The organism is Ruegeria sp. CDSC079 (assembly GCF_059610505.1).
This window is the reverse complement of sequence record NZ_JBXWNT010000006.1, coordinates 1-358,942: the sequence shown is the minus strand read 5'-3', so window position 1 is coordinate 358,942 and position 358,942 is coordinate 1. Positions and strand designations below refer to the sequence as shown.

General features: G+C 55.8%; 352 protein-coding genes, 11 tRNA genes, 1 other RNA gene and 2 pseudogenes. 193 read left to right on the top strand and 173 right to left on the bottom strand.

All coding sequences use genetic code 11. The features are described 5' to 3' along the window. Positions 1-31 precede the first annotated feature (31 nt). The 4 genes from AC2FIC_RS14155 to miaA form a co-directional block, all read right to left on the bottom strand. The gene (locus AC2FIC_RS14155) at positions 32-1,495 is read right to left on the bottom strand and encodes an ABC transporter permease (RefSeq protein ID WP_142634239.1); all 1,464 of its coding nucleotides are present in this window, start codon (positions 1,493-1,495) and stop codon (positions 32-34) included. Between the two features lie 13 nt (positions 1,496-1,508). Next, positions 1,509-2,555 (bottom strand): ABC transporter permease, encoded by a 1,047-nt coding sequence (locus tag AC2FIC_RS14150; RefSeq protein ID WP_142634237.1) that lies wholly within the window; start codon positions 2,553-2,555, stop codon positions 1,509-1,511. Between the two features lie 117 nt (positions 2,556-2,672). Beyond that, complete coding sequence (locus tag AC2FIC_RS14145) at positions 2,673-4,343, bottom strand: ABC transporter substrate-binding protein (protein ID WP_496690672.1); 1,671 nt, start codon at positions 4,341-4,343, stop codon at positions 2,673-2,675. 320 nt (positions 4,344-4,663) lie between these two features. Beyond that, a complete protein-coding gene (gene miaA / locus AC2FIC_RS14140) occupies positions 4,664-5,557 on the bottom strand; it encodes a tRNA (adenosine(37)-N6)-dimethylallyltransferase MiaA (protein ID WP_496690671.1) in 894 nt (297 codons plus the stop codon). Between the two features lie 95 nt (positions 5,558-5,652). Here miaA and pyrH point away from each other — a divergent pair, with 95 nt between their 5' ends. The 14 genes from pyrH (at position 5,653) to AC2FIC_RS14070 (ending at position 20,531) form a co-directional block, all read left to right on the top strand. After that, positions 5,653-6,405 (top strand): UMP kinase, encoded by a 753-nt coding sequence (gene pyrH / locus AC2FIC_RS14135; RefSeq protein WP_142634233.1) that lies wholly within the window; start codon positions 5,653-5,655, stop codon positions 6,403-6,405. A 250-nt stretch (positions 6,406-6,655) separates the two neighbouring features. Next, complete coding sequence (locus tag AC2FIC_RS14130) at positions 6,656-7,882, top strand: aminotransferase class V-fold PLP-dependent enzyme (RefSeq protein ID WP_496690670.1); 1,227 nt, start codon at positions 6,656-6,658, stop codon at positions 7,880-7,882. Between the two features lie 48 nt (positions 7,883-7,930). Then, positions 7,931-9,355 (top strand): cryptochrome/photolyase family protein, encoded by a 1,425-nt coding sequence (locus tag AC2FIC_RS14125; protein WP_496690669.1) that lies wholly within the window; start codon positions 7,931-7,933, stop codon positions 9,353-9,355. 69 nt (positions 9,356-9,424) lie between these two features. Continuing rightward, positions 9,425-10,633 carry an SAM-dependent methyltransferase gene (locus AC2FIC_RS14120; RefSeq protein WP_142634227.1) on the top strand — a complete coding sequence of 403 codons (1,209 nt, stop codon included), beginning with the start codon at positions 9,425-9,427 and terminating at the stop codon, positions 10,631-10,633. Positions 10,634-10,649: 16 nt separating this feature from the next. Beyond that, a complete protein-coding gene (locus tag AC2FIC_RS14115) occupies positions 10,650-11,090 on the top strand; it encodes a TrgA family protein (RefSeq protein ID WP_142634225.1) in 441 nt (146 codons plus the stop codon). A 28-nt stretch (positions 11,091-11,118) separates the two neighbouring features. Next, positions 11,119-12,237 carry an NUDIX domain-containing protein gene (locus tag AC2FIC_RS14110; RefSeq protein ID WP_496690668.1) on the top strand — a complete coding sequence of 373 codons (1,119 nt, stop codon included), beginning with the start codon at positions 11,119-11,121 and terminating at the stop codon, positions 12,235-12,237. Between the two features lie 66 nt (positions 12,238-12,303). After that, entirely contained in the window at positions 12,304-13,338 is a 1,035-nt protein-coding gene (locus AC2FIC_RS14105; protein ID WP_142634220.1) for a cysteine synthase A, read from the top strand. Next, complete coding sequence (locus tag AC2FIC_RS14100) at positions 13,338-15,764, top strand: DUF3772 domain-containing protein (protein ID WP_496690667.1); 2,427 nt, start codon at positions 13,338-13,340, stop codon at positions 15,762-15,764. Before AC2FIC_RS14105 ends, AC2FIC_RS14100 begins: the two co-directional genes overlap by 1 nt. Positions 15,765-15,852: 88 nt before the next feature. Then, a tRNA-Ser gene (locus tag AC2FIC_RS14095) sits at positions 15,853-15,942 on the top strand. Positions 15,943-16,305: 363 nt separating this feature from the next. Continuing rightward, the gene (locus AC2FIC_RS14090) at positions 16,306-17,265 is read left to right on the top strand and encodes a glycosyltransferase family 2 protein (RefSeq protein WP_496690666.1); all 960 of its coding nucleotides are present in this window, start codon (positions 16,306-16,308) and stop codon (positions 17,263-17,265) included. Next, positions 17,262-17,648, top strand: coding sequence for a GtrA family protein (locus tag AC2FIC_RS14085; RefSeq protein WP_496690665.1), 387 nt, complete (start codon positions 17,262-17,264; stop codon positions 17,646-17,648). The genes AC2FIC_RS14090 and AC2FIC_RS14085 overlap by 4 nt, the downstream gene beginning before the upstream one ends. Positions 17,649-17,657: 9 nt before the next feature. Continuing rightward, complete coding sequence (locus AC2FIC_RS14080; protein ID WP_496690664.1) at positions 17,658-18,407, top strand: methyltransferase domain-containing protein; 750 nt, start codon at positions 17,658-17,660, stop codon at positions 18,405-18,407. Next, the gene (locus AC2FIC_RS14075) at positions 18,404-19,813 is read left to right on the top strand and encodes a hypothetical protein (protein WP_496690663.1); all 1,410 of its coding nucleotides are present in this window, start codon (positions 18,404-18,406) and stop codon (positions 19,811-19,813) included. The genes AC2FIC_RS14080 and AC2FIC_RS14075 overlap by 4 nt, the downstream gene beginning before the upstream one ends. Before the next feature lie 40 nt (positions 19,814-19,853). Then, a complete protein-coding gene (locus tag AC2FIC_RS14070) occupies positions 19,854-20,531 on the top strand; it encodes a YrbL family protein (protein WP_496690662.1) in 678 nt (225 codons plus the stop codon). 3 nt (positions 20,532-20,534) lie between these two features. On the opposite strand, the gene AC2FIC_RS14065 is transcribed toward AC2FIC_RS14070, so the two are convergent. Continuing rightward, positions 20,535-21,413: a LysR family transcriptional regulator gene (locus AC2FIC_RS14065; RefSeq protein ID WP_496690661.1), complete on the bottom strand. Its 879-nt coding sequence runs from the start codon at positions 21,411-21,413 to the stop codon at positions 20,535-20,537. Positions 21,414-21,624: 211 nt separating this feature from the next. Between AC2FIC_RS14065 and AC2FIC_RS14060 the strand changes: the two genes are divergently transcribed. Beyond that, positions 21,625-21,873: a hypothetical protein gene (locus tag AC2FIC_RS14060; RefSeq protein WP_142634203.1), complete on the top strand. Its 249-nt coding sequence runs from the start codon at positions 21,625-21,627 to the stop codon at positions 21,871-21,873. Between the two features lie 43 nt (positions 21,874-21,916). Continuing rightward, complete coding sequence (locus tag AC2FIC_RS14055; protein WP_496690660.1) at positions 21,917-22,921, top strand: GlxA family transcriptional regulator; 1,005 nt, start codon at positions 21,917-21,919, stop codon at positions 22,919-22,921. Between the two features lie 7 nt (positions 22,922-22,928). Here the strand turns inward: AC2FIC_RS14055 and AC2FIC_RS14050 are convergent, their stop codons facing one another. The 5 genes from AC2FIC_RS14050 to AC2FIC_RS14030 form a co-directional block, all read right to left on the bottom strand. Beyond that, entirely contained in the window at positions 22,929-23,489 is a 561-nt protein-coding gene (locus tag AC2FIC_RS14050) for a sarcosine oxidase subunit gamma (RefSeq protein ID WP_496690659.1), read from the bottom strand. After that, on the bottom strand, positions 23,482-26,427 hold the full coding sequence (locus AC2FIC_RS14045) for a sarcosine oxidase subunit alpha family protein (RefSeq protein ID WP_496690658.1): 2,946 nt from the start codon (positions 26,425-26,427) through the stop codon (positions 23,482-23,484). Before AC2FIC_RS14045 ends, AC2FIC_RS14050 begins: the two co-directional genes overlap by 8 nt. Next, the gene (locus AC2FIC_RS14040; protein ID WP_496690657.1) at positions 26,424-26,711 is read right to left on the bottom strand and encodes a sarcosine oxidase subunit delta; all 288 of its coding nucleotides are present in this window, start codon (positions 26,709-26,711) and stop codon (positions 26,424-26,426) included. The genes AC2FIC_RS14045 and AC2FIC_RS14040 overlap by 4 nt, the downstream gene beginning before the upstream one ends. A 14-nt stretch (positions 26,712-26,725) precedes the next feature. Next, positions 26,726-27,976: a sarcosine oxidase subunit beta family protein gene (locus AC2FIC_RS14035; RefSeq protein WP_496690656.1), complete on the bottom strand. Its 1,251-nt coding sequence runs from the start codon at positions 27,974-27,976 to the stop codon at positions 26,726-26,728. An 85-nt stretch (positions 27,977-28,061) separates the two neighbouring features. Then, positions 28,062-28,910, bottom strand: coding sequence for a LysR family transcriptional regulator (locus AC2FIC_RS14030; RefSeq protein WP_496690655.1), 849 nt, complete (start codon positions 28,908-28,910; stop codon positions 28,062-28,064). 108 nt (positions 28,911-29,018) lie between these two features. Here AC2FIC_RS14030 and AC2FIC_RS14025 point away from each other — a divergent pair, with 108 nt between their 5' ends. Genes AC2FIC_RS14025 through AC2FIC_RS14000 form a run of 6 tightly spaced genes read left to right on the top strand, consistent with a single transcriptional unit; the run spans position 29,019 to position 34,707 of the window. Then, positions 29,019-29,618: an amino acid synthesis family protein gene (locus tag AC2FIC_RS14025; RefSeq protein WP_496690654.1), complete on the top strand. Its 600-nt coding sequence runs from the start codon at positions 29,019-29,021 to the stop codon at positions 29,616-29,618. Continuing rightward, positions 29,590-30,369, top strand: coding sequence for an alpha/beta fold hydrolase (locus tag AC2FIC_RS14020; protein WP_496690653.1), 780 nt, complete (start codon positions 29,590-29,592; stop codon positions 30,367-30,369). Before AC2FIC_RS14025 ends, AC2FIC_RS14020 begins: the two co-directional genes overlap by 29 nt. Continuing rightward, the gene (locus AC2FIC_RS14015; protein WP_496690652.1) at positions 30,366-31,274 is read left to right on the top strand and encodes a flavin reductase family protein; all 909 of its coding nucleotides are present in this window, start codon (positions 30,366-30,368) and stop codon (positions 31,272-31,274) included. Before AC2FIC_RS14020 ends, AC2FIC_RS14015 begins: the two co-directional genes overlap by 4 nt. A 12-nt stretch (positions 31,275-31,286) precedes the next feature. After that, positions 31,287-32,321: an LLM class flavin-dependent oxidoreductase gene (locus tag AC2FIC_RS14010; protein ID WP_496677761.1), complete on the top strand. Its 1,035-nt coding sequence runs from the start codon at positions 31,287-31,289 to the stop codon at positions 32,319-32,321. Between the two features lie 8 nt (positions 32,322-32,329). Further along, complete coding sequence (locus AC2FIC_RS14005; RefSeq protein ID WP_496690651.1) at positions 32,330-33,808, top strand: aldehyde dehydrogenase; 1,479 nt, start codon at positions 32,330-32,332, stop codon at positions 33,806-33,808. 32 nt (positions 33,809-33,840) lie between these two features. After that, positions 33,841-34,707 carry an urea carboxylase-associated family protein gene (locus AC2FIC_RS14000; protein WP_142634180.1) on the top strand — a complete coding sequence of 289 codons (867 nt, stop codon included), beginning with the start codon at positions 33,841-33,843 and terminating at the stop codon, positions 34,705-34,707. On the opposite strand, the gene argE is transcribed toward AC2FIC_RS14000, so the two are convergent. The 3 genes and pseudogenes from argE to AC2FIC_RS13985 form a co-directional block, all read right to left on the bottom strand. Continuing rightward, positions 34,704-35,861 (bottom strand): acetylornithine deacetylase, encoded by a 1,158-nt coding sequence (argE, locus tag AC2FIC_RS13995; protein WP_496690650.1) that lies wholly within the window; start codon positions 35,859-35,861, stop codon positions 34,704-34,706. The genes AC2FIC_RS14000 and argE overlap by 4 nt on opposite strands. Beyond that, positions 35,858-36,103: pseudogene (locus AC2FIC_RS13990) on the bottom strand (ectoine hydrolase DoeA); the annotation flags it as partial. The pseudogene AC2FIC_RS13990 and the gene argE, both read right to left, overlap by 4 nt. Before the next feature lie 70 nt (positions 36,104-36,173). Then, positions 36,174-36,374 carry an aminopeptidase P family N-terminal domain-containing protein gene (locus AC2FIC_RS13985; RefSeq protein WP_465160558.1) on the bottom strand — a complete coding sequence of 67 codons (201 nt, stop codon included), beginning with the start codon at positions 36,372-36,374 and terminating at the stop codon, positions 36,174-36,176. An 86-nt stretch (positions 36,375-36,460) separates the two neighbouring features. On the opposite strand from AC2FIC_RS13985, the gene AC2FIC_RS13980 reads away from it, so the two are divergent. The 6 genes from AC2FIC_RS13980 to AC2FIC_RS13955 all read left to right on the top strand — a co-directional run bounded on the left by AC2FIC_RS13980 (position 36,461) and on the right by AC2FIC_RS13955 (position 44,305). Continuing rightward, positions 36,461-37,504, top strand: coding sequence for a pyridoxal-phosphate dependent enzyme (locus tag AC2FIC_RS13980; RefSeq protein ID WP_496690648.1), 1,044 nt, complete (start codon positions 36,461-36,463; stop codon positions 37,502-37,504). A gap of 576 nt (positions 37,505-38,080) precedes the next feature. Next, positions 38,081-39,172: an ABC transporter ATP-binding protein gene (locus AC2FIC_RS13975; protein WP_496690647.1), complete on the top strand. Its 1,092-nt coding sequence runs from the start codon at positions 38,081-38,083 to the stop codon at positions 39,170-39,172. Positions 39,173-39,272: 100 nt separating this feature from the next. Continuing rightward, complete coding sequence (locus AC2FIC_RS13970) at positions 39,273-40,361, top strand: extracellular solute-binding protein (RefSeq protein WP_142634172.1); 1,089 nt, start codon at positions 39,273-39,275, stop codon at positions 40,359-40,361. Between the two features lie 70 nt (positions 40,362-40,431). Then, entirely contained in the window at positions 40,432-41,706 is a 1,275-nt protein-coding gene (locus AC2FIC_RS13965; RefSeq protein WP_142634170.1) for an ABC transporter permease, read from the top strand. A gap of 5 nt (positions 41,707-41,711) precedes the next feature. Next, on the top strand, positions 41,712-42,923 hold the full coding sequence (locus AC2FIC_RS13960) for an ABC transporter permease (protein WP_496690646.1): 1,212 nt from the start codon (positions 41,712-41,714) through the stop codon (positions 42,921-42,923). Between the two features lie 161 nt (positions 42,924-43,084). Next, on the top strand, positions 43,085-44,305 hold the full coding sequence (locus AC2FIC_RS13955; RefSeq protein ID WP_496690645.1) for an aminopeptidase P family protein: 1,221 nt from the start codon (positions 43,085-43,087) through the stop codon (positions 44,303-44,305). 21 nt (positions 44,306-44,326) lie between these two features. Here AC2FIC_RS13955 and speB read toward each other — a convergent pair whose 3' ends face one another. Continuing rightward, positions 44,327-45,301 carry an agmatinase gene (gene speB / locus AC2FIC_RS13950; protein ID WP_496690644.1) on the bottom strand — a complete coding sequence of 325 codons (975 nt, stop codon included), beginning with the start codon at positions 45,299-45,301 and terminating at the stop codon, positions 44,327-44,329. A gap of 132 nt (positions 45,302-45,433) precedes the next feature. Here speB and AC2FIC_RS13945 point away from each other — a divergent pair, with 132 nt between their 5' ends. The 3 genes from AC2FIC_RS13945 (at position 45,434) to AC2FIC_RS13935 (ending at position 47,827) form a co-directional block, all read left to right on the top strand. Beyond that, positions 45,434-46,276 carry a glycosyltransferase family 25 protein gene (locus AC2FIC_RS13945; protein ID WP_496690643.1) on the top strand — a complete coding sequence of 281 codons (843 nt, stop codon included), beginning with the start codon at positions 45,434-45,436 and terminating at the stop codon, positions 46,274-46,276. Between the two features lie 103 nt (positions 46,277-46,379). Beyond that, positions 46,380-46,772: a group I truncated hemoglobin gene (locus AC2FIC_RS13940; RefSeq protein ID WP_496677803.1), complete on the top strand. Its 393-nt coding sequence runs from the start codon at positions 46,380-46,382 to the stop codon at positions 46,770-46,772. Continuing rightward, positions 46,769-47,827, top strand: coding sequence for an adenylate/guanylate cyclase domain-containing protein (locus AC2FIC_RS13935; RefSeq protein ID WP_496690642.1), 1,059 nt, complete (start codon positions 46,769-46,771; stop codon positions 47,825-47,827). The genes AC2FIC_RS13940 and AC2FIC_RS13935 overlap by 4 nt, the downstream gene beginning before the upstream one ends. 5 nt (positions 47,828-47,832) lie before the next feature. Here AC2FIC_RS13935 and AC2FIC_RS13930 read toward each other — a convergent pair whose 3' ends face one another. The 8 genes from AC2FIC_RS13930 to guaA all read right to left on the bottom strand — a co-directional run bounded on the left by AC2FIC_RS13930 (position 47,833) and on the right by guaA (position 56,283). Beyond that, entirely contained in the window at positions 47,833-48,447 is a 615-nt protein-coding gene (locus AC2FIC_RS13930; RefSeq protein ID WP_142634158.1) for a TetR/AcrR family transcriptional regulator, read from the bottom strand. Between the two features lie 104 nt (positions 48,448-48,551). Then, positions 48,552-49,421: a polyphosphate kinase 2 gene (gene ppk2 / locus AC2FIC_RS13925; RefSeq protein ID WP_281994702.1), complete on the bottom strand. Its 870-nt coding sequence runs from the start codon at positions 49,419-49,421 to the stop codon at positions 48,552-48,554. A gap of 49 nt (positions 49,422-49,470) precedes the next feature. After that, positions 49,471-50,355: an alpha/beta fold hydrolase gene (locus tag AC2FIC_RS13920; RefSeq protein WP_496788651.1), complete on the bottom strand. Its 885-nt coding sequence runs from the start codon at positions 50,353-50,355 to the stop codon at positions 49,471-49,473. 58 nt (positions 50,356-50,413) lie between these two features. Then, on the bottom strand, positions 50,414-51,331 hold the full coding sequence (gene metA / locus AC2FIC_RS13915) for a homoserine O-acetyltransferase MetA (protein WP_496690640.1): 918 nt from the start codon (positions 51,329-51,331) through the stop codon (positions 50,414-50,416). Between the two features lie 39 nt (positions 51,332-51,370). Then, a complete protein-coding gene (locus AC2FIC_RS13910; protein WP_496690639.1) occupies positions 51,371-52,243 on the bottom strand; it encodes an ATPase in 873 nt (290 codons plus the stop codon). Positions 52,244-52,477: 234 nt separating this feature from the next. Then, positions 52,478-53,602: an OmpP1/FadL family transporter gene (locus AC2FIC_RS13905; protein ID WP_496870185.1), complete on the bottom strand. Its 1,125-nt coding sequence runs from the start codon at positions 53,600-53,602 to the stop codon at positions 52,478-52,480. Between the two features lie 125 nt (positions 53,603-53,727). Beyond that, complete coding sequence (locus tag AC2FIC_RS13900) at positions 53,728-54,627, bottom strand: DMT family transporter (RefSeq protein ID WP_496709995.1); 900 nt, start codon at positions 54,625-54,627, stop codon at positions 53,728-53,730. A 96-nt stretch (positions 54,628-54,723) separates the two neighbouring features. Continuing rightward, positions 54,724-56,283 carry a glutamine-hydrolyzing GMP synthase gene (guaA, locus tag AC2FIC_RS13895; RefSeq protein ID WP_496695267.1) on the bottom strand — a complete coding sequence of 520 codons (1,560 nt, stop codon included), beginning with the start codon at positions 56,281-56,283 and terminating at the stop codon, positions 54,724-54,726. A gap of 277 nt (positions 56,284-56,560) precedes the next feature. Between guaA and AC2FIC_RS13890 the strand changes: the two genes are divergently transcribed. Continuing rightward, positions 56,561-58,105 (top strand): trimethylamine methyltransferase family protein, encoded by a 1,545-nt coding sequence (locus AC2FIC_RS13890; protein ID WP_142634141.1) that lies wholly within the window; start codon positions 56,561-56,563, stop codon positions 58,103-58,105. Here AC2FIC_RS13890 and AC2FIC_RS13885 read toward each other — a convergent pair. After that, positions 58,098-58,406, bottom strand: coding sequence for a DUF6477 family protein (locus tag AC2FIC_RS13885; protein ID WP_142634139.1), 309 nt, complete (start codon positions 58,404-58,406; stop codon positions 58,098-58,100). The genes AC2FIC_RS13890 and AC2FIC_RS13885 overlap by 8 nt on opposite strands. 241 nt (positions 58,407-58,647) lie before the next feature. Between AC2FIC_RS13885 and AC2FIC_RS13880 the strand changes: the two genes are divergently transcribed. Together AC2FIC_RS13880 and AC2FIC_RS13875 are read left to right on the top strand one after the other, a co-directional pair. Next, a complete protein-coding gene (locus AC2FIC_RS13880; RefSeq protein WP_496691337.1) occupies positions 58,648-59,754 on the top strand; it encodes a DUF6456 domain-containing protein in 1,107 nt (368 codons plus the stop codon). 52 nt (positions 59,755-59,806) lie between these two features. After that, positions 59,807-60,727, top strand: coding sequence for a hydrogen peroxide-inducible genes activator (locus AC2FIC_RS13875; protein WP_496691336.1), 921 nt, complete (start codon positions 59,807-59,809; stop codon positions 60,725-60,727). A gap of 46 nt (positions 60,728-60,773) precedes the next feature. On the opposite strand, the gene AC2FIC_RS13870 is transcribed toward AC2FIC_RS13875, so the two are convergent. Further along, positions 60,774-61,322 carry a peroxiredoxin gene (locus tag AC2FIC_RS13870; protein WP_496691335.1) on the bottom strand — a complete coding sequence of 183 codons (549 nt, stop codon included), beginning with the start codon at positions 61,320-61,322 and terminating at the stop codon, positions 60,774-60,776. A 265-nt stretch (positions 61,323-61,587) separates the two neighbouring features. Here AC2FIC_RS13870 and lipA point away from each other — a divergent pair, with 265 nt between their 5' ends. Both lipA and AC2FIC_RS13860 read left to right on the top strand, forming a co-directional pair. Beyond that, positions 61,588-62,538, top strand: a complete 951-nt coding sequence (gene lipA, locus AC2FIC_RS13865) for a lipoyl synthase (RefSeq protein WP_496691334.1) — start codon at positions 61,588-61,590, stop codon at positions 62,536-62,538. After that, complete coding sequence (locus tag AC2FIC_RS13860; protein ID WP_496691333.1) at positions 62,535-63,677, top strand: amidohydrolase; 1,143 nt, start codon at positions 62,535-62,537, stop codon at positions 63,675-63,677. The genes lipA and AC2FIC_RS13860 overlap by 4 nt, the downstream gene beginning before the upstream one ends. Positions 63,678-63,681: 4 nt before the next feature. Here the strand turns inward: AC2FIC_RS13860 and AC2FIC_RS13855 are convergent, their stop codons facing one another. Continuing rightward, positions 63,682-64,098: a hypothetical protein gene (locus tag AC2FIC_RS13855; protein WP_496691332.1), complete on the bottom strand. Its 417-nt coding sequence runs from the start codon at positions 64,096-64,098 to the stop codon at positions 63,682-63,684. Positions 64,099-64,172: 74 nt separating this feature from the next. Next, a complete protein-coding gene (gene hpt, locus AC2FIC_RS13850; protein WP_142634125.1) occupies positions 64,173-64,715 on the bottom strand; it encodes a hypoxanthine phosphoribosyltransferase in 543 nt (180 codons plus the stop codon). A 72-nt stretch (positions 64,716-64,787) separates the two neighbouring features. Here hpt and AC2FIC_RS13845 point away from each other — a divergent pair, with 72 nt between their 5' ends. Both AC2FIC_RS13845 and AC2FIC_RS13840 read left to right on the top strand, forming a co-directional pair. Then, complete coding sequence (locus AC2FIC_RS13845; protein ID WP_496691331.1) at positions 64,788-65,234, top strand: type II toxin-antitoxin system RatA family toxin; 447 nt, start codon at positions 64,788-64,790, stop codon at positions 65,232-65,234. Between the two features lie 38 nt (positions 65,235-65,272). Next, a complete protein-coding gene (locus tag AC2FIC_RS13840) occupies positions 65,273-66,568 on the top strand; it encodes an MmgE/PrpD family protein (RefSeq protein ID WP_496691330.1) in 1,296 nt (431 codons plus the stop codon). On the opposite strand, the gene pyrC is transcribed toward AC2FIC_RS13840, so the two are convergent. Next, entirely contained in the window at positions 66,565-67,602 is a 1,038-nt protein-coding gene (gene pyrC / locus AC2FIC_RS13835) for a dihydroorotase (RefSeq protein ID WP_496691329.1), read from the bottom strand. The two genes, AC2FIC_RS13840 and pyrC, sit on opposite strands and share 4 nt — an antisense overlap. A 161-nt stretch (positions 67,603-67,763) precedes the next feature. On the opposite strand from pyrC, the gene AC2FIC_RS13830 reads away from it, so the two are divergent. Both AC2FIC_RS13830 and AC2FIC_RS13825 read left to right on the top strand, forming a co-directional pair. Then, positions 67,764-68,672 (top strand): AAA family ATPase, encoded by a 909-nt coding sequence (locus tag AC2FIC_RS13830; RefSeq protein ID WP_271946832.1) that lies wholly within the window; start codon positions 67,764-67,766, stop codon positions 68,670-68,672. Further along, positions 68,672-69,928, top strand: coding sequence for a vWA domain-containing protein (locus AC2FIC_RS13825; RefSeq protein ID WP_496691328.1), 1,257 nt, complete (start codon positions 68,672-68,674; stop codon positions 69,926-69,928). Before AC2FIC_RS13830 ends, AC2FIC_RS13825 begins: the two co-directional genes overlap by 1 nt. A gap of 3 nt (positions 69,929-69,931) precedes the next feature. Here AC2FIC_RS13825 and AC2FIC_RS13820 read toward each other — a convergent pair whose 3' ends face one another. Next, positions 69,932-70,396 (bottom strand): hypothetical protein, encoded by a 465-nt coding sequence (locus AC2FIC_RS13820; RefSeq protein ID WP_142635140.1) that lies wholly within the window; start codon positions 70,394-70,396, stop codon positions 69,932-69,934. A 261-nt stretch (positions 70,397-70,657) separates the two neighbouring features. On the opposite strand from AC2FIC_RS13820, the gene AC2FIC_RS13815 reads away from it, so the two are divergent. The 5 genes from AC2FIC_RS13815 to AC2FIC_RS13795 all read left to right on the top strand — a co-directional run bounded on the left by AC2FIC_RS13815 (position 70,658) and on the right by AC2FIC_RS13795 (position 76,558). Further along, positions 70,658-71,626: an XdhC family protein gene (locus tag AC2FIC_RS13815; protein ID WP_496691327.1), complete on the top strand. Its 969-nt coding sequence runs from the start codon at positions 70,658-70,660 to the stop codon at positions 71,624-71,626. Further along, complete coding sequence (locus AC2FIC_RS13810; protein ID WP_496691326.1) at positions 71,623-72,624, top strand: molybdopterin-binding protein; 1,002 nt, start codon at positions 71,623-71,625, stop codon at positions 72,622-72,624. Before AC2FIC_RS13815 ends, AC2FIC_RS13810 begins: the two co-directional genes overlap by 4 nt. A gap of 147 nt (positions 72,625-72,771) precedes the next feature. Then, complete coding sequence (locus AC2FIC_RS13805) at positions 72,772-73,257, top strand: (2Fe-2S)-binding protein (protein WP_496691325.1); 486 nt, start codon at positions 72,772-72,774, stop codon at positions 73,255-73,257. 54 nt (positions 73,258-73,311) lie between these two features. Next, the gene (locus AC2FIC_RS13800) at positions 73,312-75,672 is read left to right on the top strand and encodes a xanthine dehydrogenase family protein molybdopterin-binding subunit (RefSeq protein ID WP_496691324.1); all 2,361 of its coding nucleotides are present in this window, start codon (positions 73,312-73,314) and stop codon (positions 75,670-75,672) included. 94 nt (positions 75,673-75,766) lie between these two features. Then, positions 75,767-76,558 carry an FAD binding domain-containing protein gene (locus AC2FIC_RS13795; RefSeq protein WP_496691323.1) on the top strand — a complete coding sequence of 264 codons (792 nt, stop codon included), beginning with the start codon at positions 75,767-75,769 and terminating at the stop codon, positions 76,556-76,558. 52 nt (positions 76,559-76,610) lie between these two features. On the opposite strand, the gene AC2FIC_RS13790 is transcribed toward AC2FIC_RS13795, so the two are convergent. Next, positions 76,611-77,510 carry a MurR/RpiR family transcriptional regulator gene (locus AC2FIC_RS13790; RefSeq protein ID WP_496691322.1) on the bottom strand — a complete coding sequence of 300 codons (900 nt, stop codon included), beginning with the start codon at positions 77,508-77,510 and terminating at the stop codon, positions 76,611-76,613. Positions 77,511-77,593: 83 nt separating this feature from the next. On the opposite strand from AC2FIC_RS13790, the gene AC2FIC_RS13785 reads away from it, so the two are divergent. The 3 genes from AC2FIC_RS13785 to AC2FIC_RS13775 all read left to right on the top strand — a co-directional run bounded on the left by AC2FIC_RS13785 (position 77,594) and on the right by AC2FIC_RS13775 (position 80,134). Beyond that, complete coding sequence (locus tag AC2FIC_RS13785; RefSeq protein WP_496870184.1) at positions 77,594-78,361, top strand: beta-keto acid cleavage family enzyme; 768 nt, start codon at positions 77,594-77,596, stop codon at positions 78,359-78,361. Continuing rightward, a complete protein-coding gene (locus AC2FIC_RS13780) occupies positions 78,358-79,674 on the top strand; it encodes an aspartate aminotransferase family protein (protein WP_496691320.1) in 1,317 nt (438 codons plus the stop codon). Before AC2FIC_RS13785 ends, AC2FIC_RS13780 begins: the two co-directional genes overlap by 4 nt. Before the next feature lie 73 nt (positions 79,675-79,747). Next, positions 79,748-80,134: a hypothetical protein gene (locus tag AC2FIC_RS13775; protein ID WP_496691319.1), complete on the top strand. Its 387-nt coding sequence runs from the start codon at positions 79,748-79,750 to the stop codon at positions 80,132-80,134. Positions 80,135-80,182: 48 nt separating this feature from the next. Here the strand turns inward: AC2FIC_RS13775 and infC are convergent, their stop codons facing one another. The 7 genes and pseudogenes from infC to cobA all read right to left on the bottom strand — a co-directional run. Continuing rightward, a complete protein-coding gene (infC, locus tag AC2FIC_RS13770) occupies positions 80,183-80,764 on the bottom strand; it encodes a translation initiation factor IF-3 (RefSeq protein ID WP_246097134.1) in 582 nt (193 codons plus the stop codon). A gap of 123 nt (positions 80,765-80,887) precedes the next feature. Then, positions 80,888-81,721: a ferredoxin--NADP reductase gene (locus AC2FIC_RS13765; RefSeq protein ID WP_496691348.1), complete on the bottom strand. Its 834-nt coding sequence runs from the start codon at positions 81,719-81,721 to the stop codon at positions 80,888-80,890. Positions 81,722-81,830: 109 nt separating this feature from the next. Next, positions 81,831-82,238 (bottom strand): DUF934 domain-containing protein, encoded by a 408-nt coding sequence (locus AC2FIC_RS13760; RefSeq protein ID WP_496691318.1) that lies wholly within the window; start codon positions 82,236-82,238, stop codon positions 81,831-81,833. After that, entirely contained in the window at positions 82,235-82,996 is a 762-nt protein-coding gene (locus tag AC2FIC_RS13755; RefSeq protein WP_496691317.1) for a phosphoadenylyl-sulfate reductase, read from the bottom strand. The genes AC2FIC_RS13760 and AC2FIC_RS13755 overlap by 4 nt, the downstream gene beginning before the upstream one ends. Then, complete coding sequence (locus tag AC2FIC_RS13750) at positions 82,986-84,650, bottom strand: nitrite/sulfite reductase (protein WP_496691316.1); 1,665 nt, start codon at positions 84,648-84,650, stop codon at positions 82,986-82,988. The genes AC2FIC_RS13755 and AC2FIC_RS13750 overlap by 11 nt, the downstream gene beginning before the upstream one ends. Before the next feature lie 65 nt (positions 84,651-84,715). Continuing rightward, positions 84,716-85,030 (bottom strand): DUF2849 domain-containing protein, encoded by a 315-nt coding sequence (locus AC2FIC_RS13745; RefSeq protein WP_142634089.1) that lies wholly within the window; start codon positions 85,028-85,030, stop codon positions 84,716-84,718. Beyond that, a pseudogene (cobA, locus tag AC2FIC_RS13740) lies at positions 85,030-85,776 on the bottom strand (uroporphyrinogen-III C-methyltransferase); the annotation flags it as partial. The pseudogene cobA and the gene AC2FIC_RS13745, both read right to left, overlap by 1 nt. A 172-nt stretch (positions 85,777-85,948) precedes the next feature. On the opposite strand from cobA, the gene AC2FIC_RS13735 reads away from it, so the two are divergent. Further along, positions 85,949-86,428, top strand: a complete 480-nt coding sequence (locus AC2FIC_RS13735; protein WP_496691315.1) for an Lrp/AsnC family transcriptional regulator — start codon at positions 85,949-85,951, stop codon at positions 86,426-86,428. Between the two features lie 3 nt (positions 86,429-86,431). On the opposite strand, the gene AC2FIC_RS13730 is transcribed toward AC2FIC_RS13735, so the two are convergent. Next, positions 86,432-87,613, bottom strand: a complete 1,182-nt coding sequence (locus AC2FIC_RS13730) for a cytochrome P450 (RefSeq protein ID WP_496691314.1) — start codon at positions 87,611-87,613, stop codon at positions 86,432-86,434. A 47-nt stretch (positions 87,614-87,660) separates the two neighbouring features. Between AC2FIC_RS13730 and AC2FIC_RS13725 the strand changes: the two genes are divergently transcribed. The 6 genes from AC2FIC_RS13725 to AC2FIC_RS13700 all read left to right on the top strand — a co-directional run bounded on the left by AC2FIC_RS13725 (position 87,661) and on the right by AC2FIC_RS13700 (position 94,619). Next, positions 87,661-89,394, top strand: coding sequence for a sensor histidine kinase (locus AC2FIC_RS13725; RefSeq protein WP_496691313.1), 1,734 nt, complete (start codon positions 87,661-87,663; stop codon positions 89,392-89,394). Further along, a complete protein-coding gene (locus AC2FIC_RS13720) occupies positions 89,391-90,620 on the top strand; it encodes a sigma-54-dependent transcriptional regulator (protein ID WP_271946867.1) in 1,230 nt (409 codons plus the stop codon). The genes AC2FIC_RS13725 and AC2FIC_RS13720 overlap by 4 nt, the downstream gene beginning before the upstream one ends. 363 nt (positions 90,621-90,983) lie before the next feature. Continuing rightward, positions 90,984-91,985: a DctP family TRAP transporter solute-binding subunit gene (locus AC2FIC_RS13715; RefSeq protein WP_142634078.1), complete on the top strand. Its 1,002-nt coding sequence runs from the start codon at positions 90,984-90,986 to the stop codon at positions 91,983-91,985. A 112-nt stretch (positions 91,986-92,097) separates the two neighbouring features. Further along, positions 92,098-92,775 (top strand): TRAP transporter small permease, encoded by a 678-nt coding sequence (locus AC2FIC_RS13710; RefSeq protein ID WP_496691312.1) that lies wholly within the window; start codon positions 92,098-92,100, stop codon positions 92,773-92,775. Continuing rightward, the gene (locus AC2FIC_RS13705; protein WP_142634073.1) at positions 92,775-94,151 is read left to right on the top strand and encodes a TRAP transporter large permease; all 1,377 of its coding nucleotides are present in this window, start codon (positions 92,775-92,777) and stop codon (positions 94,149-94,151) included. Before AC2FIC_RS13710 ends, AC2FIC_RS13705 begins: the two co-directional genes overlap by 1 nt. 156 nt (positions 94,152-94,307) lie before the next feature. After that, the gene (locus AC2FIC_RS13700; protein WP_142634071.1) at positions 94,308-94,619 is read left to right on the top strand and encodes a DMT family transporter; all 312 of its coding nucleotides are present in this window, start codon (positions 94,308-94,310) and stop codon (positions 94,617-94,619) included. On the opposite strand, the gene tpiA is transcribed toward AC2FIC_RS13700, so the two are convergent. Beyond that, positions 94,620-95,369, bottom strand: a complete 750-nt coding sequence (gene tpiA, locus AC2FIC_RS13695; protein ID WP_496691311.1) for a triose-phosphate isomerase — start codon at positions 95,367-95,369, stop codon at positions 94,620-94,622. Between the two features lie 116 nt (positions 95,370-95,485). Here tpiA and AC2FIC_RS13690 point away from each other — a divergent pair, with 116 nt between their 5' ends. Continuing rightward, positions 95,486-96,409 carry an isopenicillin N synthase family dioxygenase gene (locus AC2FIC_RS13690; protein WP_496691310.1) on the top strand — a complete coding sequence of 308 codons (924 nt, stop codon included), beginning with the start codon at positions 95,486-95,488 and terminating at the stop codon, positions 96,407-96,409. Here the strand turns inward: AC2FIC_RS13690 and AC2FIC_RS13685 are convergent. Next, a complete protein-coding gene (locus AC2FIC_RS13685) occupies positions 96,406-96,771 on the bottom strand; it encodes a HesB/IscA family protein (protein WP_142634067.1) in 366 nt (121 codons plus the stop codon). The two genes, AC2FIC_RS13690 and AC2FIC_RS13685, sit on opposite strands and share 4 nt — an antisense overlap. Before the next feature lie 200 nt (positions 96,772-96,971). Here AC2FIC_RS13685 and AC2FIC_RS13680 point away from each other — a divergent pair, with 200 nt between their 5' ends. Further along, a complete protein-coding gene (locus AC2FIC_RS13680) occupies positions 96,972-97,301 on the top strand; it encodes a hypothetical protein (protein ID WP_496691309.1) in 330 nt (109 codons plus the stop codon). Between the two features lie 22 nt (positions 97,302-97,323). Here the strand turns inward: AC2FIC_RS13680 and AC2FIC_RS13675 are convergent, their stop codons facing one another. From AC2FIC_RS13675 to AC2FIC_RS13665, 3 genes are all read right to left on the bottom strand, one after another. Continuing rightward, positions 97,324-97,686, bottom strand: coding sequence for an SUF system Fe-S cluster assembly protein (locus AC2FIC_RS13675; RefSeq protein ID WP_142634063.1), 363 nt, complete (start codon positions 97,684-97,686; stop codon positions 97,324-97,326). Positions 97,687-97,783: 97 nt separating this feature from the next. Beyond that, complete coding sequence (locus AC2FIC_RS13670; protein ID WP_142634061.1) at positions 97,784-98,062, bottom strand: NfeD family protein; 279 nt, start codon at positions 98,060-98,062, stop codon at positions 97,784-97,786. Next, the gene (locus AC2FIC_RS13665) at positions 98,062-98,952 is read right to left on the bottom strand and encodes an SPFH domain-containing protein (protein ID WP_142634059.1); all 891 of its coding nucleotides are present in this window, start codon (positions 98,950-98,952) and stop codon (positions 98,062-98,064) included. The genes AC2FIC_RS13670 and AC2FIC_RS13665 overlap by 1 nt, the downstream gene beginning before the upstream one ends. A 173-nt stretch (positions 98,953-99,125) precedes the next feature. Here AC2FIC_RS13665 and AC2FIC_RS13660 point away from each other — a divergent pair, with 173 nt between their 5' ends. Together AC2FIC_RS13660 and tgt are read left to right on the top strand one after the other, a co-directional pair. Next, on the top strand, positions 99,126-100,037 hold the full coding sequence (locus AC2FIC_RS13660) for a nucleoside hydrolase (RefSeq protein WP_496691308.1): 912 nt from the start codon (positions 99,126-99,128) through the stop codon (positions 100,035-100,037). A 63-nt stretch (positions 100,038-100,100) separates the two neighbouring features. Further along, the gene (gene tgt / locus AC2FIC_RS13655; RefSeq protein WP_281994679.1) at positions 100,101-101,231 is read left to right on the top strand and encodes a tRNA guanosine(34) transglycosylase Tgt; all 1,131 of its coding nucleotides are present in this window, start codon (positions 100,101-100,103) and stop codon (positions 101,229-101,231) included. Between the two features lie 49 nt (positions 101,232-101,280). On the opposite strand, the gene AC2FIC_RS13650 is transcribed toward tgt, so the two are convergent. Further along, positions 101,281-102,450 carry a sugar-transfer associated ATP-grasp domain-containing protein gene (locus AC2FIC_RS13650; protein WP_142634053.1) on the bottom strand — a complete coding sequence of 390 codons (1,170 nt, stop codon included), beginning with the start codon at positions 102,448-102,450 and terminating at the stop codon, positions 101,281-101,283. Between the two features lie 351 nt (positions 102,451-102,801). Between AC2FIC_RS13650 and lon the strand changes: the two genes are divergently transcribed. Further along, the gene (gene lon / locus AC2FIC_RS13645) at positions 102,802-105,210 is read left to right on the top strand and encodes an endopeptidase La (protein WP_496691307.1); all 2,409 of its coding nucleotides are present in this window, start codon (positions 102,802-102,804) and stop codon (positions 105,208-105,210) included. Positions 105,211-105,321: 111 nt separating this feature from the next. Here the strand turns inward: lon and AC2FIC_RS13640 are convergent. Both AC2FIC_RS13640 and AC2FIC_RS13635 read right to left on the bottom strand, forming a co-directional pair. Continuing rightward, positions 105,322-105,396: transfer RNA gene (locus AC2FIC_RS13640), tRNA-Val, on the bottom strand. A gap of 142 nt (positions 105,397-105,538) precedes the next feature. Beyond that, entirely contained in the window at positions 105,539-107,365 is a 1,827-nt protein-coding gene (locus tag AC2FIC_RS13635) for a M10 family metallopeptidase C-terminal domain-containing protein (RefSeq protein ID WP_496691306.1), read from the bottom strand. A gap of 562 nt (positions 107,366-107,927) precedes the next feature. Between AC2FIC_RS13635 and AC2FIC_RS13630 the strand changes: the two genes are divergently transcribed. The 3 genes from AC2FIC_RS13630 to uvrA all read left to right on the top strand — a co-directional run bounded on the left by AC2FIC_RS13630 (position 107,928) and on the right by uvrA (position 111,152). Then, a tRNA-Asp gene (locus AC2FIC_RS13630) sits at positions 107,928-108,004 on the top strand. 44 nt (positions 108,005-108,048) lie between these two features. Then, positions 108,049-108,125: transfer RNA gene (locus AC2FIC_RS13625), tRNA-Asp, on the top strand. 168 nt (positions 108,126-108,293) lie between these two features. Next, on the top strand, positions 108,294-111,152 hold the full coding sequence (gene uvrA / locus AC2FIC_RS13620) for an excinuclease ABC subunit UvrA (protein ID WP_496691305.1): 2,859 nt from the start codon (positions 108,294-108,296) through the stop codon (positions 111,150-111,152). Between the two features lie 17 nt (positions 111,153-111,169). On the opposite strand, the gene AC2FIC_RS13615 is transcribed toward uvrA, so the two are convergent. From AC2FIC_RS13615 to AC2FIC_RS13590, 6 genes are all read right to left on the bottom strand, one after another. Beyond that, entirely contained in the window at positions 111,170-111,826 is a 657-nt protein-coding gene (locus AC2FIC_RS13615; protein WP_496870183.1) for a site-2 protease family protein, read from the bottom strand. 143 nt (positions 111,827-111,969) lie between these two features. After that, complete coding sequence (locus AC2FIC_RS13610) at positions 111,970-112,368, bottom strand: hypothetical protein (protein ID WP_496870182.1); 399 nt, start codon at positions 112,366-112,368, stop codon at positions 111,970-111,972. Positions 112,369-112,463: 95 nt separating this feature from the next. After that, complete coding sequence (gene mmsB, locus AC2FIC_RS13605; RefSeq protein WP_496870181.1) at positions 112,464-113,336, bottom strand: 3-hydroxyisobutyrate dehydrogenase; 873 nt, start codon at positions 113,334-113,336, stop codon at positions 112,464-112,466. Positions 113,337-113,339: 3 nt separating this feature from the next. Further along, entirely contained in the window at positions 113,340-114,380 is a 1,041-nt protein-coding gene (locus tag AC2FIC_RS13600) for an enoyl-CoA hydratase/isomerase family protein (RefSeq protein WP_496691302.1), read from the bottom strand. Between the two features lie 7 nt (positions 114,381-114,387). Continuing rightward, positions 114,388-115,530, bottom strand: a complete 1,143-nt coding sequence (locus AC2FIC_RS13595; RefSeq protein ID WP_142634037.1) for an acyl-CoA dehydrogenase family protein — start codon at positions 115,528-115,530, stop codon at positions 114,388-114,390. 128 nt (positions 115,531-115,658) lie between these two features. Further along, entirely contained in the window at positions 115,659-116,774 is a 1,116-nt protein-coding gene (locus tag AC2FIC_RS13590) for a carboxylate-amine ligase (RefSeq protein ID WP_142634035.1), read from the bottom strand. Between the two features lie 144 nt (positions 116,775-116,918). Between AC2FIC_RS13590 and AC2FIC_RS13585 the strand changes: the two genes are divergently transcribed. Next, a complete protein-coding gene (locus AC2FIC_RS13585) occupies positions 116,919-117,764 on the top strand; it encodes a class I SAM-dependent methyltransferase (RefSeq protein WP_496691301.1) in 846 nt (281 codons plus the stop codon). Between the two features lie 77 nt (positions 117,765-117,841). After that, on the top strand, positions 117,842-118,318 hold the full coding sequence (locus AC2FIC_RS13580; protein ID WP_496691300.1) for a fasciclin domain-containing protein: 477 nt from the start codon (positions 117,842-117,844) through the stop codon (positions 118,316-118,318). Positions 118,319-118,373: 55 nt separating this feature from the next. Here AC2FIC_RS13580 and AC2FIC_RS13575 read toward each other — a convergent pair whose 3' ends face one another. Together AC2FIC_RS13575 and AC2FIC_RS13570 are read right to left on the bottom strand one after the other, a co-directional pair. Next, the gene (locus AC2FIC_RS13575; RefSeq protein ID WP_185956612.1) at positions 118,374-118,961 is read right to left on the bottom strand and encodes a L,D-transpeptidase; all 588 of its coding nucleotides are present in this window, start codon (positions 118,959-118,961) and stop codon (positions 118,374-118,376) included. Between the two features lie 202 nt (positions 118,962-119,163). Then, positions 119,164-120,663, bottom strand: coding sequence for a CoA-acylating methylmalonate-semialdehyde dehydrogenase (locus tag AC2FIC_RS13570; RefSeq protein ID WP_496691299.1), 1,500 nt, complete (start codon positions 120,661-120,663; stop codon positions 119,164-119,166). Between the two features lie 101 nt (positions 120,664-120,764). On the opposite strand from AC2FIC_RS13570, the gene AC2FIC_RS13565 reads away from it, so the two are divergent. The 3 genes from AC2FIC_RS13565 (at position 120,765) to coaD (ending at position 122,742) form a co-directional block, all read left to right on the top strand. Further along, complete coding sequence (locus AC2FIC_RS13565) at positions 120,765-121,667, top strand: LysR family transcriptional regulator (RefSeq protein ID WP_281972156.1); 903 nt, start codon at positions 120,765-120,767, stop codon at positions 121,665-121,667. A 60-nt stretch (positions 121,668-121,727) separates the two neighbouring features. Then, entirely contained in the window at positions 121,728-122,165 is a 438-nt protein-coding gene (locus tag AC2FIC_RS13560) for a CBS domain-containing protein (RefSeq protein ID WP_142634023.1), read from the top strand. A gap of 85 nt (positions 122,166-122,250) precedes the next feature. Further along, a complete protein-coding gene (coaD, locus tag AC2FIC_RS13555; protein WP_142634021.1) occupies positions 122,251-122,742 on the top strand; it encodes a pantetheine-phosphate adenylyltransferase in 492 nt (163 codons plus the stop codon). Here the strand turns inward: coaD and gap (AC2FIC_RS13550) are convergent. From gap (AC2FIC_RS13550) to gap (AC2FIC_RS13540), 3 genes are all read right to left on the bottom strand, one after another. After that, complete coding sequence (gap, locus tag AC2FIC_RS13550; RefSeq protein ID WP_496691298.1) at positions 122,734-123,738, bottom strand: type I glyceraldehyde-3-phosphate dehydrogenase; 1,005 nt, start codon at positions 123,736-123,738, stop codon at positions 122,734-122,736. The genes coaD and gap (AC2FIC_RS13550) overlap by 9 nt on opposite strands. A gap of 82 nt (positions 123,739-123,820) precedes the next feature. Further along, positions 123,821-123,964, bottom strand: a complete 144-nt coding sequence (locus AC2FIC_RS13545) for a hypothetical protein (RefSeq protein WP_496679620.1) — start codon at positions 123,962-123,964, stop codon at positions 123,821-123,823. A gap of 71 nt (positions 123,965-124,035) precedes the next feature. Next, the gene (gene gap, locus AC2FIC_RS13540) at positions 124,036-125,037 is read right to left on the bottom strand and encodes a type I glyceraldehyde-3-phosphate dehydrogenase (protein WP_142634017.1); all 1,002 of its coding nucleotides are present in this window, start codon (positions 125,035-125,037) and stop codon (positions 124,036-124,038) included. A 184-nt stretch (positions 125,038-125,221) separates the two neighbouring features. On the opposite strand from gap (AC2FIC_RS13540), the gene AC2FIC_RS13535 reads away from it, so the two are divergent. Then, entirely contained in the window at positions 125,222-126,184 is a 963-nt protein-coding gene (locus AC2FIC_RS13535) for a DUF808 domain-containing protein (protein ID WP_496691297.1), read from the top strand. Between the two features lie 58 nt (positions 126,185-126,242). Here the strand turns inward: AC2FIC_RS13535 and tkt are convergent, their stop codons facing one another. Then, positions 126,243-128,267 carry a transketolase gene (gene tkt, locus AC2FIC_RS13530; protein ID WP_496691296.1) on the bottom strand — a complete coding sequence of 675 codons (2,025 nt, stop codon included), beginning with the start codon at positions 128,265-128,267 and terminating at the stop codon, positions 126,243-126,245. 234 nt (positions 128,268-128,501) lie between these two features. Here tkt and AC2FIC_RS13525 point away from each other — a divergent pair, with 234 nt between their 5' ends. The 3 genes from AC2FIC_RS13525 to AC2FIC_RS13515 are packed head-to-tail and all read left to right on the top strand — an operon-like array spanning position 128,502 to position 129,993. Then, on the top strand, positions 128,502-129,248 hold the full coding sequence (locus tag AC2FIC_RS13525) for a hypothetical protein (RefSeq protein ID WP_496691295.1): 747 nt from the start codon (positions 128,502-128,504) through the stop codon (positions 129,246-129,248). Next, entirely contained in the window at positions 129,248-129,643 is a 396-nt protein-coding gene (locus AC2FIC_RS13520) for a cell division protein ZapA (RefSeq protein WP_281994664.1), read from the top strand. The genes AC2FIC_RS13525 and AC2FIC_RS13520 overlap by 1 nt, the downstream gene beginning before the upstream one ends. A 32-nt stretch (positions 129,644-129,675) precedes the next feature. After that, positions 129,676-129,993 carry an MliC family protein gene (locus tag AC2FIC_RS13515; protein ID WP_496700237.1) on the top strand — a complete coding sequence of 106 codons (318 nt, stop codon included), beginning with the start codon at positions 129,676-129,678 and terminating at the stop codon, positions 129,991-129,993. Here the strand turns inward: AC2FIC_RS13515 and grxD are convergent, their stop codons facing one another. The 7 genes from grxD to AC2FIC_RS13480 form a co-directional block, all read right to left on the bottom strand. After that, positions 129,994-130,356 carry a Grx4 family monothiol glutaredoxin gene (grxD, locus tag AC2FIC_RS13510; RefSeq protein WP_142634005.1) on the bottom strand — a complete coding sequence of 121 codons (363 nt, stop codon included), beginning with the start codon at positions 130,354-130,356 and terminating at the stop codon, positions 129,994-129,996. A 1-nt stretch (position 130,357) separates the two neighbouring features. Continuing rightward, a complete protein-coding gene (locus tag AC2FIC_RS13505; RefSeq protein ID WP_282021284.1) occupies positions 130,358-130,633 on the bottom strand; it encodes a hypothetical protein in 276 nt (91 codons plus the stop codon). Then, positions 130,630-130,872: a hypothetical protein gene (locus AC2FIC_RS13500; protein ID WP_496691293.1), complete on the bottom strand. Its 243-nt coding sequence runs from the start codon at positions 130,870-130,872 to the stop codon at positions 130,630-130,632. Before AC2FIC_RS13500 ends, AC2FIC_RS13505 begins: the two co-directional genes overlap by 4 nt. Then, a complete protein-coding gene (locus AC2FIC_RS13495; protein WP_142634001.1) occupies positions 130,869-131,105 on the bottom strand; it encodes a BolA/IbaG family iron-sulfur metabolism protein in 237 nt (78 codons plus the stop codon). The genes AC2FIC_RS13500 and AC2FIC_RS13495 overlap by 4 nt, the downstream gene beginning before the upstream one ends. Positions 131,106-131,239: 134 nt before the next feature. Continuing rightward, positions 131,240-133,399 (bottom strand): phosphoribosylformylglycinamidine synthase subunit PurL, encoded by a 2,160-nt coding sequence (gene purL, locus AC2FIC_RS13490; protein WP_496691347.1) that lies wholly within the window; start codon positions 133,397-133,399, stop codon positions 131,240-131,242. A gap of 234 nt (positions 133,400-133,633) precedes the next feature. Then, positions 133,634-135,883: a mechanosensitive ion channel family protein gene (locus tag AC2FIC_RS13485; RefSeq protein ID WP_271946936.1), complete on the bottom strand. Its 2,250-nt coding sequence runs from the start codon at positions 135,881-135,883 to the stop codon at positions 133,634-133,636. Positions 135,884-136,160: 277 nt separating this feature from the next. Then, positions 136,161-137,066, bottom strand: a complete 906-nt coding sequence (locus tag AC2FIC_RS13480; protein ID WP_142633997.1) for a LysR family transcriptional regulator — start codon at positions 137,064-137,066, stop codon at positions 136,161-136,163. Positions 137,067-137,235: 169 nt separating this feature from the next. On the opposite strand from AC2FIC_RS13480, the gene AC2FIC_RS13475 reads away from it, so the two are divergent. The 10 genes from AC2FIC_RS13475 to AC2FIC_RS13430 all read left to right on the top strand — a co-directional run bounded on the left by AC2FIC_RS13475 (position 137,236) and on the right by AC2FIC_RS13430 (position 148,652). Then, positions 137,236-140,655 carry an indolepyruvate ferredoxin oxidoreductase family protein gene (locus AC2FIC_RS13475; protein ID WP_496691292.1) on the top strand — a complete coding sequence of 1,140 codons (3,420 nt, stop codon included), beginning with the start codon at positions 137,236-137,238 and terminating at the stop codon, positions 140,653-140,655. A gap of 78 nt (positions 140,656-140,733) precedes the next feature. Continuing rightward, positions 140,734-141,612, top strand: coding sequence for a lysophospholipid acyltransferase family protein (locus tag AC2FIC_RS13470; protein WP_271946941.1), 879 nt, complete (start codon positions 140,734-140,736; stop codon positions 141,610-141,612). Between the two features lie 8 nt (positions 141,613-141,620). Beyond that, positions 141,621-142,430 (top strand): glutamate racemase, encoded by an 810-nt coding sequence (gene murI, locus AC2FIC_RS13465; RefSeq protein WP_271946944.1) that lies wholly within the window; start codon positions 141,621-141,623, stop codon positions 142,428-142,430. 94 nt (positions 142,431-142,524) lie between these two features. Then, positions 142,525-143,553, top strand: coding sequence for an N-acetyl-gamma-glutamyl-phosphate reductase (gene argC, locus AC2FIC_RS13460; protein ID WP_496691291.1), 1,029 nt, complete (start codon positions 142,525-142,527; stop codon positions 143,551-143,553). Positions 143,554-143,560: 7 nt separating this feature from the next. Beyond that, positions 143,561-144,007 (top strand): cytochrome c maturation protein CcmE, encoded by a 447-nt coding sequence (ccmE, locus tag AC2FIC_RS13455; RefSeq protein ID WP_281972148.1) that lies wholly within the window; start codon positions 143,561-143,563, stop codon positions 144,005-144,007. A 121-nt stretch (positions 144,008-144,128) separates the two neighbouring features. Continuing rightward, positions 144,129-144,740 (top strand): holin-associated N-acetylmuramidase, encoded by a 612-nt coding sequence (locus AC2FIC_RS13450; RefSeq protein WP_496691290.1) that lies wholly within the window; start codon positions 144,129-144,131, stop codon positions 144,738-144,740. Next, the gene (locus tag AC2FIC_RS13445; protein WP_496691289.1) at positions 144,731-145,309 is read left to right on the top strand and encodes a holin family protein; all 579 of its coding nucleotides are present in this window, start codon (positions 144,731-144,733) and stop codon (positions 145,307-145,309) included. Before AC2FIC_RS13450 ends, AC2FIC_RS13445 begins: the two co-directional genes overlap by 10 nt. Before the next feature lie 75 nt (positions 145,310-145,384). After that, entirely contained in the window at positions 145,385-147,349 is a 1,965-nt protein-coding gene (locus tag AC2FIC_RS13440) for a heme lyase CcmF/NrfE family subunit (RefSeq protein ID WP_142633981.1), read from the top strand. After that, positions 147,346-147,804, top strand: coding sequence for a cytochrome c-type biogenesis protein (locus AC2FIC_RS13435; RefSeq protein WP_496691288.1), 459 nt, complete (start codon positions 147,346-147,348; stop codon positions 147,802-147,804). Before AC2FIC_RS13440 ends, AC2FIC_RS13435 begins: the two co-directional genes overlap by 4 nt. A 71-nt stretch (positions 147,805-147,875) precedes the next feature. Then, complete coding sequence (locus tag AC2FIC_RS13430) at positions 147,876-148,652, top strand: enoyl-CoA hydratase-related protein (protein WP_142633977.1); 777 nt, start codon at positions 147,876-147,878, stop codon at positions 148,650-148,652. A gap of 5 nt (positions 148,653-148,657) precedes the next feature. Here AC2FIC_RS13430 and bmt read toward each other — a convergent pair whose 3' ends face one another. Together bmt and AC2FIC_RS13420 are read right to left on the bottom strand one after the other, a co-directional pair. Further along, positions 148,658-149,671 carry a betaine--homocysteine S-methyltransferase gene (bmt, locus tag AC2FIC_RS13425; protein WP_271946964.1) on the bottom strand — a complete coding sequence of 338 codons (1,014 nt, stop codon included), beginning with the start codon at positions 149,669-149,671 and terminating at the stop codon, positions 148,658-148,660. A 118-nt stretch (positions 149,672-149,789) separates the two neighbouring features. Further along, complete coding sequence (locus tag AC2FIC_RS13420; RefSeq protein ID WP_142633973.1) at positions 149,790-150,107, bottom strand: DUF1476 domain-containing protein; 318 nt, start codon at positions 150,105-150,107, stop codon at positions 149,790-149,792. Between the two features lie 186 nt (positions 150,108-150,293). Here AC2FIC_RS13420 and purC point away from each other — a divergent pair, with 186 nt between their 5' ends. The 7 genes from purC to AC2FIC_RS13385 all read left to right on the top strand — a co-directional run bounded on the left by purC (position 150,294) and on the right by AC2FIC_RS13385 (position 159,260). After that, positions 150,294-151,049: a phosphoribosylaminoimidazolesuccinocarboxamide synthase gene (purC, locus tag AC2FIC_RS13415; protein ID WP_496691287.1), complete on the top strand. Its 756-nt coding sequence runs from the start codon at positions 150,294-150,296 to the stop codon at positions 151,047-151,049. A gap of 130 nt (positions 151,050-151,179) precedes the next feature. Then, the gene (locus tag AC2FIC_RS13410) at positions 151,180-151,839 is read left to right on the top strand and encodes a MarC family protein (RefSeq protein ID WP_496691286.1); all 660 of its coding nucleotides are present in this window, start codon (positions 151,180-151,182) and stop codon (positions 151,837-151,839) included. A gap of 95 nt (positions 151,840-151,934) precedes the next feature. Next, positions 151,935-152,165 carry a phosphoribosylformylglycinamidine synthase subunit PurS gene (purS, locus tag AC2FIC_RS13405; protein WP_496691285.1) on the top strand — a complete coding sequence of 77 codons (231 nt, stop codon included), beginning with the start codon at positions 151,935-151,937 and terminating at the stop codon, positions 152,163-152,165. 22 nt (positions 152,166-152,187) lie between these two features. After that, entirely contained in the window at positions 152,188-152,856 is a 669-nt protein-coding gene (purQ, locus tag AC2FIC_RS13400; RefSeq protein WP_496691284.1) for a phosphoribosylformylglycinamidine synthase subunit PurQ, read from the top strand. Positions 152,857-152,892: 36 nt separating this feature from the next. Beyond that, entirely contained in the window at positions 152,893-154,671 is a 1,779-nt protein-coding gene (locus tag AC2FIC_RS13395) for a sensor histidine kinase (RefSeq protein ID WP_496691283.1), read from the top strand. Positions 154,672-154,683: 12 nt separating this feature from the next. Then, positions 154,684-156,018, top strand: coding sequence for a sigma-54-dependent transcriptional regulator (locus AC2FIC_RS13390; RefSeq protein WP_142633961.1), 1,335 nt, complete (start codon positions 154,684-154,686; stop codon positions 156,016-156,018). Between the two features lie 506 nt (positions 156,019-156,524). Beyond that, positions 156,525-159,260 carry an Rne/Rng family ribonuclease gene (locus AC2FIC_RS13385; RefSeq protein WP_496691282.1) on the top strand — a complete coding sequence of 912 codons (2,736 nt, stop codon included), beginning with the start codon at positions 156,525-156,527 and terminating at the stop codon, positions 159,258-159,260. Positions 159,261-159,305: 45 nt separating this feature from the next. Here the strand turns inward: AC2FIC_RS13385 and AC2FIC_RS13380 are convergent, their stop codons facing one another. Next, a complete protein-coding gene (locus tag AC2FIC_RS13380; protein ID WP_496691281.1) occupies positions 159,306-159,539 on the bottom strand; it encodes a sulfurtransferase TusA family protein in 234 nt (77 codons plus the stop codon). Between the two features lie 105 nt (positions 159,540-159,644). Here AC2FIC_RS13380 and AC2FIC_RS13375 point away from each other — a divergent pair, with 105 nt between their 5' ends. The 4 genes from AC2FIC_RS13375 (at position 159,645) to AC2FIC_RS13360 (ending at position 163,975) form a co-directional block, all read left to right on the top strand. Then, a complete protein-coding gene (locus tag AC2FIC_RS13375; protein ID WP_496691280.1) occupies positions 159,645-160,397 on the top strand; it encodes a cytochrome c biogenesis CcdA family protein in 753 nt (250 codons plus the stop codon). A 63-nt stretch (positions 160,398-160,460) separates the two neighbouring features. Then, a complete protein-coding gene (locus tag AC2FIC_RS13370; RefSeq protein ID WP_496691279.1) occupies positions 160,461-161,675 on the top strand; it encodes a hypothetical protein in 1,215 nt (404 codons plus the stop codon). Continuing rightward, positions 161,672-163,021, top strand: coding sequence for a cytochrome P450 (locus AC2FIC_RS13365; RefSeq protein ID WP_496691278.1), 1,350 nt, complete (start codon positions 161,672-161,674; stop codon positions 163,019-163,021). The genes AC2FIC_RS13370 and AC2FIC_RS13365 overlap by 4 nt, the downstream gene beginning before the upstream one ends. Before the next feature lie 72 nt (positions 163,022-163,093). Then, complete coding sequence (locus AC2FIC_RS13360; protein ID WP_496691277.1) at positions 163,094-163,975, top strand: fructose bisphosphate aldolase; 882 nt, start codon at positions 163,094-163,096, stop codon at positions 163,973-163,975. A 6-nt stretch (positions 163,976-163,981) separates the two neighbouring features. On the opposite strand, the gene AC2FIC_RS13355 is transcribed toward AC2FIC_RS13360, so the two are convergent. The 4 genes from AC2FIC_RS13355 to fumC form a co-directional block, all read right to left on the bottom strand. Further along, positions 163,982-164,584 carry a DNA-3-methyladenine glycosylase I gene (locus AC2FIC_RS13355; RefSeq protein WP_496691276.1) on the bottom strand — a complete coding sequence of 201 codons (603 nt, stop codon included), beginning with the start codon at positions 164,582-164,584 and terminating at the stop codon, positions 163,982-163,984. 68 nt (positions 164,585-164,652) lie between these two features. Then, a complete protein-coding gene (locus AC2FIC_RS13350) occupies positions 164,653-164,868 on the bottom strand; it encodes a ribbon-helix-helix domain-containing protein (protein ID WP_271947000.1) in 216 nt (71 codons plus the stop codon). Further along, entirely contained in the window at positions 164,865-165,041 is a 177-nt protein-coding gene (locus AC2FIC_RS13345) for a DUF4169 family protein (RefSeq protein ID WP_281972139.1), read from the bottom strand. The genes AC2FIC_RS13350 and AC2FIC_RS13345 overlap by 4 nt, the downstream gene beginning before the upstream one ends. Beyond that, a complete protein-coding gene (gene fumC, locus AC2FIC_RS13340; RefSeq protein WP_496691275.1) occupies positions 165,041-166,435 on the bottom strand; it encodes a class II fumarate hydratase in 1,395 nt (464 codons plus the stop codon). Before fumC ends, AC2FIC_RS13345 begins: the two co-directional genes overlap by 1 nt. A gap of 206 nt (positions 166,436-166,641) precedes the next feature. Between fumC and AC2FIC_RS13335 the strand changes: the two genes are divergently transcribed. Continuing rightward, a complete protein-coding gene (locus AC2FIC_RS13335; protein ID WP_281972138.1) occupies positions 166,642-167,205 on the top strand; it encodes a hypothetical protein in 564 nt (187 codons plus the stop codon). A gap of 34 nt (positions 167,206-167,239) precedes the next feature. On the opposite strand, the gene AC2FIC_RS13330 is transcribed toward AC2FIC_RS13335, so the two are convergent. From AC2FIC_RS13330 to AC2FIC_RS13300, 7 genes are all read right to left on the bottom strand, one after another. After that, complete coding sequence (locus AC2FIC_RS13330; RefSeq protein ID WP_281972137.1) at positions 167,240-167,698, bottom strand: SspB family protein; 459 nt, start codon at positions 167,696-167,698, stop codon at positions 167,240-167,242. Between the two features lie 76 nt (positions 167,699-167,774). Then, positions 167,775-169,031, bottom strand: coding sequence for a chromate efflux transporter (gene chrA / locus AC2FIC_RS13325; RefSeq protein ID WP_496691274.1), 1,257 nt, complete (start codon positions 169,029-169,031; stop codon positions 167,775-167,777). After that, a complete protein-coding gene (locus AC2FIC_RS13320; RefSeq protein WP_496691273.1) occupies positions 169,028-169,831 on the bottom strand; it encodes a chromate resistance protein ChrB domain-containing protein in 804 nt (267 codons plus the stop codon). Before AC2FIC_RS13320 ends, chrA begins: the two co-directional genes overlap by 4 nt. 129 nt (positions 169,832-169,960) lie before the next feature. Next, on the bottom strand, positions 169,961-170,392 hold the full coding sequence (locus tag AC2FIC_RS13315) for an ester cyclase (RefSeq protein ID WP_142633933.1): 432 nt from the start codon (positions 170,390-170,392) through the stop codon (positions 169,961-169,963). Positions 170,393-170,492: 100 nt separating this feature from the next. Next, positions 170,493-170,838: a transfer-messenger RNA gene (ssrA, locus tag AC2FIC_RS13310) on the bottom strand. A 37-nt stretch (positions 170,839-170,875) separates the two neighbouring features. Then, positions 170,876-171,238 (bottom strand): DUF4345 family protein, encoded by a 363-nt coding sequence (locus AC2FIC_RS13305; RefSeq protein ID WP_496691272.1) that lies wholly within the window; start codon positions 171,236-171,238, stop codon positions 170,876-170,878. 7 nt (positions 171,239-171,245) lie between these two features. Continuing rightward, a complete protein-coding gene (locus AC2FIC_RS13300; RefSeq protein WP_142633929.1) occupies positions 171,246-171,980 on the bottom strand; it encodes a FadR/GntR family transcriptional regulator in 735 nt (244 codons plus the stop codon). An 87-nt stretch (positions 171,981-172,067) separates the two neighbouring features. Between AC2FIC_RS13300 and AC2FIC_RS13295 the strand changes: the two genes are divergently transcribed. The 17 genes from AC2FIC_RS13295 (at position 172,068) to AC2FIC_RS13215 (ending at position 187,858) form a co-directional block, all read left to right on the top strand. Beyond that, positions 172,068-172,859, top strand: coding sequence for a DUF2182 domain-containing protein (locus tag AC2FIC_RS13295; RefSeq protein WP_496688004.1), 792 nt, complete (start codon positions 172,068-172,070; stop codon positions 172,857-172,859). A 4-nt stretch (positions 172,860-172,863) separates the two neighbouring features. Beyond that, positions 172,864-173,568, top strand: coding sequence for a DUF1326 domain-containing protein (locus tag AC2FIC_RS13290; RefSeq protein ID WP_142633927.1), 705 nt, complete (start codon positions 172,864-172,866; stop codon positions 173,566-173,568). Between the two features lie 140 nt (positions 173,569-173,708). Then, a complete protein-coding gene (locus AC2FIC_RS13285; protein WP_496691271.1) occupies positions 173,709-174,812 on the top strand; it encodes a dimethylsulfoniopropionate demethylase in 1,104 nt (367 codons plus the stop codon). A gap of 85 nt (positions 174,813-174,897) precedes the next feature. After that, positions 174,898-175,893 (top strand): acryloyl-CoA reductase, encoded by a 996-nt coding sequence (gene acuI / locus AC2FIC_RS13280; protein ID WP_496691270.1) that lies wholly within the window; start codon positions 174,898-174,900, stop codon positions 175,891-175,893. A gap of 186 nt (positions 175,894-176,079) precedes the next feature. Beyond that, a complete protein-coding gene (gene frr, locus AC2FIC_RS13275) occupies positions 176,080-176,643 on the top strand; it encodes a ribosome recycling factor (protein WP_142633921.1) in 564 nt (187 codons plus the stop codon). A 9-nt stretch (positions 176,644-176,652) separates the two neighbouring features. Beyond that, on the top strand, positions 176,653-177,384 hold the full coding sequence (uppS, locus tag AC2FIC_RS13270) for an undecaprenyl pyrophosphate synthase (RefSeq protein ID WP_281994644.1): 732 nt from the start codon (positions 176,653-176,655) through the stop codon (positions 177,382-177,384). Continuing rightward, positions 177,381-178,163, top strand: a complete 783-nt coding sequence (locus AC2FIC_RS13265; RefSeq protein ID WP_281972132.1) for a phosphatidate cytidylyltransferase — start codon at positions 177,381-177,383, stop codon at positions 178,161-178,163. The genes uppS and AC2FIC_RS13265 overlap by 4 nt, the downstream gene beginning before the upstream one ends. After that, positions 178,163-179,338 (top strand): 1-deoxy-D-xylulose-5-phosphate reductoisomerase, encoded by a 1,176-nt coding sequence (gene dxr / locus AC2FIC_RS13260; protein ID WP_496700256.1) that lies wholly within the window; start codon positions 178,163-178,165, stop codon positions 179,336-179,338. The genes AC2FIC_RS13265 and dxr overlap by 1 nt, the downstream gene beginning before the upstream one ends. A gap of 1 nt (position 179,339) precedes the next feature. Then, entirely contained in the window at positions 179,340-180,692 is a 1,353-nt protein-coding gene (gene rseP / locus AC2FIC_RS13255) for an RIP metalloprotease RseP (protein WP_496691268.1), read from the top strand. 92 nt (positions 180,693-180,784) lie between these two features. Beyond that, on the top strand, positions 180,785-180,913 hold the full coding sequence (locus tag AC2FIC_RS13250) for a hypothetical protein (RefSeq protein WP_271947040.1): 129 nt from the start codon (positions 180,785-180,787) through the stop codon (positions 180,911-180,913). 128 nt (positions 180,914-181,041) lie between these two features. Continuing rightward, a complete protein-coding gene (bamA, locus tag AC2FIC_RS13245; protein ID WP_281972129.1) occupies positions 181,042-183,402 on the top strand; it encodes an outer membrane protein assembly factor BamA in 2,361 nt (786 codons plus the stop codon). A 6-nt stretch (positions 183,403-183,408) separates the two neighbouring features. Continuing rightward, positions 183,409-183,993, top strand: coding sequence for an OmpH family outer membrane protein (locus AC2FIC_RS13240; protein WP_496691267.1), 585 nt, complete (start codon positions 183,409-183,411; stop codon positions 183,991-183,993). Between the two features lie 72 nt (positions 183,994-184,065). Further along, positions 184,066-184,539 carry a 3-hydroxyacyl-ACP dehydratase FabZ gene (gene fabZ, locus AC2FIC_RS13235; RefSeq protein ID WP_496691266.1) on the top strand — a complete coding sequence of 158 codons (474 nt, stop codon included), beginning with the start codon at positions 184,066-184,068 and terminating at the stop codon, positions 184,537-184,539. Beyond that, complete coding sequence (gene lpxA / locus AC2FIC_RS13230; protein WP_271947043.1) at positions 184,536-185,321, top strand: acyl-ACP--UDP-N-acetylglucosamine O-acyltransferase; 786 nt, start codon at positions 184,536-184,538, stop codon at positions 185,319-185,321. Before fabZ ends, lpxA begins: the two co-directional genes overlap by 4 nt. A gap of 4 nt (positions 185,322-185,325) precedes the next feature. Beyond that, complete coding sequence (locus AC2FIC_RS13225; RefSeq protein ID WP_496691265.1) at positions 185,326-186,120, top strand: LpxI family protein; 795 nt, start codon at positions 185,326-185,328, stop codon at positions 186,118-186,120. Further along, a complete protein-coding gene (lpxB, locus tag AC2FIC_RS13220; protein ID WP_496691264.1) occupies positions 186,120-187,277 on the top strand; it encodes a lipid-A-disaccharide synthase in 1,158 nt (385 codons plus the stop codon). Before AC2FIC_RS13225 ends, lpxB begins: the two co-directional genes overlap by 1 nt. Then, positions 187,277-187,858, top strand: coding sequence for a hypothetical protein (locus AC2FIC_RS13215; protein ID WP_496691263.1), 582 nt, complete (start codon positions 187,277-187,279; stop codon positions 187,856-187,858). Before lpxB ends, AC2FIC_RS13215 begins: the two co-directional genes overlap by 1 nt. Here AC2FIC_RS13215 and mnmA read toward each other — a convergent pair. Continuing rightward, entirely contained in the window at positions 187,855-189,000 is a 1,146-nt protein-coding gene (mnmA, locus tag AC2FIC_RS13210; RefSeq protein ID WP_281994637.1) for a tRNA 2-thiouridine(34) synthase MnmA, read from the bottom strand. The genes AC2FIC_RS13215 and mnmA overlap by 4 nt on opposite strands. 129 nt (positions 189,001-189,129) lie before the next feature. Between mnmA and sciP the strand changes: the two genes are divergently transcribed. The 5 genes from sciP to AC2FIC_RS13185 all read left to right on the top strand — a co-directional run bounded on the left by sciP (position 189,130) and on the right by AC2FIC_RS13185 (position 194,795). Then, positions 189,130-189,423 (top strand): CtrA inhibitor SciP, encoded by a 294-nt coding sequence (sciP, locus tag AC2FIC_RS13205; RefSeq protein WP_281994636.1) that lies wholly within the window; start codon positions 189,130-189,132, stop codon positions 189,421-189,423. A gap of 82 nt (positions 189,424-189,505) precedes the next feature. Next, a complete protein-coding gene (gene ctrA / locus AC2FIC_RS13200) occupies positions 189,506-190,222 on the top strand; it encodes a response regulator transcription factor CtrA (protein ID WP_496691262.1) in 717 nt (238 codons plus the stop codon). Between the two features lie 123 nt (positions 190,223-190,345). Then, positions 190,346-192,472, top strand: coding sequence for an NAD-dependent DNA ligase LigA (gene ligA / locus AC2FIC_RS13195; RefSeq protein ID WP_496691261.1), 2,127 nt, complete (start codon positions 190,346-190,348; stop codon positions 192,470-192,472). Continuing rightward, complete coding sequence (recG, locus tag AC2FIC_RS13190; RefSeq protein ID WP_496691260.1) at positions 192,469-194,559, top strand: ATP-dependent DNA helicase RecG; 2,091 nt, start codon at positions 192,469-192,471, stop codon at positions 194,557-194,559. Before ligA ends, recG begins: the two co-directional genes overlap by 4 nt. 62 nt (positions 194,560-194,621) lie before the next feature. Continuing rightward, on the top strand, positions 194,622-194,795 hold the full coding sequence (locus AC2FIC_RS13185) for a hypothetical protein (RefSeq protein ID WP_496676229.1): 174 nt from the start codon (positions 194,622-194,624) through the stop codon (positions 194,793-194,795). A 185-nt stretch (positions 194,796-194,980) separates the two neighbouring features. Here the strand turns inward: AC2FIC_RS13185 and AC2FIC_RS13180 are convergent, their stop codons facing one another. Both AC2FIC_RS13180 and AC2FIC_RS13175 read right to left on the bottom strand, forming a co-directional pair. Further along, positions 194,981-195,619 (bottom strand): MarC family protein, encoded by a 639-nt coding sequence (locus AC2FIC_RS13180; RefSeq protein ID WP_142633886.1) that lies wholly within the window; start codon positions 195,617-195,619, stop codon positions 194,981-194,983. Between the two features lie 60 nt (positions 195,620-195,679). Beyond that, positions 195,680-196,132, bottom strand: coding sequence for an iron-sulfur cluster assembly scaffold protein (locus tag AC2FIC_RS13175; protein ID WP_281972123.1), 453 nt, complete (start codon positions 196,130-196,132; stop codon positions 195,680-195,682). A gap of 48 nt (positions 196,133-196,180) precedes the next feature. Between AC2FIC_RS13175 and hisI the strand changes: the two genes are divergently transcribed. After that, entirely contained in the window at positions 196,181-196,570 is a 390-nt protein-coding gene (gene hisI / locus AC2FIC_RS13170) for a phosphoribosyl-AMP cyclohydrolase (protein WP_496691259.1), read from the top strand. 4 nt (positions 196,571-196,574) lie between these two features. Here the strand turns inward: hisI and gluQRS are convergent, their stop codons facing one another. From gluQRS to AC2FIC_RS13150, 4 genes are all read right to left on the bottom strand, one after another. Further along, positions 196,575-197,471, bottom strand: a complete 897-nt coding sequence (gluQRS, locus tag AC2FIC_RS13165) for a tRNA glutamyl-Q(34) synthetase GluQRS (protein WP_496691258.1) — start codon at positions 197,469-197,471, stop codon at positions 196,575-196,577. Next, the gene (locus AC2FIC_RS13160) at positions 197,468-198,082 is read right to left on the bottom strand and encodes a class I SAM-dependent DNA methyltransferase (RefSeq protein WP_496691257.1); all 615 of its coding nucleotides are present in this window, start codon (positions 198,080-198,082) and stop codon (positions 197,468-197,470) included. The genes gluQRS and AC2FIC_RS13160 overlap by 4 nt, the downstream gene beginning before the upstream one ends. Positions 198,083-198,119: 37 nt before the next feature. Next, positions 198,120-199,460 carry a methylenetetrahydrofolate--tRNA-(uracil(54)-C(5))-methyltransferase (FADH(2)-oxidizing) TrmFO gene (gene trmFO / locus AC2FIC_RS13155; RefSeq protein ID WP_496691256.1) on the bottom strand — a complete coding sequence of 447 codons (1,341 nt, stop codon included), beginning with the start codon at positions 199,458-199,460 and terminating at the stop codon, positions 198,120-198,122. A 260-nt stretch (positions 199,461-199,720) separates the two neighbouring features. Continuing rightward, entirely contained in the window at positions 199,721-200,506 is a 786-nt protein-coding gene (locus tag AC2FIC_RS13150) for an enoyl-CoA hydratase (protein ID WP_496870180.1), read from the bottom strand. A gap of 58 nt (positions 200,507-200,564) precedes the next feature. Here AC2FIC_RS13150 and AC2FIC_RS13145 point away from each other — a divergent pair, with 58 nt between their 5' ends. Next, positions 200,565-201,008 (top strand): PaaI family thioesterase, encoded by a 444-nt coding sequence (locus AC2FIC_RS13145; protein WP_142633872.1) that lies wholly within the window; start codon positions 200,565-200,567, stop codon positions 201,006-201,008. 59 nt (positions 201,009-201,067) lie between these two features. On the opposite strand, the gene AC2FIC_RS13140 is transcribed toward AC2FIC_RS13145, so the two are convergent. Then, the gene (locus tag AC2FIC_RS13140) at positions 201,068-201,295 is read right to left on the bottom strand and encodes a DUF1127 domain-containing protein (protein ID WP_142633870.1); all 228 of its coding nucleotides are present in this window, start codon (positions 201,293-201,295) and stop codon (positions 201,068-201,070) included. A gap of 99 nt (positions 201,296-201,394) precedes the next feature. Between AC2FIC_RS13140 and AC2FIC_RS13135 the strand changes: the two genes are divergently transcribed. From AC2FIC_RS13135 to rpsI, 4 genes are all read left to right on the top strand, one after another. Then, the gene (locus tag AC2FIC_RS13135; RefSeq protein WP_496691254.1) at positions 201,395-202,798 is read left to right on the top strand and encodes an aminotransferase-like domain-containing protein; all 1,404 of its coding nucleotides are present in this window, start codon (positions 201,395-201,397) and stop codon (positions 202,796-202,798) included. Between the two features lie 11 nt (positions 202,799-202,809). Beyond that, complete coding sequence (locus AC2FIC_RS13130; RefSeq protein WP_496691253.1) at positions 202,810-203,340, top strand: GNAT family N-acetyltransferase; 531 nt, start codon at positions 202,810-202,812, stop codon at positions 203,338-203,340. Between the two features lie 147 nt (positions 203,341-203,487). Then, positions 203,488-203,946 carry a 50S ribosomal protein L13 gene (gene rplM / locus AC2FIC_RS13125; RefSeq protein ID WP_113790645.1) on the top strand — a complete coding sequence of 153 codons (459 nt, stop codon included), beginning with the start codon at positions 203,488-203,490 and terminating at the stop codon, positions 203,944-203,946. 5 nt (positions 203,947-203,951) lie between these two features. Beyond that, entirely contained in the window at positions 203,952-204,437 is a 486-nt protein-coding gene (gene rpsI, locus AC2FIC_RS13120; RefSeq protein WP_271947073.1) for a 30S ribosomal protein S9, read from the top strand. A gap of 102 nt (positions 204,438-204,539) precedes the next feature. Here the strand turns inward: rpsI and AC2FIC_RS13115 are convergent, their stop codons facing one another. From AC2FIC_RS13115 to AC2FIC_RS13065, 11 genes are all read right to left on the bottom strand, one after another. Beyond that, positions 204,540-205,628 carry an SGNH/GDSL hydrolase family protein gene (locus tag AC2FIC_RS13115; RefSeq protein ID WP_496691252.1) on the bottom strand — a complete coding sequence of 363 codons (1,089 nt, stop codon included), beginning with the start codon at positions 205,626-205,628 and terminating at the stop codon, positions 204,540-204,542. A gap of 153 nt (positions 205,629-205,781) precedes the next feature. Continuing rightward, positions 205,782-206,447, bottom strand: a complete 666-nt coding sequence (locus AC2FIC_RS13110) for a YrbL family protein (RefSeq protein WP_496691251.1) — start codon at positions 206,445-206,447, stop codon at positions 205,782-205,784. A 145-nt stretch (positions 206,448-206,592) separates the two neighbouring features. Further along, positions 206,593-207,753: an ABC transporter substrate-binding protein gene (locus AC2FIC_RS13105; protein ID WP_496691250.1), complete on the bottom strand. Its 1,161-nt coding sequence runs from the start codon at positions 207,751-207,753 to the stop codon at positions 206,593-206,595. A 29-nt stretch (positions 207,754-207,782) separates the two neighbouring features. Continuing rightward, positions 207,783-209,669 (bottom strand): AMP-dependent synthetase/ligase, encoded by a 1,887-nt coding sequence (locus AC2FIC_RS13100; protein WP_496691249.1) that lies wholly within the window; start codon positions 209,667-209,669, stop codon positions 207,783-207,785. Between the two features lie 4 nt (positions 209,670-209,673). After that, the gene (locus tag AC2FIC_RS13095) at positions 209,674-210,447 is read right to left on the bottom strand and encodes an ABC transporter ATP-binding protein (RefSeq protein WP_496691248.1); all 774 of its coding nucleotides are present in this window, start codon (positions 210,445-210,447) and stop codon (positions 209,674-209,676) included. After that, positions 210,444-211,208, bottom strand: coding sequence for an ABC transporter ATP-binding protein (locus AC2FIC_RS13090; RefSeq protein ID WP_496691247.1), 765 nt, complete (start codon positions 211,206-211,208; stop codon positions 210,444-210,446). The genes AC2FIC_RS13095 and AC2FIC_RS13090 overlap by 4 nt, the downstream gene beginning before the upstream one ends. After that, a complete protein-coding gene (locus tag AC2FIC_RS13085; protein ID WP_142633851.1) occupies positions 211,205-212,302 on the bottom strand; it encodes a branched-chain amino acid ABC transporter permease in 1,098 nt (365 codons plus the stop codon). The genes AC2FIC_RS13090 and AC2FIC_RS13085 overlap by 4 nt, the downstream gene beginning before the upstream one ends. 3 nt (positions 212,303-212,305) lie before the next feature. After that, positions 212,306-213,181, bottom strand: a complete 876-nt coding sequence (locus AC2FIC_RS13080) for a branched-chain amino acid ABC transporter permease (RefSeq protein ID WP_282027411.1) — start codon at positions 213,179-213,181, stop codon at positions 212,306-212,308. A 74-nt stretch (positions 213,182-213,255) separates the two neighbouring features. Next, on the bottom strand, positions 213,256-214,284 hold the full coding sequence (locus AC2FIC_RS13075; RefSeq protein ID WP_496691246.1) for an alcohol dehydrogenase catalytic domain-containing protein: 1,029 nt from the start codon (positions 214,282-214,284) through the stop codon (positions 213,256-213,258). A 200-nt stretch (positions 214,285-214,484) separates the two neighbouring features. Continuing rightward, a complete protein-coding gene (locus AC2FIC_RS13070; protein WP_281972111.1) occupies positions 214,485-215,006 on the bottom strand; it encodes a hypothetical protein in 522 nt (173 codons plus the stop codon). A 344-nt stretch (positions 215,007-215,350) separates the two neighbouring features. Beyond that, positions 215,351-215,440 (bottom strand) — tRNA-Ser (locus AC2FIC_RS13065). Positions 215,441-215,623: 183 nt separating this feature from the next. On the opposite strand from AC2FIC_RS13065, the gene AC2FIC_RS13060 reads away from it, so the two are divergent. The 9 genes from AC2FIC_RS13060 (at position 215,624) to AC2FIC_RS13020 (ending at position 222,999) form a co-directional block, all read left to right on the top strand. Beyond that, on the top strand, positions 215,624-216,406 hold the full coding sequence (locus AC2FIC_RS13060; protein WP_281972398.1) for a DUF2059 domain-containing protein: 783 nt from the start codon (positions 215,624-215,626) through the stop codon (positions 216,404-216,406). Then, on the top strand, positions 216,406-217,203 hold the full coding sequence (locus AC2FIC_RS13055) for a DUF2059 domain-containing protein (RefSeq protein WP_281994622.1): 798 nt from the start codon (positions 216,406-216,408) through the stop codon (positions 217,201-217,203). Before AC2FIC_RS13060 ends, AC2FIC_RS13055 begins: the two co-directional genes overlap by 1 nt. 209 nt (positions 217,204-217,412) lie before the next feature. After that, positions 217,413-218,030 carry a 50S ribosomal protein L21 gene (locus tag AC2FIC_RS13050; RefSeq protein ID WP_496691245.1) on the top strand — a complete coding sequence of 206 codons (618 nt, stop codon included), beginning with the start codon at positions 217,413-217,415 and terminating at the stop codon, positions 218,028-218,030. Between the two features lie 11 nt (positions 218,031-218,041). Further along, positions 218,042-218,311 carry a 50S ribosomal protein L27 gene (gene rpmA, locus AC2FIC_RS13045; protein WP_120635433.1) on the top strand — a complete coding sequence of 90 codons (270 nt, stop codon included), beginning with the start codon at positions 218,042-218,044 and terminating at the stop codon, positions 218,309-218,311. Positions 218,312-218,404: 93 nt separating this feature from the next. Next, positions 218,405-219,013, top strand: coding sequence for a LysE family translocator (locus AC2FIC_RS13040; RefSeq protein ID WP_496688076.1), 609 nt, complete (start codon positions 218,405-218,407; stop codon positions 219,011-219,013). Next, a complete protein-coding gene (locus AC2FIC_RS13035) occupies positions 219,010-219,546 on the top strand; it encodes a GNAT family N-acetyltransferase (RefSeq protein WP_142633834.1) in 537 nt (178 codons plus the stop codon). Before AC2FIC_RS13040 ends, AC2FIC_RS13035 begins: the two co-directional genes overlap by 4 nt. Before the next feature lie 37 nt (positions 219,547-219,583). Beyond that, on the top strand, positions 219,584-220,618 hold the full coding sequence (gene obgE, locus AC2FIC_RS13030) for a GTPase ObgE (protein WP_496691244.1): 1,035 nt from the start codon (positions 219,584-219,586) through the stop codon (positions 220,616-220,618). Continuing rightward, positions 220,606-221,712 (top strand): glutamate 5-kinase, encoded by a 1,107-nt coding sequence (gene proB, locus AC2FIC_RS13025; protein WP_496691243.1) that lies wholly within the window; start codon positions 220,606-220,608, stop codon positions 221,710-221,712. Before obgE ends, proB begins: the two co-directional genes overlap by 13 nt. Before the next feature lie 24 nt (positions 221,713-221,736). Next, positions 221,737-222,999 carry a glutamate-5-semialdehyde dehydrogenase gene (locus AC2FIC_RS13020; protein ID WP_496691242.1) on the top strand — a complete coding sequence of 421 codons (1,263 nt, stop codon included), beginning with the start codon at positions 221,737-221,739 and terminating at the stop codon, positions 222,997-222,999. Here AC2FIC_RS13020 and AC2FIC_RS13015 read toward each other — a convergent pair. Further along, positions 222,996-223,592: a histidine phosphotransferase family protein gene (locus AC2FIC_RS13015; RefSeq protein WP_496691241.1), complete on the bottom strand. Its 597-nt coding sequence runs from the start codon at positions 223,590-223,592 to the stop codon at positions 222,996-222,998. The two genes, AC2FIC_RS13020 and AC2FIC_RS13015, sit on opposite strands and share 4 nt — an antisense overlap. Before the next feature lie 42 nt (positions 223,593-223,634). Between AC2FIC_RS13015 and AC2FIC_RS13010 the strand changes: the two genes are divergently transcribed. The 5 genes from AC2FIC_RS13010 to tsf all read left to right on the top strand — a co-directional run bounded on the left by AC2FIC_RS13010 (position 223,635) and on the right by tsf (position 227,423). Next, positions 223,635-223,817, top strand: a complete 183-nt coding sequence (locus AC2FIC_RS13010) for a DUF3553 domain-containing protein (RefSeq protein ID WP_271947102.1) — start codon at positions 223,635-223,637, stop codon at positions 223,815-223,817. A gap of 97 nt (positions 223,818-223,914) precedes the next feature. Next, on the top strand, positions 223,915-224,670 hold the full coding sequence (olsB, locus tag AC2FIC_RS13005; protein WP_496688091.1) for an L-ornithine N(alpha)-acyltransferase: 756 nt from the start codon (positions 223,915-223,917) through the stop codon (positions 224,668-224,670). A gap of 4 nt (positions 224,671-224,674) precedes the next feature. Next, a complete protein-coding gene (olsA, locus tag AC2FIC_RS13000; RefSeq protein WP_271948058.1) occupies positions 224,675-225,511 on the top strand; it encodes a lyso-ornithine lipid O-acyltransferase in 837 nt (278 codons plus the stop codon). A gap of 167 nt (positions 225,512-225,678) precedes the next feature. Beyond that, positions 225,679-226,470: a 30S ribosomal protein S2 gene (rpsB, locus tag AC2FIC_RS12995; RefSeq protein WP_142633821.1), complete on the top strand. Its 792-nt coding sequence runs from the start codon at positions 225,679-225,681 to the stop codon at positions 226,468-226,470. Between the two features lie 77 nt (positions 226,471-226,547). Beyond that, on the top strand, positions 226,548-227,423 hold the full coding sequence (gene tsf / locus AC2FIC_RS12990; protein ID WP_142633819.1) for a translation elongation factor Ts: 876 nt from the start codon (positions 226,548-226,550) through the stop codon (positions 227,421-227,423). A gap of 394 nt (positions 227,424-227,817) precedes the next feature. On the opposite strand, the gene AC2FIC_RS12985 is transcribed toward tsf, so the two are convergent. The 3 genes from AC2FIC_RS12985 to AC2FIC_RS12975 all read right to left on the bottom strand — a co-directional run bounded on the left by AC2FIC_RS12985 (position 227,818) and on the right by AC2FIC_RS12975 (position 230,138). Next, positions 227,818-228,573: a LuxR family transcriptional regulator gene (locus tag AC2FIC_RS12985; RefSeq protein WP_142633818.1), complete on the bottom strand. Its 756-nt coding sequence runs from the start codon at positions 228,571-228,573 to the stop codon at positions 227,818-227,820. A 5-nt stretch (positions 228,574-228,578) separates the two neighbouring features. Then, a complete protein-coding gene (aroQ, locus tag AC2FIC_RS12980; protein ID WP_496691240.1) occupies positions 228,579-229,019 on the bottom strand; it encodes a type II 3-dehydroquinate dehydratase in 441 nt (146 codons plus the stop codon). A gap of 123 nt (positions 229,020-229,142) precedes the next feature. Beyond that, complete coding sequence (locus AC2FIC_RS12975) at positions 229,143-230,138, bottom strand: NADPH:quinone oxidoreductase family protein (RefSeq protein WP_496691239.1); 996 nt, start codon at positions 230,136-230,138, stop codon at positions 229,143-229,145. 151 nt (positions 230,139-230,289) lie between these two features. On the opposite strand from AC2FIC_RS12975, the gene AC2FIC_RS12970 reads away from it, so the two are divergent. Beyond that, positions 230,290-231,108, top strand: coding sequence for an SDR family NAD(P)-dependent oxidoreductase (locus tag AC2FIC_RS12970; protein ID WP_496691238.1), 819 nt, complete (start codon positions 230,290-230,292; stop codon positions 231,106-231,108). Positions 231,109-231,133: 25 nt separating this feature from the next. Continuing rightward, entirely contained in the window at positions 231,134-232,153 is a 1,020-nt protein-coding gene (locus AC2FIC_RS12965) for a phosphotransferase family protein (protein WP_496691237.1), read from the top strand. Positions 232,154-232,165: 12 nt separating this feature from the next. Here the strand turns inward: AC2FIC_RS12965 and AC2FIC_RS12960 are convergent, their stop codons facing one another. Further along, entirely contained in the window at positions 232,166-232,777 is a 612-nt protein-coding gene (locus AC2FIC_RS12960) for a 2-hydroxychromene-2-carboxylate isomerase (protein ID WP_496691236.1), read from the bottom strand. Positions 232,778-232,960: 183 nt separating this feature from the next. Between AC2FIC_RS12960 and AC2FIC_RS12955 the strand changes: the two genes are divergently transcribed. After that, positions 232,961-234,178 (top strand): serine hydrolase domain-containing protein, encoded by a 1,218-nt coding sequence (locus AC2FIC_RS12955; protein WP_496691235.1) that lies wholly within the window; start codon positions 232,961-232,963, stop codon positions 234,176-234,178. A gap of 49 nt (positions 234,179-234,227) precedes the next feature. Further along, positions 234,228-235,097 (top strand): acyl-CoA thioesterase, encoded by an 870-nt coding sequence (locus AC2FIC_RS12950; RefSeq protein ID WP_282021248.1) that lies wholly within the window; start codon positions 234,228-234,230, stop codon positions 235,095-235,097. Here the strand turns inward: AC2FIC_RS12950 and AC2FIC_RS12945 are convergent. The 12 genes from AC2FIC_RS12945 to AC2FIC_RS12890 form a co-directional block, all read right to left on the bottom strand. After that, positions 235,094-235,861 carry an SDR family oxidoreductase gene (locus AC2FIC_RS12945; RefSeq protein WP_496691234.1) on the bottom strand — a complete coding sequence of 256 codons (768 nt, stop codon included), beginning with the start codon at positions 235,859-235,861 and terminating at the stop codon, positions 235,094-235,096. The genes AC2FIC_RS12950 and AC2FIC_RS12945 overlap by 4 nt on opposite strands. 121 nt (positions 235,862-235,982) lie before the next feature. Next, positions 235,983-237,212 carry an acyl-CoA dehydrogenase gene (locus AC2FIC_RS12940; RefSeq protein WP_496691233.1) on the bottom strand — a complete coding sequence of 410 codons (1,230 nt, stop codon included), beginning with the start codon at positions 237,210-237,212 and terminating at the stop codon, positions 235,983-235,985. Between the two features lie 121 nt (positions 237,213-237,333). After that, complete coding sequence (gene phoB, locus AC2FIC_RS12935) at positions 237,334-238,023, bottom strand: phosphate regulon transcriptional regulator PhoB (protein ID WP_142633798.1); 690 nt, start codon at positions 238,021-238,023, stop codon at positions 237,334-237,336. Positions 238,024-238,034: 11 nt separating this feature from the next. Beyond that, the gene (gene phoU, locus AC2FIC_RS12930) at positions 238,035-238,736 is read right to left on the bottom strand and encodes a phosphate signaling complex protein PhoU (protein WP_271947126.1); all 702 of its coding nucleotides are present in this window, start codon (positions 238,734-238,736) and stop codon (positions 238,035-238,037) included. 16 nt (positions 238,737-238,752) lie between these two features. Then, positions 238,753-239,550, bottom strand: a complete 798-nt coding sequence (gene pstB / locus AC2FIC_RS12925) for a phosphate ABC transporter ATP-binding protein PstB (RefSeq protein ID WP_142633794.1) — start codon at positions 239,548-239,550, stop codon at positions 238,753-238,755. A gap of 12 nt (positions 239,551-239,562) precedes the next feature. Beyond that, the gene (gene pstA, locus AC2FIC_RS12920; protein WP_271947130.1) at positions 239,563-240,924 is read right to left on the bottom strand and encodes a phosphate ABC transporter permease PstA; all 1,362 of its coding nucleotides are present in this window, start codon (positions 240,922-240,924) and stop codon (positions 239,563-239,565) included. Next, complete coding sequence (pstC, locus tag AC2FIC_RS12915) at positions 240,921-242,393, bottom strand: phosphate ABC transporter permease subunit PstC (RefSeq protein WP_271947131.1); 1,473 nt, start codon at positions 242,391-242,393, stop codon at positions 240,921-240,923. Before pstC ends, pstA begins: the two co-directional genes overlap by 4 nt. Positions 242,394-242,471: 78 nt before the next feature. After that, on the bottom strand, positions 242,472-243,512 hold the full coding sequence (locus AC2FIC_RS12910; RefSeq protein ID WP_142633790.1) for a substrate-binding domain-containing protein: 1,041 nt from the start codon (positions 243,510-243,512) through the stop codon (positions 242,472-242,474). 195 nt (positions 243,513-243,707) lie between these two features. Beyond that, the gene (locus AC2FIC_RS12905; protein WP_496691232.1) at positions 243,708-244,754 is read right to left on the bottom strand and encodes a sensor histidine kinase; all 1,047 of its coding nucleotides are present in this window, start codon (positions 244,752-244,754) and stop codon (positions 243,708-243,710) included. Between the two features lie 34 nt (positions 244,755-244,788). Next, complete coding sequence (locus AC2FIC_RS12900; protein ID WP_496691231.1) at positions 244,789-245,313, bottom strand: gamma carbonic anhydrase family protein; 525 nt, start codon at positions 245,311-245,313, stop codon at positions 244,789-244,791. After that, the gene (gmk, locus tag AC2FIC_RS12895; protein WP_496691230.1) at positions 245,310-245,951 is read right to left on the bottom strand and encodes a guanylate kinase; all 642 of its coding nucleotides are present in this window, start codon (positions 245,949-245,951) and stop codon (positions 245,310-245,312) included. The genes AC2FIC_RS12900 and gmk overlap by 4 nt, the downstream gene beginning before the upstream one ends. Before the next feature lie 16 nt (positions 245,952-245,967). Continuing rightward, complete coding sequence (locus AC2FIC_RS12890; RefSeq protein ID WP_281972091.1) at positions 245,968-246,858, bottom strand: YicC/YloC family endoribonuclease; 891 nt, start codon at positions 246,856-246,858, stop codon at positions 245,968-245,970. Between the two features lie 243 nt (positions 246,859-247,101). Here AC2FIC_RS12890 and AC2FIC_RS12885 point away from each other — a divergent pair, with 243 nt between their 5' ends. Beyond that, a complete protein-coding gene (locus tag AC2FIC_RS12885) occupies positions 247,102-247,776 on the top strand; it encodes a PAS domain-containing protein (RefSeq protein ID WP_496701038.1) in 675 nt (224 codons plus the stop codon). Between the two features lie 73 nt (positions 247,777-247,849). On the opposite strand, the gene AC2FIC_RS12880 is transcribed toward AC2FIC_RS12885, so the two are convergent. Next, complete coding sequence (locus AC2FIC_RS12880; RefSeq protein WP_142633778.1) at positions 247,850-249,220, bottom strand: class II 3-deoxy-7-phosphoheptulonate synthase; 1,371 nt, start codon at positions 249,218-249,220, stop codon at positions 247,850-247,852. A gap of 169 nt (positions 249,221-249,389) precedes the next feature. Between AC2FIC_RS12880 and AC2FIC_RS12875 the strand changes: the two genes are divergently transcribed. After that, the gene (locus tag AC2FIC_RS12875; RefSeq protein ID WP_496691228.1) at positions 249,390-250,394 is read left to right on the top strand and encodes a GlxA family transcriptional regulator; all 1,005 of its coding nucleotides are present in this window, start codon (positions 249,390-249,392) and stop codon (positions 250,392-250,394) included. Here AC2FIC_RS12875 and AC2FIC_RS12870 read toward each other — a convergent pair. Then, positions 250,391-251,488, bottom strand: a complete 1,098-nt coding sequence (locus AC2FIC_RS12870) for a PQQ-dependent sugar dehydrogenase (protein WP_496691227.1) — start codon at positions 251,486-251,488, stop codon at positions 250,391-250,393. The two genes, AC2FIC_RS12875 and AC2FIC_RS12870, sit on opposite strands and share 4 nt — an antisense overlap. Positions 251,489-251,641: 153 nt before the next feature. Here AC2FIC_RS12870 and AC2FIC_RS12865 point away from each other — a divergent pair, with 153 nt between their 5' ends. From AC2FIC_RS12865 to AC2FIC_RS12835, 7 genes are all read left to right on the top strand, one after another. Next, on the top strand, positions 251,642-252,823 hold the full coding sequence (locus AC2FIC_RS12865) for an ABC transporter substrate-binding protein (protein ID WP_142633772.1): 1,182 nt from the start codon (positions 251,642-251,644) through the stop codon (positions 252,821-252,823). Between the two features lie 130 nt (positions 252,824-252,953). Then, positions 252,954-253,742, top strand: a complete 789-nt coding sequence (locus tag AC2FIC_RS12860) for an ABC transporter ATP-binding protein (protein ID WP_142633770.1) — start codon at positions 252,954-252,956, stop codon at positions 253,740-253,742. Next, positions 253,739-254,569 carry an ABC transporter ATP-binding protein gene (locus AC2FIC_RS12855; protein WP_271947146.1) on the top strand — a complete coding sequence of 277 codons (831 nt, stop codon included), beginning with the start codon at positions 253,739-253,741 and terminating at the stop codon, positions 254,567-254,569. The genes AC2FIC_RS12860 and AC2FIC_RS12855 overlap by 4 nt, the downstream gene beginning before the upstream one ends. Positions 254,570-254,667: 98 nt before the next feature. After that, entirely contained in the window at positions 254,668-255,045 is a 378-nt protein-coding gene (locus tag AC2FIC_RS12850) for a hypothetical protein (protein WP_271947148.1), read from the top strand. Then, positions 255,045-256,055, top strand: coding sequence for a branched-chain amino acid ABC transporter permease (locus AC2FIC_RS12845; protein WP_282021241.1), 1,011 nt, complete (start codon positions 255,045-255,047; stop codon positions 256,053-256,055). Before AC2FIC_RS12850 ends, AC2FIC_RS12845 begins: the two co-directional genes overlap by 1 nt. Beyond that, positions 256,052-257,365, top strand: a complete 1,314-nt coding sequence (locus tag AC2FIC_RS12840; RefSeq protein ID WP_282027400.1) for a branched-chain amino acid ABC transporter permease — start codon at positions 256,052-256,054, stop codon at positions 257,363-257,365. The genes AC2FIC_RS12845 and AC2FIC_RS12840 overlap by 4 nt, the downstream gene beginning before the upstream one ends. 176 nt (positions 257,366-257,541) lie before the next feature. Continuing rightward, positions 257,542-257,793, top strand: a complete 252-nt coding sequence (locus AC2FIC_RS12835) for a hypothetical protein (RefSeq protein ID WP_142633761.1) — start codon at positions 257,542-257,544, stop codon at positions 257,791-257,793. 36 nt (positions 257,794-257,829) lie between these two features. Here the strand turns inward: AC2FIC_RS12835 and AC2FIC_RS12830 are convergent, their stop codons facing one another. Further along, positions 257,830-259,371 (bottom strand): helicase HerA-like domain-containing protein, encoded by a 1,542-nt coding sequence (locus AC2FIC_RS12830; RefSeq protein WP_496691226.1) that lies wholly within the window; start codon positions 259,369-259,371, stop codon positions 257,830-257,832. Positions 259,372-259,804: 433 nt separating this feature from the next. On the opposite strand from AC2FIC_RS12830, the gene AC2FIC_RS12825 reads away from it, so the two are divergent. Then, positions 259,805-260,422: an invasion associated locus B family protein gene (locus AC2FIC_RS12825; RefSeq protein WP_282027399.1), complete on the top strand. Its 618-nt coding sequence runs from the start codon at positions 259,805-259,807 to the stop codon at positions 260,420-260,422. 40 nt (positions 260,423-260,462) lie between these two features. Here the strand turns inward: AC2FIC_RS12825 and AC2FIC_RS12820 are convergent, their stop codons facing one another. The 4 genes from AC2FIC_RS12820 to AC2FIC_RS12805 are packed head-to-tail and all read right to left on the bottom strand — an operon-like array spanning position 260,463 to position 264,703. Next, complete coding sequence (locus AC2FIC_RS12820) at positions 260,463-261,671, bottom strand: beta-ketoacyl-[acyl-carrier-protein] synthase family protein (RefSeq protein WP_271947157.1); 1,209 nt, start codon at positions 261,669-261,671, stop codon at positions 260,463-260,465. Positions 261,672-261,680: 9 nt separating this feature from the next. Continuing rightward, positions 261,681-261,938, bottom strand: a complete 258-nt coding sequence (locus AC2FIC_RS12815; RefSeq protein ID WP_142633752.1) for an acyl carrier protein — start codon at positions 261,936-261,938, stop codon at positions 261,681-261,683. 32 nt (positions 261,939-261,970) lie between these two features. Next, a complete protein-coding gene (gene lpxD, locus AC2FIC_RS12810; RefSeq protein WP_496691225.1) occupies positions 261,971-263,062 on the bottom strand; it encodes a UDP-3-O-(3-hydroxymyristoyl)glucosamine N-acyltransferase in 1,092 nt (363 codons plus the stop codon). A 36-nt stretch (positions 263,063-263,098) separates the two neighbouring features. After that, positions 263,099-264,703: a L,D-transpeptidase family protein gene (locus AC2FIC_RS12805; RefSeq protein ID WP_496691224.1), complete on the bottom strand. Its 1,605-nt coding sequence runs from the start codon at positions 264,701-264,703 to the stop codon at positions 263,099-263,101. A gap of 355 nt (positions 264,704-265,058) precedes the next feature. Here AC2FIC_RS12805 and mepK point away from each other — a divergent pair, with 355 nt between their 5' ends. Continuing rightward, positions 265,059-265,628: a peptidoglycan L,D-endopeptidase MepK gene (gene mepK, locus AC2FIC_RS12800; RefSeq protein ID WP_142633747.1), complete on the top strand. Its 570-nt coding sequence runs from the start codon at positions 265,059-265,061 to the stop codon at positions 265,626-265,628. A 165-nt stretch (positions 265,629-265,793) separates the two neighbouring features. Here mepK and AC2FIC_RS12795 read toward each other — a convergent pair. The 9 genes from AC2FIC_RS12795 to iscR form a co-directional block, all read right to left on the bottom strand. After that, positions 265,794-265,870 (bottom strand) — tRNA-Arg (locus tag AC2FIC_RS12795). 66 nt (positions 265,871-265,936) lie between these two features. Continuing rightward, a complete protein-coding gene (locus tag AC2FIC_RS12790; RefSeq protein ID WP_496691223.1) occupies positions 265,937-267,157 on the bottom strand; it encodes a cysteine desulfurase in 1,221 nt (406 codons plus the stop codon). Between the two features lie 14 nt (positions 267,158-267,171). Beyond that, positions 267,172-267,738, bottom strand: a complete 567-nt coding sequence (locus AC2FIC_RS12785; protein ID WP_496691222.1) for a YIP1 family protein — start codon at positions 267,736-267,738, stop codon at positions 267,172-267,174. Further along, complete coding sequence (locus AC2FIC_RS12780) at positions 267,735-268,220, bottom strand: YIP1 family protein (protein WP_496691221.1); 486 nt, start codon at positions 268,218-268,220, stop codon at positions 267,735-267,737. The genes AC2FIC_RS12785 and AC2FIC_RS12780 overlap by 4 nt, the downstream gene beginning before the upstream one ends. Next, the gene (gene sufD / locus AC2FIC_RS12775) at positions 268,220-269,500 is read right to left on the bottom strand and encodes a Fe-S cluster assembly protein SufD (RefSeq protein ID WP_271947165.1); all 1,281 of its coding nucleotides are present in this window, start codon (positions 269,498-269,500) and stop codon (positions 268,220-268,222) included. The genes AC2FIC_RS12780 and sufD overlap by 1 nt, the downstream gene beginning before the upstream one ends. After that, positions 269,500-270,255 carry a Fe-S cluster assembly ATPase SufC gene (sufC, locus tag AC2FIC_RS12770; protein ID WP_142633737.1) on the bottom strand — a complete coding sequence of 252 codons (756 nt, stop codon included), beginning with the start codon at positions 270,253-270,255 and terminating at the stop codon, positions 269,500-269,502. Before sufC ends, sufD begins: the two co-directional genes overlap by 1 nt. 70 nt (positions 270,256-270,325) lie before the next feature. Next, positions 270,326-271,846 carry a Fe-S cluster assembly protein SufB gene (gene sufB, locus AC2FIC_RS12765; protein WP_142633735.1) on the bottom strand — a complete coding sequence of 507 codons (1,521 nt, stop codon included), beginning with the start codon at positions 271,844-271,846 and terminating at the stop codon, positions 270,326-270,328. An 18-nt stretch (positions 271,847-271,864) separates the two neighbouring features. Then, positions 271,865-272,944, bottom strand: coding sequence for a cysteine desulfurase family protein (locus tag AC2FIC_RS12760; protein ID WP_496691220.1), 1,080 nt, complete (start codon positions 272,942-272,944; stop codon positions 271,865-271,867). A 48-nt stretch (positions 272,945-272,992) separates the two neighbouring features. Next, entirely contained in the window at positions 272,993-273,451 is a 459-nt protein-coding gene (iscR, locus tag AC2FIC_RS12755) for a Fe-S cluster assembly transcriptional regulator IscR (protein WP_142633731.1), read from the bottom strand. Positions 273,452-273,629: 178 nt separating this feature from the next. Between iscR and AC2FIC_RS12750 the strand changes: the two genes are divergently transcribed. Genes AC2FIC_RS12750 through AC2FIC_RS12740 form a run of 3 tightly spaced genes read left to right on the top strand, consistent with a single transcriptional unit; the run spans position 273,630 to position 275,682 of the window. Further along, positions 273,630-274,283 carry an alpha/beta hydrolase gene (locus AC2FIC_RS12750; RefSeq protein ID WP_142633729.1) on the top strand — a complete coding sequence of 218 codons (654 nt, stop codon included), beginning with the start codon at positions 273,630-273,632 and terminating at the stop codon, positions 274,281-274,283. Further along, positions 274,283-274,528: a hypothetical protein gene (locus AC2FIC_RS12745; RefSeq protein ID WP_142633727.1), complete on the top strand. Its 246-nt coding sequence runs from the start codon at positions 274,283-274,285 to the stop codon at positions 274,526-274,528. The genes AC2FIC_RS12750 and AC2FIC_RS12745 overlap by 1 nt, the downstream gene beginning before the upstream one ends. Then, positions 274,525-275,682 carry an HD domain-containing protein gene (locus AC2FIC_RS12740; protein WP_496691219.1) on the top strand — a complete coding sequence of 386 codons (1,158 nt, stop codon included), beginning with the start codon at positions 274,525-274,527 and terminating at the stop codon, positions 275,680-275,682. The genes AC2FIC_RS12745 and AC2FIC_RS12740 overlap by 4 nt, the downstream gene beginning before the upstream one ends. A gap of 54 nt (positions 275,683-275,736) precedes the next feature. On the opposite strand, the gene AC2FIC_RS12735 is transcribed toward AC2FIC_RS12740, so the two are convergent. After that, complete coding sequence (locus AC2FIC_RS12735; RefSeq protein WP_271947174.1) at positions 275,737-275,868, bottom strand: hypothetical protein; 132 nt, start codon at positions 275,866-275,868, stop codon at positions 275,737-275,739. 174 nt (positions 275,869-276,042) lie between these two features. Here AC2FIC_RS12735 and AC2FIC_RS12730 point away from each other — a divergent pair, with 174 nt between their 5' ends. Together AC2FIC_RS12730 and typA are read left to right on the top strand one after the other, a co-directional pair. Next, a complete protein-coding gene (locus AC2FIC_RS12730; protein ID WP_142633723.1) occupies positions 276,043-276,378 on the top strand; it encodes a DMT family transporter in 336 nt (111 codons plus the stop codon). Positions 276,379-276,454: 76 nt separating this feature from the next. Further along, positions 276,455-278,272: a translational GTPase TypA gene (gene typA, locus AC2FIC_RS12725; RefSeq protein WP_271947178.1), complete on the top strand. Its 1,818-nt coding sequence runs from the start codon at positions 276,455-276,457 to the stop codon at positions 278,270-278,272. 190 nt (positions 278,273-278,462) lie between these two features. Here typA and AC2FIC_RS12720 read toward each other — a convergent pair whose 3' ends face one another. Then, a complete protein-coding gene (locus AC2FIC_RS12720) occupies positions 278,463-278,633 on the bottom strand; it encodes a hypothetical protein (RefSeq protein WP_185956608.1) in 171 nt (56 codons plus the stop codon). 73 nt (positions 278,634-278,706) lie between these two features. On the opposite strand from AC2FIC_RS12720, the gene AC2FIC_RS12715 reads away from it, so the two are divergent. After that, positions 278,707-279,276: a hypothetical protein gene (locus tag AC2FIC_RS12715; protein WP_496870179.1), complete on the top strand. Its 570-nt coding sequence runs from the start codon at positions 278,707-278,709 to the stop codon at positions 279,274-279,276. A 79-nt stretch (positions 279,277-279,355) separates the two neighbouring features. On the opposite strand, the gene AC2FIC_RS12710 is transcribed toward AC2FIC_RS12715, so the two are convergent. The 4 genes from AC2FIC_RS12710 to recA form a co-directional block, all read right to left on the bottom strand. Continuing rightward, entirely contained in the window at positions 279,356-279,970 is a 615-nt protein-coding gene (locus AC2FIC_RS12710) for a transglutaminase-like cysteine peptidase (protein ID WP_496691346.1), read from the bottom strand. A 376-nt stretch (positions 279,971-280,346) separates the two neighbouring features. Then, on the bottom strand, positions 280,347-280,634 hold the full coding sequence (locus AC2FIC_RS12705; RefSeq protein WP_142633718.1) for a DUF1330 domain-containing protein: 288 nt from the start codon (positions 280,632-280,634) through the stop codon (positions 280,347-280,349). A 4-nt stretch (positions 280,635-280,638) separates the two neighbouring features. Beyond that, positions 280,639-283,311, bottom strand: a complete 2,673-nt coding sequence (gene alaS / locus AC2FIC_RS12700; protein ID WP_496691217.1) for an alanine--tRNA ligase — start codon at positions 283,309-283,311, stop codon at positions 280,639-280,641. A gap of 175 nt (positions 283,312-283,486) precedes the next feature. Then, a complete protein-coding gene (gene recA, locus AC2FIC_RS12695) occupies positions 283,487-284,551 on the bottom strand; it encodes a recombinase RecA (RefSeq protein ID WP_142633714.1) in 1,065 nt (354 codons plus the stop codon). A 192-nt stretch (positions 284,552-284,743) separates the two neighbouring features. Between recA and AC2FIC_RS12690 the strand changes: the two genes are divergently transcribed. Beyond that, a complete protein-coding gene (locus AC2FIC_RS12690; RefSeq protein ID WP_496691216.1) occupies positions 284,744-285,337 on the top strand; it encodes a sulfotransferase family 2 domain-containing protein in 594 nt (197 codons plus the stop codon). Positions 285,338-285,341: 4 nt separating this feature from the next. Here AC2FIC_RS12690 and AC2FIC_RS12685 read toward each other — a convergent pair whose 3' ends face one another. From AC2FIC_RS12685 to guaB, 3 genes are all read right to left on the bottom strand, one after another. After that, positions 285,342-287,633, bottom strand: coding sequence for a hybrid sensor histidine kinase/response regulator (locus AC2FIC_RS12685; RefSeq protein WP_496691215.1), 2,292 nt, complete (start codon positions 287,631-287,633; stop codon positions 285,342-285,344). 106 nt (positions 287,634-287,739) lie between these two features. Then, positions 287,740-288,897, bottom strand: a complete 1,158-nt coding sequence (locus tag AC2FIC_RS12680; RefSeq protein ID WP_496691214.1) for an RsmB/NOP family class I SAM-dependent RNA methyltransferase — start codon at positions 288,895-288,897, stop codon at positions 287,740-287,742. A 78-nt stretch (positions 288,898-288,975) separates the two neighbouring features. Continuing rightward, positions 288,976-290,424: an IMP dehydrogenase gene (guaB, locus tag AC2FIC_RS12675; protein ID WP_496691213.1), complete on the bottom strand. Its 1,449-nt coding sequence runs from the start codon at positions 290,422-290,424 to the stop codon at positions 288,976-288,978. A 217-nt stretch (positions 290,425-290,641) separates the two neighbouring features. On the opposite strand from guaB, the gene AC2FIC_RS12670 reads away from it, so the two are divergent. Together AC2FIC_RS12670 and AC2FIC_RS12665 are read left to right on the top strand one after the other, a co-directional pair. Beyond that, positions 290,642-292,687: an ASKHA domain-containing protein gene (locus tag AC2FIC_RS12670; RefSeq protein WP_496691212.1), complete on the top strand. Its 2,046-nt coding sequence runs from the start codon at positions 290,642-290,644 to the stop codon at positions 292,685-292,687. Positions 292,688-292,711: 24 nt separating this feature from the next. Then, the gene (locus AC2FIC_RS12665) at positions 292,712-293,569 is read left to right on the top strand and encodes a class I SAM-dependent methyltransferase (RefSeq protein WP_496691211.1); all 858 of its coding nucleotides are present in this window, start codon (positions 292,712-292,714) and stop codon (positions 293,567-293,569) included. Position 293,570: 1 nt separating this feature from the next. Here AC2FIC_RS12665 and AC2FIC_RS12660 read toward each other — a convergent pair. The 4 genes from AC2FIC_RS12660 to AC2FIC_RS12645 all read right to left on the bottom strand — a co-directional run bounded on the left by AC2FIC_RS12660 (position 293,571) and on the right by AC2FIC_RS12645 (position 296,097). After that, positions 293,571-293,644, bottom strand: a tRNA-Gly gene (locus AC2FIC_RS12660). Between the two features lie 132 nt (positions 293,645-293,776). Beyond that, positions 293,777-294,838, bottom strand: a complete 1,062-nt coding sequence (locus tag AC2FIC_RS12655) for a methyltetrahydrofolate cobalamin methyltransferase (protein WP_496691210.1) — start codon at positions 294,836-294,838, stop codon at positions 293,777-293,779. A 9-nt stretch (positions 294,839-294,847) separates the two neighbouring features. Next, positions 294,848-295,774, bottom strand: a complete 927-nt coding sequence (locus tag AC2FIC_RS12650) for a methylenetetrahydrofolate reductase (RefSeq protein ID WP_496691345.1) — start codon at positions 295,772-295,774, stop codon at positions 294,848-294,850. 26 nt (positions 295,775-295,800) lie between these two features. After that, positions 295,801-296,097: a virulence factor gene (locus tag AC2FIC_RS12645; RefSeq protein ID WP_142633696.1), complete on the bottom strand. Its 297-nt coding sequence runs from the start codon at positions 296,095-296,097 to the stop codon at positions 295,801-295,803. Between the two features lie 241 nt (positions 296,098-296,338). Here AC2FIC_RS12645 and AC2FIC_RS12640 point away from each other — a divergent pair, with 241 nt between their 5' ends. Both AC2FIC_RS12640 and AC2FIC_RS12635 read left to right on the top strand, forming a co-directional pair. Further along, positions 296,339-297,451, top strand: coding sequence for a Ppx/GppA phosphatase family protein (locus AC2FIC_RS12640; RefSeq protein WP_496691209.1), 1,113 nt, complete (start codon positions 296,339-296,341; stop codon positions 297,449-297,451). Then, on the top strand, positions 297,451-298,167 hold the full coding sequence (locus AC2FIC_RS12635) for an RlmE family RNA methyltransferase (RefSeq protein ID WP_142633692.1): 717 nt from the start codon (positions 297,451-297,453) through the stop codon (positions 298,165-298,167). The genes AC2FIC_RS12640 and AC2FIC_RS12635 overlap by 1 nt, the downstream gene beginning before the upstream one ends. A gap of 2 nt (positions 298,168-298,169) precedes the next feature. Here the strand turns inward: AC2FIC_RS12635 and AC2FIC_RS12630 are convergent, their stop codons facing one another. Continuing rightward, complete coding sequence (locus tag AC2FIC_RS12630) at positions 298,170-298,355, bottom strand: hypothetical protein (protein WP_142633690.1); 186 nt, start codon at positions 298,353-298,355, stop codon at positions 298,170-298,172. A gap of 120 nt (positions 298,356-298,475) precedes the next feature. Further along, a complete protein-coding gene (locus AC2FIC_RS12625; protein WP_142633688.1) occupies positions 298,476-299,339 on the bottom strand; it encodes a YihY/virulence factor BrkB family protein in 864 nt (287 codons plus the stop codon). A gap of 147 nt (positions 299,340-299,486) precedes the next feature. Here AC2FIC_RS12625 and AC2FIC_RS12620 point away from each other — a divergent pair, with 147 nt between their 5' ends. Continuing rightward, entirely contained in the window at positions 299,487-300,575 is a 1,089-nt protein-coding gene (locus tag AC2FIC_RS12620; protein WP_496691208.1) for an AI-2E family transporter, read from the top strand. Positions 300,576-300,634: 59 nt separating this feature from the next. Then, on the top strand, positions 300,635-302,047 hold the full coding sequence (cls, locus tag AC2FIC_RS12615) for a cardiolipin synthase (protein WP_496691207.1): 1,413 nt from the start codon (positions 300,635-300,637) through the stop codon (positions 302,045-302,047). Here the strand turns inward: cls and AC2FIC_RS12610 are convergent. Continuing rightward, on the bottom strand, positions 302,044-302,478 hold the full coding sequence (locus AC2FIC_RS12610; protein WP_271947221.1) for an ion channel: 435 nt from the start codon (positions 302,476-302,478) through the stop codon (positions 302,044-302,046). The two genes, cls and AC2FIC_RS12610, sit on opposite strands and share 4 nt — an antisense overlap. A 160-nt stretch (positions 302,479-302,638) precedes the next feature. On the opposite strand from AC2FIC_RS12610, the gene AC2FIC_RS12605 reads away from it, so the two are divergent. Genes AC2FIC_RS12605 through AC2FIC_RS12595 form a run of 3 tightly spaced genes read left to right on the top strand, consistent with a single transcriptional unit; the run spans position 302,639 to position 306,727 of the window. Further along, positions 302,639-303,286 (top strand): ABC transporter ATP-binding protein, encoded by a 648-nt coding sequence (locus tag AC2FIC_RS12605; RefSeq protein WP_496691205.1) that lies wholly within the window; start codon positions 302,639-302,641, stop codon positions 303,284-303,286. Then, positions 303,283-305,697 carry an ABC transporter permease gene (locus AC2FIC_RS12600; protein ID WP_496691204.1) on the top strand — a complete coding sequence of 805 codons (2,415 nt, stop codon included), beginning with the start codon at positions 303,283-303,285 and terminating at the stop codon, positions 305,695-305,697. The genes AC2FIC_RS12605 and AC2FIC_RS12600 overlap by 4 nt, the downstream gene beginning before the upstream one ends. Then, positions 305,687-306,727, top strand: coding sequence for a lipocalin-like domain-containing protein (locus tag AC2FIC_RS12595; protein ID WP_496691203.1), 1,041 nt, complete (start codon positions 305,687-305,689; stop codon positions 306,725-306,727). The genes AC2FIC_RS12600 and AC2FIC_RS12595 overlap by 11 nt, the downstream gene beginning before the upstream one ends. A 1-nt stretch (position 306,728) precedes the next feature. On the opposite strand, the gene AC2FIC_RS12590 is transcribed toward AC2FIC_RS12595, so the two are convergent. From AC2FIC_RS12590 to AC2FIC_RS12575, 4 genes are all read right to left on the bottom strand, one after another. After that, complete coding sequence (locus tag AC2FIC_RS12590) at positions 306,729-307,160, bottom strand: universal stress protein (protein WP_271947228.1); 432 nt, start codon at positions 307,158-307,160, stop codon at positions 306,729-306,731. Then, positions 307,157-309,766: a TRAP transporter permease gene (locus AC2FIC_RS12585; protein ID WP_496691202.1), complete on the bottom strand. Its 2,610-nt coding sequence runs from the start codon at positions 309,764-309,766 to the stop codon at positions 307,157-307,159. Before AC2FIC_RS12585 ends, AC2FIC_RS12590 begins: the two co-directional genes overlap by 4 nt. Positions 309,767-309,867: 101 nt before the next feature. Then, complete coding sequence (locus tag AC2FIC_RS12580) at positions 309,868-310,836, bottom strand: TAXI family TRAP transporter solute-binding subunit (protein ID WP_142633669.1); 969 nt, start codon at positions 310,834-310,836, stop codon at positions 309,868-309,870. Between the two features lie 398 nt (positions 310,837-311,234). Further along, positions 311,235-311,320 (bottom strand) — tRNA-Leu (locus AC2FIC_RS12575). 145 nt (positions 311,321-311,465) lie between these two features. Between AC2FIC_RS12575 and AC2FIC_RS12570 the strand changes: the two genes are divergently transcribed. Then, a complete protein-coding gene (locus AC2FIC_RS12570; protein ID WP_496691201.1) occupies positions 311,466-312,044 on the top strand; it encodes a YqaA family protein in 579 nt (192 codons plus the stop codon). After that, positions 312,041-312,508 (top strand): disulfide bond formation protein B, encoded by a 468-nt coding sequence (locus AC2FIC_RS12565; protein WP_271947233.1) that lies wholly within the window; start codon positions 312,041-312,043, stop codon positions 312,506-312,508. Before AC2FIC_RS12570 ends, AC2FIC_RS12565 begins: the two co-directional genes overlap by 4 nt. On the opposite strand, the gene AC2FIC_RS12560 is transcribed toward AC2FIC_RS12565, so the two are convergent. Beyond that, positions 312,505-313,092, bottom strand: a complete 588-nt coding sequence (locus AC2FIC_RS12560; protein ID WP_142633663.1) for an HNH endonuclease — start codon at positions 313,090-313,092, stop codon at positions 312,505-312,507. The genes AC2FIC_RS12565 and AC2FIC_RS12560 overlap by 4 nt on opposite strands. Positions 313,093-313,302: 210 nt before the next feature. On the opposite strand from AC2FIC_RS12560, the gene AC2FIC_RS12555 reads away from it, so the two are divergent. After that, entirely contained in the window at positions 313,303-313,908 is a 606-nt protein-coding gene (locus AC2FIC_RS12555) for a pseudouridine synthase (RefSeq protein WP_496691200.1), read from the top strand. A 31-nt stretch (positions 313,909-313,939) separates the two neighbouring features. Continuing rightward, complete coding sequence (locus tag AC2FIC_RS12550; protein ID WP_142633659.1) at positions 313,940-314,365, top strand: VOC family protein; 426 nt, start codon at positions 313,940-313,942, stop codon at positions 314,363-314,365. Positions 314,366-314,367: 2 nt separating this feature from the next. On the opposite strand, the gene AC2FIC_RS12545 is transcribed toward AC2FIC_RS12550, so the two are convergent. The 4 genes from AC2FIC_RS12545 to AC2FIC_RS12530 are packed head-to-tail and all read right to left on the bottom strand — an operon-like array spanning position 314,368 to position 316,465. After that, positions 314,368-314,670 (bottom strand): putative quinol monooxygenase, encoded by a 303-nt coding sequence (locus AC2FIC_RS12545; RefSeq protein WP_496691199.1) that lies wholly within the window; start codon positions 314,668-314,670, stop codon positions 314,368-314,370. Then, a complete protein-coding gene (locus AC2FIC_RS12540) occupies positions 314,664-315,167 on the bottom strand; it encodes a GNAT family N-acetyltransferase (RefSeq protein ID WP_281972058.1) in 504 nt (167 codons plus the stop codon). The genes AC2FIC_RS12545 and AC2FIC_RS12540 overlap by 7 nt, the downstream gene beginning before the upstream one ends. Positions 315,168-315,170: 3 nt before the next feature. Next, positions 315,171-315,836 carry an alpha/beta hydrolase gene (locus tag AC2FIC_RS12535; protein ID WP_142633653.1) on the bottom strand — a complete coding sequence of 222 codons (666 nt, stop codon included), beginning with the start codon at positions 315,834-315,836 and terminating at the stop codon, positions 315,171-315,173. Beyond that, positions 315,833-316,465, bottom strand: coding sequence for a DNA-3-methyladenine glycosylase family protein (locus AC2FIC_RS12530; RefSeq protein ID WP_281972057.1), 633 nt, complete (start codon positions 316,463-316,465; stop codon positions 315,833-315,835). Before AC2FIC_RS12530 ends, AC2FIC_RS12535 begins: the two co-directional genes overlap by 4 nt. 96 nt (positions 316,466-316,561) lie before the next feature. Here AC2FIC_RS12530 and AC2FIC_RS12525 point away from each other — a divergent pair, with 96 nt between their 5' ends. Next, positions 316,562-317,788 carry an MFS transporter gene (locus AC2FIC_RS12525; protein WP_142633649.1) on the top strand — a complete coding sequence of 409 codons (1,227 nt, stop codon included), beginning with the start codon at positions 316,562-316,564 and terminating at the stop codon, positions 317,786-317,788. A gap of 3 nt (positions 317,789-317,791) precedes the next feature. Here AC2FIC_RS12525 and AC2FIC_RS12520 read toward each other — a convergent pair whose 3' ends face one another. The 4 genes from AC2FIC_RS12520 to AC2FIC_RS12505 form a co-directional block, all read right to left on the bottom strand. Continuing rightward, complete coding sequence (locus AC2FIC_RS12520; RefSeq protein ID WP_281994999.1) at positions 317,792-318,568, bottom strand: squalene/phytoene synthase family protein; 777 nt, start codon at positions 318,566-318,568, stop codon at positions 317,792-317,794. A 2-nt stretch (positions 318,569-318,570) separates the two neighbouring features. Continuing rightward, the gene (gene cimA / locus AC2FIC_RS12515) at positions 318,571-320,205 is read right to left on the bottom strand and encodes a citramalate synthase (protein WP_496691198.1); all 1,635 of its coding nucleotides are present in this window, start codon (positions 320,203-320,205) and stop codon (positions 318,571-318,573) included. Continuing rightward, positions 320,205-321,602 (bottom strand): cysteine--tRNA ligase, encoded by a 1,398-nt coding sequence (gene cysS / locus AC2FIC_RS12510; RefSeq protein ID WP_496691197.1) that lies wholly within the window; start codon positions 321,600-321,602, stop codon positions 320,205-320,207. The genes cimA and cysS overlap by 1 nt, the downstream gene beginning before the upstream one ends. 318 nt (positions 321,603-321,920) lie before the next feature. Then, on the bottom strand, positions 321,921-322,448 hold the full coding sequence (locus AC2FIC_RS12505) for an outer membrane protein (RefSeq protein WP_496691196.1): 528 nt from the start codon (positions 322,446-322,448) through the stop codon (positions 321,921-321,923). A gap of 394 nt (positions 322,449-322,842) precedes the next feature. Between AC2FIC_RS12505 and AC2FIC_RS12500 the strand changes: the two genes are divergently transcribed. Further along, positions 322,843-324,387, top strand: coding sequence for a trimethylamine methyltransferase family protein (locus tag AC2FIC_RS12500; RefSeq protein WP_271947245.1), 1,545 nt, complete (start codon positions 322,843-322,845; stop codon positions 324,385-324,387). Between the two features lie 53 nt (positions 324,388-324,440). On the opposite strand, the gene AC2FIC_RS12495 is transcribed toward AC2FIC_RS12500, so the two are convergent. Together AC2FIC_RS12495 and AC2FIC_RS12490 are read right to left on the bottom strand one after the other, a co-directional pair. Then, on the bottom strand, positions 324,441-324,686 hold the full coding sequence (locus AC2FIC_RS12495; RefSeq protein WP_271947247.1) for an EF-hand domain-containing protein: 246 nt from the start codon (positions 324,684-324,686) through the stop codon (positions 324,441-324,443). A 539-nt stretch (positions 324,687-325,225) separates the two neighbouring features. Beyond that, positions 325,226-328,846, bottom strand: coding sequence for a vitamin B12-dependent ribonucleotide reductase (locus AC2FIC_RS12490; protein WP_496691195.1), 3,621 nt, complete (start codon positions 328,844-328,846; stop codon positions 325,226-325,228). Positions 328,847-329,379: 533 nt separating this feature from the next. Between AC2FIC_RS12490 and AC2FIC_RS12485 the strand changes: the two genes are divergently transcribed. Next, on the top strand, positions 329,380-329,814 hold the full coding sequence (locus tag AC2FIC_RS12485; protein ID WP_496675753.1) for a hypothetical protein: 435 nt from the start codon (positions 329,380-329,382) through the stop codon (positions 329,812-329,814). 12 nt (positions 329,815-329,826) lie between these two features. Here AC2FIC_RS12485 and AC2FIC_RS12480 read toward each other — a convergent pair. From AC2FIC_RS12480 to pdxH, 4 genes are all read right to left on the bottom strand, one after another. Next, positions 329,827-329,903, bottom strand: a tRNA-Pro gene (locus tag AC2FIC_RS12480). A gap of 43 nt (positions 329,904-329,946) precedes the next feature. After that, positions 329,947-330,414, bottom strand: a complete 468-nt coding sequence (locus AC2FIC_RS12475) for a DUF192 domain-containing protein (protein WP_281972048.1) — start codon at positions 330,412-330,414, stop codon at positions 329,947-329,949. 6 nt (positions 330,415-330,420) lie between these two features. After that, positions 330,421-330,927: a cold-shock protein gene (locus AC2FIC_RS12470; protein WP_282021219.1), complete on the bottom strand. Its 507-nt coding sequence runs from the start codon at positions 330,925-330,927 to the stop codon at positions 330,421-330,423. 142 nt (positions 330,928-331,069) lie between these two features. Then, the gene (pdxH, locus tag AC2FIC_RS12465; protein WP_496691194.1) at positions 331,070-331,675 is read right to left on the bottom strand and encodes a pyridoxamine 5'-phosphate oxidase; all 606 of its coding nucleotides are present in this window, start codon (positions 331,673-331,675) and stop codon (positions 331,070-331,072) included. Between the two features lie 135 nt (positions 331,676-331,810). Here pdxH and fabI point away from each other — a divergent pair, with 135 nt between their 5' ends. The 5 genes from fabI to trpE all read left to right on the top strand — a co-directional run bounded on the left by fabI (position 331,811) and on the right by trpE (position 337,791). Further along, the gene (gene fabI / locus AC2FIC_RS12460; RefSeq protein ID WP_142633624.1) at positions 331,811-332,617 is read left to right on the top strand and encodes an enoyl-ACP reductase FabI; all 807 of its coding nucleotides are present in this window, start codon (positions 331,811-331,813) and stop codon (positions 332,615-332,617) included. A gap of 3 nt (positions 332,618-332,620) precedes the next feature. Further along, the gene (gpt, locus tag AC2FIC_RS12455; protein WP_496691193.1) at positions 332,621-333,130 is read left to right on the top strand and encodes a xanthine phosphoribosyltransferase; all 510 of its coding nucleotides are present in this window, start codon (positions 332,621-332,623) and stop codon (positions 333,128-333,130) included. Positions 333,131-333,166: 36 nt separating this feature from the next. Beyond that, complete coding sequence (locus AC2FIC_RS12450) at positions 333,167-334,342, top strand: aminotransferase (protein ID WP_496691192.1); 1,176 nt, start codon at positions 333,167-333,169, stop codon at positions 334,340-334,342. Between the two features lie 81 nt (positions 334,343-334,423). Then, positions 334,424-336,265, top strand: coding sequence for a peptidylprolyl isomerase (locus AC2FIC_RS12445; protein ID WP_496691191.1), 1,842 nt, complete (start codon positions 334,424-334,426; stop codon positions 336,263-336,265). Positions 336,266-336,279: 14 nt separating this feature from the next. Further along, on the top strand, positions 336,280-337,791 hold the full coding sequence (gene trpE, locus AC2FIC_RS12440) for an anthranilate synthase component I (RefSeq protein WP_142633617.1): 1,512 nt from the start codon (positions 336,280-336,282) through the stop codon (positions 337,789-337,791). Positions 337,792-337,841: 50 nt separating this feature from the next. Here trpE and AC2FIC_RS12435 read toward each other — a convergent pair whose 3' ends face one another. Beyond that, positions 337,842-339,233, bottom strand: coding sequence for a divergent polysaccharide deacetylase family protein (locus tag AC2FIC_RS12435; protein ID WP_496870178.1), 1,392 nt, complete (start codon positions 339,231-339,233; stop codon positions 337,842-337,844). 193 nt (positions 339,234-339,426) lie between these two features. Between AC2FIC_RS12435 and AC2FIC_RS12430 the strand changes: the two genes are divergently transcribed. From AC2FIC_RS12430 to lexA, 6 genes are all read left to right on the top strand, one after another. Beyond that, the gene (locus tag AC2FIC_RS12430; protein ID WP_142633613.1) at positions 339,427-340,008 is read left to right on the top strand and encodes an anthranilate synthase component II; all 582 of its coding nucleotides are present in this window, start codon (positions 339,427-339,429) and stop codon (positions 340,006-340,008) included. Next, entirely contained in the window at positions 340,005-341,024 is a 1,020-nt protein-coding gene (trpD, locus tag AC2FIC_RS12425; RefSeq protein ID WP_496691189.1) for an anthranilate phosphoribosyltransferase, read from the top strand. Before AC2FIC_RS12430 ends, trpD begins: the two co-directional genes overlap by 4 nt. Continuing rightward, a complete protein-coding gene (gene trpC, locus AC2FIC_RS12420; protein ID WP_282021215.1) occupies positions 341,021-341,833 on the top strand; it encodes an indole-3-glycerol phosphate synthase TrpC in 813 nt (270 codons plus the stop codon). The genes trpD and trpC overlap by 4 nt, the downstream gene beginning before the upstream one ends. Then, entirely contained in the window at positions 341,833-342,306 is a 474-nt protein-coding gene (gene moaC / locus AC2FIC_RS12415) for a cyclic pyranopterin monophosphate synthase MoaC (protein WP_282021214.1), read from the top strand. The genes trpC and moaC overlap by 1 nt, the downstream gene beginning before the upstream one ends. Then, on the top strand, positions 342,303-343,475 hold the full coding sequence (locus AC2FIC_RS12410) for a molybdopterin molybdotransferase MoeA (protein WP_496691188.1): 1,173 nt from the start codon (positions 342,303-342,305) through the stop codon (positions 343,473-343,475). The genes moaC and AC2FIC_RS12410 overlap by 4 nt, the downstream gene beginning before the upstream one ends. Before the next feature lie 77 nt (positions 343,476-343,552). Next, on the top strand, positions 343,553-344,251 hold the full coding sequence (gene lexA / locus AC2FIC_RS12405; protein WP_281972042.1) for a transcriptional repressor LexA: 699 nt from the start codon (positions 343,553-343,555) through the stop codon (positions 344,249-344,251). A gap of 3 nt (positions 344,252-344,254) precedes the next feature. On the opposite strand, the gene AC2FIC_RS12400 is transcribed toward lexA, so the two are convergent. Next, the gene (locus AC2FIC_RS12400) at positions 344,255-346,270 is read right to left on the bottom strand and encodes a ComEC/Rec2 family competence protein (RefSeq protein WP_496691187.1); all 2,016 of its coding nucleotides are present in this window, start codon (positions 346,268-346,270) and stop codon (positions 344,255-344,257) included. A 78-nt stretch (positions 346,271-346,348) separates the two neighbouring features. Here AC2FIC_RS12400 and gltX point away from each other — a divergent pair, with 78 nt between their 5' ends. Together gltX and gltA are read left to right on the top strand one after the other, a co-directional pair. Continuing rightward, positions 346,349-347,749, top strand: coding sequence for a glutamate--tRNA ligase (gltX, locus tag AC2FIC_RS12395; protein ID WP_496688195.1), 1,401 nt, complete (start codon positions 346,349-346,351; stop codon positions 347,747-347,749). A gap of 121 nt (positions 347,750-347,870) precedes the next feature. After that, a complete protein-coding gene (gene gltA / locus AC2FIC_RS12390; protein WP_142633596.1) occupies positions 347,871-349,166 on the top strand; it encodes a citrate synthase in 1,296 nt (431 codons plus the stop codon). 53 nt (positions 349,167-349,219) lie between these two features. Here the strand turns inward: gltA and AC2FIC_RS12385 are convergent, their stop codons facing one another. After that, a complete protein-coding gene (locus tag AC2FIC_RS12385; protein ID WP_496691186.1) occupies positions 349,220-350,305 on the bottom strand; it encodes a PA0069 family radical SAM protein in 1,086 nt (361 codons plus the stop codon). A gap of 280 nt (positions 350,306-350,585) precedes the next feature. Here AC2FIC_RS12385 and AC2FIC_RS12380 point away from each other — a divergent pair, with 280 nt between their 5' ends. Both AC2FIC_RS12380 and AC2FIC_RS12375 read left to right on the top strand, forming a co-directional pair. Continuing rightward, positions 350,586-351,284, top strand: a complete 699-nt coding sequence (locus tag AC2FIC_RS12380; RefSeq protein WP_271947279.1) for a corrinoid protein — start codon at positions 350,586-350,588, stop codon at positions 351,282-351,284. A 154-nt stretch (positions 351,285-351,438) separates the two neighbouring features. Further along, complete coding sequence (locus tag AC2FIC_RS12375; RefSeq protein WP_496691185.1) at positions 351,439-352,101, top strand: DUF1638 domain-containing protein; 663 nt, start codon at positions 351,439-351,441, stop codon at positions 352,099-352,101. Here the strand turns inward: AC2FIC_RS12375 and AC2FIC_RS12370 are convergent. Further along, positions 352,098-352,508, bottom strand: coding sequence for a SufE family protein (locus AC2FIC_RS12370; protein ID WP_496691184.1), 411 nt, complete (start codon positions 352,506-352,508; stop codon positions 352,098-352,100). The two genes, AC2FIC_RS12375 and AC2FIC_RS12370, sit on opposite strands and share 4 nt — an antisense overlap. Positions 352,509-352,647: 139 nt before the next feature. Here AC2FIC_RS12370 and AC2FIC_RS12365 point away from each other — a divergent pair, with 139 nt between their 5' ends. Next, the gene (locus AC2FIC_RS12365; protein ID WP_496870177.1) at positions 352,648-353,172 is read left to right on the top strand and encodes a hypothetical protein; all 525 of its coding nucleotides are present in this window, start codon (positions 352,648-352,650) and stop codon (positions 353,170-353,172) included. A gap of 6 nt (positions 353,173-353,178) precedes the next feature. Here AC2FIC_RS12365 and rnd read toward each other — a convergent pair whose 3' ends face one another. The 3 genes from rnd to purM form a co-directional block, all read right to left on the bottom strand. Next, positions 353,179-354,336 (bottom strand): ribonuclease D, encoded by a 1,158-nt coding sequence (gene rnd / locus AC2FIC_RS12360; RefSeq protein ID WP_496691182.1) that lies wholly within the window; start codon positions 354,334-354,336, stop codon positions 353,179-353,181. A gap of 113 nt (positions 354,337-354,449) precedes the next feature. Further along, positions 354,450-355,046, bottom strand: coding sequence for a phosphoribosylglycinamide formyltransferase (gene purN, locus AC2FIC_RS12355; protein WP_496691181.1), 597 nt, complete (start codon positions 355,044-355,046; stop codon positions 354,450-354,452). Next, entirely contained in the window at positions 355,043-356,089 is a 1,047-nt protein-coding gene (gene purM, locus AC2FIC_RS12350) for a phosphoribosylformylglycinamidine cyclo-ligase (RefSeq protein WP_282021209.1), read from the bottom strand. Before purM ends, purN begins: the two co-directional genes overlap by 4 nt. 107 nt (positions 356,090-356,196) lie before the next feature. On the opposite strand from purM, the gene AC2FIC_RS12345 reads away from it, so the two are divergent. After that, positions 356,197-356,273: transfer RNA gene (locus AC2FIC_RS12345), tRNA-Ile, on the top strand. A gap of 245 nt (positions 356,274-356,518) precedes the next feature. Here the strand turns inward: AC2FIC_RS12345 and AC2FIC_RS12340 are convergent. After that, positions 356,519-357,838 (bottom strand): ATP-binding protein, encoded by a 1,320-nt coding sequence (locus tag AC2FIC_RS12340; RefSeq protein ID WP_496691180.1) that lies wholly within the window; start codon positions 357,836-357,838, stop codon positions 356,519-356,521. A 44-nt stretch (positions 357,839-357,882) separates the two neighbouring features. Here AC2FIC_RS12340 and AC2FIC_RS12335 point away from each other — a divergent pair, with 44 nt between their 5' ends. Continuing rightward, positions 357,883-358,797, top strand: a complete 915-nt coding sequence (locus AC2FIC_RS12335; RefSeq protein ID WP_496708495.1) for an MBL fold metallo-hydrolase — start codon at positions 357,883-357,885, stop codon at positions 358,795-358,797. An 88-nt stretch (positions 358,798-358,885) separates the two neighbouring features. After that, a tRNA-Asn gene (locus AC2FIC_RS12330) sits at positions 358,886-358,942 on the top strand.

Below are 358,942 nucleotides of genomic sequence, written 5' to 3'. Positions count from 1 at the left end.
TCCGGGGGCAGGGCCCCCGGCCGCTCATACATCAGTCCTTCAGACTTTCTTCGCGCAGGCCATCAGCCAACAGGTTCAACCCAAGAACCAGTGTCAACAGCGCCAGCGCAGGTGGCAGGGCAGGGTGCAGATAGATCGACAAGAGCTTGCGCCCTTCATTGATCGTCGACCCCCAATCGGGACTTTCGGGTGGTAGCCCGAGGCCAAAGAATCCCAAGGTTCCCAAAAGGATGGTCGTATAGCCAATGCGCAGACAGAAATCGACGATCAGCGGCCCGCGCGCATTGGGCAGGATTTCCCAAAGCATGATGTACCATGGACCTTCACCACGGGTTTGCGCTGCGGCAACATAATCGCGGGTTTTGATGTCCAACGCCAGGCCACGCACGATACGGAATACCGTGGGTGAGTTTACGAAAACCACCGAAACGAACACGACCAGAATGCCGCCAGGGATATTGAACAGGTCCAGATAGGTGGGCAGTCCCCAGATGTTGTAGCTGTTGGTTTCGATGATGTAGCCGTCTGTTGAAATCAGAGATAGATAGAGCCACATCGCGATGCCCAACACTCCGATCAGCAGAGGTGTGCGGAAATTGGGCCGCGTATAGAACCGCGAATTCAGCAGGACGCAAAGAAACAGGATCGGAAAGACGAACAACACAGCTGCCATATAGTTTGGCACACCGGTTGCCACGATCTCGGGCGTGACCAGCAGATAGAACAGCAGGATTACCGGGAAGGCCAGGATCAGGTTTGCCAGGAAGGACAGGAACGTGTCCAGACGTCCGCCATAAAACCCCGCAGGCAGGCCCAGAGTAATCCCGACCATGAAGGCAAATATGGTTGCCATCGGTGCGATCTGCACCACGATCCATGCCCCTTTGACCATCCGGCTGAACACATCGCGGGCCAGATTGTCCCCACCCAGTAGATACCAGGAATATGTTCCGTCCTCAGTGCTGGGCATTGGAGTTCCGGGCAACTTGTTCTTCATACCTGAAACTTGCGCCAGCGGATCATGCGTGACGATCAGGTCCAACGCACCAAAAATGCCGGTAAAGACCCAGAACATCACAAGGCCAAAACCGATCATGCCGATGGGGCTGTCAAACAGTTTGCCGTAAAGGCCCAGCTTGCGCTTGAAGGCGATCGACATTGCAAACAGGATGATCAGCGACATCCAGACAGGTAAAAACTGCCGAGAGATCGCTCCGATAATCCCGGCGCTTGTCCCCATCAAAATGCCAAGCACTACATAGGCCAGACACAGTGCAACGCAGGCGAAAAAGCTGTATCTCAGCGCGATCTGCGTAAGGCCGCGCAGGCCGGTATCTGCATTGATTGTGCCGTCGATATTCACGACGACCGGCGTTTCGGGCAACACGATGCTGCCCAAGATCCAGACGATGATTGATACCCCTAGTGCAACCAATGCGATCATCAGCAAGGGGTTCAGAATGGCGATAGAGCCGGTCCAGGTAAGTGGTTCCATGTTCTGTCCCTCCTTACGAAATTCGGATGCGTGGGTTGAGGTAGACATAGCCGATATCCGAGATCAGCTGCGTTACTAGCACCACAAAGACCGACACTACCGAAATCGCCAGCAGAAGCTGGATGTCGTTATTGCCTGCTGCCTGAACCAGCGCCCAGCCGAAACCTTTATAGTTAAACAGGGTCTCGACGATCACCACGCCGTTCAGCAGCCAGGGAAACTGCAGCATGATGACTGTGAACGGTGCGATCAGCGCGTTTCGCAGCGCGTGCTTCATAACGATATTCGGGAAGGAAACACCTTTGAGCCGCGCGGTACGGATATATTGCGCCGTCATCACCTCGGTCATCGAGGCGCGGGTCATACGAGCGATATAGCCCATCCCGTAGAGAGCAATAGTCAGTACCGGTAGGAAGAAGTTTTCAAAGGTTGGGTTCTCCATCGCCTGTGTCGCGGTGCCTTTGAACCATTTCAGGCCAACGGCGGACGAAGTGAAGATCGCGATAAAGATCACGCCCGAGACATATTCCGGGGTCGCTGTCGTCGTGATGGCGAAAGTTGAAAGGGTCCGGTCGGTGGCCGATCCTTCTTTCATACCCGCAAGCACCCCAAGGATCAGCGCCGAAGGGACCATCAGCAACATAACCCAAAGCATCAACCGACCGGTCAGAGCCAACCGGGTGCCAACAACTTTCGAAACTTCCTCTTTGAAAACGGACGAGTATCCCCAGTATCCCTGCAGGATGCCACAGAAGCTTGGCGAGCTTTCTGCGGTTTCACCGGGCAGGATACATCTTCCTTGTACGCTGCCGTCTTCGTTGGTGTGCCGATAGGATGGCAGCACGCCCAACCACTCGCCGTATTTGATCGGCGTCGGCTGCAGATACCCGTTTTTCAGAAGATAGCTTTCAACCTGTTCGTCGGACATACGAAAATTGCCCTGCGTTTTCGCAAGCTTTTCGAGGTTTGGATACAGGTTGGTGAGGAAGAAGACCAAGAATGTCAGGCACAAAGCTGTGATGAGCATGATGCCGACACGCTTTAGAATGAATAGTCCCATATTAGCCCCTGTTGGTGGCCAGTGCAGGTGTCAAAAGCCCCACACTTCGCTGTTTTTTGGTCGCCACGATACGGACGAAAAAGCCGCGCCCAATCGGCGCGGCTTGTATATGTCGGCTTAGGAAAGAATGCCGAACTTATAGATTTGTGGCAGGTCGGCGATGTGCTTTTCAACCCCAACCATATTGTCCCGGTGGTGACGCATCGCCGTCCGCCAATAGGGTTGGATGGTCACGCCTTCTTCGATCATGATCGCCTGCAGCTTGGCCATGACTTCGCGACGTTTGTCGACATCCGCGATCGAGTTTGCCTCGGCCAGAAGCGCGTCGAACTCGTCATTGGCGAAACCAGCCTCGTTCCAGGCTACGCCCGATTTGTAGGCCAGCGCCAGAACCTGCGTGCCCAGCGGGCGGTGGTTCCAGTTGGTCGACGAGAAGGCGTATTTCGTCCAGTCGTTCCAGAAGGTCGAACCCGGAAGAACTGTATGACGTGCCTTGATGCCAGCATCGTTCAACTGAGCGACCACGGCCGCGGTCGTGTTGCGGCGCCAGTCGTCGTCGATGGACTGAACCTCATGCTCGAAGTCACCCATTCCGGCCTCGTCCATCAGCGCTTTGGCCGCTGCGGGATCAAAGGGCAGGCGGGTCACAGCCGAGTCATATTCCGGGTGCATCGGGCCAACATGGCAGTTGTCGGCAGGAATGCCGTATCCTGACATGCCCAGCTCCAGGCAGACGGCGTTGTCGACGGCCATGGCCAGGGCCTGCCGCACACGTTTGTCGGCGTAGATCTTGTTGCCGTCGGCATCTTCGGCCAGCTGGTTCGGGCGGATGACGATGGTAAAGCCCGATGGGATCTCGGACCGTGTCAGACCGATGCTGTCAAAGATGTCTACGAATTCGCCGACCGACTCCCAGTTCATGTCGATCTCTTCGGCCTCATAAGCAGCCAGGAAGGCCGCAGGGTCGGTGCCGTAGTCGATGAATTCGATCCGATCGATATAGCCACCCTTGCCCGCAGCATATCCCCACCAGTCGTGCTCTTCATTGCGGACCAGTACACCCTTTACGCCCACTTCGTGGCTTTCAGGGATCATGAAGCCAGTGCCAATCGGGTTGGCCAGCATATTGTTGGGATCGTGGCTGCTGTGCACGATGGCTGCCGGATAGTCGGCCATACCAGGAATGATCGTGATATCGGGCGTGTTGCAGGTCAGCTTGACCGTGTGATCATCGACCACAGTGATTGCACCTTCACCCGCTTTCTGGGTTGCCTCGTCAACCAGGGATGACATGCGCGATGCCATCGAGTTCCCCTCGACTGCCGCGTCACACCACATTTCGATGTTGCGGGCGACATCCGCTGCGGTGAAGTCATCACCATTGTTCCACTTGACGCCTTTGCGAACGTTCAGCGTGTGCTCAGTCGCATCATCGTTGGATTCCCAGCTTTCCAGCAACATCGGCTTGAACGAACCGTCATTGTTGTATTCGACCAGATATTCCAGCCAGCCAGCCGTGAAGGTCGCAATTTGCGTCCAGTCATAAGTACGTGGATCTTTCAGGCCGCGCACTTCCATCTGATAGCGGATAGTTCCACCGCGCGGTGGCTCTTGTGCTTGTGCCGGAGACGCCAGGCCGATCATTCCATAGGCGGCGGGGACGGTAACCCCCAATGCCGTCACGCGCGCCAAAAACTCGCGGCGGCTTAGTTGCCCGTCGCGGTACTCTTGCGCGTGCATTTCCGCGGCACGATGGATCGGCGCTCCGGTAATGGTTTGGTGTTTCATTAATGTCTCTCCCTGTGACATCGATTTTGATGAAGTAGCTCTGAACCGCTCAGACCAGTTGGTGCCAGGCAGCAGGTTCGTGTGTTCTTTTTTGGATAAGCAGCATCCCCATGGCGTCATTCGGCACCAGATTTCCCATGAGGTCAATGTCGGAAATCGTCATCAACTGCACAAAAGCGACATGCTGGGGCCGAAGTTTCCGTCATCGCGGATGCTTAATCTGTGCTCTAGGTAATTCGAATAAGTGACCGCCAATCAGATTCGATCACTTCGAATCTTCGGTTGGTGTCCTGAAAATGGGTTTGTAACGACTTTAAGTATCACTTTGATAAATCAGCGCGAATCCAGTTTCTCATGCGAGCGCGAAACCACGTGCGCTGACGTTTGGCAAATTGACGGGTCGAGATTGTGGCGCGCTCGCGCGCGTCATCCAGTGTGATACGGCCTTCAAGATAGGCTACCAACTCGGGAACGCCGATGGCCTTGAAAGACGGCAGCGAGGCGTCATACCGGTTTCGCATCGCCTCAACTTCTTCCAAAGCACCACTTTCCAGCATCAGGTCAAACCGGCGCCTGATCCGATCCAATAGCCATTCTTTGTCGACATCAAACACAATGGGCACGGCGTCTTGCGGGTTCAGAACCGGAGGAGGGGTGTCGGCTTGCCAGTCCCGCAAGCTGCGCCCGGTGGCTTGCTGAACTTCCCACGCACGTTGAACGCGGGCGCGATTCCGGGTGTCAATCCCGGCCAGGGTTTTGGCATCGACCCCATCAATCAGTGTAGCTAGGTCCAGTTGATCCGCGGCAGCCCGAACTTTGGTCGGAGTCGCCGGGATATCGACCATACCTTCGGTCAGGGCAGAAAAATACAAACCTGTACCGCCCACAATGATGGGGCGCTTTCCGCCGGACAGCAATGGCTTGACCTCGCGCAACCAGTGGCCAGTCGAATAGTCCTGATCATAAGGCACATGACCATAAAGCAGATGCGGCGCGCGGGCTTCTTCCTCGGCGGAGGGACGCGCCGAGATCACGCGCCAGCAATCATAAACCTGGCTTGCGTCTGCATTGACGATCACGCCGCCGAACGTTTCGGCGATCTTCAGCGCCAATGCTGATTTCCCCGATGCGGTAGGCCCGGCGATCAAGACGGGTTTGTCGTCAGAAATAGGGGGAAGGCTGTCCCAAAACTGCGTCATCTTGGCATTGGCCATTCAGGTTGCCTCATTCCTCATCATCCGCATTGAACCCGCGGAGCTTTTGCTTCATTTTGCGCCGGAATTAAACCCGTGCCAGCCCGGAGCGCAACATGACCCTTTCCCCCACAACCGACACTGTCGATACAACCAAGGCGAAATACAGCCGAGTGATGCTGAAGATTTCGGGCGAGGCGCTGATGGGAGATCAGGGTTTTGGCCTGCATCCGCCCACCGTTCAGCGCATCGCGCAAGAGGTAAAGTCAGTTCACGATCTAGGGGTCGAGATTTGTATGGTCATCGGTGGTGGCAACATCTTTCGCGGTCTCAGCGGTTCAGCTCAGGGGATGGAACGGACTACGGCGGATTACATGGGTATGCTGGCTACGGTCATGAATGCGCTTGGCATGCAATCGGCGCTTGAGGAGGTTGGCGTGTTTACTCGTGTGATCTCGGCCATTCGTATGGATGAGGTTTGCGAGCCTTACATCCGCCGCCGCGCTGTGCGGCATCTGGAAAAGAAACGGGTCTGCATCTTTGCCGCTGGAACAGGGAATCCGTATTTCACCACAGATACCGCAGCGACACTGCGCGCCAATGAGATGGCTTGCGAGGCGATCTTTATGGGTAAGAACGGCGTGGACGGTGTCTATGACAAAGACCCCAAAGAACATTCGGACGCGGTGCGTTATGACTCGGTCAGCTACGATGATGTGTTGGCAAAGCGGCTGAAAGTCATGGATGCATCGGCCATTGCGCTAGCGCGCGACAATAACCTGCCTCTGATCGTATTCGGATTGGATGAGCCGGGCGGTTTCCGCGGTATCTTGGCCGGTGAGGGAACCTACACAAAAGTTCAGGGCTGACACCCGAACGGTACTCATTTTCAAGGCCGGGCATAATTGCCCGGCTTTTTCTTTGGTTCAGGGCACAGTGTTCTTGACGATGGCAAAAGCTGTGGGCAATTTGTCGGCGTACTTGCGCGGCAAAGGCGCAGGTTCTGCGGGCACCTGAACGTGTCGGCTGGGCTGGAAGACCTGCCATGATTTCTGAGGGTTCCGAAATCATGCTCGGGCACCTCTTGGATAGGCAAGCATGATCAAGGAGGCACGTGCCATGAGCACTCTGGATATCAATTTTGTTCGGTCGCAGTTCCCGGCTTTTTCCGAACCCAGCCTGCAGGGACAGGCATTTTTCGAAAATGCTGGTGGATCATATGCTTGCAAGCCGGTGCTTGATCGTTTGACGCGCTATTACACCCAGCGCAAGGTACAGCCCTATGCCCCTTATGATGCCAGCCGTCTGGCCGGAGAGGAAATGGACGAGGCCCGCGCCCGAATGGCTGCGATCATGGGTGTGGATGCAGATGAACTGAGCTTTGGCCCGTCGACCACGCAGAACACCTATGTTCTGGCGCAGGCATTCCGACAGTGGATGCAGCCGGGTGATGCGATTGTCGTGACAAATCAAGATCATGAGGCCAATTCGGGGCCTTGGCGCCGTCTTGCTGATGAAGGCATAGAGGTTCGCGAATGGCAGATAGACCCCGAATCCGGGTCTCTGAACCCGCAGGATCTTGAGGACATTCTGGACGAAAAGGTGCGTCTGGTCTGTTTTCCGCATTGTTCGAACGTGGTCGGGGAAATCAATCCGGTTACCGAGATAACTGCGATTGCACATGCGGCAGGCGCGTTTGTCTGCGTCGACGGTGTCTCTTACGCGCCGCATGGATTTCCGAATGTCGGTGATCTGGGACCGGATATCTATCTGTTTTCGGCGTATAAAACCTATGGTCCTCATCAGGGATGCATGGTGATCCGCCGGGCATTGGGTGAGCTGTTGCCCAATCAGGGGCACTATTTCAACGGCGATGTTCTTTATCAACGCTTTACCCCTGCAGGGCCGGATCACGCACAGATCGCCGCCAGTGCGGGGATGGCGGATTACGTCGATCTTTTATGCGAACATCATGACGGACCCGGAACTGGTGCTGCAGCGCGGGGGGCGTTTGTCCACGACCTGATGCGCGGGCACGAAATCGCCCTGCTACAACCGGTTCTGGATGCGGTTAAAGATCGCAATGCAGTCCGTCTGATCGGAACCTCTGATGCCTCGCGGCGTGCGCCAACGGTCGCGCTGGCGCTGAACCGAAATGCTGAATCTGTTGCTGCCAGTCTTGCATCGCATGGGGTTATGGCCGGTGGCGGAGATTTCTATGCCGTGCGTCCTTTACAGGCCATGGGTGTGGATCTGGATCAAGGTGTTTTGCGAGTCAGCTTTACGCATTACACATCGAAACGGGAAATTGATCAGCTTTTGAATGCGTTGGACGCTGTTTTGTGATCCAGTTCTGGCACTGCTGCGTAGAAAGGTAAACAATACGGAGCAGTCATGGGACCCAAGAGCCCGCCGATAGTTATGTGGTTTCGACAGGATTTGCGACTGTCGGACCATCCTGCACTCAGCGCTGCTTCGGCAACGGGGCGGCCAATCATTCCGGTCTATATTTTCGACGATCTCGGGCAGGCCTTGGGTGCGGCTCCTAAATGGCGCCTCGGCAAGGGCCTCGAGGTGTTTGACCGTGCGTTGGCGCAGTTGGGAAGCCGTCTGATCTTGCGACGCGGGGATGCGTTGGAGGTTCTGCAAAACCTGATCAAGGAAACCGGATCCACAGAGGTCTATTGGTCTCGGGCTTACGATCCGGACACGATTGCCCGAGATACAAGGATCAAGACGGCTCTGACCAAACTGGGCGTACAGCCCAAATCGTTTTCCGGGCACCTGCTTTTTGAGCCCTGGACCGTCCAGACCAAGACCGGAACGCCTTTTCGCGTGTTTACACCAATGTGGCGATCGGTACAGAGACGCGAGGTTCCATTTCCACATGCGCGACCCGCCGCGCTGGCCCCGCCGAAGGAATGGCCGCATACAGATACTCTGGAGTCGTGGGGAATGGCCGCGGGAATGAATCGCGGTGCATCAGTTTGCGCCCGCTATGTACAGCCAGGGGAAGACGCAGCGTTCAAAACGCTCCATCGGTTCTTGGAACGGCTTTCGGGGTATCCCGAAGCCCGGGATCAACTGGCCGAGGATGGAACGTCGGGCATTTCCGAATATTTATCGCTGGGTGAGATTGGACCGCGTAGCGTCTGGCACGCCCTCCAGGGCGCAGAGATGTTCGGCATGTCCGGTACCCAAGCCTATTTGCGACAGTTGGTTTGGCGTGAATTTGCCTATCATTTGATGTTCCATACGCCTCATTTGTTAAGCAACAACTGGAAACCGGAATGGGATCAGTTCCCTTGGGGCCAAAACGCCTCTAGCCCCGAGATCATTGCTTGGAAGCAGGCAAGGACAGGCATTCCCGTGGTCGATGCTGGGTTGCGACAGATGTACGTCACAGGTCGCATGCACAATCGCGCACGGATGATTGTCGCCAGTTATTTGACCAAACATCTGATGGCGCACTGGAAAATCGGTATGGGCTGGTTTTCCGATTGCCTGACCGATTGGGATCCGGCCTCAAATGCGATGGGTTGGCAATGGGTTGCTGGGTCCGGCCCAGATGCGTCCCCGTTTTTCCGTATTTTTAACCCCGAGGCGCAGCAAAAAAAATATGATCCCTATTGCGACTATGTGCGGAAATGGGTGGCCGAAGGACAGTCAAACCCGCCCTCGAGCGCACTTGATTATTTTGAAGCTATTCCCTGCAAGTGGGGTCTTGATCCGTCTGCGCCATACCCAAACCCTGTTGTGGGTTTGGCAGAAGGGCGCGCGCGCGCCTTGTCGGCCTACGAGGGCCGAAAAAGCCGGTAAAGAACTGAAAACTTGCCAGAAACACAAACTCGTTTTAGCCTTCTACAACAACCGCACAGGGGAGAGCGGATGGTTCTAACTACAATCGAAGGGCAGACAGACCTGCCAAGATATTTTGCACATGTTCTGAATATGCTGAACCAGATGGAGCAGGGGCAGCTTGATATTGCCTTGCCAGACGGTCGTGTATTTCGAACCGAAGGCAAACGCCCTGGGCCTGTCGCACGGGTCGATATTCACAATCCGGACGTATTTGCAAGACTTATCCGGGAGGGTGAGCTGGGGTTTTCAGACGGATATCTGGAAGGCGATTGGAGCACACCAGATCTGCGTGCCTTCATGGATCTAGTGCATCTGGGTACCGAGACCGTGTACGACGATTTCACCGGGAAATTTCTGGTACAGGCCTATGAACGCCTGCGCTTTTGGTTGCATCGAAACAACCGTCGACAGGCTAAAAAGAATATCTCTTATCATTACGATTTAGGTAATGAATTCTATGGGTTATGGCTAGATGATACCATGACCTATTCCAGTGCCTTGTTCGAAACCGGACAGGAAAGCTTGGAAAAGGCACAAACCGCTAAATACGCCAGTCTGGTTGATGAAATGGGTGCCAAACCCGGTGACCATATTCTGGAAATTGGCTGCGGATGGGGTGGTTTCGCCGAATATGCAGCAAAAGAGCGTGGCCTGCGGGTCACAGGCTTGACGATCAGCAAAGAGCAATTGAGCTTTGCCCGTCAACGCATTGAAAAAGAAGGACTTACAGATTTAGTTGATCTGAAGCTGCAGGATTATCGTGACGAACGGGGCCAATATGACGGGATCGCCTCTATTGAGATGTTCGAGGCGGTTGGTCAGAAATATTGGCCGGTTTATTTCGACACTATCCGTGATCGCTTAAAACCTGGCGCACAGGCAACCTTGCAAATCATTACCGTCGGCGATCATCGCTGGGATGTGTATAAGAATGGTGTTGATTTCATTCAGAAATATATCTTTCCGGGTGGGATGCTTCCGGCTCCGACAATTCTGCAGGAGCAGGTGGCGAATGCGGGTCTGACCGTGGTGAAGTCAAAAGAATTCGGCAAAAGCTATGATCTGACACTGCGCCGCTGGTACGAGACGTTCAATGACAAATGGGACGAGATTTCGGGAATGGGGTTTGATGAGCGTTTTCGCCGCATGTGGAATTATTATTTGACCGCTTGCGGCGCGGCCTTTGACACCGGCAACTGTGATGTGACACAGATCACCATAGCGAAACCTACTTAGTAAACGGACCTTTAGAATGCCCAGCGCCTCACGTCTTGTCGCAGCCCTTTGTCTGGCGGTGGTGGCATTTCTGGTTTCCAGCATGATCATAGCAAATGGTGAAGAAGGCAAAAGCTATGGCTACTTCACTGTCGTCAACATGGCCCTTGGGGTCGCGTGTGGTTGGAAAATCATGGGTAAGCGAACCGGCAAAGGGTGGACCGCTGCCGTCAATAACGGACTGACAGGCATTGCCTCGCTGGTGTTTTGGGGTCTTTTCGTTCAGGGCACCTATGAGATGTTCCGCTTGGCCATGCGCCACCGCTATGACGGCCCGTTCGAGGCCCTTATGGCGATATTCAAGATTGGCGTTGGCTATGGCGAACAGTTGTTAGCTCCGGAAATTCTGTGGACTTTGGCTATTGGCGCTCTTATCGCCGGTTTGGCGACGGAAGAAGCAAGCCGCCGCTGGCGCTAGCACCCAAATACCAACGCGAGATACCTTTGTGAACGATCTGTTTTTCTATGGCACGCTTCGGCATCTGCCACTGCTGCAACTGGTGCTTGGCCGTCCGCTGTCACGCTTGACTTTGTCAGAGGCCAAGCTGAAGGATCACGCGGTTTACAGCGTGCGCGACGAGGCATTTCCGATGATCCAGCCAGAACGTGGGGGCGTTGCGGATGGCCTTCTGGTTCAGGGCCTCGAACCCGAGGATTTCAGGCGACTGATTTTCTATGAAGGGGGGTTTGATTATGATCTGCAGCTGCAGCCCGTTGAACTGCCCGATGGCTCTGTTGTCGAAGTCAGCGTGTTCTTTCCCGAGCCTGACCTGTGGTCGCCCGGTGAGCTATGGTCCTTGCAGGACTGGGCAGACGCGTGGGCGGATTTGACCCTAACCGCCGCGCAAGAGGTCATGGGCTATTACGGCAAGGCCGATGCCCTCAAGATCGCGCGCAGTTTTCCGTCGATCCGAACCCGCGCCTGGGCCAAGCTGGGTGCACGCAAACGCGGAACCGGTGACGCGCGTGATCCGAAGAAGGATGTGATCGTACACGAGCATACCCATGCCTATATTGACTATTTCGGCATGCAGGAGGTTCAGCTTCAACACCGAAGGAATGACGGCACGATGGGGTCGGTGCTGAACCGCAACGGATTGATGCAGGGCAGTGCTGTGGTGGTTCTGCCATATGATCCGGGGCGTGATGCGGTGCTTTTGGTTGAACAATTTAGGACGCCGGTTTTCCTGATCGAAGACCCCGAGCCGTGGATGTGGGAACCCGTTGCAGGCATGATTGACCCCGGTGAAACGCCGCAACAGGCTGCGCGGCGTGAGGCGATGGAAGAAGCCCAGATCAACCTCAAGTCGCTTGAATTTGCCGGAGAGGCCTATTCGTCCAGCGGATCGTCCACCGAATACGTCTATCTTTACGTAGGGTTGGCCGATCTTGAGAAAACGATAGACGATGGCGGGCTTGCCTCGGAAGGTGAGGATATCCGCACCAAAATCATTCCCTTTGCTCAGTTCATGGACCAAGTCGACGGGCATGGGTTCAAGGATTTGCCGCTATTGTCACTGGCGCATTGGCTAGCTCGGAACAGAGACAGGTTGCGTGGGGCGTGATCGCGGCTTGTGGTTGTTGCGCAGCATCTGTAAATCTTCGTTGATACGTAAAGAAATGAGGGCGCCATGCGCATTGCGAAAGACCTTGCCGACGCAGTAGGGAAAACTCCGTTGATCCGGCTGCGCCGTATCAGTGAGGAAACCGGGTGTGAAATTCTTGGCAAGGCCGAGTTCATGAATCCTGGTCAATCGGTCAAGGACCGTGCCGCTCTTTATATCATTCGCGATGCCATAGCACGGGGCGATCTGAAACCTGGGGGCACCATCGTTGAAGGCACCGCCGGAAACACTGGTATCGGTCTGGCGCTTGTCGGGGCGTCGATGGGCTTCAAGACCGTGATCGTGATCCCCGAGACCCAGTCCGAAGAAAAGAAAGACATGCTGCGTCTTGCGGGCGCACAGTTAGTTCAGGTCCCGGCAGCGCCGTATCGCAACCCGAACAACTTTGTACATTACTCTCGCCGTCTGGCTGAAGAACTGGCGCAGACGGAACCCAATGGCGCAATCTGGGCCAATCAGTTCGACAACGTCGCCAACCGTCAGAGCCATGTCGAGACCACCGGCCCCGAGATCTGGGAGCAAACCGGCGGTAAAGTCGACGGCTTTGTTAGTGCGGTTGGTTCAGGTGGCACGTTGGCCGGTGTGGCCGAGGCCCTGCAGCCCAAAGGCGTCAAGATCGCATTGGTCGATCCGATGGGGGCCGGGTTGTATTCCTATTACAAAACCGGTGAGATCGCGATGGAGGGAAGCTCGATCGCGGAAGGTATTGGCCAGGTGCGGATCACCAAGAACCTTGAGGGGTTCAAACCGGATTTCGCCTATCAGATGACGGATAACGAAGCGTTGCCCTATATCTTTGACCTTCTGCGCGACGAAGGTCTGGTCATGGGCGGATCGACCGCCATCAACATGGCTGGCGCCGTGCGCCTGGCCAAGGATCTGGGTCCGGGCCATACCATTGTTACGATTCTGTGTGATTATGGCACGCGCTATCAATCTAAGCTGTTCAACCCGGAATTCCTGCGCGAAAAAGAATTGCCTGTTCCTGATTGGATGACCGAGGCGCCGCGTAGCATTCCGGGCGTTTTCGAGGACGTATGATGTTGCGGCAGGTCCGCCTGTTTCTGGCCCTTGTTTCACTTTTGTTTGCAGTTCTGTCTGGTCCTGCAACGGCCCAGCTTTCGGATCGGCAAAGTGACTACTATCAGGGTTGGGTAAAAACGGCGGATCGGGCCGAAGATGTGATCGAGGCCAATCGGGCCTCGAACGCTTCGCTGGAAAATCTGCGATCGGAAATTCATACCTATCGAGATGTTTTCAACAGCGCGCGTGGTGCAAATACCGAACGTATTCAGACCCTGGAAAGCCAGATCAAGGCTTTGGGTCCCGGACCGGAAGGTGATGCAACCGAACCGGAAGACATTGCTACGCTGCGTTCACATCTTGAAAACCAACTGAACGCACTGCGGGTGCCGCATATCATTTCCGACGAGGCCTTCAGTCGCGCCAACGGACTGATCGCAGAAATTGACCAGATCCTGCGAAATAGGCAGAAAAAAGAGCTGTTGGAGCGCGGCCCATCGCCACTGAACCCCAGCTATTGGCGACCAGCCTGGGTTGACCTGACTGAAGCGGGCCGAAGCCTTTTCAACGAGGCTGTGCAGAACTACCAAACAGACGTGGTGCATGAGCAGCTTCGCAAACAAGGGCTTGGAATTCTATTGCTGGTCTTCGTGGCCATTGTTTTGCTGGGCTATGGAAAACGTTGGTCCGAAGCTGCCGGGAACTATCTGCGTACCATAGGGGGGCAGGGAACTGGCGTATGGACATTCCTGACATCGCTGTTTCGGATAATTCTGCCATGGCTGGGTGTTTTGTTGCTGGTAAAAGCCGTCGTCCTGACGGGGATATTGGGATTGCGGGGAACCCTTCTGATACAAAACGTACCGTTCTGGGCGGCCATTGTTCTGTACTACGACTGGATTGGACGTCAGGTCTATGTAATGCAGCAGGCGCAGGGTTTCAGAAAGCTCTCGCCAAAGCGGATCACCGAGCTTCGAATCTACCTGGATCTGCTTGCCGTTTTTCTCATTTTGCACGATCTTGGGAACCTTTTCGAACAGATCGAGAATACTTCGGATGCGACGCGCGCGGTTGTGGGCTTCCCAGTTATTCTTGCAACTGCTCTGGTTCTGTTGCGTGCGCGGCAGATACGGCTTGCCGAGGTGCAGGCAGAACCTGATGGCAATGCCCGTGGAACCGGGGTCATCCAGCTGGTCGAATTCTTGCGCCGAGCATTGTTCCTGTTGGGAGTTGTCAGCCCAGTTCTGGCTGCCATCGGTTATAACAACGCGGCTGAGGCCATTGTTTTTCCAGCGGTAAAATCGTTGATCCTGATTGCCGCACTGATCATCCTTCAACGATTCCTGACTTCGGTTTATGGATTGATAACCCGCAAGGGTGAGGCAGCCCGGGACACATTGTTTTCGGTTCTGATTGGCTTTGCCATGGCCATTTTGGCCCTGCCGGTTCTGGCGCTGATCTGGGGCGCACGCGAGACCGATTTGTTAGAGGCATGGTCGCGGCTCCTTTTGGGGTTCGACATTGGGGGCGTGACCGTCTCGCCCAGTAATTTCTTTACTTTTCTGGTGGTTTTCCTGATCGGATACGGACTGACACGCGCCCTGCAGGGTGGGTTGCGGACCTCTTTGTTGCCAAAGACGAGCATTGATCCCGGTGGTCAAAACGCGATTGTTTCAGGGACGGGGTATGTCGGTATCTTTCTGGCAGCCTTGGTCGCTATCATGGTTGCGGGTTTCGATCTGTCGTCTCTGGCCATCGTGGCCGGGGCGCTCTCTGTCGGGATCGGATTTGGTCTGCAAACCATTGTCTCGAACTTTGTGTCCGGCATTATCCTTTTGGTCGAACGTCCGATCTCAAAAGGCGATTGGATCGACGTAAACGGGATGATGGGTTATGTGCGCGACATCTCGGTACGCTCGACCCGGATTGAGACCTTCGATCGAACAGATGTCATTGTCCCGAACTCGGACCTGATCAGCGGTGTTGTCACCAACTATACCCGTGGAAATACGATCGGACGCGTCATTGTCCCGGTCGGGGTGGCCTATGGTACCGATACCCGCGTGGTTGAGACAATCCTGGGCGAAATCGCCAACGCACATCCGATGGTATTGGCGAATCCGGCACCCAGCGTTGTGTTTCAGGGGTTCGGTGCGGATTCTCTGGACTTTGAAATCCGCGCCATTTTGCGGGATGTGAATTGGGTTCTTTCGGTGAAGTCCGACATGAACCATGAGATCAATCGCCGCTTTGTCGAAGAGGGGATCGAGATTCCGTTTGCTCAGCGTGATGTCTGGCTGCGAAACCCCGAGGCCCTTCAATCGTCAGGTAATGCGCAAATGCCCCCATCTGAGCCTGTTTCAGAGACAAAAGCGCCCCCGGCCTCTTCGCCCGCCGAATTGACCGAGGCTGATCTTTCCGACGGAGATGGTGACGAACCCTGAGGCAAGTTCGGACCTGAAACGAGCCAGAGAATTTTACGCTAATCGGGCCTTGCAAATCCTCAGGCGATAGTCCAAATAACGCCCGCACGGAGAGGTGGCCGAGTGGTCGAAGGCGCACGCCTGGAAAGTGTGTAGGCGGGAGACCGTCTCCAGGGTTCGAATCCCTGTCTCTCCGCCACAACACCAGCTCTTGTCTTGGACGCTTAGGTGTTTCACATCTCAGACATTGTTTTGGAGCCCCCCAGCAAAAAAGGCTCGGTAAGCGATTCACATAACCCATGTTGAGCGAATTCATCCAATTTAGATGGCCCAGAATTACTGTTTCTTGCAGGCAAGGGAATTTCAGGATGAGAGGCAGTCAAACTGTTGGGTAGGGCCTATTCCTGTGTCGGTTGGGTAACTACAGGTGAAAACTCGGCGCTCGGCTTGTTCGCTGATGCGTCTGTTGGGATATCAATACATCTACAACGCCAAGTGAACGCTATTCCTTGGCTGGTCCGTTTTGCGATAGGTGCGCCGCAAAATTGCGCCCGGAGGTTAGATGTTACTGTCTGTCGTCATTCCATGCATGAACGAAGAGGAGTCGATCCCCTTACTGGTGGAGCGCCTGATCGCTGCGACTGAACAGTGGAACGCCGAATCCGAGATTATTCTGGTGGATGATGGGTCTAATGACGAAACATGGCGCGCAATCTGTGCCCAAAGCGAGTTTCACCCGCGTATTCGCGGTTTGAAGCTATCGGGTAACCGCGGTCACCAGATCGCTCTGACAGCGGGGCTGAATGCAGCCCTAGGGCAGCGGATTTTCATGTTGGATGCTGATCTGCAAGACCCGCCGGAGCTTTTGTCGGACATGATGGCGATGATGGATCAGGGTTATGATGTGGTTTATGGGCGTCGGAGTGAGCGAAAAGGCGAAAGTTGGATTAAGAAAGTAACAGCTCATGGTTTCTACCGCATATTGAACCGGCTTTCGGACGTACCCATTCCAAATGACACGGGTGATTTCCGGCTTGTTAGCCGTCGGGCGCTGGATGCGGTTCTGAGTATGCCGGAACGCGCGCGGTTCGTTCGGGGCATGTTCGCTTGGGTTGGTTTCCGTCAAATCGGGATCGAATACATCCGCGACCCACGGATCGCGGGCGAGACCAAATACCCGATGTCCAAGATGATCCGCTTTGCGCTTGATGCACTGGCGAGTTTTTCGATCAAACCGCTGCAGATCGCCACACGAATGGCCTTTCTGACACTGATTATCGCCGCGCTGATGGCGGTCTACGTCTTTTGGTCCTTGATCCTTTACAACGCAGTTGCGGGTTGGGCGTCGACGGTTCTGGTGATCAGTTTCTTTTCGGGTATCCAGCTGTTGACGCTTGGAATCATGGGGGAATATCTCGGACGTCTGTATATCGAGGCCAAAAACCGACCACTCTATTTTGTAGATCAAGAGACCTCAGAGATTTCGGACACCATAGTAGAAGAGAAGACCGCGCAGAAATGAGCGAACGGCGCCGCATAATCCGGTTTGCCATCGTGGGCTTATGCGTGGCTGGTTACTACATGCTGGCCTATCTGGGCCTGTTGCGCGTGTTTCATTCGCCTTGGATCGCCAATGCAATGGCTTTTGGGTCCGCAATCCTGATCCAATATATTGGGCAGACAGTCTGGACCTTCGGGCAGGCGCTGGTGGTTCCTGCACAGTTTGGGCGGTTTCTTTGCATGGTCGGAGTTGGGCTGCTGGTTTCAGCTGCGATTACTGGACTGGCCGGCCCTCGTTTTGGCCTGAGCGAAGCTGCCTCGGCCGCTGTCGTTGTAGTTGTTCTGCCTGTGATCAACTTCGCGTTCCTACGGCTGTGGGTCTATAAACCGCAGAATTCAACCTAGAGATTGGCAATGTCGCATATCTATTCAAACGAGTTCTTTGACTATATTGACCAGGGCGCCAGGCGGTCCGCAAACAGGCTAATTGCTTGCCTTCTAGGAAAAATTTCTGCGGACAGTGTCGTGGACTTTGGCTGCGGGCGGGGTGTGTGGCTGTCGGAGTGGCAGGCCGCGGGTTGCAAGGATATTGCCGGTGTCGATGGCGATTATGTGGATCGTGACAAGCTTGCGATACCGGCTGAGGCGTTTATCGGTGCAGATCTGTCCGAACCGGTCGAGCTTGGACGCCAGTTTGATTTGGCTCAGTCGCTTGAGGTCGGTGAACACTTGCCGCATGACGCGTCGGCCAGCCTGGTTCAGAGCCTGACCACACATAGCGATCTGGTCCTGTTCTCAGCCGCCGTTCCGGGGCAGGGCGGCGAGTTTCACATAAATGAACAGCGCCTGTCCTTTTGGCAGGGTTTGTTCGCTGAACGGGGATACACGGCCTATGATTGTTTGCGGCCTGAGATGTTCGGGGATCAATCGATCGAACCCTGGTATCGGTATAATTCTGTCCTCTATGCGAACCAATCAGGGGCAGTCCGGCTGTCTCAGGACGTGCTGGATACCAAAGTCGCGCCCGGCGCGTTGAAAGAGGTCGGCAGTTTAGGCTGGACCCTACGCAAGCTGGTTGTGCGTGCCTTGCCCCGGTCGGCTGTCACCGCTATCGCTCAGGTCCGGGCCTCTGCTATTGCAAGGTCATATGGCGACAAATCATGACGGAAAAAACATCTCGGCAGGAGTTTCTTTTTCTGTCCCTGCTTTGCACCGCTGCGTTGTTCCTGATCAACTGGCCACAGCTTTTCGACCCTTTCGTGCGTCATGATGATTTCCCGGCGCTGCTGGGCTGGACCGAGATTGCCTACCACAAGGCCTTGGATGAAGGTCGTTGGTTGAACTACTGGTGGCAGTTCCGGCCATTTCTATGGCCCTCACAGATAAGCATGTATCTCTATAACATAGCCTGGGGCTTGTTCTCGGCTGCGGCGGCAGTCGCGATCATGGAGCGTTCGGACCCGATCTGGTACAAAGGTTATCTTGCGCTATTCATTGCGTTTTCGGTTCCAGCATTCCTGATTTCATACTGGTTCAACACGTTGCTGCCGGGGATCTGGGTTATCACCTTGTACAGCCTGGCAATTCTGTTTCTTCCGCATCGTGTGTCGCTGGCCCTGTTGGTTCTGGCAGTGCCCTTATCCTTCATGGCCTACACGACCTATCCGTTCCTGTTGCTGACACTGATCCTACTGTCAAACAAGGCACCAAAAACCTATACAAACGTCGCTGTTACGTTGATCATTTTCTTTGTCAGCCTGGTTCTGGCGCTCCTGTGTGTTTACACCCTGAACTACTTCTACCATGGGATATTTGGTATTCCGGTTGCTGAATGGCGTGGGCCGAACGAAGTAAATTCGGTCGATGACCTGCTGCTGAACCTTACCAAGGTCAAAGTATTCCTCCGATCCATCATCTATACAATGGGCGGAGGGACAATCAGCTATGGCTTGATGCTCTTGGCCCTATTTGCAGGTGCCTGGGGGTTCATGTTTACCCGAAGACGGCTGTTTGCCGTCGCGATCCTGATGGCTGCACTTGCTGGCCTGGCACCGCTTATCCTCAAGGCGATGATGTCGGGGGTGCAGGTCCCGGTTCGGGCGTTGAACTGGCTTTGGATCTTGTTTGGGGTGGTGCTGACTTCGTGTGGGGTTCAGTTTCTGCAGTCTTCAAAAAGATGGTTAAGTGTTTCGCGTATCTTGTTGATGTGCGTGTTGATGATCAATTTGATGCTCATTGGAAAAACATCGTTTATGTTCATCCCGCCTTGGCAAAAAGCAACGCGCGCATTGGCGCAAAGCCTGCCTGAACAGGTCGAAACCGTATATATCTATGGGCATTTTCTTGGCGTGAATGGCGCGGCAGACGCCAGAGTTCAATTCGAACGGGGGCTGCGGTTGCGGTTAAACTATCTGACCGGGGCCGAGATCATCATGTGCTGGAAGCAGCCCGATAGATGCGATGGGATTACACCTCCGTTCGATCCAGGCGACTGGGTCTCGACGCCTGTTGTCGCATCAACTGGTGACCAGGCCTTTATCCTTTTGCCGCGTCCCAATCTGGGGCCCTGATCAAAAGGTGAGTTGTAACAGGTTTGAGAAAATTCTATGAATGCGCCCACTTGGGCTGTCCGGCATTCAAGGACACAGACCCCAACCCCTGTTGGAACACCCGGACATGATTGACCTGAGCGACCACAAACCCCTGCGAAAAAGTCGCAACTATCTGATTTATCAGCACCCCGAGGTCGAAGGGGCGCTGCTGAAAGTGCGGGTGGACGAACCTGTGCGTAGCCATTTTCTGCCGCGTTATGCCGAATGGCGCTATGGCAATCTGCGCCAATGGAACCGCGAAGCAAACGAATATCTGGCGGCGCTCAACCGTGGATGCCCCGAGATCGAGAGGTTGGCGCAATTCATGGGATATGCGCCAACATCAGCGGGCCCGGCGATAGTGGTGGAAAAACTGACCGGCCCGGACGGAGATCTTGCGCCAACCCTGCATTCGGAACGCGTCGCGCTGGCCAAGGATCAAGCCGGACGTGAACGTCTTCATGCTGAATTGATGGAACTGTTTGACGATCTCGAAAGCGGCCGGATCATTGTGGGTGACATGGGGTTCGAAAACATCGTTCGTGCGCAGGAAAGAAGCGGCAAGCTGACCGTGATTGACGGCGTTGGCGAGAGGGTTCTTTTTCCGCTGTCACTGGTCAGCGAAACAGCGTTCCGCAAGTCAATCGACCGCCGGCGACAGAGGATGTCGAGTGGCTTTGGTTTAATGAAGACCTGACCACTAAACTGCTACGCGCAAGGGAAACGCGCGTTCGACTTCTCTTGCTATCTCCGCAATCAGGGCTTTTGTCACGGCGTTGCGGTTGTTCATCTGAACCCGTGCGACATAGGCAAGCTCTGGAGGGGTCGGAAAGACATCGTTGATGACTTCCATGTCTGGTGTAATGTGCATCCCGTTCAATAGCGCTATGCCCAGCCCAGATCGAACAGCCGACTGGATTCCTGCTGCACTTGGACATTCCAGGATATTGTCAAAACGGTGGTCCTGCTGCTGACTGTCTTCCATTCCCCATCTTCGGTAGAAACACTGTGTGTCAAAGGACAGAAACGGAACCGGTTCTGACAGATTCAGACGATAGTCGGGTGATTTGACCCAATGAAGGGAATCCTGAAACAGGATCAGATCTTCGGGCTGCACGTCGTTGCGAAATATCTGAATCACCGCCAAGTCTAATTCACCTCCCTTCAACCAATCCTGAACATTCAGGCTTTGACCAGTGCGGGTTCGTACGCGAACATCGGGGTACAGCCGCGTGAAACGTCCAAGAATTTGGGCGATCCCGCTGGTTGTCGCATCCTCGGTCATGCCAAGCCGCAAATGGCCGGTGAGCGGCCTGTTACCAAGTGAGGCCACCGCTTCGTCATGCAGAGTGGTAATTCGACGGGCGTATTCACAAAGACGCAGCCCGTCTTCGGTGAACAGGGGGGCACCTTTGCGACGAGTCAGCAGTTTGCAATTCAGTGCGCGCTCTAAACGGCCGATCTTATGGCTGACTGCCGATTGCGAAAGCGCCAGATGTCGGGCCGCACGGGTTACACCACCATAGGTCGCGATTGCGAGCAGCGCGCGCAAGGCGTCTATTTCCAAACGTTCGTTCATGATTTCCCATGACAGATTTTGATCATTGAATGATAATCATTCATTTGCGGCAAAGGCAAATGTCAGATTAGGTATCGCGAACACAATGTACGCGGAGCTTCGAAATGAACAATCTATACCCGGAGGATATCACAGACTTCGAACATCAGTCGGCATGCAAATCTGGTCCGCTGACGCTGTCTTCTTCTTTCGGCAAAGGAAAGTGTAACTGATGACGGAAGACAGAACAGCTAACCGCCGCCTGACAACACTGTTTGAGATCACCGGATCGGTTCTGGCCATGGCTTATGCCTTGCTGATTGCTTCGAATATTGGCGCTGAGATTCTTGGATTCTCTCTACTGTTGGTGTCGTCTGCACTGTTTGCCGCATGGGCATTGATTGATCGGCGCTGGACGTTTTTGCTGTTGCAGGCGTTCTATGCGACCTCTGCCATTATTGGACTGATCCGTTGGGCATAAACTTGGTGTAGGGTTGCCGCCAGGAACTTGTTAGGACGGGTCTATGACGGATCAGGACAGAATCGATATCGGCTTTCTGCTGTTTGATGGCTTTCCGATGGCTTGTTTGACATCGGTGATCGAACCCCTGCGGGCGGCCAATGAAATCGCAGGTCATCAAGCGTTTAGATGGTCGCTGGTTTCTGAACGTGGTCAAAAGGTTCAGTCAAGCGCAGGGGTTGGGTTCGAAGCAGATCGCGCGTTGGCGGACTGCAGGAATATCGACATTCTATTCCTGCTCAGCAGCCCGTCTTCGGTCTTTGACAACGCTGTTAGCGGCAATGCCTTGCTGCGTGGTCTTGGGAGGCACGGAACAGTTCTGGGCGGGATCAGCGGTGGCGTATTCCCTCTTGTGCGATCCGGTGCAATGGCAGGTCAGCCGGTCTCGGTCCACTGGTGCTATGAGGCGGCTTTTGAGGTCGAGTTTCCCGATATGGACGCCCGGAGCGAAGTGATCGTGCGCACCGTGACGCGCTATACCGCCGCCGGTGCAGCGGCAGGGTTCGACCTGGCACTGCATTTGGTTCACGATCGCTTGGGCGGTGACATTGCGCATGAGGTTGCGTGCTGGTTTCAACATCCGATGATGCGCGGTGCGGCAGTGCGTCAGCAGGTGCCCAATGCGACAGCGCCGAAAACGGGAGACCGCCTTCCACCGCTTGTTTCACGCAGCGTTGAAATGTTTGCCGCCAATATTGGTCAAGCGATCTCGATTGCCGAAGTTGCGAAACAAATGGGCGTCACACCTCGTCAGATCGAGCGGGCATTCAAACAGGCAACCGGACACAGCCCCAGCCATTATTACCGCACAATGCGGATGAAAGCGGCGCGTCAGATGGTGGTTTATACCAAAGACCCCATTTCCCAGATCGCAGCCGCTGTCGGCTATGGATCTGTTGCGCCCTTGGTGACACATTACCGGTCGGCTTTTGGCCTGAGCCCCAGCGAGGACAGGCGCCGCATCAACCGTTTCCGGGTTGAGGATAACGCCCCTTTGCCCTCGGTCTAGGCGCTGACTAAAGCGCCGATCGCATCGCCGTCAGGATCGCATGGTGCAGAGATTTGGCGGACGAGCGCGGACCGTACAGGCTGTAGTGATCCGAACCACGACACAGCACGAAACAGCCAATATGGTGGATCGAGCTGCGCGCCGCCGTTCCCTTAGTCAATATGCGCAGATCCAACTGGCACAAAAGCTCCAGCACTGCTTGAATGTTCGCACCAGCCAAGTCGAAACGCACCCAGGCATCGGTCTGTTCCGTGACAGAGGCCGCAGACCCAATGGCAGATTTTACTTGCGTAGCAAGGTCCTCGTGCGTGTCATGCGGTGCTTCAACCATCCATTGCTCTGGCCCCGCCCAAAAGGCGGTGATTGCGGTTCCTTCAAACCTCTGGACCTTTGGTGCCTCAGCGCCAATTAGTTTCTTCAATGCGGCTTTGGCCGCTGTTTCCTGACCGAGCCGCGCCGCGACTGATACCAACGCCACGCCCGGTATTTCGGAACAGGTGGCAGGCCCAACCGTGTCTACCCGAGGGTCAGCCGCGCCGAGGGCGGTTATCGCAACCAGATTATCCACGCAGACGTTCTCCTTCCGGGTCAACGAAATGGGCCGAGACAATTTCCACCTCGACCGTCAGGTCCGTCAGCGGAGAGACAAGGCGCATTTTCTCGCCCAGCCTGTCGCCGCCGTTTTTCAACAATCCCAGCCCGATATTGCTGCTCAGAATGGGTGAGTAGACGGCTGAGGTGACATAGCCCTGATCATGGGCTGCATCGACCGGGCCGTCAGTGTTCATCAGGTGGCCACCGGCGGTTACCTTGTTTTCAGGCTCCAACGGTTTGATCCCCACCAGCATCAGTGCATCGGGTTGATTCAGTCCCTCGCGTTCCGACAGAGTTGATCCGATGCTGTCCTTCTTTTTGGACACCATGCGGCCCATTCCCAGGTTCAGGGCGGTTGTGGTGCCGTTCAACTCGCTGCCTGCAGCATGGCCTTTTTCGACCCGCATGACGCCCAGTGCTTCGGTGCCATAGGGGACAACGTCGAACTCTTCGCCCTCGGTCATCAGCCGCCGCATCAGCGCGTCGCCATAGCGAGAGGGAACCGCGATTTCGAATGCCAACTCGCCAGAGAACGAAATCCGGAACAGCCGCGCCCGATGGCCGCCACACACGGTGATGGTGCCGCAGGCCATGAAAGGGAAGCCCTCATTCGAGATGTCGAATTCCGGGTCGACGATCTTTTGCAACAGCTTGCGCGAATTGGGCCCGGCGACCGCATATTGCGCCCATCCCTCGGTGGTGGAAATCAACTGCACGTCCATGTCCGGGCACAGGCACTGGCGCACGAACTCCATGTGGCGATAGACCAATACGGCATTTGCGGTCGTTGTGGTTACGACGAAATGATCCTCGGCCAGTCGCGCGGCGGTGCCGTCATCCATGGCTATGCCATCTTCGCGCAGCATCAGGCCATAGCGGGTTTTGCCGACTGCCAGCTTGGCGAAAGCATTGGCATAGACGCGGTTCAGGAACGCTGCCGCATCGGTGCCCTGGACGTCGATTTTGCCCAATGTCGTGCAGTCGCACACCCCGACCGAGGCACGCGTCTGACGCACTTCACGGTCCACGCTCTCGCGCCAATGGGTCTCGCCGGGCAGGGGGAACCACTGCGCACGAAGCCAGTTTCCAACCTCGACAAACACCGCGCCGCGTTCTTCGGCCCAGTGATGTGAGGGCGTCAGGCGCGTAGGGTGGAACTCTTTGCCCTTCATCCGGCCTGCGAAAGTAGCAATCGGGACGGGGGTATAGGGCGGGCGGAAGATGGTGGTACCGGTCTCGGGGATCGACTTACCGGCCAGCTCGGCCATGATCGCCAGCCCGCCGATATTCGAGGTCTTGCCCTGGTCCGTGGCCATGCCCAGCGTGGTATAGCGTTTCAGATGCTCGACCGAACGGAAGCCCTCCTGATAGCTGAGACGGACATCCTTGACCGTCACATCGTTCTGTTGGTCAAGCCAGGCGCGTTTGCAGCCCTGGACGTACCAGAATGGTGTCTGCGCGATGGGCGCGTCCTCGGCCTCGGGCAGATCGGGTTTGGCACTGGTCAGGTCCAAAGCGGCGATTGCGGCCTCGGCGCCAGAGCGCAGCGCGCCGTAGGTCGACATATCGCCGTTTGCCGCGCCGGCAACGGACATGCCCACCGGCAGGTCCGCGCCGGGAACAAAGGCGGCCAGCGTCTCATCCCAGGTGGGGCGGCCCCGCTGATGACAGGTCATGTGGACATTCGGGTTCCACCCACCAGAAACGCCCAAGGCACCACATTCCAATGTCCGGGTTGAGCCATCGGGCAGGGCGACTTCGACAAAACTCAGCCCCAGACGGCCCTTGGTATTTGTGACCTGAGCGCCCTGTAGAACTTCGTATTCGTGGCTGATTGGCGCGTCCTTGCGTACATCGATCACCGCGGTGATTTTCACACCTTTGGCGTGCAGATCAGCTGCGGTGCGGTGACCGTCATCATTGTTGGTAAAGACCGCGACGCGCTGCGATACCGCTGCTCCAAACCGGTTGGCATAGGTCCGCAGGGCGCTGGCTGTCATGATGCCGGGGCGATCATTGTTTTCGAACGCGATTGGCCGGTCGGTCGCGCCTGCGCACAGCAGCGCCTTTTGGGTATAGATACGCCACAGGATTTGCCGGGGTTTGCCTGCGGGCAGACTGGGCAGATGATCGCCCGTACGCTCGACTGCGCCATAAATTCCGTGGTCAAACGCGCCGATCACCGTGGTGCGCGGCATCAGGCGCACATTGGGAAGCGCGGACAGCTCGGCCACAGCCTGCGCCGCCCAGTCAGACGCCGCAGCATCGTCTATGGTGAGTGTTTCGCTGTTCAGGCGACCGCCCAGGGCGAAATCCTCATCCGCCAGAATTACATCCGAGCCCGCACGACCCGCGGTCAATGCCGCCATAAGACCGGCTGGTCCGGCACCAATGATCAGCAGATCGCAATGGCGAAAACCCTTGTCGTATTCGTCCGGGTCCTCTTGCATCGAAAGCGATCCAAGCCCGGCTGCGCGACGGATTGTAGGCTCGTACAGCTTTTCCCAGAAGGCTGCAGGCCACATGAAAGTCTTGTAGTAGAAACCCGCAGACAGGAAGTCGGAAAACATGTCATTCACGGCCAGCGCGTCGAATTTCAGGCTGGGCCAGCGGTTCTGTGATCGCGCCTCAAGCCCCTCGAACATCTCGATGGTTGTTGCGCGGGTATTGGGTTCTTTGCGGGCGCCCGAGCGCAGTTCGACTAGGCCGTTCGGCTCTTCGGATCCTGCGGTCAGCAATCCGCGCGGACGGTGGTATTTGAAAGACCGCCCGATCAGACGCACATCATTGGCCAGCAAGGCAGATGCCAAAGTGTCGCCGGGATGGGCGGTATAGCTGCGCCCGTCAAAGCGGAAGTTCAGCGTTGTATTGCGGTCGATCTGTCCGCCATTCAGCCGGTTCACCTGCGTCATTTGGAGCGCCCCCGTTCGCGGGCCACATCGCGGGCCAGTTCCACCTTTGAAATCTCGTGGGTCAGCGTGTTGCGCGTGACGACCAGCCAGGATCGGTCACCTGTTTCGTGGTACCAAAGTTCACGGTGCTCGCCTGCCGGGTTGTCACGCAGATAGGCATAGTCGTGAAAGACCTCGGCGGCATTTTCCGCCTGCCAATCGGGGCGGTCAATCAGCGCGGCGTCGCCCAGATAGGTGAATTCCGATGCGTCGCGAGGCCCAAGAAGGGGGTGGTTGATTATCATGTCTGCTGTCCCCTTTAATGCAGGTTGGGCTGATTGCCCGCGCCTTTTTCGTCGATCATCCGGCCGGTGCGGAACCGGTCCAACCGATAGGCTGTTGCGACAGGGTGCGGTTCGTCCTTCGCAAGCAGATGTGCAAAGCAATAGCCCGAAGCCGGAGTTGCCTTGAACCCGCCATAGCACCAGCCCCCGTTGAAATAGAGGCCCTCGACCGGCGTTTGGTCAATGATCGGAGAGCCATCCATCGACATGTCCATCACGCCACCCCACATCCGCAGCAACCGGGCGCGTCCGATCATCGGCATCAATGCCATGCCACCTTCGCAAACATCCTCGACCACGGGCAAGTTGCCGCGTTGGGCATAGGTGTTATAGCCGTCAAGATCGCCACCAAACACCAGCCCGCCCTTGTCGGACTGACTGACATAAAAATGCCCCGCGCCATAGGTGATGACACTGGGCAGGACAGGCTTTAGCCCCTCAGATACAAAGGCTTGTAGAACGTGGCTTTCGATAGGCAGGCGCAGTCCGGCCATCCCCATAACGCGCCCCGAACTGCCCGCAACGGCGCATCCGACTTTGGAGGCGCCGATAAAGCCCCTAGTCGTTTCGACCCCAAGACATTTGCCATCTTCGATCCGCAGCCCGGTAACTTCACAGTTCTGGATAATATCGACGCCATGCAGGTCGGCTGACCGGGCATAGCCCCAGGCCACCGCATCATGGCGCACGGTGCCTCCACGCCGTTGAACAAGGCCGCCCTTGATTGGAAAGCGAGCGTCGTCGAAATTCAGATAAGGGTGTTCGCGCCGCACCTGATCTGCGTCCAGCAATTCGGCATCGGCCCCGTTCAGGATCATCGCATTGCCACGTCGCGTATAGGCGTCACGCTGTCCGTCTGTATGGAACAGATTGACGATACCGCGCTGACTGACCATTGCGTTATAGTTCAGGTCCTGCTCGAGCCCTTCCCACAGCTTCAGCGAGAACTCATAGAACGGCTCATTCCCATCCAGCAGGTAGTTCGAGCGAATGATCGTGGTGTTTCGGCCCACATTTCCGCCACCGATCCAGCCTTTCTCGATTACGGCAACATTTCGTTGGCCGTAGATTTTGGAAAGGTAATGCGCGGTTGCCAGACCATGCCCGCCGCCGCCGATTACGATGATGTCGTAATGGGCCTTAGGTTCAGGTTCACGCCAGACCGGCTTCCACCCTTTGTGGCCGGTTAGCGCCTCTTTGATAACTCGAAAGCCGGAATATCTCATGAATCGGACCTTTTCTTCCAAACTTCATTATTTTCGTGCGCGGCGATATCCCCATATGCGACATGGGTGTGTCTGAATCAGACCCTCAGGCACAAGAAATAAGGCCGGAAAACCAATCGGTGAAATCCGATACCTCGGCTGAGTTGCGAAGGACGGATAAAAAATAGCCCTCACTGGCGGGTGCGGAATCTTTGCTGGCAAGGCGGACTTTGCCCGATTTCAGGGCTTGCTCTGCGATGATAGAATTCACCAGCGCAACACCGCTGCCTGAAACAGCAAGTTGCAGGGCGAGGCCATAGGAATCCACAAAATATGATGGCTTGCGCAGTTTCTGGCCGGTGATTTCACCCCATGACGCCCAACTGTCCGATGTGCCAACGGATTCGATCAGGGGCAGTTCAAGCCAATTGCCGCTTAGACTCGGCGACACCACCGGGACAAGGCGATTGGGATTCAACGGTTTCGCATTTTTCCCGACTTGTTTTTCTGAACCAAAGCGTACCTCAATATCGGCGCGCGATGCTGCGTATTCGTCAGGCCAGATCGTGCTGACAAATCGGAGTGAGGTTTCCGGGTGCTGGGCCTGAAATTCGGGTAGTGCCGGCGAGATGACCCATTCGATAATACTGATGGAGGCTGCGACCGTGATATGGCGTGCCTTTTCCTCGGCCAAATAGGGTGAGGCGGCGGAGTGCAGCATGTCCAAGGCTGCCTCGACCTGTGGCAGCAGCTTCCGCCCTTCATCCGTCAAAGAAAGACCGCGCGCGTGGCGGTGGAACAGAACGACGCCCAGACGGGTTTCCAAGGCTTTGATTTGTTGGCTGACTGCGGATTGCGTCAACCCGATTTCATCCGCTGCAGCAGTTGAACTAAGCCGCCGCGCCGCTGCTTCGAACGACCGGAACCACGTCAGGGGAGGGAGTGTTTTTGCCATCGGTAATCAACCTATTAGTGTTGTTAATACCTAAGGCTCAAGTTCTTTCGTTTGTCAAAAGATGTTTCTAACGGTGATATTTCCTCAAGCAGATTTGGGGAGACGGTAGTGCAGCCAAATATCAGAAAAATAGTGACTTTCGACGAAGAGGTTCTGGTTGAAGGATTTCGTGCCGCCGACCGCCCGTGGCGCATGTTTGCCGTTGCGGCGGTTGTGTCGAACCCTTGGGCTGGCCGGTATGTCGAGGATCTGAGACCGGAAATTCTGGCCTATGGGCCTGTGCTGGGGCAAATGTTGACTGACCGGATGGTCACGCTTGCAGGTGGCGGCGAGGTGATCGAAGCCTATGGCAAAGCGGCGGTTGTAGGGCTGGATGGCGAGGTCGAACATGCCTCGGGCCTGATCCACACGCTGCATTTCGGGAATTACTATCGTCAAGCGGTTGGGGCCAAGTCCTATCTGTCCTTCACCAATACCCGCGGTCCGGCGAACACTCCGATCATGGTGCCCATGATGGACAAGAATGATGCCGGGCGTAGATCGCATTATCTGACGCTGCAGTTTGCAATCCCCGACGCACCGCGCGCGGATGAAATTGTGGTCGTGCTGGGTGGCGCAACCTCGGGCCGTCCCCATCATCGGATCGGCGACCGTTATCAGGACCTCAAGGATTTGGGCCATGACGTGGACAACCCGGCCTCGGTCTGAACTCAGCACCCTGGCGGTGATTGATCAGGGCCAAGGGCCGCTGGTTATTCTGCTGCACGGGGTTGGTCTGCGAGCCGAGGCGTGGGGTGCGCAGATCGACGCTCTGGTCGCGGCGGGGTATCGTGTCTTGTGCCCGGATATGTCAGGACATGGTCAGTCGAGCTTTGATCATCCGACTGGCTTGGAGGCATACGTGCACCGCACGGCGTCCGTGCTAACAGAGCCCGCTGTCTTGATCGGCCATTCAATGGGCGCCCTGATTGCGCTCCGACTGGCGGCGGATATGCCAGATAGCGTTCTTGGCGTTGCGGCATTGAATGCGATCCATCGGCGTCCGGCTGCCGCGCGCAAGGCCGTCGTCGCACGTGCCTCGGCCTTGGACGTATCGGGGCCAAATGATCCCACTGTCACGTTGCAACGTTGGTTTGGCGAAGCCTCGTCCGCCGAGCGACTGGCCTGCATGCACTGGCTGACTGAGGTTGATCCGGCGGCCTACAAATCCGCATATACCGCTTTTGCTGAAACGGACGGTCCTTCCGATGATGAACTGGCCCGTATCGCTTGTCCCGCCTTGTTCATGACCGGCGCGGATGAGCCGAATTCGACGCCTGAAATGTCTCGGGACATGGCGCGTTTGGTTCCCTCGGGACAAGCGGCAATCATCGCAGGTGCCGCACATATGTTGCCGATGACTCATCCCGCCGAAGTAAACGCACAGCTGTTGGAATTTGTGGGGGGGTGCCAGCCATGACAAGTATGGACCCCCGAGCTTTGCGTGACGCCTTTGGCAGCTTTATGACCGGGGTGACAGTGGTGACGGCACGGGATCCGCAGGGCGCGCCAGTTGGGTTCACCGCAAACTCGTTTTCGTCCGTATCGCTTGACCCGCCATTGCTGCTGGTGTGTCCGGGGAAGTTTCTGTCCAGTCACGATATTTTCGCCAACTGCACCCGGTTTGCAGTGAATGTGCTTGCAGATGGACAGCAAGAGATATCGAACACTTTCGCTGGGTATAAAGGGGACCGGTTTGCAAAGGTCGCGCACAGCAATGGCCTTTTTGATCTACCCCTAATCGACGGGGCGCTGGCGCAGTTTTGCTGCAAGACCCATCAGGTCCTTCCCGCCGGTGATCATACCTTATTGATCGGTGAAGTGGCAGAGTTCTCGCACTCGGTCGGGCAGGGTCTTGGATATGTCGGAGGGTCGTATTTCAGCCTGGGGCTCGAACGTGAAATCGACGCCATGGTACCGACGATATGCGGCGCGATCATCCGCAAAGATGACAGTGTTTTGCTGGAGCAGAGCAACGGTGCCTATCGTCCCGTTCAAATCGCCGGGGTCGAGCGGGGTGGGCAGCGAAACCGATTGACCCAGGGCTTGTCAGAACGTGGACTGAAGGTAGAGGTCGAACAGGTCTATTCCTCATTCGACGATGCGGAAACAAAGCAGCATTACACCTATTTTCTGGCCAGCTGTTCCCGACCAACGCCGCTTGAGGGCGCCGAATGGATCAGAACGGATGTCCTTCCGAACCTGAAATACGTGTCCGGCGGTGTCCGCCACATGATGACCCGCTATGCGATGGAAGCCAAAGAGGGGGATTTTTCTCTCTACCTTGGTGACGCCTCGCAAGGCGACATTCACAGCTTACGATAAAGGAGCAGGTCAATGGAATTTTCCCTGTTTGCCCATATGGAACGTTTGTCGCCAGATCAGCCGCATGACGTTCTGTATGACGAATTCGTCAGCCTTGTGAAAATGGCGGACGAGGGCGGGATGCGCGCCGTCTGGACGGGTGAGCATCACGGGATGGAGTTCACCATCGCGCCCAACCCCTTTATCTCGCTAGTCGATCTGGCTCATCACACCCGGAATGTACGGCTGGGGACGGGTACGGTAGTCGCCCCGTTCTGGCATCCGATCAAATTGGCCGGAGAGGCCGCCGCGGCAGATCAGATTACCAAAGGCCGGATCGAACTGGGGATCGCACGCGGCGCATATTCGTACGAGTATGAGCGCCTGATGCCGGGGATGGATGCCTGGGAGGCGGGCCAGCGGATGCGCGAAACCACCCCTCTGCTTCCGCAAATCTGGCAGGGCGATTGCGCGCATGAGGGTGAGTTTTATTCCTTTCCGGCGACCACATCTGCGCCGAAACCGTTTCAGAAAAACGGTCCGCCGATCTGGATCGCGGCGCGGGACCCCAATAGTCATGAATTCGGTGTCCACAACGGGTTTAACATCCAGGTCACTCCCCTGTGGCAGGGCATGGAAGAGATTGAAACGCTGATGGACCGCTTCAATGCAGCCTGCGACAGCCATACCGGACCGCGCCCCAAAATCATGCTGTTGCATCATACATATGTTGGCAAGGACACAGACGATGTTGCGCAAGGCGTTCAGGAATTGCGCCGGTATTACAACTATTTCGGTGCCTGGTTCATGAACAAACGCCCGGTCGAGCAAGGGTTGATCCAACGGATCACCCCGGACGAGATGGATGCCAACCAGATGTACACAAGTGATAAGCTGGCGCGCGACCTGACGGTTGGTACAGCGCAGCAGGTTATCGACCGGATCAAACGTTATGAAGATTTGGGCTATGATGAGTTTTCGTTCTGGGTCGATAGCGGGATGACGAACGAGCGAAAACGTGCCTCTTTGGCGCGGTTCATCGACGATGTCATGCCAGCCTTTCAGTGAGGAACACTATGGGAAATCTACCGCATTTTCAGCTTTTCATTGATGGCGCCTGGTCTGAGGGGGCGACGTCTCAGGTTATGACATCTGCAAATCCCGCAACTGGGCAGGGGTGGGCTACGTTTTCCTGTGCGGCACCTGAGGATGTCGACAGGGCAGTCGCCGCCGCCAAACGTGCGCTTGATGATCCGCAATGGCGCGACATGACGGCCACCGCGCGCGGCAAGCTTCTTTATCGCCTGGCTGACCTAGTTGCCGAAAACGCTGCACGGCTTGGAGAATTTGAGACAACAGACAGCGGTAAACTGCTGGCAGAAACCTCGGCGCAAACTGGGTATGTCGCGGATTACTACCGCTATTTCGCAGGGCTTGCGGATAAGGTTGAAGGGACGGTTCTGCCCATCGACAAGCCGGATATGCATGTGTTTACCACGCGCGAACCCATTGGTGTTGTCGCGGCTATTGTGCCCTGGAATGCACAAATGTTCCTGACGGCGACTAAGTTGGGCCCGGCGCTTGCGGCTGGGTGTACCGTCGTGCTGAAGGCATCCGAAATTGCGCCGGCCCCGATGCTGGAGTTCGCGCGTTTGATTGAACAGGCCGGATTCCCCGCGGGCGTTGTCTCGGTCATCACCGGGGATGCGGAAAACTGTGCAATTCCACTGACCCGCCATCCCGATCTGGATCGCATCGCCTTTACCGGTGGCCCCGAGACAGCGCGCCATGTGGTCAGGAATTCTGCCGAAAACTTCGCCGTCACCTCGCTGGAGCTTGGTGGCAAGTCGCCGATACTTGTTTTTGAAGACGCGGATCTGGATGGGGCCGCAAATGGCCTGATCGCCGGAAACTTTGGCGCGTCGGGGCAAAGTTGCGTTGCGGGCACGCGCGGGCTGGTGCAGCGATCCGTTTTGCAAGATCTGATCGGCCGCATCAAAGAAAAGGCGGGTGCAATCGTTCTGGGTGACCCGCTGGAGGCCGGTACCCATGTCGGACCGCTATGTACCTTGGCGCAAGTGAACAAGATCGAAGAGACTCTGGCCAAGTCAGCGGAGCAGGGGGCCGTGGTCCATTTCGGCGGGCAACCTGCGGATAGGCCCGGCAATTACATGAACCCAACACTGGTTGAGTGCATATCGCCCGAGACCGAGACGTTGAAAGTTGAGATGTTTGGCCCGGTCATGTCTCTGCTGCCATTCGATACCGAAGAAGAGGCCATCGCATTGGCCAATAGCACAGTCTTTGGGCTGGGTTCAGGTGTGTTCACGCAGAACCTGGCGCGGGCGTATCGGGTGTCCAAGCGGATCAAGTCCGGGATTTGTTGGGTTAATACCTATCGCGCGATCTCTCCTATCGCGCCGTTTGGCGGGTTCAATCAATCAGGGTATGGCCGTGAAGCCGGGGTTGAGGCGATCCTGGATTACACCCGGACCAAGACCACCTGGATCAGCACCTCGCAAGAGCCGATGGCGAACCCGTTTGTGATGCGCTAGGTCTGTTGTCATGAAGATATCGGAGCGCGGTCATGAAGTTGAAACATCCGAATTTTGAACCTCCGGCAGACGCAAATGACCGGAGGGCGATCCCTCCGGTCATTTGCTATCCGCCCGAAACGGTACCGCAACCTGATCTGGCTGCGTTGACTGACCTGAGGCAGCGCGCGGTGAAAACCGCCGAAGTCATAGCAGCCCCGCGTGATGCGGCCTGTATTGAAGTGCCCGCGGGGGCCTTTATTCGGGTGGTGTCGGTCGATGGCGCGCAGGTCGGTGATCTTAACATGTGGTACAAGCACGACCTGACCGAACGGTTCTATTCCGGCAAAACCCGCGCGCTGCATGGCACGCATCTGTCGACCGGGGATCGGATGTGGTCAAGTTTTCCGAATATGCGGCCCATGGCGACCATCGTTACGGATACTCTGGATTGGTATGGGTTCGATTCATACGGCGGATCCGTGCATGACGTAATCGGGACCCGCTGTGACCCATATACCGGGCGACTGCTGTCTGGCGATGACTACCATTATTGCTGCCATTCCAACCTGACACGGGCATTGGCCAGCCATTGTGGCCTGCCGCTGCATGAGGCCGAAATGCACGTCCACGACGTGTTGAACGTCTTCATGTGCACCGGATTTACGCAGGACACAGGCCAATACTTCATGAAGGCAAGCCCGGTGCGTCCGGGTGATTATCTGGAATTCTACGCCGAGATTGACCTGATCGTCGGCCTTTCAGCTTGTCCCGGGGGCGATTGCTCGTCCGAGCATTCCTCGGACGCAGCCGCCTGTTATCCATTGGTTATGGAAGCCTATGACCCCGGTGAAGACATCCGAAACGCGCATATTCAGCCCAAGCGATCTGCTTATGATCGCACTCATGGGGCAGGTTAAGAGGTCAGGCGTTGCCCAAGCCGGTCCAGCATCCGACAGCATAGGTCGAGCTGTTCGATCTCGACGTACTCATCTGCTTTATGGGCCTGTGTGATCGAGCCGGGACCGCAGACAATCGCGTGGGTGCCAAGCTGCTGAAACAGGCCAGCTTCAGTGGCGAATGACACAACACCTGTTCCGTTCGCCCCGGTCAGCTCGGCAACCAGTTTGCGGGCGGCGTTTTCTTCCATGGGCTCAAGGCCTGCAACCTCGGCCGTGATATCCTGCGTGATGCTGGCTTCACTATGGACGGCCTGCATTTCGGGCAGCAGGCTGTGGGTCACATAGTCTGACAGGGCTTGCTTAACGAAATCCGCATCGCTGGCTTGAACCGGGCGCATTTCCCACCCGACATCGGCTTTGCTGGCAATGACGTTATGGGCGACGCCGCTATTGAAGAACCCCACGTTTATAGTGGTCCAGGGTGGCTCGAAGGGGCTGTTTGTTGGCGCGCGGGATTTCAATATCTGGCGCAGTTCCAGAAGTTTTCCTACATAGCGTGCCGCGTATTCCGCCGCATTAACCCCATCATCGGGGGCCGAGCTGTGTCCTTCGAGCCCGACAAATCGTGTCGTGTATTCATAGCACCCCTTATGCCCTTCGATCAGGCACATTTCGGTGGGCTCTCCGATTATTGCGATATCTGGCACAATTCCTCGTTCGGAAAGATCGTTCACCATGTTCTGCGCGCCCAAACATCCGGTTTCTTCATCATAGGTGAAGGCAAAGTGCAGCGGGTGGGTCAGTTTTCTGGCATCCAGCGTTTCGGCAAGTGCAAGTGCGGCGGCGATGAAGCCCTTCATGTCACAGGTGCCACGTCCGTAAAGTCTGCCATCTTTCTCAGTCATCAAAAACGGGTCTGATGTCCAGTTCTGATCCGCGACGGGAACCACGTCCGTGTGGCCGGATAACAGGATGCCGCCGGGAATGTCTGGGCCTATGGAAGCAAATACATTGGCCTTGGTGCCAGTATCATCCCGGGTTTCGATGCAGCGTGCACCCAAGGCCTGCAACCTGTCCCTTAGATAGCTGATGATCTGAAGGTTGCTGTCTGCAGATACCGTTTCAAACGCGATCAGATCGGCGAGGATATCTTGGGTTCTTTGCAGGGTCATGGCTTTACAAACAGCTTTCTTGGGCGGTTACAGAAACATTCGGCAGGACCGGTATCGGTGATCAGGATCGACACGGTGATCTCTAACTCCCAGTCATTCAACCAGAGGCCAGGCATAAAGTGAAACGTCTTGCCAGGTTCCAGGATTGTCTCATCCTCGGGACGCAGAGATATCGTGCGCTCACCCCAGTCCGGGAGATAGCTCAGACCTACTGGATAGCCACTGCACGCGTGGCTTTCAATGTGGACGTATCTGACAATCAGGCATCCACACTGTACGTCGTTCCCCATTAGTATCCTGATTGCGTCCCCACTAGATCGGGTCTGCGTCATGAAAGACCAAAACGCCCTGATGGACGTAGAACGACCACCCCTCGTATCCGGTTAGCCACGTCATGTTCGAAGGATCTTCGAAGAACAGCGCGTCCAGCCCGACCTCGGTCACGGCTTTTCGTGTTTTGGACAGCCGACGGTCAAATTCCCCCCGCATGAATGCCGGATTCACTTGGCTCATCGGATCCTCGTGTCGTGATTAGAGACGTGTTGACAGAACTTTACGAATCCGATCACGTCAATGGACAACTCAGGAAGGAAATACTGTTGAAACTCAGTTCAAACCCACACCGCGGCAAGGAAAAATTGATTCCTGATGCTCCATTTCCTTCGATAAACGCGGCTCGCGTAGCTGATTTGTTAACAGTATGCCCTGCAGCAGCGGAAACCAATCTGGTTGAAGCCAAGGATTTGGCCAATGTCGCCGATCTATGGGTCAAAGATGAGCGTGGGCGCATGAACCTCGGGTCGTTCAAGGCTTTGGGGGCTGCCTATGTCATCGCCCGCCACGCTGCTGATCTGGCGCAGACACCGGATAAGTCTACTTTACGCGGGAAAACCTATGTCACCGCTAGCGCGGGTAACCACGGGATGAGTGTAGCAGCAGGTGCACGGATATTTGGGGCTGATGCAGTGGTCTATATCGCCGAAACCGTACCTGAAAGTTTCGCGGAACGCCTTCGTGCGCAAAAAGCCAGGGTCGTTCGTCAAGGCACGGATTATGCCGCCAGTATGGAGGCTGCTGGCAAAGCGGCGCAGGCTAACGGTTGGACATTGCTATCTGACAGTTCGTGGGACGGGTATTACGAGCTGCCGCACACCCTGATGGAGGGATATCTGCAGATGGCTGCAGAAGCGGTGCGCCAATGCCCAAATGCGCCCACGCATATCATTTTGCAGGCCGGGGTAGGTGGGTTGGCAGGGGCGGTTGCAGCTTATGCGCGCCATGCCTGGGGTGATGGACCCAAGATCATTGTCGTGGAACCCGAAGCGGCCCCTGCGTTGCAAGCCAGTATCGAAGCAGGTACCTGCGTCTTTGCGGATGGGCCTGACAGCATCATGGGACGGCTGGACTGTAAAGAACCCTCGCTGATCGCGCTGAATGGTCTGGCGCGGGATGCAGACTGTTTTCTGACGCTCTCGGATGACGACGTGGTGCGGTATTTACCGGCTATGGCAGAGGCTGGGTTGGCGACAACTGCTTCGGGCGGGGCGGGCGTCGCAGCAGCGATGAATGCAGATGTCTGCGAGGCCCTGAACATTGGGAGCGATGCCCAAGTTCTGTGCATTTTATCCGAAGTGCCGGATTGAAGAAGGTCAAGAAACATCTGAATCTTGCCCCGGAATAAGCGCAGGAAGCCGCAAGTTAAGAGGGTGCAACTGCCCCCAAAGGCAGAATCCGATTGCGCCTGAAAACGGGAGGTGCGCAAATCCGCACCTCCGCCCTATCAAAATGAGATTAATTGCCCCCCAAAGCGCGGTTTTTAGATTGGATTGCGCCAGATAATTTTGGCGTTTTCCAATCGGTCGAGGAATTTCGACATGCGAATCTCTCAGCACCTCAGTATCGATGCCGAGGTCTGGGCTGTGAGATGTGGTGGTTCAAGTTGTAATTATAACCTATTAAAAATATTATATTAATGTTGTGGGTGAGGAAGTTGAATAGAGGCGAATGAAGCAAGTTAATTACGCTATTCAAGGCCTTGCGTTGCGGGCGAGATATCGAAATATCAGTTGAGCAGAAGTGAATTTCAGGATTCTTTGTCGCCTAGCTGTAACATTTATGGTTGCGTGGTTGGTCCCCCATGTCCTTAAATAGGGTGGACTGGTCTTTGAGATCCGGATGAACCGGGCAAGCAAAGACCGCACAGGGGAGCCAAGTTGGTAATGTCAAATGACGCAGCGTTCGTCGAATTTCAGCGTGTTCAAAAATCTTATGACGGCGAGATACTCGTCGTAAAAGACCTTAATCTCTCGATGCCAAAGGGTGAGTTTCTAACTATGCTCGGCCCCTCGGGGTCAGGCAAGACAACTTGCCTAATGATGTTGGCCGGATTTGAAACCGCTACTCATGGCGAAATCATGTTGGACGGACGCCCGATCAACAACATTCCACCACATAAGCGCGGGATTGGCATGGTGTTCCAAAACTATGCATTGTTCCCGCATATGACTGTGGCTGAAAACCTTTCGTTCCCGCTTGAAGTGCGCAACATCGGCAAAAGCGATCGGGAAGAAAAAGTGAAGCGTGCGCTGGATATGGTCCAGATGGGCGCCTTTGGCAGCCGTCGTCCGGCGCAACTGTCCGGCGGTCAGCAGCAGCGGATCGCCTTGGCCCGTGCTTTGGTGTTCGAGCCTGAGCTAGTTTTGATGGACGAACCGCTGGGCGCGCTGGACAAGCAATTGCGCGAACATATGCAGTTCGAGATTACCCGTCTGGCGCATGAGCTGGGGATTACGACAGTTTACGTGACCCACGACCAGACAGAGGCGCTGACGATGTCGGATCGCGTGGCCGTGTTCGACGACGGACGCATCCAGCAGCTTGCGCCGCCGGATCTGCTCTATGAAGAGCCCGAAAATAGCTTTGTTGCCCAGTTCATTGGTGAAAACAACACCTTGGAAGGCGTTGTTAAGTCAATCGACGGCGACTCGTGCGTGGTTGCACTGGATGATGGATCAGAAATCGACGCCAAACCGGTCAATGTCACTGCAGCCGGTGAACGGACCAAGGTTTCAATCCGTCCCGAGCGGGTCGAATTCAACAAAGATCGCCTGCATGCTGATGCGCATACGCTCAAGGCGACTGTCAAAGAATTCATCTATATGGGTGATGTCTTCCGGTTCCGCCTGTCCGTGGCGGGTAATGAAGACTTTATCATCAAGACCCGAAACGCCCCTGACGCGATTCGGTTGTCGCCCGGCCAGGAAGTTGAAATCGGTTGGTTGGCCCATGATTGCCGGGCACTTGACGCCTGATGCAGAACGTCCCCTGGTGGATCGCTGGGGGTAAATGGCGGCCGGGTTGCCCCGTGATCCGGTCTGTTCAGAAATTTACGGGTATAACAGGGAGTTAACAATGAAAGTTAAGACCACTTTGATGGCAAGCGCCATTGTTGCCGTGGCCGGAGGCGCCATGGCCGAGGAGATGACGATTGTCTCGTGGGGCGGCGCCTATTCCAAGTCACAGCTGAAGGCTTATCACGAGCCCTATTCTGAAAAGAGCGGCATCACTATCCTTAACGATGACAGCTCGGCCGAAGCGGTTGCCAAGCTGCGCGCGATGAACGAAGCGGGCAACATCACCTGGGACGTAGTGGATGTTGTTGCTGCGGACGCAATTCGTCTGTGTGACGAAGGTCTGGCGATGGAGATCGACCCAGACACAATGCTGGCCCCGGCGCCCGACGGCACCTCGGCTGCCGATGATTTCGGTGACCTGCTGGTCAGCGAATGCTTTATCCCGCAGATCGTGTATTCGACTACATTCGGCTATCGTACGGACCTGGTAGGTGACACACCTCCGACTGATGTCTGCGCCGTATTTGATCTGGAGGCCTATCCGGGCAAGCGTTCACTGGAAAAACGCGCCATCAACAACATGGAATGGGCGCTGATCTGTGATGGCGTCGCCAAAGATGACGTTTATGACGTTCTGGCGACTCCAGAAGGTCAGGATCAGGCGTTGGCGAAACTGGGAACCATCAAGGACAACGTCGTCTGGTGGTCCGCGGGTGCCGACACGCCGCAGCTTCTGGCCGATGGCGAGATCATCATGGGCTCGACCTATAACGGCCGTCTGTTCAGCGTGATCGAAGAGCAGAAGCAGCCCGTTGCCATGCTGTGGGACGCGCAGATCTTTGACCTGGATGGCTGGATCATCCCCGCCGGTCTGAGCGAAGAGCGTCAGCAGCGTGCGCTGGACTACATCATGTTCGCAACGGACACGCAGCGTCTGGCGGATCAGGCCAAGTACATCTCGTACGGTCCGGCCCGTGCCTCGTCGGCTCCGCTGGTTGGTCAGCATGCCGAGCTTGGCATCGACATGGCGCCGCACATGCCGACCGATCCGGAAAACGCCAAGAACACGTTCCTGTATAACTACGAGTTCTGGGCGGATTACCGCGATGACATCGAAGCGAAATTCCAGGCTTGGCTTGCGAAATAATCGTTTGATTTCATGAAACAGTCGGGGGCGGTGCGCCGCCCCCAGACCCAAGCAGAGTCAAGGGGCACAGATGACTGACGCAAGCCAAAATGCGGGGCCGATGCTGGCAGCGGACGGAACGCCGCTCAAGCAATCGCTGGCACGTTCACTGCGGCGGCAGAAGTTACGAGCATTGATGCTCGTCGCTCCGCTTCTGCTATTTGTCATGTTTTCCTTTATCGTGCCGATTGCTTCAATGCTGTTCCGCTCGGTTGAAAACAGCATGGTTTCAGAGACCCTCCCGCTTACGGTGGAAGCCCTGCAAAGCTGGGACGCCCAAAGCGGTGAGCTTCCGGACGAAGCAGTATACGATGCATTCGTTCGCGACATGGTCGTTGCCGTTGATAGCAAAACCCACACCCGCCTTGGCTCGCGTCTGAACTACGAAGAGACTGGCATGTCTTCTTTGTTCCGCCGCTCTGGCCGGAAAATGGGCAAGCTTGACCCTGAAACCGATGGACCATTCAAGGACCAGATCATCGAGATTCACGAGGGCTGGGGCGATCCTAAGACGTGGGCCGTGATCAAGACCCATTCGCCAACGGTTACCAATGGTTATTTCCTGAACGCGGTCGATATGCGCCGCACGCCCGAAGGCGCGCAGTCGCAGCCTGAAGACAAGCAGATTCTGATCAAGCTGTTTGGCCGCACATTGTTCATGTCACTGGTGATTACAGTGTCCTGTATCTTGCTGGCTTATCCGGTTAGCTACCTGCTGGCGACCCTACCGATGCGGGTGTCGAACCTGCTGATGATCCTTGTCCTCTTGCCTTTCTGGACCTCACTTCTGGTGCGGACCTCGGCGTGGAAAGTGATGTTGCAACAGCAGGGCGTGATTAATGAAACATTGGTCTGGCTTGGACTTGTGGCCGATGATGCACGACTGGTGATCATCAATAACCAGATCGGCACGATCATTGCGATGACGCATATCCTGCTGCCGTTCATGATCCTGCCGATGTATTCAGTGATGCAGACGATCCCGGTGACTTACACGCGGGCGGCGAAATCCATGGGCGCGACCAACTGGACGACCTTCTGGCGCATCTACTTCCCACAATCCATTCCGGGTATCGGAGCGGGCTCTATCCTCGTGTTCATTCTGTCGATCGGATACTACATCACGCCTGAAATCGTTGGCGGCACAAAGGGTGTCTTCATCTCGAACCGGATCGCCTATCACATCTCGTCCTCGCTGAACTGGGGACTGGCTGCGGCCTTGGGTACGATCCTGCTGGGTGTCGTCATGCTGCTCTACTGGGTCTACGACAAGATCGTGGGCATTGATAACGTGAAGTTGGGATAATCGACATGGCTGCACTTACACCGATATCCCGCAAACCGCTCTCAATGGTTCTGCCCAGTGTCGCCTTAGCAGGTGCCTTAGCCGGCGTCTTTGTCGGCGCGGGCAACGGCTCGATCCTTTTGGGCATTCTGGGTGGCGCAGCTCTGATCGCCGCGCTGGCCTGGGTCTACATCAACGTTCTGAAGAACGAAAAACTGGCGCGCTGGATCAATATCCTGGGTTTCGGCGTCATAGGTTTCCTGTTGTCAGGTCCGATGGGTGGCATTCTGGGCCTGTTGGGCGGTTGGTTTTTTATCTTCTTTATCTATTGGCTCTATGAAGGCCGGTATCGCCGCAAACTGCTCAGCTATCTGACGCCAAAACAGGTGTTCTATCACTATCTGTTTCGGGTTATCTGCGGTGCGATCTTCGTGTTCCTGATCACCCCGATCCTTGTGGTTCTGCCGCTGTCGTTCAACGCGCAGGATTTCTTTACCTTCACCCCTGAGATGTTGAGTCTGGACCCCGAAGGGTATTCGCTAAAGCACTACCGCGATTTCTTCACCAACAATGAATGGCAGCGCAGCTTCAAGAACTCGCTGATCATCGCGCCGATTGCGACGATCATCTCGGTCTCGCTGGGCACGTTGGCGGCCATCGGCCTCAGCCAGAGCCACGTACCCGGCCGCCGCGTCATCATGGGCGTCCTGATCTCGCCGATGATCGTGCCGTTGATCATCTCGGCCACCGGCATGTTCTTCTTCTACAGCGATATCGGTCGCTTCATGGAAGGCACGCTGGGCATGAACAAGAACTTCGTGGGCTATGTGAAAGTTGTCCTTGCCCACGCCGTTCTGGGCATCCCCTTCGTCATCATCACCGTGACTGCGACGCTGGTGGGCTTTGATCGCTCTCTGACGCGGGCGGCGGCGAATATGGGCGCGGGCCCGGTGCGGACGTTTTTCAAGATTCAGATGCCCCTGATCCTGCCGGGCGTGATCTCGGGCGGCCTCTTCGCCTTTATTACCTCGTTCGATGAGGTGGTTGTTGTGCTGTTCGTTGGCTCTGCCAGCCAGAAGACACTTCCATGGCAGATGTTCACCGGCCTGCGCGAACAGATCAGCCCGACCATTCTGGCAGTAGCGACCATCCTTGTGGTGATCTCGATTGCGCTGTTGACCACGGTAGAACTGCTGCGGAGGCGGTCTGAACGCATGCGGGGACTCAGTCCCGCTTGACGCGACTCACAAGGTGATTTAGCGATTTCACCATGCACCCCGGTCACGATGGCGTCGTGACATCTAGGCGGGTGCATGGCTCTCGGTTCCCGAGGCCGCTTGTCCTGAACGCCGGGACTAGTGGCCGGGCTTTGCCTGTCCGGCATCGAGGAGAGACCAAGATGAATGATCTAAACAATCGCCCCGAATTCTTTACCTGCCACAACGGTGACAAGGCGCCTTTGCCCTTTAGTAAGGCGGAATATGCACGCCGTCTGGCCAGCTTGCGCGCCACGATGGCCGCCCGCGATATTCCAGCTGTTCTGCTGACTTCCATGCAAAACATCGCCTATTACTCGGGCTTCTTGTATTGCTCGTTCGGGCGTCCCTACGGTTGCGTTGTCACTCAGGACAAATGCACCACCGTATCGGCCAATATCGACGCCGGCCAACCTTGGCGTCGCTCGGTTGAAGACAACGTGATCTATACCGACTGGAAGCGGAACAATTACTGGCGCGCGGTGGCTGATCTGATCGGATCTGCACGGCGGATCGGGATCGAAGGCGACCATATGACCCTGGCAATGCGCGACACCGCGCTGGATATGCTGGGCCAGCCTGAACTGGTTGATATCGCACCCGACACAATGGCCGCACGCATGGTGAAATCCGCCGAAGAGATCGAGTTGATCAAAGGCGGCGCACACACTGCAGATGTGGGCGGCGCAGCCATTCACGCCGCGATCCGCGAAGGCGCGACCGAGATCGAAATCGCCATGGCGGGCCGTGACGCGATGGAGGCCGAGATTGCTCGTGCTTATCCAGAAGCCGAATACCGTGATACTTGGGTCTGGTTTCAATCCGGCCTGAACACTGATGGCGCACATAACCCGGTCACTAAGCGGGCGCTGCAAAAGGGCGATATCCTGTCGCTGAACACATTCCCGATGATCTCGGGCTATTACACTGCGCTGGAACGCACCTTGTTTCTGGGCGAACCCGACGCCGATAGCCTGCGCATCTGGAAGGCAAACGTCGCCGCGCATGAGTTGGGGCTGAGCCTGATCAAACCGGGCGCGACCTGCTCTGGGATCACGGCTGAGATCAATCGATTCTTTGCTGATGAGGGCCTGCTGCAGTACCGCTCATTCGGCTATGGGCACTCATTCGGCATCCTCAGCCACTATTACGGTCGTGAGGCGGGTCTTGAACTGCGCGAGGATATCGACACGGTGCTGGAGCCGGGCATGGTCGTGTCCATCGAGCCGATGCTGTGGATTCCCGAAGGACAGCCCGGTGCCGGTGGCTATCGTGAGCATGACATTCTAGTGGTCGAAGAGGCCGGTGCCGAGAACATCACCGGCTTCCCCTATGGGCCTGAACACAACACGATCAGCGCCTGATCGTATGGGCGGGAAGGGCGTTCAGCCCTTCTTGCCCCGTTCGTGAAAGATAAACCCGATGAAGTTCAGCAGCACCTGCGCCGCCAGAATCTGCGTGCTTTCGGTTGGGTCGTAACTTGGGGCGACTTCAACAAGGTCGATCCCGACCACGTCACCCCGTTTCGCCAGCCCCTGAAGAATTTCCAGCACATCGTAATACAAAAACCCGCCATGGCTGGGCGTACCCGTGCCAGGTGCGATTGAGGGGCAAAACGCGTCGATATCAATCGTAACGTAATACCGCGCGCCCTCGGGGATGCGCTCCAATACACCCTCGGTGCCCAACTTGCGCACCTGTCGTACGGACAAGATGTCCGAGCCGCGAGCGCGGGCATACTCATACCCTTCCTTGGCGGTAGATGACACGTTTCGGATCCCCAACTGGGTCATGCCGGCGACATAAGGCTTTTCAATCGCCCGCCGCATCGGATTTCCGTGGCCAGTGGTTACGCCATGACGCTCGTCAACGAAATCCAGATGCGCGTCGATCTGGATCACATGGATGGGTCCATTCTGCGCGCACTCTGCCGCAAAGGCGTTGATGCAGGGAATATTCACCGAATGATCGCCGCCGATGGTAACGGGCAGGGCGCCTGCGGACAGAATGCGTTCGACGCCGTATTGAATGTTGGCGTGGCTGGCATCTGTCTTGGTGTGAATTATGTCAGCGTCCCCAATATCGACCATGCGCACCGATCCATCTAGATAAGTGGCGTCATCCTCATGGTCATAAGCTCCGGCATGGCCAAAGCTGAACAGGGTTGAGGCCTCGCGTACAGCACGGGGCCCAAAGCGCGCGCCGGACCTCCATTGGGTGCCAAAGTCGAAAGGCGCCCCCATGATTGCGACATCTGCATCGATGTTGTCCCAATCTTCGACATAAGGTGACTTGCCGAAGGTTGAAATGCCGACGAAAGGCAGATTAAGTCGCCCGCCGCTATACCCATGTGATGACATGGCGAGTCCCCCGTTTCTTGCTATTCATTGGCAGCTTAGACAGGAATTCAAAGCTGCGATAGGTGGGGGCTGTGGGCTTGATTGTCCGATTGTGCGATGTGTATCTGGTGCAGGCATTAAAAAGGAACAGCCGTGGGCCATCATGAACTGCCACCGGGAACGGGTGTCTACTATATCAATCTGGATCGGGTACCCGAACGGCGTAACTTTATGGAGGCGCAGTTTGCGCATACTGGATTGATTGGGGCCAAACGCTTTAGTGCGACCGATGCACAACAAGAGGGCGCACTGGTTGGAAATGGTTATGTTCCCGGTTCTGGCAGCCGCTGGGGTCTGAAACAAAGTGAAGTCGCTTGTTTCGAAAGCCATCGCGCCGTTTGGAAGCGTGCCGTTCAGCAAGACCTGAAGGCTGTTGCGATCTTTGAAGACGATGTTGAAATGTCGACCCAAGCTGGCGGTGTGATTGCCAGATTGCTCGAAGCAGGGTCAGGGTTCGACTTCCTAAAGCTGGACTATTCCCCTCGGTCGCTGAGGTTTGGCCCGGAACAGCAGATATCCGGCGTACCGGTTCGCCCGATGCTGGAAATGGCACCCAGCGCGGCCGCATATATCCTGTCGCAGGCGGCCTGCCGTAAATTGCTGAAGTGGTCCGAGAAATACTCGGATCACCTGGATGATTTCGTATCTATCCCCCGCCCGGATTGGCAAATGTATCAGTGTTTTCCAGCAGTCGGCGTTCAAATGATCTGGTCGAAACAGCAGGATCAGGCTGAAGATTCCGTGAAAGTCAGTGAACGTTCACAAAACAGAAAGACCAATAGCGGTCTGGATAAGGGACCCCTGTGGTTTCGCATTCGTCGCGAATTGCAGGCCGCGAAACGCAAGTTGTATTGGCGCCAGAGAGGCGAAGCCCGATTGCTTGAAAGCGGGGGGTATGTCGGATTTATCCCCTGTGCCGAAGACCTGAGGGTTTAGTTTATATCATAGGCTGATCACGGCTTTCCAACCAAGCAAAAATAGTAATTCTCGATAAGCGTTAACAAAACTGTCAAATTGATATAATCTTCCAGTGTTGTTGGTGTTTTTCCGGTTTGGGGTTGGTGTGGGTCAGACAATCTATGAGCATTATGGCGGTTTCAAAACGATCAGCCGGATCGTTATGACCTTTTACGAAATGGCACTGGAGTCTGATCAGATCGGTGACCATTTCGAAGATATCGACATGCCAAGGCTGATTGATCACCAGACCAAGTTCGTATCGTCTCTGATCGGTGGCCCGACATCTTTTAGTGATGATCGAATTGAAGCGGTTCACAGAAATCTGAACATCTCGCACGCAGATTTCGACGAAATGGCAGATCTGTTTGGTGAAGCGCTGGCGTTACATGGAATGGAAGATCGGCACGTAAAGATTGCCTTGGGAGCGATCGAATCCAAACGTGCAATTATTGTTACGCGCGATGCGGCATGAGCATTCTTGCGATCAATGAACAACTGCTGCGCGCGATCGGTGTTGGTGTCGCAGTGGTTCGGGCTTCGGATCTTACATTCGTATTCTGCAACGGCCCTTTTCAGGAATGGTTTGGCCCTCCGGCTGATGGACAGACATTGTTGGATTTTTTTCCTGACCTTGATGCGCGTGAACTTGAAGACGTAAAGCAATCTGGGCTCAGATACTCGGTCGAATTGCAGATCAAGCCGAAACGCAGGACACTGGTTTTCGCAACGGCAGTTTCTCTGGCAAACGGTCTTTCGGAACAGGTTCTGGTCATCGAGTTTCAGAACATCACCAAAATCCGCGAACTTGAAAGCATGATTGACAGCTACTCGACTATGGTCGAACGCAACACGCGCGAGTTGGAGCGTGAGAAGGAGCGGGTTGAAAGGCTGTTGCTGAACCTGATGCCGCGCGCTGTTTATGAAGAATTCAAGACATTCGGTGTGGTCACGCCGCAGCTTTACGATCAGGTGTCAGTTGTGATGCTGGACTTTGTGGGGTTCACGGATTTTGCCGCCAAGACGGACCCGACGGTTACCCTAAGCGAGTTGAATGACATCTTTACGGCCTTTGACCGGATCGTCGAACAGTTCGGATGTGAGCGGATCAAGACTATTGGCGATGCTTATCTTGCGGTGTCAGGCATGCCGGATGCTACGCCAGATCATGCGACTGCTGCTGCCCATTGTGCAGTCAGGTTCCTTCGCTATCTTGAGCGGAGAAATGAAAGCCATCCGCACAAGTGGCAGGCACGTGTGGGGCTGGGTATGGGGCCAGCGGTAGGATCTGTGGTTGGTATTCAGAAATATGTCTATGATGTTTTCGGGCCCGCCGTGAACATCGCTTCCCGGTTACAAGTCTTTGCAAACCCAATGAATATTGTTGCGCCTGAAGAAATGAAATACGCCCTGATTGACGAGTTTCAGGTCTCTGATATCGGGCGTGTGGACATCAAGGGTATGGGTGAGATGGATCTGATTAATGTCACATCCGGTCTCAGCATTCCGCAACGGAAACCGGTGTTCTGACGGCCTTATTCGTCCGGAGGCACCAGCCCTAGTCCCCGCAGATAAATACCGATCCCCGTTTCCAAAAGATCTTCGGGCGGGAAGGGTGCGGTGGCGCCGGTGTTACGGGCAAACAATTCGACTACACCGTGACTCAGCGCCCAGATATGTGCGCTGAACATTGAAGCCGGCGGACGTTTTTCCGGCGGAATATGTTGCGACAGATCGGCTGCAGCTTTTTCTAGAACATCTCTGGCCCGGTTTGCAGCCAGGGCAAGTTCTGGGGTGCGGTTGACGGAAATCCCACTTTCGAACATCGCGATATAGTGGCCAGGATTCTTGCGAGCAAAGGCCAGATAGGCTCGCCCGGTTGCTTCGAATGCAGCCAGCGCCGAAGGCTGGCCTTTGTCATAAGCGAATTGAATTAGATCGGCGAACATCTCGAACCCCTGACGCGCCGCCTCGGCGATCAGGTCCTCGCGCCCGTGATAGTGGCGATAAACAGCTGCAGGCGTGACGCCTGCCGCTTTTGCAGCCTCTGACAGGGTGAACCCGGTCGGACCCTTTTCCTCGATCAGGGACAGAGCTGCGTCGATCAGAGCCTGTTTCAGGTTGCCGTGGTGATACCCGCGTTTTGTCATCCCTGATTCAGACGCCTTTTTTGTACAATTCTTGAGGAACTAAGACATAAACCGGTAGCACGTATTCGTCCAATCTTTGTGATGATATTGGCCGGCAAGAAAGATCAGGCATCCCAGATATCTGGCCCGCCACATATCTTGGTGTCGATATCGCCAATCGCATTTTTGTCCTTTTCATCATAGTCCAGCGCATGAAGCACGGTTCGGATTGCTGCCAGCCTTGCCCGTTTCTTGTCGTCGGAACGAACTATGGTCCAGGGGCAGGCTTCGCTGTGACTGCGTGTAAGGGTTTCGGAAATCGAAGCAGAGTATTCATCCCATTTGTCCAAACCAGCGATATCGATTGGGCTTAGTTTCCAGTGTTTCAATGGGTCCGTTTCGCGCGCAAGAAACCGGTTCAACTGCTCGGCCCGTCCGACGTTCAACCAGAACTTGAACAAGCGGATACCATCGTCACACAGGCCGGTCTCTAACGGCAGAACCTGTCGGAAGAAGCGTTCACGCTGTTCTGTGTTGCAGAACCCAAACACATTTTCCACCACGCCGCGGTTATACCAGCTGCGGTCAAAGAACACGATTTCTCCGGCTGCGGGCAGATGTGGGATATAGCGCTGAAAATACCATTGGCTGCGCTCTTGATCCGATGGCTTGCTGAGCGCAACGTTCCGGGCCCCACGCGGGTTCAGGTTCTCACGGAACCGCTTGATTGTCCCGCCTTTTCCAGCGGCATCACGGCCTTCGAAGATAACAGCGACACGCTGGCCGGTTTCCTTCACCCAAAGCTGCATTTTCACAAGCTCGATCTGCAGGGACTGCATTTGTTTCTCATACGCCTTACGCTTCATGCGTTCGTCATAGGGGTATGTAGGGTTCAGAATGTCATCCTTATCGGCCTCTTTGATCTCGTTCCGGACTTCTTCTGGTGCACGTTTTTTGTAATATTCCTCGATGGTGCCTTTGCCAGTTCGTGTCATGAGTCACCTCGCGATAAAATCCATATCTTACTATGGATTAGCCTCGGAATTAACGCAAACCCGCCCGCTGAGCAGCCCGGATGATTGCGGCCGCTACTTCGGGTGCGGCAACGATCTGTGGCATATGGCCAATTCCCGGCAATTCGATCAGTTCAGCGCCGGGGATTTGGTCGATCAGGGGTTCCGCATGCCATTCCAACCCGACCGTTGTGTCGGCGGTGCCATGCACAACTTCGGTCGGGACCGAAATATTCTTATAGCGCGGCTGCAGCGCACGAACTTCGTCCAACAGATTGGCGCGTTGCATTGCGTTGGCATGCATCGAAGCCGGGCGCATGGTCAGCCCGGGGCCGAAATGTTCGGCATAGCCTTCGGGTGCAGTTTGGGGGGAAAAGACACCGTCTAGGGCCTGCTCGACATACCAATCGGGGACAAAGGCGTTGATCAACGGCAGCACAAGCGCGTTTCCGGGCTTGGTCGCGGCCATTCGGTTGAAACCATCCAGCGGCGTTTCCCAAGGGATCGCGGCGGGGGCAATCAACACCAGCGCCGAGATGTGTTCGGGCTGTGTAACCGCCCAGGCCAGCGACACCGACCCGCCATAGCTTTGCCCTGCAACAATGGGTTTGTCCGCGCCCAGCTTGACAGCTGCACGGCGTAGGATTTCGGCTTGTTCTTCAAGGGTTTCTCCGTCCGGATTGAAGCTGTCGGAATACCCCAGTCCGGGCCGGTCAAAAACAATGACACGGAAATCTTCTGCCAGAATTGGTGCGAGGGCAAAAGTCATGTCCCGAGTGTTGCCACTGGACCCGTGGATCAGCACGACATCGGGCCCGTGCCCCATGACTACGGCATGAACGCTGACTCCATCGACGTCGATCAGCTGACCCTCGGGTGGGAAACTGGCCTCGGCTACAGCTTCGTTCCGTGACACGCGCCAAGTTGTTACGGTGGCTAGGCCAGCAATCAGCAGGGCAAGAGCTATGATGGTTTTAAGAACCAATTTGATCCATATCGAACGGTGTTGTCTGATAGATTTCGTTAATCCAGTTGCCATAGAGCAGGTGCGCATGGCTGCGCCATCTGTTCTGAGGCTGGCGCGAGGGGTCGTCGTCTGGATAGTAGTTCATCGGCACGTTTATCGGTGTGCCGTTGTCGATATCGCGATCATATTCCTGCTTGAGCGTATCACTGTCATATTCAAAGTGGTTAAAGATATAAATCGCACGATGGTCCTTATCTTCGACTAAGCAGGGGCCTGCCTCATCACTACCCAGCAAGGTGGTCAGGCCCGTAGCGCTGTCGATTTCGGCCTGCTTCATCTCGGTCCACCGGCTGACCGGGATTACGCAATCATCGGAAAACCCGCGCAGAAACGGTGAGGAGGGAGCCAGATTGCGGTGCCGGAAACATCCGAAAGCCTTGGCGTCCAACATATGCTTACGCACCCCATGGAAATGGTTGATCATCGCCATTCCGCCCCAGCACACGCCAAAGGTCGAATGGACATTTGTCTGGGTCCAGTCAAATACTTCGCTGATCTCTTCCCAATAGGTGACATCCTCGAATTCAAGATGTTCGATCGGGGCGCCGGTGATGATCAGGCCGTCAAATTTTCGGTCCCTTACCTCCTGAAACGGGCGGTAGAACTCGGCCATATGCTCGGCTGCGGTGTTCTTGGTCCGATGTTCGGTCATACGGATCAGCGACAGGTCGATCTGCAGAGGGGTTGCACCGATGAGTCGCGCGAACTGGTTTTCGGTCTGAATCTTCTTGGGCATCAGATTCAGCAACCCAATCCGAAGGGGGCGAATATCCTGACGCATTGCCTGATCCTCGGACATGACCATGACGCCCTCATTGGTGAGAACGTCATATGCGGGCAGGTCAGAGGGAATCTTGATCGGCATCGGATGCAAGCCTTTGGTTTGAGTGTGTAAGTGCCGTAGTTAATCGCGCTTTGGCCGGGTCTCAAGTGCACGTTCGATCAACTCATCGAAATCACCGTCGTCGCGAATACTGTGCATGTCGCTGGCAGCGATCGTCAGACCCCAGTTGTCGGCCATCGCCCTGTATCTCGGTTGCCGGTGCGCAAGAGCTTTGGCATAGGTCCAACGAATGAAGGCGTTGGGATCGACCTGTTCGGCGGAACAGCCCTGTTGGGTCAGATATTCGTCCCAGACACGTGTCAGGAATTCGGGCTGATAGGACATGGGCTTGGGCGCACGGTCAAAGCGCCTGACCAGCTCGGACGTGTGGTCGTCATCACCTTTGATCCAAATCATCAGCGTGTGGCGCGACAGCTCAGTCAGGACCTGATCCCGCGGATCATTGGGGTCAACCCATTCGCATATCGAACCGCCAGTATCGCAAATGAAATGCGGGTATTGGTACAATCTCTGCGCCCGATCCACGAAATACTCGGTATCCAGCAGAGCGTGGATTTCTGCCAAACGGAATTGTTCCTGACGGCGTTTATACTCTGTCAGCTTCATGCCGCCCTGTGCCGGGTTGCCCGGTTTTCCCAGATAAGCGGCGACAGGGGTCAAGTTCTCGAACGAGATATTTGATCCGATGTAAATGGAATCAGACAACAGCAGGTCACGCAGGAAAGGGACCTTCATGGCCTCGGCCTTGGCGTTGTCGATGATATACTCGCCCATGTATCGCGTGCCGATCCGGTAATCGACCGAATAGTGGAACCAGTCCCCGGAATCGCGCAGAACGTTGGACACATAGGTCTTTCCCAGGCCTGACATGCCAAAAAACAGCACCTTTTTGCGCGCGGCTTCCCGCCAGTCATTTGCCGAGTTGTAGATCATTGTCCACTATCCCTTTTCCGACCTTGCTAAAACGGGCGGGGGGCGGCGTCAATCGCGCGTGCAGCGGTTGTTTAGAACCAACAGTCTTGGGCACAGGTTTCGTTATGCCAGAATGGGAGTAGATATCTGTTCCTTGCCACGCAGGACCGCATCATCTCAATTCGTGATCATGCGGATCTATGCAAAAAAGGCTCCGCCGGAGGGCGGAGCCTTGGAGATCGGTTTTGTCGCTGATCAGTTCAGAGAGTAGGTCAACTGAAGGCCGACGCTCCAGGCAGAGTTGCCGCTGAATTCACCACCCGTGGTGGTTGTCGCATCGCCAATGTCCGTATAACGGACACCGCCCGAGATCTGAGCATTTTCCACGGTGTAAGTACCGCCTACGCCAATGCTCCAGAAACCGTCAGTCGGCCCCAAGTTTGATACTTCGGTACCATTCGACTTTTCGTAAGATGTCGATATCGCACCAGAAAAAGCCTCTGAGAACTGATATCCCATTCCAAGAGTATAGGTGAATGTGTCGTCGTCAAAGTCGACGAGGTTGTCCCCAACGATCCCGACATAGGCGGCAGGTGCCACGACTGTCTGAGGCCAGTCAACCCAGCGGATCGATCCGAACACCAGCGTTTTTGGGGCAACCCCGGTCTGGAAATCCAGGTTGATGGATTGCGGTGTCTCGACCCTGGTCGCGTCATCGATTGTTTGCAACCCGGCGGGGACGGGCGGCACTACGTTGAACGACTCTGTCGACGACAGATCGTGAGTGATCTTGGAGTTGTAGACCAGCGAAACCCGAGCTGCGATTTCAGGTTTTTCCCAGGAAACCCCGACGAGATAACCAAAGTCAGTATCGGCATCCGCGTCAAATTCGTATCCGGCTGCTGCCGGTACAACGACTTTTGCGCTAGCACGCTGCGCGCGAATCCCGCCAATGGCGCTGAAGCCACCGTCAAGCTTGTAGCGCAGCAATGCGGTGAGGGAGTCGACATCAGCGCTGGCCCTCAGAATCCCGCTGCGTCCTCCAAACGCTGCAGTTGGATTCTGCGACAGGGGATAGTCGGCGGAATACCCAATATCCGCACCGAATGGTTCGTCATAGATCAGCGCAAAGTCCAGTTTGTCAGTAAATGAACGTTTGTAAGCCAGTCCCGGTGAGAAGAAAGCATTCGACACATCACCTGATTCTACGCCATTTTGTTCACCGCTTACGTCGGGTGACGCATATCCAAGACGAAGTTGGACCACGGATCCCTCTTCGAAAATGATATTGATTCCCTGTCCACTACGGTCCAGACCACCGGCTTGAATGCTTGTTGCGCCCACGCACAAAGCACACGCCTGTAGAAGCGTCTTCTTCATCCATTCCTCCCAATTATATCGCTAAGTTGCGCGAATTTGTGGTGTCTGCGCACAACCGAGTTATTCTTACAGGTGGATTTCACTCTCTCTACAATAGCTGGTCAACGGGTGACTGAACGTTACCCTTAGTGAGTGTTGCGAGAATCTGTTGCTAAACTGTTACGGTTTTCCGACTGAACATTGAGGAAGATACCCACAAAAATGACAGCAGCCCCCACGAGCGTCCACTGATCGAGAGCCTCATGATAGAAAAGCATACCGACAATCGCGATTGTAGGAAGGCGCGCAAAATCGAATGGGATCACAACCGTAGCCGGTGCGATTGAGAGTGCATTCGTAATGCAGAAATGCGCTAATAGGCCTGCAAGCCCTACAAGCAAAAGCCAAGGCGCGGTTGCCATCGTTGGTAACGCAAGTTCTCCGTCGATCGCAGAGGCTGCCAGCCCAAGACCAGCCTGTATAACGGTCAGCCAGAACATGATGCACCCGATGCTTGCAGAACGCGTGAGTTTTTTGGTGGAAATTGTAGTCAAAGCGAAGAACACCGCCGACATCGCAGCGGCGACAATTCCTGCGCTTAACGGAACAGCCCCCGGTCGTGCGACTATAAGGATACCAGCAAAACCGATAAGTGCTGAAAGGACCCGCACGACTGTCAACCGCTCGGCCAGCAGCATCGGGGACATCAGGATCACCCAGATCGGTTGCGTAAACTCAAGTGCAAAAACCTGTGCCAGTGGTGCCACGGAAACAGCGTAGAACCAGAGATTCTGACCGGTGAAATGCAGGGTATTTCTTACCCCGTGAAGGCCAATCCGTTCGGTCGATACCTGATGCCACTTTCCCGTAACCGTCAGAACTAGGCTGACCACGCACATGCCGACTAGGCTGCGATAAAACATGATCTCAAAGGTGTCATGGGTGACGCTCAGCTCACGTCCGGCCACGGCCATAGACGTAAAGGATGCGATCGCCCCGATCATCCACAGCGCGGCTTTGCCGATTTGGGGTTTGCTGCTTTCCATTGAGTTGCCCGCGCATTAGGAGTTCTACGATGTTGATTGGTAACTAAATATTTGTGTCGCAGAAACAAAAAAGCCGGGCACTGGCCCGGCTTGTTTTCATTCCCACTCGATTGTGCCCGGAGGCTTCGACGTGATGTCATAGGTGCATCGGTTGATGCCTTTGACCTCATTGATGATCCGGGTGGCGGTTTCGCCCAGGAATTCATGACTGAACGGGTAATAGTCGGCGGTCATTCCGTCGACTGAGGTAACTGCCCGCAGGGCGCAGGCATAGTCGTACGTGCGGCCATCGCCCATGACACCGACGGTTCGAACCGGCAGGATCGCCACGAAGGCCTGCCAGATATCATCATAAAGCCCGTGTCTGCGAATCTGGTCGATATAGATCGCATCGGCTTCGCGCAGGATATCTAGTTTTTCGCGGGTGATTTCACCGGGGCAACGGATTGCCAGACCAGGGCCGGGGAAGGGGTGGCGGCCGATAAAGCTTTGGGGCAGACCCAGCTCGCGTCCCAATGCGCGGACCTCGTCCTTGAACAGTTCGCGCAGCGGCTCGACCAGTTTCAGGCCCATTTTCTCTGGCAGACCACCAACATTGTGGTGGCTTTTGATCGTGACCGAAGGCCCGCCCGAGAACGAAACGGATTCGATCACATCAGGGTAGAGGGTACCTTGGGCCAGGAATTCCGCCCCGTCGATCGTGTCGGCATGTTTCTGGAACACGTCGATGAACAGCTTGCCAATTATCTTGCGCTTGGTTTCCGGGTCGCTTTGCCCCTCAAGCTCACCTAGGAACAGATCGCTTTCATCCGCGTGGATCAGCCGAATATTATAGTTGTCGCGGAACATGCCGACGACTTCGTCAGCCTCGTTCTTGCGCAACAGGCCGTGATCAACGAACACACAGGTCAGCTGGTCGCCAATCGCCTCGTGGATCAGGATCGCCGCGACCGAACTATCGACACCTCCGGACAGACCGCAAATCACTTGTTTATCGCCCACTTGTTCGCGGATCGTCGCGATCATCTGCTCGCGATAGGCACCCATGGTCCAATCGCCGCTGAATCCGGCGAGCTTTACAAAATTCTCATAAAGCTTGGCGCCCTTTGGTGTGTGGTGCACCTCGGGATGGAACTGAACTGCATAAAAATGGCGGGACGTGTCTGCGGTGATCGCAAACGGTGCGTTGGGCGAGGTGCCATAAACCTGAAACCCCGGCGCGATTTCACTGACATGGTCGCCGTGACTCATCCAGACCTGTTCATCGCCGTCGGTGAACCAGCCATCGAGAATATCCAGTTGGCCTTTAGGGGTCACAAAGGCGCGGCCGAACTCTGCGGTGCCATGGCCGCTTTCGACCTTGCCACCCAACTGGTGCATCATCACTTGCTGCCCATAGCAGATACCAAGGATAGGAACGCCAATGTCAAAGATTTCCTGCGGGACCCGCGGAGACCCTTCTCGTGTCACGCTATCGGGACCGCCCGAGAAAATAACGGCCTTTGGGGCCATTTTCCGAACAAAGTCCGTCGTAACATTCTGATAAGGATGGATTTCACAATAAACATTCAGCTCACGCAGGCGGCGCGCAATCAGTTGCGTTACCTGGCTGCCGAAGTCGATGATCAGAAGGCGGTCATGGGTGTCTTGGGTCATGGGTCTGCTACTAGGTTGCGAAGATGATAAGCGCAAGGGATTTCAAGTGGTATAGACACGCCAGTTGGTCGCGGTTAGGGCCAGCTTGTCTGGTGGACGGTCCCGAAGCGAATGACGAAGAGCCGCGCGACTTCAAAAACATGTGCTGGGTCATTTTGTGGCGGTTGTCCCCGACATTTTGTCGCTTTTTCCCCTATAGCGCCGTTATCCACGACTGCCATTGCGGCGGGTTCCTGTAACACACATGTAAATTCAACAACTGATACGGGATTTTCTCATGACAGAGGCAAACACCCGGCGCAGGGCGAGAGGTGGCGGTGGCGCTGCCCGCCGGGCCGAACGTACAGCGGTTCGTATCGAGACCGCAAAGTACATCGAACGCAATATTCCGAATTTCGAGGTTCTCAACGAAGAAGCGTTGCAGATCATCGAAACAAATGCGGAAACGCTTCTGGCCGAAGTCGGCGTCAATTTTGTCGACAACCCTGCGGCGCTGGAACGTTGGAAAGACGCGGGCGCCGATGTGGATGGCGAACGGGTGCGCATCCCACGCGGCCTTGCGCGCGAGTTGATCAAAACTGCGCCAAGCGAGTTCACGCAGCACGCAAGAAACCCTGAAAAGTCCGTGGTCATCGGCGGTCGCAATCTGGTTCTGGCGCCGGTCTATGGCCCTCCGTTCGTGCGTGATGCGCAAGGTGGCCGTCGCTATGCGACCATGGACGATTTCAACAAGTTCGTGAAACTGGCTTACATGTCAAAGTGGCTGCACCACTCGGGCGGTACTGTGTGCGAACCCACAGACGTTCCGGTGAACAAGCGTCACCTGGACATGCTGATGGCGCATATGACCTTATCGGACAAGCCATTCATGGGCTCGGTCACCGATCCCAGCCGCGCTCAGGATTCAGTGGAAATGTGTGAGATCCTGTTCGGCAAAGAGTTTGTTCAGGAAAACACGGTCATGACTTCGCTGACCAACATCAACTCGCCGATGACCTTCGACGATGTGATGATGGGGTCGCTGGAAGTCTACGCCAGGAATAATCAGGCCTGCATCATCTCGCCGTTCATCGTCGGTGGTGCGATGGCGCCGGTTTCGATAGCGGGGACATTGACACAGGTTCTGGCCGAAGTTTTGGCCGGTGTCGCGTACAGTCAGATCATCCGCCCGGGAGCGCCTGCTATCTTTGGTGCTTTCGTTTCGTCGATCGACATGAACTCAGGCGCGCCAACCTTTGGCACACCCGAGGCGTCAATGGTTACCTATGGCGCGGGACAGCTGGCGCGGCGTCTGGGTCTGCCGTTCCGCTCAGCCGGGTCGTTCTGTGGCTCGAAACTGCCCGATGCGCAGGCCGCTTATGAGACCGCGAACTCGCTGAACATGGGGCTGATGGCGGGTGTGAACTTCATGCTGCATTCCTGCGGCTGGCTTGAAGGCGGCCTGGTTGCGGACTTTGAAAAGTTCGTCATGGACGCAGATCAACTTGGCGTTCTGCACGGTCTGGCCAAGGGTGTGGCCTATGATGAGAACGCTCAGGCCATGGACGCAATCCGCGAGGTCGGCCCGGGTGGCCACTATCTGGGATGTGCCCATACGCAGGCAAACTTCAAAGAGGCGTTCTGGAAGTCCGACCTGCTGGACTACAAACCTTACGAAACCTGGGAAGACGAGGGCGCGCGCGATACGCGGCAGTTGGCCTCGTCTCGGGTCGAGCATTTGATTGCCAACTACAAGCAACCGGAACTCGACCCGGGAATTCACAGCGCTTTGACCGAATATGTTGAAAAGAAAAAGGCCTCTATGCCGGACGCTTTCAGCTGATAACTGAAAACTGTGAGGCGCGGCTGGCTTTGTACAGCTGCGCCTCACCCAATAGCGCGATCAGAAGGTCCAAATGACGGACCAGCGAATAGCCTGCATCTTCTGCCAGTCTCTGCGCGTTAACCTCTCGTTCAATATCCATCAAACGCATCAGCGCCGCGCCCGACCCAGGCAGCGATCCGTACCCAAGTATGCGTTGCAGGTGGCGGTCCCGATCATAGTCCTGCGCCCCGTGCTTGGCTGCCCGTGCCAATAGGCGGGGGCGGCGGAGGGCGGAAATCATGGTCATCAGGTCCTGCATATTTGGGCTCCACTTGTCGGATTAACGTTGGCCCATTTGTTACACAACCTAAGCGGGTGTTGCCTTAATCGGGTTCTCCCCGAACTCACGCTTCATGAGTGTTTATGAATTTGAATGAAATCTGGTCTTCACCTCCGGCAGTTAACGAACGAGTAACGAAAGCGACTCTAGTTAGAATTGGTTAACAAAGTCACCGGGGGCGATAGAGAACAGATTGTTTCGTCGATGAGGGCACAGAACTATGGAAAACAACATGGCTTTCACCATTCCGGCTTGGGTACCTGAGGGGGCACAACGATACCTGGCCCACACAGAAACCGGCCAGTCGATCCGCGATATTGCGCGATCTGCGGGGTGCCATGCTTCGACCATTCTTAGACAAATCCGCCGAATTGAGATGCGCCGTGACGATCCATTGGTGGATGCGGCTTTGCAGTCGTTGGCCGAAGAACATTTTTCGGTCAATGATGTTTCTGATCGCACGGTTTCAGCGTTCAGTCATGATTCACACGTCGAAAAAGAAGAGGAATTCAACCACGAGGCCCTAAGGGTACTGCGCAGACTGTGTGAGACCGGTTCGGTCCTGGCTGTCGCTGAAGAAATGAACAAAGCAGTGGTGGTGCGCGATACCGGCGACGCCGCCGCGACCAGGACTGCAGTGGTTGATTGCAGGATCGCACAGGCATTGGCGTTGAAGGATTGGATTTCCTGCGACAACCCAGGCCGGATATCGCGCTACCGGATTACCAGCGCGGGCCGTACGGCACTGAGCCAGTTAATGGCCGACTTCGAGAACCAGGCAAGGTCTCGAAACGAACATGGAATGGCAGACGCGCCTGCTTCGTTTCATGGGGCGCCCTCTCACGCGACGACAAATCGCGCCTATCCAGAACGTTCCAGAAGAATGCGCTATAGCGCCGCGGAAAGCCCGCTTATCGCGCTGGCCAGACGCCGGGACCGGGATGGAAAGCCGTTTTTAGATGAAGCACTTGTCGGGGCAGGAGAGCGCCTACGTGAGGATTTTGAACTGGCTCAGATCGGACCTCAGGTTGCACAGAACTGGGACCATTTCCTGACTGCCGGTGGGCGCGGAAGTTTTGGAAGCGACGACACTGGCAACCGGGGTTCTTCAGAAGCGCGCGACCGCGTAGAGCGTGCATTGTCTGACCTTGGACCGGGGCTGAGCGACGTGGCTTTGCGCTGCTGTTGCTATCTGGAGGGGTTGGAATTGGCGGAAAAGCGAATGGGGTGGTCAGCGCGGTCCGGCAAAATCGTTTTGCGTATCGCATTACAGCGCCTGAAACGTCACTACCAGGATCAGGAAGAGCGAAGCCGTATGATCGGATAACACTTTGATCGGTTTTGGTTGCGGTTTCAGGGTGGAGTGATAGCTAGGGGTTATGAACTTTACCCTTCGACAGCTCCTATACTTTAACGCCGTTGCGCAGCAGCGCAACTTTGGGCGGGCGGCGCAGATGTGTAACGTTTCGCAACCGGCATTATCGGTTCAGATCAAGGCGTTAGAAGAGACCCTCGGTGCTGCCCTGTTCGAGCGTAAGGCCCGTGACATATTGCTTACCCCTTTGGGGCGGGATGTGCTTGAATATGCACGTCAGATACTTGGTGCCTCGGACAGGCTCGACCAATTTGCCAAGGATCACTCAAGCGGGCATCGGTCTTTGTCGATCGGAATAATCCCGACGATTGCGCCCTATGTTCTGCCAGGTGTTCTGGCGGGGTTAAGGGCGGCCGATGTTTCTTTGAGAGTGCAGATACGCGAAGCGCGGACAGAGCGCCTGTTGACGATGCTGCGCGCTGGTGAGATCGACGCAGGTGTGGTCGCGCTGCCCTCCGGGGGAAGCGAATTGTTCGAACTTCCCTTGTTCGAGGATCGGTTCTTATTGGCTGGAAGTTCGGCACGGTTGCGCAATTTTTCCAGCGATACAGAGCGTTTGCGCCCTTTGGACCTTCAAAATGCACAGCTTATGCTACTGGATGATGGGCACTGCCTGACGGATCAGGCCCTGGAGGTTTGTGGTCAGGACCGCAGCAGCGGTCTGATTAACATGGGTGCCTCGTCTTTGGCGACATTATCCCGTTTGGTTGCCGAAGGGTTTGGATTGACGCTCATGCCAGAGCTTGCCGCCCGTTCCGAATCCGACGCGGTACCGGGTCTTGAGCTGATGCGATTTGCCTCGCCGCAGCCGGCAAGGACAGTGGGGCTAGTTCGTCGATCTTCTACCTCGCAGGAAGATTGGTTCGAAAGCCTGGCGGATACCATTCGCACCGTCGGCGAGAGCATTGTCACGCAAACGCGCTAGTCACAAAAAAGCCCGCCTGAAGCGGGCTTTTCTGTTGAGGACGAACTCAAGCCAGTTCCGGCTCTTTGACTTCGTTTAGATGTTTCATCAGGTTTTCCGGTGACGAAACGCCATAGGGGTCCTCGGGGCAGTTATCCATCAGTCCGGGCTCTTCGAACCAGGCTTCGACGACGCCGTCATTGATGATGGCCGCATAGCGCCAGGACCGCATACCAAAACCCAGATTGTCCTTGTCGACCAACATACCCATTTTGCGTGTGAACTCGCCCGAGCCATCAGGGATGACTTTGACGTTTTTCAGGCCCTGATCCTGTGCCCATTTGTTCATGACAAAGCTGTCGTTCACGGACATGCAGTAAATCTCATCGACCCCAGCGGCCTGGAAATCTGCGTATCCGTTTTCGAAACCAGGCAGCTGATAGGTCGAGCATGTCGGGGTGAATGCGCCCGGCAGCGAGAACAGAATTACGCGCTTGCCCGAGAAGTAATCCGCCGTGGTTTTGTCTTCCCAGCGGAACGGGTTTGGTCCCTCGATTGCGGCGTCGCGGACGCGGGTGTGAAAGGTCACTTCGGGCAGTTTGGCGCCAGATTTCATGATCGAACTCCTGTGAATCACATGCGGTTTTCGTGGACTTAAAAGGATTCTAAATCGGCTTCAATGGCCGATGTTCCAGCTGCGTCAGAATCGACCCATGAACGCGTAAGTAGCAGTTAATCATAGGAAATTATTTAGAATTTTGTCCCTGAGACGTCAAAGTCTTTCACCCTGATGCATAGCGGCTATGCATGGGTGGTGTAATAGCAGAGGTCAGTTTATGTTATGGGTAAACCGAATTGACCCAAAGTCAGAAAGACAGGCCGTGCGCGATCTGAACATTCCCGAACAAAGACACCCAGAAAAGGCTCATCGGCCCGACAATTCGCAGCCGAAAAAGCCCAGTTGGATACGCGTCAAAGCGCCCGGTGGTCAGGGTTATGCCGACACGCGCAAGATCATGCGTGACAACAATCTGGTTACGGTCTGCGAAGAAGCCGGATGCCCCAATGTCGGTGAATGTTGGAGCCAGGGCCACGCGACCATGATGATCATGGGCGAGATTTGTACTCGCGGCTGTACCTTTTGCAACATCGCCACCGGTCGCCCGGATTCGCTGGATGCGTTTGAACCGGGTCGCGTTGCTCATGCGGTTGAAAAGCTGGGGTTGAACCATGTGGTCATCACCTCTGTCGACCGCGATGACCTTGCAGATGGCGGGGCAGAGCATTTTGCGCAGACCATTCGCGCCGTGCGTCACCGGTCTCCGGGTACGACGATTGAAATACTGACGCCTGACTTTCTGAAGTGCGAGCCGTCCGTTCTAGAGGTTGTCGTTGAGGCAAAGCCAGACGTCTTTAACCATAATCTTGAAACCGTACCCGGCCTCTATCCCGAAGTGCGCCCGGGCGCGCGGTATTTCCACTCTTTGCGTCTATTGCAGCGCGTGAAAGAGCTGGATCCGTCGGTCTTTACCAAATCCGGGATCATGGTTGGTTTGGGTGAGGATGGTCAGCAGGTCCGGCAGGTCATGGATGATATGCGCGCCGCTGAAATTGATTTCCTGACCATCGGTCAATATCTGCAGCCCACGCCCAAACACCACGGAGTCGATCGGTTCGTAACGCCGGAAGAATTCGCATCCTATGAAAAGGCAGCTTATGGCAAAGGGTTCCTGATGGTGTCCGCGACACCACTGACCCGGTCGTCTTACCACGCGGGGGATGACTTTGCCCGGTTGCGTGAGGCTCGCCAGAAAAAGCTGGAACAGGGGTGACACCCGAAACGTACGCGCGGCTGACACGCCTGCGCCACGACCTGCATCAATATCCCGAACTATCCGGGCACGAGCGTGAGACCGCTGCCCGCATAACAGATCTTTTGGGGGGGTTCGGTGCGGACCATGTGCTTACCGGACTGGGAGGGCATGGCGTTGCCGCGGTTTTTGACAGTGGGCAGGCTGGGCCAACCGTTGGTATCCGGTGCGAATTGGATGGGCTGCCGATTCAAGAACTTGGCACGCACCTATATGTGTCGAAGGTTTCGGGCAAAGGGCATCTGTGTGGCCATGATGGGCACATGGCGATGGTGCTTGGCGTTGCCGAAGACCTGGCGCGTCACCGACCCCAAAAGGGTCGGGTGGTTTTGATCTTTCAACCGGCTGAAGAAACCGGGCGGGGCGCCATCGCCTTTCGCGCGGACCCTCAATTCGCGAAGATCGCGCCGGACTACGTGTTCTCTCTGCACAACCTGCCGGGGTTGGAACTTGGCGCTGTTGAGTTGTGTCAGAGTTCGGCTAACTGCGCCTCGCGCGGGATGAAAATCATCCTGACCGGCAAGACGTCCCATGCGGCTGCGCCTCAGGATGGGATTTCCCCGGCTGAGGCGATGTCCGAACTGGTTTCGAAGCTGGCGAGTTTAGGCGCAGGCGGCGCGTTGGATGCCGATTTTGCGCTGACAACTGTGACGCATGCCCGTTTGGGAGAGCCGACTTTCGGCGTCGCTCCGGGACAGGCCGAGATCTGGGTAACCTTGCGCACCGTTTCAGATGCCCGGATGCAGACGCTGATGACCGAGGCCGAGGCACTGGCGCGCCGCGCCGCATCCGCCGACAGTCTGGAGGTTGAGATCACCTATGACGATGTCTTCGAGGCCTGCGTCAATCACAGCGACGCGGTGAGCATCATCGCAACGGCCTGCGCCGAGCGTGGAGTACCGTGCCATTCAACAAAGACGCCGCAAAAGTTCTCAGAAGATTTCGGGCAATTTGGGAAAGGCGCAAAAACGGCCATGTTCTGGCTGGGGTCGGGGCAGGATCATCCGCAATTGCATAACCCTGACTATGATTTCCCAGACGCACTTATCCCGGTAGGAGTAGACGTATTTGTTGCCGCAATTCGATCACTTAATGGCTGAAACTTCAGTTTACGAGATCGCTCACTATTCCAACGGCATCAATGACTGTCTTAGTTTCATCAGATATTGACAGGATTTCGTCATCCACGCGTATATATCGCTGACCGGCGGGTAGGGGCTTCAACTTCCAGCCGTTCAGGTCATCAAGATAGTCAATATTCAGATCGTTAGGGAGTTTCTGACCTCGCGTATATCGCTTTATCTGTCCGGGCGGTACACCAACGCCATTATTGGTCTTTATCGACTTTTCGATTTTCGACTTGTCTGGGCCTTTCCCTTTGCCCTTGTTGTCTTTTGCGTCCGCAAGACCAACCGTTGCGGCGACTGCGCAAGTCGCCAGAAGCCCAATAGACATTACTTTCATAAGCAGAATCCTCCCAAGATGATCGGAGGGTAATCTGTTGTTGAGGGCGTTGTCCAATGGTATTCAATTAAGTGAATGCAAAGGTGCGCAGCAACTTTGACTATTGGAATCTGGGTCTATTTTTACCCTTCTCAGTCTTCGATAAAACGAACCTTACCAATAAATGGCAAGTTGCGATTGCGCTGTGCGTAGTCGATCCCGTAACCCACAACAAACTCATCAGGAATTTCAAACCCGATCCAGTCCGAACGGAAATCGACTTCGCGCCGGCTGGGCTTGTCCAGTAGTGCGATCGAGCGAAGTTTTCCAGGATCGCGGCTTTGCAGCAGATGAGTAACATGGTTCAGCGTGTGCCCGGTGTCGACGATATCCTCGACTACCAGAACGTCGCGACCCTCAATAGCGCCGCGCAGGTCTTTTAGAATGCGGACTTCCCGGCTGCTTTCCATCGCATCCCCGTAGGATGACGCCTCAAGGAAATCCACTTCAATGGGCAAGTCCAATTCGCGCACCAGATCGGCGATAAAGACAAAGCTACCACGCAGCAGGCCGACAACAACCAGCTTGTCGGTTCCGTCGAATTCGGCAGTGATTTCGCGGCAAAGTTCTTCGATCCTGGCGGCAATGGCCTTTGCCGAGATCATCTCATCAATCACATATCCGCGCTGGCTCATCACTGCCCCCTTGATCTTTGGCGCGCAACATACGACATGACGCGCCATTGTCACCTGCAAAAACCGGACGCCATGCCTATACATTCGGAAACGCGACACCTGCCTTACACTGCGCAACAGATGTACGATCTGGTTGCCGATGTAGCAAAGTATCCCGAGTTTTTGCCCTGGTGTGCGGCTGCACGTGTCCGACGCTCATATGCAGCAGGAGAGGCACAGGTGATGGAAGCTGACCTGATCATTTCGTTCAAAGTGTTCCGCGAACGCTTTGGCAGCCGGGTTACCCTGTTTGCCGAACAACGCCGGATCGACACGGAATATCTGGATGGGCCCTTCAAATACATGAAGTCGGACTGGCATTTCGAGGACGCGGCAGAAGGCGGGTGCAACGTTTCGTTCCATGTTGATTTTGAATTCAAGAATGCCATTCTTCAGGGTATCATCGGAGTGGTCTTCAATGAGGCGATGCACAGGATCGTGAGGGCGTTCGAGGGCCGGGCAGAGGAATTGTACAGCTAAGTCTTTACCCGAAAGCGGCGCTTGCTAGACTGCGCCACATGACTGATTTTACCACAGCATTGGCCGATTTTGCCTCGGGGCCTGTTGCGACCTCGTCAGAGGCCCGTCTCGTAACCTCTCTGTCTGCGCTGGATTGGGTAGCTGTTGGCCGCGTCGGTGTTAGCGAACCCGTATCTCAGACCGTGCGCGCGCTGGTTCTGGATGAAGGGGGCAACCCGCAGGCCCATCTATTTGGCGGGGGGCTGGCTCCCGTCAGGGCAGCTGGTTTGGTTAACGGAACCATTTCCCACGCTTTGGATTATGATGACACGCATTTTGCGCATATCGGGCACCCTTCGGTCGCGGTTATGCCTGCGGCCTTTGCCCTTTGTGATTGGGACGACCGGATTCTTGTCGATGTCCTTGAGGCCGCTCTTGTCGGGATGGAGGTTTCGATCCGCGTAGGGCTTTGGCTGGGGCGTACGCATTACCAGGGCGGGTTCCATCAGACCGCGACGTCAGGTGCCTTTGGTGCGGCGGTCGCCGCTGGCCGGGTGCTGCGGTTCGATACGGAAAAGATGCGCCGGGTTCTTGGTCTGGCTGCCACCCGCGCCGCAGGGCTGAAAGCTCATTTCGGCACGATGGGAAAGCCCTATAATGCTGGGCTAGCTGCCGCTGCAGGGGTTGAGGCTGCGCTGTTGGTGTCCAAGGGGTTTGATCCCAACTCGGATGCGCTTGAGGGGCCCTATGGTTTTGGTGCAACCCATATGGGTCAGTCCGAACAGGCCGCTGCTCTGGATGGAATCGGAGAGACGTGGCTGTTCAAAGATGTAAGCCATAAGTTTCATGCCTGCTGTCATGGGTTGCACGCCGCATTAGAGGCTGCACGTGACCTGGATATTGCTGAACCCGAAGTAGCCGAGATCAGGATCAGGACCCACCCGCGCTGGATGTCAGTGTGTAATCAAACCTCTCCGACCACCGGGTTGGGGGCCAAGTTTTCCTACCGGACGGTTATTGCTATGCAAGCGCTGGGATATGACACAGCCTTGCCAGACAGTTTTTCGGATAAGGTATGTGCGGATAGGCGCCTGCAATCGCTGCGGGACCGGATTTCAGTCGAAGCCGATGAGTCGCTGTCTGAAACTCAAGCGGATCTGTCTTTGCTGCGCCGCGATGGGGCACGTAAACAGGCCAGCCACGATTTGCTTGGCCCTATGACATTGGCCGACCGGGAAGACCGGGTCAGAAGCAAGGCGGCCAAGCTGATCGGTGCCGAGGACGCAGACGCGATCTGGTCGATGCTGCGTACCGGTGGCCGCACCCGTGATCTGGCGAAAATGCTGGCGCGTTAGACGACGCGCCAGTGCAAGGGGAACCCGGGTTCGAATACTGTTACCGGGCCGTCGTCAGTTTCGATCTTGTCGGGATATTCAACGGGGTCGCCCTTGGTAAGGGTGATGGTTTCTTTATTCACCGGCAGGCCATAAAACGCAGGTCCGTTCAATGATGTGAACCCTTCCAGCTTGTCCAGCGCATCCGCTTTGTCAAACATCTCGGCCACCAGGGACATGGTGTTTGTGGCGGTGAAACATCCCGCACAGCCACAGGCCATTTCCTTGTTTGCATCTGTGTGTGGCGCGCTGTCGGTGCCAAGGAAGTAGCAAGACATCCCAGAAGTTGCGGCGCTCATCAAAGCCTGGCGATGGGTCTCGCGCTTGGCCACGGGTAGGCAGTAGTAATGCGGTTTGATCCCGCCCACCAGGATGTGATTGCGGTTGATGATCAGGTGATGGGCCGTGATTGTTGCAGCAAGATCATCTCCACCGGATTGCGCATAAATCGCACCCTGAGCCGTCGTGATGTGTTCCATCACCACCCGCAAACCAGGAGTCGCCTGGCGCAGTGGATCAAGTATCGTATCGATGAAAACCTCTTCGCGGTCGAAAATGTCGACCTCGGCATCGGTGACTTCACCATGGACACACATCGGCAGACCGATCTCAGCCATTCTCTCAAGCACCGGGCGGACCTTGTCGAAATCACGCACGCCCGAGGCGGAATTGGTGGTTGCGCCTGCGGGATACAGCTTTACGGCCTTGATCAGCCCACTTGCATGGGCTGCGGCGACATCCTCGGCGTCGGTGTCTTCGGTCAGGTACAAGGTCATCAGTGGCTCGAACGGCATGCCTTCGGGCAGGGCGGCCAGAATGCGGTCGCGATATGCGGCGGCCTGATCGCCGCGCACAACTGGCGGAACGAGGTTTGGCATAATGATCGCTCGGGCAAAATGGCGTGCGGTTTCGGGCAGAACGGCCTGCAACATGGCGCCATCGCGCAAATGCAGATGCCAGTCATCGGGGCGGCGAATGGTCAGCGTATCAGTCATGCGCACCCGCTAGCACAGCCTCGGCCAAAGACCAACCAAACCGTGAGGATCTGGTGCAAAAACTTCACCTATTTGCGGCGATGGCGTCTGGGTGGCGGGGCCGGGGCCTTGACGCCCCTGCGCTTGCATGACCTGTTAAGCAACGAAAGAAAGAGGGTTCCATGACGCAGCAAGATTCCATTGATACCGTGCAGCAGATGCTGGGCTCACAGGGTTACGTATGCGGTCGAGCCTTGGCGACAGTGGTGTTTTTGTCGCTTAAACTGGGCCGCCCGCTATTTCTTGAGGGTGAGGCAGGTGTCGGGAAAACCGAGATTGCCAAAGCACTGGCCGCTGGTCTGAACCGTCGCCTGATCCGCCTGCAGTGTTATGAAGGGCTGGACGCCTCCTCGGCGGTTTACGAATGGAATTTCCCGGCGCAAATGGTTGCGATCCGAACCGCCGAAGCCTCGGGCGGCGCTGACCGGGGTTCGTTGCAGACCGAATTGTTTTCTGACGACTACCTGATCGAGCGTCCGTTGTTGCAGGCCATGCGTCCGGATGAAAACGGGGCACCCGTCCTGTTGATTGATGAACTTGACCGCACGGATGAACCGTTTGAGGCCTTCCTGCTGGAAGCGCTCAGCGATTTTCAGGTCACCATCCCCGAATTGGGCACTGTCAAAGCGCCGGAGCCACCGATTGTCATCGTTACATCGAACCGAACGCGAGAGGTGCATGACGCCCTGAAACGCCGTTGCTTGTACCATTGGGTCGATTACCCGGATTTTGACCGTGAAATTGAAATTCTGAACGCCCGCGCACCCGAGGTCGCCGAGGCGCTAAGCCGAGAGGTCGTCGCCTTTGTCCAACACCTGCGCACAGAGGATCTGTTCAAGAAACCAGGCGTGGCCGAGACGATCGACTGGGCCAAATGCCTGCTGGCGCTGGACGTCATCAACCTTAGCCCCGAAGTGATCGGCGACACGCTGGGAGCGATCCTGAAATATCAGGACGATATCCAGCAACTGCAAGGGTCCGAGGCGAAACGCATTCTGGATGAAGCCAAGGCGTCGCTGGAACCTGCCTGATGGCTGAACAGCTCCCTCTCGAAATCCCCGACAACCCAAAACTGGCGCAGAATATCACTCATTTCGCGCGGGCTTTGCGCAAGGCAGGGCTGCCGATTGGCACCGGGCGGGTTGTGGATGCGATCCGGGCGGTTCAGGTTGCGGGCTTCTCGGAAAAGCGGGATTTTTACTGGACGTTGCACGCTTGTTTCGTGACCCGACCCGAGCATCGGGCAGTATTTGCGCAGATTTTCCGCATGTATTGGCGCGACCCACGTTACATGGAACACATGATGTCCATGATGCTGCCCGCGATCCGCGGCGTTCAGGAAGAGCGCAAGGCCGAAGCTGCAGAGAAACGCGCGGCCGAGGCTCTGCTGGACGGCGTCGAACGGGACTTGCCTGACAACACTGACATCGAGGAAGAAACTGAGCTGGAGATAGATGCGTCGCGGACCGCGTCCTCGGAAGAACGGTTGCGCAATCTAGACTTTGAGCAAATGAGCACCGAAGAAATTGCTTTGGCCAAGCGCATTCTGGCACAGCTCAAATTGCCGGTAAAACCAATCGAGTCGCGCCGAGGCCAAGCCAGCCAACTTGGGCATCGGGTCGACCGCGCCCGCACGCTGCGCGCATCCATGCGGCAGGGTGGTGAACTGCGGGACATCGCGTATTTGAAGCCGAAACAACGGTGGCCGAACCTTGTCGTTCTCTGCGATATCTCAGGATCTATGAGCCAGTACTCTCGTATCATCCTGCATTTCCTGCATGCGGTTTCAAACGTCAAGGGCGCGGGGTGGGCCAAGGTTCATGCGTTTACCTTCGGCACGAGGTTGACGAATATCACCCGGCACCTGCGCCAACGCGATGTAGATGCTGCCCTGTCGGCGGCAGGGGCCGAGGCGCAAGATTGGGAGGGTGGCACGCGGATCGGGGAATGCCTGCACGCTTTTAACCGTGACTGGTCGCGTCGGGTTCTGGGGCAGGGTGCGGTGGTGTTGTTGATTACGGATGGTCTGGATCGGGGCGAACCCGAGGTGCTTGGAAAAGAAATCCAGCGCCTGCATCTGTCAGCCCGCCGTTTGATCTGGCTGAACCCTTTGTTGCGTTGGGATGGCTTTGCGCCAAAAGCGCAGGGGGTGGCGGCGATGCTTCCCCATGTTGACAGCTTTCGGGCCGGTCATTCCATTGCGTCGCTGGAAGATCTGGCCAAAGTCATCTCAAAACCGGATGACATGGGTGAGAAAGCGCGGTTGATGGCCGCGCTTTCGAAGTAGGTCTCAACCAAGCTGTTCTTCGTTGCACTTACGCGCCATTTCCATCGCTTTGTACGTACCGGTCAGATCAACGGTGAAGGCGAATTCTTTTTCGGGGAACACAACCATAACTTTCTGTTTGGCAAGGTCTTCGGCAAACTTGGGGTCATCCGACAGCACATAGCCACCCGAATAGCCTTTGGTGATGTTGCCCTTCATGCCGGTGGCTTCTCCAAGATACAGGTTTTCGCCCAGCAGGATCGCCACAGCCTCGGTTTCGCCACGCTTGATGTTGGTTTCAGCTTTGGTGAATACGCCAACATATCCCACGCCGCGGTCTTCGGTCAGGCCCATCTGAACCACGTTTTCCGCGTCATCAACAGCTTCGATCAGGCAGGATTTCTTGTCTTCGTCGATGAAGATTTTCCATCCGTCCACTTCGCCATAGCGCAGGAAGGTATCTGCGCTGGCCACTGTCGCTGCTAGCATTCCCAATACTGATCCGAGTGTAATAATGTGTTTCAAGTCTCTGTCTCCTTTTGAAAATAATCTGCGTCACAGCTGCGCATGATCCGCGTTTAGGTCAGAATCGGGAGGGCTGGCAATCAATGCTTGGGATGTTCGGCTGAAACCCGCGGGGCTTTGCATAGCATTTGGAATTTCTTTCAAGGCCCATGAGTTAGCCAGATGGCTTACTTTTCATCCTGCCAAACCTGCCTATGTTGGTGCGGGAAACGCCAGGAGGGCGATATGGACAGATTCGACAACAGCCCCGAGACTGCTCTGGATTGGTATGAAACGGGAAAGCCAGTTGCGCTGGCTACGGTTGTTCAGACTTGGGGCAGTGCCCCCAGACGTGTTGGCGCTCAGCTTGTGATAGCAGGTGATGGCCGCTTTGAGGGGTCAGTATCGGGTGGTTGTGTCGAAGGTGCGGTTGTTGTCGAGGCGTTGGAAGCGATCGAAGAGGGTGAAGCGCGCCTACTTGAATTCGGGGTCAGTGACGAAGATGCTTTTGCGGTCGGGCTGGCCTGTGGCGGATCAATTCGGGTACTGGTCGAACCTATTGGATCGGTCCTTCCTGAAAGCATATTGCGCGATCTGGTCGCTGCACGCGCTCAGCGCGAGCCTGTGGCTTATGAAGTGAATATCGAATCCGGCCATCGTGCGTTGCAGCGCGATCGTTATCCCGAACGCATGCGCATGGACCGGTCCGGTTTCGAAGAGGATGCGAAGACATTTGTTTCGGTCCACAATCCGCCCTTGCGGTTGATAGTGGTCGGGGCCGTTCATATTGCTCAGGCCCTGGTCCCGATGGCGCGAATTGCGGGGTACGACCCTGCGATTGTGGATCCGCGAGATGCGTTTGCAACCGCCGCAAGATTCCCTCAGGAAACCGTGCTGACGGATTGGCCGGATGAGGCCGTTGCAAAGCTTGGAATGGATGCGCGAACGGCTGTTGTCTTGCTGACCCATGATCCAAAACTGGATGATCCCGCGTTAGAGGCCGCCCTGAGAGCCGGTGTGTTCTATATTGGGGCGCTGGGGTCTAATCGAACGCATGCGAAACGCGTCACCCGGATGAAAGAAGCCGGATTTACTGAAGGGCAGATTTCACAGATTCACGGTCCCGTAGGCTTGGATATCGGTGCCGCCGATCCTGCGGAAATTGCGGTTTCCATATTGGCCGAAATGACCGCGGTGTTGCGGGGCAAAGCATGAAGTTTGGCTCGGTTCCTCTGCGCGAGGCCGCCGGTGCAATTCTGGCGCATTCAGTGAAAGCCCAAGACACAAAGCTGCGTAAGGGCCTTTTGCTCACGCAAACTTATCTGGATGAAATGGCCGCCGCCGGGTTGACCTCGGTCACTGTTGCGCAGCTGGAACCCGGTGATTGTCACGAAAACGACGCTGCCCGGAGTTTGGCAGAGGCTTTGGCCCCGGACCCGGCAACCGTGGGATTGCGCGTCACCGAGCCGTTCACAGGGCGCGTTAACCTCTTGGCGAGAGGCCCCGGAGTCGCTGTTCTGGACGTACAGGCGCTGGAAGCGTTCAACTTGGTTAACCCGATGATTACCGTGGCCACAGTTCCCCAATATCAACAGATGGGATCAGGCGGGATGGTGGCGACAATTAAAGTCATTTCTTATGCCGTCCCCGGCGAAGATGTGGTGCGTGCCTCGGCGCTGGCACAAGGGGCGGTGCGCCTGTCTGGCCCGGTGTTTCGCAGTGCTGGCCTGATCGTCACAGACATCCCCGGAGGTGTTTCGAACGACAAGGGTATTGCCGCAATCCGAGGGCGAGTCGAAGCCCTGGGTATGGGTTTGGATGACATTCGGGTGGTGCCACATGAGATTCAGGCGCTGTCTGCTGCATTGACGGGCGTTAAAGGGGATATTGTCCTGATCTTGACGGGCTCAGCAACTTCGGATGCACATGATGTCGCGCCGCAGGCCGTTCGTGTTGCAGGCGGTCAGGTGGATCGGTTTGGAATGCCGGTAGATCCGGGCAACCTGTTGTTCACCGGTCTGCTGGACGCCAGACCTGTAATCGGTTTGCCGGGGTGTGCGCGTTCTCCCGCACTGAACGGTGCGGATTGGGTTTTGTCGCGCGTGGCTTGCGGGATTGAAACGACAGCGGCGCATATTGCAGGCATGGGGGTCGGTGGATTGCTCAAGGAAATCCCGACCCGGCCACAGCCACGCGCATCTATCAAGCGGTAAGGCGTTTGACATCAATTTAAGACCCAGATCGGGCCGCTTTGTTCGGCATTGTGATCTGTCCTAAACGGCGCCCTGCGAAATTTTTGTTCTCAAACAATAAGTCCCGTGTTTAACTCGACAGAGAAAAATATGACATGGGAGGAACTTATGACACAGGTCACCATGACCGTGAACGGGAGGTCTGTTAGCGGTGAGGTCGAGGGTCGGACGTTGTTGTCTGGATTTTTACGTGATCATCTGTCGCTGACCGGAACGCATGTTGGATGTGACACGGCGCAATGTGGGGCGTGTGTTGTTCATGTGAATGGCGCGGCGGTGAAGTCGTGCAACATGCTTGCGCTGGAAGCGGACGGGTCCGAGGTCGACACGATTGAGGGCCAGGCCGCTGAGGATGGGTCTTTGAACGTGATTCAGCAGGCGTTTCAGGATCATCACGGGTTGCAATGCGGGTTTTGTACGCCTGGCATGGTGATGAGCGCCGCCGCCTTGCTGAAAGAGAACCCGCGCCCGAGCGAAGCCGAGGTTCGAAAGTATCTGGAAGGCAACCTGTGCCGCTGCACAGGCTATCACAACATTGTCAAAGCGATCATGGCCGCATCGGGCCAGGACGTAAGCGGCATCGCTGCCGAGTAATACCGACGTAGAGAATTTTCGACGAAAATTCTTTTTCAGGGAGGAGAACAAGCAATGCCCAAAGACAGTGGCATCGGAGCCAGTTCCAAACGGCGCGAGGACGTGCGCTTTTTAACCGGAGCAGGCAATTACACCGACGATATCAACGTTCATGGCCAGGCCTATGTGCATTTTCTGCGGTCCGACATCGCGCATGGCCGGATCAAAAGCATCGACACCTCGGCTGCCGAGGCCATGCCCGGCGTGGTCAAAGTGTTCACCGGCAAGGATTTCGAAGGCGTGGGCGGCATGCCCTGTGGCTGGGAAGTGACCGACAAGCACGGCGCACCGATGCAGGAACCTCCGCATCCCATTTTGGCACAGGGCAAAGTGCGCCATGTGGGCGATCCGATTGCTGCTGTGGTCGCCGACAGCCTGGAACAGGCCCGCGACGCGGCTGAGGCGATCGAGCTTGATATCGAGGAGCTGCCCGCCGTGATCGACATGAAGGCCGCCGCGCAAGAAGGCGCGACGCTGGTCCATGACGATCTGAAAAACAACATCTGCTATGATTGGCAGCTGGGCGAAACCGATGATGCCAAGGTCAATGAGGTCTTTGCCAATGCGGCCCATGTCACCACGCTGGATCTGGTGAACAACCGTCTGGTTGCCAATCCGATGGAGCCGCGTGTGGCGGTGGGCGAGTACAGCCGCGGCACCGAAGAATACACACTTTATACCACGTCGCAGAACCCGCATGTGATCCGCCTGTTGATGTGTGCCTTTGTTCTGGGCCTGCCCGAACACAAGGTGCGCGTGGTCGCGCCGGATGTGGGTGGCGGCTTTGGCACCAAGATCTTTCACTATGCCGAAGAGGCATTCTGCACCTTCGCCGCCAAGGCTTGTAACCGTCCGGTCAAATGGACCTCGAGCCGGTCCGAGGCGTTCATGTCTGACGCGCATGGGCGCGACCATGTCGGACAGATCGAACTGGCGCTGGATGCGGACAATAACTTTATCGGTCTGCGCACCAACACCTATGCAAATATGGGTGCGTATCTGTCGACCTTCTCCAGCTCGGTACCGACATGGCTGCACGGGACGCTGATGGCGGGCAACTACAAGACGCCGGTCATTCAGGTCAACGTCAAGGCGATGTTCACCAATACGGTCCCGGTGGATGCCTATCGCGGCGCGGGCCGTCCTGAGGCGACGTTCCAGTTGGAGCGGGTCGTGGACAAGGCAGCGCGTGAACTGGGTGTCGATCCGATCGCCCTGCGCCGGCAGAACTTCATCACCCAGTTCCCCTATGACACACCGGTGGCGCTGACCTATGACACAGGCGATTATAATGGGACGATGGACAAGCTTGAGGCCGCTGCTGATCTGGCAGGCTTTGCCGCGCGTCGCGCTGAAAGCGAAGCCAAGGGCAAGCTGCGGGGTCTGGGCGTCAACTGTTATATCGAGGCTTGCGGTATCGCGCCGTCGAACATCGTTGGCATGCTGGGGGCCCGTGCGGGTCTGTATGATGCGGCAACTGTGCGGGTGAATGCCACCGGCTCGATCAGCGTCATGGTAGGTGCCCATAGCCACGGGCAGGGGCATGAAACGGCTTTCCCGCAGGTTGTGGCGGACATGATCGGTATCGACGAGTCGATGATCGAGATCGTGCATGGCGACACGTCGAAGATTCCGTTTGGCATGGGCACCTATGGCTCGCGGTCTTTGGCAGTCTGTGGATCGGCGATGGTCAAGGCAACCGAGAAGGTGATCGACAAGGCCAAGAAGATCGCGGCGCATCTGTTGGAGGCGTCCGAGGCTGATATCGAGCTGAAGGACGGTCAGTTCAGCGTGGCAGGGACCGACAAGTCGGTGGCCTGGGGTGATGTCACCCTGACGGCCTATGTGCCGCATAACTTTCCGCTGGAGGTCGAGCCCGGGCTGGAGGAGACCGCCTTTTATGACCCGGCCAACTTTACCTTCCCGGCTGGCGCCTATGCCTGTGAGGTCGAGGTTGACCCCGAAACCGGCCGGGTCACCATCGAAGCCTTCACTGCCGCTGATGACTTTGGCAATATCGTCAACCCGATGATCGTGGATGGTCAGGTGCATGGCGGCATCGGTCAGGGCATCGGTCAGGCATTGCTTGAAAACTGTGCCTATGACGAAAACGGTCAGCTGCTGAGCGCATCCTTCATGGACTATGCCATGCCGCGTGCCGATGATGTGCCGTTCTATGCGGTGGACCATTCCAGCCAGACGCCCTGTACGCATAACCCGTTGGGTGTGAAGGGCTGTGGTGAGGCCGGGGCAATCGGTTCACCACCTGCGGTGGTCAACGCGGTGCTGGATGCGTTGAATTCAGGCGGCAAAGCCATCGATCATATCGATATGCCGGTGAGTCCATCGCGTGTCTGGACCGCGATGCACGGGTGAGAGGTTGGGGTGCGAGGGGTCAACCCCTCGCGCTCCCCGAGATATTTATAGCCAGATGAAGGGCGGATCAGCGCCTTTCGGAAAGGAAGACGAAATGTACAATTTCGAATTTGAGAAACCCTCGACCATAGCCGACGCGGTTGCCGCTTTAGGGGCTGAGGATGCGCAGGCGTTGGGTGGTGGGCAAACCCTGATCCCGACGCTGAAACAACGATTGGCTGCGCCATCGGCACTCGTCTCGCTCAGCGGAATTCCCGAAATGCAGGGCGTCTGTGTTGGGGATGACGGGTCGGTTTCTATCGGTGGCGCAACGCCGCATGCAGTTGTTGCGCAAGAGGCGGCGGGATCATACCCGGCGCTGGCGGCATTGGCCGGTCAGATCGGTGATCCGGCGGTGCGCAACCGCGGCACGATTGGCGGCTCGGTTGCGAATAACGATCCGGCGGCCTGTTACCCGGCGGGTGTGCTCGGATCCGGGGCCACGATCGTGACCAACGCCCGTCAGATTGCGGCGGATGCGTTTTTTGATGGCATGTTCTCGACCGCACTGGATGAGGGTGAGATCATCACATCCATCCGCTTTCCGGTGCCACAGGCCGCGAGCTATCAGAAGTTCTTGCAGCCAGCCTCGCGCTTTGCGTTGGTGGGTGTCTATCTGGCACGGTTCGCCGATGGTGTGCGTGTGGCGGTCACAGGCGCCAGCGAGGATGGGGTGTTCCGCTGGTCCGAAGCAGAACAGGCGCTGAATACTGAATTCCGACCGGACGCGTTGATGGGGCGGAACATCACCCCGGCCAACATGATCGGCGATCTTCATGGCAGCAAAGCGTATCGCGCGCATCTGGTCAGTGTGATGACCAAGCGGGCTGTGCTGGCCTGCATGTAAGTAAATCGGCTTTTAGTCGCAAAGCCTCGGGGTGTGTCCCTCGGGGCTTTTTCTATTTTCGGCGAATTTTCGGAAGCTTGTTTGGCTGCCAATAGGATCCGGTATCTTCGCGCGCCTTTTGATAGGCCTCAACGCGGTGCGCTGCTGTTTTGCCACCGGCGTCAAATAAATGGCCGATGAGACATTCCAACACAGCCATGACACCGGTAAAGCTCGAGGTGTGATGTTGTGACCTTGTGCTGACGTTAAAGGCGACATCCGGCTCGACACCCGGCGCAATGACTTCGCTGTCCGAGATCAGGATGACCCGAAGCCCCTTTTCCCGGGCGAACCTTATGGATTTAATCGTCTCCGCAGAATAGGGGCTGACCGTGATTGCCAGCAGGCAATCCTTGTCATCCGCGTCCAGCAGATCATCAGTGGCCGAGCCAATGTGGCGGGGGATCAACTGAATGCCCGGGTGCGCCATGCGCCCGTTATAGGAGAAATAATAGGCCAGCGCGTAACTAGCACGAGTGGCTGTTACGAAGCACCGGCGGGACCCGAGTATATGTTCAATGGCCAGATGCGCTGTGTCGGGCCTCATCAATCGCAGCGACCTGACAACGACATTCTGTTCGTTGCGGGCAAGCTTGGCTTGAAGTTGACCATGGGCTCCTTCAGCGTGCATGTGGGTTTGCCAGGCAGGGCCAAGGAATTCTTCGTTATCCGTCGCTAGATTTTGACGGAACGGAGAGCGAAAGGCCTGAAACCCACCATAGCCCATATACTGGGCAAGCCTGACAAGGACATTTGCACTGACACCGATCCTCTCGGCAGTTACCCGTATCGGGTCGAGGCCAAAATCCGCGGGGTGATCTATGATGTATTTGGCTGCCGCCTGAAGTCTGGGCGGCATCTGGTCGATGTTTTTCCTCAAGTTATCTGTCAGCTGGCGTTGGGTCTCTGCCATGAAAGAACATATGTTATGAAAGAAGGAAGTGTAAAACATAGGCCGCTTGCATAGATGCGGCAACAGGTAATCGGGGGCAGGGAATGTCACAGCATCGGTCGAAATCTGAACCCTACATTCTGGCGGCGCCCAATGGTGCGCGCCGAGGTGCGGCAGATCACCCAGCCCTGCCTGTCACAACCTCGCAAATTCTTGAAGCGGCCAGAGCATGCCATGAGGCCGGTGCGGCCGGTCTTCATCTGCACATTCGGGACACTGAAGGCCGTCACTCTTTGGACGCGGGACAGTATCTGGAAACACTTGCCGAACTTCGGCGGAGGGTTCCGGCCCTGGACATCCAGATCACAACCGAGGCGGCAGGGATTTTTGATGTAAGCAGCCAGTTCGAATGTCTGAGGAAGGTTAGACCGGCTTGGACGTCGATCTCGGTCCGCGAAATCGCGCGCGATAACGATCTGGCTGACCGGATCTATGGTCTTTGCGCGGATCAGGGGACGCGGGTTCAGCATATTCTTTACGACGCTGAAGATGCGGCCCTATTAACAAGGTGGCAAAAGCGTGGTGTTGTGCGCGAACAGCAATCCGACCGTTTGCTTGTTCTCGGGCGCTATCGGACTGATCAGGAATCAAAGCCCTCGGATCTGGATGCGTTTCCTGACGGGGATTCGCCTTGGATGATCTGTGCCTTTGGAAAACGAGAGCATGACTGTCTGGTACATGCGGCGTCCTTGGGCGGTGATGTCCGGGTCGGATTTGAAAACAGCATCGCAGACCGGAACGGAGACACTTGGGACAATAACGCCGCCTCAGTCGCGGCCCTTGTCGCCAGATTGAAAGAGGATAGATCATGAGCCACGTTTTCCCACGCCATACGAAATCTCAGCTGCCAGTCGCGGTTGGCGGCGAAGGCTGCTATCTGATCGATGCTGACGGTAAGCGGTATCTGGATTGCGGTGATGCTGCTGTGTCCTGTCTTGGCCACTCTAACAGGGCGGTGATCGAGGCGGTTCAAGGCCAGGTTGAAAAGATCGCCTTTGCGCATACCGGGTTTATGACGTCCGAGCCTGCCGAAGCCCTAGCGGACCTTCTGATTGATCATGCGCCCGGGGATTTGGATCGCGTTTATTTCGTATCCGGAGGGTCCGAAGCAACAGAGGCCGCCATCAAACTGGCGCGGCAGTATTTTCTTGAGATCGGTCAGCCCGAGCGCCGCCACGTCATCGCGCGCCGCCAAAGCTATCATGGAAACACTTTGGGGGCCTTGTCAGCGGGGGGAAATGCCTGGCGCCGTGCGCAATTCGCACCGATGCTGATCGAAATGACCCATATCGCGCCCTGCTACGAATATGCCGAAAAGCAAGATGGTGAGAGCAGCCACGCCTATGGTCAACGGGTGGCCGACGAGTTGGAGGCCGAAATTTTGCGTCTTGGCCCAGAAACCGTCATGGCGTTTATGGCCGAGCCAGTCGTGGGGGCAACGCTGGGGGCGGTCCCGGCGGTCGAAGGGTATTTTAGGCGCATACGTGAAATCTGTGATCAATATGGCGTTTTGCTGATCCTCGATGAGGTCATGTGCGGTATGGGGCGCACCGGGCATTTGTTTGCCTGCGATCACGATGGAATTGCCCCGGATATTCTGTGCATCGCCAAGGGTTTGGGGGCGGGTTATCAACCCATCGGCTCAATGTTGTGTACGAGCCGGATATATAAGGCGATCCAAAATGGGTCAGGGTTTTTCCAGCACGGGCATACCTATGTCGGCCATCCGGTGGCAACTGCGGCGGCATTGGCGGTGCTGAAGGAATTGACGAGCCAACAATTGCCCCAGCGCGCCGATTTTATGGGGCATAGACTGCAATATGCGCTGGAAACTGCGTTCAGCGAGCACCCTAATGTCGGCGATATTCGGGGCCGCGGGCTGTTCCGCGGTATCGAGCTGGTCTCGGATCGGGCCGGAAAAACACCGTTTGATCCCTCACTTGGTCTCGCGGGCAAGATCAAGAAGGCGGCGTTAAACGCTGGTCTGATCTGTTACCCCATGTCTGGCACGCGCGATGGTCGAAGTGGCGACCATATTCTGTTGGCACCGCCTTTCATAATCGACGACGCACAGATTGAGGAATTGGTTGAAAAGCTGGAGGCCGCACTCAAAGCCGCGATCTGACGCTCTTTTGATCTGACTTTCTCTTTTTACTCAATAGGGTATCGACAAAAGGTCAATTCCTGAAGGAGCGATGATGATTGTCGACATCTGGAAGAGTTTTCGGGACTTGCCCGCCTGGGTACAGATCTGGTTGGTGGTGCTCATCCCGACCAATCTGGCACCTCTGGCGTATCTGGATCAGCCAAATGGTATTCTAATCGCAGCACTCTCAATCGGTGGGATGGCATTGAATCTTCCGATCATGCTGGCGACACGAGGGATGAGCAAAGCGATGGCATTTCCGCATCTAATATGTTGGGTGCCAATGGTTTTCGTCGTGATCGCAGTATTTGCAAGCGAAGCCGAACTGGCGACCGGATATGCGAAATTTCTGGTGTTTCTACTGGTTATTGACCTGATTTCGCTGGCATTTGATGTGAATGACGCAAGGGTCTGGTTCAAAAGCCGAAGCGCAAAATAAAACCCCCTCAATCCGAGGGGGTTTCGAATAACTCAGTTGTCGCAGGGCTTACTTCTGCGGCAGCGGGCCGATCATCATGATCATCTGACGGCCTTCCATCTTGGGCATGTTCTCGACCTTGCCGATTTCCTTGGTGTCCACGGCAACACGTTCCAGCAGCTCACGGCCCAGATTCTGGTGTGCCATCTCACGACCACGGAAGCGCAGAGTCACCTTTACCTTGTCGCCGTTTTCAAGGAATTTGAACACGTTGCGCATTTTGACTTCATAGTCATGAGTATCGGTGTTGGGCCGGAACTTGACCTCTTTCACCTCAATGACTTTTTGCTTTTTGCGCGCTTCGGCCTCGCGTTTCTGTGTTTCGTATTTGAATTTACCAAAGTCCATGATTTTGCAAACCGGAGGGTTTGCATTCGGCGAAATCTCGACCAGATCCAGGCCGGCTTCGTCCGCGAGTTGCATGGCTTTGGCGGGATGAACCACCCCGACATTTTCACCTTCGGCGCCGATAAGGCGAATTTCGGGGGCACGGATCTTATCATTGACGCGCGGGCCGGTGTCTCTCTGAGGCGGCGCGTTGTGAGGTCTGCGAGCTATGGGTTCATTCCTTTGATGATTGCAGAATTTCAAGCCCGGAATTTAGACTGGGCTGCGGGACGTTTCAAGCGGCATAAGTGACCACCAGCGTGAATTTCCCATGATATTCCCGCGTTTTTGCCGATCTGATGTCGCATATCAGACCGGCAAACCGGATTAGCCAACAAAGGCCTTTTCAATGACGAATTCCTTGGGGTCGGAATTTGCGCCTTCGCGCAGTCCGAAATCCTCGAGGATTTTTTTGATATCCAGGTTGAAAGCCAATGATCCGCAAACCATCGCGCGGTCCGTATCCGGCTGGATGCCGCGCTCAATCCCCAGATCGGCAAATACTGTGCCGTCTTTCAACAGCTCGGTAATGCGGCCCATTTTGGGGCTCTGTTCGCGTGTGGTGGTCGGGTAGTAACGAATCTTGTCCGCAAAACCTTCGCCCATCAGCTCAGCCAGCATTTCGTCCTGGCGAATGTCTTCGATCAGCTGACGACCATATTCCAGCTCGGCCACTTCGCGGCAGGTATGAGTGATGATGATCTCGTCATAATCCTCATAGGTCTGCGGTTCGCGCAGCAGTGAGGCGAAGGGTGCAAAGCCGGTGCCGGTGGCAAAGAACCACAGGCGCTTACCGGGCAGCAGGGCGTCATGGACCAGCGTGCCAACCGGCTTGGGCCGCAGGATGATCTGATCGCCTGGTTTGATGTGCTGAAGTTTCGAAGTCAGCGGGCCGTCCTGTACCTTGATCGAATAGAACTCAAGCTCCTCATCCCAGGACGGCGAGGCGATGGAATAGGCGCGCAGCAGGGGTTTGCCGTTGTCGCCCAGCAGGCCGATCATCACAAACTCGCCCGAGCGGAACCGCAAGGACGCGGGGCGCGACACTTTGAATGAGAACAGGCTGTCAGTCCAATGCTTGACGTCTGTCACAGTCTGGGCGTCCGGCAGAACGGGGGCCTTCACGGCGGTTGCTTCGGTCACGGGTTTCATCTCTGTCATCGTTTCACTGCCGGTGGAGTAAACCGACATCTCCGTTTAATCTTTGATCCAAGTCAGGAAAAGGGGGCTCTTGCCCCTACGTTCCTATTTGAGGCTGCGAAAGGCGATTTTAGCCGCGCAGGCGGGCCTGATAGTTGTTGTCCTGCCAGTTGGCGCGAGCCACCCATTGATCTTCGGGCTGACGATCGGCCAGAGTGTCTTCAATCTCGACCTCATCAAAGCCGCTGCGCCGCGCCATGGCATACTGGTCGGCCAAGACATGGCCTTTGGCGCGCAAGCGACCGGTATAGCCTTTCAGGCGCAGGGTCCGCGCGATGGTAAAGCCGCGCCCATCCGCAAAGGACGGGAAATCGACGCGCACCATCTTGGCGCTGCCCAGCCGTTCGGCAAGTTCATCCGGATCCGTGTCCGAGCTGACATCCAGCGCGACCACATCATTGGCCGCGTCTTCCAGCGTGACATAGCCATCAGTCCAATCATCGGGGGCGAACCCCTCATCGGTTACGATAACGTTCATGTGTTCTCTCCGGCGCGCATCATCTTGCCATCTACAAAATGAATGCCGCATTCTTCCTTGTTCTGATCGCGCCAGCGTCCGGCGCGGGGGTCTTCACCCTGTTTGACCGGCGAAGTACAGGGTGCACAGCCGATCGAAGGGTATCCTTTGGCCACCAGCGGGTGCCTGGGCAAGTTGTTCTCTTCCATATAGGCGCGCACATCTTCGGGCGCCCAATGGGCCAGCGGGTTGACCTTGATCCGGCCTGTGCCGTCCTCGACCTCAAAGAAATCAAGCGTGGCGCGGGACCCGGCCTGAAACCGTTTGCGCCCGGTGATCCAGCCATCATATCCCAGCAACGCCTGTTGCAGCGGGAAGGTCTTGCGCAGGTTACAGCACGCATCCATGTCCCGCAGACGCAGCGCGCCATAGGGGTCGTCGCGTTGAACATCCTCTTCATCTGCGCGGATGATCTTGACGTTTCGCAACCCCAACCGCTCGCTCACTTCCTGCTGATACTCCAGCGTTTCGGTGAACAGCATCTGCGTGTCGATGAACAGCACCGGGATCATCTTGTCGACCACGGCCGCCATATGCAGCAACACCACCGATTCCGCACCAAAACTTGAGACCAGAGCGAGATCATCGATCTCTTCCATTGCTCCGTGCATCACGTCATGCGCACTGTGGTGGCGGAACCGGGCGTTCAACTCACTGACCCGTTCGGTCAGTTCGCGTCTATCCCGGCCCAGTTCAGTCTGGATCAGATCAAGCGGCATTCGCTCGCGCCTCGGGGTAGAGGGCCGCCTTGAACGGAGTCATTCCGACACGGCGATAGGTCTCGAGGAAAGTTTCTTCGGCGCCCTCACGCTGCTCCAGATAGGTTTCGACGATGCGCTCAACGGCCGGAACGATCTCATCATAGGCAAAGCCTGGACCCGTACGATCGCCGATTGCGGCGTTTTCCGTGCCGTCACCACCCAGAGTGATCTGGTAGTTTTCGACGCCTGCACGATCCAGACCAAGAATGCCGATATGGCCGACATGGTGGTGACCACAGGCGTTGATGCAGCCCGAGATCTTGATCTTCAGGTGGCCGATATCATGCTCCAGTTTGAGGTCTTCGAACCGGGTGGCGATTTCCTGTGCAACCGGGATCGAACGCGCCGTTGCCAGAGCGCAATAGTCCATGCCGGGGCAGGCGATGATGTCGCTGATCAGGCCGATATTGGCGGTCGCCAGTTCGTATTCCTTCAGCTTGGCATGGATCGCGGGCAGGTCCGATTTGTGGACATGCGGCAGGATCACGTTCTGCTCATGGCTGATGCGCAGCTCGTCATAGGCGAACTCTTCTGCCAGATCGGCCATCACGCGCATCTGTTCGGCAGTTGCATCACCCGGCGTTGCGCCGTGCTTCTTGATCGAGATGGTGACAATCGCGTGGTCCGCATTCTTGTGCGGCGCGATGTTGGTATCGACCCATGAGCGGAAGACCGGATCGTTGGTGTATGCACCTTCAAACGACGCAACCGACGCTTCGCGGAAGGTGGGTGCAGCGAAGTGGCCCTTGATCTCTTCCAGCAGGTTCAAATCCGCGCCTTTGAACTGCGGGCGGACCTGCAGGAAACGCTCGTTCACCTTGGCGCGGATGGCGTCGATGCCGTGTTCATGCACGGTGATCTTGATGCGCGCCTTGTACTTGTTGTCACGGCGGCCGATCTGGTTCCACACGGACACGGTGGCCTCAAGGTAGGCCAGCAGATCGTCAAAGGCGACGAAGTCAGACAGCTCTTTACCGATCATGGGCGTACGGCCCAGACCGCCGCCTACGATAACACGGGCGCCCAGAACGCCGTCACGTTCGACCAGTTGCAGGCCGATATCATGCGCCTTGATCACGGCACGGTCGTTCTCTGACCCTGTGATGGCGATCTTGAACTTACGCGGCATGAACTGAAATTCCGGGTGGTCGGTCGACCACTGGCGCAGCAGTTCCGCATAGGGGCGCGGATCGGCGACCTCATCCGCGGCGGCACCGGCGAAATGGTCGGCGGTCACATTACGAATGGTGTTGCCGCTGGTCTGGATGGCGTGCATGCCAACCTCGGCCAGCGCGTCCAGCATATCCGGCACGTCATTCAGCTTGGGCCAGTTGTACTGGATGTTCTGACGGGTGGTGAAATGGCCATAGCCCTTGTCCCATTTTTCAGCCAGCAGGGCCAGTTGGCGCATCTGCGCACTGTTCAGCGTGCCGTAAGGAATGGCGACCCGCAGCATATAGGCGTGCAGCTGCAGATACAGGCCGTTCATCAGCCGCAGCGGCTTGAACTCATCCTCGGTCAGCGATCCGTCAATGCGGCGCTCGACCTGGGCGCGGAACTGTCTGTTGCGTTCTGCCAAAAATGCTGTGTCGAACTCGGAGTAGCGATACATGATTAGCTGTCCTTAAGTGCAGCCCCGAACCTGGGGCCAATGTAGGGGAGAGAGAGGGCCAGGGATCAGGCCCGGGGCTGCGGGGAAGTTTCCTGTTTGCCGTGGGCATAGTTGGACGGACCAGTCCGGCGGAAGTCTTCCCGAAAATGAGTTGGTTCTGGGCCTTCGTCGCCAGCTATGGCATCCGCCAGATAGGCACCGACAATCTTGCCTGCTTGGCGTTCGGCATCCAGAAGGCGGATCTGTGCGTGGGCTTCGTCTGTGATCAGCTCTGCCTCGGATAATTCACGTGACCAGCGGTCGTCCTCGGTCAGATAGATGACGTCACCTTCCAACAGATCGTTGGCGGTTACCACTTTGGGGGTAAAAGCGCGGGCCATCAGGCGTGCTCCTTTTTGAATTCAGTCAGGGCCTTGGCTGCCTGGCGGGGGGCAAGGCCGTAAAAAGTAAGGGTGGGGCCGTCCATGTCCGAGGCGCTCAGATCGGCGGACATGTGATCCAGCGTCGTGGTCAATATGCGCTGATCGGGACGCGACGCGTTTTCGATCAGCGTCACAGGTGTGGCCCGGTCGGCGCCGTGCATGATCAGGCGGCCCTGAATAAACCGGGCAGACTTTTTGCCCATATAGATCGCCGCCACCGAACCGGGCTGCGCCAGGGCGCTCCAATCGTGATCGGCGAACCCCTTCATGTCGTGCCCGGTCAGGAAACGGATCGAAGAATTGCGCCCGCGGCGCGTCTGGCTTTGCCCGATGCCTGCAACTGCGGCCGAGGCTGCGGTGATGCCGGGGATAATCTGCCACGAGATGCCAGCTGCTTCGACGGCGTCGATTTCTTCGTCCAAACGACCAAATACGGTGGGGTCACCGGATTTCAGGCGTACAACGCGTAGACCCTTCAGAGCGTACTCTACCAGCAGCGCGTCGATGTCTTCCTGTTTCCACGAGGGGCCGAACCCGGCTTTGCCAACATCGACCAGAACGGCCGTTTGCCCGGCTAGGGTCAGCACCTCGGCGCTGATCAGCCGGTCATGCAGGACCACATCCGCGCACTCGAACGCGCGCAGAGCTTTGAGCGTCAGCAATTCGGGATCACCAGGGCCTGCGCCGACAAAGTCGACATGGCCTGCGTCCTGATATGTTTGCGTCACTTGCATGTTTCGGTCCGGGTTGGTTTGACTTGACCCTCAATATAGGAAATATTCCCGGTATTGCGCCATATGTGCGCATAAAAAAGAACAAGCGTTTCGCTGTGTTGATCAAGCGATACGAAAGTTTCGAAACGAGGAAGAAATTGGAATGTCAGTGCGGATTGATGACACGGATCGGAAAATTCTGGTTGAGCTGCAGCGCGACGCCAGCCAATCGCTGGACGAAATAGCAGCCCTGGTCGGCAGTTCCAAGACGCCTGTCTGGAATCGCATCCGCAAGCTGAAAGGGGCCGGGGTGATCGGTCAGCAGACGGTATTATTGGATGCCGAGGCGCTTGGTTTTGAGGCGACGTTCTTCGTGCTGATCCGCACCTCTGAACACGAGGCGGATTGGCAGCGAAAGTTCCTCAAAGCCCTGCGGGACCGCCCCGAAGTGCAAGAGGCGCACCGGCTGGCGGGGGATATCGACTATATCCTCAAGGTGCGGGTCAAGAACGCGCGCGCCTATGACGTGTTCTATCAGACTTTGATTTCCGAGGTGCGCGTCCACAATGTGACGGCTCTGCTGTCGATGGAAGAGATCAAGTCGACGACCATGCTGCCGCTGAATGCCCTGATCGAGAACTAGCGGTCAGACCTGAACCATCAACCGCTTTAGCCCGTGAAAATGGTAGCTGTTGGAATATTCCGGTTCCGCGCTGAGCGCTAGGTTGGGACAGCGTTCGAACAGTGCCGCCAGCGCTATTCGCATTTCGAGTCGGGCCAACGGTGCTCCGACGCAGAAATGCAGACCCGCGCCAAAGCTGCTGTTGGTCAGGATGGGGCGGGTTGGATCGAACTTATGAGGTTCGGCCCAGACTTGTGGATCACGGTTCGCGGCTCCAAGCAACAAAGCGACTTCGTCACCGCGTTTAAAACTGTGCCCGAACAGGTCGATCTCTTCATAGGCATAGCGCGTGAACATATGCAGCGGCGGGTCAAAGCGCAGGATTTCTTCGACGGTGGCGTCAATGGTTTCAGGCTGAAAGGCATCGGCTTTTACACCTTGGTGCAATACGGTCCTGAGCCCATTTCCTAGCGAATGAACCGTGGCTTCATGACCGGCATTCAACAGCAGAATGCAAGTTGCAACCAACTCGTCACGTGACAGTTTTTCACCATCTTCTTCAGCGGCAATCAACCGGGTAATCAGGTCATCCTGTGGGTCAGACCGGCGCTTTTCGACGTAAGACGAGAGAAAGTCGGTGAACTCTTTTGCCGAGGCCGCCGCCGCATCCTCGGTCTGGCGTGTGCGGCTGGCCTGATACATCGCCACCATGTCATGGGACCAGCGCAAAAGCTGCGGAGACATCTCTTCGGGAACGCCAAGAAGGCGGCAGATCGTGACGACCGGAACTTGCGTGCAATAGGTACCCAGCAGATCGAAGGGCGCTTTGGGAAAGGCGTCGATCAGCTTGTGGCTGAGGTCACGAATTGATGGTTCCAGTGCGGTGATGGCACGCGAGGTAAAGGCCCGCATGACGAGGCCGCGAAGCCGGGTGTGGCGCGGCGGCTCTGCTTCTAACAACGAATGAGATTCGACCATCAACCAGGGGGCTAGATGCGCAGGACCTGGACGTTGCATTTCCGCCGGTACTTCGCGACCGAAACGACGGTCCTTCAGCAAGGCCTGAACCGCCCGGTGGGATACAGCAGCGTGCATCCGGTAGTCGGCCCAATACACAAGGTCGCCATGCGCGCGGGCCGCATCATAAAACTGATAAGGGTTCTGGACAAAATTCGGGTCAACAGGGGATTGATGCAAAGTCTTCATGGCGGGCACACTTGCCATGAGGCGCGTTGAATGCAAGACCCAATGTCATGCAAAGGGTATGGTTAATTTCGACATTTCTGATTGCTGTTGGGCTGCTCTCTGTTGGAGTGTGGTCATACGGCTTTCGTCAGGCTTTGTCGCCGCTGAGCGATAAGGCTGAGGCCGATCTGGAATTGGCCGCCGACCGCCTTAGCACACAAATGCAGGTCTATCAGGAACTGGCTGTCTTGATGGCCAGCCACCCGGCTGTTCGAACGCTTGTCACGCCGAGCGATCGCGCCATCGCGCAGGCTGTGTTGCTGGACGTGGCAGACAAAACTGCCGCCGTTAACATTGTCTATCTGGACCGTCTGGGCAGGGTACTTGCAGCCGCCCACCCGGTGCCTGAATTGACGATGGCAGACCATCCCGCATTCAGGCGCGCCATGCAGGGTGCTATGGGCAGTGCCCACGGGGTCGAGTCCACAAGCGGCGATCGAACCTATTCCTATGCAGCTCCTGCCTTTGGTCCCACCGGTATAGTCGAAGGCGCATTGATGGTTATAGCCGATGTGCAGGATGTCGAACAGACTTGGCGGGGCAGTACCGAGGCCATTTTCTTTATTGATGGGGAAGGTGTGGTGTTCATCTCGAACCGTTCCGACCTGTTGTTCTGGCGTCGGGCCGAAGGTCAACCGGGGCTGGTGCCGCCCGAGGGGCAGACGGTCGATTTCTCGTCGAATCTGATCGGACGACACGAGCTTTGGACCTTGAATTGGGGCCGGTATCTGCCACAGCGTGCGTTACACCTTACACTTGATCTACCGGTGATAGACATGACAGCCGAGGTGCTGGTGGATGTGGCCCCGGCGCGCCGTCTGGCGAATTTGCAAGCAGCGGCGGTAGCTGCGATCTGTCTGGCCTTCGGGGCGCTTTTGTTTATGGCAACCGAACGCCGGCGCGCGCTTGCTGAGGCCAATGCGGTGCTGGAAAGCCGCGTGACGCGCAGAACCCATGCACTTACCGCCGCGAACTCCGCCCTGCGGCGCGAGGTCCATGAACGGGAAGAGGCAGAGGTGGCGCTGAAACATGCGCAGGAAGAGCTTATACAGGCCGGGAAGTTGAGTGCGCTCGGGCAGATGTCGGCGGGCATTAGCCATGAGTTGAACCAGCCGCTGATGGCCATTCGCCAATTCGCCGAGAATGGAACGGCTTTTCTGACCAGAGGTGACGAGTCAAAAGCCGCCGAGAACCTCACCAGAATTTCCGATTTGGCCGCGCGAATGGCGCGAATTATCAAGAACCTCAGGGCTTTTGCCCGCAATGAAAACGAGCCCATGGGCAGAGTTGATCTGGTTCAGGTAATAGAAACGGCGTTGGAATTGACCGAGGCCCGGCTGAATTCGGAAAACGTTCGTATGGAATGGCAGGCTCCAGATGTCCCTATCTATGCTTGGGGTGGCGAAGTGAGATTGGTGCAGGTGTTCGTAAATCTGATTAACAACGCCGCCGATGCCATGAGTGAGCAACAACAACGCATGATCAAGATCGCGATAAACAGTGACAAGACCCTGACGGTCACGGTCAGCGACACAGGTCCGGGGATCGAGAACTCGGAGAAGCTGTTCGAGCCGTTCTATACCACCAAAGCTGTCGGTTCGTCTGAGGGCATGGGGCTGGGGTTGTCGATCTCTTATGGTCTGGTTCAAAGCTTTGGTGGTAATATTCGGGGCACCAACGCTCCGACAGGTGCGGTATTCACTGTGGAACTGGAACATTTCAAGGACGTAGGGGCAGCATGACCCGCAAAGTGCTTTTGGTCGATGACGACTCGGCAGTGCGCGAAGCGCTGGCCCAAACGTTAGAGCTTGCCGATTACGAACCTGTGACAGCCGGGTCCTTTGTGGCGGCGAAGGATCATATCCGGGCGGATTTCGCAGGAGTGATCGTGTCGGATATCCGGATGCCTGGTCGGGACGGGTTTCACCTGTTGACCTACACCCGCGATATGGATGCTGATCTGCCTGTCATCCTGTTGACTGGAGAAGGCGACATACCAATGGCAGTGCAGGCCATGGGGCAGGGTGCATTCGACTTTTTGGAAAAGCCCTGCGCCGCGGCAGATCTGCTAAAGGTGTTGGGCAAGGCATCCGAAGCGCGAGAACATGTCCTGCAACAACGCGCAATGAAAAGCGAACTCGAACGCGGCGATCCAGCGGCACGCCTACTGTTCGGTCTCTCATCAAAGGCCGAAGAACTGAGGGAAAGGGTTCGTACAGTAGCCCAGACAGGGGCCGAAGTTTTGGTCACCGGACCGGCTGGCAGCGGAGTGTCCAAAGTTGCCGAGGTCGTTCACCTAATGTCGCCGCAAAGTCAGGGCCCATTTGTCAAACGTCCATCCGCCGGTTTGTCGACCAGCGATCTGGTTCATGTCTGCGAAGATGCAGCCGGCGGTTCCCTTTTTCTGGACGAAATCTCGGCCATGCCCGAGGCCACGCAATATGCAGCACTGGAGATGGTTGAACAGGGTGTAGGCGCCCGAATTCTGGCGGGCACGACCACTGACCTGGCCGAATTGTCTTCGGATGGACGGTTTCTTGCGGATTTGTTCTATCGTTTGGATGTGATGCGCGTTCGCATACCGTCGCTTGCCGAGCGCCCCGAGGATATACCTGTAATCTTCCGCCACTATGTAGCACAGGCAGCCGAACAGGCCGGGATAAAGGAACCGGAAATCACGTCGGACCATCTGGCATCGCTGATGACCAGAGACTGGCCGGGCAACGCACGGTCGCTGATGTCAGCCGCAATGAGGTTTGTGCTGGGAATGCCTGAAGATGTCTCGCAGGCCGCAGAACTGGGGTTGAGCGAGCAGATGGCACGGGTCGAAAGATCTCTGCTGATTGCTGCCCTTGGCCGGCATAACGGCAAGGCATCAGAAGCCGCAAAGGCGCTAAAGCTGCCTCGCAAAACCTTCTACGACAAGCTGGCGCGATACCACATTCGTCCTGAAGACTACCGGAGGTAAAGGCTCCCGCCAGCTTTTCCCGCATTGTCATGCGGTTAAGCTGTTGGGCGTGGCAGTCCGCTGACGCGGACTGCGGGGCGAACCAAATGCCCGGCAATCGATTCGGATTCGGCGAATCGTTATTTGTGCGGAAATCCACACAATGGCGCAGATATATGTGCGGATTCTCGCACGGCTTTCTTGCAGGCTCAAACAGAGACTTGGTTGAATGCGTGTAACATCAAGTAAATAAATGACAAAATGTCAACCGGCGGCGATTCCCACAAAAAGTTGAGAGCGTGAGCCCGATTCGGTTCACTCGCCGCCATGGGACGACTTCGGCACGTCCGGAGACGTAGTGAAGTATCTGGGAGAACTCGACTGATGAAATTTCTGACAACGGCAGCGACCGCCGTCGCTCTAACCGTAACAGCAACCGCAGGCATGGCCGCTTGTGAAGACGGCGAAATCGTCGTGAAATTCGCGCATGTGACCAATACCGATAAACATCCCAAGGGTATTGCAGCCTCGTTGCTGGAACAGCGCGTTAATGATGAGATGAACGGCGTGATGTGCATGGAGGTCTACCCGAACTCCACGCTCTATAACGACGATAAAGTCCTTGAGGCGATGTTGCAGGGCGATGTGCAACTGGCGGCCCCGTCATTGTCCAAGTTCGAGAAGTTCACCAAGCAATTCCGCCTGTTCGACCTGCCGTTCATGTTCAAGAACATTGATGCGGTAGACGCATTTCAGGCTTCGGCCGACGGTCAGGCGATGAAAGACAGCATGCAGCGCCGTGGCCTGCAGGGGCTGGCATTCTGGCACAATGGCATGAAACAGATGTCGGCCAACAAACCGCTGGTCGATCCGTCGGATGCCAATGGCCTGAAATTCCGCGTCCAATCTTCTGACGTGCTGGTCGCGCAGATGGAGGCGATTGGCGGAAGCCCGCAGAAAATGGCTTTCTCAGAGGTTTATGGTGCGTTGCAGCAAGGTGTCGTCGACGGACAGGAAAACACTTGGTCCAACATCTACGGCAAGAAGTTCTTTGAAGTTCAGGACGGTATCACTGAAACCAACCACGGTGTCATCGACTATCTGGTCGTGACATCGGTTGACTGGCTGGACAGCCTGGATCCTGCGGTGCGCGAACAGTTCCTGACCATTCTGGGCGAAGTGACAGAACAGCGGAACAAAGAATCCTTCTCGGTGAACGAGGAAGCCAAGGTCTCGATCACAAATGCGGGCGGTATCATCCGTGAACTTAACCCTGAACAGCGTCAGGCCTGGATCGACGCCATGAAACCTGTTTGGGAACAGTTCGCCGGTGACGTGGGTCAAGAAAAGATCGACGCCGCACAGGCTATCAACGCCGGGTTCTGATCCTGGTATACGCCGCGCGTCCGGGGACTGGGGAGTATTCGACGCGCAGGCAGGGTGGGCCGATTTGGCCCGCCCAAACAGCACTTATCTCAAAAAATGTGGGGACAGATAGATGTCTGGTGCGCAATCCGGCCAAGGCGGGCTGGTCGACCATATCGAAGAAACCTTGATCGCATCGTTGCTGGGCCTGATGACGGCTGTGACATTTGCCAATGTGATCGCAAGGTATTTCTTTAATTCCAATATCCTATGGGCACTAGAGCTGACGGTATTCGCCTTCGGCTGGTTGGTGCTGCTTGGGGCGTCTTATGCCGTCAAGAAACACGCTCATCTGGGAGTGGACGCCATCCTGAACATGCTCAGCCCGGCGCCTCGACGGATTTTGGCTCTGATCGCTGTAGTCTGCTGTCTGGTGTTTTCTCTGCTGATGCTAAAAGGCGCATATGACTATTGGGCCGTGTTCGCGGATCTGCCGCCCACATCGGGGCGATGGTTCCCTACCGGGTTCAACTTCGATGCGCGCAGTCAGAGCTTTTATGAGGTCGACGACATTCCGATGGTTGCCCCGCTGCGGTTTCTGGAGGATCTGATCAACTATGGCGAGGGCTATGAAAAACTGCCCAAGGTGGTGCCGTATCTGGTTCTGCCCGTGTCGATGCTGCTTTTGGTGATCCGCTTTGCGCAGGTTGCGGTACAGATTTGGCGCGGCGAAGCCGATCGGATGGTCGCTAGCCACGAAGTCGAGGACGAGATTGAAGAAGTCCGCGCTCAGCAAGGAGAGCACAACTGATGGATGTCATTCTTCTGTTCTCGATGGTGATCGGCCTGCTGCTGATCGGCGTTCCGATTGCGGTGGCGTTGGGGCTCAGCTCGACGCTGTTTCTGCTGATCTATTCCGACAGTTCGCTCGCTTCGGTCGCAGGTACCTTGTTTGAGGCGTTCGAGGGGCATTTTACCCTTCTGGCGATCCCGTTCTTCATTCTGGCCTCATCCTTCATGACCACGGGCGGCGTGGCCCGGCGCATCATCCGTTTCTCGATTGCCTGCGTGGGGCACTTGCCCGGAGGTCTGGCGATTGCGGGGGTGTTCGCCTGTATGCTGTTTGCGGCCCTGTCGGGGTCGTCTCCGGCTACGGTGGTGGCCATCGGGTCGATTGTGATCGCCGGGATGCGGCAGGTTGGTTATTCCAAGGAGTTTGCCGCCGGTGTGATCTGTAACGCCGGGACGCTGGGCATTTTGATCCCGCCGTCGATCGTGATGGTGGTCTATGCCGCCGCTGTCGAAGTTTCGGTTGGCCGCATGTTCCTCGCCGGTGTGATCCCCGGCCTGATGGCTGGGCTGATGTTGATGATCACCATCTATGTGATGGCCAAGGTCAAGAACCTACCCAAAGGTGAATGGAAAGGCTGGGGCGAAATCTTGGTCTCTGCACGCGAAGCAGGTTGGGGTCTGTTCCTGATCGTGATCATTCTGGGTGGCATCTATGGGGGTATCTTTACCCCGACCGAGGCCGCTGCGGTGGCCGCAGTCTATGCATTTTTGATTGCCAGCTTCGTCTACAAGGACATGGGCCCCCTCAGCACCGAGGGTGAGGAAAAGAATATCTCTTTGCTCAGAAAGCCTTATGCGCTGATCACGGCGATTTTTCACCCCGACACCAAGCAGACGTTGTTCGAAGCTGGGAAACTGACCGTTACCCTGCTGTTCGTTATCGCCAACGCCTTGATCCTTAAACATGTTCTGACCGACGAACAAGTGCCGCAGCACATAGCAACTGCCATGCTGTCGGCAGGTCTGGGACCGGTGACTTTCCTGATCGTGGTTAATGTGATCTTGCTGATCGGCGGCCAGTTCATGGAGCCTTCGGGCCTGCTGGTTATCGTAGCACCACTGGTGTTCCCGATTGCAATCGAGCTGGGCATCGACCCGATTCACCTGGGCATCATCATGGTTGTGAACATGGAGATCGGGATGATTACCCCGCCGGTCGGCTTGAACCTGTTCGTGACCTCGGGCGTGGCGGGCATGCCGATGATGGGCGTTGTCCGGGCGGCCCTGCCATTCCTGGCGGTCCTGTTCGTCTTCCTGATCATGGTGACCTATATCCCGTGGATATCCACCTTCCTGCCCAACACCTTCATGGGGCCGGAGATCATAACAAACTAGCGGGTCCAACCGCTGAGAAAAAGACCGGGCAGGGGATCTCTGCCCGGTCACTGCGTCTTGAACGGGGCGCCAAGGGGATTATCTAAAGGGCAGAGGACGACCTCTCCATCACGGGACAGTATTCGGGACGACCCGGACTGATCAGAGGTCTCTTCTATGCCCTGGATTATCCTGTTGTTTGCTGGCCTGCTTGAAATTGTCTGGGCCGTGGCGATGAAACAATCTGCCGGGTTCACCCGGTTCTGGCCGACCGCCCTGATGGCGGTTTCGATGCTGGGTTCGTTCACCTTGCTGGCGCTGGCCATGCGGACGCTGCCTTTGGGAACAGCCTATGTCATCTGGACGGGAATAGGAGCGGTTGGCGCGTTTACCTTTGGTATTCTTTTTCTGGGCGAAGCCCTGACCGCCACGCGGATCTGCGCGGCAGTCTTGATCATAGCCGGGATGGTGACGATGAAAATGGCCTGATCAGGCCTTTTCCAGAGCCTGAATGATGCCCGAAAAATCGTCAGCCTTCAGGCTCGCCCCGCCCACCAATGCGCCATCCACGTTCGATACGGCGAAAATCTCGGCGGCGTTTGATGGCTTGACCGAGCCGCCATAAAGCAGCCGGACCGAACGTCCAACGCCTTCGCCAAAGCGCCGTTCCAGCCGCGCGCGGATAAAGTCATGCACCTGACCGATTTCATCCAGAGTGGGCACTTTGCCCGTGCCAATGGCCCAGATCGGTTCGTAGGCAACAATCAGGTTTTCGCCCGTTGCCTGATCCGGGATCGAGCCGGACATCTGACCGCCGATTATATCCAGGGTATTGGCGGCCTCGCGCTGTTCCAGGCTTTCACCGACGCAGATGATCGCCTTTAGCCCACCGTTCATAGCGGCAATAGACTTAGCACGAACATCTTCATTCTGTTCACCATGGTCTTCGCGGCGTTCAGAATGGCCAAGAATGACGGCTGACGCTCCGGCGTCGGCCAGCATCTGGGCGCTAATGTCACCTGTATGCGCGCCCGAGTTTGCCGCGTGGCAATCCTGACCGCCTATCTGGATGTTTCCGCCCGGGACCTTCTCTTTGGCCCGATGGATCAAGGTGGCAGGTGGGCAGATCAGAATATCAACTGCCGGGGCAGCATGCATGTGAGAAAGGGCCTGAAGCTCTCTCAAGTCGGCAGCATTACCATTCATCTTCCAGTTTCCAGCCGCCAGTTTGCGCCGCATATCGCGTCCCCTTGAAATAAATCGGTTTTCTGGTGACCGGATATCATTGCCAGTCAGGTCTGACAATTCCGGTTGCAGAGCCCGTTGCAAAACGGCAGTTTCCGCCGCGATGAGGAATGAGCAATATGATCGAACATCTTGATCTTGAAAAACTGGATCGGTGCGACACGGCGGAATTGGCCAAATTGACCCGCGCCGTCGGTGAAGTTGGGTTTCTGACCGTGTCCAATACTGGTATCTCCGCCTGTCGGGTGGAACGGGTCATCTCGGCATATCACGCATTCTTCCGGCTGCCAGAGGCCGAGAAACGGCGCGTTGATATGGCTGTGACCGGGTCCAACCGTGGGTGGGGCGCCTCGCGCTCGGAACAGGTAGATCCAGCTGCAAATCCTGACTTCAAAGAGGTGTTCGATTGCGGATACGAGCTAGCTGAGACCAATAGGTACTTTGGCAAGAACCTCTCGGTTTATGCCCCGAACCAATGGCCGGAAGCTGTGCCCGAGTTTCGATCAATCATCGAGGCCTATTATGGTGACGCTTGTTCGGTTGCCATGCGGGTGTTGCGCGCCATTTCGGTGGCATTGGGCAAGGATGCCAACAGCTTTGACACTGCCTTCGACACGCCCATGGCCCTGTTGCGCGGCAATTATTACCCGCAAAGGCCAGTCTGGGCAGGCGAAAAGGATTTCGGTATCGGAGCGCACACTGATTATGGCTGTCTGACCCTGCTGGCCACCGATGGTCGAGCCGGGTTAGAGGTACAGATGCCGGACCAGAGTTGGGCTCAGGTCCAAGCGCAGCCCGGAACATTCATTATCAATTTTGGGGAGATGCTGGAGTTCTGGACGGCAGGGGCGGTCAAGGCAACTCTGCACCGTGTGATCGGTGGATCTGCTGAAAGGCTGTCGGTTCCTTTGTTCTTCAACCCGTCTTATGACACCAATGTTGCCCCGCCACATTCAGAGAATGTCATCCAGGCAGGAGAGCACTTGACGCGTCGTTTCAACGAGACCTATATGCGCTTGCAGGCAGCGTCTTAAGGCTGAGTTGCAATGCTTTCGTCGAACTTGATGGATTCTCCGCAACCGCAGGCATCTACAACATTCGGGTTGCGGAACTTGAAACCGGATTCAAGCAGCGAGACCTCATAGTCGATCTCTGTTCCAAACAGGAACATCTGTGCCATCGGGGCGATCATGATCCGCGCGCCGTCCTGCTCGACCACTTCATCATTGGTGTCAGGCTGGTCGACATAGTCCATGGTGTATTCCATCCCGGCACAGCCGCCTTTCTTGACGCCAATACGCAAACCAGCATGGCCGCCCGAAGTCATCAGGCGGGCAATCTGCTCTGCAGCCTTTGGTGTCATTGTTACGGCCTGTTTGCCGGGGATGCCGAACATCATGATCTCCGTCGTTGTTCGTTGTTGCTAATGTAGTGCCGCGAGGCATCAGGCTCAAGACATAGCAGGTTTTCTTACCTAACTTTTACTGTCGGATTAGATTTCCCGCCCCAGTCGGTAAGCAAGGCTTGCTTTGCAAATTACACTCGTCATAGCCTGACCCATGATCCACTTTTGGAAAATATTTGAGGTTGAATAGCATGAAAAGACTTTGGTTTAGAAAAAAAGAAATTCTTACAATTCCTTCTCTGATGCTGTCTGTGTTTTTGGCTCAGACGGCGATCGCAGAAGAAAAGCAACATCCGGTAAACTGTGCAACGGCTGAAGGTGATTTGCGCGCGATTGCAACCGAACGAAAACATGCAGAGGAAGAGCAGGCCAAAAGTGTAATTGCCATTACACCTGCTGGGGCGCTTCTAGGCCTTGTGACTGGAACCGAAAAGAAAAGACTAACTATGTTATCAGGAGATTACATAGAGAAGCTTAACCAGAGGTCGGACGAAATCAAATCGACCTGCGGAATTCAATAACAGCAGGCCATCGCACTTGGCCTTACATAAATCCAAGTTCCAGGCGCGCTTCGTCTGACATCATTTCCATGCCCCAGGGGGGCTCCCAGGTCAGTTCCACGTCAACTTCTTTTACGCCGGCCACGGGTTCGATTGCCTCGACGATCCACCCAGGCATTTCGCCGGCAACCGGGCAGCCGGGCGCGGTCAGTGTCATGATGACCTTGACCGCGTTTTCCTGGGTGATGTCGATCGTATAGATCAGACCCAGATCATAGATGTTTACAGGGATTTCGGGGTCATAAACCGTTCGGCAGGCGTCGACCACCGGCTCATAAAGAGGGTGTTCAATCGTTGAAGGGGCAATAAGAGGTGTGCCTTCAAACTGTTCGCTCGGATGAGTCATTCGTGCCTCGGGTTTGTTACCTGACGAATTATATAGGGAAAGCCTCGGGCAGCGTCCAGAGGCACAATGACACCCCCTTAAGGGGTGCCATACGAGTTTAGTCGTTTATGTCATGCCTGAACTTCTTCACCTGGCCATGGGGCAGAGCAAAGACGCGGCGCAGGATCAGCCAGGCAATCAGCGACAAAGTCGCAAAGATCATAAGCAGGATCGGCAGCGACGGTACTATGCCAGGGATTGCCAACAGAATACCCGTCAGCCCGGCCCCGATGGCAAAACCCAGAAAGATGAACCCAGGTAGGACTATTTCGAGGATGCCCAAAGCCAACGCGCCAGCCAGCCATAGCCACCATGTTAACCAAAAGGGATCAGCCATTATGTACGTCCTTTCAACATGTTGAAGGCGTTTCCGAAAGCTTCAAGCGCATTGGCAGGCACAACGATAGTCTGCGAGCCATTGCCGGTGCCCAGCGTGTTCAATGCCTCAACCTGTTTCAATGCAACCTGGTACTGAGCCGCTTCGATACCGTTTTCCTTAATCGCCTGGGCAACAACACTGGTTGCATAGGCTTCGGCTTCGGCTTGAATGCGGCGCGCTTTGGCCGTTTGTTCTGCCGCATAGAGTTCGGCGTCGGCCTGCAGCTCAACAGAGCGTTTCTTGCCCTCAGCCTCGGTCACCTGCGCGCGGCGCGCGCGTTCAGCATTCAATTGTTGCAGCATCGCGTCACGGGTCGCCTGATCGAGGTTAACGTCCAAAATCTCGGCGCGCGTCACTTCGATCCCCCAGTCATCCACGGCGGTTTCGACGCTTCCTTGAATCTGAGTGATCAGTTGAGCACGGTTCGACTGAACTTCGTCCAGGTCCATCTTGCCGATTTCCGCCCGGACGATACCGGCAACGGTCGTCGCGATAGCACCATCTACATCGCGGATGCGGTAGACTGTCTTTTCCGGCTCTAGGATGCGGTAAAAGACCGAAGTGTCGATTTGGACCAGAACGTTATCTTTGGTGATTGCATCCTGCGTTGCATTGGGAAGTTGGCGTTCCAGAATGGATATCTTGTGCCGCGCAACATCCAGTAAAGGAACGATAAAGTTGATCCCAGGGCCAAGCACCGAATGCAAGCGCCCGAACCGTTCGACCACATACTTTTCTGATTGCGGCACGATTTTAATGCCTTTTAGCGTGATGATGACGATCAATGCCGCCGCGAGCAGGTAAATTATGTTCGAAGAAAGCAATCCAATGATTTGGTCTTCGGTCATATCTGTCCTCTTTTATTGTGTACGATAGTATACATTTGGGGATTGAATCGCCCTTTTTCAACTCTGGTATGGAGGGATTGTGCTTGGATTCAAAACCCTGATCCATGGATTTTGGTTAGTTTTTGCTATTGTGACCGCTTTGCATCCCCTCGCGTTTGCGCTATCGGGCTGGGATGAAAATGATTATTGATACAGACCCCGGCATCGACGATGCGATGGCCATTGCATATGCCGCTGCAGCCCCCGAGATTGACTTGATCGGCCTGACGACCGTTTTTGGCAACACCCACGTTCATCAATCCAGCCGCAATGCACGGTTTTTGGTGGATAAACTTGGGTTGGACATTCCCGTCGCCCAAGGCGCGGCCTACCCACAGGGAACAGGACACCACGCACCGTCCGAACACGTTCACGGTCCCGAAGGTTTTGGGGATATTACCGATATCCCGGAAATCGGGGCGAACCATGATTTGAATGCCACGGAATTCCTGGTGAAAATGGCGCGCCGCCACAAGGGAGAACTGACGGTTTGTGCAATCGGCCCCTTGACTAATATTGCTGCGGCGATGCGTCTGGATCCTGAGTTTTCGCAGAACATCAAACAGTTGGTGATCATGGGTGGGGCGGTTTTCTGCCCAGGCAACATCACGGAACATGCCGAAGCAAACATCTATCACGATGCCCTTGCCGCAAATGAGGTGTTTGCAGCACCGCCGGCGACCGTTGTGGTTGGTTTGGATGTCACCTTGAAAACGCTGTACAAAAGTGCGGATTTTGACGGTCTGGCCAAACGCTCGCCCGATATGGGGGCTTTCCTGCGCGACATCTCGGTATTTTACCTGAAATTCTACAAGGATATCGGTGGGTTGGAGGGCTGCGGTCTGCATGACTCGACTGCTGTGATCGCCTGCACCCATGGCACGATGTTCGAGATGGTCGAAACCGGGGTTGAGGTAATTGTGGGTGGTACGGAATCCGGTGCTACGCGTCCGGACTCGACGCGACCGGCTGTGCTGGTATGCCGGGATGTTGACGGGGCAGGGGTTGTTGATCTGTTTACCCGGCAGGTTGCCTCTTTACCCTGACAACTTGCAATGGCTGAACAGATCGGGCAAATCCTGCCCGGTTCAGCGACCCGAGGATGCCCAATGACAGACCGTTTCTCATTTGACCTGAAGGCCACCGACGGCAAGGCCCGCGCCGGGGTGATCCACACTCCGCGCGGTGAGGTGCGTACTCCGGCGTTCATGCCCGTAGGCACTGCTGCGACGGTCAAAGCGATGATGCCGGAAAGTGTTCGTGCAACCGGAGCCGATATCTTGTTGGGGAACACCTATCACCTGATGCTGCGCCCTACGGCTGAACGCATCGACCGTTTGGGCGGGTTGCACAAGTTCATGAACTGGGATCGCCCGATCCTGACGGATTCCGGTGGATTTCAGGTCATGTCCCTGGCTGGTCTGCGCAAGCTGACCGAAAAGGGCGTGACCTTCAAATCTCATGTCGATGGGTCCAAGCACGAGCTGACCCCGGAACGCTCGATGGAGATTCAGCGCTTGCTGGGTTCAGACATCGTGATGTGTTTTGACGAATGTCCGGCCCTACCCGCAGATCGAGATCGAATTGCTGAATCAATGCGCTTGTCGATGCGATGGGCCGATCGATCGCGACAGGCTTTCGGCGACCGTCCTGGACATGCGTTGTTTGGGATCATGCAAGGCGGGCTGGAACAGGATTTACGCGAAGAAAGCGCCGAGGCGCTGAAAGCGATCGGATTTGAGGGTTACGCGGTTGGCGGTCTGGCCGTGGGCGAAGGTCAGGAGGCAATGTTTGGTTGCCTCGACTACGCTCCTGACTTTCTGCCAGCCGACAGACCGCGCTATTTGATGGGCGTTGGAAAGCCTGACGACATTGTCGGAGCTGTCGCCCGCGGGATCGACATGATGGATTGTGTCTTACCCTCACGGTCCGGTCGCACAGGACAGGTGTTCACTCGTTACGGCGTGGTCAACATAAAGAATGCCCGCCACGCCGATGACCCGCGCCCGCTGGATGAGGCCTGCTCATGCCCGGCGTGTTCGAACTACTCTCGCGCCTATCTACACCATGTGTTCCGCTCGAACGAGATGATCTCGGGCATGCTGCTGACCTGGCATAATCTGCACTATTTTCAGGAAATCATGCAGGGTATGCGCGATGCCATTGCTGCTGGCACATTCGATGTCTGGCAGGCGACCTTCCATGCGCAGCGCGCGCAAGGGGATATTGAACAGATTTAGGTTCAGCGCCTTTTCAGTCGACCTAACAAGACACCAGATTGAGGGCGCTTTACCTGCGTTTACCGAACAGCCAGCGCTTCTTTTGTGGTTTTGCATCAAGGTCGTAGCCAAACCCTTCGAAAAAGCTACGAACTTCTGGTGTCAACATCCCACGGCCACTTGCATATTGAGGCAGGTCGAAGCCACCGCCATAGTTCAGCTCGACAACGACCGGACCAGACTCGGTTATAGCGATGTCGGTCGACTGATATCGAATTGGCTGAAAGGTTCTTGCAGCACGGTCATTTATTTCGATCAATTCGTCCCAAAAAGGCAGTTTCAAGCCCATTAAACCGGGGTTGTCAGGATGGTCATCCAGGAATTCTGTTTCCATCTTGGCGCGGCGCGCGACGGTTTCGATAACACCGGTTTCGATATTGATCGAACAAGCAAGGTTCCCCGGTCTCCAGAAGGCGTCCGCAATATTGGGGCCCTGCGGAAGTTTAATAACGGCAACTGGGCAAAAGACGTCGTTTTCTCTTACCAGCGTAACCATTCGCACCGTTGCAAGGGCTGAAGCGTAGTCTTGGATTGCAGAGTGATTTTTGAGCAAAGGTTGCACGACATATGAATTCTGCCCAACGAACTCGTCTAGGAATGCCTCATAGGTGATCGGCGGTTGGCCTGCACAAGTGATAGTGGATTGATCCGCGTCCTCGATCAAAAAGGCCCCAAAGCTTACCATCCCCTCGACGATCTTTCCAAAAAGACCACCTTCCAGATGGTTGCAAACGAGATCGCGCAACGCCTCAGGAGTGTTGATTTTCGTAACCCCGGGGTAGTGTCGGTTCGAACGGTCGATGACGCCAACGGTTTCCGGGACAGGTACACCCGCTGTTTCAAGCAAAGTAGAAGCCAGTATCTTGTCTTCTGCGGCACTGTTCCAACCATGATGGTTACACTTGTGGGCGATGGGCCAATGGAGATCATTGGAGATGTATGCCGCGCGTTCGGCGTCGGTAAAGCGGTCTTCGTGATGAAGGCCATTGCGCACATACTCGACCATATTCAAACGGCTGGGAGGCTTTGCCATTTGATTGAAGCTCCGTTGGACTTGTAAAACTGAGCGCCCAGAGCTTTTGGCGGCATGCGCTAAAAGAGTCGCATGATCGGAGTCGCGGGCAGATAGGTACCGTTGATGGTCGGATTCCGCAGCATTGATATTTTTTGGATTTGTCATCTCTACGACTCACAGTAATCGATCAGAAGTTGGGGTATGCAATCATATTGTTTGCAATGATGGCAGGCTTTGGGCAGCTGCCTGTTAGATAGTGTTGTACTTTTGCTGTTGGTTTCTGAATTTCCAGGCAGACATTCGCCGAAGAAACCAAGCGGGGTCAAATTGAGAATTTGACAAGACCGATCATGTTATCGTCTTGCGGAGGCGCAACCTTCCGGTCATTGTTAGGTCCACTACAGGTAAGGTTGAAATAGGACGCTTGGCGCACCACCTTTACCTTCCAGACAGGAGACGGCCGGGGGTTGCCTAGATGAGGGACCAGTGCCGTCTTGCCAAAGATAAGGATTGAGCATGCAAGAGCCCCTGAATTCCTCATACCCAGTACTTCCGCTGCGCGACATTGTGGTTTTTCCTCATATGATCGTGCCTTTGTTCGTGGGTCGGGAAAGGTCTGTCCGCGCACTTGAGGAAGTGATGCAGGACGATAAGCAAATTCTGCTGTCTAGCCAGATTGATCCAGGTGATGACGATCCGGAAATCGACGGAATCTATCGCTCGGGCGTGCTGGCAAATGTGCTGCAGCTGCTGAAGCTTCCAGATGGAACCGTGAAAGTTCTGGTCGAGGGGCAAGCGCGCGTACAGATTACAGAATACCTTGATAACGAAGAGTTTTTTGAGGCTCGTGCAGAATATCTGACCGAGATTCCGGGTGATGTGACCACTACACAAGCGTTGCTTCGCACCGTTGCCGACGAGTTCGAGCGCTATGCCAAAGTCCGCAAGAACATTCCCGAAGAAGCACTGACCGCTGTTGGCGAAACCGCCGAACCCGCCAAGTTGGCCGACCTTGTGTCGGGGCATCTAGGTATCGAGGTCGAGCAAAAGCAGGAACTGCTGGAAACACTGTCGGTCAGCGAACGGCTTGAAAAGGTCTATGGCCTGATGCAGGGCGAGATGTCGGTTCTGCAGGTCGAGAAAAAGATCAAGACCCGTGTCAAAACCCAGATGGAGAAGACACAGCGTGAATATTATCTGAATGAGCAGATGAAAGCCATTCAGAAGGAACTTGGCGATGGCGAAGACGGCTCGAACGAAGTGGCCGAGCTGGAAGAGAAAATCGCCGAAACCAAGCTGTCGAAAGAGGCGCGTGAAAAGGCCGAAGGTGAGCTGAAGAAGCTGCGCAATATGAGCCCGATGTCGGCTGAGGCCACGGTCGTGCGCAATTACCTCGACTGGATTTTGGCCCTGCCTTGGGGCACCAAGTCCCGCGTTAAAAAGGATCTGGGCCGGGCGCAGGAAATTCTGGATGACGATCACTATGGGCTTGAGAAGGTCAAGGAACGGATCGTCGAATATCTGGCGGTTCAACAGCGTTCGAAAAAGCTGAAAGGCCCGATCCTGTGTCTTGTTGGCCCTCCGGGCGTTGGTAAAACGTCGCTGGGTAAATCCGTTGCCAAAGCCACTGGGCGCGAGTTCATTCGCATCAGTCTCGGCGGCGTGCGCGACGAATCCGAGATCCGCGGCCACCGCCGGACCTATATCGGCTCAATGCCCGGCAAGATTATCCAGGCGCTGAAAAAGGCGAAAACCACGAACCCGCTGATCTTGTTGGATGAAATCGACAAGATGGGGCAGGATTTCCGCGGTGATCCGGCGTCGGCCATGCTGGAAGTGTTGGACCCGGAACAGAACAGCACGTTCATGGATCACTACCTTGAGGTTGAATATGACCTGTCCAACGTGATGTTCCTGACCACCTCCAACAGCTATAATATGCCCGGGCCTTTGCTCGACCGGATGGAGATCATACCTCTGGCGGGCTACACCGAAGATGAAAAGAGCGAGATCGCCAAGCAGCACCTGATCAGTAAGCAGATCAAGAACCACGGTCTGAAAGCCAAAGAGTTCGAACTATCCGATGAGGCGCTGCAATCGATTATCCGCACCTACACCCGAGAAGCTGGCGTGCGGAACCTTGAACGCGAAATCGCCAAGGTGGCGCGGAAGTCGCTGACCAAGATCATCAAGAAAGAGGCGGAGTCGGTCACGGTGACGCCGGACAATCTGGATGAATTCTTGGGCGTGCCCAAGTTCCGCTATGGTTTGGCTGAACAGGACGATCAGGTTGGGGTTGTAACCGGTCTGGCCTGGACTTCCGTTGGCGGTGATCTGCTGCATATTGAGGCGCTGAAACTGCCCGGTAAGGGGCGGATGAAAACCACGGGTAAGCTGGGCGATGTGATGAAGGAATCCATCGATGCGGCCTCATCTTATGTGCGGTCAATCTCACCTAAGATCGGGGTGAAGCCACCCAAATTCGACAACCTGGACATCCACGTCCACGTACCGGACGGGGCCACGCCCAAGGATGGTCCTTCGGCCGGTTTGGCAATGGTGACCTCAATCGTATCGGTTCTGACGGGTATCCCAGTGCACAAGGATATTGCCATGACAGGAGAGGTTTCCCTGCGCGGCAATGCGATGCCCATCGGTGGTTTGAAGGAAAAGCTGCTGGCGGCTCTGCGCGGCGGGATCAAGACTGTTCTGATTCCAGAAGAGAATGAGAAAGACCTGGCCGAAATTCCTGACAACGTGAAGGAAGGGCTGAAAATCATCCCGGTCACGCATGTTTCGGAAGTTCTGAAACACGCTCTGGTTCGGGATCCTGAACCTGTCGAGTGGGACGAAGCCGCAGAAGAAGCCGCCGCGGCTGCAGCCAAAACGGCTGAGAACACGTCCCCGTCCGCCAGGGCGCACTAAAGGTCAGAATATGGTAATCAGGGGCGGGGTTAGCACCTCGCCCTTTTTTTTGGTCAGACCAAATAGTCAGCCAATTACTGGCTTTGCATGTCGGATCGCAGAGTAGTGAAATGGTGGGTGATAAGAGATTTGAACTCCTGACATCTTCGATGTGAACGAAGCGCTCTACCACTGAGCTAATCACCCGTGAGCAGGGGTCTTATAAGGAGTTCAGCAAAGCCGCAAGAGGTCTTTGCGCCTTTTGGGCCCCGGGGATTACCCCGCAAATGCCCAGTCGAGGTGCCCAAAACGGGCGGCCTTGTGGGGCCGCCCTTTCACTTGTTCGATGTCAAAGAATGAAATCGTCCTGGGTCAGATCGTGCAAGCCAGAGATCTTGATAACCATCTCAGGATTTTTGTCGCCGTCAGTATCCACAAGAACAAGTGTGAAGTCGTTCTTGGTGCCTGCGTTGTTTTTCTTGACGTAATAGATTTCGCCTTCGTCCGACGTCTGGGCCGGTGTTGTACCGTTGAAGACAAATGAATCATCGCCGTCAATTACGGTGCTTGCGTCAATCGCACTTAGGTCGATCTTGTCTTCACCCTGAGTGAAATCGGTAATCCGGTCGGCATATTTCGCTTTGCGTGAACTTTCATCTGTTGACGTAAATACAAAGTCATCGGCACCTTCACCGCCGGTCATGATGTCCCTTCCGGCACCACCGATCAAAGTGTCGCTGCCTGCGCCACCATTCAGGGTATCTTTGCCAAGGCCTCCGTCCAGGCGGTCAGACCCTCCATTACCCTGCAGGATGTTTCGACCGTCCGTACCTGTAATGTCGTCATTTTGCTCGGACCCATCGACGTTTTCGACACCCGTAATGGTATCGGTTCCGTAACCGGTTGCCTGTGCATTGGTGTCAGACAAATCAAGGGTTACGGCGCTTGTGCCGATATAACGCAACCAATCCAGGCCCTCTCCGCCGTTAATGATATCGTCGCCGTCGCTGTCCTCGGCTACAAAGTTGTCCGTGCCCTTGTGGCCGTACAGTTCGTCGTTTCCAAGACCTCCGGTCAGGGTGTCATTGCCGCCACCCCCAAGAACAATGTCATTACCCTCGCCAGCAGAAATAACATCGCTACCGCCGACACCCAACAATAGGTTATCAGCTTCATTCCCGACGATGAGATCGCCCTTTTTGCCGCCCACAGCATTCTCAATGACGACTCCATTTGCGATCGTAAATCCGCCGGTTATGCCTTTGGCATGGGATGGAGTGCCGCCTGCATCGCTGCCATCAAGATCCGCGTCATTGAGGTTGATCGTGACGCTGCGCTTAACACCATTTGCTGAAATCGTATCGACCCCATCGGTGTCCCAGATGGATGTCCAGAAGGTCCCGGCGCCATTTTTGCCTTTGATTTTATAGACGTTATCGTCGGTATTGTGATCCGTCGTTCCGTAGATGGCCTGCAACGCGGCGATATCCAGGGCCATAGGCGAGGCCGTGCCGCCAGCCTTATATGTCTTCAGAGGAACAACTTCGGGATAGCCCGAGTTGTAGGACATGATGGTGTAAACACCCTGGTTCTGCCCATCTGTCCCGTAGTCGTCGAAGGGCTGCGTAACCCCCGGAAAAATAGTCGAGCTGCCGCCTTCATCATGTGGGTGGGCTAGACCAAGGCCGTGAAGAATCTCGTGAATGATTGTCGCGAAGCCTTCACCGCCTTTGCGTAGGGCCTCTTTGCTAAACAGAGGCGTATCATAGGCAAAGATGCCGAACAGGGCGTCGATGCCAGAATCCTGCAGCAGGGGGTCGTCACCCGGAACTTGATGGACACCAAGAGATCCGGGTCCGCCAAGATCGTTTTGGGTCAGCAAAGCGTAGGTGATGTTAACGTCATTAATCTCGCCTGCTGGTGTCAGAAAGCCGACTTCGTTGAACTCGATCGGAATGATCGTTTCGATAATTGCAAATGCTTTGCGGATTGCTTCCTTCATGTAGGAGGCAAAGCCACGGCGACCTAACGATCCATCATCGAAGGAGTATGTGATTGTGCCCGGAGCACTGACGCCTCCGGCGCTGGTGTCCCAAGATGTGCCCCAAATCAGGCTGTCTACATAAACATGACCGGTAACATTTGCACCCGGAGAAGTTGTGCTGGCAACTGACATCTTAAATTTCTTCCTTGTCTAACACGCCGTTTGTTCCCGGTTTTTCCGGAATACAAAATTGGCGCCGTATATATTGACCGGTTCTAGAATCGGTAATTCTTCCTTTGGCATCAGGAATTTCCAACGTTTTGGCCCGAGGATCAACCGAGCGTATGAAGTCTCTTTTGGCAGAGGTGTTTGTAATCGTCTTGCAGACCATTTGTGGTTGAAATGAGGCAGAACGCGGTAAGCTTTGAGTAACTCTCTGTCAGCAAGTTGATATGACTGTTCACATTGGGTTTATGTCAGAATAAGCTTGGGGATGAGTTTGGGGGCTGTCCTGAGATCTGGATCTAGCGGACCCATGCCAGGTGATGTGCTGCTCAAGGTTTCAGAATATTTTTGTCTGGCCAAAGGCAGCGGGTTGTGAATTATCGGCTGGTTTCTGTTTGGCCATTCGTCGTGTGACGAGAAAACATCTCTAACAAAAATTACGTTCTGAGAAAAAACTTCAATTCGCCGCTTGACGATGTCCGGGCGTGGCCATAATACACCCCAACGTTCAGCAACGAACGGGCAGCGGGCGGTTGTAGCTCAGTTGGTTAGAGTACCGGCCTGTCACGCCGGGGGTCGCGGGTTCGAGCCCCGTCAACCGCGCCATCGCTGCCATCCTTGGTCCAGGGTAAAGGCCACGAAATAGATGCGCGGTTGTAGCTCAGCTGGTTAGAGTACCGGCCTGTCACGCCGGGGGTCGCGGGTTCGAGCCCCGTCAACCGCGCCATTTTCCACTAGTTTTCAGAAATCATACCGTTTACCGGGTGACTCTATTGGTTTTGTTGTCAGTAGGTGGCGGCAACATCTCTCTCGTTCACATTTTGTTCTAACTTTTCTGTTGGAGACTCAGTGTGGCTCGCTTATCTCTAGGACACTTATGTGTTGGGGGCCAAACATGGCTGAGCTGAAGAATATCGAGGTGCGCGGCGCGCGCGAACATAACCTCAAAGGCATTGACGTGGATATTCCGCGTGACCAGCTTGTGGTCATCACTGGTCTGTCAGGCTCGGGCAAGTCGTCGCTTGCCTTTGACACGATCTATGCGGAAGGGCAGCGCCGGTATGTCGAAAGCCTGTCGGCCTATGCCCGGCAATTTCTGGATATGATGGAAAAGCCAGATGTGGACCATATCAGTGGTCTATCTCCGGCTATTTCCATCGAACAGAAAACGACCTCAAAGAACCCACGGTCTACCGTGGGTACCGTGACCGAGATTTACGACTATCTGCGTCTGCTGTTTGCCCGCGCTGGTACACCGTTCAGCCCTGCCACGGGCAAGCCGATCGAAGCCCAGCAGGTGCAGGATATGGTCGACCGGATCATGACGATGGAGGAGGGCACGCGAGGGTATCTCCTGGCCCCGATCGTTCGAGACCGAAAGGGCGAGTATAAGAAAGAGTTTCTGGAGCTGCGCAAGCAGGGGTTTCAACGCGTCAAGGTTGATGGCGCGTTTCACGAGCTGGACGAACCGCCGACACTGGACAAGAAATTCCGCCATGACATCGACGTTGTGGTCGACCGGTTGGTCGTGCGCGAAGGTATGGAAACGCGGTTGGCGGACAGCTTGCGCACGGCGCTTGATTTGGCCGATGGCATTGCGATTTTGGAAACCGCACCGCGTGAAGGCGACCCGGAGCGGATTACGTTCAGCGAGAATTTTGCCTGTCCTGTCAGTGGCTTCACCATCCCCGAGATTGAACCGCGCTTGTTTTCCTTCAATGCACCCTTTGGGGCCTGTCAGGATTGCGACGGGCTGGGTGTCGAGCTGTTCTTTGATGAACGCCTTGTCGTTCCGGATCAGACACTGAAACTGTATGACGGCGCCTTGGCACCCTGGCGCAAAGGTAAGTCGCCGTATTTTCTGCAGACCATCGAAGCCATCGCGCGACATTATGAGTTCGACAAAAACACGCCGTGGAAAGATTTGCCCGAAAAGGTGCAGCAGGTTTTCCTGCGCGGGTCGGGTGAGGAAGAAATCCAGTTCCGCTATGACGAGGGTGGCCGGGTATATCAGGTAACCCGCAGTTTCGAAGGCGTTATCCCGAATATGGAGCGCCGCTATCGCGAGACTGACAGCGCCTGGATACGCGAAGAATTCGAACGCTATCAAAACAACCGGTCCTGCGGCAGTTGCGAAGGCTATCGACTGCGGGCCGAGGCGCTGGCCGTCAAGATCGCCGGATTGCATGTCGGGCAGGTTGTGCAGATGTCGATCCGCGAGGCGCTGGCGTGGGTTGAGGATGCACCAAACCATCTGAGTGCTCAGAAAAATGAAATCGCGCGGGTGATACTCAAGGAGATTCGTGAGCGGCTTGGGTTCCTGAATAACGTTGGTTTGGAATACCTTACGCTGTCACGTTCAAGTGGAACGCTTTCGGGCGGGGAAAGTCAGCGTATCCGTCTGGCCAGCCAGATCGGTTCGGGTCTGACCGGGGTGTTGTATGTACTGGACGAACCTTCGATCGGGTTGCATCAGCGCGACAATGACCGCTTGCTGGGTACTCTCAAAAACCTGAGGGATCAGGGGAACACGGTCATCGTCGTAGAACATGACGAGGAAGCCATCCGCGAGGCCGACTATGTCTTTGACATCGGTCCGGGTGCGGGTGTGCATGGTGGGCAGGTGGTTAGCCATGGTACCCCGTCCGAGATCGCGACCGATGCAGCCTCAATCACCGGCCAATACCTGTCAGGCACCCGCGAAATTCCGGTGCCGTCCGAGCGGCGGAAGGGGAACAAAAAGAAAGTTACTGTGGTCAAGGCCACCGGGAACAATCTGAAGAAGGTGACCGCTGATTTCCCTCTGGGCAAATTCGTCTGCGTGACCGGCGTATCGGGCGGTGGGAAATCGACATTGACGATTGAAACCCTGTTCAAGACAGCCTCAATGCGGTTGAACGGCGCGCGGCAGACACCTGCACCGTGTGAGACGATCAAAGGGCTCGAGCATCTGGATAAGGTGATCGACATCGACCAGCGGCCCATCGGGCGTACACCACGCTCCAACCCGGCCACGTATACGGGGGCGTTCACGCCGATCCGTGACTGGTTCGCCGGTCTGCCCGAGTCCAAGGCGCGCGGGTACAAGCCTGGCCGGTTCAGCTTTAACGTCAAAGGCGGTCGGTGCGAGGCTTGTCAGGGCGACGGCGTCATCAAGATCGAGATGCACTTTCTGCCCGATGTCTATGTAACCTGCGAAACCTGCAAAGGCGCGCGGTACAATCGGGAAACGCTCGAGATCAAGTTCAAAGGCAAGTCCATCGCGGATGTCCTTGATATGACAGTGGAAGATGCACAAGAGTTCTTCAAAGCCGTGCCGTCGATCCGCGATAAGATGGACGCGCTGGCGCGGGTCGGTCTGGGGTATATCAAGGTCGGGCAACAGGCGACAACCCTGTCGGGCGGTGAAGCGCAGCGGGTGAAGCTGTCAAAGGAACTCTCCAAACGCTCAACTGGTCGGACGCTTTACATTCTGGATGAGCCGACGACCGGTCTTCATTTCGAAGACGTCCGCAAGCTGTTGGAAGTGCTGCATGAATTGGTTGATCAGGGTAACACGGTTGTTGTGATTGAACACAATCTGGATGTTGTCAAAACGGCCGACCACATCATTGATATCGGGCCCGAAGGCGGTGACGGTGGTGGTGAAATTGTCGCCACGGGAACGCCCGAAGATGTTGTTGCTGTGGAACGCAGCCATACGGGCAGGTATTTGAAACAGTTGCTGAACCCCGAGCGGGTCGCGGCGGAATAACCTCCGCCGCGGCAACTTCAGTATCTGGCGTATCGCAGCATCTGCCAGTGGCGCAGTATTGGCGGAAAGAACAGGAACACGAAGCCGAAGCTGACATAGGCAAAAATCATCATCGGGATCCACAGCAGAACGCCTACCAGCCCAATAAACCCGGAAACACGTGCGGCTGAGTTCGCCGACATAATGCGCGTGAGCAAAGCGAAGAGCAGACGCCCCCCATCAAGCGGCATCAGGGGCAGCATGTTAAACAGCGCCAGCCACAGGTTTAGCTCTGCCGTCACCATCAGAACCCAGCCAATTTCAGGCGAGTTGGAAAACGGTTCCAGCAATGAACACACCGCCCACAGGGTCAGGTTCACAATCGGCCCCATAGCCACAATCAATTCGTCTTCATATGCCGAGGTCGACCGGCGATGTTCGCAGAATCCGCCGCCCCCATAAAGGACGACTCGATTGACGGGCACGCCCTGCACAAGACAGCCCCATGCGTGGCCCAACTCGTGCAGAAGAATCGAAATCAACAGAATCGCCACGAAGGCGAGCGCATAGGGCAGGTTGACCGGATCGGCGTTAATTCCGACAACGATCAAAACCAGAAAAATAAGGCTTTGGCTGAAATGTATTGGTACGTTCCATGGGCCGCGGAGCTCAAATAGCACGTTTTCAGTATTCATAATAAAACCTCGAAATAGTGAGGTTTATGATGATGTTAGATTGCGTCAAAATTTTGAAAACAGGCTGAAAAATGCCCGAGCCTGCTTACTTTCTCAAATCGACAGAGGTTGCTTTTCGACCGCTTGAATTCAGGCCGCGCTTGTCAGTTCAGGATGTCTGCAACCGCGCCGATCAGGTTCAGAACTTTGCGTGTATCCGGGTCGACACGATACACGTAGTCGCCTGCGCGGACATAGCTTCCCCTATTCAGGCCATATCGAAACGGATCATCAATCCAGCGATAGTCGCCATTGATAAACTCGCCATTTCTATACAGCTTTTTGGCCTGTCCCGGAGGGACACAGGGTACGTTTTTCTTGGCCAGGCCCGGCGGGCAGTGGCCGGCGTTTCCAGTTGCAACAATACCGCCCTGAGGCGCTATGCGGATGACCTTATCGTCATTCTTGTTCTTGCCGTTTCCCTTCCCGTTACCGGCCATGGCCGCCACCGGGGTCACGACCAGAGCAAGAACAGTAAGCGCTTTGACCAAATTATACGTCATCGTAGCCCCCTAGAATCGATGCTGAACCTCAGACTTAGATGGACATCGGCAGGAAAGGGGTCAACCCAATGGGCAGGAAGCCGCCCAAGGGCATCCTAGTTCCGACCGCGCTTTTCAAATCGCGGAAGCATGGCCGAGAAGTCCAGCCCCAGCCCATCTTCGCTTTCGACGAATTGCTGATACAGCTCGGTCGCCATCATCCCCATTGGGGTGTCGGCATCCGAGCTTTCCGCCGCCTGCTGACTGAGACGCAAGTCCTTCAACATCAGTTCGGCGGCAAAGCCGGGTTGATAACCATTGTCGGCCGGGCTTTGCGGGCCGATGCCTGGGGCAGGGCAGTATGCGTTCATCGTCCAGCTATAGCCCGAGGAGGTGCTGACAACGTCGAACATTTTCTGCCGGTCCAGCCCCAACTTGTCGGCCAGCGCGAAGGCCTCACATGTTGCAATCATGGTGACACCCAAAATCATGTTGTTGCAGATCTTGGCCGCCTGACCCGCGCCCGCGTCTCCGCAATGCACTGCCTTTTGCCCCATGATGTCGAACAAGGGCCGGGCTTTTTCGAATGCCTCGGCGCTTCCACCTGCCATGAATGTCAGCGTCCCAGCCGAGGCACCTCCGATACCGCCCGAGACGGGTGCGTCGACGGCCAAAACTCCCGCAGCCAATGCCATATCGGCAACAGCTCGGGCGCTGTCGACATCCACTGTCGAACAATCGACCCAGACGGCCCCTTCATTCATCGCTGGAATGATTTCATTTGCGACGGATCGAAGTATCTGGCCATTCGGAAGCATGGTGATGACGATGTCTGCGTCTTTTGCAGCGTCGGCCCCTGACCCAGTCAAAATAACACCGGAAACCGACACCTCGGCCATATCAAACCCAGCGACTTCATGCCCGGCATTGGCAAGATTGACTGCCATTGGATTGCCCATGTTTCCAAGGCCGATAAACCCGATTTTCATTCTTTAATCCTCCTCGAATGTCAGGGCGACGCTGCCCAGGGGCCGCAGCATTGCGGAAATATCCACGGCGGGAACAGGTTTGCCATGGTGACGCCAATTTGGAGAGCGATCCTTGTCTATGATCTGCGCGCGGATGCCTTCCAGAAAATCTCCGTGTTCCATGGCGCGCGCCGTAAAGCGGTATTCCATCTCCAGGGCTTTTCGGATCGACAGATCCAGCGCCTTAAGCCGATGAATCATTTCAATGGTACAAGCCACCGATAGTGGAGAGTTGCGGCCCATCAACTTTTGCGCCGCGTCAGAGAACGGGGTTTCGGAGAAGCGCAACGCGTTGAGGATGTCGTTCAACCCCTCGCCATTGAAAAGCACGTCGATTTCCGCCTGAACCTTTTCAAGGTTACCTGTGGGTGGCGTCTGGGAATGCTCGACCAACAGGTCTGTGTTCCCGGAAGCTTCGAGCAGTTCGATCAGGCCGGGCCATTCTTCAATGGGGATAAAATGGTCGGCAAAGCCCGCATAAATGGCGTCCGCAGGGCCCATTCGGTGACCTGTTGTGCCCAAGTATTCTCCCAGTCGACCCGGAGCCAGCGCGAGCATCAGAGAGCCACCAACATCCGGCACCAAACCGATAGAGCACTCGGGCAGGGCAATCTGAGATGTTTCACCGACTATGCGGTGGCTTCCATGGCACCCAATTCCGACGCCGCCACCCATAGTAAACCCTTGTAGGAAACTGACCACGGGCTTGGGGTATTCGAAAATCAGTGCATTCAGCCTGTATTCATCGCGCCAGAAAGTCTGCCCATAGGCATAGTCGCCTTTGCACCCGGTATCATAAAGCTCTGCGATATCTCCCCCGGCGCAAAATGCTTTATCGCCAACGGCGTCCAGTATGATCAGGTCAACTGACTCGTCCTCGCGCCAGTTACGCATGGCCGTATCTATCGCCATGCACATGTCATAACTCAGCGCGTTCAAAGCTTTGGGGCGTGTCAGAGTGATGCGTCCAGCGCGGCCGGTAGTGTGAATTTCAATATCTGACATCGGGGTCTCAGCGTTGGGCAAGCATCTGACGAGAAACAATGACGCGCATGATCTCGTTTGTGCCTTCCAGAATTTGATGAACGCGCAAGTCGCGGACAAGCTTTTCGATACCGTAATCGGCGAGATACCCATAACCGCCGTGCAGTTGCAGGCATTGGTCGACCACTTTTGATCCGGTTTCAGTCACGAATTTCTTGGCCATTGCACAGAACTTGGTGGCATCCGGTGCGCCAGTGTCCAGTTTCCAGGCTGCCTGACGCAAGAACGTCCGGGCCGCCTGCAATTCTATTTCCATATCCGCAAGCCTGAACTGCAGCGCTTGAAACTGATCAATCGACTTCCCGAACGCCTGACGCTCGGACATATACTGAAGCGTCATGTTCAGACCTGCTTGTGCCGCCCCCAAAGAACATGAGGCAATATTCAAGCGACCGCCATCCAGGCCCATCATCGCATATTTGAATCCGTCACCTTCTGTACCTACCAGATTGCCCGCCGGAACTTTGCAGTCGTCAAACTGAACCTGCGCCGTTGGTTGGCTTTTCCAGCCCATCTTTTGTTCAAGTGCGCCAAAGCTAAGACCTGGAGTGCCATCTTCGACATACAGAGTTGAAATCCCTTTGGGGCCATCCTGTCCGGTGCGCACCATACAGACATAAGCATCTGAGTATCCGCCGCCCGAGATGAAGGCCTTTGTTCCGTTCAGCGTATAACCTTCGTTCGTGCGTTCGGCGCGAGTTTTCAGCGCGGCTGCGTCCGAGCCTGATCCGGGTTCGGTCAGGCAGTAGCTGAGGACTGTGTTCAGGTTAAGAATATCCGGCATGATCCGCGATTTCAGCTCATCCGCGGCAAATGTGTCCAACATCTTGGCGCACATGTTGTGGATCGTCAGGAAGGCCGCGACTGAAGGGCAAGCCATCGAAAGGGCCTCGAACACCATCGTCGCATCCAGCCTACTAAGACCGGAACCGCCACTATCTTCGGACACATAGAGACCGCCAAAGCCAAGCTCCCCTACACGGGGCCAAAGGTCTTTGGGAATAGTGCCATCTGCCTCCCATTGCCGGGCGAAGGGTGCGATATGCTCCTGCCCGAACTCATAGGCCATATCGAAGATAGCAGTTTGCTCTTCGGTTGGTGCAAAATCCATTGGTTTCCTCCCACGTCGCCGCATGAATTGAACGAGTGTTTATTTCCTGATTCTTACAGAAATTTTGCACGCCCAGCAATTCCTGACAGGGATATTGCGAAAACGATTAGATCATACTTCGAGGCAGGTCATAAATCCTGATGGAATTCTTCGATCAGATGCTGAACCACAGCCCTGCCTGCATCCGCACCTTTGGCCGTCGCTTCAGCGTGAACACGTCGTTGCCGCGTGGCAGATGTGCCGTTTTGTGCGATTTGCTGTAGCCGGGCAAGTTCAGTCATGGTGCCCAGTGCTTCGGCATCTTCGGCCAGCATACCCATCAGTTCACCCATAAGTTCCGGCATGGGCTTGATGGATCGATCCCCGAAATCAATCATGCCTTCGCCGACTCCGTAACGCTGCGCACGCCACCGGTTTTCACCAATCAGGAACCTGTCATATTGCCGCCAACGCAAATTGCGGTCTTTCAGACGGCACAACATTCGAACCAGCGCCTGCACCATGGCGGCCAGCGACAATGTGTGCTCCAACCTCGGCTGCACGTCCATTATGCGTGTTTCGAGCGTTGGAAAGCGATGAGAAGGTCGCAAATCCCACCAGATTTTCGAGGTATCCTCTATCACGCCAAGTTCGACCAGAATGCCTGTCGTACGTTCATATTCCGACCAACTTGCCAGGACCGGTGGTAATCCGGTGCGGGGCAGGTTGTCGAATACGGTCAGGCGATAGGAAGACAGGCCGGTATCCTCTCCGTTCCAATAGGGCGAGGATGTGGACAGCGCCAACAGATGCGGCAGGAAATAGGAAAGCTGCGGCATCAGGTCGGCCCGCAAGGATGGTTCTTCAACACCGACATGAACATGCATCCCGCAGATCAGCATCCGTCGCGCGACACCGCCCAGGGCATGCTGCAAGGCGTCATAGCGCTCTCGGCGCGTGTGGTGCTGTTTCTTCCAGTCCGCAAAGGGGTGGCAGGACACAGCAATCGGGGCCAGATTGTATTCGGCGGACCGATCCGCCACACCCGCCCTCAGGCGTTTCAAATCTTCTCGGGCCGTGCGGATCGTCGCATGGGGGCGGGTGCCAACCTCGATCTGGCACTGCAGAAACTCAGGGCTGACCTGGCCCTGAAAATCGGCCTGGCAGGCTTCCATCAGTGCAGCGGGTGCTTGGGCAAGTTCAAGGCTGTCGCGGTCGACCAGAAGATACTCTTCCTCAATGCCCAGCGTGTATTCCTGCTGCATGGCGGCCCTCTTTCTAGCTTTATGCGAAACAGTGAATACGGAAATACGCTTTTTGCCAAGTGTTTACCGGCAGAGTCCTTGCGGTCATCGGGCTAGCAACGGTAAGGAACGGGTCAAAGTTCAGAAGAACCCCGGAGCCATTGTGTGAAACCCAGGAAATTCCCCCGGCTGAATGCCGTTCTCGACCGATTTGGTGTCAGGCTGATTGACAAAGTCACGGAACGGGACGAGCGCGCCCGGCTGGAGGCGTTCGAAAGGGCAGGCGGGCTGACCCGTCCGGCTTATTCGTTGTCACCGGGAATGGCCGATTTCGACATATCGCAGCTGGTAGCCGAATATGGTGAACATGCCGCCGCTTTGGCTGCATTGAAAGATCCGTCCCGCAATCAAACCGGGTATAGGATCGGCAACGGGTATTATGACAGCCCAGATGCGGATGCGTTGTATCTTATGGTCCGTCGTTTCAAACCCAAGCGGGTGATTGAGGTTGGCTGCGGTAATTCAACGCGCGTGACACGGCAGGCTGTATTGGATGGCGGGCTGCAGACGCAAATCACCGCGATTGATCCCTATCCGCGCGCGGACATCGCGCATGTAGTCGATCAATTCGAACAGAAACGGTTGGAAGAGGTCGATCCAGCCCTCTTCGAACAGCTTGAAGCGGGTGACATCCTGTTCATCGATTCCAGCCATGTTGTCCGGATGAGCAATGATGTCGCGCATCTGTTCTGTCGCATCATACCGGCCTTAAAACCGGGCGTTGTGATCCATGTGCACGATGTTTTTCTACCCTACGAATACCCCAAGCGGTTCTTCTATGACTGCCCGGGATGGGGCGAGCAATATATGTTGCATGCATTGTTGCAATCTAGTGCATATTCAATGCTTTGGCCTGGATACTTCTTGCAACAGGATCGCCAAGATGCGGCCGAAGCGCTACCGTTTTTGAAAGATGGGCGCGCTCAAAGTATTTGGGTTCAGGTCAAATAAATCTGACACCAAATTGATCCGGTGCAGCGAAACGCCCGTACCCCTTTCCATAACAACCTGGATAGGAGATCTCAAATATGTTTCGCCGTACTTTCCTGAGCGCCGCCGCCGCAATCGCACTTACCTTGCCGGTTCAAGCGAAGGCCGCCGATATCGTGGATACCGCCGTATCTGCCGGATCATTCACCACTCTGGTCGCGGCGGTTCAAGCGGCGGGTCTGGTCGATACGCTGAAAGGGGACGGTCCCTTCACCGTTTTTGCCCCCACGGATGAGGCCTTTGCCGCACTGCCCGAAGGGACGGTGGAAACGCTGCTACTGCCCGAGAACAAAGACCAACTGGTCGCAATCCTGACCTATCACGTGGTTCCTGCAAAGGTCATGTCAGGTGACATCACTGGCAAGCGCGCCAAAGTGCTGACCGTGCAGGGTGATCGCCTGAGTGTGAATGGCAAGAACGGCGTAAAAGTGAATGGCGCCAAGGTTGTGCAGGCCGATATCGAGGCCAGCAATGGCGTGATCCACGTCGTCGATGCGGTGATCCTGCCGGAATAATTGGCAACTACCGTGATCAAGCAAAAACCCCGGCCGTTATGGCCGGGGGGTTCTGTCAGACCAATCTGACCTTGGTGCCAACCTGAACCAGCGGGTACAATTCTTCAACATGCTGATTATAAAGGCCAATACATCCAGAAGAACTTTGGCGACCAATCTTGCGTGTATCGTGCGTGCCGTGCACCAGATATGCTGGCCAGCCCAGATACATCGCCCGCGTACCCAGCGGATTTCCGGACTCGCCACCTTCTATTCGGATGGGCAGGTTCGGGTCGCGCTCGCGCATTGAGGCGGTCGGGGTCCAGCTTGGGTTTTCGCGCTTGCGTACTACTTCGGTATAACCACGCCTTGTGAGTTCTTCGCTCATAGGGACTGAGCTGGGGTACAGTTTGTACGTCCCGTCAGCCCCCCAATAGTGTACAGCGCGGCTTGTGATATCTGCCAGCAGGCAGCCGACACCTAACTCATCGAAGTGATCCTGCCAATTCTGGTGCGAGAATGAAGAGACATTCCGCCGCACAGCTAGCTGTGTGCTGATCGCCTCTTCGTCAAGCGGGAAAGCATCGGCGCTGCTTTGTGCGCGCACCAGTGCAGGTGTCATCAACAGAGACGCTGCACCTAACAATGCAGAGCGACGGGTCATGCGGGGATCTGACAAATTGGCCTCCGGTTCAGGAACTGCTCGCGCGAAACTGCGTGTAACTTATGTTTTGCTGATCAGATTTCCTAGGGAGTGTTGAGTGAATTTATTGTGAAGCGAACATCACAAGCGAAACTTGGCCGTGTATTGAAAAAAGCCCGGCCAGTGGTGGCCGGGCTGTGTGGATCCGCCGCTTTCGTTTGAATCAGTCCATGGCTTTGAAGTTGAACTCGCCGCCTTCTTTGATGCCTGACGGCCAACGCGCGGTGACCGTTTTTGTGCGTGTATAGAATTTGAAGCTATCCGCACCATGCTGGTTCAGGTCACCGAACATGGATTTCTTCCAGCCGCCAAAGGTGTGATAGGCCAACGGAACCGGGATCGGAACGTTGATACCGACCATGCCAATATTGATCCGGCTGGCAAAGTCACGCGCGGTATCTCCATCGCGGGTGAAAATCGCCGTGCCATTGCCGTATTCGTGATCCATAGCCAAGCCAATCGCTTCTTCGTACGATCCTGCGCGGACGGTCGACAAAACCGGACCAAAGATCTCTTGCTTATAGATGTCCATGTCGGGCGTCACGTGGTCAAACAGGTGAGGGCCGACGAAGAAGCCGTCCTCATAGCCCTGCAGGCTAAAGTCGCGATTATCGACAACCAGTTTGGCACCTTGTTCAACGCCCGAGCTGATCAGTCCCAAAATGCGCTCTTTGGCAGCACCGGTCACGACCGGTCCCATGTCAACATCATCGCCGGCAGTGTAGGGGCCGACCTTCAGTTTCTCGATACGCGGAATAAGCTTTTCGATCAGCGCGTCGGCGGTATCCTCTCCGACCGGGACCGCAACCGATACGGCCATGCAGCGTTCGCCAGCCGCGCCGAAACCGGCGCCAACCAGGGCATCTGCTGCCTGGTCAAGATCGGCGTCGGGCATGACGATCATGTGGTTCTTGGCACCGCCGAAACACTGCGCGCGTTTGCCGTTGGCCGTGGCGCGCGAATAGATGTACTGCGCGATTGGGGTCGAGCCCACAAAGGAAACGCCCTGAATGATCTCGCTGTCCAACAGCGTGTCCACGGCCTCTTTGTCGCCATTGACCACCTGGAACACACCTTTGGGCAAACCTGCCTCAACGAAAAGTTCCGCCAGCATCAAAGGTACTGAAGGATCGCGCTCGGACGGTTTCAGAACAACAGCGTTGCCACAGGCCAGGGCAGGGCCCACATGCCACAGAGGCATCATGGCCGGGAAGTTGAACGGCATGATCGAGGCCACAACCCCTAAAGGCTGGCGCATAGAATACATGTCGATGCCTGGGCCCGCACTGTCGGTGAATTCGCCTTTCAACATCTGCGGAGCACCGATGCAGTATTCGATCACTTCCAGACCGCGCTGCAGATCGCCTTTCGCGTCAGGGATCGTCTTGCCGTGCTCGCGGCTGAGCGCTTCGGCCAGCTTGTCCATGTCGCGGTTCATCAGGTGAACCATCGCCATCATCACGCGCCCGCGTTTTTGCGGGTTCGTTGCACCCCAGGCCGGTTGTGCGGCTGCAGCGCTAGCAATGGCTGCTGTGGTCTCGGCAGCACTTGCCATCGGGCATTTGTACTGTACCTCGCCGGTAGCGGGGTTGAACACGTCATCATATCGGCCGGACGTGCCGATGACATTCTCACCGTTGATGAAATGGGACAGTTCGTTCATTGCGAATTCCTCCGAAGGTCTGCGCGCAGAATAGGCTTGCATAAATGGCTTGAACAGAGGCAATGTCCCAAAGGTGTTTTGCAAATTTGCAAAGGTGAAGCGTGACACCTAATTGGGATGATATGAGGGTCTTTCTGGCCGTTGCCCGCGAAGAAAGCCTTTCGGCGGCGGGACGATTACTTCGGATTGACCCGGCTACGGTCGGACGCCGTGTTGCGCGGTTGGAAGCGTCTCTGGATGCGCCGCTGTTCACCAAATCGCAGCAGGGATATGTGCTGACCTCAGCTGGTGAGCGTTTGATGGACCACGGTCTAAAAGCCGAAGAGGCGATGCGCGCTGCGGCAGGCGCCATGGCAGAACCATCTGAGAGGTTGAGCGGGCAAATCCGGATCGGCGCACCGGACGGGTGTGCGAACTACTTGTTGCCGCAGGTGTGTGGCAAGATTTGTGACGCCAATCCCAATCTGGACATACAAATTCTGGCCCTGCCGCGCGTCATCAACCTTTCCCGCCGTGAAGCCGATATGGCCGTGACCGTTAGTGCACCGACCGCTGGAAAACTGCTTGTACAGAAAATTACCGACTACAAACTTCATCTTGTCGCAACGCAGGAATACCTTGCCGATCACCCTGCGGTTCATTCCATCAGCACGTTAGGGGGGCATCGTATGATCGGATACATACCTGATATGATATTCGACCGCGAACTGGACTATCTGGTCGATCTAGGTGTTGACCGTGTCGCGCTGGCCTCGAATTCGGTCTCTGTCCAACTGCGGCAGGTTTCGCAGGGATCAGGGATCTGCATTGCGCATGATTTCACACTGCCATTTCACCCGAAGTTGAAGAAAATACTGGTTGATCAAGTGAGTTTGACACGCAGTTTTCATCTGGTTCGACATCAAGGTGACCAACGAAACGAGCGGTTGAATCGGTTCGCGCAGGCCCTGTCCCAAGGGATTCGCGATGAAGTTGAGCGGCTTGAGGCTGAAGCTTCACCTTGACAGGCTATTTCATTCCGGCAACGCTTTGGAAAACACGAAGTTATTTCGGAGGTTACGTCAATGCTTGTTCAGGCCATTCTGAAATCCAAAGCCACCGGAGGCGTGGTGACAGTTGCTCCTTCGCGCACAGTTTCAGAGGTTGCAGGAATCCTTGCAGAAAAGCGCATCGGAACGGTGGTTGTATCAGAAGACGGCGGTAAGACCGCATCAGGTATCTTATCAGAGCGTGACATTGTGCGCGAACTGGCCGCAAGCGGCAGCGGATGCCTATCAAAACCCGTAAGCGCGTATATGACCCGCGAGCTGGTGACAGCGACGCAACAGGATACTGTCCAGGATATAATGTCGCGGATGACCGAAGGGCGCTTTCGCCATATGCCGGTTGTTGAGGACGGTAACCTCGTTGGCATTGTTACCCTAGGCGACGTTGTCAAAGCACAGCTTTCCGAACTGGCAATGGAAAAAGACGCATTGGAAGGCATGATCATGGGCCATTAAGCCCATAGAAACGCGACGCAACTACTTGCACCCATAGCCAAGTTATGTTTGCTTGCGCAGAAATTTCGTTGCGCAGGAGGCGGCAATGAGGGTTGGATTGTATCCCGGAACATTTGATCCGATCACCCTGGGTCATATTGATATCATCCGTCGCGCGGCCGCTCTGGTTGACAAGCTCGTGATTGGGGTGGCGATCAATCGGGAAAAGGGGCCGTTATTTTCGTTGGAAGAACGGGTCGAGATGATCGAAGCCGAATGTTCCTTTCTTTCCGAACAGACCGGAACTGAAATTGTCGCCCATCCTTTTGAAAACCTGCTTATCAACTGTGCCCGCGACGTAGGTGCTCAGGTCATTGTCAGAGGCCTGCGTGCTGTTGCGGATTTCGAGTATGAGTTCCAGATGGTCGGTATGAACCGCGCATTAGACGACTCAATCGAGACGGTGTTCCTTATGGCTGAGGCCCGCCATCAGGCGATTGCCTCGAAACTGGTGAAAGAGATCGCGCGATTGAACGGGGACGTGTCGAATTTCGTCACGCCCCGCGTAAATGACGCGCTGCGTGCGCGCTTAGGATAGCGCGCCCATCGCGGCCGCCGTGTCCAGCATCCGGTTCGAAAAGCCCCATTCATTGTCGTACCAGGCCAGCACCCGGACCAACGTGCCGTCTGTCACCTTGGTTTCAGCCAAAGAGACGGTCGAACTGTGTGCGTCGTGATTGAAGTCGATCGACACTAGTGGGCGGTTTTCCGCAGCCAGGACACCGGGAATATTGGCCGCGGCATCAATGAACAACTGGTTGACCTCTTCTTCGGTTGTTGGGCGCGACACTTCGGCCACCAGATCCACAACCGAGACGTTCGGAGTGGGAACACGGATTGCCTGTCCAGTCAATTTACCTGCCAGCTGGGGCAATACGAGACCTACGGCTGAGGCTGCCCCCGTAGTGGTGGGAATCATCGACAATGCAGCCGCGCGTGACAGATACGGGTCTTTTCCGGCGGTATCGTGAACTGGTTGGCTGGCTGTATAGGCATGAACGGTTGTCATGTTTCCGTGGACAATGCCCAAACCCTCGTCCAGCGCCGCAGCAACGGGCGACAAACAGTTGGTCGTGCAGGATGCGTTCGAAACGATCGTATCCTCGACGGTCAGCTCATGTTGATTTACCCCGAAGACGATGGTTTTGACCGCACCATCCCCGCGGGCAGGAGCAGAAATCAAAACTTTTTTGGCGCCGTTGTCAAAATGGCGCGCCGCGGCTTCGCGCGTGCGGAACACGCCTGTGCATTCGAGAACAACGTCAATATCGGACCAATCGAGTTTCTCAGGCTCACGTTCGCTGGTTAGGCGGATCGGGCCTGCACCGACATCCAAACCGGCGTCGGTCAGGGAAACGGGCTTTGTATAACGTCCATGCACACTGTCGAATTCAAAGAGATGCGCGTTAATTTCGGGCTTGGCCAAATCGTTTATGGCCACGATCTGAACGTCGGTCCGCCCAGATTCCATCAAGGCCCGCAAAACACCGCGCCCGATCCGTCCAAATCCATTGATTGCCAACTTGAGTGTCATGGTCTGCTCCGTCTGGGTGTCTGTTATTGCAAAGTTAGCGCTAACAAAGCTAGATCAAGGAAAAAGTCAAGAAAAACCTCTGTCAGCGCCAGAAGGCGAGCCAGTCCAGGAAGGTGTAAAGTTTCTTTCCCAGGAAGATCAGGTTCTCAGAGTCGAACATTGCGTAATCGACTAGCAGACAGCCAAGTATTAGAAGGCCAAGCCAGATAGCAATTTGATTGGTCATGTTGGCCCCGAATGAAAACACCCGCCCAGATAAACTGAGCGGGTGTAAAGGTACAACATTTCTACGGCGTTTTAGTTAAGCCGTCCCATGGCAACGGCGACGTCTGCCATACGGACCGAGAAGGCCCATTCGTTGTCATACCAAGCCAGAACACGAACCATGCGGTTGTTAACAACCCGTGTCTGGTCTGGTGCGAAAATCGAGCTTTCTTCGGTATGATTGAAATCGGTCGAGACCAGCGGCGCGGGCTCATAGCCCACGACGCGCTGCATTGATCCCCGTGATGCTTCACGAACGATGGCATTAACATCTTCAACAGTGACGTCACGCGCCGCATGGAAAGTCAGGTCGACAGCAGAAACGTTTGGTGTTGGTACACGGATAGCCGAGCCGTCCAAACGACCCTTCAGGTTCGGCAGAACTTCGCCCAGAGCTTTGGCTGCACCTGTTGAAGTTGGGATCATGGACATTGCCGCAGCGCGCGCGCGATACAGGTCACTATGACGGCGATCCAGTGTCGGCTGGTCGCCGGTATAGGCATGGATCGTAGTCATGATACCGTGTTCGATCCCGATACCTTCGTCCAGCACCTTGGCAAGCGGAGCAAGGCAGTTCGTAGTGCAAGAGCCATTCGAAACCATTCTATCTTCAGTAACCAGGCTGTTGTGGTTCACGCCATAGACAATGGTTTTATCAACATTCTTACCTGGCGCAGACAAAAGAACCTTCTGAGCACCGCGTTCCAGATGCGTTTTGGCTTTCAGGCCATCGTTGAATTTTCCGGTGCATTCCAAAACGACGTCACAACCTTCCCAGTCAAGCTCGTTCATATCGTAAGTCGAGAACACCTCCATTGGGCCGCGGCCCAAATCCATGGTGTTGCCTTCGATCGAAACATCGCGGGGAAAGCGGCCGTGGATGCTGTCGTATTTCAGCAGGTGGGCGGTAGTTTCCAATGGGCCGGTCGCGTTGACCTTGATCACTTCGATGTCGTTGCGGGCCGATGCCGCAATATGCGACAGGGTGCAGCGGCCGATACGGCCAAATCCATTGATGCCGACCTTGATGGTCATCTGACGTCTCCAAAAATGCGCTTGCTCTGCGGGGCATATAGCGGCACAGACGCTTTCTCAAAAGGGCAAAAGTGACATATTCTTAGTGTGTTAGCGCAAACCTTCGCCGGTTGCGCTAACGCTTGCGCTAGCCGTCGGATCGGGTAGGGTCCCCTGGCGACAGGTGAGATGAGAGGAAACACGCATGAGTGGTTTGTTGGCACTGTTGGATGATGTTGCTGGCATAGCAAAGGTTGCTGCGGCGTCAGTGGACGATGTGGTCGCTGCCGCCGGCAAGGCCGGGGCCAAGACTGCGGGCGTGATCATCGACGATGCAGCAGTTACTCCGAAATATGTGCAGGGCTTTGCCCCGGCGCGGGAATTGCCGATCATCTGGCGCATTGCGCGCGGCTCGATTTTCAACAAGATTATCCTGCTGTTGCCAGTCGCTTTGTTGCTGGCCAATTTTGCACCCTGGTTGATAACGCCCTTGTTGATGCTTGGCGGGTCCTATTTGTGCTTCGAAGGGGCAGAAAAGATATTTCACCTGCTTTTCCCTCATGGCAGCCACGTTATAGACGAAGATATGAAGGTCAAAGACCCGGGCCATCTGGAAGAGCAGAAGGTCAAGGGTGCGATCAAAACCGATTTCATCCTGTCCGCCGAGATCATGACAATCGCCCTTGCCGCCATCGAAGCACCGAATATCTGGATGCAGGCGGCAACGCTGGCCGTTGTTGGACTAGGTGTGACTCTGGCCGTTTATGGCTCGGTCGCCTTGATCGTGAAGATGGACGATGTGGGCCTTTTCCTGGCGCAGAACGCACCAACGCCGATCGGGCGAGGATTGGGGCGTGGATTGGTCAAGGCGATGCCGGTTGTCATGAAAGTGCTGTCGATTGTCGGCACAGCTGCGATGCTGTGGGTTGGCGGCTCGATCATCATTCACGGGCTTGAGGTTCTGGGTTTTGGCTGGTTGGGGCATCAGATCCATGACATGGCCTATGCAGCCGGGCATGCGGTTTCGGCGCAATGGGAAGGTGCCGTGGAGTGGATTTCCAAAGCCACGATGGATGGCATATTCGGACTGGCCTGGGGGTTCGTGCTTATCCCGATTGCAACAAAAGTGGTCGCGCCGATTTTGTCTCGGAAATCTGAAACGCATTAATCAGAAAACGAAAAGGGCGGCGCATGGCCGCCCTTCGCTTGATGTTTGAAATTGGGAATTACAGCTCCAGCAATTCCTTGACCTTTGCAACTGTGGCCTCTGCAGTGATGCCGAAATGTTTATACAGTTCATCAGCGGGCGCAGACGCGCCAAAGCCCGACATGCCGATGAAGCCCGCCTTGGCGTCACGGCCGCGTTCCCCCAGCAGCCAGCGGTCCCAGCCTCCGGCGCGGACGGCGGCCTCGATGCCGACACGGACGGCTCCACCGGGCAGAACCCGCTTGCGATACGCTTCATCCTGCTCGGCGAACAGTTCCATGCATGGCATCGACACGACGCGCGTGCCAATGCCCTCGGCCTCGAGCATCGCCTTGGCTTCCATTGCCAGCGACACTTCCGAACCGGTTGCGATCAGGATTGCCTGACGCTTGCCTTCGGCTTCGGCAAGAACATAGCCGCCTTGTGCAGTCAGGTTTTTGGTTTTGTGATCCTTGCGTACGGTCGGCACGCCTTGGCGGGTCAGAGACAAGACCGAAGGGCTGTCCTTGAAGGTCAGCGCCAGTTCCCAGGATTCCGCTGTTTCAACGGCATCCGCCGGGCGGAAAACATAGGTATTCGGTGTCGCGCGTGAGATCGCCAGATGCTCGACCGGCTGGTGGGTCGGGCCGTCTTCGCCCAGACCGATCGAGTCATGGGTCATCACAAAGACCGTGGGTATCTTCATCAGCGCTGCAAGCCGCATCGAGGGCCGCGCATAGTCGGTGAACGCCATGAAGGTACCGCCATAGGGGCGGATGCCGCCATGCAGCGCCATACCGTTCATCGCGGCGGCCATGCCGTGTTCGCGGATACCATAATGGATGTACCGACCCTTGCGGTTTTCCGGCAGGAATACGCCCATATCGGCCGATTTCGTGTTGTTCGAACCGGTCAGGTCAGCAGAGCCGCCAATAGTTTCCGGCATGATCGGATTGACCGCGTTCAGAACTTTCTCGGACGAGGCACGGGTGGCCAACTTGGGCTGATCTTCCGACATCTGCTTTTTGAACGAGCGGATGGCACCGGCCAGCTTTTTGGGTGCCTCGAACGCATAAGAGCGGTTGAACTCGGCCTGTTTGCGTTCAGAGATCTGCGCGAAACGCTCCTCCCACGCAGAACGCTCGGCTGCGCCGCGCGAACCGATTGCTTCCCAGGCTGATTTGACATTTGCCGGGACTTCGAAGGCGCCATGGGGGGCGGCATAGGCCTCTTTGGCCGCTTTCAGCTGTTCCTGATCGGTCAGGGCGCCGTGGCCTTTTGAGGTATCCTGCGCCGCGTGACCCAAAGCGATATGGCTTTCGCAGGCGATCATGGTCGGCTTGTTGGACGATTTCGCCTTGGTGATGGCCTCGTCGATGGCCTGCGGATCGTGGCCGTCAATCTCGATGACCTGCCAGCCAGAGGCGGCAAAGCGTTTCACCTGATCGGTCCGGTCAGCGATGTCGACCGTGCCGTCGATGGTGATGTTGTTGTTGTCCCAGAACACGATCAGCTTACCCAGCTCGTGACGGCCGGCCAGCGTGATGGCCTCTTGGCTAACGCCTTCCATAAGGCAGCCGTCGCCCGCGATGACATAGGTATAGTGATCTACGATCTTCTTGCCGTAATGAGCGCGCTGAATTTCCTCGGCCATGGCAAAACCAACGGCGTTCGAGATCCCCTGACCCAGCGGGCCGGTTGTGGTTTCGATCCCGTTGACAAGGAAGTTCTCGGGGTGACCTGCAGTTTTTGCGCCCAGCTGACGGAAATTCTTGATCTGTTCCAGCGTAACGTCAGCGTTCCCAGTGAGATACAACAGCGAATAGATCAGCATCGAGCCGTGACCGGCGGACAGGATGAACCGGTCGCGGTCGGGCCAGTTTGGAGCCGAGGCGTCGAATTTAAGGTGCTTTTCGAACAGTACAGTCGCGACATCGGCCATGCCCATTGGCATACCGGAATGGCCGGAATTGGCGGCGGCGACGGCGTCGAGGGTCAATGTGCGGATGGCCGCAGCTTTGTCCCAGTGTTCGGGGTTGGCATTGCGCAGCGCAGTCAGGTCCACGGGTGTTGTTCCTTTGGATTACAGGCAGATGGCCGCTCAATACCATTCAGCCCTCAAAGTGCAAGTAGAACTGGGTGCTGCAGGGTTTTGCTGGATCAAGAATGTGACCCAAGTCGTTGAAAGCAAACAGTGGGTATTTTCGATGCCATTGGGTTAGACTAGGCCAAGACGCGTACAAGGTTGATTCGGATAACCTCGCGAAACAAGGAACCTTGATAAAAAGGTGGCAGGGGCATGAGCCAGATCGAAGAACTACAACGCCGTATTGTGGCCGCGATGGATCGGATTGGATCCGGCATTGCGACAATGGCGGAAGTTGGCGCAGGCAGCGGTGGAGAAGATAACACTCTGCGTGTAGCTCTGGATGATGAGAGGGTTGCGAATGCTCAACTTGAAGAGCGTCTCAGATCATTAAAAGAAAGACACGATTCCGAAGTCGATGCCATGCGCCTAGAAATCGAAGGCTTGCGTAATACCCCGTCCGATAATCAGGAAAGTGCAGCGCTGCGCGAGCAACTCGACGATGCCAGGGCACAGCTTGCCTCGGTCGAAGCCGCACGGGCCGAGTTGGCAAGCGCAAAGGCTGCATTGGAAGATCAGGATGTTGTCGAAGAACTGAAAGCCGAAAATGCCCGTCTTCGTTCGGAATTGGCGGATAGTGAACGCGTGGCGGAACTCAGCGCCGAGTTAGAAATGCTGCGCGCCGAACGCAGTAGCCATGGCTCGGCGATGTCGCGTCTGGATGATGATCTGCAGCGCATGCGCAAAGCCAACGAACAACTACGAATGTCGGTCGAAGAGCTGCGCACAGCTGCAGAAGACGGAATGACCGATGCGGATCTGTTGAACCGTGCCACAGCTGCCGAGCTTGAGGCAACGCGCGCAGCGCAAGCCACTGATGCGGCCGAAGCACATGCCGTGCTGGCCCGGTTGGAACCGTTGCTGTCTCAGGCGAAACTGGCCGAAGGAGAGGTGGAATAATGCCTGAATTGACCATTCAAATCGGGGGGCGCGGCTTTGAGGTTTCGTGCCAAGAAGGCGAAGAGGTTTTCCTGCAAGCTGCTGCAAAATTGCTGGATGATGAAGCGCAGGTATTGTCGGATCAGATCGGTCGGATGCCTGAATCCCGGATGCTTTTGATGGCTGGATTGATGTTGGCAGACAAAGCCGCCGCCACAGGTGACAAAATCAACTCGCTGGAAAATAAGCTGGCGGAGGCCGAAGCCGAGCTTCGGAACCTGCGTAGCATGCCACAGCCCGAGCCGGAAAGAATTGAAGTTGCCGTGGTTCCACCTTCGGTCACTGACACCTTGGCAGAGTTGGCTGCTCGGGCCGAGGCAATGGCGGCATTCATAGAAGAAAAGTCAACGAAATGATAAATATGCGTACTATTGCTATTGCAACTTTCATGTCTGTGTCAGCGCAGGTTTCCTGGGCTGGGATCGATATTCTGCCCGTCACATTTACTTGTGATAACGGCGTGCCTCTTGAGGTTGCCTATTTCAATGCCGAGGATGGATCCAGCGCGGCAGCCATGATGGTCGACAATAAGCTGGTGACTTTGCACCAAGCTCAGAGCGGCTCTGGTATCCGCTATGAATCCGACGGAACAACTGGCACTTACATCCTGCGCTCCAAAGGCTGGGACGCCACGGTGAGCTTTCTGGCGACAGGTGCAGATGCCGCCAGCGAGCAGGTCTTATTGGGAAATTGCGTCAGCCGCTGATCAGGCGTTTGCTTCCCTGATTTTATCAGCGGCTTCCTTGTTGTAGCCGACACCGTTTTCGTCAAACAGCGTGTCCAATTCGCCCGACAGGGTCATCTCGGTGATGATGTCGCATCCGCCTACGAACTCGCCTTTGACATAGAGTTGCGGAACAGTCGGCCAGTCAGAATAGTCCTTGATCCCCTGACGCAAGCCTTCGTCGGCCAGTACATTCACGTCAGCAAATTCTACGCCCATGTAGTTCAGCACGCCTGCCACGCGCGAGGAGAATCCGCATTGCGGCATTTCCTTGGTGCCTTTCATATATAGCACCACATCATTGGCTTTGACGGTCTCGTCGATCTGGGTTTTCACGTCGGTCATGTTACTTTTCCTTGTCATCCGCATCCGGGGCGGTCGTTTCATCCTGTGATGGGGCGGCGACCCATCCTTCCTTTTCCAGCCGTCGGTGTTCGGCCTGCGCCAGGGCCAGCGGATTCAGCCCGTATCTCTCGATGCCGTCAACCTTGCTGATTTTGTCCGGGTTTGGACGCATGTCGACCAGTTTACGCTTTCTGTTTCGCTTCACATAGGCCTCGATCAGCGCGGCGGCAACTATCAAAGCTGCGATTGCTGATATCCAAGCCAGCCATGTACTCATTTTTTTGGAGCCATGGCTTTAGCATATTCTTGAGGGTCTCTGGTGATACGGGAAACTGTTACATGACCGCCGCCGCCGCCCAACACGGTTCCGTGGTCAATCAGTTGCTCGCCTTGACCGGGTTCTGTGCCCCGAATTTTGTCAGCACGCTCATTCTTTATCGTAGATCTGAAAATGATGACGCTACCGACGAGGGCGATCAATTCACAAATCCCGTAAATCCAGAAAGTCGTGCTCACTCAGGCACTTTCGTCGTCAGAGCCAGCGCGTGCAAGTCGCCATCCGGGCCGTCCATCTTGCCTTTGAGGGCTGCATAGACTGCTCGCTGTTGTTGCACCCGGTTTTTGCCACGAAAGCTCTCATCCACGACCATGGCCGACATATGTACGCCGTCGCTGCCGCCGACCTGAATGTCCGCATCGGGAAACGCGTCGCGCAGCAGGTTCTCAATCTCGTGGGCGCTCATCGGCATGTAGGTTTCTCCTGAAAGTCTTTCCCAAGATGTAGTGCGCCGGGGCGGGGCGCGCAAGGGTCAGATAGACGCCCCGAAATGACAAAAACCTGCACTTGTCAAAGTGCAGGTTTTCAGAAGCGCAGGTGCCAAAATCAGGCGACGGCTTCGGCGAAGCTGTTGCGGAAAGTGGCAGTCAGTTCATCAAGCAAGGCCTCAGAAGAGCCGATGCGGACGCTGTCGCCCGTGAACCGCCCGACCGATACCAGTGGAACGCCAGCCTGACCTGCAGCAATCATCAGGGCTTCGGCCTGGTCAAAGTTGCAGGCGACCAGATAACGGGCCTGATCCTCGCCAAACAGGAATTCGGTCGAGGCGTCGTCAAGCGTTATGCCGACACCGGTTGCCTCGGCCAGTTCGAAGGCTGCCAATGCCAGACCACCGTCGCCAAGATCGGTACAGGCTTTGATCATCTCTCGGTTTGCGCGGATGAACTCTCCGTTGCGCTTTTCGGCGTCCAGATCGACATGCGGTGCGTCGCCATCTTCGCGGTTGAACACTTCGGCCAGAAGGGCGGATTGGCCCAGATGCCCCTGCGTATCGCCGATGACCAGAGCCACGTGGCCGTCGCGGACCTCATTACCTATGATCTCGTCCGTGTGCGCCAGAAGGCCGACCGCTCCAATTGTCGGGGTCGGCAGGATCGCCTGACCGTCGGTTTCGTTGTAAAGTGACACGTTGCCGGACACGATGGGCATATCCAACGCTGCGACGGCCTTACCAATGCCTTGGATGGCACCGACGAACTGGCCCATGATCTCGGGCTTTTCCGGGTTGCCAAAATTCAGGTTGTCAGTGGTCGCCAGCGGCAATGCCCCGACGGCGGTCAGGTTGCGATAAGCTTCGGCAACAGCTTGCTTGCCGCCTTCTACAGGGTTGGCTCGCACATAGCGCGGGGTAACGTCACTGGTGAAAGCAAGAACTTTGTCGGTGCCGTGTACACGAACCATGCCGGCGCCCAGACCAGGCGTACGCACGGAATCAGCCATAACCATGGTGTCATACTGCTCGTAAACCCATTGCTTGCCCGCATAGTTTGGCGAAGCGAGCAGGGCGCGCAGACCGTCGATCGGGTCGATCTGAGGCACGTCGGCCAGGTCTTCTGCCTGCGGAGTAGCCTCCCACGGGCGGTCATATTCGGGCGCAGTGGACGAGAGCTTGGACAGAACCAGATCAGCTTTGACCTCACCATTATGCATGATCAGAAAGCGATCTTCGGCGAGGGTTTCACCGACGATGGCGAAATCCAGGTCCCATTTATCGAAAACGGCGCGAGCTTCGGCCTCAAGCTCGGGTTTGAGAACCATCAACATGCGTTCTTGGGATTCCGACAGCATCATCTCATAGGCTGTCATGTTCTCTTCGCGCTGGGGGACGTTTTCCAGATCAAGCCGCACGCCCAGACCGCCTTTGTCGCCCATTTCCACGGCCGAGCAGGTCAGACCCGCCGCGCCCATATCCTGGATCGAGATCACCGCGCCGGTCTGCATCAGCTCCAGCGTCGCTTCCATCAGGCGTTTTTCGGTGAACGGGTCGCCAACCTGAACGGTGGGGCGCTTTTCCTCGATCGTGTCGTCAAATTCGGCGCTGGCCATGGTGGCTCCGCCCACGCCGTCGCGTCCGGTTTTCGCACCGAGATAGACCACGGGCATGCCGACGCCAGAGGCCGCCGAGTAAAAGATCTTATCACTGTCAGCCAGACCAGCGGCAAAGGCATTCACAAGGCAGTTGCCGTTATAGGCCGGGTGAAAGCGGACTTCGCCGCCAACGCAAGGCACGCCGAAACAGTTGCCATAGCCGCCGATACCTTCGACCACGCCATTGACCAGCTGACGGGTCTTGTGGTGGCCGGGTTCACCAAAAGACAGCGCGTTCATCGAGGCGATTGGGCGCGCACCCATGGTGAAAACATCGCGCAGGATACCTCCAACACCTGTGGCTGCACCTTGATAGGGTTCGATGTAAGACGGATGGTTGTGGCTTTCCATCTTGAAGACCACGGCCTGACCATCGCCGATATCGACCACACCTGCATTTTCACCCGGTCCGCAGATCACCTGGGGTCCAGAAGTGGGCAGGGTGCGCAGCCATTTCTTGGAGGATTTGTAGGAACAATGCTCGTTCCACATGGCCGAGAAAATGCCCAACTCGGTAAAGGTTGGCTCGCGCCCGATAATCTCCAGGATCATCTCGTATTCTTCGGGTTTCAACCCGTGCGCGGCAATCAGATCCGGTGTGATGGCGGGCTCTTGCATCGTTTGTCCTGTGTCCATGGTGGCCGAGATTGCGGGCCTTGTAGGGCAAGGGCGCGTCTGTGGGAAGGGCCAAGTCAGCGCAGGGTCGAATAACGTAACCGGCATATGCCAATTTCGAGCTTTTCTGCGCTTTGTGTACCCAGAAAAAGAAACGGAACCGCGCCAGTGGCCGGTTCCGTCTATAGTATTTCCTGCCAGGCGGCCCAAAAGCCGCTTGGCGTCTGTATCTGGTCTTTAAGCTGGGGTTTCTCCCTTGTTGATCGAGTCCGCCGCAGCGGCCCCAACAGCAGCTTTTTGCTGTTCGGTAAGGTTCTCGGCCTCTTCCAGACCAGGAATTGCTACGCGAACTTCGCGGCGGGCAAAGTCGATGCCATTGGCATTGAACTCGGCCTTCACCCGGTTGAAGATCTCCTTGCGAAGCGTGAACTGCTTGCCCGGCTTGGCCATGAACTTGCCGCGGATGATCATGCCAACATCGTCAAAGTCGAAAACACCTTGCGATTTAAAGGGCTGCAAGAAGCCTTCTTTGTGGGTTTCGTCCGCCATCATCTCGGCGCCGATCTTCTTGAAGATCTTCTTGACCTTGTTGGGATCAGTGTCAAACGGCACGGTGAACTTTAGCTTCATGATCACCCAGTCACGGCTGAAATTGGTCAGCTTTTGAATCTCGCCATAGGGGATCGTGTGAACAGGCCCACGGTGATGGCGGAGCTGCATCGAACGGATCGAGATTTTCTCGACGGTGCCCATGGTGCCACCGACATCGACATATTCACCCACGCGAAACGCATCGTCGATAAGGAAGAAGACACCGCCGACGATATCAGCCACCAGCTTCTGAGCGCCGAAACCGATCGCAAGACCAAGGACACCGGCACCTGCCAGAAGTGGGGTGATGTTGATGCCCAGCGCGCCCAATGCGAGCAGGCCGAAGATGACCGCAATCGTGACTTGCGCCGTGATCCGCAGCAGGGGAAGAACCGTCGCCAGACGTGAGCCGCCTGCACCGCCACCCTCGCCACCGGCCTCTTCATCCAGCTCTTCTGCCGTTGTCTGTTCCTTGGCAAGACGACGGTTGATCCATAGTGAGACGACCTCGTTCAAGATGTATCCGACAGCGATGATCATCAGGAATTCGATAACCGTACCGCCAACGTCGGTTCCGATCCCGGCAGAGGCGACATGTCGAAGATCAAGCTGCCAGACTCGCGCGATCATAAAGACCACAAACAGGCCGGCCAGCACGCGACCAATCCGGATATAGCTGCGCTTGGCTGATTTATAGGCGCGTTCGGCCAATGGTCCGTCGCCCAACATTGGGGGTTGAAGATGGCGCACGAGGCCACGGATCAGCGTATCAAGCGCTGGAGCGATCAGCAGCCAGAACATCGTCGTGAAATGTGGCCCTTTGCCAAGCAGGGCAAGTGTTCTGGGATCACGCTGTGCGATCAGGAATTCGACCAGGAACCATATCACCACCGAAACGCCGATAGCGAAGTAGGGATAGTAATGAGCGACTTTTTCATCGAATTTGGTGTGGTCCGGGTCCGTGCCCAACATCATCTGAGACAACCCTTCGCGCGCGGTCCAGGCGATGATCCCAATGTATATATGGATGCCAGCGTTCAGCCAGAAACCGATACGTGTATCGGCCGGAGTGATACCGTTAAGCAAGTTGAACCGTACGATAAAGAGCGTGAGGCCGATCAGTAGAAGAAGGCCAATCAGGTTGCGATGCAGATATTTGGCCCAATGATCGTCTATGTTGACCAACCGGTAATGTGGCTTTTTGGGCGCCAGTACAAAGCGTGAGGCGGCGGCGCCCAGACGCGGAATCCAAATCAGGTAGAAAACGAATGGGGCGGCATAGGTAAGCTGTTCCGTCGTCAGCAAGCCCCGTCCGATCGCCCGGATAACAACATAGAACACAACAAGTCCTGCGATTTCCCGGCAGAAACGGCGGAACAAGTAACGTACCGCGCTCCAAAGATCGGCATCAGAATTCCCATCGGGCTCTTCGTGCCATTTGCGGGTGAGAAACCCAAACAATTTTTCAGCAGCGTATCCGGCCACCAGAACTGCTAGGATCAGCCCAAACAGGCCAAACACCCCGGTAGATCCGAATTTCGCTGAGAAATTGCTGAACGCCTCAACCTGGGCGCTGACAATATTTGGCAATGTGGTCAAAACCTGCGTCCAAGAGGTAACCATCTCGGCCCAGATTTCACTGATTTCGGTAAGCGGATCTTCATGGTTTTCGTTTGCTGCCGCCTGCTTTTCTGCAACCGCGTCGAGCCGTTCCAGCAAAATGGCGCGAACCTGATCATCGGACATACGTGCCACCAAGCCATCAACCTGATCGGGCGTCAGGTCCTCTGGAATTGTGACCGTAGACGACGCGGTCCCACTGTCTTGTGCGTGTACTGGTACCGCAAGAAGAATGGCGGAAATCAACGCCAGTAATAGGCGGAGTGGATGGTGCATGAATTTTCCCTCGAACACGAATTTTTGATCTTTTACCGGATCATAGGCGCGGAGGTGGAAATTTCCCAGCAGTTTTCGGCTGTTCGGTGTCACCGATTAAGTCAGGACCAAAAAAAAGGCCGAGCACTAAGCTCGGCCGTAGTCCAACAGGGAGGTATGAAGATGATGAGCGTTACAGCATCACCGCCTTCGAGTGCTCATTTAGGCATCAGTTTGATAACGATCAAGGCGTTTCAGTGTGATAGTCCGTCATGTCCGCTATGACGTTGACGCATAGCTATAGTTTCCCCATTTTCTTCAGGTGTTTACGCTGCGCGATGATCTCGTCCTGCACAAAATCGCGGAAGGCTGCTACGCGTTTGGAATGGCGTAACTCTTCGGGGTAGGCGAGATAAACAGGAACGTCAGCCGTTTCGATGTCTGAAAGTACCGGCAGCAGATGCGGGAAATCATGCGTGACATAATCGGGCAGCAAGCCAATTCCCAGATTGTGCAGTACGCCCTGCAAGACACCGAAATAGTTGTTCACTGTCAACAACGACGCCGGGTTATAGGTCATCAGATGCCGTACCATTGCCGCACTGGCCCCTACTTGGGGGGCTGAGGGGGTCTGACAGATAAGTCGATGGCTCGAGATTTCTTCGAGGGAGGCAGGTTGACCGCTTTCCTTTAGATATTCCGGGGTAGCATAAAGCAGCATCTGTACTGTCATCAGGCGCTTGCGTACCAGATCAGCCTGGCTAGGCTCTTTCATACGGATGGCGACATCGGCCTCGCGCATTGGCAGGTCAAGAACGCGTTCCTCAAGCATGAGGTCGATATTTAGGTCCGGGTATTGTTCATACAGCTTTGGCAACCTCGGAGCGAGCCATAGGGTCCCGAACCCAAATGTGGTTGTGACCCGTAGCACACCAAAGACTTCTTCTTCGCTGTCTCGTATGCGCGCCGCTGCCGCGTCCAGTCGCTTGGACATTGCCGAGGTGGCGTCGAACAGCAGCTCACCCTGTTCGGTCAGAATCAGGCCGCGGGCGTGACGATGGAACAACGTCGAATCAAGTGACTCTTCCAATGCCCGAATTTGTCTGCTGACTGCCGATTGAGATAGGTTCAGCTTATCGCCTGCATGTGTCAGGCTGCCCGCATCTGCAACCGCGTGAAATATCCTAAGCTTGTCCCAATCCATCGCCGCAACTTTCGTTATCCTGCCGAACGCCTATATGAAATAGGTGACAACTTCCACATTCAAACGGCGAAATCCTTGCGTTTCAGAGGATAAGCTCTAGGCAGGTCAGTTATTATGACCTAATATGGAAGCAGATGAAGCACACTGATCTGACGAGGGGAGGCGTTTGATGAGTAAGCCACAAATTTCTTTGAACGACCGTTTCGACCTAAGCAAAAACACGGTTTTATTGAACGGCACTCAGGCGCTTGTGCGCCTTATGCTGATGCAAAAGGCGCGCGACACGAAATCGGGTCTGAACACTGCAGGATTGGTGACGGGATACCGCGGATCGCCTCTTGGAGCGGTCGACCAGCAGATGATGCGCGCGCAGAAACAGCTGACAGAAAGCGATGTCACTTTTCAATACGGTCTGAATGAGGATCTTGCGGCAACCGCGCTTTGGGGCAGTCAGCAGGCCGGGTTAAGGGGTGACGGCAAGTTCGATGGCGTCTTTGGTCTGTGGTACGGAAAAGGACCTGGTGTAGATCGGTCAGGCGACGTGATGCGCCATGCCAATATGGCAGGGACGGCGGCGCATGGTGGCGTTCTGATGGCCATGGGGGATGATCACACGGGCGAAAGTTCGACCGTTCTGCATCAGTCCGAGTGGTCGTTGGTTGATATGTACATGCCAGTGGTCAGCCCGGCCGGAGTACAAGAGATACTCGACTACGGCGTTTACGGATTCGCGCTCAGCCGGTTCGCCGGTGTCTGGGTCGGCCTCAAGACCATGAAGGACACGATAGAGGTGACTTCGGTTGTTGATGGCAACACCGATCGCATGAATGTCGTGGTGCCCGAGTTTGATATGCCCGAAGGAGGGCTGAACATCCGGCTTGGCGATACGCCTCATCTGCAGGAAGAGCGCATTATTGATTACAAGCGTTTTGCGGCTGAAACGTTTTCACGCGCTAACCGGATGGACAAACGTGTCTGGGGCAAACCCGGTGCAAAGATAGGTCTGGTGGCCGCTGGCAAGAACTGGCTGGACCTTACCCACGCGCTTTCCTTGCTGAATATTGATGAGGCCGAGGCCGAGCGCCTTGGCATCACGACCTATAAGGTCGGACAGACGTTCCCACTGGATATGTCCGGATTTCATGACTGGGCAGAAGGTTTGGACCTGATTGTAATCGTTGAAGAAAAACGCAAGCTGATCGAGGTTCAGGTCAAAGAAGCGATCTTTGACGACCGTCGTGGTCGACGAGTCTATGGCTGGTACAAGGGCGGTGCTGGGACGCTGCATCGGGAAGAGCTGTTTCCCACCCGCGGTGCCCTTGATCCGAACATGATCGCAGAAAAGCTGGGCAGTATCCTGATTGAAGAAGGCCGCGATACCGACGGGGTCCGTGCAGGTTTGACCAAGTTGACCGAAGCGCGCCGGGCGGACAATGCCGAGGAAATCGCCTCGCGCCTTCCGTATTTCTGTTCTGGATGCCCGCATAACAGTTCGACCAAGGTACCAGACGGAAGCCGGGCCTATGCAGGCATCGGATGCCATTACATGGTTCAGTGGATGGATCGAAGCACATTTGGCTTTACTCAGATGGGTGGCGAAGGGGCAAACTGGATCGGGGAAGAGCCGTTCTCGACCACCAATCATGTGTTCCAGAACCTCGGAGACGGCACCTATAACCATTCCGGTGTTCAGGCGATCCGGGCAGCTTTGTCGGCGGGTACGAACATCACCTTCAAGATTCTGTTCAACGATGCGGTCGCAATGACGGGCGGGCAGGGCAATGAGGGTGATCTGACCGCCGAAAGGATCGCGGCCGAGGTCAAGGCTATGGGCGTCACACATGTCGCGCTGGTCTATGACGAAAAAGAAGATGTAAACTTCAAAGCCTTACCCGCAGGGGTAGAGAGCTTTGAGCGCGCCGAACTGATGACTGTGCAAGAGAAATTCCGCACCTATGAGGGCGTCTCGGTCATCGTCTATGTCCAGACCTGTGCCGCTGAGAAACGCCGTCGCCGTAAACGCGGAACCTTTCCCGACCCGGACAAAAGGGTCTTTATCAATACAGATGTCTGTGAGGGCTGCGGTGACTGCGGCATCCAATCGAACTGTGTTTCGATTGTTCCCAAGGAAACCGAACTTGGCCGGAAGCGCGCGATTGACCAATCGAGCTGTAACAAGGATTTTTCGTGTCTGAGTGGGTTCTGCCCCTCCTTTGTAACGCTGGAAGGCGCGAAGATTCGCAAAGAAGCGACGACCGAACTTGATCTGCCCGATCTTCCGATGCCCGAGCTGCCTGAAATCATGGGCACACATAATGTTGTCATAACCGGCATCGGTGGGACCGGAGTTGTCACGCTGGGGGCAATTCTGGCACAGGCGGCCCAGATTGACGGCAAAGGCGCCGGAATGATGGAGATGGCAGGCTTGGCCCAGAAAGGCGGTGCGGTTCATATTCATTGCCGTATTGCCAACCGGCCAGAAGATATCAGTGCAATACGTGTGGCAACGGGTGAAGCCGACACATTGATCGGTGGTGATTTGGTTGTGTCCGCCGGGGCCAAAACACTTGGCCTGACACGCTTGGGTCAAACCGGAGCGGTGGTCAACAGCCACGAAACCGTTACCGGTGATTTCACGCGCGACACTAAGTTTAGGATTCCTGGTGAGAGGCTGGAATTGGCGCTGCAAGCACGATTGAAAGAAGACGTTTCCCTGTTTGATGCCACTGAGCTTGCGCGCGCAGTGATGGGAGACTCAATCTATTCGAACATGATGGTTTTTGGGGCCGCATGGCAGCGCGGGCTGATACCCGTCAGCCTCGATGCGGTGATTGCAGCCATTGATCTGAACGGAACGGCGGTAGAACGCAACAAAAGAGCCTTTGAAGTCGGTCGTTGGGCGGTTTTACACCCGGAAAAAGTCGATGAGATTCTACGGCCAGGTGTTTCCGACCTCCCGAAATCACCAGAGCAGGTCATCGCGTTCCGCGCCGATCATCTGACCCAGTATCAAAGCGCTCGTTTGGCGAAACGCTACCGCAAAATCGTTGACTCGTTTGAGGATGCAGAAATTCGTGATGCTGTCGCAAAAGGGTATCATAAGCTGTTGTCTTACAAGGACGAATACGAAGTGGCCCGGTTGTTACTGTCCAGTCGGGAGAAAGCCGCCGCTGAATTTGATGGCGAATTCAAAATGACTTTCCACCTTGCCCCACCGCTGCTTGGTGGCAAAGGACCAGATGGCCGACCCCGCAAACGGAGTTTCGGCGAATGGATGCTGAAGCCGCTGAAATTCATGTCTCGGCTAAAAGTTCTTCGAGGTACTCCGCTGGATATCTTTGGCTATAGTGTCGAACGTCGAATGGAGCGCGCGCTGATCAAGCAATATGAGCGTGATCTCAAAGAGATCACTCCGCTGATTTCCATCCAAACAAAGGATGCCGTAATTGCGCTCGCCAAGTTGCCCTTGGATATCAAAGGTTTTGGACCCGTCCTTAAGGCGAATGAGGCGAGCGCCGCCAAACGCAGAGAGGAATTGTTGACCACGATACGGAACGGAGGACCTGAATTACAGGCCGCCGCCGAGTAATTCGTCACAACCGTGTCACGACAGCTAGGCAAAATTGTTACTTGCATTTAAAATGCAGGTACAAAACCGGAGACTTCCATGCCCTCGCGACGCCATGTTGCACGTGACATTTCTTATGCCTATTCCGCTGAAACCAAAAGCGGACGGATGGTCATCAAGCTTATGGAGAACACCACAGGCCGCCTGCGCCTTATCAGGCGTGCTGATGGGTATGAAAAAGACGTGGCCAACGGGCGAGATTTCTGGTCGGTCATGGTTGAGAGATACGGTTTGTCTCTGGATGTGGTTGGCGGGTCATTGTCTAATATTCCCCGTGATGGCCCTCTGATTCTGATTGCCAATCACCCATATGGAATTCTGGATGGGTTGATGATGGGGCACATGTTGTCCAGTACGCGTGGGGATTTTCGCATTCTGGCCAACCATGTGTTTCGTAAGGCAGAGGATCTGAATCGGGTCGTTCTGCCGATTTCATTCGACGATACAAAAGCTGCGATGAAGCAGAACCTGGAGACCCGCAAGAAAGCTTTGAACTATTTGGGCGAGGGCGGCGCGATTGGCATATTTCCCGGCGGTACCGTCAGCACAGGGGCAAAGCCTTTCTCGTACCCGATGGACCCGGGCTGGCGTGGCTTCACGGCGCGGATGGTTGCCAAATCAGACGCGACAGTTGTGCCGGTCTTTTTTGACGGTCATACCTCACGCCTGTTTCAGATCGCCAGCCATCTGCACAATACATTGCGCATGGGATTGCTGATCAAGGAATTCAAAAAACGCGTTGATACCCCGGTCCAGGTGGTGATCGGAGAGCCCATCGGCCGCGACGTTCTGGACCCGTTGGCCAAGGATACGCGCAAGATGATGGATTTCTTGCGCAAAGCAACGTATGAGCTGTCTCCAAAGCCACTAAAGTCTTATGACTATGGCTATGAATTTGAGGAACGGCATCGCGCCTAAAGGGGCAAATGGCAGTAGGCATTTTTGATTCTGGTTTGGGCGGTCTGACCGTTCTGAACGCCGCGCAGAAACGTCTTCCCGACGTTGATTTCCTGTATTACGCGGACAGCGCACATGCGCCATACGGGGTGCGTGATGTAGAGAATATCTATGAGCTGACCCGGGGTGCGGTGAACGACCTCTGGAACCGGGGATGTGATCTAGTGATTCTGGCCTGCAATACGGCCAGCGCTGCTGCTTTGCGGCGGATGCAAGAAGAGGGCGTGCCTCAAGGCAAGCGCGTCTTGGGCGTTTTTGTTCCATTGATTGAAGCGCTGACTGAGCGGCAATGGGGCGACAACAGCCCGCCGCGTGAAGTCGCGGTCAAACATGTCGCTTTGTTTGCGACCCCGGCCACCGTATCCAGTCGTGCGTTTCAACGCGAATTGGCCTTTCGTGCGATTGGCGTAGATGTTGAGGCGCAGGCCTGCGGTGGGGTCGTTGATGCAATCGAGGAAGGCGACATGATCCTGGCCGAAGCGCTGGTGCGAAGCCATGTGGACGCCCTGAAACGCAAGATGCCAGAGCCTCAGGCCGCAATTCTGGGCTGTACGCACTATCCCTTGATGGCTGAGGCGTTTCAGAAGGCCTTAGGACCCGACGTTGAGGTGTTCAGCCAGGGTGATCTGGTTGCCGAAAGTCTGGCAGACTATTTGCAGCGGCATCCGAATATGCAGGGTGCGGCGAAGGGCGGCTATCTGACCACTGGTAAGCCAGGCGTTGTCAGTGATCGCGCCACCCAGTTCCTCCGACGACAAATTACTTTCGAGGCTGTCTGACTTTGGTCAAAGACGCGGCCTGAAAGAACCCGTAATCCCATGACCGTCACAGTGGCGGGCATGAACAGTGGCATACAGTTTCAAGAGGTCCAAGATGACCCACAAAATCGCAATTCTGGGCGCTTCGGGTTATACCGGCGCTGAACTGGTTCGGTTGATCGCCGAGCATCCGAATATGGAAATCGCTGCACTTTCTGCCGAGCGGAAAGCCGGACAGTCGATGGCGCAGGTATTTCCACATTTGCGGCACCTGAAGTTACCGATTCTTTGCAAAATTTCAGAAATCGACTTTTCAGGGATCGACCTGTGCTTTTGCGCGCTGCCACATAAAACCAGCCAGGAAGTTATCCGCGATCTTCCGAAGGACCTTAAAATCATCGACCTGTCCGCCGATTTCAGGCTACGCGACCCTGAGGAATATGAAAAATGGTATGGCAACCCTCATGCGGCTTTGGAGCAGCAGGAGGAGGCCGTTTACGGCCTGACCGAGTTTTATCGCGATCAAATTCGCACGGCCCGCTTGGTTGCCGGAACAGGTTGCAACGCCGCTACCGGACAATATGTATTGCGTCCCTTGATTTCGGCCGGTGTCATTGATCTGGATGACATCATTCTGGACCTCAAATGCGCGGTGTCTGGTGCCGGGCGGTCGCTGAAAGAAAACCTGCTGCATGCCGAACTTAGCGAAGGGTATAACGCATATGCTGTTGGCGGTACGCATCGGCATTTGGGGGAATTCGATCAAGAATTTTCTGCCCTTGCAGGGCGCCCGGTCAATGTTCAGTTCACTCCACATCTGGTTCCAGCAAACCGGGGTATCCTAGCGACTACATATGTCAAAGGTGATCCCACGAGCGTTTATGGAGCGCTTGTGAAAACCTATGAAAGCGAGCCATTTATCCAGATGCTGCCATTTGGCGAAACCCCCTCGACCCACCATGTGCGCGGCTCGAATTTCTGCCATATCGGCGTGGTCAGCGACCGGATCGAGAGGCGCGCCATTGTGATCGGAGCACTGGATAACCTGACAAAAGGTAGCAGTGGCCAAGCCTTGCAGAACGCTAACCTGATGTTAGGTGAAGCTGAAACTGCGGGTCTGATGATGGCCCCACTTTTCCCATGAGGAACAAATGAAAACGCTCAAGAAACGTCGTCGCGTTCAAATCATCCTTCTGTCAATCGTTGCTTTGGCAGTATCTACGGCGTTGATCGGATACGCTATGCAGGACGGCATCAATTTCTTCCGCTCACCCAGTGAAGTAATGGCAGAGCCGCCAAAACCGACTGAAATATTCCGGATCGGTGGTCTGGTCGAAGAGGGTTCGATCGTGCGGGGGCAAGGGGAAACCGTGCGTTTCGTGGTGACGGACGGTGGCGAAAGTGTGCCGGTCACGTTTACTGGGGTTTTGCCTGATTTGTTCTCGGAAAACCAGGGTATGATTGGTACCGGAAGCTACGTAAACGGAGTCTTTGAAGCCTCAGAAATTCTTGCGAAACACGATGAGACCTATATGCCAAAAGAGGTTGTGGACGCGTTGAAAGAACAAGGTATTTACAAGGAGGCCGGCGAGAGCTGAGCCATAGGCTTTGAGATCGGAATTCGGGCGTTGCGTGGATCGACATGCAGCGCCCTTTCTATTTTCGCTGTATTAACAGAATTGTCCGAGCGTCTGTCTGTCCCAAGTTGGAGAACAGTACATGCAGACGGTTCGGCAGATCGCGGAACAGATAGTTACGCGTGAAGGTGGTTTTGTCGATGACCCCGACGATCCGGGTGGAGCGACAAAATTCGGCGTAACAATCCATACCATGCGCAGATTGCAACTGGACCTGACGCAGGACGGGATGGTTGATGTATCCGATGTAAGGCGGCTGAGCCGATCGCAGGCCGTTGAAATCTTTATCCGCCACTATTTCTCAAAACCGCGATTACACCTACTGCCTAACATTCTGCAGCCATCTGTTTTCGACATGTACGTGAATTCAGGCGCTCAAGCTGTTAAAATTATGCAATATTTGCTGCGTGAAATGGGGTATCGTGTCGTCGTAGATGGCGTTGTAGGCCCGCAGACGGCGCAGGCTTGTAGTGCTGCGTCTGAACCGGACCCTGTCGCGCTGCGGGATGCCTATGGCGTTGCCAGGAGAAACTATTATTTCCGGATAGCGGAACGGCGTCCAGCCTCTCGCAAATATGCTCGGTCCCGGTCTGGGGCAAAAGGTGGCTGGATACGACGCGCTGAGGAATTCCTGTCACCGACCTATCATCTTAGCGACGCAGAGTTTCAAAGGAGGGTTTCCGAATGGGGCTGATCTCGGGGATATTTGCGTTCTTGTTTGGCGAGGGTCGGAACGTCGTGCGTGAAACAACCGAAGTCTTTCGTGAAAATGCTGAGCAGGGCGCTAAACGTGAACTGACGCGACAACAGGGAGTACTGGAACAGTATAGGGCTGAGTTCGAGCGGGTTCAAAAAAGTGCATTTGACCGTTTCATGGATGGGCTCAACCGGCTGCCGCGCCCCGCCATGGCCTTGGGAACATTGGGGCTGTTTATCGCCGCTATGGTCGATCCGCTTTGGTTTGCCGCTCGGATGCAGGGGATTGCGCTGGTGCCTGAGCCCTTGTGGTGGTTGTTGGGCGTGGTCGTCTCGTTCTATTTCGGCGCAAGACACCAGACCAAGGTGCAGGATCTGCAGCGTGAAATTTCGGCAACGATGACACGTACTCCGAAAGTTATGGAAAACATCGAAACACTGGCAGAGATGCGGGAACGTTTGATTGGGGTCGCTGATACTGGGACAGATGCAGGCTTGGCCGATGAGGTCCTAAAACCCGATTTCAACCCTGCGCTCGAGGATTGGCGGCGGGGTCGGACCGCCTGACCCGCGACACTATGTGCGTCCGGCAGAGGCGAAAGTGATTGGTGATTGTCCCTCAACAGGAATATATGCGGGACCATGATTACAGAACTTGGTCACTTCGCGCTGATACTCGCCTTTCTCGTCGCCATCGTTCAGACGGTCATTCCGCTGATAGGGGCGGCGAAACGGTGGACTGGCTGGATGTCCTTTGCAGAAACCGCCGCTATTGCACAGTTTCTGTTAGTCGCCTTCTCTTTCGCGGCGTTGGTCTGGGCCTTTACCACCTCTGATTTCTCATTGCGGATAGTGGTTGAAAACAGCCATTCCGCCAAACCGATGCTGTATAAAATCAGCGGCACGTGGGGCAACCACGAAGGGTCAATGTTGCTGTGGGTCCTGATCGTCGCAGTTTTCGGGGCCATGGCCGCTTTTTTTGGCGCAGGGTTACCTCCGACGCTCAAAGCGCGCGTGCTGGCGGTTCAGGCGGCCGTAGGGGTGGCGTTTTACGCTTTTATCCTGCTCACCTCGAACCCATTTGACCGTCTGATTATCGCCCCGTTTGATGGGCGGGATCTCAACCCATTATTGCAAGATCCAGGTTTGGCATTCCACCCGCCGTTTCTGTATCTGGGCTATGTCGGCCTGAGCATGGCATTCAGCTTTGCAGTGGCCGCGCTGATCGAAGGGCGCGTGGATGCATCTTGGGGGAGGTGGGTGCGTCCTTGGACGCTGGCTGCATGGATTTTTCTGACCATTGGGATCGCGCTTGGATCCTGGTGGGCCTATTACGAGCTGGGATGGGGCGGGTTCTGGTTCTGGGATCCGGTCGAAAACGCTTCTTTCATGCCGTGGCTATTGGCGGCAGCACTGTTGCATTCTGCTATCGTGGTCGAAAAGCGTGAAGCGCTGAAGAGCTGGACAATCCTTCTGGCGATCATCGCCTTTGGCTTTTCGCTGATCGGGACGTTCATTGTGCGATCGGGGCTTTTGACTTCGGTACATGCCTTTGCCAATGATCCTGAACGCGGCGTGTTTATCCTGATCATCCTTGTGGTCTTCATTGGCGGTGCGTTGACACTTTATGCGGCACGCGCGCAGGCGATGGAGGCCAAGGGCGTGTTTGGTATGGTCAGCCGCGAAAGCGCCCTGGTGCTGAACAACATTCTATTGGCGGTCAGCTGTTTCGTTGTGTTCTTCGGAACCTTGTGGCCGATGGTGGCCGAGATGGCATTTGATCGCAAACTCTCGGTCGGCGCGCCGTTCTTTAATGCGGCGTTCACACCGTTCATGGTTGCGCTGGGGATTGTATTACCGCTTGGTGCAATGCTTCCGTGGAAACGTGGAAAGCTTGGCAAGGCGGCGCATTCGTTGCGGTTCGCATTCCTTCTGGCGGTTGCGCTTGGCTTGCTCGTTTGGGTCATGCAGACCGGTCGCAGCGCATTGGGACCCGTAGGGCTGTTTCTGGGGGCCTGGATTACATTTGGCGCTATTGTGGACCTTTGGAGCCGTACCGGAAGAAAAAACAACCTACAGCGTCTGTTCAGACTGCCCGGTGCCGATTGGGGCAAGGCTGCAGCCCATACCGGACTGGGGGTTACGATCTTTGCCATCGCCGGGCTGACCGCATGGGAGGTCGAGGATATCCGCGTTGCGCAGACGGGGCAGCCCTTCGAGGTTGGCCAGTTCACCCTGACACTTGAACAGGTTCGGAATGTCGAGGGGCCCAACTATTTCTCAACTACAGCCGATGTAAAGGTCGAACAGGCCGGTCGAACAATCGCAACACTGCATCCGGAAAAACGCGACTACCCAGTTTCAAGGATGCCAACGACTGAAGCTGCGATTGACTATCGGTTTCTCAGGGATCTTTACGTCGTCATTGGAGATCAGCAGGCAAATGGTGGCTGGGTCGTGCGGACTTATATCAAGCCTTTAGCGAATTGGATTTGGGGCGGGTGCCTACTTATGGCGCTCGGAGGCGTTCTTAGCCTGTGCGACAGGCGTTTTCGCGTTGCGGCAGGCGCGCGCAAGACGCCGACGCAGGGGGTTCCGGCGGAATGAAACGGTTTCTACTGATACTACTTTTACTGGCAACGCCAAGCATGGCTGTCCAACCTGACGAGGTGCTTGATGATCCGATCCTGGAACAGAGGGCGCGGGATCTGAGTGCCGGCTTGCGCTGTCTGGTTTGCCGCAACGAAAGCATAGACGAAAGCAATGCAGGATTGGCCCGTGACTTGCGCCTGTTATTGCGCGAACGCCTTGTGGCCGGCGATACAGATGGACAGGCGATTGACTTTATCGTTGATCGCTACGGCGAATATGTTTTGCTAAGGCCAACAACGTCAGGATCGAACATCCTTTTGTGGCTGGCCGGTCCGATTATGCTTTTAATCGCTGTGGCGACTGGTTTCAGCTTTTTACGCAAAAGATCGGCGGAACAGGACCGAAGGGAAGGTGACGGCCTCCTTAGCGATGCCGAGAAAGAACGATTACGCGAAATCCTCAAAGATTGACCTTCGGTTCACCTTTTCCTTCATTGGAAATTGAGGCAGGGTCGCAGGCGCAGCGAACCTTGGAGGGGTGGATGGAATACGAAGCGATCCTGTTGGACATTGCGGATGATCTGGCAGTGGTAACACTGAACCGCCCAGAGAAGTTGAACGCAATGACCGCTCAGTTGCGGGCCGAAGTCACGCACGCGATGAAACACGCTGCCACCCATGCCCGCGCGATTGTTTTGACCGGTAAGGGAAACGCTTTTTGCTCGGGTCAGGATTTAGGTGATGCCTCAAGCACCGGGAAGATTGATCTTGAGCGCACGCTGCGCGACGAATACGAGCCCATGCTTGAAGCAATCTATAATTGCCCGGTTCCAACAATCGCCGCAGTAAATGGCGCTGCTGCGGGGGCAGGGGCCAATCTGGCGCTATGCGCGGATATCGTGATCGCGACGGAGAGTGCTTATTTCCTGCAGGCTTTTGCCCGTATCGGCCTGTTGCCCGACGCTGGAGGCACCTGGTTTATGCCGCGCCAGATGGGGTTCGCCAAAGCCATGGGCGCTGCTCTTTTTGCCGATAAGATCAGTGCTCGTCAGGCCGACGACTGGGGCCTGATCTGGGAAGCCGTTCCCGACGCGGAGTTCGAAGCGCATTGGCGCAAGCGGGCCATGTATCTGGCCAAAGGTCCAACCTCAGGGTTTGGCGCCATCAAAAAGGCTATTCGCGGCACCTATGAAAACACTCTGCCGCAACAGCTCGAGGCAGAGGCGCATCTGCAAGGTGAATGTGGCCGCAGCCGAGACTTTTCCGAAGGCGTCGTTGCCTTCATGCAAAAACGCCCCCCGAAATTCGAAGGGCGTTGAGGTTGTCAGGCGCGGCGGCGCTTACGCACGCGCCGTTCCGGAAGGGCGGACTCGCCAGTCCCGTCAGTTGCGGATGAGAACGGGCCCAGCGCGTCCGTGATCTGATCAAGGGTTGGGCGTATACCGGACGGGGCACCGTCAAGCGCAGCTCTCATGTGCCGCAGATGCTCGGGCATTGTGCCGCAACATCCGCCGATAATGCTTGCGCCAGCCTCTCGTGCCATGGTCGCATAATGGCCCATCAGTTCCGGCGTGCCGTCATAATGAATATGTCCGTCCACATATTTCGGAATACCGGCATTGCCTTTTGATATCAGCGGCCGTTCCGTACCTTGTGCGACAAATCCAAGGACAGTGCGCAGAATATCAGACGCGCCAGTCCCGCAATTTGCGCCAAAGGCAACCGGCGGGTTAGGGAGCGTTTCAACCAACTGAGCAAAGTCGGCGGATGTGACACCCATCATGGTGCGGCCAGCCGTGTCAAAGCTCATCGTGCCACACCAAGGCATATCGACCAGCGCAAAGGCTTCTGCCGCGGCCCTGAACTCTTCCGGGGCGCTGATGGTTTCGACCCAAAGAACATCGACACCGCCGTCCTTCAATGCCTGCGCCTGTTCGTGGAACATTTCCACTGCATCGGCATGGGACAGGGCGCCAACAGGCTGCATGATCTCGCCGGTTGGTCCGACCGATCCCGCGACGATAACCGGACGGTTGGCTTTGTCAGCAACCTCACGGCCAAGTTCTGCGCCTGCGCGGTTCAGTTCAGCGACCCGGTTCTGAGCCTCGTGCAGTTTGAGACGCGCAGATGTCCCGCCGAATGTGTTGGTCAGGAAAAGGTCGCTGCCTGCGTCCACCGAACCCTGATACAGCGCGCGGATTTTATCCGGTGCATCGACGTTCCAAAGCTCGGGCGCGTCGCCCGACTGCAGGCCCATGTTGAATAGGTTTGTACCTGTTGCTCCATCCGCCAAAAGAGTCGTGTTGGAGTCCAGAAGTTTGCTGAGCGCATTTGTCATAAGAATATTCCGAAACTGTCGAGCCGCGCTAAAAATGCGAGACGCCCCGTGTCTCATGACCGGGGCGTCAAATCAAATTCATAAATCTCATGAAGATCATGAATATTGCGGGGAGACCTTAGTTGGTTTCGTTGAGAACCTGTGCTTTGGCCTCGACCAGAAACTCGGCCATTTTTGCGCGGATATCGTCATCCGAAGACAGATCCCCGAGATCGCCGGAAACTTTGCGCACGACATCCTCGTGCCCGGTTTCTTCCAGGTCTGAAATCACAACGGATTTTGCGTATTCATCGGCTTCATTACCGGTTTTGCCCAGTTTTTCGGCCGCCCAAAGGCCAAGCAGCTTGTTGCAACGCGCCTGTGCTTTGAACTGCATTTCTTCATCATGGGCGAATTTTGCTTCGAATGCGTTTTCGCGCTCGTCAAACGTAGTCATCAGTTGGACCCCTTGGGTTGGTAGTTCTTTCCTTAATGATATGACGATACGACGATCCGGGTGCAAGGTATTTGCGCTGCGTCAAAGCCTCTCGGTCCTCGGAACTTGCGGGAAGGTGGGGGTTGGACTAAGAGAGCGCCAAGGCGAAGGAACTTTTTCCCTCGCGACAGTCTGGAAAGGTCGCTCATGGCGCGTCGCAAGAAAATTTACGAAGGTAAGGCCAAGATTTTGTATGAAGGCCCTGAACCGGGTACAATCGTGCAGTATTTCAAGGATGACGCCACCGCCTTCAACGCTGAAAAGAAGGACGTGATCGACGGGAAAGGTGTGCTGAACAACCGCCTGAGCGAATACTTCATGAACGGGCTGAATCAAATCGGTGTACCGACCCATTTCATCCGTCGCCTGAACATGCGCGAACAGTTGGTCCGCAACTGCGAAATCGTACCGCTTGAAGTTATTGTACGCAATTTCGCGGCTGGCACGATGTCCAAACGCCTTGGCATTGCCGAGGGGACACAGCTGCCGCGCCCGATAGTAGAATACTGCTACAAGGACGACGCGTTGGGTGATCCTCTTGTCACCGAAGAACATATCGCCGCCTTTGGCTGGGCCAGCCAGCAGGACATGGAAGACATTCTTAGCCTCGCATTGCGGGTGAATGATTTCATGAGCGGTGTGATGCTGGCGGTTGGCATTCGTCTGGTCGATTTCAAAGTTGAAATCGGTCGCGTCTATGAAGGTGACTTCCAGCGCCTGATCATAGCGGATGAAATCAGCCCAGACAGCTGCCGTCTTTGGGATATCGAAACCGGCCAAAAGCTGGACAAGGACGTGTTCCGCCGCGACCTGGGCAGCCTGACCGACGCCTACTCGGAAGTTGCGCGTCGCCTAGGTGTTCTGCCGAAAAGCAATGTGACCAAACCGACCCTGATCAACTGATCGAAAGCCGAAGAACAATGCAAAAACGCCGCCAATACCGGGCGGCGTTTTTTAATTGAGATCGGGTATTTGACAGGGCCGCAGCTTGTCCGGCATTGTCTGTTGAACAAGCGTAATCGGGTGAAAAAAAATGGCCGAGCTATTTGATCAGGCAGTATTTTTAAAGTTCCTCGCTGCGCTGCTGGCGATCTTCAACCCGCTATACGGCATCCCGATCTTCCTCAGCATGACCGAGGGGTACAGCCCGCCAGAACGTAAACGCGTTGCAATGGTTGTGACAGCCACGGTGGTGATTGTATCACTGATTTCGGTACTGATCGGCGAAGAAATTCTGGCGCTTTTCGGTATCGACATTCCGTCTTTTCGCATCGCTGGTGGGTTGATCATTCTTGGGGTTGGCATGTCGATGCTGAACGCGTCTGACCGGTCAGAAAGCGATCAGAAAGCCGTTAAATATGGCGCGCAGAAGAAGAACATTGCGGTTGTTCCCCTGGCTATCCCGTTGACGATTGGGCCCGGCACTATCGCGACAACCATTGTGTTCGCGCATAGTTTGCCCGACGGCGCCGAGGTAGTAACGTTGGGGGCGGCCGTTTTGATTGCCTGCGCTATTGTCGGGCTGGGATTGTTATTCGCTGACCCTATTTCCAGGTTCTTTGGGCCGACAATGATCAATGTGATCACCCGTGTTATGGCCATCATTTTGGTTGCCGTAGCGGTTGAAATGGTTCTGACAGGGACCTTCAACGCAATAGATACGCATTATCCCGCGCTAAAGGGTTCCGGGTAGGTGCTGACAAGGGTTGTCGAACGCCGACAGTCGCGCTATCCCCGCGCACAACGGAACGGGCCTCAATTACCGGCCCTCAGCTGGAGTTGCAGTAAATGAAAGCACGTGTGCATGTGATGCTGAAAACCGGGGTACTTGACCCGCAGGGTGAAGCGGTGCGCCACGCATTGGGTGCCATGGGTTTTGATCAGGTCGAAGGCGTCCGTCAGGGCAAGGTGATTGATCTTGAACTCGCCGAGGGTGCGACGGAATCGGACGTCAGCGAGATGTGCGAAAAACTGTTGGCTAACACGGTCATCGAACGCTACGAGATCGAACTGGTCTGAACCGCTTGCAGGAGGGCTAGCCATGCGCGCAGCTGTCATCGTTTTCCCCGGTTCCAACTGTGATCGGGATCTTGCCGTTGCCTTTGAACAGGCCGGATTCCAGGTAGACATGGTCTGGCATAAAGATGCCGCTCTGCCCAAGGGCTTGGACATTGTCGGTGTCCCCGGCGGGTTTTCTTATGGAGACTACCTGCGCTGCGGAGCGATTGCCGCACAATCCCCGATCTGCAAGGCCGTGGTGGACCACACCGAACGGGGTGGGTATGCGGTTGGTATCTGTAACGGTTTTCAGATCCTGACCGAAACGGGCATTCTGCCCGGCGCTCTGCTGCGCAATGCGAACCTGAAATATATCTGTCGTACCGTAGGCCTGAAGGTCGCAACCAGCGACAGCGCCTTTACCCAAGGCTATAACGCTGGCGATGTGATCGGCATTCCGATTGCGCATCATGATGGAAACTATTTCGCGGATGAGGCTACATTGTCCACGCTCAGGGATCACGACCGGATCGCATTCACCTATACCGAGAATCCGAACGGCTCGGTTGGCGACATTGCGGGCATTCTGTCTGAAAACCGCCGTGTTCTTGGTATGATGCCGCATCCCGAACGAGCGGCAGACGAAGGGCATGGTGGCACCGATGGAACGGCATTGTTTCGCGCATTGTCGGGCATCGTCGCACCTGCGTGACTTGAGCTTGCATCTTAGCCCGCGTAACTTTCGGGGATGAGTTCCGACACACGCTCTACCTGGTCTGCACTGTTCAAACCGCTCCGCGCTGCGCCTCTTGGCTGGCCTTTGCGCGCGGCTGTTCTGGTGCTTTTGCTGGCAACGGTTGCGACGATATGGATAACCAACAGTCTGCTGACGGATCGGTTTACTGAATCCACGCGAAACCGGGCCGAGCTGCGCCTTGCTCTGTATTCCGGGAACCTGCTGAGCGAGCTGCGCAGAAATGCGATTGTACCGCAGCTATTGGCACGCGACCCGACGCTGATCTCGGCGCTGCAATCCAGTGATTTTACGCTGTCTACGCAGCGGCTTATTTCCTTCGTCGAGGAAATCGGCGCCGCGTCATTGATGCTGTTGGATCGGGATGGCCGGTCTGTGGCCGCAACCGATCGCAATCGTTTGGGCGAGACGCACCGGAACGCGCCGTATTTTGTAGATTCCATTCGGTCAAACTCGACCATCTTCACCGTGATTGAAAAGGAATCCGGTGGTTATAGCTTTATCTATTCGCGCCGGATGGAGGCCTCGTCGGACATCCTTGGGGTCATAGTCGTCGAGGTTGATCTGCAAAAATTTGAGCGCGCCTGGGCAGGTATCTCCGATGCTGTTCTGGTCGCTGACAGTACGGGCACCATTATTCTGTCAACCGAACCGCAATGGCGCGGAGTAGAGGAGGGGGCTGCCATGCTGCGGCAGCCGCCGCAAAGTGCCATCCAGCGCGCTATCAGGGCCACGACCGATTGGACGGCTCTGCCCCCCGACGCCTATTTACAGGGCGAGGCGGTGATCCGCATGGAGACACGCATTCCATTCCGCGGCTGGACCATGACCTCGTTCACGACCTACGCCTCGATCCGTGAGAAGGTAAACAGCGTTCTTGCATTGGAAATCATGGGTTTTGCGATTCTGTTGGCGCTTGCCTTCTATGCGCTCAGCCGTAGGGCCACGTTCAGAATGGCCTTGTTCCAGCGCGAGTCGGCAGAGCTTCGCGCATTGAACGCAAGGCTACAGCGGGAAATCGCTGAGAGGGAACGGGTTGAAAAGACGCTGGAAGTAGCCGAGCAGACGCTGGCCCAAAGCTCGAAACTCGCGGCCCTGGGCGAGATGTCTGCGGCCGTCAGCCACGAGCTGAATCAACCTTTGGCTGCAATGAAGACCTATCTTGCCGGCGCGCGATTGCTGCTGCGGCGGAACCGCCCCGAAGAGGCGCTTGCCAGCTTTGGCCGCATCGACGGCCTGATTGAACGGATGGGCGCAATAACACGCCAGCTCAAGTCCTATGCCCGCAAGGGTGCGGATGCGTTTTCACCAGTTAACCTTGGCGAAGCGCTCGCTTCATCCCTCTCAATGATGGAGCCGCAACTGCGTCAGAGGCACGTCAAGATTACGCAGATACTACCGGAAGAAACCGTACTGGTCATGGGCGACCGCATGCGGATCGAACAGGTGATGGTGAACCTCTTGCGTAATGCCTTGGACGCCACCAAGTCTGTATCGGAACCGGATGTTGAAATCATACTGGCCGCGGGTGACCAGGCGGTGCTGACTGTACGCGATAACGGCTATGGGATTGAAGACATCGAAAACCTGTTTGAACCGTTCTACACGACCAAACAACCCGGCGATGGAGTCGGTCTGGGGCTTGCCATCTCATCCGGTATCGTGAACGACCATGGGGGACGGCTGACCGCGCGCAACAGCCAGCACGGTGGCGCGGTGTTTGAGATGCAACTGCCGATACTTGGAAGCGATGGCCTTGAGGCCGCTGAATAACGAGGAATGAAAATGGCACAGGCCATGAAAATCGCCATTGTTGATGACGAACAGGACATGCGCCAGTCGATCAGCCAATGGCTGGCACTGTCGGGATATGACACTGAAACCTTTTCCAGTGCCGAGGATGCACTGAAAGTTCTGGGTCCGGATTATCCGGGTATCGTCATATCGGACATCAAGATGCCTGGTATGGACGGTATCCAGCTGTTGAAAAAGCTGATGGGCGCGGACAGCACCTTGCCGGTGATCATGATCACAGGCCACGGTGACGTGCCAATGGCGGTTGAGGCCATGCGCGTTGGCGCGTTTGATTTCCTGGAAAAGCCGTTTAACCCTGATCGGATGTCCGAACTGGCCAAACGTGCCAGCAACGCCCGCCGGTTGACGCTGGACAACCGGGCCCTGCGCCGCGAGCTGTCCGGTGGCACTCAGATCATGAACAAGCTTATCGGTGCCAGCCCCGTGATGGAGCGCCTGCGTGAGGATATTCTGGATCTGGGGCAGGCCGACGGTCATGTTCTGATCGACGGAGAGACCGGCACCGGCAAAACTCTGGTCGCACATGCGTTGCATGCCGTTGGCAGCCGCGCCGGCAAGAAATTTGTCCTGGTTTCCTGTGCCGCGCTTGAGGAAGAGGCGTTGGGGAAGCGTCTGTTCGGCCCGATGATGCCCGAAGACAGCCAACTGCCCGCGATTGAAGAAGCCCGGGGTGGAACCCTGGTTCTGGAGGATGTCGAGGCGCTCAGCGATACGCTTCAGGCGAAACTGCTGAGTGTCATGAACGATCAGGGCACGCCTGCAGAAACCCGCATCGTCGCCATTTCCAACCTGCAGGAAGCTGGGAAAACCAGCGAGGACGTTCTGCGCCCTGATCTGTTCTATAGGCTTGCAGCGTTGCGGATCACAATGCCGCCGCTGCGTCAGCGCGGTGAAGACATTCTGACCCTGTTCACACGGCTGAGCGAGCAATTCGCCGAAGAATACGGCTGCGATGCACCTCAGGTCAGTGCGCAAGAGGCGGCTCAGCTTTTGCAAGCGCCGTGGCCCGGAAACGTACGGCAACTGATAAACATCGCGGAACGTGCCGTGCTGCAATCTCGTCGCGGATCGGGGACGATCGCGTCTCTGTTGATGTCTGATCACGAAGAAATGCAGCCCGTGATGACGACCGAAGGCAAGCCGCTCAAGGAATATGTCGAGGCATTCGAGCGGATGCTGATCGACAATACCATGCGGCGGCATAAGGGGTCGATTGCCTCGGTTATGGATGAACTATGCCTGCCGCGTCGGACATTGAATGAGAAGATGGCCAAATATGGCCTGCAACGTTCCGATTACCTGTGACAGGCTTGAGGCGATGCCTTTGTCGCCCTTTGGGTGATACCAAGTAATGTTTTTAGCTGGGTAACGAGATTCCGACCGGTGGTCGGGGTCTTCAATGCAGTTTGCCCATTGTCTTTTCCACAGGACTGCTTTTATTGTAACCAGACGGGCCGGGCGGATTTGACGCCGAAAAGTCCCGATCTTTGAGATTCGCTGCTACGCCACTGGTGGAGACCAGGTCCCACACTGGCCAAGCAGACCGATTGTGCCCCTTAACGGGGTGATTGAACGCCTGAGCCCGCAGAAAAGCGGGCGAAAGGAATAAATGGGCAGGCAGCGGTCGTTCGCGCCTGTCGGAGAAGAACCGCGATGACGCGCGCGCAACGACTGAGTGTACGGGCAGGGGGCCACAGTGCCAGACCCTGCAGCGCGCCGTCTGAAATCGCCCTGACAAGACACCACCCCAAAAGCACCTGTCCTCCTGGACGGGTTAGGACAACGCGTTTGGCGCGGTGCACCAAGGAAACATGGCTAAGAAAATGCTTATCGATGCCACCCACGCGGAAGAAACCCGCGTCGTGGTGGTTGACGGAAACAAGGTCGAGGAATTTGATTTTGAATCCGAAAACAAACGTCAGCTTGCTGGCAACATATATCTAGCAAAAGTTACACGGGTCGAACCCTCGCTGCAGGCAGCTTTTGTTGACTATGGCGGAAATCGCCACGGATTCCTGGCGTTCTCCGAAATTCATCCCGACTATTATCAGATTCCCGTCGCTGATCGCGAAGCTCTGATGGAAGAAGAGCGCGCCTATGCCGAGGCAATGCGTGCGCGTGATGAGGCTGAGGAAACCAAGCCCAAAAGACGCCGTTCGCGCTCGCGCGCCAAGGCCGCCGATATCAAATCCGATGATGCAGTGGAATCGGTCGAGGTCTCGTCCGAACCCACAGGCATGGAAACGATTGACCTGGATGAGAGCGATGAGGCCAATGATCCTTCTGTAGAAGAAGGAACATCTCCGGCCGATCATGTGGCAGAAACTCCGGTAGAAGAGCCGACGGACGAACCGGAGGCGGAAGAAGCAACCGCAGAAACTAAAGACGCGCCTGCGGAAGAAGTCGACCAATCAGATACTAGCGCTGATCAAGTCGGCACGGACGAAGAGGCCGGGGCGCAGGAAAGCGCCGCGACTGAGACGGACGCGGATGACGCGACAAGCGCTGAAGCCAACGCCGAGGACGCCCCTGACGAGGTTGGCGACGACGAAGAAGAAAACACCCGTACGGACGCCACCGCAAAAGACGAGACTATTGAGTCGGTTGCCGACGAAGATGACAGCGAAGACATCCGTCCACCGCGCAAACCGCGCGCGCGCCGGTACAAGATTCAAGAAGTCGTCAAAGTACGCCAGGTTCTGCTTGTGCAGGTCGTCAAGGAAGAGCGTGGCAACAAAGGTGCAGCTCTGACCACTTATTTGTCACTTGCTGGCCGATATTGTGTTTTGATGCCGAACACCGCGCGGGGCGGCGGCATCAGCCGTAAGATTACCAACGCGCCTGATCGCAAAAAGCTTAAGGAAATTGCGGCTGAGATTGACGTTCCGACAGGGGCCGGTCTTATCATTCGGACCGCCGGGGCGAAACGCACCAAATCCGAAATCAAGCGCGATTACGAATATCTGCAACGTATGTGGGAACAGATCCGCGAGCTGACGTTGAAATCCATCGCGCCTGCGAAGATCTATGAAGAAGGCGACCTGATCAAACGGTCGATCCGCGATCTCTATAATCGCGACATCGACGAGGTTCTGGTCGAAGGCGAGGGCGGATATCGCATCGCCAAGGACTTCATGAAAATGATCATGCCGTCGCACGCCAAGAATGTGCAGCGGTACGAAGACGCGCTGCCATTGTTCGCGCGCTATCAGGTGGAAAGCTATCTGGCGGGGATGTTCAACCCGACAGTACAGCTGAGATCGGGTGGCTATATCGTGATCGGCGTAACCGAAGCGCTTGTCGCGGTCGATGTGAACTCGGGTCGGGCAACCAAAGAAGGTTCGATCGAGGAAACGGCACTGAAGACCAACCTTGAGGCCGCCGAAGAGGTGGCTCGCCAGTTGCGCCTGCGTGATCTGGCCGGTCTGATCGTCATCGACTTTATCGATATGGACGAGCGGAAGAACAACGCCGCTGTCGAAAAACGCCTGAAAGAAAAGCTGAAAACAGATCGTGCGCGCATCCAGGTTGGTCGCATATCTGGTTTTGGTCTGATGGAAATGAGCCGACAGCGCCTGCGTCCCGGTATGTTAGAGGCAACGACACAGCCTTGTCCGGCATGCCATGGCACCGGCCTGATCCGTTCGGATGACAACATGGCGCTGAGCATTCTGCGCCAGATCGAGGAAGAAGGCACGCGCCGTCGCTCACGTGAGGTGCTGGTGCGCTGCCCGGTCAGTATCGCCAACTTCCTGATGAACCAAAAGCGCGAGCATATCGCACAGATTGAGGCGCGTTATGGTCTGTCGGTTCGCATCGAAGGGGATGTGCATCTGGTAAGCCCTGATTTCTCGATGGAGAAGTTCAAGACCGCCAGCCGGATTGTTCCCGAAGCCAGTGCGCCGGTTGTATCGGTTGATGCCACGCTGATGGAAATGGTCGACGCCTCTGAAGAAGAGACCGTCGAGGAAGAAACGCCGCAGGCTGAAGATGAAACCAAACCCAAGCGCAAGCGCCGTCGGCGTCGTCGCAAGAAGGGCAATGGTGGTGCCGAGGGGCAGGATTCTAACGGGCAGGAGGCTGATGAAGATACAGCTGAAGCGTCCGAGGAAGCTGTGGAAGAGCCTGCAACAGATGCCGTAGAAGCGGTGGAAGAGACGCAGGAAGAAGCGCCTGCCAAGCCTAAACGCCGCCGGGCTCCGCGTCGCAAGAAGAAGGACGCCGAAGATGCCGAGACGATAACCGAACAGGTCGTCAAAGCTGAACCAGAGGCCAAGGTCGAAGCTGAAACGGAAGCTCCGGCAGAAATCGAAACTGTCGAAGCCGAAGCAGCACCGAAACAGGAAACGGTTTCGGAAACTGCCGTGCCGACAGAAGAAACGCCGGAAGCGGCAGAGCCTGTTCAAGAGGTTGTTGCGGTTGAAGCCACTGAGGAACCAGAAGTAGAAGTCACAGAGCCTGTGCTGGAAGTGGTTGCGGATGAACCGGAAACGCCATCGGAGCCTGCCAAGCCAAAACGGCGCGGTTGGTGGTCGTTGGGCCAGTAACTTGAAAAGGCGGGCCTCAGAGCCCGCCTTTTTATTTGATAGGTCTCAAACGGACTTCTGGATGGTGTAGACCTGATGCCCGTCAGAATCTTCCTGTGACAGCAAGCGATGTCCACTTTCCGTGCAGAAATGTGGAACATCAATGACTGCAGCGGGATCATCCGCCAGCACTTTCAAGACCGCTCCCGCGGGCATTGACTTGAGCCGTTTACGGGCCTTCAGGACGGGCAGAGGGCACAGCAGCCCCAACGCGTCCAGTGTCTCGGTTTGGTTTGACATGTACCTGAGATATTTCCACTTTCAGACGGTGTCCAGCGTGCAACCACGAGGATGTGACCGAATGGCCCCGTGACGCGGGCGACTTCATGACATATGTGCTGAAACATGTTCGGAATTGATATCATTGACGCAGGGCTGTTGCCCGCCATGTTCATCGCATTGCTCGGTGGGTTGATCAGCTTTTTATCGCCCTGCGTGCTGCCGATTGTGCCGCCCTATCTCGCCTATATGAGTGGCGTCACGATCAACGAGATGCAGGATGAGGCCCGTGCACGCAGAAAGGCGACACTTTCGGCGCTGTTCTTTGTTATGGGGCTGTCCACGGTGTTTCTGTTGCTTGGCTTCACAGCCTCTGCGTTTGGGGCGTTCGTGCTGCAGAACCAGGTGCTGTTCGCCAAGATTTCGGGCGCGGTTGTCATAGTCTTTGGCCTGCATTTCCTGAACGTTTTCCGCATCCCATTCCTTGACCGTGAGGCCCGGATCGAAGCCGGCGACAACGGCGGGTCTGTCTTTGGGGCCTATATTCTGGGTCTGGCGTTCGCCTTTGGCTGGACGCCCTGTATCGGCCCGCAACTGGGTGCGATCCTGTCGCTGGCTGCCTCCGAGGCATCCGTCGCACGTGGGACATTGTTGCTGGGCGTCTATGCAGCGGGTCTTGGCATACCTTTCCTGCTCGCTGCAATGTTCCTGAACCGATCCATGTCGGTGATGAACCGAATAAAGCCCCATATGGCACTGATCGAGAGGATCATGGGTGGCCTGTTGCTGTTTGTTGGTATCATGCTGATCACCGGCCTGTTCACTGAGTTCAGTTGGTGGCTGTTGGAAGCCTTCCCGGCGCTGGCAAACTTTGGGTAACCCTCTTATCTGACTTACTTTGGCTGTAATGCTGCGCTAACCTGCGTCGCAGAAGGTAAGACCATGAGCAGTCAGACAAATCAGCCTCGGGTGAAACGGCGTAGGGTATTCTATATTCCCGGATATGACCCGATCCCGCCACGGCGCTATCGCGAGCTTTACCGCAGTGAAAGCGCAAGACAGGCGGCTATTTCAGGGTATGAAATCTCGGTCTCGCCCAAAACCGGAGAGGGCTTGTATGGATGGCACGTCCAATCGGTTCAGGACGGGGCTGAAGTTCACACAGATGTCGAGGTGCTGGTCTGGTCCGACATCGTACGCTCCAGCATGTCGAACTCGATTGTGGCCACCTATCTGCAGATGCTGCGTACGGCATGGATCTATATCTCGACGGGCGTGTTATGGCGCCTGATGCGATTGCGCAAAGGTCCGGTGATAGCCGCGCTTTACCCGATCGTGATGCTGATCGCACAGCTTTTGGTCGCAATGGCTGTGGTCATCGGATTGACGGTTCTGCTTGCGCCGGTCCTGTCTTTGGTGGCGTTGGTTCTGTCTATTGGTGTTGCCTATGTGCTGATGCTGTGGTTCCGGAAAATCGACAACAGGCTGTTCGTCTATTACCTGATGCACGATTACGCCTATTCAGCGGCTTCAGGCGGTAAAACACCTCCTGAATTGGCCGGACGCCTATCGGAGTTCACAAATGCGATTGCCGCAGCTCTTACCGATGAGACGGATGAGGTTCTGATCGTCGGCCACAGTTCCGGCGCTCATCTGGGTGTCACGGTTCTGGCCAATCTGATCCGATCCGGACGGGTGGGCACAGACGGGCCTGAGCTGTCCTTTCTGACATTGGGGCAGGTGGTTCCCATGGTCTCGTTCCTGCCCAACGCATATGATCTGCGCGCGGACCTGAGGTTTCTTTCGAAACGCGAAGACTTGGCTTGGGTCGACATTTCTGCACCCGGGGACGGCTGCGCATTTGCTCTGTGTGATCCTGTCGCTGTAAGCGGGGTAGCCGATGCCGATCAGCGCTGGCCTTTGGTGTTATCTGCCGCGTTTACGCAAACGCTGTCAGCAGAACGGTGGCGCGCCCTGAGGTGGCGGTTTTTCAGACTGCACTTCCAATATCTCTGCGCCTTTGATCACCCGGACAGGTACGATTATTTCCGCGTGACTGCCGGGCCTCTGTCGCTTGGGCATCGGTTCGCAGGGCGTAAACCCTCGGGATCACGGATTGCGCAATCCGTGTCCAAATATGTATCGGTGCAGCCATGACCCCGCCAAAACCCACATCGCGGCCAGACAGGGTTTCGCTGTGGCGCTATTTCAGGTTGTTTCGCAAGGACATCCTCTCGGCACAGCCGCAGCGATTGTACCGCGCATGGATGGCCGAGTTTAAGACGCCGTTCTTTCGATCATACCTGACGAACCAGCCAGAACTTGTTGAAACCGTTCTGAAAAAACGCCCCGATGATTTTCCGAAATCAGACCGTATTGGCGAGGGTCTGCGGCCGTTGCTGGGGAATTCGGTCTTTCTGACCAATGGTGAAAACTGGAAACGCCAGCGTCGGGTTATCGACCCAGCGTTTGAGGGCGGGCGCCTGAAAGATACTTATCCGGCCATGGTCCAGGCGGCAGAGGCCTGCGTCGCGCGTTTGCGCGGGCAGGCCGGTTCTGTCATCGAGTGCGAAGAGGTCACCAGTCACGTCGCCGCGGATGTGATCTTTCGAACGCTTTTTTCTGTACCGATTGAAGACCGCGTTGCGTCTCAGGTTTTTGAGAAATTCCGAACCTATCAAAGAGAGCAGCCGCTGTTGAATTTGGCGGCGTTTCTGCCTCTGCCCAAATGGATGCCGCGGCTACATTCCAGAAAAACTCGCAAGACCGCGCGTGAAATCAGGACGCTGATCACCGAAATGACTGCTCAACGCGCGAGGATGATTGAGGCCGGGCAGGCGCCGCATGATCTGGCGACAAAGATCATGACAACGGCTGATCCCAAGACCGGCAAGTGTTTTGACACGCAGGAGATGGTTGATCAGGTGGCGATCTTCTTTCTGGCAGGCCACGAGACCAGCGCTTCTGCGTTGGCTTGGGCCTTGTACCTTTTGGCGACCCACCCGGATTGGCAGGACAAGCTGGCGGCCGAGGCGCAAGGGCTGGACCTATCCGATTTTACCTCCGTATCGCTGTTGAAGCTCAGCCGCGACGTGTTTCGCGAAACGCTGCGCCTGTACCCTCCGGTCCCGATGATGGTGCGAGAGGCCACATGCCGCGAAAACTTCAGGGGCCGAGCGATTAAACCGGGCTCGCAGATAGTCATCAGCCCGTGGCACCTGCATCGGCACGAACGTCTGTGGGCAGACCCCGACGGGTTCGACCCGTCCCGCTGGGCTAAGGGCAATGAGGAAAGTTGTCCCAGAGAGGCTTTCATCCCATTCTCGGCCGGGTCGCGCATTTGCATCGGTGCCGGTTTTGCAATGGTCGAAGGTCCGTTATTGCTGTCGTCACTACTGCGGAAGTTCAGGTTCGAAATCTCGGACATGCCAGAGCCGGTTCCGGTGGCTCATCTGACCATCAGATCCAAAGATGGAATTTGGTTGCGCCTGGTTGAGCGCTAACAAACTACCATCGGCATGCTCCATGCTGTATGCGGTTGAAAAACGCGGAATCATTTCGAACGGGAAAGTCATATGTCCAAAACACAACAGCGCGAGCAGATGTCCAACGGTGCCGGTTTTATTGCTGCACTGGACCAAAGTGGCGGCTCGACCCCCAAGGCGCTGGCGCTTTATGGGGTAGACGCGTCAGAATACGGCTCGGACGCAGAGATGTTCGGCGAAATCCAGAAGATGCGCGCGCGTATCATTCTGGCGGATGGCTTCACAAACGACAAAGTCATCGGCGCGATCCTGTTCGAACGCACGCTCGGCGAAGAGATTGATGGCCGTAAAGTCGCTGATTTCCTTTGGAACGTAAAAGGCATCGTTCCGTTTCTGAAAATCGACAAGGGCCTCGAGGATGAGGCAGACGGCGTTCAGGTCATGAAACCGATCCCCGGTCTGGCCGACACTTTGGCAAAGGCCGAGGGCGTTTTCGGTACCAAGGAACGTTCTGTGATCCATGAGGCCAACGCGAAAGGCATCGCAAACGTTGTGGCGCAACAGTTCGACGTGGCGCGTGAAGTTGTTGCCGCCGGTATGGTCCCGATTGTCGAGCCTGAGGTGAACATCAACTCGGCCACCAAAGCCGAGGCCGAAGCCATTCTGAAAGCGGAAATCCTGCAGAATCTGGATCAGTTGGATGATGGGCAGGATGTCATGCTTAAGCTGACCATCCCCAATCAGGCTAATCTGTATGACGATCTGGCTGACCACCCCAGAGTCCTGCGGGTCGTGGCCCTGTCGGGCGGATATTCGACCGAGCAAGCCTGCGATCTGCTGGCGCAGAATGGCAAGATGATCGCGTCATTCTCGCGTGCGCTGACCGAAGGGCTGTCGAAAAAGCAGTCAGATGCCGAGTTCAATACGGCTCTGGGCAGCAATATCGATAAGATTTTTGGCGCTTCGGCCTAAGCAACACTATTCCGGCTTAATGAAATCGCGGCGCATCTGCGCCGCTTTTGCCCGCATAGAGCACTCGGTCGCATGATCGTTTACAAGACCCATGGCCTGCATGAATGCAAAAACCGTGGTCGGGCCCACAAACTTCCATCCCCGCTTTTTAAGGTCTTTGGACATGGCAATAGATTCAGCCGAAGTTGAGGCTGTTTGTGGCGCTGGCGGTGAACTTGCCTCATAGCGCCAGACATAAGCTGCAATCGACCCCTCAGCTGCCACCAGCTCCTGGGCGCGCCGGGCGTTGTTGATGACTGCTTCGATCTTTCCGCGATGCCTGACAATGCCTGCATCCAGCAAAAGACGGGTGACATCGGCCTCATCAAACTTCGCTATTGCGTTGTAATCAAAATGTTTAAATGCTTTTCGAAAGTTCTCGCGTTTGGAAAGAATGGTGCGCCAGCTGAGGCCGGACTGAAAGCTTTCAAGGCACAGCTTCTCAAACAAACGCTGATCGTCGCTGACCGGATAGCCCCATTCATTGTCGTGATAGTCGAAAAACTCTGGCGCAGACTGACACCATGCACAACGCGGTTGACCGTCTGGGCCGGTAACTGTTTCGCTCATCACTAAGTTCCCCTTTTGTTCTGGTATGAGCATAGGCATTTTCCAGAGGCCAAATCAAGAACGGAAAGTCAGCCGCGATACCAGTTCAGAATATAAACGCGTATTGCCGAAGCCAATCCGACCTCAGGGTCACGGTTAAAATCAATTTCCGCAGCTAAGGCATTGATTGCCATATCCTTATCAGCTGCAATGGCACGAAAGGCTTTCCAAAACTCGTCCTCAAGAGATACCGAGGTTCGATGGCCCTTAAGCGTCAATGAGCGTTTGATGGGACGTCCGCTCATTTGTCGATCTCATGTCCGTCCAGATCGCGCCGCGACTTATCCAGATGCTTTTTGCTGGCGTCTTTCTCGGCTTTGTTGCGCCCGAATGACACGGCGTTTTGGTCCGCGCGGGCCTTTTTCTCGGCCCGCGCCTTGTCTTTTCTGTACCGGTTCAGATTGACCGGCTTTGCCATCAGTCCTTGGGTCCAATCATTTGTTCGGGGCGCACAACCGCGTCAAAGGTTTCGGCGTCGACAAAGCCAAGCGCGATGGCCTCTTCCTTAAGGGTGGTGCCGTTTTTATGCGCGGTCTTGGCAACAGTCGTTGCGTTGTCGTACCCAATGGTTGGCGCCAGCGCGGTGACCAGCATCAGCGATTCCTTCATCAGTTTTTCGATGCGTGGTTCGTTGGCCTGAATGCCTAGCAACATCCGCTCGGTAAAGCTGTCTGTGGCATCACCAAGCAACTGGATCGACTGCAAAAGATTGTAGGACATCATAGGGTTATAGACGTTCAGTTCGAAATGCCCCTGGCTGCCGGCGAATTTTATGGCGGCATCGTTGCCCATGACGTGTGCTGCGACCTGTGTCAGTGCTTCGGCTTGTGTTGGGTTTACCTTGCCTGGCATGATGGACGATCCGGGCTCATTCTCAGGCAGGATCAATTCGCCCAGACCGGAACGCGGTCCAGATCCCAAAAGTCTGATATCATTTGCAATTTTATAACAGCTGCCAGCAATGGTCGCCAAAGCACCCGATAGGAAAACCATCGCATCATGGGCGGCGAGCGCCTCGAACTTATTCGGAGCGGTAACAAAGGGCAGGCCGGTGATATCTGCCATATTCGCAGCGACCGCTTCGCTCCACCCGGATTGAGTGTTTAGGCCAGTACCAACAGCAGTTCCGCCCTGGGCAAGCTCGTAAATTCCAGGCATCGCGGCGTTGACCCGTGCGATACCCTGACGAATTTGATGGGCGTAGCCGCCAAATTCCTGACCCAGTGTCAGCGGCGTGGCATCCTGCGTATGGGTCCGGCCGATCTTGATGATGTCTTTGAATTCTTCGGCCTTCTGCTCCAGCCCCGAGGCCAGCTTTTCCAGACCCGGCAGCAGAACGTCCCGAACGCTCATACCTGTGGCGATATGCATGGCTGTCGGGAACGTGTCGTTCGAGGACTGGCCCATGTTGCAATGATCGTTCGGATGAACCGGGTCTTTTGTGCCGATTGTACCACCCAGGATTTCGATAGCCCGGTTCGCAATAACCTCGTTAGAGTTCATGTTCGACTGGGTGCCGGATCCGGTTTGCCAAACGACCAGCGGAAAGTTGTCGTCAAACTTGCCTCCGAAAACCTCACCAGCGGCCTGAATGACCGCATCCGCAATCCGCGCGTCCAGTTTCCCGGTCGACTTGTTCTGCAAGGCGCAAGCTTTTTTGATCACACCCAATGCCCGCACGATGGCCACAGGCTGTTTTTCCCATCCGATCGGGAAGTTCATAATCGAACGCTGGGTCTGTGCACCCCAATATTTGTCTGCGGGAACTTCCAACGGGCCAAAGCTGTCGGATTCGGTGCGGGTTTGAGACATCGGTCACTCCGTCATGTATACCATTGCATGCCAATTACAGTCAGCAGCGTCGCGGTGCAATCGGCCAGTTGCGCGCACCATAAACTTATGCCTGACAAAGGTATAGGCGCAGAGCTGCGTCATTTTTCTCGTCGCAATCGCCATCACCGCCATTGTACGCGCCGGTGGGTGAGCTACTATAGAGTCAGAGCACGCCGGAGGCCGCAATGCGTCTGAATCACCCGACCACTTGCCTGAAATTCATTATCTATTCCTTTGCCACCGTTCTGTGGGCCTCCTTGGCGGTAAATCCGCTTCATGCGGCAGATATTGAGCCCTTTGTTGGCAGCTACGTTGGGTCTGCCAATGTTGTCGATGCAAACGGGACCGAAACACCTCGTGATATGAGTGTGTCAATCCAGGAATTGAAGAACGGGTTCAATGTTAGTTGGAAGACGACAACTTACAAACTGAATGGCCGCGTCAAGGAACAGGCGTTCTCGATTGATTTTCAGACCTCGGACAGATCGGACATCTTTTCCGCGGCCATGAAGCGCAATGTATTCGGCCATGAAGTTCCGCTTGACCCGATGCAGGGGGAACCGTTCGTCTGGGGCCGGATTGAGGGTCAAACTCTGACCGTGTTTTCGTTGTTCATTGCAGAAAATGGCGGCTATGAGCTGCAGCAATATGACAGAACGCTGGCAGAAGGCGGTCTGAACCTGTCATTTTCCCGTTTCCGCAACGGTACCAAATCACGTTCCGTAGAGACGTTCCTGACGAAAGAGTAAGCCCCGCAAACCGCGAGGCTTTCCAGCGCATATACTATTTTCTGAAGCTGTCCAGCGACACGACATCAGCGTCATGCTGTTGCGGTTCTTCTTCGACCTCGATTATCTCATCGTCCATCGGATCAAAGTCATCCTCTTCATCCGGGCTTTCAAAACGCAGGCCAAATTCCACAGAGGGGTCGACGAATGTTTTGATCGAGGCATAGGGGATGTACAAAGGTTCCGGCGCGTCGCCAAAGTTGAGCGTGATGGCAAATCCGCTTTCGCCGACCTCAAGATTTTCGAACCAATGCTGCATCACGACAGTCATCTCTTCCGGATAACGATCATGCAGCCAGTCGGCAATTTCCACGCCGTCACACCTGGTGTCAAACGTAATGAAAAAGTGGTGCGCACCCGGCAGGCCATTTTCTGAAACGCTGGTCAGAACCGTCTTGATCAGCCCGCGCATGGCGGTGTGCATCAGGTTCCCATAGTCGATGTCTTGCGACATGTGTCATCCTCAAAAGTGGCTTCCCTCAGCATAAGGGATTCCTTTGGAAACGAAAGGCCGGTTACACGCTGACTGTTCAGAGAAAAAACAGGCCGGTGCCAGCAGCTAGCATAACCATTAGCGTAAGCGCCATGCCGAATTTAAGTTTAAAAATCAACGCTCCGGCGAAGACAGTCAGCACAGCGGCTTTCACATCCAATGAGGTCAATTCAGGCCAGGGCAGGCTGATTGGTCCAAAGGTTTTATTTGGCAGTTCTGAAAACAGCACATTCAGGGCAAACCACACGGATAGGTTGAGAATCACCCCAACTACAGCAGAGGTAATACCTTGCAGGGCCGCCGATAACCGGGGCCGCGCAGCGATGTGGTCAAGATAGGGGGCTGTGAGGAATATCCACAGAAAGCAGGGAACGAATGTTGCCCAAAGTGCAACGATACCTGCGGCGATGGCCAGCATCGATCCGCCCGAGATCTGACCGGTCAGCATAGCGACAAATTGTGTTACCAAAATCAAAGGCCCCGGTGTCGTTTCCGCCAGACCAAGCGCGTCGATCATCTGATCTGTGGATATCCAGTTATACTGATCCACAACGGTCTGCGTCATGTAAGCTAGAACAGCGTAGGCCCCGCCAAATGTCACAACTGCGAGGCGGGCAAAGAACCAGCCAAGATCGCTGAGAAGTTTCTGCCCAGAAAGACTTAACAGCCACAACGGGCCAAGCCACAGAACCAACCAGATCGACGCGTTCCGCAGCACTTCGCTTAGGCGCGGGGTGGGGGTGTCGACCGGTCGGGCGGCGACGCCGTTGAAGCTCAGATACCCCCAAAGGGCTGCCGCCGCGATGATCGCGGGGAAGGGGAGGTCGAACAGAAAGATTGCCAGAAACGCGAGGCCCGAGATCGCACGATGTGAGACGTCCGACAGCGCTTTGCGGGACAGGTTTCGCAGGGCCTGTAGCACGATGATGATCACCGTAGCTTTCACGCCCAGAAACGCGGCCTGCACCAGAGGAAGCGCGCCATAGGCCGCGTATAGTGCCACCAATGCTGAGATAATGATCGCACCGGGCAGAACAAACAGGCTGCCTGCGATCATACCGCCCGAGACGCCGCGCAGACGCCAGCCGGAATAGGTTGCAAGCTGCATCGCCTCGGGGCCGGGCAGCAACATGCACAGCGACAGCGCCCGAAGATAGGTTTCCTCATCCAGCCAGGGACGCCTTTCGACTAGTTCCTGATGCATCAATGAAATCTGAGCTGCGGGTCCGCCGAAGGACAGCAATCCAATGCGGCCGAACACTTGGATGAGTTCAGGGAATGTTGGTGTGGTCATTTTTCGACTGCCGGCCAATCGTGTTTCTCGTCAAACCCATCGCGGGCCCAGAGATACAAGGCGTCGTACAGATGCATCCCGGCCGCGATGGCCTGATGGTCGTCTTTATATAGGCGCGATAGCCCCACCGAAACCGCAAGAAGCCCGGCTGCTTCGGGCGCCAGATCATGCCTGTTCGTATCCGCGGCCCGGACAACTGTCGCAAGCCTGTTCATTGCGGGCGTAGCAAGCTGGAAATCTTTTACCAAAGCATCAAATGTGCAGTTATACCCACGATGGCTCCAGCGGACGCCCTCAACATCGAACGGGGTGGCGTTAAAGACTTCGGATACCTTTGCCACTTCGGATGGGGCAACAAACAGAAAACGTGCGTTGGGGTCGATGAACCGGCGGATCAACCAGGGGCAAGCGATGCGATCAATCTTAGGCCGATGGCGCGTTACCCAGAGTGAAGGAGACGCTGGTATATCTGCAAATGGGATGCGCGGAGCATCGGGTGTTTCGCGCCATGCGTATATGCCGCCTTCCAGATACTCAGCGGCCACGCCTTCACTCCTCAGCCAGGAAACAACGGCCTGACTCAGCTTTTTGCCCTTTTGGCAAATGATGATGCTGGGGCGGTTAGCGATGAGCCCCTTCAGCCCATCCAGATCCTTCGCCGGATGACGAACCGAGCCCGGTATCAGAAAGGGATCCATTTCAAAATCGGCATCGGTGCAGATATCCACCAGAACAGGCGCCCGAGGCGTTCCGATCAGACGTAACAGTTGTTTCGGTGTGATAGCATTAGGCGCAGGCATGGCATGTCTCCTGTGATCGACGGATACATGCGAAACTTGGGCTGTCGCCTCACGGGGCGTTCGCAATCTTACCCCATAGGCTTTGCTACCGCGACAGGCCGGTCGGGGTCAAGATTGCGAGCTCATTTCCTAGGCCCAGTCCAGCCGTTGACCAGTCATGCATACGGGCAGGGTGTCCTTGGGAAACTGACCAAGCTGTTCAAATAAGGAAATGAAGTCAAACTGGTTATACGCCTCGACAATACGACCTTCTTTAATGCGGCCAATCATACTGCCAGAGGCCTGCAGTGGTGCGCCGTTATCGGCGCGTGTTGTGCTGACCTGCAATATCGCCGATACCCAATCGCCATTTTCGATGATTTTGGGCAGCTCAACATGGATATCGCCCAGAATGTGGCGAAACGCCATGACCAGATCCCGAAAATCATCGGCCCCCACCTGCATTTCCGGAATCAGTCCTTCGGCTGTCGTTTCCGGCGCGAAATACCGATCAATCGCATCGGTATTTCCGTTTTCCCAAACCTCTGAATACCATTCTCTGAGTATATCTGCGTGTGACATCCCAGCTCTCCTTTTCCTCACGGGCCGAGCATGACGCGAATGAGTGAACAAACTCTGAACGTGAACACAGACAGGGTTAAACAGCAGACATTTAAGGGAAAATGCAGGTTTCTGTTGCCAGGTACCTGCGAACCCCGCCTTACGCTGCTAGGCGCAAGGGCTTAAGTTTCGGTCTTGCTACTGCTTACGCAGCAACTGCAACCGGAGCACGATTGTCATTTGCAATTGTACTGTTTGGGCCGGTACGGTGGCACCCCGCCGAGACAAAGCTAACCCCTTTAGACGTTCGTCGATCCTATTTCGGCCCCGCGATCCTCAAATGAAGGATGTTGGTGGAGCCGCCGGGTACCGCCCCCGGGTCCGATCCGCTTATTACGAGCGCGTTTATGTCCATAGTCCCGAAGGACATCCCCTATATAGGTGAGCCACAAGGGGAAAGCAAACCCCATACTTCAACGAAAAGACGGATTATATAATAACGCCTTAGCTTGGTCGGTTAATGTTTGCCAGGATCAGCCACAGCGCCAATATCAGCTCGATTCCCCCAAATGTCATCGCTTTGATCAAAGGGGGGTGATCCAGAATGACGGAAACAAACCGGCCCAGGGCTGCGCCGGCATAAACAACGCCCAACATAGCATAGGCCATGGGAATGTTCAGCCAAATGACCGCAATTCCGGTGACAACAAAAAGCCCACCGACCGAGGCGCGCAATTCGCTTAACCCCATGGTGCTGTTCGTCGGCGCCAGGTCCAGCGAGGCCGCGGTCCAAGCGGGTGCTAGAAACCCAAAGAGGCCGAAACCGATTGTCAGAACCGCCGCGGCAATATTCAAAATCGACGTCATCGTACCCTCATTCGGTTGGTTTGCGCCGCTGTTTGGCGACGTCCAGGGCAAGCTTACGGGTATAAGCTTCGAGATCCACCAGTGCTGAATCTACCGCAGCAGCGTCCCGCCGATCCAAAGCATCGGCAATCTGGTTGTGCAACACGATGATCTCTTCTCGGGACCGCGCCGTAAACGTGATCATGTTCATCAAAGGCTGCATCGCCTCGACGGCGCCGGCCAGTTGATAGGACAACACCGGATTGCCGGCCCCATCGACCAATGCCCGGTGAAAGGTCACATCCGAGGCGCAAAAGGCTTCGTCTGTCAGCCCGGGTTGAGCCTGCCGAAATATCTCGGCACGCATCGTCGCCAGATGATCCGCCGTCCTGCGTTCGGCTGACAAAGTAGCGCAGGCGCGTTCCAGCGAATACCGAGCCTCGCAAGCCGTTTCAAAGCTGACCGCGTTCATGGACAGCAGCAACGTGGATGTGGTGATCTGTTGGGAATACGCATCCTGATAGCTCAGCCGATTGACAAACGCGCCGCCGGTCGCGCCACGTTGGGTGCGGATCAGGGACTGTGCCGCAAGGCGTTTAAGGGCCTCACGCACGGTTGGTCGGGACACCTGAAACTGGTCGGACAGTTCCGCCTCAGAAGGCAGGCGTTCATCTACAATCAACCGACCCGATATGATCGCATCTCGGATTGATTGGGCGATCTGAACCGAAAGATCAGCAGGTTTCTTGGGGTCGATTTTCATTTTGAGCAGGGCCGCAGGCAAATTTTCATTTGTCTGACATTTAAAAGTCTGACATTTGAATTGCAAGGACTGAGTCGGGAGGAACAAGTGAGTCGCGCAGTTCTACGTAATGGGTTTTGGCTGGGATTCTACGCTCTGATCCTGTGGGCGTGGTGGATGATGTTCGTGATGAACCGCGCCATGGATCTGGATTGGATCGGCCGTCCCGGAGCAATGGGGCAGGCGATGCGCGCCATGGACCCCAGGATGGACATGTATATGCCCATGGCAGAGTTCGGCCCGCTGTTTTGGATGTGGGCCATCATGATGGCCGCAATGATGTTGCCGACCATTATTCCAACTCTGCGCAGCTACGACGATCTAATCCGCAGTGCAAATGGCACACGCTCCGGCTGGATTGGTGTCTTGATTGGCTACTTCGTGGTCTGGGTCGGGTTTGCCGCGCTCATTACCGGGGTGCAACTGGTTCTGCTGTTTGGCGGCGTTGTCGACATGCTGGGCATTGCGAAATCCGGGCTTGTTGCGGGCGGGTTGATGATCGCCGTCGGCGCCTTTCAATTCACCCGCGCCAAAGAGCTGTGCCATGGGGTCTGCCATGCCCCAATGACCTATTTTCTCGGCCATTGGAAAACCGGTTTTTCAGGCGGTTTTCGCATGGGGCTTGGCCTTGGTGCGTTCTGCGTCGGATGCTGCTGGGGCTTTATGGCGCTCGGCTTTGTGGGCGGCGTCATGAGTCTGCTGTGGATGGGTCTGGCGACCTTTTTTATGGTTCTCGAAAAACTACCCCAGATCGGTCACGTGATTACACGGCCGCTGGGATTTGCTCTTATCGCGGGCGGCTGTGCCTTGCTCGTATACCCCTTTATCTATGGAGGATAAGCTATTGGCTAAGAACAAAAAACCAGAGGCAGATCGCCTGCCGATCAGCCAACGTATCGACAGCCGCATGCCCAACCCCAAGCGGCGTGAGATGAGCCCGACGAATTGGGCGATCAAGGGAGAGCTGATCCTTAACTGCTCGTGCGATCTGTTCTGCCCCTGTGTCGTATCGCTGGGCGCGCATCCTCCGACCGAGGGTCATTGTCATGCCTGGATGGGAATTGTCATCGATGAAGGCCATTTCGAGGGCGAGGACCTGTCGGGCCTCAATGTTGGCCTTCTGGTCGATATTCCGGGTCGCATGGGTGAGGGGCAGTGGAAAGTTGCCGCCTATGTCGACGAACGAGCCAGCGGCAAGGCCTATAACGGACTGCTCCAAATTTTCAGCGGACAGGCCGGGGGCACGACTGGCTTGTTTACCATGCTGGTCAGCGAAATTATCGGGGCCGAACGTGCCCCGGTTCAGATCGAACGCGACGGGACCAAGCGCCGCATCATGATTGGTCGGAAAATCCAGGGCGAAATCGAGATGTTGGCGGGCAAAGACCCCGAGCATCCGGTGATGGTCTCAAACTCGAAATACTGGATGGGACCGGACATTATCGTGGCGCGCGGCACCAAATCCAAGGTCCGCGATTACGGTCGGGTCTGGGATTTCGGTGGAAAATCCGCAGAAATTTGTCCAATCGACTGGCAGGGGCCGAAATAATACGAAATCACAAAGGATTACGTGCAATACGTGATCCAAATTTTCAATCGCCAGACACGCCATCGCGGCCTGCTGCACCAGATGCTGACGGGACCGCAGGCTTCGAATTGTGATCTGGCATTATGCCCGAGGAGGCTTGAGTGGCCAATATTTCCTTCTCTCGCCGGTTGCGGCGCACACCTTTTTCTGAAGGGGTCGAAGCCGCAGGCGTAAAGGCATTCACGGTTTATAACCGGATGCTATTGCCAACTGTATTCGACAGCGTCGAGGCTGACTACCGGCACTTGAAAAAGCATGTGCAGGTCTGGGATGTCTCGTGTGAGCGACAGGTCGAACTCAGAGGTCCCGACGCGGCACGTCTTATGCAAATGCTGACGCCACGCGATTTGAGAGGCATGTTGCCCGGCCAATGCTATTACGTCCCTATCGTTGATGAGACCGGTGGCATGTTGAATGATCCGGTTGCGGTGAAACTGTCCGAGGACCGCTGGTGGATCTCAATCGCGGATAGCGATTTGTTGTTATGGGTCAAAGGAATCGCGAACGGCTATCGGCTGGATGTTCTGGTGGATGAGCCAGACGTCTCACCCTTGGCGGTACAGGGGCCCATGGCGGATGAACTGATGTCTCGCGTATTTGGCGAGCGCGTCAAAGACATTCGGTTTTTCAAGTTCGACATGTTCGAGTTTGCGGGCCGCGATCTGGCCATCGCTAGGTCGGGGTATTCAAAGCAGGGCGGGTTCGAGATTTATGTCGAGGGCAGCGATATCGGAATGACGCTGTGGAATGCGCTGTTTTCGGCAGGCGAGGATTTGAACATACGCGCAGGTTGTCCCAACCTGATCGAACGCATTGAGGCTGGGTTGCTGTCCTACGGAAACGATATGACCGACGACAACACCCCACATGAATGTGGCCTGGGCAAGTTCTGTAACACACACACGGCGATTGGGTGCATTGGCCGGGACGCGTTGTTGCGGGTCGCAAAAGAAGGGCCGATCCAGCAAATCCGTCCGATTGAAATCGCTGGGCCGGCGGTGGGTGCCTGCGTTGCTCCATGGTCGGTATACGCTCAGGGGAAACGGGTTGGTCAAATCACTTCTGCCGCTTGGTCTCCGGATTTCAACACCAATGTTTCCATTGGGATGCTCAAACTCAGCCATTGGGATGCGGGTACAAGGGTTGAGGTCGAAACACCCGACGGTATGCGTGAGGCGACTGTACGGGAAAAGTTCTGGATCTGATCGCAAGCGGCGTATCGGGTTCAGAAACAGATTATTACACGGGGTCGGGGCTGTACTCTGACGTCCAAAACAGGAGGACATTTTGATGTTCAATGCACTGGTGATGGAAAAAGACGAGGAAAGCGGGCTGGCCAGCCCCTCGGTTCAACAGCTTTCGGAAGGGGATCTGCCGCAGGGTGAGGTTACCGTGGCGGTTCAGTATTCAACGGTAAATTATAAGGATGGTCTTTGCCTGTCGCCCAAAGGCGGGGGGCTGGTACGCAGCTATCCGCATGTTCCTGGCATCGACTATGCGGGGACGGTCGAATCGTCTTCGGATGAGCGATATAAACCGGGTGACAAAGTGGTCCTGACCGGTTGGCGTGTCGGTGAGGCGCATTGGGGTGGGTACTCACAAAAAGCTAATGCCCGTGCCGATTGGTTGGTTCCGCTGCCCGATGGGTTGGAGCCCCGCCAGGCCATGGCCGTCGGAACCGCTGGGTTCACCGCGATGCTGGCAGTTATGGCACTTGAGGATCATGGGCTGAAACCGGGGCAGGGTCCGGTTTTGGTCACAGGGGCAGCAGGTGGTGTTGGTTCGGTCGCGACGGCGATTCTTGCCAATTTGGGATACGAAGTGGCAGCCGTCACCGGACGACCGGAAACCAGCGATTACCTGAAGTCTTTGGGCGCCACGACCATTGTGCCACGCGAAGAGTTGAACGAGACAACTAAGCGCCCCCTGGAAAGCGAGGCATGGTCTGGCTGTGTGGACGCAGTTGGCGGCGCAATGCTGGCACGCGTTCTGGGGCAGATGAAATACGGTGCCTCGGTCTCGGCCGTGGGGTTGGCTGGCGGCGCGGGCCTTCCGGCAACTGTTATCCCGTTCCTTTTACGCGGTGTGAACCTGTTGGGGATCGACAGCGTGATGCAGCCTTATGAAAATCGGCTGCGGGCCTGGCAGCGGATAGCAACCGACCTTCCGATGGACAAGCTTGAGGCGATGATCCATCCCGCAAAGCTGAGCGATCTGCCCCAATTAGGGGCGGATATCCTGCAAGGTCAGGTTAAAGGTCGTGTTGTCGTAGACGTAAACGCCTGATCCGGAATGAATATGTCTGACCGACCGCATTGATTTGCGGTCGGTTAATTTTGTAGCTGCAGGTTCGCGAAAATCCGGCAAACACCTCTGGTCAATGGCGTAAATACGGATCATCATTGCTATACATCCCAAATTGAATGGCTTATGAGCCATGCAAACAGTACCTGAAGACGGGGAGTGAGCAGAATGTCTGACGATTTCGAACTGGACACAGACGACCTGAAGCGCCGTATGGACGGCGCAATGTCAAACCTCAGAACCGAATTTGCATCGCTGCGCACCGGGCGCGCCTCGGCCTCGATGCTCGAGCCGGTGATGGTCGATGCCTATGGTTCGATGACGCCCATCAACCAGGTGGGAACGGTCAATGTGCCCGAGCCGCGTATGGTTACGGTCAATGTCTGGGATAAAGGGCTGGTCGGCAAAGTGGAAAAAGCGATCCGCGAAAGTGGGCTGGGCATCAACCCTCAGCTCAACGGAACGATCATCATGCTACCGATCCCGGAACTGAACGAAGAACGCCGTCGCGAGTTGGGCAAAGTCGCCGGGCAATATGCCGAACACGCACGCGTCTCGATCCGGAATGTGCGCCGCGACGGGATGGATCAGATCAAGAAGGCCAAGGCTGACGGTATGTCCGAAGATGACCAGAAGTTCTGGGAAAGCGAAGTGCAGGATCTAACCGACCAGATGATCAAGGTAGTAGATGCCGCGCTTGAGACCAAGCAGGCAGAAATCATGCAGGTCTGAGACCGGGTGATGCCCTCTTCCTCGCATACCATGCCCGAAAGAGGGCCCCAGCATGTCGCGATCATCATGGATGGCAATGGTCGCTGGGCGCAGGCCCGCGGGCGACCTCGCCTGTTTGGCCACCACGCCGGGGCAAGACGTGTGCGCGATGTGGTCGAGGCCTGCCCAAGGCTTGGTATTAAGTATCTGACTGTTTTTGCGTTTTCGACCGAGAACTGGAAACGCACTCAGGTCGAAGTTGCCGGTCTGATGAGCTTGTTTCGGCGCTATATTATCAAGGAAACCCGGACGCTCCGAGACTCGGGTGTTCGGGTGCGTTTCATCGGAGACAGGGTCAGGTTGGATGCCAAACTGATCGAATTGATGGATACGCTTGAGGCCGAGACCGAGGGAAATGATCTGGTTCACCTGACCATTGCGTTGAACTATGGCGGTCGGGATGAAGTCGCGCGGGCTACCAAACGTCTGGCACAGGATGTCGCTGACGGGCGATTGCATCCTGATGATGTAGACGAAGAAACGCTGCCGAAATATCTGGACACACATGTTCTTCCTGATCCTGATCTGGTGATCCGAACCAGCGGCGAGGCGCGAATTTCCAATTTTCTGCTATGGCAATCCGCCTATTCGGAATACGAATTCATCGACACGCTCTGGCCAGATTTCACTGCGGCTGAGCTTGAGCGCCTGTGCCTGAGCTATGGCAGCCGCGACCGACGGTTCGGAGCTGTACCGGCATGAGTGACGGGCGCTGGTCCGACCTGACTGCCCGCGTATTGTCGGCGGGAGTCCTTGTTGCCGTTGGCGCTGTCGAGGTCTGGCTGGGCGGTCTGTGGTTCGAAGCCTTCATTTCCATTGCTTGCGGGCTGATGACCTGGGAACTGGTCCGTATGATCGACCCGGGCAGGAAAGCTGTTGCGATCCAGCTTGCCATATTGACCGGTTTTGCGGTGGTGCTGAGTTACCATCTTCCGGCACTCTATAAACTTCCCTTCTTGCTTGCTCCGGCGCTGGTCGGGGCAGGGCAGGTCAGCCGGTACCGGGGTATCTATACTCTCTTCGCGCTGTGGATCGCTGCCGCGGGACTGGGCTTTATCTCAATCCGGACGAATATGGGATTTGTCTGGATGGTCTGGCTGATATCGGTCGTCGTCGCCACGGATGTCGCCGGATATTTTGTCGGAAAGGCATTGGGTGGACCAAAATTCTGGCCACGAGTCAGCCCGAAAAAGACGTGGTCGGGAACAGCAGGAGGCTGGGTAGCGGCTGCCATTGTTGGCTTAGCCTTTGCGGCTTACGGCGGCTTCGGAACTTGGTTCATCGTGATCTCGGTTCTGGCGTCAATGGCCAGCCAGGCCGGCGATATTGTCGAAAGCGCGGCCAAACGAAAATTCGGCGTCAAGGACAGTTCGAACCTGATTCCCGGCCATGGCGGCTTCCTTGATCGATTCGATGGGATGATGGGGGCCGCTCTGTTCGTTCTGCTTGTGGGGTTGATTTATTCCCCCGGAGCCATGTGATGCGCAAAATCTCTGTTTTTGGCGCGACGGGTTCTATCGGGCAAAACACGATAGATCTGATTGACCGAAATCCATCAGCGTATGATGTTGTCGCCCTGACCGGTGGAGCCAATATCGAACAACTTGCGCGTGACGCCAAACGTTTGAAGGCGGATATCGCGATTACAGCCCATCCAGACCGGCTTGAGGACCTGCGAGTGGCCTTGGCCGGTTCTGATGTCGAGGTCGCCGCCGGGGCGAATGCTCTGGCCGAAGCTGCGGCGCGACCGGCTGACTGGGTCATGTCTGCCATCGTTGGGGCTGCGGGGTTGCAACCAGGGCTGACGGCGCTTGAACAGGGCGCGACGCTGGCTTTGGCGAATAAAGAAACGCTTGTCTGCGCGGGTTCTTTGGTTCTGGATACTGCCCGAAAGCACAATGCCCGATTGCTACCGGTGGACAGCGAACATTCTGCCGTTTTTCAGGCTCTGGTCGGTGAAGATATGGCATCGGTCGAGCGTATCATCATCACTGCCAGCGGCGGCGCCTTCCGGGATTGGCCACTGAGCAAATTGGCCTCGGCCACGGTTGAGCAGGCATCGAGCCACCCGAACTGGAATATGGGGCAGCGGATCACGATTGATAGCGCTTCGATGTTTAACAAGGCGCTCGAGGTGATCGAAACACGCGAATTCTTCGGAATATCCCCGGATATGATCGAAGTGATTGTGCATCCGGAATCCATCGTTCATGCGATGGTCGGGTTTAACGATGGAGCGGTTATGGCCCATATGGGCGCGCCAGATATGCGCCACGCGATCGGATATGCCCTGAATTGGCCAAAACGTCAGACCCTTCCGGTCGAAAGGCTGAACCTTGCAAAGCTGGGACAGTTGCGATTTCAGGAACCAGACGAAAACCGATATCCGGCTTTGCGGTTAGCGCGCGACGTCATGGAGCGGGGCGGGCTGTCCGGAGCGGTTTTCAACGGAGCCAAAGAATGTGCACTCGACCATTTCATTGCAGGTCGCATTGGTTTTCTTGATATGGCAGACATCGTGGCCGCCGTCTTGGATCGTTTCGATGCACAAGACAACCATATTGACGCCCCAATGACCCTTGATAACGTGCTGCAAACCGACCATCTGGCACGTATATGGGTCGATAACGCCGTTGCGCAACGAGCAGGAAAATAAATTGGACGTACTCTCACTGATCCCACAATTCGGCAATTTGATTTACACCATATTCGCCTTTGTGATCGCGTTATCCGCCATCGTAGCCGTACATGAATACGGGCATTACATCGTTGGCCGTTGGTCCGGCATCTACGCCGAAGTGTTCTCAATCGGTTTCGGTCCCGTACTCTGGAGCCGTATCGACAAAAGAGGAACGCGCTGGCAGATCGCAGTGCTTCCATTCGGCGGGTATGTCAAGTTTTTGGGTGACGCCAATGCCGCATCCGGCAAAGACGAAGCGGCTATGTCTGAAATTTCTGAGCAAAGCCCGGAGGAGCTGCGCCGCACAATGCATGGCGCGCCACTTTGGGCCAGGACGGCAACTGTTGCGGCAGGGCCAATCTTTAATTTCGCAATGTCGATACTGGTCTTTGCCCTAATTTTCTTTACGCAAGGCGCAACCAGAGACCCTCTGACCGTTGGGTCTCTGCATCCTTTGCCGGGGACAGTTCAAGAGCTGCGTGAAGGTGATGAAATCCTCGCGATTGCAGGTATTGACCTGCCAGATTTCGAACAAGAAGGATCGTGGAGCGAGTTCGTAGACTCTTTGCCCGTTGACCCCGTTCTTGATTACACAGTTCTTCGTGACGGTGACACATTGGACGTTTCCGCACCTTGGCTGTTCCCCCCCCTGATTCAACAGGTTGTTCCGCGCAGTGCAGCAATGGATATCAGCCTGGCACAGGGGGATGTCATAACAGCGGTTAACGGCGAACCGGTTTATGCCTTTGAACAGCTCAAGGACCATGTGGAAGGCTCTGATGGGCGGCCACTGCTGTTGAATGTCTGGCGTGACGGAGCGGAACTGGAGTTTGCCCTGGCTCCACGCCGAACGGATGAGCCGCAGTCTGATGGTGGTTTTGTAACGCATTGGAGGATCGGGATCGTCGGCGGCATGATGCTAGAACCTGCAACCGAAAGGGCGGGCTTCCTGACATCTCTCGGCGGTGGTGTGCGACAAACATTGCGTATCATTGACGGGTCTCTTTCAGGTATCTGGCACATGGTGACCGGAGCGATCAGCACCTGCAACATGTCCGGCCCGATCGGAATCGCCGAAACCTCGGGTGCGATGGCCAGCCAGGGGGCGCAGAACTTCATCTTCTTTATCGCCGTTCTGTCAACTGCTGTCGGTTTGCTGAACCTGTTTCCGATTCCGGCTTTGGATGGAGGACACTTGGTATTTTACGCATATGAGGCCATCTCGGGGAAACCACCCAGCGACAAAGCGCTGCGGATTTTGATGGGCATCGGAGTGTCAATCATTCTGGCTCTGATGCTGTTTTCCGTCTCAAATGACCTATTCTGTTGATTTGGGCGGAGCTTGCACAATCTAGTCGCAATTCCGCCCCAATTCCCTCATAGGATGTGTTCGTTTCATAATTTTGTCTGTCAGAGGCGATCATGGCGAATGCTATCAAAAAATCATATCGCAGCTTTAGCTTCCTGCTTGCGCTGAACTGGGACTCGATCTTGTTTTTCGGCGCGACTGCGTTGGCTATGGGTGGATGCGCTTATCTGATCACCATGTGATTCTGTTCCTTTCTTTTTATTTGCTGAACAGCGGCCCAATGGGCCGCTTTCTGTTTTTCGGCTTTTGACAAGGCCAGACAATCCCGTTACTCAGCTTTAAAGTCTTAAAATTCTGGGTAGAGAAAAATATGACCGACAGGCGAGGCGCAGGCACATCCTGCGGGGGGCAAAAGCCGGTAAACAAGATTTTGTGGCAGGCCCTAACATTCTTTTTCTTATTTGCCACAGTTAGTTTGCTGTCACTGCCGCAGGCTGCTCAGGCGCAAAGCTACACCATCAACTCGTTCGAAGTTGAGGGGAACAGGCGCATCGAGACATCGACAATCATCGCACGATCGGGAATCGAACCTGGGCAGACGGTGACAGCTGGACAACTCAACGATGCCTTCCAACGGCTGCTTGACAGTGGTGTTTTTGAAACAGTCGATTTGACCCCTCGTGGCAGCACTTTGGTCATCAAAGTTCAGGAATATCCTACGATCAACCAGATCAGCATCGAGGGTAACAAGAGGCTTAAGGATGAGCTGTTGCTCAATGCCGTTTCGTCTCAGCCCCGCCGGGTCTTTACACCTCAGGTCGCTGAAGCTGACGCAGACATGATTGCCGAAATCTATTTGGCTCAAGGACGTGTTGCAGCAACCGTCATCCCCAGAATCATCCGCCGCAGCGACAATCGGGTAGACCTCGTTTTTGAAATCTCCGAAGGTACGACGATCGAGGTTGAGCGCGTAAGCTTTGTTGGCAACCGGGCCTATTCCGACCGGCGTCTGCGCCGTGTGCTTGAAACCAAGCAAGCCAATTTCCTGCGTACGTTCCTGCGGGGCGATACTTTTATCGCTGACCGGATCGAGTTCGACAAACAAGTCATCCGTGATTTCTACTTGTCGCGTGGCTATGTCGATTTCCGCGTCAACAGCGCCAATGTTGAATTCACGCGTGAGCGCGACGCGTTTTTCCTGGTGATGAATGTAACCGAAGGTCAGAAATTCTCATTCGGCAAGATCACCACCGTGAGCGAAATACCCGGTGTGGATGCGGCCGAATATCAGGCCGCACTCAAGGTCAAGCCGGGTGTCACCTATTCTCCTTCACTGGTCGAAAACTCTATCGCCAGGCAAGAGCGTTTGGGCATTCGGCAAGGGGTGGACTTTCTGCGGGTTGAGCCGCGCGTCACGCGCAATGCACGTGATCTGACGCTGGATGTTGAATTCGTTCTGACCAAAGGACCGCGTATCTTTGTCGAGCGTATCGACATCGAGGGCAACACCACCACGCTTGACCGCGTGATCCGTCGTCAATTCGACACCGTCGAGGGTGATCCTTTCAACCCGCGTGAAATCCGGCAGGCGGCTGAACGTATCCGGGCATTGGGCTATTTCGCCGTCGCTGATGTTGAACCGCGCGAGGGTTCGACGCCCAGCCAAGTGATCGTGGATGTCGACGTCGAAGAACAGCCAACAGGCTCGCTCAGCCTCGGTGGTAGCTACTCGATCTCTGACGGTTTCGGCATTGCGATCGGCCTAAGTGAGTCAAACTTTCTAGGCCGTGGACAGACCGTCGGGGTTACGATTTCGACCGCACAGGATTCAGAAGAGTACTCCCTGAATTTCACCGAACCCTATCTTTTGGGCCGCAAGCTTCGCTTTGATCTTGGTCTGGGTTTGGCGTCGACCGACTCCAGTTTTGCCAGCTATAACACCGAGCGTGTGTTCTTTAACCCTCAGTTGAGCTATGCGATCGGAGAGCTGTCTTCGTTGCGCGTACGCTATGCCTGGGAAAACAGCGAGATGAAGCAGCAGGACAACGAGGCAAACGGCGCGGTCATCGCCTCTGAGATTGATCAGGGTGAACGCACGACCAGTTCTCTGGGTGTGTCCTATGTATATGACAGCCGCCTTGGTGGGCTTAACCCCAATGCCGGTGTTTTGTTTGAGGTTGGCCTGGATGCCGCTGGGCTGGGTGGGGACAACAAGTTCTACAAAACCAGCGCACGCGGGATTGCCCAAACACGCGTTCTGAGTGAAGAAGTCGTTCTTCGTGCATCGCTTGAAATGGGTGCAATGCACTGGACTGGCAACGATTTCAGCCGGACGTTGGATCGCTTTGTGTTGGGCCCCAATAAATTCCGCGGGTTCGAGCCAGCGGGTTTGGGGCCACGGGATCTGTCAAATGGTCAGGATGACGCTATCGGCGGGAATTACTATTGGGTCGCGCGTCTGGAATCGGACTTTCCTCTGGGCTTGCCCGAAGAATTGGGCCTGCGTGGAGGCGTGTTCTATGATTTCGGTAACCTGTACAATATCGACGATGTAAACACTTCGGGTGCCAACATTGTCGGTGCGGATGGGTCTATCCGCCATGTTCTGGGTGTTGCAGTCCTATGGGAAACACCGTTTGGCCCGCTGCGCTTTAACTTTTCGCAAGCGCTCAAGAAAGAGGACTTTGACAAGGAACAGAATTTCGACCTGACCATTCAGGCGAGGTTCTGATCTCGGATGCGAGGTAGTCTTCAAACCTATATGCAGGGCCCCATTCGGGCCCTGTGTCTTTTTCTGACCTTAACCCTGGCAGGACCGGTTACCGGACAGCAGCTTGGCGTAACACAAGCCAGCGTCCTGACAATCTCCAGCGAACGGCTGTTTTCTGACTCGGCGTTTGGACGTCGCATTCTCAGTGAGATCGAAGCAGAAGGGGCTCTGTTGGCTGCTGAGAACGAGCGGATCGTTGCAGAGCTCAGCGCGGAGGAGAAGGACCTCACCGAAAAGCGCGCCTCTCTGTCTGCTGAAGAATTTCGTCCCCTCGCAGAGGCGTTCGACAGAAAGGTTCAGAACCACCGAGAAGGGCAGCGCGCCAAGCTTGATGCCCTTGCGCGTCGCAGTGAAGATGCACAACAGATGTTTTTTGAACTCGCCCGCCCAGTTTTGATCGATCTTTTGCGCGAATCTGGCGCCTCGGTCATTATTCAACGCTCCAGCGTGTTTCTCAGTTCGGATCTGTCCGATGTGACAGATGCCGCCATCACCCGAATTGATACAGCCATTGGTGATGGAACAACACTTGACGAAGGTACAGGCGAATAGGTTTGCTTGCCCTCGGGTCGCGGTGTTGCTAACCACATTGAAAAGAGAAATCCAGAACAGGATATCAGAACTATGAGCACGGACACCAAAAGCGCCGACATTCAGCTGATTCAACGGATATTGCCGCACCGCTATCCGTTTCTGCTGGTCGACAAGGTGGTCGAGATTTCAGGCTATCAGTCAGCGGTCGGCATCAAGAACGTCACTATGAACGAGCCGCATTTCCAGGGCCATTTTCCTGGTACGCCGATCATGCCTGGTGTGACCATTGTTGAAGCAATGGCGCAGACCGCAGGTGTTATGCTTGGCGTTGGGATGGATGTCATCGACAGCGACTTGTTGATCTATTTCATGAATATCGACAAGTGCAAGTTCCGCCGCAAAGTCGTGCCCGGTGACGTGCTCGAGATGCATGTTGAAACTGTGCGCGGCAAGAAGGGTGGCAAGATTTTCAAGTTCTCTGGCAGGGCCACGGTTGATGGAGAGGTCGCAGCCGAAGCTGAGTTCTCAGCCTATGTTGATTGGGACATGGAAAAGACAACATGAGTGGCATTCACCCTAGCGCAATCATCGAAGACGGTGCTCAGATCGGAGAGGGCTGTGTCATCGGCCCTTTTTGTTTTGTTGGTTCAAGGGTGCGGTTGAAAGACCGGGTAGAACTGAAGTCGCATGTTGTTGTTACCGGTGACACCGAGGTGGATGAAGACACCATAATCTTCAATTTTTCGGTCATCGGTGAAATCCCGCAAGACCTTAAGTTCGGCGGTGAAGATACGCGGTTGGAAATTGGCAAACGAAACCGTATCCGTGAACATGTAACAGTGAATTCTGGAACAGACGGCGGTGGCGGTGTAACCCGGATTGGCGATGACTGTTTGCTGATGGCTGGTGTTCACGTGGCTCACGACGTTCAGATTGGCAATCGCGTGATCATGGTGAACCATTCTGGTGCCGCGGGACATTGCATTATCGAAGACGATGTTATCGTCGGTGGGATTTCGGGTTTGCATCAATGGGTTCGTGTGGGCCGAGGGGCGATTATCGGCGCGCTGACGATGGTGCCCAACGACGTGATTCCCTATGGGCTTGTTCAAGCGCCTCGCGGCGAGCTGGACGGCCTGAATCTTGTTGGCCTCAAACGGCGTGGTGTCGCACGAGCTGATATTTCAGCTTTACGCGCAGCGTTTCGCGAATTGTCCGATGGTGACGGAACTTTTATGGACCGCGCCAAGCGCTTGGGTGAAGATGCCGAAAGCGAATATGTCCGCGAAATCGTCAATTTCGTAACCGGCGATTCGGATCGGTCCTTTCTGACACCGAGGAAGTAACATCATGTTGGCACTGATCGCGGGAACAGGTGTGTTGCCGGACGAAGTGGTTTCCTGTCTGGCTGAACGGCCCTTGATCTGCGCGATGGAAGGCTTTGCCCCGGATACTCTGTCTGCTGACATCGTTTTCCCGCTGGAACAGCTTGGATCATTCATCGCGGATCTCAAAACCCGTGGCGTAACTGAAATCTGTATGGCCGGAGCGGTTCAACGTCCCGCCGTTGACCCGTCGCGCATTGATGCCGCGACGATGCCGTTGGTGCCTATTCTGGTGCAGGCGATTCAGTCCGGCGATGACGGCGCATTACGGGCTGTCATTGGGATATTCGAAAACTCAGGCCTGAATGTCCGTGCCGCGCATGAGATTGCGCCTGAACTGCTGCCTCCGCTTGGTTGTTTGACAGAGGCACAGCCCTCAGACGCGGATCGGGCAGATGCGGATCGGGCATCCGGTATCCTGCGTGCCATGGGGGCAGCTGATATCGGCCAGGCCTGTGCAGTTTCCAAAGGGCAGGCTTTGGCGATCGAAGGGATTTTTGGCACCGCATGGATGCTCGAGTCTCTGACTCAACGGCCCGATGCGGGGGGTGGGGTGCTTTTCAAGGGTCCAAAGCCTGATCAGGACTTTCGCGCGGATCTGCCAGCTATTGGACCTGAAACCATTTCCAGCGCCGTCGCAGCTGGTTTGTCCGGGATCGTGATCGAAAAGGGCGGGGTGCTTGTATTGCAGCGACAACGTGTAATTGCTGAGTGCGATCGCCTGGGTTTGTTCCTTTATGTGCGTGAGCGAACCAACTGATGCGGGTGTTTCTGGTCGCCGGCGAACCTTCGGGCGATCGATTGGGCGGCGCGTTGATGGAAGGGCTACGTGCCCTTGTCCCAGATGTTACATTCGACGGGGTCGGCGGACCATTGATGCAGGCCCAGGGTCTGAACAGCCGCTTTCCGATGTCCGAATTGTCAGTGATGGGCCTGATCGAGGTATTGCCAAAATTCTTTCACCTCAAGCGCCGGATATCTGAGACAGCGCAGGCCGTTCTGGACACCAAACCTGACGTATTGATCACCATCGACAGTCCGGACTTCTCGTTGCGCGTTGCCAAGTTGGTCAAAGCAGCAAGCGATACTCGAACCGTCCACTATGTGGCCCCCAGCGTTTGGGCCTGGCGACCGGGGCGTGCGGATAAGATGGCCAAGGTCATCGACCATGTGCTGGCGTTGCTTCCGTTTGAGCCGCCCTATATGGAACGCGCCGGGATGGAATGTGATTTTGTTGGCCATCCGGTTGCAAGCGAACCCATCGCGTCTGATCGCGATATCCAGGAGTTTCGCGCCGCCTATGATCTTGGGGAAGCTCCGCTGGTTCTTGCCTTGCCGGGGTCGCGCAAGGGTGAGGTTGACCGTCTGGCCCCTGTATTCGGTCAGGCCTTGGGGCAGTTCCTAGCCGACCGGCCGGGTACGCGGGTTATTGTTCCGGCGGTTGCGCATATGGTCGAGGCCGTAACCGAACATCTGCAGACATGGCCAGGCAATCCCGTCGTGATCGACCCGCGCAATGTTCCGACCGAAGAGGCGGTTCAGCAGAAACGCGCAGCCTTTGCCGCAGCGGACCTTGCTCTGGCGGCATCGGGTACCGTGTCGCTTGAACTTGCAGCTCAAGCAACACCCATGGTGATTGCCTACCGCCTCAGCTGGCTGACCCAGAAACTGGCAGTACGTATGGTCAATCTGGACACGGTTACATTGGTCAATCTTGTCTCGGAAACGCGTTCCATCCCGGAATGCCTGCTGGATGACTGCCTGCCGGACAAGATTGCCGTAGCGCTACGAGAGGTCGCCCTGAAACCTGACGCGCAGCGCAACGCGATGGATCTGACAATGGAGCGCCTGGGCCGTGGCGGCGACGCCCCTGGTTTCAGAGCCGCAAAGGCCGTGTTGGCCAGAATGCCGTCCTGATGGCCGAGTTCATCCTCTTTGGTTTTTCGGCCTTTCTGGCATTGATACTGACCAATCTGGATAATCTTGCCGCCTTGGTGGCGCTGATCTTGGTGTCAGGGGATATACGGGCCGTCTTTGGCTTTCTGTTCGCACAGGCCTTGGTGATTTCGGCGTCCTTGCTGTTCGCCATGGGGATCGAGGGCGTAATACCGGGCTGGGCCGGGTATCTGGGGATGATCCCGCTGACACTGGGCTGTCTGGCCGCCATCCGCCAATGGCGCGGGCAGGGCGTCGACACTCCTGCGCATCTCGAAGCCGGAGCATCAATTTTGGTGACAACCTTACTGTTTACCAGCCTGTCGATGGACACTTTGGCCGTTCTGGCGCCGTTATTGGCGGATTCAACGCCAGGCTTTCGGATCGCCGGAGCCTTCGGCGCAGGGCTTGCCGTGGTAGGATTGGCCACGCTGGCGCTGCTGGGCGCCAAATCTCCGCTCATCAGTGGTCGCATCGCGCGCAAGCTTGAGATGCTTGTTCCTTACGTGATGATCTGCGCTGGTCTTTATATTCTCAGCAACTCGTGGACCGACGCAGTTTAGTATCCGCGCCAAATCCAGCCGCCGCCAAAGATGCGGCTGCCTTCGGACGCATAGAAGACACAGGCCTGACCGGGCGACACACCTTCTTCCGGGGTCAGCAACTCGACCTCGGCCGTGGTTTCCGAAAGCGGGCGGATGATGGCCTCACGCGGGGGTCGGGTCGAGCGAACCTTGACCAGGACGTGCCATTCATCGCGTGACGTAAACGGCTCATCGCCCAGCCAGTTGATCTCACGCACCGGAATAGTGCGGGTGGCCAACATCTCTTTGGGGCCAACCACAACCTGTTTCTTGTCGACATCCAGCTTCACCACGTAAAGCGGGTCGCTGAGGCCTCCGATACCAAGCCCGCGGCGCTGACCAATGGTATAGTGGATTACCCCGTTATGCTGGGCCAGCACACGACCATCCGCATGAACGATCTCACCCGGTTCCGCCGCGCCGGGGCGCAGCTTTTCGATGACGCTGGCATAGTTGCCGTTGGGCACGAAACAGATGTCCTGACTGTCGGGCTTGTCGGCAACAGCCAACCCATATTGCGCCGCCATTTCGCGCGTCGCGTCCTTGGACGGCAGGTGGCCCAGCGGAAAGCGCAGGAAATCCAGCTGTTCCGGGGTGGTCGAGAACAGGAAATAGGATTGGTCGCGGTTGGCATCCTCGGCGCTGTGCAACTCTGGCCCGTTGGGGCCTGTCTTGCGCTGAATATAATGGCCGGTGGCCATGCAATCAGCCTCAAGATCCTTGGCGGTTTCCAGCAGGTCCTTGAATTTCACCCGTTCGTTACAGCGAATGCAGGGAACCGGCGTCGCACCGGCCAGATAGCTGTCGGCGAATTCGTCGATCACGGCGTCCTTGAAGATGTTCTCATAATCCAGAACGTAATGCGGAAACCCGCGTTCCTCGGCCACGCGGCGCGCATCGTGAATGTCGATACCTGCACAGCAGGCCCCCTTTTTGGCCAGCGCAGCACCGTGGTCATACAGCTGCAGGGTGACGCCGATGACGTCATACCCCTGATCCGCCAAATGCGCGGCCACGACCGAGCTGTCCACGCCTCCGGACATGGCAACTACCACCCGCGTTTCAGACGGGGGCTTGGCAAAGCCAAGAGAGTTCAGCGGTGTCTCGGTGTCGAGGGCCATGACGGTTCCAGTACGGGTTAAGAAAGACCGGCAGAATATAGGAAAATTCTAGATACTCTCAAGGGGCGGTTTCACAACACATTAAGTAGCATGGTGTCAGCTTTGTCGCAGCACGAAGAGGACCGAAAGATGTATTTGCACAAAGTAGAGGGGCCCAGGTCGGTAACCCTGCCGGATGGAACGGTATTATCCCGGGCTGATCTGCCGCCAAAAGAGACAACCCGCTGGGTGGCATCCCGTAAAGCGATTGTAGTCCGTGGCGTTCTTTACGGATTGATTACGCTTTCAGAAGCCAAAAACCAATATGGCCTCAGCGATGAAGAATTTAATTCCTGGGTTTCTGCGGTCGCAGAACACGGAACGGACGCTTTAAAGGTCACCACGATAAAAAAATATCGACAACCTAAAGGAGAGTGTGAATAAATGATTCAACGGTAACGTCAGATTAACCATTTTTGAGCAGGCTCGATTTTAATCGGTAAATTGAGCTGAATTGGAGCAGTAAATGCGTATACTTCTTGTCGAGGATGATCCAACCACGTCCAAAAGCATCGAACTGATGCTGACACATGCCAATCTGAACGTATATGCGACAGATTTAGGCGAAGAAGGGATCGACCTCGCAAAACTTTACGATTACGACCTGATCCTCCTTGATCTCAACCTTCCGGATATGAACGGGCATGAAGTGCTGCGCCAGTTGCGGGTTGCGCGGGTGGAAACGCCGATCCTGATCCTGTCGGGGGCCGACGATACAGAAAGTAAAATTAAAGGCTTCGGATTTGGTGCTGACGATTATCTGACCAAACCGTTCCATAGAGAAGAATTGGTTGCACGTATTCACGCCATTATTCGCCGCTCAAAAGGGCATTCTCAATCCATAATCCACACCGGGCGCGTTGCAGTGAATCTGGATGCGAAAACCGTCGAAGTGGAAGGCAAGGCCGTTCACCTGACCGGCAAAGAATATCAAATGCTCGAACTTCTGAGCCTTCGAAAGGGAACAACCCTGACTAAAGAGATGTTCCTTAACCATCTCTATGGCGGAATGGATGAGCCCGAATTGAAAATCATTGACGTCTTTATCTGCAAATTGCGCAAAAAACTTAGCAATGCCACCGACGGCGAAAATTATATCGAGACCGTCTGGGGCAGGGGATATGTGTTGCGAGATCCTCAGAAAAACAGCGTCGACGAACCTCGCATTGCGGTTGGCGCCTAGGCGCGCAAGTTTTACGTCGCCAAGGGTCCGGGGCGACACCCTCGCTCACTGAACAGCACGTCTGGACCTAGCCATGCCCTCGCCCTATCACTGAACTCCAAGAACAGTTGACGGGGCGAGGGCATGAGCAATTCCATTTCTGTATCAGACCTGACGGAAGATCAGGCACGCAATGAACTGGCGCGGCTGGCTGGGCTTTTACATCATGCGAACGCATTGTATCACCAGAAAGACGCCCCCGAGATTTCTGATGCCGACTATGATGCGCTGAAACTCAGAAACTCAGAAATCGAGTCGCGATTTCCGCAACTCAAGCGATCTGACAGCCCATCGGATATCGTTGGTGCCCGCCCCGCCGATGGGTTCTCCAAGATTTCACATGCCGTACGCATGCTGTCTTTGGGCAACGCTTTTCAAGACGAAGACGTCTCTGATTTCGATCGGTCCGTCCGAAAATACCTAGGGTTGGATGACGAGACGAGTTTGAGCTATACGGCTGAGCCCAAGATCGACGGTCTCTCCCTTTCGCTTCGGTATGAGAGGGGTAGGCTTGTCCAGGCGGCCACGCGGGGAGACGGAGAAGTCGGGGAAAATGTTACCGCAAATGCGCTGACTATTTCGGATATCCCACAGGTAATCACCGGCGCACCAGACATCCTTGAGGTTCGCGGCGAGGTCTATATGTCTCACGACGACTTTGATCGTCTAAATGAGAGCCAGTCCAAGAAAGGCGAAAAAACCTTCGCCAATCCGCGAAATGCCGCCGCAGGATCCCTTCGTCAGTTGGATTCCGCAATTACCCGTTCTCGTCCCCTCAAGTTTTTTGCTTATGCCTGGGGGGAGCTGTCTGAGCCTCTGGCAAGCACCCAATACGAAGCCATACAGCGCCTGAAGGAATTCGGATTTTCAACCAACCCGCTAACCCGTTTATGCGCGGATACAAAGCAGATTCTGGATCACTATCGCAGCATCGAGCTGCAGCGCGCGACGCTTGGATATGACATTGATGGTGTGGTCTACAAGGTAAACGATCTTGCGCTGCAATCACGGCTTGGCTTCCGGTCCAGCACACCCCGCTGGGCAATTGCGCATAAATTTCCGGCCGAGCTTGCCTGGACTCGTCTTGAAGCGATCGACATTCAGGTTGGCCGCACCGGCGCGCTGAGCCCGGTGGCTAGGCTGCACCCGGTTACTGTCGGCGGTGTGGTCGTGTCGAATGCAACGTTGCACAACGAAGATTACATTTCTGGTAAAGACGCAAAAGGCGGCGAGATACGCGAAGGCAAAGACATTCGGATCGGCGACTGGGTTCAGGTTTATCGCGCCGGCGATGTGATCCCGAAGGTTGCCGATGTCGACATTTCGAAACGCCCGGATGATGCCGAAAAGTTTATCTTCCCGGAAAAATGCCCTGAATGTCACAGCGATGCGATCCGCGAGGAAGGTGACGCGGTCCGTCGCTGTACCGGCGGCGTTATCTGCCCTGCGCAAGCCGTTGAGAAATTGAAGCATTTCGTCTCACGCAAGGCGTTTGATATCGAAGGGTTTGGAGCAAAGCAGATTGAGATGTTCTATGATGATCCCGATCTGCCAGTTCGGACCCCGGCTGACATTTTTACTCTGAAACAACGAGATAGTGCAAACCTGAACAGGCTGGCTAATCGCAAGGGATGGGGGGCGCAGAGCGCCACCAATCTGTGGCAAGCGATTGATGAAAAACGAGTTATTCCACTGGGTCGGTTGCTGTTTGCACTTGGCATTCGACATGTCGGCGAGGCAGCGTCGAACCTAATCGCAACGCATTACGGATCATGGGATGAGCTGGAAAAAGCGGTTACCATAGCGCATAGTCAGACCGGGTCAGAATGGGATGAGCTGCTGAACGTTGACGGTGTTGGTGAGGTTATGGCCCGCGCATTGGTTTCAGCCTTCGCCCAACCTACCGAACGGCAGAGCATCGACGATCTTGTGGCTCAGCTTGATGTCCAAGACGCGAAACGGCCCGATACCTCGGGCAGCCCTGTTGCGGGGAAGACAGTGGTTTTTACGGGAACGCTTGAAAAGATGACCCGCGCCGAGGCCAAGGCTCGTGCCGAGGCATTGGGCGCCAAAGTGTCGGGATCGGTCAGCAATAAAACCGATCTTTTGGTTGCAGGACCGGGTGCTGGATCAAAGGCGAAAAAGGCGGCTGAACTTGGTATTGAGACGCTGGACGAAGATGGCTGGTTGCAGCTGATCGACGGCAAATGAGTGGTCGGCCCGAATCTCTGTTCCCGCTGTTTTCGCGGCTGGAAACGCTTGACGGCGTGGGGCCGAAAACGGCTCAGGTCTTGGCGCAGTCAGGTGTCGAGACCCCGCGCGACGTCTTGTTCGGGCTGCCTTATGCGGTGATTGATCGGCGCAGGCGCGATACCATTCAAGGCGTCGATTTGCCTTCGACGCTGACCGTAGAAGTCAGCGTTGGCATCCATCGCCCCCCTAGAAACAAGGGCGGTGCGTACCGTGTCCATGTTGAAGACAGCCAGACTGAATTTCAGTTGGTGTTCTTTCATGCCCGCGGCGATTACTTGCAAAAAGTGCTCCCTCAGGGCGCGCGCAGGGTGATTTCTGGCAAGATCGAGCTTTTCGACGGGATCGCTCAGATGGTCCACCCGGATCACATGCTGCCGCCTGCGGATGCAAAGGATATCCCTGAGTTTGAGCCTGTCTATCATTTGACCCAGGGGCTGACCCAGAAAACTGCCTTCAAGGCCGCGCGTAGCGCGGTTGCACTCTCGCCGGAATTGACGGAATGGATTGATCCCGCGCAGGTCGCAAAAGAGAACTGGCCAGACTGGTTGAGCGCTGTACAAGCAGCGCATAATCCGCAGGGTGCGGATGATGTAGCGTCTTTTTCTCCAGCGCATGAGCGTTTGGCCTATGATGAGCTGTTCGCGCATCAACTGACGTTGGCATTGGCCCGCCAAAGAGAGCGCAGGGTCAAGGGGGTCGCCAGCGCTGGTACGGGCAAGCTGCAATCCCGTGTGTTGTCGAACCTGCCATACAAGCCCACCAACGCCCAACAGCGCGCTATTCAAGAGATCGCAGGGGATATGGCCTCCGATACGCGCATGAACAGATTGCTTCAGGGGGATGTTGGGTCCGGCAAGACTCTGGTTGCGTTCATGGCACTGCTGGTCGCGGTCGAGGCGGGCGGGCAGGGCGTCATGATGGCCCCTACCGAGATACTGGCTCAGCAGCATCTGGAAGGGTTGCGCCCCCTCGCCGAAGAGGCGGGCGTGGTTCTGGAAATCCTGACCGGTCGCGACAAGGGGGCGGATCGGCGTGCCAAGCTGTTGGCGCTTCAACGGGGGGATATTCACATTCTGGTGGGCACTCACGCCGTATTTCAAAGCGATGTCGCGTTTCAGGAATTACGGCTGGCAATCGTCGACGAACAGCACCGATTTGGGGTCCGTCAACGCATGGAGCTGTCGGAAAAAGGCAGGGGGGCGGACGTTTTGGTCATGACAGCAACGCCTATTCCACGCAGTCTTGCCCTGACTCAATACGGTGACATGGACGTGTCCGTGCTTGATGAAAAGCCGCCGGGGCGAAAACCTGTCAAAACAGCGGTTGTGAGCACTGAACGGATTCAAGAAGTTGTCTCGCATCTGCAAAAAGCTATTGCTGAGGGCCGCCAATGCTATTGGGTCTGCCCGCTTGTCGATGAATCCGAAGTATCGGATCTGACCGCTGCCGAGGAACGGTTCAAAAGGCTGCGTGCCATTTTGGGGGACGGGATAGTGGGGCTGGTTCACGGCCAAATGCCGCCCGCCGACAAAGACGCAGCGATGAAGGCATTTCAGCAGGGGCAAACCAAAGTTCTGGTGGCGACCACGGTAATCGAGGTTGGCGTGAATGTTCCAAATGCCTCGATCATGGTCATCGAAAGGGCCGAGATTTTTGGCCTGGCGCAGCTGCATCAGCTTCGCGGTCGTGTTGGGCGAGGCGAGGCAGAATCGACATGTCTGCTGATGTATCAGCCACCCCTCGGCGAAGGGGGGCGCAAAAGGCTGGAAGTTCTGCGCGAAACAGAAGACGGGTTCAGAATCTCAGAGACGGATCTGCAAATGCGTGGAGCGGGCGATCTGATCGGTACCGCGCAGTCAGGTCTGCCGAAGTTCCGTATCGCCGATTTGGAAAGGCAGGCCGGTTTGATGGCCGTTGCGCAGTCTGACGCAAGGGCTCTGCTGGGCGTGGACGCCAAACTTGAAACGCAAAGGGGCAAGGCGGCTCGTGTTCTTTTGTGGCTGATGAAACAGGATCAGGCAATCCGTTTGATATCAGTTGGTTAGACGAAAAGAGGAACATTAGTTCACAAATGTTCTCAAAAAGTTCTTTACCAGGACATCAAAATATGAGAACAAAAGGTCAACAAAGGATTAAAACCCTGACCGGAGGTACCCATATGCTGACCCAGATCAAGACCACCCTAAGTCGTTCCCAGTCGACGCTGCTGCAGGACGCAGCAGGTGCGGTTGCACTGGTGGTCATACTTATGGTCGCACTTCATCTTCCCGGAACGTATTAAGTCTTTCTGCCTGCGATCTCGTGCCGATCACGCCGCGCTTGTCATCCCCATTTCAATCAAGGGTGACCTGCCTGTCCCAATACCCTTGAAGGGCCATGCCTCGGCCCCGCGCGGATATCCGGACCCCACATGAGAAACGCATTACCTGCCGCCGCCCTTTCCGCCCGAAAGGAGCGGCGGTTTTTTTAAAGCTGGCCGGTTTTCATAATTTCCAACAACGCCGACAGAACCGAGTTTACTGCGACCGATGCCAGGATCATCCCCATGACACGGCTGATGATCGCGGCGCCTGAATGGCCGATCAGCCGAATGATCGGTTCGGCCAGCAACATCAGGACAAAGGCAATCGCAACAACCGACAGCATGACCAAAGCAGTGATCCCCTGATCAGCAACACTGTACCTGTTGTTATCGGTCAAGATGACGATGGCCAGCATCGCACCTGGTGAGGCAAGCGAGGGGACGGCAAGAGGAAAGATCGCTGGGTTGTGTTTGTGGAGTTCGTCTTTGATGTCGTCCTCAGCAGCGCGCTGCTCGACTTCCTGTTTGGGCTCGCCAAAAATCATGGTCAGCGCGAACAGGAAAAGGATAATGCCGCCAGCGACTTGAAAAGAGTTCAGGCCGATATCCAGCGCCTCGATCAGCAGTTGCCCGAAGACCAGGAAAAACAATAGAATCCCGGCGCTTATAAGCGAGGCCACAAGCGCCATCTTACGGCGTGCGGCGGCCCCAAGCCCTGCGGTAACAGCGATGAAGACCGGGATTGTTCCAATCGGATCAATAACAACCCAAAGCGTGACAAAATGCTCAAGTAAACCGTTCAAAACTGGAATTCCCTTCGTTTATTCCGAAAGGCTATAACGTTTCGCCCGTCAAAACCATGTTTAGGCGCAATTTGCACGTTCCGCCTGTTCAAATGCCTCTGCGGTTGCATCAAGAACCAGCAGGATCGAGGCATGACGGTTCTTATATTCCCGTGCGGGCATCAAAACCTCTAGCCCATCAAATGGGGCCTCGGGTGCCGATCCATCCTTTTTCAGCATGGCGGACAGTTGCTCGCGCGCCTTTTCGACCTGAGCACGCGTTGTTCCGACGATTGCCCCGCCAACAACCGAAGCGGAGGCCTGTCCCAAAGCACAGGCTTTCACGTCCTGACCGAACTCTGAAATTCTGCCATCCTGAACTTTGACATCAACCGTGATGGTCGACCCGCATAGGGGCGAGCGTTTTTTCACCGTAGCGTCAGCATCATCAAGCCGGCATAGGTGTGGGATGTCAGCAGCAAGGGCCAGAATTCGGCCAGAGTATAGCTTTATCAGGTCATTCTCGCCGGACATGGCTTTCCCTCGTTGAATGTTCCCAATACATAGTGGCCATCCACCGGGATGCAAAAGGTTTTTGTCATGTCTTCCTCAGTCGCGTTCGATGCATCGAGTTTGAAATTCAACGAGGCTGGGCTGATTCCAGCCATCGCTCAGGACGAAAATACGGGCGAGGTATTGATGATGGCCTGGATGAACCAGAGCGCCATTGAAAAGACGCTCGAAACCAGACGCGTTACCTATTGGTCCCGCTCGCGCCAGTCATTCTGGATCAAGGGTGAAAGCTCGGGCCATGTGCAGGAATTGGTTGATCTCCGCGTGGATTGCGACCGGGATTGCCTGCTTGTCCTTGTGCGCCAGACCGGCCCGGCCTGCCACACCAACCGTCGGTCGTGCTTTTACACAGCGGTCAGAGACGGGGACGAGGTCGAAATCATGACCCCTATGGCTTGATCGGTCAAAGCCCCACCATCGCCCGAATATCTTCGGGCGTCGCCCCTTCGTCGCGGAACTTGGCAATGGCTCGCGCATCGTCGCGTTTAGCCAGCCGTTTGCCGGCCTGATCGCGTATCAGGCAGTGATGCAGGTAGATGGGTGTCGGCAACTTCAACAACGCCTGCAGCAGAACGTGGATACGTGTGGCTTCGAACAGATCCTGACCGCGAACCACATGCGTAACTTTTTGTGCAGCGTCATCCAGAACGACCGACAGATGATATGACGTCCCCATATCCCGACGCGACAGAACGACATCCCCGATCGTGTCCAACATCTCGGCCTGGGTGAACCGGACTTTACCGGATTCCGCGCTCGGGCCTTCTCCGATCTCTTGAAACGATGCGGTGTTATTATCGTTCTGAAACAGACTTTTAGCTTGTTCTACAGCTGCCGCCATATCCAATCGCAACGGAACATCCAGAGGGCGCGGTTGCTCCGTTGAACCCAGCTGTTCCCAGCGTACACGACAGGTCCCCGGATAGATAAGCCCATCTGGTCCATGAAGCGGGGCCCCTTCCTGAGGGGCGCTGGCTGCGTTAGCGATGTCTTTTCGATTGCAGGTGCAGGGGTACAGCAACCCTCGCGACCACAGATTATCCAGCACGGCATCATAGGCGGCAGCTCGCGTGGATTGGCAGAGCACCGGTTCCGGCCACGACAGGCGAAGCCAGCGCAAATCATCGTAAATCTGAGTTTCCCATTCTGGACGCGAGCGTGAGCGGTCGATATCCTCGATCCTCAGCAAAAACTGGCCATCCTTCGACTTTGCAAAATCATGAGCCAAAATCGCCGAATACGCGTGGCCCAGATGCAGTGGTCCTGTCGGCGAAGGGGCAAATCTTGTTACTAAAGTCACACTTTTTCAACAATATAGATGTCAGACTTCATGTCCATTCCGGGAAGGTGCGGGCCATATTCCCGGAACAGCAATCGTGCTGCGCCCATATCCAGCCACTCACTTAGGCGAACGGTATAGCTGTGATCTTCAAGCGTATGATCATTAAAAGAAAAAGCAATAAGGCCGCCTGACGGTAACGCGTTGATGAGCATATCCAAAGTCTCAGGTGGTGCGGCACCCACGCCGATGACCCCGATTGCGGTGATGACCTTATACGCGCCAGACTGCAGCGGGCTGGGATCTGCGATGTCAAAGCTGATCAGGTTGCGATAAACCCCCTTTGCCAGAGCGCCCTCTAACATCTGCGGGGTGGGGTCTATTCCATCGACGACCTCAAACCCGACCGCGTTCAGCGCGACACCTGACAGGCCGGTACCGCAGCCATAGTCCAGAATTGGGGTTTTGGGCTCGGGCAGTTGCGACCAGAGTGCCCGGGCGATACGTCCCGGGGTCGCATAACCGTTTGACCCAACCTCATCGTCATAAGACGAGGCCCATTTTTGATAATGTGCTTCGGTCGCCTGAGGCGAATCCAGCCCATAGACATCCTTTAGGAATTTATCGCTCATACCGATATGTTAGGACGTCGGAGCCGGACCCGTCCAGTCACCAATGCGCCAACCACTTGGTCCATTCTTCCTTGGCCCGGTCAGTATAGGCCTTGTAGCGGTCTTTTCTGCCACGCCGACCGCCTTTTAACCCATCGACAGGACGGAATAGACCGAAATTCACGTTCATAGGCTGGAATGTCTTTGCCTCGGCACCGCCAGTGATGTGGTGGATCAAAGCGCCCATGGCACTGTCCTGCGGAACTTCGGGAACGGTACGGCCCAACATCTCGGCAGCAGCCAGACGTCCGGCCAAAAGACCCATCGCGGCGCTTTCCACATAACCTTCGACACCGGTAATCTGACCAGCGAACCTGATATTGGGCTTTGATTTCAGTCGCATCTGGGAATCCAGCAAAGTCGGAGAATTGATGAACGTATTGCGATGAATACCGCCCAGCCGCGCAAAACTGGCATTCTCCAACCCCGGAATCATGCGGAACACATCGGTTTGGGCTCCGTATTTCATCTTGGTCTGAAAGCCGACAATGTTGAACAATGTTCCTAGCGCGTTATCCCGGCGCAGTTGAACCACCGCATGGGGCTTTACCTCGGGCTGATGCGGGTTCGTCAGGCCGACCGGCTTCATCGGTCCGTGGCGCAACGTTTCACGACCCCGCTCGGACATAACCTCTATCGGAAGACAACCATCGAAATAGCCTGCGGTCTCTCCTTCATGGAACTCGGTCTTGTCCGCGGCCAGCAGAGCGTCGATGAAGGCGTCGTACTGTTCTCGGTCCATCGGACAATTCAGGTAAGCGGTGCGTTCTTCTTCGGTCTCACCCTTGTCATACCGAGATTGCATCCAAGCTTTGCTCATGTCGATGCTGTCTGCATAGACGATTGGTGCAATGGCATCAAAGAACGCCAACGACTCGGCGCCGGTTTCCGCGCGGATTGCTTCTCCCAATCCAGCAGACGTCAGTGGGCCGGTGGCGAAAATCCATTGGCCGTCATCGGGCAGGGCGGTCACTTCTTCTCCAGTGATTTCGACAAGGGGGTGAGCCTTTAACCTGGCCGTCACAGATTCAGCAAACGGATCGCGATCCACAGCCAATGCGCCCCCGGCCGGCAGTCGGTGCGCATCTGCCGTTTTCAAGATCAACCCTTCGGCCTCGCGCATTTCCCAATGCAGCAGTCCAACGGCGTTCTGTTCGTCATCATCCGACCGGAATGAGTTCGAGCAGACCATCTCGGCCAAGTTGCCGGTCTGATGCGCAAAAGTTCCGACTTTTGGGCGCATTTCGTGAATCACGACCTCGACGCCCATTTCCGCCGCCTGCCATGCGGCCTCGGACCCGGCCATGCCGCCGCCCACGATATGCAATTTCTGTGTCATAAGCTGCCACATAGGGCACAGAAGATCGCAACGCAACACAGCAGCGATGGCGCACGGGAAATCATGTTTTCGAGGGATTTTTGGGGTCGCCGATGCGGGAATGTCTGCGCTAGTGAGAGAAACCAGCTCGGAGGGACCTTCCGCCCACGGCGACCCAAAAGTGTTCAAGGCCTTAGCCTCGTCTCAGCATTGCCACAGTAACGCCCATTTGAAAAGTCCAAAAATGGCGACATTGCGGAAAAATATGCATGACAAATTCCTTATTGGCTCCAATTTGGATCTCTTTTTCCGATAAATGCAGATATTCCTTCTTCGGTATCCCGATGCATCATATTCTGAGCCATTACCTCGCCGGTATAGGAGTAGGCCTGATCCAATGGCATATCCAACTGGCGGTAGAAGGCCTGTTTTCCGACTTTCACGGCAGATCCCAGTTTTGAGGCAAGCTGCTCGGCCAGTGAAACAGCCTCATGCTCCAACAGCATTTCTGGCACCACGCGATTGACAAGACCCAGCTCAGCAGCTCGTGACGCCGGAATGAAATCTCCGGTCGTCAACATCTCGAAGGCGTGTTTGCGTGGAATGTTTCGGCTAAGAGCAACCATTGGAGTCGAACAGAACAGCCCGATATTCACACCGTTTACGCCAAACCGCGTCCCTTCGGCAGCTACAGCAAGATCGCAGGTTGCAACCAACTGGCATCCGGCCGCCGTAGCAATGCCGTGCACCTGGGCAATTACCGGCTGCGGAAGCGACTGAATCGAAAGCATCATTTTCGCACAGCGATTGAATAGGTCCTGGAAATAGGCTCTGCCGCCGTCTTCAGATTGGCGCCCAGCTGTCATCTGTTTCAGATCATGACCCGCACAAAAAGCTTTGCCTTTACCAGAAAGGATCACCGCCCGGATGGAACTGTCTTCGCGCAGAGTATCAAGTTCAGTCTGCAGTGCAGCCAGCATTTCGTCACTTAGGGCGTTGAGTCGGTCTGGCGCATTCATTGTAAGCCTAGCCACGGCGTCTGCGTCATTTCGTTCCAGAATTCCCATCTTGCCCTCCGATCTGATGTGAGGCCAACTCTAGGTCGGCAAATCCAGGAGGGGAAGTATGTCATTGGCAATGAATCGGGAGGAACTGGAGGATTATATGAGCCAAATCTTCCCCCAGGTCAGTCAGGATTATTCGGTCCAGGATCTGACCGAAGAGTCCATCGTCATGAGACTTGCCGTTGGCGATCGTCATTTGCGCCCCGGTGGGACCGTCTCGGGGCCGTCTATGTTTGGATTAGCTGATGTAAGCGTTTACGCACTGATCCTGGCGCGCAGGGGCCAGCAGTCTCTGGCCGTGACAACCGGTTGTTCAATGGACTTCATGCGTAAACCGGATGGAAATGCAGATTTGATTGCGCGCTGCACCTTGCTGAAGCTAGGAAAAACCCTTGCCGTAGGTGACGTTCTAATATTTTCGGAAGGGTCAGACAAACCCGTCGCACGCGCAACGATGACCTATTCTTTGCCACCAGAGGGGTCAGCTGCGGCAGCTTTTGGGTGAAAAAATGGCCGGGATAAACCCGGCCAAGGAAGAGGTCCCATATAGGGACTGGGGATTACCTAGCCCTGCCAAAAAGGGCGTTCGATCTCTCGTCTGGCCTGATAATTAGTCAGGCCCACATCCTTCAGCAGCCTGTCATCGAGATTGGACAAGTTAATTCGGCTGCGGCGTTGCCGCTCCCATTTTGTGACCGTCGCCGCAAACCGCACGGCCAGTGCGGCAATCAGCGGCAGCCGGGGGCTGTCGTTAAGCGCTATCAGGGCGGGGTTGTGCATTGCGCGTGTCATCTTGGGGTTCCTTTCAAATTGTATTGACACAAACGTAATATGTTCGGTATGAACACTTGATACATTCAGAATTGTGCTGCAATCAAAGGAAGAATTGTAATGGATACAATTTGGCCAGAGTCACTGCCTAAATCCAAAGGGCCAAAATATACACTGGTCGCCGATACAATTCGAAAAGCTATAGATAACAATCTTTTGGAAGTTGGTACAAAGCTGCCGCCGGTGCGGGAACTTGCCTATAGGTTACAAATCACACCGGGCACCGTTGCGCGCGCCTATACGATACTCACAGACGAAGGTCTGCTCAGCGCCGAAGTAGGACGTGGTACATTTGTGGCCCCGCCCAAGGCGCCTCTGCTCGATGATGTCTGGGCTCGGCAACTTCATCTCAGAGATGACAAATATGAAGCCAATGTCAGCCTGTTCAGCCCAAGGCTCGCCGATATGGGGCAGGTGGCCCTGATCCGCGAATGTATGCAGAAAGTGGCACAATCCGATCCACGCCTGTTTATGAACTATCCAACCCGCGATGCGTATAAACCTATGCGACAGGCTGTTGTAGATTGGCTTTCCGATTTGCCATTGGGACCAATTTCGCAGGACGATATCGTTCTGACCCACGGCGGACAAAACGGCCTTTGCCTTGTATTTCAGACAATATTACGCGGACCAAAGCCGATCGTTCTGGTTGAGGATCTGTCATATGCGGGGTTCCGACGGGCCGGTGAGTTGATGCGTGCAGAGGTCGTTGGCGTAAAGATGGACAAATGGGGCGTGGATCCAAACGCTATGGAGCATGCCCTTCGCCAGTCGGCGGCGCAGGCCATATGTGTCTCACCCGAGGTTCAAAATCCGACCGGCTCACATACACCACTGGAACGCCGCAAAGAAGTTGTGGAAATCGCGCGGCGGTTCGGCGTCCAGATAATCGAGGACGACTGCTACCGCATGGGTGATGCAAGAGCGCCCAGCTATCGCGCCCTGGCGCCGGAAAGGGGATGGCATGTGTCGTCGATCTCGAAGATCTTGACGCCCGCACTGCGTGTCGGGTTTGCCATAGCGCCGCGCGAGCGCAGCGTTGATCTGCGCCGTTCAGCGGAATATGGCTATTTTGGCCTTGCTCAGCCGCTTGCCGAACTGGCGCGGCTGATGTTGTCTGATCCGCGGACGCGCCAAATCGCAAAAGATGTCCGGACCCGGATGGGGGAATATGTGCGCGTGGCCGTAAACGCCCTGGGTGGGTTCGACCTGAACTGGGCCTCAGATGTACCTTTTGTCTGGCTGAACTTGCCTTCTGGTTGGCGAGCAGCTGCGTTCAGCCGCGCAGCGGAGCGAGAGGGAATTCAACTGCGGTCTGCCGATGAGTTTGCTTTGCGTGACGGGCGCGCGCCCAATGCGGTGCGCATTGCCATGAACGGGCATGTATCGTTGGATCAATTCGAGGACGCAATGCAGCGTCTCAGGCGTCTGCTGGATAATCCACCCGAACAAATTTCGGTGTAAGGGGACGCTTAATGGATATTCGGGAAATGCGGGGCAGGGGATTTGTCGTCACACCTATGCTCGAAAGTGACTTCGAAGACCTGCACCTTGCAGCCAGCGATCCGTTGATTTGGGCCGGGCATCCCGCCAAATCCCGCCATCAGAAAGAAGTTTTCGCCCCTTATTTCGATTTTCTGTTGAGCGCAGGTGGGTCAGTGACAGTACGCGAAGAGGCGACAGGCCGGGTCATCGGGTGCTCTCGCTATTATGAGCCTCCCGAAGTTCCCAGAGGCATCGGCATCGGATACAGCTTTATCACCCGTGATCACTGGGGCGGAGCCAGCAATCGGGCGATCAAATCGCTGATGGTAAATCAGGTGTTCGGCGAACTGGATGAGGTCTGGTTTCATATCGACCCAACCAACTTGCGTTCACAAAAAGGGACCGCGAAACTTGGGGCGCGGTACGTTGATACCCAGCAACTTGTTCTTGGTACCGGGGCTGGGCAGTGGATGCGTTGGGTATTGACGGAAAAAGATTGGCAAAAACATGGGGTAAAATAATACCTATTTTTTAATACATTGTTTTTGCTAAGTTAAAACTGATTTGCGTGTATTGACCCGCCTTTCGCGTGGGTTTAAACCCCATCCATCGAATTCGGACCGCTCCGTATGGGGGCGGTCTTTCACATCAAACAGGACTATCCTGCCATGAAAACCTTTTCTGCAACACCTGCAGACATCGACAAGAAATGGATCCTGATCGACGCCGAGGGCGTTGTTCTGGGCCGTCTTGCCTCGATCGTCGCCATGCGTCTGCGTGGCAAGCACAAAGCGTCGTTCACCCCGAACATGGACATGGGCGACAATGTCATCGTGATCAACGCTGACAAAATCCAGATGACCGGCAAGAAGCGCGAAGAGAACTTCTACTGGCACACTGGCCACCCGGGCGGCATCAAGTCGCGCACCAAGCAGCAGATCCTCGAGGGCAAATACCCCGAGCGCGTCGTGACCCAGGCGGTCAAGCGCATGCTGCCGGGCAACCGCCTATCGCGTCAGGTTATGACCAACCTGCGTGTTTATGCCGGTGCCGAGCATCCCCATGAGGCGCAAGCGCCCGAAGTTCTGGATGTTGCATCCATGAACAAGAAAAACACCCGGAGCTAATGACCATGGCTGATCAGATCAATACTCTCGAAGAGCTGAGCGCCGTAGCAGGCGTTGAAGTTGTGGCCGAAGAAGTCATCGTGCGTGAACCCGTACGCGACGAACTGGGTCGTGCCTATGCCACCGGCAAGCGTAAAGACGCTGTTGCCCGTGTTTGGATCAAGCCGGGTTCCGGTAAGGTCACCGTGAACGGCAAAGACCAGGACGTATATTTTGCACGCCCCGTTCTGCAGCTGATCCTGCGCCAGCCTTTCCAGGTTGCCGGAGTAGAAGGCGAGTTCGACGTTGTTGCAACCGTCAAAGGCGGTGGCCTGACCGGTCAAGCCGGTGCGGTCAAGCACGGCGTGTCGAAAGCGCTGCAACTGTACGATCCGTCGCTGCGTGGCGCACTGAAAGCCGCTGGCTTCCTGACCCGCGACAGCCGCGTTGTGGAACGTAAGAAATACGGTAAGCGCAAAGCGCGTCGTTCGTTCCAGTTCTCCAAGCGTTAATCGCTGGCACGAACCTTCAAGACTGTTTCAAACGGCCGCACAATGTTGCGGCCGTTTTTCTTTTGTTGATTGGGATTTAGTTTACCGAATCTGTTGTCGAACTCAGCCAGCTGCTTTGGTTTCGATCAGCGGGGCCAGAATCTGGAACATGAAGTCAGACAGAACCCTGTTGCCGTCCGCATTCAGATGGCCATCGTATCTGAAATACAGGTCTTCACCCTTGGTGCTGTATTCCTCAGCGAGGTAGGGCAGCGCTTCGTGCCACTGAAACCCTTGCTCGGCCACCATCCCCTCCATCAGGCGGTCGGGCAGGCCGGGGTCAACCTCGGGATCAGAAGATGTTTTCGCGGCCTGAAGAACCTGAAACAACTGTGGGACAGACACGACCACAAGCTCGGATCCCTGCGACTGCGTGAAGGCTGCCATGCGGGAAAACACCTGCTTTGTCGTCTCGACTTTGGCTTGAAACAGATCGCTCATCGGGGTGGTGAAAAAGGCCTTTCGCGGCGTCATCAGGTACAGTTGGGTATAGGTCTGATCGTTCGCCATCAGCATTCGCTTTAACAGCGTAACCGAGTGTAGCGAGGATTTCTTGATATTCCCCGAGCCTACAACCGAACTGACATCGCTAAAGGCGACATCAACGCCATCAACGGTCCGAATGGGCTCATTTGCGAACATATCATTGGGAAGAAAGGTAACTAGAACGATATCAGGGTCATATTTTTCGCTTAACCGCTCGAGATACAGCGCCTGTTGAGATGTGTTATATCCCGGAACACCTGCGTTGATCAGCTGAACGGGCATGCCTTGATCCAGGAACTTCTGGGCCAAGAGTTCTGGCCAGATATCGCCCAGCTCATTTGAGGCGCCGAAGGTAAAGGAATCTCCCAGTAACAGGATCTTGATGGTTTTTCCATCGTCTGATGCACTGGCTGGAAAGCGGGTTTCACGAAACCCGTTTTCGTCGACTTTATACTCAACCGTGAACTCTGGTGCATTGATGGCGACGACGGTGTTTGGCCTGTTCGTATGCCCGACGACCGGGTCCTTCAATCCAAGTGGACCACCCTCTGGATATGTTGTCAGAACGCCTTGTGGTGACAGCCAACGGATGCCCAGCTCCACACCAGCAAGAAGCGTTGCAGAGATCATCACGATGATCAGAAAGTTCAGAATTTTTGACCGCATTTTTTATCTAACTACCTAGAATACCATTTACCGAATTGGTCCCGTTATCGTTGTAATGACGAGGACGCACAAAAAACATTTCTGAATGTTGAGATTAACAGCCCGCACACGTCAAGCGTGAGACGAAAAGAAAGTCACTCCAACACGGATTTGTCAGTCCGCTTCACGTCCTAAAGCCTGTTGAGCCAAAGCAAGGAATTTCTGCCGAGTCTGGTCGATCTTTCGTTTGTTCAGGCTTGGGAACCACCTGCGAACTGGGATCGCCTGCTTATTTCCGAAACTGTCTATCCAGACCCATCGTCCTGAGCCGTCGGCCAACGTCTGATAGACGATGTTGCCGGGGTTCTGGTTACTGACCAAAACGTTCTCTTTGACCAAAATGTCAAAATGCGCGTTCAACGAATCCAAGTGATGCGGTTTAAGGCGACGGCTTTGGACCAAACCAATAAGGCTGGGCGATAGCTGTCCGTCAGGCTCGGAAATCCGCTCGTACATGAGCGCCAGACCCAGGTCCGTCTGAACCACACCTCGCACCTCACATACGGGGATAGGAGCAGCGGATTTCTGGTGACGCACCATAAGATCAAACGACTCGTGAAACTCGCGCAGAAATCCTTTGAACGCCGTCGAGCGTCGAAACATCCGATCAAACCAGGTATCCGTCACAAGATGAGCTTCGTCATCTATCGTCTGAGGTTGCGGGATCTTCAGCAGAGTGTCCGGCAGATCAGGGTGTTGATAGACAAATTGCCGATTACCCTGCGCGATGATCTTACGATCTTTCAACGACAACAGATTTTCGATTCGAGTTTTTTCCATTTCGCCTAACTATAGCGGTTTTGCATTGGAACCAATTATCCCCAGGTGGAAAGCCCAAAACAAAAATGAAAAAGCCGTCCGTATTGGAACGGACGGCTCATGGTTTCTAACGCCTGAATGCAGATTAAACTCTGTTTTTCAGTCGTTACTCTTCGTGGACCAGCTTCCAAGCACCGTTTTCAACAACGCTCACAAACACCGTGTCGGCACCTTGGTGGTCGTCCGGCGAAAACGAGATGTGATTTCCAACCAGTTCGTCGTTGTAGTCGAGTGTCTCCATCGCAGCGATAAAACTGTCATGAGTCAGATCGGGGCCGGCGATTTCCAGCGCCTTAACCATCATTTCAGCCGCAGAATAGCCCAACATTGCAAATCCAACGGGATCTTCGCCTGTTGCAGCCTTATACTCTTCGATGAAGGCTGCAGGGGCCGGTTGGTCCGCGCGGGCCCACAAGTCCAGCCATGAGGCGGCGGCATAAAAACCATCCGTCACGCCACCCGGCACCTGCGCAACGACGGTCAGGAAGCTGGCTGATGTTCCCAAGAATTTCATATCCGTTAGACCCATCTTTTTGGCGGTGCCAACCACAGTGATCGCCTGCCGAACCCCAAGGGCCATGGTGACGATGTCGCAGCCTTCATCTCTGAGCTTGCTCAGAGAGCCCACGAAATCCGTCTCATCGGGCTTGTGGGTGGTTTCTGTGCCAAAACCGATCCCAGCCTCTTCGGCACCCGCCTTGCTGCCTTCCAGAATCTCCTCGCCGAAATCGGTGGGCAGATACATGGTGCAGACTGTTTGCGATCCGAATTCGCTGGCCAGATAGTTCACGCCGACACGCGCCTGATCGAAATAGGTGGAAAAGGACGTGAATTTGTTGCGCACTGGTTCTTGCAGCATTTTCTGCGACGACGTCAAAGGCGCGACATTCGGAATGCCCTTGGGATCGAGCAGTTTGAACCCGGCCAGGTTCATCGGCGTACCCAGAGATTGCAACATCGCAAACACCTTGTCGCGGTTCAGCAACTTGTTGTAGCCCTGCATCGCGCGCGGCATCTGATAGCCATTATCCTCAACCACAAAACGGATGGTCCGACCGTGCACACCACCTGCGGCGTTCACGCGGTCGAACACCACATTGGCGCCTTTGGTGGCTGGGACACCAACGGCGGCGAAGATACCGCTCAGATCATTGACCGAGCCGATTACGATCTCATCATCCGTAACACCCTGTGTCTGAGCGCTGGAGAGTGTCGCTACAGCCGTCAAAACTGTGGCAGCGGACAGCCGTTTAATCAGATTCCTCATTATAATCCTCCCTTTGGATAACGTTTTGTCTAATTGTACATGTCTTCAATAAGATGTTCGTGCTTCTTTTCCACAAAGCTGCGCTTGAGCTTCATTGTGGCCGTCAGTTCGTCATCATCTGCCGTCAGCAGAACATCTATCAGGCGGAAATCCTTGATCTGTTCAACCCGTGCGAAATCCTTGTTTGCGGCACCCACTTCGTCTTTGATCTGGTCCCGAACCTCGGCGGAGGCACAAAGAGAGGCAAAATTCGAGAAGGGGACCTTTCGATCCTGCGCAAATTTCTCCACGTTTTCCTGATCAATCATGATTAGTGCAGTCAGGAACTTGCGCTTATCGCCAATTACAACTGCGTCCGAGATAAAGGGACTGAACTTGAGACGGCTTTCAATCTCGGCCGGGGCGATATTTTTGCCGCCCGCCGTGATGATCAGGTCTTTGAGACGGCCCGTAATGGTCACGTAACCGTCTTCGTCGATCTGGCCCATATCACCGGTGCGCAACCAGCCATCGGCGGTGAACGTCTCGGCGGTTTTGGCGTTGTTGCGCCAGTAGCCCTGAAAGATGTTCAGCCCTTTAAGCTGAATTTCACCCTCTTCTGAAATACGGACGTCATTGACGGGCACGGCCTGCCCAATGGTGCCGATCCTGTTATTGCCGAGCGTATTCAGCGTCGCCAGACCCGAGGTTTCGGTCATACCGAACCCTTCGACCAGAGGCACGCCAATGGCCCAATACCATTTCAGCAAATCAGCCGAGATCGGGGCCGCGCCGCTGCCACCGCGTCGCATGTTGTCCAACCCCAGCATCCGGCGCAGATTGCGCAGAACCAGACGGTCCCAAAGCCAGTATTGCGCGGCAACACCTGGCGGAACCGGCTTGCCCGCCAGAATGTATTCGGCCCGTGCCAGCCCCGCCTTGACCGCCAGTCCAAAGGCCACGCGCCCGGTTGCGGTGGCGTCCTGGCTCAGGATCTGAACCTGCGAATAGATCTTCTCCCAGACCCGCGGAACCGCCGTGAACGTCGAGGGCGAGACCTCTTGCAGATTGGCGAACACCGTCTCGGGGCTTTCGGCAAAGTTGACGACGGATTTCGTCGCCAGCGGGAAATAGATGGAAACATCGCGTTCGAGGATATGGCAGAGCGGCAAAAAGCACAGCTGTTCATCTGTTTCCAATGCGGGCAAGGAATGAGCGCCGGCTTCGATTGCGGCCAGGATGTTCTCGTGGCTCAGCATTGCGCCTTTTGGCATGCCGGTCGTGCCCGATGTATAAACCAGAAGAGCGGTATCCTGCGGGGATGCAAGCGCGATTTCTGCGTCAAAGCGGTCGGGCTCTTCTATCTCGACATGCTGGCCTAGCTCATAAAGATCGCTGATCATCATGCAGCGGTCATGGTCCAGATCATGCAGACCTTCATCCTCGAGGATGATGACCTTCAAAAGGGTCTGCAAATCCACTTCGACCTCAAGGAACTTGTCCAGCTGTTCTTCGTTTTCGACCACCAGAAACCGGCTGTCACTGTCATTGATCAGGTATTTCACCTGGGCGGCCGCATCCGTCGTGTAGATGCCCGAGGCAATCCCACCGACGCCCTGAATGCCCATATCGAACCAGGCCCATTCTTTTCGGTCTTCGGAAAGGATCGAAACGACCTCACCGCGTTTCAATCCCAGCTTTTGCAGGGCGAGGCCGATCCATTTCGCGTGCTGCCAGTAATCCGTCCATGAATAGGATTTCCAGATACCTAAATCTTTCTCGCGATGCGCGGTACGCGCGCCCAAATTGGCACAACGCTTTTGAAAAAGTTGCCCGATGGTTGTGCATTCATCTACATAAACCGGTCGCTGACCGGGATTTGCGTTGTACTGAACACCGTTGATCATGATCTGAGAGGGCAGGGTGCTTATATTCATGCGCTCACCTCCACGTCTTCTTGCGTTTCCAGCGGCGGTTTTCACGCGCACCTTCTTCCTGCACACCCAGATAGAAATTCTGGATGTCTTCTGACTGCATCAGCTCATCCGCGGGGCCATCCATGACGATGCGCCCGACCTCCATGACATAGCCGTGATGCGCCAGTTCCAGCGCAGCATTGGCGTTCTGTTCAACCAGCATCATCGTCATGTTCTGTTCATCATTCAGGCGCTTCAGGATTCCGAAAATCTCTTGCACAAGCAAAGGAGACAGGCCCAGCGAGGGCTCGTCCAGTAACATGATCCTTGGATTTGCCATCAACCCCCTCCCGATTGCCAACATCTGTTGTTGGCCTCCGGATAAGGTCCCCGCCTCTTGATTGCGGCGTTCTTTCAGGATCGGGAAGTAGGAAAAAACCAGTTCGCGGTCATGGTCAATCTGGCCTCGGTCCGAGGATGTATAGGCGCCGAGGCTCAGGTTTTCGTCCACGGTCAGCAGAGGAAATACTTCGCGCCCTTCGGGTACGTGGACGACGCCTTTCTGCACAACTTTATGTGGCTCAGCCCCTTGAATTTCGACCCCGTCAAAGCTGATCTTGCCCTTTTCCGGGTCCATTACGCCGGACACGGTTTTCATCAATGTGGTCTTGCCGGCCCCATTGGCCCCAAGGATCGACACGATCTTACCAGGATGCACATCCAGCGACACGCCCCGGATTGCCATGATTGGCCCGTAAAAACTTTCGACATTGCGAATGGTCAGGATCGGATCGCTCATGACACTTTCCCCAGATAGGCCTCAACCACTGCCGGGTGTGACTGCACCTGCGCAGGGGTTCCCAGTGCGAGCATTGCCCCATCCGCCATTGCAAGGACCCGATCCGAGACGCCCGAGACCAAAGCCATGTCATGTTCGACCATCAGCACCGTAATCCCCATCTGCCGCCGGATATCATCTATCCACCAGCGCATATCGGTCGTTTCCTCGACCGACAGCCCCGAGGCCGGTTCATCCAGCAGTAACAACTTGGGATCGGTGGCCAGGGCGCGGGCAACTTCAACCACTTTGCGCACACCGTAAGGTAGGCCTGATATCATCTTGTCGCGATAGGCCTGCAGATCAAGAAAATCGATGATTTCTTCAACCTTTTCACGGTTTTCGATCTCTTGCCGCCGGGCCGACGGCAGGAACAGCACCTCGGATAAAAGTTTTGTCTTGCGGTGCCGATGACGCCCGACCAGCAGGTTCTGCAGAACAGTGGCGTGTTCGAACAGTTCGATATTCTGAAACGTCCGCGCAACACCAAATGCTGCAACGCCGGACGGTTTCACCTGCAGCAAGTCATGCCCGTCATACCGGATTGAACCCTCTATTGGTTCATAAAAGCGCGAGATCAGATTGAAAACGGTCGATTTACCCGCGCCATTGGGGCCGACTATGGCAAAAACCTCGCCGTCTTCGACTGAAAAGGACAGGTCGTTCACAGCCGTGACGCCACCAAATTTCAAGGTGACATTCTTAAATTCAAGCAGGCTCATCTCAGACGCTCCGTCTTGAGATAGGATTTCTGACGTTTGAACATGTCCTTGCGATAGAAGGGAAACAGTTCGAACCATGTCCGGATCTTCAGCCAACGTCCATACATCCCCATGGGTTCAAACAGGATAAAGGCGATCAAGATCATGCCGAAGATACCAAATTCCAATCCCGGAATTGCGACGGTGCTGCCCCCGAAAACTGCGCCGACATACTCTTTTGCGATCGACAAAAATTGCGGCAGAAACCCAATGACAACAGCACCCAGGAATGCCCCGTGGATTGAGCCCAGACCACCGATCACGATCATCATCAGCAACTGAATTGAGATTAGGACGCTGAATGTCTCGTTATTGAACGCGCCCGAGAACATCCCCATCAGAGCACCCGCCCAGCCGGTCACAGCGCAGGACAGGGCAAATGAGATCATCTTGGTTTGCGCAATATCAACACCCATCGCCTGGGCCGAGACCTCAGAATCTCGCACGGCGATGAAACTGCGCCCAAGCGGTGCGCGCAGCAGGTTGATATAGCCCAGAGTGACCAGAACCGCGACTGCAAGCACCAGCCAGAAGAATTGGACCGGCGTAGCCCAGCGATCGACCATGAATCCAAATATCTCGACCCCGCCGATATATTTACCGGCGACCCCGCCGGTGATCGGCTCGGCCAGGACAATCACGTCATCCATCAGGATCGATAGGGCCATGGTAAAGATTGCCAAGTAGATACCGTGAAGGCGCAGGGCCGGGATAGCAACGGTCACCCCTGCTATCCCGGTCAGGATACCGGCGATCGGGAAGGCCAGCAGGAATGGCAAGCCTGCCTCTATCAAGATGATATTCGCATAGCACCCAAAAGCCAGAAAAGCCGCATGCCCAAGGCTGACCTGTCCGGTATGGCCGGTCAGTATCATCAACCCAAGACCTGCAATCGCCCAGATCAAAACATTTGTCAGCTCACCCAGATAGAATGCGTCCAACCACCACGGAGCGGCGATCACGACGCCTAGAAGGATCAGGTATAAGCTCAGTTGATACCGGTCTTTCCAAGGCCGGATATCTTGCATGTAACTGGTCTTGAAAATGATCCGCATGGCTTAAACCTTTTTGACCCTAACTTGGCTGAACAGCCCATTGGGGCGAAAGATCAGGACAGCCAACAACAGTGCATAAGGTGCAATCTGACTGTACCCAGCAGCGATATAGCGACTGGCAAACGGTTCGATTACGCCAACGATCAAACCTCCAGCCAATGCTCCAGGTAAACTTCCGAATCCGCCAATGACCGCAGCGGCGAAGGCCTTAATGCCCAGAAGTCCGGTTGCCGGGTCCACGGATCCTTTGGCGGCAAACAAAATGCCTGCGATACCCGCAACCATGCCGGCCAACGCCCAGATGAAACCCTGCACTCGTTTTACCGGGATTCCCATATAATAGGCCGCCAGCTGATTTTGTGAGGCACCCTGCATTGCAAGCCCAAGCTTGGTGCGACTGAAGAACTGGTACAGCCCCCAGGTCAGCAGAACGGTCACGACGATAACCGCCACGTCCTCCATCCCCAGTACAAGGCCGCCGAAATGCACTTCTTTTCCGGCCAGTGGATTCTGTAGCGTCTGCGGTTCGTGCCCCCAGATCAGACCGGCCACAAAGCGGATTACAAAGCCCAGGGCGATGGTCAGAATGACCACGGCCGTCTGGCTTTCCCCGAAAAGTCGCCGAATGATCAACCGGTCCAGCAAGTACCCCAGCGCGCCCATGATCCCCAACGAGATCGGCAAGGCCAGCCAAAAAGGCAGCCCCATATATTCGGCATTTGTAAGCCCGATGGTAACAAAGGCGCCCAGCATCATGAGGTCACCCTGTGCGAAGTTCACTGCCTCGGTCGCCTTGTAAATCAGAACAAATCCGAGCGCGATCAGCCCATAGACACAGCCATTCGCCAGCCCGCTAATCAGCAGCTGCGCATTATCCAAACTCACCTCCCTATACCGGTTGCTCCGGGTTCATTTAGATCCCGGGCCTCCTCCTTAGCCCGGGGTTTGTACTACTATGGCGTGATAATTACCTTTCCGTCACTCTTTTGCAGTGCATCGACCAGCCCGGACATAACATTTTTTAATGTAAGCTTTTCTGAAACATCTGTTTTCCAACGCCCGTCCGCAAAGCGGGCCTGAACCTCGGCAACGACACGTACCACATCTTCGCGAGGCGTCGCTGTCATCCATTGTGTCAGCCAAAACCCTTCGATTTTCTTACCCATAAAGATGAGCTGTCCCGTCTGCGTTAGTTTGGGCAGTTCAGGGCTGAGCTTGCCATAACACACCCAGCGCGCACCTTTCGGCATCGCACAGAAAATCTGTTCGGAAATCTGGTCGGCGACGGCATCCAAAAAGACCCGAGGTTTAAGCTCTTTGCTAAGCGCTGCGAATTTCTGCAGCATGTCGGGGTCTAATGTTACCAGCACGTCATGAGCGCCCAGCTCTTTCAATGCAGCAACGGTCTCAGCGCGTCTCACAATCGCAATCGGCTTGAGCCCAAGATCGCGACCGAGGCTGCACATAAGCTTGCCCAACTGACTGGTTGCGGCAGATACGATAAAAGCATCTCCGGCCTGACGCGCCAGATCGACCATCGCCATGGCCGTCATCGGGTTCACAATCTGTGCTGACCCATCGTCATCCGAGATATCCGGGCGCAGTGGAATACACATTTGTGCATCGGTCAGAGCGTACTCGGCCCAGGCACCGGAAAGAGTGGCCATGAATGCCACGCGCTGTCCCTGCAAACCCTCGGCTCCGGCACCGGTGGCGACGACGTCTCCACATCCCTCAAACCCAGCCGGAGATCCCTTTTCCCTAGGCTGCCCGTATTCACCCTTGATAAAATGCAGGTCGGACGGATTAACCGATGATGCCCTCAGGCGGATCAGAACCTGTCCTGCGCCCGGCTCGGGCACAGGCATTTCCGTTTCGGCCAGCCAATCAGACGCATTTTGGATGTTGGGACCAGTGGCTTTGCCCGAATACCCATGATGAGTTTGAACGATCGCAAACATGGAAGAGGGAAGGGGGGTCATGAGCGTACCTTTTCTGAACGATAGGAAACTGTTGGGTCCTGCTTGACTGCATCAAACCAACAATTTCGAAAATGATGGCCATGATCGACATCAACCGTGGCATATGTGTTCAGATCAGCCAAGCAAATGGCCAAAGGCGCGTCAATCGAACTATTCTTTGACGTAGGGAAAGACCGCTTTTTCGGCGGTCTTTCTAATTCTTACTGACCAGTCAACAGGGCCTGAAGTTCCTGAATTTTCAGCGCGATTGTTGCAGGTGAGGCTTTGATATCATCGAGAATACCAACCGCTTTTACCTTCAGTTCTTCTGCCAGTGTGCTTTCCTGAACTGAGGCAACCATGGCGTCATAGTCAAAGTTATCAACACTCATTGCGCCGCTCTCAACCCAGGAATTCAGCAGCTCTTGCCCCTGGTTGGTGAGGGCAGCGACCTCTTCTCCAGCCTGATCGGCCAGCTCAGTCGCTGTTTCACCGGCTTGAGTGGCTAGGTCAGACGCGGCTTCGCTGGACTGTTCGACGATTTCAGCCGCCTGTTCCGTAACGGAAGACGCAGCTTCGCCGGCCTGTTCAGTAACCGATTCTACGGCTTCGGACACGGCGTTTCCGGTTTCTTCAGCGGCGGCTTGCGGCTGTTCGACCGGAGCGGCAGGTTGATTCAGATAGTAATAGATTGCGGCGCCAACGCCGGCGACGACGACCCCTAGCAAGATTATACGCGACATGGGATTCTCCTTTGAAATATGTGTCGCCGAGATGGGGGGAAACTAGCGGACTGGAAAGGGGAATTCGTGGAACATCCTCTCAGAACAAGGGATTGAGCCAGTGTACGCCGATCTGGGCCGATCCCGTGGCAATAACACGCCAACGTTGAACAACCAGTGGCCGAGATGCCATTCTTGTCAACCAACCCACAGGGTCGCACAAATGCCTGTTCGACAGGGAAGCACAGAGGCTAAGAATTCTCGTAGGAAGGCGCGCAAAGCGAATAAGGCGACAAAGGCCTGCATTTCAGGTGCTTGAGCTAAATTCCGGAAAGCTGGTTGCCAATCATGCGCTGAATGGCTGATGGCGGAGAGACAGGGATTCGAACCCTGGGTGGGCTTGCACCCACAACGGTTTTCGAGACCGCCCCGTTCGACCACTCCGGCACCTCTCCGCGGGGGTCTGTGAGGGGGGGATTTAGTGATGAACACCCGGGGGTGCAAGCAGAAAGTTTCATAATTTATCAATCCCAGGATTTTCCGTTGCCAGATGCCGCAAAACCCCTAGGCTTCTGTACATGAGACATTTTACGCACCACATCACCACCGCCCTTTCGCTGTTTCTTTTCACAGTATTCATGCTGCCAATCCCGGCATCCGCTGCCGGGCGCGATAGGATCGAGGCATTCTTGACCACAACCGGTTTCGACGTTGCCCTTGAAAGTATTGCTCTGGCTTCGGCCTCGGCACCTCAGATGCTGGGTTTTGACCCCGATGGGTTCGGGTCGGACTGGGCGCGGCTGACCGAAGAGGTGTTCGATACGAAAGACATGCATGAAACTGCAGTTTCGATTTTAGAGCAGACGCTTAGCGATCAGGCGCTGAATCACGCGGTAGAATTCTATGCATCAGATCTGGGTCAAAGACTGGTCTCTGCTGAAAACGCTTCCCATCTGATCGAGGATGACGAAGCGAAACAACAGCAGGGGCAAGAGATAGTCGCTCACCTTGTCCGGGAAGGCTCTCAACGTGTTGAGAGTCTAAAAAGGATGAACACTGCCATCGACTCAAGCGGTACTTCTTTGCGCGCCCTTCAGGAAATACAAATCCGGTTCCTCCTCGCCGCCAGCGCTTCAGGTGTGATCGAACTGCAGTTGGATGCAGATGAATTGCGCGCAATGATGAAACAGAACGAAACCGGGATGCGACAGGCCTTACAGCTCTCCGCACTTGCCGGTGCTGCTTATACCTATCAGGATTTCTCGGATGCGGATGTCATCACCTATGTCGAGGCGTTGGAACAGCCTCTAATGCAGGAAGTCTACGAACTTTTGAACGCCATTCAGTATGAGATAATGGCTATGAAATTCGAAGTCCTGGCAACCAAAATGGCCGAGCTTCACCCCGCACAGGACATCTGATGCGCATTCTGATCGTTTTTGCCCTGATCTTCTGGGCCACATCATCCGGCGCCGTGGAAAAAGCGGATCGGCTGGCGCAAGCAATGCGTCTGGAGAACCTGATCGAAATCCTCCTGTCCGAAGGCGGAAAGATGAGCCAAGAGATGGACGCCACCTTGTTGGATGGCAACGGTGGCGCTCTGTTCGAAACTCGGGTCGAGGCGATTTATGATCCCGATTGGATGTATGATCAGTTGGTCCAGGGATTCCGGCAAAGCCTGGATGAAGTGCATTTGGAACGCGCCATCGCCTTTTTTGAAAGCGATCTTGGCCAAACCATCGTTTCCCTTGAGAATTCCGCACGGCTTGCATTTGTTGATCCGGCAATCGAAGACTTAGCAAAACAGGCCTATTTCGAAAACACCAAAGACAGCATGCAGTTCAAACTGGTCGAAGAGTACATACTGGCCAACGACCTGATCAAACAGAACGTGCGGAGCGCTTTGAGCGCGGATTACAACTTTTTCAGGGGGATAAATGACGGCCAAGTTCTCGATGACAGCGACCTTCTGGACAACCTTCTGCTGCAAAAGGACGGGATCGAGCAAGAGACAGAAACCTGGCTGTATTCCTTTCTGTTGATGGCCTATAACCCTTTGAGCAACGCCCAAATGCGCAAGAACATCGCGTTTTCTCGAACGGATACAGGGCAAGCGCTGAACAGCTCACTGTTCGAAAGCTTCGACAGTATGTATGATCAGATCTATTACGATCTGGGAAAGGCGGTTGCGGCTGTCTTACAGGGCTCTGATCTTTAGTCGCCATTTCATGTTGACTTTCCCCTGCAATCTTTGGATAAGCGCCCATCCCGGCCGGATTCTCCGCGCCGGGTATCGTTATTGTTGACCCAAGGGGCTGATCCATGGGTCATTCACACAGCCCGAAAAGGGCGCGCTGTTCGAGGTGGCTGAGGCCGAAAACACCCGCAAGGGGACCACAGAACGCGGGTTAGACAAAGGAAAGACGCATGTTTGCGGTCCTCAAGACTGGCGGCAAGCAGTACAAGGTTCAGGCGGGTGATACCCTCCGCGTTGAAAAATTGGCTGCCGACGCAGGTGAAAAAGTTCAATTCAACGATGTTCTGATGCTGGGCGGTGACGCTCCGGTAGTTGGTGCACCGTTTGTCGATGGTGCAGCCGTTCAGGCCGACGTGATCGAACAGATCAAGGGTGACAAGGTCATCAACTTCGTCAAGCGCCGTCGTAAGCACAGCTCGAAGCGTACCGTTGGCCACCGTCAGAAGCTGACCCTGGTCAAGATCACCGACATCCTGTCGTCGGGCGCTGACAAGTCGGGCATCAAAGCTGCAACCGGTTCTGCACCGGCAGGCGAAGCTGCACCCGCAGCGAAAAAGCCCGCCAAGAAAGCAGAAGCCAAAGCAGAGGCACCCGCCGCTGTTGCTGCTGCAGACGATCTGACCGCGCTGAACGGTGTCGGCCCAGCCGCTGCCAAAAAGCTGAACGAGGCCGGTATCGAGAGCTTTGCCGCTCTGGCCGCCTTGTCGGACGAGCAGATTGCTGCTATCGAAACGGTCAAAGTGAAACCCGAATGGGTTGAGCAGGCCAAAGAGCTTGCTAAAGGCTAAGGAGAGAGAGAATGGCACATAAAAAAGCTGGCGGTTCCTCCCGTAACGGTCGCGACTCAGCTGGTCGCCGCCTTGGCGTGAAACTGTATGGTGGCCAGGCCGCCATTTCAGGCAACATCATCGTGCGTCAGCGCGGCACCAAGTTCTGGCCGGGCGAAGGCGTAGGCATTGGCAAAGATCACACCATCTTTGCAACTGTTGATGGCGCTGTGAAGTTCCATAAAGGCCTCAAAAACCGCACCTTTATTTCGGTCCTGCCAGTGGCGGAGGCCGCAGAGTAAGCCGAAACCCATAAGGTTTGAAAATTCTTGGGGGACCGGCAGAAAATGCCGGTCCCTTTTCTCGTTTTAACGCAGGTTCGATCAAACAGTCCGATGACAGTCGCAACCACCAGTTTCCTGATCTTTGCCGCCAGTCAGGTCGGCACGCCGGGACCGGCCAATATGGTCCTGCTGGGAACCGGTGCGCGTTACGGGTTTCGGGCAGCGCTGCCTTTTGTGGGCGGCGTCATTCTGGGCAAGCAGCTAATCATCTGGCCGGTGGGCTTTGGGTTGCTGCAATTGGCGGATCAGGCGCCGGCGGTGTTTGCTGTTCTGAAATACGCCTCGGCGGCCTATATCATGTGGCTGGCCTGGAAGATCGCCAACACGCGGCTGTCCCGGCAAGAGGCTGATGGCGCAGCGCCAGGGTTTCTGGCTGGATTGATTGTTCATCCGCTCAATCCCAAGGCCTGGGCCATGATCGTTGCGGGGTTCACGGGGTTTGTCGCCGTCGGAACACCAACTTTTGAGGCAACGCTCGCAATCGCGGCTTGTTTGTTGATTTGTCAGGTGATTCTTCATCCAATCTGGACATTTGCCGGAGATAGAATTGCCCACGCGGTTGAAGGTCGGCCGATGGAAAAATATCTGATGTGGACGTTAGCAGGTCTCACTGTTGCGTCTGTACTTTTTGTGTTGTTCGGAGGAGGAACGCACCTATGAAACTTGAGACGATCATAAACCAGCCGGTCATAGAAACCGAGCGGTTCGATCTGCGCCCTCTGCGCCGGTCGGATCTGGGTCTCATCGAACATTATGCCGGAGATGAGCGGGTTGCGCGTATGACGACAAGGATTGCGCACCCTTTGCCGCCCGGCGCGGTTGAGGCCTTTGTGACCCGGTCCATGGCCGAAGACCGCAGCGAGGATGTCTGGGCGATGGACGCGACCAAGGATGGCGGTCCGGAGCTGATAGGCCTGATCTCGCTGGAACGCCTGGATCGCAACCAATCCGAGGTCGGCTATTGGGTTGCTCCTGTCTATTGGAACACCGGGATCGCATCTCTGGCGGTCGAAGCACTGGTTGTCGCCAATCCGCTTGAAAACACGTCGATGTTCGCAAGCGTATTTCAGGACAATCCAGCCTCAGCCAGGGTGCTGACGCATTGTGGTTTCGAATACCTGGGTGATGCCGAAATCTATTCAGTGGCGCGTGATGCGAACGTGCCCACTTGGACATACAGTAAAAAACTCTGACTTGTGGCCGGTGGGGCCTTTGCAGTAGGGGACAGTCATGAAATTTCTCGATCTTGCAAAGGTCTACATCCGGTCCGGGGCCGGCGGTGGCGGCTGCGTCAGTTTTCGGCGCGAAAAGTATATTGAATACGGCGGTCCCGATGGCGGGGACGGCGGTAAAGGTGGCTCTGTCTGGGTCGAAGTTGTGGATGGGTTGAATACCCTGATCGACTTTCGCTACCAGCAGCATTTCTTTGCCAAGAACGGTCAGCCTGGCCGGGGGCAGCAGCGCACCGGAAAAGATGGTGATGACATCATTCTGCGCGTCCCGGTCGGCACTGAGATCCTGGACGAAGACGAAGAAACAGTCATCTGCGATCTGACAGAGGTGGGCCAAAGGGTCCTGCTGGCCAAGGGCGGCAATGGCGGTTTTGGCAACCTGCACTTCAAATCGGCCACCAACCAGGCTCCTCGTCGGGCTAATCCGGGTCAGGCAGGTATCGACCGCACGATCTGGCTGCGCTTGAAACTGATTGCAGATGTCGGCCTGTTGGGGATGCCTAATGCCGGGAAATCGACCTTTCTTGCTGCGACATCGAACGCACGCCCCAAAATTGCCGATTACCCCTTTACCACCTTGCACCCCAATTTGGGCGTGGTGGGTGTCGACAATGTGGAATTCGTGGTGGCCGACATCCCCGGTCTGATCGAGGGCGCACATGAAGGACGCGGGATCGGAGACCGCTTTCTGGGCCATGTCGAACGCTGCGCGGTATTGCTGCATTTAGTTGATGGCACCTCGGAAAGTGTGGCCGAAGACTATCGCACGATCATTCACGAGCTTGAAGCCTATGGTGGTGAGTTGGCCGATAAGCCTCGCATCACCGTCTTGAACAAGGTCGACGCCCTGGATGACGAGGAACGCGAACTGGCCAAGACCGAGCTTGAAGAGGCCGTCGGAGGCTCCGTAATGGCAATGTCTGGTGTGGCGCATCTGGGTGTAACCGACGTCCTGCGGGCTTTGCGCGGTCGGATAGACGATGACCGCGTGCGCCAGAAACCCGCCGAGGAGGAACTGCCTTGGCAACCCTGACCGCAGCCAAACGCCTCGTGGTCAAGATCGGATCCGCCTTGCTGGTGGATCGGAACACAGGGTTGCTGCGATCTGATTGGTTACATTCGCTTGCTCAGGACGTCGCATGGCTAAAGGGGCAGGGGACCGACGTCATTCTGGTCTCATCGGGGTCAATCGCATTGGGGCGTGGCGTTTTGGGTCTGCCCCTGGCCACGCTTCCGTTGGAACAGTCTCAAGCCGCCGCCGCTGTCGGGCAAATCCGGCTGGCCCGCGCCTATGAAGAAGCGCTGACGCCTCACAACATTACCACTGCACAAGTGCTCGTCACGCTGGAGGATAGCGCGGATCGTCGCCGCTATCTGAATTCACGCGCCACCTTGGAAACGCTGCTGGGGCTTGGAGTCGTTCCGATTGTCAACGAAAACGATACAGTGGCAACGGATGAGATACGATATGGCGACAATGATCGTCTGGCCGCTCAGATCGCCGTCACAGTTGGTGCGGATCAGCTGATCCTGCTGTCAGATGTTGATGGGTTCTATTCGGCCAATCCAAATGAGGATGCCTCGGCCAGGCGGTATGACGTCATCGAAGACATCACGCCCGAGATTGAGGCGATGGCGGGTGATGCCGGTTCCGGCCTATCAAAGGGCGGGATGAAGACCAAACTGTTGGCGGGAAAAATGGCCACGGCTGCTGGTTGCGACATGGCGATCACCGAAGGTTCCCCTCTGAACCCGTTGAAAACGCTTGAAAACGGCGCAAACTGCACATGGTTCATCGCGACTGTTGATCCGCATGCCGCACGCAAACGCTGGATTTCAGCGATGAAACCCCGGGGTGAGATCGTTGTAGACGCGGGGGCTGCGCAGGCGCTGAGCAATGGCAAAAGCCTGTTGCCAGCAGGAATAGTCGAAGTGTCCGGAGATTTCGGGCGCGGTGATCCTGTTTCGATCATGGACCCACAGGCGCGACGGCTTGCGCAGGGGCTCAGCCGCTATACCGCGCAAGAAGCAGACGCTATCAAGGGGCGCAAATCGACCGAGATAGAAGCCACTCTAGGCTATCCTGGCCGCGCGGTGTTGATCCACCGCGATGATCTGGCTGTTTGACAAATTGACTGAAAGGCACCTGAGATGAAGGATTTCGACAGCATCCCCGACCTGATGACCGATCTTGGGAAACGCGCCAAGGCCGCCGCTGCCGAGCTGGCATTTGCAAGCGCCGAGCGTAAACATGCTGCCCTGATTGGGGCCGCCGAGGCTGTTTGGGCCAATCGTGAACAGATCATTGCGGCCAATAAGAAAGATATGGAATTCGGGCGCGACAAAGGGTTGAGCCCGGCGATGATGGATCGCCTGATGCTGGATGAGACCCGCATTCAGGGCATGGTCGACGGGCTGCGCGCCGTTGCAGAGCAGGCCGATCCTGTTGGTGAGGTTCTGACCGAATGGGACATGCCCTCGGGGTTGAACATCCAGCGTGTGCGGACACCTTTGGGGGTTATCGGCGTGATTTATGAGAGCCGCCCAAATGTTACGGCGGATGCGGGAGCGTTGTGCCTGAAATCCGGGAACGCGGTCATCCTGCGTGGCGGATCAGAGGGTTTCCATTCCTCGACAGCCATCCATGCCTGTTTGGTTCAGGGCTTGAAATCGGCGAACCTGCCCGAGGATGCCGTTCAGCTTATCCCAACCCGCGACCGGGCGGCGGTTCAGGAACTGCTGACCATGACCGATTATGTCGACGTAATCGTTCCCCGTGGGGGCAAAGGGCTGGTCGGGCTAGTCCAGCGCGAGGCCCGGGTCCCGGTATTTGCCCATCTGGAAGGCATTGTGCATATCTATATCGACAAGGCCGCTGACCCCCAAAAGACGCTGGAGGTGGTTTTGAACGCCAAAACCCGTCGTACCGGAATCTGCGGTGCTGCCGAATGTCTGCTGATCCATCAGGATATCGCTGAAACGCTGGGACGGGATGTCATATCGGCGCTGATGGCCGCAGGTGTCGAAGTGCACGCCGAAGGTACTTTGGCCGTTGATGGCACTATCGCGGCCACTTCTGATGATTGGGGCAAAGAGTTTCTGGATAGTATCATCGCGGCCAAGCCGGTGACTGATATCGACGCCGCCATTGCTCATATCCGCAGGTTTGGGTCGAACCATACCGATTGCATCATGACCGAGGATCCCGCTGCAGCTGCCCGGTTCTTTGAACGGCTTGATAGCGCGATCCTGATGCATAACGCCTCAACCCAATTCGCCGATGGCGGTGAGTTTGGCATGGGGGCCGAGATTGGCATCGCCACCGGAAAGATGCACGCGCGCGGCCCCGTAGGTGCGGCTCAACTGACCAGTTTTCAGTATCTGGTGCGCGGTTCAGGGACTGTTCGGTCTTAGAACCGGATTTCGACGCGAGTTGAGGCCGTATCGGTCGCGACCCGCCGTCCCATCGACGATGCGGATTCAGGCAGCAGCGCAAATTGAACCTGCGCCGGGGTGACCTTGTTGGTAAACCGTCCGCTGGGCAGGTTCTTCCATAGCTCGGCTTCCAGCTTCATTTTGTCCGCGGTCCCTGTCACAGACCAGTTCTTCCCATCGTTTACGATCGTTACATCCCCGCCAAATGGCATCGCGCTTTCGCAGCACATCAACGCCAGAAAGGCCAGTTTCACCTGATTACGCGGTACCGCTTCGGTCAGGTTCCAGTTGACGCGAACACGACCTGCGCGTTCGACATCATTCAACAGCTCTAAAACCTCGGCCCGCCCAAGGGGATGATCGCTGGCCGACCCAAAAGCGACCCTGAAAAAGCGGATGCGTGCGCCGGCGCTGCCGACACTTCCCGCGATCAGTTCCATCTCGGGGCCTTGCACCGCGCCAACCATTTCAAGCAGCTCCAAGCCGTTGGTGATCGCCCCGATCGGGCTGATCAGATCGTGGCAGATCCGCGAGCCGATCAGTTCGGCCAGGTTGACGTCCAAGTCGCTCATGCGTACCTCCTGCTGTACCTGCCGCCGGACCGGAGCCCCTTGATGACAGATCTGAATGCCATTCTCGCACCGGGCATGTATGTCCGCCACCCCGATTTCCCCGATTGGGGCATTGGACAGGTACAATCCAACATCGCAGGTAAGATCACCGTAAACTTCCGCGAGCAGGGAAAAGTGGTAATCGACGGGACACGCATCGCCCTGATGCCGGTCTTTGATCCGTGAAACTGGTTTAAGAAAGGTTAACGTTTGATCGAAGCGCTCTATGTTGCCATTCCCCTGAAACCTGCGGTATCAGCGCGGAAACAATACGGAACCTCTGATGCCGGACGCAGGCCCTTCTTTCACCGTCAAACTCGCCGAAAATGACACCGAATTGCGGGCTGCACAGCGGTTACGCTATGACGTGTTCATACGTGAACTGGGCGGCGGTGGGGAAATGGTCGACCACGATGCCGGGCTGGAGCGTGACAGGTTCGATCCCTATTTCGATCACATGTTGGCGGTTGACGATCAATCTGGCAAAGTTGTTGGCGTTTACAGGCTGTTACCAGGTGATCGTGCTTCTGAAATCGGACAGTTCTATTCCGAAGATGAATACGATCTTTCCATCTTGAAACAAGGCGGACGCAAGCTGTTGGAGTTGGGACGTTCATGTCTACATCCCGATTATCGCGGCGGCACAGCAATGTATCACCTGTGGAACGGGTTGGCCGCCTATGTTGCCGAGCGCGAGATCGAGGTCTTGTTCGGCGTCGCCAGTTTCCACGGCACCGATCCTCAAGCTCTGGCTCAGCCTTTGTCCATGTTACATCACAATCACCTTGCGCCTCCGGACCTTCGGGTTCGGGCTCAGCCCGAAGTGTTCCAGCCCATGGATATGCTGGATAGCGATAAACTGGATCGGCGCGCAGCGATGGTGCAGGTTCCAGCACTGATAAAAGCATACCTGCGTCTCGGCGGGTTTGTGGGCGAGGGTGCCTTTATCGACCATATGTTCAATACCACCGATGTTTGCCTTATCCTCGACACGGCGCGGATGAATGAGCGACAACGGCGCATCTATGGTGGAGCGTAACGTGATGAGTGACGCCTCATGGCACAGTGAAGACGCACCTGACCCAATCAATCTGGGGGTCTGCGGATGGCTATTGGTCTTCCTTCGGGGTTTACCACTTGCTGTATTTGTATTCAGCGGGCTGATTGTCCTGCTGATCCTTCGCATGATCGAGCGCCCGCTCTATGGGGTTCACCGTCCGGTCACGCCCTTCATCACGCAGTTCGTATGCCGTAATGCGTTCCGGATTCTCGGGATTAGCTACCGTACAACCGGCGAGCTTATGACCCAGCGTGGTGCGGTTGTTGCGAACCATTCCTCGTGGCTTGATATTTTTGCGCTGAATGCCCGTAAAAGAATCTATTTTGTCTCGAAGGCCGAGGTAGCCAAATGGCCCGGTATAGGCTGGCTGGCGCGAGCGACAGGTACTGTTTTCATCGAGCGCGACCGCAAGAAGGCACGCGAACAGACACTTCTGTTTCAGGAGCGCCTGACAGCCGGTCACAAGCTGCTGTTTTTTCCAGAGGGTACGTCGACCGACGGTCTACGGATTTTACCATTTAAAACAACACTTTTTGCGGCATTCTTCACCGAAGATCTACGCGATTTCATGTATGTTCAACCGGTGTCGGTCGTTTACCATGCACCTAAGGGTGAGCCTGACCGGTTTTATGGCTGGTGGGGTGACATGGATTTTGCACCGCATCTGTTAAAGACTTTGGGAGCACGTCGCCAAGGTGGCGTAGAGCTAATTTATCATTCGCCAGCCAAGGTCAGCGACTTTGAGAACCGAAAGGCCCTGGCCGCCTATTGCGAAGATACCGTGCGTCAGGCGCACAGCCTTGCGCGGCTTGAAAAATAGGGCGATTGGCCCTTGCACTGCCTGAAAACCTGCCGTATACGCGCGCCATTCAAACCCGCAGGCGGGGTTTGGGCTTTATAGGGGAGACATCCTTATCTGGCCCGCCGGTTGGAGCATCCGCTTCTTTCACCCCCGCCGAGGCGTAAACCGGAAAAAGGAAATAAAGCATGGCTCTTCCCGAGTTCTCCATGCGTCAGTTGTTGGAAGCTGGCGTTCACTTTGGTCACCAGACACAGCGTTGGAATCCCCGCATGGGCCCGTTTATCTACGGCTCGCGCAATGGCATCCACATCATGGACCTGACCCAGACCGTTCCGATGCTGGACCAGGCTCTGCAGGCTGTTCGTGACACTGTTGCCAAGGGCGGCCGCATTCTGTTCGTAGGCACCAAGCGTCAGGCCGCAGGCCCAATCGCCGAAGCAGCTGAAAAGTCAGCCCAGTACTACATGAACCACCGTTGGCTGGGCGGCACGCTGACCAACTGGAAAACCGTTTCCCAGTCGATCAACCGTCTGAACCAGATTGACGAAGCCATGGAATCGGGCGCCGAAGGCCTGACCAAGAAAGAGCGTCTGGGCATGGAACGTGACCAGGGCAAACTGCAGGCTTCGTTGGGCGGTATCCGCGAAATGGGCGGCGTCCCGGACCTGCTGTTCGTCATCGACGTCAAAAAAGAAGCACTGGCCATCGCCGAAGCCAACAAGCTGGGTATCCCGGTCGTGGCAGTTGTCGACACCAACTGCTCGCCCGATGGTGTCGATTACATCATCCCTGGCAACGATGACGCAGCCCGCGCGATCTCGCTGTACTGCGATCTGGCAGCACGTGCCGCTCTGGACGGCATGACCGCTCAGATGGGTGCAGCAGGCGTTGATCTTGGCGCATTCGAAGAAGCACCGGTTGAAGAAGTCGTTGCGGAAGAAGCACCCGCAGCAGCAGAAACACCTGCCGAAGCGTAAGCTGCCCGTCACGTAAATGACATCTGGGGCAGGGTATGACCTGCCCCAATTCCGTTTGAATTGAGGAGAGCCAAAAGATGGCAATCACAGCAGCAATGGTAAAAGAACTGCGCGACACCACTGGCGCAGGCATGATGGACGCGAAAAAAGCGCTGACCGAAACCGGCGGCAACATGGACGAAGCCGTTGATTGGCTGCGCACCAAAGGCTTGGCCAAAGCGGCCAAGAAATCGGGTCGTACCGCGGCGGAAGGTCTGGTTGCCGTTCACGTAAACGGCAACAATGGTGTTGCAGTTGAAGTGAACTCGGAAACCGACTTCGTCGGGAAAAACGCCGAATTCCAGGAAATGGTTGGTAAAATCGCATATGCCGCAGAAGGCGTCGACAATGTCGAAGCTCTGCTGGCAGCTGATCTGGGTGGCAAAACCGTTGCGGAAACGCTGACCGACAAGATCGCCACCATCGGTGAGAACATGTCGGTGCGCCGTATGTCCAAACTGTCGGGCGACACTGTTGTATCTTACGTCCATAACGCAGCCACTAACGGCATGGGCAAGATCGGCGTTCTGGTCGCTCTGACCGGCGGTGACGAAGCCATCGGCAAGCAGATTGCGATGCATATCGCGGCTGTGAACCCGGCAGCTCTGTCCGAGGCAGACATGGACCCGGCGATCGTCGAGAAAGAAAAGCAGGTCCAGATGGACATCGCGCGCGAATCCGGCAAGCCGGAGCAGGTCATCGAAAAGATGATCGTTGGTCGCATGAAGAAGTTCGTCGCTGAATCGACCCTGTTGAACCAGCAGTTCGTTGTAAACCCTGACCTGACCGTTGAGGCCGCTGCCAAAGAAGCAGGCGCGACCGTCACCGGATTCGTGCGTCTGGAAGTTGGCGAAGGCATCGTTGTCGAAAAAGAAGACTTTGCCGCTGAAGTTGCAAAAGCAGTTCAGGGCTAAGCATCACAGGCCCTGAACAGGGCCTGTATCAATCTGAGAAACCGGGTACGCCATGCGTATCCGGTTTTTCTTTGCCCTTAGTGTAGAAATGATGCCAAGAAACGAAAAAGGACGCCGAAAGCGTCCACAAGTTAAACCTAGTTTAAATGAGGGGCCCCGCAAAGATGGGGATGGACGAGGCCCCCCAAAATTCCGACAAAGAGACGCGGACAAATAGGCGCCCTATTGTCAGAGCGATCGGAGAGCTTTGTTATTGCAAAGATCCGACCAAATGTTCCCAGGCTAAAGCCACCACTCACGGAACAATACCACTTTGCAACTTTAGCGTTAGATTCGGAAAGTCATGTTTTCCTTACCCTAGGTAAATTGACGCATATTCGCGTCACTCCCTGAGTCAAACCCCAACGATGAACATCTGATTTTGAAGAGATGCTTTCAAAACTGCCTGCGCCGTTGTCTCGACCACGAGGGCCTCGCGCGCCAGACGCAGATGCTTTTCGACAGTGGCCGAAGTCAGCCCCATCAGAATCGCAATGTCCTGAGTTGTTTTGCCGTCGCCGACCCACTCAAGCGCCTCACGCTGACGTTTTGTCAGGGCACGATTTGGTGCGTTATAGGGCAGGGTGAGGATTTTCAGATGAGCAACGTTGTTCATCAGAAGAATATCCTGGCCAAATTCCTCCCAGACAGCATCCACATCGTCTTGTGTACGCGATCCATGCGCTGAAAGCGAAATTGCCCCTTTTGACCGAACCGAAACCGAGTCGAAACTGACCGTATAGCCGGCGACGACACCTTTGGTTTTGTTGAACTCGATGACGTCTCGCTCTTTTGCGGTCAGGGTGCCATCAGTCATCAGATCCTGGGCGATCCTCCAGCTTGCGGCCCCTTCATTATGCAAAGCCCATTTCAGCATTGGAGCATGGAAATACAACCCGCCTCCCAGAAACCCATCCAGGTAATCTTTGCTGTGATTGGTCAGGATTACAAAATCCTCGGGATCCCCCAGCGACGTTTCGGTGCGATATCGCGTATATCCGTACAGCAAACGATCGAACCCATATTCTGCCATTTGCCGGCAATGGGCATCCCAGAGCTCTTCCAGGGTTTTGGTATAGCTGAGGAAATTCAGATACTCAGAAAGCTTCATAGCGATCATTCACCCTGTAAATGGGACCGCAACGCATCCAGCGCCAGCACATATCCCTGCGGACCCAATCCGCAAATCATGCCTACAGCAACACGTGAGATATAGGATCGGTGTCGAAACTCCTCACGCGCGTGGATATTGGACAAATGAACCTCGATGACCGGCAGCTCAACCGATGCGATTGCGTCCATCAGGGCAATCGAGCTGTGCGTATAGGCACCTGCGTTCAAAACAATGCCGTCCTGCACACCTTTGGCGGCATGAATGGCATCAATCAACGCGCCTTCGTGGTTGGATTGGAAATGAGTCACTTCGATCCCGATAGACTTACCGTGTTCGAGGCACATATCCTCGACCATTTGCAGCGTAGTACTTCCGTAAACCTCGGGCTGTCGCGTGCCCAGCAGATTGAGGTTCGGACCATTCAGAATAAGAGCTTTATGCATTGTTATACTGTCCCCATAACAAGGTTCTTAAACGTGAACAGGTAGAGATGTCCACCGAACCTGGATCATGCGTCAGAACCGCGGCCTATAGGACACGAGGCTGAAGTTTCAGATATTGGCTGGCTATGCCATGGTCACGACAATTTTCCCAAGGGCCTTTCGGCTGGCCAGAAGGTCTAGCGCCTTTTGGGCTTGATCCAGAGGGAATTGCGCACTGATCTGTGGTTTGATCTGCCCTTTGGCGTATAACCCGAACAAATCTTCCATGTTTTTGCCATGTCCTTTCGGGTCGCGAAACACCGAGGCGCCCCAGAAAACACCGACAATTTGACAACCCTTAAGCAGAGGGAGGTTCAATGGTATCTGAGGGATTCCGGCTGGGAAACCGACGACCAGGAATCGCCCCTTCCACCCCAAGCTGCGCAGCGCTGGCTCTGAATAGGTACCGCCAACGGCATCGTAGACGACATCAACGCCCTGACTACCGGCTAAGGCCTTGATGTCCGATCCAAAGGCCTTTTGCGCCTGTTTGTCCATGTCGCGCGCGTAAATGATCGTTTCGTCCGCCCCGATCTGACGACAGAAATCTGCTTTGTCCTGCGATGAGACTGCCGCAATAACCCGAGCCCCCATGGCATTGGCTAGCTCAATCGCAGCCGTACCAACTCCGCCCGCTGCACCCAGAATCAGGACCGTTTCCCCTTGTTGCAGCGCAGCGCGGTCCTTCAGGGCGTGATATGAGGTGCCATAGGTGAAGATAAAGCTCGCCGCGTCCTCAAATGGCATTGAGCTCGGGAATTTAACAGCTGTCGCCGCTTTGACCGCCAGATGTGTGGCAAAACCTCCGTGTCCAGTCAGGGCCAGCACACGGTCGCCAACGTTAAAGCCCGAAACACCTTCGCCCAACCCGATAACCTCGCCAGCGATCTCACCTCCGGGGGCAAACGGTCTTGGTGGCTTTATCTGATACAGGTCGCGTATCATCAGTGTATCCGGGAAATTAACGCCTGCGGCCCGCACGCGAACAAGCAATTCGCCCATGCCCGGCGACGGATCGGGCAGGGTGGTCAGTTCCAATGTCTCCGGCCCGCCCGGAGCGACGCTGAGTAAGGCTTGCATGTTTACGCTAATGTCCCTGTTATTCGGTAAGGAGGAACTTTTGGCGTACTGTTCTGAGTTGTCAAGAAACCACGCGGCACAACCGGGTTAGGCGTTACCCTTGACCGACAAATGAGACAGTTTGCCAAAATCAAAAACCGAGGAGCAGGTCATGACCCCCGAAATTCTTTTCTCATTGCAGGGCAAAACCGCTCTGGTCACGGGTGGGGCCACCGGAATTGGCCGAATGGCGGCCGAGGCGCTGGTCCGGGCGGGTGCACGTGTACTGTTGGCGTCTCGTAAAGGCGACGCGTGCGAGGCGGTCGCGGCCGAATTGAACGCACTGGGCGCCACAGGAACCGCCGAAGGGTTTGCCGGTGATGTCGGATCAAAAGAGGGTGTCGACAATCTGGTGGCCGAAGTGCTCAAGCGCACGGACCGGCTGGAGATCCTCATGAACAATGCCGGTGTTTCCTGGGGCGCACCGATGGGTCAGTTTCCCTACGAAGCCTGGGAAAAAGTCATGTCGATCAATGTGACAGGAATATTCGAACTGACCCAAAAACTGTTGCCGATTCTGATGTCTTCCGGGACTGCCGAAGATCCATCCCGTATCGTCAATGTTGGATCGGTTATGGGCGAAGTTCCTATGGGCGACGGTGCGTATAGCTACTCTGCCTCAAAGGCTGCTGTGCTGCATCTGACCAAAATCATGGCCAAAGAACTTGCTCCGCATCACATCACCATCAATGCGCTGGCGCCTGGACCCTTTGTCTCTCGGATGACGGCATTTGCCACATCTGACGAAGGGACGCGCAAGAAAGTCGGCAAATCCGTGCCCTTGGGTCGCGTTGGACGTGACGAGGATATCGCAGGCTGTATGCTGTTCCTGTGCGGTCTGGGCGGCAGCTATGTCACCGGCGCGGTGATCCCGGTTTCGGGCGGAATCAATGTTGTCACCGCCGGCAACATCTTTGCTGAAGCACTCTGAAGCATCGGCCAAAGGGAGCCACAAAATGGACAGCGCAATTCTGGATCTGAAACGCGTCGATGCCTATCTCGACACGCATCTCAAAGGGTATCGGGGTCCGTTGGAGGCGAAAAAATTCGAGGTTGGCCAATCAAACCCAACTTTTGAGTTAAAAACGCCTGAGAATTCCTATGTCCTGCGCCGCAAGCCGCCGGGAGTGTTGCTGAAATCCGCCCATGCCGTTGACCGCGAGTTCAGGGTTCAAAGTGCTCTGGCCGAAAGCGATGTGCCTGTACCCAAAATGCTGCTGCTTTGCGAGGATGATGACGTCATCGGGTCGGCGTTTTATGTGATGGAGCATCTCGACGGCAGGACGTTTCTTGAACCCACGATGCTTGGCGAAGGAACCGAAACCCGCACGGCAATTATCGACGAGATGAACCGCGTTCTAGCGGCGCTGCATAAGGTCGATATCGATTCTAATGGCCTGTCCGACTATGGCCCGCCGGGAAGCTATTTTGAGCGTCAGATCGGGCGGTGGACGAAACAATTTCGGGCGTCCGAAACCATTCAGATTCCGGATATGGATGCCTTGATCGAGGCTTTGACCAACGCAACCCCCAAGGATGATGGTCAGAGAACGCTGGTTCACGGCGATTACCGCATCGACAATCTGATGTTCGAAAAGCAGGGCACCCGCTGTCTGGGCGTACTGGATTGGGAATTGTCGACAATCGGGCATCCCTTTGCCGATCTCGCAGCCGTTATCATGCAATGGCAGATGCCACCTGGAAAAGAGGGGCGGGGTCTGGCTGGCATAGACCGGTCCTCGCTCGGCCTGCCATCCGATCAGGCTTTCATTGATCAATACTGCGAGCGCCGCGACCTGCCCGGAATTGATAACTTTGGGTTCTATCTGGCGTTCAATTTCTTCCGAATGGCCGCGATCTTGCAGGGTGTTTATAAGCGGGCGCTTGACGGAAACGCCTCTGATCCGAAAAGAGCTCAGATTTTTGGTAGTTACGTTCCTAAGTTTGCACAACGAGGGCTGACTGCATTGGGCTGAGGATGAAACCGCCTAGGGCGCATGAAATCTCGACAATTCAAGCTCAAGGTTGGCCAGGCTGTTTTTGCCAAAGAACATCTCAGTGTCTACAAACATGCTGGGGACACCGAAAACACCCCGCTTGACCATAGCCTTGGTTTGGTTTTTCAGGTTTTGCTTTACGTTCAGATTGGTCATGGCCTCGCGCAGTTTTCGTATAGGCAAGCCGTTATCCTGAAGAATGTCGCAAAGGACACCCAGATCATCCACTTTTTGGCCGTGCACCCAAATAGCATCAAATATGGACGCTATATATCTGTTTTCCCATGATTTACCGGATGCTAACAAAGCCCCGCGCATGGCGAATTTGGTGTTCATCGGGAAATGTGGGCTCATATGAAAGCTCAACCCACGGTGACGCGCAAAGCGATGGAGATCGCGGGTCAAATAGGCCGTCTTCTGCCGGTTCTCTGAAAAAGCCTTAAACGGGCTTTGGTTATTGGTGGCTTTGAAAACAGTGGCCAGCAGAACCGGAACATATGTAACACCGACTTCGTGCTTTGCAGCGATATCAGATATCATCTTCTGCGCGAGGAAGGCGTTCGGACTGCAAAAATCATAAACAAATTCTATATGTTGCGGCATATTTCTCCTCCATCAGGCGAGAGTCGAACCGGACACGAATCTATCTGCGACCACATTAGCAGGCAAAACCCTTTTGGCGTACAGGGACATCGTTGGATTGAGGTGATTTAGCTGTCCTTTTTCCGCTTAACCCCGCAATATCCGGGAAAGATACGTTAATTTCTCAAAGTTGAGCACACACAGATGAAGTTCGAACAAGCCCGGCTAGATCGTATTTGCGATTGGATGCAATCCTATGTGGATGATCGCAAATATGCCGGAAGCTCATTCTTGATGATGCATCAGGGCAGGGAGGTTCTGTTTCATTCCTGCGGGCTTAGAAGCGTTGAGAACAATCTGCCATTCGAGCGGGATACCCTCGTTCGCATCTATTCGATGACCAAGCCGATAACCACTGCGGCCCTGATGATCCTTGTTGAACGCGGTGAGGTTCACCTCGGCGCTCAAGTGTCTGAATATATATCTGATTTCACCGCAACACAGGCGCTGGTACCCGGCGCCACAAGGTTGGATCAGACCGAACCTGCACCTGCACCAACGCTTCATCAGCTGCTGACCCATACAAGTGGCCTGAGCTATCCTTTCAACCCCGGAATCCTGGCATCGGCAATGGACGAACTTGATCTTGTTTTCGGCCCTAAAGAAGGGTCTTTGGCCGAAAGAGTATCTTTGCTGTCCACTTTGCCTTTCGCCTTTCAGCCGGGAACGCGATGGGAATATTCGGTAGGGATAGACGTTATTGGTCGCGTGATTGAAGTTATTTCTGGCCAATCTCTGGAGCAATTCCTTGCGAAAGAGATTTTCAAACCTCTTGGCATGTCCCAGACCGGGTTCAGGGTTCCGGCGGGAGCAGGGGATCGGTTTGCCTCGCTCTATACGCCTTTGGCGGGCAATGCGATGGCGCTAAACGAAGCCCGTACGGGTGAGCAGACATTGCGTCTGGTCGACAATGCCGAAGCATCGCCCTTTGAATCGGCAACAATGTGCTCTGGGGGCGGAGGGTTGGTTTCAACCATTGATGACTTTGCTAGATTTTCAGAGATGCTCCGAAATCGCGGAAGGTTTGGTGATCAACAGATTCTTGCACCAAAAACTGTAGAATTCATGCTTCACAACCACTTACCCGGCGATATTGCCTCGATGGGACCGCAGAGTTTTGCGGAACAACCCATGGAGGGCATGGGCTTTGGCCTTGGTGGCGCTGTCGTCATTAACCCCGGCAGAACCTGTGTTCCGGGCAGCATGGGGGATTTCAGCTGGGGTGGTATGGCATCGACCTTCTTTTGGGTTGATCGTCAGAACGATTTTACAGCGATCTTTTTCACCCAACTGTCACCATCCAGCTCTTATCCCTCCCGCGCAGAATTGAAGGCGCTCACCCTCGGGTCAATCATTGAATGACATTCGGCGCGCTGATACCCATTCGCCAAGATTAATCGGAGTACCGCATATGACCGAAGCAGAGAAAGTTCTTCTGGATCTTCTGGACGTTGAAAGACTGGAAGTAGACCTGTTTCGGGGAACAGGGTCGGGCGGCGAAACACCTATGCGAATTTTCGGCGGTCAGGTCATCGCACAAGCACTAGCCGCAGCATATCGCACCGTCGACAACCGCCTGTGTCATTCCCTGCACGCCTATTTCATCCGCCCGGGCGACCCAAGCATTCCCGTAATTTATCAAGTTGATAGGGCCCGTGACGGAGGTTCGTTCACGACGCGCCGTGTGGTTGCAATTCAGCATGGTAAGCAGATTTTAAACATGTCCGCCTCATTCCACATTCAGGACGAAGGTTGGGATCATCAACACGACATGCCTGAGATGGAAGCGCCCGAATCCTACCCATCGCGATCAGAGCTCAAGAAGAAATATCTGGACAAAGTACCGCCCAGCTTTCGCGGAGAACTAACACGCGAGCGCCCGATCGAAGTCCGCGAGGTCGGCCATCTGGATCCTTTCAACCCAGAGAAATCGGATGACCGCAACCAGATTTGGTTCCGAATGGGCGCCGCGGCCAATGCCGATGCGGTCACGCAGCATCTGTTGCTGGCCTATGCTTCAGATATGTATCTCATGAGCTCGGGAATGCGCCCGCACGGCCTAAGCTGGTTTACTGGTGAAGTGAACGGCGCCAGCCTGGACCATGCGATTTGGTTTCACGCGCCGCTCAAGTTCGAGAATTGGCATCTGTATTCCATGGATTCGCCATGGGGCGGGCGAGGGCGCAACTTCAACCGTGGATCAATCTATTCCGAAGATGGCGTTCTGGTCGCATCAGTCGCCCAGGAAGGCCTGATGAGGCGCCCTCAGAACAAAAGTTAAGTCTCTTCAATAAACATTTGATTTAACTTCTGCATTCCTGAAATCCACCTGTCATAATCTCCGGATTTATGGCGAATGTAGTCCAGAACCTGTGGATGCGGCAGTACCAGAAATTGCTCAGAAGATATTGCCTCTACGCAAGCCTTGGCAACATCTTCAGGTTCCAACATTCCGTCAATCGAAGCCACGGAAGTTTCGTGCCCGCGCGTCATATCGGACCGTACGGCCTGTGGGCACAGAACCGAGACCCGCAAACCTTTATGCCCGTATGTAAGCGACAACCATTCAGCAAACCCAACGGCTGCGTGCTTTGTGACGCCGTATGGCGCGGCACCTGGCTGGTTTAACAATCCCGCAGCAGACGCCGTGGTCATGATGTAGCCTCCGCCACGCTCCAGCATTCTGGGCACCAGATGCCGCGCGGTCCAAACATGTGACATCACGTTGATTTTCCAGATGCGATCCCAGTCTTCATCCGGAACCTCCAAACCACCAATCGTCAATATCCCGGCATTTGCACAATACAGATCGATAGGGCCAACCGAGCTTTCTACAGCTTCGATCAACTCGGCTGTATTAGCCTCAAGCGAAACATCACAATGGAATGAATGGCCGCCAATCTCTTTTGCGACAGCGTCTGCGCCGGTTTTGTTGATATCAGCGCAGACAACCGTGGCACCTTCACGAGCAAATCGCTGTGCCAAACCTTTTCCGATGCCATCAGCGGCACCGGTCACAACAACGATCTTTCCGTTCAATTCCATTCGATCCTCATGATGTGGTAGGTGTCAGGAACAGATCGTAAGGTATTGTGAGGATTTGAAAAGTTCCCCAAGCGCATTGACATTATTTTAACATAATACCAATTACACGAATTCTGAAAACTTAGTAAAACGCCTGCAATCCCGTCTGTGCACGCCCCAGGATCAACGCGTGAACATCATGCGTCCCCTCGTAGGTGTTGACCGTTTCTAGGTTCACCATATGTCGGATGACCTGAAACTCTAACGAAATGCCGTTGCCGCCGTGCATGTCACGCGCATGACGTGAAATATCCAGGGCTTTGCCGCAATTGTTGCGCTTAATAATCGATATCATCTCGGGCGCGGCTTCGGCCTTGTCCATCAGTCGCCCGACACGCAGGCTTGCCTGAAGACCCAGAGCAATTTCTGTCTGCATATCCGCCAATTTGCGCTGGAAAAGCTGCGTCTGCGCCAATGGCTTGTCAAATTGTTTCCGGTCCAACCCATATTGGCGTGCCGCATGCCAACAGCTTTCGGCAGCGCCCATAACACCCCAGCTGATTCCGTAGCGTGCGCGGTTAAGACATCCAAACGGGCCTTTCAGGCCTTGAACATGAGGCAACAAAGCATCCTCGGTGACTTCGACACCCTCCAGCACAATTTCACCGGTGATCGAGGCGCGTAGGCTCAGCTTGTTCTGGATTTTCGGCGCGCTCAAACCTTTGAGGCCTTTTTCAAGGACAAAGCCACGGATCTTTCCGTCATGTGCATCAGATTTGGCCCAAACGACAAACACATCCGCAATCGGGGCGTTCGATATCCACATCTTGCTGCCAGATAGACGATATCCACCGTCGATCTTTTCCGCACGCGTTTTCATACCTGCCGGATCAGAGCCCGCATCAGGTTCGGTCAGACCAAAACATCCGATCCATTCGCCGCTGGCCAGTTTCGGAAGGTATTTCCGGCGCTGCTCCTCGCTGCCATAGGCATAGATCGGATACATCACCAACGAGCTTTGTACAGACATCATCGAGCGATAGCCCGAATCCACGCGTTCCACTTCTCGGGCGACAAGGCCGTAAGAGACATATCCGCCCCCTAGCCCGCCGTATTCTTCCGGGATCGTAGTGCCCAGCAGACCCATTTCACCCATTTCACGAAAAATCTCGGGGTCAGTTTCTTCGTTCTGAAATGCTTCTGTCACCCGCGGCTGAAGCTTTTCCTGCGCATAGGCTTGCGCACTGGCCGCAATCATACGCTCGTCTTCGTCTAGCTGGTCTGACAGGTGGAACGGATCATCCCAGGCGAACTGGCCCATGTCAGGCGCATCTTTGGAGCGTAATGTCGGCTTGGTGTCAGGGGCATTCATGGTGCGTCTCCGCTTTGTCAGCTTCGCGGCAAACTAACCCGTCGGCCCGTCAAAAAACAGTAAGAGTTTCGCATCCACCCTTGAGTAAAACTCATAGCTTGCAGCCACCTGCCCCACGCGTTCAACCCAGCGCGTATCCCGCACCGCGAACAGTGCGAACCGGATCATCTCCACCATACTGCGTTAGTGCTTTGCGTAAGCGGCCGATATGAACGTCGACCGTTCGCGTATCGACATAAATATCCCGCCCCCAGACGCGATCCAATAGCTGTTCTCGGCTCCAGACGCGGCCCGGCTTTTCCATGAATGTGCTCAGCAAGCGAAATTCGGTTGGGCCAAGCTTTAGTGGTTTGCTGTCGCGGCTGACCTTATGAGTTTCAGAATCCAAAACGATGTCTGCGAATTCCAGCCTAATTCCTACAGTCGCAGGCCGGACACGCCGCAACTGGGTGCGTACCCGGGCCATAAGCTCGACAATCGAATAGGGTTTGACCACATAGTCATCAGCCCCGGTTTCCAGACCTCGTACTTTGTCGATTTCTTCCGACCGGGCCGACAGCATGATAATTGGGATCGACCGGGTGTCGGAGCGGGTTTTCAGCCGGCGGCAAACCTCGATCCCACTGAGATTGGGCATCATCCAGTCCAGTACGATAATGTCCGGACTGTCTTCATCGACCAGCAACATGGCCTCTTCACCATTGGCTGCTTTGGAAACGCGAAAGCCTTCTGCCTCGAGATTGTAGGCCAGAACTTCGCGCTGAGCCGGCTCATCCTCGACAACCAGAACGGTCGGTTGATCAGCGGACATTCTCAAATCTCCTAGACGGATTGCGATGTAAAATCGGCTTTGGGACGCGCTTCTGTCGGGCGCTCTCCGGTCACCAGATAAACGACCTGCTCGGCAATCGCCGTCACATGATCGCCCATACGTTCTATATTTTTGGCGATGAAATGCAGGTGCATACAGGATGAGATGTTGCGCGGGTCTTCTGCCATGAAAGTCAGGAATTCTCGGAACAGACCATTATACATCTGGTCGACTTCCTCATCACGTTCGATGACATCCGCCGCCAGCTCAGCGTCGCGCTGGACATAGGCGTCCAAAGCGTCCCTGAGCATCCGCTCGACTTCACGTGCCATACGTCGCAAGGCGGCGGCACTGCCATTGATCTCACTGGTATTGACCAGAACGGTCGTGCGTTTGGCTATGTTCTTTGAATAGTCGCCGATGCGTTCCAGGTTGGCGGAAACCTTCAATACCGATAGGACCAGACGAAGATCGCTTGCTGTTGGCGCACGCAGCGCGATCAAACGCGCCGTTTCTTCGTTGATCAGCTCTTCCAACGCATCAATGGCCTTGTCGCCCTGACGCACCTCTTGCGCGAGCTCGACATCGCGCGATTCAAGCGACCGTGCCGCGCTCATGATTGCGGCTTCGACGAGGCCTCCCATTTTCATGATATGCGCCTGAATGGCTTCCAGATCCCGGTCGAAGGCGGATGCGATATGTTGTTCTGTCATCTCTGAATACCTATGTTCAGCCGATACGGCCGGTGATGTAGCTTTCGGTGCGGGGATCTTCGGGGTTGGTGAAAATCTGTCCGGTTTCACCAAACTCGACAAGGTTGCCCAAATGGAAAAACGCGGTCTTCTGGCTGACGCGAGCGGCCTGCTGCATCGAGTGGGTAACGATCACCACCGAGTATCGCGACCGCAATTCGTCGATCAGTTCCTCGACCTGCGCAGTCGCAATCGGATCAAGGGCCGAGCACGGCTCGTCCATCAGCAGGACCTCAGGTTCCGTAGCCACCGCACGGGCGATGCACAAGCGCTGTTGCTGACCGCCGGACAGGCCGGTTCCAGGCGCATCAAGACGGTCTTTGACCTCATCCCAGATGGCGCCGCGGCGCAGTGATTTCTCAACAATCTCGTCCAGTTCAGCTTTGTTTCTGGCCAACCCGTGGATACGCGGGCCGTAGGCCACATTGTCATAGATCGACTTGGGAAACGGGTTCGGTTTCTGAAACACCATACCAACCTTGGCACGCAGCTGAACCGGGTCGACGCGTTTGTCATAGATATCTTCGCCATCCAGCAGGATATCGCCCTCGACACGGCAGATGTCGATCGTGTCGTTCATCCGGTTCAGGCAGCGCAAGAAGGTGGATTTTCCGCAACCCGAGGGGCCGATAAAGGCGGTGACGGTCTTGTCTTCGATCCTGACGTCGACGTCTTTGATGGCGTGATTTTCACCGTAATAAACCTGAACCTTGTTCGCGGCGATCTTGATGTCTTTGGCGTCCACGGTTCTCTCCACTCGTGTCATATCGTTCATAATGGCCCCCATTTACCAGCGGCGTTCAAAGCGGCGGCGCAGGATGACTGCGATTGCATTCATAGTGACAAGGAAAAGCAGCAGGATGATGATGCCCCCCCATGCGCGCTCGTAAAAGGCCGGGTCCGCGCGCTTGGACCACTCGTAAATCTGTGCGGGCATGGCCGAGTTTGGTGACAGAAAGCCCTCGACAATCCCGTCGGGCGGGTTCGAGGCGATAAAGCCCACCATCCCGATCAGCAGCAGCGGAGCGGTTTCGCCAAGCGCCTGTGCCAGACCAATGATGGTGCCCGTCAGGATGCCGGGTGCCGCAAGCGGCAGCACATGGTGGAACACCGCCTGCATTTTCGAGGCCCCTACCCCCAACGCAGCGTCCCGGATCGACGGCGGCACCGCCTTGAGTGATGCTCGGGTCGAAATGATAATTGTTGGCAGCGTCATCAGCGTCAGAACCAGACCACCAACCAGCGGCGCAGAGGTCGGTAAATGCATATAATTGATGAACACGGCCAAGCCCAGAATACCAAATACAATCGAAGGAACGGCCGCCAGATTCGAGATGTTCACCTCGATGATATCGGTAAACCGGTTCTGAGGCGCGAATTCTTCCAGATAGATCGAGGCGGCAACCCCGATCGGTAGGGCCAGCGCCAACACGACCAGCATCATGAACAGAGAACCCAGCATGGATACTCCGATCCCGGCAGCCTCGGGCCGCTGATCGGAGGCGTCCGCCCCGAAGATAAAGTCAGGGTTGAACGCCTTGTACAGCACACCAGCAGCACGCAACTGATCCACGAAGTCCAGCTGTGCGACAGAGATGCTTTTGTCATTTGCGATGGACTGGCGTGTCACACGGCCCTTCAGATAGCCATCAACGCGGCTGTTCACCAAAAAGCGGAAGCTGACCGACGTACCTATCTCATCCGGGTTCGAAATGACGTAGTTGCGCAGGTCCGCCTGTGCGGATTTGGACAGGATTTGCCCCATCTCTTTGGGCGACAGATCGGACTGGATGCCCAGTTTCTGCACCTCAACCTCCAGCGCTGAGGCGATCAAAGGCGCGTATCCAAAGGTCGAGACTTTACTAATATCTGCGATGTCGCGGTTGCCCTTTTTGTCGAGCTTGTCTGCCTTCAGCTCTACCGTCAGCTCTAGGAAGCTTTGCTGAAAAGCGCCCGTACCGGCGGTGACGATATTAGTCACCAACACAATCAACATCACAAGACCGATACCAATGGCCGCGATACCGTACATTTTGAACCGGGATTCGGCCGCATTGCGACGTTTGGTTCGCGTGTCCTGATTGAACAGCGAAGCCCCTTTGTGTTTAGCGGCAGGTGCTGCGTCTTGTTTTTGGGACATGTCAGTCATTCATACTGCTCCCGGTATTTGCGCACGATATAGAGGGCGAAGATGTTCAGCCCCAGCGTGATGATGAAAAGGGTCAGACCCAGGGCAAAGGCCACAAGAGTCTCCGGGCTTGCGAAATCAGTATCCCCGGTCAGCTGGCTGACGATCCTAGTGGTGATTGTGGTCATGGCTTCGAAAGGGTTTCCCGAGAATTTGGCAATCGCACCGGCGGCCATCACGACAATCATGGTCTCACCGATTGCGCGGCTGGCGGCCAACAAGATTGCCCCCACGATCCCGGGCAAAGCTGCCGGCAGGACGACTTGCCTGACAGTTTCGGAATGCGTTGCGCCTAGGCCTAGCGATCCGTCTCGCATCGACTGGGGCACCGCGTTGATGATGTCGTCAGATAGTGACGACACGAATGGGATGAGCATGATGCCCATGACCAGACCCGCCGTGAGTACAGCGTTCGAACTGGCCATCCAACCAACGCCCAAAGCTCCCCCCTGCCCGAACACAGATACCAGTGCCGGACCGACCGTCAGCAGCGCGAAAAGACCGTAAACGATGGTTGGGATACCGGCGAGGATTTCCAGCAAAGGCTTGGCCACAGACCGTGCCGCGCCGGATGCGTATTCGGAAAGATAGATCGCAGCGTACAGCCCAATCGGAACCGCAACCAGCAAAGCGATCAGAGAAATATACAAAGTCCCCCACAGCAGTGGGAGGATCGACAGTTCACTTCCGCCCCGGAAGTTCGGGGCCCAGGTGCTTCCAAAGAAAAAGTCTTTCCACGAATGAAGTTCGAAGAAATTCATCGTTTCAAAAAACATGGACAGGACGATGCCGACTGTGGTCAGAACTGCGATCGAAGCGGCCAGCAGCAGCAGCGCCAGAATGCCTTGTTCGACAACATTTCGGGCGCGAAATTCTTTATGAGTGCGGATATAGGCAAATGAGGCCCCGATCAGCGTCACAACCAAAACCGCGATCTGCATCGCAATGGTTCCGCTTGCGCTCATCGAGCGATATTTCTGCGCCGCCAGCAGAATAGGTGCGGTTACCTCTTGCGTAATGATCTGGCCAGCCTCTTTCAGTCGCGCTGTCACATCGGCAAAATCCTCATGCGCGCTGCGGGCAAATTCTTCGGTCATGGTGCCTGCGGCAACCGCGCCGTCCAGGCCGTTGGCAACTCGGCGCACCTCACTCATCAGCAAACCGCGGGTTGACCCCTCGGGGATTGCCGAATCCGGGAGCAATCCCGAGGCAGAATTGCTAACGATCAAGGGCTGCGCCAGCAACCAGATGACCAGCAAAACGAACCCCGGTATCAGCGCCGTCAAAGCAACGTTATAGCCGTAATAGGATGGAAGTGAGTGCAGATTGCGCAGGTTTCCGTCCGCGCTGGCCATCGCGCGGGACCGGCCCACAAAATAGCCAAGAACAGCAATCGCCAGCAAAATGAGCAGCAGCCAGGTTAGTGCCATGAGAACTCCGTCAAGCGGCAGGAGTGGATTTAAGAAAACCGGGGCGTAGACACCGCCCCGGTTCAGTCGTGTGAAAGCTTAGGAACCGCCGCCCAAAGTGGTTTCGCTGGCTACGATTTCCTGAACCTTGACCAGCTCAGGGTCTGATACCAGACCGTATGCAGCCAGAGGACCATCGGGGCCTGCAACCTCGTCAGCGACGAAGAACTCTGCATATTCTTTCAGCCCGGGGATAACGCCGATATGTGCTTTTTTCACATAGAAAAACAGCGGGCGCGATACCGGGTATTCGCCGGTTGCTATGGATTCGGTCGAAGGCACGATGCCTGCCATGGTCGCAACCTGCAGCTTGTCGGTGTTGTTCTCGTAGAACGCCAGACCAAAGACGCCGATGCCGTCTTTGTTGCTGTCGATACGAGCCAGGGTCTCGGTATAGTCGCCGTCAATGTCGACCGAAACGCCATCGGTACGCAAAGCTATACAGGCTTTTTCAGCGGCTTTTTTGTCGTCGCCATTTGCAGCTTTGTAGACATCAAAGTCACCCAGATGCTCACAACCGGCCAGGATCACCTTGTCTTCGAACACTTCACGCGTTCCGTGCTTGGTGCCGGGGATGAAGGCTGCAATCGGCTGCGCTGGGAATGCAGGGTTCACGTCGGCCCAGGTCTTGTTGGGATTGTCGACCAGCTGGCCATCAACCACGATCTGGGCGGACAGCGCTTTGTACCAATCTTCCGGCGTGAACTCGAATGAGTTGCCGTTGATGTCGGATGCGAAAACGATGCCGTCATAGCCGATCTGAACTTCGATGATGTCGGTAACACCGTTTTCGGCACAGGCTTTGATCTCTTTTTCACGGATCTGGCGCGAAGCGTTCGCTACGTCGATGGTGTTTTCACCAACACCTTCACAGAACCGCTTGAGGCCGGCCGAAGATCCGCCCGATTCAACAACCGGGGTCTGGAAGTCAAAGTTTTCACCAAAAGCTTCTGCAACGATCGAAGCATAGGGCAGAACGGTGGAAGAACCAGCAACCTGAACTTGATCACGCGCGGTGGCCGCAGTGGCCGAAACAGCAGCGATAGCCAGAACCGAAGCCGACAGTTTTACAAAGGACATTTCAGTCTCCTTGAGAAATATGTTTCTGGATCATCCTCATGATGATCTTGGCCGAACCTCTAAAAGTCGTGCGTAAGCCTTTTGTGACAAGTGTGTAACGGTTTCATGACACGTTTGGATTTTCAGCCGATACGCCACGGGACATATGCTGTGAAAGAAACAAAACAGATCCGACAACTGGTTTGATCCGAGCGATCAGCGCGGCAAAATCACTGTAAAAACAGTGCCTTTTCCAAGATCGCTTTCCACCCGCAATCTGCCGCGATGGCGGTTTAGAATATGTTTTACAATCGCAAGGCCTAACCCGGTTCCACCCAGTTGCCGTGACCTATGACTGTCCGCGCGATAGAATCGTTCGGTCAAACGCGATACATGCTTCGGGTCGATTCCAGGTCCCCTATCCACGATCTGAACGCGAACGCCGGGACCGCGCATGGCGGTATCGTGATCCGAAGATTTGACGCGAACTTCTACCCGACCACCGCTGCCGCCGTATTTAATTCCGTTCTCGATCAGGTTGGTAAATACTTGGAGCAACTGGTCGCTGTCGCCAACTAGCATTATTTTGTCGTCGGGCGCATCTAGGCTCAGCACTACATCCGCGCCATCTGCCAATGGGCGCAGAGAATTGAGGGTCGATCTAAGAAGTGCTGTCAGCTCAAGTTGTTCTTTCGGGCGAACCCGCTCTTCGCTTTCGACGCGGTTCAAAGACAGAAGATCACCGACAAGCCGGTTCATGCGATTTGCCTCGTCGTTCATGATCTGAAGAAAACGATCCCGGGCAGCCTCGTCATCTCGGGCCGGACCGCGCAAGGTTTCAATAAAGCCCATTAATGCCGTCAGTGGGGTCCGCAATTCATGGCTGACATTCGCGACGAAATCACGTCGCATCTGATTTGCGTGCTCAACATGCGTAACGTCCTGAAATACAGCAAGCAACGCACCGCCGGATACTGCACCAACCCCATTCATATACCGGCACTGAACTTCGAAAGTTGTATCCTGGGCACCGTCATTGGACAGGTGCCGAGTGTTGGACGTTCCCTTCGTGCGCAGGCTTTGTTCAATCGCTTCGATAACCTGCGGCTGTCTGAGGATGGTCGCGAAATGCCGCTGCAGGATATTCTGGCCCAACAACGTCTTTGCTTCGGTATTGACCGCAATAATCCGTTCCGTCTGGTCAACCATCAGCGCGGGCATCGGGATGGCGGTTACAATTTCTTCAAGTTGGTCGTTGGTCATAAAGGGGCAGTTCTCTTAGCAACGCAGTTGGACGCTAGGATAGCTCTCGCATTGTATCGCGAAAATGACGCATGTTTTCTTGATAATGCAAGGCGCTGAAGGTCAGTTTCTGGGCGGTCGCATTGTCGATCTCGCGCACGACTTTACCCGGTGAGCCCATGACCAGAGAGTTATCCGGTATCTCTTTTCCTTCGGTCACCAAAGCCCCTGCCCCGATCAGACAGTTTTTGCCGATCTTGGCACCGTTCAACACGATGGCCCCCATTCCGATCAGGGTATTATCCCCGATCGTACAGCCATGCAGCATGACCTTATGCCCAATCGTGCAGTTCTTCCCGATGGTCAGAGGATACCCCGCATCAATATGCATCACGCAGTTTTCCTGAACATTGCTGCCCTCACCAACCCGGATTTCTTCGTGATCAGCGCGGATCGTGCAGCCGAACCAGACCGAGGCCCCCTGTTCAAGCACGACTTTGCCGATCAGATTGGCGTCTGGGGCGACCCATGTGTCCTCGTGGATTTGCGGTGCGTGAGTGCCAAGTGCATAGATGGTCATGACTGCTCCTCGAATTCGTTTTGCAGCGTACGGACATGATCCTGAAGCTTGGGTTGCTGGATACGCCGCATTCGCTCGGCACTGACGATGGTTTTCAGCTTTTCTTCGGTCTCGTCCAGATCGTCATTGACCAGCACATAGTCGTAATATCCCCAATGACTGATCTCATCCCAGCTTTTAAGCATCCGCTTGGAAATAACCTCTTCACTGTCCTGACCGCGGCTTTCCAATCGGCGGCGCAATTCGGGGATCGACGGTGGCAGGATGAAAATCGACAGGGCGTGTTTGCCCAGATCCGAGTTCCTAATCTGCACCTCGCCCTGCCAGTCGACATCGAACAGAACGTCCTTGCCGTCATTGATGGACTCGCGGACTGGCCCAGCCGGAGAGCCGTAGAAATTGCCAAATACATGGGCATGTTCCAGCATCTGTCCCTCGGACACCTGCTGTCGAAAGGTATCTTCGGTCAGGAAATAATACTCACGCCCATGTTCTTCCCCAGGCCGGGGCGCGCGTGTTGTGGCCGAAACCGAGAACTCCAGATCCGTGTCCCATTGCATCAGACGCTTGGCCAACGTGGATTTCCCTGCGCCCGAAGGCGAGGACAGAATGATTAATAGGCCGCGTCGATCCGCCATCAGGGCGCTCCTGTCATTATTCTACGTTCTGCACTTGCTCGCGCATCTGATCTATTACCGCCTTCAACTCAAGCCCAACCGATGTCAAATCGGCGCTTTGTGCCTTGGAACACAGCGTATTGGCCTCGCGATTGAACTCTTGCATCAGAAAATCAAGCTTGCGCCCCACGGCGGCATCCTGTGCAAGCAAATCGCGTGCGGCAGTGACATGGGCTTTCAGCCTGTCAATTTCTTCCGTTATATCCGACTTGACTGCAATCAGAGCCAACTCTTGTGCAACCCGGTCCGGATCCGCGCCTTGCGCATTATCCATCACGCGCTGCAGGTTTTCTTGTAAGTTTTCAGCGATTTTATCCCGGCGCTCTTCAGCGAGCTTGGCGGCTTGCTCCGTAAGGCTTGAAACCTGCGATAGCTGCGCCTCAAGCACATCGGCCAGGGCCCGGCCTTCGGATTCACGCATCTTAATGAAATCGCTCAGCAAATCGTCAAACGCGCCGGTCAGATGTTTGACCAAGGGGGCCGGATCATCCGCATCCCCGCCGGTTTCCAACATGCCTTTGACAGCAATAAGCTCGGCCGCCGTCGACGGGGCCAGCGCTAGTCCCCGTTCTTCTGCCATCGTCTGCGTTCGCGCCAGAGCATCCAGAGCAGCGGCCATCGCAACCGGGTTCAGCACAAGATCGGCTGTCGTTTCCTCGCGGCTCAGCTTGAGCGAAAGCGTCACATTCCCCCGGCCCAGGCTTTTCGAAATCCGCGAACGAAGCGCGGCTTCGAGCCCGGTGAGCCATTCAGGCACCCGCAGACGCATATCCAGCCCTTTGCCGTTTACGCTGCGCAACTCCCAGGTCCAGCTATGTGGACCATGTGTTCCCTTGCCTGAGGCAAATCCGGTCATGGATCTGATCATGCCTGTCTTCTCCGCTTTGCCCGCCCAGTGTTCTTGTCCGCACCTAATGCCATCCTCGTGTGCAGGGCAAGAGTTTGCTGAGAATGACAGCGTCGGACAGAGGTTAACCATTCATTAAAGAATTACTCCAAAATTGACTCAACCCGTGCCAATCTCGTCTAGGCAAGTACCGACAAGGCGCAAAAGCTCCCGGTATCTTGCATTTTATGAAAATGACGGTCGATTGCAGTTAGGGTGATGAAAATGAAGATCTTTTTCGGTAACGGTTCCGGGACTAAATTTGGAAAGATCGTCGCAATGGATCGTTTTGACAGTGGGCGCAGTCTATCGCCCATACAACAGGCCGAAGCGTACTGGACAGCCTTGCTGTCCGGCGATGGTGTTCCTATGCGATCTCAGATCGACCCGCGCGGGCTTGAGAATATCCTGCCTAACACCTTCATCCTTGAACGCATTGCACCCGGTCTGGCCCGGTTTCGTCTGGCCGGCAGTCACTTGAACACACTGGCGGGTATGGAGGTTCGGGGAATGCCTCTGACCGCTTTTTTCGAACCCAGCGCGCGAACTCAGGTTACCGAAATCCTTGAACAGGTTTTTGCCGGCCCTGCCATTGCTGAACTTGAATTGGCCTCGACCGGTGGGTTTGGGCGCACGGATCTTCAAGCGCGAATGATCCTTTTGCCGCTGAAAAGCGATTTGGGCGATGTCAGCCGTGTTCTTGGCGTCATGGTCAGTGACGGGACGATTGGGGCAACCCCTCGGCGCTTTGATGTAAGCCATCATAAACTGCGTGCTGTGTCAGAAATACAGGCGCCTCGACAACCGGTTCAGCCTGTTGTCGAAGGATTTGCCGAAGAACAACAAGAGTTCAAACGTCCCGGATCTCACCTTCGATTGGTCGTATCACGGGATAAGTAACGAGTAACGCGTGTTAAATGTAAAGAAGGCGGGCCAATTAGACCCGCCTTTTTAAAACCGTCTGACCAAGTGGTTAGGAGGCTGCGCGTTTGCCGCGGTTCCGGCGCAGATCTGTCAGTTCTTCCGCAACAAGGAAGGCCAGTTCCAACGACTGCGACGCGTTCAAACGTGGATCGCAGGCAGTGTGGTAACGGTCTGACAGATCTTCTTCTGTTACAGCGCGTACACCTCCAGTGCATTCGGTCACGTCTAGCCCCGTCATCTCAAAATGCACACCGCCGGGGATCGTGCCCTCGGCCTGATGCACACCAAAGAAGTCGCGAACTTCGCGCAGCACGGAATCAAAGGGCCGGGTCTTATAGCCGGTGGCCGATTTGATCGTATTGCCGTGCATTGGGTCACAGACCCAGGTCACCTTGGCGCCCTCTTCCTTGACTGCTTTGACCAGACGCGGCAGATGCTCTCCTGCCTTGCCTGCACCAAACCGCGCGATCAAGGTCAGACGCCCTTCTTCGTTTTCCGGGTTCAGTTTGGCCATCAGAACTTTGAGGTCTTCGGCAGATGTCGTCGGACCGCATTTCAAACCGATCGGGTTCAGAACGCCGGAACAGAATTCGACATGCGCGCCATCAGGCTGACGGGTGCGGTCGCCAATCCAGATCATGTGGCCGGACCCGGCCAACCAGTTGCCCGATGTAGAATCAAGACGGGTTAGCGCCTCTTCGTATTCAAGCAGCAGACCTTCGTGGCTGGTATAGAATTCAACCGACGAGAATTCATGCGTTGTGTCCGCGGTGATGCCCGCAGCCCCCATGAAATCAATCGAATCCTGAATTCGGTCAGCAATTTCAGAGTATTTCTGAACATCCTGGCCATCGGCAAAGCCGAGTGTCCACGAATGCACATGGCTCATATCGGCGAAACCACCGGTCGAAAAAGCACGCAACAGGTTCAATGTTGCCGCTGCCTGCGTATAGGCTTGCAACATCTTGGACGGATTCGGAATCCGCGCCTCGGGCGTGAAATCCAGCTCGTTGATGATATCGCCGCGATAGCTGGGCAGCTCAATGCCATCCACCACCTCTGTTGGTGCGCTGCGCGGTTTGGCGAACTGTCCAGCCATACGGCCCACTTTGACCACCGGCACCTTTGCGCCATAGGTCAGAACCATGGCCATCTGCAGCATCACCTTAAAGGTGTCGCGGATCGCATCCGCGCTGAATTGTTCAAAGCTTTCAGCACAGTCGCCGCCCTGCAGCAGGAAAGCCTCACCCCGCCCCGCAGCACCAAGATGTTGCTTGAGCCGACGTGCCTCACCTGCAAACACCAGCGGCGGATACTGCGAAAGCTGAGCCTCGACTTTTGCCAGCGCGGCTGCGTCGGTATAGTCTGGCATCTGAACCCGGGGCTTGTTGCGCCAGTTCGTTTTTTGCCATTCGGTCATAGCTTTGATCTCCGCTGAAGTATTCAAGTCGCCTCTATACAAAAACGTTTGATGAGAGGCCATATACGATTTGGACCTCTTGACGTCGCAAACAAGCTTTGATCATGGTGGCGGTCAAATCTGTCGCCGGACGTAGGGTCAAACGGCGCCGAATCAAGGACACCTCGCCATGCAAGAGCAACGCCAAGTTGTCACGGTGGAAACCACTGCGGCCAGCCCTCGTCATTTCGTGTTTGTCCTGTTGGACAAATTCTCGCTGCTGTGTTTCGCATCCGCGCTGGATAGCCTGCGCATCGCAAACCGCATGGCCGACAAAGAGCTTTACAGTTGGAGCCTGTCTGGCGAAGGCGGCGAGACGATCAAATGCTCCGCCGGGACCGAGTTCAAACTGGACGCTGATCTAGCCGAGCTGCAGCGCGATGACGTCGTGCTGATCTGCGGCGGTGTCGATGTTCAAGCCGCTACCACCAAGAAAATTCTGAACTGGGTCCGCCGCGAAGCACGCCGGGGATTGCGCATTGGTGGGCTGTGTACGGCAGCTTATACCTTGGCCAAGGCCGGTTTACTGGATGGCAAGCGTGCGACAATTCACTGGGAAAACTCAGACAGTTTCACCGAAGAATTTGATGAGGTCGAACTGACCAAATCCGTATTCCAGATTGACGGAAACCGGATGACAACAGCCGGTGGCACTTCCTCTATCGACCTGATGCTGAAAATCATCGCCGAGGATTTCGGGGAAGACCTTGCCAACGCGGTGGCCGATCAGTTGATCTATTCCTCGATCCGCACCGATCAGGACACACAGCGTTTGTCGACCCCAACACGGATTGGGGTACGCCATCCCAAGCTGAGCCAGGTCATCCTGATGATGGAGAAAAACATCGAAGAGCCGATCTCGCCTTCGATTCTGGCCAAAGAGGTCGGCATGTCCACGCGGCAGCTAGAGCGTCTGTTTCGCCGTTACCTCAGCCGGTCGCCTAAACGCTATTATATGGAGCTGCGCCTGCATAAGGCCCGGAACCTGCTGATGCAGACCGACATGAGCGTGATCAACGTGGCGCTAGCATGCGGGTTTGCCTCGCCTAGCCATTTCTCGAAATGCTACCGGGCGCACTACAACACCACGCCCTATCGTGAGCGCGGTGCGCAAAGCGGGCGCTTGTCTGTTTAATCGCTGGGGGTCATGCGAAAGACAGCGCCCTGCCCGACGGAAATAAACCAGATTGATCCATCCGGTGCCTCGACAATGTCGCGGACGCGTTCCGTATGAGGGCCCTTGATCTGCTCGACCTCAGTCAATGGAGTGCCTTCAAGCCGAGCAATGTAGTCGAATTTGAGCGACCCGACGAATAGATCACCCTTCCATTCGGGCCAAAGCTTGCCTGAATAAATCAAAAGGCCGGATGGGGCGATGGAAGGGTCCCAATAGAATTCAGGCTGCACCATCCCCGGTTTCGCCGTCCCCTCGCCGATTGTTTGTCCGGAATAGTGCTTGCCATAGGAAATCACCGGCCAGCCATAGTTCCGCCCCGGCCGGATTAGGTTCACTTCATCTCCGCCCTTGGCTCCATGTTCCGATACCCATAGGCGCCCCCGTGCATCCAGCCCTGCACCTTGGGGATTCCGGTGGCCATAAGACCATATCTCAGGCTTAATTCCGGGTTGTCCGACAAATGGATTATCAGCCGGCACCGAGCCGTCCCGGTTCACACGGATCACCGAGCCGTTGTGACTCGATCGATCCTGGGCGGTCGGGCGATCACCACGATCGCCGATAGTGACAAGTAATGTCCCGTCCTTTGCCTCGACAATACGAGAGCCAAAATGCCGCCCAGAATTCCCACCATTTTCAGCTTCGAAAATCGTGCGCAGATCGGTCAGCTCTGATCCGTCTTCGGACAGGCGCGCAATCGCAAGTGCAGTGCCTGCCCCCTTTGGTTGAGGCTTGGAATAGGTCAGGAAAACCTCACGGCTTTGCGAAAAATCCCTGGCAACGGTTACGTCCAGCAAACCGCCCTGCCCCTTTGCAACCACATTGGGAGTGCCTTTGACGCGAGCTATGTTTCCCTCCGACACGAACAGAAGATCACCGTCGCGCTCAGTTACCAGAAAGGACATGTCAGGCAGGATACCGACTGCCCAGGGCGTATCGAGCCCCTTCACCATCGCCGTCACACGCGCCGATCCGGAGCTGGTAGTTAGCGATTCTGCCCCGGCCAACCCTGAAACAACAGAAAAGATGAAGATCATAGCTAGTCTGAACATCTCGTTCTCCTTACCGAAAACACCGCGCCGGGCACATCTGAACAACTAGAACTGTGCGCCACAAAAACACGTTTGCGTTAGGACTTTTCTTTTTCGAACAGCTTGCCTAGGGTCGTGCCCAGAACGAATACGTTCACAACTGGGAGTAACCATATGAAAAAGCTGCTTACAGCAACTGCAGCAACCGCCCTTCTTTCGGGCGCAGCTATGGCCGAAGACGTCACATTGGGTGTTCTGTTCGGCTTTACCGGACCGATTGAATCGCTGGCACCCGCTATGGGTTCAGGCGCCGAGATGGCGATGGCCGAAGTCACCGAATCCGGCAAATTGCTGGATGGCTCTACCGTCACTGCATCGCGCGCTGATACCGGCTGTATCGACAACGGCCTGTCCACCTCGAACGGTGAACGCATGATTGCCGACGGCGTTGCCGGCATCATTGGCGGTGACTGCTCTGGCGTGACCGGAGCGATCCTGCAGAATGTCGCGATCCCGAACGGGATGGTCATGATCTCGCCCTCGGCCACCTCGCCCGGTCTGTCGACCATGGAGGATAACGGCCTGTTCTTCCGCACCGCCCCGTCGGATGCACGTGAAGGTCAGGTGATGGCAGATATCCTGAATGATCGCGGGATCACTTCAATCGCACTGACCTACACCAACAACGACTATGGCAAGGGTCTGGCAGACGCGATCCAGTCCTCGTTCGAGGCATCGGGCGGCGAAGTCACGATCGTGGCCGCGCATGAGGATGGCAAAGCGGACTACTCGGCCGAAGTTGGCGCGCTGGCCTCGGCCGGTGGCGACATTCTGGTTGTAGCCGGGTATCTCGATCAGGGCGGATTGGGCATCATTCAGTCGGCGCTGGACAGCGGTGCATTCGACACGTTCGGCTTGCCCGGCGGCATGATCGGTGACTCGCTGCCCGCAAATGTCGGCCCCGACCTGAACGGCTCGTTCGGTCAGATCGCCGGTTCAGGTGGTGAAGGTGCTGAAAAGTACTTTGCCATGGCCGAAGCCGCCGGTTTTGACGGATCGTCGCCCTATTCGCCTGAAAGCTATGACGCCGCAGCGCTGTTCATGCTGGCGATGCAGGCCGCTGGTTCGACCAACCCGGCCGACTACGGCAGCAAGATCCTAGATGTTGCCAACGCTCCAGGAGAGAAGATCTATCCGGGTGAGCTGGCCAAAGGTTTGGAACTGTTGGCCGCTGGTCAGGACATCGACTATGTCGGCGCGTCCGGCGTTGAGCTGATCGGCCCCGGCGAAAGCGCAGGTTCGTATCGCGAGATCGAAGTCACCGACGGCGAAAACAAGACCGTCAACTTCCGTTGATTTTGACCTAAGAAGACCTGAAAATAAGCAGCCCGGACCTTGTGTCCGGGCTGCTTCAGTGAAAAAAGACCGCACCTCTTCAATGAGGGTGTGAAAACAAGAACGCCGAAAACGGCGGCTAGGGGAAAAGATGATCGTCGTCGAGGACGTGCATAAGCATTTCGGCGGGTTTCATGCGGTGGATGGGGCATCGCTGGAAATCCAGAAGGGTTCGATCACCGGCCTGATTGGGCCGAACGGGGCCGGAAAGACAACTCTGTTCAACGTGATCGCGGGTGTACTCCCGCCCACCTCTGGACGCGTGTTCATGGATGGCGAGGACATAACCGGCTTGCCACCACACGATCTGTTTCACAAAGGTCTGCTGCGCACTTTTCAGATCGCGCATGAGTTTTCCTCGATGAGTTGCCGAGAGAACCTGATGATGGTGCCCGGCGCGCAATCCGGGGAATCACTTTGGAACACCTGGTTCGGCCGCAAACGCATCGCTAATGAAGAGCGCGCGTTAATGGCTAAGGCCGATGAGGTGTTGGAGTTTCTGACCATCGAACATCTGGCCGATCACAAGGCCGGTCAGGTCTCGGGCGGGCAGAAAAAGCTGCTGGAACTTGGCCGTACCATGATGGTCGACGCCAAGATCGTGTTTCTGGACGAGGTCGGCGCGGGTGTGAACCGCACCCTGCTGATGACCATCGCCGACACAATCCTGCGCCTGAACAAGGAACGCGGCTATACGTTTGTGGTCATCGAACACGACATGGATTTCATCGGCAAAATCTGCGACCCGGTCATTTGTATGGCCGAGGGCAAGGTTCTGGCCCAGGGCACTTTGGACGAGATCAAAGCCAATGAGCATGTGATCGAAGCCTATCTGGGCACCGGCCTGAAGAACAAAGACAAGCTGGAGGCCGGGGCATGAGCGATAATCCTTATCAGGATGACCACGGCAACAAGGATGCCTCGATCACCAATACCCAAGGCATGGGCACGATGACTCCCGCACATCGCAAAAGCGGAAAGACGCACCGCGTCGAAGGTGGCCCATTCCTGATCGGCGACACCATGACCGGAGGCTACGGCAAGGGCCCGGATATCCTGCATGATTGCACGATTTCAGTCGATGCCGGTGAAATCGCTGTAATCGTTGGCCCCAACGGCGCCGGTAAATCCACTGCAATGAAGGCCGTGTTTGGGATGCTGGATGTTCGCGCGGGATCTGTGCGACTGGACGGAGAAGACATCACCAACCTGTCGCCCCAGGATCGGGTGATCAAGGGGATGGGCTTTGTTCCGCAGACCTCGAACATCTTCACTTCGATGACGGTCGAAGAAAACCTTGAGATGGGCGCGTTCATCCGTCGTGACGACTTTTCAGACACGATGGAACAGGTCTATGACCTCTTTCCCATTCTCCGTGACAAACGCAACCAAGCCGCCGGAGAGCTGTCGGGCGGTCAGCGCCAACAGGTTGCCGTGGGCCGCGCGCTGATGACCCAGCCCAAAGTGCTGATGTTGGACGAACCCACCGCCGGTGTTTCACCCATCGTGATGGATGAGCTGTTCGACCGGATTATCGAGGTTTCCCGCACCGGACTGCCGATCCTGATGGTGGAACAGAACGCCCGTCAGGCTTTGGAGATCGCGGACAAGGGATATGTGCTGGTTCAAGGGCGGAATGCCTATACCGGCACGGGCAAGGAACTGCTGGCCGATCCAGAGGTTCGTAAGAGTTTCTTGGGGGGGTGAGCACAGTGCAAATTTTGAGCTCAACATCCCGTTCACTTGATTGGCATAGGTCTGCCGTGGTTCAAAAGCCAAGGAACCAGATCGTTAGGATTACTGCCATGGCTTGCGCAATCAGTCTAACAGACAATTTTGCGTTGGCCGAAGCAGCAAACACTTTACCTCAGGTATTCGAAATAGAATGTGATTGGTCTAACGACCATTCGCTTGAAAGTGCCGGCACGCTTTCTGGAACACCCACACTCGCTTATTCGTCGTCTTCCAAACCCATCAAACTTGACACCGCCATTCAGAACAACCCAATCGAGCAAATTGGGGTTGGCGGGGCACGGCATTTTCTGGTCCCTTCAATGGGGCCACTTGCAGGATTGACCATAACGGTGTTTCCTGATGGCCGAAGCGTACGTACACAGATTTACAACGCGCTCGGTGATCTCTCAGTTCAATCCAGCATCGGTACATGTGAGGTCATTGAATAATGGATTTCCTCAACGCCCTAGTGGCGCTCTCCAACTTCGTCCTCGTTCCTGCAATCGCCTATGGCAGCCAGTTGGCGCTGGGCGCTCTGGGGGTCACTCTGATCTATGGCATCCTGCGGTTCTCGAACTTTGCCCATGGCGACACGATGGCCTTTGGTGCGATGATCGCCGTGCTGGTCACATGGGGCCTGCAGGCCGCCGGGGTCAGTTTCGGGCCGTTACCGACTGCTCTGCTGGCCCTGCCCTTTGCCATTCTGGGCTGTATCGTTCTGGTTCTGATCACGGATCGGCTGGTTTACCGTTTCTACCGGGAACAAAAGGCCAAACCGGTCATTCTGGTGATCGTCTCGATGGGCGTGATGTTCATCATGAACGGGCTGGTGCGGTTCATAATCGGGCCGGATGATCAAAGGTTCTCGGACGGTGAGCGGTTCATCGTTTCAGCGCGGGAATTCAAGGCAATGACCGGGCTGCGTGAGGGGTTGGCGATCAAGACCTCTCAGGGCATCACCGTGGTTGTGGCCGTAGTCGCCGTGGCACTTTTGTTCTGGTTTTTGAACAAAACCCGCACCGGCAAGTCGATGCGCGCGTATTCGGATAACGAGGATCTGGCGCTGCTGTCCGGCATCAACCCTGAACGTGTGGTGATGATCACTTGGATCCTTGTCGCGGCGCTGGCGACAACTGCGGGTGTGCTTTACGGGTTGGACAAGAGCTTTAAGCCCTTTGTCTATTTCCAGCTTCTGCTGCCGATCTTCGCTTCGGCGATCGTCGGCGGCCTCGGCAACCCGCTGGGCGCTATCGCGGGCGGGTTCATCATCGCGTTTTCCGAGGTGACGATCACCTATGCATGGAAAAAGGTGCTGACCTATCTGGCACCGGAACATCTGGAGCCATCGGGATTGGTCCAATTCCTATCCACCGATTACAAATTCGCGGTCAGCTTTGTTATCTTGCTTATCGTGCTTCTGTTTAAGCCCACAGGTCTGTTTAAGGGGAAAGCAGTATGACCGAGACTGTCAAAAATACGCTGCTTTTCGTGGTTGTTGGCGGCCTGATCCTGTTGACCGGATTCACGCAAAGCTGGAATTCGGCGATCCTGATCCTGAACATGGGGCTGATCTCGGCCATCATGGCGCTTGGGGTGAACTTGCAATGGGGCTTTGCGGGCCTGTTTAACGTTGGTGTTATGGGCTTTGTTGCGCTGGGTGGGCTGGCAGTTGTGCTGGTCTCAACCCCGCCGACACCCGGCGCGTGGTCATCCGGAGGATACGGGATCGTCCTTGCGTTGCTGTTGGGGGCTGCGACCGTCGTTGCGGCGGTTCTGGTGGCAACAAAAATACCGAGGGGCCGTGTACAGACGATTGCCATCGTCGCCATTCTGATCGCCGGGTTTTTCATTTACCGTGCGGTGTTTGACCCCAGCGTTGCTGGTGTCGAAGCCATTGACCCAGCCGTTGCGGGCAACCTTGGCGGGTTGAATCTGCCGGTTCTGTTGGCCTGGCCCGCGGGTGGCGTGCTAGCCGCCGGTGCCGCGTGGCTGATCGGCAAAACAGCCCTTGGCCTGCGCTCGGACTATCTGGCGATTGCGACGCTTGGGATTGCCGAAATCATCATCGCAATCATGAAAAACGAGGACTGGTTGGCCCGAGGTGTCAAGAATGTCTACGGCATCCCACGCCCTTCGCCCGTGGTCGGCTATGAGGTTGAGCTGCAGCAGGATCCATCCTTCATTGCCCGTGCCGATTGGTTTGGGCTGGACCCTGTCATCGCCTCGACCCTGTCGGTCAAGCTGGGCTATTCCCTGCTGTTCATGGTTGTTCTTCTGATCCTGCTGTGGATGGCCCAGATGGCGCTGCGCAGCCCCTGGGGCCGCATGATGCGCGCCATCCGTGACAACGAGGTTGCAGCCGAGGCGATGGGTAAAGATGTCACCCGCCGCCATTTGCAAATCTTCGTTCTGGGCTCTGCCATCTGCGGTATCGCGGGCGCGATGATGACAACGCTGGACGGGCAGTTGACGCCGGGTACCTATAACCCTCTGCGCTTTACATTTCTGGTCTGGGTCATGGTGATCGTGGGCGGATCGGGCAACAACTTTGGTGCTGTGCTGGGCGCGTTCCTCATCTGGTTCCTGTGGGTCCAGGTCGAACCGATTGGGTTGTGGATTATGAACCTGATCACGTCCGGAATGCCCGATGGCAGTGCGCTCAAGACGCATCTGATCGACAGCGCGGCCCATATGCGACTGTTCACGATGGGGTTGATTCTGCTGATTGTTCTTAGATTCAGTCCAAGAGGGCTGATCCCCGAGAAATAGGGCCACAGAACCTCCAATATGTGGAACCGCGTCAAGAAATTGGCGCGGTTTCTTGCTTTTGAGTGAGGAACTTACTAGAGCAAATCATCGGCCTGACATGTTTCACAGTCGTGTTCACCAATTATTTGCCTTTGTGCAGACTACTACCATTTGCCCGCAGGGAATAGAAAACACCGATGAAAACCACTCTTACAAAGACACTCATTCTGTTGCCGGTTCTTGCCTCTTTGACCGCATGTATTCCGTCACCAAAAGATCTGGAAACCACTCCGGTCAAAGTCCAGACCCCCAAGGGCGTGGTGACATGCCAGCTCTACCGGCAGAACCGCGTGGACTGGGACCGGGCAATCGACTTTCCGGCAACAAAAATGTCCGTCCCCGAGGCTGATGCATATTGCAGACAAGAAGGCCAACGCCGCCTGAAGTGACCGTTGTGTGGCCGGGCAATCAGCCCGGCCCGCCATTCAACGATTACGAAATAACCCGCCCAGAATGCCTCGGACGATCCTGCGCCCGGTTGTTCCCTTAAGCTCTTTAATGACGGCCTCGCTCATGGCGGTGGCAAAGGTGTCTTTCTTTCGCACGATCCGCGAAGAAGACCGCGTTACTTTGCTACCTGAGTATCGGCGAGCCGTGGCAAATTCGCGTTCTGCAATCGATTGAGACTCAAGCTGTTCTTCTGCCTCGGCTGCGGCCTGTGCCGCGGCATCAGTCCGCGCCTGGAGTATCTCAAAGGCTGATCTGCGATCTATGCGGGTTTCGTATTTGCCTTTCATCGGAGACGCATTCATTACCATTTGCCGTTCGGCAGCGGTAATCGGCCCCAACTGTGACCCAGGGGGACGGATCAAAGTGCGTTCGACGATGCCCGGAACCCCTTTCTTTTGCAGCATGGATGTAACCGCCTCGCCCACGCCAACCTCACGGATGGCGGCCTCAGTATCAAAGGTTGGATTCTCGCGGTAGGTTTCAGCCGCAAGGCGAAGGTTTTTCCTGTCTCGGGCGGTGAAAGCTCGCAAAGCATGCTGTACCCGGTTACCCAACTGACCCAGAATGTCTTCTGGGATGTCTGCCGGGTTTTGCGAGATGAAATAGACCCCTACGCCCTTTGATCGGATAAGGCGGGCGACCTGCTCGACCTTGTCCACAAGCACTTTGGGCGCGTCTTCGAACAACAGATGCGCTTCGTCAAAGAAAAATACCAGCTTGGGTTTGTCCGGATCGCCGACTTCGGGCAACTCTTCAAACAGTTCGCTCAGCAGCCATAACAGGAACGTCGCATACAGACGAGGTGATCCCATCAGCTTGTCAGAGGCCAGGATGTTCACCATGCCATTCCCGTTGGCATCGGTGCGCATAAGATCGGCCAGTTCCAGGGCAGGTTCGCCAAACAGATTGGTGCCCCCTTGATTTTCAAGAACCAATAACCGTCGCTGGATGGCACCGATCGAGGCGGTTGAGACATTCCCATAGCGCAGCGAAAGATTTGCTCTGTTCTCTCCGATCCAGACCAACAGGGCTTGCAGATCTTTCATATCCAACAGGGGCATACCTTCTTCATCGGCAACCCGAAATGCAATGTTTACAATGCCTTCTTGTGCTTCGCTCAGGTCCATCAGCCTGGACAACAACAAAGGTCCCATCTCGGATACTGTGGTTCGAACCGGATGGCCTTGCTGACCGAACAGGTCCCAGAAAGTGACCGGGCAAGCGGCATATTCGTAATCCGTGAATCCGATGGTTTCGGCACGCTTCTGAAATGCCCCATGTAGCTTGTGACTTTCACTGCCCGCCAGCGCCAAACCAGACAGATCACCTTTGACGTCAGACAGAAACACCGGCACCCCGGCCTTGGAAAACCCCTCGGCCAGGATCTGAAGCGTCACGGTCTTGCCAGTGCCGGTCGCACCGGCGATCAGGCCGTGGCGGTTGGCGTATTTCAACGACAACGTCTGCGGTTGGCTGTAATCTGCGCCACCACCGCCAAGAAATATGTTCTCACTCATATGCTTAAGGCCCTGTTTCCTACCGATCTCCGCCCAGCATACAAAGTTAACCTTTGGCTGCGATAGTTTTCTGGTTGTTCGTGTATGAGAATTCCGCGGTCAACAAACTTCCTCCCTGTCGACTGGCCGCGCGTTCACGCGCGGCCCTTTTTTCACCATAGCTTCATAATTAAATTTTCAGGTTAGCAGTTGACCACCGCGCCGCCCTCTCGTAACGTCTGCTCATAATTAAGTCGGCCGGTCCGACGGGGAGAAAAATTCATGAAAGGGAGCCGCTCCACCGGCTCCCTTTTATCTTGGCCACACGTGTTGCCCACGGGGCCTCAGGCGAGATTCCGATCACTTCTGTCTTTTTACGCTGCATAATGCCTGACACTGCGCGCCAGTGGTGCTAGACCCGGCGAAAAGCCACATCAACAATCACGAGGCAATTATGTTCAGGACACCGATAAAGCTTGTTGCGGCAGCTTTTCTTTTCAACGGCGCCGCCCTGGCGCAAGAGACCACCGACACGGCAGAACCTGCCACCGAATCCCCTACGACCGAGCAGGTGGACAATGGTCTCGACCTGGGGCAGCCGGTCGATGAAACCGTCAAGGTCGGACAGCGCTATGACAAAGAAAAATTCGGCGACTGGAGCCTGAACTGTTTGAAGATGAACGCGGGCAAAGATCTGTGTTCGCTGCTGCAAGTCATAAATGGCCCGCAAGATGTGCCTATGGCTGAGTTTTCCATGTTCCGCCTACCCGAAGGCGGTTCGGCTGTAGCCGGAGCAAATATCTTGGTTCCGCTTGAAACCCTGTTGCAAGCGCAGCTGACCCTCTCAATCGACGGGGCGCCTGCCAAACGCTACAACTATTCGTTTTGTAACCCTGTTGGCTGTGTTGCCCAAATCGGCCTGACCCAGGGGGATATCGACGCAATGAAGCAGGGTAGCAAGGCGACTTTGACCATCGTTCCAGCGCCCGCGCCGGATCAGGTGATCGAACTTGACCTGTCTTTGTCCGGGTTTACTGCAGGCTACGACATTGTTGATGTCGCAACCAACTGAAGACTACATTTCGAGAAAGCCGTTTAACCCAGCGGCTTTCTCAAACCCGCTTCAAGGCAAGTACTGCGTTCAGACCTCCGAAAGCGAAAGCGTTGCTTAGCGCAACCTCAACTTTCGCATCGCGTGCCTCGTTGGGCACAACGTCCAAAGCACATTCCGGATCTGGTTCTTCGTAGCCAATCGTCGGTGCAATCACCCCATCTCGCAGGGCCATGATACAGGCCAAAAGCTCTACCGCGCCGGTTCCGCCAATCAAGTGACCATGCATCGACTTGGTGGATGAGATCAAAAGTTCGTCCGCATGCGGGCCGAAAACGCCAGCTACAGCGGCACATTCCGTTTTGTCATTGGCCGCAGTACCTGTGCCATGGGCGTTGATATAACCCACCTGATTGGCATTCAGGCCAGCATCAGACAACGCCCCTGACATCGCACGGGCTGCGCCCTGCTTGCTGGGCATTACAATGTCTGATGCATCCGAGGTCATCGCGAAACCAACAACTTCGCACAAAATTTCTGCCCCACGCGCCTTCGCGTGTTCGTATTCCTCGAACACGAAGATGCCCGCTCCCTCTCCTTGCACCATACCGTTTCGGTTGGCGCTAAAAGGACGACAGGCATCCTTGGACATCACCCGCAGCCCTTCCCAGGCCTTAACGCCACCAAAGCACAACATGGATTCTGAGCCGCCGGTGATCATCGCAGGGGCCGCCCCGCTGCGCACCATCTGAAAGGCTTGCGCCATCGCATGGTTCGATGAGGCACAAGCAGTCGATACCGTAAAGCTGGGACCTTTGAGGTTATGTTCCATCGATACGTGGCTTGCCGCCGCGTTGTTCATAAGTTTTGGTACAACAAATGGATGGACCCTGTTCTTCCCGTCCTCATAGACTGAACGGTAGTTGTCGTCCCAGGTCGAAACGCCACCACCTGCTGTTCCCAGAACCACGCCAGATCGTGCAGCCAACTCACCGTGGAATTCGATCCCGGACTGATCTATGGCCTCTTTGGCCGCGGTCAGGGTAAACTGTGTAAACCTGTCATACAGAGTCATCTGTTGGCGGTTGAACCGACCCTCGGCTTCGAACCCCCGGACCTGCCCACCGATCTTGATCGCCAACCTGTCGACGTCTCGAAATTCAAGTTCCGAAATGCCACAACGGCCTTCCCGCATCGCCTCAAGCGTATCTGGAACTGAATGACCAAGCGAATTGATCGTGCCTGCCCCGGTTATTACTACCCGTTTCATTTGCTTGGGTCAGACCTTTTCTGCCACAAGCTTTTCGATCCCAGCAATGATCGCGGCGACATTTGAGATGTCAAAGTCACTGGCCGTTGGTTCATTGGCATTGAACGGAACGGTAATGTCGAACTCTTCTTCGATGGCAAAGATACTCTCGACCAGCCCCAGGCTGTCGATCCCCAGATCTTCGAGCGTACTTTCGGGCGTCACATCCGAAGGCTCCAACACGGCTTGTTCGGCAATGATGGCAATGACGCGGTCGGTGATGCTCATATCGATCCTCTGATTATCACGTTGAATGTGATTTAATCGCTCGGAGGCTGTTTGGAAACAGCCTTTTTCAACGCCTCCACGTCACGAAGCATCCGCGGCAATCTGCGCTGCGCCTTATAGACATCAGTAAAGGTTTCCATCTTCACAGCCGGGTAGCCCATCAACACACGACCGGCAGGTACGTTTGACAGGATTTTGGTACCACCGCCGACAATCACCCGGTCGCCAACGAAAATATTGTCCGAGACGCCTGATTGCCCACCCAGAACCACGTTATTGCCAAGCTCAACCGAACCGGAAATACCAGACTGACCACACAGCAGACAGTCATTACCAACGCGCGTGTTGTGGCCGATATGGACCTGATTATCCAGTTTTGTGCCATTCCCGATGCGAGTATTACGAATGGTCCCGTTGTCGATCGTGCAATTCGCACCGATCTCGACATCGTCGCCAATTTCCACAGAACCCAGTGAATGAATGCGCAGCCAGCTTTGCGCGCTGGCGTCTCCTGCATCCCCCAAGGTCTTGCGCGCGTTCTCTACCCCCGATACTTCGGGCGTAACAAAACTGAACCCGTCGCTACCGATCCTTGCCCCTGGTTGCGCGATAAAACGATCCCCGATCTGCACACGGGCACCAATGCTGACCATTTCGCGCAGAACGGCGTCTTCGCCCAACACAGCATCCATGCCTATGACGCAATGCGGTCCGATATTCGCCCCTCTGCCGACCCGGGCCCGTGCACCAATGACTGCCAGAGGGCCGATTGAGACCCCATCTGCCACATCCGCAGTCGGGTCGATGACTGCAGAAGGGTGAACCCCGGATCCAAAGCCCTGCCCTTTATCCAGCATGGAGGTGATCCCGGCCATCGCCATCCGCGGTCGCCGAACGAATATTGCTGCCTTAAGCCCCAACGCCTGCCAGTCAGCACCTTCCCAAAGGATGGCGACCTGCGCCGAACCCGATCCCAGATCCTCGGCATATTTCGGCGACATCGCCATCGCCAGATCAGTGGCAGTTGCATCCGACGGTTCAGCAGCAGCATGTACGACCAGGCTGGCATCGCCCTGGAACTCAGCGTCAAGGGCATCTGCGATTTGTTGAACTGTATATTTCATGTGGGGCTTCCCGGAACTAGGACCTGCCCCCGGTGATTACCCCTGAACGTCCGGCAGGGCCACCCCTGCTTTCTGCAGAGCATTCCAGATTTTCTGATCACGGCCATAGACGTCGCGTCGGTACTGTACCTCACCTTTCGGGCCAATAAAGGCAGTGCGGTAAATCAAGTGGACAGGAACATGCTGCTCAAGTTTCACAGTGGTCTCTTTTCCAGTCGCGAGAATCCGATGGAAAAATGCCTTTGGGTTTTCTTCTTGCTTCGCCAACAGTGCGTAAGCGAATTCGAAAGGCTGAGCCAATCTGATACAACCATGCGAGAAGGCACGAGATTCCCGAGCAAACAAACTTTTCTGCGGTGTATCATGCAGATAGATGTTGTGCTTGTTGGGGAACATGAACTTCACCAGCCCCAGGGCATTGCTTTTGCTGGGCGGTTGGCGCATCGCAAAAGGAAAGTTGCTTGCGGTGAACTGAGTGAAATCTACTGCCCCGCGATTGACCTGGCGACCACTGCGATCGGTAATCTGAATATGCCCAACGGCATTTGGGTTGGACTGCAGCTGCGGCAGGTATTCCTTGGTGATGATCGAGCGTGGGACATACCAGCTGGGGTTAATGACCATATGTTCCATCTTGTCGGAAAACTCGGGGCTCCGACGATCATGGGTGTTCTTGCCGATCACAGCGCGGGTTTCAAAGGTAATAAAGCCGTCATCAACAATCTTGGCTGAGAAATCAGCCTGATTGACCAGAATGTGGCGTTCACCGCGCTCGCGCGGCAACCAGCGCTCACGCTCCAGCGCGACATAGACGGCCTTCAGACGATCCGAAGCAGTGCGGTTCAATTCAGTAATTGTGCCCGGACCCGCGACACCATCTGCGGCAAGACCATGTGCGATCTGAAACCGCTGAACGCCTGCCAGCAAGGCATCGTCAAAAACAGGGCTGGCTGTTGGGTTCATAAAACCCATTTCAACCAGTCGGTTACGCATCGCTATTACGGCGGGTCCAGTATCTCCCAGTTCGAGCTTAGCCTGCGGAACAGTAGTTCCCCAACCGCCTTGGCGAACCAATTCTTCCAGCGCAAGTTTCTGCTTCATCAAAGCCCGATACTGGGTCGAGCTTGGCGCCAACTGATCGAAATAGGCTGCATCCTCCGAGGTCGTCAGTCCACGCAGATGCCCTGCTGTCGAGGTCGGCTCGACCTTCCTGACCAATCCATCGTCTATATCGGATGGTCGTATAAGGCCTGTCCTCATGTCCTGAGCATAGGCTGCAAAAACGCGTGTCAACTCGACCTCGACGGCCCCAAGCTGACGCGCTGATTTTGCTGATTGAAGCCGGTCAACCAAGCCCTGCGCATCATAGGCGTTCGCGGGTAGCCCGTGTAATTCGACCGCAGAAAGCCCCTCAATCAACCGTTGACGACGTTCAGCATGTGCAGCCGTGTCGCCAACCCAAACAGGCACGAATCCTCTTTCACGGTAGAAATCGGCAATCTCAGACCCGGAAGGTGCAAATTCGGCAACCGCCATCTGGAATGCGGTGTCAGGCTTGGCCTCAGTGTTCGCCATCGCCGAAGACGTTAGAAAACATGCGGCCAAAGCAATACCGGTGCTTGCACGAAGAACAGAGAACATTTGGAGCCCTTGAATTTTCAATATAATACGCCGTTTCAGGCAATGCCGAACAATTATGGTTTTGCTTGAAACCCATTGTCTATTCACAAATGCATCAATTTCGTGCTTATACCCAAGCGTGATGCTTGTTTGCATCGGACAGATTTCGGCGACGGCCTAAGACGTTGGATCTTTGCCATTTTGCACCACCTGCGCAAAAAACTGCCGAAAATTCCCCCTTGAAAAGATGAATTTGAAAGACTTCTTGGCCGCCCTTCACGAGTGTGTCATAAATCCCTCATCTGGGATGGGAATAAATTAATACAGCGCGCGTAACATCGTGTGCAGGCAGGAACAGTACGGGACGAAACACAAAATGACGACGAGCAGTTCCTCGGGTTTGACCCGGCGTGCTTTATTGGGCGCATTCGCAGCTACAGCAGTTGTAGCAACTCCAACCTACTCCAATGCAGCAGGATTCCTTCGTGGCGGTGGTGATATTCGCCGTATTCGCATGTATTCCGGACGCACTGGCGAGCGGATCGATATGATCTATTGGGTTGACGGTAAATACATCAAAGACGCGGTCAAAGAAGTGAACCACTTCATGCGCGATTGGCGCACCGACCAGGCCAAAGATATGGACCTCCGCACGATCGACATCATGGCGGCGTCGCATAATCTGTTGGATGTCAACGAACCCTATATGCTGCTGTCGGGCTATCGCTCGCCGCAGACCAACGCGATGCTGCGGTCACGGTCGCGCCGTGTTGCCAAGAATTCGTTGCACATGAAAGGCCAGGCAGCCGACCTCCGCCTGTCATCTCGTTCGGTCTCGCAAATGGCCAAAGCGGCGATGTCTTGCCGTGCTGGTGGTGTTGGCAAATACCACCGCTCGAACTTCGTGCATATGGATTGCGGTGTGGTAAGAAGCTGGGGCGGTTGATCCGCCCCGCCCGTCGTCAAGAGAAGTTTGTCGGTCACGTAACCGTTTGAATGAGCAGATTTATCTGCCATTGTGGAGGTGTCATTCTACTCAGGCAGCCTCATAAATCCTGCGCAAACCGGCTGTTGCAGGTGATCTTCAATACGAGCCCAAATATTCAAGAAATGGCGCACCTGAGAGGATTCGAACCTCTGGCCTCTGCCTTCGGAGGGCAGCGCTCTATCCAGCTGAGCTACAGGTGCCTGAGCCGTTAGCTAACCTTGTTCCGGGCCGGGTGCAACTGAAAATCGACCCGGATCAAACAGGTTTCACGCGAAAAGATCATGCGCAAGTTCAAGCGCTTCGATCAGGGTATCGACCTCATCTTTCGAGTTATAGAGACCAAAACTGGCGCGGCATGTCGCGGTGACTCCGAGGAAATCCATCAATGGTCCAGCACAATGGTGCCCGGCCCGAACGGCGACGCCCTTCTTATCCAAAATCGTCGAAATGTCATGCGCGTGGCCTGCACCGTCCAAAGTGAAGCTAAAGATCGCCGCTTTGTCCGGCCGTGTCCCCTGAAGCTGAATCCAGTTCAGCCCCGCAAACCTCTGCATCGCATAGTCTCGGATCCCGGCCTCATGAGCAGCAACGTTGTCCATCCCCAAATCCATCAGATAGTCCAGAGCGACGCCCAGTCCGATGGTTTGCACGATGCCAGGAGTTCCCGCCTCGAATTTCATCGGTGGATCATTGTAGATCACCTGATCCTTGCTGACCTCTTTGATCATGTCACCGCCACCGATAAACGGGCGCATTTCGGCCATCCGGCCAGATTTGATGTAAATCGCTCCCGATCCCGATGGGCCATAAAGCTTATGCCCGGTGATGGCGTAGAAATCGCAGCCGATATCCTGGACATTGACCGGCATATGCACGGCGCCTTGACTGCCATCCACCAGCACCGGGACGCCTTTGGCATGGGCGCCTTCTGTGATTGCTTTGACATCCACAACCGTGCCCAACACGTTCGAACAATGGGTCACCGCGACCAGCTTGGTTTTTGGACCGATGGCATCAATGACAGCTTGCGGATCAAGCCCGCCATCCGCATCCACATCCACCCATTTCAGCACTACTCCCTGACGCTCGCGCAGGAAATGCCAGGGTACGATGTTTGCATGATGCTCCATCACACTCAGAACGATCTCGTCCCCGGCCTGAAGACGCGGCATCGCCCAGCCATAGGCGACCAGATTGATGCCTTCGGTCGTGCCCGAGTTCAGAACAATTTCATCTTCATCCGTTACGCCCAGAAATCGGGCAATAGTTCCACGAACGGATTCGTATTTCTCGGTCGCCAGATTGGACAGATAGTGCAGCCCGCGATGCACATTTGCATATTCTTCGCTATAAGCCCGCGTCACAGCGTCAATGACAACCTGTGGCTTCTGAGCTGATGCTCCATTGTCCAGATAGGTCAGCGGCTTGCCGTTTACCTCTCGGGACAGGATCGGAAAGTCAGCGCGAATTTTCTGCAGATCGAACATCGTATTTTTCTTCCCTAAACCGGGCCGTTGGGTGTGAACATGAGGACAAATGAGATTGAAATCAGTGCGGATAACAGAATGACCCCAAAAGATTTCAGCATCGAGTTGAACTTATGAGCTTCATTCAGGAAATGCATTGAGACGTAAAGGCTGACAAGTGCGGTCGCCAGCAAAAACATGACCATCATAAATGGAACAACCATCGAAACGATCAGAGTCACCGACATCGCTGCGATCTGAAGGAATTGCAGCCAGATCGTCAGGATCAGGATATTTTTGAATGTCGCAACGCCCCCTATAGTACGACCAACAAAAAGAAGAGCCACCACGCTGAGCAGCATCGCGCCTGACGAACGCAGAAGGTTCAGAATAACAGGATCAGAAACGGGAAGCGGTTCACCCTGCGGGACAGGGACCATCTGTTCAATACCAATTTGGATGGCACCGTTCAGAACGACAGCCAGAAAGAATGCCAGCCAGACAACTTCACGCCCGGGACGCAGATCCAGCAACCGTCTTGCCGCTTCGGCAGGGTTGGTCAGGGTCAGAACAGCAATCTGACTCAGCACGGCCGGATTCATTCCGCATACCTTTGCGCTTGCCTAAGGCCCGAAAACCAGAACCACAGGAATACGACAAACCAGACCAACCCGACAGTGGTCATGGTTGTCCCCGGACCGATAAAACCAGCGACAAGGCCGTTCAGCAAAATCAACGGCGTCGAGGATAGCAACGCCCAGAACAGAGCCAACCTTGCGCCATAGGAAGTCCCCTTTCCGCCGAACAGACGCGCCGCACCGTGGGACACGAAGGCCAGAAGGTAGAAGAACAGCGGCAAGATAATGACCGTTCCAAGCAAGGCACCGCCCAACAGCATGTTAAGTTCGAGGTCTTCGAGATGCGCCCGTCGGGACAAACGTGGCAGTTGCGCAATGAATGCCACCACGCAGAACGCCATTACAAAGACCAAAGCGCGGTCCTCACGTTCGCCCAAATCCAAAAGCCGGCTTACAACCCGGCCTGGTCCACGGTATGTGGCCACTATATCCGTCGTTACCGGCATCAGCTTCGCCGAGAAAGCCAGCCTTCAAGGCGGTCAACCATAGCCTCCGCAAGGCCTTCATCCTCGATCTCTTCCACAGCCTCGGCCAGGAACGACAAGGTCAGCAAATTTGTTGCCTCTTTGACGGGCACACCCCGAGACCGCAGGTAGAACAGAGCCGTTTCATCAAGCGCACCTGATGTCGAACCGTGCGAACAGACAACGTCATCGGCATAGATCTCAAGCTCGGGCTTGGCGAGGAACTGACTATCATCATCCAGTAGCAAAGACTGGCTGATCTGATACCCATCTGTTTTCTGAGCGCCCTCTTTCACAAGGATCTTGCCCTGAAACACGCCGGTCGCGCCGTTGCGCAGCACCTTCTTGAACACCTGGCGGCTTTCGCAACCAACCGCGTCATGGGTGACGAATACCGTGTCGTCATGGTGAAAGTCGCCATCTCCGACGCAGGCACCGGCCACGTGCGCCACCGCATCATCGCCGGTCAATTCGATCACCTGTTCGTTCCGGGTCAGAACACCGTTCATGGTCAGGGTGAAGGATTTGTAGACAGAATTGGCACCCAACCGTGTAAACATATGCGTCGCCGCACGACGCTCGTGGTCACGACCCTGGGCCCGCACATGGTGCAGCGAGCCACCATCGGCAATGTCAATTTCCATACATTTGTTGAAACGCGATGCCGCCGGCCCGTTTTCGAGAATGGTAACCTCGGCGTCAGTTTCGACCCGTACTACGTGATGCAGGATCGCATCCGAATCCTCGGACGCATGGCGATAGATCAGGCTGATCGGTTTCGATGGCTTACCGGTCACATGGATGGCCACGCCGTCTGATGCAAATGCGGTGTTCAATGCGGCCAGCGGGCGCTGAACCGGAACTTGTCCATTCGCTTCAAGAACGCCATACAAGTCTTTGGCCCAATGGATATCTTTGCAGCAAATATCTTCAAGCCGGTCGATCGAAACACCTTCGAGCGTCAGATCATCGGACTCTTCGGGATTGAACACTCCGTCAACGAAGACAATCTTTAAGCGGTCGAATTCATCGAACATTTGCGGCTCGTCCGACTCGAACAGCGCCGCATGCGCTGCATCAGCCGATACGAGCGTATCGGGTTGGGTGTATTTCCAGTACTCGTCGCGCCGGCTGGGCAAGCCCATTTGGCGCACACGGGCAATCGCATCCTCGCGCGCAGCGCGAGTACATCCAGCATCGGGCAACGACAGGACGGCCAGCCGCTCCTCCGTCGCAGTCTGTTTTGCTTGGGGCAACGCCATCAGTTCACCTCGGCCAAAATGTCGGCATAACCGTTGTTTTCGACCTCAAGTGCCAACTCAGGACCGCCAGTTTTTACAATCCGCCCATCGGCCATGATATGTACGACATCAGGTTTGATGTGGTCCAGAAGGCGCTGATAATGCGTGATAACAAGGAAGCCACGCGCTTCGTCGCGCAGCGCGTTCACGCCCTCTGCAACCAATTTCATCGCGTCTACATCCAAACCGGAATCTGTCTCGTCCAGAATGCACATTTTGGGCTCTAGCATGGCCATTTGCAGTATTTCGTTGCGCTTTTTCTCACCGCCAGAAAAGCCAACATTCACAGGGCGCTTCAGCATATCCGCATCGATCTTTAACGATTTGGCCTTGGCGCGCACCTCTTTCAGGAAATCGGCTGCCGAAAGCTCTTCTTCCCCACGGGCCTTGCGCTGTGAATTCACAGCGGTGCGCAGAAAGGTCATGTTGCCAACGCCCGGGATTTCGACTGGATATTGGAACGCCAGGAAAACACCAGCTGCTGCGCGCTCTTCCGGTTCCATCTCGAACAGGTTCTCACCACCAAGGGTCGCCGAGCCTTCGGTCACTTCATACCCATCCCGACCGGACAGCACATAGCTGAGCGTCGATTTGCCCGAGCCATTTGGCCCCATGATCGCATGTACCTTGCCAGCCTCAACCTTCAGGTCGACACCTTTGAGGATTTGCTTGTCTTCTTCTTCAAGTTTGACGTGCAGGTTTTTGATTTCCAGCATGTTTATTTCCTTTGGCGTATCGCAAGAGGGTCATGCCCCCTGTATGTTCTGAATTCAGGGAAAGTCGGGATTAACCCACAGATCCTTCGAGACTGATGGCCACCAACTGCTGGGCCTCCATCGCAAATTCCATTGGCAGTGCCTGTAGCACGTCCTTGCAGAACCCGTTGACAACAAGGGCCACGGCCTCTTCCTCGTCCATTCCGCGCTGACGGCAATAGAACAGCTGATCATCATCGACCTTCGACGTCGTCGCTTCATGCTCGACGCGCGATGAGTTGTTCTTGACCTCGATATAGGGCACCGTATGCGCCCCGCATTTGTCACCGATCAGCAAGCTGTCACACTGGGTGTAATTGCGGCTGTCCTTGGCTTTCGGATGCATCGAGACCAACCCGCGATAGGTGTTCTGCGCCTTGCCCGCGCTGATCCCTTTCGAAACGATCCGAGACTTGGTGTTCTTGCCGAGGTGGATCATCTTGGTGCCAGTGTCGGCCTGCTGATAGTTATTGGCAATCGCGATCGAATAGAACTCACCTTGGCTTTCATTGCCGCGCAGGATGCAGGACGGGTATTTCCATGTCACGGCAGAGCCGGTCTCCACCTGCGTCCACATCACCTTGGACCGGTCGCCGCGGCAATCCGCGCGCTTGGTCACAAAGTTATAGATGCCACCCTTGCCATTCTCATCCCCGGGGTACCAGTTTTGAACGGTCGAGTATTTTACCTCGGCATCTTCCTCGATAATGATTTCGACCACGGCAGCATGCAGCTGCGCAGTGTCGCGCTGAGGCGCAGTACAGCCTTCCAAGTAGCTGACATAGCTGCCTTTATCGGCAATGATCAGGGTACGTTCAAACTGACCGGTGTTCTCCGCATTGATGCGGAAATAGGTGCTCAGCTCCATCGGGCAGCGTACGCCCGGTGGGATGTAGACAAATGACCCGTCCGAGAACACGGCCGAGTTCAGCGTTGCATAGAAATTATCGGATACTGGAACCACGGTGCCCAGGTATTTCTTGACCAGCTCGGGGTGTTCCCTGATCGCTTCAGAGATCGAGCAGAAGATCACACCTGCCTTTTTCAATTCCGCCTGAAAAGTTGTGCCAACGGACACCGAGTCGAACACCGCATCCACGGCCACTTTGCGCCCTTCGGCGGGCATATCCTCGGCACCTTCGACGCCAGCCAGAATCATCTGTTCTTTCAGTGGGATACCAAGCTTTTCGTAAGTGGCCAGCAGCTTCGGATCCACCTCATCCAGCGATTTCGGCTTTACCTCCATCGATTTCGGACGGGCATAGTAATACTGGTTCTGGAAGTCGATTTCGGGATAGCTGACCATCGCCCATTTCGGCTCTTCCATCTTGGTCCAGCGTTCGAACGCGGCCAGACGCCATTCGGTCATCCATTCCGGTTCTTCATTCTTGTCCGAGATCAGACGGACGATATCGGGGTTCACGCCTTTTGGGGCGTATTCCATCTCAATATCGGTGTTCCAGCCGTATTTATAGGTTCCGGCCTCGCGCACCGCATCAACGGTTTCCTGATCGACACCTTCTTTTACCTGAGTCTGGTCCAAAGCGGCCATGACTTATCCTCCGTCAGATCACGCGGCACGCGCGCGATGCTTTTTCTCTTTTTCCAGCCACGTATCCGCGAAACGCAGCACATCATCTTCTGTCGTCCAAGGGCCGAGCGATACGCGAATTGCGCTGGCTGCCGTTACCTCGTCATATCCCATTGCCGTCAGAACTCGGCTGGTCTTTACCTTGCCACTTGAACAGGCCGAACCTGCGCTGATCGCAAATCCAGCCAGATCCATCTGCATAACCTGCGTCTCCCCTTTCCATCCGGGAGTTGCAAAACACAAAGTGTTGGGGAGTCGCTCCTGATCTTTCCCGACAAAAATAGTCGCTTTCGATCCGGCCTCAAGAGCGTTCTCTAGAATATTTCTAAATTTAGCAACATTTTCCCAAACACCGTTAGCCAGATCTTTCACTGCGGCCTCGGCAGCGGCACCAAAACCCGCGATTCCAACAACGTTTTCCGTCCCGGAGCGCCGGCCCATTTCCTGCCCGCCACCAACAGCAAGCGGGTTGATGTCCAGCCCTTGTTTTAGGATCAGAGCGCCAACACCCTTAGGACCGCCGATTTTATGCGCCGAAAGAACCGCCATATCCGCATCGCTCCAGGCGAAGGAAAAGGGTATACGGCCAACAGCCTGCGTAATATCCAGCAACAACCAATCGGCGCGCCGTGCGCCATAGGGCCACTGACCTTCGACCTTTTTCGGTGGCAAGGTAACGATACCTGTTTCCGAATTCGCCAACCCCATTGCTAAGATGTGACCAGGTCCGAACGGGCGTTCGTTGCAGTTCGATAGATCAAGATGCGACCAAAGCGCGTCATGCGCCGTTGTATCGACGAACACATCGCAATTATTCGGTCTATTTTGCAGGACCCGAGCCGCTTCGGTCGCACCTGAGGTGAAAATAACTTCCTGCGGTCGGCACCCGACAGCTTCGGCCACCTGCGCCCGTGCACGCTCGACCATGGCCTTTGCCGCTCGTCCTTCAGCGTGAACCGAGGAAGGGTTACCGATCTGATCCATTGCCGTGATCATCGCATCGCGCGCTTCGGGGCGAATTGGCGTTGTGGCGTTATGATCAAGGTAAACACGATTCATGGATGCACCTTTTGGCAACCAAAGAGACTTGGACAAAGCAAATTCATCTTACTCGTCCACGACCGCGAACAGATTGGGAACAGCCGGACAGGGTGCCAAGTCGTTCCTGATCACATCAGAAAGCCGCGTTTGATGCAGAAACACATAAACATGGGCACTTAGCCCTTCCCACAATCGGTTGGTCAGCGATTGCGCACGACTGCCCGATGAGGCCCCCGATGCCCCTGCCCCCTTTTTCAACGCGTCTACAGTTTCGTCGACGGCGGACAGAATTTCGACTACACGGATTTCCGACGCAGGGCGCGCCAACCGATAACCTCCGCCCGGACCGCGCACTGACGAGACAAGCTCGGCCCGGCGCAACTTTACGAACAGCTGTTCAAGATAAGGCAACGAGATGTCCTGCCGTTCGGAAATTTCGCTCAGCGTTACCAGTCCGTCAGAAGACTGAAGAGCGATATCAGCCAAGGCCACCATCGCGTAACGACCCTTGGTCGAAAGCTTCATTCTCATTCCCTTATGGCAGTTAACGCGCGAAATCATTGACGCCGCCGCTGCCAGTGCGTATCTCCGACTGACAGCGCCCTTGCGCCGACTATCACAATTAGAACCGTTCTAAGGTGTCCGACGATTATCGTCAAGTATTTCCGGACACCCAGAAGAAAAAGACAGGACCTATGCACACATGCCCGAGGTGATTTTTCCCGGACCCGAAGGCCGCCTGGAAGGCCGCTACCACCCGCAAAAGGAAAAAGACGCACCGATCGCCATCGTGTTGCACCCGCATCCTCAATTTGGCGGGACCATGAACAACAAGGTGGTCTATAATCTGCACTATGCGTTCTACAACATGGGTTTCACCGTGTTGCGGTTCAACTTTCGCGGTGTTGGCCGCAGCCAGGGCGAATATGACCAGGGCGTAGGCGAGCTGAGTGATGCGGCATCGGCACTGGACTACCTGCAGTCGATGAACAACAATTCGAAACACTGCTGGGTCGCAGGGTTCTCGTTCGGAGCCTGGATCGGGATGCAACTGCTTATGCGCCGCCCTGAGATTACCGGTTTCATCAGCGTTTCTCCGCCAGCCAACATGTATGATTTCTCGTTCCTGGCGCCCTGCCCCTCTTCGGGTCTGATTATCAACGGATCCTCTGATCGGGTAGCCCCGCCTGCAGACACCACTGCATTGGTTAACAAGCTGCATGAACAGAAGGGCATCACAATCACCCATAACGAAGTTGAGGGTGCAGACCACTTCTTTCAGGATCGCCACATGGATACGCTGATCACTGATGTAAGTGACTATGTGAAACGGCGGCTGACAGAGAACACGCGCTAATGTCCGACACGATCATCAGGCTTGCTTCCAAGCTGGCCGAAGACACAATGAAAGTGATGGACGAAACCGGAAACGACCGCTTCTTCATGGAAGTTGGCGAAGTGATCGGGGCGTCCTCACAAACATTGGAAGAAGCATTCCTGACCGAGATCCGTGTCCGGATGGCCGAACGTAAGGCCCGCAAGTTTGTCGTCGAGAAATTGACCGAACATCGGTCAAAACTGAAAGCTATAGAAAAACAATGACGCAAAGATTGTCCGCGCAAATCGACTTCCTTAAACGCGCGGACAGGCTGAAATCTGTCAATCGTGCCAACGCCTTGTTGGATCAGTCCCGCCCAGAGAACGCGGCTGAGCATAGTTGGCAACTGGCGCTTTGGGCCCTGGTTTTGGAACCGCTTGCCGGGTCAGACGTGAATATCGACCGCGTGATCAAAATGCTACTGCTGCATGATCTGGTCGAAATCATCGTAGGCGATCACCCGATTCACCTGAAAACAGATTGGAAAGCACTGGAATTGGCGGAACAAACAGCTGCTGAAGAGCTGTTTGGCATGCTGCCTGCGGATCAGGCCACGACGTTTCTTGCTCTTTGGCAAGAATTCGAAGCCGACGCCACTCCGGACGCGAAATTCGCCAAGATTCTGGATCGGTCGCAACCGATGTTTCAGGTGCTGTGTGCAGAACGGCCAAACCCAGAGCATTTAGCTGTCGTGAATGACAACCTGAAACAAGGTCGCGCTGCCTATCTGCAACAAGCTTTCCCGGACGCATATAATCTTGCCCAAGCGCTGCTGAATGGAGGCAAACTCGAAACCTCCGCGCTTTCTCTGCGTTTGGGTTTCTTGACCGAAACTGACCAACTCAAATCGGTTCAGCGCGCATCGCGTCTGCTCTATGATAACCGGTTTGAGAATTCAGCCGAACATTCCTGGCACATCATGCTTTTTGCCTGGGTCCTGTCCGAATATGCAGCCTCATCCGTTTCTGTAAACCGCGCCCTCAGAATGCTTTTGCTGCACGACATTGTTGAAATTGACGCCGGTGATCACCCAATTCATGGGCAGGTCGACCACGCGGCACAAGCCGCCGAGGAACTTGCTGCGGCGCAAAGGTTGTTTGGAATGCTCCCAGAGGTGCAAAATCAAGAATTCATGTCGATCTGGCAGGAGTTTGAACAGGCTGAAAGCCCCGATGCCTGTTTCGCCAAAGCGATTGATCGCTTCCAAACCCCGGTTGGCAACCTCGAGACAGGAGGCGGTTCCTGGATTGATTACAACGTCACATACGAGCAAATCCACAGCCGTGTGGGCACGGTGATTATTCCCGGTGCACCAGCCCTGTGGGCATGGCTGGATCCGTTGCTTCGGGGTTACTTTTCTGAGACTGCAGAAGGCTGAAAACACAGCGGAAAAAGGAGCATAACACCCCTTTTTCCTGTATTCGGCAGTCGCTTAAACCGATGTACCAATCAATCGCTCAACATTTCGGGCTGCTTTTGTTTCGACGGACCCCCCGCCAGCAAGCCACCCAAGCGCAACAATAAGTGCCGAAAGAGCGATGACGTATTTTGCAAATTTCGTCATGGCGATACTCATAAAAAAACACGATAAAACCCGGACAAAGTATCACATTGCCGAAAATCCACATAGTCGGGTAATCCTGACCCCTGACGGATGCCTGTAAACTCCTGCTATCGCTTGCGCGTATCGGTCATTTCGTGCTCAACCCAATGCAACCTTATTGAATGCGAGACCACCGTGCCCAAAGCATATCTTCTACTGCTGTTGGCAGTTGTTGCCGAAACGATTGGTACAACTGCACTTCAGGCCAGCCAGCAATTCAGCCGGTTCTGGCCGTCAGTGCTTGTGGTTGTTGGCTATGGAATTGCCTTTTATCTGATGGCCCTCACGCTCAAATACATGCCGGTTGGTATCGTCTATGCAATCTGGTCCGGTCTTGGAATCGTGCTGATTGCCATCATCGGTTTCATTGTCTTTGGTCAGAGGCTGGATTTACCCGGGATCGCTGGACTCAGCATGATTTTGGGTGGAATACTAATCATACACCTCTTTTCCGGTACAGCAGGACACTGACGATCGGTTAGGGCTGGCATATTTCGCCGAGCCGCGTTATGCGCGCGTCAACTTCCCGTTCAAAGGCTGACCTCTCATGGACCTGCGCAATATCGCAATCATCGCTCACGTGGACCACGGCAAAACAACGCTGGTCGATGAGCTGCTAAAACAATCCGGTGCGTTCCGGGAAAATCAGGCTGTCGCAGAACGCGCCATGGACAGCAATGACCTCGAGCGTGAGCGTGGTATCACCATCCTTGCAAAGGCCACTTCGGTGGAATGGAAAGGCACGCGGATCAATATCGTCGATACGCCGGGCCACGCCGATTTCGGCGGCGAGGTTGAGCGTATCCTCAGCATGGTCGACGGCGTTGTCCTGCTGGTCGATGCTGCCGAAGGTCCGATGCCTCAGACCAAATTCGTGACCTCCAAGGCGCTGGCGCTGGGTCTGCGTCCGATTGTGGTGCTGAACAAAGTCGACAAGCCCGACGCCGAACCAGACCGCGCGCTGGACGAATGCTTTGATCTGTTCGCAAACCTTGGTGCGGATGACGATCAGCTTGATTTCCCTTCAATGTACGCCTCAGGCCGGTCGGGCTGGGCAGATATGGAGCTGGAAGGACCCCGCAAGGATCTGTCAGCACTCTTCGACCTGATCGTTGACCACGTCCCAGCTCCCAAACAGATCGAACGCAAGGACGAACCCTTCCGGATGCTTGCCACGACACTGGGCAGCGACCCGTTCATCGGCCGCATTCTGACTGGCCGTGTCGAAAGTGGTACGCTTAAGGCAGGTGACACCCTCAAGGCGCTCAGCCGGGATGGAACACTTATCGAGAACTTCCGCGCCTCAAAAATCTTGGCTTTCCGCGGTTTGGGGCAGCAACCCATTGATGTGGCCGAGGCGGGCGATATCGTCACCATCGCAGGTATGAGCAAAGCGACCGTGGCAGATTCGCTTGTTGCCCCACAGGTCGAAGACGCTCTGCCCGCGCAGCCGATCGACCCGCCGACAATCACAGTGACCTTTGGTATCAACGATTCGCCCCTTGCCGGCCGAGACGGTAAAAAGGTTCAGTCCCGTGTCATTCGCGACCGTTTGATGAAAGAAGCAGAATCAAACGTCGCCATTCGCATTACCGACACGCCGGGCGGTGAGGCCTTCGAAGTTGCGGGACGCGGCGAATTGCAGATGGGTGTTCTGATCGAAAACATGCGCCGCGAAGGGTTCGAGCTGAGTATCTCTCGCCCACAGGTACTTTTCCGCGAAGAAGACGGTCAGCGCCTAGAGCCCATCGAAGAAGTCACCATTGACGTGGATGACGAGTATTCCGGCTCGGTCATTGAAAAGATAACAGGTGTCCGCAAAGGTGAACTGGCCGAGATGCGGCCTGCTGGTACGGGCAAAACCCGCATCATCGCCCATGTGCCGTCACGCGGGTTGATCGGTTATCACGGTGAATTTCTGACAGATACACGCGGTACTGGCGTTTTGAACCGTGTGTTCCACGACTGGGCACCGCATAAAGGGCAAATTCCGGGCCGCCGCGCAGGCGTTCTGATCTCGATGGAGAACGGACAGGCAGTTGCCTATGCCCTTTGGAACCTCGAAGAGCGTGGCCGCATGTTTGTTGGCCCTCAGACCGATGTATATCAGGGTATGGTTATCGGCGAGCATTCGCGCGACAACGATCTTGAGGTTAACCCGCTGAAGGGGAAAAAGCTGACCAACGTCCGGGCCAGCGGATCGGATGACGCTGTGCGCCTGACACCCCATATTCAGTTCTCGTTGGAAGAGGCGATCGCCTATATCGACGATGACGAACTTGTCGAAGTGACCCCGAACGCAATCCGTCTGCGCAAACGCTTTCTGGATCCGCACGAGCGCAAGCGTATGGCAAGATCTGCCTGATCATTGCAGTGATGCAGTTCACAGATTGGAAACAATAACACAATCGTGACATATTTGCGCACACGCGTATTAAGGCCCATCCTGGAAGGCTCGCTCTCAAAGCGGGCCTTCTTTTTGTTTTACCTACACTTTCTTCTTTAAGTTGTTTCACTTTTAACATTCACAATTTTAGGAAACTTGTAATTCTGGCTCAAAAGGGATGTATTTGTGTCCAAAGTATGGCACCTGTTTGCCTGCCAAGTTTTGAGTAATGAGTATCAAGGAGTAGCGCCATGCGCATTAAGTCTCGCTTACTTTCAATAGTATTTGTTTCAGCAACATTCCCAGTTATTTCAGCTGTATCCGCTTCAGCTTCAGACATGTGTACAATACGAACAGCCAAACAGTCGGTATCGACTGAAACGCTTTGTGCATGTTCTGTTGTAGACGCCCGGATGCTGCGCTATTTGCAGCGACGCTCAGATTTCGAGGACATCTTGTCCCGTACATTGGAGAGTTGCCCAGCTTTTGCAGCAGTTCTGACTGACTTTCCAACCGCATCTATTCTCGGAAATGAGCAACGATCAGGAGACGGCCCTGCTGATGAAAATGGCGGTGGTGGTTCAGGCGGTGGCGGCGGCGGCGGTGGTACCGGCGGCGGCGGCGGTGGTGGTACCGGCGGCGGCGGCGATGGTGACGACGGCGACGATGGTGACGACGGCGACGGTGGTGACGGTGGTGACGGCGGCGACGGTGGTGACGGCGGCGAAGGTGGCGACGGCGGCGACGGTGGTGACGGCGGCGAAGGTGGCGACGGCGGCGACGGTGGTGACGGCGGCGAAGGTGGTGACGGCGGCGAAGGTGGCGACGGCGGCGAAGGTGGCGACGGCGGCGAAGGTGGCGACGGCGGCGAAGGTGGTGACGGTGGACCCAAGGGCAACCGTTCTGGCCATAGCGACGGAACCAATCCAGGCGGCCAATCTCAGAACCCGAACGGTACCAACAATCCGGGCAACCCCAAGTAAGTTAATTTAGGTACTACAGAAAATGGCGAAGCAGCAGCTTCGCCATTTTTGCATTCTAACCAGCTGAGATTAGCTTTCCTCAGCTTCTGCCGAAGACCCCAACCCATTTACTGGGCCGCCGAGGGTCCTGCATCCGCAGAAACAGATATCGTGTCGCCGACCAGGGCTTGATGCGGTTGGTCAAGTTATCCAGAACCAGATCGCCACTGGCCGAGCGATAAACCAAAACCGCATGAGAATTTCGCTGCGTATCCAGTACAGTTGCGATCAAAAGTTTGCTCGGATCGACGCCCGCACGGATAAGATCCCTTTTCTTCAACAGAGCAAAGTCTTCGCAATCTCCACCGCGCGAAGTCGGCAGTGCCCAACGTTCACGAGTTCTATATTGGGCCTGATCAGTAACTGAGCGGGTGGTCGCGTTTACCTGCCGGTTGACCTTTTTGATGATCTGCATCTCTTGCTGGCTCGACATTGAATTCGAAGCCTTGCTGGAACATGCCCAAGAGTATTGACGGCACAGTTGCCGCGCTCCAGACGGCGGGGGCGATGATGCGACTGTGCGGATAAAGTTGCCTTCCCGCGCTTGCGCATCTGGTGCCACAACCGAGGTCCCCAACACCAATGCGAGGATTCCTAAAGTTCTACCAAAACCAGTCCAGATCCGCGCATTAACGGCCCTAAATTCCGTACCCATGGTCGCCATGCCTGTCCCTCGATCCGTGTTTTCCCTGCGATTGCCGCAAAACAGGACCATATTCCGTTTTCCGAAACTATCGGTAAACACGCCTAATTGTGCAATCTGTCTCAAATCTTGCAACGAAAAGAGGCGGAATTCCGTCATTGAAAATGGCATTTTTGGGTAAGAATCTGGCGCTGCTCGCCACATTCGAAACACGAACCCCTTGGCAGGCCCGACATCAAGACCTGTTAACTACTTGTAAATAAAAAATTTATGGGACTTCAGGTCGACGCTTGCCGCAACGTCATAATTGGGCGGCCATCTTTTGGCTGAAAACCGCCCAATGAATAAGCTGACAGGGGTATTAAATCCCTGATCGCACGGGGTGATTCTAATCTGTGATCTCTACGACCACCAATTCCCGCTCACTTGCACCACGCGCGTGATCCAGTGCTTGCTGATATTCCACCGAATTATAACACTCTACAGCGGCTTCCAATGAGGGGAATTTGGCGACAACGTTGCGCGGCCGTTCTTTGCCTTCCAACTGCACGTATCGCGCAGCACGCGCGATAAACGCACCACCGTGTTTGGCAATCGCAGGCCCGGCGAGCTCGGCATATTTTCCATAGGATTCGGCGTCGGTAACACTGACATGTGCAATCCAAAGTGCGGACATTTTGTTAACCTCCAAGAATATTCTTTGCAGCCTTGATCGCGGCATCAGCATTCGAAGCGTCCTTGCCACCACCCTGCGCCATGTCAGGGCGTCCACCGCCACCTTTTCCACCAAGTTCAGCAACCGCCGCCCGAACCAGATCCACGGCCGAGATTGCATCCGTCAGATCAGCTGTGACACCGGCCGCGACGGCTGCTTTGCCGCCCGTATCCGCTATCAGCAACACAGCACCCGATCCAAGTCGGCTTTTGTGTTCGTCGATCAGCGCGGGTAAGTCCTTGCCAGATACGCCAGTAAGGGACTGAGCCAAGAACGAGATACCGTTTACCGTTTTGGCCTCAGCGCTACCGCCCTGCCCCGAACCACCAGCCATCGCGAGATCGCGGCGCAGCTGCGCAACTTCATTTTGAAGGGATTTACGTTCATCCAACAGAGCTTTGACACGAGATACAACGTCATCCGGTTGCGCTTTCAGTTCAGATGCGATCTGCCCCAAACGTTGGTCCTGGTCGGTCAGGTAAACCATGGCTTCGTCACCGGTAAGCGCTTCGATCCGCCGGACACCGGCACTGCTGGCGCTATCCCCCAATACAACAAGCGCGCCAATATCACCGGTCTGGCGAACATGCGTTCCACCACACAGTTCGATCGACCAGGTCTCACCATCCTGGCCTTTGCCAGTTGGCGCTTTGCCCATCGAAACCACGCGAACTTCGTCGCCGTATTTCTCACCGAAAAGGGCCTGCGCACCCAGTTCCCGGGCATCATCTGGTGTCATGATCCGGGTCTCGACGGTCGAGTTCTGGCGGATGAAAGCGTTGACCGAGCGTTCAACTTGCCGAATTTCCTCGGGGCTCATCGCCTTTGAGTGGCTGAAATCAAACCGCAGCCGGTCGGCGGCATTCAAAGAGCCGCGCTGCGCAACATGGTCACCCAGTGTTTCCCGCAATGCTTCGTGCAGCAAATGTGTGGCCGAATGGTTGGCCCGGATGGCGGTGCGGCGAACATGGTCTACCTCAAGCTCAACTGCGTCTCCCTTGGACAAGGTACCGTGATCGACCGTGACCCGATGAGCATAGATTTTGCCATCCGCAAATTTCCGGGTGTCCTCGACCCGCGCGACATCATCACGCTCTTCCAAACGACGAATTTCGCCGGTGTCTCCTATCTGACCACCGGATTCACCATAAAACGGGGTTTGGTTCACAACGACCCAGCCGGAACAACCTGTCTCGATCTTGTCGACCAAAGCGCCATCCACGACCATTGCCGCGACCTGTCCTTCAGCCTTTTCTGTATCGTATCCAAGAAAATCCGTAGCGCCCGCGATATCCAGAACGTCAAACCAAACGGCTTGGTCCGCTGCTTCCCCCGATCCCGCCCAGGCAGCGCGTGCCTTGGCCTTTTGCTCGGCCATCGCCGTATCAAACCCGTCGGTATCAACCGTCCGGCCTTTTTCACGCAGTGCATCTTGTGTCAGATCAAGCGGAAAACCGTATGTATCATACAGCTTGAAAGCGGCCTCTCCAGACAGTGCCGCACCCTCTGGCAGGTCAGAGACCTCGTCATCCAACAACTTCAGGCCGCGATCCAATGTTTGCTTAAAGCGGGTTTCTTCCAGCAACAGCGTCTCTTCGATCAGCGACTGAGCCTGGCCAAGTTCGGTGTACTGAGCACCCATCAGTTGGACCAATGTCGGCACCAGCTGATACATCACCGGATCCTTCGCACCCAACAGATGCGCATGCCGCATCGCACGACGCATGATCCGCCGCAGCACATAGCCGCGCCCGTCATTGCTGGGCATTACCCCGTCTGCAATCAGGAACGAGGTCGACCGCAGGTGATCCGCAATCACGCGGTGATGTACGTTCTGATCTCCATAGGGATCGACATTGGTGGCACTCGCCGAGGCCTCGATCAGGGTCTTGAACAGATCGGTGTCATAATTGTCATGGCTTCCTTGCAATAGGGCACCAATCCGCTCCAGCCCCATCCCGGTGTCGATAGACTGCATGTCGAGCTCGACCATCGAGCCGTCCTCGAACTGTTCGTTCTGCATGAAAACGATGTTCCAGATTTCGATGAACCGGTCACCGTCTTCCTCAGGCGAACCCGGAGGGCCGCCCCAGATATGATCCCCGTGGTCGTAGAAAATCTCGGTGCAGGGACCGCACGGGCCGGTCGGTCCCATCTGCCAGAAATTGTCACTGGTTGCGATACGGATGATCCGATCTTCGGGGACGCCCACCTTCTTCCACATCTCGAACGCTTCGTCATCGGTGTGGTAAACCGTTGTCAGAAGGCGGTTTTTATCGACACCGAATTCCTTGGTGATCAATTCCCATGCGAATGGAATTGCTTCGGGCTTGAAGTAATCGCCGAACGAAAAATTGCCCAACATCTCAAAGAATGTGTGGTGACGCGCAGTATAGCCGACATTGTCTAGGTCGTTGTGCTTGCCACCGGCCCGAACACATTTCTGTGCTGTCGTCGCGCGCTGATAGTCACGGGTTTCGACACCGGTGAACAGGTTTTTGAACTGCACCATACCCGAGTTGACGAACATCAATGTTGGGTCGTTGCGCGGCACCAGGGGACTGGATGCCACTACTTCGTGCCCCTGTTTGGCAAAGTAGTTCAAAAAGGTCGATCGGATTTCGTTCAACGTTGACATAGGGCTCTCTCGGCGCGCAATCAGTTTGTTTCAAAAAGGGTTTATCCGCCTCCCCCGGGATAGTCCACAGGCGAGCGTTGCAGAACGGAACAAGGCGGCCCCGACGGACCGCCTTGTTCGGAATATGGTTCGTTCTTAGGAAAGAGCTGCGAAAATCACTTTCTTCCCGAACCACTTATGCCTCGAGGATATCATCCTCTTCCGCGCCGGGCGGTACATCGAATTCCAGCCCATGTGCCGCGCGAATCTTGTCCTCGATCTCAAACGCGATGCGGTTGTTGTCGCGCAGATACTGCTTGGCATTCTCACGCCCCTGCCCGATCCGCTCATCACCATAACTGAACCACGAACCCGATTTCTCGACCACACCGGCCTTGACGCCCAGATCCAGCAGCTCGCCCATTTTACTGATGCCTTCGCCATACATGATGTCGAATTCAACTTGCTTGAAGGGCGGTGCCACTTTGTTTTTAACGACCTTCACACGGGTCTGGTTGCCAACAACCTCATCCCGGTCCTTGATCGCACCGATCCGACGAATATCCAAACGGACCGAGCTGTAGAATTTCAGGGCGTTACCACCGGTGGTGGTTTCCGGGCTGCCGAACATCACGCCGATTTTCATCCGGATTTGGTTGATGAAGATCACCATACAGTTCGAGCGGCTGATCGAACCCGTCAGTTTACGCATTGCCTGGCTCATCAGCCGGGCCTGCACACCAACGCTGCTGTCGCCCATATCGCCTTCGAGTTCAGATTTCGGCGTCAGCGCCGCGACCGAGTCAACCACGACCATGTTAACCGCGCCCGAACGGACCAGCGTATCGGTAATCTCAAGCGCCTGTTCGCCAGTGTCAGGTTGCGAAATCAGCAACTCGTCCAGATCGACGCCCAGTTTGCGCGCATATTGCGGGTCCAACGCATGTTCCGCATCGACAAATGCGCATACACCGCCATGTTTCTGCTGTTCTGCGATGCAGTGCAGTGTCAGCGTTGTTTTGCCTGAACTTTCCGGGCCATAGATTTCAACGATCCGGCCCATCGGCAGGCCGCCGATTCCCAGAGCGATATCCAGACCCAGCGATCCGGTCGAACTGGCGTCGATGTCCTGCTTGGAATCCTCGCCCAGCTTCATGATCGAGCCTTTGCCGAACTGCCGTTCGATCTGTGCCAGCGCGCTGTCGAGCGCCTTTTGCTTATCTGCGTTTTTCTTGTCGCTCATCGTCAGAAGATCCGCCATTGTCCTGTCGCCTTCCCTTTTGTCACACCCTTGAACGGGCGGCAATCGCTGCTTTGTTCGCCTCTTGTTCCTTATGGGACCAAAAAGAGAACATTTCAACTAAAACTTACATTACTTACTGTTCTGTAATTGTATTAAGGAGTCGTTTACGCCAATCTGAGCTGGAGATAATTACTGCCGATGGACGAATAAATGCTTGTTTTTTATAAAGAACGCCTTGCGTTTCTGGCTGTCCCAAAAACCGGCAGCACCGCTTATCATACGGCTTTGCGGGACCGTGCCGATCTGGTTGTCACCGATCCGCCAAATCTGAAACACGCACCTGTCCGCCGGTATGATCGGTTTTTCCAGAACATTTTCCGTAAAATGTACGATACTGAGATGGAAATCATGGCGGTTGTTCGTGAACCGGTCGATTGGCTGGGCAGTTGGTACAGGTTTCGCGGCCGCCAAGAGCGTCTTGACCACCCGCATTCAACACATGACCTGAGCTTTGATGATTTCATCCAGGCCTATATGCGCACACCCCGACCTGAATTTGCCGATGTCGGCAGTCAGAGCCAATTTTTTCGCACCCGCAACAACGGGCGTGGCGCCACCCATGTCTTCAAATATGAAAACCAGGACAAAATTCTCGATTTCCTGCAAAACCGCTTGAATATGGATATCCGGCTGCAACGCGAAAACGTGTCACCCACACGAGACCTAACACTGGGCGCAGAGACATTGACCAAGTTCCGCAACACACACTCCGCGGAATTCGATTGCCACGCCTCGGCACTTTGAAACCCTAATTGATCTGCTGAAAAACAGCTTCGGTCAGTTGGTTTAGTGAAAATGGTTTGGGCAGGAAAGTTGAATCGGAAATCTCTGGTCCGGAATCGCCAAACGCACCCTCTGTGTATCCAGACATGAATATGACCCGGACATCTGGCCTGCTCTGCTTAGCCATACGAACCCAGGTCGGACCATCCAATCCGGGCATGACCACATCGGTGACGAATGCGTCAACATTCAATGTGCCATCTTCGAGAAGCCTCAGAGCCTCTTCTCCCGAATCGGCCTCGAGCACAGTGTAGCCTTTCAACCTCAGTGCGCGGGTAGCAAAGGCCCGAACCGGGGCTTCGTCTTCGACCAGCAGCACGACACCCTCACCCTGGCGAACCGTTGGATTCTCAGGGGATTGCGCAGGCGCTGCCTCGGTTTTTTGGGGGGCGGTTGAAACCGGCAGGTACACAATAAACTCGGTCCCTCTCCCCTGAATGCTGTCGACAAAAATAAAACCGCCGGTTTGCTTTACAATTCCGTAGACAGTCGACAGGCCCAAACCTGTCCCCTCACCCGTGCGTTTGGTTGTAAAGAAAGGCTCGAACACTTTCTGTAGCTTATCGGGGGCAATCCCCGTACCGCTATCAATGACTTTGACGGTGACGTATTCACCAGGTTGTACCGTAGCGCGATCCCTTGTGAAGCGTTCTGTCAGCACGACCACTTCGGTTTCGATCCTGACCTCACCACCTTCAGGCATTGCATCGCGGGCATTTACGACAAGGTTCATCAACACCTGCTCTAGCTGGCGTTTATCCGCACGAACCGCTTTCAGAACGGGATCGTGGCTGAGTGTCAGCTTAACCTTTTCTCCGACCAGACGATTTAGCAGATGAATAAGGTCTGAGATCGTATCTCTGAGATCCAGAATTTCCGGCTGCAAAGTCTGTTTGCGCGAAAAGGCCAGCAGTTGGCTCACCAAAGCTGCAGCGCGGTTTGCGTTCTGATTGATTTGTACAAGATCCCCGTAGTCAGGGTCATTCTGATCGTGCCGCAAAAGCAGAAGATCGCAATGTCCGGAAATCGCCGTTAGTAAATTGTTGAAATCATGCGCTACACCCCCAGCCAGTTGGCCAACGGCCTGCATTTTTTGTCCTTGCACAAATTGCGCCTCTAAAGTCTTGAGTTCGGTAGCATCATTCAGAACCGCAATCAGTCTGACTTCTCCCTCGCTCAGCACACGTTTCAATGTGACCTGTACGAATATCTCGCGGTCTTCCCGTGTCAGCCTCAGGAATTCAGATCGTGGAACGGCGCCCTCATTTGAAGCCTGCGTCAGCCAATCCAGAACCGGATACCCCAGACCATGCATGATATGCACAACATTGGATTCTCCGGGCTCTATGTTTCCGACAAGACGCGTTGCCAGCCTGTTGGCCTCAAGGATGCTCCCGTCGGGAGACAGGGTCATTACCGGGACCGGAAGATCCACAAATGACGCGCCAATTCCACTTTCCTGTGCACGATCAAGCGGTAGAACAAGCAAATCGCGCGTGGTTCCCGACCGAGACAGTTCGGCCATCGTAGCCGGAATTGGCCCCTGTGCCGTCTGTACCTGCACAACCTCACCCAATTCGGGCTGAGCGCCAGTCAGAACCTGTGCAAGGTTGTCGGGTCGTTGCCCTAGGATTTGTTCCGCCGCCCCGTTGATCCGCAGCAATGCTCCGTTTCTGCCTTCGGTCAAAATGGGTACAGGCACAGCATCCCACTGACCTGTTCCATCCAGATGAAACCGCCAAAAGAAAAAGTTATTCCCAACACCGAGAACAGAAATCGGTACGGTTGTCTCTAAAGTGACAACGTCTTCTCTTGCACGGCCATGGATCTCGGCCAAAGACTGCAGGCGCAGCAGAATTGCCGACGGGTTGGCAAAAATAGACTTTAGACCTTCATCCAGCCGGTTGCCGGGAAAAACATGGAGCTGAGCCCGGGCATGAGAATTGCAAATCAGAACATCACCCTGTGCATTGGCAATCGCGCAAGGGTACAGCTCTTCTTCGGCAAAAACCTCCATAACCCTAAGCTCTCGACGTACCGAGTCTTCGGAAATCAGCGCCCTCACCACGACCAACAGTGATGCAGCAAGCAAAGACACACCTGCCACCACAAGGCCGAGATTCCAGGCTTGGGGAATGATTCCTGCCAGCGGCAGCAGTGAGAGCAACACCCCTAGCGCAACCAATGGTGCTAGACGCAAACCGCTTGGTGAATTTCGTAACTTTGGGTCAGAATAGAAATCTGCGGTATCGGACATTAACTACTCAACTTGCCGGGCTAGGTGTAACCCAACGCAAAAGGGTTAACGCCCACTTAACTAACAAAGTGAGCAATTCTCCTTTAGGTTGCTATTTGTCCGACGACTACCGCGTCAAGTGTGACGTGAAAAACCCGTCAGTACCGTGTGATACATACCACGTTTTGCGAAACGTCTCGGTCCATTCGGGGTGCGCCGCCACGAAGGCATCGACCAATTTACCGTTTTCGACCTCGAGCATGGAACATGTTGCATAGGCAAGAACACCCGCTGGCCCCACCAAAGGCGCGACATCATCAAGGATCGTCCGCTGTGTTTCCGTAAGCCGGTTCAGTCCATCTTGTGTAAGAGACCATTTTCCCGCCGGGGCGCGACGCCAGGATCCGCTGCCAGAACAGGGGGCATCCGTCAGCACAATGTCGAATGGTGCCTGCGCAGAGATCTCGTCATTGGTCAGAAGTGTTATCTGTGCACCCGCTCTCTCGGCCCGGGCGGGCAAATCACGCATTCGCGCCGCATTAACGTCATGCGCGAACACATCTACACCGCGATGCGCGGCCAAGGCCAAGGCTTTGCCGCCACCGCCGGAACAATAATCCAGAACCCGCATTCCGGGGTTTAAGTCTAATGATTCAACCACGGCCTGGCTCGCCGCATCCTGCAGTTCGACCAACCCATCAGTATAGGCACGGCTTCCTGAGATTTTCCGCTCGCCCTCGACAACTTCGAGTGCGGTCGAACAAGCGGGATGTGGCCTCGCTTGGATGCCGTCCGCCAGCAAGACCGAGACCGCCTGATCGACACGTGACTTAACCAGATTGACCCGCAAATGAATCGGGGCCCGAGCTCGCAATGCCTCGGCCACTGGAAGGGTCAAATCACCCAAAGACTCTTGAAAGGTTGGCCAAAGCCATTCCGGTATGTCGTATTTCTGGGCGTCGGAATCACATGGTTTAGCCTGTTCGTGTTCTTCCAAACTGGCCGGAGCGTACCCTTCGCCATTGAATATCTGATCCAGATCGACTTCTTGCATGCGCATCGCGCCGATCATCAACCCCCGACCAGTTTCCACTCCACCTGCCGCCGCAAATGACCTTTTGCACCGCAAAGCACCAAACACGTGGTCGCGAATAGCAGCCCTGTCTTTGGAACCGGCGAAACGGCTGCGCCGCGCCCAACCGGTCAGGGCCTTTTCGACCGGGGCACCCGAAAGAATCTGATCAAGAATTTCGATGGAGGCCTGAACACGTGCGGCGGGGGTCATTTCATTCTCCGTTATAGTGCAGGGCAAAAACGCAAAGCGGCGCCCTCACCGGGGCGCCGCAGTTCAGGTTCCGGCAATTTACATCACTCGATAATTCGGGCTTTCGCGTGTGATTTGCACGTCATGCACATGGCTCTCCTTCAGGCCAGCCCCTGTGATTCTGACGAAGTTGCAGTTCTTTCGCATCTCTTCGACCGTGGCGCAGCCGGTATAACCCATGGCTGCGCGCAGGCCGCCGACCAGTTGATGCACAACCGCGCTGGCCGAGCCCTTGTAAGGCACCTGCCCTTCGATCCCTTCGGGCACCAGCTTGTCGCTGGCGGCATCCTTCTGGAAATAGCGATCCGCAGAGCCACGTGCCATCGCGCCTAGACTGCCCATGCCGCGATAAGATTTGAACGACCGGCCCTGATACAGGATCACTTCGCCCGGGCTTTCATCTGTTCCTGCGATCATCGAGCCAACCATGGCACAGGACGCACCCGCCGCAATCGCCTTGGCAAAATCGCCCGAGAATTTGATACCACCATCTGCGATAACCGGCACATCGCCGGCGGCCGCGGCGCAATCCATGATCGCAGTCAGCTGCGGCACGCCCACACCGGCCACCATCCGCGTAGTACAGATCGAACCCGGCCCGATCCCCACCTTGATGGCATCCGCGCCTGCGTCGATCAGCGCCTTGGTTGCGTCCCCAGTGGCGACGTTACCGGCAATGATCTGCACCTCGTTCGACAGGGTCTTGACCCGCTTCACCGCGTCCAGCACCCCTTGAGAATGCCCATGAGCGGTGTCTACAACGATAATGTCGACACCGGAATCCACCAGTTGTTCGGATCGTTCGAAACCAGAGTCACCAACCGACGTCGCTGCCGCGACTCTCAGACGCCCCAGCCGGTCCTTGCAGGCCGTTGGGTTCAGCACCGCCTGTTCGGTATCTTTCAAAGTCAGAAGACCCGTCAGCTTGCCCGCCCCGTCCACAACCAGAAGCTTTTCGATCCGTCGCGCGCGCATCAGGCTTTTGGCCTCTTCCAGATCGGCGGGTTCCTGAAGCATCGCCAGATTGTCCGAGGTCATCATCGCGTGAACCGGCGTATCATCCGAAGTCGCAAAACGCATATCACGGTTGGTCAGAATACCGACCACGCGGCCTTCTTCGTCCACCACGGGAAAGCCGGTGAAGTTATAACGCTGCACCAACGCGTTGGCGTCCGTCAGCGTCTGATCTACCCGCAGTGTCACCGGGTTGTAAACAATACCGGATTCAAATCTCTTGACCCGCCGAACCTCTCGGGCCTGTTCTTCGATCGACAGGTTCTTGTGCACCACGCCGATGCCGCCCGCCTGCGCCATGGCGATGGCCATGCGCGCCTCGGTCACCGTGTCCATCGCCGAGCTGAGCAGCGGGATGTTCATGGTGATTTCCCGCGTCACGCGCGTGGTCGTATCCGCCGTGGCCGGCAGCACAGAAGATGCGCCCGGAACCAGAAGAACGTCGTCAAAGGTGAGTGCCTCACGAATCTGCATCTGTTAACCCCATGCAAAAGCCCGTTTGACGGTGACCCTATTACATGGATTTAACCTAAGGAAAAGCCCCCGACATAAACTAGTTTTTACCTGCTGGTCGGTGCTGCGGCAAAAAACGACGCAACGCACACAAAACGTGCCGCTGAATGGCCTTTCCCTTTGCGTACAAAACCATATCTTGCCCGACATAGGCGCGAATATAAAAGGCAGGCCAATCATGACCACCGACCCTCTTGTTGTCTTTACCCCATCGGGCAAACGCGGGCACTTTCCCGTAGGCACTCCGGTTCTGACTGCGGCACGGCAACTGGGTGTGGATCTGGATTCCGTTTGCGGTGGACGCGGGATTTGTTCGAAATGCCAGATCACACCAAGCTATGGCGAGTTTCCCAAGCACGGCGTGACCGTAGCCGACGGTGCACTAAGCGAATGGAACGCGGTTGAACAGCGCTATGACGACAAGCGCGGATTGAAACCCGGCCGCCGTCTTGGATGTCAGGCCACGGTTCAGGGGGATGTGGTGATCGACGTGCCACCAGAAAGCCAGGTGCACCGTCAGGTCGTACGCAAGGCCGCCACAGCACGCGCCATCACAATGGATCCGGCCACCCGGCTGTATTTTGTTGCGGTAGAAGAACCCGACATGCATTCACCAACCGGCGATCTGGAACGTCTGGAACGCGCGCTGCGCGAGCAATGGAACGTCGAGGCCGTTACGGCTGATCTTTCCTTGTTGTCCAAACTGCAGCCCATATTGCGCAAGGGTAAGTGGGAGGTCACCGTTGCGGTGCATAAAGGCCACAAGGACGAGGTCGCACGGATCGTGGAAATCTGGCCTGGATTGCACGAGAACGGACTTTTCGGTCTGGCCATCGACCTCGGCTCTACCACGATTGCAGCTCACCTGACCGATCTGGACACAGGCGAGGTCAAGGCATCTTCGGGCCTGATGAACCCCCAAATCCGCTTTGGCGAAGACCTGATGAGCCGCGTGTCCTATTCGATGATGAACCCCGGCGGCGACAAAGAGATGACCCGAGCCGTTCGAGAAGCGATAAACGATCTGACTACATCCATCGCGGATGAGGCCGGGATTGACGCCAACCTGATTGTCGAAACGGTGTTCGTCTGTAACCCGGTCATGCACCATCTGCTGCTTGGGCTGGATCCGGTCGAGCTGGGCCAAGCGCCCTTTGCCTTGGCTACGTCCGAAAGCATGTCTTTGCCCGCGCGCGAAATGAATCTGACCAACATGAACCCACGTGCGCAGGTCTACATCCTGCCCTGCATTGCGGGTCATGTGGGTGCGGATTGTGCGGCGGTTGCCTTGTCGGAAGAGCCCGGTAAATCCGAAGATCTGGTTCTGATCGTCGATGTCGGTACGAACGCCGAAATTCTGCTGGGCAATACCAGCCGGGTTCTGGCGTGCTCCTCACCGACTGGTCCGGCCTTTGAAGGCGCGCAGATCAGCTCTGGTCAGCGTGCCGCCCCCGGTGCGATTGAACGGATCGAAATTGATCCTGTCACTAAAGAACCCCGTTTTCGCGTCATCGGGTCCGAGAAATGGTCGGATGAAGAGGGTTTTGATCAAGACATCGCAACCACTGGCATCAGTGGCATCTGTGGATCAGGCATTATTGAAGCCGTGGCGGAAATGCGTATGGCGGGTTTGCTGGATGAAAGCGGCTTGATCGGATCCGCAGAACAAACGGGCACATCACGCAACGTCCCTGAGGGGCGCACCCATTCCTATCTGATCCACGACGCAAGCGCCGAAGGCGGCCCACGTATCACAGTCACTCAGGGCGATATTCGCGCGATTCAACTGGCGAAATCCGCGCTTTATGCAGGCGCGCGGCTTTTGATGGACGAAATGAACGTGGATACTGTCGACCGCATTGTTCTTGCTGGTGCCTTCGGCGCGCATATCTCGACCAAACATGCCATGGTTCTGGGAATGATCCCCGATGCGCCCTTGAACAAGGTCTCAAGCGCGGGCAACGCCGCCGGTACGGGCGCCCGGATCGCCCTTTGCAACATCGGGTCGCGGAGTGAAATTGAACGTGTAGTGCGCGAAATCACCAAGGTTGAAACCGCCATCGAGCCCAAGTTTCAGGATCATTTCGTGGCAGCGAACGCGATACCCCACAAAACCGACCCATTCCCGGAATTGGCACAGGTGGTCACCCTGCCCGCGCCCTCGTTCAACACCGGTGGTGGAGATCAGGAAAACTCTGGCCGCCGCCGTCGCCGGAGGTCATAGTCGCGGCAACCACGGAGGGGTTCGATGCAGTCGGTGAATGAGGAACAGGCAGAATACTGGGGAAAATCCGAATCCGGAGCCAAATGGCTGACATATCAGGATCAGTTGGATCAACTGATGGCTTCGGTTCTGGACCTTGTGCTGGAGAATGCCCAGCTTAAACTAGGAATGCATGTGCTCGACATCGGCTGTGGCACTGGCGAAAGCTCTCTTGCAGCCGCGCGATTGGTCGGGCCGGATGGCGATGTTCTGGCCGCCGATATATCGCAAGCGTTTCTTGATCGTGCCAGCGCCCGAGCCTCGGAAAACGGGCTGAGCAACATCAGCTTCCAACATGCTGACGCGCAGATATTCGGGTTTCCTGCCAATCAGTTGGACGCAGCGATTTCACGGTTCGGCGTGATGTTCTTTGACGATTCGGTTGCTGCATTCGCCAATATCGCCCGCGCACTTAAACCCGGCGGGCAGATGACCTTTGCAGCTTGGGGGCCATTGGATGGCAACCCGTGGTTCAAAATACCCCATATTGCTGCGGTAAAACGCCTTGGGCAGCCGCCTCGGGTAGATCGTTACGCGCCGGGTCCGCTGGCGTTTCACGATCTGGATCACGTCACCGGCATGATGCAACAGGCGGGGCTGTCGGACATTCAGGCCCAAGCCATCTCCGTAAATCTGCCCGGCGCTGGCGGGTCAGAGGAAATAGCCGCCTTGTGCACCCGCGTCGGCCCCGCCGCGCGAACCATCGCGCATTTCGAAGGCACCGAACAGGACGCAGCAGCAATCCAGCACGAGGTCTGTCAGGAATTCGCCCAGTTCACATCCGAAACCGGCCTGCACATCCCGGCGGTGATAAACCTGTATCAAGCGCGTCGATCGAACTGAATGGAGCGGGTAGCGGGAATCGAACCCGCGCGTTCAGCTTGGGAAGCTGACAGGCTACCATTACATCATACCCGCCGCTGCTAGCTGAATATCACCGGTACAAGATCAGGTTCAAGCGGTTTTGATCCAAACCGTCAGGCTATTTGCGACGGCGAAGACAAAAAAGGCCGGATCAAAAGATCCGGCCAGCATGTTGTTTTATATCACTTATGCGCGACGGCGACGGCCACCGCCACGACGACCACCACCAGTGCCCTCGGCACCGGCTTCGCTGGGGGCTTTGTTGAACTTGATCCAAGCGCCGCCATGCGGATCGTTGTTGGTCAGCAGGTTGGCGGCGCGGATGGCCTCCATCTCTTTGCCCGCGCGCGGCAGGGTCGAGCCCAGACCAAACAGCTGGCAGAAGGTCTCATCATCCATGTCCGCAGGCAGGATGATGCCTTTGGCCTCAACCTCAGCCTTCTTCTCGGCCAGTTTCTTGGGACCAACCGGCAAGGCAACGGGGTTCATGATCGCTGAGGTCATGCCGGCGCCCATCGCCATCGGCAGGAAGGCGTTGTTGATACCATGGCGGTTCGGCAGGCCGAACGAGACATTGGACGCCCCGCAAGTGGTGTTCACGCCCAGTTCCTCACGCAAACGACGAACTAGAGCAAACACCTGCTGACCGGCAGTTGCCATTGCGCCAATAGGCATCACCAGCGGATCGACCACGATGTCATGGGCCGGGATGCCGAAATCAGCGGCCCGTTCGACAATCTTTTTGGCCACTTCGAACCGCACATCGGGGTCTTCCGAAATCCCTGTATCGTCATTTGAGATCGCCACCACAGGGACATTGTATTTCTTGACCAGCGGCAGAACCAGCTCCAGACGATCTTCTTCGCCTGTGACCGAATTCAACAGAGGACGGCCCTCTGCCGCCTCAAGACCCGCTTCCAGAGCTCCCGGAACCGATGAATCGATGCACAGCGGCACTTCGACCAGCCCCTGCACCATTTCAACGATCTTGCGCATCAGCGGCGGTTCGGTCTCGTTCGGGTTGGGGTTCGAGTTGTAGACAACGCCCGCGTTGATATCCAGAACGGTCGCGCCAGCGGCAACCTGCGCGAGGGCGTCCTTTTCGACGGTCGAAAAATCGCCTGCTTCCAGTTCCGCCGCCAGTTTCTTGCGGCCTGTCGGGTTGATCCGCTCACCGATCACGCAGAACGGTTCGTCAAAGCCCAGGACGGCGGTTTTTGTTTTTGATTCTACGACTGTACGGGTCATGTCCGATCCTTAGGAGTTTACAGGCTTTGCCGAAGCGCCGCCGTTGTTGATGGCCCAGTTGGCGTTGGTCTTGATGCCGCCAAGCGGGAAGAAATGTACGTTTGTGATGTTGAAATCCGGGTTGGCCGCTTTGTGGTTGGCCAGCTCGGTGATCACATCCGTGGGCTCGTAAGGCAGCAGCAGCTTGGACACGTCCATGGCGCGCTTTTGCAGAACCTTCAGCGATGGACCAACGCCGCAGGCGATGGCGAATTTGATCAGTGTTTGCAGTTTTGCCGGACCGGCGATGCCGATATGAACCGGAATGTCGATCCCCGCCTCTTTCAGGCTGTCGGCCCAGGCGATGATCGGTTTGGCGTCAAAGGCGAACTGAGTGGCCAGCGCCATTTCGGCATCCGTGGTCTCAGAGAACTTCTGTTTCCAACGCAGCGCGTCATCGACATTCTTGGTCGATCCGTCAGGGTCGATGTCCTTGTTGCCTTCAGGGTGGCCAGCGACGTGCAGACGCTTGAAGCCCGCTTTGTCGAACAGGCCGGATTCCAGCAGCTGCATCGAGCTGTCGAAATCACCATGAGGATTCGCGACACCACCGGCCAGCAACAGCGCCTGATCCACACCTGCTTCACCCTGGTACATGGAAATCCAGTTTTCCAGCGTCGCCGTGTCTTTAATGATCCGCGCCGGGAAATGCGGCATAACAGGATAGCCGTCCACCGCGATGCGCTTGGCGGTCTTGACCATGTCTTCGATCGGAGTGCCTTCGATATGGGCAATATAGACGCGTGTGCCTTCAGGCAACAAAGCGCGAAAATCCTCGACCTTCTCGGCGGTGCGCGGCATCACCTCAATCGAATAGCCCTGCAGGAAGGCTTCGACGGTTGGATTTACCGGACCGTTTTCGGCGGCATCACGTTTCTTGAAGTTCAGCAAAGCCATAGCGGCCTCCCATATAGATTTCGAGCTCATGCCCAACCGTCATTGGCGATCAGAGCCTTGATACGGTCCTGATCATATTCCGTTTCCAAACGCACAGCCTGCTGTTCGGCAATTTCGGACGGATCGCCCTCAACCGCGAAAGGCGCGGCCTTGCGCCATTCGGCCAGATAGGCATCGCTATCCTTGGCGTTCACCTTCATGGCGGCGCGGTCAATGGCTTGCTCGAACCGTTCTTCCAACTGCCGTTTTGCGCCCCGGCGGCCCTTGCCGACGATGACTTGGGCGGGAATGTCGCGCCAGTATACGATGGTGACGTCAGGCATCTGCTTTGATTCCTCCTAACCAGATGGACCGGTTCTAAACTTCAATGTGGACGCAGGTCGGTCGATTTTCGACACAAGGCGCATTTCAAACGACGTTTTCACCTACAACGGGATACACGGCTTGTAACGAATTGTTCCTGTAAACCGCACCTCAAAATTCTCATCACTTTAATGAGTATCTTGCACGAACCAAAAGGCCGACCTATGGTCGGGGTAACTCGTAAATCGGAGGGCGTTGAAGATGGCGCCCAAGCGTCCCAAAGGTGCGGGCGCGTTCCCGAAGGCGGTCGAAAGCCCCGCGCCGGCAAGACCCGATCCTGATGCGCTTTATGCCGCGCTGGATTTGGGAACAAATAGCTGTCGCATGTTAATTGCCCAGCCCAAGGGCAGCGGGTTTCATGTGGTGGACAGTTTCTCTAAATCCGTGCAGTTGGGCGCGGGCTTAGAGCGGACGGGGCGTTTGTCTCGGTCGTCGATGGCGCGCACCATTCAGGCGTTGCGCATTTGCCAGCAAAAGCTGAAACGCAACAAGGTCAAGCGGATGCGTCTAGTCGCAACCGAGGCTTGTCGCCGTGCAAAAAATTCACGTGAATTCATTCGCCAGGTAAAGGGTGAAACTGGGTTGACTCTTGAGATCATCCAGCCCGAGGAAGAAGCGCGTCTGGCCGTAATATCCTGTGCCCCGCTGGTGTCCACTAAGACAGAACAGTTGTTGGTTGTGGATATTGGCGGCGGTTCGACAGAGCTTGTCTGGATCGACATATCCTCACTTCCGCGTCGGGATCGCCCGGCGGCGATTATGCGTCTGCATAATGGATTTCATACAACAGACAGCCCGTTTCCTGCAGCCAGGGTTGTGGATTGGATCAGTGTTCCCCTCGGCGTTGCGACGCTGCGCGATCAGTTCCATGATGTCGAAGATGATGCGGCGCGGTTTGCTTTGATGAGCTGGTTTTTCGAAGAAAACCTGGCCGATTTTGCGCCTTATAAGGATGAACAAGCCCGCGAAGGTTTTCAGATCGTCGGCACCAGTGGCACGGTTACAACAGTCGCAGCCTCACATCTGGGATTGAAGCGGTATGACCGGACCAAGGTAGACGGTTTGCGCATGACAAGCGATCAGATTGACAAAGTGATACGCGGGTATCTAGAACTCGGCCCACTGGGGCGGCGGAGAGATCCGCGTATCGGCGATGACCGCCAGGCCCTGATCATGTCCGGCTCGGCCATATTGCAGGCTTTGTTACGATGTTGGCCAACCGACCGTCTTTCAGTGGCGGACCGGGGGCTGCGCGAAGGCCTGCTTTATGCGCAGATGAGCGCGGACGGTGTATTGGAAGACGGACCGTTCTGATGGCGAAGACACCTACTGGCAAAAACAATTCGGGCCGCGGGCAGCGCGACCTGAAGGTTAAGGTCAAAACCGCCCGCGGGCGCAAAATCAGCTCGACCCGGTGGTTGGAACGTCAGCTGAATGACCCCTATGTCAAGCGCGCGCAGGTCGAAGGCTATCGTGGGCGTGCGGCGTTCAAGATATTGGAACTGGACGATAAATTCCGCTTCCTGGTTCCAGGTGCGCGCATCGTCGATCTGGGTTGCGCCCCAGGCGGCTGGCTGCAGGTTGCGGTCCAACGCGTTAATGCATTGGGTGAGAAAAGCGGTAAGAAAATCGGCACTGTTCTGGGTGTCGACATACAAGAGGTCGAACCGGTGGCCGGGTCCGAGGTTCACCAGTTGGACTTTATGGAGGACGATGCCGACCAGAAGGTCAAAGACTGGTTGGGTGGCAAAGCTGACGTGGTGATGTCAGATATGGCTGCTGCGTCCTCGGGGCATAAACAAACCGACCATTTGCGGATCATGGCCTTGTGCGAAACCGCCGCCTATTTCGCCTTTGATGTGCTTGAACAGGGCGGCACGTTTGTCGCCAAGGTTCTGGCCGGAGGAGCCGAAGGGGATCTGCAGAAGATTCTGAAACAGAAGTTTGACAAGGTAGCGCATGTTAAACCACCGGCATCCCGCGCCGACAGTTCGGAAAAATTCGTTGTGGCAACAGGATTTCGCGGCTGAAGTTAATCTGCGAAGTCAGCCAGAGAACGCGCAAGGCGCTGTTCACGCAGCGAAGATATTGCGTTTCCTTGCAACAACAATGCCTCACCGTGACTGATATCCGTCGCCGGTTTGGCCCGTAATTCTTCAATCCGCCGGGTCAGCGACGATGGATTTTGCGATTTCGCGCTTTCGGGCAGTTTGGTCATGAGGCCTCACCTTGATGCGTATGGGGTCACAGTCCATGCAGTTTGGGTAAGAAACGTGCCGATTTCATGACGCAAACCAGGCTTTGAGTTGCTATTTCACTACCCCAGCCACCCTGCCCTTCAGGTTTGTCCGTTACTTTGATCCTGCAAATCCATCAGCGCGCCGTTGAATTCAGCGCCCAGAATCAGGATGGCCGCGCATAGATACAGGAAAATCAACGCAGCCATCGCCCCCGCAAGACCAGCATAAGTAGCGCTGTACGAGGCGAACTGTCCGATATAGATCGAAAAGCCCCAACCGCCCATCGCCCACAGAGCGAGTGTCAGAACAACGCCCGGAAGGATTTGCCACAGCCGATGGCGGCGCGTCGGCAGCACAAGATGTGCAACGATAACCGTGCCCGCAGGAACCGCCACGGTAAAAGTCCAACGCAATCGATCAACAGACAACCAGTCTGACACGTTAACATCCGTCTTTTCGGACACGAGGCGCGTGTAGACCGGCAAGACGACTTCGACGGCGGCGATGGCCAGAATGGCCGCCCCGCCAACAATCACCAATCCCAGGCACAGCAAGCGTGTCTTCCAGAATGGCCAGGCGTCATGATCATGATAGGCCTGGTTCATGGCCGCCCGCACCGCAACTACGCCGTTTGAGGCAAAGAAAATGGCCAGCAAACCGCCCAGGGTGATTACCCCCGAACCTGATTCCGCCAGGACCGAGCGCAACTCTCCCACAATCGGGCCGGCGACATCTTTTGGCCAGGCGCCAAAGATCAGTTCGATCAGCTCGTCCGTGACATAATCCTGAGACAGCGTACCAGCCAGTGCCACAGTGAACAGAACAAACGGAAACAGGGCCAGCATCAGGGACATGGCAACGTGGCTGCTCATGACCATGCCGTTTTTGGCCCCAAATCGCCCCAAGGCCAGCCAAAGGGCTCGAATTACTCTTCCAGTTAGGGGAATCAAACTTGTCGTCATCCGAAAACTCTACCCTGACTGTATTCGAACCAGAACCGGCAAAACCCGACTGGACGCAATTAACCAACTCCAAATGTTTGGTTGCATTGCATAATCCCTTTGTCCCGTGCAGGATCGAAACGGAACCTACACAAAGCCGGGCGAAAAATGCCAACCAGCGACCAGAACCCAAGCATACCGAACAGGTTGCGCCTTTCGGTTGTCCGCGACACCGCGATTGTCGTGTCACTGATCGTATTGGGGCTTTATGCAGGTTCCGCTTTTCTGATCCCGCTGACCATGGCCTTGCTGATCAACGTCCTGATCATCGCGCTGAGTGACCGGGTTATTGCGCTGACCAAAGCTCCGGTCTGGTTGGCTAACCTGGCTGGAGTGACCGTGGTTTTGGTCGGGTTGTTCATGATCATGTATATTCTGGGCAATCAGGCGACGCAGTTTGCACGCTCGATCAATACATACGAAAGCCAGTTCGACGAGGCCGTTAACCGCATAAACGACCTTGTGGGCAACGATATCACGGCCTTCATCCGGGACAATCTGGTCAACATTGATATGTCTTTCGTCGCCCGGATGTTGCTGGGCAGCGCGACGTCCTTGCTGAACCAGTTTTTCCTCATCAGCCTTTACGTTGCCTTCCTGATGGCCGAACGTCTGGCGTTCCGCAAAAAGATCCGTATGGCCGCCGGTGACCCTAAAACCGGTGCCGAGTTCGCTTTGGTTCTGGACGCGATTTCCTTTAGTCTGCAACGTTATGTCGGAGTGAAGACCTTTATCAGCCTGATAACGGCTGGAATCAGCTATGTGGTCTTCAAAACCCTTGGTCTTGAGTATTCCGAGACATGGGCCGTGCTGACCTTTGCCTTGAATTTCATACCCTCGATTGGGTCAATTATTGCGGTTCTGTTTCCAGCGGCGATTGCACTGGTTCAATTTGAAAGTATCGGGCCGTTTCTGATCATAGTTTTCGGCTGTGGCACACTTCAGTTCATGATCGGTAATTTTCTGGACCCGGCCATGCTGGGCCGATCGCTGAACATGTCGACATTTCTGGTCATTCTGGCACTTATGTTCTGGACCACGGTCTGGGGTCTGATCGGAGCCTTCCTGAGCGTTCCGCTGACCGTCTGCATCCTGATCATCTTCAGCCATATTCCCGCATTGCGCCCGATCGCAATTTTAATGTCCCTGAATGGTGAACTCGGCGACGAAGGGCCGCCATCGGGGAATACAGTCTGAACAGGTCAATCCCCAAAGCAACTTGAAACACTAAGGAAAATGCCAGGATCGAATCCTCCATGCTGACACTCTTTGTTTCCCTCTTTGTCCTATGTTTGTACCTGACCGCCGCGGTCTTTTCGATACGCGCGGCTCAAACAGCGCGCACACCGCAGGGTGCCGTGGGATGGGTGGTGTTTTTGATCTCGGCGCCGATAGCTGGCGTACCGCTGTACTTGTTTCTGGGACATCATCGTTTTCGCGGGTATCGCATGGCCCGAAAGCACGCTGAGACTGTTGTCGAAGGGATAAAGAGCTTTGCGGATTTTTCGCGCCCAGATCCGGGCATGATTACGATCAACCCACTCCCTTTCGAAGAGCTTGCGCATCTACCCATATCACGCGGCAACGGTGCAGAATTGCTTGTCGATGGGCAGGCAACCTTTGACGCTATCTTTCAGGCTATCGACGCGGCTCAGGACTATGTGCTTGTCCAGTTCTACATCGTGCGTGATGACGGATTGGGGCGGCAACTGCAAAGCAAACTGATCGCCGCCGCAGAGCGCGGCGTGCAAGTTCGCTTTATGACCGACGCCGTGGGCAGTTATGGCCTACCGACAAGCTACATCACGTCGCTGCGCGCGGCGGGAATTCACGTTGCCGGTCAGCATGAAAAGCGCCATCCAGGACAGCGATTTCAGCTAAACTATCGCAATCACAGGAAAACGGTGATCATTGACGGTGAAATCGGCTTTATCGGCGGCCACAATGTCGGCGACGAATATCTCGGTCAGTCCGCAAAGTTCGGACATTGGCGGGACACACACATAAGGCTGACTGGACATATCGTGCGCCAACTACAACTGATCTTTACAGAGGACTGGTACTGGGCGCATCAAGAAGACCTGATAGATCAACTGGCCTGGGCGGGTCAGGAATCTGATCAGGACATGAACGCCCTTCTCGTCGCCACAGGTCCGGGGGACGAAACCGAAACCGGCGCCATGATGTTCTTTTCTGCAATCACGGAAGCAAAGGAACGATTGTGGATCGCATCCCCCTATTTCGTTCCTGATATCGACATCATGACCGCACTACGCCACGCTGCAATGCGCGGGGTAGATGTTCGCATTCTGGTTCCCGACGTGATTGATCACCGCTTACCTTGGCTGGCGGCCTTTGCCTATTTCGACGAGATCAGGGAATGCGGCGCGCGGGTCTACCGGTACACCAATGGTTTCATGCATCAAAAAGTATTTCTGGTGGACGACACTCTGACCGCTGTTGGCACCACCAATCTGGACAATCGTTCTTTCCGCCTGAATTTTGAGGCGATGGCCCTGTTCTTTGACAAGGACGCGGCCCATGCGGTTCACAACATGTTGCTGATGGACTTTGAATCCAGCTATGAGCTGGACAAAACCTTGCCCGAACAACCGGCCTATATTCGGTTCGGCTCGCCTCTGGCGCGGTTGTTCGCACCAATCCTTTAAAGGATCGACTCTTCCTGCAGCACCCGCGACATGACCGCGACCAAAAAGGCTGTGGACAGCCCAAATGCCAAAAGCCCGGTGACCGAGGCAAAGGCACCAAAAATGCGCAGCCCGTCGTCCAGAACAATGTCGCCGTAGCCCAGCGTTGTGAACGTAACCAGAGAGAAATACAGCGCCGAGTTCCAGTCCGCCAGAACATCCCCAAAGACCCAGACAATCGCCCAAAGCCAGACCTGAAAGGTATGGATCATCACGATAAAAATCAGCGCGATAGTCAGCGGGCTTGCAATGGTGACGAACCTTTTGCTTTTTTCCAGTTTGATCGACATCACGCGGATGATCTGCATGCACCAAGTCAGCAGGGCAATTTCGATCAAAAAGCAGATACCCAAATAAACGCTTCCCCAGATAATCTGCTCGGATAAGGTCACCGGCGCCCATCCCCTCTGTTTTTAAGTCTCGTCACAATCGCTTCAAATGCAGGATTGGGCAACCCTGCGTCTGCGACGAATGGAAACGATAGCGCCATTGAACTGGACACCGCTTCTGTCGGCTGCAAATTGTGAGTGGCAGAATACAGGGCGCCTATGAATGCTGCTTAAAATAACTGATGTCCATAAATCATATGCAAACGGTCGACCGATTTTGAACGGAGTATCTCTGTCGTTGGACCATGGCCAAACGCTTGCCCTAACCGGGGAAAGTGGCAGTGGCAAAAGCACGCTTCTAAATCTCGCAGGTGCGCTGGACATATTCGATGCGGGCGAAATCTCACTGGGCGGAACCAACCTGTCCACACTAGACGATACCGGGCGCGCAGCCCTTCGGCGCGAGCGTGTGGCCCTGGTATTCCAACAGTTCAATCTGATCCCGTCGTTGACGGTCGGCCAAAACCTGTCCTTCCATGCCCGGCTTGCCGGTAAATATGATCCGGACTGGTGCGATCATCTTGCCGACAAACTGGGATTGCGGGACCTGCTAGACCGCTTTCCCGAGAACCTGTCAGGCGGCCAGCAGCAACGCGTTGCCATCGGACGCGCCCTTGCGCCGCGCCCCAGTCTTTTGCTCACGGATGAACCAACAGGAAATCTGGATGAGGTCGCAAGCACTAATGTATTGGATTTGATGCTTGCGCTGGTCGCCGAAACCAGCGCCGCCCTGCTTTTGGTGACACATTCGCAGGACATCGCGGCCCGTCTGGATCGGCAGGTCCGCCTGTCCGGCGGCCTAATCTCGTGACTTTGGCCATCATACAGGCGTTGGCGTCGCACTGGCGTGCCCATTGGCTTCAGCTGTTAACCTTGTTGACCGGCATTGCGCTTGCGACCGGGCTATGGTCGGCAGTTCAAGCCATAAATTCCGAGGCCCGGGCAAGCTATCAACGGGCCAACGATCAACTCTCATTTGGTCAATACGATGAATTGCACGCCACCTCGGGGAATTTGACGATCGACCATTATGTCAGCTTGCGTCGGGCTGGCTGGCAGGTCGCTGCGGTGCTTGAGGGGCGTTGGCGCCATAGCGGGCGCAATCTGCAGGTCATGGGGGTCGACATGGTCGCCTTTCCACCCCTACCGGCCCTCAGCCGTTTGGAACAAAGCGATACGCCGCCCGATCCCGCAGACATGCTGACCGCGCCCGGCAGGATACTGGTCGCGACGGAACTTGCCCAGATTCTGGCGCAGGCCAGCAACCTGCCCCCGATCCTGTCCAGCGACGCGCTGCCACCGGATCTGGTCTTTACCGATATTGGCGTTGCCGAACAGCTGCTTGACAAAAAGGGGCAGATTTCACGTCTGGTCGTCTTGCCAGAGCAGCCCCGAGCGATCCCATCGCTTGAGCAGACCGCCCCCGATCTGACACGCGTTGCAGCCTCGACCAGATTGGACACGGCGCAACTGACAGAGAGCTTTCACCTCAACCTGTCTGCCTTTGCTCTTTTGTCCTTTGCCGTCGGGCTGTTCATCGTCCATGGCACCGTCGGGCTGGCCTTTGCACAGCGCCGAGCAATTATCAGAACAATACGTGCGCTGGGCGTTCCGATGCGTCAGATCGTATGGATCATTCTGGCCGAGCTTTCGCTGCTGGCCCTGATTGGAGGGGGCGCCGGTCTGGTACTGGGTTTCCTGCTGGCCGGGGCCTTGCTGCCCGACGTGGCATCGACCCTACGCGGGTTGTATGGTGCACCAGTTGAAGGTCAGCTTTCGCTTCAACTGCACTGGGTTCTCGCGGGCTTGGCCATGGCCCTGTTCGGAACGCTATTGGCCAGCTCTCAGGCTTTGTTCCGATTGGCTCGGCTGCCGCTGTTATCCAGCCCGGGTCCGCAGGCCTGGCGGGGGGATGACACTGCAACCAAAAGATTGGCTCTGATCGGAGTATTCCTGATTGGGTTGGGGATCGTTTCAATCTTTGTGGCCGACGGTTTGGTCGCAGGGTTCGTGCTGGTTGCCGGAATCCTGACGGGTTCTGCGTTGATTTTACCGTTTCTCTTGCTGATCGCAGTAACCGGACTTCAGAAGCTACAGAACGGCCCGGTCAGACAATGGGTATTCGCCGACATGCAGGCGCAACTGCCCGGGCTTTCATTGGCCCTGATGGCGTTGATGTTGGCTCTGGCCGCAAATATCGGCGTGGGCACCATGGTGTCGAGCTTTCGGCTGACCTTTACCGGATGGCTTGACCAAAGGCTGACTTCCGAGCTGTATGTGACCGCAGCCGACGAACAGCAGGCGCAGGACATCAAGCAATGGCTCTTGCCGCAGGTCGATGCCGTATTGCCAATCCGCAACGTCGAGCTGACGCATGAAAGCGGGCCCTTGTTTCTTTACGGTGTGGTGAACAACCCGGTTTATCAAGAAAATTGGCCGCTGATCGCCTCAGTGCCCGGAGTATGGGATCAGGTGATGTCCGGAACCGCCGTTCTGATCAACGAACAGCTTGCGCGCAGATCCAATTTGTGGCCCGGAGATCAAATCACGCTCCGCCCGGGTCACAAGCTGGTCATTGCAGGGGTCTATTCTGATTATGGCAATCCAACCGGACAAGCCATCGTGTCGATGGAGCTTTTGGAAGATATCGCACCCAATACCGAGGAACGGCGATATGGCGTTCGCATGCCCCCTGATCAGGCCAGCGATGTTGCCGAAAGGCTTCGGGCGGAATTTGACCTTCCTCCGCAGGCAGTCGTTCATCAAGCGGACATGAAGGCCCGATCCACGGAAATCTTCGAGGACACATTTGTGGTGACCTCTGCGCTGAATATCCTGACGCTTGGGGTTGCTGGATTTGCAATCCTGACCAGCCTGCTGACGCTTTGGACACAACGGCTGCCTCAGATCGCACCGGTCTGGGCGCTTGGCCTGACGCGGGCGCAACTGGCGCGGTTTGAACTGACGCAGAGCGTGCTTCTCGCCTCTCTGACCGCCGCGCTGGCCTTGCCGCTTGGGTTGGTTCTGGCCTGGACGTTGCTGACGGTCATCAATGTCGAGGCGTTTGGCTGGCGGTTACCAATGTACCTATTCCCAAGCGACTGGTTCTATCTATTTCTTCTGACCTTACTGGCCGCTGTTATCGCCGCTGCGGTTCCAGCCCTTCGGTTGCTGCGCATCCCGCCTGCCGAGTTGTTAAGAGTGTTTGCCAATGAACGCTAAAGCCTGGTTCCTAATTCTGGCCCTGCTATTGCCCGCCCAACTTCGGGCGCAGGGCTTTGCCGGTCTTGGAGGTGAGGCCGACGGGTTCGACGTCCCCCAGCTTGGGTATCAGTTGAGCTTTCCGCAGGATCACGGTCCCCATCCCACTTTCAAGATCGAATGGTGGTATCTGACCGCAAACCTGAAAGGAGAAGACGGGCGCGATTACGGTGTGCAATGGACGTTGTTCCGCTCGGCGCTGAAACCCTATGAAGAGCAATCCTGGCAAAGTCCGCAGTTGTGGTTGGGCCATGCCGCCTTGACCACTCCTGATGCCCATTACTTTGCTGAACGTCTGTCGCGGGGCGGTATCGGTCAGGCCGGGGTAACCGCCACCCCATTCGAAGCCTGGATCGACGAATGGTACATGCGCGGAACCGACTTTAATGCGCTGAAGATTAGGGCCAACGGTTCTGAGTTCGGATACGATCTGTCAATGCGCGCAACGGGGCCTTTGGTCTTTCACGGGGATGCCGGGTATTCGGTCAAGTCTACGCAGGGGCAGGCAAGTCATTACTATTCACAGCCGTTTTTCGACCTGACAGGCACAGTGCATCTGCCGGATGGGGATGTTGCGGTAACCGGACAGGGTTGGCTGGATCGGGAATGGTCCTCGCAGCCCTTGGCCGAGGATCAAAGCGGATGGGATTGGTTCTCGCTCAGCTTTGAAGGCGGCGACAAGCTGATGGCCTTTCGCCTGCGAGGAGAGGCTGAGGATTTCACCTCTGCCACGTGGATCGGCAATGATGGCGAAACCACCGCGCTTGCCGATGGCTCTGTTTCTTTTGAACCGCTTCAGACCGCTCATGTCGCCGACCGGGATATCCCGATTGAATGGCGTGTCACACTCCCCGCCCGCGGGGTGGATATTGTCGTCAGCGCCCTGACACCCAAAGCCTGGATGGCAACCCGCTTTGCCTATTGGGAAGGCCCCGTTACGGTCTCAGGCAGCCATTCAGGCCGTGGCTATCTTGAAATGACCGGGTATTAGATCATCGCACAACGTAGACCGAGACTGTCGAATGCCGCACGACGCGCGCAGCATTCGGACCCAGCAGGTAGTCCTTGAAGTCCGGCTTATGCGCCCCAATGACGATCAGGTCAGATCCGGCGCTTTCTGCGGTTTTCAGGATCTCCTGATAGGCCGTGCCCGTGGCCACCACATGGCGGATCTTTTCATTGCGCTCACTGCCCAATGTTGATGCGCACAGCTCGGTCAGTTGTTTCTGCGCCTCAGCCAAAGCCTTTTCATGGAAATCCGCCTGGAAAAAGCCGGACACCCAGCTTTCTCCAAAATCTGGCAGAACACTGACCACATCCAGCTGCGCCCCCTCCAAATCGGCCAATGCAGCGGCCTTTTGAAGGACCGGGCCATCAATTTTGCCATTGCTGATATCAACAGCACACAGAACAGAACGTGTCATGCAGGCACCCCTTGTCTGGCGGCACGGCCGCGTTGCAGGAAGGCGATCAGACCCAACAGGATCATCGCCGGGATATAGACCAGCTGCTTGGGTGGCTGGCTTGACGGCAGGCTGACCGAGGTCAGGCGCACGGCCTCATCCCCGTAATAGTCGAAGATGCTCAGATCATCGGCAACAGGCGCGCCGAACAGCGGCTCTTCCAGCTTGATCAGACCGTCCTCTTCGATCAGCAGTAGACCCATCGCATCAACCCGTGCAGGACCGCCGTCTTCGTCGCCGACAGAGACGACAACCGTGGTATCCACCATCTCAAGCGTGTCGAAATCCGGGCCGCTGATGACCAGACGCACCTCGGTTCCGGGCGGTGTTTCCCCGATCGTTTCGGTGAAAGCTGCCGGCTCAACGGTCTGATATGGGGGTGAAATCCTGTCCATAAAGTAATCCGGACGGAATAGTGCGAAAGCAACCGCGACCAAGGCAACGCTCTCATAGATCCGGCTGCGGGTCAGGAAGTAGCCCATCGTGCCCGCCGTAAAGACAAGGATCGCTATCGTCGCAAATATCGCAACGATTATCCCTTCGACCCAGGTCACATCGATCAACAGAAGGTCTGTGTTGAAGATGAAGACAAACGGCAACGCGACCGTGCGCAGGCTATAGAAGAAGGCGATGAATCCGGTCTTTATCGCATCGCCCCCCGATACGGCAGCAGCGGCGAAACTGGCCAGCCCCACAGGCGGCGTCACATCCGCCATGATGCCAAAGTAGAAGACAAACAGATGCACCGCGATCAGCGGCACAATCAGCCCGCTCTGCGCGCCCAGCTCCACGACCACACCGGCCATCAAAGAACTGACGACGATATAGTTCGCAGTGGTCGGCAGGCCCATGCCCAGGATCAGGCTGAGGATACCGACCATGATCAGCATCAGGATCAGATTGCCACCCGACAGGAACTCGACCAGATCGGCCATCACTTGGCCCACACCGGTCAGGGTCACGGTACCAACGATCACACCCGCCGTGGCCGTCGCCAGCGCGATACCGATCATGTTGCGCGCGCCGTCGATCATGCCCTGCCACAGATCCGCGACACCGTCGATGAACGCGTTGTAGAGGTTGCTTTGCCCCCGGAACATCGCCTTCAGCGGTTTCTGCGTCAGCAGGATCACAAACAGCAAGGACGTGGCCCAAAAGGCCGAAAGACCGGGCGATTTCTGTTCAATCATCAGGAAATAGACCAGCACGATTATCGGCAGAAGGTAATGCAGACCGGCCTTGTAGATCTCGCTAATGACCGGCAGCGTCACCTCTTTGGCATTCGGGTCATCGGGTTCCAGATCGGGCACCTGTGCGGCCAGATACAGCAGCGCCACGTAAATTGCGCAGATGATCAGGCTGAGGACCAGACCGGCCGAGTTCGGCATCCAATTTGTCACCGCCTCCACAGGGAATTGAGAGCCATAGCAGAGCCCAGCAAAAACAATGAAGAACGAGAACATACCAACCACGGTACGTGCCAGTTTCACTTCGCGGTCGCCCAATGTGGGCATGTTCCGCTTTACGGCTTCGAGATGCACGATATAGACCAGAGCAATGTATGAGATCGCCGCTGGCAGGAAGGCGTGGGTGATCACCTCGACATAGGAAATACCCACATATTCTACCATCAAGAAGGCTGCAGCGCCCATGACGGGTGGCATGATCTGCCCGTTCACCGAACTGGCGACCTCAACCGAACCCGCCTGTTCGCTGCTGAACCCAACACGTTTCATCAATGGAATGGTGAAGGTACCAGTAGTCACAACGTTTGCGATGGACGAGCCCGAGATCAGGCCGGTCGCAGCTGAGCCCACAACCGCCGCCTTGGCGGGGCCGCCGCGCAGGTGACCCAGCGCGCCAAAGGCCATCTTGATGAAATAGTTCCCTGCCCCGGCCTTATCCAACAAGGCGCCAAACAGAACAAACAGGAATACAAACTTGGTCGAAACACCCAGGGCGATACCGAACACGCCCTCGGAGGTGATCCACATGTGGCTCATCGCCTTTTTCAGGCTGGCGCCCTTCCAGCGGATGACTTCGGGCACCCATTCGGATGATCCAAAGAAGACATAGGCCAAAAAGATCGTCGCAATGATCGCCATCGCCGGGCCAAGCGCACGGCGCGCGGCCTCGAACAACAGCAATAGCCCACCCAGCGCGATCCACTTGTCAGTGTTGTCTGCCAGCCCTCCGGCATCGACGATCTTGGTATAGAAGAAATATCCGTACAGCGCCACAAACGCGCCCAGAAGGCCCATGATCCAATCCTGCACAGGGATATAATCCCTTGGGCTGGATTTCAGCGCCGGATAGGCTGCAAAGGCCAGAAACATCGCAAAGGCCAGGTGAAACTGACGCGAATTGTTAACCACGCTGCCGGGCAACACATAGTTCGCCAGGGGCGAAGCAAGTACGACCTGAAAGATCGACCAGATCGCCGCCACGATCGCAAGGAAAACGCCTACATTCCCAACCGGATTACGCCCTCCGGCATCTGAAGATGCGACCAGATCCTGTAGTTCTTCTTCGGATAGCGGGCGGTTCGATTGTGTCTCGGAACTCATGAAAATGTCTCCCCGTCGTGGCCATTTGCGGCCTTCTGCATCACCCGCTTGATACGGGTTTTGTGCGGGGCGCCCGACGGGCACCCCGCGTCAGGTCTGGCTTATTGAATCCAGCCTTTTTCTTTATAGTACTTCTCGGCACCCGGATGCAGCGGGGCTGACAAGCCGTCCGCGATCATCTCTTCGGGCTTGAGGTTGGCAAATGCCGGGTGAAGCTTTTTGAAGTCATCGAAGTTCTCGAAAACCGAGCTGACAACCGCATAAACCGCATCATCCGACACGTCCGCCGAAGTCACGAAGGTCGCGCCAACGCCGAATGTCGCGGTATCACCATCCGACCCGCGGTACATGCCGCCGGGAATGGTAGCAGTACGGTAGAACGAGTTGTCGTTGACCAGCTTGTCCACGGCCTCGCCGCTGACATTGACCAGAACCGAGTCGCAAGCCGTGGTGGCTTCTTGAATCGAGCCCGAGGGGTGACCCACGGTATAGACCATTGCGTCAATCTGGTTGTCGCAAAGCGCCGCAGACTGTTCCGCCGCTTTCAGTTCGGTCGCCAGTTCGAAATCGTCAGTGGACCAGCCCATTTCGCCCAGCAGAACCTCCATGGTGCCACGCTGACCGGAACCGGGGTTACCGATATTTACGCGCTTGCCTTTCAGGTCTTCGAAATTGGTCACACCGGAATCGGCACGGGCCACAACGGTAAACGGTTCGGGGTGAACCGAGAAGACGGCGCGCAGGTTTTCAAACGGGCCGGCCTCTTCGAATTTCGAGCTGCCGTTATAGGCGTGGTACTGCCAGTCGGACTGCGCGACACCAAACTCCAGCTCGCCTTCGCGAATGGTGTTGATGTTGTACACGGAACCGCCGGTCGATTCGACCGAGCAGCGCACGCCATGTTCCTTGCGCCCTTTGTTGACCAGACGACAGATTGCACCGCCAGTTGGGTAATACACCCCGGTCACGCCACCTGTGCCGATCGTGATAAACTCTTCGGCATAGGCCGCAGGCGCCATCAGAGCCGCCGTGACAACCGCGCCGAGGCTAAGCTTGCTGCTGTTTTTCATAAGTGAACTCCCATTATTTTTCTGGTGGGAGACACATCAAAGCGCCGGATAAATGGCCCTGCGATATGCAACAACGCCCGCTATGCAGCAGGCATATCTTTGATTTTTCAGAATCTCCCAACCCGTAAGAGGTTTCATTCTGAGCATTAGCTTGTCAAGGCCAGCAGGTCACCAAAGCAGGCGTATCCTCAGATTTGACAAGCCCCCCTGAATTTTCCCCGCCTTTGAAGCTTTTCTTGCGCATCTGCCCCGCAGTGACCGCAAACACATCCAATTATGCGCTTTTGACATCGGGAATTCTGACCAGAACGCGAAAGTGTGAGTTGGGAATGCGAGCAATTAGAACTGCCGGAAAGAAAAAACAGAAGGCAGGTTCCCCTAACCCTCTGTTTTTACTTTGGTACCCAAGGCCGGACTCGAACCGGCACGGTATCACTACCGGGGGATTTTGAATCCCCTGCGTCTACCATTCCGCCACTTGGGCCACGGACACTGAATTAGCGTTCAAAATCGAGAAGGTCCAGAGGCAAAAAACACCCTGATTGAGGAATGTTCCAGCCTGCAAGGTTGACGGCCTGCGGGGCGCATGATTTGGCTTACCCAACACATGTACAGGGAAATTGCACCTGATGCTGCGACCTCTTTATGACTGGACCATTCGTCTGGCAGAACACCCGAATGCCTTGTGGGCGCTGGCTATTGTTTCCTTCATCGAAAGCTCTTTCTTTCCGATACCGCCGGACGTTCTGATGATTCCCATGATCCTTGCCCGACCCTCCCGGGCCTGGCTGATTGCTTCTGTGGCACTGGTAGCTTCGGTTTTGGGCGGAATGTTAGGATATGCAATCGGCGCGTTCTTTTATGAAAGCCTCGGCCAGCCCATCCTTGAATCCATGGGCAAAGCCCACGCCATGGAAGAGTTCAACACACGGTTCAATGACTTTGGTTTCTGGGCTGTTCTGGCCGCTGGGGTTACGCCTTTTCCCTATAAGGTCATCACCATCATGTCCGGCTGGACAGGGATGCCCCTGGGCACCTTCATTGCCACCTCGATTCTGGCCCGAGCGATCCGGTTCTTCATCGTCGCAGGTTTGCTTTGGGGCTTCGGAGAGCCGATCCGCAGCTTTATAGAAAAGCGGCTGGGCCTTATGTTTACCCTGTTCATCATCCTTCTGTTCGGCGGGTTCCTAGCGGTGAAATTCTTATGACAAGACGAAATTTACTGGTCCTGGTTGCCACGTTTGGATCTGTAGCATTGCTGCTTGGGGCCTTTGCGTTTCAGTATCTCGGCGGGCTTCCACCCTGCAAAATGTGCATCTGGCAACGCTATCCGCATGCTGTCGCCATCCTGATCGGTGCTGCGGCGCTTGCGCTACCTCGGCTGGCGATCCTCCCTCTTTTAGGCGTCATGGCGGCGCTGACCACTGCGGTCATTGGTGTCTATCACGCTGGTGTAGAACGCGGTTTGTGGGAAGGTCCGTCAAGCTGCACATCAAGCAGCATCGGCGGTCTGTCGGCAGAAGAACTGCTGGATCAGATCATGTCGGCACCACTGGTACGCTGTGATGATATTCCATGGGAGTTATTTGGTGTTTCCATGGCCGGATGGAATGCCGCTTTGTCTTTCGTTCTGGTTCTGCTCTGGTTCGCCGCGTGGCGTGAAGGCCGTTAGAGCTCGTCCAGTTCCGCATCCCAATAGAGAAAGTCGATCCAACTGTCATGCAGGTGGTTCGGTGGGAATTTTCGTCCAACGTTGCGCAAAGCCTCGGCATCCGGCTGCCGCGGAGGCTTGCGCAATGTCATTCCTGCTTGCCGCAGTGATTTAGACCCTTTGCGCAAGTTACATGGGCTACAGGCCGCAACAACGTTCTGCCAGCTTGTCACCCCGCCCGCCGCGCGCGGGATCACATGATCAAAGGTCAGATCCCCACGGCTGCCACAGTATTGGCAGCGGAATTCATCCCTCAGAAATAAATTAAAGCGCGTGAAGGCCACGCGCTTTCTGGGTTTTACATAATCTTTCAGCACAACGACCGAGGGTATTCGTATCTCGGTGCTCGGGCTTCGGACAACTTCGTCATATTCGGCGACGATATCCACCCTGTCCAGCCAGGCAGCTTTTATGGCCTCCTGCCACGGCCAGAGCGATAGTGGATAGTAGGACAAGGGGCGGTAATCGGCGTTCAAAACCAATGCCGGATGATGCTTGAGCGCACCGGGTTCCCTGACAAATTCGGTCCTGAAGTCTCCGTCCATATCAGAATCGCTCCACGCTCTGCTCTGCCTCTTTTGACATCAGAGCGGAGAACCCCCGCCCCGGCCTTAGCTTTACTATATATCGTGTTAAAGCTCTGACAAGCCCTGAGTTTCCACAATATCTCGGGGATTGAGCATTCCGAATCCGTAACAGGCCGATGACAGTTATCCACAGGTTGCACCAATTCGATCGCCGGGCTATGGCGGGTAATGTCCTGGTTCATCCGCTTCAATAAACCATTCAATGTATTGCCGCAGTTCACGGATCGCGCGAATGCGGAGTCTCCGCGCAGTACGCTGTCGGATTTCATTGATCTGCCGGACGTGTATCCCGCCGGGCGATTGGACCGCGATAGCGAAGGTTTGATGCTGTTGACCGACAATGGTCGCCTTCAGGCGCGGATAGCCGATCCCAAGCATAAAATGGCTAAGACCTATTGGGTGCAGGTCGAAGGGGAGCCAGACGCCTCCGCCCTAAAAGCCCTGCGCGATGGTGTTGAGCTGAAGGAGGGCTTGACCCGCCCTGCCAAGGCGCGATTGATGGATCAGCCCGAGGCATTATGGCCGCGCGACCCGCCGATCAGAGTGCGGCAGACGGTGTCGGATTGTTGGGTCGAACTGGTCCTTCGAGAAGGTCGAAACAGGCAAGTGCGCAGGATGACGGCGGCCGTTGGGCACCCGACCCTTCGACTGATCCGCGCCCGGATTGGCGACTGGACATTGGACGGGCTTGAGCCGGGGCAATGGGATAGCCTATCTATGCCTGCCCTCGCGCCATCTTCTTCGCGCAAACGGGATCGGCGCCCACGTCGGTGACCGAAACGCCTATTTGTGATAGGATAGAGGAATGAAGGTATCACCTGACATTCCGCAGCCAACCGGCCTTTTAGAAGCGTCACTTTATGTCGACGACCTGGATGCTGCAGAGCATTTCTATGGGGACGTTCTGGCGCTTGAGCAAATCCAGCGTGTCGCCAACCGGCATGTGTTCTACAAGGTGGGTGGTTCAGTGTTGCTGCTATTCAATGCGGCAGAGACCGAAAAACCTCCAGGCAACCCGCGCCTGCCTGTTCCCGCCCATGGCGCCCAAGGTCCGGGTCATGCCTGCTTTGGCATGGCGCGCGCGCAAATCGCGGTGATGCGAAAACATCTTATAGACTGGAACGTGCCCGTAGACGCTGAATTTGAATGGCCGAACGGAGTACTGTCTTTATACGTTCGCGACCCGTCCGGGAATTCCATCGAATTCGCCGAGCCTTCCTTATGGGACTAGGATCACCGCAGCGGTTTCTTGTCACCTCCCGTGATCCGATAGATTAGACTTTCAGTCACTCCGACCTTGCCTAGCACCGCCTGAAATGTTGCCATGTGCGGTGTGGCAAAATGCGCCTCGAGCGCGGCCTGACTTTCCCATTCTTCGTAGATCCGAAACCGATTGGCATGACCCAGAATCTGGCTGAATTCATAGACCGTGCAGCCTGCTTCCTTCACCGTCTCGGCAACCATTTCCTGCGCAGCTTTTCTGGCAGCCTCGACACCTTCCGGCGTAATTTCGATAGTTCCGGTTACGATCAGCATGGTATCTCCAATCTCAGATCAATCCGTTTGGTAATCCTGTCGACCGGCGTGCCGTCACGAAGGGGCACACCAAAATCAACCGAGTAATCTTGGAATCCCATCTTCTCATAATAGTTCAGGCCCATCCGGTTATCAGCCCTTATTGTCGCGCTGATGGAACCGAGCCCAACCCCTACGGCAAATTTGGCGGTTTCTTCAAACAAGGCACGCCCTGCCCCCTTCAAAACCGGTTCGCGGCGGGTGAAGGTCGCAATGTCAGCACAATCGTCGGGCAGTGCGTCATTCACCCCAAGCCATTGAAACCCGGCAACCTCACCTTGCGCGTCCATCGCCACATGGCTGCAAATCTTATCGAGACCCAATAGATAACTCTGCGCAAACTGCGCCTCGGAGAAAGGGGTTTCGAACGCAGTCGTACCACCAATGGCGATGATCTGGTTGAGCAAATCGCAAGCTGCTGCGACATCCTCGGGCATCATGGGGCGGACCGCAATCATCGCTTAAAGGCTCAGCTTGTCACGCATGAAAGCCAGTGCGACGCTAAGACCATCCGGGGCAATACCGTGGCCGGTGCCCTTCATGACATGGGCATAGACCTCTTTGAACTCAGCCGCTTGCAGGGCCTCGGCGGCTTCGGGCAAGGATTGTGGCGGCACGACGTCATCGGCGTCGCCATGTACCAGTAGGACCGGCATGCGGCTGACTGTTTCATCCGGCAGCAGATCGGGTTCCAGAAGGCGTCCTGAAATGGCTACTATCCCGGCCACTGGGTCCTCGCGGCGCGGGGCGACATGCAGGCTCATCATCGTGCCTTGCGAAAATCCGAACAGAACAACCTGCTCGGGCAGAACGTCTTCGTCCACCATCAACGCATCGAGGAAAGCGTCGAAGTCATCCGCCGCCATTTCCATCCCGCGGCGCGATTCTTCTTCGGAAGAGCCATCAATCCACGGGATCGGAAACCATTGAAACCCGTTGGGCATACCCGGGATCTGCTCGGGCGCGTCAGGGGCAACGAACAGAGTGTCCGGTAGATGCTCACCTAACACATCGGCCAGCCCCAGCAAGTCGGCCCCGTTGGCGCCATAGCCATGCACGAACACCACGACCGAGCGCGTATCGCCCGAAACCGGCTCTTTTCGGAGCGCATTCAAAACCCGTGTCATCTGATCCCTTCTCGTTCTTTTGCGACCCGGTAATAGGCCCACAACACCCGCGCTGCAACCGACCGCCAGGGTGACCACGCTTCGGCCATCTGGCGCAGTTCTTTATCCGTAGGTCGCTTGGGTAAATCATAGAGGATGCGCGCGGCCTCTTGCAGCGCAAGGTCGCCCGGCGCAATCACATCGGCACGACCCAGAGAAAACATCGCGTAAATCTCGGCAGTCCAGACGCCTATGCCTGAAACTTCGGTCAGGATCGCCACAACATCCTCATCAGGTGCGTCGCGTAACGCTTTGTAATCAATACGAGCCTCCGCAAGCGCCCGGGCATATCTGATCTTTTGGCGGCTTAGGCCCACCGCGCGCAAATCCTCATCCATGGCCCACATGATTTTGCGTGGACCGGTCAACTTTGCATCCTGCAGGCGTTTCCATATGGCATTGGCCGAGGCCACGCTGACCTGTTGGCTGACGATCGCGCTGAGCAGCTGGGCAAACCCGTCAGGTTTACGGCGTAGCGGCAAAGGCCCGGTCTGGTCCATCGCATAGGCCATGCGCGGACAGGTCTCGGCCAGCCACTTGGCCCCCTCGGCCACGCAATCGGGGGTTTCAATGATACGTCCGACGGACATGCGCGCTCCGGCAAATTGGTCAGCAGCACGTTAGGGTGCTTTGTCGCAGATGCAACCGTCTTGTATGACCCTGCTTTCATCGCTACGCATTGGCGCATGACAATGACACCCACGATCCCGGATAACAGTCAGGCCAAGCGTAATGTCGCTGTTCTGGTCGCAGCTCAGGCCATTCTGGGATCGCAGATGCCGATGATCTTTATTGTTGGCGGTCTGGCCGGGCAGTCGCTGGCCACCAATGCCTGTCTCGCAACCCTACCCATCTCGCTGATCGTGCTGGGGTCAATGCTGGCGGCAACGCCGATTTCCGCCATAATGCAACGCTGGGGACGGCGCGCAGGGTTTCTGGTTGGGGCAACGGCAGGTGCTTGCGGGGGTCTGGTTGGTGCCTACGGTTTGTATCTGGCCTCGTTCCCGGTCTTCCTGGCGGGCAGTCTGCTGACCGGCATCTATATGAGCGCGCACGGATTCTATCGCTTTGCCGCCGCGGACACAGCCTCGGACGCCTTTCGCCCTAAGGCAATCTCATACGTCATGGCCGGCGGTCTGGCCGCCGCGCTCATTGGCCCCCAAATCGTTAAGCTGACCTCTACCGCCTATGTGATCCCATTCCTGGGCACCTATCTGGCGGTGATTGTGCTCAACATTCTGGGCTCGGTCTTGTTTTTCTTTCTGGACATCCCCACGCCTGCAAAAGCCGCTGAGGGGGCCCCGACCGGACGCACCCGGCTTGAGATGCTAAAGACGCCGCGCATCGCCGTGGCCATCATCTGCGCAATGGTTTCTTATGCGTTGATGAATCTGGTCATGACATCCACTCCGCTGGCAGTGGTTGGTTGTGGCTACACAGCCAATGACGCGGCAGATGTGGTCTCTTTTCACGTTCTCGCCATGTACATCCCCAGTTTCTTCACCGGCCAGTTGATTGCCCGTTTCGGCGTCGAAAAGATCGTAGCTCTTGGTCTCGCAATCCTTGCCGGTGCTGGCGTTGTCGCCTTGCAAGGGGTTGAGCTTGAGAACTTCTTCATCGCTCTGATCTTGCTGGGCGTCGGTTGGAATTTTGGCTTTATTGGCGCGACCACCATGTTGGCGGCATCGCATGACATCAACGAGCGTGGCCGTATGCAGGGTCTGAACGACCTGCTGGTATTCGGTGGTGTAACACTGGCTTCGCTTGCTTCGGGTGGATTGATGAACTGCTCTGGCGGCTCACCGGTTGAAGGCTGGACCGCGGTAAACCTTGCCATGGTTCCATTGTTGACTCTGGCCGGGGGCGCATTGCTTTGGTTGGTTCTGCGCCCGTCCGATCCCGAAACGGTCTGAGGTCTACCAGCGACCCCGGACCACCTTCCACATCAGGGAAACCCGGCGCCGAACCTCACCCTGCATCAAATTCCCTGCGGCCACGCGATCTGGCTGAGCAATCGCCTTGCGCAACACCCATTCAGATTGCCAACCCGCCAAAAGCGCCGGGCGCGCCTCTGGTGAAATCGCCAGACGCTGTCCCTGTGCGCGCCGTAACCGGTTCAGTGCCTTTTGCGCCAGATCGCGCACTGCATCGGGTGTTCCATCCAACAAAGGAATACGCCCGCGCGCCTCAAGATCCGGGATTGCGCGCAACCAGTTCGCCACGCCAACGGCATAGCCGAAATCTCGTAACACAGGCTCGTCGGCCTCACCCAAAGATTGCGCCGACGCCACCATCAAACTGGCCGAGCTGTGATTTAGGTAGGCCTCGAAATGGGCCTCGTCCTCAAAAGGATCGCGATAAATATCCCAGCGCCTTACGGCCACGTATTCATCCAGCATCACCGCCAGATGTGGAGAAAGAACCTGCGATAAAGGCGTCACGACCTCATGTCGACGCACAGTCGGACCTTCAGCAATTTCCTGCAATGCATCGCGCCACCATTGCAGGCGCATTTCGGCAATCATCGCCTCTTGCGTGACCCAGGGCGCTCGGGCGACCTCGACATTCAGCGCATAGATCGGAAACAGAACCGAACGTGCGGAAACCGGCGCGGCCATCGCCGCCATGAACCGGTCCGGATCGGCGCGATGCACCAATGCTGCACAGGCCTTCAGATCGTCATTGAACTGCACTGTCACTCGGCCACCACCGCCCGAGGACGGCAATCCCGTACAAGCTTCCACTGGATCGCATCCAATAGGGCCTCAAACGACGCATCCACTATGTTCGCGCTGACCCCGACAGTTGACCAGCGCCGCCCCTGCCCGTCTTCGCTGTCGATGATGACCCGCGTCACGGCCTCGGTTCCACCTTGGGTGATCCGCACCTTGAAATCGACCAGATGCATGTCGTCCAATATCCGCGAATATTGCCCCAGATCCTTGGCCAGAGCCTTGGCCAAAGCGTTCACTGGTCCTCGGTCGCTGCCATCTTCGTCCAGAGATTCACTGACCGACAGCTTCTTTTCCCCGTCGACCTTCACCACGACAACCGCCTCGGACAGGCTGACCATCTTGTCATACTTGTTCTTCCGCCGCTCAACCGTGACCTTATAGCGTTTGACCTCGAAAAAGGCGGGCAACTGACCCAGCTCATCGCGCGCCAACAGCTCAAAACTGGCCTGGGCGGTGTCATAAGAATAGCCTTCGGCCTCGCGCTGCTTGATCCGGTCAAGAATGCGCCCCAGCGCCGGATCACCACTTTCCACGCTCAGGCCGGCCTCAGTCAGGCGTTTACGCAGATTCGACTGCCCCGCCTGGTTCGACATCGGGATGATCCGTGCATTGCCGACAGTCGCCGGATCGACATGTTCGTACGTCGACGGATCCTTCAGGATCGCGCTGGCATGCAGCCCTGCCTTATGCGCAAAAGCAGACGCCCCCACATAGGCCGCCTGCTTGCTGGGAACCCGGTTCAGGATTTCGTCCAACATACGGCTGACCCGTGTCAGACCCGCCAAGGCCTCGACGCTGACCCCAATATCAAACTGCGACACATAAGGTTCTTTCAGCAGCAAAGTGGGGATCAAAGCAGTCAGGTTTGCATTCCCGCAGCGTTCGCCCAACCCGTTCAGGGTTCCCTGAACCTGACGCACGCCCGCATCCACAGCAGCGAACGAGCACGCAACTGCGTTTTCCGTGTCATTATGGGTATGAATGCCCAAACGATCACCTGACAAGCCTGCGGCAATCACCTCGGATACAACCCGCGACACTTCACCGGGCAATGCACCCCCATTGGTGTCACACAGAACAACCCAGCGAGCTCCGGCCTCTAAAGCGGCCTTGCAAACCTGGACCGCATATCCGGGATTGTCCCTGTAGCCGTCAAAGAAATGCTCGGCGTCAAAAAGCGCCTCACGCCCCTGCGCCACGATATGCGCAACCGAGGCGCGCACGTTCTCGACATTCTCCTCCAGAGTGATCCCCAGCGCCTGGGTCACGTGGTAATCATGCGACTTGCCCACAAGACACACTGCCTTCGTGCCTGCGTTCATCACCGCCGCCAGAACATCGTCATTCTCAGCCGACCGGCCCGCGCGTTTGGTCATCCCAAAAGCAGTCAACCGCGCCGCAGTTTTCGGCGCAGCATTAAAAAATGCACTGTCAGTCGGGTTCGCCCCAGGCCAACCGCCTTCGATGTAATCCACACCCAACTGGTCCAGAGCCTGCGCGATCTGCACCTTCTCAGCGGTCGAGAACTGCACGCCCTGCGTCTGCTGCCCATCGCGCAGCGTGGTGTCGTAGAGGTAAAGGCGTTCCTTGGGCATCACACCTCCTCCAGCTTCGCAGCATCGAAACCAGCGCCGGGCACCAGTTCAACGCCATCTTTGCTCATCCGCACTTCCAGACCAGCGGCCACATATGCGGCCTTCAAGCGATCCACTTCCGAGAAGTCCTTGCTCTGCATCGCCCCTGCCCGTGCGTCCGCCAACCGATCCGCATGTGCGGACAGGTCCACCGATGCCGTGTCTGCCCACGCCCCCATCTCAGGGGTCAACAGACCCAGCAACCGCCCGCTAGCCAACAAACCGGCAACGTCCCCATCCGCCGCAAGACGGTGGAGTTCAGCGAGGGCACCCGCCGTGTTCAGGTCATCACTGAGCGCAGCGATGACTGCGGGTGCCGCGCTGGCGGCGGGCTCGATGCCCGCTGTCAGCGCCCGCCACTTGCGCAGCGTTGCTTCGGCTTCGCGTGCCTTTTTCTCAGTCCAGTCCATCGGCTTGCGATAATGGGTCTGCAAGAACACAAAGCGGATCACCTCACCCGGCACGCCCTGTTCCAACAGATCACGCACGGTAAAGAAGTTGCCCAGCGATTTGGACATCTTCTTGCCCTCGACCTGCAGCATCTCATTGTGCAGCCAAACGCGTGCGAACTCGCCATGCGGGTGGGCGCATTTGCTCTGGGCGATCTCGTTTTCATGGTGCGGGAACATCAAATCGTTGCCACCGCCGTGAATGTCAAAGCTCTCACCCAACAGCTCATAGCTCATGGCCGAGCATTCGATATGCCAACCCGGACGCCCTCGACCCCAAGGAGACTCCCACCCGGGCAACTCGTCGGTAGACGGCTTCCACAGAACGAAATCCATCGGGTTCTTCTTATACGGCGCAACTTCGACCCGGGCACCCGCGATCATGTCATCCACGGACCGACCGGAAAGGGCTCCGTATTGCTCTTTCCAACTGTCCACCGCGAACAGAACATGCCCTTCGGCCGCATAGGCATGACCCTTGGCAATCAGATCCTCGATCATCGCGACCATCTGAGTAATATATTGCGTCGCGCGCGGCATCTCGGTCGGCTCCAACGCCCCCAGCGCGCCCATGTCGTGCAGATACCAGCCAATGGTCTCATCCGATCGTTCCTGCACCAAATCCTCCAGCGACCCTTTGGCCCCTGCCTTCTGTCGAGACAACGCGGTCGCGTTGATCTTGTCGTCCACATCGGTGAAATTGCGCACATAGGTCACATGATCTGCGCCATAAACATGCCGCAGCAAACGATAGAGCACATCAAACACGACCACGGGCCGCGCGTTACCCAGATGGGCACGGTCATAGACGGTAGGCCCACAGACATACATCCGCACATTGTCGGCGCTGATCGGAACGAAATCCTCTTTTGTCCGTGTCCGTGTGTTGTGCAGTTTGATCGTCTTCATCTGTCGGCTCCTAAGAACGGCATAGCGTCTCGCGTTGGCGCGGGCTTAGCAACTTGTCTCAGGGAAGAAAACGAAAGAAACCGGCCCGCTTGATAAATCAGCAGGTAATGCAGCAGATAATGATGCAGGTCATCCGGTTCATGGATCATCCTCTAGCACGGCTATCCCGCCGCGCCAAGCCTTACGTTCTATCATGACCAGGGAGTGATTGGCGAACGCCTTGAATTGGAATAGGAAATTGACGCCATGTTCCGCAAACACCTGACCTTCTTGGTCGTGAATAAGGCAGCTCAGATCAGATTCAATCTGGAAATCTTGCTAGAACCGGAATGTCGTACGCAGGTTGAACACATTCGAATCCAGCCCCCCATTCGATCGGGTAACGTCATTGAAATTCTGGCGCAGCGCCTCACCGCTGATGACGAAATTATTGCCAATCGGATAAGCGACACCAATGCCATAAACCGCTGCGGTATCGTTTTCGACCGTGGAATCCACGCGCGCCGCACCGATAACTACATATCCCAACGCATTGCCGAAATCGTATCCGCCGCGCAATTTCAGCCGGGTCATGCTATCCAGACTGCCTTCGCCCTGACCAAGATTCAGCGACAGCCGGTTATACTCAAGCTCACCACCCAACACGAACTTGCCGAAATCAAAGTCATACCCGAGATGAGGACCAAAGCTGGTGTCGCTGCCGCTTGAACCATTCGGCCCGTCTGCATCAGCATAGCCAAAGCTGAATCCCGCATAGGCACCGCTCCAATCCTCGGCCAAAGCCGGTGAGAAGCCGGATGTCGCCAGAGCAACAATTAATGCGATATGCGCCTTCCTACGATTCACCAAAAACCTTTCAGCAATGCTTTCGAGTATTCAGATCAATTTGCTACAAACTGGGCCGCATTCGTTAAAAAAGTGTTTAGCCTAGAGGCCCAATTCAAGTAAGCACAGGAATTATAGCAGATTTCGACCGCCTCGGGGAAAAATATCTTTAGGCAACAATCACTTGAGAATTTGCTTCGCTTTTCGGCATCAAGGTCGCAAATAGAACAGATAATGCCGTTCTGAATTGGAACACTGCGGCCACTGGATGAGGAACCAAATGCAGAACGAATTTTGGAAAATCCACCTGATCAGCCGCACAATCGGCGCGGATCGGGGACGTGCTGCTAGGGGGCGGCCGTCAGGCTTTTTGTAAGGCCTCTCAAAATACGTTTCTCACTACTGGATCCTAAACATGAACGACCAACCCCGTAACTCTTCCCGCAGTGGCGGACGTGCTGCGCGTCGTGCTGCCCGCGCATCTGCTCTGCCTGATCATCTGCGCCCTATCCGCCCGGGAATGGAGGGCGGACGCTACAAGCCACTGACTCAGCCACAAGTCGAACGCATTCACGAGGCCGCGCTGCAGGCGCTTGAAACCATAGGTCTGGCGGATGCTCCGCAAAGCGGGATCGACTATCTGGTTGGCGCGGGCTGCACACTTGGCGACGACGGACGCATCCGGTTTCCGCGCGCGCTGGTTGAAGACACCATTGCCAAAGCCAACCGCTCGGTCACATTGTTCAGCCGGGATGGTCAAACTGACCTGGAATTGTCGGGGGCAAAGGTTCACTATGGGACCGCCGGTGCCGCTGTCAGTATGGTTGAAGTCAACGGCCGCGAATACCGCGATTCGACTGTGCAGGATCTGCACGATGCCGCGCGGATTTGCCAACAGCTGGACAACATCCATTTTGTCCAACGCCCGATGGTTTGTCGCGATATTTCCGACAATCTCGAGATGGACCTGAACACAATTTACGCTTGTAGTTCTGGTACTTACAAGCATATCGGCACATCATTCACCGATCCTAGTTATGTCGCGCCAGCGATGGAGTTAATCCACATGATCGCAGGCGGTGAAGACAAGTGGCGCGAGCGGCCATTCATCTCGAACTCGAACTGCTTTGTCGTACCGCCCATGAAGTTTGCCACTGAAAGCTGTCAGGTGATGGAGGAATGCATCAAGGCAGGAATGCCTGTTCTTCTTCTTTCGGCCGGAATGGCAGGTGCAACTGCTCCGTCCACAATCGCAGGCGCCATTGCCCAGGCAACTGCAGAATGTCTTGCCGGTTTGGTTTATGTAAATGCCGTAAAGCCAGGTGCCCCGGCGATTTTTGGAACCTGGCCCTTTGGGTTGGACCTTCGGACAGGCGCCATGTCCGTAGGATCAGGTGAACAGGCTCTGCTTAGCGCAGGCTGTGCCCAAATGCACAAGTTTTATGATCTGCCAGGCGGAGCCGCCGCAGGCGCATCGGATTCCAAATTGCCTGATATGCAAGCGGGATGGGAGCAGATGTGCTCGAACGTCATGGCCGGCCTGTCGGGCCTGAACATGGTTTATGAATCCGCTGGAATGCACTCGTCTCTGTTGGGTTTTTGCTTTGAAAGCTTGATCTTAGGGGATGATCTTATCGGACAGGCGATGCGCTGCGTTCGCGGGATCGAAGTATCTGACGAAACACTGGCATTGGATCAGATGGCCGAGGTTTGCCTTGGTGGACCCGGTCACTATTTGGGAACCGATGCCACACTTGGGCGCATGCAGGCCGATTATGTGTATCCCGCACATGGAGATCGAACGTCTCCGAAAGAATGGGTCGAGCTTGGCAAACCTGACTTGATCGAAAAAGCGACCGCGCGAAAGCTGGAAATCCTGTCGACCTCTTCGCCAGCACAGTTCGATCCGGCATTGGATGCACAGATTCGCAATAAATTCAACATTCACCTACCCCGATAAACACTTAGAAAGGCGGCCAGAATTTTCGTCTGGCCGCCTTGAAAATTTGTTAATCAGCCGTTTGTAGATGGCAGCAACCCGGCTTCCTGCGCGATTGCAATTTCATCCTGATCCAGCGCGCCGTCGCCATTTGCATCCATTGCTGCAAATCCGTTTGCGTCAACGTCCGGCACGACGGCCTGAACTTCTTCGATTGTCAGAACGCCGTCCCCATTGGTATCCGCCGCAGACTGCGCGACAGCCAAAGTCGGCAGAGCAAAAGCAAGTGCGGAAAATGTGACCAGAGTATTCAGTTTCATTGTGATGCCTCCTGATAGAGTTTGTGTGTTTTGTGTCCGGACAAGCATCAAGAACACGCAATCACCACCAGTTGTCAGCCACTGAGTACCATCGCTTTGATTTCGCGCCAAACTCCGCGTGTTTGCCAGAGTCGCATCCGCGGTCTGTCGCTGGGTAAAACTCCCCCAAACACGGTCGGCGGTTCTTGCCCGATGGGAAACGGGCAATATGGCGAGGCTCTGCCGAGTTAACGGCTTTAGGACAAAAAGAAAGGGGGCCGAAGCCCCCTGTCAGTTTCGCCATCCAGGCTCCATTCGTTGACCGCCCGGTGTTTTGTTTGCCTGCGGCCTGGACGTCGCATGGAACGAGCGCACCCGTTCCGTGAAAGAGTGGGAAAGAGCAAATATTCCGCCCCACCCTGTTCCCGGCCAACACGGGCATGTCGGCCGAGTGGACCAAGGCATCGAAGGTAAGTCTCTGCGCCTTGATCCGTATTCGTCGGGGCCGGCAACTGTGGCAGCTTCCGACCCCTGCGCCCCGGGTTGCCGGGGCGCTTAACTCAGCTACACCCGCTTGTTGAGCCGCAGGTGTTGCATTTCATGCAGGTGCCGTTGCGCACCAGCGTGTAGTTTCCGCATTCACCGCAGGGATCGCCCTCATAGCCTTGCATCTTGGCTTTGGTGCGGGCGTCCATCCCGGTTGCTACGGCGGTTTCAGCCACCGGCGCTTCGAATGTGGCTGCGGTTTCGGCCATGCCGTTCACCACGTTCTGTCCGCCGTTCAGAACCATCAGCTCCTGCGGCATCCGCTTGCGCAGATACCCGGTCGAACTGATTTGTTTCAGCACTTCCAATGACTTGGACGCCGCGCTTTCGCTGATCTCGGACACGTTCGAGACACCTTCTTCCTCGCCCCGGCCCAGATCATCAAAGCTTGCGCCTTCTGGTTTCACATGGGCCAGATCAGTACGATCCAGATAGGACACGGCCAGTTCACGGAAGATGTAGTCCAGGATCGACGTCGCGTTCTTGATCGAGTCGTTGCCCTGCACCATCCCAGCGGGTTCGAACTTGGTAAAGGTAAAGGCATCCACAAACTCTTCCAGCGGCACGCCATATTGCAGGCCAACCGACACGGCGATGGCAAAGTTGTTCATCATCGCCCGGAAGCCCGCGCCTTCCTTGTGCATGTCGATGAAGATCTCGCCCAACTGTCCGTCTTCGAACTCACCAGTGCGCAGATAGACCTTGTGGCCGCCGACAATCGCCTTTTGCGTATAGCCCTTGCGGCGATGGGGCAGTTTTTCGCGATGGCTGCGGATCATTTCCTTGACCACAACCTTCTCGATCACCTTCTCGGCCAGAACGACGGCTTTTTCCTGCGGCGTCCCGGTTTCCAGAACTTCTGCTGCCTCTTCGTCATCCTCGACCAGCGCGGCGGCGAGCGGCTGCGACAGTTTCGAACCGTCGCGATACAGCGCGTTGGCCTTCACACCCAGCGACCAGGACAGCTCATAGGCCTTCTGGCAGTCTTCGATGGTGGCGTCATTCGGCATGTTGATCGTCTTGCTGATCGCGCCTGAAATAAAGCTCTGAGCGGCGGCCATCATCGTGATGTGGCTATCAACACCCAGGAAACGCTTACCTTTCTTGCCACACGGATTGGCGCAGTCGAAGATCGAATAATGCTCTTCCTTCAAATGCGGCGCGCCTTCCAGCGTCATGGTTCCGCAAACGTGGTCGTTGGCCGCGTCGATATCCGCTTTGGTAAAGCCCAGATGGCGCAGCAGATCGAAGGTCGGGTCATTCAGCTTGGTCGCAGGAATGCCGAGAACGCCGGTGCAGAAATCCTCGCCCAGAGTCCACTGGTTGAACACGAACCGGATGTCGAAGGCGCTTTCCAGCGCGGCATCCACCTTGGCCAGTTCATTGGGGCCAAAGCCGTGACCCGTCAGCGAGGTGTGGTTGATCCCCGGAGCGTTGCCAATGGTGCCATGACCAACCGCGTAGCTGACGATCTCTTCAATCTGAGCCGAGGAATACCCCTGCTTTTCCAGCGCTGCAGGCACCGAGCGGTTGATGATTTTGAAATACCCGCCACCGGCCAGTTTCTTGAACTTCACCAAAGCAAAATCCGGCTCGATCCCAGTGGTGTCGCAATCCATTACCAGACCGATGGTTCCGGTTGGCGCAATCACAGTGGCCTGCGCGTTGCGGTAACCGTTCTGCTCACCCAGGCTCAGCGCTTCGTCCCAAGCTGACATCGCCAAATCAACCAAACGTTTATCCGGGCAGTTGCCATGGTCCAGAGGTACAGGCTTCACTGCCAGTTTCTCATACCCTTCAGTCACACCCTGAGATGCGCGTCGGTGGTTGCGGATGACCCGAAGCATGTTATCGGCGTTGCGCTCATAGCCATTGAACGGACCCAATTCGCCGGCGATCTCGGCCGAGGTTGCATAGGCTACACCGGTCATGATCGCGGTCAGCGCGCCACAGATCGCGCGGCCTTCATCCGAGTCATAGCTATAGCCCATGTTCATCAGCAGACCGCCGATATTGGCATAGCCCAAACCCAAAGTGCGGAAGTCATAGGACAGCTGCGCGATTTCCTTGGACGGGAACTGCGCCATGGTCACCGAGATCTCCAGCGTTAGAGTCCACAAGCGCGAGGCATGCATATAGTCCACTGCCTGGAACTCATCATCTTTGAGGAAAGTCAGCAAGTTCATCGACGCAAGGTTACAGGCCGTATCATCGAGGAACATATATTCCGAACACGGGTTCGATCCGCGAATCTCCCCATCTTTGGGGCATGTATGCCACTCGTTGACTGTGTCGTGAAACTGGATGCCGGGATCGGCGCAGGCCCAGGCCGCGTGGCCAACCTTTTCCCACAGGTCGCGCGCCTTGACGGTCTTGGCGACTTTCCCGTTTGTGCGGTTGACCAGCTCCCAGTCCGCGTCCTTCTCGACAGCGGTCAGGAAGGCGTTGGTTACGCGAATCGAGTTGTTCGAGTTCTGGCCCGAAACCGAGCTGTAGGCTTCCGAATCCCAATCCGTATCGTAGGTCGGGAATTCGATGCTATCGTGACCCTGCTTGGCGTAATCCAGAACGCGTTTGATGTAAGTCTCGGGGATCGCAACATTTTTCGCCTGGCGAACCGCCTTTTTCAGGCTGTCATTCGTCTTGGGATCATACGCGTCTTCCTGCGCGCCGTCCCAGCTGCGGATGGCCTCGAAAATGCCGTTCAGCATCTTCTCGTGCATCTTCGATCCGGCAACGATCGAGGCCACCTTCTGCTCTTCGATCACCTTCCATTCGATGAATTTCTCGATGTCTGGGTGATCTGCATCGACGATGACCATCTTTGCTGCTCGACGGGTCGTGCCGCCTGATTTAATCGCGCCAGCGGCGCGGTCGCCGATCTTGAGAAAGCCCATCAAACCCGAAGATTTACCGCCACCCGACAGTGCCTCGCCCTCGCCACGCAGGTGGCTAAAGTTGGTCCCGGTTCCGCTTCCGTATTTGAACAGGCGCGCCTCGCGGACCCACAGGTCCATAATGCCACCCTCGTTCACCAGATCATCATCTACGGACTGGATGAAACACGCATGCGGCTGCGGATGCTCATAGGCGGATTTCGATTTGGTCAGCTTGCCTGTCTTATAATCGACATAGTGGTGCCCCTGTGCCGGGCCATCGATTCCGTAAGCCCAGTGAAGGCCGGTATTGAACCATTGCGGGCTGTTCGGCGCAGCGCGCTGAGTCGCCAGCATATAACGCATCTCGTCGAAATAGGCGCTCGCGTCATCCTCGGTCGAGAAATAGCCACCTTTCCAGCCCCAATAGGCCCAGGCGCCGGCAAGACGGTCAAACACCTGCTTGGACGAGATTTCGCCCCCAAATTCAGCGTCCTCAGCCGGAACAGAACGCCACAGGAATTCAGGGACATCCTTTTCCTTGACCTTCTTCAGCTTGGTCGGAACGCCTGCCTTGCGGAAATACTTCTGCGCGATGACGTCGCTTGCGACCTGGCTCCAGCTGGTAGGAACCTCGATATCGTCCAGGCGGAAAACGATGGTCCCATCCGGGTTTCGGATTTCTGACGTCGCAGAAGCGAACTTAAGCTCTGCATAAGCATCCTGTCCCGATTTGGTAAATTTTCTGTCAATCTTCATGTCCGCCGCCCTAGATTCAATCAACTTGTCCCTTGGCTTTTGATCCCAATAAACGGACCATCTGCCCTAACCGAAAATCTTGGGCGCAGGAAACCGGCCGCTGCCCGAAGCAGCGTGACCCCGTTCCGACGGACGCACGTAAGTATGATGTGCTCTCCAGCCCTCGCCCTGTGCCACGTTCTGGATTTTCTACCAGATTTAGTGGCAGCACTTTCGGCCTATACAATCTGGCGTATTCACACATAGATCGTCAACGGCCTTTTTCCGCCATTTTTGGAATCTTTTATGTTGACCGATCCGCACAGACAAAATGGTGAAGGACAGTTTCCGATTCCTCCACAGAGTTATCCGCTATGGTTCGCCATCACCTAGCCAAGTCCGCAATACGATTAACCGTTCTTTCCGGCTTACTTATCGGGATTTGATAAACCAGCCTTAAGATGTCTAGGTTGAAATAGAATCAGCATCCGGCCGATTTCGACATTATTCAGAGGTGCGCGTAAAAGCACATCCAACAAAGGGCAGACCGATCAATGACCGCGTTTCGAATAATTTCCCTGTTTGCCCTAATCGTGGCCTGCACACCACAAGAAACGCCCGCCACATCGCGCAGCGCGCAGTTCTCGGCCTTTCCCGACAAGTTATTTGCTACGTTCGAGACATCATGCAACGGCCCGGGTGAGGAATTTAGGAAAATCGGAAATCGTCAGTTCGAGTGTCAGGAACTTCTGCCTCCGAAGACCACAGCCTACCTGATTCTCAATTATGACGGCTATCCACAGAACCTACCCAAAAGTGTGACTCGGCTGACCGCCGAAAAAAATGCAGGTGGCTATCTGGTTGAAGCGGATCTTTTTTTTAATGTGCCGCGCGAAACAGGGCCTGCTGCAAAAGTCCCTGTAGAAAGCAAAGAATTGGATAAAACCCTTAGCGCCATCTATCGAACGATGGGTGGGTCGCCATTTTAGTTTTTGAAGAAGTGGTCGGGGCGGCAGGATTCGAACCTACGACCCCCTGTACCCAAAACAGGTGCGCTACCAGACTGCGCCACGCCCCGAACCGTGCGCCTTCCTAACCGTGCCGTTCTGATTTGAAAAGCCCTAACAGGGCCAAATTGCCGGACCATGTGAAAAAACTTTGTGCTGGATCTGTGTTCCGGGCGTGATCAGATAACGATCTGCGAGACCAGCGTTGATTTCCAACACCGCGAATACCGAATCGCCCCCTCCGATGGGGGTCAAATCACCGGGAATCGCGTTGTGATGAACTTTCGTTACCATACCCGTCTTATCTATGAAGATCAGGTCCAGAGGAATCAGCGTGTTCTTCATCCAGAACGCAACAGGTTGCGGCGGGTCGAATACAAACAGCATTCCTGAACGTACCGGAAGCGATTCTCGAAACATGAGTCCGCGCGATCGCTCCTGTGGCGACACGGCGAGTTCAATATCAAAGCCGATTTGGGACTTATCATTTTTCAGGCTAACACGATCTGTACGACAGGCGGCGTCTGCGCCACCGGCCCAAAGTAACAGGACAACAGTCAGAACCTTGAAAAGCCCTGCCATGACAGATCAGTCATCCATAGCTGCTTCCCAGGCCATAACCTGGGCCGCCATCCGACCACGCTGTCCGTCTATGACCCGCATGGCCAATGCTTCACCGGGTTGCAGATCCGCAAGCCCCGAACGGCGTAGAACCTCAATATGCAGGAACACATCCTCGCCACGCCCGAATACATTAGCGAAGCCAAACCCTTTGCCCTTGTCGAACCACTTAACCCGCGCAGCCACCAAAGGGGCCGCTGCAATCTCAACTGGATCAAGTTCAGCAAAATCCGCGAGCATCATCGTATCGGCGCGCGCTGGCGGATCGACGCTGATGACTTCGACAGCCTGCACACCGCGATCAGTGCGATGCGTCATAATTTCGATGCCCGCCCCGTCTGCAACCGAGCTTTGACCGAAATTACGCAAAACGTTTACGTGCAGCAGAATATCCGGCCCACCTTCATCCGATACGACAAAGCCGTATCCTTTGGCAGGGTCGAACCATTTAACGTGTCCTCGGACGCGGTACATGTTGTTCAGATCTTCTGGCACTGTGGTCCCACTGCGTTTTTTTTCACTTTATTAAGGGTCCGATGTGTATGGGATTGACGCGCAAATTCAAGGTGAAAAATCCCTTTGTTATCTGCGCATTGCAATTCGCGACACGTGAACGTCATGGATTCAACCTCTGAATCTGCCATTCGGAAGCAGCGTCATCCCGGCACCACCTGAACCTGTCATGCAGACGAAATGCGCCGTCTGCCCAGAATTCGATTTCCGTCGGCACAAGCCGGTAACCACCCCAAAATTTAGGGCGCGGAGGGTTAGGGCCAAGCCTTGCGGTCACTTTCGCCACATCCGCCATCAGCGCGGAACGGCTGCTAAGCGGCTGAGATTGCTTGGACGCCCATGCACCAAGCCGACTTTTCAATGACCTGGAGGCATAATATTCATCAGCCTTTGGTCCATCCTCGCGCGTGATTGTACCACGAACGCGGACTTGACGCCGCAAAGATTTCCAATGCATCACGAAGGCCGCCTTGCCAGCATTGTCCAACTCGCCTGCCTTGGCACTTTCGTAATTTGTGTAGAAAACGAAGGCGTCGGCTTCGATCTCTTTCAACAGCACCATTCGTACATTGGGCATACCATCTTCGCCCACGGTTGCCAGTGCAATCGCGTTAGGATCGTTGGGTTCACTCTTCACAGCTTCGCCCAGCCACCGCCCTGCTATTGCAAATGGGTCGGTTCCTGCGAAGATGCCATCACGTTCGCTCATTTCCATCCCCTGGAAACTATTGAGGGATACCCTAGGGCGAGTTCCCGCCACGGGCAAGAGTGCACGGCCTTGAAGCAGACCAGCCAATGGCATAAACCAACGCAACATAACGCGAAGACAGGCGGAGAACCGAACATGTCAAATCAGTTGATGGCCGGAAAGCGCGGCCTCATCATGGGACTGGCCAATGACAAATCAATCGCATGGGGAATCGCCCGCGCCTTGTCCGAGGCCGGGGCCGAGTTAGCATTCTCATATCAAGGGGATGCCTTGAAAAAGCGCGTTGACCCTCTGGCGGCACAGCTGGGCAGTGAAATCGTCCTGCCCTGCGATGTCAGCGATGAAGCCTCGATCGACGGATTGTTCGATGCGCTGTCCGAAAAATGGGGAAAGCTGGACTTTGTTGTCCACGCAATCGGTTTTTCAGACAAGAATGAGCTACGCGGGCGCTACGTTGATACGTCGCGGGCGAATTTCAACCTCACGATGGACGTGTCGGTTTATTCCTTTACCGCCGTGATGCAGCGTGCCGAAAAGATGATGACCGAAGGCGGCAGCGCCATCACCCTGACCTATTACGGTGCCGAACAGGTGATGCCGCATTATAATGTCATGGGCGTTGCCAAAGCCGCGCTGGAAGCATCGGTCAAATATCTGGCCGAGGATTTAGGCAAGGACGGCATTCGTGTAAATGCGATCTCGGCCGGGCCGATCAAGACGCTGGCCGCCAGCGGCATCGGCGACTTTCGCTATATCATGAAGTGGAACGAATATAACTCACCCCTGCGCCGCAATGTGACCATCGACGATGTGGGCAACTCGGCGCTGTATCTGCTTTCCGATCTAAGCGGCGGTGTCACTGGTGAGAACCTGCATGTGGATTCGGGATACCACATCGTCGGTATGAAAGCCGTTGATGCTCCAGACGTTGAGAAGGGTTGAATCATGAGTGCCAAGGACCGCCTGCCCCACGAAAAAGGCTTTCACATCAGCTGGGATCAGATTCACCGCGATTCCCGAGCGCTCGCATGGCGGCTGGATGGGCAAGGTCCGGGTGATGGAGCCTGGCGTGGCGTCGTTGCCATTACCCGTGGCGGCATGGCACCGGCGATGATTGTCAGCCGCGAGCTGGACATTCGCACAGTCGACACGATCAGCGTGCGCTCCTACCATCATCAGGATCAAGGCGAAGCCGAAGTGCTCAAAGCGCCCGACGCTGACCTCATGGGCGACGGCACTGGAATCCTGATCGTCGACGATCTGGTCGACAGTGGCAAAACTCTGGAACTGGTACGGGCGATGTATCCCAAGGCGCATTTCGCGACGGTTTATGCCAAGCCGAAAGGCCGCCCGATGGTTGACACTTTCATCACCGAAGTCAGCCAGGACACCTGGATTTTCTTCCCGTGGGATATGGCTTTGCAATATGTCGAACCCTACCGGGGCACGGATTGATCCGGCCCAAGCGCAGCAACTGACTGGGGCGCTGAGATGACCCGGACACGCACCGCCGCCACCTTTCCGCCCCCAGTCATGGAGGCGCGCCGGTGGATTGAAGGCGTGACCTTCCCTGAAGACCAGCCCTTGATAAATGTAAGTCAGGCGGCCCCAGTCGATCCGCCCCCACTTGAGATGCGTCAGGCGATGGCGGCTTATGCGTCGACCGAGGATTCCGCTCATCTCTATGGCCCGGTTCTGGGCAACAGCGCCCTCAGGTCTGAGCTTGCCAGCCAGATTTCGGATCACTATGGCGCACCTGTCGTACAGGAACAGGTTGCCATTACCTCTGGCTGCAATCAGGCCTTCGCCGCTGCGATTTCCTCCATCACAGACCAAGGGGATGAGGTCATTCTGCCCACGCCGTGGTATTTCAACCATAAAATGTGGCTGGATATGACAGGTGTTAACGCCATTGATCTGAGAACTGATGATGGACTGTTGCCAGAGGTGAACGCGGCGCGGGATTTGATAACGGATAAGACCCGCGCCATTGCTCTGGTCACCCCGAACAATCCCGGCGGTGTCGAATACCCGGCTGAGCTGCTGCGCGCGTTTTTCGAACTGTCGCGCGAAACCGGAATTAAGCTTTTGGTTGATGAGACCTACCGCGATTTCGACAGCCGCAGCGGCCCGCCCCACGATCTGTTCGCTCAGCCGGGCTGGGATGACACTCTGATTCATCTATATTCGTTTTCAAAGGCCTACCGTCTGACTGGTCACCGAGTAGGTGCTGTTGCGACCAGTCCGTCGCTGTTGTCTGAGATTGAGAAATTTCTGGATACCGTCGCGATCTGTCCAAACCAAATCGGTCAGTTTGGTGCGCTTTGGGGGATGCAAAACCTGTCGCAATGGCTGGCCGATGAACGAAGGGAAATCCTCGACCGTCGCGCTGTCATTACAAGACAACTTCCCAAACTGACCAGTAAAGGATGGCGGTTGCTTGGGTTGGGCGCCTATTTTGCCTATTTCGAACACCCGTTTGACATCTCTTCGGATGATTTGGCCCGTCGGATGGTCACGGATGCCAGCATTCTGTTGCTGCCAGGCACGATGTTCATGCCCGATCACGACCCGGCCGGGAAACGACAAGTCCGCATCGCATTTGCCAATCTTGATCGCAACGGAATTACGGAATTGTTTGACCGCCTGCACGCTCTCTCCTTCTAAGCTTGCCCCCCGGCGGTGCGCGTCGTATTCAGGGCCGCAACCGACAGGGCAAATACTTGCCGAATAAAACAAGAGGGCACCATGGCCGCAGGCATGAAAAATCTATCAAAGACCTTTGTCTGGATCCTCATGGGTCTTTTGATGCTGGGCCTTGCAGGATTTGGCGCGACCAGCCTGACTGGAACTGTGCACACTGTGGCGCAGGTGGGCAACGAAGATATCTCGATTGACGATTACGTCCGCGAACTTCAGCGAGAAATCCGCGCGGTCGAAAGCCAGACCGGCCAGCCCCTGCAAATGTCACAGGCCCGCGATTTTGGCTTGGACCAGCTGGCTCTGTCGCGCCTCACCGCGCTGGCGGCTCTGGATAACGAAGTTGGTCTGCTGGGTATTTCGATCGGCGATGAAAATTTGCAGGAAGAAATCGTCTCGATCCCTGCGTTTCAGGGGCCGGATGGTTCTTTCGACCGTGAGGCATATCGCTTTCAGCTTGAACAGGTTGGTATGACCGACACCGAGTTTGAAACCGATCTGAGGAAAGAATCCGCACGGACCATCGTGCAGGATGCCGTGGTCAGCGGAGTAGAAATGCCCTCGATCCTGACTGAAGTTCTGACAGACTTTGTCGGTGCCCGCCGCAGCTTTACAGTTGCAACCGTTTCACCCGAAGCTTTGGCAGAGCCGGTTGCAACCCCAACCGATGAACAAATCCAGGCCTATTACGACGAGAACCAGGACCAGTTTTCCCTGCCCCGCACCAAAAAGCTGACCTATACGATTCTGTCGCCCAATATGCTGCTGGATAGTGTCGAGGTGGACGAAGATTCAGTTCTCCGGCTTTTCGAACAGCGCGCAGACGAGTTTCAGCAACCCGAACGCCGCCTTGTTGAACGCCTTTCTTTTTCTGATGATGCCGCTGCGCAAGATGCCATGGCACAGATTGAAGTTGGCGGGACAACCTTCGAACAACTTGTCCGTGACCGTGAGCTTGAGCTGAGCGACGTGGATCTGGGCGACGTTACCCGCGACGACCTAGGCGATGCGGCCGAGGCCATTTTCGCGGCTGAACTGGACACTGTTGTTGGACCTCTGCCCTCGGTATTCGGCCCTGCCCTTTTCCGTATCAACGGCTCGCTGGCTGAGAACAACACTCCCTTCGAAGACGCCGCCCCAGCTCTGCGCGAAGAGTTGGCCGCAGACCGTGCGCGGCGCCAGATCGAGGCTCAGTCCGAAGACATCAATGACCTGCTTGCAGGCGGGGCAACACTTGAGGAGTTGGCAGCCGAGACCGGGATGGAGCTGGGACAGATCGACTGGACTCGCGCCAGTCAGGATGGCGTGGCCGCATATGACGGTTTCCGCAGTGCAGCCGAAGCCGTGCAAGACGGGGATTTTCCCGAGATTGCATTCCTTGAGGACGGTTCGATCTTTGCGCTGCGCCTGAACGAAACGCTGCCTCGTCGGCCTGAACCGCTGGAATCAGCGCGTGATCGCGTTGCGGCGGCCTGGACACAGGTTCAAACTGACAAAGCGTTGGAAGACCACGCGAATGCCATGTTGGAGCAGTTGCAGGAGAACGGGGATTTCACCACGACCGGCCTACCTCACCGCGTGGAAAACGCTCTGACACGAACTGCATTTCTAGAAGATGTACCCGCAGGTTTCATGCCGGAAGTGTTCGACATGGAACTAGGAAGCTATCGCGTCGTTCCCGGTGCCGGGGTCGCGTTGATCGTTCGACTTGACGAATTGTTGCCCCCTGCCGAGACCGATGAACGCCGTCAGGTTCAACAAGCGCTGGCCGCTCAGCTGAATCAGGCTCTGGCACAGAACATTTTCGATGCCTATGTTCGCGACGCCCAGGCCCGCGCCCGTCCTGTGGTGGATCAGCAAGCACTGAACGCCGTTCAGGCGAGCTATTAATTAAGAGACCGAATATGGCCCTGACCCCCGAGTTTGACAGCTTCGCCCGCGCCTATGAGGCCGGCGAAAACCAGGTCGTTTACACCCGTCTGGCAGCCGATCTTGATACGCCTGTCTCCTTGATGCTGAAACTGACCGGCGCGCAAAAAGACGCCTTTATGCTCGAGTCGGTGACTGGTGGCGAGGTCCGCGGACGGTATTCGATCATCGGTATGAAACCCGACCTGATCTGGCGCTGTCGCGCTGAGACCTCGGAACTGAACCGCTCGGCCCGGTTCGACCCGGACGCTTTCACGGCGCAGGATGGCGATCCGATGGACAACCTTCGGACGCTTCTGGCCGAAAGCCGGATCGAGCTGCCTGACGACCTTCCACAAGCTGCGGCGGGACTATTTGGCTATCTCGGTTATGACATGGTGCGCTTGGTCGAGCATCTGCCGAACATCAACCCCGACCCTCTGGGCCTGCCGGATGCCGTCATGCTGCGCCCTTCTGTCGTCGCGGTTCTGGATGGTGTGAAGGGCGAAGTCACGGTCGTTTCCCCCGCCTGGGTCAGCGATGGCCAGTCGGCCAAGGCTGCATATGCCCAGGCTGCCGAGCGCGTCATGGACGCAGTGCGCGATCTGGAGCGGGCGATGCCTGCTGAAACACGTGACCTTGGCGATGCGTACGAAGTCGCCCCGCCCGTCTCGAATTTTACCAAATCCGGCTATCTGGAGGCGGTCGAGAAAGCCAAGGAATACATCCGCGCTGGTGATATCTTTCAGGTAGTGCCAGCGCAGCGCTGGACGCAGGATTTCCCGCTGCCTCCATTTGCGTTGTACCGGTCGCTGCGGCGAACAAACCCGTCGCCCTTCATGTTCTATTTCAACTTTGGCGGGTTTCAGGTGATCGGTGCCAGCCCGGAAATCCTGGTGCGCGTGTTTGGCAATGAAGTCACCATACGACCCATCGCCGGGACGCGTCCACGTGGAGCGACCCCGGAAGAGGACAAAGCTTACGAAATTGAATTGCTGGCCGACAAGAAAGAACTGGCCGAACATCTGATGCTGTTGGATCTAGGCCGCAATGACACCGGGCGGGTTTCAAAGATCGGAACGGTGCGCCCGACCGAAGAGTTCATCATTGAACGGTACAGCCATGTTATGCACATCGTTTCAAACGTTGTGGGTGAGCTGGCCGAGGGTAAAGATGCGCTGGACGCCTTTTTTGCGGGAATGCCTGCGGGGACGGTCTCGGGCGCGCCCAAGGTACGAGCCATGGAAATCATTGATGAGCTTGAGCCGGAAAAACGCGGTGTCTACGGCGGCGGCGTCGGCTATTTCAGCGCCGGCGGAGACATGGACATGTGTATCGCCCTGCGAACAGCCATCGTTCAGGATCAAAAGCTATATATTCAGGCCGGTGGTGGCGTTGTGTATGACAGCGATCCAGAGGCTGAATTCATGGAAACCGTCCACAAGTCCAACGCCATCAGACGCGCTGCGGCTGACGCGGCCCGATTTACGCTGTCCGGCAAGAATTGATAAAGGCAGCCCGTCTGGGCTGCCTGTTTCGGGGAAGGAAGTGATCGGGCTTATTGTGCCCCTTGCATCATCACTGCCGAAATAGGCGCCATTGCTACGCGGCCTCCGCGATCTTCCAGACCCCAAAGCAGCAAGGCCGATATGGTATCCGGGCGCAACCGGCCCAACATGACAACAGTGCCTTCCTGCCCGGCCCGGAACGCAGCCTGGTCCAGGAAACGTCGCATGATTTTTGCATCCTGCCGCGCGCCGTCGATATCCCTGAAAATTACCGCAGACGGAATTCCATTACGGGAGGCCAACTTCTGAACCGTGTTGAGCCCGTTATCCTGAGTGATCAGTCCTCGACCCGTTCCACCGGCGATGGCGGCGACCTGATCCGCCAGTTTCCGGTTACCCTGGATGCCGGATCCATCACCTTCAAGAATTCCTACCGTTTCGGGCAACGCTTCAAGCCACACCGAAAGCGATACCTCAGCATCCTGTGCGCTGGCCGCCTTGGGCAGGTCAGCAGTGACCATCACTTCGAACCCGGCCGCCCGATGTCGAGCCATTTTCTCAGCTGCATCGGGGTCTGATGGGCGCACCGCAAACGTAAGCGGATATGGGAAATCCTGAAGCGCCTCGGCGCCATATGCACCCTCATCGTCAATCAGAATGATCGACATGAGGGGTTTGGAATCCGGATTGTCAAACTTCTCTGCGAAGGCCTCGATCGGTTTACCTACAGGAACCTCTTCCTGCGGATCTTGGGCTGCTTCATCATCTCGTTCAGTCAAAGGCACTACACGACGCCCGATAGTGGTATTTCCCGACGTGTTGTCCTCTGCGCCGATCTGCGGAACCGAGGCGATACGCGGTAGCGGCTGACTGGGCAGCGTGTCCTCGTCCCCTTCCACTGCGATTGGGTTATCCTCCGGATTCACCTCCAGCTCGATTGATTCCGAAGGCGAGACTTCGGGCAAGGGCTCGGCAAGAGCAACCTGATCAGCCGGTGGCTCAGGGGCATCTTCTTCGGCATCTGGGCTGAGGTCGGCAAGCGGCGCAGGCTGAACGGGGACAGGCATTCGCGGAACGACCGGGGCCTCACTCGAGATGCTTACGGAATCCGCCTCGCTCGGCGTCGGCGCTTCGACCGGAACGCTTACGTCATTCACTACCGGCTGGCTGTCCGGGGCGTTCTCAGCTTCGGATAAACCCGCCAGAGAATCCTCTTCTTCGACTTCATTCTCGGGCGTCTGCGCAGGGAGTTTGAGCAGATCGGCATCTGCACCCGCCTCAGCGACAACCTCGGAGCTCTCCGACGTCTGCATCGGTGCAGGTTCTGGTGCGACTGTCGCTATGGACGGCTTTTTCGACAGCGGCGCGTTGAGCGATAAGACTGCCCCCAGCACCACTACGACAACTGCGCCTGCGATCATTCCGCCGACAAATCCGCCCATAATATTTGCCTCTCGCCTTAGTCCTGCTGCCTTGCCCTTGCACCATCTGTTGTGGCACCTGCCTGCAGGACCGCCAAGTTCGGGATGCACCCTTGACGCTGCCCCACAAGCCTGAGCATGTATGTGCCAACACTATACCGTGGCCTTGGGTTGCATCGCCAGCCCGAAATGACCAACACGAGACAAGAGCCAAATGCTGCTGCTGATCGACAACTACGACTCATTTACCTACAACCTCGTACATTATTTAGGCGAACTTGGCTCGGAAATGGTCATTCGAAGGAATGACGCGCTGGACGTGCAAGAAGCGATGGCCATGAACCCCGCTGGCATCCTGCTCAGCCCTGGCCCTTGCGACCCTGACCGGGCAGGCATTTGCCTTGCCCTGACCGAGGCAGCCGCCGAAACACGGACGCCTTTGTTGGGTGTCTGCCTTGGCCATCAGACCATAGGTCAGGTTTTCGGTGGAAAAGTCACGCGTTGCCATGAGATTGTGCATGGCAAAATGGGAACAATGCACCACACCGGTAAAGGTGTGTTCGCGGGCCTGCCCACGCCGTTTGAGGCGACGCGCTATCATTCGCTGATTGTAGACCGCGATACCCTGCCCGATTGCCTGGAGATTACGGCGGAATTGGAAGATGGCACCATAATGGGCCTCCAGCACCGCGAACTGCCCATTCATGGCGTACAGTTCCACCCGGAATCCATCGCTTCCGAGCACGGCCACGCGTTGCTCAAGAATTTCCTGTCCGAGATGAAAGTTCCCGCATGAGCGACGCCCTGAAACCGCTGATCGGAGTTGCCGCCGACCGCCCCCTGACACGCGCCGAAGCGGAAGAAGCCTTTGGGATCCTGTTTGACGGCGCCGCAACACCCAGCCAGATCGGCGGGCTTTTGATGGCTATGCGCACACGCGGTGAGACCGTCGATGAATATGCCGCCGCCGCTGCCGTGATGCGTGCAAAATGCAATGCAGTTCAGGCACCAGCTGGCGCGATGGATATCGTAGGCACCGGCGGTGACGGCAAGGGAACGCTGAATATCTCGACCGCGACCGCCTTTGTGGTTGCGGGTGCCGGTGTCACCGTGGCCAAACACGGCAACCGGAACCTGAGTTCTAAATCCGGAGCCGCAGATGCGCTAGGTCAGCTGGGTATCAACGTTATGGTCGGCCCGCAAACCGTTGAAAATGCACTGCAAGATGTCGGCATCGGATTCATGATGGCCCCCATGCATCACCCGGCGATTGCGCATGTCATGCCCACCCGGCAAGAGCTCGGGACACGGACGATCTTTAACATTCTCGGTCCGCTGACCAATCCGGCAGGCGTCAAGCGGCAGTTGACCGGAGCCTTTTGCCGAGAGTTGATCCGCCCGATGGCCGAAACGTTGGGCCTGCTTGGGTCCGAACGCGCATGGCTGGTGCACGGATCGGACGGCACAGACGAATTGACCATCACGGGTATCAGTTGGATTGCGGCCCTCGAAGACGGCACAATTAAAGAGGTCGAGCTTCACCCAGAAGATGCAGGGCTGCCGGTACATCCCTTCGAGGACATTCTCGGCGGAACCCCCGAGGAAAACGCAGTAGCCTTCCGAGCTCTTCTAGACGGTGAGGCCTCCGCCTATCGCGATGCAGTATTGTTGAATGCCGCAGCAGCCCTGGTCGTCGCAGAGGCCGCTGCTGATCTGCGCGAAGGTGTCGCAAAAGCCGCTGAAAGTATCGACAGCGGAAAAGCCAAAGACAAGATCGCGGCCCTGGCCCGCATTACTCAGGAGGCCGCATGACCGAAACGGTTCTGGACAAAATCAAAGCTTACAAGCTCGAAGAGGTCGCTTCGGACAAGGCCAATAAGTCTCTGGAAGCTGTTGAAAACGAAGCAAGATCAGCCTCTGAACCGCGCGGATTCGCATCGGCGTTGCAAATGGCTGTACGTAGCGGGTACGGGCTGATTGCAGAAGTCAAAAAAGCCAGCCCCTCCAAAGGTCTGATCCGCGCTGACTTTGATCCACCAGCACTTGCACAAGCTTACGAAGAAGGCGGCGCTGCCTGCCTTTCCGTGTTGACCGACACGCCCAGCTTTCAGGGTGCCAAAGAGTTTCTGGTTCAGGCACGCGCAGCCTGTTCTTTGCCGGTTCTACGCAAAGATTTCATGTACGATCCCTATCAGGTGGCCGAAGCCCGCGCTCTTGGGGCGGATTGTATTTTGATCATCATGGCATCGGTTGATGACAGCCAGGCGGCTGAGTTGGAACAGACCGCCTTTGACTGGGGCATGGACGTTCTGATTGAAGTTCATGATGAAGCCGAGCTGGAACGAGCAACGCAGCTCAAAAGCCCGTTGATTGGGATAAACAACCGTAATCTCAAGACCTTCGAGACCACTCTTGATACGACACGCCGCCTGTCAAAACTAGTTCCCGCTGACCGGACCATCGTTTGCGAAAGCGGGTTGAGCACACCAGCAGACTTGGCCGATATCGCCCGTTACGGTGCGCGTTGTTTTCTAATTGGCGAGAGCCTGATGCGTCAGGAAGACGTCGCAGCAGCGACACACGATCTGCTGTCGCGTCCGCTCAGCCCGGGTGTGATGTGATGCCGCTGACTCACTTCGATGCCCAGGGACAGGCTCATATGGTCGATGTGTCGAACAAGCCCATCACGGATCGTGTCGCCGTCGCAGCGGCTCGTATCACGATGGCACAAGATACGTTCGACTTGATCGCAGAAGGTCGCGCCAAAAAAGGTGACGTCTTGGGGGTGGCACGTCTGGCCGGTATCATGGGGGCAAAGAAGACACCCGATCTGATCCCGCTATGTCACCCACTGCCAGTGACCAAAGTTACCGTAGACCTGACACTGGACCCAGAATTACCCGGCATACAGGTACAAGCAACCGTCAAGACATCTGGTCAAACCGGCGTGGAAATGGAGGCGCTGACAGCGGCCTCAACTGCCGCACTGACCATATACGACATGGCCAAAGCCGTCGATAAGGCAATGGAAATTGGCGGCATTCGCGTCTTGCTAAAAGATGGTGGTAAGTCAGGCCGTTACGAGGCGAAATGATAACCGTTGAAAGCGCCCGGGCGCAGCTATTCGATCTTGTAAACACCCTCCCCTCAGAGACGGCTCCCTTGATGGATGCGGCGGGTAGAGTACTGGCCGAGAATGTAGCAGCCACACGCGATCAGCCGCCATTCGCTTCGTCTTCTATGGATGGCTACGCGGTAAAGTCGACCGAGGTCGAGCTGCACGCCATGTTCAAAGTCATTGGCGAGGCTGCGGCCGGTCGGCGATTTGACGGTCAGGTTGGACCCGGACAGGCGGTTCGAATCTTCACTGGCGCCCCTATTCCTGAAGGTGCAGATTTTGTTGTCATTCAAGAGGATGTTGATCGCCGAGGTGACCTAATCACCATTTCTGATCTGCCGGGCCCTAAATCCAACATTCGTCCAAAAGGCGTCGATTTCGAAATTGGCGCCAAGATTACGGCTCCACGTCGTTTGAGCCCCGAGGATCTGGCGCTTTTGGCGGCGATGAATATCCCCATGGTGCCGGTTGCACGTAAACCCGTGGTCGCGCTGATCGCAACCGGGGATGAATTGATCATGCCCGGCGAAACACCGGGACCGGATCAGATAATCGCCTCAAACACCTTTGGTATCAAAGCCTTGCTAGAGGATGTTGGAGCGCATGTGCGGGTTCTGCCCATCGCCTCTGACACGGTTTCGTCCCTCGAGACCGCCTTTGCCCTAGCAGCCGACGTTGATTTGGTGGTTACGATCGGCGGTGCCTCGGTTGGGGATTATGATCTTGTCTCTCAGGTCACCACCGCACTGGGGTTGGAGCGGAGTTTTTACAAAATCCGCATGCGCCCCGGCAAACCGCTGATGGCCGGTCGCTTGGGCGATAGCGTGATGGTTGGACTTCCGGGTAATCCGGTCAGCGCAATGGTTTGCAGCTATCTGTTTCTTGCCCCGATGATCCGTAAGATGCTGGGCCTGGAACAGTTTCTGACCCCGCTTCAAAGCGCCAATTTAACTAAGGCTATCCCAGCGAATGGGCCGCGCGAGCATTACATGCGCGCTATCGTGACTGGTGATGGAATTAAAGCCTGCCAAAACCAGGACAGTTCGCTGCTCAGCGTGCTTGCCGAAGCAAACGCGCTTTTGGTTCGGCAACCGAATGATCCGGCGCACCAGGCCGGTGACAAAGTGATGTTCCTCCCGATCTGAGTCCCTACAAGATCATTGACACAAAACGTGAACATGCGTAGAACAAAAGAAAACGCATGAGCGACGAGGTGTGAGCAATGCTGACCAAGAAGCAGTTGGATTTGTTGGAGTTCATCCATAAACGCGTTCAGGCGGATGGCGTCCCCCCAAGTTTCGATGAAATGAAAGCTGCGCTGGACCTGCGGTCCAAATCCGGCATCCATCGGTTGATCACAGCGCTTGAAGAACGCGGCTTTATCCGTCGTCTGGCCCATCGTGCCCGTGCCATCGAAATCGTCAAACTTCCTGAAAGCCTGGGAGGAGAGCCAACAGTCGCTTTCAAACCCCGTGTTATCGAAGGTGACAAGCCCGAAGGCAGACGCCCCGCGAATTTCGAACCAGTGACCGTAGACGCAATGGAATTGCCGGTCATGGGACGCATCGCAGCAGGTGTTCCGATCGAGGCGATCAGCCATGTGTCGCACCGCGTTGCCGTCCCCGGAAGCATGGTTTCCGGCAGAGGCGAGCACTACGCACTTGAAGTACGCGGCGATTCGATGATTGACGCTGGCATCAACGACGGCGATGTGGTCGTCATCCGCGAAACCTCCGCGGCTGATAATGGCGATATCGTTGTCGCGCTGGTCGAAGATCAGGAAGCAACGCTCAAACGGTTCTATCGGAGAGGTCAGGCGATAGCGCTTGAGGCTGCCAACCCGGCCTATGAAACGCGTGTACTGCCCGAAGATAAGGTCAAGGTTCAGGGCCGTTTGGTTGGGCTGATCCGAAGCTATTGATCTTTAGTTGTCTGGCGACCACAGCCTTTTGCCTATGACTTGGGCACTGGTCATTACGTTTCCACCGGACAGTGCAATACTTCCTGTCTTGTTCAACAACTCGGGATCAATCACCATACAGGTGCCGGACAGCTGGACCGGAACAGCAGAGATGACGATTTGGTCATCTCCACATTCGCTGAATTCGCGCGCAGATCGTTTGCCAGTGAGGTGAATCAGCTCTTTGCCCTGCCAGAAATATCTTTGCGACAAATCTTTCCCATCGGGCCAGCGATTTGCGGCAGTTTTCTGGCTCGCGCCGTCTCCGTCGTTTTCAAGCCATACGGTTGCAATAAATTTGCTGCCCTTTTCCTTGCTCAGCGCGCGCCCCTGATCAGTCATCACACCAACTAACCCACCGGAGTCTGCGACCAAAACTTCCGGACGGTTACCCTGCCCCCAAAGCGCAATCGCCACCATGCAAGGTGCGACGCCGACCCACCTTGCCCCACCGCGCCACAAGGCGATCCAGAGCGCGCCCAATGCAAATATGGGCAAGACGTAGGACGGTGGACTGACCACATAACCTTGCGCACCTTCCAGTCTCGAGATCCAGTCTGAAACCGCCAGAATCCATTCCAACCCTGCCCCCATGACCGCCAGCCCAATCCACTCAAGCCCGAATGGCGCCAGGATTGCGGCAATAACGGCCGCAGGAACCACGACGGTTCCCATCACCGGGACCGACAGCATATTCGCAACCAGCCCATAGTGAGACAGTGAATTGAAATGCACCGCCCCAATCGGTGCGGTGGCAAGCCCCGCTATGGCAGATGACATCAACACCCCGATAATGGGCCGTAGCCATTTTGGCCCGAAAGCAGAACCGAAACCGCGTAAGGCTCCGAAAACGGCCACCAGTGCCGTTGTTGCAGCAAAGGACATCTGAAAACCGGGACTTAACAGAGATTCTGGTCGCAACGACAGCACGATAAGGGCAGCGACGGCCACCGCGCGTAGCGAAATTGACCTTCTGTCGATCAAAATGGCCCCCAGCATTACGCTGACCATGATAAAGGCCCGCTCTGTTGCGACATTCCCGCCAGACAGCAATAGATAAACAACCGCCGCGACCAAGGCGCAAACCGCTGCAATCTTGCGGACCGGAAGTCTAAGAGCGAGCACCGGGACAGCAGACAGCGTGACCCTGCAGATCAGATAAACAAAACCTGTCAGCAACCCCATATGCAATCCGGATATCGCCAACAGATGAGCCAGATTAGATGCCCGTAGATTGTTCAGCGTTTCCTGCCCCATTCCGCTGCGATCACCCGTCGTGACAGCCGCGGCGAAACCTCCGACCTCTCCAGGCAGCAATGCGCGCACATGTTCAGAAATCGCCATCCTCCACGCCGTGATGCGGAGATTGGTCCTGTCCGGCGGGGCAACCGACAACACCGGTACGCGCGTGTATCCGACCGCCCCTAAACGCTGAAACCATGCGTGGCGACGGAAATCGAAACCGCCGGGCTCTACCGGCCCCTGAGGCGGCGACAGATGACCTGTTGTCATGATCCTTTGCCCAGGAACCAGCGCGACATCCCCACCATGCAGGGAAAGTCGGACGCGCCGCGGTCGTCGATCCAAGGGCACGTCCCCTAATCGCACCCGATCGAGCGTCACCCGCAGCGCATCCGACGCAGAGCGGTCTATGGCGACAACACGTCCCTCGACCGGGCCATAGTACCGCCAAGACAGAACCGGCTCTGCCACCGTATGGGCACGTGCGCCGGCCAGGATAAACCCGGCAGCGATCAGCGTCCCCCCGATTGCCAACGAAGCCCAGCCAGACCGCGATTTGCGGGCCATCCCCATAGCCGCAACAATCACCGCGCTGAAACAAACGTAAATCTGCCACCCCGGCTCGAACCGGAGCGCGAAATACAGGCCGATGCCAATGGCCAAGCACACTGGTGACCACTGAAACAAATAGCCTGTCTGGTTCAGCAATGCGGTCTCGACCCGTGCCAGAACACGCATGGTTGCCCCCGTCCTTCGGGCTCGTTAGACAGGCGCCAAGTTAAGCCCGACACGGTTACCAAAAGGTTAATCCACACTATGTCCGATCAGGTCGTCACCCGTTTTGCACCTTCACCCACTGGTTTTCTTCACATCGGCGGCGCGCGCACTGCATTGTTCAACTGGCTCTTTGCTCGGGGACGTGGTGGCAAGTTCTTATTGCGGATTGAAGACACGGACCGCGAACGCTCAACCCCAGAGGCTACTGCAGCAATTCTTCAGGGGATGTCCTGGTTGGGCCTGGACCATGATGGCGATGTGATCAGCCAATTCGAAGGCGCCCCGCGTCATGCTGAAGTGGCACATCAGCTGCTGGCGGACGGCAAAGCCTACAAATGTTTTTCGACCCAGGACGAGATCACAGCCTTTCGCGAACAGGCGCGTGCAGAGGGAAAATCGACACTGTTCCAGAGCCCCTGGCGCGACGCTGACCCTTCGACCCAACCTGACGCCCCATATGCGATCCGCATAAAGGCACCGCGGGACGGGGTCACCGTGATCCGCGATCAGGTTCAGGGCGACGTGACAATCCGCAACGATCAGTTGGACGACATGATCCTGCTGCGCTCGGACGGAACACCGGTTTATATGCTGGCGGTTGTTGTGGATGATCACGACATGGGTGTGACCCATGTTATCCGGGGCGACGATCACCTGAATAATGCCGCACGCCAGATGATGATCTATGAAGCCATGGGTTGGGATGTTCCGGTCTGGGCACATATTCCGCTGATTCATGGCCCGGACGGCAAGAAACTATCCAAACGTCACGGAGCTTTGGGTGCCCAAGAATATCAGGCGATGGGGTACCCGGCCGCGGGTATGCGCAACTATCTAGCCCGTCTCGGCTGGAGCCATGGGGATGACGAATTCTTTACTGATGAGCAGGCGAAAGAGTGGTTCGATCTGGCTGGAATCGGTAAAAGCCCTGCACGGTTCGATCTGAAAAAGCTCGAGAATCTATGTGGTCAGCATATTCCAATCACTGGCGATGCCGCGTTGCGGCAGGAAATTCAGGGATACCTGGCGGCGGCGGGACTGCCCGCTCTCACCAATGCACAATCAGGTGATCTGGAACGTGCGATGTATTGCCTCAAGGATCGGGCACGCACATTCCCGGAACTCCTTGAAAAAGCGCATTTTGTGCTGACGTCACGCCCGATCAAACCTGATGAGAAGGCTGCAAAGGCGCTGTCCTCTGTATCCGACGGTATACTGAGTGAATTGACGCCGCACGTGCAAAATGCTAGCTGGACCCGGAACGAACTGGAGAGTGCCCTGAACTCGTTTGCAGAAGCGAAAGGGCTAAAGTTTGGCAAGCTGGCAGGGCCATTGCGCGCTGCATTGGCTGGTCGGGCTGTAACGCCTTCGGTTTTTGATATGATGCTTGTGCTTGGGCGGGATGAAACCCTGGCACGGCTCTCCGACGCAGCGACATAACCAAAGGTTTCACATTTGGGTAACGCTGCTCCGCTAACACCCGGGCTGCGCCCCTGTGCGCAACCGTTGCCCGCCGAAACGGACGACGATCCGTTTCACGTATGAATGAGGAAGGGACATTATGACCGACAGCAATAAATCAGCCACTTTGACCGTACATGGTAAAACATACGAGTTGCCGGTTCATTCGCCTACCGTGGGACCTGATGTCATCGACATCCGCAAGCTGTACAGCGAAGCGGATGTGTTCACCTATGACCCCGGCTTCACCTCGACAGCCAGCTGCGACAGCACCATCACCTATATCGACGGCGAAAAAGGTGAACTGTTGCACCGTGGCTATCCGATCGACCAGTTGGCCGAGAAATCGCATTTCCTCGAAGTGTGCTACCTGCTGCTTTACGGAGAGCTGCCGGCGGCCAAGGAACTGGAAAAGTTTGAAACCACGATCACCCGCCACACCATGCTGCACGAACAGATGCAATATTTCTATCGTGGCTTCCGCCGTGATGCGCATCCGATGGCGATCATGGTTGGTGTCGTGGGCGCGATGTCTGCGTTCTATCACGATTCGACCGATGTTTCGGACCCGCATCAGCGTGAGGTCGCATCCCATCGTCTGATCGCCAAGATGCCGACCATCGCTGCCTGGGCTTACAAGTATCACACCGGTCAGCCCTTCGTGTACCCGCGCAACGATCTGGATTATGCGTCAAACTTCCTGCGCATGTGCTTCAGCGTCCCTGCCGAAGAATATGAGGTGAACCCAATCCTCAGCCGCGCGATGGACCGCATCTTTACTCTGCACGCGGATCACGAACAGAATGCCTCGACTTCGACAGTGCGTCTGGCCTCGTCCTCGGGGGCGAACCCGTTTGCGTGTATTGCCGCTGGTATCGCGTGTCTTTGGGGCCCTGCCCATGGCGGCGCAAACCAGGCCTGCCTTGAAATGCTGGAAGAAATTGGCACGGTTGACCGTATCCCGGAATTTATCGCCCGCGCCAAAGACAAGGCTGATCCGTTCCGCCTGATGGGCTTTGGTCACCGCGTCTATAAGAACTTTGACCCGCGCGCCAAGGTTATGAAGCAATCCGCCGACGAAGTGTTGGATCTGCTGGGGATTGAGGACAATCCCAAGCTGCAAGTCGCCAAGGCGCTGGAAAAACAGGCACTGGAAGATCCGTATTTCTCCGAAAAGAAACTGTTCCCGAACGTGGACTTCTATTCAGGGATCATCCTCGAGGCGATGGGTTTCCCGACGTCGATGTTCACCCCGATTTTCGCACTGTCGCGCACCGTTGGCTGGGTCAGTCAGTGGAAAGAGATGATCGCAGATCCACAGAACAAAATCGGCCGCCCGCGCCAGCTCTATCTGGGCGAAACCAGTCGCGATTACGTGGACATCGAAAAACGCTGATTTCGATCCCCAACAAACCAAACAGCCCCGGACCAGAATCCGGGGCTGATTTGTTAGAACAGCGTCAACTGGTCCCCGGCTTGGGGCGGGATATCGAACAAATCGCACCGCAGCTTCGGGGTGCGCGTTGCAAGGCCCAGTCGCTTTACAGCCAGTGAAAACCGTTTAGCCACCATCTCGGCATATTCGCCCTCACCGCGCATTCGGTGGCCCCAACGCGGATCATAGTCCCTGCCCCCGTGCATTTGCCGAAGCTTGGACATGACTTTTTCGGCGCGCGTTGGCTCTTGCTCTTGCAGCCAGGTTTGCCAAAGTTCCGAAACTTCGCGCGGCAACCGCAGCATAATCCAGCTTGCTGCATCCGCCCCGGCATCCCTGCCCGCCTCTAACAGGCTTTCCATCTCATGATCTGTCAAACCGGGAATTGAAGGAGAGGTCATGACCCGCACCGGAACCCCCGCTTCGGTCAGCCTGCGAATGATTTTCAGGCGCCGATTTGGCGCGGGCGCCCGTGGCTCCATTCGGCGCGATAAATCCGCATCCAACGTGGTCAGAGATATCCCGACCCGAACCAAACCCTGTTCCGCCATCTGTGCGAGCAGATCGAGGTCACGTTCGATCAGTGCCCCCTTGGTCACAATCGCAACCGGATGGCGAAACTCTGTAAGCACCGACAAACAAGACCTTGTGATTCCCAGGTTTTTTTCAACTGGCTGATAAGGGTCGGTATTGGTTCCAATCGCAATCGGCGCAACACTGTAACCTTTCGCAGAAAGCTCTTTGCGAAGAAGCTCGGCCGCATTGGGTCGGGCAATCAAGCGCGTCTCAAAATCCAGCCCCGGCGACAGACCCAGATAGGCGTGGCTGGGCCGTGCAAAGCAATAGATGCAGCCGTGCTCGCACCCCCGATAGGGGTTGATTGAGCGATCAAATGGCAAGTCGGGGGAGCGGTTATAAGTGATTATGCTGCGTGCCGTCTCGTGCCTGACTTCAGTCCGCAACGGAGGAAGATCGTCATCATACCCCCAGCCGTCATCGCAGGGGATTGTGTCAAACCGTTCGAATCTGCCTGCCGTATTTTCCGTGGCTGCTCGCCCCTTGGCAATGGCCGAAGGAAGGTTTGTTCTACTTTTGTTCATGCTATTTGGTATATGGAATATCGACCGGTCCGGCAAGCGGCACATTTACCTTGCTGAGGCATCATCAGAACCCCAATCAGGCCCTGAACAATTGGTGCATTTGAACGAATTGCAGGATGTTCATGTGTAAAATGACGTCGAGATAACGACAAATTTGGCCTATAGGTCGGTCTCGGAACTGCCAAGGTCGCAATCGTCACAGTAGTATTACGGCGAAATGGCCAAAACGGAAAAAATGCCACCACGGGCGCAAGGCCCGAACAGCTCAGGGAAACGCCCCATGTCCGATGAAGAAGACATCGTCCTGTCCGAACTGAACGACGACGAACTGGTCGAACAGATGTTCGATGACCTTTACGACGGTCTGAAAGAAGAAATCGAAGAAGGTGTGAACATCCTGCTGGAGCGCGGATGGACACCTTATGACATCCTGACCAAGGCACTGGTCGGCGGCATGACGGTTGTGGGCCACGACTTCCGTGACGGCATTCTGTTCGTACCCGAGGTCTTGCTGGCCGCAAACGCAATGAAGGGCGGCATGTTTATCCTCAAGCCGCTGCTGGCCGAAACCGGCGCACCGCGCGTTGGTAAAATGGTGATCGGCACTGTTAAAGGCGACATTCACGACATTGGCAAAAACCTGGTGTCAATGATGATGGAAGGCGCCGGATTCGAGGTTGTTGATATCGGCATCAACAACCCCGTCGAAAACTATCTGGAAGCGCTTGATACCGAACAGCCCGATATTCTGGGCATGTCGGCCCTGCTGACGACGACCATGCCATATATGAAAGTCGTGATCGACACACTGATCGAACAGGGTCGGCGCGACGACTATATCGTGCTGGTTGGCGGTGCGCCTTTGAACGAAGAGTTCGGCAAGGCGATCGGTGCTGATGCCTATTGCCGTGACGCGGCCGTAGCTGTTGAGACGGCAAAGGATTTTGTCTCGCGCAAGCACAATCAGCTGGCGGGTTGATCGACATCTAAACCATTTCAGGGCCGTCCGGTTTTCGGGCGGCCTTTTTCATTTATTCACCCTACCCTGATCCGAAGCCGACATTATGTGTCGAATACGGGCTTGCCAGCCACCGAATAAGCCGATTTTCTAGATAACGAGAAAGAGGCGCGAAATGACTCAGGACCAACTTCCCGACGACGCCAGCCTGACAACGCAGGGCTATTCAGACCATCACGGCGCAGGGCGAATTCTGTTATTGGCCTGCGGTGCGCTGGCGCGGGAAATCCTGGACCTAAAGCGTCGTAATGGCTGGGATCATATGGAACTGACCTGCTTGCCCGCCATCTTGCACATCCACCCGGAACGGATCACGCAGGCGGTGGAAGAGGCCGTTGCCAAACACCGCGACCAATACGATAAAGTTTATGTCGTCTACGCAGATTGCGGCACCGGTGGCCTGTTGCAGAAAGCCTGCGGGGAGATGGGCGTGGAGATGATTAAAGGGCCCCACTGCTATTCTTTCTTCGAGGGGAACCAGGTCTTTGAAAATCGCGGCGAGGATGAAACTACAGCGTTCTACCTAACAGATTTTCTGGCACGTCAATTCGATGCCTTCGTCTGGAAGCCGCTGGGGCTGGATCGGCACCCCGAGCTTAGGGAAATGTATTTCGGCAACTACACGAAACTGGTTTATCAGGCACAGACTGATGATGCGGTTCTGACCGAACGGGCCAAGGAGTGCGCAGACCGAATGGGCCTGGCTTTCGAGCGCCGTTTTACCGGTTATGGTGATCTGCAATCCACGCTGAGCGACTGGGCCAACCGCCCGCTTTAGGCGGCCTCTATCGCGACCTCGCGGATACGGTCGATCATCGCCCTCAAACCGTTAGATCGTTGCGCGGAAAGATGATCGTTTAACCCCAGCCGCGCCAGTTCGCCTCCTGCGTCAACCTGCGGGACTTCTTGAACCGGCAGGCCGTTATATAGGGATCGCAGAACCGCAATCAGCCCCCTCACGATCAGAGCATCACTGTCGCCCTCAAAATGAAAGGTCCCTCCCTCGACACTGGGATGCAGCCAGACCTGGCTGGCGCAACCATGGACTTTGGTTGCAGGCACCTTCAACGCATCATCCAATGGCGCCATCGCTTTCCCCTGCTCGATGACATGGCGGTACCGGTCTTCCCAGTCCTCCAGGAATTCGAAATCTTCGACGATTTCTTCAAAAGCAGGTGTCGCCATCTCGGGGCTGTCCTCTCATTGGGTTCACATTTTTGAACTATGATCCTGACCAGCATCTGTCCAGCCCCCCACGTGGCTTTTCAAACCCGGAAAAGTGCGATAACTCATTGCCATATAGACTGCTCTGGGTGTTGTGACGATGAAGAAATCACTGTCTGTTCTTTTGGCTGCTGCCTTGACCCTGTCGGCTTGCAGCGCTTGGCGTGATTCTCGGGTCAACCCGACAAACTGGTTTGGGTCCAGTACTCCGGCACCCTCTGAAGTCTCGGTGAATGATGCCAATGCACTGGTTCCTCAACAAGCCGAAGGTGTTGGCATATTTTCAAAGCCGGAAGCCGTGGACATGAGCTTCCCGATCGCCAAAATCGAAGAACTGCGGATCGATCCAATTCCGAATGGAGCTATCGTTTACACGACTGGGATTGCTGCAAGGCAAGGCGCCTATAATGCGCGGCTTGTTCGTGTTGAAAGCGAAGAGAATGCAAAAAACGGCATTCTCGAATTCACGTTCCGTGTCGACTACCCGTCATATGCGACAAGCCAGGGGACCGAACGGTCCCGAAGGGTATCCAATGCAACCAATATCAGCCGAGACGAGCTTGAAAACATTCGGCTGGTCCGCGTCAAAGGGGAACAAAATGCCCTGGAATCCCGCCGCAGATAATTCCTGCTAAAGCTCTACGACCGTGACGGTCTGCCCTTTAGCTGCCAGGGCGATTTTGCCATCGCACAGTTTCAGAGCATCTTCGCCGAATACCTCGAACCGCCAACCGGACATTGCAGGTAATTCCCGTTCACCGGCTGCGATCTGATCCAGTTCGGAACTGGTAGCAATCAGTTTGGCAGCCACGCCCGAGCTTTCCGTTTTTGATTTCAGCAGCACCCGCAATAGGTCGGCAAGCGCAGGATTTACCTTCAACTTGTCACGGCTGGTATCAATCTTGGGCAATTTTTCTGGTGGGCAATTAACACCCTTTTTGACAGCGGCCAGAATCCCATCCGCAATGACCCCTTTGCGGGCCTCGCGCAGCAGCAGGCGCGATCCACCCAAATCTGAGAAAGATTTCGGCTTGGTCGATGCCAGTTCGATCAGCGCGTCGTCTTTGAACACCCGGCTGCGCGGTACGTTGTTTTCCTGCGCATAGGCTTCGCGGAACTCGGCCAACTCGCGAACAACAGCCAAAAACTTGGCCGAGTTCGTCCGGGTTTTGATACGCTTCCACGCATTTTCGGGCTGGATCTCATAGGTGCCGGATTGCGTCAGCGTGCGCAGCTCTTCGGCGACCCAATGGCTGCGCTTGGTTTTCGTCAACTCGGCCGACAGATACTCATAGATTTTCCGCAGATGCGTTACATCCGCCAGCGCATAGGTCTTTTGCGCCTCGGACAGTGGGCGGCGTGACCAGTCGGTGAATCGAGAGGTCTTGTCCACGCCTTCCTTACAAATCTTGCGCACCAGGGTTTCATAACCAACCTGCTCGCCGAATCCGCAGACCATGGCGGCGACCTGCGTGTCGAACAGAGGGTTGGGGAACACACCCGCCTCAACCCAGAAAATCTCAAGATCCTGACGGGCTGCGTGAAATACTTTGACCACGCTTTCATCGGCGAAGAGCTCGTACAAAGGCTCCAGAGTCATCCCTTCGGCCAACGGGTCGACCAAAACGGCGCTGTCTTCGTCGGGCGACGGGACCGCCAGTTGAAGCAGGCAAAGTTTTGAATAGTAGGTCCGTTCGCGCAGGAACTCGGTATCTACGGTTACGTAATCAAAGGCCGCAGCCGCTTTGCAGAAATCGGCCAGCTCTTGCGTCGTCGTGAGGGTTTTCATTCGTGGTGCTATTCTTGCTTTTGTTTTTAATCACCCGTCAGTCCTACACGTTTCCGGGCCGTCGGGCGAACCATAGGCCGAATGGCAACCGCGTGTAAATCACCCCGCGGGATTCACGGCAAAAGCACCGGCGTGCGGTCATTTCCGGCAAAGCGGCGCAATACGGCCGGATAAAGCCTGTGTTCGTAGGTCAGAACGCGCGCCGCCAAAGTCTCAGGAGTGTCTCCAGCCTCAATATTCAGGCGGGCTTGCCCCAAGATTGGGCCATCGTCCAGCGCTGCGGTCACTTCGTGAACCGAGCATCCATGCTCGATATCACCTGCTGCAATCGCACGGGCATGGGTGTTCAGACCCTTGTATTTTGGCAACAGTGACGGGTGGATGTTCAGCATCCGACCCTGAAAGCGCGAGACGAAATCACCGGTCAGCACCCGCATGAACCCAGCCAAACACACGATGTCCGGTTGTGCTTGCTCTAACGGTTTCAGCAGCTCGGCCTCAAAAGCTGCGCGGTCGCCCTTGAATGGCCGGTGATCTACGGCTGCCGTTGCAATTCCCCGATCAGCTGCCTTCTTCAGTCCCCCAGCCTCAGTATCGTTCGACAAGACCAAACAAGGTCTGGCCGGATGGTCACCGGTCATGCTGTCGACCAGAGCGACCATATTCGACCCCCCACCTGAGAGCAGAATGGCGACGCGCTTATGGCTCACAGCAATTTGCCCGAATAGGCCACTCCTGCGGTGTCGGTTACGGTGCCAATCCGCGAAACCGTCTCACCAGCTTGGGCCAGCAGTGCCGACAGGTCGTCGGCCTGCTCTGCGCCGCAAACCACGATCATGCCGATGCCGCAGTTGAAAGTCTTGAGCATCTCGGATTCAGCAATACCGCCGGTTTCTGCCATCCAGCGGAATACGGGGGGCAAATCCCAGGAGTTCAAGTCGATCTGGGCACCCAGCCCTTCGGGTAGCACCCGTGGCAGGTTTTCTGTCAGGCCACCGCCGGTGATATGGGCGAGCGCATGCACCCCGCCTGTCCGGATCGCCTGTAGCGCAGGTTTCACGTAAAGGCGCGTCGGGGTCAGCAGTGCCTCGCCCAGCGATCCATCCCCAAAGGGCGATGCCGCATCCCAACCCAGGCCCGAGATCTCGACCAGCTTGCGCACTAGCGAATAGCCATTGGAATGCACCCCGTTTGAGGCCAGCCCAAGCAACACGTCACCCTGTTGAACATCTGCAGGAAGGTGTGCGCCGCGCTCCATCGCACCGACTGAAAACCCGGCCAAATCGAAATCACCATCGGGATACATGCCCGGCATCTCGGCAGTTTCGCCGCCAATCAATGCGCAATCCGATTGAACGCAGCCTTCGGCAATGCCCTCAATGATCCGTGCGGCGGTCTCGGTATCCAGTTTGCCTGTGGCGAAATAGTCGAGGAAGAAAAGTGGCTCGGCCCCCTGACAGATCAGATCGTTGACGCACATGGCCACAAGATCGATACCGACGCCATCGACCAGGCCTGTATCAATCGCGATCCGCAACTTGGTGCCAACACCGTCGGTGGCGCCGACAAGAATCGGGTCCCGATAACCTGCATCCTTCAGGTCGAACAATGCGCCGAACCCGCCCAGCCCGCTCATCACGCCGGATCTGTTGGTCCGCTTGGCAGCAGGTTTTATCCGGTCGACCAGAGCATTCCCCGCATCAATATCAACGCCCGCATCCGCGTAGGTGATTCCGTTTTTGCCCGCTGTCATGGCCAACCTCTTTTGAATGGTTCCCGCGCGGGTTAGTCGATTGTTGGAGATGTTGCAACGGTCAGGCTTGACGCGGGCGTTCACCATGATAGGCAAAGCGCCTAGGCGGGCCTGTAGCTCAATTGGTTAGAGCAGAGCGCTCATAACGCTTTGGTTGGGGGTTCGAGTCCCTCCGGGCCTACCAAATTCCGCAAATTTTCCTTTAGAAACAACGATCGATCAGCCCGAAAATAGAGAGAGATGCTCCACGACCTAACAATAGGTTGCGAGGCAAGTGCCCCACGGTTTCAGGACATATCTTCGATTCCCGCCCGGGATATCCCGGTAACTTTTCAGGCGCTTGAATCAGTTTATCGGTCACTGAACATCCGACAATCCAAGATGAACTCACACCAGATTTGGCAGAGCAGAGGTCCGGTGCACGATGCTCTAGCGACCGATGATAATATCGGCACACAGACCGCCCAGATGTTCGCTTTTGCCCAATCGAAGCACGCCGCCATGGGCTCGGGCGACATCTGCCACAATGGCCAACCCCAGACCAACACCGCTGCCCCGATTCTGGTTGCGCGCAGGATCCAATCGCGAGAAAGGTTTGACCGCTTCGGTGCGCTGCTCGGGCGGAATACCCGGACCATCATCTTCGACGCGGATACGCAGCGATTTGGAGGAGACCGACAGGCTGATCTCAGCGCGATTTCCGTACCTGACCGCATTCCCGATCAAGTTCTCTACCGCGCGACGAATAGCCGTCGGGCGCAACATCGCGGTTCCTGCGCCATCAACCTTTACCAATTCGACCTTATGCCCTGCCCTGCACGCATCCTTGACGATCTGCCGAAGGAACCTCTCAGGGTCTACAGATTCCGGCGTCACCTCTGCCGCTCCTTTGGAAAAGTCCAAAAACGCGTCCAGTAATAGCTGCATTTCATCCACGTCCTGTTGCAATGGCGCTGCCTCATCTTCGGGCAACAAAGACAGCCCGAGCTTGAGACGCGTCAAAGGCGTTCGCAAATCGTGACTGACACCGGACAGCATCATGGTGCGCTGCTCCATCTGACGCTCAATCCGGGCGCGCATATCCAGAAACGCACTGCCAGCGGCCCGCACCTCGATCGCGCCGCCTGGCGAATAAGGAACAACCCGCCCGCGTCCGAACGCCTGTGCAGCCTCGGCCAGACGGGTGATCGGTCGTAGCTGGTTGCGCATGTACAAAAACGAAATGGTTGTCATGATGATCGCAAAGAACAAGACGGTCACAATCAACTGATGCGGCGCGGTTGGGGACAATCGCCGACGGTCGAAAGTTAGCTGCAATACACCCAAATCCGTCTGCAGATACAATCGAGCCTCCTGCCCGCTTGGCAAGGCGACCGCTACAAGATCGGGAAGCAAAGCGCGCAACTCGGATTCGACTTGAGGTGCAATGAAATCATACCAGCGGCGATTCCCGATGACTGGCGTTTCGTTTATCCCGAGAAACCGCAGTTTCATATCAAGCGCGGCCAGATCGGGCCGAAGTTCGGCCACCGCCTGTTGCTGCGTTTCAGAATGTTCTATCACATCCGTAACCAGCGTAACCTCACGCGATGCGGCACGAGTCATTTGCGCAGTGACATCTTCCAGGTGCTTTTGCAAAAAGGCGACACTGATCACCAGCAGCATCACCACCACCGGCAAAATGAGAATCAAAGCCGCCCGAGCGTACAGGCTGCGCGGCATATAAAGTTTGAGCCATTGCGTCGTCATGGGTTAAACCTAACGGGCTGTTCAGACGAGAGAAAGAGTGCAGAATGCAAGCACCGGACGATTTCAATCCAATGCCAGGTCGAGATGACGAGTTACAACCGGGCCTAAGGCGGATTCTCGCCCCCAACCCGTCTCCGATGACATATCGCGGCACCAATACATACTTGCTTGGCCAAACCGATCTTGCGGTGATTGACCCCGGCCCTGCCAATGCGGACCATCTGGATGCAATCCTAAACGCGGTTAAACCCGGACAACGGATCAGCCACATCATTGTCACACATTCTCATCTGGACCACTCTCCGCTTGCTGCACCGCTGGCCGAACGAACGCAAGCAAAGATCATTGCTTTTGGAGGCCCCGAAGCAGGCCGCAGTGAGGTGATGGCCGAATTGGCCAATCAGGGGCTCGCAGGCGGAGGTGAAGGGATCGACACGGCGTTCCGCCCGCATATCGAAGTCGAAGATGGTGATGTAATCGCCGCCGAAGGGTGGCAGTTGAATGTGATCCATACGCCTGGTCATCTTGGTAACCATATTGCGCTGGGTTGGGGGGATGTCTGCTTTACCGCCGATCATGTGATGGGTTGGGCCAGTTCATTGGTGTCACCACCTGATGGTGATCTGACCGATTTCATGGCGGCTTGCGAAAAGCTAGGACAACATAACTGGTCAGTATTCCACGCAGGGCATGGCGCACCGATTAACGACCCTGCCAAAAGGCTCGATTGGTTGATCACCCACCGGCGCGCCCGGGAAAAACAGATTCTGTCCGCATTGGAAACCAGGCCAGGAACCGCCCGGGAATTGGCCGAGCGAATCTATACCGAAACCCCCGCTGCCCTGTTGCCCGCTGCCGAACGGAATGTATTCGCCCATCTCGTTGATCTTACATGCCGATTTCTGATTGCACCGCAGTCAAAATTATCCGTCGGCGCGATCTTCGCCAGAACCCCATAGATGCCGAGGTAATTTTTTTTCCAAAACCGCGCTTCCCCTCTGGACGGCGAAATTTCGGGTTGCTATATGGCGCGAACCGTTCCGGCGTAGCTCAGCGGTAGAGCAGTTGACTGTTAATCAATTGGTCGTAGGTTCGATCCCTACC

What these genes read in the sequence shown, in the direction of transcription:
- AC2FIC_RS14155 (WP_142634239.1), bottom strand. Translation starts at nt 1,495, where the DNA reads ATGGAACCACTTACCTGGACCGGCTCTATCGCCATTCTGAACCCCTTG.
- AC2FIC_RS14150 (WP_142634237.1), bottom strand. Translation starts at nt 2,555, where the DNA reads ATGGGACTATTCATTCTAAAGCGTGTCGGCATCATGCTCATCACAGCT.
- AC2FIC_RS14145 (WP_496690672.1), bottom strand. Translation starts at nt 4,343, where the DNA reads ATGAAACACCAAACCATTACCGGAGCGCCGATCCATCGTGCCGCGGAA.
- miaA (WP_496690671.1), bottom strand. Translation starts at nt 5,557, where the DNA reads ATGGCCAATGCCAAGATGACGCAGTTTTGGGACAGCCTTCCCCCTATT.
- pyrH (WP_142634233.1), top strand. Translation starts at nt 5,653, where the DNA reads ATGACCCTTTCCCCCACAACCGACACTGTCGATACAACCAAGGCGAAA.
- AC2FIC_RS14130 (WP_496690670.1), top strand. Translation starts at nt 6,656, where the DNA reads ATGAGCACTCTGGATATCAATTTTGTTCGGTCGCAGTTCCCGGCTTTT.
- AC2FIC_RS14125 (WP_496690669.1), top strand. Translation starts at nt 7,931, where the DNA reads ATGGGACCCAAGAGCCCGCCGATAGTTATGTGGTTTCGACAGGATTTG.
- AC2FIC_RS14120 (WP_142634227.1), top strand. Translation starts at nt 9,425, where the DNA reads ATGGTTCTAACTACAATCGAAGGGCAGACAGACCTGCCAAGATATTTT.
- AC2FIC_RS14115 (WP_142634225.1), top strand. Translation starts at nt 10,650, where the DNA reads ATGCCCAGCGCCTCACGTCTTGTCGCAGCCCTTTGTCTGGCGGTGGTG.
- AC2FIC_RS14105 (WP_142634220.1), top strand. Translation starts at nt 12,304, where the DNA reads ATGCGCATTGCGAAAGACCTTGCCGACGCAGTAGGGAAAACTCCGTTG.
- AC2FIC_RS14100 (WP_496690667.1), top strand. Translation starts at nt 13,338, where the DNA reads ATGTTGCGGCAGGTCCGCCTGTTTCTGGCCCTTGTTTCACTTTTGTTT.
- AC2FIC_RS14090 (WP_496690666.1), top strand. Translation starts at nt 16,306, where the DNA reads ATGTTACTGTCTGTCGTCATTCCATGCATGAACGAAGAGGAGTCGATC.
- AC2FIC_RS14085 (WP_496690665.1), top strand. Translation starts at nt 17,262, where the DNA reads ATGAGCGAACGGCGCCGCATAATCCGGTTTGCCATCGTGGGCTTATGC.
- AC2FIC_RS14080 (WP_496690664.1), top strand. Translation starts at nt 17,658, where the DNA reads ATGTCGCATATCTATTCAAACGAGTTCTTTGACTATATTGACCAGGGC.
- AC2FIC_RS14075 (WP_496690663.1), top strand. Translation starts at nt 18,404, where the DNA reads ATGACGGAAAAAACATCTCGGCAGGAGTTTCTTTTTCTGTCCCTGCTT.
- AC2FIC_RS14070 (WP_496690662.1), top strand. Translation starts at nt 19,854, where the DNA reads ATGCGCCCACTTGGGCTGTCCGGCATTCAAGGACACAGACCCCAACCC.
- AC2FIC_RS14065 (WP_496690661.1), bottom strand. Translation starts at nt 21,413, where the DNA reads ATGAACGAACGTTTGGAAATAGACGCCTTGCGCGCGCTGCTCGCAATC.
- AC2FIC_RS14060 (WP_142634203.1), top strand. Translation starts at nt 21,625, where the DNA reads ATGACGGAAGACAGAACAGCTAACCGCCGCCTGACAACACTGTTTGAG.
- AC2FIC_RS14055 (WP_496690660.1), top strand. Translation starts at nt 21,917, where the DNA reads ATGACGGATCAGGACAGAATCGATATCGGCTTTCTGCTGTTTGATGGC.
- AC2FIC_RS14045 (WP_496690658.1), bottom strand. Translation starts at nt 26,427, where the DNA reads ATGACGCAGGTGAACCGGCTGAATGGCGGACAGATCGACCGCAATACA.
- AC2FIC_RS14040 (WP_496690657.1), bottom strand. Translation starts at nt 26,711, where the DNA reads ATGATAATCAACCACCCCCTTCTTGGGCCTCGCGACGCATCGGAATTC.
- AC2FIC_RS14035 (WP_496690656.1), bottom strand. Translation starts at nt 27,976, where the DNA reads ATGAGATATTCCGGCTTTCGAGTTATCAAAGAGGCGCTAACCGGCCAC.
- AC2FIC_RS14030 (WP_496690655.1), bottom strand. Translation starts at nt 28,910, where the DNA reads ATGGCAAAAACACTCCCTCCCCTGACGTGGTTCCGGTCGTTCGAAGCA.
- AC2FIC_RS14020 (WP_496690653.1), top strand. Translation starts at nt 29,590, where the DNA reads ATGACGTGGACAACCCGGCCTCGGTCTGAACTCAGCACCCTGGCGGTG.
- AC2FIC_RS14015 (WP_496690652.1), top strand. Translation starts at nt 30,366, where the DNA reads ATGACAAGTATGGACCCCCGAGCTTTGCGTGACGCCTTTGGCAGCTTT.
- AC2FIC_RS14010 (WP_496677761.1), top strand. Translation starts at nt 31,287, where the DNA reads ATGGAATTTTCCCTGTTTGCCCATATGGAACGTTTGTCGCCAGATCAG.
- AC2FIC_RS14005 (WP_496690651.1), top strand. Translation starts at nt 32,330, where the DNA reads ATGGGAAATCTACCGCATTTTCAGCTTTTCATTGATGGCGCCTGGTCT.
- AC2FIC_RS14000 (WP_142634180.1), top strand. Translation starts at nt 33,841, where the DNA reads ATGAAGTTGAAACATCCGAATTTTGAACCTCCGGCAGACGCAAATGAC.
- argE (WP_496690650.1), bottom strand. Translation starts at nt 35,861, where the DNA reads ATGACCCTGCAAAGAACCCAAGATATCCTCGCCGATCTGATCGCGTTT.
- AC2FIC_RS13985 (WP_465160558.1), bottom strand. Translation starts at nt 36,374, where the DNA reads ATGAGCCAAGTGAATCCGGCATTCATGCGGGGGGAATTTGACCGTCGG.
- AC2FIC_RS13975 (WP_496690647.1), top strand. Translation starts at nt 38,081, where the DNA reads ATGTCAAATGACGCAGCGTTCGTCGAATTTCAGCGTGTTCAAAAATCT.
- AC2FIC_RS13970 (WP_142634172.1), top strand. Translation starts at nt 39,273, where the DNA reads ATGAAAGTTAAGACCACTTTGATGGCAAGCGCCATTGTTGCCGTGGCC.
- AC2FIC_RS13965 (WP_142634170.1), top strand. Translation starts at nt 40,432, where the DNA reads ATGACTGACGCAAGCCAAAATGCGGGGCCGATGCTGGCAGCGGACGGA.
- AC2FIC_RS13960 (WP_496690646.1), top strand. Translation starts at nt 41,712, where the DNA reads ATGGCTGCACTTACACCGATATCCCGCAAACCGCTCTCAATGGTTCTG.
- AC2FIC_RS13955 (WP_496690645.1), top strand. Translation starts at nt 43,085, where the DNA reads ATGAATGATCTAAACAATCGCCCCGAATTCTTTACCTGCCACAACGGT.
- speB (WP_496690644.1), bottom strand. Translation starts at nt 45,301, where the DNA reads ATGTCATCACATGGGTATAGCGGCGGGCGACTTAATCTGCCTTTCGTC.
- AC2FIC_RS13935 (WP_496690642.1), top strand. Translation starts at nt 46,769, where the DNA reads ATGAGCATTCTTGCGATCAATGAACAACTGCTGCGCGCGATCGGTGTT.
- AC2FIC_RS13930 (WP_142634158.1), bottom strand. Translation starts at nt 48,447, where the DNA reads ATGACAAAACGCGGGTATCACCACGGCAACCTGAAACAGGCTCTGATC.
- ppk2 (WP_281994702.1), bottom strand. Translation starts at nt 49,421, where the DNA reads ATGACACGAACTGGCAAAGGCACCATCGAGGAATATTACAAAAAACGT.
- metA (WP_496690640.1), bottom strand. Translation starts at nt 51,331, where the DNA reads ATGCCGATCAAGATTCCCTCTGACCTGCCCGCATATGACGTTCTCACC.
- AC2FIC_RS13910 (WP_496690639.1), bottom strand. Translation starts at nt 52,243, where the DNA reads ATGATCTACAACTCGGCAAATGACTGGCGGGAAGCCGCGCGCAAAAAG.
- AC2FIC_RS13905 (WP_496870185.1), bottom strand. Translation starts at nt 53,602, where the DNA reads ATGAAGAAGACGCTTCTACAGGCGTGTGCTTTGTGCGTGGGCGCAACA.
- AC2FIC_RS13900 (WP_496709995.1), bottom strand. Translation starts at nt 54,627, where the DNA reads ATGGAAAGCAGCAAACCCCAAATCGGCAAAGCCGCGCTGTGGATGATC.
- guaA (WP_496695267.1), bottom strand. Translation starts at nt 56,283, where the DNA reads ATGACCCAAGACACCCATGACCGCCTTCTGATCATCGACTTCGGCAGC.
- AC2FIC_RS13890 (WP_142634141.1), top strand. Translation starts at nt 56,561, where the DNA reads ATGACAGAGGCAAACACCCGGCGCAGGGCGAGAGGTGGCGGTGGCGCT.
- AC2FIC_RS13885 (WP_142634139.1), bottom strand. Translation starts at nt 58,406, where the DNA reads ATGCAGGACCTGATGACCATGATTTCCGCCCTCCGCCGCCCCCGCCTA.
- AC2FIC_RS13880 (WP_496691337.1), top strand. Translation starts at nt 58,648, where the DNA reads ATGGAAAACAACATGGCTTTCACCATTCCGGCTTGGGTACCTGAGGGG.
- AC2FIC_RS13875 (WP_496691336.1), top strand. Translation starts at nt 59,807, where the DNA reads ATGAACTTTACCCTTCGACAGCTCCTATACTTTAACGCCGTTGCGCAG.
- AC2FIC_RS13870 (WP_496691335.1), bottom strand. Translation starts at nt 61,322, where the DNA reads ATGAAATCTGGCGCCAAACTGCCCGAAGTGACCTTTCACACCCGCGTC.
- hpt (WP_142634125.1), bottom strand. Translation starts at nt 64,715, where the DNA reads ATGAGCCAGCGCGGATATGTGATTGATGAGATGATCTCGGCAAAGGCC.
- AC2FIC_RS13845 (WP_496691331.1), top strand. Translation starts at nt 64,788, where the DNA reads ATGCCTATACATTCGGAAACGCGACACCTGCCTTACACTGCGCAACAG.
- AC2FIC_RS13840 (WP_496691330.1), top strand. Translation starts at nt 65,273, where the DNA reads ATGACTGATTTTACCACAGCATTGGCCGATTTTGCCTCGGGGCCTGTT.
- pyrC (WP_496691329.1), bottom strand. Translation starts at nt 67,602, where the DNA reads ATGACTGATACGCTGACCATTCGCCGCCCCGATGACTGGCATCTGCAT.
- AC2FIC_RS13830 (WP_271946832.1), top strand. Translation starts at nt 67,764, where the DNA reads ATGACGCAGCAAGATTCCATTGATACCGTGCAGCAGATGCTGGGCTCA.
- AC2FIC_RS13825 (WP_496691328.1), top strand. Translation starts at nt 68,672, where the DNA reads ATGGCTGAACAGCTCCCTCTCGAAATCCCCGACAACCCAAAACTGGCG.
- AC2FIC_RS13820 (WP_142635140.1), bottom strand. Translation starts at nt 70,396, where the DNA reads ATGCTAGCAGCGACAGTGGCCAGCGCAGATACCTTCCTGCGCTATGGC.
- AC2FIC_RS13815 (WP_496691327.1), top strand. Translation starts at nt 70,658, where the DNA reads ATGGACAGATTCGACAACAGCCCCGAGACTGCTCTGGATTGGTATGAA.
- AC2FIC_RS13810 (WP_496691326.1), top strand. Translation starts at nt 71,623, where the DNA reads ATGAAGTTTGGCTCGGTTCCTCTGCGCGAGGCCGCCGGTGCAATTCTG.
- AC2FIC_RS13805 (WP_496691325.1), top strand. Translation starts at nt 72,772, where the DNA reads ATGACACAGGTCACCATGACCGTGAACGGGAGGTCTGTTAGCGGTGAG.
- AC2FIC_RS13800 (WP_496691324.1), top strand. Translation starts at nt 73,312, where the DNA reads ATGCCCAAAGACAGTGGCATCGGAGCCAGTTCCAAACGGCGCGAGGAC.
- AC2FIC_RS13795 (WP_496691323.1), top strand. Translation starts at nt 75,767, where the DNA reads ATGTACAATTTCGAATTTGAGAAACCCTCGACCATAGCCGACGCGGTT.
- AC2FIC_RS13790 (WP_496691322.1), bottom strand. Translation starts at nt 77,510, where the DNA reads ATGGCAGAGACCCAACGCCAGCTGACAGATAACTTGAGGAAAAACATC.
- AC2FIC_RS13785 (WP_496870184.1), top strand. Translation starts at nt 77,594, where the DNA reads ATGTCACAGCATCGGTCGAAATCTGAACCCTACATTCTGGCGGCGCCC.
- AC2FIC_RS13780 (WP_496691320.1), top strand. Translation starts at nt 78,358, where the DNA reads ATGAGCCACGTTTTCCCACGCCATACGAAATCTCAGCTGCCAGTCGCG.
- AC2FIC_RS13775 (WP_496691319.1), top strand. Translation starts at nt 79,748, where the DNA reads ATGATTGTCGACATCTGGAAGAGTTTTCGGGACTTGCCCGCCTGGGTA.
- AC2FIC_RS13765 (WP_496691348.1), bottom strand. Translation starts at nt 81,721, where the DNA reads ATGACAGAGATGAAACCCGTGACCGAAGCAACCGCCGTGAAGGCCCCC.
- AC2FIC_RS13760 (WP_496691318.1), bottom strand. Translation starts at nt 82,238, where the DNA reads ATGAACGTTATCGTAACCGATGAGGGGTTCGCCCCCGATGATTGGACT.
- AC2FIC_RS13755 (WP_496691317.1), bottom strand. Translation starts at nt 82,996, where the DNA reads ATGCCGCTTGATCTGATCCAGACTGAACTGGGCCGGGATAGACGCGAA.
- AC2FIC_RS13750 (WP_496691316.1), bottom strand. Translation starts at nt 84,650, where the DNA reads ATGTATCGCTACTCCGAGTTCGACACAGCATTTTTGGCAGAACGCAAC.
- AC2FIC_RS13745 (WP_142634089.1), bottom strand. Translation starts at nt 85,030, where the DNA reads ATGGCCCGCGCTTTTACCCCCAAAGTGGTAACCGCCAACGATCTGTTG.
- AC2FIC_RS13735 (WP_496691315.1), top strand. Translation starts at nt 85,949, where the DNA reads ATGTCAGTGCGGATTGATGACACGGATCGGAAAATTCTGGTTGAGCTG.
- AC2FIC_RS13730 (WP_496691314.1), bottom strand. Translation starts at nt 87,613, where the DNA reads ATGAAGACTTTGCATCAATCCCCTGTTGACCCGAATTTTGTCCAGAAC.
- AC2FIC_RS13725 (WP_496691313.1), top strand. Translation starts at nt 87,661, where the DNA reads ATGCAAAGGGTATGGTTAATTTCGACATTTCTGATTGCTGTTGGGCTG.
- AC2FIC_RS13720 (WP_271946867.1), top strand. Translation starts at nt 89,391, where the DNA reads ATGACCCGCAAAGTGCTTTTGGTCGATGACGACTCGGCAGTGCGCGAA.
- AC2FIC_RS13715 (WP_142634078.1), top strand. Translation starts at nt 90,984, where the DNA reads ATGAAATTTCTGACAACGGCAGCGACCGCCGTCGCTCTAACCGTAACA.
- AC2FIC_RS13710 (WP_496691312.1), top strand. Translation starts at nt 92,098, where the DNA reads ATGTCTGGTGCGCAATCCGGCCAAGGCGGGCTGGTCGACCATATCGAA.
- AC2FIC_RS13705 (WP_142634073.1), top strand. Translation starts at nt 92,775, where the DNA reads ATGGATGTCATTCTTCTGTTCTCGATGGTGATCGGCCTGCTGCTGATC.
- AC2FIC_RS13700 (WP_142634071.1), top strand. Translation starts at nt 94,308, where the DNA reads ATGCCCTGGATTATCCTGTTGTTTGCTGGCCTGCTTGAAATTGTCTGG.
- tpiA (WP_496691311.1), bottom strand. Translation starts at nt 95,369, where the DNA reads ATGCGGCGCAAACTGGCGGCTGGAAACTGGAAGATGAATGGTAATGCT.
- AC2FIC_RS13690 (WP_496691310.1), top strand. Translation starts at nt 95,486, where the DNA reads ATGAGCAATATGATCGAACATCTTGATCTTGAAAAACTGGATCGGTGC.
- AC2FIC_RS13685 (WP_142634067.1), bottom strand. Translation starts at nt 96,771, where the DNA reads ATGTTCGGCATCCCCGGCAAACAGGCCGTAACAATGACACCAAAGGCT.
- AC2FIC_RS13680 (WP_496691309.1), top strand. Translation starts at nt 96,972, where the DNA reads ATGAAAAGACTTTGGTTTAGAAAAAAAGAAATTCTTACAATTCCTTCT.
- AC2FIC_RS13675 (WP_142634063.1), bottom strand. Translation starts at nt 97,686, where the DNA reads ATGACTCATCCGAGCGAACAGTTTGAAGGCACACCTCTTATTGCCCCT.
- AC2FIC_RS13670 (WP_142634061.1), bottom strand. Translation starts at nt 98,062, where the DNA reads ATGGCTGATCCCTTTTGGTTAACATGGTGGCTATGGCTGGCTGGCGCG.
- AC2FIC_RS13665 (WP_142634059.1), bottom strand. Translation starts at nt 98,952, where the DNA reads ATGACCGAAGACCAAATCATTGGATTGCTTTCTTCGAACATAATTTAC.
- AC2FIC_RS13660 (WP_496691308.1), top strand. Translation starts at nt 99,126, where the DNA reads ATGAAAATGATTATTGATACAGACCCCGGCATCGACGATGCGATGGCC.
- tgt (WP_281994679.1), top strand. Translation starts at nt 100,101, where the DNA reads ATGACAGACCGTTTCTCATTTGACCTGAAGGCCACCGACGGCAAGGCC.
- AC2FIC_RS13650 (WP_142634053.1), bottom strand. Translation starts at nt 102,450, where the DNA reads ATGACAAATCCAAAAAATATCAATGCTGCGGAATCCGACCATCAACGG.
- lon (WP_496691307.1), top strand. Translation starts at nt 102,802, where the DNA reads ATGCAAGAGCCCCTGAATTCCTCATACCCAGTACTTCCGCTGCGCGAC.
- AC2FIC_RS13635 (WP_496691306.1), bottom strand. Translation starts at nt 107,365, where the DNA reads ATGTCAGTTGCCAGCACAACTTCTCCGGGTGCAAATGTTACCGGTCAT.
- uvrA (WP_496691305.1), top strand. Translation starts at nt 108,294, where the DNA reads ATGGCTGAGCTGAAGAATATCGAGGTGCGCGGCGCGCGCGAACATAAC.
- AC2FIC_RS13615 (WP_496870183.1), bottom strand. Translation starts at nt 111,826, where the DNA reads ATGAATACTGAAAACGTGCTATTTGAGCTCCGCGGCCCATGGAACGTA.
- AC2FIC_RS13610 (WP_496870182.1), bottom strand. Translation starts at nt 112,368, where the DNA reads ATGACGTATAATTTGGTCAAAGCGCTTACTGTTCTTGCTCTGGTCGTG.
- mmsB (WP_496870181.1), bottom strand. Translation starts at nt 113,336, where the DNA reads ATGAAAATCGGGTTTATCGGCCTTGGAAACATGGGCAATCCAATGGCA.
- AC2FIC_RS13600 (WP_496691302.1), bottom strand. Translation starts at nt 114,380, where the DNA reads ATGTCAGATATTGAAATTCACACTACCGGCCGCGCTGGACGCATCACT.
- AC2FIC_RS13595 (WP_142634037.1), bottom strand. Translation starts at nt 115,530, where the DNA reads ATGGATTTTGCACCAACCGAAGAGCAAACTGCTATCTTCGATATGGCC.
- AC2FIC_RS13590 (WP_142634035.1), bottom strand. Translation starts at nt 116,774, where the DNA reads ATGCAGCAGGAATACACGCTGGGCATTGAGGAAGAGTATCTTCTGGTC.
- AC2FIC_RS13580 (WP_496691300.1), top strand. Translation starts at nt 117,842, where the DNA reads ATGTTTCGCCGTACTTTCCTGAGCGCCGCCGCCGCAATCGCACTTACC.
- AC2FIC_RS13575 (WP_185956612.1), bottom strand. Translation starts at nt 118,961, where the DNA reads ATGACCCGTCGCTCTGCATTGTTAGGTGCAGCGTCTCTGTTGATGACA.
- AC2FIC_RS13570 (WP_496691299.1), bottom strand. Translation starts at nt 120,663, where the DNA reads ATGAACGAACTGTCCCATTTCATCAACGGTGAGAATGTCATCGGCACG.
- AC2FIC_RS13560 (WP_142634023.1), top strand. Translation starts at nt 121,728, where the DNA reads ATGCTTGTTCAGGCCATTCTGAAATCCAAAGCCACCGGAGGCGTGGTG.
- coaD (WP_142634021.1), top strand. Translation starts at nt 122,251, where the DNA reads ATGAGGGTTGGATTGTATCCCGGAACATTTGATCCGATCACCCTGGGT.
- gap (WP_496691298.1), bottom strand. Translation starts at nt 123,738, where the DNA reads ATGACACTCAAGTTGGCAATCAATGGATTTGGACGGATCGGGCGCGGT.
- AC2FIC_RS13545 (WP_496679620.1), bottom strand. Translation starts at nt 123,964, where the DNA reads ATGACCAATCAAATTGCTATCTGGCTTGGCCTTCTAATACTTGGCTGT.
- gap (WP_142634017.1), bottom strand. Translation starts at nt 125,037, where the DNA reads ATGACCATCAAGGTCGGCATCAATGGATTTGGCCGTATCGGCCGCTGC.
- AC2FIC_RS13535 (WP_496691297.1), top strand. Translation starts at nt 125,222, where the DNA reads ATGAGTGGTTTGTTGGCACTGTTGGATGATGTTGCTGGCATAGCAAAG.
- AC2FIC_RS13525 (WP_496691295.1), top strand. Translation starts at nt 128,502, where the DNA reads ATGAGCCAGATCGAAGAACTACAACGCCGTATTGTGGCCGCGATGGAT.
- AC2FIC_RS13520 (WP_281994664.1), top strand. Translation starts at nt 129,248, where the DNA reads ATGCCTGAATTGACCATTCAAATCGGGGGGCGCGGCTTTGAGGTTTCG.
- AC2FIC_RS13515 (WP_496700237.1), top strand. Translation starts at nt 129,676, where the DNA reads ATGTCTGTGTCAGCGCAGGTTTCCTGGGCTGGGATCGATATTCTGCCC.
- grxD (WP_142634005.1), bottom strand. Translation starts at nt 130,356, where the DNA reads ATGACCGACGTGAAAACCCAGATCGACGAGACCGTCAAAGCCAATGAT.
- AC2FIC_RS13505 (WP_282021284.1), bottom strand. Translation starts at nt 130,633, where the DNA reads ATGAGTACATGGCTGGCTTGGATATCAGCAATCGCAGCTTTGATAGTT.
- AC2FIC_RS13495 (WP_142634001.1), bottom strand. Translation starts at nt 131,105, where the DNA reads ATGCCGATGAGCGCCCACGAGATTGAGAACCTGCTGCGCGACGCGTTT.
- purL (WP_496691347.1), bottom strand. Translation starts at nt 133,399, where the DNA reads ATGCAAGAGCCCGCCATCACACCGGATCTGATTGCCGCGCACGGGTTG.
- AC2FIC_RS13485 (WP_271946936.1), bottom strand. Translation starts at nt 135,883, where the DNA reads ATGCACCATCCACTCCGCCTATTACTGGCGTTGATTTCCGCCATTCTT.
- AC2FIC_RS13480 (WP_142633997.1), bottom strand. Translation starts at nt 137,066, where the DNA reads ATGGATTGGGACAAGCTTAGGATATTTCACGCGGTTGCAGATGCGGGC.
- AC2FIC_RS13475 (WP_496691292.1), top strand. Translation starts at nt 137,236, where the DNA reads ATGAGTAAGCCACAAATTTCTTTGAACGACCGTTTCGACCTAAGCAAA.
- AC2FIC_RS13470 (WP_271946941.1), top strand. Translation starts at nt 140,734, where the DNA reads ATGCCCTCGCGACGCCATGTTGCACGTGACATTTCTTATGCCTATTCC.
- murI (WP_271946944.1), top strand. Translation starts at nt 141,621, where the DNA reads ATGGCAGTAGGCATTTTTGATTCTGGTTTGGGCGGTCTGACCGTTCTG.
- argC (WP_496691291.1), top strand. Translation starts at nt 142,525, where the DNA reads ATGACCCACAAAATCGCAATTCTGGGCGCTTCGGGTTATACCGGCGCT.
- ccmE (WP_281972148.1), top strand. Translation starts at nt 143,561, where the DNA reads ATGAAAACGCTCAAGAAACGTCGTCGCGTTCAAATCATCCTTCTGTCA.
- AC2FIC_RS13450 (WP_496691290.1), top strand. Translation starts at nt 144,129, where the DNA reads ATGCAGACGGTTCGGCAGATCGCGGAACAGATAGTTACGCGTGAAGGT.
- AC2FIC_RS13445 (WP_496691289.1), top strand. Translation starts at nt 144,731, where the DNA reads ATGGGGCTGATCTCGGGGATATTTGCGTTCTTGTTTGGCGAGGGTCGG.
- AC2FIC_RS13440 (WP_142633981.1), top strand. Translation starts at nt 145,385, where the DNA reads ATGATTACAGAACTTGGTCACTTCGCGCTGATACTCGCCTTTCTCGTC.
- AC2FIC_RS13435 (WP_496691288.1), top strand. Translation starts at nt 147,346, where the DNA reads ATGAAACGGTTTCTACTGATACTACTTTTACTGGCAACGCCAAGCATG.
- AC2FIC_RS13430 (WP_142633977.1), top strand. Translation starts at nt 147,876, where the DNA reads ATGGAATACGAAGCGATCCTGTTGGACATTGCGGATGATCTGGCAGTG.
- bmt (WP_271946964.1), bottom strand. Translation starts at nt 149,671, where the DNA reads ATGACAAATGCGCTCAGCAAACTTCTGGACTCCAACACGACTCTTTTG.
- AC2FIC_RS13420 (WP_142633973.1), bottom strand. Translation starts at nt 150,107, where the DNA reads ATGACTACGTTTGACGAGCGCGAAAACGCATTCGAAGCAAAATTCGCC.
- purC (WP_496691287.1), top strand. Translation starts at nt 150,294, where the DNA reads ATGGCGCGTCGCAAGAAAATTTACGAAGGTAAGGCCAAGATTTTGTAT.
- AC2FIC_RS13410 (WP_496691286.1), top strand. Translation starts at nt 151,180, where the DNA reads ATGGCCGAGCTATTTGATCAGGCAGTATTTTTAAAGTTCCTCGCTGCG.
- purS (WP_496691285.1), top strand. Translation starts at nt 151,935, where the DNA reads ATGAAAGCACGTGTGCATGTGATGCTGAAAACCGGGGTACTTGACCCG.
- purQ (WP_496691284.1), top strand. Translation starts at nt 152,188, where the DNA reads ATGCGCGCAGCTGTCATCGTTTTCCCCGGTTCCAACTGTGATCGGGAT.
- AC2FIC_RS13395 (WP_496691283.1), top strand. Translation starts at nt 152,893, where the DNA reads ATGAGTTCCGACACACGCTCTACCTGGTCTGCACTGTTCAAACCGCTC.
- AC2FIC_RS13390 (WP_142633961.1), top strand. Translation starts at nt 154,684, where the DNA reads ATGGCACAGGCCATGAAAATCGCCATTGTTGATGACGAACAGGACATG.
- AC2FIC_RS13385 (WP_496691282.1), top strand. Translation starts at nt 156,525, where the DNA reads ATGGCTAAGAAAATGCTTATCGATGCCACCCACGCGGAAGAAACCCGC.
- AC2FIC_RS13380 (WP_496691281.1), bottom strand. Translation starts at nt 159,539, where the DNA reads ATGTCAAACCAAACCGAGACACTGGACGCGTTGGGGCTGCTGTGCCCT.
- AC2FIC_RS13375 (WP_496691280.1), top strand. Translation starts at nt 159,645, where the DNA reads ATGTTCGGAATTGATATCATTGACGCAGGGCTGTTGCCCGCCATGTTC.
- AC2FIC_RS13370 (WP_496691279.1), top strand. Translation starts at nt 160,461, where the DNA reads ATGAGCAGTCAGACAAATCAGCCTCGGGTGAAACGGCGTAGGGTATTC.
- AC2FIC_RS13365 (WP_496691278.1), top strand. Translation starts at nt 161,672, where the DNA reads ATGACCCCGCCAAAACCCACATCGCGGCCAGACAGGGTTTCGCTGTGG.
- AC2FIC_RS13360 (WP_496691277.1), top strand. Translation starts at nt 163,094, where the DNA reads ATGTCCAAAACACAACAGCGCGAGCAGATGTCCAACGGTGCCGGTTTT.
- AC2FIC_RS13355 (WP_496691276.1), bottom strand. Translation starts at nt 164,584, where the DNA reads ATGAGCGAAACAGTTACCGGCCCAGACGGTCAACCGCGTTGTGCATGG.
- AC2FIC_RS13350 (WP_271947000.1), bottom strand. Translation starts at nt 164,868, where the DNA reads ATGAGCGGACGTCCCATCAAACGCTCATTGACGCTTAAGGGCCATCGA.
- AC2FIC_RS13345 (WP_281972139.1), bottom strand. Translation starts at nt 165,041, where the DNA reads ATGGCAAAGCCGGTCAATCTGAACCGGTACAGAAAAGACAAGGCGCGG.
- fumC (WP_496691275.1), bottom strand. Translation starts at nt 166,435, where the DNA reads ATGTCTCAAACCCGCACCGAATCCGACAGCTTTGGCCCGTTGGAAGTT.
- AC2FIC_RS13335 (WP_281972138.1), top strand. Translation starts at nt 166,642, where the DNA reads ATGCGTCTGAATCACCCGACCACTTGCCTGAAATTCATTATCTATTCC.
- AC2FIC_RS13330 (WP_281972137.1), bottom strand. Translation starts at nt 167,698, where the DNA reads ATGTCGCAAGACATCGACTATGGGAACCTGATGCACACCGCCATGCGC.
- chrA (WP_496691274.1), bottom strand. Translation starts at nt 169,031, where the DNA reads ATGACCACACCAACATTCCCTGAACTCATCCAAGTGTTCGGCCGCATT.
- AC2FIC_RS13320 (WP_496691273.1), bottom strand. Translation starts at nt 169,831, where the DNA reads ATGCCTGCGCCTAATGCTATCACACCGAAACAACTGTTACGTCTGATC.
- AC2FIC_RS13315 (WP_142633933.1), bottom strand. Translation starts at nt 170,392, where the DNA reads ATGTCACACGCAGATATACTCAGAGAATGGTATTCAGAGGTTTGGGAA.
- AC2FIC_RS13305 (WP_496691272.1), bottom strand. Translation starts at nt 171,238, where the DNA reads ATGACGTCGATTTTGAATATTGCCGCGGCGGTTCTGACAATCGGTTTC.
- AC2FIC_RS13300 (WP_142633929.1), bottom strand. Translation starts at nt 171,980, where the DNA reads ATGAAAATCGACCCCAAGAAACCTGCTGATCTTTCGGTTCAGATCGCC.
- acuI (WP_496691270.1), top strand. Translation starts at nt 174,898, where the DNA reads ATGTTCAATGCACTGGTGATGGAAAAAGACGAGGAAAGCGGGCTGGCC.
- frr (WP_142633921.1), top strand. Translation starts at nt 176,080, where the DNA reads ATGTCTGACGATTTCGAACTGGACACAGACGACCTGAAGCGCCGTATG.
- uppS (WP_281994644.1), top strand. Translation starts at nt 176,653, where the DNA reads ATGCCCTCTTCCTCGCATACCATGCCCGAAAGAGGGCCCCAGCATGTC.
- AC2FIC_RS13265 (WP_281972132.1), top strand. Translation starts at nt 177,381, where the DNA reads ATGAGTGACGGGCGCTGGTCCGACCTGACTGCCCGCGTATTGTCGGCG.
- dxr (WP_496700256.1), top strand. Translation starts at nt 178,163, where the DNA reads ATGCGCAAAATCTCTGTTTTTGGCGCGACGGGTTCTATCGGGCAAAAC.
- AC2FIC_RS13250 (WP_271947040.1), top strand. Translation starts at nt 180,785, where the DNA reads ATGGCGAATGCTATCAAAAAATCATATCGCAGCTTTAGCTTCCTGCTT.
- bamA (WP_281972129.1), top strand. Translation starts at nt 181,042, where the DNA reads ATGACCGACAGGCGAGGCGCAGGCACATCCTGCGGGGGGCAAAAGCCG.
- AC2FIC_RS13240 (WP_496691267.1), top strand. Translation starts at nt 183,409, where the DNA reads ATGCGAGGTAGTCTTCAAACCTATATGCAGGGCCCCATTCGGGCCCTG.
- fabZ (WP_496691266.1), top strand. Translation starts at nt 184,066, where the DNA reads ATGAGCACGGACACCAAAAGCGCCGACATTCAGCTGATTCAACGGATA.
- lpxA (WP_271947043.1), top strand. Translation starts at nt 184,536, where the DNA reads ATGAGTGGCATTCACCCTAGCGCAATCATCGAAGACGGTGCTCAGATC.
- AC2FIC_RS13225 (WP_496691265.1), top strand. Translation starts at nt 185,326, where the DNA reads ATGTTGGCACTGATCGCGGGAACAGGTGTGTTGCCGGACGAAGTGGTT.
- lpxB (WP_496691264.1), top strand. Translation starts at nt 186,120, where the DNA reads ATGCGGGTGTTTCTGGTCGCCGGCGAACCTTCGGGCGATCGATTGGGC.
- AC2FIC_RS13215 (WP_496691263.1), top strand. Translation starts at nt 187,277, where the DNA reads ATGGCCGAGTTCATCCTCTTTGGTTTTTCGGCCTTTCTGGCATTGATA.
- mnmA (WP_281994637.1), bottom strand. Translation starts at nt 189,000, where the DNA reads ATGGCCCTCGACACCGAGACACCGCTGAACTCTCTTGGCTTTGCCAAG.
- sciP (WP_281994636.1), top strand. Translation starts at nt 189,130, where the DNA reads ATGTATTTGCACAAAGTAGAGGGGCCCAGGTCGGTAACCCTGCCGGAT.
- ctrA (WP_496691262.1), top strand. Translation starts at nt 189,506, where the DNA reads ATGCGTATACTTCTTGTCGAGGATGATCCAACCACGTCCAAAAGCATC.
- ligA (WP_496691261.1), top strand. Translation starts at nt 190,346, where the DNA reads ATGAGCAATTCCATTTCTGTATCAGACCTGACGGAAGATCAGGCACGC.
- recG (WP_496691260.1), top strand. Translation starts at nt 192,469, where the DNA reads ATGAGTGGTCGGCCCGAATCTCTGTTCCCGCTGTTTTCGCGGCTGGAA.
- AC2FIC_RS13185 (WP_496676229.1), top strand. Translation starts at nt 194,622, where the DNA reads ATGAGAACAAAAGGTCAACAAAGGATTAAAACCCTGACCGGAGGTACC.
- AC2FIC_RS13175 (WP_281972123.1), bottom strand. Translation starts at nt 196,132, where the DNA reads ATGTCCGGCGAGAATGACCTGATAAAGCTATACTCTGGCCGAATTCTG.
- hisI (WP_496691259.1), top strand. Translation starts at nt 196,181, where the DNA reads ATGCAAAAGGTTTTTGTCATGTCTTCCTCAGTCGCGTTCGATGCATCG.
- AC2FIC_RS13160 (WP_496691257.1), bottom strand. Translation starts at nt 198,082, where the DNA reads ATGAGCGATAAATTCCTAAAGGATGTCTATGGGCTGGATTCGCCTCAG.
- trmFO (WP_496691256.1), bottom strand. Translation starts at nt 199,460, where the DNA reads ATGACACAGAAATTGCATATCGTGGGCGGCGGCATGGCCGGGTCCGAG.
- AC2FIC_RS13150 (WP_496870180.1), bottom strand. Translation starts at nt 200,506, where the DNA reads ATGGGAATTCTGGAACGAAATGACGCAGACGCCGTGGCTAGGCTTACA.
- AC2FIC_RS13145 (WP_142633872.1), top strand. Translation starts at nt 200,565, where the DNA reads ATGTCATTGGCAATGAATCGGGAGGAACTGGAGGATTATATGAGCCAA.
- AC2FIC_RS13140 (WP_142633870.1), bottom strand. Translation starts at nt 201,295, where the DNA reads ATGACACGCGCAATGCACAACCCCGCCCTGATAGCGCTTAACGACAGC.
- AC2FIC_RS13135 (WP_496691254.1), top strand. Translation starts at nt 201,395, where the DNA reads ATGGATACAATTTGGCCAGAGTCACTGCCTAAATCCAAAGGGCCAAAA.
- AC2FIC_RS13130 (WP_496691253.1), top strand. Translation starts at nt 202,810, where the DNA reads ATGGATATTCGGGAAATGCGGGGCAGGGGATTTGTCGTCACACCTATG.
- rplM (WP_113790645.1), top strand. Translation starts at nt 203,488, where the DNA reads ATGAAAACCTTTTCTGCAACACCTGCAGACATCGACAAGAAATGGATC.
- rpsI (WP_271947073.1), top strand. Translation starts at nt 203,952, where the DNA reads ATGGCTGATCAGATCAATACTCTCGAAGAGCTGAGCGCCGTAGCAGGC.
- AC2FIC_RS13115 (WP_496691252.1), bottom strand. Translation starts at nt 205,628, where the DNA reads ATGCGGTCAAAAATTCTGAACTTTCTGATCATCGTGATGATCTCTGCA.
- AC2FIC_RS13110 (WP_496691251.1), bottom strand. Translation starts at nt 206,447, where the DNA reads ATGGAAAAAACTCGAATCGAAAATCTGTTGTCGTTGAAAGATCGTAAG.
- AC2FIC_RS13105 (WP_496691250.1), bottom strand. Translation starts at nt 207,753, where the DNA reads ATGAGGAATCTGATTAAACGGCTGTCCGCTGCCACAGTTTTGACGGCT.
- AC2FIC_RS13100 (WP_496691249.1), bottom strand. Translation starts at nt 209,669, where the DNA reads ATGAATATAAGCACCCTGCCCTCTCAGATCATGATCAACGGTGTTCAG.
- AC2FIC_RS13095 (WP_496691248.1), bottom strand. Translation starts at nt 210,447, where the DNA reads ATGAGCGATCCGATCCTGACCATTCGCAATGTCGAAAGTTTTTACGGG.
- AC2FIC_RS13090 (WP_496691247.1), bottom strand. Translation starts at nt 211,208, where the DNA reads ATGAGCCTGCTTGAATTTAAGAATGTCACCTTGAAATTTGGTGGCGTC.
- AC2FIC_RS13085 (WP_142633851.1), bottom strand. Translation starts at nt 212,302, where the DNA reads ATGCGGATCATTTTCAAGACCAGTTACATGCAAGATATCCGGCCTTGG.
- AC2FIC_RS13075 (WP_496691246.1), bottom strand. Translation starts at nt 214,284, where the DNA reads ATGACCCCCCTTCCCTCTTCCATGTTTGCGATCGTTCAAACTCATCAT.
- AC2FIC_RS13070 (WP_281972111.1), bottom strand. Translation starts at nt 215,006, where the DNA reads ATGTCGCGTATAATCTTGCTAGGGGTCGTCGTCGCCGGCGTTGGCGCC.
- AC2FIC_RS13060 (WP_281972398.1), top strand. Translation starts at nt 215,624, where the DNA reads ATGCTGCCAATCCCGGCATCCGCTGCCGGGCGCGATAGGATCGAGGCA.
- AC2FIC_RS13055 (WP_281994622.1), top strand. Translation starts at nt 216,406, where the DNA reads ATGCGCATTCTGATCGTTTTTGCCCTGATCTTCTGGGCCACATCATCC.
- AC2FIC_RS13050 (WP_496691245.1), top strand. Translation starts at nt 217,413, where the DNA reads ATGTTTGCGGTCCTCAAGACTGGCGGCAAGCAGTACAAGGTTCAGGCG.
- rpmA (WP_120635433.1), top strand. Translation starts at nt 218,042, where the DNA reads ATGGCACATAAAAAAGCTGGCGGTTCCTCCCGTAACGGTCGCGACTCA.
- AC2FIC_RS13040 (WP_496688076.1), top strand. Translation starts at nt 218,405, where the DNA reads ATGACAGTCGCAACCACCAGTTTCCTGATCTTTGCCGCCAGTCAGGTC.
- AC2FIC_RS13035 (WP_142633834.1), top strand. Translation starts at nt 219,010, where the DNA reads ATGAAACTTGAGACGATCATAAACCAGCCGGTCATAGAAACCGAGCGG.
- obgE (WP_496691244.1), top strand. Translation starts at nt 219,584, where the DNA reads ATGAAATTTCTCGATCTTGCAAAGGTCTACATCCGGTCCGGGGCCGGC.
- AC2FIC_RS13020 (WP_496691242.1), top strand. Translation starts at nt 221,737, where the DNA reads ATGAAGGATTTCGACAGCATCCCCGACCTGATGACCGATCTTGGGAAA.
- AC2FIC_RS13015 (WP_496691241.1), bottom strand. Translation starts at nt 223,592, where the DNA reads ATGAGCGACTTGGACGTCAACCTGGCCGAACTGATCGGCTCGCGGATC.
- AC2FIC_RS13010 (WP_271947102.1), top strand. Translation starts at nt 223,635, where the DNA reads ATGACAGATCTGAATGCCATTCTCGCACCGGGCATGTATGTCCGCCAC.
- olsB (WP_496688091.1), top strand. Translation starts at nt 223,915, where the DNA reads ATGCCGGACGCAGGCCCTTCTTTCACCGTCAAACTCGCCGAAAATGAC.
- olsA (WP_271948058.1), top strand. Translation starts at nt 224,675, where the DNA reads ATGAGTGACGCCTCATGGCACAGTGAAGACGCACCTGACCCAATCAAT.
- rpsB (WP_142633821.1), top strand. Translation starts at nt 225,679, where the DNA reads ATGGCTCTTCCCGAGTTCTCCATGCGTCAGTTGTTGGAAGCTGGCGTT.
- tsf (WP_142633819.1), top strand. Translation starts at nt 226,548, where the DNA reads ATGGCAATCACAGCAGCAATGGTAAAAGAACTGCGCGACACCACTGGC.
- AC2FIC_RS12985 (WP_142633818.1), bottom strand. Translation starts at nt 228,573, where the DNA reads ATGAAGCTTTCTGAGTATCTGAATTTCCTCAGCTATACCAAAACCCTG.
- aroQ (WP_496691240.1), bottom strand. Translation starts at nt 229,019, where the DNA reads ATGCATAAAGCTCTTATTCTGAATGGTCCGAACCTCAATCTGCTGGGC.
- AC2FIC_RS12975 (WP_496691239.1), bottom strand. Translation starts at nt 230,138, where the DNA reads ATGCAAGCCTTACTCAGCGTCGCTCCGGGCGGGCCGGAGACATTGGAA.
- AC2FIC_RS12970 (WP_496691238.1), top strand. Translation starts at nt 230,290, where the DNA reads ATGACCCCCGAAATTCTTTTCTCATTGCAGGGCAAAACCGCTCTGGTC.
- AC2FIC_RS12965 (WP_496691237.1), top strand. Translation starts at nt 231,134, where the DNA reads ATGGACAGCGCAATTCTGGATCTGAAACGCGTCGATGCCTATCTCGAC.
- AC2FIC_RS12960 (WP_496691236.1), bottom strand. Translation starts at nt 232,777, where the DNA reads ATGCCGCAACATATAGAATTTGTTTATGATTTTTGCAGTCCGAACGCC.
- AC2FIC_RS12955 (WP_496691235.1), top strand. Translation starts at nt 232,961, where the DNA reads ATGAAGTTCGAACAAGCCCGGCTAGATCGTATTTGCGATTGGATGCAA.
- AC2FIC_RS12950 (WP_282021248.1), top strand. Translation starts at nt 234,228, where the DNA reads ATGACCGAAGCAGAGAAAGTTCTTCTGGATCTTCTGGACGTTGAAAGA.
- AC2FIC_RS12945 (WP_496691234.1), bottom strand. Translation starts at nt 235,861, where the DNA reads ATGGAATTGAACGGAAAGATCGTTGTTGTGACCGGTGCCGCTGATGGC.
- AC2FIC_RS12940 (WP_496691233.1), bottom strand. Translation starts at nt 237,212, where the DNA reads ATGAATGCCCCTGACACCAAGCCGACATTACGCTCCAAAGATGCGCCT.
- phoB (WP_142633798.1), bottom strand. Translation starts at nt 238,023, where the DNA reads ATGTCCGCTGATCAACCGACCGTTCTGGTTGTCGAGGATGAGCCGGCT.
- phoU (WP_271947126.1), bottom strand. Translation starts at nt 238,736, where the DNA reads ATGACAGAACAACATATCGCATCCGCCTTCGACCGGGATCTGGAAGCC.
- pstB (WP_142633794.1), bottom strand. Translation starts at nt 239,550, where the DNA reads ATGAACGATATGACACGAGTGGAGAGAACCGTGGACGCCAAAGACATC.
- pstA (WP_271947130.1), bottom strand. Translation starts at nt 240,924, where the DNA reads ATGACTGACATGTCCCAAAAACAAGACGCAGCACCTGCCGCTAAACAC.
- pstC (WP_271947131.1), bottom strand. Translation starts at nt 242,393, where the DNA reads ATGGCACTAACCTGGCTGCTGCTCATTTTGCTGGCGATTGCTGTTCTT.
- AC2FIC_RS12910 (WP_142633790.1), bottom strand. Translation starts at nt 243,512, where the DNA reads ATGTCCTTTGTAAAACTGTCGGCTTCGGTTCTGGCTATCGCTGCTGTT.
- AC2FIC_RS12905 (WP_496691232.1), bottom strand. Translation starts at nt 244,754, where the DNA reads ATGACCAACGACCAACTTGAAGAAATTGTAACCGCCATCCCGATGCCC.
- AC2FIC_RS12900 (WP_496691231.1), bottom strand. Translation starts at nt 245,313, where the DNA reads ATGACCATCTATGCACTTGGCACTCACGCACCGCAAATCCACGAGGAC.
- gmk (WP_496691230.1), bottom strand. Translation starts at nt 245,951, where the DNA reads ATGGCGGATCGACGCGGCCTATTAATCATTCTGTCCTCGCCTTCGGGC.
- AC2FIC_RS12890 (WP_281972091.1), bottom strand. Translation starts at nt 246,858, where the DNA reads ATGATCAGATCCATGACCGGATTTGCCTCAGGCAAGGGAACACATGGT.
- AC2FIC_RS12885 (WP_496701038.1), top strand. Translation starts at nt 247,102, where the DNA reads ATGAAGATCTTTTTCGGTAACGGTTCCGGGACTAAATTTGGAAAGATC.
- AC2FIC_RS12880 (WP_142633778.1), bottom strand. Translation starts at nt 249,220, where the DNA reads ATGACCGAATGGCAAAAAACGAACTGGCGCAACAAGCCCCGGGTTCAG.
- AC2FIC_RS12875 (WP_496691228.1), top strand. Translation starts at nt 249,390, where the DNA reads ATGCAAGAGCAACGCCAAGTTGTCACGGTGGAAACCACTGCGGCCAGC.
- AC2FIC_RS12870 (WP_496691227.1), bottom strand. Translation starts at nt 251,488, where the DNA reads ATGTTCAGACTAGCTATGATCTTCATCTTTTCTGTTGTTTCAGGGTTG.
- AC2FIC_RS12865 (WP_142633772.1), top strand. Translation starts at nt 251,642, where the DNA reads ATGAAAAAGCTGCTTACAGCAACTGCAGCAACCGCCCTTCTTTCGGGC.
- AC2FIC_RS12860 (WP_142633770.1), top strand. Translation starts at nt 252,954, where the DNA reads ATGATCGTCGTCGAGGACGTGCATAAGCATTTCGGCGGGTTTCATGCG.
- AC2FIC_RS12855 (WP_271947146.1), top strand. Translation starts at nt 253,739, where the DNA reads ATGAGCGATAATCCTTATCAGGATGACCACGGCAACAAGGATGCCTCG.
- AC2FIC_RS12850 (WP_271947148.1), top strand. Translation starts at nt 254,668, where the DNA reads ATGGCTTGCGCAATCAGTCTAACAGACAATTTTGCGTTGGCCGAAGCA.
- AC2FIC_RS12845 (WP_282021241.1), top strand. Translation starts at nt 255,045, where the DNA reads ATGGATTTCCTCAACGCCCTAGTGGCGCTCTCCAACTTCGTCCTCGTT.
- AC2FIC_RS12840 (WP_282027400.1), top strand. Translation starts at nt 256,052, where the DNA reads ATGACCGAGACTGTCAAAAATACGCTGCTTTTCGTGGTTGTTGGCGGC.
- AC2FIC_RS12835 (WP_142633761.1), top strand. Translation starts at nt 257,542, where the DNA reads ATGAAAACCACTCTTACAAAGACACTCATTCTGTTGCCGGTTCTTGCC.
- AC2FIC_RS12830 (WP_496691226.1), bottom strand. Translation starts at nt 259,371, where the DNA reads ATGAGTGAGAACATATTTCTTGGCGGTGGTGGCGCAGATTACAGCCAA.
- AC2FIC_RS12825 (WP_282027399.1), top strand. Translation starts at nt 259,805, where the DNA reads ATGTTCAGGACACCGATAAAGCTTGTTGCGGCAGCTTTTCTTTTCAAC.
- AC2FIC_RS12820 (WP_271947157.1), bottom strand. Translation starts at nt 261,671, where the DNA reads ATGAAACGGGTAGTAATAACCGGGGCAGGCACGATCAATTCGCTTGGT.
- AC2FIC_RS12815 (WP_142633752.1), bottom strand. Translation starts at nt 261,938, where the DNA reads ATGAGCATCACCGACCGCGTCATTGCCATCATTGCCGAACAAGCCGTG.
- lpxD (WP_496691225.1), bottom strand. Translation starts at nt 263,062, where the DNA reads ATGAAATATACAGTTCAACAAATCGCAGATGCCCTTGACGCTGAGTTC.
- AC2FIC_RS12805 (WP_496691224.1), bottom strand. Translation starts at nt 264,703, where the DNA reads ATGTTCTCTGTTCTTCGTGCAAGCACCGGTATTGCTTTGGCCGCATGT.
- mepK (WP_142633747.1), top strand. Translation starts at nt 265,059, where the DNA reads ATGACGACGAGCAGTTCCTCGGGTTTGACCCGGCGTGCTTTATTGGGC.
- AC2FIC_RS12790 (WP_496691223.1), bottom strand. Translation starts at nt 267,157, where the DNA reads ATGTTCGATCTGCAGAAAATTCGCGCTGACTTTCCGATCCTGTCCCGA.
- AC2FIC_RS12785 (WP_496691222.1), bottom strand. Translation starts at nt 267,738, where the DNA reads ATGAATCCGGCCGTGCTGAGTCAGATTGCTGTTCTGACCCTGACCAAC.
- AC2FIC_RS12780 (WP_496691221.1), bottom strand. Translation starts at nt 268,220, where the DNA reads ATGCCGGTAACGACGGATATAGTGGCCACATACCGTGGACCAGGCCGG.
- sufD (WP_271947165.1), bottom strand. Translation starts at nt 269,500, where the DNA reads ATGGCGTTGCCCCAAGCAAAACAGACTGCGACGGAGGAGCGGCTGGCC.
- sufC (WP_142633737.1), bottom strand. Translation starts at nt 270,255, where the DNA reads ATGCTGGAAATCAAAAACCTGCACGTCAAACTTGAAGAAGAAGACAAG.
- sufB (WP_142633735.1), bottom strand. Translation starts at nt 271,846, where the DNA reads ATGGCCGCTTTGGACCAGACTCAGGTAAAAGAAGGTGTCGATCAGGAA.
- AC2FIC_RS12760 (WP_496691220.1), bottom strand. Translation starts at nt 272,944, where the DNA reads ATGAATCGTGTTTACCTTGATCATAACGCCACAACGCCAATTCGCCCC.
- iscR (WP_142633731.1), bottom strand. Translation starts at nt 273,451, where the DNA reads ATGAAGCTTTCGACCAAGGGTCGTTACGCGATGGTGGCCTTGGCTGAT.
- AC2FIC_RS12750 (WP_142633729.1), top strand. Translation starts at nt 273,630, where the DNA reads ATGCCCGAGGTGATTTTTCCCGGACCCGAAGGCCGCCTGGAAGGCCGC.
- AC2FIC_RS12745 (WP_142633727.1), top strand. Translation starts at nt 274,283, where the DNA reads ATGTCCGACACGATCATCAGGCTTGCTTCCAAGCTGGCCGAAGACACA.
- AC2FIC_RS12740 (WP_496691219.1), top strand. Translation starts at nt 274,525, where the DNA reads ATGACGCAAAGATTGTCCGCGCAAATCGACTTCCTTAAACGCGCGGAC.
- AC2FIC_RS12735 (WP_271947174.1), bottom strand. Translation starts at nt 275,868, where the DNA reads ATGACGAAATTTGCAAAATACGTCATCGCTCTTTCGGCACTTATTGTT.
- typA (WP_271947178.1), top strand. Translation starts at nt 276,455, where the DNA reads ATGGACCTGCGCAATATCGCAATCATCGCTCACGTGGACCACGGCAAA.
- AC2FIC_RS12720 (WP_185956608.1), bottom strand. Translation starts at nt 278,633, where the DNA reads ATGTCTGAAGCTGAAGCGGATACAGCTGAAATAACTGGGAATGTTGCT.
- AC2FIC_RS12715 (WP_496870179.1), top strand. Translation starts at nt 278,707, where the DNA reads ATGCTGCGCTATTTGCAGCGACGCTCAGATTTCGAGGACATCTTGTCC.
- AC2FIC_RS12710 (WP_496691346.1), bottom strand. Translation starts at nt 279,970, where the DNA reads ATGGGTACGGAATTTAGGGCCGTTAATGCGCGGATCTGGACTGGTTTT.
- AC2FIC_RS12705 (WP_142633718.1), bottom strand. Translation starts at nt 280,634, where the DNA reads ATGTCCGCACTTTGGATTGCACATGTCAGTGTTACCGACGCCGAATCC.
- alaS (WP_496691217.1), bottom strand. Translation starts at nt 283,311, where the DNA reads ATGTCAACGTTGAACGAAATCCGATCGACCTTTTTGAACTACTTTGCC.
- recA (WP_142633714.1), bottom strand. Translation starts at nt 284,551, where the DNA reads ATGGCGGATCTTCTGACGATGAGCGACAAGAAAAACGCAGATAAGCAA.
- AC2FIC_RS12690 (WP_496691216.1), top strand. Translation starts at nt 284,744, where the DNA reads ATGCTTGTTTTTTATAAAGAACGCCTTGCGTTTCTGGCTGTCCCAAAA.
- AC2FIC_RS12685 (WP_496691215.1), bottom strand. Translation starts at nt 287,633, where the DNA reads ATGTCCGATACCGCAGATTTCTATTCTGACCCAAAGTTACGAAATTCA.
- AC2FIC_RS12680 (WP_496691214.1), bottom strand. Translation starts at nt 288,897, where the DNA reads ATGACCCCCGCCGCACGTGTTCAGGCCTCCATCGAAATTCTTGATCAG.
- guaB (WP_496691213.1), bottom strand. Translation starts at nt 290,424, where the DNA reads ATGCAGATTCGTGAGGCACTCACCTTTGACGACGTTCTTCTGGTTCCG.
- AC2FIC_RS12670 (WP_496691212.1), top strand. Translation starts at nt 290,642, where the DNA reads ATGACCACCGACCCTCTTGTTGTCTTTACCCCATCGGGCAAACGCGGG.
- AC2FIC_RS12665 (WP_496691211.1), top strand. Translation starts at nt 292,712, where the DNA reads ATGCAGTCGGTGAATGAGGAACAGGCAGAATACTGGGGAAAATCCGAA.
- AC2FIC_RS12655 (WP_496691210.1), bottom strand. Translation starts at nt 294,838, where the DNA reads ATGACCCGTACAGTCGTAGAATCAAAAACAAAAACCGCCGTCCTGGGC.
- AC2FIC_RS12650 (WP_496691345.1), bottom strand. Translation starts at nt 295,774, where the DNA reads ATGGCTTTGCTGAACTTCAAGAAACGTGATGCCGCCGAAAACGGTCCG.
- AC2FIC_RS12645 (WP_142633696.1), bottom strand. Translation starts at nt 296,097, where the DNA reads ATGCCTGACGTCACCATCGTATACTGGCGCGACATTCCCGCCCAAGTC.
- AC2FIC_RS12640 (WP_496691209.1), top strand. Translation starts at nt 296,339, where the DNA reads ATGGCGCCCAAGCGTCCCAAAGGTGCGGGCGCGTTCCCGAAGGCGGTC.
- AC2FIC_RS12635 (WP_142633692.1), top strand. Translation starts at nt 297,451, where the DNA reads ATGGCGAAGACACCTACTGGCAAAAACAATTCGGGCCGCGGGCAGCGC.
- AC2FIC_RS12630 (WP_142633690.1), bottom strand. Translation starts at nt 298,355, where the DNA reads ATGACCAAACTGCCCGAAAGCGCGAAATCGCAAAATCCATCGTCGCTG.
- AC2FIC_RS12625 (WP_142633688.1), bottom strand. Translation starts at nt 299,339, where the DNA reads ATGACGACAAGTTTGATTCCCCTAACTGGAAGAGTAATTCGAGCCCTT.
- AC2FIC_RS12620 (WP_496691208.1), top strand. Translation starts at nt 299,487, where the DNA reads ATGCCAACCAGCGACCAGAACCCAAGCATACCGAACAGGTTGCGCCTT.
- cls (WP_496691207.1), top strand. Translation starts at nt 300,635, where the DNA reads ATGCTGACACTCTTTGTTTCCCTCTTTGTCCTATGTTTGTACCTGACC.
- AC2FIC_RS12605 (WP_496691205.1), top strand. Translation starts at nt 302,639, where the DNA reads ATGCTGCTTAAAATAACTGATGTCCATAAATCATATGCAAACGGTCGA.
- AC2FIC_RS12595 (WP_496691203.1), top strand. Translation starts at nt 305,687, where the DNA reads ATGAACGCTAAAGCCTGGTTCCTAATTCTGGCCCTGCTATTGCCCGCC.
- AC2FIC_RS12590 (WP_271947228.1), bottom strand. Translation starts at nt 307,160, where the DNA reads ATGACACGTTCTGTTCTGTGTGCTGTTGATATCAGCAATGGCAAAATT.
- AC2FIC_RS12585 (WP_496691202.1), bottom strand. Translation starts at nt 309,766, where the DNA reads ATGAGTTCCGAGACACAATCGAACCGCCCGCTATCCGAAGAAGAACTA.
- AC2FIC_RS12580 (WP_142633669.1), bottom strand. Translation starts at nt 310,836, where the DNA reads ATGAAAAACAGCAGCAAGCTTAGCCTCGGCGCGGTTGTCACGGCGGCT.
- AC2FIC_RS12570 (WP_496691201.1), top strand. Translation starts at nt 311,466, where the DNA reads ATGCTGCGACCTCTTTATGACTGGACCATTCGTCTGGCAGAACACCCG.
- AC2FIC_RS12565 (WP_271947233.1), top strand. Translation starts at nt 312,041, where the DNA reads ATGACAAGACGAAATTTACTGGTCCTGGTTGCCACGTTTGGATCTGTA.
- AC2FIC_RS12560 (WP_142633663.1), bottom strand. Translation starts at nt 313,092, where the DNA reads ATGGACGGAGACTTCAGGACCGAATTTGTCAGGGAACCCGGTGCGCTC.
- AC2FIC_RS12555 (WP_496691200.1), top strand. Translation starts at nt 313,303, where the DNA reads ATGTCCTGGTTCATCCGCTTCAATAAACCATTCAATGTATTGCCGCAG.
- AC2FIC_RS12550 (WP_142633659.1), top strand. Translation starts at nt 313,940, where the DNA reads ATGAAGGTATCACCTGACATTCCGCAGCCAACCGGCCTTTTAGAAGCG.
- AC2FIC_RS12545 (WP_496691199.1), bottom strand. Translation starts at nt 314,670, where the DNA reads ATGCTGATCGTAACCGGAACTATCGAAATTACGCCGGAAGGTGTCGAG.
- AC2FIC_RS12540 (WP_281972058.1), bottom strand. Translation starts at nt 315,167, where the DNA reads ATGATTGCGGTCCGCCCCATGATGCCCGAGGATGTCGCAGCAGCTTGC.
- AC2FIC_RS12535 (WP_142633653.1), bottom strand. Translation starts at nt 315,836, where the DNA reads ATGACACGGGTTTTGAATGCGCTCCGAAAAGAGCCGGTTTCGGGCGAT.
- AC2FIC_RS12530 (WP_281972057.1), bottom strand. Translation starts at nt 316,465, where the DNA reads ATGTCCGTCGGACGTATCATTGAAACCCCCGATTGCGTGGCCGAGGGG.
- AC2FIC_RS12525 (WP_142633649.1), top strand. Translation starts at nt 316,562, where the DNA reads ATGACAATGACACCCACGATCCCGGATAACAGTCAGGCCAAGCGTAAT.
- cimA (WP_496691198.1), bottom strand. Translation starts at nt 320,205, where the DNA reads ATGCCCAAGGAACGCCTTTACCTCTACGACACCACGCTGCGCGATGGG.
- cysS (WP_496691197.1), bottom strand. Translation starts at nt 321,602, where the DNA reads ATGAAGACGATCAAACTGCACAACACACGGACACGGACAAAAGAGGAT.
- AC2FIC_RS12500 (WP_271947245.1), top strand. Translation starts at nt 322,843, where the DNA reads ATGAACGACCAACCCCGTAACTCTTCCCGCAGTGGCGGACGTGCTGCG.
- AC2FIC_RS12495 (WP_271947247.1), bottom strand. Translation starts at nt 324,686, where the DNA reads ATGAAACTGAATACTCTGGTCACATTTTCCGCACTTGCTTTTGCTCTG.
- AC2FIC_RS12490 (WP_496691195.1), bottom strand. Translation starts at nt 328,846, where the DNA reads ATGAAGATTGACAGAAAATTTACCAAATCGGGACAGGATGCTTATGCA.
- AC2FIC_RS12485 (WP_496675753.1), top strand. Translation starts at nt 329,380, where the DNA reads ATGACCGCGTTTCGAATAATTTCCCTGTTTGCCCTAATCGTGGCCTGC.
- AC2FIC_RS12475 (WP_281972048.1), bottom strand. Translation starts at nt 330,414, where the DNA reads ATGGCAGGGCTTTTCAAGGTTCTGACTGTTGTCCTGTTACTTTGGGCC.
- AC2FIC_RS12470 (WP_282021219.1), bottom strand. Translation starts at nt 330,927, where the DNA reads ATGTACCGCGTCCGAGGACACGTTAAATGGTTCGACCCTGCCAAAGGA.
- pdxH (WP_496691194.1), bottom strand. Translation starts at nt 331,675, where the DNA reads ATGAGCGAACGTGATGGCATCTTCGCAGGAACCGACCCATTTGCAATA.
- fabI (WP_142633624.1), top strand. Translation starts at nt 331,811, where the DNA reads ATGTCAAATCAGTTGATGGCCGGAAAGCGCGGCCTCATCATGGGACTG.
- gpt (WP_496691193.1), top strand. Translation starts at nt 332,621, where the DNA reads ATGAGTGCCAAGGACCGCCTGCCCCACGAAAAAGGCTTTCACATCAGC.
- AC2FIC_RS12450 (WP_496691192.1), top strand. Translation starts at nt 333,167, where the DNA reads ATGACCCGGACACGCACCGCCGCCACCTTTCCGCCCCCAGTCATGGAG.
- AC2FIC_RS12445 (WP_496691191.1), top strand. Translation starts at nt 334,424, where the DNA reads ATGGCCGCAGGCATGAAAAATCTATCAAAGACCTTTGTCTGGATCCTC.
- trpE (WP_142633617.1), top strand. Translation starts at nt 336,280, where the DNA reads ATGGCCCTGACCCCCGAGTTTGACAGCTTCGCCCGCGCCTATGAGGCC.
- AC2FIC_RS12435 (WP_496870178.1), bottom strand. Translation starts at nt 339,233, where the DNA reads ATGGGCGGATTTGTCGGCGGAATGATCGCAGGCGCAGTTGTCGTAGTG.
- AC2FIC_RS12430 (WP_142633613.1), top strand. Translation starts at nt 339,427, where the DNA reads ATGCTGCTGCTGATCGACAACTACGACTCATTTACCTACAACCTCGTA.
- trpD (WP_496691189.1), top strand. Translation starts at nt 340,005, where the DNA reads ATGAGCGACGCCCTGAAACCGCTGATCGGAGTTGCCGCCGACCGCCCC.
- trpC (WP_282021215.1), top strand. Translation starts at nt 341,021, where the DNA reads ATGACCGAAACGGTTCTGGACAAAATCAAAGCTTACAAGCTCGAAGAG.
- moaC (WP_282021214.1), top strand. Translation starts at nt 341,833, where the DNA reads ATGCCGCTGACTCACTTCGATGCCCAGGGACAGGCTCATATGGTCGAT.
- AC2FIC_RS12410 (WP_496691188.1), top strand. Translation starts at nt 342,303, where the DNA reads ATGATAACCGTTGAAAGCGCCCGGGCGCAGCTATTCGATCTTGTAAAC.
- lexA (WP_281972042.1), top strand. Translation starts at nt 343,553, where the DNA reads ATGCTGACCAAGAAGCAGTTGGATTTGTTGGAGTTCATCCATAAACGC.
- AC2FIC_RS12400 (WP_496691187.1), bottom strand. Translation starts at nt 346,270, where the DNA reads ATGCGTGTTCTGGCACGGGTCGAGACCGCATTGCTGAACCAGACAGGC.
- gltX (WP_496688195.1), top strand. Translation starts at nt 346,349, where the DNA reads ATGTCCGATCAGGTCGTCACCCGTTTTGCACCTTCACCCACTGGTTTT.
- gltA (WP_142633596.1), top strand. Translation starts at nt 347,871, where the DNA reads ATGACCGACAGCAATAAATCAGCCACTTTGACCGTACATGGTAAAACA.
- AC2FIC_RS12385 (WP_496691186.1), bottom strand. Translation starts at nt 350,305, where the DNA reads ATGAACAAAAGTAGAACAAACCTTCCTTCGGCCATTGCCAAGGGGCGA.
- AC2FIC_RS12380 (WP_271947279.1), top strand. Translation starts at nt 350,586, where the DNA reads ATGTCCGATGAAGAAGACATCGTCCTGTCCGAACTGAACGACGACGAA.
- AC2FIC_RS12375 (WP_496691185.1), top strand. Translation starts at nt 351,439, where the DNA reads ATGACTCAGGACCAACTTCCCGACGACGCCAGCCTGACAACGCAGGGC.
- AC2FIC_RS12370 (WP_496691184.1), bottom strand. Translation starts at nt 352,508, where the DNA reads ATGGCGACACCTGCTTTTGAAGAAATCGTCGAAGATTTCGAATTCCTG.
- AC2FIC_RS12365 (WP_496870177.1), top strand. Translation starts at nt 352,648, where the DNA reads ATGAAGAAATCACTGTCTGTTCTTTTGGCTGCTGCCTTGACCCTGTCG.
- rnd (WP_496691182.1), bottom strand. Translation starts at nt 354,336, where the DNA reads ATGAAAACCCTCACGACGACGCAAGAGCTGGCCGATTTCTGCAAAGCG.
- purM (WP_282021209.1), bottom strand. Translation starts at nt 356,089, where the DNA reads ATGACAGCGGGCAAAAACGGAATCACCTACGCGGATGCGGGCGTTGAT.
- AC2FIC_RS12340 (WP_496691180.1), bottom strand. Translation starts at nt 357,838, where the DNA reads ATGACGACGCAATGGCTCAAACTTTATATGCCGCGCAGCCTGTACGCT.
- AC2FIC_RS12335 (WP_496708495.1), top strand. Translation starts at nt 357,883, where the DNA reads ATGCAAGCACCGGACGATTTCAATCCAATGCCAGGTCGAGATGACGAG.